The organism is Streptomyces aculeolatus, assembly GCF_020400605.1.
Lineage (GTDB): Bacteria > Actinomycetota > Actinomycetes > Streptomycetales > Streptomycetaceae > Streptomyces > Streptomyces aculeolatus.
The window spans coordinates 114181-574399 of record NZ_JAINRD010000001.1 but is presented as its reverse complement, the minus strand read 5'-3'; the positions used below and the strand labels follow the sequence as shown (position 1 = coordinate 574399).

The 460219-nt window shown below is 72.6% G+C and carries 410 protein-coding genes, 8 tRNA genes, 1 other RNA gene, 9 pseudogenes and 1 riboswitch (2 of these 429 running past the window's edge); of the genes and pseudogenes, 209 read left to right on the top strand and 219 right to left on the bottom strand.

Features of this window, described 5'->3' with window-relative positions:
* Both LG396_RS02465 and nth read right to left on the bottom strand, forming a co-directional pair.
* On the bottom strand, positions 1 to 5 hold the 5' portion of the coding sequence (locus LG396_RS02465; RefSeq protein ID WP_018841331.1) for an NUDIX hydrolase. 703 nt of this gene lie to the left of the window's left edge; the window shows 5 of its 708 coding nt (coding positions 1–5); its start codon is at positions 3 to 5; its stop codon lies off the left edge, out of view.
* Positions 6 to 142: 137 nt separating this feature from the next.
* Positions 143 to 973 (bottom strand): endonuclease III, encoded by an 831-nt coding sequence (nth, locus tag LG396_RS02460; RefSeq protein ID WP_225793380.1) that lies wholly within the window; start codon positions 971 to 973, stop codon positions 143 to 145.
* 147 nt (positions 974 to 1120) lie between these two features.
* Here nth and LG396_RS02455 point away from each other — a divergent pair, with 147 nt between their 5' ends.
* The 4 genes from LG396_RS02455 (at position 1121) to LG396_RS02440 (ending at position 4542) form a co-directional block, all read left to right on the top strand.
* Positions 1121 to 1372 (top strand): NfeD C-terminal domain-containing protein, encoded by a 252-nt coding sequence (locus LG396_RS02455; RefSeq protein ID WP_037753549.1) that lies wholly within the window; start codon positions 1121 to 1123, stop codon positions 1370 to 1372.
* A 10-nt stretch (positions 1373 to 1382) separates the two neighbouring features.
* A complete protein-coding gene (locus tag LG396_RS02450; protein ID WP_100299970.1) occupies positions 1383 to 2495 on the top strand; it encodes a flotillin family protein in 1113 nt (370 codons plus the stop codon).
* Between the two features lie 112 nt (positions 2496 to 2607).
* Positions 2608 to 3450 carry an inositol monophosphatase family protein gene (locus tag LG396_RS02445; protein ID WP_225793379.1) on the top strand — a complete coding sequence of 281 codons (843 nt, stop codon included), beginning with the start codon at positions 2608 to 2610 and terminating at the stop codon, positions 3448 to 3450.
* 123 nt (positions 3451 to 3573) lie between these two features.
* The gene (locus tag LG396_RS02440) at positions 3574 to 4542 is read left to right on the top strand and encodes a zinc-binding dehydrogenase (protein WP_225793378.1); all 969 of its coding nucleotides are present in this window, start codon (positions 3574 to 3576) and stop codon (positions 4540 to 4542) included.
* Positions 4543 to 4620: 78 nt separating this feature from the next.
* Here LG396_RS02440 and LG396_RS02435 read toward each other — a convergent pair whose 3' ends face one another.
* Together LG396_RS02435 and LG396_RS02430 are read right to left on the bottom strand one after the other, a co-directional pair.
* Positions 4621 to 6150, bottom strand: coding sequence for an MFS transporter (locus LG396_RS02435; RefSeq protein ID WP_130456360.1), 1530 nt, complete (start codon positions 6148 to 6150; stop codon positions 4621 to 4623).
* A gap of 150 nt (positions 6151 to 6300) precedes the next feature.
* Entirely contained in the window at positions 6301 to 6912 is a 612-nt protein-coding gene (locus tag LG396_RS02430) for a TetR/AcrR family transcriptional regulator (protein WP_225793377.1), read from the bottom strand.
* 223 nt (positions 6913 to 7135) lie between these two features.
* Here LG396_RS02430 and LG396_RS02425 point away from each other — a divergent pair, with 223 nt between their 5' ends.
* The 3 genes from LG396_RS02425 (at position 7136) to LG396_RS02415 (ending at position 13063) form a co-directional block, all read left to right on the top strand.
* A complete protein-coding gene (locus LG396_RS02425; protein WP_225793376.1) occupies positions 7136 to 8320 on the top strand; it encodes a family 2 encapsulin nanocompartment cargo protein terpene cyclase in 1185 nt (394 codons plus the stop codon).
* Between the two features lie 169 nt (positions 8321 to 8489).
* Complete coding sequence (locus LG396_RS02420) at positions 8490 to 9344, top strand: geranyl diphosphate 2-C-methyltransferase (protein ID WP_018841325.1); 855 nt, start codon at positions 8490 to 8492, stop codon at positions 9342 to 9344.
* Positions 9345 to 9538: 194 nt separating this feature from the next.
* Positions 9539 to 13063, top strand: a complete 3525-nt coding sequence (locus tag LG396_RS02415) for an AfsR/SARP family transcriptional regulator (protein ID WP_225793375.1) — start codon at positions 9539 to 9541, stop codon at positions 13061 to 13063.
* On the opposite strand, the gene LG396_RS02410 is transcribed toward LG396_RS02415, so the two are convergent.
* Both LG396_RS02410 and LG396_RS02405 read right to left on the bottom strand, forming a co-directional pair.
* Complete coding sequence (locus LG396_RS02410) at positions 13060 to 13884, bottom strand: ABC transporter permease (protein ID WP_225793374.1); 825 nt, start codon at positions 13882 to 13884, stop codon at positions 13060 to 13062. The two genes, LG396_RS02415 and LG396_RS02410, sit on opposite strands and share 4 nt — an antisense overlap.
* Positions 13881 to 14897 carry an ATP-binding cassette domain-containing protein gene (locus LG396_RS02405; RefSeq protein ID WP_225793373.1) on the bottom strand — a complete coding sequence of 339 codons (1017 nt, stop codon included), beginning with the start codon at positions 14895 to 14897 and terminating at the stop codon, positions 13881 to 13883. Before LG396_RS02405 ends, LG396_RS02410 begins: the two co-directional genes overlap by 4 nt.
* Positions 14898 to 15321: 424 nt before the next feature.
* Here LG396_RS02405 and LG396_RS02400 point away from each other — a divergent pair, with 424 nt between their 5' ends.
* Entirely contained in the window at positions 15322 to 15996 is a 675-nt protein-coding gene (locus LG396_RS02400) for a Crp/Fnr family transcriptional regulator (RefSeq protein ID WP_018835840.1), read from the top strand.
* Between the two features lie 118 nt (positions 15997 to 16114).
* Here the strand turns inward: LG396_RS02400 and LG396_RS02395 are convergent, their stop codons facing one another.
* The 4 genes from LG396_RS02395 to sp36 all read right to left on the bottom strand — a co-directional run bounded on the left by LG396_RS02395 (position 16115) and on the right by sp36 (position 18706).
* Positions 16115 to 16948, bottom strand: coding sequence for an MBL fold metallo-hydrolase (locus LG396_RS02395; protein ID WP_225793372.1), 834 nt, complete (start codon positions 16946 to 16948; stop codon positions 16115 to 16117).
* A gap of 109 nt (positions 16949 to 17057) precedes the next feature.
* The gene (locus LG396_RS02390; RefSeq protein WP_225793630.1) at positions 17058 to 17930 is read right to left on the bottom strand and encodes an NUDIX hydrolase; all 873 of its coding nucleotides are present in this window, start codon (positions 17928 to 17930) and stop codon (positions 17058 to 17060) included.
* Between the two features lie 153 nt (positions 17931 to 18083).
* Positions 18084 to 18551 carry a RidA family protein gene (locus LG396_RS02385; protein ID WP_018835837.1) on the bottom strand — a complete coding sequence of 156 codons (468 nt, stop codon included), beginning with the start codon at positions 18549 to 18551 and terminating at the stop codon, positions 18084 to 18086.
* Positions 18551 to 18706, bottom strand: a complete 156-nt coding sequence (sp36, locus tag LG396_RS02380; protein ID WP_018835836.1) for a Sp36 family protein — start codon at positions 18704 to 18706, stop codon at positions 18551 to 18553. Before sp36 ends, LG396_RS02385 begins: the two co-directional genes overlap by 1 nt.
* Before the next feature lie 96 nt (positions 18707 to 18802).
* Here sp36 and bagA point away from each other — a divergent pair, with 96 nt between their 5' ends.
* Positions 18803 to 19786 (top strand): ATPase BagA, encoded by a 984-nt coding sequence (bagA, locus tag LG396_RS02375; RefSeq protein WP_037753522.1) that lies wholly within the window; start codon positions 18803 to 18805, stop codon positions 19784 to 19786.
* On the top strand, positions 19783 to 21048 hold the full coding sequence (bagB, locus tag LG396_RS02370; protein WP_225793371.1) for an ATPase BagB: 1266 nt from the start codon (positions 19783 to 19785) through the stop codon (positions 21046 to 21048). Before bagA ends, bagB begins: the two co-directional genes overlap by 4 nt.
* A 166-nt stretch (positions 21049 to 21214) precedes the next feature.
* On the opposite strand, the gene LG396_RS02365 is transcribed toward bagB, so the two are convergent.
* The gene (locus LG396_RS02365) at positions 21215 to 21571 is read right to left on the bottom strand and encodes a WhiB family transcriptional regulator (protein ID WP_018841321.1); all 357 of its coding nucleotides are present in this window, start codon (positions 21569 to 21571) and stop codon (positions 21215 to 21217) included.
* Positions 21572 to 21958: 387 nt separating this feature from the next.
* On the opposite strand from LG396_RS02365, the gene LG396_RS02360 reads away from it, so the two are divergent.
* Complete coding sequence (locus tag LG396_RS02360; RefSeq protein WP_225793370.1) at positions 21959 to 24253, top strand: transglycosylase domain-containing protein; 2295 nt, start codon at positions 21959 to 21961, stop codon at positions 24251 to 24253.
* Positions 24254 to 24346: 93 nt separating this feature from the next.
* Here the strand turns inward: LG396_RS02360 and LG396_RS02355 are convergent, their stop codons facing one another.
* Positions 24347 to 24814 carry a GatB/YqeY domain-containing protein gene (locus tag LG396_RS02355; protein WP_037753513.1) on the bottom strand — a complete coding sequence of 156 codons (468 nt, stop codon included), beginning with the start codon at positions 24812 to 24814 and terminating at the stop codon, positions 24347 to 24349.
* Between the two features lie 94 nt (positions 24815 to 24908).
* On the opposite strand from LG396_RS02355, the gene LG396_RS02350 reads away from it, so the two are divergent.
* Positions 24909 to 25880 (top strand): metallophosphoesterase, encoded by a 972-nt coding sequence (locus LG396_RS02350; protein ID WP_225793369.1) that lies wholly within the window; start codon positions 24909 to 24911, stop codon positions 25878 to 25880.
* Positions 25881 to 25892: 12 nt separating this feature from the next.
* Positions 25893 to 25966, top strand: a tRNA-Pro gene (locus LG396_RS02345).
* Between the two features lie 195 nt (positions 25967 to 26161).
* Here LG396_RS02345 and LG396_RS02340 read toward each other — a convergent pair.
* The 4 genes from LG396_RS02340 to LG396_RS02325 all read right to left on the bottom strand — a co-directional run bounded on the left by LG396_RS02340 (position 26162) and on the right by LG396_RS02325 (position 31060).
* Positions 26162 to 27814, bottom strand: a complete 1653-nt coding sequence (locus LG396_RS02340; RefSeq protein ID WP_225793368.1) for a serine/threonine-protein kinase — start codon at positions 27812 to 27814, stop codon at positions 26162 to 26164.
* Positions 27815 to 27997: 183 nt separating this feature from the next.
* On the bottom strand, positions 27998 to 29194 hold the full coding sequence (locus tag LG396_RS02335; RefSeq protein WP_225793367.1) for an acyltransferase family protein: 1197 nt from the start codon (positions 29192 to 29194) through the stop codon (positions 27998 to 28000).
* 40 nt (positions 29195 to 29234) lie between these two features.
* Positions 29235 to 29885: a TetR/AcrR family transcriptional regulator gene (locus tag LG396_RS02330; RefSeq protein WP_018836649.1), complete on the bottom strand. Its 651-nt coding sequence runs from the start codon at positions 29883 to 29885 to the stop codon at positions 29235 to 29237.
* Positions 29886 to 30040: 155 nt separating this feature from the next.
* Positions 30041 to 31060 carry a sporulation protein gene (locus tag LG396_RS02325; RefSeq protein WP_225793366.1) on the bottom strand — a complete coding sequence of 340 codons (1020 nt, stop codon included), beginning with the start codon at positions 31058 to 31060 and terminating at the stop codon, positions 30041 to 30043.
* A 327-nt stretch (positions 31061 to 31387) separates the two neighbouring features.
* Between LG396_RS02325 and LG396_RS02320 the strand changes: the two genes are divergently transcribed.
* The 5 genes from LG396_RS02320 to LG396_RS02300 all read left to right on the top strand — a co-directional run bounded on the left by LG396_RS02320 (position 31388) and on the right by LG396_RS02300 (position 38348).
* The gene (locus LG396_RS02320; RefSeq protein WP_225793365.1) at positions 31388 to 32743 is read left to right on the top strand and encodes a hemolysin family protein; all 1356 of its coding nucleotides are present in this window, start codon (positions 31388 to 31390) and stop codon (positions 32741 to 32743) included.
* Positions 32740 to 33759 carry a hemolysin family protein gene (locus tag LG396_RS02315; RefSeq protein WP_225793364.1) on the top strand — a complete coding sequence of 340 codons (1020 nt, stop codon included), beginning with the start codon at positions 32740 to 32742 and terminating at the stop codon, positions 33757 to 33759. Before LG396_RS02320 ends, LG396_RS02315 begins: the two co-directional genes overlap by 4 nt.
* A 117-nt stretch (positions 33760 to 33876) precedes the next feature.
* On the top strand, positions 33877 to 34863 hold the full coding sequence (locus LG396_RS02310) for a phosphotransferase family protein (protein WP_225793363.1): 987 nt from the start codon (positions 33877 to 33879) through the stop codon (positions 34861 to 34863).
* Between the two features lie 90 nt (positions 34864 to 34953).
* The gene (locus tag LG396_RS02305; RefSeq protein WP_225793362.1) at positions 34954 to 36402 is read left to right on the top strand and encodes a TIR domain-containing protein; all 1449 of its coding nucleotides are present in this window, start codon (positions 34954 to 34956) and stop codon (positions 36400 to 36402) included.
* Positions 36399 to 38348 (top strand): SPFH domain-containing protein, encoded by a 1950-nt coding sequence (locus LG396_RS02300; RefSeq protein WP_225793361.1) that lies wholly within the window; start codon positions 36399 to 36401, stop codon positions 38346 to 38348. The genes LG396_RS02305 and LG396_RS02300 overlap by 4 nt, the downstream gene beginning before the upstream one ends.
* Here the strand turns inward: LG396_RS02300 and LG396_RS02295 are convergent.
* Positions 38334 to 38900, bottom strand: coding sequence for a toll/interleukin-1 receptor domain-containing protein (locus LG396_RS02295; RefSeq protein WP_225793360.1), 567 nt, complete (start codon positions 38898 to 38900; stop codon positions 38334 to 38336). The genes LG396_RS02300 and LG396_RS02295 overlap by 15 nt on opposite strands.
* 92 nt (positions 38901 to 38992) lie before the next feature.
* On the opposite strand from LG396_RS02295, the gene LG396_RS02290 reads away from it, so the two are divergent.
* Positions 38993 to 40792, top strand: a complete 1800-nt coding sequence (locus LG396_RS02290) for a hypothetical protein (RefSeq protein WP_225793359.1) — start codon at positions 38993 to 38995, stop codon at positions 40790 to 40792.
* Here LG396_RS02290 and LG396_RS02285 read toward each other — a convergent pair.
* From LG396_RS02285 to LG396_RS02260, 6 genes are all read right to left on the bottom strand, one after another.
* Positions 40782 to 42902 carry a hypothetical protein gene (locus LG396_RS02285; protein WP_225793358.1) on the bottom strand — a complete coding sequence of 707 codons (2121 nt, stop codon included), beginning with the start codon at positions 42900 to 42902 and terminating at the stop codon, positions 40782 to 40784. The two genes, LG396_RS02290 and LG396_RS02285, sit on opposite strands and share 11 nt — an antisense overlap.
* A 204-nt stretch (positions 42903 to 43106) precedes the next feature.
* Positions 43107 to 43847, bottom strand: coding sequence for a L,D-transpeptidase family protein (locus LG396_RS02280; RefSeq protein WP_225793357.1), 741 nt, complete (start codon positions 43845 to 43847; stop codon positions 43107 to 43109).
* Positions 43847 to 44650: a hypothetical protein gene (locus LG396_RS02275; protein WP_225793356.1), complete on the bottom strand. Its 804-nt coding sequence runs from the start codon at positions 44648 to 44650 to the stop codon at positions 43847 to 43849. Before LG396_RS02275 ends, LG396_RS02280 begins: the two co-directional genes overlap by 1 nt.
* Positions 44631 to 45170, bottom strand: a complete 540-nt coding sequence (locus LG396_RS02270) for a SigE family RNA polymerase sigma factor (protein ID WP_018836637.1) — start codon at positions 45168 to 45170, stop codon at positions 44631 to 44633. The genes LG396_RS02275 and LG396_RS02270 overlap by 20 nt, the downstream gene beginning before the upstream one ends.
* Positions 45171 to 45328: 158 nt before the next feature.
* Positions 45329 to 45892 (bottom strand): DinB family protein, encoded by a 564-nt coding sequence (locus LG396_RS02265; protein WP_037753482.1) that lies wholly within the window; start codon positions 45890 to 45892, stop codon positions 45329 to 45331.
* Between the two features lie 188 nt (positions 45893 to 46080).
* Complete coding sequence (locus LG396_RS02260; RefSeq protein ID WP_225793355.1) at positions 46081 to 46728, bottom strand: class I SAM-dependent methyltransferase; 648 nt, start codon at positions 46726 to 46728, stop codon at positions 46081 to 46083.
* A 119-nt stretch (positions 46729 to 46847) separates the two neighbouring features.
* Between LG396_RS02260 and LG396_RS02255 the strand changes: the two genes are divergently transcribed.
* Positions 46848 to 48086 (top strand): MFS transporter, encoded by a 1239-nt coding sequence (locus LG396_RS02255; RefSeq protein ID WP_225793354.1) that lies wholly within the window; start codon positions 46848 to 46850, stop codon positions 48084 to 48086.
* A 238-nt stretch (positions 48087 to 48324) separates the two neighbouring features.
* Positions 48325 to 49842 carry a CehA/McbA family metallohydrolase domain-containing protein gene (locus LG396_RS02250; RefSeq protein ID WP_225793353.1) on the top strand — a complete coding sequence of 506 codons (1518 nt, stop codon included), beginning with the start codon at positions 48325 to 48327 and terminating at the stop codon, positions 49840 to 49842.
* Between the two features lie 54 nt (positions 49843 to 49896).
* On the opposite strand, the gene LG396_RS02245 is transcribed toward LG396_RS02250, so the two are convergent.
* The 5 genes from LG396_RS02245 to LG396_RS02225 all read right to left on the bottom strand — a co-directional run bounded on the left by LG396_RS02245 (position 49897) and on the right by LG396_RS02225 (position 56304).
* A complete protein-coding gene (locus LG396_RS02245; protein WP_225793352.1) occupies positions 49897 to 51168 on the bottom strand; it encodes an MFS transporter in 1272 nt (423 codons plus the stop codon).
* Complete coding sequence (locus tag LG396_RS02240) at positions 51165 to 52337, bottom strand: PLP-dependent cysteine synthase family protein (protein WP_225793351.1); 1173 nt, start codon at positions 52335 to 52337, stop codon at positions 51165 to 51167. Before LG396_RS02240 ends, LG396_RS02245 begins: the two co-directional genes overlap by 4 nt.
* A gap of 90 nt (positions 52338 to 52427) precedes the next feature.
* Positions 52428 to 52865, bottom strand: a complete 438-nt coding sequence (locus LG396_RS02235) for a hypothetical protein (RefSeq protein WP_225793350.1) — start codon at positions 52863 to 52865, stop codon at positions 52428 to 52430.
* A gap of 225 nt (positions 52866 to 53090) precedes the next feature.
* Positions 53091 to 53624, bottom strand: coding sequence for a hypothetical protein (locus tag LG396_RS02230; protein ID WP_225793349.1), 534 nt, complete (start codon positions 53622 to 53624; stop codon positions 53091 to 53093).
* A 115-nt stretch (positions 53625 to 53739) separates the two neighbouring features.
* Entirely contained in the window at positions 53740 to 56304 is a 2565-nt protein-coding gene (locus tag LG396_RS02225) for a polysaccharide lyase family 8 super-sandwich domain-containing protein (protein ID WP_225793348.1), read from the bottom strand.
* Between the two features lie 295 nt (positions 56305 to 56599).
* Here LG396_RS02225 and LG396_RS02220 point away from each other — a divergent pair, with 295 nt between their 5' ends.
* The 3 genes from LG396_RS02220 (at position 56600) to LG396_RS02210 (ending at position 60936) form a co-directional block, all read left to right on the top strand.
* Positions 56600 to 57205, top strand: a complete 606-nt coding sequence (locus LG396_RS02220) for a superoxide dismutase (protein ID WP_225793347.1) — start codon at positions 56600 to 56602, stop codon at positions 57203 to 57205.
* A gap of 228 nt (positions 57206 to 57433) precedes the next feature.
* Positions 57434 to 58732: a TRM11 family methyltransferase gene (locus LG396_RS02215; protein WP_130456425.1), complete on the top strand. Its 1299-nt coding sequence runs from the start codon at positions 57434 to 57436 to the stop codon at positions 58730 to 58732.
* A gap of 128 nt (positions 58733 to 58860) precedes the next feature.
* The gene (locus tag LG396_RS02210) at positions 58861 to 60936 is read left to right on the top strand and encodes a S9 family peptidase (protein ID WP_308190056.1); all 2076 of its coding nucleotides are present in this window, start codon (positions 58861 to 58863) and stop codon (positions 60934 to 60936) included.
* A 133-nt stretch (positions 60937 to 61069) separates the two neighbouring features.
* Here LG396_RS02210 and LG396_RS02205 read toward each other — a convergent pair.
* The 9 genes and pseudogenes from LG396_RS02205 to ffs form a co-directional block, all read right to left on the bottom strand.
* A pseudogene (locus LG396_RS02205) lies at positions 61070 to 61657 on the bottom strand (SURF1 family cytochrome oxidase biogenesis protein); the annotation flags it as partial.
* A gap of 229 nt (positions 61658 to 61886) precedes the next feature.
* Entirely contained in the window at positions 61887 to 63431 is a 1545-nt protein-coding gene (locus LG396_RS02200; protein ID WP_225793345.1) for a hypothetical protein, read from the bottom strand.
* The gene (locus LG396_RS02195) at positions 63428 to 63991 is read right to left on the bottom strand and encodes a SigE family RNA polymerase sigma factor (RefSeq protein WP_078572978.1); all 564 of its coding nucleotides are present in this window, start codon (positions 63989 to 63991) and stop codon (positions 63428 to 63430) included. Before LG396_RS02195 ends, LG396_RS02200 begins: the two co-directional genes overlap by 4 nt.
* A 321-nt stretch (positions 63992 to 64312) precedes the next feature.
* Positions 64313 to 65584: an aspartate kinase gene (locus LG396_RS02190; protein ID WP_018836618.1), complete on the bottom strand. Its 1272-nt coding sequence runs from the start codon at positions 65582 to 65584 to the stop codon at positions 64313 to 64315.
* Positions 65585 to 65922: 338 nt separating this feature from the next.
* Complete coding sequence (locus tag LG396_RS02185) at positions 65923 to 66585, bottom strand: DUF5063 domain-containing protein (protein ID WP_026276281.1); 663 nt, start codon at positions 66583 to 66585, stop codon at positions 65923 to 65925.
* Between the two features lie 110 nt (positions 66586 to 66695).
* Positions 66696 to 67295, bottom strand: coding sequence for a recombination mediator RecR (gene recR, locus LG396_RS02180; RefSeq protein WP_018836616.1), 600 nt, complete (start codon positions 67293 to 67295; stop codon positions 66696 to 66698).
* Between the two features lie 147 nt (positions 67296 to 67442).
* Complete coding sequence (locus LG396_RS02175) at positions 67443 to 67778, bottom strand: YbaB/EbfC family nucleoid-associated protein (protein ID WP_063610502.1); 336 nt, start codon at positions 67776 to 67778, stop codon at positions 67443 to 67445.
* A 223-nt stretch (positions 67779 to 68001) separates the two neighbouring features.
* Positions 68002 to 70386, bottom strand: coding sequence for a DNA polymerase III subunit gamma and tau (locus tag LG396_RS02170; RefSeq protein WP_225793344.1), 2385 nt, complete (start codon positions 70384 to 70386; stop codon positions 68002 to 68004).
* 69 nt (positions 70387 to 70455) lie between these two features.
* Positions 70456 to 70550, bottom strand: an RNA gene (ffs, locus tag LG396_RS02165) — signal recognition particle sRNA small type.
* A 72-nt stretch (positions 70551 to 70622) separates the two neighbouring features.
* Here ffs and LG396_RS02160 point away from each other — a divergent pair.
* The 3 genes from LG396_RS02160 (at position 70623) to LG396_RS02150 (ending at position 71536) form a co-directional block, all read left to right on the top strand.
* Positions 70623 to 70707 (top strand) — tRNA-Ser (locus tag LG396_RS02160).
* Between the two features lie 215 nt (positions 70708 to 70922).
* Positions 70923 to 71276, top strand: a complete 354-nt coding sequence (locus tag LG396_RS02155; protein WP_225793343.1) for a hypothetical protein — start codon at positions 70923 to 70925, stop codon at positions 71274 to 71276.
* The gene (locus tag LG396_RS02150) at positions 71273 to 71536 is read left to right on the top strand and encodes a hypothetical protein (protein WP_225793342.1); all 264 of its coding nucleotides are present in this window, start codon (positions 71273 to 71275) and stop codon (positions 71534 to 71536) included. The genes LG396_RS02155 and LG396_RS02150 overlap by 4 nt, the downstream gene beginning before the upstream one ends.
* Before the next feature lie 56 nt (positions 71537 to 71592).
* On the opposite strand, the gene LG396_RS02145 is transcribed toward LG396_RS02150, so the two are convergent.
* From LG396_RS02145 to LG396_RS02135, 3 genes are all read right to left on the bottom strand, one after another.
* On the bottom strand, positions 71593 to 72009 hold the full coding sequence (locus LG396_RS02145; RefSeq protein WP_225793341.1) for a hypothetical protein: 417 nt from the start codon (positions 72007 to 72009) through the stop codon (positions 71593 to 71595).
* A 486-nt stretch (positions 72010 to 72495) separates the two neighbouring features.
* Positions 72496 to 72651, bottom strand: a complete 156-nt coding sequence (locus tag LG396_RS02140; RefSeq protein WP_225793340.1) for a hypothetical protein — start codon at positions 72649 to 72651, stop codon at positions 72496 to 72498.
* A 176-nt stretch (positions 72652 to 72827) separates the two neighbouring features.
* Positions 72828 to 73922: a pentapeptide repeat-containing protein gene (locus LG396_RS02135; RefSeq protein ID WP_225793339.1), complete on the bottom strand. Its 1095-nt coding sequence runs from the start codon at positions 73920 to 73922 to the stop codon at positions 72828 to 72830.
* Positions 73923 to 74448: 526 nt separating this feature from the next.
* On the opposite strand from LG396_RS02135, the gene LG396_RS02130 reads away from it, so the two are divergent.
* The 4 genes from LG396_RS02130 (at position 74449) to LG396_RS02115 (ending at position 78276) form a co-directional block, all read left to right on the top strand.
* Positions 74449 to 76239: a WD40 repeat domain-containing serine/threonine protein kinase gene (locus LG396_RS02130; RefSeq protein ID WP_225793338.1), complete on the top strand. Its 1791-nt coding sequence runs from the start codon at positions 74449 to 74451 to the stop codon at positions 76237 to 76239.
* A gap of 103 nt (positions 76240 to 76342) precedes the next feature.
* Positions 76343 to 77161, top strand: a complete 819-nt coding sequence (locus LG396_RS02125; protein WP_225793628.1) for a hypothetical protein — start codon at positions 76343 to 76345, stop codon at positions 77159 to 77161.
* A 357-nt stretch (positions 77162 to 77518) separates the two neighbouring features.
* On the top strand, positions 77519 to 77956 hold the full coding sequence (locus tag LG396_RS02120) for a glutaredoxin domain-containing protein (protein ID WP_225793337.1): 438 nt from the start codon (positions 77519 to 77521) through the stop codon (positions 77954 to 77956).
* Between the two features lie 164 nt (positions 77957 to 78120).
* The gene (locus tag LG396_RS02115) at positions 78121 to 78276 is read left to right on the top strand and encodes a hypothetical protein (RefSeq protein ID WP_225793336.1); all 156 of its coding nucleotides are present in this window, start codon (positions 78121 to 78123) and stop codon (positions 78274 to 78276) included.
* Between the two features lie 18 nt (positions 78277 to 78294).
* Here the strand turns inward: LG396_RS02115 and LG396_RS02110 are convergent, their stop codons facing one another.
* From LG396_RS02110 to LG396_RS02100, 3 genes are all read right to left on the bottom strand, one after another.
* Positions 78295 to 78954 carry a response regulator gene (locus LG396_RS02110; RefSeq protein ID WP_130456430.1) on the bottom strand — a complete coding sequence of 220 codons (660 nt, stop codon included), beginning with the start codon at positions 78952 to 78954 and terminating at the stop codon, positions 78295 to 78297.
* Entirely contained in the window at positions 78951 to 80270 is a 1320-nt protein-coding gene (locus tag LG396_RS02105) for a sensor histidine kinase (protein WP_225793335.1), read from the bottom strand. Before LG396_RS02105 ends, LG396_RS02110 begins: the two co-directional genes overlap by 4 nt.
* 125 nt (positions 80271 to 80395) lie before the next feature.
* Positions 80396 to 82612: an MMPL family transporter gene (locus LG396_RS02100; RefSeq protein ID WP_225793334.1), complete on the bottom strand. Its 2217-nt coding sequence runs from the start codon at positions 82610 to 82612 to the stop codon at positions 80396 to 80398.
* A gap of 564 nt (positions 82613 to 83176) precedes the next feature.
* Between LG396_RS02100 and LG396_RS02095 the strand changes: the two genes are divergently transcribed.
* From LG396_RS02095 to LG396_RS02070, 6 genes are all read left to right on the top strand, one after another.
* Complete coding sequence (locus tag LG396_RS02095) at positions 83177 to 83605, top strand: cupin domain-containing protein (RefSeq protein ID WP_037753439.1); 429 nt, start codon at positions 83177 to 83179, stop codon at positions 83603 to 83605.
* A 28-nt stretch (positions 83606 to 83633) separates the two neighbouring features.
* The gene (locus LG396_RS02090; protein WP_308190055.1) at positions 83634 to 84893 is read left to right on the top strand and encodes a beta-ketoacyl-[acyl-carrier-protein] synthase family protein; all 1260 of its coding nucleotides are present in this window, start codon (positions 83634 to 83636) and stop codon (positions 84891 to 84893) included.
* The gene (locus LG396_RS02085) at positions 84890 to 86200 is read left to right on the top strand and encodes a ketosynthase chain-length factor (RefSeq protein WP_225793331.1); all 1311 of its coding nucleotides are present in this window, start codon (positions 84890 to 84892) and stop codon (positions 86198 to 86200) included. Before LG396_RS02090 ends, LG396_RS02085 begins: the two co-directional genes overlap by 4 nt.
* A gap of 74 nt (positions 86201 to 86274) precedes the next feature.
* Positions 86275 to 86463: an acyl carrier protein gene (locus LG396_RS02080; protein WP_130456433.1), complete on the top strand. Its 189-nt coding sequence runs from the start codon at positions 86275 to 86277 to the stop codon at positions 86461 to 86463.
* 1 nt (position 86464) lies between these two features.
* A complete protein-coding gene (locus LG396_RS02075; RefSeq protein WP_018836599.1) occupies positions 86465 to 86941 on the top strand; it encodes an SRPBCC family protein in 477 nt (158 codons plus the stop codon).
* A gap of 121 nt (positions 86942 to 87062) precedes the next feature.
* Positions 87063 to 87443 carry a DoxX family protein gene (locus LG396_RS02070; RefSeq protein ID WP_037753425.1) on the top strand — a complete coding sequence of 127 codons (381 nt, stop codon included), beginning with the start codon at positions 87063 to 87065 and terminating at the stop codon, positions 87441 to 87443.
* A gap of 36 nt (positions 87444 to 87479) precedes the next feature.
* Here the strand turns inward: LG396_RS02070 and LG396_RS02065 are convergent, their stop codons facing one another.
* The 3 genes from LG396_RS02065 to LG396_RS02055 are packed head-to-tail and all read right to left on the bottom strand — an operon-like array spanning position 87480 to position 89853.
* The gene (locus tag LG396_RS02065) at positions 87480 to 88160 is read right to left on the bottom strand and encodes a CE1759 family FMN reductase (RefSeq protein WP_225793329.1); all 681 of its coding nucleotides are present in this window, start codon (positions 88158 to 88160) and stop codon (positions 87480 to 87482) included.
* Complete coding sequence (locus LG396_RS02060) at positions 88157 to 88666, bottom strand: MarR family winged helix-turn-helix transcriptional regulator (protein WP_225793328.1); 510 nt, start codon at positions 88664 to 88666, stop codon at positions 88157 to 88159. Before LG396_RS02060 ends, LG396_RS02065 begins: the two co-directional genes overlap by 4 nt.
* The gene (locus tag LG396_RS02055; RefSeq protein ID WP_037753417.1) at positions 88666 to 89853 is read right to left on the bottom strand and encodes a CE1758 family FMN-dependent luciferase-like monooxygenase; all 1188 of its coding nucleotides are present in this window, start codon (positions 89851 to 89853) and stop codon (positions 88666 to 88668) included. Before LG396_RS02055 ends, LG396_RS02060 begins: the two co-directional genes overlap by 1 nt.
* 168 nt (positions 89854 to 90021) lie before the next feature.
* Here LG396_RS02055 and LG396_RS02050 point away from each other — a divergent pair, with 168 nt between their 5' ends.
* On the top strand, positions 90022 to 90243 hold the full coding sequence (locus tag LG396_RS02050) for a hypothetical protein (RefSeq protein ID WP_027741397.1): 222 nt from the start codon (positions 90022 to 90024) through the stop codon (positions 90241 to 90243).
* A 117-nt stretch (positions 90244 to 90360) separates the two neighbouring features.
* On the opposite strand, the gene LG396_RS02045 is transcribed toward LG396_RS02050, so the two are convergent.
* The 9 genes from LG396_RS02045 to LG396_RS02005 form a co-directional block, all read right to left on the bottom strand.
* Positions 90361 to 90564 (bottom strand): cold-shock protein, encoded by a 204-nt coding sequence (locus tag LG396_RS02045; protein WP_018836593.1) that lies wholly within the window; start codon positions 90562 to 90564, stop codon positions 90361 to 90363.
* 203 nt (positions 90565 to 90767) lie between these two features.
* Positions 90768 to 91958 carry a sensor histidine kinase gene (locus LG396_RS02040; protein ID WP_225793327.1) on the bottom strand — a complete coding sequence of 397 codons (1191 nt, stop codon included), beginning with the start codon at positions 91956 to 91958 and terminating at the stop codon, positions 90768 to 90770.
* Positions 91949 to 92611 (bottom strand): response regulator transcription factor, encoded by a 663-nt coding sequence (locus LG396_RS02035; RefSeq protein WP_225793326.1) that lies wholly within the window; start codon positions 92609 to 92611, stop codon positions 91949 to 91951. Before LG396_RS02035 ends, LG396_RS02040 begins: the two co-directional genes overlap by 10 nt.
* Before the next feature lie 66 nt (positions 92612 to 92677).
* Complete coding sequence (locus LG396_RS02030; RefSeq protein WP_225793325.1) at positions 92678 to 93637, bottom strand: hypothetical protein; 960 nt, start codon at positions 93635 to 93637, stop codon at positions 92678 to 92680.
* A complete protein-coding gene (locus LG396_RS02025) occupies positions 93634 to 94776 on the bottom strand; it encodes a protein phosphatase 2C domain-containing protein (RefSeq protein ID WP_225793324.1) in 1143 nt (380 codons plus the stop codon). Before LG396_RS02025 ends, LG396_RS02030 begins: the two co-directional genes overlap by 4 nt.
* Before the next feature lie 26 nt (positions 94777 to 94802).
* Positions 94803 to 95468: a vWA domain-containing protein gene (locus LG396_RS02020; RefSeq protein WP_018836589.1), complete on the bottom strand. Its 666-nt coding sequence runs from the start codon at positions 95466 to 95468 to the stop codon at positions 94803 to 94805.
* 33 nt (positions 95469 to 95501) lie between these two features.
* Positions 95502 to 96008 carry a hypothetical protein gene (locus LG396_RS02015; protein WP_225793323.1) on the bottom strand — a complete coding sequence of 169 codons (507 nt, stop codon included), beginning with the start codon at positions 96006 to 96008 and terminating at the stop codon, positions 95502 to 95504.
* The gene (locus LG396_RS02010) at positions 96005 to 97360 is read right to left on the bottom strand and encodes a methyl-accepting chemotaxis protein (protein WP_225793322.1); all 1356 of its coding nucleotides are present in this window, start codon (positions 97358 to 97360) and stop codon (positions 96005 to 96007) included. Before LG396_RS02010 ends, LG396_RS02015 begins: the two co-directional genes overlap by 4 nt.
* 191 nt (positions 97361 to 97551) lie before the next feature.
* The gene (locus LG396_RS02005) at positions 97552 to 98322 is read right to left on the bottom strand and encodes a helix-turn-helix domain-containing protein (protein WP_225793321.1); all 771 of its coding nucleotides are present in this window, start codon (positions 98320 to 98322) and stop codon (positions 97552 to 97554) included.
* Positions 98323 to 98410: 88 nt separating this feature from the next.
* Between LG396_RS02005 and LG396_RS02000 the strand changes: the two genes are divergently transcribed.
* Positions 98411 to 98803, top strand: a complete 393-nt coding sequence (locus LG396_RS02000) for a nuclear transport factor 2 family protein (RefSeq protein ID WP_225793320.1) — start codon at positions 98411 to 98413, stop codon at positions 98801 to 98803.
* 195 nt (positions 98804 to 98998) lie between these two features.
* On the opposite strand, the gene LG396_RS01995 is transcribed toward LG396_RS02000, so the two are convergent.
* The gene (locus LG396_RS01995) at positions 98999 to 99604 is read right to left on the bottom strand and encodes a hypothetical protein (protein ID WP_225793319.1); all 606 of its coding nucleotides are present in this window, start codon (positions 99602 to 99604) and stop codon (positions 98999 to 99001) included.
* 11 nt (positions 99605 to 99615) lie between these two features.
* Positions 99616 to 100206: an RNA polymerase sigma factor gene (locus LG396_RS01990; protein ID WP_018836583.1), complete on the bottom strand. Its 591-nt coding sequence runs from the start codon at positions 100204 to 100206 to the stop codon at positions 99616 to 99618.
* Positions 100207 to 100345: 139 nt separating this feature from the next.
* Between LG396_RS01990 and LG396_RS01985 the strand changes: the two genes are divergently transcribed.
* From LG396_RS01985 to LG396_RS01975, 4 genes are all read left to right on the top strand, one after another.
* Positions 100346 to 101386 (top strand): DUF5685 family protein, encoded by a 1041-nt coding sequence (locus LG396_RS01985; RefSeq protein WP_225793318.1) that lies wholly within the window; start codon positions 100346 to 100348, stop codon positions 101384 to 101386.
* A 106-nt stretch (positions 101387 to 101492) separates the two neighbouring features.
* Positions 101493 to 105722, top strand: a complete 4230-nt coding sequence (locus LG396_RS01980) for a wHTH domain-containing protein (RefSeq protein ID WP_225793317.1) — start codon at positions 101493 to 101495, stop codon at positions 105720 to 105722.
* Between the two features lie 180 nt (positions 105723 to 105902).
* On the top strand, positions 105903 to 106025 hold the full coding sequence (locus tag LG396_RS39080) for a hypothetical protein (RefSeq protein ID WP_263978555.1): 123 nt from the start codon (positions 105903 to 105905) through the stop codon (positions 106023 to 106025).
* The gene (locus LG396_RS01975; protein WP_225793316.1) at positions 106022 to 106606 is read left to right on the top strand and encodes a hypothetical protein; all 585 of its coding nucleotides are present in this window, start codon (positions 106022 to 106024) and stop codon (positions 106604 to 106606) included. The genes LG396_RS39080 and LG396_RS01975 overlap by 4 nt, the downstream gene beginning before the upstream one ends.
* A 42-nt stretch (positions 106607 to 106648) precedes the next feature.
* Here the strand turns inward: LG396_RS01975 and LG396_RS01970 are convergent, their stop codons facing one another.
* From LG396_RS01970 to LG396_RS01950, 5 genes are all read right to left on the bottom strand, one after another.
* The gene (locus LG396_RS01970; protein WP_225793315.1) at positions 106649 to 107272 is read right to left on the bottom strand and encodes a DUF305 domain-containing protein; all 624 of its coding nucleotides are present in this window, start codon (positions 107270 to 107272) and stop codon (positions 106649 to 106651) included.
* Between the two features lie 137 nt (positions 107273 to 107409).
* Positions 107410 to 107937 carry a DUF6153 family protein gene (locus LG396_RS01965; protein ID WP_225793314.1) on the bottom strand — a complete coding sequence of 176 codons (528 nt, stop codon included), beginning with the start codon at positions 107935 to 107937 and terminating at the stop codon, positions 107410 to 107412.
* A 43-nt stretch (positions 107938 to 107980) separates the two neighbouring features.
* Positions 107981 to 109231 carry an MFS transporter gene (locus LG396_RS01960; protein WP_225793313.1) on the bottom strand — a complete coding sequence of 417 codons (1251 nt, stop codon included), beginning with the start codon at positions 109229 to 109231 and terminating at the stop codon, positions 107981 to 107983.
* A 212-nt stretch (positions 109232 to 109443) separates the two neighbouring features.
* The gene (locus LG396_RS01955; RefSeq protein ID WP_037753389.1) at positions 109444 to 109635 is read right to left on the bottom strand and encodes a hypothetical protein; all 192 of its coding nucleotides are present in this window, start codon (positions 109633 to 109635) and stop codon (positions 109444 to 109446) included.
* A 9-nt stretch (positions 109636 to 109644) separates the two neighbouring features.
* Complete coding sequence (locus tag LG396_RS01950; RefSeq protein WP_018836569.1) at positions 109645 to 110496, bottom strand: helix-turn-helix domain-containing protein; 852 nt, start codon at positions 110494 to 110496, stop codon at positions 109645 to 109647.
* A gap of 242 nt (positions 110497 to 110738) precedes the next feature.
* Here LG396_RS01950 and LG396_RS01945 point away from each other — a divergent pair, with 242 nt between their 5' ends.
* Complete coding sequence (locus tag LG396_RS01945; protein ID WP_225793312.1) at positions 110739 to 111194, top strand: ATP-binding protein; 456 nt, start codon at positions 110739 to 110741, stop codon at positions 111192 to 111194.
* A gap of 90 nt (positions 111195 to 111284) precedes the next feature.
* Here LG396_RS01945 and LG396_RS01940 read toward each other — a convergent pair whose 3' ends face one another.
* Positions 111285 to 111737 (bottom strand): phospholipase, encoded by a 453-nt coding sequence (locus tag LG396_RS01940; protein WP_037753383.1) that lies wholly within the window; start codon positions 111735 to 111737, stop codon positions 111285 to 111287.
* Positions 111738 to 111984: 247 nt separating this feature from the next.
* On the opposite strand from LG396_RS01940, the gene LG396_RS01935 reads away from it, so the two are divergent.
* Positions 111985 to 112938: a hypothetical protein gene (locus tag LG396_RS01935; RefSeq protein WP_225793311.1), complete on the top strand. Its 954-nt coding sequence runs from the start codon at positions 111985 to 111987 to the stop codon at positions 112936 to 112938.
* Here the strand turns inward: LG396_RS01935 and lnt are convergent.
* Positions 112919 to 114598, bottom strand: a complete 1680-nt coding sequence (gene lnt, locus LG396_RS01930; protein WP_225793310.1) for an apolipoprotein N-acyltransferase — start codon at positions 114596 to 114598, stop codon at positions 112919 to 112921. The genes LG396_RS01935 and lnt overlap by 20 nt on opposite strands.
* A gap of 408 nt (positions 114599 to 115006) precedes the next feature.
* Between lnt and LG396_RS01925 the strand changes: the two genes are divergently transcribed.
* The 3 genes from LG396_RS01925 to LG396_RS01915 are packed head-to-tail and all read left to right on the top strand — an operon-like array spanning position 115007 to position 118953.
* A complete protein-coding gene (locus tag LG396_RS01925) occupies positions 115007 to 115867 on the top strand; it encodes an ABC transporter ATP-binding protein (RefSeq protein ID WP_018836564.1) in 861 nt (286 codons plus the stop codon).
* Positions 115864 to 116865, top strand: a complete 1002-nt coding sequence (locus tag LG396_RS01920) for an iron-siderophore ABC transporter substrate-binding protein (RefSeq protein WP_037753376.1) — start codon at positions 115864 to 115866, stop codon at positions 116863 to 116865. Before LG396_RS01925 ends, LG396_RS01920 begins: the two co-directional genes overlap by 4 nt.
* Positions 116866 to 116868: 3 nt before the next feature.
* A complete protein-coding gene (locus LG396_RS01915; RefSeq protein WP_225793309.1) occupies positions 116869 to 118953 on the top strand; it encodes an iron ABC transporter permease in 2085 nt (694 codons plus the stop codon).
* Positions 118954 to 119009: 56 nt separating this feature from the next.
* On the opposite strand, the gene LG396_RS01910 is transcribed toward LG396_RS01915, so the two are convergent.
* Entirely contained in the window at positions 119010 to 119354 is a 345-nt protein-coding gene (locus LG396_RS01910) for an ArsR/SmtB family transcription factor (RefSeq protein ID WP_225793308.1), read from the bottom strand.
* Positions 119351 to 119839 carry an SRPBCC family protein gene (locus tag LG396_RS01905; protein WP_225793307.1) on the bottom strand — a complete coding sequence of 163 codons (489 nt, stop codon included), beginning with the start codon at positions 119837 to 119839 and terminating at the stop codon, positions 119351 to 119353. The genes LG396_RS01910 and LG396_RS01905 overlap by 4 nt, the downstream gene beginning before the upstream one ends.
* A gap of 131 nt (positions 119840 to 119970) precedes the next feature.
* On the opposite strand from LG396_RS01905, the gene LG396_RS01900 reads away from it, so the two are divergent.
* The 3 genes from LG396_RS01900 (at position 119971) to LG396_RS01890 (ending at position 122835) form a co-directional block, all read left to right on the top strand.
* Positions 119971 to 120840, top strand: coding sequence for an alpha/beta fold hydrolase (locus LG396_RS01900; protein WP_225793306.1), 870 nt, complete (start codon positions 119971 to 119973; stop codon positions 120838 to 120840).
* A 399-nt stretch (positions 120841 to 121239) separates the two neighbouring features.
* Positions 121240 to 121821, top strand: coding sequence for a VanZ family protein (locus LG396_RS01895; RefSeq protein WP_225793305.1), 582 nt, complete (start codon positions 121240 to 121242; stop codon positions 121819 to 121821).
* A gap of 93 nt (positions 121822 to 121914) precedes the next feature.
* Positions 121915 to 122835, top strand: coding sequence for a YihY/virulence factor BrkB family protein (locus LG396_RS01890; RefSeq protein ID WP_263978552.1), 921 nt, complete (start codon positions 121915 to 121917; stop codon positions 122833 to 122835).
* 47 nt (positions 122836 to 122882) lie between these two features.
* Here the strand turns inward: LG396_RS01890 and LG396_RS01885 are convergent, their stop codons facing one another.
* From LG396_RS01885 to LG396_RS01865, 5 genes are all read right to left on the bottom strand, one after another.
* The gene (locus tag LG396_RS01885; RefSeq protein ID WP_018836557.1) at positions 122883 to 123239 is read right to left on the bottom strand and encodes a PRC-barrel domain-containing protein; all 357 of its coding nucleotides are present in this window, start codon (positions 123237 to 123239) and stop codon (positions 122883 to 122885) included.
* 20 nt (positions 123240 to 123259) lie between these two features.
* Positions 123260 to 124822 carry a bifunctional phosphatase PAP2/diacylglycerol kinase family protein gene (locus LG396_RS01880; protein ID WP_225793303.1) on the bottom strand — a complete coding sequence of 521 codons (1563 nt, stop codon included), beginning with the start codon at positions 124820 to 124822 and terminating at the stop codon, positions 123260 to 123262.
* Positions 124819 to 125700: a SigB/SigF/SigG family RNA polymerase sigma factor gene (locus tag LG396_RS01875; RefSeq protein ID WP_225793302.1), complete on the bottom strand. Its 882-nt coding sequence runs from the start codon at positions 125698 to 125700 to the stop codon at positions 124819 to 124821. The genes LG396_RS01880 and LG396_RS01875 overlap by 4 nt, the downstream gene beginning before the upstream one ends.
* Before the next feature lie 170 nt (positions 125701 to 125870).
* The gene (locus LG396_RS01870) at positions 125871 to 126287 is read right to left on the bottom strand and encodes an STAS domain-containing protein (RefSeq protein WP_037753358.1); all 417 of its coding nucleotides are present in this window, start codon (positions 126285 to 126287) and stop codon (positions 125871 to 125873) included.
* Between the two features lie 114 nt (positions 126288 to 126401).
* Entirely contained in the window at positions 126402 to 126686 is a 285-nt protein-coding gene (locus LG396_RS01865) for a hypothetical protein (protein ID WP_027741427.1), read from the bottom strand.
* Between the two features lie 140 nt (positions 126687 to 126826).
* Here LG396_RS01865 and LG396_RS01860 point away from each other — a divergent pair, with 140 nt between their 5' ends.
* Positions 126827 to 128191, top strand: a complete 1365-nt coding sequence (locus tag LG396_RS01860; protein WP_225793301.1) for a cryptochrome/photolyase family protein — start codon at positions 126827 to 126829, stop codon at positions 128189 to 128191.
* Positions 128192 to 128227: 36 nt separating this feature from the next.
* On the opposite strand, the gene LG396_RS01855 is transcribed toward LG396_RS01860, so the two are convergent.
* Genes LG396_RS01855 through LG396_RS01840 form a run of 4 tightly spaced genes read right to left on the bottom strand, consistent with a single transcriptional unit; the run spans position 128228 to position 131827 of the window.
* Positions 128228 to 128935, bottom strand: coding sequence for a (2Fe-2S)-binding protein (locus LG396_RS01855; RefSeq protein ID WP_225793300.1), 708 nt, complete (start codon positions 128933 to 128935; stop codon positions 128228 to 128230).
* Complete coding sequence (locus LG396_RS01850) at positions 128932 to 129816, bottom strand: ABC transporter ATP-binding protein (protein ID WP_225793627.1); 885 nt, start codon at positions 129814 to 129816, stop codon at positions 128932 to 128934. Before LG396_RS01850 ends, LG396_RS01855 begins: the two co-directional genes overlap by 4 nt.
* Positions 129786 to 130835, bottom strand: a complete 1050-nt coding sequence (locus LG396_RS01845; RefSeq protein WP_225793299.1) for a FecCD family ABC transporter permease — start codon at positions 130833 to 130835, stop codon at positions 129786 to 129788. The genes LG396_RS01850 and LG396_RS01845 overlap by 31 nt, the downstream gene beginning before the upstream one ends.
* A 2-nt stretch (positions 130836 to 130837) precedes the next feature.
* A complete protein-coding gene (locus LG396_RS01840) occupies positions 130838 to 131827 on the bottom strand; it encodes an ABC transporter substrate-binding protein (protein ID WP_225793298.1) in 990 nt (329 codons plus the stop codon).
* 44 nt (positions 131828 to 131871) lie between these two features.
* A riboswitch (cobalamin riboswitch) is annotated at positions 131872 to 132053 on the bottom strand.
* Positions 132054 to 132126: 73 nt separating this feature from the next.
* Between LG396_RS01840 and LG396_RS01835 the strand changes: the two genes are divergently transcribed.
* The 6 genes from LG396_RS01835 to LG396_RS01810 all read left to right on the top strand — a co-directional run bounded on the left by LG396_RS01835 (position 132127) and on the right by LG396_RS01810 (position 135981).
* Complete coding sequence (locus LG396_RS01835) at positions 132127 to 132342, top strand: type II toxin-antitoxin system VapB family antitoxin (protein WP_225793626.1); 216 nt, start codon at positions 132127 to 132129, stop codon at positions 132340 to 132342.
* The gene (locus LG396_RS01830) at positions 132339 to 132761 is read left to right on the top strand and encodes a PIN domain nuclease (RefSeq protein ID WP_225793297.1); all 423 of its coding nucleotides are present in this window, start codon (positions 132339 to 132341) and stop codon (positions 132759 to 132761) included. Before LG396_RS01835 ends, LG396_RS01830 begins: the two co-directional genes overlap by 4 nt.
* A gap of 26 nt (positions 132762 to 132787) precedes the next feature.
* The gene (locus tag LG396_RS01825; protein ID WP_225793296.1) at positions 132788 to 133210 is read left to right on the top strand and encodes a GNAT family N-acetyltransferase; all 423 of its coding nucleotides are present in this window, start codon (positions 132788 to 132790) and stop codon (positions 133208 to 133210) included.
* Between the two features lie 70 nt (positions 133211 to 133280).
* Positions 133281 to 133649 carry an ArsR/SmtB family transcription factor gene (locus tag LG396_RS01820; RefSeq protein WP_018836538.1) on the top strand — a complete coding sequence of 123 codons (369 nt, stop codon included), beginning with the start codon at positions 133281 to 133283 and terminating at the stop codon, positions 133647 to 133649.
* Positions 133650 to 133798: 149 nt separating this feature from the next.
* Positions 133799 to 135085, top strand: a complete 1287-nt coding sequence (locus LG396_RS01815) for an MFS transporter (protein ID WP_225793625.1) — start codon at positions 133799 to 133801, stop codon at positions 135083 to 135085.
* Positions 135086 to 135180: 95 nt separating this feature from the next.
* Positions 135181 to 135981, top strand: coding sequence for a DUF8832 domain-containing protein (locus LG396_RS01810; RefSeq protein ID WP_225793295.1), 801 nt, complete (start codon positions 135181 to 135183; stop codon positions 135979 to 135981).
* A 33-nt stretch (positions 135982 to 136014) separates the two neighbouring features.
* Here the strand turns inward: LG396_RS01810 and LG396_RS01805 are convergent, their stop codons facing one another.
* Both LG396_RS01805 and LG396_RS01800 read right to left on the bottom strand, forming a co-directional pair.
* Positions 136015 to 137334 (bottom strand): FAD-binding oxidoreductase, encoded by a 1320-nt coding sequence (locus LG396_RS01805; RefSeq protein ID WP_225793294.1) that lies wholly within the window; start codon positions 137332 to 137334, stop codon positions 136015 to 136017.
* A gap of 138 nt (positions 137335 to 137472) precedes the next feature.
* A complete protein-coding gene (locus LG396_RS01800) occupies positions 137473 to 138141 on the bottom strand; it encodes a hypothetical protein (RefSeq protein WP_225793293.1) in 669 nt (222 codons plus the stop codon).
* Positions 138142 to 138439: 298 nt separating this feature from the next.
* Here LG396_RS01800 and LG396_RS01795 point away from each other — a divergent pair, with 298 nt between their 5' ends.
* Positions 138440 to 139225, top strand: a complete 786-nt coding sequence (locus LG396_RS01795) for a hypothetical protein (RefSeq protein ID WP_225793292.1) — start codon at positions 138440 to 138442, stop codon at positions 139223 to 139225.
* Positions 139226 to 139267: 42 nt separating this feature from the next.
* Here the strand turns inward: LG396_RS01795 and LG396_RS01790 are convergent, their stop codons facing one another.
* From LG396_RS01790 to LG396_RS01780, 3 genes are all read right to left on the bottom strand, one after another.
* On the bottom strand, positions 139268 to 140434 hold the full coding sequence (locus LG396_RS01790) for a Cmx/CmrA family chloramphenicol efflux MFS transporter (RefSeq protein WP_225793291.1): 1167 nt from the start codon (positions 140432 to 140434) through the stop codon (positions 139268 to 139270).
* A gap of 351 nt (positions 140435 to 140785) precedes the next feature.
* Complete coding sequence (crcB, locus tag LG396_RS01785; RefSeq protein ID WP_100300088.1) at positions 140786 to 141160, bottom strand: fluoride efflux transporter CrcB; 375 nt, start codon at positions 141158 to 141160, stop codon at positions 140786 to 140788.
* Positions 141157 to 141720: a fluoride efflux transporter FluC gene (locus LG396_RS01780; RefSeq protein WP_225793290.1), complete on the bottom strand. Its 564-nt coding sequence runs from the start codon at positions 141718 to 141720 to the stop codon at positions 141157 to 141159. Before LG396_RS01780 ends, crcB begins: the two co-directional genes overlap by 4 nt.
* 442 nt (positions 141721 to 142162) lie before the next feature.
* Here LG396_RS01780 and kdpF point away from each other — a divergent pair, with 442 nt between their 5' ends.
* The 4 genes from kdpF to kdpC are packed head-to-tail and all read left to right on the top strand — an operon-like array spanning position 142163 to position 146641.
* A complete protein-coding gene (gene kdpF / locus LG396_RS01775) occupies positions 142163 to 142252 on the top strand; it encodes a K(+)-transporting ATPase subunit F (protein WP_018836529.1) in 90 nt (29 codons plus the stop codon).
* A 10-nt stretch (positions 142253 to 142262) separates the two neighbouring features.
* Positions 142263 to 143927, top strand: a complete 1665-nt coding sequence (gene kdpA / locus LG396_RS01770) for a potassium-transporting ATPase subunit KdpA (protein WP_225793289.1) — start codon at positions 142263 to 142265, stop codon at positions 143925 to 143927.
* Positions 143924 to 146020, top strand: coding sequence for a potassium-transporting ATPase subunit KdpB (gene kdpB / locus LG396_RS01765; protein WP_225793288.1), 2097 nt, complete (start codon positions 143924 to 143926; stop codon positions 146018 to 146020). The genes kdpA and kdpB overlap by 4 nt, the downstream gene beginning before the upstream one ends.
* A gap of 9 nt (positions 146021 to 146029) precedes the next feature.
* On the top strand, positions 146030 to 146641 hold the full coding sequence (kdpC, locus tag LG396_RS01760) for a potassium-transporting ATPase subunit KdpC (protein ID WP_225793287.1): 612 nt from the start codon (positions 146030 to 146032) through the stop codon (positions 146639 to 146641).
* A gap of 127 nt (positions 146642 to 146768) precedes the next feature.
* On the opposite strand, the gene LG396_RS01755 is transcribed toward kdpC, so the two are convergent.
* From LG396_RS01755 to LG396_RS01745, 3 genes are all read right to left on the bottom strand, one after another.
* The gene (locus LG396_RS01755) at positions 146769 to 147284 is read right to left on the bottom strand and encodes a GNAT family N-acetyltransferase (protein ID WP_225793286.1); all 516 of its coding nucleotides are present in this window, start codon (positions 147282 to 147284) and stop codon (positions 146769 to 146771) included.
* A 67-nt stretch (positions 147285 to 147351) separates the two neighbouring features.
* Positions 147352 to 147567 carry a DUF397 domain-containing protein gene (locus tag LG396_RS01750; protein ID WP_225793285.1) on the bottom strand — a complete coding sequence of 72 codons (216 nt, stop codon included), beginning with the start codon at positions 147565 to 147567 and terminating at the stop codon, positions 147352 to 147354.
* Positions 147551 to 148390: a DUF5753 domain-containing protein gene (locus LG396_RS01745; protein WP_225793284.1), complete on the bottom strand. Its 840-nt coding sequence runs from the start codon at positions 148388 to 148390 to the stop codon at positions 147551 to 147553. Before LG396_RS01745 ends, LG396_RS01750 begins: the two co-directional genes overlap by 17 nt.
* Positions 148391 to 148611: 221 nt before the next feature.
* Between LG396_RS01745 and LG396_RS01740 the strand changes: the two genes are divergently transcribed.
* Genes LG396_RS01740 through LG396_RS01730 form a run of 3 tightly spaced genes read left to right on the top strand, consistent with a single transcriptional unit; the run spans position 148612 to position 150619 of the window.
* Positions 148612 to 149037, top strand: a complete 426-nt coding sequence (locus tag LG396_RS01740; protein WP_225793283.1) for an ATP-binding protein — start codon at positions 148612 to 148614, stop codon at positions 149035 to 149037.
* 52 nt (positions 149038 to 149089) lie between these two features.
* Complete coding sequence (locus LG396_RS01735; RefSeq protein ID WP_225793282.1) at positions 149090 to 149848, top strand: metallophosphoesterase; 759 nt, start codon at positions 149090 to 149092, stop codon at positions 149846 to 149848.
* Between the two features lie 33 nt (positions 149849 to 149881).
* Positions 149882 to 150619, top strand: coding sequence for a Clp protease N-terminal domain-containing protein (locus LG396_RS01730; RefSeq protein ID WP_018836517.1), 738 nt, complete (start codon positions 149882 to 149884; stop codon positions 150617 to 150619).
* Between the two features lie 10 nt (positions 150620 to 150629).
* On the opposite strand, the gene LG396_RS01725 is transcribed toward LG396_RS01730, so the two are convergent.
* The 3 genes from LG396_RS01725 to LG396_RS01715 are packed head-to-tail and all read right to left on the bottom strand — an operon-like array spanning position 150630 to position 153445.
* Positions 150630 to 151358 carry an SDR family oxidoreductase gene (locus tag LG396_RS01725; protein WP_225793281.1) on the bottom strand — a complete coding sequence of 243 codons (729 nt, stop codon included), beginning with the start codon at positions 151356 to 151358 and terminating at the stop codon, positions 150630 to 150632.
* 45 nt (positions 151359 to 151403) lie between these two features.
* On the bottom strand, positions 151404 to 152045 hold the full coding sequence (locus tag LG396_RS01720; RefSeq protein WP_225793280.1) for an NAD(P)-dependent oxidoreductase: 642 nt from the start codon (positions 152043 to 152045) through the stop codon (positions 151404 to 151406).
* Positions 152045 to 153445, bottom strand: coding sequence for an MFS transporter (locus LG396_RS01715; protein ID WP_225793279.1), 1401 nt, complete (start codon positions 153443 to 153445; stop codon positions 152045 to 152047). The genes LG396_RS01720 and LG396_RS01715 overlap by 1 nt, the downstream gene beginning before the upstream one ends.
* 80 nt (positions 153446 to 153525) lie before the next feature.
* Between LG396_RS01715 and LG396_RS01710 the strand changes: the two genes are divergently transcribed.
* Positions 153526 to 154419, top strand: coding sequence for a LysR family transcriptional regulator (locus LG396_RS01710; protein WP_225793278.1), 894 nt, complete (start codon positions 153526 to 153528; stop codon positions 154417 to 154419).
* A 91-nt stretch (positions 154420 to 154510) separates the two neighbouring features.
* On the opposite strand, the gene LG396_RS01705 is transcribed toward LG396_RS01710, so the two are convergent.
* Entirely contained in the window at positions 154511 to 155980 is a 1470-nt protein-coding gene (locus LG396_RS01705) for an MFS transporter (RefSeq protein WP_225793277.1), read from the bottom strand.
* 93 nt (positions 155981 to 156073) lie between these two features.
* Here LG396_RS01705 and LG396_RS01700 point away from each other — a divergent pair, with 93 nt between their 5' ends.
* Positions 156074 to 156478 carry a MarR family winged helix-turn-helix transcriptional regulator gene (locus LG396_RS01700; protein ID WP_225793624.1) on the top strand — a complete coding sequence of 135 codons (405 nt, stop codon included), beginning with the start codon at positions 156074 to 156076 and terminating at the stop codon, positions 156476 to 156478.
* A gap of 93 nt (positions 156479 to 156571) precedes the next feature.
* Here LG396_RS01700 and LG396_RS01695 read toward each other — a convergent pair whose 3' ends face one another.
* Positions 156572 to 157546, bottom strand: coding sequence for a helix-turn-helix domain-containing protein (locus tag LG396_RS01695; protein WP_225793276.1), 975 nt, complete (start codon positions 157544 to 157546; stop codon positions 156572 to 156574).
* 73 nt (positions 157547 to 157619) lie between these two features.
* On the opposite strand from LG396_RS01695, the gene LG396_RS01690 reads away from it, so the two are divergent.
* On the top strand, positions 157620 to 158903 hold the full coding sequence (locus LG396_RS01690) for a sialidase family protein (RefSeq protein ID WP_225793275.1): 1284 nt from the start codon (positions 157620 to 157622) through the stop codon (positions 158901 to 158903).
* Positions 158904 to 158980: 77 nt separating this feature from the next.
* On the opposite strand, the pseudogene LG396_RS01685 reads toward LG396_RS01690, so the two are convergent.
* A pseudogene (locus LG396_RS01685) lies at positions 158981 to 160354 on the bottom strand (MFS transporter); the annotation flags it as partial.
* A gap of 85 nt (positions 160355 to 160439) precedes the next feature.
* On the bottom strand, positions 160440 to 161342 hold the full coding sequence (locus tag LG396_RS01680; RefSeq protein WP_225793622.1) for an aminoglycoside phosphotransferase family protein: 903 nt from the start codon (positions 161340 to 161342) through the stop codon (positions 160440 to 160442).
* Positions 161343 to 161411: 69 nt separating this feature from the next.
* Here LG396_RS01680 and LG396_RS01675 point away from each other — a divergent pair, with 69 nt between their 5' ends.
* On the top strand, positions 161412 to 162089 hold the full coding sequence (locus tag LG396_RS01675) for a TetR/AcrR family transcriptional regulator (protein WP_225793274.1): 678 nt from the start codon (positions 161412 to 161414) through the stop codon (positions 162087 to 162089).
* Here LG396_RS01675 and LG396_RS01670 read toward each other — a convergent pair.
* Positions 162086 to 162952 carry a GNAT family N-acetyltransferase gene (locus LG396_RS01670; protein ID WP_145896320.1) on the bottom strand — a complete coding sequence of 289 codons (867 nt, stop codon included), beginning with the start codon at positions 162950 to 162952 and terminating at the stop codon, positions 162086 to 162088. The genes LG396_RS01675 and LG396_RS01670 overlap by 4 nt on opposite strands.
* A 232-nt stretch (positions 162953 to 163184) precedes the next feature.
* Here LG396_RS01670 and LG396_RS01665 point away from each other — a divergent pair, with 232 nt between their 5' ends.
* From LG396_RS01665 to LG396_RS01630, 8 genes are all read left to right on the top strand, one after another.
* Positions 163185 to 165020 carry an SPFH domain-containing protein gene (locus tag LG396_RS01665; RefSeq protein ID WP_225793273.1) on the top strand — a complete coding sequence of 612 codons (1836 nt, stop codon included), beginning with the start codon at positions 163185 to 163187 and terminating at the stop codon, positions 165018 to 165020.
* The gene (locus LG396_RS01660) at positions 165017 to 166372 is read left to right on the top strand and encodes an SPFH domain-containing protein (protein WP_100300105.1); all 1356 of its coding nucleotides are present in this window, start codon (positions 165017 to 165019) and stop codon (positions 166370 to 166372) included. Before LG396_RS01665 ends, LG396_RS01660 begins: the two co-directional genes overlap by 4 nt.
* 52 nt (positions 166373 to 166424) lie before the next feature.
* Entirely contained in the window at positions 166425 to 166793 is a 369-nt protein-coding gene (locus tag LG396_RS01655; protein ID WP_018836501.1) for a DUF488 domain-containing protein, read from the top strand.
* 74 nt (positions 166794 to 166867) lie between these two features.
* Positions 166868 to 167674: an HdeD family acid-resistance protein gene (locus LG396_RS01650; protein WP_037753269.1), complete on the top strand. Its 807-nt coding sequence runs from the start codon at positions 166868 to 166870 to the stop codon at positions 167672 to 167674.
* Positions 167675 to 167847: 173 nt separating this feature from the next.
* Complete coding sequence (locus LG396_RS01645) at positions 167848 to 168453, top strand: HhH-GPD-type base excision DNA repair protein (protein WP_225793272.1); 606 nt, start codon at positions 167848 to 167850, stop codon at positions 168451 to 168453.
* A gap of 162 nt (positions 168454 to 168615) precedes the next feature.
* Positions 168616 to 170148, top strand: coding sequence for a M28 family metallopeptidase (locus tag LG396_RS01640; RefSeq protein ID WP_225793271.1), 1533 nt, complete (start codon positions 168616 to 168618; stop codon positions 170146 to 170148).
* Between the two features lie 238 nt (positions 170149 to 170386).
* On the top strand, positions 170387 to 170683 hold the full coding sequence (locus LG396_RS01635; RefSeq protein WP_018836497.1) for a type II toxin-antitoxin system VapB family antitoxin: 297 nt from the start codon (positions 170387 to 170389) through the stop codon (positions 170681 to 170683).
* Between the two features lie 94 nt (positions 170684 to 170777).
* Positions 170778 to 171455 carry a LytR C-terminal domain-containing protein gene (locus LG396_RS01630; protein ID WP_225793621.1) on the top strand — a complete coding sequence of 226 codons (678 nt, stop codon included), beginning with the start codon at positions 170778 to 170780 and terminating at the stop codon, positions 171453 to 171455.
* 127 nt (positions 171456 to 171582) lie between these two features.
* Here the strand turns inward: LG396_RS01630 and upp are convergent, their stop codons facing one another.
* Positions 171583 to 172215, bottom strand: coding sequence for a uracil phosphoribosyltransferase (gene upp / locus LG396_RS01625; RefSeq protein WP_026276269.1), 633 nt, complete (start codon positions 172213 to 172215; stop codon positions 171583 to 171585).
* A gap of 151 nt (positions 172216 to 172366) precedes the next feature.
* Here upp and LG396_RS01620 point away from each other — a divergent pair, with 151 nt between their 5' ends.
* The 4 genes from LG396_RS01620 (at position 172367) to LG396_RS01605 (ending at position 173980) form a co-directional block, all read left to right on the top strand.
* The gene (locus LG396_RS01620; protein WP_027741471.1) at positions 172367 to 172552 is read left to right on the top strand and encodes a hypothetical protein; all 186 of its coding nucleotides are present in this window, start codon (positions 172367 to 172369) and stop codon (positions 172550 to 172552) included.
* 191 nt (positions 172553 to 172743) lie between these two features.
* On the top strand, positions 172744 to 173292 hold the full coding sequence (locus LG396_RS01615; RefSeq protein WP_100300110.1) for a tRNA adenosine deaminase-associated protein: 549 nt from the start codon (positions 172744 to 172746) through the stop codon (positions 173290 to 173292).
* A gap of 56 nt (positions 173293 to 173348) precedes the next feature.
* The gene (locus LG396_RS01610) at positions 173349 to 173849 is read left to right on the top strand and encodes a nucleoside deaminase (protein WP_372483194.1); all 501 of its coding nucleotides are present in this window, start codon (positions 173349 to 173351) and stop codon (positions 173847 to 173849) included.
* 41 nt (positions 173850 to 173890) lie between these two features.
* Positions 173891 to 173980: transfer RNA gene (locus LG396_RS01605), tRNA-Ser, on the top strand.
* A 73-nt stretch (positions 173981 to 174053) separates the two neighbouring features.
* Here LG396_RS01605 and LG396_RS01600 read toward each other — a convergent pair.
* The 11 genes from LG396_RS01600 to LG396_RS01550 form a co-directional block, all read right to left on the bottom strand.
* Complete coding sequence (locus LG396_RS01600) at positions 174054 to 175334, bottom strand: tyrosine-type recombinase/integrase (protein ID WP_225793270.1); 1281 nt, start codon at positions 175332 to 175334, stop codon at positions 174054 to 174056.
* 13 nt (positions 175335 to 175347) lie between these two features.
* Positions 175348 to 175578, bottom strand: a complete 231-nt coding sequence (locus LG396_RS01595; protein WP_225793619.1) for an excisionase family DNA-binding protein — start codon at positions 175576 to 175578, stop codon at positions 175348 to 175350.
* Between the two features lie 350 nt (positions 175579 to 175928).
* Entirely contained in the window at positions 175929 to 177902 is a 1974-nt protein-coding gene (locus LG396_RS01590; RefSeq protein WP_308190054.1) for a DUF3987 domain-containing protein, read from the bottom strand.
* Between the two features lie 88 nt (positions 177903 to 177990).
* On the bottom strand, positions 177991 to 178377 hold the full coding sequence (locus LG396_RS01585) for a hypothetical protein (protein WP_225793268.1): 387 nt from the start codon (positions 178375 to 178377) through the stop codon (positions 177991 to 177993).
* Positions 178378 to 178405: 28 nt separating this feature from the next.
* The gene (locus LG396_RS01580) at positions 178406 to 178621 is read right to left on the bottom strand and encodes a hypothetical protein (RefSeq protein WP_225793267.1); all 216 of its coding nucleotides are present in this window, start codon (positions 178619 to 178621) and stop codon (positions 178406 to 178408) included.
* Between the two features lie 17 nt (positions 178622 to 178638).
* Positions 178639 to 178833, bottom strand: a complete 195-nt coding sequence (locus tag LG396_RS01575) for a hypothetical protein (RefSeq protein ID WP_037752185.1) — start codon at positions 178831 to 178833, stop codon at positions 178639 to 178641.
* Positions 178830 to 179069, bottom strand: coding sequence for a hypothetical protein (locus LG396_RS01570; protein ID WP_308190053.1), 240 nt, complete (start codon positions 179067 to 179069; stop codon positions 178830 to 178832). Before LG396_RS01570 ends, LG396_RS01575 begins: the two co-directional genes overlap by 4 nt.
* A gap of 206 nt (positions 179070 to 179275) precedes the next feature.
* Positions 179276 to 181477 carry a cell division protein FtsK gene (locus LG396_RS01565; protein WP_225793265.1) on the bottom strand — a complete coding sequence of 734 codons (2202 nt, stop codon included), beginning with the start codon at positions 181475 to 181477 and terminating at the stop codon, positions 179276 to 179278.
* Positions 181478 to 181554: 77 nt separating this feature from the next.
* Positions 181555 to 182571, bottom strand: a complete 1017-nt coding sequence (locus LG396_RS01560) for a DUF2637 domain-containing protein (protein ID WP_225793264.1) — start codon at positions 182569 to 182571, stop codon at positions 181555 to 181557.
* The gene (locus LG396_RS01555; protein ID WP_308190052.1) at positions 182568 to 182858 is read right to left on the bottom strand and encodes a hypothetical protein; all 291 of its coding nucleotides are present in this window, start codon (positions 182856 to 182858) and stop codon (positions 182568 to 182570) included. Before LG396_RS01555 ends, LG396_RS01560 begins: the two co-directional genes overlap by 4 nt.
* Before the next feature lie 97 nt (positions 182859 to 182955).
* Positions 182956 to 183309: a hypothetical protein gene (locus tag LG396_RS01550; protein ID WP_225793263.1), complete on the bottom strand. Its 354-nt coding sequence runs from the start codon at positions 183307 to 183309 to the stop codon at positions 182956 to 182958.
* 288 nt (positions 183310 to 183597) lie between these two features.
* On the opposite strand from LG396_RS01550, the gene LG396_RS01545 reads away from it, so the two are divergent.
* The 5 genes from LG396_RS01545 to LG396_RS01525 all read left to right on the top strand — a co-directional run bounded on the left by LG396_RS01545 (position 183598) and on the right by LG396_RS01525 (position 189825).
* A complete protein-coding gene (locus LG396_RS01545; protein ID WP_225793262.1) occupies positions 183598 to 183957 on the top strand; it encodes a GntR family transcriptional regulator in 360 nt (119 codons plus the stop codon).
* A gap of 165 nt (positions 183958 to 184122) precedes the next feature.
* Positions 184123 to 185547, top strand: coding sequence for a helix-turn-helix domain-containing protein (locus LG396_RS01540; protein ID WP_225793261.1), 1425 nt, complete (start codon positions 184123 to 184125; stop codon positions 185545 to 185547).
* A gap of 46 nt (positions 185548 to 185593) precedes the next feature.
* Positions 185594 to 186277: a RibD family protein gene (locus LG396_RS39580; RefSeq protein ID WP_225793260.1), complete on the top strand. Its 684-nt coding sequence runs from the start codon at positions 185594 to 185596 to the stop codon at positions 186275 to 186277.
* Entirely contained in the window at positions 186274 to 186744 is a 471-nt protein-coding gene (locus LG396_RS39575; RefSeq protein ID WP_225793259.1) for a cytidine/deoxycytidylate deaminase family protein, read from the top strand. The genes LG396_RS39580 and LG396_RS39575 overlap by 4 nt, the downstream gene beginning before the upstream one ends.
* A 120-nt stretch (positions 186745 to 186864) precedes the next feature.
* Entirely contained in the window at positions 186865 to 189825 is a 2961-nt protein-coding gene (locus LG396_RS01525; RefSeq protein WP_225793617.1) for an ATP-binding protein, read from the top strand.
* A gap of 440 nt (positions 189826 to 190265) precedes the next feature.
* Here the strand turns inward: LG396_RS01525 and LG396_RS01520 are convergent, their stop codons facing one another.
* Both LG396_RS01520 and LG396_RS01515 read right to left on the bottom strand, forming a co-directional pair.
* The gene (locus LG396_RS01520; RefSeq protein WP_225793258.1) at positions 190266 to 191390 is read right to left on the bottom strand and encodes a DUF4238 domain-containing protein; all 1125 of its coding nucleotides are present in this window, start codon (positions 191388 to 191390) and stop codon (positions 190266 to 190268) included.
* A 484-nt stretch (positions 191391 to 191874) separates the two neighbouring features.
* Positions 191875 to 192636 (bottom strand): GntR family transcriptional regulator, encoded by a 762-nt coding sequence (locus LG396_RS01515; RefSeq protein ID WP_225793257.1) that lies wholly within the window; start codon positions 192634 to 192636, stop codon positions 191875 to 191877.
* 78 nt (positions 192637 to 192714) lie between these two features.
* On the opposite strand from LG396_RS01515, the gene LG396_RS01510 reads away from it, so the two are divergent.
* From LG396_RS01510 to LG396_RS01495, 4 genes are all read left to right on the top strand, one after another.
* A complete protein-coding gene (locus tag LG396_RS01510; protein ID WP_225793256.1) occupies positions 192715 to 192999 on the top strand; it encodes a hypothetical protein in 285 nt (94 codons plus the stop codon).
* Positions 193000 to 193453: 454 nt separating this feature from the next.
* Entirely contained in the window at positions 193454 to 193678 is a 225-nt protein-coding gene (locus tag LG396_RS01505) for a hypothetical protein (protein WP_225793255.1), read from the top strand.
* A gap of 37 nt (positions 193679 to 193715) precedes the next feature.
* Positions 193716 to 194096, top strand: coding sequence for a hypothetical protein (locus LG396_RS01500; protein ID WP_225793254.1), 381 nt, complete (start codon positions 193716 to 193718; stop codon positions 194094 to 194096).
* Between the two features lie 433 nt (positions 194097 to 194529).
* Entirely contained in the window at positions 194530 to 196158 is a 1629-nt protein-coding gene (locus LG396_RS01495) for a protein kinase domain-containing protein (RefSeq protein WP_225793253.1), read from the top strand.
* Between the two features lie 102 nt (positions 196159 to 196260).
* Here the strand turns inward: LG396_RS01495 and LG396_RS01490 are convergent, their stop codons facing one another.
* Entirely contained in the window at positions 196261 to 197085 is an 825-nt protein-coding gene (locus LG396_RS01490; RefSeq protein ID WP_225793616.1) for an SAM-dependent methyltransferase, read from the bottom strand.
* Between the two features lie 392 nt (positions 197086 to 197477).
* On the opposite strand from LG396_RS01490, the gene LG396_RS01485 reads away from it, so the two are divergent.
* The 3 genes from LG396_RS01485 to LG396_RS01475 all read left to right on the top strand — a co-directional run bounded on the left by LG396_RS01485 (position 197478) and on the right by LG396_RS01475 (position 200567).
* The gene (locus tag LG396_RS01485; RefSeq protein WP_263978716.1) at positions 197478 to 197687 is read left to right on the top strand and encodes a hypothetical protein; all 210 of its coding nucleotides are present in this window, start codon (positions 197478 to 197480) and stop codon (positions 197685 to 197687) included.
* 354 nt (positions 197688 to 198041) lie between these two features.
* Positions 198042 to 199166 (top strand): RNA polymerase sigma factor SigF, encoded by a 1125-nt coding sequence (locus tag LG396_RS01480; RefSeq protein WP_225793252.1) that lies wholly within the window; start codon positions 198042 to 198044, stop codon positions 199164 to 199166.
* Between the two features lie 435 nt (positions 199167 to 199601).
* Positions 199602 to 200567 carry an RNA polymerase sigma factor SigF gene (locus LG396_RS01475; protein ID WP_018841175.1) on the top strand — a complete coding sequence of 322 codons (966 nt, stop codon included), beginning with the start codon at positions 199602 to 199604 and terminating at the stop codon, positions 200565 to 200567.
* A 338-nt stretch (positions 200568 to 200905) separates the two neighbouring features.
* On the opposite strand, the gene LG396_RS01470 is transcribed toward LG396_RS01475, so the two are convergent.
* Positions 200906 to 201130 carry a hypothetical protein gene (locus LG396_RS01470; protein WP_225793251.1) on the bottom strand — a complete coding sequence of 75 codons (225 nt, stop codon included), beginning with the start codon at positions 201128 to 201130 and terminating at the stop codon, positions 200906 to 200908.
* Positions 201131 to 201285: 155 nt separating this feature from the next.
* On the opposite strand from LG396_RS01470, the pseudogene LG396_RS01465 reads away from it, so the two are divergent.
* A pseudogene (locus tag LG396_RS01465) lies at positions 201286 to 202815 on the top strand (MDR family MFS transporter); the annotation flags it as partial.
* A 39-nt stretch (positions 202816 to 202854) separates the two neighbouring features.
* Here LG396_RS01465 and LG396_RS01460 read toward each other — a convergent pair.
* The gene (locus LG396_RS01460) at positions 202855 to 203655 is read right to left on the bottom strand and encodes a TetR/AcrR family transcriptional regulator (protein WP_225793250.1); all 801 of its coding nucleotides are present in this window, start codon (positions 203653 to 203655) and stop codon (positions 202855 to 202857) included.
* Between the two features lie 232 nt (positions 203656 to 203887).
* On the opposite strand from LG396_RS01460, the gene LG396_RS01455 reads away from it, so the two are divergent.
* The 8 genes and pseudogenes from LG396_RS01455 to LG396_RS01420 form a co-directional block, all read left to right on the top strand.
* Positions 203888 to 203981 (top strand) — tRNA-Ser (locus tag LG396_RS01455).
* A gap of 163 nt (positions 203982 to 204144) precedes the next feature.
* Positions 204145 to 204217, top strand: a tRNA-Arg gene (locus LG396_RS01450).
* 88 nt (positions 204218 to 204305) lie between these two features.
* Positions 204306 to 204740, top strand: a complete 435-nt coding sequence (locus tag LG396_RS01445; RefSeq protein WP_225793249.1) for an NUDIX hydrolase — start codon at positions 204306 to 204308, stop codon at positions 204738 to 204740.
* An 85-nt stretch (positions 204741 to 204825) separates the two neighbouring features.
* A complete protein-coding gene (locus tag LG396_RS01440) occupies positions 204826 to 206037 on the top strand; it encodes a helix-turn-helix domain-containing protein (protein WP_225793248.1) in 1212 nt (403 codons plus the stop codon).
* Between the two features lie 125 nt (positions 206038 to 206162).
* Positions 206163 to 206579 (top strand): ATP-binding protein, encoded by a 417-nt coding sequence (locus LG396_RS01435; protein WP_225793247.1) that lies wholly within the window; start codon positions 206163 to 206165, stop codon positions 206577 to 206579.
* Between the two features lie 344 nt (positions 206580 to 206923).
* Positions 206924 to 207199: a hypothetical protein gene (locus LG396_RS01430; protein WP_225793246.1), complete on the top strand. Its 276-nt coding sequence runs from the start codon at positions 206924 to 206926 to the stop codon at positions 207197 to 207199.
* Positions 207200 to 208367: 1168 nt separating this feature from the next.
* Positions 208368 to 208577 (top strand): annotated as a pseudogene (locus LG396_RS01425) (NUDIX hydrolase); the annotation flags it as partial.
* Positions 208576 to 208800 (top strand): annotated as a pseudogene (locus LG396_RS01420) (IS256 family transposase); the annotation flags it as partial. The pseudogenes LG396_RS01425 and LG396_RS01420, both read left to right, overlap by 2 nt.
* Before the next feature lie 35 nt (positions 208801 to 208835).
* On the opposite strand, the gene LG396_RS01415 reads toward LG396_RS01420, so the two are convergent.
* The 4 genes from LG396_RS01415 to LG396_RS01400 all read right to left on the bottom strand — a co-directional run bounded on the left by LG396_RS01415 (position 208836) and on the right by LG396_RS01400 (position 212193).
* The gene (locus LG396_RS01415) at positions 208836 to 209402 is read right to left on the bottom strand and encodes a GNAT family N-acetyltransferase (protein ID WP_225793245.1); all 567 of its coding nucleotides are present in this window, start codon (positions 209400 to 209402) and stop codon (positions 208836 to 208838) included.
* 74 nt (positions 209403 to 209476) lie between these two features.
* Positions 209477 to 210415 carry a MerR family transcriptional regulator gene (locus tag LG396_RS01410; protein WP_225793244.1) on the bottom strand — a complete coding sequence of 313 codons (939 nt, stop codon included), beginning with the start codon at positions 210413 to 210415 and terminating at the stop codon, positions 209477 to 209479.
* Positions 210416 to 210557: 142 nt separating this feature from the next.
* Complete coding sequence (locus tag LG396_RS01405; protein WP_225793243.1) at positions 210558 to 211070, bottom strand: DUF1877 family protein; 513 nt, start codon at positions 211068 to 211070, stop codon at positions 210558 to 210560.
* A gap of 37 nt (positions 211071 to 211107) precedes the next feature.
* The gene (locus LG396_RS01400; protein ID WP_225793242.1) at positions 211108 to 212193 is read right to left on the bottom strand and encodes a methyltransferase domain-containing protein; all 1086 of its coding nucleotides are present in this window, start codon (positions 212191 to 212193) and stop codon (positions 211108 to 211110) included.
* Between the two features lie 206 nt (positions 212194 to 212399).
* On the opposite strand from LG396_RS01400, the gene LG396_RS01395 reads away from it, so the two are divergent.
* Positions 212400 to 212999, top strand: coding sequence for a DinB family protein (locus LG396_RS01395; RefSeq protein WP_225793241.1), 600 nt, complete (start codon positions 212400 to 212402; stop codon positions 212997 to 212999).
* Between the two features lie 281 nt (positions 213000 to 213280).
* Positions 213281 to 213712 (top strand): helix-turn-helix domain-containing protein, encoded by a 432-nt coding sequence (locus LG396_RS01390; RefSeq protein ID WP_018836474.1) that lies wholly within the window; start codon positions 213281 to 213283, stop codon positions 213710 to 213712.
* Positions 213713 to 213822: 110 nt separating this feature from the next.
* On the opposite strand, the gene LG396_RS01385 is transcribed toward LG396_RS01390, so the two are convergent.
* Positions 213823 to 214419, bottom strand: coding sequence for a ClpP family protease (locus tag LG396_RS01385; protein WP_037751597.1), 597 nt, complete (start codon positions 214417 to 214419; stop codon positions 213823 to 213825).
* 2 nt (positions 214420 to 214421) lie between these two features.
* Entirely contained in the window at positions 214422 to 215087 is a 666-nt protein-coding gene (locus LG396_RS01380) for a ClpP family protease (RefSeq protein ID WP_225793240.1), read from the bottom strand.
* A 797-nt stretch (positions 215088 to 215884) separates the two neighbouring features.
* Here LG396_RS01380 and LG396_RS01375 point away from each other — a divergent pair.
* A complete protein-coding gene (locus LG396_RS01375; protein ID WP_225793239.1) occupies positions 215885 to 222592 on the top strand; it encodes a PAS domain-containing protein in 6708 nt (2235 codons plus the stop codon).
* 156 nt (positions 222593 to 222748) lie between these two features.
* Here LG396_RS01375 and LG396_RS01370 read toward each other — a convergent pair whose 3' ends face one another.
* From LG396_RS01370 to LG396_RS01355, 4 genes are all read right to left on the bottom strand, one after another.
* Entirely contained in the window at positions 222749 to 224401 is a 1653-nt protein-coding gene (locus LG396_RS01370) for a long-chain fatty acid--CoA ligase (RefSeq protein ID WP_225793238.1), read from the bottom strand.
* Positions 224402 to 224512: 111 nt separating this feature from the next.
* Positions 224513 to 225073 carry a SigE family RNA polymerase sigma factor gene (locus LG396_RS01365; protein WP_018836469.1) on the bottom strand — a complete coding sequence of 187 codons (561 nt, stop codon included), beginning with the start codon at positions 225071 to 225073 and terminating at the stop codon, positions 224513 to 224515.
* Positions 225074 to 225208: 135 nt separating this feature from the next.
* Entirely contained in the window at positions 225209 to 226165 is a 957-nt protein-coding gene (locus LG396_RS01360; RefSeq protein WP_225793237.1) for a glycoside hydrolase domain-containing protein, read from the bottom strand.
* Between the two features lie 252 nt (positions 226166 to 226417).
* Positions 226418 to 226720 (bottom strand): hypothetical protein, encoded by a 303-nt coding sequence (locus LG396_RS01355; protein WP_027741491.1) that lies wholly within the window; start codon positions 226718 to 226720, stop codon positions 226418 to 226420.
* A gap of 220 nt (positions 226721 to 226940) precedes the next feature.
* Here LG396_RS01355 and LG396_RS01350 point away from each other — a divergent pair, with 220 nt between their 5' ends.
* The 3 genes from LG396_RS01350 to LG396_RS01340 all read left to right on the top strand — a co-directional run bounded on the left by LG396_RS01350 (position 226941) and on the right by LG396_RS01340 (position 228594).
* On the top strand, positions 226941 to 227813 hold the full coding sequence (locus LG396_RS01350) for a bifunctional DNA primase/polymerase (protein ID WP_225793236.1): 873 nt from the start codon (positions 226941 to 226943) through the stop codon (positions 227811 to 227813).
* 189 nt (positions 227814 to 228002) lie between these two features.
* Positions 228003 to 228410, top strand: coding sequence for a VOC family protein (locus LG396_RS01345; protein ID WP_037751585.1), 408 nt, complete (start codon positions 228003 to 228005; stop codon positions 228408 to 228410).
* A gap of 96 nt (positions 228411 to 228506) precedes the next feature.
* Positions 228507 to 228594 (top strand) — tRNA-Ser (locus LG396_RS01340).
* 54 nt (positions 228595 to 228648) lie between these two features.
* Here LG396_RS01340 and LG396_RS01335 read toward each other — a convergent pair.
* Positions 228649 to 229659 (bottom strand): alcohol dehydrogenase catalytic domain-containing protein, encoded by a 1011-nt coding sequence (locus tag LG396_RS01335; RefSeq protein ID WP_018836446.1) that lies wholly within the window; start codon positions 229657 to 229659, stop codon positions 228649 to 228651.
* 125 nt (positions 229660 to 229784) lie between these two features.
* Between LG396_RS01335 and LG396_RS01330 the strand changes: the two genes are divergently transcribed.
* The gene (locus LG396_RS01330; protein WP_225793235.1) at positions 229785 to 232229 is read left to right on the top strand and encodes an NACHT domain-containing protein; all 2445 of its coding nucleotides are present in this window, start codon (positions 229785 to 229787) and stop codon (positions 232227 to 232229) included.
* A gap of 9 nt (positions 232230 to 232238) precedes the next feature.
* Here the strand turns inward: LG396_RS01330 and LG396_RS01325 are convergent, their stop codons facing one another.
* Together LG396_RS01325 and LG396_RS01320 are read right to left on the bottom strand one after the other, a co-directional pair.
* On the bottom strand, positions 232239 to 232694 hold the full coding sequence (locus LG396_RS01325) for a GNAT family N-acetyltransferase (RefSeq protein WP_145896265.1): 456 nt from the start codon (positions 232692 to 232694) through the stop codon (positions 232239 to 232241).
* A gap of 59 nt (positions 232695 to 232753) precedes the next feature.
* On the bottom strand, positions 232754 to 233728 hold the full coding sequence (locus LG396_RS01320; protein WP_225793234.1) for an aminoglycoside phosphotransferase family protein: 975 nt from the start codon (positions 233726 to 233728) through the stop codon (positions 232754 to 232756).
* Between the two features lie 107 nt (positions 233729 to 233835).
* Here LG396_RS01320 and LG396_RS01315 point away from each other — a divergent pair, with 107 nt between their 5' ends.
* A complete protein-coding gene (locus LG396_RS01315) occupies positions 233836 to 234444 on the top strand; it encodes a GrpB family protein (RefSeq protein ID WP_225793233.1) in 609 nt (202 codons plus the stop codon).
* Between the two features lie 4 nt (positions 234445 to 234448).
* The gene (locus LG396_RS01310) at positions 234449 to 234703 is read left to right on the top strand and encodes a DUF8825 domain-containing protein (protein ID WP_018836441.1); all 255 of its coding nucleotides are present in this window, start codon (positions 234449 to 234451) and stop codon (positions 234701 to 234703) included.
* Positions 234704 to 235069: 366 nt separating this feature from the next.
* On the opposite strand, the gene LG396_RS01305 is transcribed toward LG396_RS01310, so the two are convergent.
* Positions 235070 to 236671 (bottom strand): S1C family serine protease, encoded by a 1602-nt coding sequence (locus tag LG396_RS01305; RefSeq protein WP_225793232.1) that lies wholly within the window; start codon positions 236669 to 236671, stop codon positions 235070 to 235072.
* Positions 236672 to 236867: 196 nt separating this feature from the next.
* Between LG396_RS01305 and LG396_RS01300 the strand changes: the two genes are divergently transcribed.
* The 3 genes from LG396_RS01300 (at position 236868) to LG396_RS01290 (ending at position 239800) form a co-directional block, all read left to right on the top strand.
* Positions 236868 to 237872: a glycerophosphodiester phosphodiesterase family protein gene (locus tag LG396_RS01300; protein ID WP_037751573.1), complete on the top strand. Its 1005-nt coding sequence runs from the start codon at positions 236868 to 236870 to the stop codon at positions 237870 to 237872.
* A 134-nt stretch (positions 237873 to 238006) separates the two neighbouring features.
* Entirely contained in the window at positions 238007 to 238597 is a 591-nt protein-coding gene (locus LG396_RS01295; protein WP_308190051.1) for an ATP-binding protein, read from the top strand.
* A gap of 225 nt (positions 238598 to 238822) precedes the next feature.
* Positions 238823 to 239800: a DUF5926 family protein gene (locus LG396_RS01290; protein ID WP_018836437.1), complete on the top strand. Its 978-nt coding sequence runs from the start codon at positions 238823 to 238825 to the stop codon at positions 239798 to 239800.
* Between the two features lie 381 nt (positions 239801 to 240181).
* On the opposite strand, the gene LG396_RS01285 is transcribed toward LG396_RS01290, so the two are convergent.
* Positions 240182 to 240904: a bifunctional DNA primase/polymerase gene (locus LG396_RS01285; RefSeq protein ID WP_225793230.1), complete on the bottom strand. Its 723-nt coding sequence runs from the start codon at positions 240902 to 240904 to the stop codon at positions 240182 to 240184.
* A gap of 534 nt (positions 240905 to 241438) precedes the next feature.
* On the opposite strand from LG396_RS01285, the gene LG396_RS01280 reads away from it, so the two are divergent.
* Together LG396_RS01280 and LG396_RS01275 are read left to right on the top strand one after the other, a co-directional pair.
* On the top strand, positions 241439 to 243184 hold the full coding sequence (locus tag LG396_RS01280; protein WP_225793229.1) for a PP2C family protein-serine/threonine phosphatase: 1746 nt from the start codon (positions 241439 to 241441) through the stop codon (positions 243182 to 243184).
* 138 nt (positions 243185 to 243322) lie between these two features.
* On the top strand, positions 243323 to 244909 hold the full coding sequence (locus LG396_RS01275) for an aminopeptidase P family protein (RefSeq protein ID WP_225793228.1): 1587 nt from the start codon (positions 243323 to 243325) through the stop codon (positions 244907 to 244909).
* Between the two features lie 168 nt (positions 244910 to 245077).
* Here the strand turns inward: LG396_RS01275 and LG396_RS01270 are convergent, their stop codons facing one another.
* Positions 245078 to 245890 (bottom strand): sensor histidine kinase, encoded by an 813-nt coding sequence (locus LG396_RS01270; RefSeq protein ID WP_443729170.1) that lies wholly within the window; start codon positions 245888 to 245890, stop codon positions 245078 to 245080.
* 862 nt (positions 245891 to 246752) lie between these two features.
* The gene (locus LG396_RS01265) at positions 246753 to 247436 is read right to left on the bottom strand and encodes a response regulator transcription factor (RefSeq protein WP_018836432.1); all 684 of its coding nucleotides are present in this window, start codon (positions 247434 to 247436) and stop codon (positions 246753 to 246755) included.
* Between the two features lie 129 nt (positions 247437 to 247565).
* Here LG396_RS01265 and LG396_RS01260 point away from each other — a divergent pair, with 129 nt between their 5' ends.
* Complete coding sequence (locus tag LG396_RS01260; RefSeq protein ID WP_225793226.1) at positions 247566 to 248108, top strand: PepSY domain-containing protein; 543 nt, start codon at positions 247566 to 247568, stop codon at positions 248106 to 248108.
* A gap of 261 nt (positions 248109 to 248369) precedes the next feature.
* On the opposite strand, the gene LG396_RS01255 is transcribed toward LG396_RS01260, so the two are convergent.
* Together LG396_RS01255 and LG396_RS01250 are read right to left on the bottom strand one after the other, a co-directional pair.
* Positions 248370 to 248885, bottom strand: coding sequence for an anthrone oxygenase family protein (locus LG396_RS01255; protein WP_018836430.1), 516 nt, complete (start codon positions 248883 to 248885; stop codon positions 248370 to 248372).
* Positions 248878 to 249708: an NAD(P)H-binding protein gene (locus LG396_RS01250; RefSeq protein ID WP_225793225.1), complete on the bottom strand. Its 831-nt coding sequence runs from the start codon at positions 249706 to 249708 to the stop codon at positions 248878 to 248880. The genes LG396_RS01255 and LG396_RS01250 overlap by 8 nt, the downstream gene beginning before the upstream one ends.
* An 81-nt stretch (positions 249709 to 249789) precedes the next feature.
* Here LG396_RS01250 and LG396_RS01245 point away from each other — a divergent pair, with 81 nt between their 5' ends.
* From LG396_RS01245 to LG396_RS01235, 3 genes are all read left to right on the top strand, one after another.
* Complete coding sequence (locus LG396_RS01245) at positions 249790 to 250731, top strand: AraC family transcriptional regulator (protein WP_225793224.1); 942 nt, start codon at positions 249790 to 249792, stop codon at positions 250729 to 250731.
* Positions 250732 to 250952: 221 nt separating this feature from the next.
* Positions 250953 to 252056 (top strand): calcium:cation antiporter, encoded by a 1104-nt coding sequence (locus LG396_RS01240; RefSeq protein WP_018836427.1) that lies wholly within the window; start codon positions 250953 to 250955, stop codon positions 252054 to 252056.
* Positions 252057 to 252092: 36 nt separating this feature from the next.
* Positions 252093 to 253256 carry a DUF3533 domain-containing protein gene (locus LG396_RS01235; protein ID WP_225793223.1) on the top strand — a complete coding sequence of 388 codons (1164 nt, stop codon included), beginning with the start codon at positions 252093 to 252095 and terminating at the stop codon, positions 253254 to 253256.
* A gap of 203 nt (positions 253257 to 253459) precedes the next feature.
* On the opposite strand, the gene LG396_RS01230 is transcribed toward LG396_RS01235, so the two are convergent.
* On the bottom strand, positions 253460 to 253924 hold the full coding sequence (locus LG396_RS01230) for a MarR family winged helix-turn-helix transcriptional regulator (protein WP_225793222.1): 465 nt from the start codon (positions 253922 to 253924) through the stop codon (positions 253460 to 253462).
* A gap of 99 nt (positions 253925 to 254023) precedes the next feature.
* Here LG396_RS01230 and LG396_RS01225 point away from each other — a divergent pair, with 99 nt between their 5' ends.
* On the top strand, positions 254024 to 255574 hold the full coding sequence (locus LG396_RS01225) for an amidohydrolase family protein (RefSeq protein WP_225793221.1): 1551 nt from the start codon (positions 254024 to 254026) through the stop codon (positions 255572 to 255574).
* Positions 255575 to 255662: 88 nt separating this feature from the next.
* Here the strand turns inward: LG396_RS01225 and gad are convergent, their stop codons facing one another.
* The 3 genes from gad to LG396_RS01210 all read right to left on the bottom strand — a co-directional run bounded on the left by gad (position 255663) and on the right by LG396_RS01210 (position 259239).
* The gene (gene gad, locus LG396_RS01220) at positions 255663 to 257045 is read right to left on the bottom strand and encodes a glutamate decarboxylase (RefSeq protein ID WP_225793220.1); all 1383 of its coding nucleotides are present in this window, start codon (positions 257043 to 257045) and stop codon (positions 255663 to 255665) included.
* A gap of 102 nt (positions 257046 to 257147) precedes the next feature.
* Complete coding sequence (locus LG396_RS01215) at positions 257148 to 258419, bottom strand: P1 family peptidase (protein ID WP_225793219.1); 1272 nt, start codon at positions 258417 to 258419, stop codon at positions 257148 to 257150.
* Between the two features lie 79 nt (positions 258420 to 258498).
* A complete protein-coding gene (locus LG396_RS01210; RefSeq protein WP_225793218.1) occupies positions 258499 to 259239 on the bottom strand; it encodes a hypothetical protein in 741 nt (246 codons plus the stop codon).
* A gap of 194 nt (positions 259240 to 259433) precedes the next feature.
* Between LG396_RS01210 and LG396_RS01205 the strand changes: the two genes are divergently transcribed.
* Complete coding sequence (locus LG396_RS01205) at positions 259434 to 260135, top strand: hypothetical protein (RefSeq protein ID WP_225793217.1); 702 nt, start codon at positions 259434 to 259436, stop codon at positions 260133 to 260135.
* A gap of 269 nt (positions 260136 to 260404) precedes the next feature.
* Here the strand turns inward: LG396_RS01205 and LG396_RS01200 are convergent, their stop codons facing one another.
* The 8 genes and pseudogenes from LG396_RS01200 to LG396_RS01165 form a co-directional block, all read right to left on the bottom strand.
* Positions 260405 to 260818 carry a hypothetical protein gene (locus tag LG396_RS01200; RefSeq protein ID WP_225793216.1) on the bottom strand — a complete coding sequence of 138 codons (414 nt, stop codon included), beginning with the start codon at positions 260816 to 260818 and terminating at the stop codon, positions 260405 to 260407.
* Positions 260819 to 260826: 8 nt separating this feature from the next.
* Positions 260827 to 262215 (bottom strand): AbeC-like domain-containing protein, encoded by a 1389-nt coding sequence (locus LG396_RS01195; RefSeq protein ID WP_225793215.1) that lies wholly within the window; start codon positions 262213 to 262215, stop codon positions 260827 to 260829.
* 579 nt (positions 262216 to 262794) lie between these two features.
* Complete coding sequence (locus tag LG396_RS01190; RefSeq protein ID WP_225793214.1) at positions 262795 to 263988, bottom strand: hypothetical protein; 1194 nt, start codon at positions 263986 to 263988, stop codon at positions 262795 to 262797.
* Positions 263989 to 265065: 1077 nt separating this feature from the next.
* Entirely contained in the window at positions 265066 to 265995 is a 930-nt protein-coding gene (locus tag LG396_RS01185; protein WP_225793213.1) for a hypothetical protein, read from the bottom strand.
* 221 nt (positions 265996 to 266216) lie between these two features.
* Positions 266217 to 267290, bottom strand: a pseudogene (locus tag LG396_RS01180) (IS701 family transposase).
* A gap of 277 nt (positions 267291 to 267567) precedes the next feature.
* Complete coding sequence (locus LG396_RS01175) at positions 267568 to 271041, bottom strand: type ISP restriction/modification enzyme (RefSeq protein WP_225793212.1); 3474 nt, start codon at positions 271039 to 271041, stop codon at positions 267568 to 267570.
* 382 nt (positions 271042 to 271423) lie between these two features.
* The gene (locus tag LG396_RS01170; RefSeq protein WP_225793211.1) at positions 271424 to 272398 is read right to left on the bottom strand and encodes an FAD-dependent oxidoreductase; all 975 of its coding nucleotides are present in this window, start codon (positions 272396 to 272398) and stop codon (positions 271424 to 271426) included.
* A 10-nt stretch (positions 272399 to 272408) separates the two neighbouring features.
* Positions 272409 to 273809: an NsdA family TPR-like regulatory protein gene (locus tag LG396_RS01165; protein WP_372483187.1), complete on the bottom strand. Its 1401-nt coding sequence runs from the start codon at positions 273807 to 273809 to the stop codon at positions 272409 to 272411.
* 1176 nt (positions 273810 to 274985) lie between these two features.
* On the opposite strand from LG396_RS01165, the gene LG396_RS01160 reads away from it, so the two are divergent.
* From LG396_RS01160 to LG396_RS01145, 4 genes are read left to right on the top strand one after another with little or no spacing between them, the layout of a single operon-like run.
* Positions 274986 to 275345 carry a hypothetical protein gene (locus tag LG396_RS01160; protein WP_037747787.1) on the top strand — a complete coding sequence of 120 codons (360 nt, stop codon included), beginning with the start codon at positions 274986 to 274988 and terminating at the stop codon, positions 275343 to 275345.
* A gap of 4 nt (positions 275346 to 275349) precedes the next feature.
* A complete protein-coding gene (locus tag LG396_RS01155; RefSeq protein ID WP_225793209.1) occupies positions 275350 to 276651 on the top strand; it encodes a radical SAM protein in 1302 nt (433 codons plus the stop codon).
* Positions 276648 to 277553, top strand: coding sequence for a radical SAM protein (locus tag LG396_RS01150; RefSeq protein WP_225793208.1), 906 nt, complete (start codon positions 276648 to 276650; stop codon positions 277551 to 277553). Before LG396_RS01155 ends, LG396_RS01150 begins: the two co-directional genes overlap by 4 nt.
* Positions 277554 to 277586: 33 nt before the next feature.
* Positions 277587 to 278357: a hypothetical protein gene (locus tag LG396_RS01145; protein WP_225793207.1), complete on the top strand. Its 771-nt coding sequence runs from the start codon at positions 277587 to 277589 to the stop codon at positions 278355 to 278357.
* Positions 278358 to 278416: 59 nt separating this feature from the next.
* Here the strand turns inward: LG396_RS01145 and aspS are convergent, their stop codons facing one another.
* Positions 278417 to 279727, bottom strand: a complete 1311-nt coding sequence (gene aspS, locus LG396_RS01140) for an aspartate--tRNA(Asn) ligase (protein WP_225793206.1) — start codon at positions 279725 to 279727, stop codon at positions 278417 to 278419.
* Between the two features lie 601 nt (positions 279728 to 280328).
* Between aspS and metG the strand changes: the two genes are divergently transcribed.
* Positions 280329 to 282053 (top strand): methionine--tRNA ligase, encoded by a 1725-nt coding sequence (gene metG, locus LG396_RS01135; RefSeq protein ID WP_225793205.1) that lies wholly within the window; start codon positions 280329 to 280331, stop codon positions 282051 to 282053.
* Positions 282054 to 282457: 404 nt separating this feature from the next.
* Positions 282458 to 284191, top strand: coding sequence for an AIPR family protein (locus LG396_RS01130; RefSeq protein ID WP_225793204.1), 1734 nt, complete (start codon positions 282458 to 282460; stop codon positions 284189 to 284191).
* A 166-nt stretch (positions 284192 to 284357) separates the two neighbouring features.
* Here the strand turns inward: LG396_RS01130 and LG396_RS01125 are convergent, their stop codons facing one another.
* The 6 genes from LG396_RS01125 to LG396_RS01100 form a co-directional block, all read right to left on the bottom strand.
* Positions 284358 to 285173 carry an SAM-dependent methyltransferase gene (locus LG396_RS01125; RefSeq protein ID WP_225793203.1) on the bottom strand — a complete coding sequence of 272 codons (816 nt, stop codon included), beginning with the start codon at positions 285171 to 285173 and terminating at the stop codon, positions 284358 to 284360.
* A gap of 192 nt (positions 285174 to 285365) precedes the next feature.
* On the bottom strand, positions 285366 to 287087 hold the full coding sequence (locus LG396_RS01120) for a relaxase/mobilization nuclease domain-containing protein (protein ID WP_225793202.1): 1722 nt from the start codon (positions 287085 to 287087) through the stop codon (positions 285366 to 285368).
* Positions 287087 to 287605, bottom strand: a complete 519-nt coding sequence (gene mobC, locus LG396_RS39570; protein WP_225793201.1) for a plasmid mobilization relaxosome protein MobC — start codon at positions 287603 to 287605, stop codon at positions 287087 to 287089. The genes LG396_RS01120 and mobC overlap by 1 nt, the downstream gene beginning before the upstream one ends.
* Before the next feature lie 378 nt (positions 287606 to 287983).
* Positions 287984 to 288817 carry a DUF2637 domain-containing protein gene (locus tag LG396_RS01110; protein ID WP_225793200.1) on the bottom strand — a complete coding sequence of 278 codons (834 nt, stop codon included), beginning with the start codon at positions 288815 to 288817 and terminating at the stop codon, positions 287984 to 287986.
* 246 nt (positions 288818 to 289063) lie between these two features.
* The gene (locus LG396_RS01105) at positions 289064 to 290425 is read right to left on the bottom strand and encodes a DUF3631 domain-containing protein (RefSeq protein WP_372483185.1); all 1362 of its coding nucleotides are present in this window, start codon (positions 290423 to 290425) and stop codon (positions 289064 to 289066) included.
* A gap of 407 nt (positions 290426 to 290832) precedes the next feature.
* The gene (locus LG396_RS01100; RefSeq protein ID WP_225793199.1) at positions 290833 to 291084 is read right to left on the bottom strand and encodes a helix-turn-helix transcriptional regulator; all 252 of its coding nucleotides are present in this window, start codon (positions 291082 to 291084) and stop codon (positions 290833 to 290835) included.
* 282 nt (positions 291085 to 291366) lie between these two features.
* On the opposite strand from LG396_RS01100, the gene LG396_RS39565 reads away from it, so the two are divergent.
* Together LG396_RS39565 and LG396_RS01090 are read left to right on the top strand one after the other, a co-directional pair.
* Positions 291367 to 291885, top strand: coding sequence for a helix-turn-helix domain-containing protein (locus tag LG396_RS39565; RefSeq protein WP_308190050.1), 519 nt, complete (start codon positions 291367 to 291369; stop codon positions 291883 to 291885).
* Positions 291878 to 293191: a tyrosine-type recombinase/integrase gene (locus tag LG396_RS01090; protein WP_225793198.1), complete on the top strand. Its 1314-nt coding sequence runs from the start codon at positions 291878 to 291880 to the stop codon at positions 293189 to 293191. The genes LG396_RS39565 and LG396_RS01090 overlap by 8 nt, the downstream gene beginning before the upstream one ends.
* Positions 293192 to 293265: 74 nt before the next feature.
* On the opposite strand, the gene LG396_RS01085 is transcribed toward LG396_RS01090, so the two are convergent.
* A complete protein-coding gene (locus LG396_RS01085; protein ID WP_225793197.1) occupies positions 293266 to 293730 on the bottom strand; it encodes an ATP-binding protein in 465 nt (154 codons plus the stop codon).
* Between the two features lie 133 nt (positions 293731 to 293863).
* Between LG396_RS01085 and LG396_RS01080 the strand changes: the two genes are divergently transcribed.
* From LG396_RS01080 to LG396_RS01040, 9 genes are all read left to right on the top strand, one after another.
* Positions 293864 to 294802 (top strand): hypothetical protein, encoded by a 939-nt coding sequence (locus LG396_RS01080; RefSeq protein WP_225793196.1) that lies wholly within the window; start codon positions 293864 to 293866, stop codon positions 294800 to 294802.
* Positions 294803 to 294974: 172 nt separating this feature from the next.
* A complete protein-coding gene (locus tag LG396_RS01075) occupies positions 294975 to 295733 on the top strand; it encodes a YcnI family copper-binding membrane protein (RefSeq protein ID WP_372483237.1) in 759 nt (252 codons plus the stop codon).
* Positions 295734 to 295821: 88 nt separating this feature from the next.
* Positions 295822 to 296487 (top strand): SCO family protein, encoded by a 666-nt coding sequence (locus LG396_RS01070; protein WP_037747813.1) that lies wholly within the window; start codon positions 295822 to 295824, stop codon positions 296485 to 296487.
* The gene (locus tag LG396_RS01065; protein ID WP_027766939.1) at positions 296484 to 296999 is read left to right on the top strand and encodes a copper chaperone PCu(A)C; all 516 of its coding nucleotides are present in this window, start codon (positions 296484 to 296486) and stop codon (positions 296997 to 296999) included. The genes LG396_RS01070 and LG396_RS01065 overlap by 4 nt, the downstream gene beginning before the upstream one ends.
* Before the next feature lie 10 nt (positions 297000 to 297009).
* Positions 297010 to 299151 carry a copper resistance protein CopC gene (locus LG396_RS01060; protein ID WP_225793194.1) on the top strand — a complete coding sequence of 714 codons (2142 nt, stop codon included), beginning with the start codon at positions 297010 to 297012 and terminating at the stop codon, positions 299149 to 299151.
* Positions 299148 to 300446: an iron uptake transporter deferrochelatase/peroxidase subunit gene (gene efeB / locus LG396_RS01055; RefSeq protein ID WP_225793193.1), complete on the top strand. Its 1299-nt coding sequence runs from the start codon at positions 299148 to 299150 to the stop codon at positions 300444 to 300446. The genes LG396_RS01060 and efeB overlap by 4 nt, the downstream gene beginning before the upstream one ends.
* 119 nt (positions 300447 to 300565) lie before the next feature.
* On the top strand, positions 300566 to 301501 hold the full coding sequence (pheA, locus tag LG396_RS01050; RefSeq protein WP_037747819.1) for a prephenate dehydratase: 936 nt from the start codon (positions 300566 to 300568) through the stop codon (positions 301499 to 301501).
* 517 nt (positions 301502 to 302018) lie between these two features.
* Positions 302019 to 303308 (top strand): serine--tRNA ligase, encoded by a 1290-nt coding sequence (gene serS, locus LG396_RS01045; RefSeq protein ID WP_078572802.1) that lies wholly within the window; start codon positions 302019 to 302021, stop codon positions 303306 to 303308.
* Positions 303305 to 304114 (top strand): HAD family hydrolase, encoded by an 810-nt coding sequence (locus LG396_RS01040; protein ID WP_225793192.1) that lies wholly within the window; start codon positions 303305 to 303307, stop codon positions 304112 to 304114. Before serS ends, LG396_RS01040 begins: the two co-directional genes overlap by 4 nt.
* A gap of 252 nt (positions 304115 to 304366) precedes the next feature.
* Here the strand turns inward: LG396_RS01040 and LG396_RS01035 are convergent, their stop codons facing one another.
* Positions 304367 to 305122 (bottom strand): sulfite exporter TauE/SafE family protein, encoded by a 756-nt coding sequence (locus LG396_RS01035; RefSeq protein WP_037747825.1) that lies wholly within the window; start codon positions 305120 to 305122, stop codon positions 304367 to 304369.
* Between the two features lie 184 nt (positions 305123 to 305306).
* On the opposite strand from LG396_RS01035, the gene LG396_RS01030 reads away from it, so the two are divergent.
* From LG396_RS01030 to LG396_RS01010, 5 genes are all read left to right on the top strand, one after another.
* On the top strand, positions 305307 to 306221 hold the full coding sequence (locus LG396_RS01030; RefSeq protein WP_027741545.1) for a LysR family transcriptional regulator: 915 nt from the start codon (positions 305307 to 305309) through the stop codon (positions 306219 to 306221).
* A gap of 93 nt (positions 306222 to 306314) precedes the next feature.
* Positions 306315 to 306926, top strand: coding sequence for a LysE family translocator (locus tag LG396_RS01025; RefSeq protein WP_018836407.1), 612 nt, complete (start codon positions 306315 to 306317; stop codon positions 306924 to 306926).
* Positions 306927 to 306985: 59 nt separating this feature from the next.
* Positions 306986 to 307654 carry a B3/B4 domain-containing protein gene (locus tag LG396_RS01020; RefSeq protein WP_372483236.1) on the top strand — a complete coding sequence of 223 codons (669 nt, stop codon included), beginning with the start codon at positions 306986 to 306988 and terminating at the stop codon, positions 307652 to 307654.
* A gap of 101 nt (positions 307655 to 307755) precedes the next feature.
* A complete protein-coding gene (gene pdxR / locus LG396_RS01015; RefSeq protein WP_225793191.1) occupies positions 307756 to 309366 on the top strand; it encodes a MocR-like pyridoxine biosynthesis transcription factor PdxR in 1611 nt (536 codons plus the stop codon).
* Positions 309367 to 309416: 50 nt separating this feature from the next.
* Positions 309417 to 310328, top strand: coding sequence for an alpha/beta fold hydrolase (locus tag LG396_RS01010; RefSeq protein WP_225793190.1), 912 nt, complete (start codon positions 309417 to 309419; stop codon positions 310326 to 310328).
* A 95-nt stretch (positions 310329 to 310423) separates the two neighbouring features.
* Here the strand turns inward: LG396_RS01010 and LG396_RS01005 are convergent, their stop codons facing one another.
* The 3 genes from LG396_RS01005 to LG396_RS00995 all read right to left on the bottom strand — a co-directional run bounded on the left by LG396_RS01005 (position 310424) and on the right by LG396_RS00995 (position 313906).
* On the bottom strand, positions 310424 to 311245 hold the full coding sequence (locus tag LG396_RS01005) for an ABC transporter permease subunit (protein WP_225793614.1): 822 nt from the start codon (positions 311243 to 311245) through the stop codon (positions 310424 to 310426).
* A gap of 109 nt (positions 311246 to 311354) precedes the next feature.
* Positions 311355 to 312968 carry a DUF1349 domain-containing protein gene (locus LG396_RS39065; protein WP_263978537.1) on the bottom strand — a complete coding sequence of 538 codons (1614 nt, stop codon included), beginning with the start codon at positions 312966 to 312968 and terminating at the stop codon, positions 311355 to 311357.
* Positions 312965 to 313906: an ABC transporter ATP-binding protein gene (locus tag LG396_RS00995; RefSeq protein ID WP_018851889.1), complete on the bottom strand. Its 942-nt coding sequence runs from the start codon at positions 313904 to 313906 to the stop codon at positions 312965 to 312967. Before LG396_RS00995 ends, LG396_RS39065 begins: the two co-directional genes overlap by 4 nt.
* 184 nt (positions 313907 to 314090) lie before the next feature.
* On the opposite strand from LG396_RS00995, the gene LG396_RS00990 reads away from it, so the two are divergent.
* The 3 genes from LG396_RS00990 (at position 314091) to LG396_RS00980 (ending at position 316820) form a co-directional block, all read left to right on the top strand.
* Positions 314091 to 315305, top strand: coding sequence for a sensor histidine kinase (locus LG396_RS00990; RefSeq protein WP_225793613.1), 1215 nt, complete (start codon positions 314091 to 314093; stop codon positions 315303 to 315305).
* On the top strand, positions 315302 to 316051 hold the full coding sequence (locus LG396_RS00985) for a response regulator transcription factor (RefSeq protein WP_225793188.1): 750 nt from the start codon (positions 315302 to 315304) through the stop codon (positions 316049 to 316051). The genes LG396_RS00990 and LG396_RS00985 overlap by 4 nt, the downstream gene beginning before the upstream one ends.
* A gap of 91 nt (positions 316052 to 316142) precedes the next feature.
* Positions 316143 to 316820, top strand: coding sequence for an HAD family hydrolase (locus LG396_RS00980; RefSeq protein ID WP_225793187.1), 678 nt, complete (start codon positions 316143 to 316145; stop codon positions 316818 to 316820).
* 78 nt (positions 316821 to 316898) lie between these two features.
* Here the strand turns inward: LG396_RS00980 and LG396_RS00975 are convergent, their stop codons facing one another.
* Together LG396_RS00975 and LG396_RS00970 are read right to left on the bottom strand one after the other, a co-directional pair.
* Positions 316899 to 317456, bottom strand: a complete 558-nt coding sequence (locus LG396_RS00975; RefSeq protein ID WP_018836397.1) for a GNAT family N-acetyltransferase — start codon at positions 317454 to 317456, stop codon at positions 316899 to 316901.
* Positions 317457 to 317519: 63 nt separating this feature from the next.
* Entirely contained in the window at positions 317520 to 318488 is a 969-nt protein-coding gene (locus LG396_RS00970) for a LysR family transcriptional regulator (protein ID WP_225793186.1), read from the bottom strand.
* 73 nt (positions 318489 to 318561) lie between these two features.
* On the opposite strand from LG396_RS00970, the gene LG396_RS00965 reads away from it, so the two are divergent.
* Together LG396_RS00965 and LG396_RS00960 are read left to right on the top strand one after the other, a co-directional pair.
* The gene (locus LG396_RS00965; protein WP_225793185.1) at positions 318562 to 319815 is read left to right on the top strand and encodes a DMT family transporter; all 1254 of its coding nucleotides are present in this window, start codon (positions 318562 to 318564) and stop codon (positions 319813 to 319815) included.
* A 10-nt stretch (positions 319816 to 319825) separates the two neighbouring features.
* Positions 319826 to 321196: a serine hydrolase domain-containing protein gene (locus LG396_RS00960; RefSeq protein ID WP_225793184.1), complete on the top strand. Its 1371-nt coding sequence runs from the start codon at positions 319826 to 319828 to the stop codon at positions 321194 to 321196.
* Positions 321197 to 321250: 54 nt separating this feature from the next.
* On the opposite strand, the gene LG396_RS00955 is transcribed toward LG396_RS00960, so the two are convergent.
* From LG396_RS00955 to LG396_RS00945, 3 genes are all read right to left on the bottom strand, one after another.
* On the bottom strand, positions 321251 to 322405 hold the full coding sequence (locus tag LG396_RS00955) for a winged helix DNA-binding domain-containing protein (protein WP_225793183.1): 1155 nt from the start codon (positions 322403 to 322405) through the stop codon (positions 321251 to 321253).
* A 132-nt stretch (positions 322406 to 322537) separates the two neighbouring features.
* On the bottom strand, positions 322538 to 322990 hold the full coding sequence (locus tag LG396_RS00950; protein ID WP_225793182.1) for a GNAT family N-acetyltransferase: 453 nt from the start codon (positions 322988 to 322990) through the stop codon (positions 322538 to 322540).
* A 111-nt stretch (positions 322991 to 323101) separates the two neighbouring features.
* The gene (locus LG396_RS00945; protein ID WP_027741561.1) at positions 323102 to 323563 is read right to left on the bottom strand and encodes a MarR family winged helix-turn-helix transcriptional regulator; all 462 of its coding nucleotides are present in this window, start codon (positions 323561 to 323563) and stop codon (positions 323102 to 323104) included.
* A gap of 155 nt (positions 323564 to 323718) precedes the next feature.
* Between LG396_RS00945 and LG396_RS00940 the strand changes: the two genes are divergently transcribed.
* Positions 323719 to 325032, top strand: a complete 1314-nt coding sequence (locus LG396_RS00940; protein ID WP_225793181.1) for an MFS transporter — start codon at positions 323719 to 323721, stop codon at positions 325030 to 325032.
* Positions 325033 to 325084: 52 nt separating this feature from the next.
* Here LG396_RS00940 and LG396_RS00935 read toward each other — a convergent pair whose 3' ends face one another.
* A complete protein-coding gene (locus LG396_RS00935; protein WP_018836389.1) occupies positions 325085 to 325462 on the bottom strand; it encodes a cupin domain-containing protein in 378 nt (125 codons plus the stop codon).
* A 69-nt stretch (positions 325463 to 325531) separates the two neighbouring features.
* Here LG396_RS00935 and LG396_RS00930 point away from each other — a divergent pair, with 69 nt between their 5' ends.
* The gene (locus LG396_RS00930; protein WP_225793180.1) at positions 325532 to 326005 is read left to right on the top strand and encodes a MarR family winged helix-turn-helix transcriptional regulator; all 474 of its coding nucleotides are present in this window, start codon (positions 325532 to 325534) and stop codon (positions 326003 to 326005) included.
* 34 nt (positions 326006 to 326039) lie between these two features.
* Here the strand turns inward: LG396_RS00930 and LG396_RS00925 are convergent, their stop codons facing one another.
* Positions 326040 to 326708 (bottom strand): winged helix-turn-helix transcriptional regulator, encoded by a 669-nt coding sequence (locus LG396_RS00925; RefSeq protein WP_225793179.1) that lies wholly within the window; start codon positions 326706 to 326708, stop codon positions 326040 to 326042.
* 101 nt (positions 326709 to 326809) lie between these two features.
* On the opposite strand from LG396_RS00925, the gene LG396_RS00920 reads away from it, so the two are divergent.
* On the top strand, positions 326810 to 327706 hold the full coding sequence (locus LG396_RS00920) for an alpha/beta fold hydrolase (RefSeq protein ID WP_225793178.1): 897 nt from the start codon (positions 326810 to 326812) through the stop codon (positions 327704 to 327706).
* Positions 327707 to 327841: 135 nt separating this feature from the next.
* Here the strand turns inward: LG396_RS00920 and LG396_RS00915 are convergent, their stop codons facing one another.
* A complete protein-coding gene (locus LG396_RS00915) occupies positions 327842 to 329482 on the bottom strand; it encodes a VWA domain-containing protein (RefSeq protein WP_225793177.1) in 1641 nt (546 codons plus the stop codon).
* A gap of 289 nt (positions 329483 to 329771) precedes the next feature.
* Here LG396_RS00915 and LG396_RS00910 point away from each other — a divergent pair, with 289 nt between their 5' ends.
* Entirely contained in the window at positions 329772 to 330374 is a 603-nt protein-coding gene (locus LG396_RS00910; protein WP_225793176.1) for a Repetin, read from the top strand.
* Positions 330375 to 330440: 66 nt separating this feature from the next.
* Here LG396_RS00910 and LG396_RS00905 read toward each other — a convergent pair whose 3' ends face one another.
* Positions 330441 to 331211: a GNAT family N-acetyltransferase gene (locus tag LG396_RS00905; protein ID WP_225793612.1), complete on the bottom strand. Its 771-nt coding sequence runs from the start codon at positions 331209 to 331211 to the stop codon at positions 330441 to 330443.
* Between the two features lie 358 nt (positions 331212 to 331569).
* Between LG396_RS00905 and LG396_RS00900 the strand changes: the two genes are divergently transcribed.
* On the top strand, positions 331570 to 332160 hold the full coding sequence (locus LG396_RS00900; protein ID WP_225793175.1) for a DUF4240 domain-containing protein: 591 nt from the start codon (positions 331570 to 331572) through the stop codon (positions 332158 to 332160).
* A gap of 81 nt (positions 332161 to 332241) precedes the next feature.
* Here LG396_RS00900 and LG396_RS00895 read toward each other — a convergent pair whose 3' ends face one another.
* From LG396_RS00895 to thiC, 7 genes and pseudogenes are all read right to left on the bottom strand, one after another.
* A complete protein-coding gene (locus LG396_RS00895) occupies positions 332242 to 332451 on the bottom strand; it encodes a hypothetical protein (RefSeq protein WP_225793174.1) in 210 nt (69 codons plus the stop codon).
* Entirely contained in the window at positions 332370 to 333578 is a 1209-nt protein-coding gene (locus tag LG396_RS00890) for a serine/threonine-protein kinase (RefSeq protein ID WP_225793173.1), read from the bottom strand. Before LG396_RS00890 ends, LG396_RS00895 begins: the two co-directional genes overlap by 82 nt.
* Positions 333560 to 334126 (bottom strand): hypothetical protein, encoded by a 567-nt coding sequence (locus LG396_RS00885; protein WP_225793172.1) that lies wholly within the window; start codon positions 334124 to 334126, stop codon positions 333560 to 333562. Before LG396_RS00885 ends, LG396_RS00890 begins: the two co-directional genes overlap by 19 nt.
* Positions 334127 to 334205: 79 nt before the next feature.
* On the bottom strand, positions 334206 to 335291 hold the full coding sequence (locus LG396_RS00880) for a serine/threonine-protein kinase (protein WP_225793171.1): 1086 nt from the start codon (positions 335289 to 335291) through the stop codon (positions 334206 to 334208).
* Positions 335292 to 335400: 109 nt separating this feature from the next.
* Positions 335401 to 335814, bottom strand: coding sequence for a VOC family protein (locus LG396_RS00875; protein WP_225793170.1), 414 nt, complete (start codon positions 335812 to 335814; stop codon positions 335401 to 335403).
* Positions 335811 to 336221 (bottom strand): annotated as a pseudogene (locus LG396_RS00870) (dihydrofolate reductase family protein); the annotation flags it as partial. The pseudogene LG396_RS00870 and the gene LG396_RS00875, both read right to left, overlap by 4 nt.
* Positions 336222 to 336371: 150 nt before the next feature.
* Positions 336372 to 338180: a phosphomethylpyrimidine synthase ThiC gene (gene thiC, locus LG396_RS00865; RefSeq protein WP_037747875.1), complete on the bottom strand. Its 1809-nt coding sequence runs from the start codon at positions 338178 to 338180 to the stop codon at positions 336372 to 336374.
* 197 nt (positions 338181 to 338377) lie between these two features.
* Between thiC and LG396_RS00860 the strand changes: the two genes are divergently transcribed.
* Positions 338378 to 339883 carry a YibE/F family protein gene (locus tag LG396_RS00860; protein ID WP_225793169.1) on the top strand — a complete coding sequence of 502 codons (1506 nt, stop codon included), beginning with the start codon at positions 338378 to 338380 and terminating at the stop codon, positions 339881 to 339883.
* 27 nt (positions 339884 to 339910) lie between these two features.
* Here the strand turns inward: LG396_RS00860 and LG396_RS00855 are convergent, their stop codons facing one another.
* Together LG396_RS00855 and LG396_RS00850 are read right to left on the bottom strand one after the other, a co-directional pair.
* Positions 339911 to 340123 carry a DUF5326 family protein gene (locus tag LG396_RS00855; RefSeq protein WP_037748066.1) on the bottom strand — a complete coding sequence of 71 codons (213 nt, stop codon included), beginning with the start codon at positions 340121 to 340123 and terminating at the stop codon, positions 339911 to 339913.
* Between the two features lie 137 nt (positions 340124 to 340260).
* Positions 340261 to 340578, bottom strand: coding sequence for a cupin domain-containing protein (locus LG396_RS00850; RefSeq protein WP_018838751.1), 318 nt, complete (start codon positions 340576 to 340578; stop codon positions 340261 to 340263).
* Between the two features lie 57 nt (positions 340579 to 340635).
* Here LG396_RS00850 and LG396_RS00845 point away from each other — a divergent pair, with 57 nt between their 5' ends.
* The 6 genes from LG396_RS00845 to LG396_RS00820 all read left to right on the top strand — a co-directional run bounded on the left by LG396_RS00845 (position 340636) and on the right by LG396_RS00820 (position 345313).
* Positions 340636 to 341010 carry a phage holin family protein gene (locus tag LG396_RS00845; protein ID WP_018838752.1) on the top strand — a complete coding sequence of 125 codons (375 nt, stop codon included), beginning with the start codon at positions 340636 to 340638 and terminating at the stop codon, positions 341008 to 341010.
* Between the two features lie 87 nt (positions 341011 to 341097).
* A complete protein-coding gene (locus tag LG396_RS00840) occupies positions 341098 to 341619 on the top strand; it encodes a low molecular weight protein-tyrosine-phosphatase (protein WP_225793168.1) in 522 nt (173 codons plus the stop codon).
* Positions 341616 to 342647 (top strand): fructosamine kinase family protein, encoded by a 1032-nt coding sequence (locus tag LG396_RS00835; RefSeq protein WP_225793167.1) that lies wholly within the window; start codon positions 341616 to 341618, stop codon positions 342645 to 342647. The genes LG396_RS00840 and LG396_RS00835 overlap by 4 nt, the downstream gene beginning before the upstream one ends.
* Positions 342644 to 343834, top strand: a complete 1191-nt coding sequence (locus LG396_RS00830; RefSeq protein WP_225793166.1) for a cystathionine gamma-lyase — start codon at positions 342644 to 342646, stop codon at positions 343832 to 343834. The genes LG396_RS00835 and LG396_RS00830 overlap by 4 nt, the downstream gene beginning before the upstream one ends.
* Positions 343835 to 343977: 143 nt before the next feature.
* Complete coding sequence (locus LG396_RS00825; RefSeq protein ID WP_225793165.1) at positions 343978 to 344652, top strand: WGxxGxxG family protein; 675 nt, start codon at positions 343978 to 343980, stop codon at positions 344650 to 344652.
* Between the two features lie 166 nt (positions 344653 to 344818).
* The gene (locus LG396_RS00820) at positions 344819 to 345313 is read left to right on the top strand and encodes an NUDIX hydrolase (RefSeq protein ID WP_037747891.1); all 495 of its coding nucleotides are present in this window, start codon (positions 344819 to 344821) and stop codon (positions 345311 to 345313) included.
* Positions 345314 to 345320: 7 nt separating this feature from the next.
* Here LG396_RS00820 and LG396_RS00815 read toward each other — a convergent pair whose 3' ends face one another.
* The 4 genes from LG396_RS00815 to LG396_RS00800 form a co-directional block, all read right to left on the bottom strand.
* The gene (locus tag LG396_RS00815; RefSeq protein ID WP_018838758.1) at positions 345321 to 345953 is read right to left on the bottom strand and encodes an HAD family hydrolase; all 633 of its coding nucleotides are present in this window, start codon (positions 345951 to 345953) and stop codon (positions 345321 to 345323) included.
* Between the two features lie 71 nt (positions 345954 to 346024).
* Positions 346025 to 346978, bottom strand: coding sequence for a hypothetical protein (locus tag LG396_RS00810; protein ID WP_225793164.1), 954 nt, complete (start codon positions 346976 to 346978; stop codon positions 346025 to 346027).
* A gap of 177 nt (positions 346979 to 347155) precedes the next feature.
* Entirely contained in the window at positions 347156 to 348160 is a 1005-nt protein-coding gene (locus LG396_RS00805) for a metallophosphoesterase (protein ID WP_225793163.1), read from the bottom strand.
* 434 nt (positions 348161 to 348594) lie between these two features.
* Entirely contained in the window at positions 348595 to 349689 is a 1095-nt protein-coding gene (locus LG396_RS00800; RefSeq protein ID WP_018838761.1) for a LacI family DNA-binding transcriptional regulator, read from the bottom strand.
* Positions 349690 to 350191: 502 nt separating this feature from the next.
* Here LG396_RS00800 and hisC point away from each other — a divergent pair.
* From hisC to LG396_RS00775, 5 genes are all read left to right on the top strand, one after another.
* Positions 350192 to 351292, top strand: coding sequence for a histidinol-phosphate transaminase (gene hisC, locus LG396_RS00795; RefSeq protein ID WP_225793611.1), 1101 nt, complete (start codon positions 350192 to 350194; stop codon positions 351290 to 351292).
* 329 nt (positions 351293 to 351621) lie between these two features.
* A complete protein-coding gene (locus LG396_RS00790; protein WP_225793162.1) occupies positions 351622 to 353145 on the top strand; it encodes a cytochrome ubiquinol oxidase subunit I in 1524 nt (507 codons plus the stop codon).
* A gap of 18 nt (positions 353146 to 353163) precedes the next feature.
* Entirely contained in the window at positions 353164 to 354258 is a 1095-nt protein-coding gene (gene cydB / locus LG396_RS00785) for a cytochrome d ubiquinol oxidase subunit II (protein ID WP_225793161.1), read from the top strand.
* A gap of 1 nt (position 354259) precedes the next feature.
* On the top strand, positions 354260 to 358228 hold the full coding sequence (cydD, locus tag LG396_RS00780; RefSeq protein WP_225793160.1) for a thiol reductant ABC exporter subunit CydD: 3969 nt from the start codon (positions 354260 to 354262) through the stop codon (positions 358226 to 358228).
* A complete protein-coding gene (locus LG396_RS00775; protein ID WP_225793159.1) occupies positions 358225 to 360015 on the top strand; it encodes a sensor histidine kinase in 1791 nt (596 codons plus the stop codon). The genes cydD and LG396_RS00775 overlap by 4 nt, the downstream gene beginning before the upstream one ends.
* Before the next feature lie 2 nt (positions 360016 to 360017).
* On the opposite strand, the gene LG396_RS00770 is transcribed toward LG396_RS00775, so the two are convergent.
* Both LG396_RS00770 and LG396_RS00765 read right to left on the bottom strand, forming a co-directional pair.
* Entirely contained in the window at positions 360018 to 360866 is an 849-nt protein-coding gene (locus LG396_RS00770; RefSeq protein ID WP_225793158.1) for a Cof-type HAD-IIB family hydrolase, read from the bottom strand.
* 167 nt (positions 360867 to 361033) lie between these two features.
* Positions 361034 to 362812, bottom strand: coding sequence for a penicillin-binding transpeptidase domain-containing protein (locus LG396_RS00765; protein ID WP_308190061.1), 1779 nt, complete (start codon positions 362810 to 362812; stop codon positions 361034 to 361036).
* 102 nt (positions 362813 to 362914) lie between these two features.
* Between LG396_RS00765 and LG396_RS00760 the strand changes: the two genes are divergently transcribed.
* Complete coding sequence (locus tag LG396_RS00760; protein ID WP_145896117.1) at positions 362915 to 363967, top strand: LysR family transcriptional regulator; 1053 nt, start codon at positions 362915 to 362917, stop codon at positions 363965 to 363967.
* Positions 363964 to 364944 carry a serine hydrolase gene (locus LG396_RS00755; RefSeq protein WP_225793156.1) on the top strand — a complete coding sequence of 327 codons (981 nt, stop codon included), beginning with the start codon at positions 363964 to 363966 and terminating at the stop codon, positions 364942 to 364944. Before LG396_RS00760 ends, LG396_RS00755 begins: the two co-directional genes overlap by 4 nt.
* A gap of 4 nt (positions 364945 to 364948) precedes the next feature.
* Here LG396_RS00755 and LG396_RS00750 read toward each other — a convergent pair whose 3' ends face one another.
* Positions 364949 to 365842 carry an LLM class flavin-dependent oxidoreductase gene (locus tag LG396_RS00750; RefSeq protein ID WP_130456529.1) on the bottom strand — a complete coding sequence of 298 codons (894 nt, stop codon included), beginning with the start codon at positions 365840 to 365842 and terminating at the stop codon, positions 364949 to 364951.
* Between the two features lie 62 nt (positions 365843 to 365904).
* On the bottom strand, positions 365905 to 366462 hold the full coding sequence (locus tag LG396_RS00745; RefSeq protein WP_100300219.1) for a hypothetical protein: 558 nt from the start codon (positions 366460 to 366462) through the stop codon (positions 365905 to 365907).
* Between the two features lie 259 nt (positions 366463 to 366721).
* On the opposite strand from LG396_RS00745, the gene LG396_RS00740 reads away from it, so the two are divergent.
* Positions 366722 to 367063, top strand: a complete 342-nt coding sequence (locus LG396_RS00740; protein WP_037747918.1) for a hypothetical protein — start codon at positions 366722 to 366724, stop codon at positions 367061 to 367063.
* A 66-nt stretch (positions 367064 to 367129) separates the two neighbouring features.
* Here LG396_RS00740 and LG396_RS00735 read toward each other — a convergent pair whose 3' ends face one another.
* From LG396_RS00735 to LG396_RS00710, 6 genes are all read right to left on the bottom strand, one after another.
* Positions 367130 to 368305, bottom strand: coding sequence for a hypothetical protein (locus tag LG396_RS00735; RefSeq protein WP_225793155.1), 1176 nt, complete (start codon positions 368303 to 368305; stop codon positions 367130 to 367132).
* A 104-nt stretch (positions 368306 to 368409) separates the two neighbouring features.
* On the bottom strand, positions 368410 to 369579 hold the full coding sequence (locus tag LG396_RS00730) for a CobW family GTP-binding protein (protein ID WP_225793154.1): 1170 nt from the start codon (positions 369577 to 369579) through the stop codon (positions 368410 to 368412).
* Positions 369580 to 369636: 57 nt separating this feature from the next.
* Positions 369637 to 370821, bottom strand: a complete 1185-nt coding sequence (locus LG396_RS00725; protein WP_225793153.1) for a hypothetical protein — start codon at positions 370819 to 370821, stop codon at positions 369637 to 369639.
* 187 nt (positions 370822 to 371008) lie between these two features.
* Complete coding sequence (locus LG396_RS00720) at positions 371009 to 371944, bottom strand: MerR family transcriptional regulator (RefSeq protein WP_225793152.1); 936 nt, start codon at positions 371942 to 371944, stop codon at positions 371009 to 371011.
* 268 nt (positions 371945 to 372212) lie between these two features.
* Positions 372213 to 373982 carry an SDR family oxidoreductase gene (locus LG396_RS00715; protein ID WP_225793151.1) on the bottom strand — a complete coding sequence of 590 codons (1770 nt, stop codon included), beginning with the start codon at positions 373980 to 373982 and terminating at the stop codon, positions 372213 to 372215.
* Positions 373979 to 374887, bottom strand: a complete 909-nt coding sequence (locus LG396_RS00710) for a M24 family metallopeptidase (protein WP_225793150.1) — start codon at positions 374885 to 374887, stop codon at positions 373979 to 373981. The genes LG396_RS00715 and LG396_RS00710 overlap by 4 nt, the downstream gene beginning before the upstream one ends.
* A gap of 369 nt (positions 374888 to 375256) precedes the next feature.
* Between LG396_RS00710 and LG396_RS00705 the strand changes: the two genes are divergently transcribed.
* From LG396_RS00705 to LG396_RS00690, 4 genes are read left to right on the top strand one after another with little or no spacing between them, the layout of a single operon-like run.
* Positions 375257 to 376291: an ABC transporter ATP-binding protein gene (locus LG396_RS00705; protein ID WP_225793149.1), complete on the top strand. Its 1035-nt coding sequence runs from the start codon at positions 375257 to 375259 to the stop codon at positions 376289 to 376291.
* Complete coding sequence (locus tag LG396_RS00700; protein ID WP_225793148.1) at positions 376281 to 377240, top strand: ABC transporter permease; 960 nt, start codon at positions 376281 to 376283, stop codon at positions 377238 to 377240. Before LG396_RS00705 ends, LG396_RS00700 begins: the two co-directional genes overlap by 11 nt.
* Positions 377237 to 378148, top strand: a complete 912-nt coding sequence (locus LG396_RS00695) for an ABC transporter ATP-binding protein (RefSeq protein ID WP_018838782.1) — start codon at positions 377237 to 377239, stop codon at positions 378146 to 378148. The genes LG396_RS00700 and LG396_RS00695 overlap by 4 nt, the downstream gene beginning before the upstream one ends.
* Before the next feature lie 21 nt (positions 378149 to 378169).
* Positions 378170 to 378889, top strand: coding sequence for an ABC-2 transporter permease (locus tag LG396_RS00690; protein ID WP_225793610.1), 720 nt, complete (start codon positions 378170 to 378172; stop codon positions 378887 to 378889).
* A 42-nt stretch (positions 378890 to 378931) separates the two neighbouring features.
* On the opposite strand, the gene LG396_RS00685 is transcribed toward LG396_RS00690, so the two are convergent.
* Entirely contained in the window at positions 378932 to 379807 is an 876-nt protein-coding gene (locus LG396_RS00685; protein ID WP_225793147.1) for a sigma-70 family RNA polymerase sigma factor, read from the bottom strand.
* 180 nt (positions 379808 to 379987) lie between these two features.
* Here LG396_RS00685 and LG396_RS00680 point away from each other — a divergent pair, with 180 nt between their 5' ends.
* Positions 379988 to 380356 (top strand): DoxX family protein, encoded by a 369-nt coding sequence (locus LG396_RS00680; protein WP_225793146.1) that lies wholly within the window; start codon positions 379988 to 379990, stop codon positions 380354 to 380356.
* A gap of 33 nt (positions 380357 to 380389) precedes the next feature.
* On the opposite strand, the gene LG396_RS00675 is transcribed toward LG396_RS00680, so the two are convergent.
* Complete coding sequence (locus LG396_RS00675) at positions 380390 to 381292, bottom strand: helix-turn-helix domain-containing protein (protein WP_225793145.1); 903 nt, start codon at positions 381290 to 381292, stop codon at positions 380390 to 380392.
* Between the two features lie 139 nt (positions 381293 to 381431).
* Here LG396_RS00675 and LG396_RS00670 point away from each other — a divergent pair, with 139 nt between their 5' ends.
* From LG396_RS00670 to LG396_RS00650, 5 genes are all read left to right on the top strand, one after another.
* Positions 381432 to 382349 (top strand): MBL fold metallo-hydrolase, encoded by a 918-nt coding sequence (locus tag LG396_RS00670; protein ID WP_225793144.1) that lies wholly within the window; start codon positions 381432 to 381434, stop codon positions 382347 to 382349.
* Positions 382350 to 382410: 61 nt separating this feature from the next.
* Positions 382411 to 383883, top strand: coding sequence for a carboxylesterase/lipase family protein (locus LG396_RS00665; protein WP_225793143.1), 1473 nt, complete (start codon positions 382411 to 382413; stop codon positions 383881 to 383883).
* Between the two features lie 7 nt (positions 383884 to 383890).
* On the top strand, positions 383891 to 384922 hold the full coding sequence (locus LG396_RS00660; protein WP_225793142.1) for an RNA-binding protein: 1032 nt from the start codon (positions 383891 to 383893) through the stop codon (positions 384920 to 384922).
* A 107-nt stretch (positions 384923 to 385029) separates the two neighbouring features.
* On the top strand, positions 385030 to 385593 hold the full coding sequence (locus LG396_RS00655; protein WP_225793141.1) for a dihydrofolate reductase family protein: 564 nt from the start codon (positions 385030 to 385032) through the stop codon (positions 385591 to 385593).
* Positions 385594 to 385747: 154 nt separating this feature from the next.
* Positions 385748 to 386542, top strand: a complete 795-nt coding sequence (locus LG396_RS00650) for a DUF6193 family natural product biosynthesis protein (protein ID WP_225793140.1) — start codon at positions 385748 to 385750, stop codon at positions 386540 to 386542.
* 22 nt (positions 386543 to 386564) lie between these two features.
* Here the strand turns inward: LG396_RS00650 and LG396_RS00645 are convergent, their stop codons facing one another.
* Positions 386565 to 386867, bottom strand: coding sequence for a hypothetical protein (locus LG396_RS00645; protein ID WP_225793609.1), 303 nt, complete (start codon positions 386865 to 386867; stop codon positions 386565 to 386567).
* Between the two features lie 188 nt (positions 386868 to 387055).
* The gene (locus LG396_RS00640) at positions 387056 to 389749 is read right to left on the bottom strand and encodes a replicative DNA helicase (protein WP_263978597.1); all 2694 of its coding nucleotides are present in this window, start codon (positions 389747 to 389749) and stop codon (positions 387056 to 387058) included.
* 505 nt (positions 389750 to 390254) lie between these two features.
* Between LG396_RS00640 and LG396_RS00635 the strand changes: the two genes are divergently transcribed.
* Complete coding sequence (locus LG396_RS00635) at positions 390255 to 391628, top strand: MATE family efflux transporter (RefSeq protein WP_225793139.1); 1374 nt, start codon at positions 390255 to 390257, stop codon at positions 391626 to 391628.
* 81 nt (positions 391629 to 391709) lie between these two features.
* Here the strand turns inward: LG396_RS00635 and rplI are convergent, their stop codons facing one another.
* From rplI to rpsF, 4 genes are all read right to left on the bottom strand, one after another.
* Positions 391710 to 392156: a 50S ribosomal protein L9 gene (gene rplI, locus LG396_RS00630; protein WP_037747961.1), complete on the bottom strand. Its 447-nt coding sequence runs from the start codon at positions 392154 to 392156 to the stop codon at positions 391710 to 391712.
* A 19-nt stretch (positions 392157 to 392175) separates the two neighbouring features.
* Complete coding sequence (gene rpsR / locus LG396_RS00625; protein ID WP_018838794.1) at positions 392176 to 392412, bottom strand: 30S ribosomal protein S18; 237 nt, start codon at positions 392410 to 392412, stop codon at positions 392176 to 392178.
* 73 nt (positions 392413 to 392485) lie between these two features.
* The gene (locus tag LG396_RS00620) at positions 392486 to 393100 is read right to left on the bottom strand and encodes a single-stranded DNA-binding protein (RefSeq protein ID WP_018838795.1); all 615 of its coding nucleotides are present in this window, start codon (positions 393098 to 393100) and stop codon (positions 392486 to 392488) included.
* 138 nt (positions 393101 to 393238) lie between these two features.
* Positions 393239 to 393529, bottom strand: a complete 291-nt coding sequence (rpsF, locus tag LG396_RS00615) for a 30S ribosomal protein S6 (protein WP_018838796.1) — start codon at positions 393527 to 393529, stop codon at positions 393239 to 393241.
* Between the two features lie 291 nt (positions 393530 to 393820).
* Between rpsF and LG396_RS00610 the strand changes: the two genes are divergently transcribed.
* The 3 genes from LG396_RS00610 (at position 393821) to LG396_RS00600 (ending at position 396529) form a co-directional block, all read left to right on the top strand.
* Complete coding sequence (locus LG396_RS00610) at positions 393821 to 394126, top strand: hypothetical protein (protein WP_018838797.1); 306 nt, start codon at positions 393821 to 393823, stop codon at positions 394124 to 394126.
* Between the two features lie 168 nt (positions 394127 to 394294).
* The gene (locus tag LG396_RS00605) at positions 394295 to 395413 is read left to right on the top strand and encodes a lipid II:glycine glycyltransferase FemX (RefSeq protein ID WP_018838798.1); all 1119 of its coding nucleotides are present in this window, start codon (positions 394295 to 394297) and stop codon (positions 395411 to 395413) included.
* A gap of 84 nt (positions 395414 to 395497) precedes the next feature.
* Positions 395498 to 396529, top strand: a complete 1032-nt coding sequence (locus LG396_RS00600) for an alanine racemase (protein WP_018841083.1) — start codon at positions 395498 to 395500, stop codon at positions 396527 to 396529.
* 146 nt (positions 396530 to 396675) lie between these two features.
* Here the strand turns inward: LG396_RS00600 and LG396_RS00595 are convergent, their stop codons facing one another.
* Both LG396_RS00595 and LG396_RS00590 read right to left on the bottom strand, forming a co-directional pair.
* Entirely contained in the window at positions 396676 to 398232 is a 1557-nt protein-coding gene (locus LG396_RS00595; RefSeq protein ID WP_225793138.1) for a glycosyltransferase family 87 protein, read from the bottom strand.
* Between the two features lie 183 nt (positions 398233 to 398415).
* Positions 398416 to 401148, bottom strand: a complete 2733-nt coding sequence (locus LG396_RS00590; RefSeq protein ID WP_225793137.1) for a transglycosylase domain-containing protein — start codon at positions 401146 to 401148, stop codon at positions 398416 to 398418.
* Between the two features lie 399 nt (positions 401149 to 401547).
* Here LG396_RS00590 and LG396_RS00585 point away from each other — a divergent pair, with 399 nt between their 5' ends.
* The 3 genes from LG396_RS00585 (at position 401548) to LG396_RS00575 (ending at position 404764) form a co-directional block, all read left to right on the top strand.
* Entirely contained in the window at positions 401548 to 402210 is a 663-nt protein-coding gene (locus LG396_RS00585) for a PadR family transcriptional regulator (RefSeq protein WP_225793136.1), read from the top strand.
* A gap of 47 nt (positions 402211 to 402257) precedes the next feature.
* Positions 402258 to 403340, top strand: a complete 1083-nt coding sequence (locus tag LG396_RS00580; protein ID WP_018838803.1) for an inositol-3-phosphate synthase — start codon at positions 402258 to 402260, stop codon at positions 403338 to 403340.
* Positions 403341 to 403423: 83 nt separating this feature from the next.
* Positions 403424 to 404764, top strand: coding sequence for an MFS transporter (locus LG396_RS00575; RefSeq protein ID WP_225793135.1), 1341 nt, complete (start codon positions 403424 to 403426; stop codon positions 404762 to 404764).
* A 92-nt stretch (positions 404765 to 404856) separates the two neighbouring features.
* On the opposite strand, the gene LG396_RS00570 is transcribed toward LG396_RS00575, so the two are convergent.
* Complete coding sequence (locus tag LG396_RS00570) at positions 404857 to 406317, bottom strand: CCA tRNA nucleotidyltransferase (RefSeq protein ID WP_225793134.1); 1461 nt, start codon at positions 406315 to 406317, stop codon at positions 404857 to 404859.
* A gap of 232 nt (positions 406318 to 406549) precedes the next feature.
* Here LG396_RS00570 and LG396_RS00565 point away from each other — a divergent pair, with 232 nt between their 5' ends.
* The 7 genes from LG396_RS00565 (at position 406550) to trxA (ending at position 416869) form a co-directional block, all read left to right on the top strand.
* Positions 406550 to 408940, top strand: a complete 2391-nt coding sequence (locus tag LG396_RS00565) for a DUF6049 family protein (RefSeq protein ID WP_225793607.1) — start codon at positions 406550 to 406552, stop codon at positions 408938 to 408940.
* Between the two features lie 48 nt (positions 408941 to 408988).
* Positions 408989 to 411757 carry a murein biosynthesis integral membrane protein MurJ gene (gene murJ, locus LG396_RS00560; protein WP_225793606.1) on the top strand — a complete coding sequence of 923 codons (2769 nt, stop codon included), beginning with the start codon at positions 408989 to 408991 and terminating at the stop codon, positions 411755 to 411757.
* 111 nt (positions 411758 to 411868) lie between these two features.
* Positions 411869 to 413713 carry a protein kinase family protein gene (locus LG396_RS00555; RefSeq protein WP_225793133.1) on the top strand — a complete coding sequence of 615 codons (1845 nt, stop codon included), beginning with the start codon at positions 411869 to 411871 and terminating at the stop codon, positions 413711 to 413713.
* Positions 413714 to 413747: 34 nt separating this feature from the next.
* Positions 413748 to 414431 (top strand): RNA polymerase sigma factor SigM, encoded by a 684-nt coding sequence (gene sigM / locus LG396_RS00550; RefSeq protein WP_018838809.1) that lies wholly within the window; start codon positions 413748 to 413750, stop codon positions 414429 to 414431.
* Positions 414428 to 415399, top strand: a complete 972-nt coding sequence (locus LG396_RS00545) for an anti-sigma factor family protein (RefSeq protein ID WP_225793132.1) — start codon at positions 414428 to 414430, stop codon at positions 415397 to 415399. The genes sigM and LG396_RS00545 overlap by 4 nt, the downstream gene beginning before the upstream one ends.
* A 120-nt stretch (positions 415400 to 415519) precedes the next feature.
* Positions 415520 to 416497 (top strand): thioredoxin-disulfide reductase, encoded by a 978-nt coding sequence (gene trxB, locus LG396_RS00540; RefSeq protein WP_225793131.1) that lies wholly within the window; start codon positions 415520 to 415522, stop codon positions 416495 to 416497.
* Positions 416498 to 416509: 12 nt separating this feature from the next.
* On the top strand, positions 416510 to 416869 hold the full coding sequence (gene trxA, locus LG396_RS00535) for a thioredoxin (RefSeq protein WP_372483235.1): 360 nt from the start codon (positions 416510 to 416512) through the stop codon (positions 416867 to 416869).
* A 112-nt stretch (positions 416870 to 416981) separates the two neighbouring features.
* On the opposite strand, the gene LG396_RS00530 is transcribed toward trxA, so the two are convergent.
* The 9 genes from LG396_RS00530 to rpmH form a co-directional block, all read right to left on the bottom strand.
* Entirely contained in the window at positions 416982 to 417599 is a 618-nt protein-coding gene (locus tag LG396_RS00530) for a GNAT family N-acetyltransferase (RefSeq protein WP_018841077.1), read from the bottom strand.
* Positions 417600 to 417723: 124 nt separating this feature from the next.
* Positions 417724 to 418824 carry a ParB/RepB/Spo0J family partition protein gene (locus tag LG396_RS00525; RefSeq protein ID WP_026276515.1) on the bottom strand — a complete coding sequence of 367 codons (1101 nt, stop codon included), beginning with the start codon at positions 418822 to 418824 and terminating at the stop codon, positions 417724 to 417726.
* On the bottom strand, positions 418821 to 419864 hold the full coding sequence (locus LG396_RS00520; protein ID WP_078524112.1) for a ParA family protein: 1044 nt from the start codon (positions 419862 to 419864) through the stop codon (positions 418821 to 418823). Before LG396_RS00520 ends, LG396_RS00525 begins: the two co-directional genes overlap by 4 nt.
* Positions 419865 to 420102: 238 nt before the next feature.
* Positions 420103 to 420831, bottom strand: coding sequence for a 16S rRNA (guanine(527)-N(7))-methyltransferase RsmG (rsmG, locus tag LG396_RS00515; RefSeq protein ID WP_130456545.1), 729 nt, complete (start codon positions 420829 to 420831; stop codon positions 420103 to 420105).
* 109 nt (positions 420832 to 420940) lie between these two features.
* Positions 420941 to 421456, bottom strand: coding sequence for a Jag family protein (locus LG396_RS00510; protein WP_037730166.1), 516 nt, complete (start codon positions 421454 to 421456; stop codon positions 420941 to 420943).
* A gap of 56 nt (positions 421457 to 421512) precedes the next feature.
* On the bottom strand, positions 421513 to 422784 hold the full coding sequence (yidC, locus tag LG396_RS00505; protein ID WP_225793130.1) for a membrane protein insertase YidC: 1272 nt from the start codon (positions 422782 to 422784) through the stop codon (positions 421513 to 421515).
* A 3-nt stretch (positions 422785 to 422787) separates the two neighbouring features.
* On the bottom strand, positions 422788 to 423072 hold the full coding sequence (yidD, locus tag LG396_RS00500) for a membrane protein insertion efficiency factor YidD (protein WP_018838819.1): 285 nt from the start codon (positions 423070 to 423072) through the stop codon (positions 422788 to 422790).
* Positions 423069 to 423437 carry a ribonuclease P protein component gene (gene rnpA / locus LG396_RS00495; protein WP_078524114.1) on the bottom strand — a complete coding sequence of 123 codons (369 nt, stop codon included), beginning with the start codon at positions 423435 to 423437 and terminating at the stop codon, positions 423069 to 423071. Before rnpA ends, yidD begins: the two co-directional genes overlap by 4 nt.
* A 15-nt stretch (positions 423438 to 423452) precedes the next feature.
* A complete protein-coding gene (rpmH, locus tag LG396_RS00490; protein ID WP_027741629.1) occupies positions 423453 to 423590 on the bottom strand; it encodes a 50S ribosomal protein L34 in 138 nt (45 codons plus the stop codon).
* Between the two features lie 370 nt (positions 423591 to 423960).
* On the opposite strand from rpmH, the pseudogene LG396_RS40035 reads away from it, so the two are divergent.
* The 10 genes and pseudogenes from LG396_RS40035 to LG396_RS00445 all read left to right on the top strand — a co-directional run.
* Positions 423961 to 424302 (top strand): annotated as a pseudogene (locus LG396_RS40035) (chromosomal replication initiator protein DnaA); the annotation flags it as partial.
* A gap of 99 nt (positions 424303 to 424401) precedes the next feature.
* A pseudogene (gene dnaA, locus LG396_RS00485) lies at positions 424402 to 425946 on the top strand (chromosomal replication initiator protein DnaA); the annotation flags it as partial.
* Between the two features lie 936 nt (positions 425947 to 426882).
* On the top strand, positions 426883 to 428022 hold the full coding sequence (gene dnaN, locus LG396_RS00480) for a DNA polymerase III subunit beta (protein ID WP_037748090.1): 1140 nt from the start codon (positions 426883 to 426885) through the stop codon (positions 428020 to 428022).
* 54 nt (positions 428023 to 428076) lie between these two features.
* On the top strand, positions 428077 to 428955 hold the full coding sequence (gnd, locus tag LG396_RS00475) for a phosphogluconate dehydrogenase (NAD(+)-dependent, decarboxylating) (RefSeq protein WP_225793128.1): 879 nt from the start codon (positions 428077 to 428079) through the stop codon (positions 428953 to 428955).
* Between the two features lie 84 nt (positions 428956 to 429039).
* A complete protein-coding gene (gene recF / locus LG396_RS00470; RefSeq protein ID WP_018851836.1) occupies positions 429040 to 430173 on the top strand; it encodes a DNA replication/repair protein RecF in 1134 nt (377 codons plus the stop codon).
* Complete coding sequence (locus LG396_RS00465) at positions 430170 to 430775, top strand: DciA family protein (protein ID WP_018841074.1); 606 nt, start codon at positions 430170 to 430172, stop codon at positions 430773 to 430775. Before recF ends, LG396_RS00465 begins: the two co-directional genes overlap by 4 nt.
* A gap of 292 nt (positions 430776 to 431067) precedes the next feature.
* Positions 431068 to 433200, top strand: coding sequence for a DNA topoisomerase (ATP-hydrolyzing) subunit B (gyrB, locus tag LG396_RS00460; RefSeq protein ID WP_018838825.1), 2133 nt, complete (start codon positions 431068 to 431070; stop codon positions 433198 to 433200).
* A 108-nt stretch (positions 433201 to 433308) separates the two neighbouring features.
* Entirely contained in the window at positions 433309 to 435936 is a 2628-nt protein-coding gene (gyrA, locus tag LG396_RS00455) for a DNA gyrase subunit A (protein ID WP_018838826.1), read from the top strand.
* 3 nt (positions 435937 to 435939) lie between these two features.
* Positions 435940 to 436716, top strand: coding sequence for a DUF3566 domain-containing protein (locus tag LG396_RS00450; RefSeq protein WP_037748012.1), 777 nt, complete (start codon positions 435940 to 435942; stop codon positions 436714 to 436716).
* Positions 436717 to 436784: 68 nt separating this feature from the next.
* Positions 436785 to 436858, top strand: a tRNA-Ile gene (locus tag LG396_RS00445).
* A gap of 53 nt (positions 436859 to 436911) precedes the next feature.
* Here the strand turns inward: LG396_RS00445 and LG396_RS00440 are convergent.
* The gene (locus tag LG396_RS00440) at positions 436912 to 438444 is read right to left on the bottom strand and encodes an MFS transporter (protein ID WP_225793127.1); all 1533 of its coding nucleotides are present in this window, start codon (positions 438442 to 438444) and stop codon (positions 436912 to 436914) included.
* 178 nt (positions 438445 to 438622) lie between these two features.
* Here LG396_RS00440 and LG396_RS00435 point away from each other — a divergent pair, with 178 nt between their 5' ends.
* From LG396_RS00435 to LG396_RS00425, 3 genes are all read left to right on the top strand, one after another.
* A complete protein-coding gene (locus tag LG396_RS00435) occupies positions 438623 to 438757 on the top strand; it encodes a DLW-39 family protein (protein WP_018838829.1) in 135 nt (44 codons plus the stop codon).
* 198 nt (positions 438758 to 438955) lie between these two features.
* A complete protein-coding gene (locus LG396_RS00430) occupies positions 438956 to 440956 on the top strand; it encodes a vWA domain-containing protein (protein ID WP_225793126.1) in 2001 nt (666 codons plus the stop codon).
* Complete coding sequence (locus tag LG396_RS00425; protein ID WP_225793125.1) at positions 440950 to 442443, top strand: hypothetical protein; 1494 nt, start codon at positions 440950 to 440952, stop codon at positions 442441 to 442443. Before LG396_RS00430 ends, LG396_RS00425 begins: the two co-directional genes overlap by 7 nt.
* Before the next feature lie 41 nt (positions 442444 to 442484).
* On the opposite strand, the gene LG396_RS00420 is transcribed toward LG396_RS00425, so the two are convergent.
* The 7 genes from LG396_RS00420 to LG396_RS00390 all read right to left on the bottom strand — a co-directional run bounded on the left by LG396_RS00420 (position 442485) and on the right by LG396_RS00390 (position 449957).
* Positions 442485 to 443918 (bottom strand): serine/threonine-protein kinase, encoded by a 1434-nt coding sequence (locus tag LG396_RS00420; protein WP_225793124.1) that lies wholly within the window; start codon positions 443916 to 443918, stop codon positions 442485 to 442487.
* A gap of 45 nt (positions 443919 to 443963) precedes the next feature.
* Positions 443964 to 444509 (bottom strand): helix-turn-helix domain-containing protein, encoded by a 546-nt coding sequence (locus LG396_RS00415; RefSeq protein ID WP_037748024.1) that lies wholly within the window; start codon positions 444507 to 444509, stop codon positions 443964 to 443966.
* A gap of 169 nt (positions 444510 to 444678) precedes the next feature.
* Positions 444679 to 445566, bottom strand: a complete 888-nt coding sequence (locus LG396_RS00410) for a class E sortase (protein WP_225793123.1) — start codon at positions 445564 to 445566, stop codon at positions 444679 to 444681.
* 49 nt (positions 445567 to 445615) lie between these two features.
* The gene (locus LG396_RS00405) at positions 445616 to 448174 is read right to left on the bottom strand and encodes a class E sortase (RefSeq protein ID WP_225793122.1); all 2559 of its coding nucleotides are present in this window, start codon (positions 448172 to 448174) and stop codon (positions 445616 to 445618) included.
* Positions 448171 to 448866 (bottom strand): aminodeoxychorismate/anthranilate synthase component II, encoded by a 696-nt coding sequence (locus LG396_RS00400; RefSeq protein WP_018851829.1) that lies wholly within the window; start codon positions 448864 to 448866, stop codon positions 448171 to 448173. Before LG396_RS00400 ends, LG396_RS00405 begins: the two co-directional genes overlap by 4 nt.
* Positions 448863 to 449036, bottom strand: coding sequence for a hypothetical protein (locus LG396_RS00395; protein ID WP_018838837.1), 174 nt, complete (start codon positions 449034 to 449036; stop codon positions 448863 to 448865). Before LG396_RS00395 ends, LG396_RS00400 begins: the two co-directional genes overlap by 4 nt.
* Before the next feature lie 171 nt (positions 449037 to 449207).
* Positions 449208 to 449957: a DUF881 domain-containing protein gene (locus LG396_RS00390; RefSeq protein ID WP_225793121.1), complete on the bottom strand. Its 750-nt coding sequence runs from the start codon at positions 449955 to 449957 to the stop codon at positions 449208 to 449210.
* Positions 449958 to 450085: 128 nt separating this feature from the next.
* Between LG396_RS00390 and crgA the strand changes: the two genes are divergently transcribed.
* Positions 450086 to 450343 (top strand): cell division protein CrgA, encoded by a 258-nt coding sequence (crgA, locus tag LG396_RS00385; RefSeq protein WP_018838839.1) that lies wholly within the window; start codon positions 450086 to 450088, stop codon positions 450341 to 450343.
* 344 nt (positions 450344 to 450687) lie between these two features.
* Here crgA and LG396_RS00380 read toward each other — a convergent pair whose 3' ends face one another.
* Entirely contained in the window at positions 450688 to 451587 is a 900-nt protein-coding gene (locus LG396_RS00380) for a rhomboid family intramembrane serine protease (RefSeq protein ID WP_225793120.1), read from the bottom strand.
* 104 nt (positions 451588 to 451691) lie between these two features.
* Positions 451692 to 452216 carry a peptidylprolyl isomerase gene (locus LG396_RS00375; protein ID WP_037748033.1) on the bottom strand — a complete coding sequence of 175 codons (525 nt, stop codon included), beginning with the start codon at positions 452214 to 452216 and terminating at the stop codon, positions 451692 to 451694.
* Between the two features lie 189 nt (positions 452217 to 452405).
* Here LG396_RS00375 and LG396_RS00370 point away from each other — a divergent pair, with 189 nt between their 5' ends.
* Positions 452406 to 453230 carry a DUF5324 family protein gene (locus LG396_RS00370; RefSeq protein WP_018838842.1) on the top strand — a complete coding sequence of 275 codons (825 nt, stop codon included), beginning with the start codon at positions 452406 to 452408 and terminating at the stop codon, positions 453228 to 453230.
* 99 nt (positions 453231 to 453329) lie between these two features.
* Here LG396_RS00370 and LG396_RS00365 read toward each other — a convergent pair.
* The 6 genes from LG396_RS00365 to LG396_RS00340 form a co-directional block, all read right to left on the bottom strand.
* Positions 453330 to 453402, bottom strand: a tRNA-Ala gene (locus LG396_RS00365).
* Positions 453403 to 453460: 58 nt separating this feature from the next.
* Entirely contained in the window at positions 453461 to 455413 is a 1953-nt protein-coding gene (gene pknB / locus LG396_RS00360) for a Stk1 family PASTA domain-containing Ser/Thr kinase (protein WP_225793119.1), read from the bottom strand.
* Positions 455414 to 455712: 299 nt separating this feature from the next.
* Positions 455713 to 457167 carry a peptidoglycan D,D-transpeptidase FtsI family protein gene (locus LG396_RS00355; protein ID WP_225793118.1) on the bottom strand — a complete coding sequence of 485 codons (1455 nt, stop codon included), beginning with the start codon at positions 457165 to 457167 and terminating at the stop codon, positions 455713 to 455715.
* On the bottom strand, positions 457164 to 458573 hold the full coding sequence (locus LG396_RS00350; RefSeq protein WP_027741651.1) for an FtsW/RodA/SpoVE family cell cycle protein: 1410 nt from the start codon (positions 458571 to 458573) through the stop codon (positions 457164 to 457166). Before LG396_RS00350 ends, LG396_RS00355 begins: the two co-directional genes overlap by 4 nt.
* 22 nt (positions 458574 to 458595) lie before the next feature.
* Positions 458596 to 460110 carry a PP2C family protein-serine/threonine phosphatase gene (locus LG396_RS00345; RefSeq protein ID WP_308190049.1) on the bottom strand — a complete coding sequence of 505 codons (1515 nt, stop codon included), beginning with the start codon at positions 460108 to 460110 and terminating at the stop codon, positions 458596 to 458598.
* A gap of 26 nt (positions 460111 to 460136) precedes the next feature.
* Positions 460137 to 460219: the 3' portion of an FHA domain-containing protein FhaB/FipA gene (locus tag LG396_RS00340; protein ID WP_018838847.1), read on the bottom strand. Its footprint extends 424 nt past the window's final position; 83 of the gene's 507 nt are visible here — the last part of the coding sequence; its start codon lies off the right edge, out of view; its stop codon occupies positions 460137 to 460139.

The following is a 460219-nucleotide window of genomic DNA, read 5'->3' as shown; positions in this document are numbered from 1 at the left end:
CGCACGCCCCCGTCCGCTTCACCGCGCGCCTCAACCGCCCCCCTGCGCGCCGGAGCGCCGGGCGCCGCCTCGTCCGCCGTGCCACGCGCCGCCCCCGCGGTCGCGCCGCCGCCCGGTCCCCCGGGCGTTCCGCGTGCGCGCGTCATGCGGCGCCCAGCGGGGGCGCCGGCTTCCCGGGGTAGTCCGGCGGGGGCTTCAGGCGCTGCCCGGGCATGCCGCCCTTCTCGTACTTCAGCAGCTTCTGCGCCTTCTCCGGATCCGTCTCCCCCTCGCCGTACGCAGGGCAGAGCGGGGCGATGGGGCAGGCGCCGCAGGCGGGCTTGCGGGCGTGGCAGATGCGCCGGCCGTGGAATATCACGTAGTGCGAGAGCATCGTCCAGTCCTTCTTCGGGAAGAGGGACCCGACCTCCTGCTCGATCTTCTCGGGGTCGGTCTGCTCGGTCCACTTCCAGCGCCGCACGAGCCGGGCGAAGTGCGTGTCGACCGTGATGCCGGGGACCCCGAAGGCGTTGCCGAGGACGACGAAAGCCGTCTTGCGGCCCACGCCCGGCAGCTTGACCAGGTCTTTCAGGTTCCCCGGGACCTCGCCGCCGAAGTCGTCCCGCAGGGCCTGCGAAAGACCCATGATCGACTTGGTCTTGGCGCGGAAGAACCCGGTCGGCCGGATCAGCTCCTCGACCTCCTCGGGGTTGGCCGCGGCCAGGTCCTCGGGCGTCGGGTACTTCGCGAAGAGCGCGGGCGTCGTCTGGTTCACCCGCAGGTCGGTGGTCTGGGCGGAGAGCACCGTGGCGATGAGCAGCTGATACGGGTTCTCGAAGTCCAGCTCCGGGTGCGCGTACGGATACACCTCGGCCAGCTCGCGGTAGATCCGCCGGGCCTGCCGCACCAGCCCCGTCCGCGTCGGCGCCGGCTTCGCCTTGCGCACCGTCGCGCGGCCGCCGGCCGCGGGCGCTGCCTTGCCACTCTTCGCCATGGGCCCAGCCTACGGGCCCCGACTGACACCGAAGAGCGAAACCGCTGGGGCCCCCTCCCGGGGGAACGAAACCAAGATTGAGCGACCGTCGTCGTGAGTAGGGTACGCATGAACGTCGCGAGCAGGGTGATGGAGGGGGATCCATCGATGGTGCCTGACGACGCCGTGATCGGCTGTCTGGGCGTTCTCGTCATCCCCACCCGCGGATCCGCCGGCCCCGGCGAGGTGCTGGTGCGGGTCAGGGGTGGCACGGAGACCTTTCTCGCCTGGTCCGCCGAGCCGCTGCCGCAAGGCGCGGAGGTGCTCGTCACCGAGTACTGCGGCGGTCGCCAGGTCACCGTGATCGCGTGGGCCGATCCGCTGGACGAGCTGACCGGCGGCACCGGCCCCGTGGAGTGAGGAGGTAAGCATGTTCGGCTATCGCGTTCCGGCCCCCGACCAGGCCATGCTCGTGTCGGGCGGCAGGCGCCGGCGGGACGGAGCACCGTTCCGCGTCGTCGTCGGGCACGGCAGGTTCGTGTTACCGATCTTCCGCAAGACCCGCTTCCTGTCGCTGGCGATGCACGAGTCCGAGGTCGCCGAGTACTGCGTGACCAGGCAGGGCATCCCCCTGACCGTGCGGTCCGTGATCGCCTTCAAGGTCGGCAACGACATCGAGAGCATCGTCAACGCCGGGCAGCGCTTCCTCTCCGAGCAGAAGGAGATGTCGGTGCTGACCGGGCGGATCTTCGCCGGGCACCTGCGCGCCATCATCGGCTCGATGACGGTCGAGGAGATCGTCACGGAGCGGCAGAAGCTCGCCTCCGAGGTGGTGGAGACCTCCAAGAGCGAGATGGGCCGGATCGGCCTGATCGTCGACTCGTTCCAGATCCAGTCGATCGACGACGGCGACACCGGCTACATCAAGGCCATGTCGGCGCCCCATCAGGCGGCCATCCAGCGCGAGGCGAAGATCGCCGAGGCGCAGGCGGCGCAGAAGGCGTCCGAGGCGGAGCAGGAGTCCGCGCGGAAGCAGGCCGAGTACGCCCGGCAGACCGCCATGGTGCGGGCGCAGTACCAGGCCGAGGTCAGCCGCGTCGAGGCGGAGGCGGCTCAGGCCGGGCCGCTGGCGCAGGCGCACGCCCAGCAGGACGTGCTCGCCGCGCAGACCGAGCTGGCCGAGCGCGCGGCCCGGCTCCGCCAGCAGGAGTTGCAGGCGGAGGTGGTCAAGCCCGCCGAGGCGGAGGCCGAACGGGTCCGGGTGCTGGCGCTCGCCGAGGCGGAGCGGATGAAGATCCAGGCCGAGGCGGCGTCCTCGTACGACAGGGTCGCGCTGGACCAGCAGTTGATCGACCAGCTTCCGAAGATCGTGGAACGGGCCGCGGCCGGCCTGCAGGGCGCGAACATCAACGTCCTGAACGGCGCCGACGGGCTCGGCGAGCTGACGGCGGGGCTGGTGGGCCAGGGGCTGAGCATCCTGGACTCCGTCAGGAACACGATGCCGCAGCAGCGGTCACCGGAGGACGAAAGGCAGGCTCGCTAGGGTCTGTCGTTTGGGTCCGACACGACCCAAACGACAGACCCTCGGAAGCGTCGGCCCGGGTCCGGGCGGCCCGGGCTTCCTCCCCCGCGTACGGCTGGGGGAGGCTGGCCGCATGGACGATCGACTGGACCGGGCGCGCCCGGCGGGGGACGCGGCCGCCTGGAGCGACGCGCAACTGGCCGTGACGGCGGCCCTCGCGGGCGCGGCGGTGCTCCGCGAGCTGTACGGCACGTCGCTGCGGCGGTACGAGAAGTCCGCGGGCGACTTCGCCACGACCGCGGACGTCGAGGCCGAACGCGCCGTCCTCGCCGTGCTCCGCGCCGCCCGCCCCGGCGACGCCGTGACCGCCGAGGAGAGCGGCGCGGGCGGCACGGCGGGGGCGCGCCGCAGGTGGCTGGTCGACCCGCTGTGCGGCACGCTGAACTACGCCGCCCGCACCGCGCTGACCGCCGTGAACGTCGCCCTGCGGACCGGGGACGCGACGACCGCGGCGGCGGTGGTGGACCCGTTCGCGGGCGAGGTGTTCTGGACCGACGGCGTACGGGCCGTACTGCGCCGCGACGGCGCCGACGAGGAAGCGGCGCCGGCTCCCGGGACCGGCCTGGTCGACGTCAACCTCGACCCGCCGTTCCCCCACCACCCCGCCTACGACGCCGCCGGCCTGCCGGCCGCCCCCGGGTTCGCGCCGCGTTTCCGGCCGCGGGTGCTGTCGACCACGCTCGCGCTGGCCTGGGTCGCCGCGGGCCGCCGCGCGGCGTACGTCACCGACGGCGGCGACCTGCGCGCCAGCGTGCACTTCGCCGCCGGTATCGCGCTGTGCGGGGCGGCGGGGTGCGTCGTCACCGGCATCGACGGCCGGCCGCTGGACGACAGCGCGGGCGGGCTGATCGCGGCGGCCGACGGCGACACGCACGCCGCGCTGGTGGAGCTGGTCGCACGCGGGCGGCGGGGGTGACGGGGCCGGCGGGGTGATGAGGCCGGCTGGTCGGCCGGGCCGCCGGCCGTTGCTTGACCTGAACCTCCGTTGAACTTCTACGTTTGGCCGCGTCGAGTCGATCAAGACGGGAGCGTGGTCGCGGTGCGTGCGATCGAGGTACAGGAGTTCGGCGGGCCCGAGGTGCTGGTGCCGGCGGAGGTGCCCGAGCCGGTGGCCGGGGCGGGCCAGGTCCTTGTGGGGCTGGAGGTGGCCGACGTCATCTACCTGGACACCCTGCTGCGCAGCGGCTGGGGCGGCGAGATCTTCCCGCTGCGGCCGCCGTACGTGCCGGGCCACGGCGGCGCGGGGACCGTGCTGGCCGTCGGCGAGGGGGTCGACGCGGCGTGGGTCGGGCGGCGCGTGGTCGCCCCGGCGTCCGCCGGGTACGCGGAGCGGGTCGTCGCCGAGGCGGCGGAGATCGCCGCCGTCCCCGACGCGCTCGGCCTGTCCGAGGCGGCGGCCCTGCTGCACGACGGCACCACCGCGGTGCGTCTCGCTCGCGAGGGGCGGCCGCGCGAGGGCGAGACAGTGCTGGTCGCCGCGGCGGCGGGCGGGGCCGGGTCGCTGGTGCTGCAACTGGCGCGTGACGCGGGGGCGCGCGTCGTCGCGGCGGCGCGGGGCGAGCGCAAGCTCGCGCTCGCCCGCAAGCTGGGCGCGGAGCACACCGTCGACTACTCCGAGGACGGCTGGCAGGACCGGGTCCGCGAGGCCGCCGGCGGGGACGGCGTCGACCTGGCCTTCGACGGCGCCGGGGGCGAGCTGGGCCGGGCGGTGTTCCGGACGGTGGCGAGGGGCGGCAGGTTCGTGACGTACGGGACGTCCGACGGAGGCTTCGCCGAGATCGACCCTGGCGAGGCGCAGGAGCGCGAGGTGCGGGTGTTCAACCTGCTGGCGGGCGGCCCGCCCCCCGCGTCCGTCTCGCAGGCCGCGCTCGTCGAGGCCCTTGACCTCGCTGCCGCGAGCCGCATCGGGCCCGTGATCGGCGCGACGTACCCGCTGGAGCGCGCCGAGGAGGCGCACGCCTCGCTCGCCCGCCGGGCCACCGTGGGCAAGTCCCTGCTCGTCGTGTGAGCTGTGGGGGAGCGGCAACCCCCGCGCGTGCAGGTGTGCGCGCGGGGCGTTGACGCGTGGACCGGGGGTTCGCGGAACTCACATGTGGATCGTGGGTGCACCGCCCTTCAGCTCCCGTGGTGCGCCGGACCGGTACAGGAAGACGGTCACCAGGGCGCCGACGGCGAAGAAGCCCGCCGACCACCAGAACGCGGTGTGGTAGCTCTCCAGCGCCGCCTGCGCCCGCACCGCCGGGTCCTTGGGGTTGCGCCCCGAGATGTAGTCGGTGGCGGCGCTCGCGGAGATGGTGTTGAGCAGGGCGATGCCGATGGAGCCGCCGACCTGCTGCATGGCGTTGACCGTCGCGGAGGCGACGCCCGCGTCGTGCACCGAGACGCCCAGCGTGCCCAGGCTCATCGCCGTCGCCACGACGAGCCCGAGGCCGAAGCCGACGATCACGGTCATCGGCAGGATGTGCGCCGCGTACGAACTGCTCAGGTCCAGCGTCGTCATCCACACCATGCCGACGGTCGCGATCGCCATGCCCGCCGGCACCACCAGCCGCGGCCCGATGTTCGGTACGAGGACGTTGGTGGCGAGCGTCGCGGCGATCACCAGGCCGCCGACCATCGGCAGAAAGGCGACGCCGGAGTCGATCGGCGTGTAGTCCAGGCCCGTCTGCAGGTAGTACGTGAGGAACAGGAAGACGCCGAACATCCCGCCGGCGGAGATCAGCATGCCGAGGAAGGACGCCCCGCGGTTCCGGTCGGTGACGATGCGCATCGGCAGCAGGGGATGCGGGCTGCGCGTCGACCACCAGGCGAATGCGGCCAGCAGCACGGCGCCCAGGATCAGCAGCCCCCAGGTGGCGGGCGCGCCCCAGTCCTGGTGCTCGGCGTTGGAGAAGCCGTAGACGACGCAGAACAGCCCGGCGGTGACCAGGGCCGTGCCGGGCACGTCGAGCCGGACGCTCCGGTCGCGTGCGGTGTGGGTCAGCAGCGCGGAGGCGAAGCTGAAGGCGACGACGGTGAGGACCACGTTCACGTACAGCGTCCAGCGCCAGTCCAGGTACTCGGTGAGCACGCCGCCCAGCAGCAGGCCGATGGCGCCGCCCGCACCGGACACGGCGCCGTAGACGCTGAACGCCTTGGCCCGCTCGCCCGGGTCGGTGAACGTCGTCGTCAGCAGCGACAGCGCTGACGGCGCGAGGAGCGCGCCGAAGGCGCCCTGGAAGGCGCGCGCGCTGATGAGCATGTCGAAGTTCACGGAGGCGCCGGCCACGGCGGACGCGGCGGCGAAGCCGACGAGGCCGATGAGGAAGGTGACCTTGCGGCCGACGAGGTCGGCGATGCGGCCGCCGAGGAGCAGGAGGCTGCCGAAGGCCAGCGAGTACGCGGTGACGACCCACTGCCGGTCGCCGTTGGTGAAGCCGAGGTCGGCCTGGGCGGACGGCAGGGCGATGTTCACGATGGTCACGTCGAGCACGACCATCAGCTGGGCGAGGCCGAGGACGCCGAGGATCAGCCACCGGTGGCGGTGGCTGCGCTCGTCGTGGGACGAGTCGGCGGCGCCGGACGGACCGGGGTCGTCGGGGGGACCGCTGCCGGCTTCGGCGCGGGTACGGGACATGGCGGGCTCCGTGTGGGGGGTCGGATGCTCGGAGGGCCGGACTCGGTGCGTACGGCTACGGGGTAGGGGTATGCGTCGGTTACGGACCGAGGCGGCACCGGCCGGCAGGGCGGCGTACCGCTGCCTGCGGGACGGCGGGGGACGTACGGGTCAGGAGTGGCGCAGCGCCGGCAGGACCACCAGGTCGACGAACCGGGCGAGGTACGCGGAGTCGGCGAACGCCCCGTCGATCAGCGGGCGTATGACGACCGCGCCGAACAGCAGCTGCGGCAGGAACTCGGCGGCGCCCGGCTGCCCTTGCAGCTCGCCGCGCTCCACGGCGCGGTCCAGCAGCCCGGACAGGTGCGTCAACTCGTAGTCCGCGAGGGAGGTGTGCAGCGTCGCGGCCAGGTCGCCGTCGGTGAGCGCGGCGTGGTGTATCGCGGCGATCAGCGCGGTGTCCTTCTCCGCGGTGGTGGACAGCTCCTCGACGAGGCTGATCAGATCGCCGCGGAGCGAGCCGGTGTCGACGGCGCCCGGGTCCACCGGCCGGTTCGCGACCATCGCGGCCACGACCATCTCCGCCTTGCTGTGCCACTGCCGGTACAGGGTCGCCTTGCTGCACCGCGCGCGGGTCGCGACGAGGTCCATCGACAGCGCCTCGTACCCCGACTCGCGGAGCACGCCCAGCGCGGCTTCGAGCAGCTCGCGCTCGCGCTCGGGGGTCATGCGGGGGCGGCGGATCCGGGTGTCGGAGGTCTGGCCGACGGGTCTGCCGGGCATGACGGGCGATCCTATCCGTACGAGACGGTTTCGTACCGCCCACGCTAGATCGCGGTCGAGTGAAACGCAACCGTTTCACCCGGCGACTTCACGGAGCCACCTCCACCCTGCCAATCCCCCTTTTATGCATACTCTTTCGAGCGATTGCCGCACTCGGCGCAGATGCCTAGCGTCGAAGTATGACGATCTCCTCGCCGGCCTCCGCGGAGGCCGGGTGCCGCGCATGACCGGAGCACCCGCCGAAGCACTCCGCGCCCTCCTGCCCCCCGGCCCCACCGGCCTCGGCATCGCCGCCGCGCACCCGCTGGCCCGGTTCGTACCGCACCTCGTCCCGCCGCCCGGGGCGGAGCCCTCCGCCCCTACGGAGCCGGCCCCGGAACCGGCGTCCGAGAACGGCACCGGCACCGGCCCCGACGCCGGCTCCGCGCCCCCGCCCGACGGCGGCACGGAGCGCGGCGGCCTGCGCATCCCGCCGCTGTACTGCCCCGAAGCCCTCCGCAACGACCCCGCGCTCGGCGAGGAGGTCAACGAGCGGCTGGTCGAGTGGGCCGAGGAGATCGGCATCTTCACCGGCCGCATCGAGCGGCTGCGCTCCCACCAGTTCGGCAGCCTCTTCATGCTCGCCCACCCCGACTGCGACGACCCCGACCGGCTGCTCGCCGCCGCCAAGTGCGGCCTGTCCGAGTGGTCCGTCGACGACCACTGGGTGGACGAGGGCGAGGACCCGGACCCCGCCCTGCTCGGCGAGCGGATGGCGCTGGCGCACGCGGTCATCGACCCCGTGCGGCTTCCCGCGCGCTACATGCCGCAGTTCGAGGAGACCGTCCAGCGCGAGCCGGTGCTGCGCGCGTTCCGCTCCGCCCTCGCGCACCTCTCGCGGTACGCGAGCCCCACCCAGGTCGCCCGGCTGCGGCACGAGTTGGCGGTCATGTTCGTCGGGTACGGCCAGGAGGCCGAGTGGCGCTCCTCGGCGCGCACCCCCGCGGTGTGGGAGTACTTGCTCCACCGCTACGAGAACGCCTTCTTCCCCTGCATGGTCCTCGTGGACCCCGTCAGCGGGTACGAGCTGCCGCCCGACGAGTTCGCCGACGCCCGGGTCCGCCGCACGTACCTCTACGCCGGCACCGCCAGCGTGCTCCTCAACGACCTGTACTCGATGGGAAAGGAAGACCCCACGGACACCAACCTGCCCAATCTGATCGCTGCCGAAGAAGGCTGCACCCTCCAGGAGGCCGTGGACCGGACGGCCCTGATCCACGACGAGCTGATGCACACCTACGAGGCGGAGGCCGCGGCGCTGACCGCCGCCGGCTCACCGCACCTCGGCCGGTTCCTGGCCGGGGTGTGGGCCTGGATGGGCGGCTGCAAGGAGTGGCACGCCACCAGCGCGCGCTACCAGACCTCCTGACCCGCCCGGCCCGTCCCGCCCGCCCCCTTCCGTCCACCGACGCATCCGCAGGTCCGCCTGACGGGCCCACGCGTCCCGCATCGGCACGTCCCTGACCACCCCTCGAACAGCCCCAGCGGCCTTTGCACGCTTCAGCACGCTCAAGCACGCCCTCAGAAGGAGAACGACCATGGCGGCTGCCGCCGACACGAACGTCCTCACCAGCCCGTACCAGCACTCCATCGCCGACTACTGGAACCGGGAGAAGGACCCGGTCAACCTGAAGCTCGGCGACGTCAGCGGGACGTACCACCACCACTACGGCATCGGGGACGTCGACCAGTCCGTGCTGACCGGTCCGGAGGAGACCAGGGAAGCGCGCATCATCGCGGAGATGCACCGCCTGGAGACGGCGCAGGCCACCCTCCTGCTGGACCACCTCGGCGAGCCCGACGCCTCCGCCCGGCTGCTGGACGCCGGCTCCGGCCGCGGCGGGTCGAGCTTCATGGCGCACGAACGATTCGGCTGCCGCGTCGACGGCATCTCGATCTCGCAGTCGCAGGTCTCCTTCGCCAACGACCAGGTGCAGCGCCGCGGCCTGGGCAGCTCGGTGCGGTTCCACCTGAAGAACATGCTCGACACGGGCTTCGAGACAGGCGCGTTCCGCGGCATCTGGAACAACGAGAGCACCATGTACGTGGAGTTGGCCCAGCTCTTCAAGGAGCACTCCCGGCTGCTCACCCGCGGCGGCCGGTACGTGACCATCACCGGCTGCTACAACGACGCCTACGGCCTGCCGTCCCGCGCCGTCAGCCAGATCAACGCGCACTACATCTGCAACGTCCACCCGCGGTCGACGTACTTCAAAGAGCTGGTGGCGAACCGGCTGGTGCCCGCGGCGGTCATCGACCTGACCGAGGCGACGATCCCGTACTGGGAGCTGCGGGCCAAGTCGTCGGTTGCCACGGGTATCGAGGAGGCGTTCCTCACGGCCTACCGCAGCGGGAGCTTCCAGTACCTGCTGATCGCCGCGGATCGGGTCTGATCGGACCCGACCGGCTCGCCCGGTGGGCGCCCGCGGCCGGCGGGACCCACCGGGGCGGCCCGGCGCCGGTGTCCGCGTCCGCGCCGGCGCCGGGGCCGGGGCCGGGGCCGGCGGCCTGATGCCCGCCGGCCCGGTGCGGGACCGGGGAAGGCCCGCGGTCAGGGGCTGGTAAAAGGAGATCGGCCGCTCACGGCGTGCGTGAGAGGCTGGCGTACGTGCGCATTGGGGTGCTGGGCCCGCTGGAGGTGGCGGTCGGCGGGGTGCCGGTGGAGATCGCCGGCGGCCGGCTGCGCGCCCTGCTCGTACGGCTCGCGCTCGACCCCGGCCGGTACGTCGGGACCGCACTGCTCGCCGACGACCTCTGGGGCGACGCCGCCCCCGCCGACCCCGGCAACGCGCTGCAATCGCTCGTCTCCCGGCTGCGCCGCGCGCTCGGCCGGGCCGACGCCCTCGCGTACGGGCCCGCCGGCTACCGGCTCGCCCTCCCGCCGGAGGCGGTGGACGCCGTGCGCTTCGAGCGGCAGGCGCACGCCGGGCGCGAAGCGCTGGCGGCGGGCGACGCCGCAGCCGCACGGCGGCTGCTGGAGGAGGCGCTCGCGCTGTGGCGGGGGCCCGCGCTCGCGGACGTGGCGGACGCGCCCTTCGCGGCGGCGCCCGCCCACCGGCTGGAGGAGCTGCGGCTGGCGGCCACCGAGGACCGCATCGAGGCAGGTCTCGCGGAGGGAGGCCTGGCGGAGGCGGGCCTCTCCGAGGGCGGTCCCGTCGGCGCGCGTGCTGGTGCCGCGGTCCCCGAGCTGGAGGCGCTGACGACCGCGCACCCGCTGCGCGAGCGCCCGCGCGCGCTGCTGATCCGCGCGCTCTGCGCGGCGGGGCGGCAGCCGGAGGCGCTGGGCGCGTACGAGGAGTACCGCGCGCTGCTGGCGGAGGAGCTGGGCACGGACCCGTCCGAGCGGCTGCGGGACCTGCACGTGGCGGTGCTCAGGGGCGAGGTGCCGGGGTGGGGTGGCACCGGCGGCCCGCAGGGTCCGTACGGTACGCAGCCGGGCGGCGCGGGCGGTTCGTACGGTACGCGCGCGGGCGGCCCGCACCCTACGGAGCCTGGCGCCGGAGGCGGCGCCGTGCCGCCCGCCCCCGACGAGCCCGCGCCCCCGGTCCGTACCAACCTGCGCGCCGCCCTCACCAGCTTCGTCGGCCGCGACGGCGAACTGCGCCGCGTGCGCACGCTGCTCGGCGGCTCGCGGCTCGTCACCCTCACAGGACCCGGCGGCGCCGGCAAGACCCGGCTGGCCACCACCGCGGCGGCCGCGCTGCTCGACGCCTCCCCCGGCGGCGTGTGGCTCGTCGAACTCGCGCCCGTGACCGGCGGCGACGACGTCCCGTTCGCCGTGCTCGGCGCCCTCGGCCAGCGCGAGACCGCCGTGCTCGACAACCGCCACCTGCCCCCGCGCGACGTGCTGACCCGGCTCACCGAGACCCTCTCCGCCGCGCCCACCACGCTCGTCCTCGACAACTGCGAGCACGTCGTCTCCGCCGCCGCGCACCTCGCCGACCACCTCCTGCGCCGCTGCCCCGAGCTGCGCGTACTCGCCACCAGCCGCGAACCGCTGGGCATCGACGGCGAGGCCCTGTGCCCCGTCCCGCCGCTCGGCCTGCCCGCGCCGGACGCGCACGATGCCCCGGACATGCAGGGCGCGCCGGACGAGACGGCCGCCCCCGCCGTACGGCTCTTCGCCGACCGCGCCCGCGCCGCCCGCCCCGACTTCGCCGTCGGCCCCGGCAACGCCGCCGCCGTCGCCGAGATCTGCCGCCGCCTCGACGGCCTGCCGCTGGCCATCGAGCTGGCCGCCGCCCGGCTGCGGTCACTGCCCGTCGAGCAGGTCGCCGCCCGACTGGACAACCGGTTCCGGCTGCTGACCACAGGAAGCCGGACCGCGCTGCCCCGGCACCGTACGCTCCAGGCGGTCGTCGCCTGGAGCTGGGAGCTGCTGGACGACAGGGAGCGGCGGCTCGCGGAGTGGCTGTCGGTGTTCCCGGGCGGTGCGACGCCCGAGTCCGTCGCGGGGGTGTGCGGCATGGACGTCGTCACCGCACTCGACCTGCTCGCGGCCCTCGCCGACAAGTCCCTGCTGCAGATGCAGAGCGCCGAAGCACCGCAGGGCGCGAATACCGAGCCGAGCGCCGGTCCGCGCTACCGCATGCTGGAAACCCTCCGCGAGTTCGGCCGCGACCGCCTCGCCGAGGCCGGCGACCTCGACCGCGTGCAGGCCGCCCACGCCGCGTACTTCCTCCGCCTGGCCGAGACCGCGGATCCGCACGTACGCGCCCGCGAACAACTCGGCTGGATCGCCCTGCTCGACGCCGAACACGACAACCTCCTCGCGGCCCTGCGGCACGCCGCCGACGCCGAGGACGCCGGCACGGCCGTCCGCCTGGTCGCCGCCCTCGGCATCTACTGGATGATCCTCGGCCACCACAGCGAGGCCGCCGACTGGCTCCGCCTCGCGCTCGGCGTCCCCGGCGACCCCCCGCTCGAAGCGCAGGCGGTCGCCCTCGGCTTCCACCTGATCAACTCCGCCACCGCCGGCCACACCCAGCCCACCGCGGAGACCATCGAGGAGCTGATGGCGCTGGTGGCCCGCGTCGACCCCGAGGGCGGGCATCCGATGCTGGCGGTGCTGGAGCCGGGCATCGCGGTGTTCACGGATGACGACGAGCGCGGGCTCGCCGCGATCGAAGAGCGGCTGGGGCACCCGGACCCGTGGGCGCGGGCACTGCTGCGGATGATCCGGGCGGCGTTCCGGGAGAACCGGGGGTACGCGCAGGGGCTGGAGGAGGACCTGGAGGCCGCGGCCGCGGGGTTCCGCGAGGTCGGCGACCGGTGGGGGCTGGCGATGGCGCTGCACCAGCTCGCCGAGTACCGGGCGCTGCTGGGGGACACGGAGCGCGCGCGGTCGGGCTTCGGGGAGGCGCTGGAACTGATGCGCGAGGTGCACGCCGCGGACGACGTGGGGCAGTTGCGCGCCCGGCTCGCGCAGCTCGAGGCGGCGCAGGGGCGTACGGAGGCGGCGCGCACGGAGTTGCACCGCGTGTTGCGCGCGGCGCTACGCGACGGGCGTTCGCACGTCGCGGCGCTGTGCCGCGACGTACTGGGCGACCTCGCGCGCTGGGCGGGGGAGTGGGACGAGGCGGCGCGGTGGTACGAGGAGGCGCTGGCGACGCTGCAGCGGGGCGGGGTGGCGGTGCCGCAGATCGAGGCGATCGTACGGACCGGGCGAGGGCTGCTGGCCTGCGCGCGGGGCGACTTGGCCGGTGCGCGCGACGAGCTGGCGACGGGGCTGGGCATCGCGATCGGGGTCAAGGACATGCCGGTGGTCGCGATGGTCGGGGTCGGCGTGGCGGCGCTTGCGGCGGAGCCGGGACAGGAGGAGGAGCCGGGCCAGGAAGAGGGGCGGGGACGCGGGACGGAGCCGGTCGTACGGACAGCCGGGGCCGCCCGCGCCGCCGAACTGCTGGGCGCAGCCGACGCCGTCCGCGGGGTCGGCGACGTCGCGCTGCCGGACGCCGCCGGGCTGGCCGCCCGGCTGCGCCGCGGACTCGGCGCGGAGTTCGAACCGGCCCGCGCCCGCGGCACCGCGCTCAAGCAGGGCGACGCCATCGAACTGCTCCGCGCGTACGTGGCCGGGACCGCGGCCACCGCCGAGGACCCGGACTCCCCCTAGGTGCGCCGCAGGTAGGCCCGTACCGCCAGCGGGAAGAACACCGCGAGCACCCCCACGCTCCACAGCACCGTCTCCAACACCGGCCCCGCCACCGCGCCCTCGACCATCAGCCCCCGCGCGGTCTCCATCACCGCCGTCACCGGGTTGGCGTCGACCCACGCCTGCAGCCAGCCGGGGAGGGTGTCGGTGGGCACCAGTACGTTGGTCCCGAAGGTCAGCGGGAACATCGCCATGAAGCCGATGCCCTGCACCGCCCCCGGCTCCCGCGCCAGCATCCCGATCATCACGAACACCCACGTCAGGCAGAACGCGAAGAACATCACCAGCAGGCAGGCCGCCAGCGCCGACAGCGGATCCGTCTCGATCCGGAAGCCCACCGCGTACCCGAAGCCGAGCTGCACCACGATCAGGAGGACGAACCGGATCAGGTCCCCGAGCACCGAGCCGACCAGCGGGGCGGAGCGGGCGATGGGCATGCTCCGGAAGCGGTCGAAGACGCCTTTCTTGATGTCGTCGTTGAGGTTGATGCCGGTCTGCACGGAGGCGAAGACGGTGCTCATCACCATGAGCGCCGGCAGCAGGGTCTGCAGGTACTCCTGCGTCGAGCCGGCGACCGCGCCGCCGAGCAGGTAGAGGAACATGACGACGAACAGGATCGGCTGCAGCGTCACGTCGATCAGCTGCTCGGGCGTGCGCCTCGTCTTGGTGAGGCTGCGGCCGGCGAGCGCGACGCTGTGCCGTACGAGCGCGAAGGGGCGCGCGGCGCCCTCGCGGCGGGACGGCACGGCGGTCCGCTCGGGAGGAGCGGTGAGGGTGGTCATCGGACGGCCTCCTCGGTCTGCGCGGTCTGCGCGGTCCTCGCGGTACGGGCTTCGCCGGCTCCCCCGGTACCGGCCGGGGCGGCGGCGCCGTGGCCGGTGAGGGTGAAGAACACGTCGTCCAGGTCGGGCAGCCGCAGCGACAGCTCGGCGACCGCGATCCCCGCCTCGTCGAGGCGGCGTACGGCCGCCGTGAGCATGCCGTCGTCCTCGACGGGGACGGTCAGCGTGCCGCGCGTCGGCGACTCGGGCTGGGTGCCCGCCACCGCCGCGAGGATCCCGGCAGAGTCCAGCAGCCGCGCCGGGTCCAGCGGGCGCAGGTCGAGGTGGCGGCCGCCGACCCGCTGCTTCAGCTCGGCGGGGGTGCCGTGGGCGATGACCCTGCCGTGGTCGATGACGGAGATCTCGTCGGCGAGCGCGTCGGCCTCCTCCAGGTACTGGGTGGTGAGCAGCACGGTCACGCCGTCCCCGACGAGTGAGCGGACGATGCCCCACACGTCCTCGCGGCGCACCGGGTCCAGGCCCGTCGTCGGCTCGTCGAGGTAGATGACGTCGGGCCGGCCGACGAGGGAGGCGGCGAGGTCGAGGCGGCGGCGCATGCCGCCGGAGTACGTCTTGACGGGGCGGCCGGCGGCCTCGGCCAGCTCGAAGTACGCGAGCAGCTCGCGGGCGCGCGCCCGTGCGGCGGCGGTGCGCATGTCGAGGAGCCGGCCTATGAGCACGAGGTTCTCCGTCCCGGTCAGGTCCTCGTCCACGGAGGCGTACTGGCCGGTGAGCCCGATGAGCCGGCGCACCTCGCCGGCGTCGCGCACGACGTCGAGGCCGCCGACGGTCGCCGTGCCCTCGTCCGGGCGGAGGAGGGTGGCGAGGATGCGTACGGCCGTGGTCTTGCCGGCGCCGTTGGGGCCGAGGACGCCGAGGACGGTGCCCTGCCGGGCCGCGAGGTCGATGCCGGCCAGCGCGACCGTCGCGCCGAACCGCTTGACCAGGCCCTCGGCCCTGAATGCGTAGGTCATACGGGTGTCTCCTTCTCGGTCTGCGGGAAGGAGCGTGCCGAGGACCGCTGGCACGGCGCGCACACGACGCTGTCACGGCAGCGTTATGTCCGGTTTATCGGATTGCAGGAGGTGCGTTCGCTGAGAGCGGAATAGGGCCGTACGGGTCAACCCACGCGTCCCGCACGACGGCGCCCCGACCGGCTCGTTGAGCGTCCGTCCAGGCCTCGACGCGCAACCGCGCGCCCCCGTGCAACCCCCCGAGCGCCCGCCGCTGAGCACCGGAAAAGTGCCGCCAATCGGACCCCTGGCGTACGGTTCACGCTGCGGTACGTCAAACTTGTGACTGATCGCACTGTTTTACTGTCCGGCATCATGGAAAGCGACGGGGCCGACCGAGCAACGGCCCGCGGGTCGCCCGGGCACCCCGACAAGGAGAGAACTCGTGGACGACGTTCTGCGGCGCGCGCCCCTCTTCGCCGCGCTCGACGACGAGCAGGCCGCGGAGCTGCGTGCCTCCATGACCGAGGCGACGCTGTCCCGCGGTGACGCGCTCTTCCACGAGGGCGAGCCCGGCGACCGGCTCTACGTCGTCACCGAGGGCAAGGTCAAGCTCCACCGCACCTCCCCCGACGGGCGCGAGAACATGCTGGCCGTACTCGGCCCCGGCGAGCTGATCGGCGAGCTGTCCCTCTTCGACCCGGGCCCGCGCACGGCCACGGCCTCGGCGCTGACCGAGGTCAAGCTGCTGGGCCTCGGCCACGGCGACCTCCAGCCCTGGCTGAACGCCCGCCCCGAGGTCGCCTCCGCGCTGCTGCGCGCGGTCGCCCGCAGGCTGCGGCGCACCAACGACCAGATGTCCGACCTGGTCTTCTCCGACGTCCCGGGCCGCGTCGCCCGCGCGCTGCTGGACCTCTCGCGGCGCTTCGGCGTGCCGGGGGACGAGGGCATCCATGTCGTGCACGACCTGACGCAGGAGGAGCTGGCCCAGCTCGTCGGCGCCTCCCGAGAGACGGTCAACAAGGCGCTGGCGGACTTCGCCAGCCGCGGCTGGCTGCGCCTGGAGGCGCGGGCCGTGATCCTGCTGGACGTCGAGCGCCTGGCCAAGCGCTCGCGCTGACACCCCGGTCGCCACAGCAGCCCATTGCGGCGCGAACGCGACGGCGAGCCGCCAGGGCGCCGACGACGCCGGGCCCACCGCGGCACCGACGGGACCGGGCCGGTCCGGGCCGGTCCGGCTACGAGATCAGGCCGTGCTCCTCCAGGTACTCCAGTTGGGCCCGCACCGACAGCTCCGCCGCGGGCCACAGCGTGCGGTCCACGTCCGCGTACACGTGCGCCACCACGTCCGCCGGCGTCCGGTGCCCGTTCTCGACCGCCGTCTCGACCTGTGCCAGCCGCGTCGCGCGGTGCGCCAGGTAGTACTCCACCGCGCCCTGCGCGTCCTCCAGCACCGGCCCGTGGCCCGGCAGCACCGTCGCGACGCCGTCGTCCACGGTCAGGGACCGCAGCCGGCGCAGCGAGTCCAGGTAGTCGCCGAGCCGGCCGTCCGGATGGGCGACCATCGTCGTCCCGCGGCCGAGGATCGTGTCCCCGGTGAGCACGGCGGAGTCGGCCGGCAGGTGGAAGGAGAGCGAGTCAGCGGTATGCCCCGGCGTGGGTACGACCCGCAGCTCCAGCCCGCCGACGGATATCACGTCCCCCGCGCCCAGCCCTTCGTCGCCGAGGCGCAGCGCCGGGTCCAGGGCCCGCACCTTCGTCCGGGTCAGCTCGGCGAAGCGGGCCGCGCCCTCGGCGTGGTCCGCGTGCCCGTGGGTGAGCAGCGTGATCGCCACCCGCAGGCCCGCCCGCTCCGCGGTGTCCACGACCGCCGCCAGGTGCCCTTCGTCCAGCGGCCCGGGGTCGATCACCACGGCCCGCGCGGCATCCGGCTCGGCGACGATCCACGTGTTCGTACCGTCGAGCGTCATGGGCGAGGCGTTGGGCGCCAGCACGCACGTCGCGCGGGCGGTGGCCGCCCCGGCGATCGCCCCGCCCCGCGGCTGCCCCGGCAGCGCCGCCGCGTCCGTCACGAGACCACCCCCGCCGCTCCCGCGGCCGCCACTCCACTGGCCGCCGCACTCGTCCGCCCCGCGTCCGCACGCGGCACCGGCGCCGCCGGCTCCCCCGGCGCTACCGCCCTCATGACGGCAGCCTCCGCGTGAACTCCTCGTGCCCCGGGGCGCTCAGCACGACCTCGTCCCCCTCCATCCTGGCCTTCACCAGCACCGCCGACAGATCCCGCTCCCCGGCCGCGCCCAGCGCTTCCGCCGCCGATCCGTACGCCCGCAGCCCGCGCAGCGTCGAGATCGTCGGCGGCAGCATCGTCAGCTCTCCCCGCTCGTAACCCGCGGCGGCCTCCGCGGGTCTGACCCACTCCGCGCGGTCGGCCTCCGTCGAAGCGTTCCGCGTGCGCTGGCCCTCGGGGAGCGCGGCGACGAAGAACCACGTGTCATACCGCCGGGTCTCGAACTCCGGGGTTATCCAGCGCGCCCAGGCGCCCAGCAGGTCGGTCCGCACGACCAGGCCGCGGCGGGCCAGGAAGTCGGCGAAGCCCAGCTCGCGGGCGACCAGCGCCGCGCGGTCGGCCTCCCAGTCCGCCCCCGTGGTGTCCGCCACGACCTCCGCCGCCGAGGCCCCGGCCAGCAGCACCCCGGCCTCCTCGAACGTCTCCCGCACCGCCGCGCAGACCACCGCCTGCGCCACCGGCTCCGCGACCTCCAGCCGCGCCGCCCACTGCGCCGGGGACGGCCCGGCCCAGGCCCCCGGATCCAGCGGGCGCTCGTCGCGCGGATCGACTCCCCCGCCCGGATAGGCGTACGCACCCGCGGCGAAGGACATGGAGGTCTTCCGCCGCAGCATGAACACCCACGGGCCGTCGGGCGCCGCGCCGCGCAGCAGCAGCACCGTCGCCGCGCGGCGCGGCGTGACGGGCGTCAGCTCGCCGCGGGCGAGCGCGCGGATCCGCTCGGCGGGCGGAACCCACCGGGCGTTCGCGCCGGCCGCAGCGTTCATTTCGGACATGACCGGGAGCCTACGGGCTGCCGACGACATGTTCGAGTGGGCAACTTCAGCCTGTGGACAACCGACCGTATGTGGATAACTCCGGCCGCGCCGCCGGCCCGGACACCCGTCCCGGCCGGACGGCCCGACGCCAGCCGCCCCCGGCTAGTCGCCCAGCTCCGCCTGGAACTCGATCTCCACCGGCGCGTCCAGCGGCAGCACCGCCACCCCCACCGCGCTCCGCGCGTGCACACCCGCGTCGCCCAGCACCTCGCCGAGCAGCTCGCTCGCCCCGTTGACCACGCCCGGCTGCGCCGTGAAGTCCGGCGCCGAGGCGACGAAGCCGACGACCTTCACGACCCGTACGACCCGGTCCAGGTCCCCGGCGACCGACTTGATCGCCGCCAGCCCGTTCAGCGCGCAACGCGCCGCAAGCTCCTTGGCCTCTTCCGGCGTGACCTCGGCCCCGACCTTCCCGGTCAGCGGCAGCGTGCCGTCGACCATGGGGAGCTGCCCGGCGGTGAACACGTACCGCCCGCTGAGCACCGCGGGCACGTACGACGCCAGCGGCGGCACGACCTCGGGCAGGCTGAGCCCCAGCTCCGCGAGCTTCGCCTCGACCCGCCCCGCCATCAGCTCTTTTCCCGCTTCAGATACGCCACGAGCTGCTCCGGGTTCGGCCCCGGCACGACCTGGACCAGCTCCCAGCCGTCCTCGCCCCACTGGTCCAGGATCTGCTTGGTGGCGTGTACGAGCAGCGGCACGGTCGCGTATTCCCACTTCGTCATGGGCCAGACTGTAGCCCGCCGCGCCCGGCCGCCGCTCGGGGCCGTCGGGCGGAGGCGGTCTGCTGAGTCGCGCGCCGAGGAATTAGGCTCGCGGACATGAGCGGGCTCCAAAGGCTGCACGTGGTGACCGGCAAGGGCGGGACCGGCAAGACGACCGTCGCCGCCGCCTTGGCGCTGGCTCTGGCCGCGGACGGCAGACGCACGCTGCTCGTCGAGGTGGAGGGGCGCCAGGGCATCGCCCAGCTCTTCGAGACCGAGCCGCTGCCGTACGAGGAGCGGCGCATCGCCTCGGCGCCCGGCGGCGGCGACGTGTTCGCGCTCGCCATCGACGCCGAGCAGGCCCTGCTGGACTACCTGCAGATGTTCTACCGGATGGGCAGCGCAGGACGCGCCCTGCGGCGCCTCGGCGCCATCGACTTCGTCACCACCATCGCCCCCGGTCTGCGCGACGTCCTGCTCACCGGCAAGGCGTGCGAGGCGGCCCGCCGCCAGGACAAGCACGGGCGGCACGTGTACGACGCGGTCGTCATGGACGCCCCGCCGACGGGCCGCATCACCCGCTTCCTGGGCGTCAACGCCGAGGTCGCCGGGCTGGCGAAGGCCGGGCCCATCCACAACCACGCGCGGTCCGTGATGCGGGTGCTGACCTCGGCCCGCACCGCCGTGCACCTCGTCACCCTCCTTGAGGACATGCCCGTGCAGGAGACCGTCGACGGCGTCGCCGAACTGCGCGAGGCCGGGCTGCAGGTCGGCGCCGCGGTGGTCAACATGGTGCGCCCGGCCCTCATGGACGAGGCGGAACTGGAACGCGCCGCGGCCGACCCCGCCGCGCTCGCCGCCGCGCTGTCCGCCGCCGGGCTGGGCGGCGCGAGCCGGGGCGCGCGGGCGGAGCGGCTGGTCGCACCGCTGCTGCGGCAGGCGCGCGAGCATACGGAGCGGCTGGCCCTGGAACGTACGCAACGAGCGGCGCTGGCGCGGCTGGAGCTGCCGCAGTACGAGCTGCCGCTGCTCACCGAAGGAGTGGATCTGGCCGGCCTCTACCGGCTGTCCGGCGAGCTGGGAAAGCAGTGGCCCCTATGAGCCTCGACACCGCGCCCCGGCTGGACGCCGACGCGCTCCTCGACGACCCGCAGACGCGCATCGTCGTCTGCTGCGGCGCCGGCGGCGTCGGCAAGACGACGACGGCCGCCGCCCTCGGCGTACGGGCCGCAGAGCGCGGCCGGCGCGTCGTCGTCCTCACCATCGACCCGGCGAAGCGGCTGGCGCAGTCCATGGGCATCGACGCCCTGGACAACAGCCCGCGGCAGGTCGAGGGCATCGAGGGGCCCGGCGAGCTGTACGCCATGATGCTCGACATGAAGCGCACCTTCGACGAGATCGTCGAGGCGCACGCGGAGGGCGACCGGGCCCGCGCCATCCTGGAGAACCCCTTCTACCAGTCGTTGTCGGCCGGCTTCGCCGGCACGCAGGAGTACATGGCGATGGAGAAGCTGGGCCAGCTGCGCGCCCGGGACTCCTGGGACCTGATCATCGTGGACACCCCGCCGAGCCGCTCCGCGCTGGACTTCCTGGACGCGCCGAAGCGGCTGGGCTCCTTCCTCGACGGGCGCTTCATCAGACTGCTGACCGCGCCGGCGAAGGCGGGCGGCCGGGCGGGGATGAAGTTCCTGAACGTCGGGATGTCGATGATGACGGGCACGCTCGGCAAGCTGCTGGGCGCCTCCCTGCTGCGCGACGTGCAGACGTTCGTCGCGGCGATGGACACGCTCTTCGGCGGCTTCCGCACGCGCGCGGAGGCGACGTACCGCCTCCTTCAGGCGCCGGGCACGGCCTTCCTGGTGGTGGCGACGCCGGAGCGGGACGCGCTGCGGGAGGCGGCGTATTTTGTCGAACGGCTCGAAGCGGACCGGATGCCGCTGGCGGGTCTGGTGCTCAACCGGGTGCACGAGAGCGGCGCCGCGCAGCTGAGTGCGGAGCGGGCCCTGGCGGCGGCGGAGACGCTGGACGAGCGGGGCGTGGACGACGCGGGCTCCGGCGCGAAGAGCGCGGGGGCGGCGGGTACGGACACGGCGAGCACCGGCGGCACGGACACCGCGGACACCACGGGCGGCACCGGCGGCACGGACAGCACCGGCACGGAGGGTGCCGCGGCGCTGCTGCGGCTGCATGCGGAGCGGATGCAGGTGCTGGCGCACGAGCGCCGCACGCGGGACCGCTTCGCGGCCCTGCACCCGGAGGTTCCGGTGACCCAGGTCACCGCGCTGCCGGGGGACGTCCACGACCTCGCGGGGCTACGGGACGTGGCCGAGCTGCTGACGGCACAGGAGGCGCCGGGCGCGTAGGCCGGAGCACGCGTGGGGGAGCGTAGCGGGGGCGTACGGCGCACGTCGGCGCTCGGGCCCGTAGCGGCGGCAACGGGCGCAGGAGAGGCTCACGACGGGGCTCGCGGCGGTCTCACGACGGACGCGCGGGCAGGCTCACGCGGGGCCCTGGGCCCCCGGAGCCCGGTCAGCCCGCAGCGACCGGAAGCTCCTCCGCCGCGCGCAGCGCGTCCTCGTGCAGGGCGCCTTCGTGCAGCGGCGTCCCGGCGCTCTCGTACTCCTCGCGCGCCGTCTCCAGCAGTCTTCGCCACGACGTGACCGTCGGCCGGCGGCGCAGCAGCGCGCGCCGCTCGCGCTCCGTCATGCCGCCCCACACGCCGAACTCGACGCGGTTGTCGAGCGCGTCGGCGAGGCACTCGGTGCGCACCGGGCATCCGGTGCAGACCGCCTTGGCTCTGTTCTGTGCCGCGCCTTGCACGAACAGTTCGTCCGGATCGGCAGTGCGGCAGGCTGCCTGTGCGCTCCAGTCGGTAACCCAGCTCATGCTGGCGCCGTCCTCTCCCGAATTGAGGCTCCCCCACGGCGGCAAAGGGCATATGCACCGTTGCCAGTTGAGGACGTTACGGAAGGAGTGCGGCCACGCAACACCCCCGTCAGGCCCAAAGTTGAATGGCCCGAACGGACTATGCGTACGCACCAGATCACCCACCGGAGTGAGCCCTCCCGGCCAAGGATGATCCGGTCAAAGCAGGCAGTTCGCCCGCTCGACATCGGCCCCGGGGGCGTCACATGTCGTCAATTCGGTCAAGCCTCATCACCCACAGGAGTGAATCAAGGGACGAGCTGGACCGCGGCCGGTGGTGATGGCCGAAAACAGAGTAGGCGAACAGACGGGCGGCTGTCCGGGGAATCAGAAGTTAGGGTGGGCCCCATGGCCTACAAGCGCCCGGGCGGCGGACTCACCGCCACGCAGCAAGCCGCGAAGTTCCTCGGCGTCAGCGTTCTCGCAGGCTCCGTGCTCGCGGGCCTCGCGCTGCCCGCCGCCGGCCTGCTGGGCCTGACGGCCAAGGGCACGGTCTCGGAGTTCGACGACATCCCCGCCGACCTCAAGCGCCCGCCGCTCAGCCAGAAGACGACCATCCTCGACAGCAAGGGCGGCCATCTGGCCGACGTCTACTCGCGCAACCGCACGGTCGTCGAGTTCGACGACATCGCGCCGGTGATGCGGCAGGCGATCGTCGCGATCGAGGACGAGCGGTTCTACGAGCACGGGGCCGTCGACCTCCAGGGCATCCTGCGCGCGCTCAACAGCAACGCGCAGTCCGGCACGGTCTCCGAAGGCGCCTCCACGCTCACCCAGCAGTACGTGAAGAACGTCTTCGTCGAGGAGGCGGGCAACGACGCCGAGAAGGTCGCCGAGGCCACCCGGCAGACACTCGGGCGCAAGATCCAGGAGCTGAAGTACGCGATCCAGGTCGAGAAGGAGCTGACCAAGGACGAGATCCTGGAGAACTACCTGAACATCGCCTTCTTCGGCCAGCAGGCGTACGGCATCGAGGCCGCCGCCGAGCGCTACTTCAGCAAGTCCGCCGACAAGCTGACCCTCGCCGAGTCCGCGATGCTCGCCGGCATCGTGCAGTCCCCGAGCCGGTACGACCCGATCAACGACCCGGAAGAGGCCGAGAAGCGCCGCAACACCGTGCTGCGGCGCATGGCCGGCAACGACTACGTCACGCGGACCGAGGCCGACAAGGCCATGAAGGAGCCGCTGGGCCTCAAGGTCAGCCAGCCGCGCAGCGGATGCACCACCGCCGTCAGCGGCGCCGGGGCCTTCTGCGACTACGTGCGCGAGGTACTCCTCAAGGACAAGGGCTTCGGCAAGACGCGGGAGCAGCGCCTCATGCGCTGGAACCGCGGCGGCCTGACCATCCGCACCACCCTCGACCCGACGGCCCAGAAGTCCGCCAACGAGTCGATCAAGAGCCACGTCTACCAGGACGACAAGGTCGCCACCGCCGTGAGCATGGTGGAGCCCGGCACCGGCAAGATCCGCGCGATGGGGCAGTCCAGGCCGTACGGCTCGGGCAAGAACGAGCTGATGTTCAACCTGTCCGTGGAGAAGTCCATGAACGGGTCCAACTACGGCTTCCAGGTCGGCTCCACCTTCAAGCCGTTCACGGCCGCGGCGGCGCTGGAGAAGGGCGTGCCGAACACGAAGGTGTACCCGTCGCCGAACGAGATGCCCTATCCGAGCCCGGTGACGACCTGCCAGGACGGCAAGGACTGGGTCAACACCGAGGGCTCCGACGTCGCGAACGAGACGGAGGAGGAGGTCGGCCCGTACAGCATGCGCGAGGCCACCGCCAAGTCCATCAACACCTACTTCGTCGACCTCATCTCGGACATCGGCATCTGCCCGGTGAAGGAGCTGGCGCAGAGCATGGGCGTCATCCGGGGCGACGGCAAGGAGCTGGAGGAGTCCCCCTCGCTCACCCTCGGCGGCCAGACCATCTCGCCGCTGGCGATGGCCGGCGCGTACGCGACCTTCGCCAACCGCGGCGAATACTGCAGCCCGATCGCCATCGAGTCGATCAAGGACGCCAAGGGCAAGAAGATCCCGGTGCCGAAGTCGCGCTGCAATCGCGCCATGTCGGAGAAGACGGCCGGCACGATCAACACCCTGCTGTCGGGCGTCGTCGAGGACGGCACCGGCCAGGAGGCGGGGCTGACCGGGCGCGACAACGCGGGCAAGACCGGTACGACGGACGAGCGGAAGGCCGCCTGGTTCGTCGGCTACACCGCGGACCTCGCCGGCGCGGTGTGGGTCGGCGGGCCCACCGACGACGTCTCCATGGAGAACATCCAGATCGGCCCGACGTACCACGCCCGCGTCTTCGGTGGCGCGGTCCCCGGCCCCATCTGGCGCGACGCCATGGACGGCGCCCTGGCGGGCAAGACGTCGCCGCCGCTGTACAAGGTCCCGGTCGCGGCGGACCGCCCGGACAAGGGCAGGGGCGACGATGACGACGACGAAGAGGACGACGACAAGCCGGAGAACCCGCTCGGCGGTCTCCTCGGTGGCAACAACGGAAACGGCGGCGGGAACGGCGGCCCGGGCGGCCCCGGCGGCGGCACGGTCGACGGCGGCGGGACCCTCGACGGGGGCTCGCTGGACGGCGGCTGGTCGGACGGCGGCGAGACCGGAGGCTGGCCGGACGGCAGGTGAGGGGCGCCCCCCGCGAGGGCCGGCGCAGCACCTGGCGGCGGCAGCCCCGGAGGTCACCCCGGGACCGGGACCACCCCCGGGTCCCGCGGCCGGTCACCCCCCGGCGAGAGCCCGCTTGACGGCGGCGGCCACGCGCCCGCCCTCGGCCCGCCCGGCGACCTTGGGGTTCACGATCTTCATCACGGCGCCCATGGCCCGCGGCCCCTCGGCGCCGCCCGCCTTCGCCTCGGCGACGGCCTCCTCGGCCAGCGCGGCCAGCTCCTCGTCACCGAGCTGCTTCGGCAGGTAGTCCGCGAGCACCTCGCCCTCCGCGCGCTCCCGCTCGGCGGACTCCGTACGACCGCCCTGCGCGAACGCCTCCGCGGCCTCGCGCCGCTTCTTGGCCTCGCGGGTGATCACCTTCTGCACCTCGTCGTCGGAGAGAACCCGCGCCTCCTTGCCGGCGACCTCCTCCTTCGTGATCGCGGTGAGCGTCATACGGAGGGTGGCGGCGCGCAGCTCGTCCCGGCCCTTGATGGCCGCCGTGAGGTCGTCCTGCAGCTTCGACTTGAGCGTGGTCATGGTCGGAGTCTCCCATGCCGCCCCGACAGCCCGCCGACGCCGCGGGATCCGGCCCCGGGCCACCCGTACCCCGCACCTCTGCGACGATAGGAGGATGCGCGCGCGATACGGAGTGCCCCTGGGTCTGGCCGCTCTCTCGGCCGGCGGCGTCGCCTACGCGGCCGTGGTCGAACCCCGCGCCTTCCGGGTCCGCCGGGTCACCGTCCCCGTACTCCCGGAAGGCATGCACCCGCTGCGCGTGCTGCAGATCTCGGACATCCACATGGTCTCCGGCCAGCAGGCGAAACGGCGCTGGCTGCAGTCCCTGGCGGGCCTGCGGCCGGACCTGGTGGTGAACACCGGCGACAACCTGTCGGACCCCGACGCGGTGCCGGAGCTGCTGGACGCGCTGGGCCCGCTGATGGAGTTCCCCGGCACGTACGTCTTCGGCTCGAACGACTACTACGCCCCGACCTTCCGGAACCCCGGCCGCTACCTGATCGAGAAGGCCCGCGGCATACACGGCCTCAACGGCCGCAACCGCCTCCGCCACAACGTCCCCCGCAACCCCTGGGAGGGCATGCGCGACGCCTTCGACGCGGCGGGCTGGGTGGGCCTGGACAACAGCCGCGGCCGGCTCAAGCTGGACAGCGGCGCGGTCCTGGGCCTGACGGGCCTGGACGACCCGCACATCAAGCACGACCGCTACACCGCGGTCGCCGGCGGCCCCGACCCGGAGGCGGACTTCTCCCTCGCCCTGGTCCACGCCCCGTACCTGCGCGTCCTCGACGCCTTCACGGCCGACGGCTACCCCCTGATCCTCGCCGGCCACACCCACGGCGGCCAGCTCTGCATCCCCTTCTACGGCGCCCTGGTGACCAACTGCGACCTGGACACCAACCGCGTCAAGGGCCTCTCCACCCACACCGCCGGCTCCCACCGCGCGGCCCTCCACGTCTCCGCCGGCTGCGGCGCCAACCGCTACACCCCCCTCCGCTTCGCCTGCCCCCCGGAAGCCACCCTCCTCACCCTGACCCCCACCCCCGGAAACGAATTTCACCCGACCCGCCCGGGTGGGCTACAGTAGTGCTCGCAGTCACGGGGTGTGGCGCAGCTTGGCAGCGCGCTTCGTTCGGGACGAAGAGGTCGTGGGTTCAAATCCCGCCACCCCGACAGCAAAGCACCAGGTCAGGGGCTTGATCCGTTTGATGGATCGGGCCCCTGAGTGGTTTCCGGAGATCGTTTCGGGAGAGTTCCGGGTGAGGTCTCGAACGGCTCCTGGCAGGCGTGGTCTCCGGCGTCGCCGGCGCAGCGTCGCGTGCGGCCGGCCGTCGCTCAGTGGTTCGGCGGGGAGCGGCAGTTGAGCGGTCAGGCCGGGTTCTCCACGGTGGCGGCGAGGAACTTGATGATCTCCTCGGCGCCGGTGCGGGTGGTCTTTCTGTCGTTCTCTTCGGGGTCGTCGCCGCGCGAGCGCATGTAGATGATCTTGATGAAGAGATTGCTGTCCCGGAACGCGGCGCTGGTGGAGTTGAAGCTGTGGAAGACGTCGCCGCCGACGGTCTTGTCGATGCTCTCCTTGTCCACGCGGATGACGGCCTCGTCCCCGATCTCGCCGGGCATTCCCAGGCTGACGTACGATTCCCCGCCCAGGGACTCCCTTCCCTTCTCCTCTTCCATGTGCGCCCGCGCCTTGCCGGTGGCGCCGAATCGGTATGCGTAGACGATCACGTGGCCGTCGACCGGTACCGACGCGAGTTCGTCCGTGTCCCACTCGCACGAGCGGTAGCCGGCCTTGTCGCTGAACTCGCCGGGGCGCGGCTGCTCCACCAGCCCGCCCAGCAGCGCGTCCTTCGACAGTGCGCCGCAGACGTCCGGGATGCTCTTGAAGCCGACGGGCGGCGGGGTGGATTCCTGTGAGGCGCCCAGGTCGTCGTCGCCGTTTCTGTCGGCGTCGTCGGTGAGGAGGATTGCCGCGCTGGCGGTCACGGCGGCGGTCAGGACAAGTGCCGGAACGGCGACTCGTGCCTTCCGGAAGGCGGGGCGGGGCGTTGCCGGTGGCGCGTCGGGGGCGGCGTCCTCGCTCGCCTCCCGGGTGGGGTCCACGGGAGGGAGCGGGGTCGTGGTGCCCGGCCTCGTGCCCGGCCGCGTCCGGTCGTCCGCCGGGCCGGTGGGTTCCGCCGCGCCGTCGAGCCGGCGCAGTGCCTCGGCCACGTCGGCGGCGTTGCCGTAGCGCTGGTCGGGCTCCTTGCGCAGCAGCGTCAGCACCAGGTCGTCCCAGCCGGCCGGGACCGAGGGGGCGAGTGTGCCGGGGGCGGGTGGTTCGAGGGTGAGGTGGGCGGAGAGGTAGCCGACGGCGTCGGGGGCCTCGAAGGGGAGCCGCCCGGTGATCAGCTCGAAGAGCAGGCAGCCGAGCGTGTACAGATCACTTCGTGGCTCCGCGTGGCCACGGGCCTGTTCGGGTGCCATGTACGAGGGCGTGCCCACGATGTAGCCGGTCCGGGTGAGCCGGTCGGAGGTGGCGTACGGGTCGGCGGCACGGGCGACACCGAAGTCGAGGACCTTCGCGGTGCCGGACGGGGTGATGAGGACGTTGGAGGGTTTGATGTCGCGGTGCATGACGCCCATGCCGTGGGCTTCGGCGAGCGCGTCGCATATCTGCGCACCCCAGCGGGCGGCGTCCGGCAGATGCACGGGTCCGCGGCGCAGTGTCACGTCCAGGCCCTCGCCCCGGACCAGCTCCATCACCAGGAACGGGATTCTGGACCCGCCGTCGCCGGCCTCGCCGAGGTCGTGGATGGTGACGATGTTGGGGTGTTGCAGGCGGGCGGTGATGCGTGCCTCGCGCAGGAACCTGGCGCGGGCCTCCTCGCCGCGGCTTCCGCCGCCGCTGAGCAGGGAGACGACCTTGACGGCGACGGGCCGGTCCAGCGTCTCGTCCCTCGCCTCCCACACCTGGCCCATGCCGCCTTCACCGAGCTGCCGCACCAGCCGGTAGCGCCCGTCGAAGAGCTCGTCCCGCACTGTCGCCTCCCCCCGTCGCGAACCACCCGATGCCGAAAGGGCGTGACGACGATCATGGCGCAAAGACGCTTCCGCCAGAGCCGATAGCCGAAAAACCCGGGCGAGGCCCCCGGGATTCGAGCGTGATCTCTCACGTCCCAAGCGGTCGGTCCGGTGGCCTCGCGGGGCCGGTCCGCCGGGGTTTCACAGCACCCTGCGGAAGCCGGGCAGCCGTCGTATGCGGTCGGCCAGCGGGAAGCTGATCAGGAGCGCGAGCGCGGCCACCAGGCCGAAGGACAGGGGCGCTTGGAGGCCGCTGCCGCTGAGGGCGAATTGCAGGGCGACGACGACGGGGACGTGGACGATGTAGACCGTGTACGAGGCGGAAGAAGCCGCCCGGGACAGGCGGTTGCCGGCCGTCAGCCGCTCCCGGAAGAGGACGAGCAGCCCGGTGATCAGGGCTGTGCACAGGGCGCTTTCGTACGCGGACCAGAGCAGCGAGGGGCCGTTCGCGCCGCCGGGGCCGAAGAAGCCGGCATCGGAGCCGACGGCGAACAGCACCGCCGTCAGCGCGGCTCCGATGCCCAGCCAGATCCAGCCCACCCGGGCCGGAAGCCGGTTGAGCCAGTCCTGGCGGAACGCGACGATGCCCAGGGCGAAGAACGTGGCGTACTGCGCCACCCGGGCCGGCTCGACCTGGATGAAGTCCAGGAAGGGGATCCACTCGTCGAGGGGGTAGCGCAGCCGTATGGCGAACGTCGCGGCGGTCACCGCGACGGTGAGCAGGACCAGCGACCCGTGGCCGGGCACCGGGCCCCGGGCCGGCCGGGCGCCGGTACGGGGACGGGGACGGTGCCGGTGCAGCAGCCGGGCGGCCTGCCGGCACAGCAGGTAGAGCACGCTGTAGGCCAGCAGGTTCTGGATGAACCACAGGTGCCCGAACTGCAGGTCCGGCCAGGACGGGCCGCTCCAGTCGGCGGGCTCCTCGCCGAGGCCCAGGTAGACGTCGGTGAAGTAGCGGGGGAACGAGATCGCGGGGTAGTCGCGGTAGCGGACGTAGTACGCGTACATCAGACCCGGGACGAGGGTCAGCGCGCCGACGACCACGGGGATGCCCAGCCGCTTGAGCCGCCCTGTGAGGAACGGCCGGCCGCCGCGGCGGTCGTAGGAGGCCGGCACGAAGTAGGCGGAGATGAAGAAGAACAGGCTCATGAAGAACGCGCCGTCGAACGCGGACAGGGTGCCCAGCACGCTGGTGCGCGGCTGGTTCTCCACGTACCACCAGTCTGCGGGGCCGTACGCCTGGGCCGCGTGGTGGACGACGACCAGGGCGATGAGGGCGATGCGGAGGTTGTCCAGCCAGTCCAGGCGCCTGGCCGGCGCGAGTGTCGAGGTATCCATGCGTTGAGGATGCTCAACACGTGTACACCTCGCGATGGTGCTAGCCCCCCTCTTGCCCCCCGAGCGCCCGCTCCGGGTGCGCGAGCAGGCCCCGGGCGAGCAGCCGCTGGTTGGCGGCGCTCCGTGCCGCCAGCACCTCGGGGTCGAACATCGGACGGTCGAGGTTGGGCTGCATCACGGGCTCCAGCAGCAGCGGGCCCAGGATCAGGCACAGCATCTGGAACGGCGCCCACTCCTCGTCCGCGCCGTCCGCGAGCCCGCCGGCCCGCCGGCTCAGCCGTTCCAGCTCCGCGCCCGCGCCCCGCAGCAGCCGGCCGAACAGCCCGGCGCTCGCCTCGCCGTCCTCGGCGAGCGCGTGCCGCAGATAGCCCCGCAGCACCGGGTCCGCGCCGAACAGCCGCGCCGAGACCTCGCCGAGCGAGACCATCAACGCCTGCGGCCGGGGCTCTCCCGGTGCCGGTTCCAGTTCGCTCAGCGCCGTACGGATCCGCTCCAGCACATCCGCGTCCACCGCCGCCCGCAGCCCGTCCCTGGAGCCGAAGTGCCGGGTCACCAGGGCGGGCGACAGCCCCGCCCGCGCCGCCACGGCCCGCGTGGACGTCGCCTCGAACCCGCGCTCGGCGAACAACTCCAACGCCGCCCGCCGCAGCCGAGCCCGCCCGGTCAGATCCCCCTGCGCCACACCGTCCATGCCCCCGCACACTACGGGGCAGCCGCTGCGCGGGGGATCACGGAATCCCTGCCCGGACGCCGCCACCCTCCCCTCGGTGTACGGACCGCATGCCCGAGCGGCGCCGCGGCGTTCTCACGGCGGCCGGGGAGAGCGCCGCCGGGCGGGCGTACCGGTCAGCCCTCCTCGTCCTCCTCGCCCTCGAAGAAGTCCCCGACCTCGTCGATGACTTCGGCCGCCGCCCAGCCGCCCACCGCCCCGACGGCCAGCCCCGCCGCCCCCGCGGCCACCACCGCACCGGCCCCGGGGCCATGGCCGCCCTCGTGCGGGTGCTTGCCCTGCCCGTACGGCGAGGGGTGGCCGCCGTGGCCGGCACCGGACAAGGCCCCGCCGGGGAGGCCGCCGCCCGGCTGGGCGAGGGCGGAGCGGTGGTCGACCAGCTGCCGGATCCAGTCGTCGACCTCCGTGCTCCAGTCGCGGTCCACGGCACCGTCGTGCCGGACGGCGTGCCGGGCGAGCGCGTCGTGCCCCGCGGCGAAGAGGCCGCCGCGCTTGTCGGCCTCCAGCACCACCTCCATCCGGGCCGGGTCGGCGAGGAAGGTCACCTCCAGCTCGGCGAGGGCGTGGGAGTACTGGGGAGCCGCGTACAGCTCGATCTCCTGGTAGAACGGCAGCGTCTGCCCGGTGCCGGGGATGTGGCCGAACTCCAGGTCCGCCGACTTGAAGGCGAAGCCCAGTTGCCCGAGCGCCTCCAGCACCGCCTCCTGGGCGGGCAGCGGCCGTACCGTGAGCGGGTCGAGGTCGCCGGCGTCCCTGGCCCCGGCCACCGCGAGCTCGGTGCGTACGCCCAGGACGACGCCCAGCTCCTGCCCGTACAGCTCGGTGATCGGGGTCTCCCACGGCACCGGGAGGCTGAACGGGAGGGCGGCGTACTCCCCTTCGGCCAGCCGGAGTCCGTGGCCGACCACGGCCCGGTGGAAGACCACCGCGCCCTCGTGCTCGCCGTCGTCGCTCTCGGCCTCCACCCGGGCGACGAACTCGACCGAGATGTGCTCGATCTCCGCGTCGGCGCTGCCGCCTTCCAGGTGCACCTGCCCGGTCAGCGCGCCGCCGGGGACCACCGGTCCGCCGTCCAGGACCGTGTCCACCTTCGGTCCGCCGACGCCCAGTGCACCCAGCAGCCGTTTGTACACCATCGTGGTGTTCCCCTTCTCCGTGTCACGTCTCGTTCCGTCCCGGCGGCCCGCTCCACCGGGCCGCCGTCAGAACTACCCCGAAAGGTAAAGGGTTTCCCAAAGACGGTGGGTGAACGGCTACATTCAGCCGGACGGAGCAACACGTGCCCGGCAGCCGCGGCGCGGAGCGGCCGGCCGGTGGGCGTGGCCGGCACGGCCGGTCGGCGTGACTAAGGTGTCCGGACGTCCGGCGCCGTACGCTGCCGGGGCGACACCGCCATGAGGGGAGCTGCAGTTGTCCGCCACATCCACGGACGCCCGGCCCGGGCTGCCGCGGGGCGGTGAGCGGTGAGCACCGCCCTCGGCCTGCTGGCCGTGCTCGTCCTCACCGCCGGCACGGGCTACTTCGTCGCCCAGGAGTTCGCCTACGTCTCCGCGGACCGCATCGCCCTGACCCGCGACGCCGAAGCCGGCGACCGGCGGGCGGCCCGGGCGCTGCGGGTGCTGGAGCGGCTGTCGTTCATGCTCTCCGGGGCGCAGCTCGGCATCACCGTCACCGGCCTGGTCGTCGGCTTCCTGGCGGAACCGGCACTGGCCGAGCTGGTGCGACCGGCGCTGACCGGTCTCGGCGTACCGGAGTCCGCGGTCGGCGGGATCGCGCTGACGGCGGCGTTCGTGCTGGCCACCGTGGTGCAGATGGTGCTCGGGGAACTGGCGCCGAAGAACCTCGCGCTGGCCGTCCCGGAGCGGCTGGCGAAGTCGCTGGCCTCCTCCACCCTGCTCTACCTCAAGGCCGTCGGCCCGGTGGTCGCCGTGTTCGACACGGCCGCGAACCGGCTGCTGCGCCTGGTGGGCATCGAGCCGGTCGAGGAACTGCACCACGGCGCCGGGCTGGAGGAGCTCGGCCATCTCATCGGCGAGTCGCACGAGCACGGTCAACTGCCGAAGGAGACCGCCGAACTGCTCGACCACGCCCTGGACTTCTCCGAGCACACGCTCACCGAGGTGATGGTGCCGCGCGTCAACGCCGCGTACGTACGCGCCGACGCCCCCGCCACCCGGGCCGTCGACCTCATCGCTGAGCTGGGGCACTCCGCGTACCCCGTGGTCGGCGACCGCGACGACGACGTGGTGGGCGTGCTGGGCGTACGCGAGCTGATGGGCCTGTCCGCCGAGCGCATCGCGGCGGCCCGCTGCGGCGAGCTGGCCCGGCGGCCCCTGCTGCTCCCGGACACCCTGCCGCTGCCGGGCGCGGTGGAGCGGCTGCGCGGAGCGGACACGGAGTTCGCCTGTGTACTGGACGAGCACGGCGGGCTGGCCGGCATCGTCACGTTCGAGGACATCGCCGAGGAACTGGTCGGCGAACTCGCCGACGAGACCGACCGCGTCGAGGCGGCGGCCATCCCGGACGGGACCGGCTGGATCGTCGACGCCGGCCACCGGCTGGACGAGATCGAGGAGGCCACCGGCATCCCGCTGCCGCAGGAGGAGGACTACGAGACGGTCGCCGGCCTCGTCGTGGACCGCCTCGGCCGCTTCCCCACCGTCGGCGACCGCCTCACCGTCGTCCTGCCCGACGGCGGCCGGGCCGCGCTCGACGTCCGCGGCCTCGACCGCCATGTGCCCAAGCGCGTACGCCTGGAGCGGCTCGGCGACGCCGTCGCGGACCGGTCCGGGGACTCCCCGAAGGAGGGCACCGCGTGAGCCTGCCCCTCGCCCTGTTCGTCACCCTCCTGCTGCTGATCGGCAGCGGCTTCTTCGTGGCCGCCGAGTTCGCGCTCGTCGCCGCCAAGCGCCACCGCGTGGAACGGGCCGTCGCCGACGGGCGGCGCGGCGCGAAGTCGGCGCTGGCCGGGATGCGTGAGCTGTCGCTGATGCTCGCGGGCGCCCAGCTCGGCATCACTCTGTGCACGCTGGGCCTGGGGGCGGTGTCCAAGCCGGCGATCTCGCACGAACTGGACCCGCTGCTGCACGACCTGGGTCTGCCGTCCGCCCTCAGCTACGGTGTCGCCTTCGCCGTCGCCATGTTCGTCGTGGTGTTCCTGCACATGGTGCTCGGCGAGATGGCCCCCAAGTCGTGGGCCATCGCCCACCCCGAGTCCTCGGCGATGCTGCTCGCCCCGGCCTTCCGTGCCGTGACCCTGGTCGTCCGGCCGCTCATCCGGGTACTGAACACGATCAGCAACGGTCTGGTGCGGCTCGCCCGCGTCACCCCCCGCGACGAGATCGCCTCCGTGCACAACCGCGAGCAGCTCACCGCCCTGATCACCGAGTCCCGGCGCCTCGGACTCATCGACGCCGCCGACTCCGCGCTGCTCACCCGCTCGCTGACGGAGCCCCAGACCCCCGTACGCGACCTCCAGGTGCCCGCCGACGCCATCGACGCGGTGCCCGCCGCCGCCGACGTCGGCACCGCCCTGGCCGCCGCCGCCACCGCCGACCGCACCCGGCTGCTGGTCCGCGACGGCGCGGACATCGTCGGTTCGCTGCACGCCCGCGACGCCCTCGTCGCCCGCGCCCGCGGGCGCGCGGTCACCGCCGGCGCCCTCGCCCGGCCCGTACCCGAACTGCGCGAGGACGACACGGCCGCGCACGCGCTGGAGACGCTGCGCCACCGCCGGGCCACCCTCGCCGTCGTACGCGACGGGGGCGGCCGGCTCACCGGACTGGTCAGCCTCGACGACCTCCTCGACCGCCTGCTCCAGCCCACCGCCACCTGACGGCCGGGGGCACCGGACCCGGTCCGCCGGGCGGGGCCTTCGCGGGTGCTTTCCTGATCGTTTTCCGGGCATGCCTCAGGTGTTCTCGCCGGGCCGCCGTCGACGAAGGGACCGCGCGTGGAGAGCATCACCAAGAACAGGCAGTCCCCCGCCGCCCTGCGGGCCATGGTCGGGCGCGCCTACGGCGCCGACCGGGTCCCCGACGGGGACGGGTGGGCCGCCGAGCTGGGGCACGGGTGGTTCAACGTCGCGTACCGCATCCGGCTGCGGGACGGGGCCGAGGTCGTGGTGAAGGTCGCCCCGCCGCCGCAGGTGGAGGTGATGACGTACGAGCGCGGCGCCATGGCGGTCGAGCTGCGCATGCTGGAGCTGCTGCGGACGCGTACCTCCGTGCCGGTTCCCGCCGTCGACTTCGCCGACCGGAGCCGCGAGGTGTGCGACGCCGACTACTTCTTCATGCCGTACATCGACGGCGACAACCTCGGCGTCGTCGCGGAGCGCCTCCCCGGTGCCGCGCGCGACTCCCTGATGGAGCAGGTCGGCGCGGCCAACCGGGAGATCAACTCCGTCCGCGGGGACGCCTTCGGGCCGCTCGCCGGGTCCGGGGGGCCGAGCTGGCGGGCGGTGTTCACCGGCATGGTCGAGGACGTCCTCGCCGACGGTGAGCGCCGGGGCGTCGACCTCGGCTGGGACTACGGCGCCGTCCGTGCCGTCTTCGACGCGCACGCCGGCAGCCTCGACGAGGTGACCGAGCCGCGCCTCGTCGAGTGGGACCTGTGGGCCGGCAACGTCATGGTCCGCGACGGCAGGATCGTCGGCGTCATCGACCACGAACGCGCCTTCTTCGGCGACCCGTTGATCGAGTCCGGCTTCGCGGGCACCCAGCTGGCGGCCTTCGGGCACCCGGAGCCCTTCATGCGCGGGTACGGCCATCCCGAGCTGACCGGCACCCAGCGGGTGCGCCGCCGCCTGTACTGCCTGCATCTGATGCTGATCATGGTCATCGAGACCGTGTACCGCGGGCACACCGACAGCAAGCAGTACGACTGGGCCCGTATCCGCCTCGACGAGGCCATGGCACTGTTCGGCCGCACCCGGCGCTGATCTCGCCCCGCTCACTCACGGCGCACGCGCCGCTCCAGCCCGTATGCTGGACATGCGGAGCGATGGCGCGTCTCGGCGAAGGGGAACGGCGTGGCGGACGTCTTCATCTCCTACGCGGCCGAGGACCGCGCGTGGGCAGGGGAACTGGCGGCGGGGCTCCGGCGCAACGGGGTGCGGGTCTTCTTCGACGAGTGCAGCCTGCTGCCCGGCGACGTCGTCGTCCATCAGCTGGAAGCGGCCATCCGCCGCTCCACGCACGGCATCCAGGTGCTCAGCCCGGTGGCCGTGCACAAGCCCTGGGTGCTCCAGGAGTACGCGGCGCTGCTGACCGCCTCGACGGAGCGCGGGCTGCGGCTCATTCCCGTACTCCACAGCGACGTCGACATCGGTGCGCTGCCTTTCGCCGCCACCCGATTATGGGTCGACTTCCGGGACGCCGCCGGGCAGGCCTTCCACGACAAGGTGGGGGAGCTGGCCCGGGTGATCCTGGGCGAAGGGGCCCGCGGCGACGGCGAGTCGGAGGCCATGGCGCTACGCGACCGGGCCGCCCGTTCCGTCGACGTGCCGGCGGAGCCCTCCTTCGTCGTCTGCTACGCGCGTCAGGAAAGCGACTACGCGCGCCGGCTGCTGCCCGCGCTGTCCCGGGCCGGCCTTCCCGTATGGTCCATCAGCCATCTGACGTGGGGCGACGATGTGCTGTCGACGATACGCGCGCAGATCCGGCACGCGCTGGGGATCGTCGTCCTGATGTCCCCGGAGGCCGAGAACTCCGAGGACATCACCCGGGAAATCCTGGAGGGGCAGCGCCACAGCCGCCCTTTCTTCCCCATTCTGGTCCGGGGCGACCGGCACTTCCTGCTGGCGAGCACCTGGCATTTCGACGCCCGTACGGGCTCACTCCCCGGGTACGTGGAACTCGATCTGCTCCGCCGGCTCCGGGACTCGGGGCTAGCGGTCGCGCCGGCTCCCGACCGGAGTGATGCGGCTGCGGCCCGGCCGGCCGCGCCGCCGGTCGCCGTGCCTGACTCGCCCTCCCCTGCCCCGGTCCCTGCCGCGAGCCTCCTTCCCGACGCCCCTGTCCGCGCTCAGCTCGGTGCGCTGCTCGCCGAGCACGAGTGGGAGCACGCCGACGTGCTCACCACCGCCCTGATCCTGCGGGCCGTCGACCGGCTGGAGAGCGGCTGGCTGCGGCGCGGCGACGGGCGGCGGCTGCCCGCCGGGCTGCTGCGCGAAGTGGACGCCGTATGGACGGAGTTCTCGGACGGCAGGTACGGATTTCGGCCACAGCGGGAAAGGGCGCGTCCCGCGAGTGCGCGGCACCGGGATTTCCTGGCACTCTCGTTGGCGTACGGCTGGCGTGGTTCGGTCGAGGACGCCGTCTCGGAATACCGCGCGTTCACCGGTCCCGACCGGCCCCCGGGGTTCTTTCCCACGCTCCGCAACCCCCAGAACGAGCGCTATCCGGACTGGTACGACCAGTGGACCGAAACCGTGCTTGCCGTACACCTGCGTATGCGAGCGGAGGGCGGAGTCGAATGATCACCGTGTTACTCGTGGTGCTTGTCGTCGTGGCCGTCGTATTCGTCGTCCTGGTCGCCCTGGCCCGGCCCGAGCGGAATTCCGCCGCCGGCCCCAGGAACCGGTCGGGCTCGCCCGCGCCGCCCCGCCCTCCGCGCTCCGGCGGCCCGCGGATCAACTTCGGCGTGCACGTGGTGCCCGCGGGCAAGGTCGGCATCGTCACGCGCCGCTTCGGCCGCGGGGATCCGGAGAGGCGCTTCAAGTACGTCACGCCGCACCGGGACGGCCGCGGCGTACATGCCCGCGTGCTGCTCCCGGGCCGGGCCTACTGGCTTCCTCCCCTGCTCTACCGGGTCAGGATGGCGCCGCGGACGTACGTGCCTGCGGACAAGGTCGGTCTCGTGACGGCACGCGAGGGCGCCAGGCGGCCCGCGCAGCGCACGCTGGGCCGGCGGGTGGAGTGCGACTGCTTCCAGGACGGCGAGGCATTCCTCCGTGACGGCGGCGAGCAGGGCAGGCAGATCGCGGTTCTGCCGGGCGACTCCTCGTACGACATCAACAGGGAGCTCTTCGACGTCGAGTTGGCTCCCCGGACGTATGTGGAGCCGGGGACGGTGGCCCTCGTCATCGCGAAGGACGGCAATATCCGGCCGCCGGACCGGCCTTTCGGCCGGTATGTGGAGTGCGACAACTTCCAGGACGGCGAGGCTTTCCTCCGCGAGGGCGGCGAGCAGGGCAGGCAACTGGCCATCCTCACGGGCGGGTCGTACTACAACATCAATCCGGACCTCTTCGAGGTCATCACCACGGCCACCGTTGGCGGCACCCGGCAGGACGGACTCACCGCGGACCACCTGAAGGAAATCGCCATCCAGATCGGCGAGACCGGGGTCGTGGTCACCCTGGACGGCGCGGAGGCCAGGAAGGACGAACGCCCCATCGGGCCGATCATCCCGGGCCACAGCAACTTCCGGCTGCCCTGGGAGTTCCTCGCCAGGGGCGGGCAGCGGGGCGTGCAGGAGGAGACGCTGGGCGAGGGTTCCGTATACGCCCTGAACCCCTGGTTCGTGCGCGTCGTGCTCATTCCCACGCGCACCCTCGTCATCGAGTGGACGAAAAAGGAACGCTCGCCGAGCAATTACGACGCGGCGCTCCGGCCCATCCTGGTGAACGTCCAGGGGCACCGGCTCCAGGTGGACATCTCGCAGACCCTGGAGATCCCGGAGCCGGCCGCGCCCACGCTGGTCAGCCGGTTCGGCGGCGCCCACACCTCGCGCCTGGGCGGGCTCGTGGACGACCCCCTTCCGGTGCAGCGGTTCGTGGAACGGGTGCTGGGGGGCATGGTCGAGACGTACTTCAACGCCATCGCCTCCGCCTCCACGGTGGAGGAGTTCCTCAGCATGTACGCGAGTACCCGGACGGACCTCTCCTCCCAGGTACGCAACGCGCTCGCCGCCTGGGGAATCGAGGCGCGGGGGACGACACTGGGCGAGTTCGAGTCCTCCGACCCCGAACTCGACCGGGCGCGGCGGCGGCTCGCGGACAAGCAGATGGAGACCCGCGAACTGGAGGCGGAAGAGGAGGCCTCGGTCATCCGGGAGCGTATCCGCGACCGCGAGCGGCGCGGCGAGCGGGAGGACCGGATGCTGGAGACGGTGGTGCTGGAGCGGAAGATCGAGGTCCTGGGCCGCGACACCATCGCCATGGAGATGTTCCTGCGCCAGCTGAAGGACATGGGCGTACCGGAAGTCGTCAGCGGCAACGCGAACGAACTGCTGCGGCATCTTCCGCTGCAACGCGCCCTCGAACTGGTCGAAAGCGCCCAGCGGCACGCCAGGAAGGCGTCGCTGGTGAAGGGCGCCGAGGCCATGGGGGTCCTGGACGCGGTGGGTGCGGTGGACACGGTGGACGCGGTGGAAACCGTCGATATCGCGAGGGAGGAGGAAGACGGTTCAGCCGTGCTGTAACGCCCGGACGATCTGCTCCAGTCTGCGCGTGTACGCGTCGTCGTCCACGTCGCGGAAATCCGCGCTGAACCGCGTACGCGCGAACTCGGGCAGGACCGCGTCGCCGGCCAGGACGGGGATGAACAGCCTGCCCGACTCGATCGAACGCTCCATCAGCGCCGCGTACTCCTGGAGCGCCCACCCGTCGTCCGCCGACCGCGCGCCGAAGACCAGCAGCCCGTGCGCGGAGTCGCGGATGGCCTGCTCGACGGCGTGCACCCGCACGCCGCCCGGGGCGCGCACCACCTCGTCGTCGGCCACGCGCAGCCCGTACGCGCGCAGCCGGCCCGCGAAGGTACGCGCCCAGTCGGCGTCGGCGGGGCTGTGGGACACGTAGACGTCGTACGCCGCGGCGCCCTCGGCGGCGGCCCGTTCCGGTTCGGGGGCGGTGACCTGGGCGGGCGGGGGGCGGCGGCGGGCGGCACGCCCGCGGACGGAGACGTAGGCGAAGTACGTGCCGACGACACCGGCCAGGGTGCCCACCGCGGTGAGGACGAACTCCGCCATGCCCATCCCAGCAGGCTAGCCATCGTCGGCCGGTGCCGCACCGCACCGTTTAGGCTGGCGGGTTCACGTCGGGCCGGGGGTAGGGCTGTGGGGGGCGGATGACGGAGGCGCGGGAGGGCTGGGTACGGGTCCCGGTGGGCGAGGACGCCCGGCGGTGGGCCTCCCGGGGGCGGTGCCGGCGGGTGCTGTTCGTCGTGCACAACGTCACGTCGGCCACCCGGTTGCTGGACGTGATGCCGCTGTTCGACGACGACCTGCGGGTGCAGATGCTGGCGACCTGCACGGGATCGTCGCCGTTCCAGGGCGGCGTCGGCGAACTGCTGGCGGCGGTGGGGGTGCCGGTGCTGCCGTGGGAGCAGGCGGTCCGTACGCCCGTCGACCTGGCCGTCTCCGCAAGCCTCGGTGGCCAAATAGGCGCATTGAGTGGCAAATTGGCAGTTCTGTCACATGGCGTTGGATACACTAAGAGGCTCAGGTCGCCGGTCGCCGGTCGCCGGTCGCCGGTCGCCGGTCGCCGGTCGCCGGTCGCCGGACGCCGGGCTCCCGTCTTCGGATTGGCGCCGGAGTGGCTGCTCGACGACGGGCGGCCCGTGGCCGACGCTTTCGTGCTCTCGCATCCCGAGCAGGCCGAGCGCCTGCGCGAGTCCTGTCCCGAGGCGGCCGGGGCCGCGGTGCTGGCGGGGGATCCGTGCTTCGACCGGATGCTCGCCGCCCGCCAGTACCGCGACAGGTTCCGGCGGGCGTTGGGCGTACGCGGCGGGCAGCGGCTCGTCGTGGTGTCCGCCACCTGGAACCCGGAGGGGCTGTTCGGCGACGGCGGCGCGGGCGACGTGCTGCCGGACCTGCTGCCGCGGCTGACGGGCGAACTGGCCGCCGACGAGTACCGGGTGGCGGCCGTCCTGCACCCCAACATCTGGCAGGGCCACGGCCCCGGGCAGGTGCGGGCCTGGCTCGACGGCGCCCGGCGCGGCGGGCTGGCCCTGGTCGACCCGCTCGGCGGCTGGCGGCAGGCGCTGCTCGCGGCGGACGCCGTGCTGGGCGACCACGGAGCGGTGACGTACTACGCGGCGGCCCTCGGCGTGCCCGTGGCGCTGGCGGCGGCGCCGCTCGACCACGTCGACCCGCGGGCCCCGCTGGCCGGCTTCCTCGCCGACTCGCCGCGGCTGGACCCGTACGCGCCGCTGCCCGCGCAGCTCGACGCACTGATCGCCGGCCACCGGCCGCAGCCGGGGCCGGCGCGGTTCACCTCGTCGGTGCCCGGGGAGTCCGCGGCGCGGCTGCGGGAACTCTTCTACGGGCTCATGGAACTGCCCGAACCCGAGCGGCCGGCGCTGCTCGAACCGCTGCCGCTGCCCGCGCACGAACCGGTCCGGCGCAGCGCGCCGATGCGCGTGCTGACCCGGCTGCTGCCCGCCGGAGCCGGCGGGGCCGCCCCGGGCGCGGGCGTCGTGGAGGTGCGCCGTTGGGCCGACCCCGCGTACGAGCCCGGCGGCGACGGCGCCGTGCACACCGGCGTGCACACCGCCGTGCCCGAGGACACCCGCGACCCCGGCCGCCGCGACCTCGCCGACGTCATCCTCCGCGACGGCGCGCCCGACGACCCGCGCTTCGGCTCACCGGCCGCCTGGTGCGCGGAGGTCCTGCGGCGGTACGCGCACTGCGCGTTGGCCGCCTACGTCACCGGCCCCGGCGACTGCACCGTCCGCACTCGCGACGGCGGCATGCTCGCCCTCACCGGCGACCCCGGGGCCGCCGGCGCCGACCCCGCGGCCTACGCCTCCGCCCTGCACGCCTGGCTCGCGGCGGGCCGCGGCGCAGCCGCCCTCGCCGAGCACGGCCTGCTGGTCCGTACCGGCGCGAGCGAGCACCGCGTGCGCGTCGCCCCGCTCAGAGCGTGACGCAGCGCGCCCGCACGGACCGCGCGTAGGCCAGCGGGTGGTCGGCCTTCTGCGCGTCCAACAGGGCTATGGCCTCGTCGATCAGCGGCAGGGCCGCGGCGGGTGCGGCGGCGAGCACGTGGGTCTCGGCGAGATCGGTCAGAGCACGCGCGCGGTTGTAGTCGTCGCCGATGGCCTCGAAGGACTCCACGGCCGTACGCAGCAGAGCGCCCGCCTCCCCGAACCGCCCCGCGCCGCGCAGCGCGCGCCCCCGGTGGCGCTCGATCAGCGGCAGGGCCCGGGCCAGGTCGGCGTGCCCCTCGTCGCCGGGGGAGATGGTCCCGTACAGCGCGTGCGCCTCGTCGAAGAGCGTCAGCGCCTCCGGCCACTCCCACTGCCGCAGCCGCAGCAGGCCCAGCGCCTCGACCACCGAGGCGTGCCCGCGTATATGGCCCGCCGCCCGCTCGTCCTCGGCCGCGGCCCGGAACTCGGCCTCGGCCTCCGCGTCCTCGCGCAGCTCCGTCAGGCTCATGGCCAGTTGGAAGCGCAGGGCCGCGCGGTCGCGGAGGCCGGTGGCACACGCCTCGCCGTCCGCCGCGGCGAGGCGTACTGCCGTGCGGAGGGCGGGGACGGCCTCGGCGTGCCTGCCGGCCTTGAGCTGCAGCGGCCACAGGGAGCGCGCGAGGCGGACGGCCGCTTCCCGGTCGCCGGCGTCCGCGGCGGCGTGCACGGCCTCGAAGAGGTTCGCCGCTTCCCGCACGAGGGTTTCGAGGGCCTCGGCCTTGCTCACGGGCGGGCCGGGCCTCGCGGGCCGCGGTACGCGCCAACTCTGCGGCAGCGCCCGGTGGGCGGCGTCCTCGGCGAGGTCCGCGTGGCCGCGTACGACACGGGCGACCGACGCGGCGCACGCCTGCGGGCCGTCCTCGTGCCGGGCGAGCAGCTCGGCGTGGCGGCGCACGGCGGGCCGGAAGCGGTAGCGCCCGGGGCCGGCGGGCTCCAGCAGGCCGCGGTCGGCGAGCACGCCGAGCAGCACCGGGGCGGTGGCCGGATCCGTCCGCGTCGCCCATGCGGCGGTCCCGGCGTCGACGTGGGGCCAGTCCCGTAAGGCCAGCAGGCGGAACACCCGTGCGGCGTCGGCGTCGAGCGCGCGGTAGGCCGACTCCGTGAGAGCCGCGACGGGCTCGGCGTCGCCGGCCCCCGGGCCGGGCGCGCCGTGCACCGACAGCAGCGGCGCCGCCGTCCGCAGTGCGTAGGGCGAACCCGCGCAGCGCACCAGCAGGTCCTTCGCCGCGTCCGGCGCCGCCGCCACCGCCTCGGAGCCGGCGAAGTGCGTGAGCAGCCGCCGGGCGTCCCTGGCCGCCAGCGGACCCAGCGGGACGGGCACCGCGTCCAGCCCCGGCAGCGGATGGCGGGCCGTCACGAGCGTGCACACCCCGGGTGCGGAGGTCAGCAGGGGGCGCACCTGGGCGGCGGAGTACGCGTGGTCGAGCACGACCAGCAGCCGCAGGTCGGCGACGAGCCGCCGCCACAACTCCAGCCGCTCGTCCGCCCCGTGCGGGTTCGCCTCCGCCGGCAGCCCCAGCTCGCGCAGCAGGCGGCCGGCGACCGCGGCGGGGCCGAGGGCGCTCCGCGCCGACCAGCCGTGCAGATCGACGTGCACCTGCCCGTCGGGGAAGTCCCCGGCGCGCCTGCTCCCCCAGTACAGCGCGGTGGCCGTGGTGCCGATCCCCTCCGGCCCGTGCAGCAGCGCGACCCGCGGCCGGCCGTCGAACTTGCGGTCCGCCTCGCGGTCCAGCAGCCGTAACGCCTGGCGCCGGTCGGTGAAGTGCCGCGTCGCGGCGGGCAGCCGGGGCGTACCCACGGGGCTGAGGCCGGGGGCCGTCGGGAGGGTGGAGGCGAAGCGCTCCCACATACGGGCGAGTTCGGGATCGCGCTCCGCGCCCTCTCGCAGCAGCGCGGCGACCCGCTCCACCTCCGCGGACCGCCGCGGCGCCGGCACCGGGCGGCCGACGGCCCTGCGCACGAGCGCGCCGGTGTTCTCCCAGGCCGCCCTGCCCGCCTCGTTGGCCATCCCCATGCCGATCGCGCCGAGCACACCGGAGATCGCGGCCAACGACACCGGATCCGTCATCACAGCCCCCTCCCCCTGCACGCCTCAGCGAGTCGGTACGACTCCGAAGAGTAACCCGGGTCACCGACATCGGAGGCGGGCGCGGCGACGGCCCACGTCCCTGCGGCTCCGATCATCCACCCCACGGCGCCCCCTTGCCGCTCCCCGCCGAACTCACTCTCCGTCACCACACGATAGCGGCCAGGTCCGACAACGGCGCCGGGGTCAGCGTGCGAGCCAGTCCCCCGGGCCCAGGACCGCCACCGGGCGCTTTCGCGGGTCCAAGGTCCGCAGGAGCGTGCGCATGTGGGGCTTGGCCAGCGATACGCAGCCGCTCGTCGGGCCGCCGTGGTCGACGTGGACCCAGATGCCGCCGCCGCGGCCGTCGCCCAGGGGGCGGGTCCAGTCGAGCGGAGTGGTGCCGGGCTTGCGGTTGTAGTTGATCGCCACGACGTAGTCGAAGGAGCCGGCGAGGGGTTCGCCCTCGTAGCCGCTGCCGGTGGCGGTGAAGGCGGGACCGTGGTCGTACGGCAGCTTCGTGCCGGGGTCGGGGTCGAGGCCGCCGGCGTCGGTGAGGCCGTAGACGCCGGCCGGGGTGCGGAGATCGCCGGCGGTGTGGTGGCGGGTCCAGCCGCGGAGGGCGTTGTGCGCGGGCCAGGCCGGGCCGCCGCGCCAGCCGTCGGGGCCGCGTTCGTAGAGCACGGCGGTCGCGTCGGACGAGCGCCGGGAGGTGCCGGTGACGACGAGGGCCTGGCGGGCGCCGGCCGGGATGCGGGCACGGGTGCGGCTGCCCAGCCCCGGTATGTCCCGCGGCAGTCGCGCGGGCGCTGCCGCGACGGGCGAACGGGTCGGCTCGGGGGCCGGCGGCGGGGTCTCCTCCGCAGCGGACGGGTCGTCCTGTGTGCAGCCCGCCGCCGCGAGCGGGGGCAGGGCGGCAGCGAGTAACAGGCGGCGGCGGGGCAGCATCAGCGGGCGTTCCGTTTCGGTTGGCGGTATTTCGGGCCCGGTTCGAAGCGCATCGAGCCGAGTACGGTGCGGGCCTCGGCGACGTCTCCGGTCGCCGGGGTGGCCAGGCACACCGTGGCCAGCACGTGGACTCCCTCCGCGGCGCCCGCCGGGCTGCGCACCGCCCACAGTTCCTCGGTGCCGCCCGCGACCACGCACGCCTTGCCCACCTCGCGCGCCTGCAGGCCGGGGTCGGGCTTCTTCGGCCCGTAGAGCAGCCGCAGAGTGATCAGGGTGCCGCGGCGGGGCAGTTGCCGCGGCGGCGTGGTGCAGGTGCCGTCCGCGCCGGTGGGGCAGGGCTCGGGGGACGGCCGGAGGGAGAGGCTCGCGACGTAGCCGACGTAGTCGCCCTCCGGGGAGTCCGTACGGACCGTGCGGCTGCTCCAGCCCGCGGGCACCTGCAGCGTGAGGTCGGACAGCTCCGCCAACCGGGTCTCGGCCTCCGGCCGTTCCGGCGTCCCGGCGCCGGCGGCGGGCGGTGCCTGGCGGGGAGGCGGGTCGCCGGCGGGAAGCACCTGGGGCAGCAGTACGCCGACGGCCGCGGCGGTCGCGGTCGCCCCCCATACCGCACGCCGGCGGCGGCGCCGGCGCAGCACCCGCCGGCGTATCCGCTCCATCCGCTCGGCGGGCGCGGCGGGCCGCGGGACGGCCTGCTCCAGCAGCGCCCGCAGCGCGCGCTCCTCCTCGGCGGAGCCCGCGTACTCGACGGAGCCGGCCGGCTCGCCCGGACCCGCCCCCGCCGTCTCAGCCGCGTTCCCGGCCACCGGACTCACCGCCCTCCACCAGCTCGGCCGCGGGCAGCAGCCCGCGCAGCGTGCGGAGCGCCTTGGCGGACTGGCTCTTGACCGTGCCCGTCGCGCAGCCGAGGGTCGCCGCGGTGTCCTCGACGCTCAGGTCCTCGAAGTAGCGCAGCACGACCACCGCGCGCTGCCGCGGCGGGAGGCGCCGTATCGCGGCGGCGAGCGACTGCTCCAGATCCACCTGGGCGAACGCGTCCGAAGGCGCGGCCGTGTCGGGAAGCTCGCCGTGCGGCACCTCGCCCCACCAGTGGCGGCGCCACCAGGAGATGTTGGTGTGCACCATGGCCGTACGGACGTACGCCTCGGGGCTGCCGTCCGCTATCTGCTCCCACTTCGGCCACACCTTGGCCAGCACGGTCTGCAGCAGGTCCTCGGCGAGCTGGGCGTCCCCGGTGAGCAGCCAGGCGACGCGGAGCAGCCGCGGCCCGCGGGCCGCCACGAACTCCTCGAACCCCGGCGGCTGCGCCGCGCCCCGCCTCAGCATCCTGCGCCTGCCATCCGGTCCTCACTTCACGTCGCACACTGGTCGAACGCGATGAGGTCCGCACCGGGTTGCCTCGCCCCGGCTACCCGCCTTCCGTCACTGCCCCGCGGTGGACGGCCGCCCGCCGCCCGGCCGCTTGCCGCCCGGTGCTGCCGGGCCTACTGGCCCACCCGCCCGTCGACGCACTCGCGCAGCAGGTCCGCGTGGCCGCAGTGCCGCGCGTACTCCTCGACGCGGTGCACCCACAACTCGCGCACCGAGGTGCCGTCCTTGGGCAGCCGGGCACCGAGATCGCTGTACGCGGCCAGCACGGCGTCGCAGTCTGCCTGCTCGCGGGCGAGGTCGGCGAAGGCCGCGTCGACGAGCGCCTGGTCGGCGGCGGCGCCGTGGAAGTCGGCGTCGCGCTCGCCGTAGATCTTGGGGGCGGGGTTCTCCGGCACGACCCAGTTGCGCCAGTCCCGTTCCACCTCGGCGAGGTGGCGTATGAGACCGAGCAGCGACATGGTCGACGGCGGCACGGACCGGCGCGCCAGCTGCTCGGCGGTCAGCCCCTCGCACTTCATCTTCAGCGTGAGCCGGTAGTTGAACAGGAAGTCCTGCAGCGTGGCCAGCTCGCCGTCGGGGCTGGAGTCGTTGTTCCGCGGATCCTTGTCGGGGTCCGCCCACATGTCGGGGTAGACGCTGGCCTCGGTCCACCGCGCGGGTGCGTCGTCGTCACTCACCGTACACACGATGCTGATCGGCGACCGGACACGCAAGCGATTATCGCCGCGCGTGCGCCGGGCCCACCGGGGACGACCGGCGCATGCGCCGCCGTGGCGGCGGCGTGCGGGAGTGCTGCGGCGGAGCCACGGCCTCGCGCCGGACGTACCGCCGAGGACCAAGTCGGCCCAGGGGAGAGGCCCGGCTGTCAGGCCGGTGCGTCGTGGACGAGGCTGTAGCGCCAGAACAGCCGGCGGCGTATCCGCGCGCCCGGCAGCTCCGCTGCCGCGGCGTTCCGGATCTCGGCCAGGGTCTCCCGGGGCTCGGCGGTGGGCGCGGTCATGTGCACGGGTGCGGTGTCCGCGCGGGCCGGGTGCTTGGCCAGCCCGACGAGCGGGTTCGCGAGCGCGGCCGGCAGGGCGGCGGCGATGTCGGCGGCCCCGGCCTCGCGGTAGCACCCGACGACGACGAGCCGCCCGCCCGGGGCGAGGCAGTCGCGCAACTCGCGCAGGGTGGGCACCAGCGGCATGTGGTGCAGTACGGCGACGAGCGTGACGGCGTCCCAGCGCCGGCCCGGTTCGCGGCCGGCGAAGCCGGTGCGTACGACGGTGGCCGCGGGATCACCGTCGAACCGCGCGGCCGCGACGGCGGCGAGCGCCGCGTCGGGTTCGAGCCCGGTCACGGATGCCCCGTGCCGCCGCAGCAGGGCCATCAGGTTCCCCGCCCCGCACCCGACGTCCAGCACGTCCCGCGCCCCCGCCTCGGCCACCCGCCGGGCGATCCACGGGCCGTAGTGGTCGTTGTGGCTCCAGGGATGCCGCTGGTTGAAGCGGTCGAGCGCGTCGAGTACGGGCATGCGCCACACGTTAACCGGACGCCGCACAACCGTGTTGACTTCACCCGGCGAGGCGATTACAACGTTGCACCTTGCTGTCGGCGTGCGGACGGGAGCTGCCGGCGGGGACCGGAGGGCAGATGCGGCAGCCGATGCGCGGGCGGGACGGGGCGGCTTGGGCGATACCGGCGGCGCTGGGGGTCGACGCCGTCGGATCCGGGCTCTATCTGCCGCTGTCCATGGTCTACTTCCTCTCCGCCACCGACCTCTCCGAGGCACGCGTCGGCCTGCTCATGACGGCCGCGAGCGCCTGCGCGCTGCTGCTCCCCCTGCTCGTCGGGCGGGTCGTCGACCGCATCGGCCCGCGGCCGGTGGTGATCGCGGGTCAACTGCTCCAGGCCGGCGGGTTCCTGCTGTACCTGGCGGTGGACGGGCCGGCGTCGTTGTTCGCCGCCGCGCTGGTCGAGTCGGCGGGGCTGCGCGTGTACTGGTCGTCGGTCTTCGCGCTCATCGCCGAGCAGGGCGACGACCGCGCCCGCGACCAGTGGTTCGCCCGCACCGCGATGATCCGCACGGCCGGGACCGGCGCCGGGACCGTGCTCGCCGGGCTGCTGCTGGGACTCGCCTCGCAGAACGCGTACCGGGGGATGATCCTGGCGAACGCGCTGTCCTTCCTCCTGGCCGCCGCCCTCGCCCTCTTCGTCAGGAGCCGTCCGCGGCCGGCCGCGGACGGCGTGGCCGGGAAGCCCGCGGACGGCGTACGGCACCTGCTCGGCAACCGCGCCTATCTGTCGCTGATCGGCGTCAACGTGCTGTTCAACATCTGCACCGTCCTCCTCGCCGTGGCCACCCCCGTCTACGTCGTCCGCGGGCTGGACGCGCCCGGTTGGGCGGTCGGCGCCTTTCTGACCCTCACCACCGCCGTCGTCGCCACCTCCACCGCCGCGGTCACCCGGGGCATCCGCCGGCGGACCTCCCGCGGGGGCGCGATGGCCTGGGGCGGGGTGGCGTGGGCGGCATGGTGCGGGGCGATCGCGCTCGCGGTCCTGCTGCCCCGCGGCCTGGTGCTCGTCGGCTACCTCGCGCTGGTGATGCTGCTCTGGGCGGCGGCGGAGATGCTGCACGGGCCGGCCTCCAACGCGCTCTCCGCGGACGCGGCACCGGAGGGGGCGCGGGGCACGTACCTGGCGGCGTTCCAGTACTCGTTCGCGGCGGCGGACATGGTCACGCCCGGCCTCTTCGGGCTCCTGTACGGCGTGGAGCGGGTGCTGCCGTGGGTGGTCATCGGCCTCCTCGCGCTCGTCGCGAGCGCGGCGATACGGCCGCTGGAGAGGCGGCTGACGGCCGGGAGGGCGGCGGCGGGAGCCGCGGGGGCCTGACGCTCCGCGAGGGCCGCCACCGCGGCGCGTACGGGCCGCGCGTACGCGGCACGAACACGGACGAGGCCGAGCCGGCGGCAGACGGCGCGGAGAGCCCGGGACGCGCCCCGCACGCCGACGCACCGCGCACCGCGTGATCTGTTGTTCCCCACCCCCCGCACCGCCGTTCACCCGCCGTTCCGCTCCGCCGTCGAAACTCGCTGGTCGCCCCCCGCAACGCGAAGGAGAGGCCCGCATCATGAACGACGGACACATCGAAGGCGCCGAAGGCTCCGAGCGCACCGGGATCTCGCGGCGCCGCCTCGTCCGGTACGCCGGCGTGGGGGCGACGCTCGCGGCGGCCAGTCCGCTCGTCGTGAGCGGGGAGGCGGCAGCAGACGACAACGAGGCCCGGGGGAACGACCGGGGCGGGCACGGGAACGACCGGCGGCGCACCTGGCGGGCCGGTGACCACCACGTGCACTCCGAGTACAGCGGCAGGTTCGACACGTCCACCAACCCGCCCACGTTCCACAAGGGCGCCGACGCGGTGTACCCCATCGTCACCAACGCCATCATGGCCAAGCACTTCGGCCTGTCCTGGGTGATGTGCACCGACCACGGCGGCCCGACGCACTCGAAGGTCAACCTGGAGCAGGCCTACCCCGACCTGCTGCGCTCGCGCGTCCTCGTACCCGAGGTGCTGCAGTTCTGGGGCATGGAGTTCGACGCGCCCGCCCTCGACCACCACACGCTGATGATCCCGCACCACCGCGAGGAGGCGCAGCTGCTGTACGAGCTGGAGAGCCGCTTCGCCAAGCTCGACCCGTTCCCCGCGGACCCCGGCCGCGACACCGAGGCCAAGATGGTCGAGTTCCTCAAGGCCGCGAACACCGTCGACCGCAAGCCGCTGGTGATCGCCCACCACGCCTCGCGGTCCGCGACCGGCCTCGGCGTCTACGGCCAGGACACGCCGCGCGAGTTCCGCAACGGCAACGACGTCGCCCCGGACGTCTACGTCGGCTTCGAGGGCGCCCCCGGCCACCAGGCCGGCCCTCTCGTCGGCGGCGCCCGCGGCGGCTACGGCAACCACCCCACGTACGGCGGCTTCGACCAGATGACGGCCCGCCTGGGCGGCCTGTGGGACGCGCTCCTCGGCGAGGGCCGGCGCTGGTGGATCACCGCCACGTCGGACTCGCACGTGCACTGGACGCGCGGCGGCTCCGACTTCTGGCCGGGCGAGTACAGCAAGACGCACGTGCTGGCGCGGCAGGACTACGCCGACGTCATGGACGGCCTGCGCAACGGCCGCGTCTGGGTGGGCACCGGCGACCTCATCACCTCCCTCGACCTCACGGCGGGCAACCGCGGCCGCGGCGCGGCCATGGGCGAGACGCTGACCGTCAGCGGCCGGGGCCGCACCGACGTGGAGATCGAGATCCGCTTCCGCCCGCTGGACGGCAGGAACGGCAACGGCGACCGCCCCGAGGTGCGCCGCGTCGACCTCATCACCGGCAGCATCACGGGCCCGAGCGCCGACCGCGACGCCGACACCAACCCGACCACCCGGGTCGCCGCCCGCTTCGGCCCCGGCGACTGGCGGCGCCAGGGCAAGGAGTACGTCATCCGGCACACGCTGCGTGACGTGGACGGCGACATGTACGCGCGCGTACGCGGCACGAGCACCGACGAGGCGGAGCCGGTGGCGGACGGGCTGGAGAGCCCGTGGGAGGACCTGTGGTTCTACTCCAACCCGGTCTTCGTCCACGTCCGTTAGGGGCGCCCACGCGCGCGGTACGGCGCACGCCGGCGCCCCCGTAGGACCCCCGGGTCAGGCGGGCGCCGGCTCCGGCCGCGTCGCGCGCAGCCGCCCGCCGCGGGCCAGCGCCGCCAGGGCGCCGGCGCAGGCCGCACCCGTCGCGGTCAGCGCCAGCCACGGCAGCCGCGGGTACTCCTCCGCCACGCCCCACAGCGCACCCGTCGCAAGGTTGCCCAGCGTGATGCCGAGTCCCGAGACCGTGTGGTAAAGGCCGTAGTGCGTGGCGACGAGACGGCCGCCGGAGAGCGACACCACGGTGTCCATCTCGAACGGGTACGCCAGGGCCGTGCCCAGTGCCAGCAGGGCGGCGGCGAGCAGCAGGGGGACCAGTGCCACCGTTCGCGCCGCCGCCCCGCCGCCGCCCGGCGGGGCGCCGGCGAGCAGCAGCGGCAGAAAGGCGACGCCCATCAGGGCGATGCCGTACACCAGGGCCCGCTGCGCCGGCCAGCGCTTCTTCGCCCAGCCCGTGACGCGCAGCTGGCCCGCCGCCGCCACGCCCGCCGAGACGGCGAAGAGCGCGGTGGTCACGGCGTCGCCCGCGGCGGGGAAGGCGCGGTGGGCCTGGAGGGGCAATGCCAGATACACCTGGAAGGACAGGACGTACGAGCCGATCATGGCGGCGGAGAAGAGCATGAAGGGGCGGTTGGAGACGACCGTGCGCCAGTCGGCCAGCACCCCGCGCGCCCCCGGGCGCTCGGTCCGTACCGCATCCCCCTCGGGCAGCGCCAGCACCTGTACCACCGTGAGCCCCAGGAACAGCAGCGCCGCGACCGTGCAGACCAGCCGGAAGTCGGCCGCCAGCAGCGCCAGTCCGACGAGCGGGCCGACGAACATCCCCGTCTGGTAGAAGACGTTGAACAGCGCGAACGCGCCCACGCGCCGTTCCTCCCCCACGGCCTGCGCGAGATACGTCCGCACCGCCGGGTTGAACAGCGCACCCGCGAAGCCCGTCATCGCCGACGCGGCGACCAGCGCCGGCAGCGACTGCACGAAGCCCAGTAGCCCGAAGCCCGCCGTGCGCAGCACACACCCCGCGACGATCATGGGCTTGCAGCCCAGCCGGTCGGCCAGTGTGCCACCGACCAGGAACATGCCCTGCTGGGAGAAGTTCCGCACGCCCAGGACCAGGCCCACGGCCCACGCGGCCAAGCCCAGCCCGTCGGCGAGATGGGCGGCGAGGTACGGCATCAGCATGTAGAACGCGGTGTTGATGGTGAACTGCTGCACCATCAGCAGCCGCACCCCGCCGGCGTACGAGCGGAACTCCCGCGCCAGGTTTCTCATCGGGCCGGCACCCCCGTCGGCACGCCCGCGGCCGCCGCGGCCGTCCCCGCCGCCGGCACCGCCGCGACGTTGCCGCAGCGGGTCCACCGCTCGACGGTCCGCTCCGCCGGGTGTGCGATCTCGTCGGGGTCCGCGGCCGGCGGGCGGTCGAGCAGGTCGTGGGTGCGGCAGTGCTCGTCGCTGAAGACGGTGTTCCAGTAGCGCTGCACGCCGTCGGGGAAGACCGCCGCGATACGGACCGAGGGCCCCTGCGTACGCGCCAGCCACCCCGCGACCAGCGCCACCGCGCCGACGCTCCAGCCGCCGCCCGCGTAGTGGTGCCGCACCAGCCGGCGGGCCGCCCACACCGCCTCGTGCGCCGCGACCCAGTGGCACTCCTCGAACGCCGCGTGGTCCACGTTGCGTGGGTGGATGCTGCTGCCGAGCCCGCGCATCAGCCGCTCGCCCGCCGGCTGCCCGAAGACCGTGGAGCGCACCGAGTCCACCCCGACCAGCCGCATCCCCGGCGAGAACGCGCGCAGCGCGCGGGCGACGCCCGCGGAGTGGCCGCCGGTGCCGACCGCGGTGACGAGGACGTCGACGCGGCCGAGCTGGACGGCGAGTTCGAGGGCGAGGGCGTCGTACGCCGCGGGGTTGTCGGGGTTGTGGTACTGGTCCGGGCACCAGGCGCCGGGCTGCGCGGCCAGCAGTTCCGCGACCCGGTCGCGGCGGGCCTGCTGCCAGCCGCCCGAGGGGTGCGGGGCGCGTACGACCTCGACGCGCGCCCCGTACGCGGCCAGTTGGTGCCGCATCAGCGGTTCGAGGCCCGGGTCGGTCACCAGGGTCACCGGATGGCCGAAGGTGATCCCGGCGAGCGCGAGGCCGAGGCCCAGGGTGCCGCTGGTCGACTCGACGACGGGCGCACCGGGCGCCAGTTCGCCGCGGCGGCGGGCGGCGGCGACCATGTGCAGCGCGGAACGGTCCTTGAGCCCGCCGGGGTTGGCGCCCTCCAGCTTGGCCCAGAAGCCGTGGCCCGCCGGGCTGAACGGCTCGCCGATCCACAGGACGGGGGTGTTGCCGACGAGGCCCGCGGGGGTGCTGCGGGCGCCGTCCGCGGGGTCGGGGAGGTGGCGGGCGGCGGCGAAGCCGCGGAGGTCGCCGGGGGAGACGGTGCGCAGAGTGGAGTGCATGGGTGGTCCTTCCGCGGCCGCGCGGGTACGGGGCCGGGTGTTCGCGTACGTACGTGGGGGGGCCGGGCGCGCCGCGGCGCGCGGGGGCCGTCACGTACGGCTGACGCAGACCAGGCGGAGGAGGGCCGTGCCGGGGCGGCCCGCCGGGCGGCCGCCGCCGTGCGGTGGCGCGGCTCGGGCCTCGCCGGCTGCCCGCGGTGCGGCGAGGGCGGGGGCGGGGAGGACCGGCGCGGGGTGGGCGGCGGAGTCGGCGGGTTCGTCGCGTACGACGGCGTGGGGGAGGGCGGCGGAGGGCTCGCAGCACGGCTCGCTGCAGTCGGCATGGCCGGCGTGGTCGTCGAGGTGGTCCCCGGTGTGCACGGCCGGGTGCTCGGGCGCCGCCTCCGCGTACGCGGCCGGCGCCAGTGCCACCGCGAGCGTGCTCCCCCGCAGGCTCCCGGCGCCCTCGTGGTGCGGCGTACCGGCGTCCACGCACGCGAACACCGGGGCCAGCACGACGATCGCCAGCCCTGCGAGAAGGGCGGTCACGGCACGGCAGAGTCGCGGCAGAACGGCGGCATGAGTACCCGGCACGCGACTGAGCGTAGGGCCTTCTGTCCCATCCGCACTTTATTCACCCCTTCCGGGTGAATAGCGGGGACGCGGATTGACCGGCTCCCGCGGCCGGTCCGGGCCAGGGAGCGGTCGGTCGGGCTGAGGAGCAGGTTCAGCACCGCCACGCCGGTGCGCCCTTGACGACCGGGCCCGTACGGCTTACCTGTGCGTCCAGAGGTCCAGCGGCGGCACCGGCGGTACCGGATGGAGGCTGCCGGTCCTGGACCAGCCCCAGGTCTGGTACGCCGCACCCGCCGCCGCGTTGTCCTGCGGCAGCAGCGCCACCGCGGGGGACGGGGCCCAGCGGGCCAGCAGGTGCTGCTGCAGTCGCGTGGCGATGTGCCGGCGGCGCTGGTCCGGCACCACCATCAGCTCCGCCACCACGAACGCCCGCGGCGACGAGGTGACCTCCGCCAGCGCCAGCGGCGGCCCCTCCGGGAAGTCCGGCCACCACACGCCGGAGCGGTCGGCCCGGAACCCGTACGCGCAGCCCACCGGGCGGTCGCCCCCGGCCAGCACCATCTCGAACCCCGGCCGCTGCACGTGGTCTTCGAGCCGGCGCAGGAAGCCCTCCCGCTCGGGCGCCGCCCCGCCGACCGCGCCGTTGTACGACGCGACGTACACGTCCGCCACGGCCTCGCGCTGCGTGTCCGCCTGCCACCGGCTCAAGCCGCGTAAGAACAACTCAGACACTCGTCCTCCCCCGGTCAGGCCGGCCGCCCATGTCCGAGCCCCTGTGACCACAGGGTAGCCCCGCGGCCCCGTGAGCACATGGCCCCGAACCGGACGATGTGCCCCGGCTGCCCGCCTACTTCTCCAGGCTCACCGTCAGGCTCCTGCCGTAGGCGTGATGCGTGTCCACCACCAGCTTCGTCCCGCCGGGCACCCGGCTGACCCGGACCCCGTCGTCCCCCGCGGCCTTCCGCAGGGGCCCGCCGCGCAGCACCACGGTCACCGTGTCGCGGTCCATCGTCGGGTCCGCGACGGCCACGCCGACGCGCCCGTCCTCCCCGGTCCGTACGAGCACCGAGGCGGGCCCGTCGATGCTCAGCCCCGCGGTGTCGTGGCGGCCGGAGGTGAAGGAATTCGCGGCGGTCAGGCGGAGGCCGGAGTGGCGGACGGCCTGGAGGCGCGGGGAGTTGGCGGTCACGGTGAGCGGGCCGCGGCGCCGGTACGCGTCCAACTGCGCGGCGGAGGCGTGCGGCACCAGGGCGTACGCCAGGCGCGCGAGCCCGTGCCGCGGCTCGTGGTCGACGGCGGCGCTGAACACCGTGCGCGTCACCGCCGTGTCCGGGTTCCCGGTGCGGACGACGCGGCGGCTGCGGGTGACGTCCTCGAGGCCGACCCGGACGCGGGGGGCGTCCAGGAAGACGTACCCGACGGCGGTGCCCTCCGCGGCGTCCGCGTAGCGCAGCCAGTTCAGTTGCGCCGTGCCCGGGCCCTCCCAGGCGCGGCCGTCGCGGCGCGCGCCGGTGACGGTGACGGCGGCGGAGGGATCGGCGGTGCGCGCGTCGACGGCAGTAGTTACTGTGCGGCCGGCGGGGTCGCCGATCCCCGCGGCCAGGACGACGATCTCGTCGTCGAGCATGAACCACGACTTGGTGGCGGTCGCGTTGCGGTAGACGACGAAGTCGTCCGGGAGGAGCCCGCGTTCGGCGTACGCGACGTCGTCGGACTGCACCATCGCGGAGGCGCCGTACGCACCGAGGACGGCGCCGCCGGAGTGGCGGTTGGTGCCGCGCGGGAAGTAGACGTACTTGTTCTGCGACTCGGAGGACGACGTGAAGTTCAGCGGGTGGCCCGGGTTGTCGTACCAGAGCTTGCCGTCGTACAGCTCCGGTATCGTCCCGCGCCGCTCGACGGGCGCGGTGGCGCCTGCGAGGCCGTAGGGGGAGACGACGGTGTAGTAGTCGACGCCGTACGCGCGCGTCTGGTCCTGCCCGGAGAGGTACAGGTAGTACGCGCCGTCCCCCTGGAACCAGGGCATCAGGTTCTCGCCGCTCATGTACTCGTACTTGCTGATGCGGTCCGAACTGCGCGCCAGCGCGAACGCGAAGCCGGGGCGGCGGTGGACGTGCTTGTCCATCGCGTTGAACGCGACGCTGCGCGCGGCCGGGTTGAGGTCGGCGGGCGGGACGGCGTCGTCGCCGACGATGTCGGCGTAGCGCACGACGCTGACGGGCGAGACGAAGCCGGCGGGGTCGAGGGCGGCGCGCGAAGTGGCCCGGATGTGCTTGACGTAGCTCTTGAGCGCGGTCGCGTCGGCGCCGGACGTGTAGTCGGCGAGGTCGACGACGGCTTCGACGACGGCGGCCACGTCGGTGTATCCGGAGGTGGTGCGGACGACGGCGCGGCCCTTGACGACCTCCATCATCCAGCCTTCGAAGATCAGCGGCGCGAAGCCGTCGCGCACCCAGCGCTGCACGACGGGCACGAGCGCCTCGGTGTTCGCGAAGCCCGTGCCGTCGAGGATCTTGAGCGTCTGGACGACGCGGGTGAGCAGCCCCTTGCCGTACGAGCCGGTGTACGCGACGGAGTGGTGCTGGATGAACGACCCGTCGGCGTAGTAGCCGTCGGTGTTGCCGTGGCGGATGTCGTACGGGTCGATGGTGGCGAAGACGGTGAGCTGGTCCTCGAGGGCCTTGGCGATACGCGCCTCGCCGCCGGCCTCCTGGGCGGCGGCGAGCAGGGCGCCCTGGATGATGCGGTTGGTGGTGATGTCGGCGAGGTTGGCACCGGTGTGGAAGCGGGAGTCGAGGTCGACGTCGCCGTCCTTGCCGTTGCGCAGGTACGCGTCCATCGATGCGACGTACGTCGTGAGCAGCCCGGCGGGGACCGCGTCCGGGACGTCGGCGAGGAGCGCGAAGGCCTTGCCGACGTGGGTGGAGATGGCGATCTCCCAGTTGTGCCAGTTGCCGTAGTAGCCCTGCGACTGGTCGCCGTAGTAGTGCTCGTGCAGCCACACCAGGCCGTCGACGGCGCGGCGCTGGGCGGCGGCGTCGCCGTGGAGGTCGCCGCCGGGGGCGCGGGTGGCCAGGGCGATCTCGTAGAGCATGCGGTACGAGGTGGCGAGGTTGACGTCGCTGGTGCCGAGGGGGACACCGGCGAACAGTTCGCCGGCGGCGGTGCCGGTGTCGGCCATCGCGGCGAGGTTGGCGCGGGCGGTGGCGTGGAGGGCGGCGACCTTGGCGGCGGCCTCCGGCCGGGCGTTGGTCGCGGGGGTGCCCGCGAAGACGTCGCGGGTGTGGGCGAGGAGGAGGGCGGGGTCGGCGGCCCGGGCGCTTCCGGCGGCGAGGGCCGGGCGGGCCGGGAGGACCGCCAGCAGGCCGGCGGCGGGCAGGGTGGACAGCAGGCGTCTGCGGGTGAACTCCATGGGGTCCTCCCCCGGTGCGTTGGGGCACTGGCAGCCGGAGTCAAGCAGATGGGGGGTGCGCCGACAAGCGCTTGCGAGCCCGTACGGGGAGATCGCACCGGGGAAGGAGCCGCGGATCTGCCGGGCGGGGCCCGGCGCACAGGTAGCCGGAGCGCACCGGCGGGAAGACGATCGCCTACCGCCGGACCCCGCCCGGCGGAACCAGCTTGATGCATGCCAGGAGTTGTTGCAAGTACTATGCAATAAGCGCGTAGGGTGATCGGGCACGGATGTCCCACGAAAGGAGCAGCGCCTGATGAGCACGTACGCGCTACCCGATCTGCCCTACGACTACGCCGCGTTGGAGCCCGCGATCACCGGGCAGATCCTCGAACTGCACCACGCCAAGCACCACGCCGCCTACGTCAAGGGCGCCAACGACACGCTGGAGCAGCTCGCCGAGGCACGCGACAAGGAGCAGTTCGGGAACCTGGTCGGGCTGGAGAAGACGTACGCCTTCAACCTCTCCGGGCACGTCCTGCACACGATCTTCTGGGAGAACCTCTCGCCGGACGGCGGCGACCGCCCCGACGGCGCCCTCCGCGACGCCATCGACGAGCACCTGGGCGGCTTCGAGGCGTTCCGGAAGCAACTGAGCGCCGCCACCGCCTCGGTGCAGGGCTCGGGCTGGGGCGTGCTGGCGTGGGAGCCGCTGGGCAAGCGCCTGATCGTCGAACAGGTCTACGACCACCACGGCAACGTCGGCCAGGGCAGCACCCCGCTGCTGGTCTTCGACGCCTGGGAGCACGCCTACTACCTGCAGTACAAGAACGTCCGCCCCGACTACGTCCAGAAGCTGTGGGACCTCGTGAACTGGGACGACGTCTCGGCGCGGTACGCGGAGGCGACGGCGCGCGGCTGAGACAGCGGCTGAGACCGGGGACGCGGCGGGGGTTTCACGGGAAACACCGCCAGAAGGCGACAGGCCGCTCTCTCGCGTACGGCGAGGGGGCGGCCGCTGCGTACGCGCGCTTCGTACGGCAGTGCAACCTCGTTCCGTACGACGAGACTTGCCCGTTCACGCCGGGCAACCGGCCGCCGCACACTACGATCCACGCTACCCCCCACCCCCATCGGCGAGAGCGAGAGCATGCGGTCGGGCACACGTCAGAACGCACACCTCACCTACCGAGCCAACACGGGCGCCGGCCGGCACGGCTGGCTCCGGCTGACCCCCGCCTACTCCGTGAGCCTCGTGCGCCGCTACGCCGCCGAGATGCCGCCCGGCTCCGTCGTCACCGACCCCTTCTCCGGCACCGGCACCACTCCCCTGGCCGCCGCCGAGCACGGACTGACGGGGCAGTCGCTGGACGTGAACCCGTTCCTGATCTGGCTGGGGAAGATGAAGACGGCCGCCTACGAGCCGGAACACCTGCGCGAGACGCGGCGGGCACTCGCGCCCCTGGTGCACCGCGCCGAGGAGTTACTCCCCGGGGCCGGCGAGCTGTGGGAGCCGGAGCTGCACAACATCGGGCGGTGGTGGGCACGGAGCGCGCTGGACGCGCTGAAGGCGGTACGGCGGGCGCTGGACGTCGCGGCGGGCGGGCTGCCGCCGGGCGGGCGGGACCTCCTGGACGTGGCGTTCTGCCGGACGCTGATCGCGTCGAGCAACGCGGCGTTCAACCACCAGAGCATGTCGTTCAAGGAGGACGGGGAGAAGGACGGGGCCGAGGGGGCGGGCGGCGGCACCGTCCAGGCGCTCGACCTCGACGCCGCGCGGGAGGTGCTGGAGACGTTCCGCCGCGAGGCCGGCACCACGCTCGCGAACGCCGCGGACCCGCTGCCCGGCACGGCGCGCGTCCTGCACGGCGACTCCCGCGACATGCAGCCCGCCGCCGGCCGGCTCACGCCCTGCGACCTGCTGCTGACCTCGCCGCCGTACGTGAACCGCATGTCGTACATCCGCGAGCTGCGCCCGTACATGTACTGGATGCGGCACCTGCGCCGGGCCGAGGACGCGGGCCGGCTGGACTGGCAGGCGATCGGCGGCACCTGGGGCGCGGCCACCTCGCGCGTACGGGCCTGGCGCCCGCCGGGGCCGGAGGCCGACGGGGTGCCGGAGCCGGTGGCGGGCGAGCTGGCCCGGACGCAGGCGGCGATCCGCCGGGACGGCGGGCGGAACGGGCCGCTGCTGGCGAACTACGTGGGCAAGTACGTGCACGACATGTGGGGGCACTTCCGGGCGGCGTACCGGAACGTGCGCGGCGGCGGGCGGGTGGTCTACGTGATCGGCAACTCGACCTTCTACGGGAACCAGGTGCCGGCGCAGGAGTGGTACGCGGCGCTGCTCCGCGAGGCGGGGTTCGCGGGGATCGAGGTGGAGGTCATCCGCAAGCGGAACAGCAACAAGGCGCTGTTCGAGTACGCGGTGTCGGGCGGACGGCCGTAGGACTCGCGGCGGGCGCCGGGGCGGTGGCGCGGGTCCGCGGCGGCGGGGGTTTATCCACAACTGGGGAGTAATCCACAGATTGGCGGTGCGCGCTCCACTCGGCTCCGGCGAGGCCGCAGAATGTCGGCATGAGCGAGATCGACGGGGGCAAGGCGGGACATGCGGGCGACGGCGCAAGCATCGGCCGCGAGGGCTACGGAGCCGACGGCGGGACCGGCCGGAGCGACGGCACCGGCGCGGACATGGCGGACGGCGGCAGGACAGTCGGAAAGGCGGGCGCCAGCGGGGCAGGCGGCAGCGAGTCGGCCGCGGGCCCCGGCGGGCAGGCGAGTGCGGCGCCGGCGTGGGAGCGGCGGTTCCGGGCACCGCGGATCAGCCTGCCCGGGTGGGCGGAGGACGCGCCGGACCGCGCGCTGTACGTGTCGAACGTGACCGGCACGTTCGAGCTGTACGCCTGGGACCGCCGCACGGGCGGCATCCGCCAGGTCACCGACCGGCCGAACGGCACGACGGACGGCGCGCTGACGCCGGACGGCGAGTGGGTGTGGTGGTTCTGCGACACCGACGGGGACGAGTTCGGGGTCTGGCGGCGGCAGCCGTTCGCGGGCGCCGCCCCGGGGCAGGACCGGGCGGCGGCGCCTGGTCTGCCGGCGGCGTACTCGGCCGGGCTCGCGCTCGGGCGGGACGGCTCGGCGGTGGTCGGCAGGTCCACGGAGGAGACGGGCACGACGATCCACCTCGTGCGGCCCGGCGGCGAGCCCAGCGAGATCTACCGGCACCGGGAGTCCGCAGGCGTCGGCGACCTCTCGCACGACGGCAGGCTGCTCGCCATCGAGCACACCGAGCACGGCGACGCGATGCACGCCGCCCTGCGCGTGCTGCGGCTCGGCGGCTTCCCCGGCGTGGACCCGGTGGTCGCCGATCTGGACGACACCAAGGGCGGCCGGGAGGAGCTGGGCCTGGAGGTCCTGGGCTTCGCCCCGGTGGCGGGCGACTCGCGGCTGCTCGTCGGGCACCAGCGGCGCGGCCGGTGGGAGCCGATGATCTGGGATCCGGTCACGGGGGAGACCCGGGAGCTGGAGCTCGACCTGCCGGGGGACGTGTCGGCGGAGTGGTATCCGGACGGCAGTGCCCTGCTCGTGCTGCATACGTACCAGGCGCGCAGCGAGCTGTGGAGGTACGGGCTGGAGGGCGCCGGCTCCGGTGCCCTGACCCGGGTGGAGACCCCGCCGGGGACGATCTCGGGGGCGACGGCACGGCCGGACGGCACGGTGGAGTTCCACTGGTCGTCGGGCGCGGAGCCGCCGCAGGTGCGGTCCTCCGAGGGGGCCGTGGTGCTCCAGCCGCCGGGCCCCGCGGCGCCGGGTTCGGTGCCGGTGGAGGACGCCTGGGTCGACGGGCCGGGCGGCCGGATCCACGCGCTGGTGCAGCGGCCGGCGGGCGAGGGCCCGTTCCCCTGCCTGTTCGACGTGCACGGCGGCCCGACGTGGCAGGACAGCGACGCCTTCGCGGCCGCCCCCGCCGCCTGGGTCGACCACGGCTTCGCCGTGGTCCGCGTCAACTACCGCGGCTCCACCGGCTACGGCCGGGAGTGGACCGACGCGCTCAAGCACCGGGTGGGGCTCATCGAGCTGGAGGACATCGCAGCGGTGCGGGAGTGGGCCGTGGCCTCCGGTCTGGCGGACCCCGAGCGGCTGGTCGTCGGCGGCGGTTCGTGGGGCGGGTATCTGTCGCTCCTCGCCCTCGGCACGCAGCCGGACGCCTGGGCACTGGGCCTGTCGGCCGTGCCCGTCGCGGACTACGTGTCGGCGTACGAGGACGAGATGGAGGCCCTCAAGGCGATGGACCGCACGCTGATGGGCGGCTCGCCGCAGGACGTCCCCGAGCGCTACGCCGCGTCGTCACCGCTGACGTACGTGGACCAGGTGCGGGCCCCGGTGTTCGTCTCCGCGGGGGTCAACGATCCGCGGTGCCCGATCCGGCAGGTGGAGAACTACGTCGGGCGGCTCGCGGAGCGCGAGCACCCGCACGAGGTGTACCGCTACGACGCGGGGCACGGCTCGCTGGTCGTGGACGAGCGGATCAAGCAGTTGGGGCTGGAGCTCGACTTCGTTCGCCGTCATCTGCTTCCGGACCTGGCTCCGCGGCAGCAGGGGCCGGATCCGGAGCCGCAGGACCGCTCCCCTCGGGATCGGGGGAGGTGAGGCCGAGGGCCATGTCGCGCGCGACCTCCGCCTCACGGCGGAAGAGGCGGTACCACATGAAGATCACGAAGCCGGCGAAGACGAACCACTGGGCCGTGTAGCCGAGGTTCTGGAACGCCTTGAGGTCGAGCCCGCTGCCCTGCGGGACCTCGGCGGGGACGGGCCGCATCCCGCCGTCGGCCTCGAAGAGGGTGATCCAGGCCGTGGAGACCCGCTCGTCCACGACGTTGATCAGCGCCGCGGCGCTGATCATCCCGACCTGGCCGCGGGGCAGCCCGCCCTCGGTGTGCACGCCGGGGGAGCCCTGGTGCTCGGACGCCTGCAGGGCGCCGGTGACGGTGACCTCGCCGGCCGGCGGCTCGGGGGCCTTCGCCGGGTCGGCCTCGCCGGGCAGCCAGCCGCGCAAGACGGGGACGGAGGTGGGGGTTCCGGCTGCGCTGTCGTCGCTGTCGTCGCTGTCGTCGCTCCCGGCGCCGTCGTCGCCCACGGGGGCGTCGGTGCGCAGAAGGGTCAGCACGTAGAAGCCGGTCTCGCCGTCGAGGGTGCGGTCGGGGACGAGGAGTTGGGGGCCGTAGCGCCCGGTGACGCTCGCCGCGTCGCCGGTCGTCTCCTGGGTGACGGGCAGCAGCTCGCCCATCGGCCGGGCGGCGGTGGCGTCGCCGCGGTCCTTCTGCTCCTGCTGTTCCTGGTGGGTTTCCACGCGCGTCTCGAAGCGGCCCATCTGCCAGCTGCCCATGACGAGGCACACCGGGATGGCGAGTGCGGCGAGGATGTTGACGACCCACCACCGGGGCGTCAGCAGGAACCGGTACACGCCTCCACGGTACGGCCTCCCCCGGCGGCCCCCCGCCCGGGGGCCGGTCGGCGCCGGGGCCCGGACTCAGGCCCGGGCCCGCGGCGGAGCGGAGCGCGTGCGGCCACGGGCCGCTCCTGCCCCGCCGCGGTACGGGTCAGGCGCTCGGGAGCGGTTCGGTGTAGTAAACCGTGCCCGCGCAGGCGTTCTGGACCGTGACGCTGGCCACGGCGGAGGAGTCGGCCTCGGGCGAGTGGGTCAGGGTGACGGAGCCGTCGGTGGTGCCGTCGCCTTCGCCCGGCTCACCGGTGCCGCCGGTGTCGCCGCCGGTCTCGGTCCCCTGGTCGGTCTCGGACTGCGTCTCGTCCGGCGACGACTGCGTGTCGTCGCTGGGGTCCGGGGCCGGGGTGGTGGCGGTGGTGGTGCAGCCGCCGTCGCTGCTGGGCTCCGGCACCCAGGCGAACTCCACCACGTACGACTCGCCGGCCGCCAGCACCAGCGTGCCGGTGGTCTCGGGCGCCGGCAGCAGGTCCGTGGCGGCGTCGCCGACGGTGTGCGTCCGGGTGTCGACCGCGCTCGCGCTCGCCGCGCCGAACGTACCGCCCACCCGCACGCCGTCGGACGACTCGACCACGCAGGCGGTGGCGGAGACGTTGGTGACGGTGAAGGAGCCGGTGACCCGGCCCGCCTCGTCGGGCGTGCCGCTGGCCGCGACGGGCTCGCTGACCTGCGCCGGAGCGCACGGCTCGGTGGCCGTCGTGCCCTCGGAGCCGCCGGTCGGGGCGGCGGTGTTCTCGTCCTCCCCGGGGGGCTCGGTCTTCTCTTCCTTGTCGCTCGGCTCCTTGGTGCCGGCGGTGGCGTCCGAGTCGTTGCCCTCGACGGCGCCGCCTCCGCCCTGCTGCCCGGCACCGGGCATCTGGCTGTTGGCGATGTCCTGGCGCGGGTTCTTCTCACTGGTCGAGCCGGCGACGTTCATCAGCGCCGGCACCGAGACGGCCAGCGCGACCACCGCGACCGCGGCGACCGCGACCAGTTGCCGACGGCGCGTACGCCGCGCGGGGACCGCCCGCTGGAGGTACTGCAGCGTGCCGGGCGCCGGCTCCAGGCCGTCGACCGCGGAGTGCAGCAGCAGCCGCAGCTCGTCCTCGCGGCCCTCGTCGTCGCCGCCGTCCCCGGCACCGTCGCCGAAGCCGCCGGGCCACCGCGGGTTCCCGCCCCCGCCGGTACCGCCCGCACCACCGGAGCCGGCGTCGCCACCCGGGCCGGCCGCACCGGGCAGACCGTCCGGAGCACGACGACTGCCGGGAATGCGGGGACCGTCCGGGCCGCCGGGGCCGGCCGGCCCCTTCGGACCACCGGCCTCCGCGGCACCACCGGCCTCCGCGGCACCGCCCGGCTCACCGGAGCCCGCGCCCGAGTCCTTCGACGCACGCGCCGTTTCCGACGCACCCGGCGTATCCGACGCGTCCCGCGCCGTCGTCCCGTCGTCCGGCCCCGCAGCCTCCGACTCCGCAGCCTCGGGCACAGCCGCCTCCGGCACCGGCACCGTCACCTCGTCCGAGTCCGCCGACACATCCGGCAGCTCCGCCGTCTCCGCCACGTCCACTGCCCCGCGTCCGGCCCCGGCCCCTGCTCCCGACCCGCCGGATCCCTCGGAGCCCCGCTCCCACGGGGGCCCCGATCCGTAGAAACGCTCGCTCATGCCGGCGCTCCCATGGCTGTTCGCAGTGCGGCGATGCCCCGGGACCCGTACGCCTTGACGGAGCCGAGCGAGATGCCCAGCGCCTCGGCCACCTGAGCCTCGGTCATGTCCGCGAAGTAACGCAGCACGAGCACCTCGCGCTGCCGGCGCTGCAGCCCGCGCATCGCCTGGATCAATTGGTCGCGCTCCAACTGTTCGTACGCACCCTCTTCCGCGCTGGCCATGTCGGGCATGGGCTTGGAGAGCAGCTTCAGCCCGGTGATGCGCCGACGGAGCGCGGAACGTGAAAGGTTGACGACCGTCTGCCGCAGATAGGCGAGGGTCTTGTCCGGGTCCTTGACCCGCTTGCGCGCGGAGTGCACGCGGATGAAAGCCTCCTGCACCACGTCCTCGCAGGAGGCGAGGTCGTCGAGCAGCAGCGCGGCGAGACCGAGCAGCGACCGGTAGTGGGTCTGGTACGTCTCGGTGAGGTGGTCGACGCTGGTGCCCTCTGCCATGGCGTCGTCAGCGTCCGCCGCGGACTTCTTCGCGGCGGGCCGCGCAGACCACGGCGCGATCACCGGCAGCCCCCGGGACGCCGCGGGAGAACCGGGGCGCAGCGCGGGGCCGGCCGGAAGGGTCGCAATGCTGAGTGCCTCTGCCACGCCTGTTTGACACACCGACCCCCGTCAAGGTTGTACGCGCACGGCGGCAACGCCGGTGGTGTTACCGCGCGTACTGCCATGCCCACTCCCTCGCTACCCGTGCGGCCGGCCAATGCGGGCAGGGACAGAGACGCTCCGCGGCGCCGCCGCGGTTGCAGACGGCGCGAACCGAAATCGTCGGATGGCAAGGGTGTTCGGCGCAAGCGGTATGGACCAACGGATCGATTACGACTGGCTTCAGCGGCCCGTACCGCCGTAGACGACCGCCTCGTCGCTCTCGCTGTCGAGGCCGAACGCCGTGTGCACGGCCCGTACCGCGTCCTTGACGACGTCCTCGCGGGTCACCACCGAGATGCGGATCTCGGAGGTCGAGATGAGCTCGATGTTGACCCCGGCGTTGGACAGCGCCTCGAAGAACGTGGCCGTGACGCCCGGGTGCGAGCGCATGCCGGCGCCGACGAGGGAGATCTTGCCGACCTGGTCGTCGTAGCGCAGCGACTCGAAGCCGATCGACGGCTGCGCCTTGGTCAGCAGTTCCATCGCGCGGTGGCCGTCGGTCTTGGGCAGGGTGAAGGAGATGTCGGTCAGGCCGGTGGCGGCGGCCGAGACGTTCTGCACCACCATGTCGATGTTGATCTCGGCGTCCGCAATCGCCCGGAAGATGGCGGCGGCCTCGCCCGGCTTGTCCGGGACCCCGACCACCGTGATCTTCGCCTCGGAGACGTCGTGCGCGACTCCGGAGATGATCGCGTGCTCCATGCCTTCTGCTCCCTCGGAGATATTGCCTACCCAGGTGCCCGGATGCCCCGAAAACGAGGAGCGGACATGAATGGGCATGTTGTACCGGCGGGCGTACTCGACGCAGCGGTGCAGCAGGACCTTCGACCCGCTGGTGGCCAGTTCGAGCATGTCCTCGTACGGGATCCGATCGATCTTACGGGCCTTCTTGACCACCCGCGGGTCGGCGGTGAACACGCCGTCCACGTCGGTGTAGATCTCGCAGACCTCCGCCTCGAGCGCGACCGCCAGCGCCACCGCCGTGGTGTCCGAGCCGCCGCGGCCGAGCGTCGTGATGTCCTTGCTGTCCTGCGAAACACCCTGGAAGCCGGCGACGATCGCGATGGCGCCCTTGTTCACGGCCTCCTGGATCCGGCCGGGCGTGACGTCGATGATCCGCGCCTTGTTGTGCACGGCGTCGGTGATCACACCCGCCTGGCTGCCGGTGAACGACAGCGCCTCGTGGCCCAGTTTCTTGATCGCCATCGCCAGCAGGGCCATGGAGATCCGCTCGCCCGCGGTGAGCAGCATGTCGAGTTCGCGGCCGGTCGGGATCGGTGAGACCTGCTCGGCGAGATCGATCAGCTCGTCCGTCGTGTCGCCCATCGCGGACACCACGACGACGACCTGATGGCCGGCCTTCTTGGTCTCGACGATCCGCTTGGCGACGCGCTTGATGCCCTCGGCGTCGGCGACGGAAGAGCCGCCGTACTTCTGCACGACAAGGCCCACGTGCGCTCCTCGCAATGGTGTTTCGGTCGGCTCAGTCTACCGAGCCGGCCAGTACGCACTGGCCGGGCCGGTTCGGAGACGTACCTGCCCGGGACCACCGCGGGCACACGGAAACGTAAGGCAGGTCACATCCGGAGCCCCACAATCCGGACGCGACCGCGGCACACGAACACGGGACGACCGCGGTACGCACACCCGGCGCGCAACCGCGGCGCACGAACGCAGCGGACGAACTCGGCACGTACGCACGGCGCACGCACCCCTCCGCGCGCCCGGCCCGTCCCCCGCGCCCGCAGCCCGTCCCCCGCGCCCCGCGCCTCTTGCTACGCACCCAGCGCTCAGGTGCGCCGCAGCCCCAGCGGCTCCGCGATCTCCTCCGCCATCACGCGGCCCGCTTCCTCCTCCAGCCGCCCGTCGTCCAGCGCGGCGTCGCTGTCGGTGTCGAGCCCGTCCAGCTCCCCCAGCGGCGTGTCCAGCCGCACGTGCGCCACCAGCGACTGCAGCGCGCGCAGGCAGGCGCTCGCGGTCGGCCCCCAGTTGGACAGGTACGAGAACTGCCACCACCACAGCGCCTCGTTGACCCGCCCCGCCGCGTAGTGCGCGAGGCCGTGCCGCAGATCGGTGATCACGTCGGCCAGGTCGTCCGAGATCCGGCTGGCGACGGGGGTGCTGCGCGGCACGTACGGGTCGAAGACCTCGGAGTAGACGTCCACCGGGTCCAGCAGCTCGGCGAACCGCTCGCGCAGTTCGTCCACGTCCGGCTCGGGGCCGGTGTCCGGCTCGTACCGCTCGTCCGGCACGAAGTCCTCGTGCGCGCCGAGCCGCCCGCCGGCCAGCAGCAGCTGGGAGACCTCCAGCAGGAGGAAGGGCACGGCGCTGTTCGGCTCGTCACCCTTGGCGACCTCGGTGACCGCGACGATGAAGCTCTCGATCGAGTCGGCGATCTGGACCGCGAAGCTGTCCGGGTCCTGCGTCGCCTGGTGCATGGTGGCGTCAGACATCGAGCAGACCTCCTCTGTCGGCGCCCCGCGCACCACCCGGCCGCGTGCGGCGGCCTGCCGGTCTGCCGGGCGCTGCGCCGGGCTCCAGCCGGCGGGCACGTGGTTCCGTTTCAGACATCGAGCAACCGCCTGCCTTCGAAGGCACGGCCGAGGGTGACCTCGTCCGCGTACTCCAGATCGCCGCCGACGGGCAGACCACTGGCCAGCCGGGTCACCTTCAGACCCATGGGCTTGACCATGCGGGCGAGGTACGTGGCCGTGGCCTCGCCTTCGAGATTGGGGTCGGTGGCGAGGATCAGCTCCGTGACGGCGCCGTCGGCGAGCCGGGCGAGCAGCTCCCGGATCCGCAGGTCGTCCGGGCCGACGCCCTCGATGGGGCTGATCGCGCCGCCGAGCACGTGGTACCGCCCGCGGAACTCACGGGTGCGCTCGATGGCCACGACGTCCTTGGGCTCCTCGACGACGCACAGGACGGCGGGGTCGCGCCGCGGGTCGGCGCAGATCCGGCACTGCTCCTCCTGCGCGACGTTCCCGCAGACCGCGCAGAACCGGACCTTCTCCTTCACCTCGCTCAGCGCATGCGCCAGCCGGCGGACGTCGGCCGGCTCGGCCTGCAGGATGTGGAAGGCGATGCGCTGCGCGCTCTTGGGACCGACGCCGGGCAGCCTGCCCAACTCGTCGATCAGATCCTGGACCACGCCTTCGTACACGCAACGCCTCTCTCGTGTCCGCTCTCCTGCACCAAGCTAGCCGCTACCGCCGGGTTCAACCCGCCTCCGCAGCGGCCTCCGGTTCCGGAACCCGGCAGATCCGGACGGCCGGGAACGACCCCGTGGGACGACGCAAGCGGGGGGGGATCAGAAGGGCAGCCCCGGCATTCCGCCGAGCCCCTGCGCGAGCGGGCCGAGCCGCTCCTGCTGGAGCTGCTGCGCGGCGTTGTTCGCGTCCCGCACGGCGGCCACGACGAGGTCGGCCAGGGTCTCCGTGTCCTCGGGGTCGACGGCGCCCGGGTCGATCACCAGGCCGGTCAGCTCGCCGGAGCCGGTCACCGTGGCCTTCACGAGCCCGCCGCCCGCGCTCCCCTCGACCGGCGTCTCTGCCAGCTCCTGCTGGACGGAGGCGAGCTCCTGCTGCATCTTCTGGGCCTGCTGCAGCAACTGCTGCATGTCGGGCTGGCCACCACCAGGCATCACGTCGCTCGCTCCTTGTCGCGCTACTGCAGTTCTCTGTGCCTACGTCATCGCGGTCGCCGGCCGGGTGTCGGGCCGGTCCAGGCGAGCCTACGTTCTCCGCCGCCGCGCTGCCGTCCATCGCAGGGAGGACGCGCTCCGGAGGGGTTGCCCCGCCGGGAGTCGCCGCTTCCCGCCGTCCTCATCCTTCCGGAGTACACGGGCGGGCGGGGCCGAACGGCAGGCCCTACTCGTGGCGGATCTCCTCTATGACGGTGGCGCCCAGCTCGCGGACGATGAGGTCGTGCCCGGACAGGGCGGTGTCGACGAGGTCGGGGTCGTCGTCGTCGGGGATGTCGTCCTCCAGCGGCGGCGGAGGCGGTCCCGGATCGGGGGGCGGCCCGGGGTCGGGCGGGGGCGGCCCGCCGGGTCCTGCCGCGGAGGGCCGGGGCTGCTGGGGAGGCGCGGGCGCCGGTACGGAGGCCGCGGGCGAGGTCTGTACGGACTGCCGCAACCCGGCACCGCCGCCGAATCCCCCGCCACCGGAACCACCGGGACCGGAACCACCTGCCCCGCCCCCGCCGGGCCCGGCCGCGGGCCCGCCGCCACCGGGACCGCCACCGGCACCGCCACCGCCGGTCGGGTCCACGATGGCCTCGACCTTCCACTGCACGTCGAACCGCTCCGCCAGGGCCTCGCGCAGCACCTCGTCGCTGCCGCCGTTGACGAAGCTGTCCCGGGCGCCGACGTTGGCGAAGCCGAGCTGGAGAGTCCCGCCGTCGAACCCGGTGACCTGGGCGTTCTGGCTCAGCAGAATCCAGGTGAAGCGCCGCCGGTGCTTGACGGCGTCAAGGATGTCGGGCCACATCTGCCGCACGGAAGCGGCCCCGGCAACCCCGCCCCCCTGCTGCGCGGGCACGCCCTGGGCGGTGGCAGCGGCAACGCCACCGGCGGGAGCCGCGGACGCGGGCGCAGGCGCGGAAGGCGCAGAGGCGGGCGGCGCAGAGGATGCCGCTCCCCCGGAGGAAGCCGCTGCCCCGCTACCGGGCCAGGCCCCGGGCCGACGGGCGCCCGCGTCACCGACAGGAGCCCCGGAGGAACCACCGTCAGAAGCCCCGGCAGCCCCGGCCCCAGCAGGCCCACCGGAAACCTCGGCACCACCGCCCGGAGCCGCGGAACCACCACCTGCGGCCCCGGACCCACCACCCGCAGACCCGGAAACACCATCACCGGGCCCGGAAACCCCACCGCCGGGCCAGGAGCCACCACCCGCAGACCCAGCAGCACCGCCCCCCGGAGCCCCGACCCCGCCGGACCCGGCGCCACCCCGCTCGGCAAGAGCGGCACGCGCGGCCTCGGCACCACCGCCGGGAGCCTCGCCACGGCCACCGCCACCGGCGGCGCCCCCGCCCCCGCCGGAAGGCTGGTGGGCGTCGGGCCCGGGTACGTACCCCACGGTCGGCGCCCCCGCGGGGGCGTTGCGCTCCAGGCGGTCGAGCCGGGCCATCACCGAGCGCTCGTCCCCGTACGCGCCGGGGAGCAGCACCCGCGCGCAGATCAGCTCCAGCTGCAGCCGCGGCGCGGTGGCGCCGCGCATCTCGGTCAGCCCCTCGTTCACGAGGTCGGCGGCACGGCTCAACTCGGCCGCGCCGAAGGTGTCGGCCTGGCGCCGCATCCGCTCCAGCACATCCGCCGGAACGTCGATCAGCCCCTTGTCGCCGGCGTCCGGCACGGCGGCGAGGATCACGAGGTCCCGCAGCCGCTCCAGCAGGTCGGTGACGAACCGCCGCGGATCGTGCCCGCCCTCGATCACCTGCTCCACGACCGCGAACGCCGCCGCCCCGTCGCCCGCCGCGAAGGCGTCGACGACGGAATCGAGCAGGGCGTCGTCCGTATACCCGAGGAGGGCGGTGGCCATGGCGTACGTCACACCCTGCGCACCGGCGCCGGCGAGCAGTTGGTCCATGACGGACATCGAGTCCCGCACGGAGCCGGCCCCGGCCCGTACGACCAGGGGCAGCACCGCGTCCTCGACGGGGATGGCCTCGACGCGGCAGACGTCCGCGAGGTAGTCGCGCAGGGTGCCGGGGGGGACCAGGCGGAAGGGGTAGTGGTGCGTCCGGGACCGGATGGTCCCGATGACCTTCTCCGGCTCGGTCGTGGCGAAGATGAACTTCAGATGCTCGGGCGGCTCCTCGACCACCTTCAGCAGGGCGTTGAACCCCGCGGAGGTGACCATGTGCGCCTCGTCGACGATATAGATCTTGTACCGGCTGGCGGCGGGACCGAAGAACGCCTTCTCGCGCAGCTCACGCGCGTCGTCCACACCGCCGTGCGACGCGGCGTCGATCTCGATGACGTCGATCGACCCCGGCCCGTTCCGCGCGAGGTCCAGGCACGACCGGCACTCCCCGCACGGCTCCGGCGTCGGCCCGCGCTCGCAGTTGAGACACCGGGCGAGGATGCGCGCGCTCGTCGTCTTCCCGCAGCCGCGTGGCCCGCTGAACAGGTACGCGTGGTTGACCCGCCCGTTCCGCAGCGCCTGCTGCAGGGGGCCGGTCACGTGGTCCTGCCCGATGACCTCGCCGAAGGTCTCGGGCCGGTAGCGGCGGTAGAGAGCGAGCTGTGACACGACTACGACGATATCGGTGACCGCCGACAACGGCGCCCACCCGCCGAAACCCCCACCCACCCCGCACAAAGAGGTGCCCCCCACGCACCCGCCAGAGCCCACCTACCCTTGCTGCCTTCCGGCCCTGGGGGAGTTCAGCGAGATAGCGCCGCGTGAGGGGCGAGTCCACCTTAACCGATCCCACCCCTGACGAACGAGTTCGCGACCACCCCGCCCTGTCTTGTACTGTGGCCCGCGGAGGATTCGCCTAGAGGCCTAGGGCGCACGCTTGGAAAGCGTGTTGGGTTCACACCCTCACGAGTTCGAATCTCGTATCCTCCGCACCCCGCCTGACCAGGCAAAACGAGGCCCCGCTGCGACATGTCGCTGCGGGGCCTCGCGCATGCACTGGTCTCAGTTCTGGGCTCAGCAAGTCCGACGAACCTGTCCCCATCCGTTCCCTCTCCCGCACTCGTCCCGCTGGATACGATGGTCACGCCAGTCAGGACGGCCACGGTGTCAGGCGGCCGGTCAGTCGGCTGCCAAGGGGAGCAGCGATGACCGAGCAGCACTTCACCTCCAGCGGACCCTTGATCGCCATGCCCGCGCTCACCCCGGCCGCACTGCGCACCGCCATCGCACAGATCGCTCCAGCCCAGCTGCCTGCCTTCGCCGACCACCTCGACCGAGCGGCCGAGCAGGCGGCCGCACAGAGTACGATCACCCCTCTTCGCGCGTTCCTCCAGTACTGGGGCGAGTTCGTGGCGATACAGCGCCGCCCGGAGCGGGCAGCCCGCCTGCGAGAACTGGAATCGGCTGTGGAATCAGCCGACACCCCTGAAGAGCTCAACCCACTGGTGTCGGAGATCCAGCAGCTCCTGGCCGAGGCCCAACGCGAGGTCGCCGGGTGAGCGACGACTGGACCTGGCACTACAACCCTGACGCCGCGCACGTCACCGACGGCCTTCCTATCGAGGTCATCACAGAGGTCGAACGACTCGCAGAAGAGCTCACAGTCCTCGGCTACGACGCAGCAGCCGCCGGCCGCGGCCCTGCTCACGGCGGCGGCCTCCGGACCCTGGACATTTTCGGTGGCCGCGGCTATTTCATGTACCCCGCCCCCGAACGCCTGCGCGCAATCTCCATCGTCCGCGTCGTCTGGATCGGCTGACCGCACCGTACGCCCAACCGCCCAGCCCTGCTTTCAGCGTTGCGTCGTGGCACGGTTCACCCTCCTGCAAGACCTGTTCGCTCTGGCAGCCCCTGCCAGTCCTGCAGCGCACCTTTCATCAGCTGCTTCAGCCGCGCCTCGCCTTCCGTCTTGAGCACATCGCGCAGGCAAGCACAGTCGGTGAGGTTGCCGTTCCCCATCATGCAGATACAGATGCCCGCAGCCTGCGGCCCTCGCGCAGCGGCTGAGAGCTGCGCATCTACAGGCAGCGGTATCCTGGTCGCCAATTCGTACGCGAAAGCCCGTCCGATTCTCGAACGGTTCACTCGAGCGAACAGCCCGCCTGCCGCGTGTCCGACAATATCGTGCAAGCGTTTCTTCCCCTCGAGGATGGCCCGCGCCAGCTTGGCAAGGTCACCGCAACCGCTCCTGCGATGGCTCTTGACCAGTTGCCCCCACATCTCCTCTGACACGTAGGCCGTCGCACGCTCAGCGATAACCGCCGTACCACCTTGGCCAGCGATGTCGGCACAGAGAGCCGCAGCGCTCTCCAGTCGCCTACGCTCCCGCGTGGCTCGCGCCGATCCGCCCTGATCTCCCCGATGGTGTGTTGCCCGTGCAGGCATCGCGCGCCGAGGCGTCGTCCGACGGCCGGGTTGCCCACGACTCGGTGCACGGGTGGCCGAACGCCGGGGCGGAGCAGGTACGCGACCCGCCGGCCTCCCGCGGTGGTGGTAACACCTCTGGTCAGGACCTGAGACGGGGTTCTTGCATAACGTTCCGTCCTCAGTCTGTGCACGGCATTTGTAGGCCATACCCCAGCGTGGCTGCTCAACTTCGCGCTGAACAAGCGCGCAAACCAGTCACACCGAAGAAACTCACAAGGTGAATCCCTCCCGTCCTCCTCAGCTCTCCCTTCCGCATCAGCCGCCCCTATGAACAATTGCCGCTACGTCCGCTCAGCGCACGGCCGTGATGCCTCCCTCCGTGCCCACAAACTTGCCCTTTTCGTAGAGGTACCTGATTTCAGTCTCCAGGAACCCGCGAATGTCACGACCCACGCGCCGCCAGCCAAAGAACTCGCAGGCTTGGCGGATCAACTCGTCGCGGGACATCCCAGGGCACTCAATCGCCAACTCGAACAACGCGAGTCTCCGTGCCGTCTACGGCCGGGTTCTTCCTCTGTGTCGATCACGCCCACCGCGTCAACGGTCTCGCCCGCGCCACCGGCCGTAGACGGGTCCGGTATGGGAAGCGAGGGTCGGACTGACGGTCCCGGTCCTCCCTGTCCTCACTTGTCGTCGGCGGGAGTAGTCGCTGCATCTTCGACTTCGGCGATCCGTGCCTGCACCGCCGAGTCTTCCCGAACATGTGGCGGAAGGGCGGTGAGTGAGGTGATGCGAGCGGATACGACCTGCCGTACGGTCACCTGTGCCTGGGCGAGGTTCGCAAGCTGCAGGTCCGCACCCGTGAGGTCTGCCTCGGTGAGGTTCGCACCCCTCAGGTTCGCGAGTCTGAGATCCGCGTCGCGGAGAGTCGCACGGCGCAGGTCCGCGTCCGTTAGGTCCGAGTCGGTCAAACCCGCACCCATCAGGTCCGCGTCTCTGACGATCGCGCCCTTCAGATTTACGCTCGTCAGGGTCGCCCGGTTCAGGTTCGCATCGGCCAGGAGTGCGCCCTCCAAGTTCGCACCGGGCAGGAACGCGCCGTACAGGTCGACATCCGACAGATACGCGCCTTTGAGGTTCGCTTCCCGTAAGGTCGCCCCCCGCAGGTTCGCAGCAAGCGATGGGGTGCCTTCCCGGTCCGCCTCCGGCTTCTCGGCACCTCGCCCGCTCAGCTTTCCCAGGAAGGTCTGCTCCAGGTTGGCGTCGTTCAAGTTCGCGCCCTCCAAGTCCGCCCCGCCCAGGACAGCGCCTTTCAGATCAACGCCGCTCAGGTTCGCGCCGGCGAGCCGTGCGCCGTGGGCCGCGCCTGCATCCACCAGGGCGACGCCGGGCAGGTGGGCATCGCTCAGGTCAACCCTGACACCGCCATCGTGTACGGGATCACGGGTGGTAAGGATGGTGAGGGCCGCTTCGACGTCGGTCGGGATGCTCTCGTCCTTGCCGAGGGGCGCGTCAGCGTGGGTGCGCACGTATGCGGACAGGACGTTGACCAGGGTGGGGTGGTCGCGAGGCGAGTCCTCCATGATGCGCTGCAGGGCATACAGACCGCCGAGGCGGACGTCTATTGCGTCGTCGCCCAGGTTGGCGATGGCAGCGGTGTAGCGGTCGGTGATCTGCCCCTCCTCGGAGAGGTACAACTCCTGCCGCACTTGGCTCACCTGGACGTTGGAGTACCACAGGCCGGCCACTGCCACCAGAGCGGTGATCAACACCGTCACCAGCTCGATCCTCCGCGGCATGTCCAGTCCCGATCCAGCGGATGTCGCTGCGCTTGACCGGGCGGGGAGGCGGGCGCGAACAGGCCGACCGGTGCGAGTGCGCAGCCGACGGGACGACCGCCGCCCACCCGTGGCACGACGCGCCCGGGCGCGGTGGAGCTGCTGAGTGCGGCGGTAGGGCATGGACCCATTCGACCGTTCCCGAACGTCCGACGGGGGCGGTTTGGCCCACCTCATAGGAGCCGGGACCACGCATGGCACCTCGACCAGTCCCACCAGGAGCGCCGACCCTATGACCGCGGGGCCTCACCGGCAATGCGAGATCACAAAATCTACCTGCCCAGGTACTGACTGCGGTCTGCTGATCGGCGAACCTGACGATGGCGTACTCCGGCCGTACGCCCGGCGCCAGACGGGGTCAGAGCAGGGGGCGTTGACCAAGCGTAGGCACCAGTGCGCTGCGCGCCCCGAAGGCGATAGGTGAGGCGGAAGTTGGTCTCAGTTCTGGTCTGGAACGGAGGTGCGGATGGAGCTTGCCGGTGTGACGCTGGCCGGGCGTTACGAGCTGCGGGAGTTGCTCGGTCGCGGCGGTATGGGCGAGGTGTGGCTGGGGCGTGACTCCTCGCTGCCGCGGCGGGATGTGGCGGTCAAGGTGTTGCCGTCCCTGGCCGGCGGGCGCGGGGTGCGGCGCTTTCAGCGGGAGGCGGCTGTCCTTGCCGGGCTGCAGCACCCGGGCATCACCGTCGTGTACGACGCCGGGGAGCACCACGGCTTCCTGTTCATCGTCATGGAGCTGCTGCACGGCCAGGACCTGGCGCGGCTGCTGGCCGGCCACGGCGGGGCCCTGCCCGTCGCGCGGGCCGTGGACGTGGCTCGGCAGACCGCCGTCGCGCTGGAGGCCGTACACGGCTGCGGCGTCGTCCACCGGGACCTCAAGCCGGGAAACCTGTTCGTGCAGCCGGGCGACCGGGTGAAGATCTGCGACTTCGGCATCGCCCGGCCCGCCGACGCCTCGACCGTGCTGACCGTGTCCGGAGCCGTGCTGGGCACTCCGCGCTACATGTCGCCCGAGCAGTGGAGCGGGACGGAGGTCGACACCCGCGCCGATCTGTACGCCCTGGGCTGTGTCCTGTACGAACTGCTCACCGGCCGGCCGCCGTTCACCGGGGCGACGGTGTACGCCCTGATGCGGCAGCATCTGGAACAGCCCCCGCCGCCGCTTCGCGAGCTGCGACCCGGCCTGCCCGGACACCTCTCAGATCTGGTCCTGGCGCTGCTGGCCAAGGACCCGGCCGGGCGCCCCGACGCCCAGGACCTGACCCGCGAGCTGGCGGGACTCGGCGTACGGGACGCGCCCCCGCCGTCGTCCATCCCATCCGATGCCGCGGCCGGGTCGGACGCACCGCCCAACCTTCGTGCACAGGCTCTGCGCGGCGAGCACCACCTCACCCTCTCCGGTCACCGCAGCGCGGTGGGGCACCTTGTGTTCAGCCCTGACGGCCGCACCCTCGCCAGCGGCGGCTGGGACAAGTCCGTACGCCTGTGGGATCCGCGCAGCGGCGAACCGCGTACCGCGCTGCGCATGAAGGACTCCCGCTCGACCGGTGCCGCCTACGCCCCCGACGGCCGCATCCTCGCGACCCGGAACGGAAGGGACGTCGTTCTGCGGGACGCGGACACCGGCGAGCAGCGCCTGGCCCTGAAGTACCCCGGATGGGCCGCTTCGGTGGCCTCCGTGGCGTTCAGCCCCGACGGACGCACCCTCGCCACCGGCGGCAGTGACAGGGCCATCCGGCTCTGGGACGTGCAGACCGGTGACCCCGGGCCGGTGCTGAAGGGGCACGGCGGGTGGGTCAGTTCGCTGGCGTTCAGTCCGGACGGCCGCGGCATCGTCGGAGGGGGCGACAGCGGTACGCCGCGGATGTGGGACGTCGGCACGGGGGAGCCGCGCTGGGAGCTTCCCCGCGGCGCCTACATCAGCCTCGCGTTCAGCCCGGACGGGGCCGTCCTGGCCGCCGCCTTCGGAGGCACCCCCGTGCACCTCAAGGACGCCCGCACCGGCGAGGACCTGCGCGTACTGGAGGGCCGGACCGAGGGTAGGACCGCTCTGGCCTTCGGCCCGGACGGCCGCACCCTCGCCACCGGCGACGACAAGGGCGTCATCTGCCTCTGGGACACGGCCACCGGCGACCAGCGCCTCGCCATCGACGCGCACCAAGGGCCCATCCTCTGCCTGGCGTTCGCCCCCGACGGACGCATCCTGGCCAGCGGCGGTCAGGACCGGGTGATCCGGCTCTGGGACATCCGGGCCCGGTAGTCCCGGGTCTGTCGGTGGGCACCTGTCGGTGTGCGGCATCGTTGTGTCCGTGGAGGACGGGCCGGGCGGTGGGGCGGGGGCCGCTTTTGATGTGGGGGTGGGCATGGTGCACGTGGAGTCGGTGCGGGTCGTGTTCGTGGATGCCGAGACCGGGGAGGAGTTCGCGAGGACCGAGCTTGCTCCCGGGCAGCTGCCCGACTCTTTCGAGTACGAGACGCGTCTCGACCTCGGAGGAGAGCCGTGGGCCGTTGTCCGGGCCGAGCCGCCGGCCGCCGCGGAGTTCCTCCGGAGCGGCAGCCTCGTGCTGACCCTGAGGCGGATCCGGACGATGGACCCGCAGGAGATGAAGTACTCCCTGCCGACGATCTACGATCCGCTGCCGGCGACCGAGGAGCCGGCCGGTCCCGGGGAGCACTTCGTGATCCACGAGGACGACTGGCGGCAGGCCGAGCTGGTGTCCCGTCAGCTCGCGGGCCAGGTCGAGGGCGAGCTTCGCGCGATCCACGAGATCTTCCAGCAGCATTCGCAGGTGGTCGGCGACGGTGCGTCGTCGATGCGCGTCTTCGACAGGATTCACGTTCGCATGGCCCCGGCCGCCCCCCTCTCCACCGGGGTTTCGCGGCGGCGGCTGTCAGAACTGCTGCCCGTCGGCGGCAGGCCGTACGCGGGCGTCCGCTTCCCCGAAGACCCGGGCCGCGTGGTCGACTCGTTCGCGATCGACTCCGGTTCGTTCGTCGTGTACGGGCAGGCGCACGGCGACCGGGTCACGACGCTGTGCCTGGCGCTCTCGCCCGACGCCGCGACGGAGTCGGTGTCCGGCCTGGAACAGGCGATGCGCGAGTTCGATCTGTTGCTGGCCGACTGGTGCGGCGGGCGGCTGCTGGACGCCTCGGGCATCGGCGCCTTCGTGAACCCGGCGTAGCCGCCGGGGAGGGCAAGTGGCCGAAGGGGCCGGCGGGGCCCGAGCAGCACACGCCGTATCCGTACGACATCTATACGCACTGCGGGATCAAATGGGTCGAGTTCGGCGGCCGCTGGTGGGTGCTGGACTCCGTCTTCACCGGCGCCGAGCAGGTCAGGGGAGAACCGGCCGCCCGCGACGGTCAGAGAATCGCCGGATACATGACCCTCATCGGTCCGGAGACCGCCGACTTCGACGCCGCGGGGATGCCCACGATGCAGTTCGTACCGACCGGGAAGGAACCGCCGGGCTGCGCCTGACCCCGGCGCCTCAGGCGGGGTTGAGGAGCGTTTCGGCTCGCCGATAGCGTGCGTCCGCATGATGCGCGCTTGGAGCCGGCCCGTGCTGTTCGCCCTCGGCGGTGCCGTCGCCGCGGTCGGGCTGGTCTCCGGCGGGAGCACCGGCGCCGCCGTGGCCGTCCTGTCGGTGTTCATGCTTCTCGCAGTCGTGAACTCGCCGCTGCCGTTCCCGAGGTCGGTCGGTGCGCTGGAGGCGCAGCGCCGTAGCGCCGTCGACGGCCGGCCGGTCGTCTTCTGGCGGCCGGGGTGCACGTACTGTCTGCGACTGCGCCTCCGGTTGGGCCGCACTGCCCGCCGGCTGTACTGGGTCGACATCTCGCGTGATCCGGCCGGAGCCGCCGCGGTGAGGGCGGTCAACGACGGCGACGAGACCGTGCCGACGGTTGTGGTGGCGCAGAAGTCCCGCACCAATCCCGATCCGGACTGGGTACGGGAGCAGCTCTCCCCTTCCCCGTGATCCGGAACCGGGGTCCGGCGGCCGGTCGGAGCGGGCTCCGAAGGTCGCGACCGCCCGCCCCATGAACAACTCCCCGGTACCTGGTCCGGCTGGCCAAGCGCGCACAGACCACTCCCGACGTGGTCGCCGAGCGCCTCCGCTCGCATCTCTGTGAGGAGGAGCTGATGAAAGCCGACGACTTCGACGCGTTCTTCGCCGCCCGCAAGGCCGCGCTGCCCAGCGGCATCTCCACCGAGATGGGCAAGGTGATCGTGGACGACGAGGCCGAGGGTCAGGTGGAGGTCAGCCTCGACGCGCTGGACGACACCGACGACCTGTGACCGCCGGCGGACGGAGGGCTACGCGGGTCTCACCAGGCCCGTGTCGAAGGCGAAGATCACCGCGTGTACGCGGTCCCTGGCGCCGATCTTCGCCAGCACCCGGCCCACGTGCGACTTGACCGTCGACTCGGCGAGTGAGAACCGCTCGGCGATCTCGGCGTTGCTCCAGCCGGTGGCCATCGCGATGAGGACCTCGCGTTCGCGGTCGGTCAAGGCGGCGAGCAGGCGCTCCTGTTCGAGGTTCGCCGGTCCCGGCATGCGGTCGGCGAAGGCGTCGAGGAGCCGTCGGGTCAGGCCGGGGGCGATGACGGCGTCCCCGGCGGCCACGGCCCGTACGCCGGCGATGAACTCGTCCGGCAGGGCGTCCTTCAGGAGGAAGCCGCTGGCGCCGGCGCGCAGCGCCGCGTACGCGTACTCGTCCAGGTCGAAGGTGGTCAGGACGAGGACCCGGGAGCGGCCGCCGGACTGCACGATGCGGCGCGTGGCCTCGATGCCGTCCATGCCGGGCATGCGGACGTCCATCAGGACGACGTCGGGGCGGAGTTCGGCGGCCTTGCGCACCGCTTCGGCGCCGTGCGTCGCCTCGCCGACCACCGTCAGATCGGGGTGCTGCTCCATCAGCATGCTGAAGCCGAGCCGCTGCAGGGTCTGGTCGTCGACGATGAGGACGGTGGTCATACGGGGCGCTTCTCCCTGGGTGCCGAGGTGGTCGTGATCACGAAGCGGGCGTGTACGGTCCAGCCCCCGCGGTCGTTGGGCCCCGCGGTCACGCTCCCGCCGTAGAGGGCGGCCCGCTCGCGCATGCCGACCAGGCCGCGGGCGTCGTCGTTGGACTCGGTGGACCGTGGCGTGAGCGGGGGTCCGGTGTCCTCGACCGTGGCGTGGACGACGGTGTCGTCGGACGTGATCGTCACCTGGACGGCCGTGTCGGCCGCCGCGTGCTTGAGCGTGTTCGTCAGGGCCTCCTGGACGACGCGGTAGACGGCGAGTTGGAGGCCGGGCGGCAGGTCGGGCCGGGCGCCTTCGGTGTGCAGGGCGACGGCGGGTCCCGCGGCGCGTACGCGCGCCAGGAGCGCGTCCAGGTCGGCGAAGCCCGGCTGCGGGGCGAGCGGGGTGCCCTCGGTGGTGCTCCGGTCGTCGTCGCCGATGACGGCGAGCAGGCGGCGCAGTTCGGACAGGGCGTCGCGCCCGCTGTCGGCGATGATGCGCAGGGTCTCGGCGCCCCGTTTCGGCTTCGCCTCGGTCAGTCCGGCGGCGCCGTTCGCGAGGCCGACGATGACGGCGAGCGTGTGGCCGAGGATGTCGTGCATCTCCCGGGCGACGCGCGCGCGTTCCGCGGCGGCGGCGAGCCGGGCCCGCTGGTCGCGCTCGACCTCCAGCCGGACGGCGCGTTCCTGGAGGGTCCTGATGTACGCGTTCACGACCCGGGCCACCAGCCCCGCCGCGGCGACGGCCACCACGAGGGCCGCCTGGATGAGTGCGATCACCCAGGTCTGCAGGCCGATGTCCTGTCCGTCGCCGCGGACGGCGGTGGCGAGGGCCGTCTGCGCGGCGGCGATCGCCACGCAGACCGCGAGCGATACGGGCCGCACGGCGCGGCCCACGTTGAGCAGCGCCACGACCCGCGCGGTCTCGGACCCCGTGTTGGCGTCCAGGGCGAGGGCCCCGGCGGCCACGGCCGAGGTGACGGCGAAGATCAGGATGGGCCGCTGCTGCCGCCACAGCAGCGGGATGCAGAAGGCGGCCGTCAGGACCAGCAGTACGGGGACGCCGGGGCCCGGGTCGGTGTCGGCGTTCTGCAGGGCCGGGATGCCGAACAGCACGCACAGCAGCGGCACGCCCCAGCGCCTGACCCACGGGTGGCCCTGGTCGGCCTCGAAGATCCGCCTGATCTTGCGCATGACCAGCGCGTCCGAGGGCCGCTCCGCCTCGCCCAGCAGTACCTCGGGCTCGACCGGGGAAGCGTGCTGCTCGGCCGCGGTCGGTGTGGTCACGTCGTACGCCCTCTCGGTGCGGGGACCGCCGCCCGCCGGTTCCCCCGGAGGGCCGGCGGGCGGGGCGGTGGTCGGTCACGGGCGGGCCGGCCGCAGCCCCTGCCCCGGATCGTACGGCCGGAAGGTCAGCCCTTTCCGGTGGGCACGCGCTCGGGCTCCGGCGCGGGCTCGGGAACCCCGCCCAGCCGGGACCGCAGCTTCTCGCCCTCCACGTCCACGTTCGGCAGCAGCCGGTCCAGCCGGCGGGGCAGCGACCAGGCGCGGCGGCCGAGGAGCGCCATGATCGCGGGGACGATGGTCATCCGCACCACGAAGGCGTCGAAGAGGACGGCGGCGGCCAGGCCGAGACCCATCGACTTGATGATCGACTCGTCGCTGAAGACGAACCCGGAGAACACCGCGATCATGATGACCGCCGCGGCCGTGACCACCCGGGCCCCGTGCCGGAACCCGGCGACGACCGCCTCGTCCGGCGAGGCCCCGTGCACGTACTCCTCGCGCATGCGCGTCACCAGGAAGACCTGGTAGTCCATGGCGAGTCCGAACACCACACCGATCATGAAGATCGGCAGGATGCTCACGACCGGTCCGGTCTGGTCGACACCGAAGACGTCCGCGAGCCAGCCCCACTGGAAGACGGCGACGACGACGCCGAGGGTCGCCAGCACGCTCAGCAGGAAGCCGGCGGCCGCCTTGAGCGGGACCAGGATCGAGCGGAACACCAGCATCAGCAGGATCAGCGCCAAGCCGACGACCACGCACAGGTACGGGACCAGGGCGTCGGTCAGCTTGCCGGAGACATCGATGTTGAGGGCGGTGGTTCCGGTGACCATCACCTCCGCGCCGGTGCCGTCCCGCAGGTCCGCGCTCCGGTCGCGGATGTCGGAGACGAGGTCGACCGTCTGCCCGCTGCTGGGTGAGGAGCCCGGGGTGGCGCTGATCAGGGCGACGTCGCCGCCCTCGTTGAACGTCGCGGGGCTCACCGAGGCGACGTCGGGCAGCGAGCCGAGCAGGGCGCGCGCCTCGTCGGCGGCGGCCCGGGGGTCGTCGCTGCCGCGGGCGTCGACCACGACCGACAGCGGTCCGTTGTAGCCGGGGCCGAAGCCGTCGGTGATGGTGTCGTACGCGATCCGCTGGGTGCTCCCGGGGGCCGCCGACTCGTCGCTCGGCATGCCCAGCTCCAGCGACAGCGCGGGGGTGGCGAGCAGCAGCAGGCCGGCGACCGAGGCGACGAGGACCTTGACCGGGTTGCGCAGCACGAACGTCGACCAGCGCACGCCCATGGGCTCGCGCTCCCCGCGCTCGACGGAACGCATCCGGCGCGTCCTGAGCTTCCCGGTCGCGATCCGGCCGCCGGCGAAGCCGAGCATCGCGGGCAGCAGGGTGAGGGCGATCACCACGGCGACGACCACGGCGAACGCCGCGCCGAGCCCGATGTCGGTGAGCACCCTGATGCCGATGACGCTGAGCCCGGCGAGCGCGATGATCACCGTGAGCCCGGCGAACACCACCGCGGAACCGGCCGTGCCGACCGCCCGCCCGGCGGCCTCCTCGGGCGGGTGCCCGCCCTTCAGCTCCTCCCGGTAGCGGGAGACGATGAACAGGGCGTAGTCGATGGCCACCGCCAGGCCCAGCATCAGGGCGAGGGTGCTCGTATTCGAGCTGAGGTCGATGAACGAGCCCGCGAGGGTGATCGAGAGGATCGCCAGGCCGACCCCGAAGAGCGCGGTCAGCAGCGGCAGCCCGGCCGCGACCAGCGAGCCGAAGGTGATGACCAGGACGACGGCGGCGATCAGGATGCCGATCAGCTCGGTCGTGCTCTGGTGGACTTCCCCGGCCACCGCCGTGCCGCCCATGCTGACGTGGAGGCCGGTCCGCTCGCCCTGGGCGGCGATGTCCTCCAGGTCCGCGCGGGCCCGGTCGCTGACGTCGGTGTCCGCGACCTCGTACGTCACCTGCGCGTAGCCGATCGTGCCGTCCTTGCTGACGGTGCCGGCGGCGTACGGATCGGTGACCGCCGCGACCTGGTGCGCCTGCCCGAGGTCGGCGACGAGGGCCTCTACCCCGTCCTTGTGGGCGCCGGACGTCAGCCGCTGCCCGTCCGGCGCCTCGAAGACCACGCGGGCGGTGGCGCCGTCGGCCGAGGCCTGCGGAAACTCCTCCGTCAGCAGGTCGAGGGCCTTCTGGGACTGGGTGCCGGGGATGCTGAAGGAGTCCGTCGTCTTGCTGGTCGCCCCGGCGGCGGCGATGCCGACGACGGCGAGGACGGCTATCCACAGCATGAGGACGAGCCTTCGCCGCCGGAAGGAGAACCGGCCCAGCCGGTAGAGGAACGTGGCCACGGAGAACTCCCGGGAGGCGTGCAGAGGACGGGAAAGGGCCGCGATCGGACCCGCTGTCCACGCTAGGTACGCCTCACCCCGGTCGACTGGGTCCACGGTGGCGAATGGGGCGGGAACGACTGGTACCGCGGTGCCATACAGCGGTCCTCCCCGAGGCGTAGCCCGGGCCGCCCCCGCCGGCCGTACGCGGCCGGGCCACCGGCGCGTCGGCTGGCGGCGCTCAGGGGCAGGTCCCGCCGGAAGGGGGCGTTCCGCATTCGATCCGCCCGCGGATCGGGGCGGAGGGCGGGATTCAGAGAGAGTGGTGCTGATCTGACTGATCGTAAAACTACACCCACTTGAGTGGGGCCGGGGGTTTCCTCGTTTTCGGCGCGGCGCTTTGGAGAAATCACCTGGCGTAGCTGACCCTTATCTGTTCATCTCCGATGCGCCCGGGGGGAGTTCGGACCTCGTCGAACTCGGTCCCGGGCTGCCGTTTCCCGGTTTGTTTCTTTCCGGTTTTGCCTCCGAGTCACTCCTACCAATGACCGGATCAGTCTCGTACCTGGAAAGGGAGGACAAGTCATGGCAGACAGTGGGGGGTCGGCCGCCAGGGTCGCCCTGGTGGACGTGGTGGCCAGCCGGCGGCAGGGGGGCCGGGTGCGGGCGTTGCTGACGCCTGGTTCCGTGGGGGCCGTGTCCGGTTTCATGGGGCACATCGAATTGGGACCCGGGGAAGTCGTCACCGAGCATTACCACCCGTTCTCCGACAAGTTCCTTTACGTGGTCGAGGGTTCGGCCGTCGTCCGGGTCAACGGCGAGGCGGTGGCGGTGGAATCGGACGAGGCATTGTTCATCACCCGGGGGCAGCGCAACCGCATCGAGAATTCCGGGGACGGCGTCCTGCGGGCCGTGTTCCACGTCGCGCCGCTCGCGCCGCGGCCCGAACTCGGCCACGTCGACACCGAGCCCGTGCCCGAGCCCGGGTGTGTGCCGCCGCGTGTGGGCGGCTGACATGGGGGGTGACGCGGAGAGGCGTGCGGTGATCACGGGCATCGGCGTACGGGCCCCCGGCGGGGTGGGGACGGAGGCGTTCTGGCGGTTGCTGGTCTCGGGGCGCACCGCGACGCGGACGATGAGCCTGATCGACCCCGCGCCGTTCCGGTCCCGGGTCGCCGCGGAGATCGACTTCGACCCGGCGGCCGAGGGACTGTCGCCCGAGCAGGCGGCGACGTACGACAGGGCCACGCAGCTGGCGCTCGCCGCGACCCGCGAGGCGGTGGCGAGCAGCGGGCTCGACACGGGCCGGCAGGACCCCGCGCGGGTCGGCGTCAGCATCGGGACGGCCGTCGGCTGCACCGCCAGTCTCGACCAGGACTACCAGCGCGTCAGCGACTTCGGGTCGCACTGGCTGGTCGACCACACGGCCACCGTCGCGCAGGTCTTCGACTACTTCGTCCCGTCCTCCATCGGCCGCGACGTCGCGTGGGAGGCGGGGGCGGAAGGGCCGGTCACCGTGATCTCCACCGGCTGCACCTCCGGCCTCGACGCCGTGGGGTACGGGGCCGGCCTCGTCCGCGACGGGCGGGCGGACGTGGTCGTCTGCGGGGCGACCGACGCCCCCATCTCCCCCATCACCGTGGCCTGCTTCGACGCGATCAAGGCGACCTCGGCGAACAACGGCGACCCTGCGCACGCCTCCCGGCCCTTCGACCGCAACCGCGACGGCTTCGTCCTCGGCGAGGGCGCCGCGGTGTTCGTCATCGAGGAGCTGGCGGCCGCGTACCGGCGCGGGGCCCGCGTCTACGCCGAGGTCCGCGGCTTCGCGACCAGGTCGAACGCCTACCACATGACCGGTCTGACCCGGCACGGCCGCGAGATGGCCGAGGCCATCCGGGCCGCCATGCGGCAGGCCCGCCGCGACGGTGCCGATCTCGACTACATCAACGCCCACGGCTCCGGGACCCGGCAGAACGACCGGCACGAGACGGCAGCGTTCAAGCGGAGCCTGGGCCGCCGCGCCTACGAGGTCCCGGTCAGCTCCATCAAGTCGATGATCGGGCACTCGCTCGGCGCGATCGGCTCGCTGGAACTGGCCGCGTGCGCGCTGGCCATCGAGTACGGCGTGATCCCGCCCACCGCGAACTACGAAGAGCCCGACCCCGAGTGCGACCTGGACTACGTCCCCAACACGGCCCGGGAACAGCGGGTGGACACCGTGCTCAGCGTCGGCAGCGGCTTCGGCGGGTTCCAGAGCGCCGCGGTGCTCTGCCGCCCCCCGGCGAAGGCGGTGGCGCCGTGACCGTCACCGCCGGCCCGGCCGTCGAGGGCGCGGACGGCCGGCGTACCGGGCCGGCAAGGGCCGTCGTCACCGGGGTCGGCGTCGTCGCGCCCAACGGCATCGGCACCGCCGAGTTCTGGGCGGCAACCCTCGCCGCCCGGAGCGGCATCGGCCTCCTCCAGCGCTTCGACGCGAGCGCCTACCCCGTGTGCGTGGGCGGCGAGGTCCTCGACTTCGACGACGCCGCGCTGCTCTCCCAGCGGCTGCTGCCGCAGACCGACCGCATGACGCGCTACGCCCTGGCCGCCGCCGACTGGGCGCTGGCGGACGCCGGGCTGGATCCCGCGGGCCTCGGCGAGTACGACCTGGGCGTCCTGACGGCCGGCGCGTGCGGCGGTTTCGAGTTCGGGCAGCGGGAGTTGCAGAAGCTCTGGGGTACGGGCCCGGAGCGGGTCAGCTCGTACCAGTCGTTCGCCTGGTTCTACGCGGTCAACACCGGCCAGATCTCCATCCGCCACGGCCTGCGCGGACACACCTCGGTCTTCGTCTCCGAACAGGCCGGCGCCCTCGACGCGGCCGCCGACACGGCACGCCTGCTGCGTACGGGCACCCTCCGCGCCGCGCTCACGGGCGGCTTCGACGCGCCGCTGTGCCCGTGGGGCCTCGTCGTCCAGCTCCCCGGCGGGCTGCTGAGCACGTCCCGCGATCCCGAACGGGCCTACCTGCCCTTCGACGCCGACGCCGCCGGCTACGCGGCCGGCGAGGGCGGCGCGCTCCTGGTCGTCGAGCGGGAGGACACGGCACTGCGCCGGAACGCCGCCGGGATCTACGGGCGGATCGCCGGGCACGCCTCGACGTTCGACCCCCGTCCCGGCTCCGGCCGGCCCCCCGCGCTGGCGGGGGCGATCAGGGGCGCCCTGCGCGAGGCGCGCACGGATCCCGCGGACATCGACGTGGTCTTCGCCGACGCCCTCGGCGTACCGGACCGGGACCGGGAAGAGGCGGCGGCCCTCGCGGAGGTCTTCGGCCCCGCGGCCGTCCCGGTCACCGCGCCCAAGACGCTCACCGGCCGGCTCTACGCGGGCGGGGCGGCCCTCGACATGGCGACCGCCCTGCTGTCGATGCGCGACTCGGTCATCCCGCCGACCGCCGGCACCCGCGCTCCCGCCCCCGGCCCCGGCATCGACCTGGTGCTCGGCGAACCCCGCGAGACGCCGGTGCGCAACGCGCTGGTCGTCGCCCGCGGCGCCGGCGGCTTCAACTCGGCGATCGTCCTCAGTCGCTACGTCCGGTCCCCTCACCATCGCGCGGTCACGCGCCCTGCCTAAGGAGGTCACCCGTGTCCGGGATCACCCTCTCGCAACTCGTATCGCTCATCAGAGACTGCGCAGGAGAGTCCGACGTGGCCGATCTGGACGGCGACATCGCCGACATGGGCTTCGACGAACTCGGCTACGACTCGCTCGCGCTGCTGGAGCTGTCCGCGCGGATCAAGCAGACCCTCGGGATCGAGGTCCCGGAGGGGGACATGAGGACCCCCGGGGGCACGGTCCGGCTGATCAACGACTTGGCCTCCGGAAAGGACGCCTGACATGGGAGCACGCACCGAGCACTCCGTCGTGATCGACGCCCCGGTCGACCTCGTGTGGACCATGACCAACGACGTCGAGACCTGGCCCGACCTCTTCGCCGGCTACGCCGAGACGGAGATCCTGCGGCGCACGGACGACGGCATCGACTTCCGGATCAAGACGTGTCCGGACGCGAACGGGCGGGTGTGGGAGTGGGTTTCCCACCGCGCGCCCGACCGGGACGCGCTCACGGTCGAGGCGTACCGGATCGAGACCGGCCCGTTCGTCTACATGAAGCTGCACTGGACCTACCGCGTGACCGGCGAGGGCACCGAGATGCGCTGGGTGCAGGAGTTCGACATGCGGGCCGGCGCCCCGTACGACAACGACCAGATGACCGACCACCTCAACGAGATGTCGCAGATCAACATGGCGCGGATCAAGGAGATCGTCGAGACGGCGCACCGGGCGGGGGAGGTGGACGCCGCCGGGGGCTGATCGGCGGGGGCCGGGGCGGTCGCGTACGGCCTGTCGCGTACGGGCCGGTTGCGTACGGCCGGTGTCACAGGGAGCGGTTCCGCGGCGTCTGATGTACGACCGCCCTGCGAGGAGGACGCCCGTGAACGTCGCCCTGTGGATCGCCGCCGGAGTGCTCTGTGCCGTCTACGCCGTCGGCTCCGTCTCCAAGTTGTTCCTGCCCAAGGAGACGCTCGCCGGCCACCGCAGCGGGAGATGGGTCGAGGACTTCGACGCCCGTGCCGTCAAGGCCATCGGCGGCGTCGAGGCCCTCGCCGCGGTGGGCCTGGTGCTGCCCGCCGTGCTCGACATCGCGCCGGTCCTGGTGCCGCTCGCCGCCCTGGGCGCGACGCTGCTGATGGCCGGTGCGGTCGTCACGCGCCTGCGCCGCCGGGAGAAGGAGGTCGTGCTGGACCTGGCCTACTTCGCCCTGGCCGTCTTCGTGGCCGCGGGCCGCTTCGGCCCGGAGTCCTTCACCGGCTGACCGGCCGGCGGCCGGCGGAGCGGGCGGCGTGACGGGTCAGGACGCCGGGCCGCCGGTGGCCAGGCGCATCAGGTCGGTGTCGAAGTCGACGTCCGTCGCGCCCTGTTCGGCGCGGGTGGCCTGGCCGGCGAACCGGTGCCGGTAGCCGCCCCAGTTGTCGTCGGCGATCTGCCGCGGCGCGTCGGTACGCAGCAGGGCGGCGAGTTCGCCGGCGGCCCGGGCGATCCGCTTGCCCAGCTCGGGGGAGCCCCAGTCCTCCGGGGCCGCGTACAGCGACGTGGGGACCGGCAGCGCGCGGAGGAAGGCGAAGAGCGGGCGGAGCTGGTCGTCGGTGACCATCGCGTGGCGGGCGGTGCCGCCGGTGGCGGCGAGGACCACCGGCACGGCGATGAGCAGGTCGTTGTCGATCAGGTCGGCGAACGACTTGAACAGGCCGCTGATCCCCGCCTTGTACACCGGCGTGGCCGCGACCACCGCGTCCGCGTCCGCGAGCCGGGCGATGGCGTCGCTCACCGGCCCGGTGGGGAAGCCGGAGACGAGCGAGCGGGCGATCTCGGTGGCCAGCGGCCCGAGGTCGAGCATGGTCACGGTGGCGGGGATGCCGGCCGCGCCCAGGGTGTCGATGCTCTGCTGCGCGATCCGGCCGGCGAGCCGGCGGGTCGACGACTCCTCGCTGACACCGGCGTTGATGACGACGATCTTCCGTTCGGTGGTCATGCCCGGCTCCTTCGCTGCGATCGGGCGGACGGGGAAGTGGCTGCGGGCGTCGGGGACGAGGTGGGGGCGGGGCTCGCGGCGAGCAGGGCCGCGGTCAGCTCCCGCAGGGTTTCGAGCTGCTCCGGGTCCAGGGCCCGCGTCATCGCCTCGCGCACCTGCCGCGCGTGCGCGCGCCCCAGCCTGCGGTACGTCTCGCGGCCCTCGGCGGTGAGCGCGACGCGGCAGGCGCGGGCGTCGGCGGGGTCGTCGCGGCGCTCGACGTACCCGCGCTTCTCCAGCCGGGCGACGAGGCGCGAGACGCCGGCCTGCGTGAGCAGGGCGTCCTCCATCAGCTCGGTGATCCGGCGCCCGTCGTCCGCGTCGGACAGGGCGTGCAGGACGCCGTACTCGCGCGGCAGCACGTCGCCCCAGTCGCCGGTGTACTCGAACTCGCGGGCGAGCGTGGCCTGGGCGCGGAACAACGACTCCCAGGCCGCGAGCGCGAGCTGCGTCGTGCCGGCGGCCATCAGCCCACCACCGGGAACTTCGCCTGGACGGCGGGGTCGCTGTCCTGGTACGGCATGGTGCCGGACAGGTTGTCACCGCGGTTGGGGTTCGGCCGCGGCCGGCGCGGCTCCCCGTCCCCGTACTTCGCGGTGACGAGCGAGGCGTGCGTCGGCGCGTCCGGCACGCCCTCCGCCCGGCGGGACTCCAGCTCCCTGCGCAGGACGGGGACGACCTCGGTGCCCAGCAGCTCGACCTGCTCCAGCGCCGTCTCGACCGGCAGCGCCAGGCCGTCGAGCGCGAACAGCTGCCGCTGGTAGTCGCCGAAGCCCTCCTGGAAGGTGAGGACCTTGTCGATGACCTGCTGCGGGCTGCCCACGGTCAGCGGGGTGGCCGCCATGTGGTCCTCCAGCCGGGACCCGCGGAACATCGGGTAGTTCTCGAAGTACGGGCGGAAGCGCTCCACCGCGTCCTGCGACCGCGGGGCGATGAACGACATCCCGCCCAGGCCCACGACGGCCTGCTCCGGCGTGCCGTGCCCGTAGTGCGCGTAGCGCTGCCGGTAGAGGTCGACGAGCCGCTTGAAGTGGAAGTTCGGCGCCAGGATGTGGTTGGCGAAGAACCCGTTGCCGTAGTACGCGGCCTGCTCGGCGATCTCCGGCGAGCGGATGGAGCCGTGCCAGACGAACGGCGGTACGTCGTCCAGCGGCCGCGGCGTCGCGGTGAACCCCTGCAGCGGCGTACGGAACCTGCCCTCCCAGTCGACGACGTCCTCGCGCCACAGCCGGTGCAGCAGGTTGTAGTTCTCCAGCGCCAGCGCGACGCCCTCGCGGATGTCCTTGCCGAACCACGGGTAGACCGGCACGGTGTTGCCGCGCCCGACCATCAGGTCCAGCCGCCCCTTGGCGACGTGCTGGAGCATGGCGTAGTCCTCGGCGATCTTCACCGGGTCGTTGGTGGTCATCAGGGTGACCGAGGTGCTGAGCACGATGCGCCGCGTCTGCGCGGCGACGTAGGCCAGGAGGGTCGGGGGCGACGAGGGGATGAACGGGGGGTTGTGGTGCTCGCCGAGCGCGAACACGTCGAGGCCCACCTCGTCGGCACGCTTCGCGACCCGGACGATGTTGTCGATGCGCTCGGCCTCGCTGTAGGTGCGGCCGGTCACCGGGTCGGGGGCGATGTCGCCGACGCTGAAGATCCCGAACTGCATGATCCTCTCCTCCTCACTCCGCGCGTCCGTCCGGGCGCACACCCCCTCAACAACATGACTGCTCATGTATTCCGGGTGGGCGGAGGGAGGGCCCGTCGTCATGCGATCGCGTTTCGATCGGGCACGAGTGGCACGCCGACCGCCGCGGCGGCCCATACTGGGCTTCCCATGAAGAAAGCATCCGCGCCGCGGCGCCACCTGCCCACCAGTCCCTTCAAGGCACCCGCCGTCCCCACGGCCAAGACCTTCGCACCAGGCGACCGCGTCACACACGACCGGTACGGCCTGGGCACGATCGTCGCCGCCGAGGACGGCGTCGCGATGCTCGTCGACTTCGGCTCCCGCCAGGTCCGGGTCACCGCTCCGTACGACCACATGGAAAAGCTCTGACTCCGCGCCCGTGAGGAGCAGGGCGAGCGGGCGCCGGAGCGCACGAAAGCGGGCAGGGGCCGTGCCTTGCGGCACGACCCCTGCCCGTGGCTTTCGCCGCGGTACGCGGACCGCGGATCAGACGACGCGGATGTTCTCCGCCTGCGGGCCCTTCTGGCCCTGCACGAGGTCGAACTCCACCTTCTGGCCCTCGGCCAGCTCGCGGAAGCCCTGCGCGTCGATGTTGGAGTGGTGGGCGAAGACGTCGGCGCCGCCGCCGTCCTGGGCGATGAAGCCGAAGCCCTTTTCGCTGTTGAACCACTTCACGGTTCCGCTGGTCATATCGGTGTCTCCTTCTGGGTGGCATTCCCGGAATCGTGCTTGTGCGCGATCCCGCGTCGCCGCGATGAATTCCCGATCCGGAGCAAGCACCGAAAAACAAAAAATGCGCCCGAAGGCAAAGCCAGTAGGCGCACATAAGTACATGGGAACCACAACTGCAACTTTTCTCAGCCTAACACAGAACGCACCGCGACGACCGACCGTCAGTGCGCCGGAGGGAAGCGGAGGGTGACGGTCAGGCCGCCCCGCGGGCCCGGGGCCGCGGTCAGGGTGGCGGTGTGGGCCTCCGCTATGGAGGCGGCGATGGGCAGGCCCAGGCCGTGGCCGGGAGTGGGGGCGGTGCGGTCGGGGGCGTGGCGCCGGAAGGGTTCGAAGAGGGCCGGGATGTCCTCCGCGGGGACCGTGGGGCCGGTGTTGGTCACCGTCAGGGTGCGGTCCCCGACGCGTACGCGGACGTGGCCGCCGGGGTGGTTGTACTGGACCGCGTTGCGGACGACGTTGGCCAGCAGGTGCCGCAGCAGGATGCGGTCCCCGGCGACGGGCGGGGTGCGGCCCGCCTCAACGGTGACGTCCACCCGGCGTTCCCGCGCCGCGGGGGCCAGCTCTGCGGCGACCTGACCGGCGGTCGCGGTGAGGTCCACATCCTCGGATCCGGCCAGGCCGCGGTCGCTGCGGGCGAGCAGCAGCAGCGCGTCGACCAGCTGCTCCGCCTCGCGGTTGGTGGCCAGCAGGTCGGCGCGTACCTCCGCGAGGTGGTCCGGCAGCGGATCGGGCAGGCCGACCTGGATGCCGGCGCGCTGGGCCGCGAGCGGCGTCTTGAGTTCGTGGGAGGCGTTGGCGACGAAGCGCCGCCGGCTCTCGAAGGCGCGCTCCAGGCCGTCGAGCATGGCGTCGAAGGTGTCGGCGAGGCGGTGGAGCTCGTCGTCCGGGCCGGTCAGGGCCAGCCGCTCGTGGAGGTTCTCCTCGCTGATGCGGCGCGCGGCGGCCGTCATGGAGGCGACGGGGCGCAGCGCCCGTCCCGCCAGCCACCAGCCGAGGAACCCGGCCAGCAGCGCCAGGACGAGGACGCCGACCGCGGACCAGACGACCATCTGGCGCAGGGCGGCGTCCTGGACGGCCTGGACGGTCTCGCCCATCTTCCTGATCTCGGCGACGTCGTCGCGCGCCGTCGGCACCGCGGCGTACGTGGGGTGGGCGCCGGTGAGCGGCCGGTCCGGGGTCTCGTCGTACGTGATGTCCAGGCCCTGGACCTGCTCGGCCGTCCCGTACCGGGCGAGGAGGACGACGAAGGCCAGCAGGCCGGTGCCGGTGAGCAGGAAGAGGCCGGAGATCGCCGCGGTGAGGCGGGCGCGGAACGGCAGCCAGCGCAGGAACGCGCGCGGGTTCAGCCGCACAGCCGGTAGCCCTCTCCGGTGTCGGCGGCGATCACGCCGGGGGCGCCGAGCTTGCCGCGCAGTCGGCTGACGGTGGCGCGGACGGCGCTGGTGCGCGGGTCGAGGTGCTCGTCCCACACGGTACGGACGAGGGTGTCGTGCGGCACCGGTGCGCCCCCGGCCCGGAGCAGCAGGTGCAGGACGTCGAACTCCCTGGGGGTCAGCGCCACGGGCCGGCCGTGCGCGTGGACGCGGTGCCGGACCGGGTCCAGGACGATTCCCGCGTGCTCCAGGACGCCGGGGGCCGGTCTGCGCGGGCGGCGGCTCAGGGTGCGTACGCGGGCGACGAGTTCGGTGAAGTCGAAGGGTTTGGCGAGGTAGTCGTCGGCGCCGAGGGCGGTCAGCCCGTAGACCTTGTCGGAGACCTCCCCGGCGGCCGTGAGCAGCAGGATCTGCGGCGGCCCCTCGGTCGCGCGCAGCCGCAGGCACACCTCGTCCCCGCTCAGGCCGGGCAGGTCGCGGTCGAGGATGAGCACGTCGTAGTCGGTGACCGCGCACATCCGGTCGGCCTCGGTGCCGGTGTGGGCGACGTCGACCGCCATGGCCTGGTGGCGCAGGCCGGTGGCGAGGGTACGGGCCAGGATGCGGTGGTCCTCCGCTACCAGGACTCTCATGGCGCCATCGAACCAGGACGGCGATTGCAGCCGCGTAAGTGCGCTCCCTGCGGTGCCGCCGCCCGTTCAGTCCTGCGGCGGCGGGCGCAGCGGTATCGTGCCGCGGTCCCGGGCGCTGTCCAGCACCGCGCGGTTCACGGGCGGGCGGGGTGCCGGTTCTGCGGCGGTGAGCCGGATGACGTCGCGGCCGACGAGGGCCGTGCGCCACTCGGCGAGGGTGGGGCGGGTGCCGTACGCGCCGGCGGCCTGGGTGTAACGGGCCCGTACGGCCGCTTCCTGGCGGTCGTCCAGCTCGCCGGGGACCACGTCGAGTTGGCGTCCGGGCGCGGTGTACGCGTCCTGCGCGAGGATGCGGCCCGTGGCGAGGGCGGCCTTGTAGCGGTCGCTGTCCACGGTGGCCGAGCCGACCGGGGCCAGCGGGTCGCCCCAGTCGGGGGTGTCGGCCTGGGCGAGGACGGGGGAGCGGCCGGCGACGCGGAAGCCGTCGCAGTCCAGCAGGTGGACGGCGGGCGCGGGACGTACGGTCCACAGGATGTTGGCCTGCGAGACGTCGCCCAGCACCAGGCCCCACCTGTGCAGCCGCTCCAGCAACTCGACCAGCGCCAGCGCGAGTTCCCGGCGCTGGCCGGGGGCGGGCTGGGCGATGCTCTGCCAGGAAGCCTTGGGCTCGCGCAGCAGGAACTGCAGCTCGGTGAGCTTCGTGGCGCCGTTGGGCGTCTGCCAGGTCATCGCCGCCGGGGCCCGGTACATCAGGAAGCCGACCGCGCGCCCGCCGTCCACCACCCGGCACAGCGGCCACGCGGCGCGCGCGTCCAGATACGCGCGCTCCTCGGGCGGCAGCGTGCGGTGGACGGCGACGAGGGCGGCCAGCGCCTGCCCGTCGACCTCGTGCGGCGCGCGGTAGCTCTTGTACAGCAGGCCGGGGACGTCCCGTAGCGCGTGCACCTCGCCCTGGCCGCCGTCGCCGATCTTGCCGCCGAAGGACAGCGAGGACAGCGGCACGTCCGTACCGTCGTCGGCGGTCACCGGACCCCCTCCCACAGGCAGATGACGGTGCGGTCGTCGTCGTACGACTTCAGCCTGGTCTGCGCGTGCCAGAGGAAGTCGGAGGGCTGCGGTACGCCGGCGGTGTGCCCCCACTGCTCGGCCACGTGCTCGCGGAACTCCTTCTCGCCGGCGAGCGGTCCGGAGAAGCCGTCGGTGCACAGCACCAGCACGTCCCCGGCCTCGGACGGGTCCAGGAGGCGGGCGTCGACCTGCTGGTACGCGTCGGGGAGGGCCGCGGTGCCGGTGTCGATGACGCCGGTGCCGGGGGCGGTGCCCGGGGTGGCGGTCGCGGGGTGCTCCAGGTTCCACCAGCCGCGGTCGCGCAGCCGGAACAGGCCGCCGTCGCCGACGCCGAGGAAGCCGCGTACGCGGACGGCGGGGTCGAGCGGGACGACCAGGGCGCGGAAGGTGGTCGCGTACGCGGACACCGGCCCGTCGGCCGACGCCCGCAGCTCCGCCGCGGCGGCGGCGACCGCCCGGTCCGCGAGGGCGTGGAAGCGGGGGCCGTCCCCGGCGCGCAGCGCGTCGGCCAACTCGGCGGCGGCCCCGTCGAGGTGCCCGGCGACACCGGCGACGACGGCGTGCGACCCGCGGTGCGACAGGGGCGCGGAGCCGACCCCGTCGGCGACGGCGAGCAGCAGCAGGGCGTCGGTGCCGGCGAAGTCCTGCCGGCCGCCGCCCGCGCCGCCCCCGCCCCCGCCGCCCGCGGGGCCGAGTCGGGTCACGCCGAGGGCGTCCTGCCGGCACTCCCCGCGCCACCGGTGGGAGTCGCCCCGTACGGACGCCGCCCGCACGGTCAGCGGCCCCAGCTCGGCGCCGTCGACGACGCTGTCGGGCAGCACGGCGGCGAGCAGGTCGCCGTCGCGTACGGAGGGCGGGCCCAGGGGGCGCGGCGGGTAGCTCGGGGGGCGCCCGACGTACTCGGGGTCGCCCCGGAGGGCTTCGGGCGGGGGCGCGGGGTCGCGGGGCTGGACGATGGCGCGCTGAATCTCGGGCGGAAGCCCTTCGAGCAGTCCGTCGCTGCCTCCGTGGGCGGTGGCGTGGCCGGCCGCGGGGCTGTGGCTGTCCGCGCCCTGCGTCCGCCGCGGGTCGCCGTCCGGCGGTATCTGGCGGTCCATGAGACGGTCCGAACCCTCCCCTCGCGTCAGAGCTTGTCCAGCGTGACCGTTTCGAACCCGGGCACCTTGTCGTCCACGGCGAGCGTGAAGTCGCCGCTGCCGTCCGCGGAGATGCTGCTCGCCGAGCGCACGATGGAGCGGGTCAGGCTCGCCGCGAACTCGCGCAGCGCGGCGGCCGGCGAGATGGCGGAGTCCTGCTGCATGAACGCGCGGAAGTTCGCGACCTGGCTGATCGTGGCGGTGTCCGCCTCGCCGATGCCGAACGCGATGATCTTGGGGCAGTAGCGCGACTCGGTCAGCTCCCGCAGCGCCTCCTCCCACTGCCCGTCCGTGGGCACCCCGTCGGAGAGGAAGAACGCCACCGGCCGGTAGACCTCGTGGCCCTCGGCCTTCAGATCGCCCACGTCCGTCTCGATGCACGCCTTGAGGACGCGGAAAGCCTGCCCGTACGACGTCACTCCCCCGGCGGCGAGCGCCGGCAGGGTGTTCAGCTCGCTGAGGTCCGCCAGCGGCTGGAGCACCTGGGCGTCGTCGGAGAAGCCGATGAGGGCGAAGCGGGTCTTGTCGGCCACCGTGGGGTTGGTGCTGATCTCCTGGTGCAGTTCGGGCAGCGCCTTGTTGATGGCCTCGATGGGCGCGCCGCCCATCGAGCCCGACTCGTCGCACACCAGGTAGAAGGGCAGGATCTGCACGGGCTGTTCCTCCGGTTCGGGGCGGGGACGGCGTCAGTAGGTGTAGAAGTAGATCTCCAGGTCCGCGCGCCCGCCGGCGCCCTGGAGCAGCACGAAGTCGCGGGTGGTCGCGCCGCGGAACATCTGGGGGCGGGCGTCGTCGAGCAGGGAGTTGACGCGGCGCGCGTAGTCGACGCCGGCGCCGGCGTCCTGGTGGTGCCCGAAGGTGAGCACCATGGCGGCCTGCCGGCCCTCGTGCTTCGCGGTGGCCTTGCGGAGCTGCTCGACGAGGCGCGTACGGTCCGAGGCGTCGGCCTCGACGGCGACCTTCACCGGCTTGCGCTCCACGGCCCGCGGACCCGACGGGCTGGGCGACGGCTCCGGCTTCTCCCCGGCGTCCTTGCCGGGCGACGCCGAGGTGCCGGGCGAGGGCTGCCGGGCGGCCGCCGGATCGCCCTGGTCGCCCATGGCGATGAGGGCGAGGACCAGCAGCACGTCGGCGAAGAGCCAGCCGGCGAGGTGTAACGGGTGCAGCCGGCCGGACCGGCGCCCGGACCTCACGGCGCTCCCCCGCCGGCGGGTCCCGCGGCCTTGGGCCGGCCGCCGGTGCCGTCGGCGAGGGCGTCGCCGGAGGCGTCACCGGGCTGATCACGGGGCTCGTCATGGGGCTCGCCACGGGGCCCGTTGCGGGTGCCGTCGCCGGGGCGCAGGTCGGAGATCGGCGCGGGCAGGGGCACGGTAGGCACGGGTGCGGTCGGCGCGGGTACGGGCGCGGTACGTACCGAAGCGGCCAGCTCGCCGACGCTCTGCGCCATCGCGTGCAGCGCGTCGGTCTGCTCGGCGATCAGGCGGGCCGTGTCCTGCGACGCGGTGACCGCGAGGGCGGTCTGCTCCGCCACCTCCCCGAGCCGCGCCAGGGTCTGCCCGGTCACGTCGGCGGCCAGCTCCGTGCTCGTCGTGAACGACCGCTGGGACGCGGCCAGGACGGTGACCGCGTCCTCGACCCGCTCGCCCGCCCGGTCGAGCTGGTCGCGGATCTCGCCGTTGACCGCGCGTACGTCGCCGAGCGCGCCCTTCATCCGGTCCCCGCTGGCGAGCACCGCCTTCGCGACGCCCTCGGTCGCCTGCTCCAGCGGCGCCACGGCGGCGTCGACGCCCGCCAATCGGCGCTCCGCGCCGCGTACGGCTTCGCCGACCTGCTGGGACGCCTTCTCCAGCCGCTCCTGCGTGGTGACGGCCTTGCTGGTCAGCCTGTTGAGGTTGGTCGCCGACTTGCCCAGCTCCGCGGCGAAGCGCGCCGGTGAGCCGAACCGCTCCTCGTTGAGCAGCAGTTGGGCCCGGGTGAGCACCGGCAGCAGCCGGGCGAGCAGCCGGTCGCCGTCGTTGCGCGCCGCCTCCTCCGCGCGGTCCGCGGCGGCACGGCCCCAGCCGTGCAGCAGGGCGAGGAGCAGCAGGCAGGCGATGACCGCGGTGGCGGAGGCGACCACGTGCCCGAAGGTGAACCAGCCGGTGAGGTGGCCCTCGAAACCCGTCTGCCAGAGCTGCAGGAAGGGGCGTTCGGCCTGCTCGGGATCGGCGTCGGTCAGTGCGTCGTACGCGCTGGACGCCCGGGTCAGGCCGAACCACGTGAGCAGCAGCGGCACGAACACCAGGGCGCCGAGGGCCGCCTCCACCCAGGCGAGGTACCGCGGCTGCGGCGGCGGACGCAGCGCCTCGTGGACCGACTCGGGCCTGGCGTAGGCCGCGATGAGGTCCAGCTCCGTCCAGGGCTCCAGGTCGCTGGTGCCGATGCCGCGCAGCGCGTCGGCGAGGGCGGTGAGTTCGTCACGCCGGGACGCGAGTCCGGGTTCCTCGGCGAGATCCGTGAGATGTGCGGCGACGCCGTGACGATCTCCCAGAGCCCCTAACGGCATGCAGCTACCCCCCAGCCGACCGACAGGGGAGCCTGCTTTAGCCGCGCACCCGTCGCGGCCCGGCCCCGGAACTCCCCCCCCACCAGCCGCGGAGTCACCCGCGGCACCTGCGCCGATGCTAGCGCAGCGGCACGTACCTGACCGGTCACTCTGCGGAATCCGGTGGGCAGGACCGGTCCCGGGAACCGGGGTCAGCTGCCCGGGTTCTCGAAGTGGGCTGCCGTCCGGGCGTCGGCCGGGTAGTACGACTCGATCGAGACCTCGGCGAGCGTGACGTCCATCGGCGTACCGAACGTGGTGATCGTGGAGAACAGCCGCAGCTCCCGCCCCGCCACGCGGAGGATCATCGGGATCACGACGTCGGACGCTTCCGTCCGGCCCGGCGGGTCCTCGGCGCCCGGCTCCAGCAGTTCTTCGTAGAGCGCGGTGACTTCGGGGTCGGGTGCAACGGCGAGCTGGCGGCCGATGCGGGCGCGGAACACCGCGCGGACGTCGTCCAGGTTGACCACCATCGGCGCGAAGCCGCGCGGGTCCAGTCCCAGCCGTACGAGGTTGACCGGCGGCCGGAGCAGGTCGGGGTCGACGCCGGCGAAGAACGGCTCGACCGCGCGGTTGGTCCGCACGATGTTCCACCGGCGGTCGAAGGCCACCGCGGGGTACGGCTCGTGGGCGCGCAGCACGCGCGCGACCGCGGCCCCGGCCGCCGCCAGCGCCTCGTCGTCGAGCGGCCGCTCCGGGTAGCGCGGCGCGAAGCCGGCGGCGAGGAGCAGCCGGTTGCGCTCGCGCAGCGGCACCGCCAGCCGCTCGGCGAGCCGGAGCACCATGTCGGCGCTCGGGTTGGTCCTGCCCGTCTCGATGAGGCTGACATGGCGGGCCGAGACGTCTGCGGCGATGGCGAGGTCGAGCTGGCTGAGCCGGCGGCGGTGCCGCCACTGCCGGAGGAGGTCGCCGATGGTGTGCACGTTCGCCGAGGGTACGCACCGCGGCGCCGTACGCCCATGAAATGCCATGTCATCGACAGCCGCCGCGACCGCCGAAAGACTGCGCCGCATGAGTACCGACAACAAGGCGGTCGTCCAGCGGGCGCTCGCGCAGCTGATCGAGACGGGCAGCGCCGACGGCCTCGGGCCGCTGCTGAGCGACGACTTCGTCCACCACCGGCCCGACGCGACCACCTCGGACAAGGCGGGCTGGCTTGCCGCCGTGGAAGCGGCGCTGACCCCGCTCGCCGGGATGCAGGTCGAGATCCACCACCTGCTGGCCGAGGGGGACCACGTCGTCATGCACTCCCGGCGGTGGCTCCCCGGGGGCGGACCGGAGATCACGGTGGTCGACATCTGGCGGGTCGACGGCGGGCTGATCGCCGAGGGCTGGGAGATCATCGAGCCGACGGCGCAGGCCGGGGCTCATCTCTCGTGGTGGGCGGAGACCGCCGGGCGGTGAGTCGCTTCGTACGGGCCGTGCGCCCCCGGCGGCGTCGTGCGGGCCGGGGGCGCGGTGCGCCCAGGGACGCGGGGTGGGCGCCCTGCGGGGCTGTCGCGGTGGGTGCGCAGGGGTGCCCTGCGCGGGGGCGGGGCCTGGGCCCGCCGGGGCCCGCCCGGGGTCAGGGCGTCCGGCGTATCGACCGTGGGCGGGGTGTCATCGGGCGGGGGACGGGTCGCAGGGCCGGACGGGGCCCGTGACGAGTTGGCTGCCGATGAAGGCGCTGGCCAGCTCGCCGTCCTGCGACCAGGCCGTGTCGATCACCAGCGTCTCCCCCGGCTCGAAGTCGGCGGGCCGGACGGTGAAGGACCACGAGCCCCCCTGCTCCTTCGGGCTCTGCTGGTCGAAGAGGAAGTCGCGGTCGACGGTCTCACCGCGGTCCTGCCGGCACCACTTCCCCCACTCGACGTAGTCCACCTCCGCGGACACGCCGTGCTCCTCCAACTGCCGCTCCAGCCCCTCGGCGTCCTTGAACTCCTTGATCGTCGCCGTCACCGTCCCGTCCTCGTTCGTCTCGACGGCGTACGCGGCCGAACCCCCCATCGCGGGCAGGGCGACCACCGCCGCGGTGCCGGCCGCCGCGACGCCCACCGTGGCGGTGAGCCCCGCCCACACACGGCGGCGCGGGCGCGGTGCGCGAACGGCCACGGCGACCGGCCCGGGCGCCGTGCCCTGTGCCGCCGCGCGGTCCGCGACGACCTGCTTCAGCTCGCCGAGCAGCCGCTCCTCGAAGCCGGTGAGCGGGCCCTCTGTCTTGCTCATGGTGGTTTCTCCTACTGTCTCGGTCCGGAAGCCGCCGGCACGGCCGGCGGTGAGACGGGGGCTGCGAAGTGGTCGCGGACGCGGCGGCGGGCCCGGTGCAGGCGCACCCGCGCGGTGGGCGCCCGGATGCCCAGCGCCCTGCCCGCCTCGCTGACGGTCAGGCCGTCGAGCGCCACGAGCTCCAGCACCGCCCGCTCGTGGGCGGGCAGTTGCTCCATCGCCTCGTACAGCGTGCGGGCCTGGGCCTCGGCGTCTATCCGCTCGTCCAGCCGGGCGATGTCGTCCGCCTCGACGAGCCGCCGCCCCGCCAGCCGCAGACCGGCGTCGCGCTCGCGAGCGCTGCGCCGCCGGTCCCCCGCCAGCACGTTGCGCGCGACGCCGTACAGCCAGGCGATCGGCGCCCCGCGCGACGGTCTGTACCCCTCGGCCGACTCGATCGTGGCCAGGAACACCTCCGCCGTCAGATCCGCGACGCGATGCGGATCGGCCACCCGGCGGGCGATGAACCGCTCGACCGCGTCGACATGGGCGCGGTAGAACGCCTCGAACGCCTGCGGGTCCGTGCCGATCCGGCGGACGGCCTCACCCGAGCTGCTGACCATGTGCGATCCCTTCAACCCCTGCCTACATCACACACTTGGCCGGCAGCCCCCGAAGCGTTACCGGGTGCCACCACCCGCGAACCGCGCCACGCGTAGCCTCGTCTTCCACCCGACGGGTGGACTGCGGGAGGGGAAACGCATGTTCGGCATTATTCGTCCGTGCCGCTGCCGGCTGCCGAAAGGCCTGGCCAAGGAGTGGCTGGGCCACTTGTGCGGGCTGTGCCTGGCGCTGCGCGGCCAGGGCGGGCAGGTCGCTCGGGCCGCCACCAACCACGACGGGCTCCTGATATCGGTGCTGTACGACGCGCAGGCGGCCAGGGCCGAGGGCCGCAGCGGCGGCGGCTGGCGCACCGCCGGGCCGTGTCCGCTGCGCCGGATGCGGCGGGCGGAGGTCGCGTACGGGGAAGGGGCGCAACTGGCGGCGGTGGTGTCGCTGCTGCTGGCTTCCGCGAAGATCCGCGACCACGTCGCCGACGGCGACGGTGCGCTCGCGCGGCCGGTGCTCGCCGCGCCGGCCCGCCGCGTGGCCGGGGGCTGGGAGGCCGCCGGGGAACGGGGCGGCGCGGGGCTGGGGTTCGACACCGGGGTGCTCGTCGAGGCGGTCGAGCGGCAGCGGGAGGTGGAGGCGCTGGCCGGGCCCGGGACGTCCGTGCTCGCGGTGACCGAGCCCACGGAGCTGGCGACGGCGGCGGCGTTCGCCCACACCGCGCGGCTGGCGGGCCGGCCCGGAAACGAGGCGGCGCTGGCCGAGGCCGGCCGCCTCTTCGGCCGCGTCGCGCACCTGCTGGACGCCGTGCAGGATGCGGTGGAGGACCGGCGTACGGGCGCGTGGAACCCGATCACGGCGACGGAGACGGAGCCCGCCCGGGTGCGCCAGCTCTGCGACGACGCGACGCGCGGCGTCGCACTCGCCCTGGCGGACGCGGAGTTCACCGACGACCGGCTGGTCCGCGTGCTGCTGGTCGGCGAGTTGGAGCGCGCGGTGCGCCGCACCTTCGCGCACGCGGGCGGCGAGTTCGGCCCGCCGCCGCCCGCCTTCACACCGCTGGGGCAGGGCCCGGAGGGGGAGCAGGAGGAGGAGCACAAGCAGAAGGGCGGCTGCGACTGCAGCGGGTGCGGCAGTTGCGACGGATGCTGCAACTGCTGCGAGTGCTGTGAATGCTGCGACTGCAGCTGCTAGCGGTACGCGGCAGCGCTGTGGCACAGCACCAGCGGTGGCGTCACGGCCGCAGCACAACCGACTGGTTCGGTGGTTCCGTAATGCCAGGATGGTGTAGACACGTCGCGTGGGCAGAGGGGAACCGATCGACCGCGGCAAATGGCCGGAGTCCGGAGCACACCGCAAGCTGCTGGAATTCCTCGACCGGGTCCACGCCGGCAACGGGCTGAAGAGCCGCCGCGACATCACCGCGGCCATGAACCTCGAATCCCCGTCCTACGTCAACGACATGCTGCGCGGCATGCGCCTGCCCGTCGACGACCGGCAGGTGACGGCGCTCGTACGGGCCCTGGGCGGCGGCACCGACGAGGCGGCGAACGGCCGCCGCCTCCTCGACCGGGCCCGCGCCGAGGAACGAGCCGTGGAGCGGGGGGAGAAGAGGAGCCGACCGCAATCCGGGACGCAGCACCCCTGGGCGCGGTGCGTAGCAGAACACGCCGCCTGGAACCTGGTCGACGGGGACTTGGACACCGCGGACCTCCGCGAGCAGTCCGTCTCCGTCGCCGAACGCCTGGCCGCGCTGAGTGCCGAGGCCGAGCGCACCCTCGCGGGCGATCCCTGGCTCGACACCGACCTCGCCGACCGGTTCGCCAGGCGGGCGGACTGGCTGGTGCGTACGACGTGGGAGGACACCCCGGATCTCTCGCCCGCCGAAGCGGCGCTGCTGGCGCTGGTTCCGCTGCTGCACCACACCCACATGGCGCGGACGCTGGCCGCCCTGCACGAGATCCGTCCCCTGGAGCTGGGCGTCGCGGACCACGCGGAGGCACCACGGCGCGACTTCGAGGCATTCTGCAACGGACATCAGGAACTCGTCGAACGCGCCCAGGCCCCCGCGCTGCCCGACCGCGACTCCGCCGGGCCCGAGATCGGCTGGTGGCTGTTCCGCCGCTGGGCCGCCCGCTTCCCCGACGCGTACCGCCTCGGCGCCATCCGGCGGCTGCTTCAGGACGCGGACGTCACCGACCCGCGGATGCGGGACGAGGTCCTGGAGGCCAAGACCGTCCAACGCTTCCTCGCCGGGCTGCGCCTCGACCCCGCCGAACTCGCCGACACCGACCGGCAGCACACCCCGCAGCCCGTGAACGTCCTCTTCGCCGGCGAGCCGGACCAGCAGCGGGTACGGGAGCTGCTGCTCAGCCACCTCCTGGCCGTCGCCTACGCGGTCGCCATCGACGTCATCCGGCTGCCCGACATCGTCGTACGCCACCTCGGCATCCCCAGCGCGGTGGAGCTGGACCGGCTCCGCGACACCGTGACGAGCCGCGCGAAATGGGTGCTGCAATCGGACTGCCTGGTGCTGCGGACCGACTGCCACCACCCCGCCGAACTGGAGGGGTTGCGGCAGTACGCCCGCCAGGTCGACACGCTGCTGCACGCGGTCCGGCGCGTGTGCGCCGACCGGCCCGCCATGGAGATGCTCACCCGGCTGCCGTCACGGGCCTCGGCCGACGACGTCAGGCCGGACATCGACGAGGACGGGCGACCGCTCTTCCAGCACGTCAGCCGATTCCGCCTGGACGAACGGCGGGTACAGGGCCTCCTCATGGGCGAACAGCTCTACAAGGACCGCGGCCTGGCCGTCCGCGAGCTGTATCAGAACGCGCTCGACGCCTGCCGCTGGCGCCGCGCCCGGCTCGCGTACCGGCGGCAGCGCGGCGACTGGCCCGACGACTGGAACGGTCGCATCCACTTCGTCCAGGGCTTGGACCACGACGGCCGCGCCTACCTCGAATGCCGCGACAACGGCATCGGCATGACCGAGGCCGTGCTCACCGAGGTGTTCGCGCAGGCAGGAGTGCGCTTCACCGACCTGACCGAGTTCCTGGTGGAATCGGCGGAGTGGAAGGGCGCCGCAACACAGGTCCCCTTCTACCCCAACAGCCGTTTCGGCATCGGCGTGCTGAGCTACTTCATGATCGCCGACGAGATCGAAGTGGTCACCCGCCCCCTGGAACGCGGCAACCGCCCCCATCCGGCCATGAAGGTCTCCATCTTCGGGCCTGGCCACCTGTTCCGCATCGAGCACCTCCCGGAGGGCCGTTCCCCGGGCACGTCGGTCAAGCTTTACCTGCGGGATGCCGAGCAGGCGCCCTCGTGCGTGGAGGAACTCCGGCAGCTGCTGGGCGTCGCCGAGTTCGAGACGGTCGCCGAGCACGGCACCCAGCGCGAGCGCTGGGACCCGGGCGTGCTGAACCCCCGGGTACGCCCGGCGTGGCAACCCGACGGCCTCGACGCTCACGGGACCCTCGTGCCCTGGCAGGACGAGCAGGGCGACGGCCAGGTCGTCTGGTGCGAACACGGCGGCGGCCTCCTGGTGGACGGCCTGTACGTCAGGCCGTCCGTCCGCAACGGGGTCTTCGCGGGCTTCCGCGACGGCATACTGCGCGGGGCGGTGGTCAACCTCACCCGACGCAACACGCCGGACAGGCTGTCGGTGGACCGCAGACAGGTGCTGTCGGACGTCTCGGCGAACGTGGAGGAGCTGCTGAGTGCGGCGACCGGGGCGCTGATGACGGACGGCCAGGAGTTGCTGGACGTCCGGTGGGTGAGCGCCGTGACGGAGGCGAGCCCCCGGCTGGGCGACCTGGTGACGGAGGCGGCCATCGAGGCGGGTGCGTCGTTCAGAACGAGGACGGGGGAAATCGAGGTTCGGGAGGTCGGGTGCTTTCTCCAGGATTCGCATCTGGTCCTGGAGGGCGACGAGCATGCACACGGGCCCGCCTCCGATGACGTGCCGAACAATCTGTGGAACTGGGATTTCGGTGACAAGCCACCCGACCAGGTACTCGTGTGGCGTCTGATCGCACACGGCGTCCGAACCGATCTCGATGCGCTGGGAGTGGAAACCACCGGTCCTGTGCGTCCCGCGCTTCCCACCGACACACTCTTGCTGGGGGCTGTACGCGACGGGTTCGACGCCGGTGACCGGCTGCATGTGAGTTCATGGCTATGGGATGACACGGAACTGCGGAACCGCCCCGGGCACATCCTCTGGACCGCCATGCATACCGGTGGGTCGCCGCGTGAGGTCGCCCGCCGCGCCGTCGACCTGGGCTGCCACGAGATAGTTCCCGAACACTTCTCAGCGGCCGCACAGGTCGACCGCATCGACCTCGCCCTGCTCAGCCGGGGACGGAACGGCCTGCCTGGATGGCTGGATCTCACCGACCCCGTGCCGGTCGGGCATCTCCTTGCCGTCGCGCTCGAATACGGGATCGGACTGTCCGAAGGGCAAGGGCGGCTGGAAGGCTACGGCTTCCGGCTCACCTCCCGTCCGCGCACGGAGTCCTTCTCGGCAGCGGACTTGCCACTCCTGAGCTGGTCGGTGATCGACACGGCAGGCGGGGATCACTACGAATGGTACGAATGGCTGGGAAGCGACTCTATTCCGGCGTCCCATGTCGTACGGGTTGCTGGACAAACCGGTCTGCCCATTCCCCAGGTATGCGACAGGCTCGCAGACTTCGGCCTCCGCACCGAAAGGCTCTCGCTCCCCGATGCGCCGCGCGCGGACGACCTGGTGCTGTTCGACTGGAAGCCCACTTACAACGAGCAAGCGGATCACCGCCTCCCCGTCGCATACAGGCACCTTGTCCGCGCTGCAACCGAACTGGACATGCCCTTGCCCGAGGTTGCGGAGCGCCTTGCCGCATACGGCGTCGTGGTCCCTGAACGCCTGCCGGACCGGCCGGAAGCGGACGACCTGAACCTTCTCAGCTATTTTCACCCTCAGGCTGCGTCGGGGGAAGCAGGCGGCGAGCGGGTTCATCTCCCACAACTCCTCGTGATGAGCAGCCGTGCCGAGGTGGAGCCCAGCAGAGCCGCGGAGCGACTGGCGGAGTACGGGATAGAGGTGCCGCCGGGTGAGCTCCCGCCCGGGATCGACAACCTCACGCGCCGAATGATGTCCAGGGATTTCGACGATATGGGCCCGTGGCTGGACGAGTCCGCCACCATCCCGCGAGCACATTTCGCCTTCGCCCTCGTGGAGTTCGGAGTCGCCCCGCGCGCGGCGGCCGAGCGCCTCGCCGGCTGTGGCCTGCGAGTGCCGACCGATCTCCCGGAACATCCGGATCACGACGACATCCGGCTTCTCTACCACCTCGGGGAGAAAACCGAAGTGAGCCGGCTCGCCCTGGACGTAGCCGTGCCCCTCCTCCACCTGCTGGATTCGGCACGGGAGACCCGTTTCACCGTCAGGGAGGCCGCGGCGCGGTTGCGGTGGCTGGGCGCTACCGTCCCCGACGTCGACCAAGTCGTCGCGGACGCCCTGGCCAGGCTGCCCCGGCCCTAGCTTGATCTTTAACCTGTGCGCCGAATGTGCGCTCCGCGTACCGTACTTCGCCCTCACACGTCCAAGTGAGAGGTGTGCCGCCGGCGTTGCCCGGTGTGCTGTCACACCCGGCGGCCTCACCAGACCCCACCGCGCTCACACCATTCTCTCGTCCGATCCGCACCGAGACGGGAGTCAGAAATGCTGGAGCAACTCGCACTGTTCGCACCTGTGGTCGGCGGTGTGCTGAACCTGGCCGCCGCGGGCATCCGCTTCGCCGCCGCCGCGTTCGCCCACCGGCACAAGGAGAGGGGGTCGGGGTGATCGATCCGCGGTGGGTGTTCGTCAGTGCTGTGCTCGGCATGGCCGGCAGTGTCCGGTACGCCGTCGCCGTGGTGCGCGGCACCGTGCGGCCGAACCTCGTGACCTGGTCACTGTGGGCCGCGGTGCCGCTGATCGCGTTCTCCGCGCAACTCGACTCCGGTGTGGGGCTGCCCGCGGTGCAGACGCTGGTGGCCGGGGCCGGGCCGCTCGTGGTCGTGGTGACCGCGGTGTGCACCCGGCGGAACCTGGCGCGGCTCGGCGTCTTCGACCTCGCCTGCGCGGTCGTCGCCGGCGCCGCGCTCGGGGCGTGGCTGGGGCTCGGCGAGGCGGCGCTCGCCGTGGTGTTCTCGGTGGCGGCCGACGCAGCGGCGGCGCTGCCGACCGTCGTGAAGGCGTGGCGCGACCCCGCCTCGGAGAACCTCCTCTTCTACGTCCTCGTCGGCACCGGCGCCGCGGTGACGCTGCTGACGATCTCCTCGTCATCCCCGGCGGCCTGGGCGTTCGCGGCGTACGTCCTCACGCTGAGCGCCTCGCTGGTGGCCGTCGTGTCCGTACGACGGCGGGTGCTGCAGTACGCGTAGGGCGGGCGGCGGGGCCGCCGCCCGCCCTGCGCACGGACCGCGTCAGCCCTTGTCGAGCAGCGACTTCATCGCGTCGATCTCGGCTTCCTGGGCGCTGATGATCTCCCCGGCCATCTTCTTCGCAGGCGCGTACGAGCCCTCGGCCTGCTCCGTCTCGGCCATGGCGACGGCGCCCTCGTGGTGCTCGATCATCATCTCCATGAAGGCGGTGTCGAACGCGGCGCCCTTCGCCTCCCGGAGCTTCTCCATGTCCTCCGCGGACATCATGCCGCCGGCGGAGCCGTGCATGGAGTGGTCCATCTCCCCTTCGGCCGGCACCTCCTCGCCCCAGGAGTCGAGCCAGCCGGAGAGCGTCTCGATCTCCGGGTCCTGGGCCTTCTTGATGTCCGCGGCGAGCTTCTTCACCTCGGCGGACGCGGCCCGGCCGGGCGCGAGGTCCGCCATCTCCACGGCCTGGCGGTGGTGGGGGATCATGCCCTTCGCGAAGGTGACGTCGGCGGTGTTGTGGTCCTCCCGGGAGGCGGCGGGGCCCGACGCCGGGGCGCCGTCCTTGCCGTGGTCTCCCGAGCCGTCGTCGCTGCCGCCGCAGGCGGCGAGGAGGAGGGCCACCGCGCCGGCGGCCGCCGCCGCGGCGCCGCGGCGGAACAGGGAACGTGTACGGATCATGACTGTGCAACTCCTTCGCGCACGCCGGGTGCCGGCGCGCGGAACGTACGGATGTGAAGGCATGCGGCAGCGCGGCACCCGGCCCCGAACAGGGCGTGGGCGTACGAGGTCGTACGGGGGTGCCGGGCGGGCCGCGCCTATATCCGCAGGAGTTGCAGCTCGGCGAGGTCGGGCGGCGCCCGGTCCGGCGCCGTCGCCGCGGGCCGGGCCTTCGGTACGCGGGCGGCGTCCGGGACGCCGGGCAGCGCGTCGGCGGCGGGGGCGGGCGGCGCGTAGGCGGAGGCCGTGCCGGCGGCGGCGCACGTGCGGTCGGCGTGGGCGAGGTGCCCGGAGCCGCCCTCGGTGTGGGAGCAGGCGTCCCCGGCGGGCTTGGCGACGGGGGTGGGCTCGGCGGGTGTGTGCCCGGTCACCGGCGCCTGTGCCGGGGGCGCGTGGTCCGTCCCGGGCGGCTGCGGCGTCGCCGGTGCTCGAAACCCGGGCTCCGCCTGTGCCTGCGCCGCACCGCCGTGGTCCATCTGCATCGCCGGCCGCGGCTTCGCGGCGGACGTGCCGCCCGGCCCCAGCGCGTGCATGCCCAGCACGCCCGCCAGCACCGCGAGCACCAGCAGCACGAACAGCCGCCCCGAGGGGCGGTCGCTCGGTCGGATGCCGACGCTCCCGGTCATGCCGCCAGCGTACGCACCCCCACCGACATCCCCCCACCACCCCTCACGCCACGCGCTTGAGGCCCCGCACCGCCGGTATCGCCAGCAGCAGCAGGCACGTGAGAACGGCCATCGTCGCCGACACGAACAGCAGCGGCACCGTGCCCACCACCCCGGCCATCGGCCCGGCCGCCGCCTGGCCGACCGGCTTCATCACCAGCGAGCCCGCCGCGTCGTACGCGTGCACCCGGCCGAGGACGTCCTGCGGCACGTGCGTCTGCACGCTGGTATGGAACATGACAATCCAGAAGGCGGCGCCGATACCGCTCACCCCGTAGCAAAGGGCGACGAGCGGCGTGGAGAGCCCGAGGGCGACGCCCAGCGGCATCAGCGCCCACACCGTCATCGACAACGCGCCGGCGCGCAGCGGGTGCCGCGGGCGCAGTCTGATCGCGACGAGCCCGCCCACCACACTGCCCGCCCCGAGCGACGACATGACCAGGCCGAACGTCGAGGCGCCGTAGTCGGTGACGAGCGTGCTGTTGCCGAGGGTCGTGGTGGGTCCCGCGCCCGCGAGCTGCCAGAGCATGAAGACGACGATGACGCTCCACAGCCAGGTGCGGGCCGTGAACTCCCGCCAGCCCTCGACCAGGTCGGCCCGGAACGACGGCGCGCCGTCGCGTGCCGCGCCGGGGCCCATGGGGACGGTGCGGAGTGCGAGGAGGCAGGCGCCGCTGACCGCGTACGTCACGGCGTCGAGGGCGACGACGACGGCGGGTGAGGAGACGGCCAGCAGCAGCCCGGCGAACGACGGGCCGAGCACGAGGGTGACGGACTCGGCGATGCGCAGGGTGGCGTTGGCCTTCTGCACGTCCTTCGCGACGCGCGGCGTGATGCTGGCGACGCCGGGCTGGAACAGGGCGCTGCCCGCACCGACGAGGGCCAGCAGCACGAGGATCTGCCACAGCCGGGGCGTACCCATCAGGAACAGCAGCGCCAGCGCCATCTGGGAGACCAGGCGGGAGGCGTCCGAGACGACCATGAGCCGGCGGGCGCCGAAGCGGTCGGACAGCACGCCGCCGAAGATGATCAGCGCCGCGAACGGGCCGACGAGCGCGGCCAGTGCGTACCCCACGCCGCTCGCGCCGTACCCGGCACCGAGCACGGCGGCGGTGATGGCGACGGGGAGCATGGCGTCGCCGAGGAGGGAGGTGGTGCGGGCGGTGAAGAAGAACCGGAAATCCGTCGTCCACAGCGGGGCAGGGGGAACCGCCTCCCCGGCCCGCAGCTCACCGGCCATCTCCGAACCAGCCACCGCACACCGCCCCAGGCACGCCGCCGACCCCGACCGGGTCCCCACTCTTGCGCCGGGGCGGGCCGGGGGTCAACGGAATATCCACGGCGGCAGCTTCAGCCGTGCCGGGGAGCGCCTCGGTGCGCATGAATGGGCGAAAGTCGGTCCGTGAGGTCGTTTTGCCCTGCTTCTCAGGGGCGTTGAGCCGAGTTTCTACCGGTTTCCTTCAGCCGTTACAGCAGATGGTCCGCCTTGCCGGCCTTGATGTCACGGATGAGCGTGCGGAGGGCTTCCATGGAGTCGGTGATGTGACGCTCCTCGCTGCCTGCCACGGCGATGTGCGCGTTGCCTTCCGCGTCCGTGCCTATGCGGAAACAGTTCCCCGAGTCCTGGCAGAAGGGCGGTTCCCACGTGATGTCCGGCATAACGGCTCCCTAAAGCTGGTGAGCGAGGGCGTGAATCAAGTCGCTGGTCTCGGTGGGCGACAGCGCCATGTGCTGCATCCGGTCCAGATGGAGCCGGAACTTGCGGAGTTGCCCCTCCAAGTGGAGGAACTCGGCCGCGTTGGTGCGGTCCAACTGCGCCGTATCGAGGCTCCGCACGTCACCTTCGGCGTACAGGATGGCCTGGCCCGAGCCCGGGATTGCGCCCGCTGAGAACGGTATGGCCTGAACGGTGATGTTGTCGTGCTCGGCCATCGCCAGCACGTGCTGGAGCTGCTCACGCAGAACCTTGCGGCCACCCACTTCGGTCCGCAGCGCGGCTTCGTGGACGAGAGTGGTATAGGCCGGACCGTCCGGGCGGGTGACGGCTTCATGCCTGCGGACACGGTGGGCGACGCGGGCCTCGAACTCCTCCGGAGGCAGTTGCGGAATGGACGCGTCGAAGAGGGCGCGGGCGAACGCCTCCGTCTGGAACGGGCCCGGGATGTGCGTCATCGTGGCCATGCGCAGCGCCGTGGCGAACCACTCCAGTTCGGCGATGTCCAGGAACGTCGGGGGCAGGACGCCACGGAAGTCCTCCCACCAACCCTTGGTGCGATCCGCAGCCATGCGCACCAAGGCGTCGACCAACTCCTGGTCCGCGCACTCGTAGTTGTATGCCAGCCGGCGTACGCGCTCCGGGCTGATGCCGTGTCGTCCGGCCTCGGTGCTGGTGATGACGGTGCGGTTGGTCGCGAGCACGGCGGCGGCTTGCTCGGTGGACAGCCCGGCCGCTTCGCGCAGCTTGCGCAGCTCGGCACCCAGGCGTTTCTGACGCGCGGTGGGATTACTCCTTGGCGGCATCTGATTCCTCTCCGTGTGCGCGAGCCAGTCTGCCTCGCGTACCGGGCATCGACCAAGCCGCCCCCCGCAGCTGGTGGCACATGTGACACCAATGCCCTACGGTGGGTGATGCGCAAGGTACTCACAGCAACGCCGGAAGCGCACCGCGCGAGCATGCCCGCTCTCCCTGGGGCGGGCGTGCTCGCGCCCAGGGAGGCATGCCACCGGCACGTCAACGACCGATCCCGGCCCAGGAGTCCGCCATGCCCCCACACCGCCCCAGCCCCACTCCGCCCACTCCGCCCACTCCGCCCATTCCGCCCCTCCCCGTCCGCTGGACCTTCCCCGCCCACCCCCTCTGGGTCCAACGGGCCCGACACGCCGTCCTCGACGCCCTGCCCCGCGCCCACCACCCCCGCCTCGGCGACGAACTCCAGCTCCTCGCCTCCGAACTCGTCACCAACGCCGTACGCCACGGCACCCACCCCACCGGCGACCATCGCGTCGAACTCCTCCTCTGGCCCGCCGACGGCCACTACTGGCTCGCCGTCTCCGACCCCGGTCCCGGCCGCCCCGCCCTCACGACCGCACCCGACAGCGCGGCCTGCGGCGGCCGTGGCCTCCTCCTCGTCGACGCTCTCGCCGCCGCCTGGGGCGTCGTCCCCCGCCGGGGACGCGGCAAAGCCGTCGTCGCCGGGGTGCCGCTCCCCGCACGGTGACCACGCCCGGCCCGGGGCCGTCGGCCCCGGGCACGGCCCGGCCCCGGCGGCATGGGGGCACCGCCGGGGCCTGAGGGGTCGGGGAGAGGGTCAGCCGAGGGCGCGGACGGCCTGGTAGTAGACCCAGGCGGTGCTGTTGCAGGAGGTCTTGGTGGCGCCCGAGTAGCGGTTGCACACGCGCTTGAGGTCCTCGTAGAAGGCGCTGTCGAGACGGGACTTGTTGGCGTCGAAGGTGCCCATCTCCTTGTAGTTGCGGTAGCCGAAGTCGTGGCGCTGGCAGGACTTCTGGAACGGGAAGCCGAAGGGGTTGTCCGGGGAGCTGCTGCAGTAGTCGGTCGACCAGTTGAACGCGTACGCGGACCAGGCGCCGCGGTTGGCCTCGGCGGCCGCCCAGGCGTTGTAGCTCGTCGCGCTGGTCTGCGTGAAGCTCGCGAGCACCTGGGGCTTGTCGGCGGGGGCGGCCTCGGCGGGGGCGATCGTTGCCAGGAGGGCCGCCGCGGTGGCGCCGGCGGCGACAAGGCCCTTCGTTGCGGTGGGGCGCATGGGGACTCCTCGGGTAGGTGCGCCGGGTCGCGGCGCACGGCCTGGGGGTGCGCCAACTGCCGCCGGAGTGCCGGCAGTCGGCCGTGCCGGCGCTCAGACTATGCGCGTAGAATGGCCGTGGGAAGTCATGCTCCTGACAGAATCATGAAGTCGGTGTACGTCCTCCGGCCCGCGCAACCGCCCCGCAACCGCCGTGCATTACAAGGGATAACGGTCAAGACCCCACCGACGAACGGACGGACGGACGATGAAGCGACGCAGTCTGATCGGCGGAGCCCTCGCGGGCGCGGTCGCCGCGCCCGCCGCCGTGACCCTCGGCGCGTCGACGGCGCGCGCCGCGGCGGCCGACTACCCCATCGCGCTGACCGACCAGGCCACCAACAGCTTCCAGGTCTTCGACCGCAACGGCGACTGGTCGGGGACGTCGGACTGGAGCTTCACCCCGGGCACCACGAACGGCTGGGACGATCCCTTCGAGATCCGCTTCCGCGCGACCACCCGCTACGGCACCATCGCGCTGATGACCGCCGGCCAGCCCGGCAACGGCCGCGCCGGCATCGTGGCGGTCACCGGCAACGGCAACCGGCTCGACCGCGGCGACCTCATCTGGGAGACGTCCGTGGCCAGTTACCCGCACTGCATCGAGCGCATCCCGAACCTCGCCGCCGTCGTCGTCGCCGGCACCCGCGACCGCATCCACGTCTACGGCGGCGCCAACAGCGACCACTCCACGCTCCGCGAGGTGCAGACCATCACCGACATGCCCAAGCCGCACGCCGTGCTCTGGGACGACGTGAACGACCTGCTCTGGGTCACCGGCGGCAAGGTCATCCGCACCTACCGGGTGACGGGCGCCAACTCGACGGCCAGGCTGGTGAAGTCAGGCACCGACATCTCCTTCGCCGGCAACGGCCACGACATCCAGCCCGACTACACCGACCCCGGCAAGCTGTGGGTCACCGACAGCGGCCGGGTGTACTCGCTGGACAAGGCCACGCGGAAGGTGACGGTCATCTCCGAGGAGAACTACGTCAAGTCCTACGTCCGCTACACCGACGGCGAGGCGATGTGGACCCTCGACCCGACGCCCGCGGACCCGCCGTGGGGCGGGCCGACCGTCTACTTCTCGGGCGGCCAGTCCAAGACCCGCCCCGGCGCGCAGATCTACAAGGCCCGCATCGTCACGACCCGCTTCCACTGACCCCTTCGGTCCCGGCGTCCCCTTCGGCCCCGGCGGCGCCCGCGTCCCGGCGGCGGAGGTACAGCGCCGCGCCCAGGGCGCCCGCCGCGAGGGCCGTGATCGCCCACTCCGGTGCCGAGCCCACCCGCGTGGCCAGCGTCTCGTCCGTGCGCAGCGGCACCTCCGCCGTCAGCACCTCGCGGCGCCACGGGCCCGTCTCGTCGACCGTCTCGCCGTCCGGCGTGACGATCGCGCTGATGCCCGTCGTGGAGGCGACCAGCGTCGAGCGGTTGTGCTCGACCGCCCGCAGCCGGGACATCGCGAGCTGCTGCTCGGGCTCGCCGAGGTTGTTGTCGCGCATGTACGTGGCGTTGTTCGTCGGTACGGCCAGCAGGTTGGCCCCGGTACGCACCTGGTCGCGGACCTGGCCGTCGTACGCGACCTCGTAGCAGATCGACTCCGCCAGGTGCACGTCCCCGGCGTCCAGGCGCACCGCCTCGTCGCCGGCCTCGAAGTCGCGCGGGATGAGCTGGAGGTCGCCGAAGCCGCCGAGCAGGGAGCGCATCGGGATGTACTCGCCGAAGGGCACGAGCTGCCGCTTCGCGTAGTAGTCGCCGGGGCCGCTGCCGGGCAGCCAGAGGAGGCCCGCGTTGCGGATGCGGTCGCCGGGGGCGTCGAGGATGGCGCCGACGACGACGGGGGCGCCGAGGTCGTCCACGACGCGGGAGATCTCGGCGCTGAGGTACGGATCGTTGCGCGGGTCGCGGTCGGTGGCGTTCTCCGGCCACAGCACCAGGTCGGGCCGCTCCACCCGGCCGGCGTCGATGTCCTCGACCAGCTCCTCGGTGGCGGCGATGTGGTTCTCGGCGACCATCTCGACCCGGGCCTGCTCCTCCAGGCTGCGGGCCCGCGGCACGTTGCCCTGCACCACCGCCACGGTCGCCCGCTCGTCGTCCGCCTCCCCCGCGCTCGGCAGCAGCAGCGTCCCGCAGGCCCCCAGCGCGACCGCCGCGGCCAGCGCGACCGCCGGCACCGTCCGCCGCGCGGCCCGCGCGGTGGCCAGCGCCGCGAGCGCACCGGCGGCGACCGCGACGACGGCGCTGACCAGCGGGGCGCCGCCGACCGACGCCCAGCCGAGCGTCGGGGCGTCCGCCTGGCTGAAGGCCAGCCGGCCCCAGGGGAAGCCGCCCAGCGGCACCCGCGAGCGCAGCGCCTCGACCGCCACCCACCAGGCCGCCGCCCACAGCCACCACGCCGGCAGCCGCACCAGCGGCGGCACCGCCAGGCACAGGCCGCCGAGCATCAGCGCCTGGATGACGCTGAGCAGCAGCCACGGCAGGATGCCGAGATTGGACAGCCACCACAGCAGGGGGACGAAGAACGCGACGCCGAAGGCCGTGCCCAGCCAGAACGCGTCCCGCTTGCGGCGGGCGCCGCGCAGCAGCACGAAGAGCGCCGCCGGCGCGACGGCGGCCAGCGGCCACAGCCCGTACGGCGGGAAGGCCAGCGCGAGCAGCACGCCGGCCACCGCGGCCAGCGCCGGGCGGAACCACGCCCGGCGGCTCGCGGACTCCAGCCAGGGCGCCCGCGACCGCACGGCGGCGGCCCACGGCGCGGCGGCCGGCGGCCCCTCCCCGCCGCGGGCGGGGGCGGCTGTCGTACGCGGTGGTGCGGCGGTCACTGACCCTCCAGGGTGTGCTCGTCTTCGGGCGCCGCGGGGTGCCTGCGCGCCCGCGTGTGGGTCCGGCATCCGCACGCCGCCCACCCGTATTCTCGCCCCGCCACCCCCGTCGCGCGCCAGTGATGTTCGACTCCGTACGTTCACGGCCCCGCCGGCAGGTCCGGCAGGGGTGCAGCACGACGGTGCCGCCGCCGTGGGGCGCGGGCGACGGGAGGGTCCGGTCGGCGGCCGGGACCAGGAGGTGGAAGCCGCTCAGCGGGCCGGTCCCGGCGGCGGGTCGGCAGGCCGCGGGGGAGCGCGGGCGGCCGGCCGGCAGGCGGTGGGGAGGAGGCCAGGGGCGGCGGCGCGCACAGTTCTCTCGTGCACCGGCTGCCGAGGCGGGGTGAGGTTAGGTTAGCCTAAGCTCTCGTGAGAGCCGGAGAGAGCACGCTCAGCGCCGCGGGAGCCCGCGGGCACGCCCTGTCCGCCGCCGACGTCACCGTGGCGTACGACGGCGTCGACGTCGTCCACGACGCCTCGCTGCGGCTGCGGCCCGGGGAGGTGACCGTCCTCGTCGGGCCCAACGGCAGCGGGAAGTCCACGCTGCTGCGCACGCTCGCGCGGCTGCAGCGGGCCCGCAGGGCGCAACTCGTCATCGACGAGGACACCGACGGGTTCGCACTGTCCACCCGGCACTTCGCCCGGCACGTCGCGCTGCTCACGCAGGGGCGGCCGACGCCCAGCGGGCTGACCGTCCGCGACGTCGTGGAGTTCGGGCGCTACCCGTACCGCGGCCGGTGGGGCGCCTCCGACCCCGGCGGGCGCACGGCCGTCGACCGGGCGCTGGCGATGACCGGCGTCACCGAACTCGCCGAGCGCGGCGCCGAGCACCTGTCCGGCGGGCAGTTGCAGCGCGTCTGGCTGGCCGGCTGCCTCGCGCAGGACACCGGCGTGCTGCTGCTCGACGAGCCCACCAACCACCTCGATCTGCGCTACCAGGTCGAACTCCTCGACCTGGTACGCGACCTGGCCGACGACCACCGCATCGCGGTGGGCGCCGTCCTGCACGACCTCGACCAGGCGGCGGCCGTGGCCGACCGCATGGTGCTGCTCGACGACGGCCGCATCGTCGCCGACGGCCGCCCCGAGGACGTCCTGCTGCCCGAACTGCTCAGCAAGGCGTACGGGATCCGCATCGACGTCGACGACGACCCCCTGACCGGCCGGCTGCGCACCCGCGCCATCGGCCGGCACCACAAGCGAAGCGAAAGGCTCAGCACTTCCTCATGACACGCCTCCTGCTGACCGCGGCGGTCGCCACCGCCGCGACGCTCACCCTGGCCGCCTGCGGCACCACAGAAGACGCCGCGGACGACGACGACAAGGGCGGCGCCGGCAAGGGCGCCGCGCAGCCGATCACCCTGACCGACTCCACCGGCAAGAAGGTGACGCTGGAGAACGGGCCCGCCACCAAGGTCGTCGGCACCGAGTGGAACGTGGTCGAGAACCTCATATCCCTCGGCGTCGACCCCGTCGGAGTGGCCGACGTCAAGGGCTACAACACCTGGGACTCCGCGGTCCCGCTCAAGGGCGAGCCCAAGGACATCGGCACCCGCGGCGAGCCGAGCATCGACACCATCGCCGCCCTCAACCCCGACCTCGTCATCGCCACCAACGACCTGCCCGCGTCCGCCGTCAAGCAGTTGAGCAGCAAGACCACGGTGCTCACCCTGCGCTCCGCCGACGCCTCCGACCCCGTCGGCCAGATGACCGAGAACCTCGACCTCATCGCCAAGGCCACGGGCACCACCGACCGGGCGGAGGAGCTGAAGAAGGGCTTCGACGCCAAGCTCGCCGAGGGCAAGAAGGCGCTCGACGACGCCGGCCTGGGCGGCGGGAAGGTCGCCTTCGCCGACGGCTACGTCGTCTCCAACCAGGTCTCCATCCGCCCCTTCACCAGCGGCTCGCTGCTGGGCGGCGTCAACGAGCGGCTGGGCCTGGAGAACGCCTGGGACGTCGAGGGCGACAAGGACTACGGCCTCGGCTCCACCGACGTCGAGGGGCTCACGAAGCTCCCCGACGACACGCAGTTCGTCTACATCGGCAACGAGGAGGACGAGGCCAGCACGCCCTTCACCGGCGAGCTGAAGGACGACTCCGTCTGGAAGTCGCTGCCGTTCGTCAAGGCGGGCGACGTCCACCGGCTGGACGACGGCATCTGGATGTTCGGCAGCGTCGAGTCCATGAACCAGTACGTCGACGCCCTCGTCGGCGCGCTGACGAAGTAGTCGATGGCCGTCACCGCCACGACCGCCCCCGAGGCCGCGCCCGCCCCCCCGCCCACCGTGCGGTCCCGGACGGGCGCGGCCGCGGTGGCCGCGGGACTCGCGCTGGTGGTCGCGGTCCTCGCGGTCGTCGACCTCACCCAGGGCACCTCGGACGTCGGCGCCACCGAGGTCTGGAAGGCGCTCACCGGGCAGGCCGACGCGACCGACTCCTCCGTGGTCATCGCCTCCCGGCTGCCCCGGATGGTCGCGGGCCTGGTGGTCGGCGCGGCGCTGGCGATCGCGGGCACCGCGCTCCAGGCGGTCAGCCGCAACGTGCTGGCCTCGCCGGACACGCTCGCCGTCAACGCCGGTTCGTACGCCGCGCTGGGGCTGGCCGCCGCCACCGGGGTCTCGCTGCCGATGCTCGCGTCCTCCGGCGTCGCGTTCGCCGGCGGGCTCGCCGCCGCGGCGGTGGTGCTGGGGCTCTCGGGCCTCGGCTCGGGCACCGTACGGCTGGTGCTCGCGGGCACCGCGCTGACGCTCGGGCTGTTCGCGGTCACCGAGGGGATGCTGCTGCTCTTCCCCGAGGAGACCGAGGGCCTCTACGACTGGCAGCAGGGCAGCATCTCCCAGACCGGCTGGGACGGCGTCCTCACGATGCTGCCGCTTGCCGTCGCCGGGCTCGCCGGGCTGCTGCTGCTCGCGCGGCGCATCGACGCCCTGGCGCTGGGCGACGACGCCGCCCGCGGGCTGGGCGTGCCGGTGCGCGCCACCCGGGTCACGGCGGTGCTGCTCGCGGTGCTGCTGTCCGCGGCGTCGGTGACGCTCGCCGGGCCGATCGGCTTCGTCGGCCTGTGCGCGCCGGCGCTGGTACGGGGGTTCGCCCGCCGGTTCCGTACGTACGGGAAGTCGCGGGCCGGCATTCCGCTGGCGGCCCTGCTGGGCATGGGACTGGTGCTCGGCGCGGACGTGCTGCTGCGGGCCCTGGTGCCCGCCGACACGGCGGTCTCCGTGCCCACGGGCGTGGTCACCAGCCTCGTCGGCGCGGTGTTCCTCGTGGTGATGGCCACCCGGCTGCGCGACAGCGCGGGCGCGGCCGACACCGACAAGCTGCGCATCCGCAGCCACCGGACGTTCGTGGTCACCACGGCGGCGCTGGTCGCCGCGCTGGTCGCCGCCACGCTGGTCGCGCTGCTCGTCGGCGACACCAAGCTGCTCCTCGGCGACGTGTTCAACTGGCTCCAGGGCCGGGCAGGGCCGACCACCGAGGTCGTCCTCGACACCCGCGTCCCGCGGGTGCTCGCGGCGCTGGCGGCCGGTGCCGCGCTCGCGCTGTCCGGCACGATCGTGCAGGCCGTGACCCGCAACCCGCTGGCCGAACCGGGCGTGCTCGGCGTCTCCAACGGCGCGGCGCTCGGCGCGGTGCTGCTGGTGACGACGGTGGACGTGCCCAGCTCGTGGGGCCTGTCGGCGGCGGCGCTGGGCGGCGCGGCGCTCACCTCGGTCGGGGTCTTCGGGCTCGCCGCGCGCGGCGGGTTCCAGCAGAACCGGCTGGTGCTCGTCGGCATGGGCTTCGCCACCGCGTCGACGGCGCTGATCAGCCTGCTGATCGTGCTGACCGACCCGTTCAACGCGACGATGGCGCTGACCTGGCTGTCCGGCTCCACGTACGGGCGGACGCTGTCGGACGTCGTCCCGCTGGCGATCGTCCTGGTCGCGGGGCTGGCGATCGCGGCGGCGCGGCGCCGGGAGCTGGACCTCGTCTCGCTGGACGAGGACACGCCGCGGCTGCTGGGCCTGGACCTGGGCCGCAGCCGGTTGTGGCTGCTGATCCTCAGCGTCGTGCTGGCCGGTACGGCGGTGTCGGCGGCGGGCACGATCGGGTTCGTCGGCCTGGTGGCGCCGCACGCGGCGCGGGCGCTGGTGGGCCGGCAGCACACGCGGGTGCTGCCGGTGGCGGTGCTGCTCGGCGCGGTGCTGGTGTGCACGGCGGACGTCACCGGCCGCTCGGTGATCGCACCGGCGCAGCTCGGCGCGGGCCTGATGACGGCGGTCATCGGCACGCCGTACTTCATGTACCTGCTGGTACGCAGCCGGGCGGGCCGGTAGCGCACGGGGCCCCTCCCCGGCGGCCGGGGAGGGGCCCTGCTCCGCGCCGGCCGGGGTCAGCTCCCCGCGGGCGGGCCGGCGTCGGGGTTCTCGGCCAGTTCCTTGATACGCAGGAGGCGGGTCTCCCAGACCCGGCCGATCCGGTCCAGCTCCCGGGCAAGCGCGTTGAGGCGGGCGCCCACGGCCACGTACACGACCTCCCGGCCGCGCTGCTCGGACTCCACCAGCCCGACCTCGCGCAGCACGTCGAGGTGCTTGCCGATGGCCTGGCGGCTGACCGGCATGACCTTGGCCAGCGCGGACGCCGACATCGGGCCCTCGCCGAGGCGGGTGAGTATCTTCCAGCGCGTCGGTTCGCCGAGCGCGGCACACACGACGGCGGGGGCGGCGTCCGCGGTCACGACCGCGGCGCCGCGGCGGCGGTCTGCTCGGCGAACGTCTTGGCGGCCGCCAGCTCCTCCACCCAGCCCTTGTCGTTGATCTCGCGCTCCCTCACCCACGCCGACTGCTCGTCGAAGAGGCGGGAGAAGCCGCTCTCCACGACGCGCAGCGTCACGCCGCCGGGGCGCTCGTCGATCCAGAACTCCACCAGGGTCGAGCCCTTGGCTCCCTCCTGGTTCCGGCCGGTGAGCCACCGGAACGCGGCGTAGCGGGGCTCGTCCAGCTCCACGGTGCGGAACCGGAACTCGGCGGACCCGTGCCGGACGACGGCCACATCGTCTTCGTGGCGCAGGTCGGGCTCGGGGTCGACCACCCCGTCGTTGATGTACCAGCCGGGGCGTACGACCAGGTCCCAGACCCGGGCAGCGGGGGCGTCGATGTCGATACGGCGGGTGACCCGGTCCAGCTCCGCCAGCTCTGCGTCGGTGTATGCGGTGTCGTTCACGGTTCCTCCTCGTGCGTCTATCTGCAACCACAGCATTGCACATTAATCGCGAACTGCAATCATAGGGTTGCAGTGATGCGGGTCACCTCCGGCGGCGATGAATTCACCCCGGCCGAACCGTCTGCACGGACATGGACACACACACGCTGACCACCCCCGACGTCGACCTCGTCTACGACGTGCGCGGCCCCCTGCCCACCGCCGACGGCCGCCCCCCGCTGCTGCTCATCGGCCAGCCCATGGACGCGAGCGGCTTCCGCGCACTGGCCGCGCAGTTCGAGGACCGGACGGTCGTCACGTACGACCCGCGGGGCCTCGGCCGCAGCACCCGCAAGGACGGCCGGCTCGACAACTCGCCGCAGACGCAGGCCGAGGACGTGCACGCCGTCATCGCCGCGCTGGGCGCGGGCCCGGTGGAGCTGTTCGGCAGCAGCGGCGGCGCGGTGACGGCGCTGGCCCTGGTGACGGCGTACCCCGACGACGTGACCACGCTCGTCGCGCACGAGCCGCCGATCATCCCGGCGCTCCCGGACGCCGAGGCCGCGGAGCGGGCGCGGCAGGGCGTCACGGACGCGTACAACGCCAAGGGGTGGGGCACGGGCATGGCGGCGTTCATGGGGCTGGGCGCGTGGCAGGGCGAGTTCACCGACGCGTACTTCGCCCGGCCCGAGCCCGACCCCGCGGCCTTCGGCATGCCCGCCGAGGACGACGGCAACCGCGACGACCCGCTGCTCTCGGACCACTCCTGGGCCGTCAGCAGCTACCGCCCGGACCCGGCCGCGCTCGCCGCGGCGCCGACGCGCGTGGTGATCGCGGTGGGCGAGGAGTCCGGCGACACGTTCACCGCGCGTACGGCACGCGGCACGGCCGCGCTGCTCGGGCAGGAGGCGACGGTCTTCCCCAGCCACCACGGCGGCTTCCTCGACGCCGAGTTCGGCTACGCGGGGCAGCCGGAGGCCTTCGGCGCGATGCTGCGGGAGGTCCTCGACGCGGAGCGGTGAACGGACACCGCGTGCTTTCCGTACGTCACTCGCACCACACCCCCCACCTCCACCACGCAGACCACCGCCACCGCACCGGGACAGCCGCGGCGCGGGCCGGACACGGGGCCGGCCCCCGCCGCGGCGTATGCGCGGGCGCGGGCACCGCGGGCTGACCGCGGGCACCGCGGGACGCGGTACGCCGACGGTCACGCCCCACCGCGCGCCGGCCACGGCACACGTGCACGGCCGTCGTACGTCCGTCGCACCCCCCGGCGCCCGGTCCGTGGCTCCCACGGGCCCCACGCGGCCATCCCGGCCCCGCCCCGGAGGGTCCCCGTGCATACCGGCCCGACCGGCGGGTAACCGCCCGCTCACACCGCGCCGGGCAGCCCGCCCGGCCAACGGAAGGGAGGGCCCATGTCAGCCACGCCCCCGTCCGCCGACGGGGACAAGACCGCCACCGCCCCCGCGGCCGGAGACCCCGCCGCGCAGCCGGCCGGCGCACCGCCCGCGGCGCGGTGGGTGCGCGTCTGCGCGATGCTGCTGGCGTTCGCCCTGATGGTGGCGTTCGCCGCGGTGCTGGCGCGCCTCACGCTGGAGTCGTCCGCCGCCTCCGAGCCCGTGACGCACACGAACCTGAAGCCCGGCGACTCCATCCGCGACTACGTCACCCAGCCCGCGTTCGTCGACACCCTCCGCCAGCTCGGCGGCAACATCCTGCTCGGGGTGCCCTTCGGGCTGCTGCTGCCCGTGCTCGTGCCGCGCGCCCGCGGGCTGCTGCGGGTCGGGCTGTTCACCGCCGTGGTGATGACGTCGGTCGAGGTGGTCCAGGGCACGTTCATCACCGGCCGCGCGTTCGACGTCGATGACGTCATCCTCAACACCACCGGGGCCCTCCTCGGCTATCTGTTCCTCGGCCGCCGCCTCGGCCGCGCCGTCCACCCCCCGCGCCGCCGCTGGTGGCAGCGGCTCCTCGGCAGGCCGCGCCCGGCCGGTTGAAGAGCCGGCGGCGGCCCGCACACGGTAGACAGGGACAGAGCACGGCGGAGTGCCGGGCGGGCGCGGAGCGAACGAAGAGCGGAGTCTGGGCCGATGAAGCGTGGGGTGCACGCGCGGAGCGGGCGGACGGGCTGGGCGCGTTACCGGGGCGCCCTGCGCCGTACCCCCGTGGCTCTCTGGAACGACGACATCAGCGACTGGGCCGCCGCCCTCACGTACTACGCCATACTCACCGTCCTGCCCACGCTCTTCGTCACCCTCACCGTCATCGGCCTCGCCGACCCCTCCGGCACCGAGGCGCTCATCGCCTACGTCGCCGGGGTCGCCCCCGCCGGCACCGACACCGCGCTCAACGACGCCCTCCACGACGTCGTCCGCGGCCACTCCGCCGCCTGGATCCTGACCACCGTGGGCGCCGCCAGCGCCGTCTGGTCCGCGTGCAGCTTCCTGTCCGTCTTCCGCCGCGCCCTGCACGCGATGTACGGCACGCCCGACAGCCGGCCCGTGCTGCGCCGTGCGCCCGCGATCCTCGCGATGGCGCTGCTGCTGCTCACCCTGCTGGTGTCCGCCGCGCTGACCCTGGTGCTCACCGGCGCCGGGGCGCGGGCGCTGGGGCGGCCGCTCGGCCTGGGCGAGCAGACGGCGGCGCTGTGGGACTTCCTGCGCTGGCCGTTCCTGGTCTTCGTCGCAGGGCTGCTGGTGCTGCTGCTCTTCCGCTCCGGGCCGCCCGAGTCGCGGACGGTCTCGCACGCGGTGCCCGGCGGGCTGCTCGCAGGCCTGCTGTGGCTGCTGGCGTCGGTGGGCTTCGCGATGTACGCGTCGTACGCGGCGGGGACGTACAGCAGGCTGTACGGGTCACTCGCCGGAGTCGTCGTCTTCCTGATCTGGCTCTGGTTCTCGAACCTGGCGCTGCTGGCGGGCGCGCAGTTCAACGCACTGCTGGCCCGCACCGCGGCCGGTGCGGAGACGGCCCGCCCGCCGCGGCGCCCGGCGGTGCCGGCCGTACCGCGGTGAGGCGCCGCCGCGGCCGTACGGGCGGCGGCGGCGCGCGGCCCGCGGGGTCAGCGCCGGGCCAGCCGGCGTTCGCCGGCGGCGCCGGGCTCGTAGTCCAGCTCGTAGTGGCTGTAGACCGCGGGCTCCTCCTCGAACGCCAGCTCGCCGTCAGTGCCGATCGACGGGGCGCCCTTGACCTGGCCCTTGTCGTAGGCGACGGTCACGTACCCGGGGCTGACGGAGGCGCCGTCCAGCGGGACGAACACCAGGCGTTTGCGCCCCGGCACGCCCGCCTTGACGGTGGCGAAGGACGGCACGTCGGTGCGGGTGTCGACGTAGACGGCCTCCATCTCGCCGATCTTGCCGCCGTCCGCGCCGCGGACGGGGTGGCCGCGCCACTCGCGGATGTCGTGTGCCTCGAACATCGGGCCTCCCGGGGGATGCGTCAGTCCTTGGCCGGCCGGTAGACGGTCAGCGCTCCTTCGAGCTTATCCAGCACGAAGGAGGTCGGCGCGGGGACGACCTCCCCGTCGTAGGCCATCCGGGTGTCCCCCGGCAGCCCCGAGACGACGACGCGGCGCAGCCGCCCCGCCGCGTACAGCCGGGTCCTGGCCAGGCCGCCGGCCAGCGCGGTGGCCAGCAGCCGGGCCCGGCCGAAGCGCCCGGCGCGGGCGGCGCGCACGTCCAGCACCCCGTCGGCGAGGTTGTCGCGGCGCACCGGCGCGATGCCCACGTTGTGGTACGCGCCCGAGCCGGCGAACAGCAGCCACAGCTCCCGCCGCCGGCCGTTGATCCTCGCGCTGAGCGGCTCCGCCGTACGGATGACGCGCAGCACCGCCGCGACCGTGCCCAGCGGCCCGCCGAGCCGGGAGCGCTCGCGCCACCGCACCAGCTCGGGGTAGACGCCGAGGCTGAAGGTGTTCAGGAAGTACGTCGCCGGGCCCGCCGGCGTCCGCGGCCGGAGCCGGCCGACGTCGACCGCGACGGCGCTGCCGTGCGCGACCGCCCGGCAGGCGTCGGCCACGCTCTCCACCCCGAGGTCGGTGGCGAAGTGGTTGAACGTGCCGCCCGGCAGCACCGCCAGCGGCACGCCGTGCGCCATGGCCGCCACCGCCGCCGCGGCCACCGTGCCGTCGCCGCCGCACACGCCCAGCGCACCGCCGTGCCGCGCCGCCTCCTGCGCCGCGACGTCCAGCAGCGCGGGCAGCGGGCCGTGCTCGGGCCCGGCGATGGCCACCGAGGCTTCCGGCAGCACGTCCGCGAGCTGCCGTACGGGGTCGAGGAGCTGCGGCTGCACGCCGGAGGACGGGTTGACCACGACGTACAGCCCGGTCCCGTCGGCCAGGGCCGGCGCCTCCGCGGGCGGCGGCGCGGGGTGCTTGCGGTGGGAGCGGGGCGGCACCAGGCGGCGCACGACGAGCGCCGCGCCGAGGCCGAGCGCCGCGCCGGCGAGCACGTCGCTGGGGTAGTGCACGCCGGTGTAGATGCGGGAGAAGGCGACCGACCACGCGACCGGCGCCAGGGCCGCGCCCCACCGCGGCGACTCCATCGCCACCCCGCAGACGAACGCGGCGGCGGAGGCGGAGTGGCCCGAGGGGAAGGACGAGGTGATCGGCTGGCGCGCGAGGTGCCGGATGCCGGGCACGGCGTCGAGTACGGGCCGGGTCCGGCGGAACGCGCCCTTGCCGGCCGTGTTCACCGTCGCGGAGGCCAGCGCCAGCGAGGCCGCGCCGCGCAGTGCGGCGCGGCGGCCGCGCGGCCCGGCGAGCGTGCCCAGCGCCGCGGCCGTACCGAACCAGAGCAGGCCGTGGTCGGCGGCGCGGCTGAGCCGCGGCAGCACCGGCTCGGCGAAGGGCCAGCGGGTCGTGGCGACCCGCTCGAAGAGCACGTGGTCGGCGCGGCGCAGCCGCGCCGCCGCCGACCGGTGGCCACCGCCCTGACGGGCGAACTCCTCGTACGCGCTGCGCCCCGCGGCCCGCAGCGCCCGCCCCGCCCCCCGCACGCTCACGCCTGCTCGGTCAGCCCCTCGCGCAGCCGGCGGAGGATCGAGGTCAGCAGCCGCGACACGTGCATCTGCGAGATGCCCAGCTCGGCGCCGATCTCGCTCTGCGTCATCTCCGCGCCGAACCGCAGGTCCAGCACCTTCCGGTCCCGCTCGGGCAGCGCCTCGACCAGCGGCTTGAGCGACACCAGGTTCTCGACCTTCTCCAGGTCCGGGTCCGGCGCCCCGGTGCGGCGCGCGAGGAAGGACTCGCCCTCCTCGTCGGCGGCGTGGTAGTCGAGCGACGAGGTCTTGTAGGCGTTGGCGGCGACCAGCCCCTCGACGACCTCGTCCTCGCCCAGCCCGGTCTGCTCCGCCAACTCCGCGACGCTCGGGGCGCGGCCGAGGTCCTGCTCCAGCCGCGCGCTCGCCTTCGCCAGCGTCAGCCGCCGCTCCTGCATCCGGCGCGGCACCCGCACCGCCCAGGAGGTGTCGCGGAAGTGGCGCTTGATCTCGCCCACGATCGTCGGCAGCGCAAAGGTGGGGAACTCGGTGCCCTCACCGAGGTCGTAGCGGTTGATCGCCTTGATGAGGCCGACGGTGCCGACCTGCACGACGTCCTCGCGGGACTCGCTGCGCAGCCGGAAGCGGCTGACGGCGTAGCGGACGAGCGCGAGGTTCAGCTCGACGAGGGTGTTGCGGACGTAGGAGTACGCGTACGTGCCCTCCTCCAGCTCCGCCAGCCGCACGAAGAGGGCACGGGACATGGCACGCGCGTCGGCCGTGCTCGCCTCGCGCAGCTCGGGCAGCGGCGGGAGGTCCAGGCCACCGAGCGGGTCGGCGGCAGAACTCGTCTCGGAACCGGTCTCGATCCCGCTGTCGCGAGTCACGGATGTCGTCGTCATGTCGTCCCCCAAGTGGGCTTCGGCTGGACAAACGTTGTGTGCGCTTACCCGCCCGCACGGACGGTATACCTGACCGTTACTTTGCCACTGGAATCATCTCGCCCCGGCAACACTCCCTCCATCAGGTATTTCTGACCGTTCATAGGCCATTTGCAGCACGCCGGAATTAGCTATGGAGAAGGGGGGCGTGTGACTCCAGGGACCGTCCCCGGGGGCCAGCTCGCCCGCAGCGGCTCCGGCACGTGCGCCAGCGCCTCCCGCACGGTGCGGTACGTGGCGATCACGTCGGTGCTGCCCGTCTGCTCCAGCAGGTACGTCACCCGGCGGCCGACGGCGGCGAGCAGCAGCTCGCCGCCCTGCCGGCGCAGCAGCCAGCGCACCGCGAAGAGGCAGTTGAGGCCGCGGGAGTCGCAGAAGGTGAGCGTGGTCAGGTCGAGCACCAGGTAGCGGTGCCCGGAGTCCACGCTCGACCCGAGGGTGTCGAGGAACAACCGCTCGCCCCCGTGGTCCAGCTCGCCGCCGACGCGGATCACCGCGCACTCCGCGGTGGAGCTGAGCGTGTCCAGCGTCAGCCGGTGTCCCTTCATCAGCCCTCCCTGCGCCTGGGGTCTGTCGTTTGGATCTTCGCCGGGCTCGCGGCGGCTCCCTGATCCGGCAAGACCCAAACGACAGACCCAGGGGCAGCGGTACACGGCTTCAGCTCACCACCGTTTGACCGCCCTGGCGGCCACGTGTCCGATCATGAGGTACACGACGGCGGCGATCCCGTAGTTGAGCATCACCCGCCACCAGTCGGGGTCGACGGTGAACATGTCGCGCGACCAGCCGGCCAGCCAGCCGGCGAGGTCGTGCACGAAGTCCACGAAGTCGTTCGTGCGGTTCGCGTCCAGGATGAAGAGGAGGATCCAGAGACCGATCACGAACGCGGCCAGATCCGCTATCGCGACGAGTACCGCCGCCGCACTGGGTCTGCTTCTGTTCGACATGGACGGCGTCTTGCCAGGTAACGAATCGATAAACGCCGCTCCGGTACGGTCTCCGGTGGCGTGCGTCACGGGCCGAACCGGGCGTACGACACCGGCATGGCGGGGACGCGCGCGGCCCGCGGCGCCGTGAGAATGCCGCCATGAGCGTCGCCGTCTGCCTCTTCACGTCCGACCTGCGGCTGCACGACAACCCCGCGCTGCACGCCGCCGTACGCGCCGCCGACGAGGTCGTGCCGCTGTTCGTGTCGGACGACGCCCTCGCCCGGATCGGCTTCGCGCCGCCCAACAGGCGGGCGTTCCTGGCGGACTGCCTGGCCGGCCTCGACGAGGGGCTGCGGGCGCGCGGCGGCCGGCTCGTCGTCCGCACCGGCGACCCGGTCCGCGAGGCGGTCCGGGTGGCGGCGGCCGCGGGGGCCGACGGGGTGCACGTCGCCGCGGGCGTCAGCGCGTACGCGCAGCGCCGCGAGGCCCGGCTGCGCGAGGCGCTCGCGGCGGACGGGCGGCGGCTCACCGTGCACGACGCGGCCGTCACCGTCCTGGCGCCCGGCGCGGTGACGCCGCAGGGGCGGGACCACTTCGCGGTGTTCACCCCGTACTTCCGCCGCTGGTCCACCGCCCCGCAGCGCACGCCGCTGCCCGCGCCGCGCCGCGTCCCGGTGCCGGCCGGCGTCCGCTCCGCGGCCCCGCCCGCCCGCGCGGCGGTCTCCGGCACCTCCCCCGGCCTCGCCCGCGGCGGCGAGAAGGAGGGCCGGCGGCGCTTCACGGCGTGGCTGCGCGCCGACGCGGCCGCGTACGAGGAGCGCCACGACGACCTCCCCGCCGACGCCACCTCCCGGCTCTCCCCGCACCTGCACTTCGGCAGCGTGTCCGCGACCGAACTCGTCCACCGCGCCCGCGCGGCCGGCGGACCGGGCGCCGACGCCTTCGTCCGGCAGCTCGCCTGGCGCGACTTCCACCACCAGGTGCTCGCCGCGCGCCCCGACGCCGCCCACGCCGACTACCGCCCGCACGGCGACCGCTGGCGCACGGACGCCGCCGAGACCGAGGCGTGGCGCGCGGGGCGCACCGGCTACCCGATCGTCGACGCCGCGATGCGGCAGCTCGCGCACGAGGGCTGGATGCACAACCGCGGGCGGCTGCTGACGGCGAGCTTCCTGACGAAGACGCTGTACGTGGACTGGCGGGTCGGCGCCGCGCACTTCCTCGACCTGCTGGTCGACGGCGACATCGCGAACAACCAGCTCAACTGGCAGTGGGTGGCCGGGACCGGCACCGACACGCGGCCCAACCGGGTGCTCAACCCGCTCGCGCAGGCGCGGCGTTACGACCCGCGGGGCGAGTACGTGCGGCGGTGGGTGCCGGAGCTGGCGGGGGTCGCGGGGGCGGCGGTCCACCGGCCGTGGACGCTGCCGGAGGGGGAGCGGGCGGGGCTGGGGTATCCGGAGCCGGTGGTGGGGCTGGCGGAGGGGGCGGACCGGTTCCTGCGGGCGCGGGGGAAGCGGTGAGGCGTGGCGGCGTGGTCGTAAGGACGCGTACAGCCGTCACGTACGCAGGGAGCAGTCGCCGCACGTGCCGCCGCCGGGCACCCGGTAGTAGAGGCAGCAGCTGCGGCGCCGGAAGGCCGGGCCCGGGCCGGTGAACAGCCCCGTGCCGGCCAGCCGGCCGGTGCGCAGCAGGGCGTCGGTGAGCCGGGTCAGCGGCTCGGCCTGCGCCGGGCGGGCGGCGCGCAGCGCTGCGGCGGCGCCGACGAGTGCGGAGGCGGCGTTGCCGTGGAGCAGGCCGGCGGCGACCTTGACGCGCAGCCCGGCGGCGAGCGGCTCCAGGTGCCGGGTCACCACCGCGTCGTACAGCACCTCCGGCAGCCGGTCCGCCGCGGGCGCCGGCCACCCGGCGGGCGCGGGGAGCCGCAGCGCGGGCCCGTCGTCGGCGCGCTGGAGGCCGGCCAGGTCCGGTACGACGCCGTGGAGGAGGGCACAGGCGAGCACGGGCGACCAGAGCCGGGAGGCGTGGCCGAACTGGACGAGGGAGGCGCCGATGCGGAGTTCGGCGGTGCCGTAGCGGCCGGCGGTGGCGGCGACGAGGTCGGCGGCGCCGCGGGCGTAGGTGTCACCGACGGGATGCCAGCCGTCGCCGGATCCGCCGACGGCGAGGGCGAAGAACGGGCCGATGCCGGCGACGTCGTCGAGCGCGGCGGCGACGACGCCACCGGGCAGCGGCGGTTCGGGAACGGGACTCACGGAGCTGTTCACAGGGCTCCTTCCGGGGCGGGGTGGGGCGGATCGGGTGGCTGGACGGCCGCCGCGGGCGGATTCCCGTACGGGAGCAGTGTGATGTGCGGGCGGTCCGTGGCCGGGTGGACGGCCACCTCCGCCGCCACCCCGTACACGTCCGCGAGCAGCTCCGGCGTCAGCACCTCCGCCGGTGGCCCGGCGGCGACCGTGCGGCCGGCCCGCAGCACGCAGATGCGGTCGCAGAACGCGGCGGCCAGGTTGAGGTCGTGCAGCGCGACGAGGGCGGTGGCGCCGAGGCCGCGGACGAGGCGCAGCGCGTCGAGCTGGTGGCGCAGGTCGAGGTGGTTGGTCGGCTCGTCGAGGACCATCGTGCCCGCGCGCTGAGCCAGCGCACGCGCGATGAGCACCCGCTGCTTCTCGCCCCCCGACAGCCGGTCGAACGGCGCCCCGGCCAGCTCCCCCGCCCCGACCGCCGCGAGGCTGCCGGCGATGACGGCGCGGTCGGCGTCGTCGTCGCCGGCGAAGGCGCGCTTGTGGGGCGTACGGCCCATGGCCACCACGTCGTACACCGTCAGCTCGAAGGCGCCCGGGATCTCCTGGAGCACCGCGGCGAGCCGCCGCGCCAGCCGCTTGGCGGGCAGGTCGCGGACGTCCTCGCCGTCCAGGAGTACGCGCCCGGACGTGGGCCGCAGCGCGCGGTAGACGGTGCGCAGCAGCGTCGTCTTGCCGGCGCCGTTGGGGCCGACGAGGCCGACGACCTCGCCGGGCGCGACGTCGAGGGACACCGCGTCGACGAGCGTGTGCCCGCCCGCGGCCACGGTGACGGACTCCAGCCGCAGCGCGCCGGGGGCACCGGGCGGGGCGGCGGTCACCGGGCCGCCCCCCGCCGCATCAGCCAGAGGAAGAACGGCCCGCCCGCCAGCGCCGTCAGCACCCCGACGGGGATCTCCTCGGGGCTGACGACCGTACGGGCCGCCAGGTCGGCGGCGATCAGGAACGCCGCGCCGAGCAGCGCCGCCGCGGGCAGCGCCCGCCGGTGGTCGGCCCCGACGAGCAGCCGCACCACGTGCGGCAGGATCAGGCCGACGAACCCGATCGCCCCGCTGACCGCGACCGCCGCGCCGACCATCACGGCGACCAGCGCGAACATCGCGGAGCGGAAGCGGTGCACGTCCAGCCCGAGGGCGGCGGCGGCCTCCTCGCCGGCGAGGAGCAGGTTGAGCGGGCGGGCGACGGCGAGCAGCGCGACCGTGCCGAGGACGGTGACGGCCAGCGGGATCCAGATCAGCCGCCACGTGCTGCCGGCCAGCCCGCCGAGCATCCAGCGCAGGGCGGCCTGCGTCTTGTGCGGGTCGCCGGAGGTGACGATGAGGAAGCCGACGACGGCGGACAGCACCTCGGCCATGGCGACGCCCGCGAGCACCAGGCGCAGCGGTGTCATGCGGCCGTCGGTGCCGAGGGCGAGGAAGTAGACGGCGACGAGCGCGCCGAGGGCCCCGGCGAAGGCGGCGAGCGGCAGCGTGAACATGCCGAGGACGGTGACGTTGAGGACGACGACGAGCACGGCGCCGACCGTGGCGCCCGAGGAGATGCCCAGCAGCATGGGGTCGGCGAGCGGATTGCGTACGAGCGCCTGCAACGCCATGCCGCACACCGCGAGCCCCGCCCCCACCGCCCCGGCGAGCAGCACCCGCGGGAGGCGTACGTCCCACACGATGGTCTCGCGCACGGGGGCCCAGGCGGGCTCGGCGAGGGCGGGGTGGATGCGGTGGAGGAGGATGCCCCAGACCTGGCCGGCGGGGATGCGGACGGAGCCGAGGGCGATGGCGGCGGTGGCGGCGAGCAGCACGAGGGCGCCGAGGGCCAGGAGGACGAGGAGGAAGGAGAGCCGCCGCCCCTTCCCCTCCGTCGCCGCCACCGTCACCGGAAGCGGTCGGGGTGGAGCTGGCGGGCCAGCGAGTCGACGGCCTCCGGGACCCGTACACCCAGGACGGTCGAGGACAGCGGGAGGACCGCGAAGCGCTCGTTCCGTATCGCCGGGACGTCCTTGAGCGCGGGGTGGGTGAGCAGGAACCGCTTCTTGTCGGCGACGGACTGCTCGCCGTAGTCGTAGATGAGGACCACGTCCGGCGCGCGGGCGGCGACCTGCTCGAACGACACGTCGCCGAAGGGCTTGCCGAGGCCGGCGAAGACGTTCGCGCCGCCGGCCAGCTTCATGATCTCGTTGCCGATGCCGCCGCCGCCCGCGGTGAACGCCGTCCTGTCCCCGCTGTCGTAGACGAAGACCTGCGCGGGCTCGGCGCCGGCGACCGCGCCGCGTACGGCGTCGAGCGTCTGGTGCAGCTCGCCGAGCAGCTTCTCGGCCCGCCGCGGGACGCCGAACACCTCGGCGACGGTGCGTATCTCGCGGTCCATGAGGTCCACGGTCACGGGCGGCTCGGCGCACGCCTCCAGACTGAGGTACGAGTCGATGCCGGCCCCGGCGAGCGCGTCGCGGCTGCGGCCCTCCTCGAAGGTGCTGGCGAACCCGCCGTAGACGAAGTCGGGTTCGGCGGCGAGCAGCGCCTCGTACGAGGGGTACTCGTCGGCGATCACCTCGATGCCGTCGTACGCCTCGCGGTACGCGGGCGGGATCTCGTCGTCGAGATAGCCGGTGCCGGCCATCGACTCCTCCAGCCCGAGCGCGAGCATGATCTCGGTGACGTGCTGGTTGAGGGTCACGGCCCGCTCCGGCGGCCGCTCGTAGACGGTCTCGACCCCGCAGTTGCCGACGGTCACGGGAAACCCGGCCGGCGACCCACCGCCGCTGTCCTCCCTGGCGGGACCGCCGCAGGCGGCGGCGCACAGCAGGAGAGCGGGAACGAACACACGCAACGGCCGCACCACCGGGCCGCGCAGAAGGGCACGCACGACGACGCACGCTCCTCTCCGGGGAAATCCGCCCCAGATTCGCCGAGGAGGCGACGACGTGAGTCTCCTGGCTCTCGGTTCACCGCCGGCCCCTGGCCTTCCCACCCGCACGGGGCAGTGGCCTGTTTCGGAGCCGACTCACCGATCACAGTGGCGGGACCGCACCGGATTCACACCGGCTTCCTCGTTCCGCCGTCACCTTTGGACCGCCATCATCGCAGACGAACCCCGGCCGGGGGGAGAGGGGGTGCTAGCATGGATATCAAAGATGGCGCTATTGATATCAGCGGAGGTGCATGGTGAGTCGTACGGTGATCGACCTGGACGACGACCTGCTCGCCGACGTCGCTCAGACCCTCGGCACGAGCACCAAGAAGGAGACGGTCAACACCGCTCTGCGCGAGGTGCTGGAGAACCGGCGGAGGGCTCTGGCTCTCACGCGGCTGCGGGCCGCGGCGGAGGAGGGGGCCTTCGAGCTCGACCTTCTCGAGGACAAGCGGAACTACCGCGGGTGAACGCGGCGCAGTACCTCATCGACACCAGCGCCCTCGCCCGGATGATGCGCGGTGACGCCGAGCAGTTCGGGTGGGACCGCGCGGCCGCGGCGGGGCTCGTCGCGGTCTGTCCCATCACCGAGCTGGAGTTCCTCTACAGTGCCCGCTCCGCCGACGACCGGGAGCGGGGCGTGGAGGACCTGCGGACGCTCTTCGGCTGGGTGCCCGTCGACGACCGGGCGTACGACCGCGCCTGGCAGGTACAGGAGGCGCTCACCAAGCGGGGGCAGCACCGCGGTGCGGGCCCGGTCGACCTCGTCGTCGCGGCCACCGCGGAGTTGCAAGGGCTGACCCTGCTGCATCGCGACCGGGACTTCGACTGCATCGCCGCCGCAACCGGGCAAGCCCTGCAGTGGTACGGACCCGAAGCGGGGAAGTGATCGTGCACCCAGCTAGGATGTAATGCATGGATTCCGTGCGTGACCCTTACGAGATACGTCCCGGGGTGCCCTCCGTCGAGGTCTACCGGCGGTTGCGGACCGGGGCCGGGCTGTCGGACAAGTCGGCCGAGGCCGCCGCCGTCGCACTGCCGAACACCTGGTACGGCGTCGTCGTGCACCACCGCGGGGCGCCCGTGGGGATGGGGCGGGTCGTCGGGGACGGCGGGACCGCGTTCCAGGTGGTCGACATGTGCGTGCTGCCCGAGCACCAGGGGCAGGGGCTCGGGAAGCAGATCATGGCCGCGCTGGTCGCGGAGCTGGACCGGCGGGCGCCCGCCACCGCGTACGTCTCGCTGATCGCCGACGGGCCCGCGCGGTTCCTGTACGGGAAGTTCGGCTTCGCCGACGTCGCCGGGCACGGCTCCGTCGGCATGTACCGCACCGCCTGAGCCGCCCCGCGCCCGCGCCGCCGCCCCCGCGCGTCCCGCCCCCCGCCTCGTACGGCCATACGATGGGCGCATGCCGGAGCGCGACACCGCCCCCTCGCCCACCCCCGCCGTCCACCGTCACGAGTGGACGCCCGACCGGGACCAGCTCGAAGCCGCGAGCACGGTGTTCGCCCTGCTCGCCGACGCGACGCGGCTGCACCTGCTGTGGCTGCTGGCCGAGGGCGAGGCCGACGTCACCGAGCTGGCCACCGCCAGCGGCGCCGCCCGGCCGGCCGTCAGCCAGCACCTGGCCAAGCTGCGCCTCGCCAACCTCGTGCACTCCAGGAAGGAAGGCCGCCGCGTCGTCTACTCGCTGCGCGACGGGCACCTGCGCGGCCTCGTCGTCGAGGCGCTCAACCACGCCGACCACCTCATGACCGGCGAGCCCTGGCACTCCTGAGCCCCACCCGGGCGACACCCGGTCCACGCCTGATCCACATCTGAGCCACGCCCTCACACCTTCTTTCCACCCCCGGGAATACCGCCCGCGCCCCCCTCTGTTTAACATGTGCGTATATGCGCACACGAGCAAAGGAAGAGGCCAGGGCCATGTTCTCCGTTCTCCGCAACCGCACCTACAGACACCTCTTCACCGCCCAGGTCATCGCCCTCGTCGGCACCGGCCTCGCCACCGTCGCGCTCAGCCTCCTCGCCTACGACCTGGCCGGCGGCAACGCCTCCGCCGTCCTCGGCACCGCCCTGGCCGTCAAGATGGTCGCCTACGTCGGCATCGCCCCCGTCATCGGCGCCTTCGCCGACCGCATCCCGCGCCGCGCCCTCCTGGTCGCCGCCGACCTGCTGCGCGGCGTCGTCGCGCTCGCGCTGCCGTTCGTGACCGAGGTCTGGCAGATCTACGTGCTGATCTTCCTGCTCCAGTCCGCCTCCGCCGCGTTCACCCCGACCTTCCAGGCGACCATCCCCGAGGTGCTCCCCGCCGAGCGCGACTACACCCGGGCGCTGTCCCTGTCGCGGCTCGCGTACGACATGGAGAGCCTGTTCAGCCCCGTGCTCGCCGCCGGGCTGCTGACGCTCATCACCTACGACCGGCTCTTCCTCGGCACCGCCGCCGGCTTCGTCGCCTCCGCCGCGCTGGTCGTCTCCGTGGCGCTGCCGAAGCCGGCGCCGCGCGAGGAGGGCGCCGACGGCGGCGGGGTCTTCGCCAAGGCCGCGTACGGCATGAAGCTCTTCGGCTCCGCGCCGCAGCTCCGCGCGCTCCTCGCGATCAACCTCGCGGTCGCGGCGGCCGGCGCGATGGTCGTCGTGAACACCGTCGTGCTGGTACGCGACCACTTCGCCCGCTCGGTCGGCGACGTGTCGCTCGCCCTCGGCGCCTTCGGCGCCGGGTCGATGGCCGTGGCGCTGGCGCTCCCCCGGGTGCTGGAGCGGGTCGGCGACCGCGCGGTGATGCTGCCGGCGGCGTTCGTGCCGGCGCCGGTGCTGGCCGTCGTCGGGGCGGGCCTCGCGGCGGGCGTACGGACCTGGCCGGCGCTGCTCGCCGCGTGGGCCGTGCTCGGGGCGGCGACCTCGGCGATGGTGACGCCCACGGGGCGGCTGATCCGCGGCGCGGTGCCGGGGCGGGCGGACCTGCCGGCGGCGTTCGCGGCGCAGTTCTCGCTGTCGCACGTCGCGTGGCTGCTGACGTACCCGCTGGCCGGGTACCTGGCGGCGCGGGCGGGGACGGGCGTGGCGGCGGGCGTGCTGGCGGCCATCGGGCTCGCGGCGGCGGTGGCGGCGGTGCTGCTGTGGCGGCCGGCGGGCGCGGAGCGTACGGCCGGTTCGTATCTGCCGGCCCGCCGGGAGCGGCTCACCCGGGACCGCACGACCACCGCGGCGTAACGCGGATCACCCCACTCGTCATACCCCCGGGGGGTATATCTGCTACGCTGATCACCAGAAGCACGGCACCGGACTCGAAGGGCAGGAAACCCACCATGAACGCCACGCACCACCAGCACGACGCCGCAGCCCACGGCCACCACGACGCCCACGCGCAGCACGCCCACCACGTGCCCGCGGGCCCCGCCGGCCTCACCGGCTCCGAGGACGGCTACACGCTGGAGCTGGTGACCACCGCGCTCCCCGCGGGCACCGAGACCGAGCTGCGCTTCCGCCTCCTCGGCGCCGACGGCAGCCCCGTCGCCGACCTCGCGCCCATCCACGACAAGCTGGTCCACCTGATCGTCGTACGCCGCGACCTCACCCGCTTCGTCCACGTCCACCCCGCGGTGGCGGACGACGGCACGTGGTCCGTCCGCGTCCGCCTCCCCGAGGACGGCGACTACCGCGCCTACGCCGACTTCGCCCCCGCCGCCCTCGGCCGCACCCTCACCCTCGGCGCGGACCTGACGGCCGGCGACGGCGCCGGCCCCGCGCACGAACTCCCCGCGCCCGCACCCGCCTTCACCGTCGACGGCCGCGAGGTGACGCTCACCGGCGAACTGGCGGCGGGCGAGGGGCGGCGCCTGGAGTTCTCGGTCGCCCGCGACGGGCAGCCGGTCACCGACCTGCAGCCCTACCTCGCCGCGTACGGCCACCTCGTGGCGCTGCGCCTGGAGGACCTCGCGTACGTGCACGTCCACCCCGACGGCTCCCCCGGCGACGGCACGACCGCCCCGGGCCCCGTCGTGGCGTTCCATGCGCAGGTGCCGGGCCCGGGGACGTACCGGCTGTTCCTCGACTTCAAGCACGAGGACGCCGTGCGCACCGCGGAGTTCACCGCGGTGGTCGCGTGAGGGCGGCCGGCCCGTGCCGGCGCCCCCGCCGGGCTACCCGCCGACCGGGTAGTTGCTGCGGAACACCCCCTGCGGGTCGCGGGCGCGCTTGACGGCCCGCAGGCGGGCCAGGCTCCCGGCGCCGAAGGCGTCGGCCGCGCTCTCGCCGGGCCCGAGGAACGTGTACGGCTTGCGGCCCGACACGTACGAGCCGAGCGCCTCCAGCAGCCCGTCGCGGCGCGGGGGGATGCCGGCGGCCACCTCGGGGGAGAACGGGACGCCGAAGAAGTACAGGAGGTACGGCTCCGCCAGCGCGCCGTGCGGCGAGTCCGAGGGGCGGGCCAGCGCACCGCCGACGTGCCGGAGCTGGACGCTGAGCAGCGGGTCGATCGGCTCCGCGAGGAGCGCGTCGACCACGGTGTCGTCCAGCGCGGTGAGCAGTTCGCCACGGCCGATGCCAGGACTGGGGTCCGTGGGCTCGCCGGTGATGGTGCCCAGCTCGTGGACGGGCAGCACGGTGCGGGTGTCGCCGATCCGGCCGTCGATGCCGTCGAACGGGCGCAGCAGCGCCGCCCCCGCGTCCCCCGCGCCCTCGCCGAGGTACGTGGCGTGGACGGCGATCATCGGGTCGGCGCCGGGGATGTTCAGCAGGCCGGTCCAGACGGTCAGCTCCTCCGGCGCGGCGGCGGTCACCGCGCGATAGGCGTCCAGCACCTCCCGGGCCCGCGCCGCCGGCCAAAGCATCTGGCCGCCGTAGAGGGCGGGCGCGGGGTGCAGGCGGAACTCCGTGGCGGTGACGAGCGCGTAGTCGCCCCCGCCGCCCCGCAGCGCCCAGAACAGCTCGGGGTCGGACTCGGCGGTCACCCTGGCGGGCACGCCGTCGGCGTCGACGACCTCGAAGGCGGTGACGGAGTCGGCCGCCCAGCCGTGCGCGCGGCTGAACCAGCTGACGCCGCCGCCCAGCGTGTAGCCCGTGACGGAGACGACGGGCGAGCTGCCGGGCAGCCCGGTCAGCCCGTGCCGCGACGCCTCCTCCTGCACGTGCCCCCACTTCACCCCGGCGCCGGCCCGTGCGGTCCGCGCCGCGGGGTCGACCCGCACCTCGTCCAGCAGCCGGGTACGCAGCAGGACGGCGCCCTCCACCGCCCCCGACGCGCCGTGCCCCGCGGGCTGCGCGGCGACGGCGACACCGGCCCGGCGCGCGTAGCGGACCAGGGCGGCGACGTCGTCGGCGTCGGCCGCCTCCACCACGGCGGCGGCGGACGGCTGCGGAACGGCGACATTCCACGGCTGGGTGGCCGGCTCGAAGCCGTCGTCGCCGGGCAGGAGCACCCGGCCGCGGACTGCGGAGCGGAGTTCGTCAAGGTTGCCCATCTCGGATCCTTACGGAAGTCGCCAACAAACGGTGCAGATACGAGCATCGCGCGCGGGTCTGACACCGGGACACCCGGGACACCCGCACCGGCAGGATCTTCCGGGACGAAGAGGACGACGCGGCCGGCCTCGGGAGGCCTAGAAGCGCCCGGGATCCCGCGCCAGCCGCCCGCGGACGTACACGAGCGCCGCGCCCGCGTCCAGCTCGCCCGCGTCCACCGGCACCGTCCGCCACGGCGTGCGCGCCAGCACCCGGCGGGTCAGCTCCGTCTCCTCCCGCAGGTGCGCCGCCGCCGACTCCAGGTCCCGTACGTGCCGCGTGCCCGGCGACGAGCCCAGCTTCGCCACGTACCACTGCGCCCACCCCTCGCCCTCCCGGGCCACCGCCCGGCGCAGCGCCGCCTCGGGGTCGTCGTGCACGTAGACGACGCTGACCTCCGCCGACGCCAGCGCCCGCACCAGGTCCGCCACCACACCCGCGACGGCGTCCTCGTCGTGGCCCCACGCCACGAGCGACGGCACGAACGGCACCAGCGCGTCGGTCACCAGCACCTCGGTCCCGGCGGCGACCGCCTCCGCGACGTACGCGCGGACGCACGCGACCAGCGTCGCGGGGCGCACGGAGCCCGCGCCGTCCGCGAACTCCCCGGCCACCGGGCGGAACGCCTCCCGCGCGAGGATGTCGGCCTCCTCGAAGTGGTCGACCACCGCCCCGCCTTCGCGCAGCGCCGCCGCGAGGCCGCGGCAGAGAGTGGACTTGCCGACCCCGGGACTGTTCCCGATCACGGACACGAGCTGAACGGTCATCGCCGCAGTCTCGCAGCCGTCGCCGGGGCGCGCGGCGGGAGGGCGGCGGTGGGTGCGATGTCCGGACGTGCTGTGGTCTGCACCACCTCCGGCAGTGTGAGATAGGTCTCACCGCCGCACTCCTTATGGGGATTCTTCGTGCTCCGCGGGATTCCGGCGCTGGCACATTGTTGCGGCGTCGAGGACCCTCCCCCCTCGCGACGGAAGGGACGCCAGGACAGTGACGACGATCTACTGCCCGCGTTGCGACAGCCGGCACGACGCGTCGGGAGCGCCGTGGTGCGCGCCTGCGCGGAACGTGCCCGCGATCCCCGAGGTCTACGGGACCCTGGGCTCGCCGGCGCTGCAACTGCCCGCCGCCACGCAGCCGGGGCCCGCGCCCGGGGACCTGGAGCTGTTCGAGGACCACGGCAGAACGGCACCCGCCGCGGAGGAAGCCGCCACCGCGGACGCGGGCGACGGCGGCGTGGGGGCCGAACTCGTGCCCGTACAGCCGCGGCCGCGGTCGCGGCACCGGCGCTACAAGCCCCGCAACAAGCGGCTCGCCGGCCTCGCGGCGGCCGGGATGACCGTGCTGTCCGGCGGGCTGCTCGCCGCGAACGCCATGGGCGGCGGCGGAGGCCCCCGTACGGACGAGGCCGTGGCCCGCGCCGACACCCCCGTGCAGCCGCTCCCGTCCGAGGAGCCCGACACCGACGACGGCGGCCCCGGCCCGGACGGCGACCGCCCCACGGGCGCGGCGCAGCCGGACGGCGCGGAGACCGCCGACCCGCGGACCGGGCCGACGAAGGCGGCCCGCGGCGCCGACCGGCCCACCCGGAGCACGGAGCCCACGACGGACAGCCCGGAGCCGACGACCACCACTCCCGCGGAGGGCCGCGTCACGACGCCGGACACCGCGGAGCCGGAGTCGTCGTCCCCGTCCGCCGGCACCGAGACGCCGACTCCCACGCCCACGCCGAGCGACGAGGGCGACAGCGGCGGCGGTTCGGGCGGATCGGGCGGCTCCGGCGGCGGCTCGGACGAGGACTCCGACCGCGGCGGCATCGACCTCGACATCCCCCTCCTCCCCGGCCTCCTCTGACCCCGGCACCGATCCCGGTACCGACACGGACTCCGGAACGCGTCACCCGCCGCTCCGCGCCGCCACGACCACCCCGCGGAACGGCACCGCGACGGCCAGCGCCACCAGGACCAGCGCCCCGCTCGCCCACAGCGGCCCGCGGTTCCCGCCGGCGCCGATCGCCGCCGCGGCGACCAGCGGCCCGGCCACGGCACCGACGTTGAGCGCCGCCGTGGCGTACGCCCCTGCCATCGTCGGGGCGCCGGCGGCCTCGTACAGCACCCGCGTGATCAGCGTGCTGCCCACCGCGAACGACAGCGCCCCCAGCACGCACACGAGCCCCAGCAGCGCGACCGGGTACGCGGCCAGCAGCGCCAGCGCCGGCCAGCCGGCCAGCAGCAGCGATCCGCCGACCGCGACGACCGCACCGGGGCGCACGTCCGCGAGCCGCCCCGCGAGGGTGACGCCGGCGAACGACCCCGCTCCGAAGAGCACCAGCACGACCGAGATCCACGGCTTGGCCAGCCCCGCGGTGTCGGTCACCAGCGGCGCCAGGAAGGTGAAGCTGCCGAACGTGGCCGCGTTCACCAGCGCGCCGAGCAGCATGACGAGGATCAGCCGCGGGCTGCCGAGCCGCGCCAGTTCCGACCGCAGCGCCGGCCCGCCGGCCCCGCCCGCCCGCGCCCGGCGCCCCGGGATCCCCACGAGGATGCCGAGCGCCGCGGGCAGGCACAGGACGGCGACCGCCCAGAACGTGGCCCGCCAGCCGAACGCCGCGCCCAGCAGCGAGCCGCCCGGCACCCCGGCGATCGTCGCCACCGTCGTGCCGGACAGCAGGACGGCCAGCGCACGCCCCTTCCGGTCGGCCGGTACGAGCCCGGCGGCGGTGGTCAGCGCGACGGCGAGGAACCCCGCGTTCGCCAGCGCGGCGACCACCCGGGTCGCGAAGAGCACGGCGAAGCTGCCGGTGACGGCGCCGGCGACGTGCGCCGCCGAGAACACGAGGACGAACGCGAGGAGCGTGCCGCGCCCCGGCCGGTTGCGGGCGAGTGCGGCCACGAGCGGGGCACCCACGACCATCCCGACGGCGAAGGCGGAGGTGAGGGTGCCGGCCGTACCGACGGAGACGTCGAGGTCGGCGGCGATGTCCGGCAGCAGGCCGGCGAGCATGAACTCCGAGGTGCCCATGGCGAAGACGACCAGGGCGAGCAGATAGAGCGGGAGGGGCATCGAGGGGCTCCGAGACGAGGAGAGGCGGGGAAGGAAGGCGTCTCGGTCACCACGGTCGGCCCGCGGGGGGGGCGCACCCGGGCCGGGCCGCGGTCAGGCGGCGGTACGGCGGGGCTGCGGACTCAGTGGTTCAGGGGGCTGACGGCGTGACCGAAAGCCCCCGGCCTGTCCGACTCGGGGCTCGACATGGCGCGCACGCTACCCGACGGGCGGCGGGGAGGGCACGCGGGTTTCCGGTACGCCCCGCCGGTAGGCACACCGCGCACGCACACGGCGTACGCCCGCGCAACGCCCGTACGCCGCACTCCCCCCGAACCCCGACCCCCCGGCACCGCCCACCCGGGGCAGCCCTCACCCCCAGGCCGCCTCCCCCACCACCGCCGCCAGGAACGCCGCCCCGAGCCCCACCGCGAGGCTCGCCCCCACGTACGCCGCCGCGTACCGCCCCCGGCCCTTCTCCGCCAGCCGCAGCGTCTCGTACGAGAACGTCGAGTACGTCGTCAGCGCCCCGCACAGCCCCGTGCCCAGCAGCAGCCGCACCGACTCCGACGTGGCGCCGGCCAGCGTCGCGCCCGTGAGGGTGCCGAGGATCAGGCAGCCGGTGATGTTGACGACGAGCGTGCCCCAGGGGAACGGCGAGCCGTGGCGCAGTTGCACCGCCCGGTCCGTGACGTACCGCAGCGGCGCCCCGAGCATCCCCCCGGCGACGACGAGCAGCCAGTTCACGCGTCCCCCTCCCCGCCGGCCGCACCGGCCGCCACCCGCGGGGCGCCCCCGCCGGACGACGACCGCCGCACCGCGCTCCGCGTCACCGCCTGCGCCGCCCACACCGCCGCCACCGCCGTGACGAGCGTCAGCGCCAGATAGCCGACGCCCGCCGCCGCCCGGCCCTCCTCCACCACGAGGCGCTGCACGTCCACCGCGTACGTCGAGAACGTCGTGAACCCGCCGAGCACCCCCGCGCCCAGGAACGGCCGCACCAGCCGGTGCGCCGTGCGGGCCTCCGTGATCAGCACCATCAGCACGCCGATCGCCGCGCACCCGGCGACGTTCACCCCCAGCGTCGTCCACGGGAAGGCCGCCGGCGCCGTGGGCCACAGCTCCCCGGCCCCGTACCGCGCCGCGGACCCGAGGCCGCCGCCGAGCGCCACCATCGCCACCGGCGCGCCCTGGCCGCGCCACCGGTGGTCGGGCGGCACGGGCAGCGCCACCTCGACATCGGGGTCGATCGGTTCCACCGGGTGTACCCGGCCGGCACGTCCGCCGGGCTGCGGGACCTCTGTCATCGCGCACCTCGCCCACTCGCCGCGGCGCGCGCGGCAGCGCGCGCCTTCCGTCGCAAGCAGGGACCGTTGGCGGCGTCCGGCGCCGCGGTTCGGGTACGGCGGGCCCCACCGCCGCGGGACGGCCGTGCCGGCGCACCGGCGGCCGTCTCCGCACCCCAGGCTACCCACCGCCGGCACCGCACCCCCGGGCCCGCGCCCCGCACCGCCCCGCCCGGACCACCCCGGCACCCCCCACCTGCGTATGGATCACGTCAACGCCGCCCCCGGCCTCGTCAGGGCACCGTCAACGACCACCGCATCCGCCCTCCGCCGGGCGTTCCCTGGAGAAGTCAGTTCGATTCGACACCGTCTAGGAGCACCCGATGGCCGACGCGGCCTTCGTCGTCACCACACTCGCGGTCTTCGCGCTGGTGGCGCTCATCGCCCGAGGAGTGGCCAAGCTATGACCGCCGACAACGTGGTGGGTCTCATCGTGGCCGTCGCCCTGCTGGGCTACCTGGTCCTCGCCCTCGTCTTCCCCGAGAGGTTCTGAGGTCCCGCCCATGAGCCCGATACTCGCTGACGTGCTCCAGGTGTCGGCGCTGGTCGCCGCCCTCGCGCTCGTCCACCGCCCGCTCGGCGACTACATGGCCCGGGTCTACGCCGGCAAGAAGCACAGCCGCGTCGAGCGCTGGATCTACCGCGCCGTCGGCGCCGACCCCGACGCCGGGATGCGCTGGCCCGCGTACCTGCGCGCCGTGCTCGCCTTCTCCCTCGCCGGGGTGCTCTTCCTCTACCTGCTCCAGCGGCTCCAGGACCGGCTGCCGCTCTCCCTCGGCTTCGCCGCGATCAGCCCCGACCAGGCGTTCAACACCGCCGCGTCGTTCGTCGCGAACACCAACTGGCAGTCGTACTCGGGCGAGTCCGCGATGGGCCAGCTCGCCCAGACCGGCGGCCTGGCCGTGCAGAACTTCGTCTCCGCCGCCGTCGGCATGGCCGTCGCGGTGGCGCTGATCCGCGGCTTCGCCCGCGCCCGCACCGGCGAGCTGGGCAACTTCTGGGCCGACCTGGTGCGCGGCACGCTCCGCATTCTGCTGCCGATGGCCGCCGTCGCGGCCGTGCTGCTGATCGCGTGCGGCGCGATCCAGAACTTCTCCGGTACGCAGTCGGTGACGACCGTGACCGGGCAGACCCAGCACCTCACCGGCGGCGCCGTCGCCTCCCAGGAAGCCATCAAGGACCTGGGTACCAACGGCGGCGGCTACTACAACGCCAACTCCGCCCACCCCTTCGAGAACCCGAGCGGCATCTCCAACCTCCTGGAGATCTTCCTCCTGCTGGTCATCCCGTTCGCCATGCCGCGCACCTTCGGCCGGATGGTCGGCAGCGTCCGCCAGGGCTACGCCGTCGTGGCCGCGATGGCCGGCATCTGGCTGGCCGGCGTCGTCGCCGTGACGTGGCTGGAGGCCGCGCACCCGGGCACCGCCGCGCAGTTGGCGGGCGGCGCGATGGAGGGTAAGGAGCAGCGGTTCGGCGAGGGCGCGTCATCGCTGTTCGCGGTCTCCACGACCATGACCTCGACCGGCTCGGTCAACTCCTTCCACGACTCGTTCAGCGGGCTGTCGGGCGGAGTGCTGCTGTTCGGCATGATGATCGGCGAGATCGCGCCCGGCGGCGTCGGCTCCGGACTGTACGGAATGCTGGTCATGGCGGTCGTCGCGGTGTTCATCGCCGGGCTCATGGTGGGCCGTACCCCCGAGTACCTCGGCAAGAAGATCGGGCCCCGTGAGATGAAGCTCGCGGCCTGCTACATCCTCGTCACCCCCGCGCTGGTGCTCACCGGCACGGCGCTGGCGATGGGGACGGGCAACGGCGAGTCGTCGATGACGAACACCGGGCCGCACGGCTTCTCCGAGGTCCTCTACGCCTACACCTCCGCCTCCAACAACAACGGCAGCGCCTTCGCGGGCTTCGCGGCGAACACCGGTTTCCACAACACCGCGCTCGGCCTGTGCATGCTGCTCGGCCGGTTCCTGCCGATGGTGTTCGTGCTGGCGCTGGCCGGCTCGCTCGCCGGGCAGCGGCCCGTGCCGGCGTCGGCCGGGACGCTGCGTACCGACAAGCCGCTGTTCACCGGCGTGCTGGTGGCGTGCATCGCCATCGTCGCCGGGCTCACCTTCTTCCCCTCGCTCGCACTCGGGCCGCTCGCCGAAGGACTGGCCGCATGATCACGCAGACACGGACACCCCCGCACACCCCCGTGGATCCCGTACGGAACGAGGCCCGGCCGCGGGTCGCCGGCGGCCTGTTCGACCCCGGGCAGCTCCTGCGGTCCGTACCCGACGCGGTGCGCAAGCTCGATCCGCGCGTCATGGCGAAGTCGCCGGTGATGTTCGTGGTCGAGGTCGGCTCGGTGCTGACCACGGTCCTCGCGGTCACCGACCCGGGCGACTGGTTCGGCTGGGTCATCGCCGCGTGGCTCTGGCTCACCGTGCTCTTCGCCAACCTGGCCGAGGCCGTCGCCGAGGGCCGCGGCAAGGCGCAGGCCGACACCCTGCGCCAGGCGAAGACGGACACGGTGGCCCGCCGCCGTACCGCCGCCGGAGAGGAGCGGGTGCCCGGCACCGACCTGCGCGTGGGCGACCTCGTCGTCTGCGAGGCCGGCGACGTCATCCCCGGCGACGGCGACGTGGTCGAGGGCGTCGCCTCCGTCGACGAGTCCGCGATCACCGGCGAATCGGCGCCGGTGATCCGGGAGTCGGGCGGCGACCGCTCGGCGGTCACCGGCGGCACGAAGGTGCTCTCGGACCGCGTCGTCGTACGGATCACCGCCAAGCCCGGCGAGACGTTCATCGACCGCATGATCGCCCTGGTCGAGGGCGCGGCCCGGCAGAAGACGCCGAACGAGATCGCGCTGAACATCCTGCTCGCCTCGCTCACGGTCGTCTTCCTCCTCGCCGTCGTCACGCTCCAGCCGTTCGCGGTCTACGCGGGCGCCGAGCAGTCGCTCGTCGTGCTCGCCGCGCTGCTCGTCTGCCTGATCCCCACGACCATCGGCGCGCTGCTGTCCGCGATCGGCATCGCGGGCATGGACCGGCTGGTGCAGCGCAACGTGCTCGCGATGTCCGGCCGCGCCGTGGAGGCCGCCGGCGACGTGTCGACGCTGCTGCTGGACAAGACGGGCACCATCACGCTCGGCAACCGGCAGGCGCACGAGTTCCTGCCCGTACCGGGCACCGGCGAGGCGGAGCTGGCCGACGCCGCGCAGCTCTCGTCGCTCGCCGACGAGACGCCGGAGGGCCGCTCGATCGTCGTACTCGCCAAGTCCCGCTACGGGCTGCGCGAACGCGAGCCCGGCGCCCTGGCGCACGCCGACTGGGTGCCGTTCACGGCGCAGACCCGGATGTCGGGCGTCGACGCCGACGGCCGGCAGGTCCGCAAGGGCGCGGCGGGAGCGGTCGCGGCGTGGGTACGGGAGCGGGGCGGCGAGGTCCCCGACGCCGTACGGGACACGGCCGACACCGTCGCCGAGTCCGGCGGCACCCCGCTGCTCGTCGCGGTGGCCGACGACCGCGGCGCGCGGGTCCTCGGCGTCGTCCACCTCAAGGACGTCGTCAAGGAGGGCATGCGCGAACGCTTCGCGGAGCTGCGCCGGATGGGCATCAGGACCGTCATGATCACCGGCGACAACGCGAAGACGGCGAAGGCCATCGCCGCCGAGGCAGGCGTCGACGACTTCCTCGCCGAGGCCACGCCCGAGGACAAGATGGCCCTCATCAAGCGCGAACAGGCCGGCGGCAAGCTCGTCGCCATGACCGGCGACGGCACGAACGACGCCCCCGCGCTGGCCCAGGCGGACGTGGGCGTCGCCATGAACACCGGCACCTCCGCCGCCAAGGAGGCCGGGAACATGGTCGACCTGGACTCCAACCCCACCAAGCTCATCGAGATCGTGGAGATCGGCAAGCAGCTCCTCATCACCCGGGGGGCGCTGACGACCTTCTCGATCGCCAACGACGTCGCGAAGTACTTCGCGATCATCCCCGCGATGTTCGCCGCCGCCTACCCGAGCCTGGACCGGCTCAACATCATGCAGCTGTCCTCGCCGGAGTCGGCGATCCTCTCGGCGGTCGTCTTCAACGCCCTGGTCATCGTCGCCCTGGTGCCCCTGGCCCTGCGCGGCGTGCGCTACCGCCCGGTCAGCGCCGACCGGATGCTCCGCCGCAACATCGGGGTCTACGGCCTCGGCGGGCTGGTGGCCCCGTTCGTCGGCATCAAGCTGATCGACCTCGTCGTCTCGCTCATCCCCGGAATCGGCTGAGGAATCCCGATGAACACTTCCGCACGCTCCACCGCCCGGCTGCTCTTCAGCGCGCTGCGCGCGCTGCTGGTCCTGACGGTGGTCACCGGCGTGATCTACCCCCTGGTGATCACGGGCATCGCGCAGGGCGCGTTCTCCGACCGGGCCAACGGCTCGAAGGTCGAGCACGAGGGCCGGGACGTGGGCTCGAAGCTGATAGGCCAGAGCTGGAACCTCAAGGGCACGGACACCCCCGACCCCCGCTGGTTCCAGCCCCGCCCCTCCAACAGCGCCTACGACCCCCTGGCCACGGGCCCGTCGAACCTGGGCGCGTCGGACGCGACGCTGGTGAAGACGGTGAAGGAGGCCAAGCAGCAGGTGGCGTCGTTCAACGATGTCCCCGTATCGGAGGTCCCGAAGGACGCGGTAACGGGCTCGGGCTCGGCGATCGACCCGCACATCTCCCCGGCGTACGCGCGGATCCAGGTGGACCGCGTGGCGAAGGAGAACGGCCTGTCCGAGCCTCAGGTGGAGAACCTGGTGAGGGACCACGAGGAGGGCCGCGACCTGGGCTTCCTCGGCAACGAAAAGGTCAACGTCCTGGAGCTGAACGTGGCGCTGTCCCGCCTGACGGACAACTGACGCCACGGCGGCCCGGTGCAGGGACTCCCGACCGGGCCTCCCGTCAATGGCAGCCCAGCATTCCGGGCGAGTTGATGAGGAACGCCCCCCGGACTCGGGCCTCTTCGCCGTGACGGAACCCCCGGGGTCAGCGCGCGCCGGTGAGCCGCTTGACCATCACCGTGTACGGAGGGGAGTCGTCGCCCGCCGCGTACTGGTCGACGCTCCGGTACCCCCAGCTCTCGTAGAGGCGGACGACCTTTGCGTGCCCGGTCTCCACCTGAAGCGACACCACATCTGCCGCCAAGGGCGCGATCAACGCATCATGAATCCTCCGGGCTCGCCCGGTTCCCCGCCACTTGGGCAGCACCATCAACTCCGAAAGCGCGAACACGGCCCCCCGAACCTCCCGCCCCCGCACACTCCCCTTCCACCACCCACCCGGCGCGAGCACGGCCCCGTAGGCATAGCCCACGGCATCACCACCCTCCCGCCCGACGACGCACTGCCAATTCTTGCGGGAGGACCAGAGGTCGAGGAAGTAGGTGAAGCGCTCGCGGGAGTGAAAGGGGTCGGGATTGTCCGCGTACACCGCATCATGAACGTCGAGCAACAACCCCCGCACCCCCGCGGCCCCACCCTGCCCATACCGCCTCAACTCCACCGACCCTGCCTTCCTTGTGGTTGCGCCACCGGACGTGGGCGGGCTCGGCTGAGGCTCCTGCAGGGGGTCAGGCTGGGAACTCCCCGCCCTTGACGGCGTTGACGAACGACGACCAAGCGGCCGTCTCGAAAATGAGCGCAGGGCCGTGCGGGTCCTTCGAATCACGGACCGGAACGCCGTCGAAGTATCCATCGGACACCTCTACACAACCGCCCGCCGAGTTCTCGCTGTGGCTGGACTTGCGCCAAATAGGGAGAGCCGATGCGTCAGGAATCATCTTCATCTGCGTACTCCTTCGCGTATGCGCGGATCAGATCCAGGGATTCATCTTCCGTGAGAGCCAGCGAGCGGGCCGTATCAAACTTCTGCGTCAGCTCAAGAACCCGTCTCGGGGACTCCACTGGTTCACCGGAGTCGAAGCTCTCGACCACGGCGATCGTCGCGCCATCGGGCAGCGTGTGCAAGGTGAGGCTGCCCCCCATCATGGGGTGCCCCCCTCTTCCGAAGGGGAGTACCTGGACGGTTACGCACGGACGGACCGCGAGCTGCAACAGATGCTGTATTTGGACCGTCATGCACTGTGCACCACCAATTTGGCGCTTAAGTGCTGACTCATCCATAATTCCCCAGTAATATGGTGGTTCCTGTCGGTCCAGGATCCGCTGCCGCTTCACGCGGAAGGCGACGCGTTCGGCGATCTGCTCTTCGGACTCACCCAAGAGGACTCTCTGAAATGCCGCCCGCATGTATTCCGGGGTCTGCAAAAGGCCCGGGACGACGCTGCTGTTGAAGACTTGGACACGCTCGGCCTGGGGCTCCTTGTTGAAGGCTTTCCGACTATAGTCCGGAATCATCGTGTCGTGGGCCAGCTCCAGCAGCTCGGCCAACACTCCGTCCACATCGAAGAATTCGTCGAGCGTGTTTACCAGCGCTTCGGACGGTAGCTGCTCCCCTAACTCCACTCGCCCCAGGTAGCTGTGCGAGTAACCGCCCACGCGTTCGGAGAGCTGCCGCAGCGACAGCCCTCTGCGCTCCCTGAGCCGGCGAAGCCTTCTGCCGAGCCTGACCCGCGGTGTGAGCTTGCCGTCTTCTCTGTTCAGTTCCACCGCATCGGCCTCCTCCAAGTATCAACTCGCCGTCCACCCCGGCTATTCGGTGACAGCTCTTGCACGTTCCCAGCGGCCACCACCGAAGAATTCGGTGAAGGTAGGGACACGCCGGTAATCAATCGCCCCGGCAGGGGCTCACACAAGGGGCGTACAGGCGCACGCCTCGCCCACCGCACTCGCCGACCACACTCGGCTCCACCCGGAACGGGGTCAGCACCATGACCACCCACGCGCGCGGATTCCCCCGCAGTGCCCGATCCATCGGAAAAGCGCGCGACTTCGTCGCGGCCCTGGTCGGGGCGGGCGACCGAGCCGACGACATCCGCCTCTGTGTCTCCGAACTCGCCACCAACGCCCTGGTGCACGGCACCCCCCGGGGCCGCGAGTTTCGCGTGTACGTCACCGTCGAGGACGGCTCCGTGCGCGTCGAGGTCCACGACGCCAGCGGGACCCGCCCGTACCTGTGCGCCCCCGACGACACCGCCGACCGCGGGCGCGGGCTGCGCCTCGTCGACGCGCTCGCCGACGACTGGGGCACCTCCGACCGCACCGGCGTCGGCAAAGTCGTCTGGGTCGTGTTCAAGGTCCCCGCCGGGCCACCTCCCCGCAAGTGGCCGTTCACCCCGCCGCCGGGCAGGTCGTAGCGTCGGTCGCCACGGGGCGCCGGTCGTGGCGTGCCGGGGAGGGGAGTACGTCGTGGCCGTTATCGCGCATCTCAGTGACATTCACATCGACGACGAGCGCAGCGTCCACCGCACCCGTGCGGTGGTCGACTACCTGGAGGATCTGCCGTACGACCTGGATCTCGTCCTCGTCAGCGGTGACGTCGCCGACCACGGCACGCCCGAGGAGTACGCCGTCGCCCGGGGGCTGCTCGACTCGCGGCATCCGGTGCTGGTCTGCCCCGGGAACCACGACGACCGGGCCGCGTTCCGGGAGGGGCTGCTCGGGGAGCCGGCGGATGCGGCGCCCGTTGACCAGGTGTTCCGCGGGGCCGGGTTCACGGTGCTCGCGTGCGACTCGTCGGTGCCCGGGAAGCCGGAGGGGTGGCTCGGGGACGAGACGGTCGCGTGGCTGGAGGGGGAGTTGCGGCGGGTGCCCGAGGGGGAGGCCGTGCTCGTGGCGTTCCACCATCCGCCGGTCCCGCTGCACGTTCCGTACGTCGACGGGATCCGGCAGTTCGGCGAGGAGCGGCTTGCGGAGCTGGCCGGGCGGCATCCGCGGATCACGGCGTTCCTCGCGGGGCACGCGCACACCGCCGCCGCCACCACGTTCGCCGGGCTGCCGCTGCTCGTCGCGCCCGGGGTCGTCAACACCGTCCTGCTGCCCTGGGAGCAGCGCACGTACGCCGGCCAGCAGGTGCGTCTCGACCAGCCGCCGGGCGTGGCGTTCCACGTCCTGGACGAGGACCGCCGGCTGACCACCCACTTCCGCACGGTGTCAACCCAGGGTTGACGCGCCGCGGGGTGTCAACCTACGGTTGTCAGCATGACGGAACCTGACCGCTCCACGCATCCCGTACGCCTCGACGACCTCATCGAGGCCATCAAGAAGGTCCACCCCGACGTCCTCGACCAGCTCACCGGAGCCGTCGTCGCCGCCGACCACCTCGGCGACGTCGCCGACCACCTCATCGGCCACTTCGTCGACCAGGCGCGGCGCTCCGGCGCGTCCTGGACCGACATCGGCAAGAGCATGGGCGTCACCCGGCAGGCCGCCCAGAAGCGGTTCGTGACCAAGGGCTCGGACGAGGGCCTCACGCTCGACCCGAGCGAGGGCTTCGCCCGGTTCACCCCCCGCGCCAAGAACGTGGTGATGGCGTCCCAGGACGAGGCCCGCGCCGCGGGCAACACCGAGATCGGCCCCGCCCATCTCGTCCTCGGGCTGCTCGCCGAGCCCGACGCCATCGGCGGGGCGTCGATCAAAGCGCAGGGCATCCTCCTCGACACCGTGCGGCAGGAGGCCGCCGCGGCGCTGCCGCCGGCCGCCGGGGGCGCGGTGCCGGAGCTGATCCCGTACAACGCGGAGGGGAAGAAGGCGCTGGAGCTGACCTTCCGCGAGGCGCTGCGACTGGGCCACAACTACATCGGTACGGAGCACATCCTGCTGGCGCTGCTGGAGCAGGAGAACGGCGACGGCGTGCTCTCCCGCCTCGGCGTCGACCGTGCGGCGGCCGAGGCGCACATCGAGGCGGCACTCGCGCCCCTGCGGAACCCGGGCGCGTAGGCCCGCCCCGTCATACCTGTTCGAAGTGGAACGCCTTGATGAAGCAGTCCCTCGGCTGGGAGACCGCGAAGAGGACGCATTCGACGAGTGACTGCGCCGTGAGTGCGTCCTCCGCCCCGCGCGGCGTGGTCTCCCATTCCTCCGAGAGCGGGTCCGGGTTGTCGAAGTCCGGCGGGTAGAGCGAGATCACCCGCACTCCCCGCGGCCGCAGCCGCTTGGAGAGGATCTCGGCGAAACCCGCCTGGGCGTTCTTGGCGGCGTAGAAGGCGTCGTGTGCGTCCGAGCGGTGGTGCCCGGCGGTGCCGGCGGCGGAGACCATCGTCACGATGTCCGGCTTCGCCGAGTCGAGCAGCAGCGGCAGGAAGTTCTTCACGGTCAGTACGGTCCCGGTGGCGCCGGAGGCGAGGGTGTCGACGACGTCGGCGTCCGGGACGGACAGCAGGTCCGGGCCGTGCAGGTAGCGGGAGCCGTTGTTGATCAGGACGTCGACGCGGTCGGTGTGCCGCCCGACGTCCGCCGCGAACTGCCGGATCGACGCGGGGTCCGTCAAATCGCAGGAGAAGGCGTGCACCTGCCGGTGCCCGCGCTCGCGGATCTCGTCGCGGACCCGCTCGGCCGCGGCGAGGTTCCGGGCCGAGAGGAAGACCTCCGCGCCCAGGTCCGCGAACCGCAGCGCCAGGGTGCGGCCGAAGTCGCGGCCGGCCGCCGTGATGACCACGCGGTGGTCGTCGAATCTCATGTCGGCGCTCCTGCCTGCTGGATCGGGCCTCGTGTCCCGATCTTCTCAGTACGCCACCGTGAAGCGGGTGCGGTGGTGCTTCGGCCGCTCGGCCTCGTCCAGGAGCGCCACCGCGAAGTCCTCCATGGAGATGGCCGACTCGCCCTCGCCGTCGACGACCAGCTCGTCCCCGCCCAGCCGGTACGCGCCCGTGCGCGCGCCCGGCAGGATCAGGTGCGGCGGGCTGGCGTACGCCCAGTCCGTATCCGGGCCCGCGGCGCGGCAGGCCTCCAACTGGACGGCGCAGGCGCGGGCGATGGGCAGCCACGCGGCCGGGAAGTCCGGCCCGTCCATCACCGCGACCCCGCCGCTGTCCGGGAGGGTCAGCGTCGAGGACCCGCCGACGAGCAGGAGCCGCACCCCGGACGCCGCCGCACCGGCGAGCAGCGCCCGTGCCATCACGGGCAGTTGGTCCTCGGCGCCCGGTGCCGGGCGCGTGGCGCTCACGATCAGGTCCTGTCCGGCGCCGAGCGCCGCGACGTCCGCGGCGCGGGCCGCGTCGCCGACGCGTACGTCCACGTCGGCGGGCAGGGCGCCGGGCGGGCGCGGGGTGCGCACGACGGCGGTGACCTCGTGGCCGCGGGTCTGCGCCTCGGTGACGATACGGCTGCCGATCTCACCGGTGGCGCCGAAGACGGTGATGCGCATCAGACGGCGCTCCTCTGGTGTGCGGGGCGGGTGGTGACCGTGGCCGCGTCGTGCACGGCCGGCTTCGTGATCGCGTCGCGCACCGCCGCCTTCGCGGCCGCGTCCTGCGCCGCGCGCTCCGGCGCCGTCCCCGGTTCTGTGCCCGGTACCGCTTCCGGCTCGGTCCGCGGTACCCCTTCCCGCGCGGCTCCCCGCGCCGTACGCGCCGCGCCCACCCGTTCCGCCACCCACAGCACCACCGTCCCGGCCGCCAGCACCGCGCCCAGCGCCGACACCGCCGGCCACCCGCCCCGCGCCCAGACCACCGACGTCAGCGCCGAGCCCACGGCCCCGCCCGCGAAGAAGCTGGTCATGAACGCGGAGTTGATGCGGTTGCGGGCGTCGGGGCGGATCGCGTACACGACCGCCTGGTTGCTGTTGAGCACCGCCTGCTGCGCGACGTTGAGGCCGACGATCCCGACGACCAGCCAGGGCAGCGACTCGCCCGCGACCCCCAGCAGCACCCACGAGCCGGTCAGCAGCAGCACGCCCGCGCCCGTCACCGCCTGCACGTGGCCGCGGTCGTTGAGCCGCCCCGCGAACGTCATCGTCACCACGCCCAGCGCCCCGACCAGCCCGAAGAGCCCGATCCCCGACTCCGACCAGCCGTACGGCGGCCGGGCCAGCAGGAACGTCAGCGCGGTGAGCTGCACGCTGTACGAGGCCAGCGACAGCGCCCCGATCGCGGACCGCCGCCGCAGCACCGGCTCCTCGCGCAGCAGCGCGACGGTGGAGCGCAGCAGCGCCGGGTACGACATGCCCGCGCCCGGAGCCGGCAGGCGCGGCAGGTTGCGGTGGAGGAGGACGGCCATGCCCGCCATGAGGAGGGCGTTGACCCAGTAGATGGTGCGCCAGCCGCCGAGTTCGGACAGCGCGCCGGAGGCGGTACGGGCCAGCAGTCCGCCGAGCAGGATGCCCGACATCACGATGCCGACGACCCGCCCCCGCTCCTCCGGCGCCGCGAGCCCGGCCGCGTACGGGACGACGACCTGCGCGCCGACGGACGCCAGCGCGGTCAGGACCGTACCGGCCAGCAGCACCGGCCCGTTGGGAGCGGCGGCGGTGAGCGCGAGGAACGCGGCGGTGGCGACGAAGAGGCCGACGGACAGCCGCCGCCGGTCGGTCACGTCGCCGAGGGGGACGAGGAGGATGAGGCCCAGCGCGTAGCCGGTCTGGGCGGCGGTGACGACGAGCGCGGCCAGCGTGCTGCCGACGTGCAGGTCGCGGCCGATGAGGTCGAGGAGGGGCTGGGCGAAGTAGTTGCCCGCCACGGACAGGCCGGTGGCGGTGGCCATGAGCAGCAGGAGTCCGCGCCCGAGGCCGGCGGGTTCCTCGCGAGCGGATACCGAGTCCGTTGTCATGGCCTCAGACTGCGCTCACCACCATCGATGAGTCCAACACATGGTTGTCATCTGATCCATCTCATATCACGATGGATCGCATGGAGCTGCAACAACTGCGCTACGTCGTCGCCGTCGCGGACACCGGCGGATTCACCCGGGCCGCCGAGCGCTGCCATGTCGTCCAGTCGGCGCTGAGCCACCAGATCGGCAAGCTGGAACGGGAGCTGGGCGCCCGGCTGTTCGACCGTACGAGCCGGAAGGTGCGCCCCACCCGCGCCGGCGAGGCGTTCCTGCCCGCGGCCCGCGCGACCCTCGCGGCGGCGGAGCGGGCCCGCGCGGAGGTCGCGGCGGCGACGGGGGAGGTGCGCGGTCGGCTGGCGATCGGGGCGATCCCGACGGTGGCGGCGGTGAACCTGCCTGCGGCGCTGCGGGAGTTCCACGACGCGTACCCGCAGGTGCGGATCAGCCTGGCGGTGGGGGCGAGCGAGAACCTGGTGCGGGCGGTCGCGGAGGGCACGTACGACCTGGCGCTGCTCGGGGTGCCGACGGGCTTCCGCGCTGCGGGGGTCCGCGAGCGGGTGCTCGTACGGGACCGGCACCTGGCCGTCGTCCCGCCGGACCACCCGCTGGCGGGCGCGGAGGAGACGGACCTGGCGCGGCTGGCGGAGGAGACGTTCGTCGACTTCGCGGCGGGCACGGCGGCGTGGGCGCAGTCGGAGGAGGCGTTCGCGGCGGCGGGGCTGCGGCGGACGGTGGGCTTCGAGGTGTCGTCGATGGACTTCATGGCGGACCTGGTACGCGCCGGGCTGGGCGTGGCCCTCCTGCCCAGCACCTTCGCGCCCCGCCTCACGGGCCTGGCGACGGTCCGCGTCGCGGGCGGCCCGTCCCGCGAGGAACGCCTCGTCTGGCCCCGCACCCGCCCGTCCCCCGCGGCAGCGGCGTTCCTCCACAGCCTGGGGGTGGACCCGGACGAGGAGGACCCCGGGGAGTGAGCCCGGGGAGTGAGCCCGGACGAAAGCGGACCCGGGCCTGACCGGCCCGGGTCCGCTGCCCCCGCTTCCCCGTGGTTTCGGGCGGCGGTGGTCAGTCCGCCGCGTAGACGTACTCGCGGTCCTCCGCCGGCTTCGGCTCCGCCTGCGGCCGGCGGCCGCCGCGCAGGCCCGACAGGGCGATCACCAGGCCGACCAGGGCCATGCCCGCGACCACGTACAGCGCCGGGTCGAAGCCGTTCAGCAGCGCCTGCGAGCCGGTCGCGCCCTCCGCGTTGGCGGTCAGCACGGCCGTCACGATCGCCAGCCCGATCGCCCCGCCGACCTGCAGCGAGGTGTTCAGCAGACCGCCCGCGAGCCCCTGCTCGTGGTCCGGGATGCCCGCGGTGCCCTGGATGTTGAAGGACGCGAACGCCAGCATGAAGCCGACGCCCAGCAGCACCATGCTCGGCAGCGTGCCGACCAGGTACGGCGCGTCGCGGTCGAGGGCGAGGAAGAGCACGTACGCCACCAGGTGCGCGACCACGCCGCCCGCGATGGTGACGGTGGTGCCGAACCGCTCGATCAGCGGCTCCATCCGCGGCGAGCCGAACGCGACGATCAGCGCCGCCGGCAGGAAGCCGAGCGCCGTCTCCATCGCGGACCAGCCCAGCACCGACTGCAGGTACTGCATGACGAGGAACTGGAAGCCCAGGTACCCGCCGAAGAACACCGCGGCGCCGAGGTTGGCGCGGGCCAGCGGCCCGGAGCGCAGGATGCCGAGCCGGATCAGCGGGTGGCTGCTGCGCCGCTCGATGGCCAGGAACGCGGCCAGCAGCACCGCGGCCACGGCGAACTGCAGGAGCGTACGGGCCGCGCCCCAGCCCACCTCGGGCGCCTCGACGACGGTGTAGACGAGCAGCAGCATCGCGCCGACGCCGGTGACCGCGCCGGGGAAGTCGTAGCCGCCGGTACGCTCCGGCCGCCCCTCCTTCGGCAGCACGCGGAAGGCCGCGACGAGCGCGATCAGGGCGATGGGGAACGGCAGGAAGAAGGTCCAGCGCCAGCCGACCTCGGTCAGCAGGCCGGAGAAGACGAGGCCGGCGCTGTAGCCGCTGGCGCCGAAGACGGCGAAGATCCCGAGCGCCTTGTTGCGGGCCGGGCCCTCGGCGAAGGTCGTGGTGATGATCGAGAGCGCGGCGGGCGCGGTGAACGCCGCGGAGACGCCCTTCAGCAGCCGGGTCGCGATCAGCAGCCCGCCGTCGTCGACCAGCCCGCCGAGCAGCGAGGTGACGGCGAACACCGCGACGGCGACGAGGAACACCCGCCGCCGGCCGAGGAGGTCGGCGGTGCGGCCGCCGAGGAGGAGCAGTCCGCCGTAGGTGAGGACGTACCCGCTGACGACCCATTGGAGGGTGCTCGTGGACAGCCCGAGGTCGGCCTGGATGGAGGGGAGGGCGACCCCCACCATCGACACGTCGAGAGCGTCGAGGCCGACCACGAGGGAGACGGTGAGCAGGATGCCCCACAGGCGGGCGTCCCACTTCGTCGACGTCGTGGACAGATGTGGTGCGGAAGAGCTCATGAGGGACGACAGTACATGCAGAGACATCTAATGCCAACGCATTTAATGAAGTCGCATTAGGTTCACGCGCATGTTACCTTGGGGTCTGTGAGCGTGAGCGACGTCGGCGCCGAGCGCGCCCTTGTGGACCGCTGGCACGGCCTCCTGGCCTGTCACGCGGCGGTGTGGGGTGCGCTGGAGCGCGAGTTGCAGAGCAGGCACGGCATCGGCGTGAGCGAGTTCGAGGCCCTGGAGGGCCTGGCGGGCTGCGACCACGACAAGTGCCGCGCCGCCGAGCTGGCCGAGGCGGCGCACCTGAGCCAGAGCGCCACGTCGCGGCTGACGGCCCGGCTGGAGAAGGCGGGGCTGGTGCAGCGGGCGATGTGCGACGTCGACCGGCGCGGCATCTTCGTCCTGCTGACGCAGAAGGGCCGCGACCTGTACGAGGCCGCCAGGCCGACGCACCGCGAGGTGCTGGCGGAGGCCCTGCCACGCACGGACCGGGCGGTCGGCATCTAAGGCACAGAGCCTAGGCCCGCCTCACGGACTCAAGCACCCCGGAGACCCCCGGAGCCGCCGAGCGGCCGCGGGGGTCTTCGATGTGACGCCGCGTCAGACGTCGAACGCCCCGTCGCGCGCGGCCTGCAGGCCGGCCTGGAAGCGGGTGCGGGCGCCCAGGCGGTGCATCAGCGCGCTCACCCTGCGGTTGAGCGTACGGGCGCTCACCCCCAGCCGCCGCGCCACCGCCTCGTCCTTCAGCCCCACCGCGAGCAGGGTGACCAACTGCCGGTCCGCCTCGGCCTCGGCGGCCTTCTCGGCCGCCGCGTCCACGGCGCCGGGCACCGGCACGGCCGCCGCCCACAGCAGCTCGAAGAGCTGCACCAGCGCGTCCAGCAGGGCCCCTTCGTGGATGACGAACGCGCTGTCGACCATCTCGTGGGCCTCGCGGCTGAACGGCAGGATCGCCGTCGAGGCGTCGGCGACGGCGAGCTTCAGCGGCACGTCCGTGTGCACCCGGGCCTGCTCGCCGGCCGCGACGACCGCCTCGAAGACGTCGAACGCGCCCGGCACCTCCAGCGCCTCCGGCGCGTACAGCCCGCGCACCCGCGCGCCGCGCGCCAGGATCTCCAGCTCCGCCCGGTTCGGCTCGGCCGGCTCCTGCGCGTACGGCGGCCGGTCCAGGACCAGCAACTCCCGCCGCACCGACCGCTGCAGCCGGTCGAAGGCCGCCGCGACCGAGCCGCGGCCGAAGAGGATCTCCACCTGGTCCTCGGGGCGGTGCCTGCGGTCGACCGGGAGGTCGGCGAGCAGCGCGGTGGCCGCGGTCCTGGCCACCGCGACCTGGTCCTGCCAGCGCACCGTGAGCTGGTCGACGGCCGCGTCCGGCCGGGTCGCGACGAGCCGGACGGGGGCGCCGGGCAGCAGCGTCACCAGGCCCAGCTCCGCGAGCCGCTCGACCGCCGGTGCGGTCTCGGCCTCCGTGCGCCCCGCCGCCGCGGCCAACCGGGCGGTGTCGAGGGGCGGGTGGCGCAGCAGCAGGCGGTACAGGGCCTCGTCGGACGCGAGGACGCCGAACGGTTCGAACATGGGCAGTGCACCCCCGGGCGCGTATGGGAAATTTCCCGCCTGATGGGGGCAGAGCGAGCGGCGCATGGGCGCCATGGCGTCCGTTCGCCAGCAGCAGGACGTGGACATCCAGACGATCACGGTACTTCCTGGTGAGGACAACGTCATCGAGGAGGAGATCCTGGTGAGACCCCTGCACCGCGCGATGGGCACCGTGACGGTCGGCGCAGCGCTCGTGGCGAGCCTGTTCACGGCCGCCGCTCCCGCACAGGCCGGCACCGGGCACGGCAAGCCGGGCAAGCACTGGGACGCACCGGCGTGCGACCGGGTCGTCAGCGACGGCTCGCTCTCCCACACCCGGGACGGCGGCGCCAGCTTCGCGCCGACCACCACCGCGGAACGCCCGCCGTACTACCAGCTGGTGACGGGCCTGGAGACGCTGGCCGCCCCGAACCGGCTGCTGGCCACCGACATCAACGGCCGGGTGACCAGGTCGACCGACTCCGGCTGCAGCTGGGAGACCATCGCCAAGCTCGGCAGCGGCCACTGGTACGTCTCCCCGGCACGCGACGGCGGCGCCTACGTGTGGGAGCTGCGCGGCGACCGCGTCTACCGGGTCGCGGGCAGCACGGTCACGGAGATGCCGGCCTTCGACGGCGAAAAGCTCGGCGGCCTCTACGGCCTGACCGCCAACCCGCGCCGCACCGGCCACCTGCGGGCCGTCACCGACGAGGGCCGGGTGCTGGAGTCCAGGGACGCCGGGCGCACCTTCCGCGCCATCGGCACGCCCGTCCCGCTGGCCGAGGTCGGCCCGCACACCATGTTCTACGACGCGAAGGTCGCCACCGCCGACTTCGACCGCATCGTCGTCGGCGTGAGCGACGCCGGCCTCTTCACCAGCGACAACGCCGGCCGCACCTGGCGCCGGGCCAAGCTCGGCGCCGCGGGCGACAAGGTCAACGGCTTCTCGCTGGCCATCTCGCCCGTCAATCCGCGCGTGGTCTACTCGAAGGCCCTGAACGTCACCGAGCTGGAGGCGGGCGAGAGCGGCCGGCACCTCTACCGCTCCACCGACGGCGGCCGCACCTTCAAACCCGTCGTCGACCAGTTCCAGGACGGCGAGGACGTGGTGATCCACAACGGCGGCTGGATCCGCCCCGATCCGACCGACGCCGACGTCGCCTACTTCGAGTACGGCGACCCGTGGAGCGGCACCAACCTCTACCGCTTCGACGCCGACGACGACGAGTTGACGATCCGGCACTCGAACCACCACGGCATCGGCGCGCTCGCCGTCAGCCCGGCCGACCCGGACGTGCTGCACGCCGGCCTGACCTCGGTGCCCGGCGACGCACCGCTGTCGGGGGACGGCGCGTAGCCGCATCGGGGACCGGTGGCGGGGACCGGCGTACGCCGCCGGTCCCCGCCGCCGTACGCCGGACCACCCCTCCCCTCTCACCCCCCGCCGCGCCCCCCGTCACGCCTCCGGCCGCGCAGCAGCAGCAGCGGCGCGATGACCAGGTACGGCAGCGCGCACACCGCGAACGCCGCCCCGTGCCCGAGCCCGGCCGCCGAGCCGAGCACCCCGTACGCGCCGTAGACGGCGATCGTCCCCAGGTCCGTACCGACACCGGCCAGGGAGGTCAGGGTCGCCCGCGCCGGCCCGGTGATCCGCTCCTGCAACCGGGCCTCCGCGAGCACGGTCGCCACCTGGAACCCGCCGAACGCGACACCCACCAGCACGATCCCCGCCGCCGTACCGAGCAGCCCGCCCGCGCCCAGCGCCACCGCCGAGCCGGCGAGCAGCGCCGCGAGCACCCCCGCCGGGGTCCGCCCGGCCCGGCCCCGCTCCTCGACCCGCCCGGCCAGCAGCCCGCCGGCGGCGACGCCGGCCCAGACGAGCAGCAGGTACAGCGGGACCCGGGGGTCGGCGACGCCGGACTCGCGGACGAGGTAGGGGGTGTACTCGTCGAGGGAGCCCCAGACGGCGAAGACGGCGGGGACGAGGAGGACGGCGCCGCGGACGGAGCGATCGGCGCGCAGCTCGGCGAACCCGGCACGGAGGGTCCCGGCCCAGCCCAGCTCGGGGTAACCGGACTCGGGGTCACCGGACTCGGCGTCACCGGATTCGGGGGAGCCGGAGGACTCGGGACCGGCGTCGGCGCCCGGGGGCGCGCCGTGCTCGCCCCGGGGGTCAGCGGCGGTGCCGCCCGCGGCCCCGCCCGGCGGTGGCTCCCCTTCCAGCGCCGCCTCGCCACCCGCCGGACCCGGCTCTTGCGGGGTCTCCGCGCCGGCGGCAGCTGCCCGGTGCTCCGGGAACCGCGTCGCCACCGCCGCCGCCAGCAGGCAGGACGCCACGCTCGCCGCCCCCACCGCCGCGTACCCGCCCACCGCGAACACCGGCGCCGCCACCGCCATCGACGCCATCACGCCCAGCGTGCCCGCCGCGCGCCCCCGCCCCAGCGTGCGCGCGTACCGGTCCCCCGCGCCCGCGCGGACCGACTCCTCGTAGAGCAGCGCCTCCAGCGCCCCCGACGCGAACGCGCCCTTCGCGCCCCACAGCACGAACCCCGCCGCGAACGCCCAGTACGACGGCGCCAGCACCCACAGCGCGAACCCCGCGGCCGCCAGCAGCGGACCGGCGCAGAGCAGCAGGCGCCGGGAGAACGCGTCGGCCCAGGCCCCGGAGGGGACTTCGAGCAGGACGGAGGAGAGCGACCAGATGGCGAAGAGGGACGAGATCTGCCACAGCGACAGTCCGTGGTCGGCGAAGAGCAGCGCGTACACGGGGTAGAGCAGGACGAAGTCGTCCAGGAACGAGTACGCGTAGAAGCAGGCCGCAAGCCGCCCCGCGGGACGGCCGGTCCGCCGGAATGTCCGTGTGAATCAATGTCGCCGGGTCATGCGCACCACCCTAACCGTCCGCCAGCACCTCGTCGATGACGAACTTCGAACTGGCGACCATGGCCGGGTTGGTGTGCCGGTAGTACGGCAGCTGGATCAGCGAGATCGACAGCGCCCACCCGCGCCCGCGCGCCCACGCCGCCTCGTCGACGCCGCGGCCGTCCGCGCCCGCCAGGGCGGCGCGGAACGCCTCGCGCGCCGGGCCGGTGAAGAGGTTCCAGGCGGCGATCAGGTCGACGGCGGGTTCGCCGAGGCCCATGCAGCCGAAGTCGATGACGCCGCCGAGGCGGCCGTCGTCGGTGAGCAGGATGTTCCCGGGGGACAGGTCGGCGTGCAGCCACACCGGCGCCCCGGCGTACGCGGGCGCGCGCAGGGCGGCCTCCCACGCGGCGGTCACGGCGGGCACGTCCACGCCGTCCTCGGGGACGAGCCGGGCGAGGGCGTCGCGGGTGCCCGCGTCGCGGTCGGCGAGGGTCTCGCTGCGGTACGAGGCCGGGGCCCCGGCCGGGTCGGCGGCGCGCATGGCGTTGACGAAGCCGGCGAGCTGGCCCGCGAGCGGCCCGGGGGCGGCGACGCCGGCGTCGGGCGGCAGGATCGTACCGGGGAGCCAGCGGCAGACGCTCCAGGGATACGGGTAGCCGCCGCCCGGCTCGCCCTTGGCGACGGGCTCGGGCACGGGCAGCGGCAGGAGGGCGGCGAGCCTCGGCAGGTGGGTGTGCTCCAGGTCCACGTCCTTGGCGCCGCCACCGGTCAGCGGCATCCGCACCGCCAGCTCGCCGCCCAGCCGGAAGACGGCGTTGACGGTGCCGCCGGAGGGGACCCGCTCGACGGGCAGCGCGGCCCACTGCGGGAACTGGTCGGCGATCAGGCGTCGTACGAGGCCGGCGTCCATCTCCGCCTCGTCGGCGTGCATCCGGGCAGCAGACATGGGCGCGACCCTACGCCGGTCGGCCCCGCCGCTCACACCGTATATTCGGCGGTCATGCGCACCGTCGACCCCGAGCAGCACGCCCGCAAGCGGGCCCGCATCCTGGCCGCGGCGGCCGAGGAGTTCGCGGCGAACGGGATGGACGGCACGTCGACGGCGCGCATCTGCCGGCGGGCGGGCATCGGCTCGGGGACGCTCTTCCACTACTTCCCCACCAAGAAGGCGATCTTCCACGCCCTCTTCGCCGACGACCTGGCCCGGACGGCGGAGATCCGCGACCGCGCCCTGGCCGCCGACGACCCCCGGGAGGGCTTCGCCCTCCTCTTCGACCGGCTCACCGCGGACTTCGACGACCCCCAGGCCCCGGGCCTGATCGCCGCGGCGCTGCTCCAGGCGAGCCGCGACGAGAAGTTCGCCGGGCTGCTCGGCGACGACGAGTCCCGGACCCTGGCGGCCCTGACCACCCTCCTCGACCGGCTGGCGGCCCGGGGCCACCGCCCCGCGTTCCCGCCCCCGCGCGCGGCCCGCTGGCTCGTCACCCTCATCGACGCGGTGTACCTGGCGGCGACGGACGACGGGTTCGACCCGCGGGCGCACGCGGCGGAGCTGCGCGAGGTGACGGCCTGGCTGACGGGCGGCGCGGTGGACCCCGCCGGGGCGGCGGGGACGCCGGGAGCGTCGGAGACGGCTGAGGCGGCCGAGGCGGCGGCGGCGGCGGAGAAGTCGCCCTAGGCGCTGCGGCGCAGGTCCAGCATGTCCGGCAGCTGCCGGAGGCCGGCGGACCGGTAGGTGGCGACGGCGGCGGTGTTGGACGCGAGCGTGTCCACGACGACGCTGGAGGAGCCCAGCTCCCGCAGCGCGCGGGCCGCGGCGACCGTGATCGCCCGGCCGTAGCCGTGGCCGCGGTGCTCCGCGTGGACGCCCATCGGCTCGATCAGCCCCGGCCTGCCCTCGCCCGCCGACCACACCGTCACGGCGGCCACGGCCTCGCCCCGGTCGTTGCGGGCGAGCAGGCAGCGGGCGTCGGCGTACGGCGGCGCCGCCGCGACCAGGTGCCAGCGGTCCTCGGTGAACGTGGACTTGCCGAACGCCGCGCGCTGGACCGCCGCCCGCTCGGCCGCCTGCGCGGGCCCGACCACCTCGACGTGCACGCCGGGATCGGGTACGGGCTCGCGGAGGTCGCGGCGCAGCGGCGTCCAGGGCTCGTCGACCGCCCAGCCGTCCCGCGCCAGCAGCTCCGGCCCGAGGGCGCCGGCCGGGGCGGCGACGTACACCTCGCCCGCCGGCAGCACACCCCGCTCCGGCACCGCCACGTCCTCGGCCATCCGCCGCGCCAGCTCCGCGTCGTGCAGCGCCCCGGGGGCTATGCCCAGCCGCAGCAGGTCCGGCCCGTCGAGCAGCCCGACGGCCAGCACCTCCCCGTCCCGGCTCCAGGTCCGCACGGCCGCGGCCGTCCGCTCGGCCCCGAACCGGCGGAACCAGCCGAGGTCGCCGGGGTGGAGCTGCACCGGCCCCGCGTCGTCCTGCCATGCGGCCAGCATCCGGCCGGCGCCGTCGAGTCCGGCCACCTCGGGCGTACTCATCGTGATCACCATCCCCCGATCAGACACCGGCGGGCCGCCCGCGCGCACCTGATATTCGCGGGGGCGGGTGGGACACCCGGCAAGGGGGGCGGCGGGGCGTCCGGGCTCCGACGCTGTTTCACTGCCGGAATCGTGCAATGACCATGTACCCGTGTTGTCACGATCCGCGACTGTGCTTGCGTACGGCTGTACGAAACAGTTGTGATTGCGGAGAGTGATCACGCGACTTGAGGAGGGGGACGATATGGCACGTTCGCGCGCGCAGACCGTAAGAAGCGCGGCGCAGGCCGTGATGCAGGGGAACGACCCGAGGCAGCTCGCCCAGGACGAGCTGCGCCGCCGGGGCGTGCTGCCCGACGGGGAGCAGGGCCGCGAGGGCAGGGAAGGCGGCCGGGGCCGGCGTACCGACGCGCCCCGCGAGGACGGGATGGACCCGGCCGACTTCCCCGCCGCCCGCGACCAGGGCGGCAGCCTCGACACCGTCATGACGCAGCAGTCCGTGCCGCTGGACGAGGCCGGGGAGGTGCTGAACCGCAGCGAGCTGAAGCGCGAGGGGCTGGAGCAGGTGCACGCCATCTGCCCGATGGTGCTGCCGCGCGGGCGCTCGTTCCTCAGCATGCTGCCGGTCTCGCTGCTGCTCGTCATCGGCGCCATCGGCACCATCGCGGTGGCCGCCGCCGGCGACGACGTGCTGACGAACCCGATGTTCGGCGCCCACTACTGGGTGCTGGCGATCTTCGCCGTCGGGTTCGTGTGGTGGCGGCAGGGCATGGTGATGGTGCCCGACGGGTGTCATGCACTGATCACCAAGTTCGGCAAGCTGGAGCAGGTCACCGGCCCCGGCCGGGTCATCCTGCTGAACCCGTGGAAGCGGGTCTCGTACATCCTCAACACCACCCGCGAGTACCCCTTCAACGCGCCCGTGCGCGAGGCGCCGACGAAGGGCGGGGTGAAGGCGTCCATCGACCTGTTCATCCAGTTCCGGATCAGCGACCCGGTCGAGTTCGTCTACACCCTCGGCGCCGTGCGCGGCTTCGAGGAGAAGCTCAACAACGCCGTCAGCGAGACGATCCGCAGCCTCATCTACGAGCAGGAGGCCGCCGGCATCTACGACATGGTCGGCGAGGACACCACCCGGCTGCTCGACGCGCTCAACCACCAGTTCCGGCCCGCGGTCGAGCTGACCAACGCCAACATCACCAGCGCCGAGCCCTCCGACCAGCCGTACCGCATGGACCTCGCGGCGCCCGAGATGGTGCGGATGGCCAAGGAGGCGTACACCCACGAGTACTCGCTCCAGCTCCGCAAGGAGCAGGACGAGGGCGACCTGAGCAAGGAGCTGGCCACCCGCGAGGAGGAGCTGTCCGCGATCCAGGCGGACATCGCCCAGTACCAGGCCCAGATGGACACCGCCGTCGAGCGCGAGACCAACCGCGCCGAGGCGCTGGCCAGGCAGCGGTACGTCCAGGCCGAGTCGGAGGCGCGGGCGAACGCCGCGCTGCTGGAGGCGCAGGCGCTCGACATCCGCGCGGTGACGACGGCCGAGGCGCCGGAGATCCTGGAGTACCGCTACCAGCAGCAGGTCCTCGACACCCTGGAGCAGGTCGCCGACCACCTGCCGCAACTGCTGCGCATCGGCGGGCCGGTGGACGGCAAGGACGGCGGCGCGGCCGGCGTCGACTTCCTGGCCCTGGCCCGGGAGCTGATCGGCGAGCACGGCGCGGACCTGTTCTCGGAGGCCGAGATGGCGGCCGTACGGGAGCGGCTGACCGAGGTCGCGGCGCGGATCGCCGAGCGCGAGCCGGAGATCCGGGCGCTGCGCGAGGCCGAGCGGCCGGCGCCGGTGCCGGCCCCGGCGGGCAGCACGGACGGGGCCCCGCAGACGGAGGCCCCGCAGGCGGCCGAGCCGCAGCCCCTGGCGGCGCAGGCAGCGGGGGCGCAGCCCGTGGAGCCGCAGGCCGCGGGCGCAGGTGCCGACGGCGGTGCCTGGTTCGGCGCCGCGAACAAAGGTTACGGACACGAGAGCACGGGCTTCGGGCCCGCGCCCGAGGGCTACGGCAACGAGGAGGCGGGAGCATGAGCACGGCGGCCATGAAGCGCAGGTCGGTCATCTCCGAACTCGTCGCGGCCTGGGGCGACATCCCCCAACTGCTGCGCGGCGGCGAGGCCGGCACCCTGATCCCCGTCATCATCCCCCGCCACCGCCGCCGGCTGTGGTGGATGGTGCCGCTGTGGCTGTCGCTGCTGGCGCTGGCGACCGGCGTGATGGCCGGGCTGCAGAGCGGCAGCGAGGACGGCTGGAGCTCCGGCGCGTACGACGCGCTGGCGGCGGCCTCGTACGCCACCGGCGTCGTCCTGCTCATCGGCGGCGTGCTGTGGTGGTGGCGCTCGTCGATCGTGAAGATCGAGCAGGGGACGAACGGCGTCCTCACCCGCTACGGCGCCATCGCCCGCACGCTCGGCCCGGGCCGGCACTTCGTCTGGCACCCCTGGTCGCGCGTCGACTTCGTCGTCGACACGGCCACCGAGATCCCGTACTCGGCGCCGGTCATGGCGTGCCCGACGCAGGAGAACGTGCCGCTGCGCTCGATCGAGTTCTTCCTGAAGTTCCGGATCACCGACGCGGTGCTCTTCGTCCGCACCATCGGCGCCGGCAACTTCGACCTGGTGCTCTCCAGTGCCGTGCAGGACGCGATCCGCCAGCGGGCCCGCCGGGTGCGCACGGAGCGCGCGTACGACCTGCGCGGCTCGGACGTCGCGGACATGCAGGACCTGCTCAACCACCAACTGGCCCGCTACGGCGTGCGCATCACCGGCTCCAACATCCCCGACGTGCAGCTGCCCACGCAGTACCAGCAGCACCTCGCGACCCGCGAGCGGGTCGCGAAGGAGCGGACCGCGTACGAGCAGGAGTGGGGCCTGACCCGCAAGCGCCGCATCGACAACCTGCAGATGGACATCGAGCGGGCGAAGAAGGCGCGCGACGCGCGCTTCGTCGAGGTCAAGGCCGCGCTCAACCGGGCCCGCGAGGAGGTCGCCCGGCTGCTGGAGCAGCAGGAGACCGAGGCGCAGAAGGTCCGCTTCGAGATCGAGACCCGCGGGCGCAGCGGCCTGATCGCCGCCGAGAACGAGGCGAAGGCGCAGCGCCGGCTGGCGCAGGCGTACCGCGACAACCGCGCGGTGCTCCAGTACGAGCTGGCCAGGCGGCGGCTGGAGGTGGGCGCGACGCTCGCGGGCAGCGCGCCGCAGCCGACGGTCATCCGCACGGACGGCGGCGGAGGCGGCGGCGACGGATCCGCCCTCACGACCCTCCTCGCGGCACAGCTGCTCCCCCGGCTGGCGGCCGGCTCCCCGGCGGGCGGTCACGTGCCGCCGGCGGGCGGGCTGCTCCGGGCGGTGGCGGCGGAAGGACACGGGGCCGACGAGGAGTGAGCGGTGCCGTGCGGCGGGCGCGGGGGGCTCGCCGCACGGCTACCGTGGACGTATGACGACAAAACACGCACCTCCCCGGATACGGCGTGTCTACGACGACCCCGAACCCGACGACGGCACGCGCGTCCTCGTCGACCGGCTCTGGCCGCGGGGCATGGCCAAGGAGAAGGCGCACGTCGACGAGTGGCTGAAGGCCATCGCGCCCTCGGACGACCTGCGCCACTATCTGCACGCGGACTTCGACCGCTTCCCGGACTTCGCCGAGCGCTACCGCGCGGAGCTGTCCGAGGACGAGCACGCGGCGGCGCTGGCGCGGCTGCGCGAGCTGTACGCCAAAGGGCCGCTGACCCTCCTGACCAGCACGAAAGAAGTGCGGCGCAGCCATCTGACGGTGCTCGCCGAGGAGCTGGAGCAGGGCTGAGCAGCGGCCGTACGCATCACCCGTACGGCCCAACGCCGGTGGCAGTCCGGCCGGACCCGCTCACAGCCTGGAGCATGAGCACCGACCCGGCACCGCACCGCCCCGGCCACTCCGCGGACGAGGGCATACGCCCCGCCGACGACGGCGTACACCCCGTCGGCGACCGCACCCGCCGCGTGGACGAACCCCGAGCCGCGTCCCCCGCCACCCCCCGGGAGCGCCGGTTCACCGTCGTCGAAGGCGACGAGCACCGCGGCCCGCCCCCCGAGGGCGGCGGCGGCCCGGAGCGCACCGCCCACCGCGACCGCGACACCGTCCCCGAAGGCCCCCTCGGCCTCCTCGCCAGAGGCGCCTGGCAGGCGGTGCTGCTCGCGGGCGTCGCCGCCCTCGTCCTCGGCGTCCTCGCGCTGGCCTGGCCCGGCGAGACGCTCCGCGTCGTCGGCATCCTCTTCGGCCTGTACCTCCTGGTCATCGGCGTGATGCAGCTCGTCGCCGCGTTCGGTACGCACGCCTCCACTGCGCTGCGCGTGATGGCGTTCATCAGCGGCGCCCTGTGCATCCTGCTGGGCCTGCTGTGCTTCCGCAGCGCCCTGCAGTCCATCCTGCTGCTCGCCCTGTGGATCGGCATCGGCTGGCTCTTCCGCGGCATCACCCAGGCGGTCGCCGCGAGCTCCGACGAGGCGATGCCGGCGCGCGGCTGGCAGATCGGCCTCGGCGTGATCTCGGCGCTCGCCGGCATCGTGCTGATCGTCTCGCCGCTGACGTCGATCGCGATCCTCACCTACCTCGCCGGCGCCTGGCTGCTGGCGGTCGGCGTCATCGAGATCGCCACCGCGATCCGGATCCGCCATCGCGCGAAGCACCTCCCGGCCGGCGCCTGAGCAGGCCCCCCGTCCGCCCCCGGCGCGCAACGGCGCGTGCCGGGGGCCCGCGTGTGCCCGGCGGCCCGTGTGCTGCCCGGCCGCGTGCCGCCGCGCTGCGTACTGCCCGATGCGTACTGCCCCGCTGCGTGTTGCCCGGCGGGCCCGCGGCGACGTGCTGCCATGATGCTCGTATGAACGTCACCGTCCGTCTCGCACAGCAGCCGGAGGCCGACGCGCTGCTCGGCCGCAGCCCGCTGGCCGCCCTGGTCGGCATGCTCCTCGACCAGCAGGTGCCCATGGAGTGGGCGTTCTCCGGCCCGTACACGATCGCCCACCGCATGGGCGGCGACGACCTCGACGCCCACGCCATCGCCGCGCAGGACCCCGAGGCGTTCGCCGCGCTGCTCTCCGAGAAGCCGGCCGTCCACCGCTACCCGGGCTCGATGGCCAAGCGCATCCAGCAGCTCTGCGCGTACCTCGTGCACGAGTACGACGGCGACGCCGAGGCGCTCTGGCGCGGCGTGGACGACGGCAGGGAACTGCTGCGGCGGCTCCAGGCGCTGCCCGGGTACGGCAAGCAGAAGGCGCAGATCTTCGTCGCGCTGCTGGGCAAGCAGTACGGCGTCACGCCCGCCGGCTGGCGCGAGGCGGCGGGCGCGTACGGCGACGAGGGCAGCCGGCGGTCGGTCGCGGACATCACCGGGCCGGACACGCTGGCGGAGGTGCGGGCGTTCAAGCAGGAGGCGAAGGCGGCGGCGAAGGCGGCCAAGACGACACAGGCGAACCCGAAGTCCTAGATCCGAGGGCGAAGAAGGCGCCCGGAACCGGGACGGGTTGGCCACCGGCCCATTCCGCAACGCCGTTCGAGTCGCTAGGTTGCTCGCACCCCGTCCGCCTTGCGGACAGGAGACCCCACACGCCGGACAGGTTCGCCCACCTAAGACGTCGGAAGGACTCCTGTGTTCCCTCGAAGATTCACGGCTGCGCTGGGCGCGGCCGCCCTCGCCGTCCCCCTGCTCCTGGCCAGCTCGGCGCCCGCCGGCGCCGCGGCTCCGGCGAAGGACGGCGCGAAGCTGGCCCGTGAGCTGGTGCGCACGTCGAGCGCCTCGGACGCGTACAAGCACCTCAAGGCGTTCCAGCGGCTCGCCGACCGCAACGGCGGCCACCGCGCGGCCGGTTCGCCGGGCTACGAGGCGTCCGCCGCGTACGTCTACGACCAGCTCAAGAAGGCCGGCTACGACGTCGAGTACGACACCTTCGACTTCACCTACTCCGAGACGCTGAAGGACGAGTTCGCCGTCGTCTCGCCCGAGGCGCGGGACATCGAGATATACGCGATGACCTTCTCGAAGGCGACCCCCGAGGGCGGTCTCGAAGCACCGCTGGCCGCCGCGCCCGTCGACGCGGACGGCACCTCGGGCTGCGAGCCCGGCGACTTCGCGGGCGGCGACTACACCGGCAAGGTCGCGCTCGTCCAGCGCGGCGGCTGCGACTTCGCCGTCAAGCAGGGCAACGCCGCGGACGCGGGCGCCGTCGCCGCCGTGATCTACAACAACACCGCGGGCGCCCTCAACGGCACCCTCGGTGACGCCGACGCCGTCAAGGTGCCCACCGGCGGCATCACCAAGGCCGAGGGCGAGGCGCTGGCCGCGCTGCTGGCGCAGGGCGAGGTCACCGTCAGCGTCGACATCCAGATGATCGTCGAGCCGCGAACGACGCGGAACGTCATCGCCGAGACCAAGCGCGGCGCCGAGGACCGCACCGTCATGCTCGGCGCGCACCTCGACTCCGTCCCCGAGGGCTCCGGCATCAACGACAACGCCTCCGGCTCGGCGGCGCTGCTGGAGGTCGCGAAGGAGCTGGCGAAGGCGGAGAAGAAGCCGCGCAACCAGGTGCGCTTCGCGTTCTGGTCGGCGGAGGAGCTGAGCCTCGTCGGCTCCACGGACTACGTCGGCCGGCTGACCCCGCGCGAGCTGCGGGACATCGAGCTGTACCTCAACTTCGACATGGTCGCGTCGCCGAACTACGGCCTCTTCGTCTACGACGGCGACGACTCCGACGGCGTCGGCGAGGGCCCGGGCCCGGAGGGCTCGGCGCAGCTGGAGCGGCAGATCACCGACTTCATGGACAAGAAGGGCATGCCGCACGAGGGCACCGACTTCACCGGCCGCTCCGACTACGGCCCGTTCATCGAGGTCGGCATCCCGTCCGGCGGTACGTTCACGGGCGCGGAGGGGACGAAGACCGAGGCGCAGGCCGTGAAGTTCGGCGGCACCGCGGGCGTCGCGTACGACCCGTGCTACCACGCGGCGTGCGACGACCTGGACAACATCAGCATGCCGGCGTTCGACGCGAACATCGACGTCATCGCCAACGCGGTCGGGACGTACGCGCACGACGTCAGCTCGCTGCGCGAGCCGGTGTCGTTCGTGCCCACCGAGGGCGACGAGGGCAGCGGCGGGGGTGCGCACGACGACCACGCGGAGCGGTGAGCGCGTGACGGCGTAGCACAGCCGCCGGGGGAGCCCGGGCCGAGGACGGCCCGGGCTCCCTTCGTGCCTCCCGCCGCTCCGGCCCCGCCCCTTCCTCTGCTTTCGCCCGCTTCTGCCTCCTCCCGCTTCGCTCCTGCCGCTCTCCCCTTGTCTGCGCCTTGCCTCGTACTTGCCGCTGACTTGGTGCTCCTGTGCATCACTGCTGCGCCCGGAGGCGCATCCCCGGTAGGCTTTCCGTGTGATCTTCAAGCGCATCGGAAACGGGAGGCCGTACCCCCACCACGGCCGGGAGTCCACCCGCCAGTGGGCTGACGTCGCGCCACGCCCGGTACGCCTCGACCAGTTGGTGACGACGAAGCAGCAACTGGACCTGGAGACACTGCTCGCCGAGGACTCGACCTTCTACGGCGACCTCTTCGCCCACGTCGTGAAGTGGCGGGGCGACCTCTATCTGGAGGACGGACTGCACCGCGCGGTGCGGGCGGCGCTGCAGCAGCGCCAGGTGCTGCACGCGCGCGTGCTTGAGCTGGACTGACCAGTCCGTTGCCCCTTTCGAGGGGACCCGGGCCCCCCGCATAGATCATTTAGTAGGCACGGCCCCTTCCGGCTACTACGCTGCCGCCATGAGCATGCTGACGCCCCCCGAGATGGGCGGGCCGTACCGCATCAAGGGCACCAAGTATCCGCGTATGCGGCGAAACCGCCGGCGCCGGAAGGTCATGGCCCTGCTCGGTGCCGTGCTCGCGGTCGCGGTCGTCGGCTGGGGCACGCTGCAGCTCGTCGACGCGTTCACGGGCGGCGGTGAGGACGAGCAGTCCGTGCAGGCCCGTACGCCCCAGGACTGCGGCACGGGCGACACGGGCGCGAAGTCCGGCGAGGGCAAGAAGCCGGAGAGCAGTCCGGGGACCGGACCGGAGAAGAAGCCGTCGAGCCTGCCCGCGCCCGCACGGGTCGAGGTGAACGTGCTCAACGCCACCGCCAGGACCGGCCTCGCGCAGAAGACCGCCGACGAGCTGAAGAAGCGCGGGTTCAAGATCGGCAAGGTCGACAACGCGCCCGCTCAGTACGACAAGAAGGTACGCGGCCCCGGCGTGCTGCTCGGCGCCCCGGGGACGGTGGACGGCGAGCTGAAGGTGCTGGGCACCCAGCTGGCCGAGGCGGAGCCGAAGGCCGTGGAGCGCAAGGGCGCGGTGGTCGACCTGATCATCGGCGACGAGTTCCGCGGGCTGGCGAAGCCGGCGGAGGCGAAGGCGGCGCTGAAGGCGCTGGTCGCACCGGCGAAGGCGAAGCCGGGGGCGTGCGACTGAGGACGGGGACGCAGGAGGGGCGGCACCCGGTCCCGTAGCGAAGCCGGCGACCGCACCGCCCGGCCCAGGAAACCCCGGGGACCATGCCGCCAACCGGGCGACGGCACAGGGGCCCGCCCGCCTGCCGCTAGGCGGTCCCGTACATCCGGTCCCCGGCGTCGCCGAGGCCCGGCACGATGTACCCCGCCTCGTTCAGCCGTTCGTCCATCGCCGCCGTGACCACCGTCACCGGCGCGCCCGCCAACTCGTGCTCCACCGCGTCCGTGCCCTCCGGCGCCGCCAGCAGGCAGATCGCCGTGACGTCGTCCGCGCCCCGCCGGATCAGCTCGCGGATCGACGCGACGAGCGTGCCGCCGGTGGCCAGCATCGGGTCCAGGACGTAGACCTGCCGCCCGGACAGGTCCTCGGGCAGCCTGTTCGCGTACGTGCTGGGCTGCAGGGTCTCCTCGTCGCGTATCAGCCCGAGGAAGCCGGCCTCCGCCGTCGGCAGCACCCGCATCATGCCGTCGAGCATGCCGAGGCCGGCGCGCAGGATCGGCACGATGAGCGGCCGGGGCCGCGCCAGCCGCACGCCGGTGGTCTCGGCGACGGGCGTGCGGACGTCGACCTGTTCGGTGCGGACGTCGCGCGTCGCCTCGTACGCGAGGAGCGTCACCAGCTCGTCGGCCAGCCGACGGAAGGTGGGAGAGTCCGTGCGCTCGTCGCGCAGCGTGGTGAGCTTGTGTGCCACCAGGGGGTGGTCGACCACGTGAATCCGCATGCTCCCGAATCTATCCGAGTCCCGGCCGGACACGGATACGCGTGGGGGCCGGGGGGTACGCGTGGAGGAACGGGCCGCGGTTCGCACACAACCGCCAACCGGGTGCAAGGTGGATATGTCCCCCGGCCCGTCCGGACGCTGGAGGTGTGGGATGCCGGATCGTGATCTGCGCAGCGGTGATCCGCTGACCGAGACGTCCGACGCCCGCAGCCGGCGCCGCGCCGCCTTCCTGCGCGACCTGCACGAAGCCGAGCAACTGCGGGCGCGCGTCCAGCCGCGGCGCGCCCGGGCGGCGCGGCGGCGGCACGTCCACCGCATGCGGACGTTCCGCTGGTAGACGGCCGATCGGCGGCGGAAGGCGGGCCTCGCGGCAGCCCAATTCACGACGCACAGCGGAAGACCCCGCAGACAGCGCAGGTTTCTGTCACGATTCCGGTGAGGGCGGGTCCCCCGCCCCAGGTCGGGGGGAGAGAGCAGGCAAGCTCGACCACCCGGCCCGGCACACCTAGGACCAGTGGGAGAGTCACGGTGTACTTCGCCGCACTGCTCGCGCGCACCGAAGACGGGTGGGAAGCGAGCGATACAGAGCTCGACGACGTGGAGACGCTGGACGACCTGGCCGACCTCGCCCGCGAGGCGACGGCCGACGCAGACGAGACCGTACTGGTGCTGCTCGAACAGGAGGACATCTGGTACAGCGTCATCCGTATAGACGGTGAGGACGACCCGCGCGTCTTCGTCTCGAACGCCGCCGCCGCGGGGCGCAGCGCGTACGGGGAGATCCTGCTCACCCCCGAGCTGCTCGGCCGGGAGCCGGAGGACGACAGCGCGCTCGACAGCCTGACGGACCTGGACGGCACGGAGGACGGCGAGCCGGACGCCGACACCGGCGCCGACGCGGACTCCGACGCCGACCCGGACGCCCCTCCCGGCACGCCGGCGGGCCCGGTGGGCGACTCGGAGCTGCTGGCGGACCTCGGGGTCTCGGAGAAGCAGCTGCTGGCGCTGCACGGCGACGCGGTCAACGAGATCGCCGACCTGCTCGGCGCGGCGGACGTGCTGGAGACGGTCCGCTGACGGAGCCCGGCGGCGGAGCGGAGACCGGCCCGTACGAGGAGCTGTGGGCACCGCCGATGCGCGCGGCCCTCGCGGAGGCGGAGCGCGCCCTTCTGACGGGGGACGTCCCGGTGGGCGCGGTGGTCGTGGGCCCGGCCGACGCGTCCGGCGACCCGTACGAGACGCTGATCTCCGCGCCCCCCACGGGCCGGATCCTCGCCAGGGCCAGGAACGAACGCGAGGCGACGGGCGACCCCACGGCGCACGCGGAGGTCCTGGCGCTGCGCGCCGCGGCGGCGGAGCTGGGCGGCTGGCGGCTGACGGGCTGCACGCTGGTAGTCACCCTGGAGCCGTGCACGATGTGCGCGGGCGCCGCGGTCCTCGCCCGCGTCGACCGCGTCGTCTACGCCGCCCGCGACCCGAAGACGGGCGCGGCGGGCTCCCTCTGGGACGTACTCCGCGACCGCCGCCTGAACCACCGCCCCGAGGTCGTCCCCCACGTCCTGGCCGGGCCCGCCACCGCCCTGCTGACCGCGTTCTTCCGCGACACCCCGGCGACGGACGAACCGCGCCCGTAACGATTTCTGCTCACGGCGGCAGGTGGGCTAAGCTGCGTGGCGGTAGCGTGTCCGAGCGGCCGAAGGAGCTCGCCTCGAAAGCGAGTGTGGGGGCAACTCCACCGTGGGTTCAAATCCCACCGCTACCGCCACTGAAGTGCAGAAACACGAAAGGCCGGGCCCGCGACAGGCCCGGCCTTCGTGTATCTGGTCTCAGTTTTGGTCTCAGTTGGCCGGTACGAGGGCTCCCGCAAGCCCGTCGTCATCGTCGTCCGGCCCGTCTCCGTCCGGCTTCCAGATGAGCCCGTCAACCTGTCGCGCCACGTTGCTGCGGACAGAATCGACCATGTGCTGATACCGCGCGGCCATGGCGGTGGTCGACCATCCCATGAGCCCCATGACGGCGCGCTCGGAGACTCCGAGGATCAGCAGCACTGTCGCCGCCGTGTGTCGGGCATCGTGTAGCCGGCCGTCGCGTACCTTCGCGTCGCGCAGCAACTCCTTCCACTCGTCGTAGTCGGTGCGCGGAGGCGATCCCAGACCGGTCGGCGTCGCGAACAGCCATCCCTCGTCATGCCAGGCGTCCTCTGCCGCCTCCCGCTCGGTGTCTTGACGGATCTTGTGCTTGCGTAGCAAGTCCACAAGCTGTGGAGGGAGCCCGACCGCACGCCGACCGGCGCGAGACTTCGTGTCGGCCGTCTCGGGATTGGTCCGCTGGCGCTGCGGGCAGTACCCGGCCTTGCGCCCACACGGGCGGCTCCCGCATCCGTGCGTGTAGCGGGGCCGCCGCCGACTACGCCGGACCATGAGAACCCCTCGGTCCAAGTCCACATCGGTCCACTTCAACCCGAGCGCTTCACCCTGCCGGAGCCCGAGGGCAAGGGCCACGGCCCACCGTGCCGAGTTGCGGCGCCTGTCGGCCGCGCGGAGCAACCGCCGCACCTCTTCGACGCTGTATGGCTCCACCTCTTCTTCGCGCACCCTCGGCGCCTTGGCCAACTGCACCGGGTTCCTCGCCAGGTGGCCACGGCGCACCGCCTCGTTGAGAGCGGTGCGGAAGGTGCGGTGCACCTGGTGGGCGGTCGCGGGCCTGCTTCCGTGGGCCTGCATCTTCGCGTAGAAGACCTCGATGTGCTCCGGCTTGAGCTTGTCGAGACGGTGAGCCCCCAAGCCGGGGATCAGGTGCTTCCGCACGGCCACGCCGTACCCCACCATCGTGTTCTCGTTGACCCCGAGCGGAGCAATGTTCTCGATCCAGTGCGTCAGCCACGCCTTCACCGTCCACGGCTTGCCCGGCTTGCGCACGGCGTCGGCGTCACGCATGCGCTCCAGCTCCCTCACGGCCTCGACGACTTCCGCTTTCGTCTTCCGGCCGACGTGGCGCCGGTCCGGCTTGCCGTCGTCGCGTACACCAACCGTGACGCGGCCGTGCCAACGGCCGTCGCGACCGAGGTAGATCGAGGACCGGCCGTTGGGCTGCCGGACGCGCTTCTTGTCGTCTCCCACGGTTTCTCCTCTCTCAGGCTGCGGACTGGACGAAGGGACGGCCAAGCGCCCGCAGGCGGGCGACGTACTCGGGAATCGCGTCTGCGGGGACACGCCGGAGGCGGCCGACCGTGACCGACTCCAGCTCTCCAGCGCTGATGAGCCGGTAACAGACGGTCCTGCCGATACCGAGTCGGCGGGCAGCCTCCTCAACCGGGAGCAGGGCAATGGTCGGGTCGATGTCGCCGTGATCACGAGGGTTCAGGGCGTGCTGCACGGTGATCCCTTCAGCGCTTGGGGTACGGACGTTCGCCGCAGAAACCGCAGAATCCGCAGAAACCAGCGGACTTGGCTCCTGACCTGGGGTTTCGTCGGCGACAGGGCGGCTTCCGTAGAAAGCATCGAATGCGCCGCAGAAATACGGGTCGGCTTGGCCGTCCAGGCTGCGAGCAGCGATGCGCGGGTATTTGTGCGGCGGTTCCGTCGCTTTCTGCGGCGGCTGGCTCCGCACGGGGCCGAGGGTGCTGCGCTGCTGGTCAGCATTGGAAGCGCGGGGTTTTTGTTGTTTCTGCGGTTTGTGCGGCCGGACGGTGCCGCGCAGGGCTGTGCGTGTGGTCATGCCAGCCCCTCCCGTACCTGCGGGTGGATGAGGTAACGCGGCGCCGGCGGACGGCCGCGCTTGCCGTTCCGGGGTGGTGTGTGGATACGCAGGTAGCCGTGTTCCTCCAGGAGGGAGACGGCCGGCTCCATGTCGGCCACCGTGGGGAACTCGGCGCGGGAGAGCTTGGCGAAGAGGTCGCGACGGCTGACCGTCTCCCAGCCGTTCGCTGCCAGCACCTCCAGGAGCGTCTTGGCCCGCGACTGGGCCGCGTCAGCGCCCATGAGGTCAAAGACGTTCAGCGCGTGGCCGGCGAAGTACTCGCCGAGTTCGATGGCACCCAGCATGGTGCTGTCATCGATGGCCTTGCCGTAGCCGTCATGCAGGTGGGCGGCCAGGTGCAGCAGCCCGGCGATGCGCGCGACGGTGCCCACCAGCTTGCCCGCCCACTTCTGGAGGTGACCCAGCTTGCCGCCCTTGGGACGGAGTTGGATCTCCAGCTCTTCCTGGTAGCTCTTCAGCGTGTTGTCGGCGGCCGGGGTGAGCTGGAGTACGGCCGGATCCGTCCAGTCCGCGAGGGAGAGCGTGAGCGCGACGATATTGCGCTCGTATCGAGTGGCGACGACGTCCGCCACGGGGTCGGGGTCGCTGTTCCGGTAGCCGACGAGAGATTCCGGCATGGAGTAGAGGAACCGGGCCAGGAGGCCGCGCCCGTCGAATCCGCGGTGCTTGCCGATGTCCTCCAGGACGGTCGGCTGCACTGCCAGACCCATCGTGAGAGCGGGGGCTTCGATGGACTCCTCACGGGAGCGGCGGTCGACGCGCAACCGGTCCCCGGCGTGCCCTTTCAGGAACACCTCCATGTTGGGGGTGCCGGAGTAGCGCCCGGCGATGATGTCGAAGATGCCGCCCTCGGCGGACATGACGGCCAGGCGCCCACCCTGCTCGGCCATGAGGGAGGTGACGGTCTCCGGGGTGGAGTCGTCGGCCAGCAGCCGGGGCCGCGCGGGCACGGTGAGCCCTTCGGCTTGCTGTGCCAGACCGATCGCCTCGGCGACGAGCGAGTCATGCTCGGGACCCTCGGCCGACGCGGCGCGAGCGGCGGCCTTGTCGGCCGCTTCCTGTGCCATCCTGCGGGTCAGGTTGGCCTCCAGAATGCGCCCGGCCATTTCGTCCGCGAGCGACCTTTCCGCTTCGTAGAGCGGGCCGGTCATCGCTGCGAAGACGGCGCTCTTGCGGTTGGCGGGCGGGAGAGCGACGACCACGTACAGATTGGTCGGCTCACGCCACCGGCCGCGCACCTGCACGACGCAGCGACCACCGGCAGCCGTCGCCAGAACGGACAGGGCCAGGGAGCCCGCCATATCGACGGGTGTCTGCGTCTCCTCGGCGATGCCGGCAGCGAACTCGCGCAGCCAGCCGGGGAAGGTGTGCAGCGGGAAGGGCGGGAGCGTCGGACGGGTGTTGAGGGGGACGGGTTCCTGCCAGGTGTCCGGAGGCTTCTCGTCGCTGAGGGCGAGCGCTTCCCGTACTTCGGCCGCAGAGGCGTCCGGAGTCGAGGCGGCCTGTACGAGACGCGTTCCGGCTTCGATAAGGCGGCGGCGCTCGGCCAGTTCGTGAACGATCTCGGCGTAGTACCCGGCATTCGCGGCCGTGGGCACGGCCTGGACGAGGGAGTGAACGTGGCTGGCGCCACCGACGCGGCGCAGGTCGCCGATGCGGTCCAGGTGGTGCGTGAGGGTGATCGGGTCGACCGGTTGGCCCTCTTCGTGCAAGGCCAGGATGACGCGGTGAATCGTCTCGTGGGCGGGCCGGTAGTAGTCCTCCGGGTTCAGGGTCTCGGTCACCTCAGCGATGGCCTCGGCGCGGAGCATCATGGCGCCGAGAACGGCCATCTCGGCTTCCACGTCGTTCGGCGGACCGCTGTTCTCGGATTGATCGAACAGAGCGCGCACATTGCTGTACGGCGCGTCTGCGGACCCAGATGGCATCCTGGTGCCCTCCTGTTTCCTGGTTGGGATAGGGAGACCGGAGGCGGCGGGCGACCTTGGTCGGGAGTGCCGCCGCCTCCGGGCGTAGCTAGGAGTCGGTGTGAGCCGTGAGCCAGGCCAGATACTCCTGGCGGACGTAGGGCCGGTAAGACCGGCCGGGCGGGTTCAACAGCGGCTTGATGGGGCCGTGCGTGGTGTAGTGGGTGTGATCGAAGTCGGCGAGTCGTCCGGCCGCGTCTTCCGCCGTCTCGACTGCTGCGGCGGCGACTTCGGGCGCGTACACCTGGACCTCGGCAAGAGCGATGCGGTCAAGCAGGGCAGCCTTTCGGAGCCAGAATTCGCGCCCCATCGGGACACCGAATTCCTTGTCGGCTGCCGCGCCGGCCACCCACGAAATCTCAGGGACGATGCGCGGCGCGTTCGCGTAGGCGACCTCGGGCGGCGGGCACGCCGCAGTGTTGGGATCGGATGTCACTTCTTCTCCCTGGCTTGCTCGGATGGGCTCACGGCTCGATTTCGAGGGCGCTGAGAAGGTCGGCGACGCTTCCGCCGAGGAGAGTCAGCCGCCGCTCAATGGCCTGCCATGACTCGGCATCGATAGCCATGAGGCTGGCGACGGCGGTGCCTCGGTCACCGTGGTCGAGAGCGGTGAAGGCGTCGCGCAGCTCGCCGACGGCCATGAGAGAGATGTGCTGCGGACGGGGAGAGATGGCGTTCAAACCGTTCTCCGTTCCGGTCAGTTGCCGATGCCGCGGACGGCGTCGGCGATGGCAGTGACGAGTTCGTTGACGGTGGGGGCGGCGTCGGTGTCGGCGAGGTAGAAGCCGAACAGGACGGCGATGACGGCGCCGGTGAGAGTGGCGGACTTCAGGCGCAGCACTACGGCCAGGGCGATGCCGGCGAGCAGCACGACGGAGATAGTCAGGTTCATCGGCGGGGTGTCCCTTCCGTGCTCCTGGTCCCCGGGCGGGTGCCGGGGGCGGGGGTGTGGGCATCGCGGTAGATACGGGCGGCGCGGTTGTAGATCCAGCGGCCTATGCGGATGCGGCGGCCGTGGCCGTGGCAGCGGCGGCAGTCACGGCCGCGCTTGACCCGGCCGCGGCGGGTGATCTTGGTCTTGAAGCCGAAGCCGCGGCACTTGCGGCAGTTGCCGTACGGGCTGGCCACACACAGGCCGATGTAACAGAGAGTGACTATGAGTGGGATGGTGGTAGCAGTGAACATGGGAGCCTCCGAGGCTGGTTTCGCGGGGTTGCGTGGGGTTGTCGCAGGTAGGTGCTGTGCGCTACGTCGCTGGTGGGATCGGCTTCTTGGTGCTAGCGAGGGTGCTACCGGTAGCAGGCTGCAGTGCTACCGGTAGCACCATCCGACCGTCAGGCCGCGTCCCGCTTGTCGTCACGCTCCGCAATCGCTTTGAGGATGTGGGCACGGACGATGCCGCGGCGGGTGGTGCGCTCCCCGGCGTCCGTCGTGCCGGCGACACCGGTGGTCTTCACCCCGTACGGCTTGAGCGCGGTGGTGACGTTCTCGGTCTTCCACCCGCCGTAGACCTCCGGGCGCAGTTCGGCCAGGCGGGCGGCGATCCGCTCGTTCCAGATCCGCTCTTCCTCCGCGGTGGTGACGGTGCGGATGTCGGCAAGCAGGTCGTAGCCGGCCGCAGCGTCGGCGGTCAGGTCCTCATCGGCGGCGATGCCGGTGACGTTGCCGTAGTCCTCGCGCAGCTTCCGAGCGCGGGCCACGATCGTGTCCGCCATCGGCGCATCAACCTTGGTGCCCCGAATGATGGTCGGTTCGTCTTCCTCGCCGGACATCCAGGCCATGCCCTTGTCCCGTTTGAACGAGAAGATCGTGGCCCGGTAGCCCGCCTTGTACATCGACGTGCCAAGGATCATGTCATTCTCCATCTGGCCGGTGACCTTCAGGCAGAACCGCAGCACCGCGTTCGCGCTGATGGGCGTGGGGATGGAGTGCTTGTCCACACGCTGTGTGGCCAGCACGGTGATGAAGCCCAGCGCCGGACCGCGCTTGACGAAGTCCGTGACGATCTCCTGGATCTCCTTGCCGTACTTGTCGTGCTCGAACGCCTTCTGGCACTCGTCCATGACCACCATCACCGGGTGCAGCCGCAGCCGCTTGTCCGAGGCCAGCTCGGAGGTGACTTTGGACTCGGGGCAGCGCGACAGCGGGAGCGAGTTGATGACCTTCGCCCGGCGCCGCAGCTCGGTCTTCAGCTCCCGCAGGTCATCGAGGCAGTACTTGATGTCCTCGTCTTCCTCGCCGGAGCGGTAGCGGTGGCATACCGGCTTGAGCGGGCGGAAGTCGCCAGTGCCCTTGAAGTCGTAGGCGTGCAGCTCAGCGCGCGGATCCAGGGCGGCGATTAGCAGCAGCAGGCGCATCAGAAACGTCTTGCCCATGCGCGGGATGGAGCCGATGACGCACGCGACAAACATCAAACTGACGTTCACCCAGCGCATCTGCTGGTTGTTCGCGAACGGCACCGGCTTGAACAGATCCACCGTGCCCGACTTCGCCAGCGGCCAGACCGGCGCCTTCGCCTCGTGCATCGGCCGGTCCCCCACCCACAGAATCACGGTGCCCTCGTGGTCGTCCGGGTTGGGCATCGGCCACACGCACCCCAGTTTCCGACGCAGCCCGGAGGCCAGTTCCTTGCGCTTGTCGATGACGTCATCCGGCGTCACCCCCGGGGGCAGTTCGATGTCCGCCCGCCAGCCCGGTCCGTCGCGGTGGATCTCCGAGGTGAAGCGCAGCCCCGCGCCCTTCTTGATGGCCGCGTTCAGCTCCGCGTTGCCCAGCGCCCCCAGCGCGATAGTCACCATCGAAGCGGTGAGCTTCGGCGCCTCGGTCTTGACCACCGCATGCTGCGAGATCGGCGCATCGGCCGGCGCCCCGACCACACCGAACACCCCGACCGCCGTAGCGATGGCGAGCGTCTGGATCCACCACGGGGCGGCGAAGGCCAAGAGCAACGCAACCGTGGTGAGGATCGGCAGCATGACCACCGTCACCGCGCCGCGCCAGCGCACGCGCCGATCCCGTTGCCGGGACAGCTTCAGGTACTCGCCGGTGTGCTCCCGAAACGCCTCTGCGGACCGCAGCCCCGCGCCCTCAGCGTCGGAGGCCCACCGGCGCCAGCCGCGCAGACTGCGTCCGATACCACGCGGGGTGTGCCGCAGCAGGCGGCCGGCGTAGACCGGCGAACGCAGAGCGTGAAAGGCCACGATGTGCCCCACGTACGCGGCCAGCCACCGCACCGCCGTACCCAGTTCGGCACGGGTCTTCAGCCAGGACGGCACCAACTCCCGCCGCCCGGCCTCACGCGCCTGGCCCATCAGCCCCGGGTCCTTCGGCTGCGGGCCGTCGACCGGCCGCGGCCGATCGGCGTCATCGTCATCCGACTCGACACCAGGCCCGTCCGCCGATCCGTTCGTGTCGGATCGGGTCGTCCGGGCCTTGTCGAAGTCGACTACATCGCCACTCTCTTCGGCGGGTGAGTCGGCGAACACTTCGGCTTCAAGCCGCTTGAACAGCTCTCGCTCGTTGTCCTCGTGATTCACTTCCAACTGTCCTTCCACTGGGAGGAACGAGCGGGGTCCGGCCGCTGCTTTGGTCGGTTGAGACCGGACCCCGCGGGCTACTGAGATGCTGTGGCCGGCTCTCCGGCCACGCTTTGAAGTTCGCGCAGGCGCACGCTGACCCAGCCGACTGACCAGCCGGTTCGCTCGGCGAGCTGTCGCACGGTGTTACTCGGATCGGCGGTACGGATGACCTCCAGTGCCTCCTCCTCGCTCAGCTTTGCGGGCGCAGCGACGACCATCGGCGACGGCTGATTGCCCGCTGTGCTGGGCTGCGGCTGGCGGTCAGGAGCGGCGTTCTGCGCGCGTTCATGAACGGAGCGCTGCTGCTGTTCACGGTGCTCGCGGTCGGCCCGTTCACGTGCCTCGCGGGCCAGCTCGAACTCTCGCTGTTCACGACGTTCGCGCTCCTCGCGCTCCAGGTCGAAGCGGCGCAGACGCTCTTCGTGCTCACGCTGCTCACGACGCTCGGCCGCTTCTCGCTCGGCGCGCTGCTTTTCCAGTTGGGCGGCGTGCTCGCGTGCTTCCCGTTCGCGGCGCTCAGCAGCTTCGCGCTCCTGTTCACGCTCCTTGCGAGCCAGACGCATCCGTTCATCGCGCTTGGCCTGCACACGCTCGGCCTGTTCACGGTGCTCACGCTCGATGCGTTCAAGCGCGGCAGTGATCGCGCGCCGGTAGGCCAGTCCCGCCTCGGCGGTGACGATCAGCAGAGTGGGTGCGACTGCGTGAACAGCGACGCCGACCAAGTCACCATGGAGCGCCGAATACCCGATGTTGAGGGCTAGGGTCATGACGCCGGTCAACCAGCGCAGCGCTGTCGGCCAAGGTCCAGCCGAGCCGCCGAGACGAGCGACGGTCGAGTCGAGACGTACGACGATCACGACCGCCGCGTCGACCACCAACGGCAGTACCGGCGCAGTCAGTTCCCACCCATCCGGGGTCACGCTGCGGACGAGGGGAGTGACGGTCAGAACGGAGTACAGGATCGCGCCGAAGATGACGCTCCATGTACCGGCCGAGAGCGTCCGTTCGGCGGAACGGATCTGCTTCGCGCTCGGTCCGGCAGCCGAGCTCAAGCCGCCTCACCACCCGGCAGCGGACCGACGAAGACGACGGTCGGGGAAGGCGAGACCAGCGATGTGAGCGCGTGGGCCAGCCCCTCGGCCACGAGAGTGGTGACCCGGTCGTACAGCTCAGGCTCTTCGGCAAGGATGTCGCGTGCCGCGTCCAGGCGGGCCGCGCGCTCCTCGGCACTCTCACCGTCCACGCCCAGCCACAGCTCCAACGGCGTACCAAGCGCCAGCTCCAAAGCATCGTCCACGGTGACGACCTCATGGCCGGCGATGAAGGACTTCATCGTCATGATCCGAACTCCTGCTTCCTGGTTGGGATAGGGAAGACAGCGACGGCGGGCGCTGCTTGGTCGGGAGTGCCGCCGTCCGCTGCTGGACGCCTGCAAGTCAGACGCGAATGCGCCGAGGACGCAGAAAAGCGCCCTTCAGGCCGGAGGACACGGCCACGGCGAAGGTGAAGGTGACCGAGAAGACAAGGACCGCGCCCCCACCGAGCTGAGCGACGGCGGTACCCATGACGACGCCGGTGATCAGCCCGAGCGCGACGAAGCAGAGGTTGGCGACGTCCGTGGACGGAGTCCGCGGCTGGACCGCACACGCCACCATCTCGACGTTCGCCGAGGGCACCGGTCGGACCGCGTCGTTGAGCCTCAACAGCACCGTCCCCGAGGCGATGCCGGCGACCGTGCCCACGGCATCGTCCCGGCGGTCACGGACGACGTCGCCAATGGCGAGCAACATGATCGTTCTCCCTTCCGAGTCGGGGCCAGGGATCCCCCGGCCGCGAACCTCTCGTCTCAGACGAGTGGCCATGACCCGCGACGCCGCAGCTCAGGCGGCATCGCGGACCAAAATCACTCGGCTTGACACTCTGTGGAGTTCTCAAAGAACAGCCGCTTCCTTCGGGTCCGTTTCACGGGCCCCCCCGGGCGGGTTCACGTAGCACTATGTAGCAGTACGTACTGTCGCGCAAGCCCGTTGAAGCTGCGAGCGTGCTAATACGTGTCAGGCGTGGGTACCCTCAGAGGCGTGAGCAGAGCTGATGACGACCCCCGGCCCGCCTTTGAGCAGCTAGCCGATGCCCTGCGCGAAGAGATCAAGAACGGTGCACTTGAACCCGGACAGAAGCTGCCTTCTGTCCGGCAGCTCATCGAGCAGTACGGCTTCGTGTCGGCGACGGTCCAGAAATCGCTCACTCGCCTGCGGAACGAAGGCTGGATCTTCACCACCAGTCGCGGGAGCTTCGTCCGTGACCCCGACTCCCCGCGTGGGGCGTCGGCCGCGCCCGTCACCGCGGCTGAGTTCGCAGAACTTCAGGCCCAGCTTGCCGCGTTGGCCGAGCGCCTGGAGCTCATCGAAGAGAGGCTTCCGGACCGCTCCGACTCGTAGCATCCTCACCCCCTCTCCTTCCGTCCTCTTCGCTGCGGTGCCGACTCAGCGTCGATAGGCTGTGTTCGGCTTGTGCATCTGTTGTACGGCCGGCGACGGGCCGTCAGAAGACTGTCCATGTGGCCTCGATGGAGCCGCCACAAAGGACACAAGGGTGGAGATCGCGTGGGACAGAAGCCCAAAGCGCTCACGCCAGAAGCGGGGCCTCACCACGAGTTGGGCGCAGAGATGCGGGAGTGGCGCACCCACCGGGGCCGCTCACTGGGCAAGCTGAGCGCGCGAATCAACTACACCCCCAGCTACATGGCCCGAGTCGAGCGCGGGGACCAGGCCGCGTCCGCTGACCTGGTGACGGCCTACGACCACGAGTTACGCGCCGAGGGAGCGCTGGTCCGCAAGTACCGGCGCATCCAGGCCGCAGCCTCGACAAGCCCTGAGACACGTGACCAGCCACGTGTCCATGTGTCCAATCACGGCCCCGATGTGTCCAACGGCTCTGTCCTTCTGGAGGACAGCCCAGAGAGTGAGGCAACGTCGTCGGAGGGGATTTCCATCCCTGCCCGCACCGATGACGGAAGGATCATCTTCGTGTCGATATCGCGTCGTGCGCTGCTCGGCACGCTCGGGACGGCGGCGGCAATCGCCGCGCTCTCGGATGCTCCGGCTGTCGCCACCTCGCCGACACCTGGGACGTTGCCCGCGATGAATCCGATCGAGCACCTGCAGGCCACTCGTCGCGTACTGATCGACAACGACAACATGTTCGGGCCATACCAGAGCATCCCGGTCGTTGAGCGTCAGATGGCAGCCATGCGGTCGTTACGGCGGGAGCTTCGAGGCGAAGACCGCCGACAGCTCCTCCAACTACAGACGCAGTACGCCGAGCTGGCCGGTTGGCTCCACCAGGACGCGGGCAACTTCCGCGCATCCCAGCACTGGACACGCGAAGCGCTGGAGCTTTCCCATCTGACGGGGGACGCTGAACTCACCACCTACATCCTCGCCCGCCGCAGCCAACTCGCCGGCGACATGCGCGACCCCATCGAGGCCCTGGACGTCGCAGAGGCCGCCGAGGCTCGCGCGGAGCCTGGCAGCCGCCTCGCCGCGGTGGCCGCGACGTTCGGCGCCCATGGGCACGCACTCAGCGGCGACGCAGACGCCTGCAAGCGTGCCTACGACCACGCTCACGAGCTGCGAGAGGCTATGGATCCCGACCCGGCGTCTCCGTGGGGGGTCTGGCTCGACGCCGCTTACATCGAGGTGCACCGCGCACAGAGCCTCAACGCCCTCGGCGACCACCAGGCAGCCGCCGAGAGCTTCGGTCACGCCATCACCAACCTTCCGGCCGAGTTCCACCGCGACCGAGGCGTCTACCTGGCCCGCCAGGCTGTAGCCCTCGCAGGAGCAGGTGAAGCAGAAGAAGCCGGCCGCACAGGCATGCAAGCTCTCCGTATCGGCGTGGAGACCGGTTCCGGGCGCATCACGCGAGAGCTGGCCCGCCTGGACGAAGACCTCGGCAAGTGGCATAGCGTCCTCACCGTGAACGAGTTCAAAGACGCCATGAGAGACGCCGTACTCAAGCAAGCCTGAGCCTCGTATCGTCCGCCTCAGTCAGCTCAGCCACCGAGGAGATATCGTGCCCCGCCCGTACGTCACACTCAGCGTCGCGACCTCGATAGACGGCTACATCGACGACACCAGTCCGTCACGGCTGCTGCTGAGCAACGCCGACGACTTCGACCGCGTCGACCAGGTCCGCGCCGACTCCGACGCCATCCTGATCGGTGCCGGAACGATGCGGGCCGACAACCCGCGGCTGCTGGTGAACAGCGAGGAGCGACGCGCGACCCGCGAAGCGGCCGGCAAGCCCGCCTACCCGCTCAAAGTCACCGTGACGAAGACCGGCGACCTTGAGCGCGAGCTGAAGTTCTGGCACCACGGTGGGGAGAAGGTCGCGTACACAACGGACGCGGCCAAGGACAAGCTACGTGCACGCCTGAAGGGTCTCGCCGATGTCGTCTCCACTGGGGAAGACCTGGACTTCGGCGCCCTCCTGGACGACCTCGGCGAGCGCGGCATCCAGCGCCTCATGGTGGAGGGCGGCGGCCACATCCACACCGCGTTCCTCTCGCAAAACCTCGTTGACGAGATCCACTTGGCCGTAGCCCCGCTGGTCGTCGGCCAGTCCGACGCTCCACGCTTCCTTCACCCCGCCGACTACCCCTGGGCGTCCACTCGGCGCATGGCACTCGCCGAGGCCCGATCAATCGGCGACGTCGTGCTCATGCGCTACCTCCCCAAGCAGGAGAGCCACACATGAACGCGGAGCCGTCCACCGCCGACGAAACCTGGATGCGCCGAGCCATCGAACTCTCCCGCCTCTGCCCGCCGAGCGAGACGGCGTTCTCGGTCGGCGCGATCATCGTGGACGCGGCCGGCAACGAGATCGCAAACGGCTATTCCCGCGAAACGGATCCGCACGTTCACGCCGAGGAGTCAGCTCTCGCCAAGCTCGCGCCGGAGGACGTGCGCCTTGGCGCGGCGATGATCTACAGCACCTTGGAACCCTGCGCCAAGCGAAGCTCACGACCGCAGACGTGCACCGAGCTGATTCTGGCTGCTGGGATTCCCCGGGTCGTCATCGCGTGGCGAGAGCCGGACTTGTTCATTTCTGACGTCGATGGAGTCGAGATCCTGCGAGCCGCCGGGGTGTCGGTCGTTGAGCTGCCTCACCTCTCCCCCGGCGTCCGCGAGGTGAACGCACACCTGCCAGGCGTCGCAGGCTGAGCTACAGCTAGACCCAATACTACTTTCCTATCCCGGCGGAGCGTGGCTGAGAGTCGTTCGCGGGGCCGTCAACCGTAGCGGCGCGTCCGTTTCTGCACAGAGGGTTAGGCCGTGGCTACGATGCTGGTGGTGCGTGCGGTCGGTCGTTGGAAGGGGCACCGGATGGCGCAGCGGCGGCCCACGCGGCAGGAGCTGTTGCGGCGGCAGCGGCGGGGGAGCTTCATCGGGCGGGGTGAGCAGCTCGCGGCGTTCCGGGAGAACCTGGCGCGTGATCCGTTCGAGGGGGCGTCCCTCTTCCGTCACCTGTGGCACGTGCACGGTCAGAGCGGGGTGGGGAAGACGGCGCTTGTGCAGCAGTGGCGGCAGCAGGCGGAGGAGCGTGATCAGGTGGTGACCGCGGTCGTCGAGGACGATGTCCATGACGCGGTCGAGGCTATGGAGTCCATTGCCGTCTCGCTGCGCCGGCAGGGCGTGGAGCTTCGGGAGTTCGAGAAGAAGTTGGAGGAGTACCGCAAGCACCGGCACGAGGCTGCGCGCGCGGTCGTGGCGGATCCGGAAACGGCCGAGGGATCGCCTGTGGTGTCGGCGGGCAGCGCGGTCGCCGCTCGTGGGGCGTTGGTGGGCCTGGGTGCGGTGCCGGGAATCGGGGGACTGGCCGGTGTGCTGGACCCCGAACGAATGGCGATGGGGCTCGACCGGGTGTGGATGGCGTTGTCGGCCCGGCTGGGCGGGGTCGAGGGCGTGCAGTTGGTGATGTCGCCGCTGAAGGTGCTCACGCCTGTCTTCCTGAGGGATCTGGCGAAGGTGGCCGACGCGCGGGAGTTGGTGGTGCTGTTCTTCGATGTCTACGAACGCACCGGCCCCGTTCTGGACGCCTGGCTGCGCGAGATCACCTGCAAGGACGGCTACGGCGAGTTGGCAGCCAACGTCATCGTCGTGCTCGCTGGACAGGGACGGTTGAATCCGCAGTGCTGGGGCGACTGGGCCCAGGTCCTGACGGAGGTACCCCTGGAGGTCTTCACCGAGACCGAGGCCCGCGACCTTCTTGCCCGACGCGGTGTACGTGAGGAGTCCATCGTCGAGGTCATCTTGCGCCTGTCCGGCCGTCTCCCGGTCCTGGTGGACATGCTCGCCCAGCCACACCCCACCGCCCCGGGCGAGGTCATCGACCCATCCGAAACGGCCGTTGATCGCTTCCTCAGGTGGATCGGCGACCCCGCACGCCGGGCAGCAGCCCTGGCCTGCGCCCTGCCCCTCCAACTGGATGAGGACATCTATCACGCGGCTGTCCCCGGTGAGACCGCCGACTCCTATGCCTGGCTGCGGACGCTGCCCTTCATCCGCCAGCACCACGGCCAGGTCCGCTACCACGACACCGTCCGTGCCCTCATGCTCCGCCACCAGCGCACCCACACCCAGGGCCAATGGCGCGAACTCCACACCCGCCTCGCTGACCACCATCGGCAACGCCGGGACGCCATCGAAGAAGCATCCCCCGACGGCGACCTCGACCGTTGGCACGACGGAGAGTGGCGCGCTCACCACTTGGCCGAGACCTACCACCGCCTGTGCGCCAACCCGCGACACGCCCTGACCGCCGCTCTCGCGGAGACTATCCATGCCTGTGACCACGGCCTGCCCACGCTCCGCCGCTGGGCTCAGACTCTCCACCAGGCAAGCCAGGACACCAACGATCCCGCCCTTAGCCACTGGGGCCGGCGCCTGGCCGAAGCGGCGGATACTGGTGCCAACAGCACTCTGCCAGCCCTCGAACACCTCACCACCGCCCCCGGTCTCGACACCACCACCCAGGCGCGCGCCCACGCTCTCCTCGGCCGCGAGCACCACAACGCGGGCAACCGCCAAGAGGCCCTCGACGCATATGCACACGCCTTGGCCCTCGACCCGGAGACTGAACTAGCCCTCGCCGGACGCGGCGTGACCTACAGCCTCATGGGCGATCACGAGCGGGCGCTCGCTGACTTCGACCGCGCCCACAGCCTCGACCCCGACGACACCTGGGCCCTTACGATGCGCGGCATGGTCCACCGGCTCGGGGGCAATCACCAGCGGGCCCTCGCAGACTTCGACCGCGCCCACAGCCTCGACCCCGGCGACACCCAGGTCCTTACCCAGCGCGGCATGGTCCACCGGCTCGGGGGCAATCACGAGCGGGCCCTCGCTGACTTCGACCGCGCCCACAGCCTCGACCCCAACGACGCCCAGGTCCTTACGATGCGCGGCATGGTCCACCGGCTCGGGGGCAATCACCAGCGGGCCCTCGCAGACTTCGACCGCGCCCACAGCCTCGACCCCGACAACGCCCAGGTCCTCACCCAGCGCGGCATAACCCACCGGGAGATGGGCGGCCATGTCCCGGCCCTCGCAGACCTCGACCGCGCCCACAGCCTCGACCCCGACGACACCTGGGTCCTTACCCAGCGCGGCATGGTCCACCGGCTCGGGGGCAATCACCAGCGGGCGCTCGCAGACTTCGACCGCGCCCACAGCCTCGACCCCAACGACGCTTGGGTCCTCACGCTGCGCGGCATAACCCATTGGGAGCTGGACGGCCATGTGCCGGCCTTCGCAGACCTCGACCGCGCCCACGACCTCGACCCCAACGACGCCCAGGTCCTCACCCAGCGCGGCATGGTCCACCGGCTCGGGGGCAATCACGAGCGGGCCCTCGCTGACTTCGACCGCGCCCACGACCTCAACCCCAGCGACGCCTGGATTCTGTACGAGTTGGCCTTGTTGTACCGGCTCATGGGGCGGGAGGATGAGCACGAGTGCTGGCGTCAGGCGATATCCCTGCTCAAGAGCCAAGGAACCGGGCACGATCCTGACGCGGCTCACGCATGGGGCAATCTCATCGTCGTGGCGTGTGCGAAGCCCGACTGGGACCAGGCGCTAGCCGCTCTGGAACAGTTCCTGCGGCGAGAACCCACCTGGCGGCAGGTGAATGGCACCCTGAACGACCTGAGCCGCCTCGCAGAGGCGCTGCCGGTCGACGCGGCTCGGCTCCAGCGCGTACGAGAACAGCTGGAAACCGCACTGAGCTTGTCGTTAAACGGCTGAGGTCGAATCGTCCCTCGAAGTGGTTCGCGCCACCTGGGAGTCTGCCACATTTCGAAGCGGTGTACCGCCAACATGGACATCTCGCCGAAGACTCAACGCGACGAACTCCAGTGAGCACATGCGGAAATTGCACGCTCGGGATACAGCCGATGAACTTGGAAACTCGTTGGCAGGAGTCAGGCCAGCTCTGGAGGGGCCAGCCGTCGATGAGACTCGGACGGTATTGCATCGCACACAGTCCCCACGGCTGATCTAGATCGGGTGGTCGGCGGCTGTGAGAGGGGTTACGCGACTGCTCGATGTGCATTAGCGACCATCGAACCGCGGGCTATCACAGGTACATCGAGACGGGGGCGATCATTCTGTGGGCCAATCACCACGTCGCTTTCTATCATTTTCAAGACGCCGGCAGAGTGTAACGTATCCGTGCTTCAATCCTGCTATTTATACAACCACATGTTCGGCGCGGGGACGTGAAGTCCTTGGTCACAGAGAACGACGTCTGGACCCGCCGCGAAGGCGGATGATTGTTCTGTGCAGCAGCCGGGAGGCTCCAAATACTCGCCCTTAGGGGTCCGCTGCGAGCATCGAAGCCGCGTCTGTGCTCGTCGCCGGAACTTCTTGGTTCGGGGCATCCGGTCGCGCTGCTCCTCACTGGCGAAGATCATACGCTCCCGCCCCTGTTCCACGCCGGTTCGCACGATGCCCACGAGCTTTCCGGTGGCTTCACGTATGACGGCCTTCTCGCCTAGGAGATCATTACCCAGTGCCACGACGCGATGCGGGCTGATCGGCCAGAGGACGTAGGGCGCAGCAATCAGGCTTGGGCGTACGTTGCGCTTGAACGGGACAAGCACCGGTGCATCGCAGGTCATGAAGCGCCCCTGGTGGTCATGCCATACCTCAATCTGCCGAGTAGTAAGCACGTCGGCGGCTTCCCACATGGCCGAGAACAACAACTTGGTGTGGGTGCCCGCGGCCATGTGCGGGTTCTCGGGATCGTTCATCGGTTTGAATTGGCGTGGATTCTGTGCGACGAGCCAAGCGTTGTGCTGCTGACGAAGGCGGCGCTCTTGCAGGGTGCGCATGCGCTGGACAGCCATAGTGACACCAAGCGCGATCAGGTCATCGAAATTCAGCCCGTCTGGTTCTTCAAGTTTATTGAACAAATCTTGAACCCGCCGAAGTTCAGCGTCCACGACACCGAAGAGTAGCTCTACACGGTTGTGGGCAGTGCCATCCGGCCCGACGACCCGATAGAAGTCCTCTTCGACGCAGACGTCAGCAAGACCGAGTTTCTTCACCGCCCCCGTGGCGGTATCTAATGCCCACACCCGCTTAGTGCCCGCGGACCACTGGCGAAGATACGTCTTTGGGACGTAGTGGTGCCGACGGCTGACCGGGTCCTTACCCCGCTGCAAGCTCAACAATTTGTCCATGTAGTCACGTGAACGTCCATGCAGAGATCGGCCCCCCGCGGTGAGGGGGACCTTCCCCCACGGGTTCCGGACCCGCTCAACGAGCTTCCAGGCATCATCACCGAAAGCTTCGGCGTCTGTTGTCACGTCACCAAGGTAGTCACCCAACTGTCCCAGCGCTGCCGTTCAAGGGTGAGGACGGCTGCAGCGATTGAGGACATCCATTCAGCTGCACCGAAGATCTGCCACGTCTGCAGGCTGGTGCAACCCCGCTCGACCTGCGCATTGGCCCGAGCAGCGCGCGCCCGACGGTGCGTTCGCCGAGCCTGAGCACGCTTCCACGCCCGCGAGTGCGACGAGGCCGTGATGACGTCGCCTCGCTCGCTGGCAAACAGCCTTTCCGTCCTTGACTGTCCCGAACTCCCCCGCGCGCTCGCACAACATCCGCATGAGCGGCGGCGGGGCCGGCACGATGCGCACCAGACAATCCACACGCTGCATCAGGCCCCGCCGGGCATGCGCCTCGCCGGAGTCGGTCCACGCCTTGCGCATCGTAGGCCGAGTCTCCGCAAGTTCGATACGGTCCCAGCCCGTCGCCGGAAGAGTGCAGTCCGAGCGCCGCAGGCCCAGCTCACCCTTCGGGGTTTATCTCCAGTTCGTACACGATCTCCGCACGGGCGGCGGGAATGATGATGTCGGCAGTTTCGACCGGCCGTCCGTCGTCTGCGTAGTACGTGCGCTCGATGCGCGTGACGAGAGCCCCACGCGGGATGCCGAGCAGTTGCGCTTCGCGGGCTGACGCTTCTCCGGGCTCCGGCCGCTCGACGGAACGGCTCACCTCGACGCCGATCACGGCCATGCGCTCCAGCACGCCGCGGCCGGCATGCGGGCCGCCTTCCGGCAGCACGATGATCGTGCCGCCCGTGATGCTCAGCGGTTCCCAGCTTGACGAGAGCTGCACCGGCTTGCCCTCGGCCATGAACTCGTAATCCGTCCGGACACAGGGGTCGCCCTCCGTGATCCGAAGGCGGCCCGCGATGGCGGGTGGCGCCGGCACCTTCGCTTCGCTCTGGGCCTCCCAGGTTCCGGTCTTGCCGAGGTCGGCCATGTCCGCGCGAAAGGGCGAGCCGTCCCGCCGCGTGCGCTGGAGCGAGCGGACCATGCGCAGGCGCTCGCGCGGCTCGGCGACGTACGTGCCTGAGCCTGCACGTCCCTCCAGGAGGCCCTGGGAGATGAGTAGTTCCTGGGCGCGGCGGACCACTGCGTCGCCGACTCCGTAGTCAGCGGCGAGACGCGCCCGGGACGGCAGCCGCTCGCCCGGCGGCCACTCGCCGTCCGAGATGCGGCGCCGGAGCAGGTCAGCGATGCGGAGGTAGGGCGGCTGCTCAGGCATGTGGAAAATCTAGCTCACCAGCTTTAATCTAGATAGCTAGCTTTACTCACCGTGAGCCCTAGCTGGCGGAGGTTCCGCATGTCCCGACCCGAGGCCGTGGCCCGATCGATCGCGTCTGCGATCACCGCGGCTGGGCTCACCCCACACATCAAACGCCAGGCCGGTTCCATCCGTGTCGAGGCCGTCATGCCTGAAGCCATGTCGTGGGCGGCATGGGACCAGCTCTTAGCCGCGCTGGGCAGAGGCGACCGGTTCGGGATGGAAGTCAGTGCGCAGGGCTCCGTGGCGTGGGCCGTCGTCCTCACCGACACCCCACCGAGCGAACGCCCTGCCACACCTGAGGAAACCGGACCGCCGGCGTAGGGAGCTGTTTGTCATGAACCGATACCTCCTCCGAGCCTTAGAACGGGCGGCTCGCTGGCTCTTCCCAGCCACCGGACGCCACCGATCGGTTCCGCCTCCGCGGGTGAGCGGACACCTCGATGCCTCACCAGAGCCCCACAGGACGGCCGCGTACACCGAGGGCCATCCCAGCGCCCTCGTTCGCCCGTATCTCCTGGCACACGAGGCCCGTACGCGACAGAGCAACGCGCCAGGCCACACGCTTCCGCTCTGCCCTCGTTCGGGCACGGCGTATCTGGGCGGTGGCCAGGCGTGAGCTACCGGTCCCCCGTTTGTCACGTCGGGCAGCACCAGGAGTGCCGCCACGCCGGCCACAAGCAGCCACGAGCCACCGCCGGCATCTCCTACGAGCAGTGCGATTGCCCGTGTCACCGCGCCAGCGCCGAGCGCGCGGTGCCCGACGAAAGGGCCACGCATGGCGCGAAGTGAGAAGCAGGTCGCCATCGAGGTCGACGCGGCTTCGGTCCTCCTCGGCGACGAGATCCGGATAGGCGGTCGAGTCCTGAGCGTGCATGACCTCGTCCATCTCGCCGGAGGCGGCAAGCGGGTCACGTTCACGAGCGGCGAGACCTTGATCATCACCCCCACGACCACACTCACCGTCCTTCGGACGGCCAAGGGATGGGACGGACCATGCTGACCACGATCACCGATTCCCGCGTCGGAGGGCGAGAGCGTTGAGCTACGAGCGGGAAAAGACCGCCGCACCCTGCCCGGGGCTCCGCCTCTTGCCATGGGTGACCGAGACGGGCAAGCCCTGCTTCCTCAGCTCCGGAGACGGCGAGAGCGTACTCGCGCCCCTCGCCGATGCAACCGAGGAGGAACAACTGTGCGATGCCGATGCGGCGCGCAAGGATGTGCAGGAGGTGCTGAGCGACAGCACGGCAGGAGTGCCCGCGCTCCGCCGAGCGCTCGAAGCCTCCAACCGCGCGTTGGCCAACGCGCTGCGCGTCGCCGATAGCAGAGGTGCCCGTCTGGCGGACTATGAGGACGCTGACGACGACGGGGACGACGACCAGGGTGGAACTCCTGGTCCCCGGGCAGAAGCCTCAGGCTGAACGGGTGTGGGGAGGCTGCGTTACTGGTCTCACTTTTGGTCTCATTCACGAACGTCCGGCGCCGTTCACCAGGGTTCGCCCGACGCGGCCGGAACCCGCTCTGAACCTTCCTGAACGACCCCGTACAACCCTCTGACCAGCCCGAACAGACCTCGAAAGCGAGTGTGGGGGCAACTCCACCGTGGGTTCAAATCCCACCGCTACCGCAGGTAGGCGAAAGGGCGGACCCGACAAGGTCCGCCCTTCGTGCTGCCGGGGGTCCCGTTTCGGGCACCCGCGGGTGGAGTCCCCCCTCGTCCGCGGTTCCGCGGCGGACGGCGGGTCTGTCGGTCCGCGCGGCCCTTCGGTCCCGAACCGGGCTTGTCCACAGGCGTGGTTGGGGAGGTCGGCGGCCGTCTAGGGTGGATCCGACGGCCCCTCACCGGAGGCAGGGATGGAGCGCGGCACGCGCATAGCGGGCAAGTACGAAATGCGGGAGCGGCTGGGCCGGGGCGGCATGGGCGAGGTGTGGTCCGCGCGCGACCGCGACCTCCACCGCGACGTGGCCGTCAAGCTCCTGGTCCGCGACGACGCCGCACCCGACCTGCTGCACCGGTTCGAGCGGGAGGCCATCGCCGCCGCCCAGATCAACCACCCCAATGTGGTCTCTCTCTACGACCGGGGTGTCCACGACAGTCTCCAGTTCCTGGTGATGGAGCACGTGGACGGCGTCACGCTCGCCCGGCACATCCGCGAGCACGCCCCGCTGCCGCCGGCACGGGCGCTGGAGATCGCCCAGGAGATCTGTGCCGCCCTGGTCGCCGCCCACCTCGCCGATGTCGTCCACTACGACATCAAGCCGTCCAACGTCATGCTCACCCCCGACGGCCGGGTGAAGGTCGTGGACTTCGGCATCGCCGGGTTCACCCACAGCCACACGTTCACCGTCGTCCCCACCTCGGCGCTCTCCCCGGTCGGCACCGCACTGTACGGAGCGCCCGAACAGTTCCTGGACGAGCGCGGTGACCACCGCTCCGACCTCTACGCCCTGGGGGGCGTCCTCTTCGCCCTGCTCACCGGCGAGCCCCCGTTCGGGGAGGGCGGCGCGCTCTCCGTCATCCACCGCAAACTCAACGAGGAGCCCCGCCGGTTGCGCGATCTGCGCCCGGACGTTCCGGAACAGGTCGGCGCGCTCGTCGCCGAGCTGCTGCAACGCGATCCGGAGCGGCGGCCCCAGTCGGCCTCGGCGGTCCACGAACGCATGGAACGCCTCCGTTCCCCCGGAGCCGCCGCCACCGAGGGAGAACCCGGCACCGAGCGACTGGTCCCGCCCGCGGTGCGCCGGGTCGTCACCGCCCGGCTCCCGGAGCCGTACGGGACGGCGGAGACCGGAGCGGGCGCGGACGCGGGCGGGGGCGATGCGTTCGAGGTCAGGTGGACCGGCCGGGAGCCCGTTTCCAGCTACGTGACCTACCGTCGCCGACCGCCGGGGACGTGGCACTGGGCGGCCTTCGCGGTCCTCACCCTGGCGGCGCTCGGTCTGCTCATCCCGATGACGTTCATGTGGCTCGATCAGGGGCAGCTCAACTCGGACGGCGAAGTGCTGGCGTGGCTCGCCGTCCCGGCCGTTCCGCTGACCGTCCTGTACGGCCAATGGCTCATCAGGCGGACCCGCGCCTGGTCAGGGCACCACCGGTCCGTTCGGCACACCGCTCCCTGGTCGCTCCGGATCGACGCGGACGGCATCACCACCACCGACCGGCGCCGTGCCACGCCCTCCGACGGGCCCGCGGGTCGCCGGACGTACGCCTGGAGCCGGGTGGGAGCCTGCACGCTGGGATACGTGACGGAGTTCTCCGGAGGCCCCCGCTACAGCGCGCTCCAGATCGAGTACGGGGCCGGCAGCCGGCCGGCAGCCTCCTCGCCCCCCGCCGGGCTGTCCCACATCCGGCCGCCCCGGCCCCTGAACGAGCGCCGGCCGCTGTGCATCCTCGGCCCGCTCTCCGAGCCGCAGCACCACGCCTTGGTCACCGCCCTCGCCCGGCACGCCGGTGGTCGGTGGGACCCGGAATCCGGCGCATAGCGGGCCGCGCCCCGGTCGAGGGTCCGGCACCGGGCCGCCCGGCGGGGGACGGGGCAGTGGGCCGTCGGCCGGGGTTGCCTCAGCCCTCGCCGCGTACGCCCGTCAGGGCTTCACGCCGACGCCGCAGAAGTGGGTGACGTCCACGATGCGGCCCAGTTCGGCGTCCTCCCGGGGGCGCCAGCGGGAGCAGGACACCACGCCCGGCTCGACCAGCGTCACGCGGTCGAAGAGGCGCGCCAACTCGTCGCGCGTGCGCAGCCGCATGGGTGCGGTGCCCTGGGAGTTCCAGTAGTCCACGGCGCCCGTCATGGCCTCGCCGTCGACCTCCGTGGTGGGGTGCGAGACGACCAGGTGGCTGCCCGCGGGCACGCTGTCGAGGAGCCGGTGGACGATGTCCCGGGCCTGGTCGTCGTCGAGGACGAAGTTCAGGATGCCCAGCATGGTGATCGCCACGGGGCGGTCGAAGTCGAGGGTGCCGGCGGCTGCGCGCACGATGGCCTCCGGGTCGCGGACGTCCGCGTCTATGTACGCGGTCGCCCCCTCGGCGGTGCTCGTCAGCAGGGCGTGGGCGTGGGTGAGGACGAGCGGGTCGTTGTCCACGTAGACGATGCGGGACTCCGGCGCGACGCGCTGGGCGACCTCGTGGGTGTTGTCCACGGTCGGCAGGCCGGTGCCGATGTCGAGGAACTGCCGTACGCCCGCTTCGGCGGCCAGGTAGTGGACCGCGCGGGTGAGGAAGTGGCGGTCCGCGCGGGCGGAGCGGACCAACTCCGGTACGTAGGCCAGGATCTCGTCGCCGACGCGGCGGTCGACGTCGTAGTTGTCCTTGCCGCCGAGCCAGTAGTTCCAGATCCGCGCCGAGTGCGACACCGTCGAGTCGACGACGTCGAGGGGCGATAAGGGCTTCGGTGAGGCGTCGTCTGCCACGGCGGTCATCCCTGTCGGCATCGTCGGGTCGGCGGACCAACGGTCAACCTACAGCAGCGGGTTCGGCGGCGGGGAGGTGTGCCGGGGCCGGCCTGCGGAGGGGGAGGCGGCCCCGGGGGGAACCGGCCGCCTCCCCCCGCGGCGGGCGGGGCCGTACGACCGGCCGCGGCGAGGGGGGAGTGCCGCGGCGGACGCGCAGTGGCTCCGCCCCGAGCCCACCGGGGTCCTGCCAGGCCCGGCGGGCTCACCGTCCATGGTGCGCCGCGGGCGGCCCCGGGTGTGACCTGCAAAAGCCCTCTGTGACCGGGCCTTTAGTCCATAAAACGTGGGTACGACTCCAAGCGCGGATAGAATCATCGCGACTGCGCCTGGGGAGAGAGCAGGAAACGGGCGTGTGCCGCACAGGGGAGGCATCGACGCTCGTGGACTACAAGAAGATAGCGCTGGGGCTCGTCGGGCTCTTCGCCGTCTACTCGATCATCAGCTCCCCCTCGCAGGCGGCCGACGTCGTGCAGGTCGTCTTCGAGTGGATCTCGGAGCTGGCCAAGGGCATCGGCGACGTGATGTCCGACCTGCTGGACGACGCCTCCTCGTCGGAGTGACGCCGGGGGCCGTACGCCCCGTCCTCCCGGCCCGCGGCGGCCGCCCCGCGGGGTGCCCGCCCGGGCGCCGGGTGCCGGGCCGGCTGCCGGTCGGCTGCCCGCCCGGGTGATCGCCGACCACGCGATCGGCCGCGTACACCCGTACGCGATCAGCCCTCCTGCCTGGCCGAACGGCCCTCCGCCGGGGCCCGCGGCGGCGGCCAACTGGCCGCCAACACGGCAAATTACGGTGCTTGCACAGAGTGCGCATCTCTTGTGATGCTATGACCGCTTTGCCAGATTTTCCGGTCCCGGCTGCGGTACGCGCCGTGGCGCCGGTCGTCGTACGTCACGTGGTCGTGAAGGGGTGGTGGTGTGGTGCAGCCGTTGTCCGCGCGTACCGCCCCGCCTGCCCCTGGACCGCCGCCCGGGCCGCCCGGGCCGCCCGGGCCGCCCCCGCCGCCCGCCGCCGCGGCGCCCGCCCCGGGCCCGCCCGCGGCGGCTCCGGGCCGCCCGCCCGCTCCCGCCTCCGCTCCCGCCCCCACGGCGCCCCGGGCCCCGGCCCCCGCGCCCGGGTCGCCCAGGCCCGCAGGCCCTCAGGACGCCCCCGCCCCGGCTCCCGCCCCCGGCGGCTCCGCCGAGCCGGCCGCCGGGCCCGCGGGCCCCTCGGGCCCCGGAGACCCCGCGACCACCGGAGACCCCGCCGACCCGGTCGACACCACCGACCCCGAAGAGACCCGCAAGCCCGACTCCCGCGCCCTCACCCGCGCGCTCTTCGCCCAGCTCACAGCGCTCGAACCCGGCACCCCCGAGCACACCCGCGTCCGTACCGCGCTCATCGAGGCCAACCTGCCCCTCGTCCGCTACGCCGCCGCCCGCTTCCGCAGCCGCAACGAGCCCATGGAGGACGTCCTCCAGGTCGGCACCATCGGCCTCATCCACGCCATCGACCGCTTCGACCCGGCCCGCGGCGTGCAGTTCCCGACCTTCGCCATGCCCACGGTGGTGGGGGAGATCAAACGTTACTTCAGGGACAACGTCCGCACCGTCCACGTCCCCCGCCGGCTGCACGAGCTGTGGGCCCAGGTCAGCGGCGCCACCGAGGACCTGACCGTACGGCACGGCCGCGCGCCCACCACCGCCGAGATCGCCGCGCACCTGAAGGTCGGCGAGGACGAGGTACGGGCCTGCCGCGAGGCCGGCCGCTCGTACTACGCCACCTCCCTCGAAGCCGCCCAGGAGGGCGACGGCATGCCGGGGCTGCTGGACCGGCTCGGGTACGAGGACCCGGCGCTGGCCGGCGTCGAGCACCGCGACCTCGTACGGCATCTCCTCGTCCAACTGCCGGAGCGCGAGCAGCACATCCTCATGCTGCGCTACTACCGGAACATGACCCAGTCGCAGATCAGCGCGGAGCTCGGGCTGTCCCAGATGCACGTTTCCCGGCTGCTGTCGCGCAGCTTCGCACGACTGCGATCCGCAAACCGGATCGATTCCTAACCGGATCGGGTAGGACTCTTCGGGGTCGTCGCTGACGCCCAGGCTCCGTATCTGCGCGTATATGTCGACTTGGCGCTACAGCGCGTTGCCGACTTGTGACATTCTGCTGGAACGGTGTTTGGCGTGCCCCGGCACCCGGTATCTCAGTCGGAGGCTGCTTCTCTCGGCAGTCCGGCGGGAGTCGAGTCTCCACCGGTACAAACGGGAGGGGCGGCCTGGAACCGTCCGCGACCTCAAGGGGGTGGCATGTCCGCAGAACTGGGCAGCTCGCAGATGCTCACCGAAGTCGCGCCTCTCGGCGCACAAGCGGCTTTCCCCGACGCCCGGGCCGCCACGGCCCAGGGCCCGGACCGTACCCTGGCCCCGTCTCCCGACCCGGCGGCAGCCGGCCACGCCCCGGCGCCACCCGCGCCCCCACCACTACACGGGGCCGCGGTGCCCGAGGCCGGGCCCGACGCCGCCCCGGCCGCCACCGCCGCCCCGGGGCCCGCCGTGCCGGGCGCCACCGGGACGGCCCCCGTCGTGCCGGCCCCCGCCGCCCCGGCGGACGACGCCGACCCGGGCCCCGACGCGCCCCCCGACCCGGACGCCGCGCCCGAGCCCGCGGCCGCCGAGGCCGGCACCTCGACCTCGGGCAGCCTCGACACCCGTACGCTCTCCCGCGCCCTCTTCCTCCGCCTCGCCGAGCTGCCCCCCGGGGACAGCCCCGAGCGGTCGTACGTGCGCGACACCCTGATCGAGCTGAACCTGCCCCTCGTGCGGTACGCGGCGGCCCGCTTCCGCAGCCGCAACGAGCCGATGGAGGACATCGTCCAGGTCGGCACCATCGGCCTGATCAAGGCGATCGACAGGTTCGACTGCCGGCGCGGCACCGAGTTCCCGACCTTCGCCATGCCCACGGTGATCGGCGAGATCAAGCGCTACTTCCGGGACACCAGCTGGTCCGTGCGCGTCCCGCGCCGGCTCCAGGAGCTGCGCCTGGCGCTCACCAAGGCGAGCGACGACCTCGCGCAGCAGCTGGACCGCTCCCCGACCGTGCCGGAACTCGCCCAGTACCTGGGGGTGTCCGACGAGGACGTGGTCGACGGCCTCGCCGTCGGCAACGCGTACACGGCCAGCTCCCTCGACTCCCCCGCCCCGGAGGAGGACGGCGGAGAGGGCTCGCTCGCGGACCGCCTCGGGTACGAGGACACGGCGCTGGAGGGCGTGGAGTACCGCGAGTCGCTGAAGCCGCTGCTGGCCCAACTCCCGGCGCGGGAGCGGCGGATCATCATGCTGCGGTTCTTCGGGAACATGACGCAGTCCCAGATCGGCGACGAGGTGGGCATCTCGCAGATGCACGTCTCCCGGCTGCTGACGCGGACGCTCGCGCAGCTGCGGGCAGGGCTGATCGCGGACTGACGACGGGGGCCGGCGCGGGGCCGGCCCCGGCTCGTAGAACGCGGTGGCGAGGACCACGGCGGCGGGGCGGCCGCAGCGCCCGTGGGCCGCAGCGCTCCCGGGACCTCAGCACCCGAGGGTCCCGGCGCTCCCGAGGGGCCGCAGCGCCCGTGGGCCGTACGCCGTACGCGACGGGCCGTAGACGGCGCCGTACGCCGCGTCTACGGGAGCACGGAAGGCAGGGCCGCCCGAAGGCCGCCCGCGGCTACGAGAACGCGCACCCCGGGACTCCGCGGGCCCGGCGGGCCGGGCCCGAACTCGGGCCTCCGCACCCCGCGTTCAGGCTTCCGGCGGCAGGCTCAGCCCACCGCGAGCCACACCACTCCCGCCAGCACCGCCACCGCGACGATGATCCCGACGATCAGCCCCACCCGCGGCCCCGAGCTGGCCGCCGCGGCCGCCGGCTGCTGCGGCCGCCGCGCCTGCGGGCCGCCGCCCTCGTCCACGAAGGCGCGGAACATCTGGGTGCTCCCGGCCGGGTCGTAGTTGGGATCGGGCTGTTGACCTTGCGGATTGTGAGCCATGGAGCAGGACACTAGCGAACGCCCCGCACGCCTGTCAGCGGGGGGAAGCTCCCCTTCCGGTCGCCTCCGCCCGCCTCGCCCCGGCTTCGATTGCCTTCGGCAACCATTCGTCATACAGTTGCTTAGTGCAACAAACTAAAGTCGAATCTCCCGGCATGACTCACCGGCAGATACTGGAGGCCCTCTCCGGCCTGCTGCTCGGCATGTTCGTGGCCATCCTCTCCTCGACCATCGTCAGCAACGCCCTCCCCCGGATCATCGCGGACCTCGACGGCACGCAGAGCGCGTACAGCTGGGTCGTCACCGCCGCCCTGCTCGCGATGACCGCCTCCACCCCCCTCTGGGGCAAGCTCGCCGACCTCGCCAGCAAGAAGTTCCTGGTCCAGCTCGCCCTCGTGATCTACGTCGCCGGCTCGATCGTCGCCGGCCTCAGCCAGAGCACGGGCATGCTCATCGCCTGCCGCGTCGTCCAGGGCATCGGCGTCGGCGGTCTCAGCGCCCTCGCCCAGATCATCCTGGCCGCGATGATCTCCCCGCGCGAACGCGGCCGTTACAGCGGCTACCTCGGCGCCACCTTCGCCGTCGCCACCGTCGGCGGCCCCATCCTCGGCGGCGTGATCACCGACACCAGCTGGCTGGGCTGGCGCTGGTGCTTCTACATCGGGATCCCGTTCGCGATCCTCGCGCTCGTCGTCCTGCAGAAGACCCTGCGGCTGCCGGTCGTGCGCCGGAAGGTGTCGATCGACTGGCGCGGCGCCGTGCTGATGAGCGCCTCCGTCTCGCTGCTGCTGATCTGGGTCACGCTGGCGGGCGAGTCGTACGCGTGGCTGTCCTGGCAGACGTTCGCGATGACCGGCGGCGCGATCGCCCTCGGACTCGCGTTCCTGTGGGTCGAGACCTGGGTGCCGGAGCCCGTCCTCCCGCTGCGCCTCTTCCGCAACCGCACCATCACCCTCGCCTCGCTCGCGTCCCTCTTCGTCGGCATCGCGATGTTCGGCGCGACGGTCTTCCTGAGCCAGTACTTCCAGCTCGCCCGCGGCGAGACCCCGACGAAGTCGGGCCTGCTGACCATCCCCATGATCATGGGGATCTTCCTGGCGTCGACGATCTCCGGGTGGGTCATCACCCGCACCGGCCGCTGGAAGGTCTGGCTCGTCGCCGGCGGGCTGCTGCTCACCTCGGGGCTGAGCCTGCTGGGCACCATGCGCTACGACACCCCGTACTGGCACATCGCCGTCTTCATGGCCGCCCTCGGCACGGGCATCGGCATGATGATGCAGAACCTGGTCCTGTGCACCCAGAACCAGGTCGACCCCGCCGACCTCGGCGCCGCCAGCTCGGCCGTCGCGTTCTTCCGCTCCCTGGGCGGCGCGGTCGGCGTCTCCGCCCTCGGCGCCGTCCTCGGCAGCCGCATCTCCGGCTACATGCGCGACGGCATGACCGACCTCGGCATCCCCCCGGCCCGCGCCGCGAGCGAGGCGGGCGGCGACGGCACGGCGATCCCGAACCTCGCGGAACTGCCGGTGCCGGTGCGCACGGTGGTGGAGAGCTCGTACGGGCACGGACTCGCGGACATCTTCCTGTATGCGGCCCCGGCGGCGCTGCTGGCGTTCGTGATGGTGGCGTGCATCAAGGAGGTGGCGCTGCGGACGCGCAGCGGCCTGCAGCAGGCGGGCTCGCCGGAGCGCAGGGAGACACCGCTGAAGGCGCGGGTCTAGGCCCCCTCACGCGGGCGTGATGGTGGGCCGCACCTGCTCGGCGACGCGGTCACGCATGGCCGCCAGGCCGGCGAGGACGCACTCCAGGGCGAAGTTGAAGTCGCGGTCGCGCTGCTCGTGCCCGGCGGGCAACACGGCCGGCACCGGATCCACGGCCGCCGGCGGCTGCACGTACTCGGGATGCTCGCGCAGCGTCCGTACGAACTCGCCGTAGCACTCGTCCTCCGTCACCCCCGCCGCCCGGCACAGCTCCGCCAGCCGCCCGCCGGCGCCCCCGAACCCGTACGAGAACGGGAACAGCAGCGACAGCCCGCCCGTCAGCGCCTCCTCCGGCAACCCGGCGCGCCGCATCGCCCGCTGCGCGGCGGCGACGCACGCCATGGCGTGGGGCCCGACGTTCAGGTACTCGCCGGCGAGGCGGGAGACCCAGGGGTGGGCGACGAGGATGCGCCGGTGCTCGTGCGCGAGCTGGCGGAGCTGCGCGACCCAGTCGCCGCCGTCCTCGCCGGGGAGGTCCAGCTCGGCGTAGGCGTGGTCGAGGGCCAGCTCCAGGAGCTCGTCCTTGGTGTCGACGTACCAGTAGACGGACATGGCCGTGACGCCCAGCTCGGCGGCGAGCCGGCGCATCGACAGCCGCCCCAGCCCTTCGGCGTCGAGCAACCGCACGGTGGCCTCGACGATCTTCCCCAGATCCAGCCCGTCGGCCTCCCCCACGGCGGGCGCGTACCCCCTGCGCCGCCCCTTCGCCCGCCCGGTGAGCCAGATGCTCACGCGGGCGCCGCGGACCTTGCTGCGGACGGACGCCATCGTGCGCCTCCCAGCGGTGCTGTCGCATCGTGACCATCGGCCTACGAACCGAAACGGCCCGTACACCGATGCTATGCCCGCTCCGCCCCGCCTCCTCCCCTTCGCCCCGACCCGGCACTCCGACAAGGGCTTTGCCCCGGCGGCATGGTGACCGGTACGGTAGGTGCGATTGGCAGCGGCCCCGCCGCCTGTGCCATCATCTGCACACACCTGCTTGACCGGCAGGTGTGCGGGAGGCGTCGCCTAGTCTGGTCTATGGCGCCGCACTGCTAATGCGGTTTGGGGTTTACCCCCCATCGAGGGTTCAAATCCCTCCGCCTCCGCCATCGCACCAGCGAGCCCGTGCCCCGCGGCGCGGGCTCTCTGCATGCCGTGGCGACGACGGTTTCCGCAGGTCGGCGGGGGTGCGGGAATCGGATTTCACCTGGCGCGGAGGGTCATGTAAGGTTGTTCCCGCAACGCAGCCGGGCCGTTAATGCCCGAAAGCAAGCGCTCGTAGCTTAACGGATAGAGCATCTGACTACGGATCAGAAGGTTGCAGGTTCGAATCCTGCCGAGCGCGCACCACCCGAAAGCCCCGCAGCCCCTGCGGGGCTTTTCGCATGCCGCCGGCGACACCGTCACCGGCACGGCCGAGGGGACCGAGGACCGTGAGTAGCGCAGAGCGCCCCCACTCCGTGAGCGTCGCCGGAGTCATCGTCGACGACGAGGGCCGGGCCCTGCTCATCCAGCGCCGGGACAACGGCCGGTGGGAGCCGCCCGGCGGAGTCCTGGAGCCCAGGGAGACGGTCCCGCAGGCGCTTCAGCGGGAGGTGCTGGAGGAGACGGGACTGACGATCGCCCTGCCCGCCGCCCTCACCGGCGTGTACAAGAACATGACGGGCCTGATCGTCTCGCTCGTCTTCCGCTGCAACGCCACAGACGGCACGCCGACCACCGGTGACGAGACCTACGCCCTCCGCTGGGCCACCCGCGCCGAGGTCACCGAACTCGCCGACGAGGCTTACGCGATCCGCGTCCTGGACGCACTCGACGCCCCATCGCCGCCGGCCGTGCGCGCGCATGACGGTGTGAGACTCCTCTAGCTCGAACCCGGATTCCATGGCGGCACATCTCGCCTGCCGTACAGCAGGGCTCACCGCGGGCCCCGCCCGCGCGTACCGTGACAGCGTGGCAAACGAAGACCTGGGACGAACCCTCCGTCGTCTCCGCCGTCTGGCCTCCCTGACGCAAGAGGGGCTGGCCGAGCGCTCCGGTGTGTCCGTTGATGTGATCCGTCATCTTGAGCAGGGGCGGAAGCACTCGGCGCGCCTGCCGACGCTGCACGCGCTGGCGAACGGTCTCGGTGTGGAGCTGACGACGCTCCTGGGCGACCCACCCGCGGTCGCGTCCACGGGCGAGAGCGACGGACCGCGCTTCGTCGCCGTACGCCGTGCCATCATGCCGGCGCTCTGGAAGCAGGAGCCGGAGCCGGTTCCAGGCCTCTCCCCGGGCAGGCTGCGCGATCAGATCGCGGAGAGCTGGACGCAGTACCACTCCGCCGAGTTCGACACGGTGATGAAGGCGCTCCCGGACCTGATCTCGGATGCGCGCAGCGCCACGGCTTCGAGCGACGAAGACGACCGCAGAGGTGCCTTCGCCGCCCTGGGGAAAGTGCTTCAACTCGCCGGACACGTAGCCGTACGCATGGGGAAGACGGACCTCGCGCTCATCAGCCTGGAGCGCGCGATAGATGCCGCGGAGCAGTCCTCGGACCCACTGCTCGTACCGATGATCGTCAACTCCACGGCGTGGACCTACCAGCGGCAGGGACGCCTCGAAGACGCCCTGAGCGTGGCGCTGCGCGCCGCCGACGACCTGCTGAAGGCGGGTCGTGCCGACACCGCTGACGGCCTGAAGGTGTGGGGCGCGCTGACCATGAGCGCCGCCACGTCGGCAGCACGCAGCGGCCACTACGAGCGCGCAGCCGCGATGATGCAGACGGCGGAAAAGGAAGCCGCTCGCGTCGCGAAGCTGCCCGACGCCGGCGACAACCGCATGGTGAGCGTCTTCAGCCCTTCCTCGGTACGCATCGAACGTGTCCGACTCGCGGTCCAGTACGGGCATCCCCAGGATGCGCTGGCCCTGGCCAAGGGGATGCGGCTGAGCAAGGACACGCCACCGTCGTGGCGGACGTGGCTCCTGCTGGACGTGGCGCGCGCCCACACGGACATCGGCGACGCGGCCGGCGCGGTGAAGACTCTGGAGTCACTGCGACGCGTGGCGCCGACGTGGATGCAGCACCACACGCTGGCCGTGGCCATCGTGCGCGACCTCTGGACGCTCCCCAACCACCCGCCGGGCCTCCGGCCGTTGGCGGAGTTCCTGGGGGTCAGCGAATAGCCTGCTGAAAGTGGGACGTTACGCCCCTGTCAGCGTGCCCGGCATGCCGCTTGCATGGACGGCCAGCGCCCCGGCGACCGCACGACCGGCTCCGTGGCTTGGCCGACCTGAGGAAGCGGACCGACATGCCGCAACGCACGACGCGAGATCGTCCCAACGGCTGCCCACGGCACAGCAAGACCCTCCCACGCGAACCCGAAAGCGCCGCCATCGCCCGGCGCCTGGTCCGCGCGGCGCTCGCTGACTGGGGCCTGGAGAACTTGGCGGACGACGGCACCGTGGTCGTCTCCGAACTGGTGACGAACGCGATCCAGTACGCACGGCGAGAGTCCATCCGCGTCACGGTGGAGTGGGCGGATGCGGAGTGCGTACGCGTAGGCGTCGTGGACTTCTCCCAAGCACCCCCGGTGAAGAGGACGTCAGCCCTTGAGGAAGAGAGCGGGCGCGGACTCGCCCTCGTGGGCGAACTGGCCGAGGCCTGGGGCACCCAGTTGCTGCCTTGGGGCAAGCGGGTGTGGGCGGACCTGGCGGGTCGGGAATGACCGCGGAAGAGCGCCGGTGCTGGGCAGGCGAGATGAGCCGTGACGAGGGCACCAGCCGGCACGGAGCCGCTGAGTCTGTGGGTGGCGGCGAGACGGAACCCCACAAGGTAGCTGCGGCAGAAGGGGACACCCACGGCTGTGGACTCACGCTCGGCTCATCGCTCGGCCGCCGGGTGGAAGTGAACGGGGGACGACGCGGGCTGCGCGGTCATGGCCGACCTGGACGCCGGCACGACAGAGCCAGAGCCGCAACCGGCGGCCAGCGTGAGGCCGAGCACGCAGAGGCGGCACCAATGAGCCAGCGAACTCCTCCGGAGCCGCGTTGGTTTCACTGCGAGTGCCACGTGGACGAGCGCCGGTCAGGCATCTTCGACGCCCACAGCACAGGCGAGGCACTGCGCTGGCTCAAGGCCACGCTGATGATGGTCGCCATCAGCATGGACGAGGAGCCCTACCGCCAGGCCCGCGATTGGATCGAACACGGCCAGGACGAGGCGACTCGCGACCTGTCGCAGGGCCAGCCCCACACGCTCACGCTGAAGCAGGGCACGATGCACGCGACGTGGACAGTCACGCCCGTGCCCTACCTCCCACCGCCGCAGGCAGACACCAGCATGTAAGCCCCACGCGTAACAACCTTCTCTACCACTTCAAGGGCGGCCCGCTGCCGCGGACCGCCGCGCGGCCCGGCCCCCCGGGCCGCCGCTCCTGTCTCCGCCCCGCTCCGGCCCGGTCCGCCGGCCCGCAACGGGAGGCGAGCCTGCTCAAGAGAAACGACTCATGGCGGGTCCGGTCGGCTCCGCGGCTTTGGGCAGCCACCATGGGGCGGGGCCCTAAGATCATGGGGCCACATCGGCCCATTACGGGCAGGTCCACAACCAGCCCGATCGCGGGTCAGCTTAAGGCCCCATGATCTCCCACCCATGGCAGCTCCCGCCCAAAGCCGCTCCACCGACCTACCGCTGACGGGGCTATGCGTCCTTCGCTGGGGAACCCGGGCATGAGCCGGGGAAGGAACGCTGGAACCTTATTGGGTAGGGCATTGACTAGTGAGTCGAATCATCTTGAATAGAGCATTGATTGGCTATTTGAATCATCTTGAATAGAGCGTCGATAGCGAGTCGCTTCTATTGGATAGATCATTGATTGATGATTCGAGTCGGGGCGCCGGGTGCGAGGTCTAGCGCAGCGATTTCGGCTCTGACCTCGAAGCTTGCAGGATTCCTCTTGGCGGTGCAGAATTTCGCCTGCCCGGCGTCAGGGTGCTTTATTGCTGAGGCCACCCGCGTGGTTGTCGAGTCCGCCGCGGGTGGCCGAGGCCCCTACCATTCGATAGACGGGAGCCGTCCCCATTATGCGACAGCGAATCAAAGACGAACAGCCACCGAGCTCACTGAGGCTGACAGTTCCTACGAGCACCGCCGTGATCGTCGCTTGTGCGGTGAGCCTCATGGGGGGGCGTGCTCATCGGCAACGAGCAGGCAGCATCGGCGGACGGGCCATCGTGCGTCGACGGCCCGCAGTACAGCAGCGAAGTACCGCAACCTCGTGGACCGGCCCCGACCGGCAGTGTCCGGGGAGGATCGGCCGAGGGCCAGCCTGCCCCTCGCTGACCGATCCACATAGAGCTACGGATCAGAAGGTTGCAGGTTCGAATCCTGCCGAGCGCGCACAGGTAGAAGCCCCGCAGACACATCTGCGGGGCTTTTCGCATGCCGCACGGCGACACCGTCACCGGCACGGCCGAGGGGACCGAGGACCGTGAGTACCGCAGAGCGCCCCCACTCCGTGAGCGTCGCCGGAGGCATCGTCGACGACGAGGGCCTCGCCTTGCTCATCCAGCGCCGTGGCAACGGCCAGTAGGAGCCGCCCGGCGTAGTCCTGGAGCACGGGGAGACGGTGTCGGAGGGGCTTCAGCGGGAGGTCTTGGAGGAGACGGGGCTGACGATCGCCCTCCCCGTCGCCCTCACCGGTGTGCACAAGAACATGACTGGGCTGGATCCATCTGCGGGCCACGAATTCCATCGAGTCGACGTTCGCCGCCGTGCGGTTGCGGACCAAGGTGACGAAGGGTGCCGGCAGCCGGGTCGCCGGGCTGGCGATGGTTCTTTAAATGGTCGAGTCGGCCCAGGTCCGCCAGCGGGCTGTGGACGCGCCCCACCTGGGCGCTCCGGTCCGTGCCGGGACCCGCCTCGAACGCCGCGAGACCGTCTCGGCGTGAGCAGCCTCAGCCGATCCGCGCAAGCCGGGAGGGTCTCAGGCGCTCGTGCGCCGTGTGTGCAGGTGGCCGTCGCGGGGGAAGGCGGGTGGTGCCGCTGGCAGGGTGGTGTTGAAGTTGTAGCGGCTCTTTTGTGCAACCCGGCACGATGCCAGGTTGTCGACCTGGTGCAGGAGTTCGAGACGCTCCAGCCCGTCGGCTTTGAAGGTGTCGAAGGCCCAGTTGGTGAGTGCCTCCAGAGCGCGGGAGGCCACTCCCCGCCCGCGAGCGTGTGCCGCGGTCCAGTAGCCCACTTCGGCCGCCGGTTTGCCGGCGGCGACTTCCTTGAGGACCACGTTGCCCAGCAACTGTTCGCGAACTGAGCCGGGTTGTGTCTCAAGGACGGCGAAGCCGAACCGGTTCCCCGCTGCCCAGCCCTGCTGCTGCGCCTGCACCCAGCGTGCCCCGTCGGCATCGTCGTCCACGACGGAGTTCGCCCACTGGCGCAGTGCGGGATCCCGGCTCACCTCGACCAGTGCGGCAACGTCCTCCATACGCCAGGGGCGAAGAACGAGAGCGGGAGAGACCGGCGACGCGGCCGCCTGAAGTACGACCGGGGCATTCATGAACCCATCATGTGCGGCGGCGTTCTCACCTGGCGCCAGCCGCGTCCGGTCCATGCCGCCTTGCGACCGCACCGTCATCGCTGTGTCCGGACGCGCAGAGCCTGGACGGACCAATCGAACACTGGAGCCAGACTCTCCGGGGCCGGCCAGCCGTTGACCACTGCGAGCAGCTGGAGGTATCGCTCCCTGCGCGGGTCGTTCACGCTCTCCAGCCGAGTCGCCAGTCGGCGGCGGAGCTCGACGTCGTCGGGGCGGCCGAGGAGGTGCGCGTAGTACGCCGTGAACTCCGCGACGATCGGATCGGCCTGGGGCGAGGCCGGGTCGATGCCTGCGGTCAGGGCCGGGCCGGCCTGGTCGCGGACGGCTGCGGCGATGTCACGGCGCGGGCCCGTCATGCCGCTTCGGGCCTGCTCGGCTGCCTGGTCCTCGGTCATCCGCCGCACCATGGTGCGGAAATCCGGGTCCAGGGACATTTCGGCCAACTCCACCCACGCCTGGACCTGCTCTGCCTCCGGGTCGTCGGGCAACTCGGGGGTCATCGAGCGCATGACCCCCGCGAATGCGGGGGCGGCGTCAAGACCGCCGAAGACGGCGTCGAGGAAATCGCCGATCAGACGTCGGCGTTCGTCCTCGGAAAGCTGGGCCAGCCGGTGCATGAGTTCCGTCTCCTCAGGTGTGGACCCGCGCTCGGCCACCGCCGTCAGCACCGCGCGTCGCAGGCGCAGGACGCGGATCTGCACTGCCAGTGCTTCGGCGTGCGCCGCGGCGACCTCGGGGAGCGAGAGCTCGCGGTCCACGACCTTGCGGATCGTGGGAAGGTCCAGTCCCAGCTCGCGCAGCGTCCGCACGAGGTCCAGGCGTGCGACGGCGTCGATGCTGTAAAGGCGGTAGCCGGCCGGGCTGCGGTCCGTCGGCGCCACGATTCCGCGATCGGAGTAGAACCGAATGGTCTTGACCGTGAGACCGGTCCGCCGAGCTAGTTCGCCGATCGAGTAGAGCGTGTCGCCGTCCATGACCCCACCTTTATGTCTCCCCCTGGTGGAGACTCAAGTCCCTTCGCCTGCCAGCAGGAAACCACTCCTCATCCACACGTCTTGACAATTCTTCGTTGCTCTCGCCTGCGTGGAGCTTCGCTTGCTGTGTGGTGCGTCAAGGTCAGTCCACCCAGGTGAGGATGGCTTGGTTGCGTTGGCTGGCTGTGTTGTAGAAGTCGCGCAGTGCTGTGAAGTGCCGGGTCAGGTAGGCGCGGGGGTGGGTGTCCTTCCACTCGAAGCCGCAGGCTTGGGCTGCCTCCTTGGCGTCCTGGGGGAGGTGGGTGAGGGTCTGGTGCAGGTCGATGGTGTTGAGTGCTTCGGCGAGCTTGGCCACCGCCGCTGGACTGTGCAGCGCCGGCGGGGCGTCGAAGCCGTCGTGGACCTCCCGGTGATCGAGGAATTCCACACCCCCCGCGTCCCCCTCGATGCTTCGCTGGAGTGTGTCTCGGTGGTCCGCGTCCGTCTCGGATCCGCCGCAGAACCGGATCAAGCCCCAGATCGCCCAGTCCAGGTCCAACGTGTCCTCGTCCGGCGGGTCCCACTGCGGATCGCCGTCGGGCGCGGCCGCGGCGGTCCTGCGGCACTGTTCCAGGTATTCCGGACTCACCCGGGCGAGTTGCTGTGTCAGGGCCATGCGCACATTATCGGCTCCGGGGGTGAATGGTTTCGCTTTATCTCGGCTTTTCCTTTTCCAGTTTGATCAGGTACGTGGGGGTGCCTGACAGGTGTATGCGCTGGGTGTGCGTGGGGAGGAGGCCCGCCTCTATGGCTGGGGACACGGGGGTTGGGGTGGGGAGGAGGAGTACTGCTGTGCCCGTGGGGGTGAGGAGGCGGGTCAGTTCCCTCCACCAGGCCGTCGGGACTTTCGCCAGGCTCGCCTTCACCTCCACCTGCGTGCCCCACGGCGGGTTGCACACGATGCGGTCGACCGTCCCGTTCGGGAGGGGGAGTCTGCCTGCGTCTCCTCGTTGGATACGGATGCGGTCCAGCGACGCCGTCGTCCTGTTCGCGCGGGCCGCCTCCAGTGCCGTCGGGTCGATGTCGTAGCCCCGGTAGCGCCCCGCCTCCGGGTGCGCCAGTGCCGCCTCGATGAGCAGGGTGCCCGCGCCGCAGCAGGGGTCGAGGACCGTGTGGCCCGGGCCGATGTCCGCCAGCCTCGTCATCGCCGCCGCCAGCGGCGGGTGCAGGCTCCCCGGTACGGTCGACTGCTTGTACGGGCGGCGGTGGAGCGGGCGCGGCGTGACGCGGAGCAGCAGTGTTGCCCGGGTGCCGTCCAGCGTCAGACGCCACGGCGCGTAGTCCGGCGGGGGCGCTCCCTGCGTACGCCGTGGGTGGTACGGCACCTTCAACCGCGCCGCCAACGCGTCGCCGACCGCGTCCTCCGCGTCGTACCTGTTGAAGCTCCGCCTCCCCAGGAACGACGCCGACACCTCCACCCCCGGTGGCCTCTCGGTGGTGGCGAGAACGGTGCGGTGGCGGAGGAGTTCCTCCGGGTCGGCTTCCCTCACCAGTGCCGCGAGCTCCGGCAAGCCCGCCTTCGTCCTCCCCACGTCCCTTCCCCTCGCCCCCAGCAGGAACACGTCGTCCGCCGTCCGCAGCCCCGTGACCCCCGTGTCGTACGGGCGCCAGGCCCGGAAGTGCACGGAGCGGTGTCCGATCGCGGTGATGCTGCCCAGTTCGCGCTGCAGGATCTCGGTCGCCAACTGCGGCTCCAGGCCGCGCGCGCACCGAGCGACGAAATGTACGTCGTCGCGCATGTTGTCTTCTTCTCCCACGCCAAGGCCCGGGACGGCGCCACGCCGCCCCGCCTCGTCGGCGACGGGTCGTCCTCGCCTCGCCGACGGCGCCTAGCGCAGGTGGAAGAAGTACATGCCCTCGATCCTACGGGCCCGCCCCCGGTGCCCCGGGCGAGCGCGGGGGGCCCATCCCCTGGTGCGCTGCCGTGCAGTGCCATGCTTTGCGCATGGCCGACACCGATCCCAAGGCGGACCTCCACCGCTACCTCCAGGCCGCCCGCGACGCGCTGCTGTGGAAGCTCGACGGGCTCTCCGAGTACGAGGTACGGCGGCCGCTGACGCCCACCGCGACCAACCTGCTGGGGCTCGTCAAGCACCTGATCGGCTGCGAGACCGTCTACTTCGGCGACACCTTCGGCCGCCCCTTCGGCGAGTCCGTGCCCTGGCTCGACGGCGCCGACGCCGAGGTGCCCAACGTCGACATGTGGGCCACCGCCGACGAGTCCCGCGAGTACATCGTCCAGCTCTACGGGCGCGTCTGCGCCCACTCCGACGTCACCATCGGGGACTTCGCGCTGGACGACCTCGGCCGCGTGCCCCACTGGCCCGACGACCGGGCCGAGGTGTCCCTGCACCGGGTACTCGTCCACATGCTCGCCGAGACCCACCGGCACGCCGGACACGCCGACATCGTCCGTGAGCTGGTCGACGGCGCCGCCGGGCTGCGGCGGGGCAACGAGAACCTGGCCGACGGCGACCGCGCCTGGTGGGAGTCCTACCGGCGGCGCGTCGAAGACGCCGCCCGGGAGGCTCAGGGGCGGCAGTGAGCCGGCCGGCCGGCCCGGGTGGGTCCCGGGGGGTCCTGTGGGGTCCTGTCGGAGTCCAGTCGGGTTCTGGCCGGTGGGTCCGGGTCCGGTGGGGTTCCGACCCGGTGGGGTTCGGGGGCCGGTGGCCTTCGGGCTGAGGGTTCCTGCTGAGGGTGTTCCCTCCCGTGGGTCTCCACTGTTCCTGCTGGTTCCCGTCCTCCGCCGCGTTCGCCTTCGGCGATTCTGCCGTAGGCAGATCGCCCACCCCTTCCCTCCTCCCCTCACCCGCCTACGCTGGGAACGTGACCGACCACGCGCCCAACCGCCACGCCCGCGTCCTCCCCCTGCGCCCTCCCGGGTCCGAGGCGACCGACGGGCGCGAGCCCCTCTGGCGGCAGGTCGTCGGGGGTGTGCTGCGGCGGGAGCGGTTGGCCCAGGAGCGTACGTTGAAGGACGTCGCCGACGCCGCGCGGATCTCCATGCCGTACCTCTCCGAGGTCGAACGCGGCCTGAAGGAGGCCTCGTCCGAGGTCCTCGCCGCCGCCGCGCAGGCCCTCGGGCTGCGCCTCGCCGACCTGCTCGTGCTCGTGCACGGCGAGATCATCCGCCTCTCCGCCGTACGCGACCGGGAGCGGGACCGCGAGCGGGGCCGGCAGACGGCCGCCGGCCTCTCCTCCGTCACCGAGCTGCCCACCAGCCGTTCGCGCCCCGGCGACGTGCGGCTCGCCGCCTGAGCCGACCGGCATCCGGCCCGCCGCCAGCCCGCCCGCCGCCAGCCCGCCCGTAGTCGGCCGCGGGTACGGCGGCCCCCGTCCCGCCGTACCCGGCCGCGTCCCCGGCTCCGTCACAGTTCGCGTTTGCTGATCACCTGGTCCGCCAGCCCGTACGCCACCGCCTCCGCCGCCGTGAACACCTTGTCCCGGTCCGTGTCCGCGCGCAGCGTCGCCACCTCGTGCCCCGTGTGCCGCGCCAGCACGTCCTCCATCTGCGTCCGGATCCGCAGGATCTCCTTCGCCTCCAGGCTCAGGTCCGACACCGTCCCGCGCCGCACGCCGCTCGCCGGCTGGCCCAGCAGCACCCGCGCGTGCTCCAGTACGAAGCGGCGCCCCTTCTCCCCGCCCGCGAGCAGCACCGCCGCGGTCGACGCCGCCTGCCCCACGCAGAACGTGGAGATGGGGGCGCCGACGAACGTCATCGTGTCGTAGATCGCCATCAGCGAGGTGTACGAGCCGCCCGGCGAGTTGATGTAGATCGAGATCTCGGTGCCGGGGCTCGCCGACTCCAGGTGGAGGAGCTGGGCGATGACGACGTTCGCGACGCCGTCGTCGATCTCGGTGCCGAGGAAGATGATCCGCTCCGAGAGCAGCCGGCTGTAGATGTCGTACGCGCGCTCGCCGTGCGCGGTGCGCTCGACGACGTTCGGGATCGTGTACTGGCTCATGGTCACAGCCCCATCCGTCGCTTCGAACCTGCCGGGCGGATGTCGGCGAGCGACTCGACGACCTGGTCGACCATCCCGTACTCCTTCGCCTGCTCCGCCGTGAACCACCTGTCGCGGTCGCCGTCGCGCGAGATCGTCGCCTGGTCCTGGCCGGTGTGCTCGGCGAGGAGGCGTTCCATGAGCGTCTTGCTGTATTCGAGGTTGTCCGCCTGGATCTCGATGTCGGCCGCGCTGCCGCCGATGCCGGCGGAGGGCTGGTGCATCATGATCCGCGCGTGCGGGAGCGCGAAGCGCTTGCCCTTGCTGCCGACCGTGAGCAGGAACTGCCCCATGCTGGCGGCGAAGCCCATGGCGAGCGTGGCCACGTCGTTGGGGATCAGCCGCATCGTGTCGTAGATGGCGAGGCCGGCGTGGACGGAGCCGCCGGGGCTGTTGACGTAGAGCGCGATGTCGGTGCGCGGGTCCTCGGCGGAGAGGAGCAGGAGCTGCGCGCAGATGCGGTTGGCGGAGGCGTCGGTGACCTCGGTGCCGAGGAGGACGATGCGCTGGCCGAGGAGTTGGGCGGCCAGGTGGTCGTCGAACCTCGACGGGGGCGGTGTGCCCTCTTCTTCCTCGGCGCGCGGGGTCAGAACCGACGGCCGGGCTGTGGTGCGGGGCGGTGGTGTCATCGTGCCTCCCTCGTGGCTTGCACTGCTTCCTGTTTCCACAGTCGGCGCGAGGCGGCGCAAAGGGGAGGGATCTTTGCCCCGGGCAGATTCGCCCTGGGCAGAGGAGCGGATCAGGATCTTGTGTCCGGCCGGTGAAGAAACTGCCGACCGACCGACGTCAGGCCCGGTGGTGCGGAGGGTGGTGCGCAGGCGGTGGTCGCCGCCCGTGGGAACGAAGCGGCGGAGGTGGGTGCGCGCCGGGGGCGTACGGGAGTGCGCGTCGGGGTGCGTACCGGAGCGCGTACGGGAGTGCGTTCCCCGGCTTCCGGAGCGCTTTCCGCGGTGCGCCCCCGCGCCTCCGGGGCGGGGCCGCGGCGGCGCCACGGCGGTGCCGCGGCGGCTTTCGGGGCTGCCGGGATCGTCGCGCCCCGTCCTCCCGGCGCCCGTCCCCCGGTTCCGTTCTTCACGTACTCTGCCGCCTGTGCCGGGCAGTTGAGGGCCCGGGGCCGCACCCGTGCCCCGTGCCCCCCGTTTCCACCCCGCGTCCCGTACGACCTGCCCGTGCTGTCGGCGGACCGCACGACACCCGGGCGCCCCCGGCCGCTCCCCGGCGGAACCCGGCGGAGATGTGGTGGCGGCGTGACGATTCTCATCCGCCGTCCCCCGGGCAACGGGGGACCGTAGAATCCTCTCGTGGCACGGCCACCGGCGCGCACGGGGCGCGTACGGGCCCGCAGAAGGGCGCGTACGACAGGCGCGACGGCGTGAGGGCCGGCCGCGGAGCACAGCAAGAACGGTCGTCGAGGAGGAAGTTCGTCGTGAGCAGCAGGCCATCCCGAGGCGCTGCTCGCCTCGCCGCCATACTCGACGCACTCCCCGACGCGCTGCTCCTCGTCGACACCAACGGCACCGTCGTCGCCGCGAACCGCGTCGCGCTGGAGACCTTCGAGCGGCCCGGCGCCGCCGTCGTGGGCCGCGGGCTGCTCGACCTGCTGCCGGACTTCGACCCGCAGCTCATCCCCGGTTCCATGCGCCGCCCCCGCGGCGACTCCACGGGGTCCGTCGCGCCCGACGCGGGGATGCGCGCCGAGGAGCGTACGAAGCCCCTGCGCATGGCCGCCCGCCGCACCGACGGCAGCGGCTTCCCCGCCGAGGTCACCAGCGCGGACCTGGAGGACGGCCCCGGCGGCGAGTCCCCGTACGCGCCCGGGCACCACTACACGGGCGACGAGCTGCTCATGCTCGTCGTACGGGACCTCACGGGCTCGGCGGAGATCGAGGCGGAGCTGCACCGGCAGCGCCGGCAGACCGAGATGATCCTGCGCGCCGCCGCCGAGGGCATCGTCGGTACGGACACCACCGGCAAGGTCGTCCTCGTCAACCCCTCCGCCGCGCAGATCCTCGGCTACCGCGCCAGCGAACTCGGCGGCGCCGACCTCCACCCCCTCATCCACCACTCCCGCCCCGACGGCACCCCCCTGCCGTACGAGGAGACCCCCATCGCGGACACCCTGCGCTCGGGGCGCAAGCACCGCGTACGCGGCCAGGTGCTGTGGGGCAGCGACGGCCAGCCGGTACCGGTGGACATGACGACCGCCCCGGTGCGCGACGGCGACCAACTCGTCGGCGCCGTCCTCGCCTTCACCGACCGGCGGCGGCGCGACGCGCTGGAGGCGCGGCTCGCGCAGTTGCAGGCGGTGCTCGCCGTCGCGCTGCGCAGCCCGCTCGACACCCTGCGGGCGGAGCTGAACACCCTCGTCGACGACCCGGCCGGGCAGCTCTGGCCGGAGGCCAACCAGACGCTGCGGCACCTCTCCGCCGGGTACGGGCGGATGACCGCGCTCATCGACGGCGTCCTCAACTTCCAGCGGCTGGACTCCGGCAAGGAGCGGCTGGTGGTGGAGACGGTGAACGTCGAGGACGTGGTGCACGCTGCGACCGAGGGTGCGGACGAGCTGATCGGCCCCGGGCGGGCGCAGTTCGTGGTGCACGCGCCGCAGTTGGAGATCGAGGCGGACGGGCGGTGGCTGGCGCTGGCGCTGGCACACCTGATCGCGGAGGTCGCGGGGGTCGACGCCACGGGGCAGCGGACGGCGGGGGCGTCGGACGCGCCGGTGGTGGTGGCGGCGGCCCGCCGCGGGGATGTGGTGCGGATAGAGGTGCAGGGTCCGCGGGGGGTCGGTGCTCCGGGTACTGCTGGTGCTTCCGGTTCTCGTGGTGCGGGCGGGGCGGGTGCGGCGGGTTCGGTGCACGAGCCGCTGGCGCGGGGGGTCGCCCTCCTGCACGGCGGGATCCTGCAGACGCACGAGGTGCCGGGGCAGAGCGGCGGCGCGTACCTGCTGGAGGTTCCGGTACAGGCCGCCGGGCCGGCGGCGCGGGCCGCGCGGGCGCGCGACACGTCGGGGCGCGGGCGGGACACGGGGAACGAGACGACGGTGATGCCCGGCGCGGAGGCACCGGCGCGGGGGAGTGCGTCGAGGGGCGCGGGGGCCTCGGGTGCGGCTGCGGGCGGTTCCGGGGCGGCCGGCGGGGCTGTGATGTCGGCGGGGATGTCGGCCGGCGACTCGGGCGAGTTGGTCGGGCCCGGAGGCATGGGCGGGCCCGGTACGGCTGCCGGTGCTGCCGGGGATTCGGCGGGTGTCGGGGCCGAGGGCGGTACGGCCGGGGGCGGGGCCTCCGGTGGTGAGACTTCCGGCGGCGGGACTTCCGGTGGCGGGACTTCCGGTGGTGGGCGTACGGGCGGTGGGCGGCGGCGACGCGCTGCTCCCGCCGCGGAGTCCGGTGACGGAGCGGGGACACCCCCGCGCGGTACGGGCGTTGGCGGTACGGGTACGGGCCGGCGCCGGCGCGGAGCGACACCGGCCGCGGGGGTGCCGGCGGCAGCCGGGGGGCCCGCGGAGGGCGTTGCGGCGGCGGGGTCGGCGCCGGGGCACGGTGCGGATCGTTCTGCGGATGGCGGCGCGGACGGCGGTGCGGGGCACGGCGGTGCGGGTGCGGGAGGCGGTCGCCGGGCCGGTGCGGCGGAGGCCGGTGGGCCGGCGGGTGTCCAGGAGCCGGGTCGTACGCCGGGGCACGGTACGCCGCAGGCTGCGGCGGCGCCCGAGGCGGCCGGCGGCGTCGCCGGGCAGGCGGCTCCCGGTGGCCCGACGCCGGTGCACGGCGCGAACGGGACCAGTGGACACCGGCGCCGCGCGGTGCCGGATGACGGGCAGGGCGCGTACGACGGCGGGAGTGGTGTGCCGGCGCCGGGTGACGGCGCGGACGGTGCGCAGGACGGTGTACCGGGCGGAGTGCCGGGCGATGTCGGCGCCGCGGCCGGCGGTACGGGCGATGCCGGGGAGTCCGGCGTCGTGGACACCGGCGCCGCGGCGGTCGGGCACGCCCTCCCCGGTACGCAGGGTCGCGGCCGTCGTCGGCGGCCCGTGGGCCAGGGCCCGGGCAGCCAGGCGCAGCAGGACCGCACGGAGTCGGGCGAGCCCACGACGGGCGGCCGGCGCCGCCCCGTGGGCCGCGGTCCGGCGGGGCCCGAGGGACCGGGTGGGCCCGGGTCCGGCGGGCAGGGCGGCCGTGGCGGCCCGGACGCGCAGGGCGGACTCGGCGAGCCGGGCGGCTTCGAGGGGCAGGGCGCCCCGGGCGGTCCCGGCGGGCCGGGTGCGCACCACGGGCCGGGCGGCCCGGGAGGGCCGGAGGGCCGCGGTGGCGCCCGAGGGCGCGGCGGCCAGGGCGCGTACGACGGTGAGGGCGGGCCCGAGGGCCACGGCGGCCCGGGTGGTGCCGGTGGCCCGGGGGGTGCCGGAGGTCGAGGCGTACCCGGAGGGCCGGGAGAGAACGGCGGGCAGATCGGACCGGGTGGGCCGGAGGGCCAGGGCGGTCCGGGCGGCGCCGGTGGTCACGGCGGGCGCGGGGGTCCGGGTGGACCCGGTGGACGCGGCACCGGCGGGCAGGGCGGGCCCGGTGGACCCGTTGGTCCGGGCGGGCGCGGCGGGCAGAGCGGCCCGGGCGGGCCCGGCCCGCAGGGTGCCTACGACGGTCCCGGTGGGCCGGGCGGACCCGGTGGGCCGGTTGGTCCGGGCGGGCGCGGGGGACACGGGCCCGGCGGGCAGGGTGCTTACGACGGCCCCGGTGGACCGGAAGGTTACGGCGGGCCGGGCAGGCAAGGCGGTCCGGGCGGCGCCGCTGGTCCCGGTGGTCCGGGCGGACCCGGTGGGCCCGGTGGGCCGGCAGGTCACGGCGGCCCGAGCGGGCACGACGGGCCCAACGGTCCGGGTGGGCCCGGCGGGCAGGGCGGTCCGTATGACGGGCCCGGCGGGTCCCGCGGGCCCGGCGGGTATGACGGGCCGGGTGGGCCCGAGGGTCCTGACGACCCCATGAGTCCCGGCGGTCCGATGAGTCCGGGAGGTCCCGGTGGTCCGACCGGGCCCGGTGGGCCCGGCGGCCCCGGTGGTCCCGGTGGGCAGGCGGGCCCCGGCGGGCCCGGCGGCCCGGTCGGTCCCGCCGCGTCCGGTGGGCCCGGTGGACGGGTCGGCCCGGCCGGGCCCGGTCCGGTGGGGCCCGGCGGCCCCACCGCGCACACCGGCACCGGCGCGCACATGGGCCCCGGCGGTCCGGCAGAGCCCGTGGACCGTACGGGCCACGCCCCCGGCGGCGCCGAGCCGCTGGGACCCGGCGGGTACGACGAGGACGCGCCCGCGTTCACCACGGGCCCCGGCGAGTACGACGACGCCGGCCCCGGAACGCCCCGTAGAGGGCAGACGCCCGCCGGGCACCCCAGGCCCGGCTACACCGCGGGCCCGGGCGAGTACGACGCCCCGGCGGCGCCCGGTCGCGGCCCGGCCGCCCGGCGGGACGACCGCGACGGCTACGCGGACCCCGACGGCCCCGTCGGCGAGTACGGCGACTCCGCCGCGCCCGGCCCCCGCACGCGGGGCAACCCGGGCGCGTACGCCGGCCGGGGTGACCCCGGCGACCCCGGCGACCCGGCCACAGGCGAGTACGGCGACGACCCGGCGGTTCCCGGCCACGGCCGGTCCCGTACGCGGGGCAACCCCGGCCGCGCCCAGGCGGCGCAGGGCGACCCCGACGTGCCGGCGGCCGCCGGCGACTACGACGACCCGGGGCAGCACCGGGGCGGCAACCCGCGCGGGCGCTCCGGCCCCGGCGGCTACGACGACCCCGCGACCGCCGGGCAGTTGGAGCCCGCCGACCCCGCCGGGCGCCGGCCCGCCGCGGGCCAGCCCGCGGCTCTCCCCCCGGCGCAGAACTCCGCGGCGCCGCAACTGCCCCAGGGCACCGCCGACTCCGCTGTACGCAACGCGCCCGGCACACCCGTGCCCCCCGCCGGCGTCGGGCCGGCCCAGCCGCAGCACCCCACCGGCCGTCGCCGCCGCCCCGGTCCTCCCGCCGAGGAGCCGGACACCGGCCCGTACCCGCACTCCCAGACCCCCGGCGGCTACGACGACGCCCCGCCGCCCTACGCCGCCCCCGGCCCGCGCCGGGCCACCGGCCGCCCCGTGCAGGACCCGGACACCGGCCCCTACCCCCACGACGGCAACCGCGCCCCCGCCACCGGCGACGACACGGGCGAAGTCCGCACCGTACGCACCTCGCAGACCCCGCACCCCGCCCACGGCACTCCGGACGGCCCGCAGCCCCGGCGCGGCAACCCCGCCCCGGCCGTCCCCGCCCAGCACGACCCCCGTATCCAGGGCGACGGCCGCGCCCAGAACCCCCGCGCCCAGCACGACCCCCGAACGCAAGGCGACCACCGCACCCAGGGCGACCCCCGCACCCAAGGCGGCAACGTCCCCCGGCAGCCCGGCCCGCAGGCCCCCGCCGCTCAGGCCCCCGCGCAACCCGCCGCCGCCCAGGCCCCCGGCGCCGGCCCCCACACGTCCGGGCACGCCCCCGCGCCCGTGGACCCGCGGCACGAGATGCAGACCCCGGCCCGCGGCGTCGACCCGCGCCAGGCCGCGGCGAACGCCCCCCGCACCCCCGCGCAGGACGCCCCGCCCGCGGCCCCGGCCCCGCCGCGGCCCGGCTCCGCGCCCACCTCCTCCACCCGCGGCGGCGCCACCCGCTTCGCACGCTCCGCGGCGACCCCCGCGATGCCGGCACTGCCGTCGCAGCAGTCGGGCCCCATCAGCGTGCGCACCCTCGGCCAGGGCGTCGCCTACGTGGACCAGCCCTCCGGCCGCCCCTCCCAGGACGGCCCGCCCTCCCAAGGCGGCCAGGGACCGAACCCCCCTCAGGACGCCGCACCCCAGACCAGCGACGGCCAGGGCACCTCAGGTGGGCAGGAAGTCCGGGGCGTCCACGGCCAACACGGCACCCCCACCGGCAACACGGGCAACACGGGCAACACCGGCGCCCACCCCACCCACGATCCGCACGACCCCTACGACCCCGCCCACGACTCCGCGTACGACCCGTACGCCGCCGCCGGCGACCCCGCGCACGCGCCCACCCACGAGCCGTACGACTCCGCCGACGAGCACACCGGCGGTCGCCGGCGCCGCCTCGGCGCCGGCAGCCCCGCTGACGGCACGCCCCCGCAAGGCACCCACGCACCGCACGCCCAGCACCCCCACCACCCCCAGCCCCCGCAGCAGCCCGCCCCGCCCCACCGGCCCGCGCCGCGCCCCGGCACCGCCGCCCGGCGGGACGCCATCGGACGCGCCTTCGCCATAGGGGCGCCCGACGCCTCCGCCGCCGAGGGCCCCGAGCCGCTCGACGGGCGCCACGGCGTGATCGAGGTCGCCGCGCAGGACCCCGAGACGACCCCGCTGCGGCTCGACGACGAGATGCCGCCCGAGCCGCTGGACAACCCGCGCCGGCTGCTCGTCTGGCCCGAGCCCGACGCCGCCACGCAGCAGGCGCTGACCGCGCGCAACTACCGCCCCGTCGTGGTCCACTCCCGCGAGGAGCTGGACGCGCAGATCTCCGTGTCCCCCGCCGGCCTCTTCGTGGACCCGCTGACCGGCCCGATCACGCGCACCGCGCTGCAGTCGCTGCGCAAGGCGGCGGTGGCGGCGTCCGTACCGGTGCTGGTGACCGCCGGACTCGGGCAGGCGACGCGGGAGGCGGCGTACGGGGCGGACCCGGCGGTGCTCCTGAAGGCGCTGGCGCCGCGCGACAGCGAGCAGCACCCGCCGCGCGTGCTCCTCTTCGAGGAGAACCCCGACATCGCGGACGCGCTGGCGGCGACGCTGGAGCGGCGCGGGATGCAGGTCATGCACGCCACGTCGGACGAGGCGGCGGTGGACCTCGCGACGCGCTTCCGGCCGAACCTGGTCGTGATGGACCTGATGCGGATCCGCCGCCGGCGTACGGGCATCGTGGACTGGCTGAACGCGAACGGGATGCTCAACCGGATGCCGATGGTGGTCTACACGGCCGTGGACATCAACCGCGCCGAACTGCCGCGGCTGCGCTCGGGGGAGACGGTGCTGTTCCTGGCGGAGCGGTCGACGAGCGCGGAGGTGCAGAACCGAATCGTCGACCTGCTGGCGAAGATCGGCACGACGTAGCCCGCAGCCGGCAGAGGCCTCACGGCGTACCACCGGCACGGCGTACCACCGCACGGTGCAGGACCGGCACGACGCAAACCGCACCGCCCGGGACCGCACAGCGCAAGCGGCACGGGGCCGGCCAGAGCCCCGTGCCGCCTCACATCCGCGCCCCGCTCACAACTGCGTCACCGTCAACTCCCCGTCCGCGTACCGCCTCCGCAGCACCTTCTTGTCGAACTTCCCCACGCTCGTCTTCGGCACCTCACCGATCCGCGCCCACCGCTCCGGGAGCTGCCACTTCGCGATCCGCTCCCCCAGATACAGCCGCAGTTCCTCATACGTCACGTCCGCGCCCTCCCGCACCACCACCGCCGCCAGCGGCCGTTCCTCCCACTTCTCGTCCGGTACGGCGATGACCGCCGCCTCCGCGACGTCGGGGTGGGCCATCAGGTGGTTCTCCAGCTCCATCGACGAGATCCACTCGCCGCCGGACTTGATGACGTCCTTCGACCGGTCCGTCAGCGTCAGATAGCCGTCGGCCGTGATCGTGCCGACGTCGCCGGTGCGCAGCCAGCCGTCCTCGCTGAACTTGTCGTCCGGCCGGAACGGCTCCCCGTCCGCGCCGCCGTAGTACGCGCCCGTGATCCACGGCCCGCGTACCTCCAGCTCCCCCGCCGACTCCCCGTCCTTCGGCAGCAGGTTCCCGTCCGGGCCGCGCAGCCGCGCCTCGACGGTCGCGGGGAAGCGCCCCTGCTTCAGCCGGTACGGGTACTCCTCCGCCGGTTCGAGCCCCGGCGGCGGGTGCGCGATGCAGCCCAGCGGCGAGGTCTCCGTCATGCCCCACGCCTGGACGACGCGGATGCCGTGCCGCTCCTGGAAGCCCTTCATGAGCTGGGCCGGGCAGGCGGAGCCGCCGATGATGGCGGTGCGCAGGGAGGAGACGTCGCGGGGGTGGGCGTCGAGTTCGTTGAGCAGGGCCTGCCAGATGGTGGGGACGGCGCCGCTGATGGTGGGCCGGCAGGTCTCCATCATCTCGGCGATCGGGCCGGGCTGGAGGAAGCGGTCGGGCATCAGCAGGGACGTACCGGCCATGAAGGCGGCGTGCGGCAGGCCCCAGGCGTTGACGTGGAACATCGGCACGATCGGCAGCGCGAGGTCGTGGACCGTGATGCCGAAGGACTCGGCGGCCAGCACGCCGAGGGAGTGCAGGTAGACGGAGCGGTGGCTGTAGAGGGTGCCCTTGGGGTCGCCGGTGGTGCCGGAGGTGTAGCAGAGGGCGGCGGCCTCGCGTTCGTCGAGGACGGCCCAGTCGTACGACTCGGGGCGGCCGGCGAGGAGTTCGTCGTAGTCGTGGACGGCGGCGTGGGTGCCGTCGAGGAGCGAGCGGTCGCCGGGGCCGGCGACGACGACATGCTCGACGGCCGGGAGCTGCGGGAGCAGCGGGGCGAGGAGGGGGAGGAGCGTGCCGTTGGTGAGGATGACGCGGTCGCGGGCGTGGTTGATGATCCAGACGAGCTGGCGCGGGTCGAGGCGCAGGTTGAGGGTGTGGAGTACGGAGCCCATGGCGGGCAGCGCGAGGTACGCCTCGAGGTGCTCGGCGTTGTTCCACATGAGGGTGCCGACGGGCTCCTGCTGCCGTACGCCCAGCTCGTCGCGGAGGGCGTGCGCGAGCTGCGCGGCGCGGGCGCCGACTTCGGCGTAGGTCCTGGTCCGGGGCGGCTCGCCGGATCCGGTCCAGGTGAGGACCCGCGCGGAGCCGTGGACGGTCGAACCGTGGGTCACGATCCGCGAGATGGTCAGCGGTACGTCCTGCATCGTGCTCAGCACGGAGGGCCTCCCGGGGGTCAGACACGCAGAGACACGCAGCGGCTACGCGCCAGTAGACGGTGGCGCTGATTCTGCTGGTGACCGGGCCCCTTGTCACTACCTCGGGAAGACCTACGCCGCCTGCGCCATCTCCCCCAGCCCCGTGTCCTCCCGGAGCTTCGCGAGCGCCCGCGAGACCGCGCTCTTCACCGTCCCGACCGACACCCCCAGCACGGCCGCCGTCTGCGCCTCGCTCAGGTCCTCGTAGTACCGCAGCACCACCATCGCCCGCTGCCGCTCCGGCAGCCGCAGCACCGCGCGCCACATCGCGTCGCGCATCGCCTGGTGCTCCGCCGGGTCGGGTCCCGGCACGGGGGCGGGCTCGGGGAGGTCGTCGCCCGCGGCGTACTCGTCGACGCGGCGCTTGCGCCACTGCGAGGTGCGGGTGTTGAGCAGCGCGCGGCGTACGTAGCCGTCGACGGCGCGCGGGTCCTCGATCCGGTCCCAGGCCAGGTAGGTCTGCGCCAGCGCGGTCTGCAGCAGGTCCTCGGCGTCCCACGGGCTGGTGGTCAGGGAGCGCGCGGTGCGCAGCAGCACCGGCCCCCGCAGGTGCACGTACGCCGCGAAGGTCGGCAGGGGCGGTCGCGCGGTGTCCGCCGCCGCGGGGGCGTCGGTGGTGCTGGCTGTGGACATGGCTCCACGCTAGGAGCGGTACCCGGGTCGGCGGATCGGCCGGAGGTCGCGATGCTGGCTCCACCCGAGGGAGTAGGTGCCGAGCCGGCCGGACCTCCCGTAGGTGGAGGTACGGCCGGCCGACCCTTCGGGGTACTACGTCCGGGGTCCCATGATCGCGACCGGCGCGTCCACGACGTCGCGGTCGATGACCATCCGCTTGCCGCCGTGCCGCTCCCCGACCATGCCTACGTACTGGTGGAGCCGGCGGTGCGGCCGCCAGGCGGCGGGGTCGACGCGCGGCTCACCGTACAGCGAAGGACTGGTGCGCCAGCGGGCCACCCAGATCATGGACGGCAGGCCGTCCAGTCCGGCGCGGCGGGCCTGCTCGATCACGCGGATGCCCGAGTTCGCGCTGCTGTAGAGCCCGGGGAACCAGCCGAGGCGGCGCACCTCCTTGTTCCACGCGCGGATGTACGCGAGCGTCGTGCGCTCGCAGGCCGTGGGGCCGCGGAAGTGCTCGATGTCGAGGTAGACGGCGCTGCGCGCGGCCATGCCGAGCGCGCGGGCGCTGCGCACGGCGTCGCGGGCCTCGGCGCGGGCCTGGCCGCGGGGGCGGGCGGGGTCGATGCGTACGTGGTGCTTGTTGGCGGCGGTGACGCAGGGGGACTGGGAGCCGACGTAGAGGGGGAGTACGCGCCAGCCCGTGCGGTGGACGTCGCGGAGCCAGGAGGCGGTGAGGTTCGGCTGCTCGGCGCAGGCGCGGCCGCGGCCGGCGTAGTAGACGCCGACGGCGCGGTAGGGGGAGGCGCGCCAGGCGGACATGGCGGCGCGGGAGGGGGTGTGGCAGGTGTCGAAGGCCCGGCCGCGGAAGACGTGGGCGCCGAGGTCGCGGGGGTCGCGGAGGTCTTCGGGTACGGAGCCGGGGGCGGCGGCGGCCGGGGCGGCGGGGGCGGCGGCGGGGGCAGCGGCGGGGCGGTCGGCGGGGCGGTCGGCGGGGCTCGGGGCGGCGGCGGTGGGGCTGCCGGTGAGTGCACCTGCGAACACGGCGAGGGCGGCGGCGAGGGTGCCGGGACGGCGGCGGGAGGGGCGGCGGCGGGGCTCGGGGGGCATGCCGAGCAGTGAACGGCGCGGGCGGGCGGGGCGGCCGGTGCGACACGCGGGGGTGGGCCGTCCGGAGGGGGAGGGAGGCCCGTACGCGGGAGGGGACCGCACCCGCACCCGCACCCGCACCCGCGAAAACGACCGGCCCGCCCGCCCAGGAGTCGACGAGCCCCCGCCCCGCCCGCACACGCGACCGCGCGGCCGCACCGTGCCGGGGCGGCCGCGCGGCCATCCCCATGAGCACCCCGAACTGCGTGAGCCTTACCAGAGGTTGGTGAAGACGACCACGGTGTCCGACTGGTCGACGGCGTTGCCGAAGCCCTGGACGTTGGCGGTGTTGGACTCGTTGTATCCGCCGCCGTTGTTGACCTGCTGGGTCTGGGCGTTGTTGCCGTAGTTGTCGTCACCGACGCCGCCGAGCTGGCCGACGATCGCGGAGTGGGAGTCGTCGTTGGCGAACGCCCCGGCCCCGTTGTCCGCCTGTGCGACCCCTCCGAAGAGCGCGACAGCGAGCGGCAGTGAAGCTGCCGCGGCCAAGATACGGGCCGTGCGAGTGCGTGCCATCTGCTTCCTCCTATGTAACGGAAGACGGTTCCGTGGCCGGGGCCGGCCGGGACTCCGGCCGCCCTCCGGCGGTTTGCGACGTCGCGAAAGCATCGTTGCCCATGGAACCCGGCTCTATCGCGCGCCGATGCCCATTTCCCCCGCAGGCATGATCGGCGCCGGGTAAACCCGCACAGGCGTGACACTTTCGCGTATCGAACACTTGTACGAGACTGGAGGCATGGACAGCTCCGTACACAGCCATGCCCTCACCGCCGCGCTGGCAGCCGCCCGCCGCGGCCTGCCCGTCTTCCCGCTGTCCCGCGCGAAACAGCCCGCGGTCCGCTCCCCGCACCACGCGGACTGGCCGCGGGTGCCCTGCCGCGGGGAGTGCGGGCGCATCGGCCACGGCGTGTACGACGCGACGACCGACACCGACGCGATACACACCCTCTTCGCCGCCGCCCCGTGGGCCACGGGGTACGGAATCGCCTGCGGCCGGCCGCCGCATCACCTGATCGGGCTGGACCTCGACGTGAAATCGGGGGCGGACGCGCCGCGGGTGTTCGAGTCGCTGCTCGTCGCGCGGGGGATCGTGCTGCCGCCGACGGTGGTGATCCTCACCCCCGGCGGCGGCCGCCACATCTGGCTCACCGGCCACTCCGAGCACACCGTCCCCAACTCGGTGGGCCGGCTGGCGCCCGGCGTCGACATCCGCGGGGCGGGCGGGTACCTGGCGGGCCCCGGCTCACGCACCCTGCACGGCACGTACCGCCTGGCCCCCCGCTCGGCCCGCGCCCCGGCGCCGGCCCCCCGGGCGCTGCTCCGCCTCCTCACCCCGCCCCCGCCGGAGCCCCCGCCCCCACCACCGCCGCCCGACGCCGGCCACCCCCCGGCGGCGGAACGCCGCCCGGACGCCCTGATCCGCTTCGTCGCCGCCTCCCACCCGGGCGAACGCAACGCCCGCCTGTTCTGGGCGGCCTGCCGCGCGTACGAGACGGGCCACGGCGGGGAGGTGGCGGAGGCGCTGATCCGCGCGGCGATGGCGACGGGCCTGCCGCAGCGCGAGGCGACGGCGACGGTGGCTTCGGCGGCGAGGCACATGCCGCGGTGACGCAGGAACGCAGGGAGCACAGGGACGCGGGGGACACCGGAACCGCCGAGAAGCCCCAGGCCACAGAACCCGAGAAAATAATCCCGGAGCCGGGCCCGCCGACCGATGAGTTCCGCGACCCCGCTCCGTCTACCCCACAGACAGCGTGCTCCAGGAGCCGACGACACTGCCCGGAGAGGGGCCACCACGATGCCGCACAAGATCTTCGTCAACCTGCCCGTGAAGGACCTGGACCGCTCGATGGCCTTCTTCACCGCCCTCGGCTACCGCTTCGACGAGAACTTCACCGACGAGAACGCCACCTGCCTCGTCATCACGGACGACATCTACGCGATGCTCCTCACGGAGCCGTTCTTCAAGGGCTTCACCAAGAAGGAGATCGCGGACTCCGCCACCTCCACGGAGGCGATCCTCGCCCTGAGCGTCGACACCCGCGAGGCGGTGGACGAGATCGTCGACAAGGCGCTGGCCGCGGGCGGCGGCGTCGCGAACGAGCCCAATGACCAGGGCTTCATGTACGGCCGCAGCTTCCTCGACCCGGACGGCCACCAGTGGGAGATCTTCTGGATGGACCCGGCAGCCGCCACCGCCGCCTGACCCCCGCCCACCGCCCCGCAGCCCGCCCCGAACCCGGAGGCGACGCCGCCGCACGAACCGCTAGCCTTGGTCCCTGCCGCCGCCGAGCGACGGCAGGGAGAGTTGCCCGAGCGGCCTAAGGGACCGGTCTTGAAAACCGGCGTGGCGTACCCCGTCACCGTGGGTTCGAATCCCACACTCTCCGCCGACGCGCCTTCCTGACCGGCGGGAACGTGCGTGTAGCGGCTTCGTACCGCCGTCAGGCGAAGGTGATGACCGAGCGGTTGGGCGGGCTGGTCTTGGCCATCGCTTCGAGGGCCGCGCCGGCGCCCTCCAGGCCGATCGGCGTGTAGTCCGGCACGATCCCGTGGGCCGCGGAGAACGCGAGGGTGTCGCGGGCGTCGTGGGGGGAGCCGGAGGGGTTGACCATCACGTGGAGGCGGCCCAGGACCATCGGGGTCGGGGGCAGGACCAGCGGGGTGTCGTCGTAGCCGCAGAGGACGAGGGTGCCGTCGGGCGCCAGGCCCGTCAGGGTCGCGGTGGCCGCGGCCGTGGAGGGGGCGGCGTTGAGGATCAGGTCGGCGCCGCCGTCCCAGGCGCGCAGCGCGTCGGCCGGGTCGGTGTCGCGGGTGGCGATGTAGCGCTCGGCGCCCAGGTCGCGCGCCGCCGCCTCACCGTGCGGCGAGCGGCCCACGGCGGCGACGCGGGCGCCCATGGCGACGGCGTAGCGGATGGCGAGCGCCCCCACGCCGCCGGTGCCGATCACCGCGACGCGGGAAGTCGCCGTGATCCCCGCCTGGCGCAGGCTGTTGAACGCCGTCAGCCCCGCGCACATCAGCGGCGCCGCGGCCACCGGGTCGAGCCCGTCGGGCAGCGGCGTGACGAAGTCGGCCTTGAGGACGGCGTACTCGGTGTAGCCGCCGTCCATCACGATGCCCGTGATCCGCTTGGCGGGGCAGAGGATCTGCTCGCCGCGTACGCAGTAGTCGCAGTGCCGGCACGAGTCGCCGAGGAACTGCGCGCCGACCGCCGTCCCGACCGCGGGCCAGGAGACGCCGGGGCCGAGGGCGGCGACCTCGCCGGTGATCTCGTGCCCGGGGACGACGGGGAAGCGGGCGATGGGCCAGTGGCCCTGCAGCAGGTCCAGGTCGGTGTGGCAGACGCCGCACGCGATGATCCTGACGAGCACCTCACCCGGCCCGGGTTCGGGCACCTCGCGTTCGGTGAGGGTGAGCGGCGCGTCGGCCGCGGTGGCTACAGCCGTGAGCATGGGGCGCTCGTTCCTTCCAGGTTCCTTCCGGCGGACGTCCGCCTCTTGGGGACGAATCTAGTCCGCGCTCCCCGTATCCGGCCGATGACCGGCCGTGCACGGGCCCGGTTCGCTACCGTGCCCGCGTGAACCCGGATTACGTTCTCCAGGGCGCGGCCGCCGGCGTACTGGCCCGCGTCGTCGCCGACACGTCCGTACGCCTCGGTGTCAGCCTGCGGGCACTGGGCAACCGGGCGCTGAAGGCGGACCAGAAGCTGGTCGAGTGGTTCGACACGTACGAGCTGGACGCACCCGGCCCCGACGTGTCCGGCAGCCTCCCCGCGGGCGTCCCCGAGGACGCGCTCGAGGCGGTCGTCGCGAGCGACGAGTTCCACGCACTCGTCCACGAACTGCTCGCCGCCCGGCTCACGGACGCGCCGGAGGCGGACGTCCAGCGGCTGCGGCCGCTGCTGGAGACCGTACTGACCCCGGCCGATCCGCGGGCCGACTGGCCGGCGTTCGCCCACGCCCTCTTCGACTTCTACGACGAGCAGATCTGCGCGCTCGTGGGCCGCCTCGAGGGCGCGGACGGGGAGTTGCTGCCGCGGCTGCGGAGCGAGGCGTTCTCGGCGCGCATGGTCGCGTCGTTACGGGCCATCGAGCGGAAGCTCGCGGCGTACGACGAGCGGGATCCGGAGCGGGAGCGGGAGTACCTGGGGCGCTACCGGCGGCACGTGGTCGAGGAGTTCGGGAAGATCAAACCGCCCGACTTCGAGCGGCGCCGCCGGGTCCCGATCGACGACCTCTACGTCTCACCCGAGATCCTCCCCATGCCCCCCGTGGGGTCCTTGCTCGCGACCGAGGCGATCTCCCTGTGGCAGCTCGGCGAGGCGCTGGACCGGTCGGTCCTCCTCGGCGACCCGGGCGGCGGCAAGACGACGGCGTCCGGCGTGCTCATGCACTGGCACGCGCAGGCCGCGGACCGGCGGGTGCCCTTTCTCGTCACCCTGCGGGAGTTCGCCGCGCAGGACCCGCCGGAGCGGTCGGTCGTCGGCCACATCGAGCACCGGCTGGAGACCTTCTACCAGTGCCCCGCCCCGCCCGGTCTCGTCTCCCGGCTCTTCCTCACCGGCTCGGCGGTGGTCATCTTCGACGGCCTGGACGAGCTGACCGACACGACGCGGCGCGCCGAGGTCACCGCGATCGTGGAGCGCTTCTGCTCGGAGTACCCGATGGTGCGGGTGCTGGTGACGTCCCGCCTGGTGGGATACGACCAGGCGCGGCGCCGGGCCTGGGTGTTCAGCGACGCGGGGACGACTTCGGCGGGCGAGAAGCTGTACACGTTCACGCACCGGACGTTCCTGGAGTACTTCACGGCCGGATATCTGGCGAGGGCGCACGACACCCCGGAACAGCTGGCGAAGGAACTGGCCCCGCGGATCATTAAGCAGGAGTGGCCGGTCGTCGCCGAACTCGCCCTGCAGATGAAGGACGGCATGGCCGACCAGGGCGCCGAGCGCTTCTACCGCAGCCTCCTGGGCGACAAGAGGTACCGGGCCGCCGAGAGCAGCAAGAACCTGCTGAGCTTCCTGGCCTCCGCGCTCGCGTCGGTCGACCCGCCGCCGGCGGTCGTCCGGGAACTGTGCCGGCGCTGCCTGGACCACTTCTTCCTGGGGCAGGGGAACGACGCTCGGTATTACGAGCCGCTGGATCTGCTGACCCGCTCGGGGAGCGCCTACCTGCCCGCTCTCGGCGAGGAAGTGAGGAAGCACATCGACATTGCGGTCGCGGACGGCCACGAGCCTGCCCGGACCACAGCGCTCAGCTTGGCGCTCCGCTGCTACGGGGTCCGGTTCACTGCGAAGGCCACCGACGAAGACATGCTTGCCTTCTGGGCGGACTTCGCCGAGGAGAGCCGTCGCAGATACCGCGCGGAATACGCCGCGGCGGCGGGGTCGAGTGAGAATTTCATGTACGAGGCGGTGCGGCAGGGCACGATCCCACCGGGGGATCTACTAGCCGAGCCGGACGGCTTCGAGAATTTGCTGAATGAGCCGTACGACCTAGGAGTGTTCGCAATCCGACGAGCGCCGTTCCTGCTCTCCGAAATCCAGCACGCGATGAACGCGTCGGAGCCGATCCCACCTGAACGGATTGCCCTTCTCAGGGCGGTTGGAGAGTACCTGTCGGACAAGGCGGATCCGCCTTGGGCGCGGTGTACGCTCACGTGGCATCCGCGGCCGATCAGCACGACCACGGTGCGGCTCGACGGTATGGCCTTCCTGGGCGCGGCGATCCCGTACCTCATCTTGGCCGAAGAGGGCGCAGGTTTGGGGTTGCGCCGCAGGTACCCGGAGGAACTCGGCTCCTTGGCGCCCCTCTACCCCTACTTGGTCAGACGGCTGGGCATCGATCCGGACGCCGAACTCCCCGCGCTGCCGGTCCGCGCCGACATGCAGGCGCTGTTGGAGGCGTGGGCGGACGGCCGGCAGGACTTCGTCATCAAGGAGGCGAAGCAGTCCCCGCGCCGCCTCCCGGCTCAAGCTCGGCGATCAGCTCCCGCACCCGTCTCCCGACCCCACCCCGACTAGCCCGTACCCCTACAGCGGCAGGTCCCGGCCGAAGACCACCATCGGGCGTCCCGCCCCGTCGTAGTCCTCCACCACCCGCGCCGCGAACCCCAGGCTGCGGTGGAACGCCTGCGAGCCCGTGTTCGCCACCGACGTGATCGCCTTCAGCCGCTCCGCCCCCTGCCGGGCCGCCGCCGCCGCGAACGCCCCGTACAGCCGGCGGCCCAGGCCCGTGCCGCGGGTGTCGTCGCGGGTGGCGATCAGGTGGACGTACCCCGTGCGGGCCGGGGTGACGAAGCCGAAGACGTAGCCGCGGATGCCGTCCCCGGCGCGGGCGACCAGGCAGGTGTCGCCGAACTCCTGCACCATCGCCAGCAGATGCAGCGCGCGCATGTCGCGCTCGCCCCAGTAGCGGGGGTGGTCGGCGAGCACCTGGTGGAAGGCGTCCGTGTCCGCCGGCTCGATGTGCGTGCCGTCGATGGTCATACCTGTCGCTCCCTCGGTCCGTCCCCCCGCAGTCGGCGCCCCCGGCGCGCGCGCCGCCGCTACGGCGTCGCGTCCGCCAGGGCCTCGGTGATCTGGCGGGTCGTGTTGCGCGCGACGAGCGGGTGCGTCGCCGCGTACGCCGTGTATGCGCTGAGCGCCGTCGTCACCGCCCAGCCCCGCCCCCGCGCCCACGCCGCGTCGTCCGCGCCGAGCGCCTCGCGGAACACGGCGCGCGGGCCCGGCTCCAGCAGGGTCCAGGCGACGACCAGGTCGCAGGCGGGGTCGCCGACGCCCAGGCCGCCGAAGTCGAGGACGGCGCTCAGGTGCCCGGCCCGGGTCAGCAGGTTGCCGTTGTGCATGTCGCCGTGGAACCACACCGGCGGCCCGCCCCGGTCCCCCGCCTCCAGGGCCGCCTCCCACACCGCCGTCAGCGCGCGGGCGTCGAACGCCCCGGCCGCGCCCACCGCCGCGATGTGCGCCCGCGTCGTACGGTCGCGGTCCCGCAGCGGTACGGCGGGGGAGAGCAGCCCGTACGCCCCCTCGGCAGGCAGCGCCAGGCCCTGCAGCGCGCGCAGGAACGCCGCCACGTCCGCCGCCGCTTCCTCCGGGTCCGCGAGGCTGCCGTGCGTCGGCGTCCCGCCGTCGAGCCAGCGCGAGACCGACCAGTGCCAGGGATACCCGAACGCCGGCTCGCCCACCTCCAGCGGCGCCGGTACCGCCAGCGGCAGGTGCGGGGCGAGGCGGGGCAGCCACAGGTGTTCCTTCTCGGCCTGGCCGGCCGCCCAGTCGCCGCGCGGGAGGCGTACGGACATGGCGTCGCCGAGCCGGAAGATCACGTGGTCCGAGCCGCCGGGAAGCAGGGGGCGCAGCGGCAGATGCGCCCACCGCGGGAACTGCGCCGCCAACAGGCGCCCGGCCAGTTCCTCGTCGACCGCGGAGACCGCGGGGACCGCCGGGGCGGCGGCGGTGTCAGCCGTGACGGCGGTGGCGGCACCGGCGTCCGCGTCGGCGCTCGCGGTGGTCTCGGACGGCAAACGACTCTCCTCCCGGCCTGCGGTCCGCCTCATCCCATCTTCCCGACGCCCGCGCTGTCGAACGGTTTTCTGCCGCGCGGGCGGGCCGACGCCGCCAGACTGGAGGGATGCCCTTCCCTGACGAACCGCAGGTGGCGGCCGTGCTGGCGTACCGGCCGACGTGGCCGGAGGACTTCGCACGGCTGGCCGCCGAGCTGCGCGCCGCACTCGGCCCGCACGCGCACGCCGTCGACCACGTCGGATCCACGTCCGTACCGGGACTGGCGGCGAAGGACTGCGTGGACATCCAGATACGGGTGGCCGCGCCCCTCGACGAGGAGCTGCACACGGCGCTCCTCGGCGCCGCCGGCTACCGCCGCCGTCCCGAGCCCTGGAACCGCACCGAGGTCTCCGGCGGGCGGGAGTGCCGCAAGCTGGTGTTCGCGCCGCCGGTCGGCGCCCGGCGGTGCAACGTCCACGTACGCGAGGCCGGCGGGCCCAACGCCCGCTTCGCGCTGCTCTTCCGCGACTATCTGCGCGCGGACGGCGCGGCGCGCCGGGCGTGGGGCGAGTTCAAGTCGCGGCTGGCGGACGGTTTTCCGGAGCTGGCGGCGTACGGGCAGGTCAAGGCGCCGGCGACGGAGGTGCTGATGATCGCGGCCGAGCGGTGGGCGGCGGCGACGGGGTGGGATCCGGGGAATACGCGTGACTCGAAAATCGAACACGTGTCAGAATAACTGCGTGACCCACACCTTCCCCGAAGACCTCGTCCAGACCCAGCGCGACTGGTACGCGGTGTACCGCAGGCTCGCCGAGGAGCCGCGGCACAGCGCCAGCGAAACCGCGGTCCTGCGGCGGCGATTGCTGCGGCTGTCGGTGCGGGTGTCCACCCATCCGTACTGGCAGACGGCCGGCGGACGGCTGCCGTCGGCGCGGATGGCGCTGAAGGAGGCGGCCTGGGCCCAGGTGCGGGCGGAGGCCGCCGGCAGGGGCTGACCGGCAGGGGCTGACCGGCAGAGACGCCGGAAGCCGCCGCATGCCCTGCGGGCCGGTGCGTACGGGCCGGGCGGGCACAGGAGTTCCGGCCGGGGCAGTGACGGGTCCCGGCCGAGCCGGTCCGGGCCGGGTGAGGGGCGGGGCCGACGAGGGACGGCCCCGGACACCCGGCCCGGACCACCCCCACCACCGCACGCCCTCACCGCGCCCCCGCGCCCTCCCGTCCTCCCGCCCCACGCAGGCGTCCGGCGCGCCGCCCGCGAGCGCGGACAGCCCGTCGCCGGCAGGCGGTCGACGCCGGCGGGCCGCGCACCACAGCGGCCGGGCACCCGCCTCGGGTGCCCGGCCGCCTCGGTTGCCGGTCCGTCAGTCGTCGCCCTCGCGCTCGCCGAGGGTGATCTCCGCCGTCTTCTGGTCGCCGCCGCGCTCGTAGGTGATCTCCACCTTGTCGCCCGGCTTGTGCGCCCAGAGCTGGGCGATCAGCGTCGGTCCGCTGTCGATGATCGTGTCGTCCAGCTTCGTGATCACGTCGCCCGGCTGCAGACCCGCGTCGGCCGCGGGGCCGCCGGGCGTCACCGGGTCGCCGGCCGCGCCGCTGCCCGACTCGCTGACCTTCGCGCCCTTGCCCTGGTACGAGTTGTCGACGGAGACGCCGATGATCGCGTAGACGGGCTCGCCCGTGTCGATGAGGTCCTGCGCGACCCGGTCCGCCTGGTTGATGGGGATCGCGAAGCCCAGGCCGATGCTGCCGCCCTGGCTGCCGCCGAAGGGGCTGCCGCTGTCCGCCGGGCGGATCGCGGAGTTGATGCCGATGACGTTGCCGTTGCTGTCCAGCAGCGGGCCGCCGGAGTTGCCGGGGTTGATGGAGGCGTCGGTCTGCAGGGCGTTCATGTACGACTCCTGCTGGCCGCTCGCGTCGCCGGAGGCCACCGGGCGGTTCTTGGCGCTGACGATGCCCGTGGTGACGGTGCCCGACAGGCCGAACGGCGAGCCGATGGCGATGGTCTGGTCGCCGACGTCCACCTTGTCGGAGTCGCCGAGCGGCAGCGGCGTCAGGTTGGCGTCGGAGGCGTCGGCGAGCTTGATGACGGCCACGTCGTAGCCGCTGGCCTGGCCGACGACCTCGGCGTCGTACGTCTTGCCGTTGGAGAACGTCGCCGTCAGCGACCCGCTGCCCTCGGCGCCCGCCACGACGTGGTTGTTGGTGAGGATGTGGCCCTGCTTGTCGTAGACGAAGCCGGTGCCGGTGGCGGCGCCCTCCTCGCCGCTGGCGCCGTCCCCGCCGCTGCCGCTGGCCTCGATGGTCACGACGCTGGGCAGCGCGTTGCCGGCGATGCCGGCGACCGAGCCGGGCGGGTTCTCGATCTTCTGGCCGTCCTGCGAGCCCGAGACGGTCGTGGACGTACTGCCGGAGTCGTCGTCGGCCGCCCAGTACCCGATGCCGCCGCCGATGCCGCCGCCGATCAGCGCGGCGACGAGGGTGGCCGCGACCACGGTGCCGATGCGCCGGCCGCCGTTGCCGGGGGGCCTGGGGGCGGAGTCCCAGCCGCTGCCGCCGGGCGGCGGGGCGCCCCAGCCGGGCTGGGTGGGAGGCGGCGAACCCGCCGGGGAGGTGCCCCCCGACAGCGGGGGCGGGGGCCACTGCGGGCCGGCGCCGCCGGACGAACCGGCGGCGCCGCTGGGCCCGGCCTGACCTCCGGCGGGCCCGGTGTGGCCGCCGGAGCCCGTGCCGCCCGCGGCGCCGACCGCGGCGAACTGCTCCGTACGTGCCCCACCGTGGCCCCCGGCACCCGGGCCACCCGGGGAGCCGGCAGCGTCCGAACCACCCGGCCCCTCCGGTCCCGCCGGCCAGGCGCCGCCGGCCCCTGTGCTCGCGCGCTCAGGAGACTCGACCGGAGACCTCGCTCCCGCGTCCGGCGGCGGAAAGTCCGGCCGCCGGGGCGTCGCGCCGTCGTTCTCGGTACTCACAGCTCTCTCCTTCACGTTTCACGCCAGGTGCCAGTTGCGCCTACCCGCCCAATCAGGGTCCCGCACCGCTTGTCAGCGGACGGTAAACCGGACCTGGTCTTTGGCTGACATCCTTTACTTCGGACATTCCCGGCGCATCCCCTGGGTGGCAGACGAGGGCCGGGCCACCCGGCGCGCCGGGTGGCACGATGAGCCGGTGAGCCAAGCACCCGCGGATGGGCCGTACGGGCGTACGCGGCCGGATCCGCCCGCCGTCGTCGCGCACCGGGGCGCGTCCGAGTCGGCGCCGGAGCACACGCTCGCCGCGTACCGCACGGCCATCGAGGAAGGCGCCGACGCGCTGGAGTGCGACGTACGGCTCACCGCCGACGGTCATCTCGTCTGCGTCCACGACAGGCGCGTCAACCGTACCTCCGACGGCCGCGGCGCCGTCTCCGCACTGGAACTCGCCGACCTCGCCGCCCTCGACTTCGGCTCCTGGAAGGCCCGCGAGGAGCGCCGCGACGAGGTGGGCAGGCGCCAGCGCGAGACACCGGAGGAGCCCGACTGGGAACGTACCTCGGTACTCACCCTGGAACGCCTGCTGGAGCTGGTGACCGACGCCGGGCGCCGGGTGGAGCTCGCCATCGAGACCAAGCACCCCACCCGCTGGGCCGGTCAGGTCGAGGAGAAACTGGTCGAACTGCTCCGCCGGTTCGGCCTCGCCGGCCCGGCAGCCCCGCGCGCCCCCCGCGCCCCCCGCACCGGCCGGAACGGGCCGCGCACCGGGCGTGCGAAACCCGGCGCCGAAAGCTCCGCACCCCATACCGCCGCCGGCCCCCACCCGGAAACCGACGAACCCTCCCTCGTCCGGGTGATGAGCTTCTCCGCCCGCTCCCTCCACCGCATCCACGCCGCCGCGCCCGCCGTACCCACCGTCTTCCTCATGCAGTTCCTCCTCCCCCGCTTCCGCGACGGCCGCCTGCCCCGCGGCGTCGGCATCGCGGGGCCGAGCATGCGCATCGTGCGCGCCAACCCCGGCTACGTCGCCCGCCTGCACCGCGCCGGCCACCGCGTGCACGTCTGGACCGTCGACGAACCCGACGACGTCGCCCTGTGCGCCCGCCTCGGCGTCGAAGCCCTCATCACCAACCGCCCCCGCCAGGTCCGGGCCCAGCTGGACCGCATCGGCTACGACACACCGCCCACCGGTGATGCATGACTACGCGTAGTACCGCGGCGCGCGCACTGCGTTCGGTTACGTAACGAGTGCATCAACGGTCGCCGGTTGGCCGGTTTCCGATCCACCCCGCGGGGGCATTGACTCCCTGTTGCGGGGCGAGGAGATCGCTGGGGGTGGTGATGTTCGTGGTGGCACAGCAGGCGCCGGCTTCGTCCATGGCCGTTCCCCACGGCCCGGACGGAGTGGGGCTGGCGCGCCGCCGCCTGCGCGCCGACCTGCGCGCCCGCGGCACTGCGGAGACGACCGTCGACGACGCCGTCCTCGTCCTGTCCGAGCTGCTCAGCAACGCGTGCAGGCACGCCAGGCCGCTGGCCACGGCCGCGGCGACCGCGGACGCCGAAGTGCTCGTACCCGCCCGCCCGGACGCCCGGCCCGCCGCCGGCCCCGGCCCGGACCGGGCACCAGGCACCGAGGCCGCACCCGCCGCCGCCCCGGGCCGCGAGGAGGCGCCCGCGGCCGCGGGCCCCGGTACCGGGGACACGCGCGTACGCGCCGACTGGCACGTCGATCCGGACGGCCGCGTCACCGTCGCCGTCACGGACGGTGGCGGCCCCACCCGACCACTTCCCGCCACACCCTCGGTCACCGCCAAGGGCGGCCGCGGGCTGGCCATCATCTCCTCCCTCGCCTGCGACTGGGGCGTGCGCTACGACGCCGGCCCTCTCGGCGAGGTCACGGTCTGGGCGTCCCTGCCCGGCCACTGAACCGCCGGCGGAACCGGCCGCGGAACCGCCCGCACCCCGCTGACCACCTCCGGGCCGCCGCACGGGCGCCCCGGTTGCCCGCCCCGCCGGCGGCCCGGCCGGCAACCGGGTACGCCGCCGAAGGCGGGCACCGGGCCCGTACACCCCGCGCTGGGACTAGGCTCCGGCGGTACGTGACACCGTCCGTACGTGACACGATCCGCGCCCGAACGGAGCATTCCAGCCATGGCGAAGAAGCGCCGCCCCCGTACGAAGGCATCCCAGCCCGCCGCCGTGCCCGACGGCGACATCCCCGTCGTCGGCGCGCGCGAGCCCTGCCCGTGCGGCTCCGGCCGGCGGTACAAGGCATGCCACGGCCGCGCCGCCGCGCAGGCCGTCACCGAGCTGGTCCGCCGGCCCTTCGAGGGGCTGCCGGGCGAGTGCGACTGGGTGGCGCTGCGCGAACTCGTCCCCGCCGGCACCGCGTCGCTCACCCTCGCCGCCGGCCTCCCCGACGACGTGCCGTCGCTGACCCTGGCGACCGTGCTCCCCATGGCCTGGCCCGCGCTCCGCCGCGACGACGGCACCGTGCTCCTCGGGCTGCAGAACGACACCGCCTCCGGCGACATCAGCCGCGACCTCGCCGACGTACTGCAGCGCGCGCTGACCGCCACGCCCGGCTCCCCCGTCGAACCCGCCGCGCCCACCGGCACCGGCGACGGGCCGCGGCTCCAGGACCTCCTCGACACCTCCGCGGCGCTGGAGCCCGTGGTGCACGACGGGTTCGAGTTCTGGATCGACGACGCCGAGTCGGCCTCCGGCGAGGTCGCCGCCTCCCTCGAACGCGCCAACGCCGCCGCCATCCCCACCGCCCGCCTCGGCGGCGTGGAGGCCGCGTACTGGTGCGAGGCGCCGGAGAAGAACCACCTGCGCTGGGTCATGCCCCACCCCGAGGAGAAGCTCCTCGACGCTCTCGCCCGGCTGCACGCAGCGGGCACCTCCGCGCTCGCGGAGGACACCCGCCTCGTCGGCTCGTTCCGCGCCCACGGCCTCGTGGTGCCGGTGTGGGACCTGCCGTCGTCGATGACGGCGGAGGACTGCGAGAAGCCCGCGGCCGAGTTCGGGGAACGGCTGGCGGAGGCGCTGGCCGTCACCGAGCCGCTGACAGGTACCGAACGCAAGGCCCGCGGCGGACTCGCCAACCGCCAGGTGACGCTGAGCTGATCACCTGCATACCGTGCGGTATGACGGGTCCATCATTTGACGGGAATTACGACGTTCGAATTTGCGAAACGCCAAAGTGTTGTTACCGTCGCTTGTAGCCCGGTCGCTGGTGCATCCCCCGTCGCCAGCGGCCGGGTCTTTACATGCCCGGCCGCCCGCCTTTAATGGAATTTCACGCGGCACCGCGAAGCCCGGGTTCATGCGGCACAGAGCCAATTAGGTGGAACACGGCGTACAGGCGCCACTACGGACCGCTTGAGCGGCACACCTGCCCGTACGCACCGCCCGACCGCCACCGCACGCCCACGGGCGCCCCGCGTGCATACGCGGGACGCCCGTCGCTCTGCGTGGCCCTGCTCGGCCCGGGGTGGCTCTAGGGCCTCAGCCGACGAACCTGCCGCCGCCCGGAGCCGCCGCCACCGCCTCCACGAGCACGCCGACCACCGACGCCACCGGCGGCAGCCACGGCGCCCTGCCGTGCGGCCGCGGCGCCCGCTCCCAGCGGACCCGCCCGGCGCCCGTCTCCGACGGCGGCAGCGCCAGATAGCCGCCCTCGCCGTGGAAGCCCAGCGACGCCGGCACCCAGCCGTGCTCGCCGAGCAGCTCGCCCAGCTCCTCGTAGCCGTAGCTGGCCACGAGCAGCGCCCAGCGCTCCGGCGTGGCCACCACCGGGCCCGTACGGACACCGAGCCGGTCCAGCCGGGTCAGCGCCTGCGCCGCGGTCACCGCCGGCAGGCTCACCGCGCTCGGCGCGAAGCCGCCCGTGGCGAGCAGCACCGGCGCGTCCGGCTGCTGCTCCCACCACCAGCGGACCATGCGCGGGTCCGTGGTCGCGGCGAGCACGCCGGGATCGTAGGGATGCGCCCCGGGTGCGGCGCACTCCGGGTAGGGACAGGCGCATTCGCACTCACGCGGCCGGGCCGGCTCGCGCGTGCGGTCCTGCGTCAGGTCGTGCGTGCGGTCCCGCCGGCTGCTGCGCCGCTGCGGTTCCAGGCCCGCTCCGGGTACGACGGGCCACTGCCACTGCGAAGCGAACGTCAGCGCCGCGTCAGGCAGCGCCCGCTGCCCGTTACGCCTGCGCCGCTTTCCGGGATATTCGCGCATAAGCGCTCATCCTTCCGTGGCACCAGGGTCTGCTGGCCGATCACCTTGCGAGGTCATACAGTCACTGCGGTCTCGGTGCGGTGTCTGTGCTGCGTCGGTGCGCTGCTTCGGTGCGTCGGGTGCGTGCATCGGTCGTTGCGATGGCGCGCCACGCGTGGGCGGGGCCCGGGCTCTGTTCTGTAGGACGCACTGCCGCCTGGGCGGGTTCCTGCCGTTGCCGGCTTGTGTGGGGACCTCCGTGTCGAAATCCAGTCGACCGCAATTGAACAGAGCACCCATCGATTTTCAGCCAAACACAGATGCCCCGCGGACACCACCATGCCCGGGCCGACAACACTGGACATCGCATCACCAGTCCGTGTAAATGTGGATCTATTGGGAGTGGTACAGCACGAGATGGGGGTCCGCGATGCTGTTGAGCGCGATGCCTGTGCCGGTCAGGCCCGTACGGACGGGCCAGGCCGGAGCGCGGGCCGCGAGTGCGGAACCGCTGCGCGAAAGCCGCCGACGGTGAGCACCCCACCGTTCCCGAATGTGGCCGGAATTGAGCTACAGCGGCTGCTGCGACCCGCGATCGCCCACCCCGCCGAGTCCCCCGCGGCGTCCTACGACCGCCTCTCCGCCTGGGCCGACGACCTCACCGCACTCCACGAGCTGACCGGACGCCTCGCCCGCACCACCGAGTTGGCACAGGCGCTCCACGAGATCCTCCGCGCCGGCGCGGAACTCGTCGGCGCACGCCGCGGCTTCGCCGTCCTGCAACCCGCCGACGGCCGCGGCCCCGACGCCCGCGTCGGCTACGGCATCGGCGCCGCCGACCTCGGCGCCATGGAGACCGTGCCACGCGCGTCCACGTCGTACGGGCGCATCCTCGACGCCCCCGCCGCCACCCGCCCCGCCGACGTCTGCCGCCCCGACCTCGCCGCCGAACCCGGCCTCCACCCCCGCCACCTCGACGTCGCCATGCGCCTCGGCTACGCCGCCGGCTACGCCGTCCCGCTCACCGCGACGGACCCGGCGGCAGCCCCCGGCACCGGCGCGCCGACGGGCCCGGGGACGGCGCCCGCGGGGCCCGCCGCGGCGCAGCCCGCGGCCCGCCCGGGCGGCGGCACATGGCCCGCCGCGGGCCCGCAGGCAGGACCGGAGCGCCCGGGACCGGGACAGCCGCACCACGGCGGTATGGCACAACCGGGCCAGGCGGGAACCGGACACCCCGGACACCACCACACCACCCCCGGCGCCGTGCCCGGAGGTCCCGCCGCCGCCATGCCCGTCCCCGCTCCCGCCCACGCGCCCGGCCCCGGGCACGTGGGCGGCCCCGTGCCCGGGGGCCCCTCCGGCCCCGTACACCCGGAGACACCCCGCCCCGCGCCACCCGCACCACCCGCCGGACACGCCCACGGCTCCGGCGCCCCGCCCCCCGCGCTCCTCGGCGCCGTCGAATGGCTCTACGACGGGCCCGCCCGCCCCACCGACCGGCAACGCCGCATCGCCGGCCTCTACGCCCGCCACGCCGGCGACCACCTCGCCCGCCTCCTCGACCTCTCCCGCGCCCGCACCGCCGCCGACGGCGTACGCACCGCGCTCCTCCCCGCCCGCCTCCCCCGCGTCCCCGGCGCCCGCGTCGCCGTCCGGCACCGCACCGGACCCCTCGGCGGCGGCGACTTCTACGACGTCCTCCCCCTCCCCGACGGCGCCCTCGGCCTCGCCGTCGGCTCCGCCGGCGGCGGCGGACCCGCGGCCGTCGCCGCCATGGGCCAACTGCGCGCCGGGCTGCGCGCGTACGCCGTCATGGAGGGCGAGGACCCCGTCGCCGTCCTCTCCGACCTCGAACTCCTCATGCGCCTCACCGAACCCGGACGCCGCGCCACCGCCCTCTTCGCGTACGCGCCGCCCGGCCGCCGCAGCATCGTCGTCGCCGGCGCGGGACACTGCCCGCCGCTCGTCACCGGCCCCTGGCGCACCGAGTACGCCGAGACCACCCTGTCCGCGCCGCTGGGCATGCTGACCTGCTGGGAAGCGCCCAGCGTCACCATCGACCCGGCACCAGGAGAAACCGTCCTCCTCTACACCGACGGCCTCCTCCACCGCACCGGCCGGCCCACCGACCAGGCCATGGCCCGCCTCCACCACGCCGCCGCCACCGCCCCCGCACCCGTACGCGACGACCCCGAAGCGCTCACCGACCACGTCCTCGCCCGCCTGCTGCCCCCCGGCCCCGACGACGGCGCCGGCCACCCCGAGGACGTCGTCCTGCTCGCCGTACAGCTCACCGGCTGACCGCACCCGGCCGCTGCCGCGCGCCGCCGCGCCCGCGCCGCGCCCGGTGTCGTTCGAAACGTCACTGCTCGCGGGGTCTTCGAGGCGCGCCCCCGGCCGTACGCTGGAGGCGGCCGACGCATCGCAGAGGAGGAAGCCGTGACCGAGGAGCAGCCGCAGACCCGGACGCCCGAGACCGCGGAGACCGCGGGACCCGGGCAGACCCCGCCCGGGGAGATCGCGGAAGGCGCCGGAGGCGCGGAGGACACCGACGGCGCGGAAGGCACCGAGGACACGGGGGACACCGGGGACAAGCCCGTCAAGCAGCGCAAGAACGGCCTCTACGGCGGCCTCTCCGACGAACTCGCCGAGAACATGAAGTCCGGCTGGGCCGACACCGAGCGCCACGACCTGGAGCCCGTCCCGCAGGCCGGGTTCGCCGCCGACCGCCGCGCCGCGCTCTCCGCCCGCTTCCCCGGCGAACGCCTCGTCGTCCCCGCCGGCAACCTCAAGGTGCGGGCCAACGACACCGAGTACCCCTTCCGGCCCTCCTCCGACTACGCCTACCTGACCGGCGACCGGACCGAAGACGGCGTGCTCGTCCTGGAGCCCGTCACCACCGGCGACGGCAAGCTGGGCCACGAGGCGACCGCGTACCTGCTGCCGCGCTCCGACCGCACCAACGGCGAGTTCTGGCTCTCCGGCCAGGGCGAGCTGTGGGTCGGCCGGCGCAACAGCCTCACCGAGAACGAGAAACTGCTCGGCCTGCCCGTCAAGGACGTACGCAAGCTGACCGAGCACCTGGCGGAGGCCACCGGGCCCGTACGGCTGCTGCGCGGCTACGACGCGGCCGTCGACAAAGCGCTCGTCGACAAGGTCACCGCGGAGCGGGACGAGGAATTCCGCGTCTTCCTCTCCGAGATGCGGCTCGTCAAGGACGAGTTCGAGATCGCGGAAATGGAGTACGCCTGCGAGTCGACCGCGCGCGGCTTCGAAGACGTCGTGAAAGTCCTCGACCGGGCCGAGGCCACCAGCGAGCGCTACATCGAGGGCACGTTCTTCCTCCGCGCCCGCGTCGAGGGCAACGACGTCGGCTACAGCTCCATCTGCGCCGCGGGCCCGCACGCCACCACTCTGCACTGGGTGCGCAACGACGGCGCCGTCCGCTCCGGCGACCTGCTCCTCCTCGACGCCGGCGTCGAGACCCGCAACCTCTACACCGCCGACGTCACCCGCACGCTGCCCATCGACGGCACGTTCACGCCGCTGCAGCGGCGGATCTACGACGCCGTCTACGACGCGCAGGAGGCGGGCATCGCCGCCGTCCGGCCGGGCGCGGCGTACCGCGACTTCCACGACGCGGCGCAGCGGGTGCTGGCGGCGCGGCTCATCGAGTGGGGGCTGCTGCAGGTCGAGGACGTGGACAAGGTGCTGGAGCTGGGCCTCCAGCGGCGCTGGACCCTGCACGGCACCGGGCACATGCTCGGCATCGACGTCCACGACTGTGCCGCGGCCCGCACCGAGGAGTACGTGGGCGGCACGCTGCGGACGGGGATGTGCCTGACGGTGGAGCCGGGGCTGTACTTCCAGTCCGACGACCTGACGGTGCCGGAGGAGTACCGGGGCATCGGGGTGCGGATCGAGGACGACATCCTGGTGACGGAGGACGGGCGCCGGAACCTGTCGGATCAGCTGCCGCGGCAGGCGGACGAGGTCGAGGCGTGGATGGCGCGCCTGCGTCCCTGACGTACGCGGAGCGGAGCACCGGCCGGTGCGTACGGGCGGACACCGGCCGGTGCACTGGAGAAGACGCAGGGCGGGCGCGGAAGGTTTGCACGAATTCCCCCGCGGCCCGGGCAATGACGGCTGACAGATTTTGAAATCCGTCAGCCGTCATCTGCTAGCCGTTAGCCGTTACTCGCCCTCCGTCGACCCGCTCAGCGGCAGCCGCACCGTGAACAGCGCCCCGCCGCCCAGTGCCTCGGCGACGCCGATCGTCCCCCCGTGGCGTACGACCACGTCCCGGACGATCGCCAGGCCCAGGCCCGCGCCGCCGTCGTCGCGGCTGCGCGCGTCGTCGAGGCGGACGAACCGTTCGAAGATCCGCTCCCGGTCCGCCGGCGGCACCCCCGCGCCGTCGTCCGCGACCTCCAGCACCGCCCACGCACCCTCGCGGCGCACCCGGACGTCGACCCGCCCGGCGGCGTGCCGTGCCGCGTTGTCCAGCAGGTTGCCGAGGACGCGCTCCAGTTGGCTTCGCGAGCCGGACACCGTGGCGTCCGCCAGTTCCCCGGCCACGACCGCCACCCGGCCCTCGGGCCCCTCGGCGCCACCGATACCGCCCTCCGCGTTCCGGCGCTCCACGTCCTTCCGCACCAGCGCGCCCAGCGCGACCGGCTTGCCCGCGGGCTCCTCCCCGGCGTCCAGCCGGGCCAGCAGCAGCAGGTCGGCGGCGAGGTGCTGGAGCCGCACGGTGTCCGCCACCGCGCCGTCGAGGTCGAGGAGTTCGGGGTGGGCGGCGGCGACCTCCAGCTGGGTGCGGAGCGAGGCGATGGGGCTGCGCAGTTCGTGGGAGGCGTCGGCGACGAAGCGGCGCTGGCGTTCGACGGACTCCTCCAGCGCGGTCAGGGTCTCGTTGGTGGTACGGGCCAGCCGGGCGACCTCGTCGCGCGTGGCCGGCTCGGGCACCCGGCGGGACAGGTCCGTGGACGCGGTGATCGCGGCCATCTCGCCGCGGATGCCCTCGACCGGCCGCAGCGCGCGCCGCGTGACCAGCCAGGTCACGCCGCCCACGACGGCGAGCAGCGGCAGCAGCCCGGCGAGCATGGCGCGGCCGGCGGTGCCGACGGCGTTCTGCTCGGTGTCGAGGGGGACGCCGGCCCAGACGGTGTAGGTCCGGCCCTCGGGGGAGGTGACCTTGAGGCCGGCGAAGCGGTAGTCGGCGCGTTCGCCGTCGAGTACGGCCGTGCCGTCGGAGCCTTCCGGCGAGTCCTCGACCTCGCCGCGGCGCGGCGCCGGGTCGTCGTCCCCGGAGTCGTCGGAGTTCGAGTCGTCGGCGGAGTCGTCCGAGGAGTCGTCCGAGGAGTCGTCCGAGGAGTCGTCGTCGGCGTCATCGGCCTCGTCGGCGTCATCGTCCGCGTCGTCGTCGCGCTCCCCGCCCTTGTCGTCCCCCGAGTCCCCGGAATCGCCCGAATCATCCGAGTCGTCCGAGTCCCCCGTGCGGCTCGGTGTCGGCGTCGGGGTCGGCGTCTGCGGTGTCGGGCTCTCCCCCCGGGTCTCCGGCGGCGGCGTGGTGGCGGGGCCGCCGGCGCCGGTGATGCGGCCGAGGTCCTCACTGGCGAGCACGATGCCGTCGTTGTCGTCGCGTACGACCACGGGGTTGTCGCCGGGGAGGTCGAGGTCTTCGAGCGGAACGCCGTTGCTCAGCTCCGTGGCGGTGCGGCGGGCGTTGACCTCGGCCTGCAGGGCGGCCTGGTCCTGGAGGTTGGAGCGGAGTACGAGCAGCACGGCGACGCCCGCGGCGACGAGCGCCAGGGCGACGACGGCCGTCGCGCCGACCGCGGCCTTGGCGCGTACGGAGGAGAACGGGCTACGCACGGGAACTGCCGCCCGCGTCCGGGTCGGTGAGGCGGTAGCCCGCGCCGCGTACGGTCTGGATGGTGCGGGCGCCGAGTTTGCGGCGCAGGGCGCTGACGTAGACCTCGACGATGTTGGGGTCGCCGTCGTACGCGAAGTCCCAGGCGTGGTCGAGGATCTCGGACTTGGAGACGACCTCGCCGGCGCGCTGCGCCAGCACTTCGAGGACCGCGAACTCCTTCGTCGTCAGCGTCACCTCCGTCTCGCCGACGTGCACCCGCCGGGCGGCGGGGTCGACGGCGAGGGAGCCGATGCGCAGGACGGGGGCGGCGGTGCGGCCGCGGCGGCGCAGGAGTGCGCGTACGCGGGCGAGGAGGACGACGTAGCTGAAGGGCTTGGTGAGGTAGTCGTCGGCGCCGGTGTCGAGGCCTTCGGCCTCGTCGTACTCGCCGTCCTTGGCGGTGAGCATGAGGATCGGGGTCTCGTCGCCGGCGGCGCGGAGTGCGGCGCAGACGCGGTAGCCGTTGAGGCCGGGGAGCATGATGTCGAGGACGATGAGGTCGTAGTCGGTCTCGGTGGCGCGGTGGAGACCTTCGACGCCGTCGTGGACGACGTCCACGGCGAAGCCCTCGGCGGCGAGCCCGCGGGCGAGGGAGGTGGCGAGGCGTCGTTCGTCCTCGACGATCAGCAGTCGCATGCCCCAAGGGTCGCAAACGGAAGCTGAAGAACCCTTCAGGTGGCTTCAGGGTGCCTTCAGGGTCGCTCAGGCAGCTTGGTCTCTGTCAGCACACAGCGGCACGAGCCGTCGGATGCAGGAGGAACCCTCATGAAGCGCAACATCGTCATCGCCGCCGTCGCCTCGGCCGCTCTGATCACGGGTGGCACGGTGACCGCGGTCGCGGCCTCGAACGGGGACAGCGGGGCGGACGCCGCCTCGGTGCCGGCGGACGTGCAGGTGGGCGACGACGACCGGGACGACGACGGTGACGACCGCGACGACGACCGGGACGACGACCGGGACGACCGGGACGATGACCGCGACGACGACGGCCGGGACGCCGACGACCGCGCCGAGGCCGAGGCGCTCGCCGCCGCGAAGGTCGGCGTCGACGACGCGATCGCCGCGGCGCTCCAGGAGCGGGCCGGCACGGTGGAGTCGGCGGAGTTCGACGGCGACGACCGCGGCGGGGCCCACCAGTGGGAGATCGACATCCTCGGCGAGGACGGCAAGTGGTACGAGGTGAACGTCGACGCCGCCAGCGGTGACGTCGTGGCCGACCGCGCCGACGACAGCGACGACCGGGACGACGACCGGGATGACCGGGACGACGACGGTGACGACGACGCCGACGACCGCGACGACGACTGACCCGTCGGCGTAACCACCCCCCGGGCCGGCTCGACGGCCGCACCCCGTCCCCATCCCGGATCCCCATCCCGGGTCCCCGTCCCGCGGCCCCCCCCGGACCCCCTGATCCATCCCCCCGGCCCCCGGCGGTCGGCGCCCCGTGAACTCCCCCGGTTCACACGGAGGCGCCCCCGCCGGGGGCTTCCCCTGTACGCCCCCGCACACGACGGAGGCCGGCCCCGGGGCCCCGTGCCCCCGGCGCCGGCCTCGTGCCGCCACCCGCTACCCCTTGCCGGTGGCGCGTCCGTACTGGAACAGCGCCCAGCTCACGCAGCCGAAGGAGAGCACGGTGACGACGGAGCGGACGTTGTTCCAGCGCACCCACCTGTCCTCCACCCGTTCGCGCAGCCCGGCGAGGTCCTTGATCTGGTCGACGGCGCCGGCGGCGTCGAGGTCGTTGTTCATCGGCACGTTGACGGCGAAGGTGATGACGAACATGGCCACGTACAGGACGAGTGCGGCGATCAGCCACGGCAGTGTCCTGGACCTCTGGTCGCCGTCCGCGCCGAGGAGCAGTCCGCCGGCCAGCAGCAGGAAGAGGAAGGCGCCGCCGAAGGTGAGGGCGAACCAGCCGTTCATCATGGCCCGGTTCATCTGCTGGAAGCTCTCGACGAAGGTGCGGTCGGAGGCGCGGGCGAGGCCGGGCATCACGGAGTACGACCAGACGTAGAAGAGTCCGGCGCTCAGTCCCGTGGTGAGGGCGGCCGCGAACAGCACCGCCGTGCGGAAGTCAGACATTCCAGGCTCCTCTCCCGGCCGCTTCGCGCACGAAGTCGGCGAAGTCGCGGGGGGCGCGTCCCAGGGCCTGCTGGACGCCGTCGGTCAGGTGGGCGTTGCGGCCGTCGAGTATGCGGGTGAAGAGTTCGGCGAAGATCTCGACGACGTCGGGCGGGAGGTGCGCGGCGGCGGCGGTGCGGAATCCGTCGGGGGTGACGGGCACGTAGCGTACGTCGCGGCCGGTGGCCCGGCTGATCTCGGCGGCGGCGTCGCCGAAGGTGAGCAGACGGGGGCCGCTCAGTTCGTACGTGGTGCCGCTGTGCCGGTCCTCGGTGAGGGCCGCGACCACGACGTCGGCGATGTCGCGGGTGTCGATGAAGGGCTCGGGGACGTCGGCGGCGGGCAGGACGAGTTCGCCGGAGAGTACGGGGTCGAGGAGGAAGTCCTCGTCGAAGTTCTGCATGAACCAGGCGCAGCGGACGATGGTCCACTGGGCGCCGGAGTCCTTGACGGCGTCCTCGCTGGGGATGCACTCGGGTTCTCCGCGGCCGGAGAGGAGGACGAAGCGCTGTACTCCGGCGCGTGCGGCGGTCTCGGTGAAGGCGCGGACGGCGGGGGCGGCGGCGGGGTCGGCGAGGTCGGGGGCGTAGGTGAGGTAGGCGGCGCGGACGCCGTGGAGTGCGGCGGTCCAGGTGCCGGGGTCGTGCCAGTCGAAGCGGGTGTCGCTGTGGCGGGAGACGGCGCGTACGGCGTGGCCGCGGGCGGTGAGCGTCTCGGTGACGTGGCGGCCGGTCTTGCCGGTGCCGCCGATGATGAGGTTGATGTTCCGCTCGTTGTTTGTCATGGGTCCAGTGAAGCGGCGGCGGGCTGGACGCTCCATGGCTGAAAGGCTCGCCGGCATACGTGAGCGTCTACTCTGGTTCGTATGGACTCGATTGCCGGTCTTCTCGACAGTCCCCGCGCACACGGCGCTTTGATGATCCGTGCGCTGCTGGAGCCGCCGTGGTCGGTGCGGGTCGTGGACCGGGCGCCGCTGTCGATCGTGGCGCTGGCGAGCGGCTCGGCGTGGGTGACGTACGACGATGCGGAGCCGGTGCGGGTGGGGGAGGGCGAGATCGCGATCATGCGGGGACCGGATCCGTACGTGTTCTCCGACGATCCGGCGACGGCGCCGCAGGCGGTGATCCATGCGGGCGGTCGCTGTGAGACACCGGACGGGCAGAGCCTCGCGGAGGAGCTGGATGCGGACGTGCGGACGTGGTCGCACGGGGGTGGCGGCTCGGCGCGGATGCTCATCGGTTCGTACGAGAACGCGGGGGAGATCGGTGCGCGGCTGCTGGATGCGCTGCCGCGGCTGGTGGTGGTGACGAAGGAGATGTGCGACTGCCCGGTGCTGCCGGTGCTGGAGGAGGAGATCGGGCGGAACGGGCCGGCGCAGCGGGTGGTGCTGGACCGGTTGCTGGACCTGCTGGTGGTGGCGGCGCTGCGGGCGTGGTTCGCGCGGCCGGAGGCGCGGGCGCCGGGGTGGTACCGGGCGCAGGGTGATCCGGTGGTGGGGCGGGCTCTTAAGTTGTTGCACAACAATCCGGCGCATCCGTGGACGGTGGCGGAGCTGGCGGTGCGGGCGGGGGTGTCGCGGGCGGCGCTGGCGCGGCGGTTCGCGGAGTTGGTGGGGGAGCCGCCGATGACGTATCTGACGGGGTGGCGGCTGGCGTTGGCGGCGGATCTGCTGCGGGAGCCGGACGCGACGGTGGGTGCGGTGGCGCGGCGGGTGGGGTACGGGAGTCCGTTCGCGCTGAGCACGGCGTTCAAGCGGGTGCACGGGGTGAGCCCGCAGGAACACCGGCTGGCGGCGGTGGAGGCGTAGGGGCGTCGGGCGTAGGGGCGTCGGACGTCGGACGTCGGACGTCGGGCGTAGGGACGTCGGGCGTAGGGCCGTCGGCGTGAGGGCGTAGGGCGTGGGCGCGTAGGGCGTACGTGCCGGGGGCCGGCGGCCGGGCGCGTACGGGCCGCGCCCGGCGGTGCGGGAGACCGCCGTCCGGCCGCGCATGATGAGCAGGGGCGCGCACCGCGTGCCAGTGTCGGAACATGACCGTCCGTACGGCTTCCCGGCGCATCCACTGGTCGGTCGTCGTGCCGCCGGTCGCCGCCGTGCTGCTCGTCTTCACCTGGCAGCGTTCGCTGTCCGGCGTGCTGACCGGCGTCGTCTGCTTCTTCCTCATCGCCGCCGTGCTCGCCGCGGTGCATCACGCGGAGGTGGTCGCGGAGCGGATCGGGCAGCCGTACGGGGCGCTGGTGCTGGCGGTGGCGGTGACGGTCATCGAGGTCGCGCTGATCGTCACGATGATGGTCGACGGGGGCGAGAAGGCGAGCGCGCTGGCCCGTGACACGGTGTTCGCCGCGGTGATGATCACGTGCAACGGGATCGCTGGTGTCAGTCTGCTGCTGGTCGCGCTGCGCCGCGGGGAGGCGTTCTTCAGCGCGGAGGGTACGGGGACGCAGCTGGCGACGGTGACGACGCTGGCGGGGCTGAGTCTGGTGCTGCCGACGTTCACGACGAGCGAGCCGGGTCCGGTGTTCACGACGCCGCAGCTGGCGTTCGCGGCGCTGGCGTCGATCGCGTTGTACGGGATGTTCGTGGCGACGCAGACGGTGCGGCACCGGGAGGAGTTCCTGCCGGTGACGCCGGGCGGCGAGGTGATCGACGACCTGGACGATCCGGCGCACCGGCCGTCGGCGCGTACGGCGTGGCTCGCTCTCGGGCTGCTGATGCTGGCGCTGGTGTGCGTGGTGGGGCTGTCGAAGGGGGTGTCGCCGGCGATCGAGGACGGGCTGAACGCGGCGGGGCTGCCGCGGTCCGCGGTGGGTGCGGCGATCGCGCTGCTGGTGCTGCTGCCGGAGTCGATCGCGGCGGTGCGGGAGGCGGGCCGGGACCGGGTGCAGACGAGCCTGAATCTGGCGTACGGGTCGGCGATCGCGAGCATCGGGCTGACGATCCCGACGGTGGCGATCGCGTCGATCTGGCTGGCGGGGCCGCTGAAGCTGGGGCTGGGGGAGAGCCAGTTGGTGCTGCTGACGATGACGGTGCTGGTGGGGACGCTGACGGTGACGCGGGGGCGGGCGACGTTGCAGCAGGGCGGGGTGCATCTGGCGTTGTTCGCCGCGTATCTGGTGCTGGCGGTGCTGCCGTAGCGAACCGGCCGGGTGCGGCGTGGCGGCGGCCGGGGAGTGCGGGCCTCGTTCGGGTGTATCCGCGGTGCGGGGGCGGGGGGTGTCGCGGACGCTGGGGTCATGCGTCTGGACAGCGGGGACGGCCTGGGTGGCAGCGGGGCGGCTGACGGCGGGATGCCCGTGGGCGGTGCGGGCGGCGGGCGCGGGGCCGGGGGGTTCCTCCGCGAGGTGAGGGACGCGGTGACGCCGCGTTCCGCGCTGCTGGTGCTGGGGGTGCTGGCGCTGGGGGTGTTGTTCATCGCCTCGTACGCGGGTGCTTTCCACTCGCCGAAGCCGAAGGACATCCCGTTCGGGGTGGTCGCCCCGGCGCAGGTGCGGGGCGAGGTGGTGGGCCGGCTGGACGGGTTGCGGGGTTCGCCGCTGTCGGCGCGGGCGGTGGCCTCGCGGGAGGCGGCGGTGGGGCAGATCCGGGACCGGAAGCTGGACGGCGCGCTGGTCGTGGACCAGCGGGGGCGACAGGACGTGCTGCTGGTCGCGAGCGGCGGCGGGCAGTCGCTGGCGGACGCGGTGGAGAGGGTCGTGGCGTCGGCGGAGGGGGCGCAGGGGCGGGACGTACGGACGGTGGACGTGGCCGCGGCGGACTCGGGGGACGCGCGGGGGCTGTCGGCGTTCTACCTGGTCGTGGGGTGGTGTGTGGGCGGGTATCTGTGTGCGGCGATCCTCGCGGTCAGCTACGGCGCCCGGCCGTCGTCGCCGCGGCGGGCGGTGATCCGGCTGGGGGTGCTGGTGCTGTACGCGATCGCGCTGGGGGTGCTGGGTGCGGTGGTCATCGGGCCGGTGCTGGGGGCGCTGCCGGGCAGTGTGGCGGGGCTGGCGGCGCTCGGGGCGTTGGTGGTGTGCGCGGCGGGGGCGACGACGTTCGCGTTCCAGGGGATGCTGGGCGTCGTCGGGATCGGGGTGACGGTGCTGGTGATCGTCATCGCGGGCAATCCGAGCGCGGGCGGGGCGTATCCGTATCCGCTGCTGCCGCCGTTCTGGCGGGAGCTCGGCCCGGCGCTGATCCCGGGGGCGGGGACGTGGACGGCGCGGTCGATCGCGTACTTCGGGGGGCGGGCGATGACGGGTCCGCTGCTGGTGCTGGCGGCGTGGGCGGTGGGCGGAGCGGTGCTGACGCTGCTCTTCGCCCGGGTCCGCGCGTCGGACGCCCAGCGCCCGGTCTGAGCGCCCGCACCGCATCGCCCCGGCACCGCGAAGTCCCAGCACCGTCCGGTCCCGCATCGCGCCGCCCCGGCACCGTCCGGTCCCGTACCGGCCGTACCGGCACGTTCCGGCCCCAACCGCTACCCCCCGCGCACCCGCCCAAGGGTAGGCCGCACCACCGACAAGATCCGCCGCCGGCTCCCGCCGCCCCCCGGTCCCTGTCCTCACGAGCCGGAGGGCTCGTCCTCCTCCAGGTTGTGGAGGATCGTGCCGGCGATGTCGGCGAACCTGTCGAGTTCCTCCGCCGTGAGCTGGTCCACGAACAGCCGCCGGACCTCCCGCGCGTGGCCCGGTGCGGCCTCCCGCAGGGCGTCGCGGCCCTTCTCCGTGATCACCGCGTACATGCCGCGTGAGCCGCACCGCTCCCGGGCGACGAGTCCGCGCGTCCCCATCCGGGTGAGCTGGTGGTGCAGGCGGCTCTTCTCCCAGCCGGCCACCCGGCCGAGTTCGTACGGGCGCCGCCGACCCTCCGGCGCCTCGGAGAGCAGCACGAGCACGGTGTAGTCGGCGTTGGACAGGCCGCTGCCGGCCTGGAGTTGCTGTTCGATCCGGGTCCGCAGCAGCTCCAGCATGCGGAAGGACGTCCTCCATGCGCGGAGTTCGCGTTCTGTCAGTGCCTGCGGCGCCATGCGGCCATCCTACGTCGAGTTGACGAATCAACTCAACGGAGCCTAGCTTCGAGGTGACACATCAACTCGATGGGTCGACCACCATCCGGAGGGAACCCCGTGACCAGTCGTCACGCCCGTCGTACGTTCCTCACGACCTCGACCGCCGCCGCCGCGGGCGCCGCCCTGCCCGCCGCGGTCCGCCCGGCCACCGCCACCGCCACCGCCACACCCGACCGCGGCCAGGCGCCGCCCCGGGGGCGCCGGTACGTCCTCCGCGGCGGCGCGGTGATGTCGATGGACCCGAACGTGGGCGACTTCGAGACCGCCGACGTCCTCGTCGAAGGCAGCCGGATCGCCGGCATCCGGCCCCGTATCGAGGCGGGCGGCGCCGAGGTGGTGGACGCACGCGGGCGCGTCGTCATGCCCGGCTTCGTCGACACCCACCACCACCAGTTCGAGACCGCCCTGCGCGCGTTCCTCCCCAACGGGCTGCTGATCGACGACGGATCGGGCTCACCCAGCGCCGACCCCTCCTACGTCGAGTACGTGCTGAACCGCTTCGCGCCCGCGTACCGGCCCCGCGACGTCCACGCCGGCATCCTCTTCGCCGGGCTGTCCCAGCTGGACGCCGGCGTCACCACCGTCCTCGACGTCTCGCAGATCCACCACTCCCCCGAGCACAGCGACGCCGCCGTCCAGGCGCTCGCCGACACCGGCCGCCGCGCGGCCTTCGGCTTCTTCGAGGGCGACGGCCGCGCCGGATCCCGCTACCCGCGGGACGCGTACCGCATCAGGGACGAGTGGTTCCCCTCCGACGGCCAACTGCTCACCATGGTCATGGGCGGGGAGATCCACCAGGCCGAGGAGGTCTACACCCGGTCCTGGCGCATCGCCCGCGAACTCGGCCTGCCGATCGCCGCGCACGCCGTCTCCAGCGCAGGCCACCGGCCGGTCATCGACGACCTGGCCCGCGGCACCGGCGGCACGGACGGCGACCTCGGCTTCGGCCCCGACGTCCTGCTCATCCACATGACGGGCATGTCCGACCTCGCCTGGCGGCGGGCGCGCGACGCCGGAGTGCGGATCTCGGTGGCGTTCCCGATCGAGATGGCCATGCGGCACGGCGTACCGCCCGTCCTCACCATGCAGAAGCTCGGCATGGAGCCCTCGCTCAGCTCCGACGTCGAGACCACCATGGCCGCCGACCCCTTCACGCTGATGCGTTCCGCGATGACCATGCAGCGGATGCTCGTCAACCAGATGGTCCTGGAGCAGGGCGACTTCACACCCCCGAACGACTATCCCGTCCCGGCCGCGGGCACCCCGCCGCTGCTGACCGTCCGGGACGTCCTGCGGTACGCGACCGCCAACGGCGCCGAACACCTGGGGCTCGGCCGCAGGACCGGCACCCTCACCCCCGGCAAGGAAGCCGACATCGTCCTGCTGGACGCCACCGCCCTCAACGTCGCCCCGCTCAACAACGTGCCGGGCGCGGTGGTCAGCCTGATGGACCGCACCAACGTCGACACCGTGATCGTCGCCGGCACGGTACGCAAGTGGCGCGGGCGCCTGCTCGACACCCGCCTCGACCGACTGCGCCGCGAACTCGAAGCCTCCCGCGACCACCTCTTCGACGCGGTGGGCATCCGCCCGGACCTCTTCGCCTGAACGCCGCGGAACGCGCCGGACCGCCGGACCGCCGGCCCGCTGAACCGCCGGCCCGCTGGACCGCCGGAACGCCGCCCCGCCCGCGCCGTCAGTGGTGGAAGCCCGGCTGGTGCGGCGCCGGCGTCCCGGCCCCGTCCTTCAGCCGGTCCAGCGCCGCCCGCACGTCCGCCGCCAGCAGCTCGATCTTGTCGTGGCTGATCCCGTGCCTGATCAGCACCCGCTGGATCACCGTCTCCTGCCGCCGCGGCGGCAGCGGGTACGCCGGCACCTGCCAGCCGCGCACCCGCAACTGCTCCGTCACGTCGTACAGCGTGAAGCCCGCGCCCGCCGGGTCCGTCAGCGTCCACGACACCGCGGGCAGCGCGCCGCGCCCGTCGTACAGCAGCGTGAACGGGCCCATGCCGGAGATCTGCCCGCCCAGCCAGTCGGCGCTGGCCGCCGCCGCGCGGTAGATGCGGCGGTAGCCCTCGCGGCCCAGCCGCAGCAGGTTGTAGTACTGGGCGACGACCTCGCCGCCCGGCCGGGAGAAGTTGAGCGCGAACGTCGGCATGTCGCCGCCGAGGTAGCTGACGCGGAAGACCAGGTCCTCGGGCAGCAGGTCGGCGGAGCGCCAGATCGCCCAGCCGACGCCGAGGGGCGCCATGCCGTACTTGTGGCCGGAGGCGTTGATGGACGCCACCCGCGGCACGCGGAAGTCCCACTCCAGCTCGGGGCGGAGGAACGGGGCGACGAAGCCGCCGCTGGCGGCGTCCACGTGCACGGGCACGTCCAGGCCCGTGTCGGCCTGGATCGCGTCGAGTTCGGCGGCGATCTCCTTCACGGGCTCGTAGTCGCAGGTGTACGTGACGCCGAGGATGGCGACGACGCCGATGGTGTTCTCGTCGACGTACTCGCGCAACTGATGCGGGCGCAGCCCGGTGGCGTCCGGCTCCAGCGGCACCTGGCGCAGCTCGACGTCGAAGTAGCGGGCGAACTTCTCCCAGCACACCTGCACCGGCCCGCACACCAGGTTCGGCCGGTCGGCGGGCTTGCCCTCGGCCTCGCGGCGCTTGCGCCAGCGCCACTTGAGGGCCAGGCCGCCGAGCATCGCGGCCTCGCTGGAGCCGGTGGTCGAGCAGCCCATGGTGGTCTCGCCGTGCGGCGAGTGCCACAGGTCGGCCAGCATGTGCACGCAGCGGTTCTCGATGTCGGCCGTCTGCGGGTACTCGTCCTTGTCGATCATGTTCTTGCCGAGGCACTCGTCCATGAGGGTGTGGACCTCGACCTCGGCCCAGGTCGTGCAGAACGTCGCCAGGTTCTGCGCGGCGTTGCCGTCGAGGGCCAGTTCGTCGCGGATGAGGGCGTTGACCGCGCGTGGGTCGGAGACCTCCTCGGGCATGCGGTACTTGGGCAGCGCGTGCTCGCTGATGGGCGTCGCGTAGACGTCCTCGTACGGTCCGGCGCCGCCGCGCTCGGTCTGGTGCAGGGCCACGGTGCGGCTCCTCTCGCCTCGGCGCACCCATCGTGGGCACCGGGAGCGGCAGGGCGCGGACCGACACGCCGCCCGTGCGGACGCGGGTGGCGTCCGCCCCGGTCAGTCCGTACGCGCGCGGGGCAGGCCGGCGAGGGCCGCGAGCGGGAACGCGGGCACGTGGTGCCCGTCGCGCCCGGTCATGGGGGCGGCGGCGGTCAGCACATTGAGCACGGCCTCCTCGACGGCCTCGACGACCGCGGTGTGGAAGGGGTCGACGCGGCCCCAGGGTATGAAGCGCAGCGTCTCGTACGGAGCCTCGTCACCGGCGCCGCCCGCCTCGCCGCCCGCGGCCGGGCGGGGCGGGAACGTGCTGGTGAGGGCGCCGGGGTTGGCGGTGGAGAAGGCGAGGAAGAGGTCGCCGGAGAAGTGGCTGCCGGTGGTGCCCGTACGGGCCAGGCCCAGCGGCACGCGCCGGGCGAGGGCCTTGCACTGGCCGGGCAGCAGCGGGGCGTCGGTCGCGACGACGACGATGACGGACCCGGCGCCGGGCGGCACGGGCCGCTCGGGATCCACGCCGCCGAAGCCCTCGGCGCCCGCGCCACCCGCGGCCCCCGCGCGATCCACCGGACTCCCGCTGCCCGCCGGCAGCCCGCCACCCGCCGGGCTCCCGCTGTCCGGGCCGCCGCGGCTGCCGCCGCTCCCCGCTCCCTCGCGGCTGTCGTACGAGGCGGCCGCCCGGCCCAGCGGCGTCCCCGCCACCACCAGCTCGCGCCGCGCCCCGAAGTTGGCCTGCACGAAGACCCCGACCGTGTACTTCTCCGCCCCGTACCGCACCACGCGCGATGCCGTTCCCGAGCCGCCCTTGAACCCGTAGAGCCGCATCCCCGTGCCGCCCCCGACGTTGCCCTCCGGGACCGGCCCGCCCGCCGCCGCGTCGATCGCCGCGCCCGCGTGCGCCGGCGTGACGTGCGCCCCGTGGATGTCGTGCAGGTACCCGTCCCACGTCTCGGTGACCACCGGCAGCAGCCACTCCGGCGCCATGTCCCTGCGGTGCCGGTGCACCCACTCCACCACGCCGCGGTGCACCGGCCCGACCGCGTACGTGTTGGTGACGAGCACCGGCACCGCCAGCGAGCCGCTCTCCTCCAGCCACGCCGTGCCGGTCATCTCGCCGTTGCCGTTCATCGAGTGCCAACCCGCCGCACACGGCGTACCGACGCCGTCGCGGCCGCGCGGCAGCAGCGCCGTGACGCCGGTCCGTACGTCGTCGCCCTCGACCAGCGTCACGTACCCGACCTGGACGCCGGGGACGTCGGTGATGGCGTTCCACTCCCCCGGCTCGCCGGTCAGCGGGATGCCGAAGTCCCGTGCCCGCCCGCGCTCTTCGCTCATGCGCCCAGTCTCACATCCGGGACCGACATCGCGGCAGGGCGAACGCGGGCGGGCAGGCAGGCCGTGGCCCCCGCGGGGGTCAGGCGCCCCAGGGGACGGTCTCGTCGGCCGACGGGGTCTTGTCGGGGACGGGCTGGTCGAAGGTGAAGTTCGCGGTCTGCTGTTCACCGTCGGCGGTCGACGCGGCCCGTACCGGGAACGGCGTGCCCCGGGTGGCGACGGCGAGGGTCATGTCCGTCCCGTCGTGCTTGCCCGTGATCTCGATGACGGGCACGCCGTCGGCGGTCGTCTCGCTGCCCTTCTTCAGGGTGCCCGCGGAGGTCGCGTCCTTGATGGCGTCGCGGTAGTCGTTGATGCTGCAGAGCCTGGCGAGGTCGGACAGGCCCTGGTCCTGGGCGGTGCCCTGGAGGAACTTGCCCTCCAGCTTCTGCACGTCCTTCGACTGGTCGGCGGGAAGGTTGTTCCGCAGCCAGGTGGCGTCCGGCTTGACCCACACCTTGTCGGCGTGCCGGATGACCTCCAGGCTGCCGCCGTCCGCGGCGTACTCGACGGTGCCGACGCAGTTGTCCTTGCGGTCCGCGGAGACGTCCAGGCGTGCGGGGTCCTGGCGGTCGAGGCCGGAGCCGTCCCTGCTCACGGTGGCGTGCATGGACCGGGCGCCGTTGAAGGCGTCCGTGGCTGCGGTGGCAATCTCGGCGGCGCTCTTCCTGGCGACGCCGTTGTCGTCCTGTGCCTGGGCGGCTCCTGCGGTGCCGACCAGTGCGGTCGCGCAGAGCGTGGCGCCGAGGGCGCCGAAAGTCGCTTTCCGCGTGCGGGGCATCGGACTTCCTTCCAGGAGGAAACAGCAACGCCAAGAATCGTACATTCAGGGCAAAGCGGTCGCACGACCGGTGCAGCGGACGGGCGAACGCCCCCGCGGACACGCCGATCCGCGAGGGCTCACGCCGGGGCGTACGCCGGGGTGAACCAGGCGCACTGTTCGTTCGGGAGGGTGTCCGGAGGTAGAACGGAGTAATGAGCCGCGCCCTGGCCGCCACCGTGGCAGCCGTGACTGCCGTGGTGACCCTGTTATCCGGCTGCACAGAGGTGTCGCACCGCTGCGACGACCGCCCCGAGCCGACCGACGTCCGCGGCCACCGGCGCCCCGTCGAGATCCGCCCCGGCGGCACGGACCCCGCCCTGCCCTTCGCCGCCGCCGCACGGGCCGTACCGGCGGCGGGCCGCGGCGCGAGCGACACCGACCGGATCCTCGTACGCCTCCAGCGCGAGACGCTCCTCATGGCCGACGACCTGCGCCCCGTCCGCCCCGGCCGCTGCACCGGCGGACTCCCCGGCCGCGCCGGGGCGGCCACCCGCTGCACCGTCAGCTACGCGGGCGTGGAGGTGCCCTGGCAGGTACGGCGCACCGACCCCCGCCCCGGGACGCCCGTGGACCGCCCCCGCTACGCCGTCCGCCCCCTGGCCACCGTCCACACCGCCGAGGCCGTCTACGCCGCGTACGCCTGGCACCTGGCCCGCAGCGACGCCGACGGCCCCCTGGCCCCCCGCGACCCGCGCTGCGACCGGCTGCCGGACGTCGTCACCGCGGCACCGGGTGAGAACACCGGCTACTTCTGCCAGGACATCCTGTGGAAGTGCCGGAGCGGCGACTACGACTTCGCCTGGAACGACCTGCCCGTCCGCACGGACGAACACGGCGGGATCAGCTTCGAGTAGCCGGTAACGACCTCTCAGGCGCGACGGGCGGGCATCACGCCGCCTGGAGGGGGGCGTCCTCGCGCCATTTGAGGATCAAGTGCCTCCGGCACCGCGGTGACCTGCGACTTCATCACCGGAACGCCACTGACCAGCAGGAATTCCCTTCACTGGTACCTGCTGGTCGGTGGCGTTTTCGAGCCCCGTGTGCCCTACATGTGCCCCCAGGGCAGAGACATCTCGCGGGGCGCCGACGCCCTGGCGTGTGCGGCGGCCACAGGATCGAGACGTCAGTTGGAGGCCGGCAGAAGTGTCGTCACCGTTGACTGGACGAGTTGGGCTGCTGCGAGCAGGCCGGGAACACCGCCGCAGTGCCGCATGAGGGTGTCGAGCATGATCCGTAATGCTCCGACTTCCCGCTCAGGCTCCTCGATCCTGGGGGCGATCTCGTCAAGGATGCGCCGGATCGCGGCTGCGTCGTCCTCCTCCACGTGCAAGTCGCGGAGTGCCTGGCGCAGCTCGCTGATGCTGGCTCGGGCGCGATCGAGTGCAGCGGCTCGTTCGGCCGGGGGTAAGTGGTTAGTCTGGGAGACGTTCTGCGAGAACGCTGCGGCCTGCACGTTGCCGGTGATGTCGCCGCTGTTGATCACGCCGAAGTTGGTCCCACCGGGCGTGGGGTCGGAGCGGCGTCGGCGGGGTGTCATGAGGGCTCCTAGCTCATGTGGGTGTCGGATGCGAAGGGTGCGGCCTGGACGTTGCCGGTGATGGTGCCGCCGTTCATGACGCCGAAGTTGTAGATCGCGGTGGCCTGCTGCCGGTAGGCGGCGATGTCCACGTTGTGATCGCGCAGGAAGATCTCGGTGGAGTCGAAGACGCGGCGCTGCATCATCTGCACGTAGTACCGGGCGTCGTCGTTCATGTGCATGTCGTCCATCCAGCGCACGCTGTAGACCTCGCGCAAGCTGACAGGTCCGCCGGCGTCCAGCTCGGGCTTGGTCCGCGGGGTACGGCGGATCAGTCGGCCGGTGGCGGCGGCTACGTCACCCACGGCGTTTACGGCGGCACGGCCAAGCCAGCCGATGTTCTGAGGGTGCGTTGGCGCAAGGTCTGCCACGGCGGGGTTGAGAGGGGTCATGATGTGCGGGCGTACGGTCACCCGCAGGAACCCGCCCTCGTAGGCGAAGTGCACCAGCACGGAGGCGACCATCTCGCCGTTCCAGGAGACGATGCGGGCCCATATGTACCGCCGCGCCACCTCGGTGGCTGGCAGCCCGGCCAGGCTCCGATTCTCCGCCAGAGCCTGCAGGCCCGCCCACTCCTTCTCGCCTAGCTTGCCCCAACGGTGGTCGGCAATGCCCGCGATGCCGAGAACTTCGACGCGGGGGATGGGATGTTGCCGGTCGTGCGAGGGCGCAGGTTCCTGAAGGCGCCGGGCTACATGCTCATGCAGCTCGGTGACTTTGAACTGCTTCAGCGGCTTCCGTGCCCCACTGCGTTTGCCCTGCTGACCGAGAGCGGCGAGCACCGCAGCAGCCGTCTTCTCGACGCTGCCGTCGGCCGAAGGAGGGCCAGCGTAGAGATCGGGAGGCTCATCGTCGTCCTGCCACTCTGGCGCCGGCTCGACGTCGATGCCGATGACGGCTGGCGGCCACGCTTGCGGACCGGCGCCGATGAAGCGGTCCCTGGGGCGGTCGTTGCGCATCTCACGCGTGTAGGGCAGGGCCGGCGACGGTGTGGGCACGGCTGCCGTAGGTGCCGGGATGTCGAAGGACCATTCGCTGGTGTGCGGGGAGTCGGCCAGTGGTTCTTGCAACGCGGCATTGAAGGCACGCTGGGCCAGCACGCGGTCCACCAGGAAGGACAACCAGCACCCCAGGGCCAGCGACAACGCCGCCGTGCCTACGGTCACGGTGCCGGTGATCGCTCCCGCGATGCAGCCGACAGCTAGGAGGATGACGACGGCGCGCCGCCTCCGAGTGAGACGCACCGCGCGATCACAGGCTCGCTCTATGGGTTCCAGCTCGTAGGCGAAGGCCGGAACGGGGTGCGACTGACGCGCTATGCGGTCACGCACCCACACCGCGAAGTCCTCACCCAGCACGACCCGCGGAGGCTTCCTTCCGCTAGCAGTGCCCTTCTCGGCATCGGTCGCGGAACGGAGTCCCAACCGATGACGCACCTTCTGCTTCGCCGCGGCGAGCGTCTGCCGCAGATCCTTCCGAACCGCTGCCGCCCAGTTCGGACGCGCAAACGCTGCGGCACATAAGCGTCGCGTGATCGGCTCCGTATAGGAGACGCGTGGCACGGCGGCCTCAACCGGTACCTCCGGCCAAACGCCCCCCGGCTCCCGTCCCATGGAATGCGACATCGCCGCCTCCCTTCCCCCGTCCACCCGCGGGCACACCTGCGGTCAGTACAGTGAGCGGAGAGTCGATGGTGTCGAGAACCACACGTGTGCCGCCATCCCGCAAATCAGCCGATGTCACGCACATGCCTCGGAGTTCCGAGATTGGCTGAAACTGCATCATCATGTACAGCTAGAAGGACGGGGTCATTCGTGTCGCGGCAATAGACTTGATACCGCGCTTCGCTGAGTACCCCATCCGCAACCCCGATGCTGGGCTCCGGTGGGGGTGCGTGCCAGGCAGTGCTACTAGCGGTACGCACGAGCTACGCTGGCTTAACTGGATGGACAGGACCCCCCACGCGCAGGTGTCAGGGTGACGTCTCCCGCCGGGACGCGCAACGCGTGGCGCTGCAAGTCCTTTCCTCGGGACGAAGCAGGATCCCACAGCCACAGGTCGTCGCCACTGTTGCCGTACGTCAACACCGGCCTGTCTACGGGAAGCGGCCCATTGAAAACGGGGATCTTCCTGCGGTGCGGATGCACGCACATAAGCTCGCCCTGGAGGCCGTAGTAGTGGCCGGGGCGCTTACCCGCACGGGCGTCAGCCGCTGCCATCTCCGCTGCCTCGTCCACCCGGCCCACCGCGGTCACCATGACCAGCAGGAAGTACAAGGCGAGGATCATTGGAAGGACGACGACGACGAGCCACCGCGTATTGGCCCACCAGTGGTGGTAGCGAGCCCAGCCTGCGAGTCCAAGTACGCACAGGACGACCAACCCGGCGATGGCCAGAGGCTTCACCGTGATGAAGAAGTGCCAGTAGAAGGGGATATGCACGGCGTCGACGGGGATACCCAGCACTTCAGAAAGGTAGGCCGCATGCAGAAACCGCCCGGTCCAGGGCAGGACCAGCGGGAACGGCACCATTAGTGCAGGTACCAGCCAGTGGGCATTTCGGCTGATCCAAGACCGGCGAACCGCGAACCACGTGCCGATCGCCGCCACAGCGAGAACGGCCGTGACCGCAAGCATGGTGATCTGTTGACTAAGCCCGTCCGGCTGGTTCTGCGCCCAGAAGTAGCCGACAACCGTCGGACTACCTGTCAGCATCACGCCTGTCCCCAGCCGGACAAGACGCGGTCGGTGTGCGTTGCTCGTTGCCCATACCCCGGCCGGCCAGCACAGGAGGGTCGGAGGAAGAAGGACAACCCAACGCCAGTGCGGCCCGAGGCTGCTCAGCCACGCGCCGCTGAAGAGGCCGCCGCTGACAAGACACAGGACGGCGAGCATCAGGAAGACGGCGACTCTCGGCCAAGGGATGCTGCGTGACTCATCACCTTCCGCTGCACCTGCGGGCGACCTGGGGCCGAGCGCCATCCTCACGTTGCTTTCATCGAACCGCGTCGCGTCATGCGGACTGCTCCACTGTGTGAACTCCTCCGCGGCAGCGGCCTGCGTGTACGCCCCCTCCGGCAGATGAAGGGTGCATGACAGATCGCGACCTCCGACAGCGATCCAGTTCTGCACCCACCAACGGCGAAGCCGGTTCGCGTCACGCGGGAGCGGGCGATGCGCATGGAAGGCCGTCCTGCGAGTCGCAGGGGGCGATGCCAGGAGCCTGCTCCCTCGCACCTCCATGGCTACCCGGGTGGCAACCTCGTGAAGGATGTCCTCCGCACCCGATCGAGCGGTCCGCTTCGCGCCGTCCAGCCTGACCTCAACGCTCTGTGTCACATATCCCGGCCGTTGGGGTACTCCCGCTGGAGCCGGCCGGACAGCGCACCCCCGAGCCTCAAGGAGTTGCTTAGCCAGCTCGACCTCACCAGGCGCGTCGAGCACCTCGACCAACGCCTCAACCCGGCGATTGAATGACTCCGGCAGTGGTGGCAACGGCTCCACGCCGACGGGATTCGCGCCCTCCTCCTGCGGTGCATCAGGCTGCGTTTCTCTGCGCCCCACACCGGAGCCGACGAAGGCTCGGAGGCCCGCCGTCACCATCCATAAGCGCCTGACCACGTCGCTCTCCTCTCATGGGACTTCAAGATGCGACCCAGATTCTGACAGCAGGCACTGACACCACCCTCCACAGCCTGCGACCCGGCCCCCTGTCGCGATCACTGGCCGTCGAGGGAGACGGGACTGCTGGCAGCCGTCGAGGTAGGGGTGTAGAGCATTGGTGGTGCTAGCAAACGGAGAGACCGGTGGCAGCCTCGGGAAAGTCAGTGCCCCTGGTTCTGGCCGGGAAGACATGGACGGGCGTTGTGGGTGGTCACATCTCGTCTGCGCCCTTCCTCAGGGTGGCGTTCGGGTTGGTGCCGCAGTTCAGAAGGACCACGCGGCGGGGGAGGCGCATCGATAGCGAGTTCTACGGTTCGTGCCCTTTCCATAGCACAGAGTTCCTCTCCACACGAACACGAAGGAAATGCCTCCATCGCTCCACTGGGCGATTCCATGCTAGAAATCAAACCGACCAGCAGGCGCTGCTCACTCTTCTTTCGCCTGATCGATCGCTCTCAGGAAGGGTCGCGTCACCACGAACTGGCGTCCAACCGTGGCGGCAGAGCGGACGGGCACAGCAACGGTCAGGAGGTCGGTGCCGGCCGCTCAGACGTGCCACTGTTTCAGACCAGCGATACGGCCCCATTCGCCTGTGGTGCACCATTGGATGCCGTCGTGCCAGATGAGGTCGGCTCCCATGTAGAGGGCGGTCTCCCTGAGGTCCTGACCGGGGTCTTCGGAAAGGAGGACGGCTCTGCGTAGGACGCCGGGCAGCCGGCGTGTGTAGTGGCCGAGTTGTCCTAATGCGTACCGGACGTCGTCGACCGGATTCCTGCCCGCTTTGGCCTCGATGAGCAGACTCAGTTGGGCGATCCAGATATCGGTGAGCATGGGCGGGCGGCTCGGCGTGTGGTGGATTGCCAGACGGTGCACGGCGTATCCCTGGCGGATCAGGAAGCGTTCGAAGGATTTCGACAGACGCGTCTCTGGCCTCTCATGGTCCAGGGACTTGCTGCGGGTGTCGCGGTGCAGCAGATCGGACCTCTCGACGCGGCGGACGTGTACATACCGAGGGTCGCCGGGTGGTGTCATGACGTCCGGATGGCGGGTGAAACTGTCAACGCTGCGCAGCCGGAAGACGGGGTAGCGCAGGAGGCCGCCTTCCTGGCTGTTCCTGTGTCCCTCCTCGACGGCATCGTCGAGGACGAAGGAGTCGACGAAGCGGTAAAGCCCTCGTCTTTCGCAGCGGGGGGCTTCGAGTAGCCTCAGGCGCCATCCCCTGCTCCATGCCTTCTCGACCGCCTCGTTGTAAAGGCTGCCGGTGCCTGATGCCGCAGCACCCTCGTAGTAGTAGAAGCCGTCGTTTCGCCACCCGATGCCGGATGCACCGCCGCGGCTGAAGAGAAGCACGTGGCTGCTCGCGGGGGACACCGCGATGCCCGTCATCAGGGAACCGCCGAACTGGTGGTGCAACAGCCTGCGGGACGTGAAGTCGCCATAGTCGTAGTCCCACCGGTGTGATGCCTGAGTCGCCAACTCCCTTGTCCCTTACTCCGGTCCGAGATGGTTGGGTCCACGCTAGTACTGCAGCCGCGGTTATGGCGGTGGGTGGCCTCGGCGGCGGTAGTGGCTGAGGCGGGCTCGGTGTTGGTGGCGGTGTCGCCAGCGTGACCAGTGCAGGATGTGGTCGGCTTCGTGCCGGACGATGTGGGTGAACTTGGCCGTCAGGCGGCGGATCTCGTTCACGCTCAGTCGGATCAGGTCGTGGCGGTGTCCCCTTTTTCGTCTGCTGCAGCGCGGATCGCGGTCAGGTGGGCGGCGGCGGCCATGGCCAGGGTGATGTGCCGGTACCAGGCCGGATAGTGGCGGACCTGGTAGTGGTCGAGACCGACCCCGTTCTTCGCGGCCTGGAAGCACTCCTCGATCGCCCAGCGGGACCCGGCGGGCCCTCACGATCTCCGGAAGCGAGGTGCCCGCTGGTGCGTGCACGAGGTAGTAGGCCCGTTCGCCGTCGGCGAGGTTGCGGCGGATCAGCAGCGCGTCCTCGAACCCGTCGGTAGGTTCGTCCGCGTCGAGCAGCGGGGCCAGGGCCCAGGCGTACTCGCGCAGGCCGTGGGCGCCGTGGCCGGCGGAGCGGATCTCCCAGGCATGCTTGGGCAGGATCGGCGAAATGGTGCGGGCGTTCTGCCCGCGCGGCCCGCACCGGTGCTGGTAGGCGATGGCCAGCACCGAGGCGACGTTCTGACTGGCCGGCCAGGACCGCAGGGCCGAGGTGCCGCCGTAGACCTCGTCCCCGGTCACCCACCGAAACGGCACCTGGGCCTCGATTGCCCGGGCCAGCATCGCCATGGCCAGCGCGGGCTTCTGGCGAACGTGATCTCGTCGCCGATCCGGGCATCCGTCCGGCGGGCTGCGTCCTCGGTCAAGGAGGTGGGTAAGTCCAACTCCCGGTCGATCAGCGCCCGCCCGGCGGCGGAGTTACAGGCCAGGAACACCCCGAGCTGGCTGTTGTCGATCTTCCCAGAAGTGCCGGTGTACTGCCGCTGCACTCCGGCCGACCCGGTGCCCTTCTTGATGAACCCGGTCTCATCCACGATCAGCACGCCGCCCTCACCACCGAGATACTCCAGCACGAAACCGCGGACCTCATCGCGGACCGCGTCCGCGTCCCAGCCGGCCTGGTTCAACAGACGCTGCATGCCGTCAGGGCAGAACTCGCCAGCCTGCTCAGACAGTGTCCAGCCGTTCTTCCGCTCCAGCCGCGCCAGCAGCCCCCGCAGATACTCACACGCCCGCCTACGCGGCTCCGACCTGCGGAAGTGGCCGCCGATCCGGCCACGTTCGGGTCGTGTACTTCCTCGACCCCTCCGTGCCCCGCTCCCCTCGCGCTCACCGGCAACGGGGAGTAACCGGCGGTGATACCGACGCTCCCGTATCCGTCCAGCCGTCCATTCTCGGCGGGGCACACCAAGGTTGCGTGGAGTTCCGGGCTGAGGAGCACTGTTCTGGGCAGAGCATCGCTGCCCAGAACTGGGGATCCACCAGGCACACGACACGCCAACAAAGAAGGTTACTGCCCCCATGCATGCTCTGCGGAATATTTATGACTCACACCATAGGTGATGAATCAATCGCAGCTAGATAGTTCTCGTCGAGCTCCGGGCCAAGCAAAACCAGTTCGGCGAGCCGCCGACAGATGGCGGCGAATTGCCGGACTTCAGGAACGGCCAAATCGCGGCCGAGGATTCTCCTTTCCCGATAGGAGAGCCATTTGCGTAGAACCTGGTATCCGCCGATCTTTAGATCCCACACCGCTTGCGGAACACCGCGCCAGCACACTTTATCGTTGAGGTAAACGTCGATCACCTCGGCACCCAAAAGTTCTCGTTCTCGATCCGTCAGCGCCTGGCGCTCCGCATCTGTACGTTCGCGTACCTCGACTCGGCCTCGGCCGGGCATGACGATTCGCGAGGTGGCACCGCTCCTCTGCCGGCGCGTCTGTTCAATGGCCCAGCCAGCTGTGACGGAGAGGTCACCCGCATCGGGTGACAATGGATTTCCGTCCATACGCGCCAACGGAGCAATCGTTCGCCGTCCCTGCAGGGTTGTCGCCAGGTCGAGCTCGGACTCGTCGCTGTCAATATCCAGCAGACCTGCAATACGTTGCCCGAGCCGGGCCGAAGTCATCAGTTGGTCAAGCGTCGAGGGGAGTGGCACGCGTGGCCAGTCGTTCCGAATCGCATCGCCGTTCTCTTCAAGATACAGCGGCGAGTACCCGATAGCCAGGACGTGCTGCCAGATTAGCTGGGCGTTCCGTTGTGAGGTCTGGGCATCAGTGACGCCCAGTTCAGCGAGATAGTCCAGAGCAAGTTCTGAAAGGTTTGGCCTCCAGTTTGATTCGTCCGCAGATTCCACATCTACGTCAAATAGTGAAATAGCGCCACCGGCTTCATTTCCCCGGCTGTTACCCACTTCTGTGGCTAGATAGAAAGGCACAACGTAGGCGTCCTTATGCATTACATGCTGATCAATGAGGCTGCGCGAGAGCAGGAACGCGGCCCCATCGAGTGCGCGCGGCGCGCGACGACGTAGCAGGAGGAAGTCACTTCCAAGGGATGCGGCTCGAACCAACTCATCTCGAGATTCGTTCCAAAGCTTTCCCGCGGTATCGACGTATGCCCAGCGAACATCGAATGGTTTGACGCAGAAACGAACAACTTTGGATGGATCAAAGGGACTGTCAGCTAGTAGCCTGGCCCTGACCTTTGACGGATCAAAGCGGGCCCATGTCTGGGTAAGTGCGCTGACTCGATCATCGAGATCAGCGAACTCGATATCTGGGTTTAGGAAGTGCGCCATACGGTCCAACAACTGTCCCTGATCCAGAGAGATGAGCGAATCCCCTCGATTTTCATTGAGCCCGAGGAGCGGATCTCTTAGCGCAAGATCGGGAACTGCTGGCCATTGTTCGTAGCCCTGGCGCGGCGCCCACCGGCGCAGGCGATACCAGTTCTCCTTGTTGGGAACCAGGGGGATGTACTCGGCGACATTAGTGGGTTCACTCAGCGATGCTTCGAGATCAACCCGCTTGTTCAACCCCCAAAAGTCTCGGTAGAAGCCTTCAAATGCGTTAGCAGTATGCGACTCTGTTCTGACCAACAAGCTGACGGCCGTGCCTACCTGGATGCCAGAGGGTTGGAGTTTTGTCGAGAAGATACTTGGATCGGGCAGACCGTCAGGGGTGTTCTTTCCAGTCTCCCGGCTATCCCCGTTGAGGTTATCGACGTAAAGGCGGTCAAATTCTGTGACTAGATGCTTCCGCATAACCACTGCCGAGGGATCGCCAAGCCATGAGAAATTTGAGATGAAGCACACGATTCCCTTGCCGGTTTGCTCGGCGATACGCCGCTCGGCGACCCGAAAGAAGCGCACGTATAGATCGTCGAGTTTGTTCTTGGTGATCTCCCAATGGTCGACCAAGCCCTGCTTGTAGGGCTCGACGAGACCTCCTTCCTCCCGTCCACTAACACCGGCAAATCCGTTGTACGGCGGATTACCTAGGACAACGAGGATCGGTTGGGACCTCTTTATGTCGGTGGCAGCATCCCGCTCTTCCTCGAACTCAGGGAAGGGAAGTCTGGGATGCTCATCGGTCTCAACCCAGCCGGTCAGAGCATTGGTCAAGTAGACCTTCGCCCGTTCGTCGGAGGAGAGCGGTGCACCAAGTCGGTCAAGGGCTAGCCCGATATTTAGGTGAGCGATAATAAACGGTGCCGGCAGCAACTCGAACCCGTGCACTCGGCTCAATGCGGCTGCTTTTGCGTCCTGGGCAACTAGCGCATCGCCCTCCCGTTCCTCCAGTATCCGTGCGACGAATTCGATGATCTCGACCAGAAAGGATCCGGTGCCCGTGCACGGGTCGAGCACGTGAACGTTGGGATCGGCCAGACCGAGCTCCAGGCGGAGATCACGTTGAAGTGCCTGGTGAACCCGCATGACCATGTAGCGCACGACCTCGGGCGGGGTGTACCAGACTCCCAGCTGACGCCGAAGGTCCGGATCGTATGCCTTAAGGAAGGGCTCGTAGAAGTACTGCACGGCGTGACCAGACTCAAAGCTATCGAAGAAGAGCGTGGGATCGACCCGAGCTAGCACGTCCTCGGTCCAATCCAGCACTTCGTCGAGGCCGACCGGTAACGTCGCTGGCGTCGCCAATTGCTGAAACAGGACGCGAACCATCGGGACTTTGAGGGTCCATTGGGCCGACTTCCAACTAAACCGTCGGCGACTACCGGAAGTCTGCGACTCGTTCCACACAACCCATGCGGCGAAGACGCCATAGAAGAGCGTCTGCACGAGCGCCGACCGGAAGAATCTCTCTCCGTCTTCTCCTTCGAAACGCAGCCCGAGGCCATCCTCCATCGCCTCGCGCAGCGTGGTAAGGGCCCCCAGGTCTCTAGCATCAGCTGACTCCAGGCGCCTCAGTCCCTCCCGCGCGTAGGCCGCTAGAAACCATGCCAAATCGGCGGGTTGCGAAAGCGGTGCATCGCCTAGTAGCGCCCGTGTCAGGTAGTCCTCAAGTTGGGCTTCCAGTGCAGGAGTGACACGATTAGGCGCATGCGCTAGCGACCAGAAACTGTCTTCGTCTCTCGCAAGAGTGAAGGCTTCGCCTACGACTGCCTGGCCATCCGCGCCGAGGCTCACCACCAGGAACTCACGGTAGGTCGTGACCAGTACCTTCCCATACCTGTCGAGGTATCGTGCCACTTGCTGGCTCCGCGCGATCCGACGCACATCCTTGGCTGGCCCTTTGACCTCCATTGCGCCCCGTTCCGGGGCCCGTGCCGCCATAGCCTCATGCCCGGCCGCCACAACGGCGCGAGTGCCGACGAACAGGCCGCCGTCAGGAACACCAGCACCGCGGTTGCGGATAGTCAGCACACACATGACCGTCGGTGACAATCGGCTACCCACGGCGTTGAGCAGTCTCTCCAACTGCCCGTAGTAGGGGGTTTCCTCGGTGGCCTCGCCGGTCGCATGGATCCTGGCCAAGCCCTGTAGGTAGTCGCGAAGCGCGCCCATGTTCTCGATCCTGTGATCACTTTGCTGCATGCGTTCTGACCAAGTCAGAATAGTGCGTCAACTCGGCGTTGGAAGCTGGCGTGAGCGAAATTGGTCAGCCCGCCCTTCGCAGGAGCAGTTTGCAACTGCGCGACGTCTACGAGCCGGAAAACACCCTGCAGGGCGCAGCTCGCACACGCTACGCCTCACCCAGCCCATCGCGACCACCATGTTGGGTGTCACTAAGGTGTCTGCCCCGTGCTTACCCATCTCCCTGTGCAGCTCGACGGAGGTGGCAACGCGTCCACGAAGTTCTGGAGCAACGACGGCACTCAACGGATCCCGCATGTACGCGACGGAGTCGTAGCAGCCTGAGTATTCTGGTCGATCGCGTGCGTCGTGGTCACGCCGGTGACGCCGGCTGTTGCTTGTTGGTGAGCATGCGGTGGACTTCGCGAGCGCAGCCCCAGGAGAGGGTGACGCCGGCGCCGCCGTGGCCGTAGTTGTGGATCACCGGAGTCCCGTCGGTTCGGCGATCGACCGTCACCCGTACTCGGGGCCTGGTGGGCCGGAGACCTACGCGGTGGTCGACAACCGTGGACTGGGCCAGCCTGGGTTCCACAGCCGTGCAGCGGGCGAGGATGTTGGCTGCGGCTTTCGCATCCGGTTCCAAGCTGCCGTCGCCGTCGAGGGCGGTGCCGCCGAGGACCACGGTGTCGCCGTGGGGGTAGATGCAGAGCAGATCCGGCGATGGGCCGGTGTCTTCGGAGAAGAAGTCGGTCAAGCCCGGATTGGTGACCACGACGTGTTGGCCACGGATGGGCCGCATGGTCGCATCGGAGACCAGGGACGCCGCGCCCATGCCCGTGCAGTTGATGATCGTTGACGCCTCGGGGGCGTCATCGAGTGTGGGTACCCTCTGCTGCACGATCGCGCCGCCGGCCGTTCGCAGGCGGTGCTCCAGGTACCGCAGGTACGTCGGCATGTCGATCAGCGGGACTGTGAAACGGTAGCCGGAGGCGAAGCCAGGCGGGAGATCGGCGCGGGAGACCGGCTGGAAGCCAGGTAGCGCGGTGGCCCAGTCTGGTGCCTCGTCAGCGCTGCGGGACGCCTCAATGCCGGACGCTGCCCGGACTCCAGTTGCCGAGTCGGCTGCAAATCCGCGAAAGGTCTCCAGCGAGTGCTGGCTCCACTGGTCTACAAGGTCCTTGGGCTCTACGAGGTACGGGCCCCACATCGCGCCAGCGGCCGTTGAGGTCACGCCGGGGATCTCTTCCGCAATGACTTGCACGACCAGACCTGCCTCGGCCAGGACGACGGCCGTGGTGAGGCCAACGACCCCAGCGCCCAGTACGACAGTGTCGCCTTGGAAGGTCATGTTGGTGACTCTACCTGGCCGGGGAAACGGGCGAGTTGTATCGGATGAGGGCCTGTTCGAGGCCAGGGAGGAAGCTCGCCACGTGGGGGTTGCGCTGCCGCCTTCGCAGGTCCTTGGCGAGCTGCTGGAGCAGGGCGACGCTGCGTGGAGAGCGGACAACGTCCAGACGGTCGGCGGCGATCTGGCCGACCTTGCAGGCCAGTTCCAGCTCCCCCCGGGCGCCGTAGCCCAGTGCGAGCCAAGCCCCTTCGAAGAGGGCTCGACGTTGGCTGGGGTCGCCACGCGGCACGGTATAGGCGCCGCTCTCCAGGAGGGAAGTCCCCTGGGTGATGAACGCTCTGGACGCCGTGACACCCTCGCGCTGCTTGCTTCGTCCGAGCTGGACCAAGGCGTAACCGGCTTGGCAATCAAGGTGGTTGTCGGTGAGGAAGTACATCCAGCGAGGCTCCTCCTCCCGGCCGCGTCGGTCGATGACTTCCCGTGCCGCGTCACGGGTCCGGTAGAAGTCGATTGCTCGGCCGGCAGAGGTGTAGGCGTAGGCCAGTCGCGACAGAACCGAAGCTCGCACGGCAGCGGGCGCTGCGTCTGCGGCACGTCGGGCGGCTTCGCCCAGGGTGACGGCGTCCGCTGGAAAGCCTCGGCTTGCGGCCTGGAAGGACAGATCGGCGAGGACGTGCGCGCATAGTGGCAGGTCGTTGATCTGGTGGGCGGCGCGCAGTGCGGTGATGAAGTAGCGCTGCGCCAGTCCGTGGTCGGCCGCGTCGAACGCCATCCACCCGGCGAGCTGGCCAATCTCGGCCAGTGCGCGGATGAGCCGGATGGTTGACGGCACGGAATGTTTTCCTTCGTGCAGGAGGAGGCCGACCGCACGGAACTGTGCGCTGACGTACGGCAGGTGGCGGGCTCCGCCGTGCTCGTCGTCGAGTTGCTGAAGAAGTGGGACATGCTGCTCGACCTGGTCTACCAAGGGGTCTGCGTGGCGCTGATCGACCGCTCCTGGGGCCAACGAGCCACGTCCAGCCGTGCCGTCGAGGTAGTGCCCGACGATCTTGGTCAGTCCGGTGCCAGAGATAGCCAGGAACCGTCTCCGGTCGACGAGTCCGCCGAGCACCCAGTCCTCCACGACCTGCCCCAATCGCTGCAGGGTCCAGTGCCCGGACAGGTTGGTGTCCGCAGGCAGCAGCGTCGGAGAGTCTGCTGCCCGTCCCTGCCAGAGCTCTGTAACGGACACCACTCGGCCCAGCTCCTGCGATAGCACGTGAGCGGTCATCGCAGGCAGGGGCGAGCGGGGTAATGAGCCTGCATCGCGCCAGTGGTACGGCGCGGACTCTGCCGCTGTCCCGCTGCCGAACACCCGGTTCAGCTTGCGGGCCAGCATCTTGGGACTCCACCCCAGTTCGTCGAGCGCCATTGCGAGTGCGGCGTTCGGCTGTCCGGACCGTGTGCCCATCACTCACCTCACGCCTGTCCGGTGGGCTGATGCCCTCAATGGTGCCGCTCCTTGTGCTTCAACGGGCGGCTCCTCCACGGAAGTTGACCGAGTTGACCGGATATTCGGGTGCCGCAGCCCGCTGACGATCCGCTGTTCTTGCTTATACCGAGCCACCCCTTCACCACGAGTGGGCTGTGTAGGAGACGGATCTTGAAGGCACGCACAGAAGCGCCGAGGACCTGGCCGAGCGTCTCACTGTCCAGGTCGGGAGCCAACGAAGGCGTGCCCCCTGAGTACGCACAGGAACCTCGTCTCGGCGGCTTACTCAAGTCTGGACGCTCCGCCGCACGGGCGTTATGGGACTGGCACGACTGGGCCCGCGGTGAGTGCTGGCTGTGGTGCGGCCGCATCGACATGGACGTGACCTGGATCGGCTCCATCCGCTCCAGCGGCTTGGATTCCGATCTGTATGCCTGCCGCGCCTGCCTGCACCAACTGGACCAGCGGGTATGGCTGGCCCAGCTCCGCAAGGACACCCTTGAGACTCCTGTCCCCGCCGTGCGTCGACCTCGCCAGGCGGGGGCAGGGCAGCACCATGAAGGAGGGCCAGCGCAGTGAGCCCGGTCCTCGCCCCGGCCGTCGGCCGCCGACACCCTCGTCTGCTCCCGCTGAATGGCTCCCAGAACCTGGATCACCGTGCAGTCGCACTGCCCCGCCGGCCTCGCTGTCCGCACCACGTTCGGCTGCCGGACCTCAAAGCTCCCGCTGTCCTCCCGGAGGCCCGGCTTCTCCCATCGCGGCCGGGCAGCTCTCCCCGGCGGGGCAGCGGGTTCGTTCCCACGCAGGTGCTGATGACGCGGTTCGCTCCACCCCTTGTGGGGCCGATCGCCCAGCGCTTCCGGTTCAACGAGCGGCGTGGTCAACATCCGCTCTTCAAGGCTGCCGTCCGGGGTCTGCGGGTCTCCGATCCCCGTACCTCCGAACGGCACTGTGGCCCGCTCCCATCCCCCCGGTGGGGGCGGGTCACACCTACTCGATGCCGTAACCGTCGTGCCGCACGCTCGACCGCTGGAGTTCGTGCGGTCGTCTGCTGCACCAGTGCAAAGGAGGTCATGAGCAAGTCCCTGAACAACCAGCGCAGAGAGAGGATCAGCTATGCCGCAAGCCAGGCGAGAGAAGAATGACCACCTGATCTACGCGGACGTCGTGGACTCCAAGTCCAAGGCGGGCGTGTGGATGGGGGAACAAGCCTCCTTCCAGGAGAATCAGAGCCGCATCATCGAGGCGGTCAAGGAGCAGACCGACTGGGTCGAGCTGAAGAACGCGATCATGGTCATCACCACCGACCCGGCCGGCATCACGGTCATCGCTCCGAACCCGACGCTGCCCGGCGTCATCGTCTTCGCCGACGGTGGTTCCCCGGGCGCCACCGCGAAGCTCCAGACCACCGCCGAAGAGAACATCCGCGCAGTCATGGACGAGCTCGGAATCGCCGAAGAGGAAACGGCGGCCTGACCAGATGGCCGTCCCCCGAATGCTATGGGGGAAGTACTTCCAGTACGAGCGGGATGGGGAAGCGGTTCTCCTCGACCCGGTCGGCCTGGACAGTGTGTACATCGACTCCGGCGAGGTCGACGACCTCGCCGGAGTCCCCCCGACCGCGACCCATGAAGCCCTCTACGGGCTCGGTTTCACGCCCGGCGGTTCTACCACCGATCGGCGTGCGGCACTCCACGACCGGCTTCGACTCCTCGACCTCTATGCCGCCCCAGTACGCATCAGCGGGTTGCGCGTGGTCCTCACCGACCGCTGCAACATGTCCTGCACCTATTGCTTCGTCGATACGAACAGCGGCAAGCCGGATATGACGAAGGAAGAGCTGTCGCAAGGGCTCCAGTTCCTGTTCGAGCAGAACACTGGACAGGCTGAGGTGTCCATCCAGTGGTTCGGCGGAGAGCCCACCATCCGCTTTGACCTCATGCAGTACGGGGACCAGCTCGCCGACGCTCTCGCCGACCGCTACGACGTGGCGAGTGTGCGACGCACCGTCGTCACCAATGGCGCCCTTCTGACGGACGAGGCGCTCGACCACTTCGTCGCGTACGAGTACGGGGTCGGCATCTCCATCGACGGCCCCCCGGCCATCAACTCAGCGAATCGTCTCCTCCTCGGCGGCCAGCCCGCCGACGACCGGATTCGCCGGAACGTCGCCCGGTTCGTCGAGGCAGACGGTCTCCATGTGGGCTGCAACCTCACCCCCACGGCCGCGAACATCGGACGCCTCGCCGAGACCGTCCGGTGGATCATCGACGATCTCGGGCTGAAGTTCATCTACGTCAACACGCCCATCCCGACCGCAGGCCGCTGGCAGGTGGACGGCGCCGACCTGGCCCGCGAGCTGTACGAGGCCCGCCTGGCAGCGCTCGCGCGGGGCGGGATGCTGTTCTCCGTCCTGGACCGCGCCTTCCAGGCACTCGACACCCGGCGACCGATGCTGTTCGACCACATGCAGGGCGACCGCAGCCTGAACGCCGCGCTCCTGCCCGGCAACCAGATCAGTCTGTGCGACATCAACTTCACCGAGCCGTCGTTCCTGTACAGCCCGAACGAACTGCGCGCCGATCCTGGCCTTCTGGCCGGCGTGGCCAAGAAGGTCGCGCCGGTGCCCGAATGCGAGAAGTGCCCCGCGCTCGCCATCTGCGGCGGCCCGTCGCGCAACGAGCAGGTCCTCGTCGGCGGCAGCACCCCGGACCCCGAGATGTGCACGTTCTACACGAGCACCGTGGAGATCGCGGTGTGGGACAACACGGGGGTGCAATGAGTACCCAAGTCCGTACAGCTCTGATCTCCACGGCCGGGCACTGCCGGGTGGGCTGCGGGTTCTGCTTCCGGGCCGACCGCGCCCACGGCTTCCTCGACACCGCCACGTACACCCGTGCCCTGTCGCGGCTGAGGGAGGCGGGAGTGGAGGGGGTGTGCCTGACCGGCGGTGAGCCGACCCATCACCCGCACATGCGGCAGCTCGTTCGGCTGGCCCATCAGTTCGGGATGTCGGCGTCCATGGTGACCTCGGCGCGCGCCGAGGCCGAGGTCGCCGCCCTCTCCGAAGTAGGGCACCTGCTGGTCAACGTGACCGTCTCCGCCGACTCACATCGCGCGATGCTGCTGGGACGTACCACCCGCACCGCAGCCTCGGGCATCGCCACGTTGGGCGCCATCAGCACCGAGACCAAGATCCTGCACGTCACCTGCTGGAGCCTGAGCAACGACGAATGCCGAGACCTGGCCGGCCTCGTCGCCGAGGCGGGGGTGGCAGTCCAGTTCAGTCCGGTCGTCCTCGACGAGCGCATCCTGCGCCGCAACGGGAGGTCGGTCCAGGACTACCTGGTGCAGCAGCGTCTGGACGCCGATCTACTGGGCCGCCACTTCGACCTGTCCGATCGGTATCGGGCCTACCTCGGTGAACTGCGAGCCATGCAGTTCCCCGCGGGTGGCGGCGCGCGGTGGTCATGCCGCTCGACGACCGCGTACGTCTCCGCGGACGGCGGCATACGGCGGTGCCCCTACGGCCAGGCGGCAGTCAGCGTCCACGCACCCCGATCCGAGATCAGAACGTTCCTGACCGCTCCGGCACAGGACCGGGTGACCCCTGACTGCGCCGCCATCTGCCGCCCTTCCGCCACGTACGACGACCGCAGCGCATCGTGCGCCGCGCCGGCGTGAGTGCCCGATGCACCCGACTACTTGGACGGCTCTATGACGATCACGACGCCCGATGACTTCGCCCAGCGATGGCGGCAGCCGCCGAACTTCCCGCTGGATGTCGCTTTCGACTACACCTTCCTGCCCGCCGTCGACATCCTCGACCACGTCCGCAGGGACAAGGAGGTCCGGTTCACGATCCTCGGGGATGACGACTGGCAGGTGCGCATGGATCGCACCGCCGCCTTCCGCACCGCGCCGATCGAGGAGATCGTCACCTGGACGTTCCGGCTGGTGCACTTCGACCTCAGTCGCATCTACGACGCAGTTCTGCACGGGTTCCAGGAGGAGGTCATGATCCCCTGGCGTACCCATCTGTCCGTCCGGGGCTTCACCTGGCAGCGCCTGGCACCCATCCTGTTTCTGTCCACCGAGGGCGCCGCTTCGACGTACCACAACGACAACTCGCATGGGCTCGTCTGGCAGGTCCACGGCGTCAAGACCTTCCACAGCTACCTCGACCCCGGCGAATACTTGTCGGCGGACGAGGCAATCATGGGCGAGACCACCGGCGAAGACCCGCCCGAGCACGACGAGGCCGACCGCCATTCCGTCACCATGCAGCCCGGAGACCAGCTCTGGAGTCATGCGCTGACGCCCCACTGGGTCACCACCGAGTCGCCGCTCGCCATGAGCGTCACTCTCTCCCACGGCGGCCTCTCCCATCAGGGCCGCTTCTCCGATCGGGAGCTGGCGCTGCGGGCGTACTGGGACAAGAACCCCGCGGAGGCGTGGACGCACGACCTGCGCAATGTCCGCTACTGAAACCGCGTCCCACGACACGAAGATTCTCGCCCGTGTCGTGGGACGCAGTCCGTGGCCGGTTACGGGGTGAGCCGGTTCGGCCCGCGGAAGAGGAAGGTCGCCTCGCGGATGGAGTCCAGGCCGAGCAGCACCATCAGCACCCGCCCCAGCCCCATGCCGAGCCCGCCATGTGGCGGGCACCCGTACCGGAACGCGTTCAAGTAGTCCTGCAACGGTTCGGGGCTCATCCCCTTCTCGGCGGCCTGCTTGAGCAGCACGTCGTACCGGTGCTCACGCTGAGCGCCGGTGGTGATCTCCAGCCCTTTCCACAGGAGGTCGAAGCTCAAGGTCACGCTCGGGTCGTCGGCCGGCCTCATGTGGTAAAAGGGCCGGATGCTCACCGGGTAGTGCGTGATGAACACGAACTCGTGCCCGGTGGCCTCTTTGATGTGAGCCGAGATGCCCCGCTCGCCCTCGGGGTCCAGGTCCTCCTTGGCTCCCTCCGGGTCCCAGCCGTCCTTGCGCAGGATCTCGTGCGCCTCGGCCAAGGTGAGCCGGGGGAACGGCGTCGCAGGGACGGTCAGCTCGACGCCGAAGCGCTCGGCGATCGCCTCGCCGTGCGCGACGGCGACCTTGGCGATCGCGTGGGCGAGCATCTGCTCCTCGAACGCCATCACGTCCTCGACGCCATCGATCCAGGCGAGTTCTACGTCCACGCCTGTGAACTCGGTCGCGTGCCGGGAGGTGAACGAGGACTCGGCTCGGAAGACGGGACCGATCTCGAAGACCTTCTCGATCCCGGCAGAGATCGCCATCTGCTTGTAGAACTGCGGCGACTGCGCCAGGTAGGCGACGCGGTCGAAGTAGCCGAGCTTGAAGACCTCCGCTCCAGACTCTGACGCCGTGCCCATGAGCTTGGGCGTGTGCATTTCCGTGGCGCCCTGCGCGTAGGCGTACTCGCGCATCCCCTGCTCCAGGGTGGTCTGCGCGGCGAACATGAGCTGGGCGGCGGGGCGGCGGCGTACGTCGAGGAAGCGCCAGTCCAGCCGCTGTTCCAGGCCGGTGTGTTCGTCGATGGGCAGCGACGTGGCCGCCCGGTTCAACACCTCGACCGACTCGGGCACGATCTCCAGGCCGCCGAGTTTCACCTGGGCGGCGTCGACGACGCGGCCGGTGATACGGACAGCAGATTCCGGGGTGAGAGCTTGGAGCTGCGCTTCCAGGGCTCCACCGTCGCGCTTGTGGGTCACCTGCGTCATGCCGGTGCTGTCCCGCACGATGACGAACTGCATCTTTCTCTGTAGACGGAGGGTGTTCACCCACCCGCAGACGGAGACTGTACGGCCGATGTGTTCTCGCAGGTCGGAGACGTGTACGCGACTTTGGATCATTCGGTCCTCCGAAGGACGTCGTCATGATCCCTTGGGAGTGCGGGCGAGAAGGGCAACTCGCGGTACCACCGCACTTTCGCCGCCACCCGGTGGCGGCCTCGTTCAGGCCCGATGACGGGGGCCGGCCGGCGGGGCATTGGACCACCGAGCGCGGTCGTTCCTCCCCGCGCTCAGGAGGGTCTTCACCTCGGAGCGCGAGACCGCCTTTCCAGCTTCCGGCGGCTCTCTCGGCTCGCGTGATCCGCGGCTACTCGTCTCCGTCAACGCGTTGTCTGAAGGATACGAACACCGCGGCTGCGGTCGCAATCAAGCGAGACCACGGTCTGCCGCGTTCTAAGATGGCGAGCGCCTCGGCCGTCGGAGACTCGCTTGGCCGCCTGTCTCGGACGGCCGAGCGCCCTTCGCCGTACGCGGGCCACGGCGAAATCCGGCGGAAGGGCAGACCGCCGGTTCGCTACGATGACGGCGGTTTGTGGCCCCAATCCGTCGCAGCGTGTGACGCCATTCGCAGACGAGTGATCGCGGCGGATGCAGCTTGCCGACCTGGGCCCGCCCGCTGCCCCGCCGATGGCGCCGTACGTACGAATTGGAGCATCCGAGGATGGCTCGACACCTGGTCACCAGCGCGCTTCCCTACATCAACGGGATCAAGCACCTGGGCAACATGGTCGGGTCGATGCTTCCGGCGGACGTGTACTCCCGGTACCTCCGCCAGCGCGGGCACGACGTCCTGTACATCTGCGCCACCGACGAGCACGGCACGCCGGCCGAGCTGGCTGCCAAGGAGGCCGGCCTGTCGGTCGCGGAGTTCTGTGCTCAGGCACACGAGGCGCAGAAGGCCGTCTACGAGGGCTTCGAGCTCGCCTTCGACTACTTCGGGCGCAGCTCGTCGCAGCAGAACGCCGAGATCACCCAGCACTTCGCGCGGAAGCTCAATCAGAACGGGTTCATCGAGGAACGGGAAGTCCGGCAGGTGTACTCGCCCGTCGACGGCCGCTTCCTGCCGGATCGCTACGTCGAGGGCACCTGCCCGCACTGCGGCTACGACAAGGCCCGCGGCGACCAGTGCGAAAACTGCACCCGCGTCCTGGACCCCACCGATCTGATCGACCCGCACTCGGCGATCAGCGGCTCCACCGACCTGGAGGTCCGCGAGACCAAGCACCTCTTCCTTCTGCAGTCCAAGCTGCAACACGAGGTCGAGGCGTGGATCGACACGGTCGGGGATGACTGGCCGCAGCTCTCCTCCTCGATCGCCCGCAAGTGGCTGACCGAGGGCCTGCAGGACCGGTCGATCACCCGCGACCTGGACTGGGGGGTGCCGGTGCCGGCCGACACCTGGCCGGAGCTCGCTGCCGAGGGCAAGGTCTTCTACGTCTGGTTCGACGCCCCGATCGAGTACATCGGCGCCACCAAGGAGTGGGCGGACGTGGCCGGTGACGGCGAGACTCGCGACTGGAAGTCGTGGTGGTACGAGGCCGACGACACCGTTCGCTACACCCAGTTCATGGCCAAGGACAACGTCCCCTTCCACACCGTCATGTTCCCGGCCACCGAACTCGGTGTGCGCGAGCCGTGGAAGAAAGTCGACTTCGTCAAGGGCTTCAACTGGCTGACGTACTACGGCGGCAAATTCTCAACGTCGCAGAAGCGCGGCATCTTCACAGACGCGGCGCTGGAGCTCCTGCCCGGCGACTACTGGCGCTACTTCCTCATCGCCAACGCCCCGGAGTCCGACGACTCCTCCTTCACCTGGGAACACTTCGCCGCCACCGTCAACAAGGACCTGGCCGACACCCTCGGCAACTTCGTCAACCGTGTGCTGTCCTTCTCCCGCAAGCGGTTCGGCGACGAGGTGCCGGCCGGCCAGGCGGCCGGCGAGGCGGAGGGGAAGCTCGGCGAGGACATCGCCCGGCTCCTCTCCGAGTACGAGGAGCACATGGAGGCCCTGCAGTTCCGCAAGGCCGCCGCCGCACTGCGGGCCCTGTGGTCTGCGGGCAACTCCTACCTAGAAGAGAAGGCCCCCTGGCTGGAGATCAAGACCGACCAGGACGCCGCCGCTCTGACGCTGCGCACCGCGATGAACCTGATCCACCTGTACGCGGTCGTCTCCGAGCCGTTCATCCCGGCCGCTGCCGCCGCCATGCGTGGAGCCTTCACGTTGGACGACGACACCGCGAGCTGGGTTACGGCTGAGCAGGCCAGGGCTTTGAACACCGTCCCGGCTGGGACTGGGTTCACAGTTCCCCCGGTGCTCTTCGCGAAGATCCCTGAGGAGGACCTGGCCGGCTACCGCGAGCGCTTCGGCGCTGCCGGGGGCGCCTGACGGCATCCCCTTGAGGCATACCGTTCCGGCCGTCACCGGACAATCCCGCTGGTGCGGGCGCCGGGCAGGCATGCGGGCGTCACGTTCGGCCTTCATCAACTATCAGCGCTCCGCCCGCGTCCTCTCTGCCCTTCCCAACACCCTCGCCGATAGCTGTGAGACTCATGAACGAACCTCTCGTCGAGGCTGGGGAGATGGCGAATGACCACCTCACGAATCCCAGCTACCTGACCTCCGTCGCCGCCCGTGCCTGGCGCGAGGAACCCGAGCTGCACGAAGTCGGAGTCACCGCCTGCAGGACACTCCATGATCGAAACTAGCTGCCGTCTGCGACCTTGCCATCCGTCACCCAAAGGAGGCAACATCTACGTTGTGTGATTGTGCGAACACGTAGGGGGCCTCGCGTGGCGACAAGGAACAACGATCAGCGTCTGCTCGACCGTGTCTTGGAGGAACAGCGCATCAGGATCGCACCGAACCAGAAGTCCGATGACTTCTTTAACTACTTCGCCGCGAGCACAGCTCTTCAGGACCTCGACCTCGACACCGATGAACTCCGAGACGGGCTAGTCGACGGATCGCACGACTGCGGAGTCGACGGGATTTGGGTGCTTGTCGACGACCGCTACGTATCTGCGGAGATCGGCCGTCATACGAACCTACGTGCAGGGAAAATTGAGCTCGTCATCTTCCAGGCAAAAACATCTCCTGGATACCAGGAAACCGCTTTTGAGAAGCTGCACTACCATTTACCCTTGCTGCTTGACATGGATCGAAATATCGGCGAACTAGCTGAATCGACAAACGCGAAACTGCTGGAGCGGACAGGACGCTTCCTAAGCGTCTTGGAGGCTCTGGCTATTTCCTTCCCCAAGGTGTTCGTCAGGGTAATTTATGCTAGCCGTGCAGCAGATCAGCCTCACCCAAACGTACGCGCAAAAGGAAATAGGCTTGCTAGAGAGCTAGAGAAAATAACGTCGGAAACAAGATGCACCGTAGAGTATCTCGGCGCAGCAGAACTTCGAGCTTTGTCTGCGAGGGGTGCCGTAGTTGTTTCTGATCTGGTTTTCATGGAGACACCGATAAGCACATCCCTTGGTGAAGGGTACGTGTGTCTCGCGCGGCTCGATGAATACTACAATTTCATCTCCACCCCGAGGGGAGCACTCCGGCTAGAGCTATTTGAATCAAACGTCCGAGATCACGCGGGTCGCACAGCGGTCAACACAGCCATCGGGGAGACCCTGAGATCCTCGTATAGAGAAGACTTCTGGTGGTTCAATAATGGCGTAACAATTGTCGCCGAGTCGGTGCAAATCGCTGGCAAGAAAATTGTTATGCGAGATCCTCAGATCGTAAACGGTCTTCAGACCAGCCATGAGATCTACAACTACTTCCAGGATGCTGGACTGCACAAACAGGACCGTTCGATCCTCGTGCGAGTGATGGTGCCTCCCCAGTCAGGCCGCGCCCGAGATGGAATCATCAGAGCTACAAACAGCCAGACACAACTTCCTCCTGGAGCCTTGCGAGCTACCGAGAAAATCCAGAAGGACATCGAGGAAGCACTCCAAAGGTACAGCTACTACTATGAACGGCGCGCGAACTACTACAAGAATTTGGGGTGGCCGCTGGAACAAATCGTCAGCGTTTCCCGCCTCGCGCGCGAATTTACGGCCTTCGCGTTGGGAGAGCCGCACGCGGCGCTGACGTACTCAGAGTCTCAACTACTAGAAGACCCGCACTACTCCCAAGTGTTCTCTAACGATTACGACCTAGACTTATACACGCTAGTCCTGGATGCGCACAAAAGAATCAGCGAATTTTTGGCAGAGTACGCGGAAGATAGGCCGCTGCTTGGCGAGACAACAGAAAATTGGCGCTATCACCTTGCCTACATGGCCAGGTTCACTCTCACACGCCTACGCAGACCTTCTCTGAACGATCTATCGAGCATCAGGATCGAGCATCTCTCCGACGAGCTACTGGACACTATGACTCGTGTCCTCGATCGCGAGTACAAAGGCGCTCTGCGAGGGGATAAGGGGAAAGGTATCGATCGGGTGGCTCGTAGCGCAGATTTCACTCATAGGATTCGTCAGGCCACCATTGCCACCCGTCGGCTCAGTATCGACTGAGATTCCCACGAGTTCGGTTCACGGCTCATGGCTGCGAAGTGCACCGTGTTCACGTGTCCGGCTCACCGGGGAACTTCAGGGTTCTGACCGCGATTCCGCGAGCGCTTGTAGGACCGCCTCAGGGAGTTGTTGAGCAGGCCGCGCTTACTGTAGCCGCCGCCCTGCGTCAGGGCTTTCTGCCGATCCCGCAGACCGCGTCCACCTCGACGGGGGTACCGATAGCGCCAGGAGCCAGCCGCCACTCCGATGTCATGACGACTCCGGGCTCGATCAATTCCAGCCCGTCGAAGAATGCGGCGATACGTTCCGGGCTTCGCAGATGGTACGAACTGGCCGAGCCTGCGTTGTAGGCGGCGATGGCCGCGTTCAGCGCCTCGTCGGTGTCGGTGCCATCGTTGAGCGCCAAATAGCTGCCCGACGGGAGTCCGCCCAGGAGCTGGCCCGCGATGCTTTGGGCGTCATCGTCGTCGGGGAGCTGGCCCAGGATGCCCAGCATCATCAGACCGATCGGCTGGTCGAAGTCCAGCGTGTCGGACGCGGCTTGCAGAATCGCCCCGGGATCGCGCACGTCGGCGTCAAGGTAGGCGCACGCCCCCTCGGGCGTGCTGGTCAGCAACGCCCGGGCGTGCACAAGCACCAGAGGGTCGTTGTCGACGTAGACGATCCTGCACTGGGGTGCGGCAGCCTGAGCCACTTCATGGGTGTTGTCCGCGGTCGGAAGGCCGGTGCCGATGTCCAGGAACTGGCGTATGCCTGCCTCATGGACCAGGAAGCGGACCGCGCGTGCGAGGAAGGACCGCTGCTGACGAGCGATGTAGGCGATGCTCGGGAACGCCGCGAGGATCTGCTCGCCGACCTCGCGGTCGGGTGCGTAGTTGTCTTTTCCGCCCAGCAGGTAGTTCCAGACCCGTGCCGAGTGCGGCAGGGTGAAGTCGATCCTGGATAACGTCTCCTCGGCAACGCGCGCCGGCTCGTCAGTCATGGCCCTCCCATGTTCCGCTGGTGCGTCACAAGCTAGTCGACGGACACACGAGACAAGTTGGGTTTCGGCCCGCTGAACAGAAGCATCGTGCGCCGCCAAGGTGGATGGGCGACGAGTCGGAGCGACTGGGCGAGAGGCTCGGGTCGGCGCGGTCCCGACGCGATCTCCGCACGGGCGGCAGCTACGAGGCAATCACCGTTTTCGGCTGGGGTGACCTGGATTGGGGGCCGGCGCCGACGAGCGATGTTCAACGGGCATCTGCACGCGCTGCGGCTGACCCGTGCGGATGCGGGTGGTGGTACGGGTCCGTGCGCCTTCGGCCCGTCGGGACTGCATGCCCGCGAAGTTGTGCATACGCCAGATGAGGACCTCGGCGACGGAATCGGCGGTGTCGAGTTCGCGGCTGTCGACGGCCTTCTTCAGAGCGTCGGCTGGACGGTGACCACCAGCCTCGACCTCGTGGAGGGTGGCGGCCAGGGCTGGCCAGGCGGGGTCGGTGAGGATCTGCTCGGCATGATCTGGGAGGGCCCCGCGGACGAGGGTGGCGTAGTGGTCGGCGGCCTCGACGGCCGGGGCGCGCTGGGTGAGGTTGTTCAGGGCTGGGTCGGCGCTGTGGCGGTAGGTGGCGCGGAGGTGGGGCAGGGCGGCTTGGGCTGCGGTGGCTTGCTGGGTGTGGCGTTGGGCGCGGTGCCAGCGGGCGGCGGCGATGGTCAGGAGGGTGAGGGTGAGCAGCAGGTCGAGGGCGGTGGCGTCGGGGATGGGTTGGCCTGCGGTGCGCAGGAGGTGTTTGGCGGAGGTGCGGAGTTCAGCGGCTTGGGCGTAGTCGAAGCGGATGGCCGAGCGGGTGGCGCGTTCGAAGGTCTGGGCGGCGGTGAACAGTTCGCGGCGGGCGGGGCCGGTGGTGAGGGCGGGCAGGATGTCCAACAGCTCGCCGGCGGCGGCCAGCTCGGCTTGGGCAGCAGAGGGGTTGCCGTTCTCGTGCAGGGTGCGGTGGGCGTTGCGGAGTGCTGAGGTTGCCTGGCGCCAGCGCTCGGCGGGCTGGACCTGGCGGGTGGTGGGGGTGTCAGAGGACGGTCCCGTGAGACGGGCGCGGATCTTCGGCAAGGACAGGTCGGGGGCGAGCTTGCCGCCCGGGAACCAGATCGGCTCTCCGGCGGCGTTGGTGTCTCCAGCGAGGGCGACTTTGTAGCCGGTGGTGTCTCCGGAGGGGGCGATGCGTTTGTCGACGAGGACGTCGGCGCCGGCAAGGAGGGCGAAGAAGTGGTCTTCGTTCTGGGCGTGGGCGGCGGCGGTGCGGACGGTGGCGCGCAGCTTCTCCCGTGGTGTGACGGGGCTGCCGGTGCGGCGGGTGGCCTTCTCGGTTTCGGCGCGGGTGGGGCGTGTGGCGGCAGTGCGGTCGCCGCGGTCGTAGACCCGCAGCCCCCACTCGGTTTCGATCTTCGCCAGCTCGGTGTCGGCGCGGTGGTAGTCGTTCCAGTGGCGAGGGCGGCGCAGGTCGCCGCGCATCTTGGTGGCGACGATGTGGATATGGTCCGGCGCGTGGCGGGCGGCGATCCAGCGGCAGCCGTCCGGATCACCGGTCGGGGCGATGCCGGTGGCGTGCACGATGCGGCGGGCGACCTCGGCCCACTGCTCGTCGGTCAGGATCGGGTCTTCCGGTGCGGCCCGGATCGCGCAGTGCCACACGTGACCCTTCGGTGCGCGGTCGCCGGCCTGTTTCACCCGCAGATCAAGGGCCTGCACCAACTGGCCGAGGGCTTGCTGGGGGTTGTCGGTGCGGCCGGGGTCGGGGACCAGCTCGTCCCAGGCGACGACGAGGTGCGGGTCGGTGTGGTCGTTGGTACGGCCGGTCTTGTACAGGTAGGCGATCGTGTTGCGGGTGCTGTGGCCCGGCTTCATGATCTTCGCAATCATCAGCGCGCCCGGCTGCTCGCGGCCCGGTCGGCCGAGGAGTCCACGGACTCCAGAACTTCCTGGATGAGCGTGATGGCCTGCACTGCGGCGGCCAGCACAGCCGCGTCCGTGGGGTGGGTGGGGCCGCGGGAGTTCAGTCGCTTGGCGATCTGGTTGACGTTCTTACCGACCCGGGATAGGGCGGTGCGCAGGGCCGCGAGTTCGTCGATCAAGTCGTCGGTGGAGGTGCGCTGCCCGACGAGCGGGATGGTGTGGTCGACCACGGCCATGGTGGCGTCCGCCATCAGGTGCGCGACCGCGATGTTCAGCTCCCTGGCCCGCGTCTTGACCTGGGTTTCCTCGGCGTGGCTGAAGCGGACCGTCAGGCGTCGGGTGCGCTGGCGGGTTTCGCGGCGTCGGCGGCGGGCGGCGCGGTGCACGGCGGCGGCGATGGCGGCACGGATCGGCAGGGGCTCGGCGGACTCGCTGCCCGTCCCGCTGTGGTCCGGCTCCCCCTGGAGCCGGACTGTCTCCGCCACCCCTGGGGCGGAGGCACCCCCGATGGGACCGGCCTTGGACGGTCCAGGGGGATACCTTGCTGGCCGGTGGTCACCCAGGGATGAGGCTTGCAGAACGCTTCGGGGCAGTGGTGGATCGGCTGCCGGTTCGAACCGGTTGGTCTCGCGACCGGGCTTGGCCTTGGGATCGGGCATGAGGTCTGCGCTCCTCGGGGAGGCCGGAAGGACTGGGTGGACGAGTAGAGGGGGCAGCGTCAGTGGCGACGTGTGCTTTCAGGTCCGACGCCAAGTGCGAGGTGCGAGGCCAGCGGTGGATGCGTCGTGATCTCTCACGTGCCGGTCGCAACGGTTCCGGTCGCCCTGGTCGGTTCGGCGAGGGCTGGCAGGGGCGGGCGGATGTCAACCGACGAGGTGGTCGGATGGGGTGTCGGCTTCGGCACGCACGACCTTCATGATCTCGGTGAGGCGTTCGCCGCCGAGGGGTAGCCCTTCGGCGCGGATAGCGGATTCGACCACCGAGCGGGAGACCTTGCCTTGGCTGGCGACTGCGTTGCGGGCGATCTCCAGGAGCCGGTCGAGGTCGGCGCCCGGTGGACGGCCCGTGCGGCGCTGTCGCGCCTGATCAGAGGCCGGAAGGGCTGGTTGGGCCGGGTGGCCAGCGTCGGCGGCTATCGGGGCGCCTGTGGTTTCGTTCACCTGCCCGGAAGGGACCAGGCGGGTGGACGGGGTTGCGTTGGGTGGGTCGGGATCTGCCGTGTGCTGTGCGGAAGTTTCGTTCGGGTGGGCGGTGCGGCTGTGGCGGGCGATGTGGATGTAGAGATGTACGGCTCCGGCGAGGGCGAGCGGGGCGACGGCCGAGAGCAGCCCCACCGGAAGGTCCCCGAGTTGCAGGCCGCGCTGGCGGTTGGGGAGTTGGTTCAGGCGTACGGCGTGCAGAGCGTTGGCCCAGATGCTGGTAGCCGTGGCGGTGCCGACCAGTGCCCATACGTACAGGCGGGCCCGGGTCGGGGCGGTGCGCAGGATGATCAGTGCGCAGACGCCTATCGCGATGAAGCCGTCGATGAGTAGAGGGAAGAGGTAGGTCAGCGGCCCGGCGATGTGGACGGCGACAGCCATCTGGCGCAGGGCGTCGTACGACAGGGCGAAGCCGATGGCGCCAAGGGCAGCCACGCTGAGCCGGATTGCGACGCTGCCGGGCACGGAGTGGGTAGCTGCGAGCTGGGCTTCGGTCATCAAAGCAGGACTCCACGGATGAGGTGAGCGGCTGGTGCCGACGATGTGGGGTGTCTGGAGAGGGCGTGCGGGCCGCATGCCGTCCCACTCGTCCCACTCGTTGCACGGCTGGTCAGCTTGGTACGGGTGAGGGACGCGGGACGGGTTGACTCGTCCCAGCTACGCCACCCGTCCCTGGTGTGAGCTGGGCAGGGACGGGTGGGACGAGTGGCTACGGGTGCAGGGCTGTGGCCAGCAGGACCGTGACTACCGGCCGCGGGCCGGGCCCGCTCCTCCAGTCGGCTTCGGCGGTGGGAGTGGTCCAGGCAGCAGGGCGGGCGGTGGCGGCGGAGCAGGTTGCCGGACGATCGGGATCGGCTCGGTGGCGGCCGTCGGTTCCTGCGCGGGCTGGGGTGAGGTGGGGGTGTACCGGTCCCAGGCGTCGACGAACTGGGCTCGGGTGAAGCCCTTGGCCTGGCTGCCGTCACGGAAGCGGCGGTTGGCGGAGGAGATGCCGTAGTCCCGCAGCAGCAGTTGCAGTCCTCGCGGGCTCAGCCCGCCCGTGCCGTACTCCGCCCATGGCGCCTCGGGGTCGGCTTTCAATGTGCGGAGCAGGGTGGCGGTGGACAGCGCCTCAGGGTCGTCGTGCTGTGCGAAGGCGGCGCGGATGTCGACCAGGATGCGGGTCTTCAACCCGCCGTCCTCGTCCCGTCCGGCCTCCCGTTCGCACATCGTCTTGCACGCGCTACGGGCCAGCGTGGGCCACGGCCCGCCGGCGAGGTCGGCCACCGCGACCAGGGGCTCCCAGGTGTCCGCTGCCCGGTCGGCCACCGGCATCGCCGGCGCATGCGAGGCAGCGTCCTTGCGCTGGGCTCGCATCCAGCGGGCCAGGTGTCCGCGCAACTGGTGCAGGGACGGGATGTCGCGGCTGGAGCGGAAGTCGGAGACTTTCTCGCCCTGCCCCCGGCGCCGCATCCGGATCACCACCGCGCGGTCCATGATGGTGTCCGGGAGGTCGCCGATCCCGGCGAGGGCGGCCATGGCGAAGGTGGCGAACTTCTGCACCCCGTTCTCCGGGCCGCTGGCGCGCAGGGTAGGGCGGTTTCGCTGGTGTCCGGCGTTGAGCAGGCCGCGTAGCTCCTCGTTCTTCTCGGCCATCTTCAGCGTGCCGAAGAGTGTGTCCGCCTCGTCAACCAGAAGGGTCGGCGGCTCCTTCTCGCCAATGGAGCGGAAGATCGCTGCCGGGGAGGCGTTGACCGTGATGACGGGGTCGTGAACCGTCTCGGTTATCACGTCCAGCAGGCGGGACTTGCCGCACCGTTTGGCCGGGCCGACCACCGCGAGGCGGGGCGCGTGCTGCCAGACGGGCTGTAGGTGGGTGGCCGCCACCCACAGGGTGACCGCGGTGAGAGCCTGTTCATCGGGTAGCACCACGAACTTCGCGATCACGGACCGCAGCTCGGCCAGCACCTCATCCCCGTTCTGCGCTGGCTCATCTGCGCTTTCGCGAGCGTTTCCTTCACCAGAGGCAGTCAGCGATGCCGGGCTCTCGTCGGCCGGAACCGCCGCGGTCGTGGGGTCGTCGGCGTCGGCAGGTTCTCGGTCCTCCGGCTCGTCTGCGTCTTCCAACCGTGGCCCGTTGCCGGCTGCTGACGCGGCCCCGGAAGGTTCGGCGGAATCGGGCTGCTGGGCTGCCGCGCGGCGCGCATTAGCCGCCGCTCGCTCGGCTAGCGCCTGGGCCCGCACATGCTGTCGCTTCTCCTGGCGGGACAAGGGCGCCCGGCCGGCCTGCCGGTAGTTGCTAGCCGCAGCCGCATCGAGTAGATGCTGCCCCGGCCGACCGGACGCGGTGGCTGCGAGTGGGGATGCACCGGAGGTGGCGGAAGCCTTAGTCTGTGGGTCCATAGACAGTCCTCTCCGGTGAGGGCCGGGCGGCTACCCGACCTTCACCGTGTGGCAGATCGCTTACTGGGCGGTTTCTTGAGGTGTCTTCGGCCCCTGGTGTTGGCGCACCGGGGGCCGCTTCGTGCCCGTGGTCAGGCCACGTCGTGATCCGTCGTCTGGGCGTCCAACCATGCCTCCACCTCCTGCCAGCGGTAGCGCAGGTGGCGGCCGACCTTGGTGGCCTTCGGGCCGATGCCGCGGTGATTCCAGGAGTAGAGGGTGCCGAGCGGGATGCCGAGGTAGGCGGACAGCTCCTCCGGAGAGGCCAGCGGGCTGCGCTCGGAGCTGGACGAGGCGGTACGGGATGTCACTTCGGCGGACCGGGCGGTACGGGATGAACGCATCCAACACTCTCCATCATGACTAGGCGACGCCGCGGGGCACGAACAGTGCCACACGATCGGGGACACATCCAGCGGCATTGTCCGCGGAAACCATGTATCCCCTCCAAACGACGTCGGGCGGTGTGCGCGACCCCTCAATAGTCTGGAGAAACGCCGGTTTGGCCAACCGGCGATCGTCGGCTATGTTGCCCCCACCGCATTCGCTGGCCACCTCGGATCGCCACTTCGAAGCCGTACACTGGGACTTGCCCAAGCCCCGCCCTCCAGGTCAACATCGCGGTCATGGCAACCCGCCCCGTGGAGATCGGCCCTACCGGCCGTCAGACCGCCACCAACATCGAACGCATCCGCTCCCTGCTGGGCGTCTCCCAGCGCGAACTCGCCGAGCGCCTCACCGACTTGGGCCGCCCCATCCCCTCCACCGCACTGAGCAAGATCGAGCGTGGGGACCGCCGCTGCGACGTCGACGACCTCGTCGCCATTGCCATCGCCCTCGGCGTCTCCCCCGCCACCCTGCTGCTGCCTCCGGTCGCCGACGAGACCACCACCACCGTCACCGGCGCCGGTGAGGTGACCACCGCGGACGCCTGGGACTGGGCCGACGGCATCCGCCCCCTGCTCCCGCGCGAGGACCACAGCGCGCTCGACCACGCCATCCGCACCCGCCCCGAAGGCCGGCGCACCGACCACCTCATCGCGAAGGGGGGTGATGCGTCAGTCCCGAAGCCGCTCGGCCGTCTGACCAAGACCGAACTCATCCACCTGCTGGACGACCTCAAGGAGGTCCTTCTAGATGGCTGACGTCTACGACCGCTGGCACAAATCCCACCCGAAGAGCGACGACGAGGAGTGCAGCGAGCACAAGAGCCGCACCCGGCGTCTGGTGCCCACCAAGGACCACGGCACGGGCAAGCGCTGGCAGGTCCGCTACCGCGACCTGAACGGCCATCAGCGCAAGGAGAACTTCGAGATCAAGGCCAGGGCCGAAGCCCGCGCGGCCTCGGTCGAGACCGAGTTGCAGCGTGGCACCTTCGTGGACCCGAACGCCGGGAAGGTCACCCTCGCCACTTACGCGGAGCAGTGGCTCCAGGCGGCTACTGCGGGGATGGGCACGGTCGACCTGTACGAGGGCGTGGTGCGCAACCACATCAAGCCGCACCTCGGAGGGCGCCAGTTGCGATCGATATCGCAGCCGTCGCTGATCCAGGCGTGGCTGAAGAAGCTCCAGGACGCGGACCTGGAAGCGTCCACGATCAGTTGGGTGCACTCCATCCTGACGGCAATCCTCGACTCCGCCGTCGAAGACGGACTGATCGTCAAGAACCCGTGCAAGGCCAGCACGGTCAAGCTGCCCAAGCGCCCCAAGAAGAAGATCGTCCCGTGGAGCGTGGAGCGGGTGCACGCCGTCATCGCCGGCCTGCCCGAGCGTTTCCGGGCAGGCGGCAAGCTGACCTTCGGCTGCGGGCTGCGGCAGGGCGAGGTCTTCGGCATCGCGGTCGAAGACATCGACTTCAAGCGTCGGCTGCTGCACGTGAACCGACAGGTCAAGCTGGTCCGGTCGAGCATGGTCTTCGCGCTGCCCAAGGGAGAGCGGCTGCGCTCGATCCCGCTGCCGGATGAGCTGGCCAAGGTGCTGAAGGAGCACGTCAAGGAGTTCCCGCCGAAGCGAGTCGCCCTGCCGTGGCGGGTCCCGGACGGCGAAGAGCGTACGTACCGGCTGCTCTTCACCACGGACGAGGGCAAGGCGTACCACCGCAGCGTCTTCAACCAGTACGACTGGAAGGCCGCCCTCGCCACGGCCGGCGTCATACCGCCGCGGGAGAAAGGCTCACCGCGCTACGCCGCGGCGCCGGACGACGGCATGCACGCCCTCCGGCACGCCTACGCTTCGGTACTCCTCGACGCTGGGGAGAGCATCAAGGCCCTGTCCGAATACCTCGGGCACTCCGATCCCGGCTTCACCCTGCGGACGTACACCCACCTCATGCCGCAGAGCGAGGCCCGCACCCGCCAGGCCATCGACGCGGCCTTCGTCCCGCCGCCTACCGAGGGCACACCGGATCAGGGCCGCGAGCAGGTGTGCCCTCATTGTGCCCTGGCAGCTTGATTCACAGTCGTTGACGGTGGCCCACTACCCCAGGAATCTGGGAAAAATAGCAGGTCAGACCGATACTCTGCCAGTCACGCCGCCTGGAGCGGCGCGTCCTCGCGCCATTTGAGGATCTTGTCGAAGCTCACCACCGCGCCGCGGCCCGGGCGGTCGCGGATGTCGACGTGGTCGCTCAGCTCCGCGATCAGGAACAGGCCGCGGCCGCCCTCCGCGCCCGTGTCGGTCAGGGGGGCGGCGGTGGCGGGGGCGCGGGGGGTCTCCGGGGGCGGGGCGGAGGTGGCGAAGCCTGGGCCGGAGTCGATGACCTCGATATGGCAGCGGTCGCCGTCGAAGCAGGCGGTGACGCGGTAGTCGTCGCCGGATGCGGCGCCGCCGTGCTCGACGGCGTTGGCACACGCCTCGGTGAGGGCGAGGGAGAGGTCGAAGGCGACGTCCGGGTCCACCCCGGCCGTCTCCATCGCACCGACCAGCAGGCGGCGGGCGAGCGGGACGCTGGCCGCCTCCCGGCGCAGTCGAAGTGACCACCACATGCTCATGCGTTCAGCCTCCTGGCCGCCACCCCGACATACGGTACGTATAACCCTTGTGTCGGCACCGTAAGCACGCGAGTTGCGTGAGAACCCTCATTCGGCGGAGGGGTTTCTTCCGCCATTCGGGGTGGGACATGACATGGCCCGAATCCGGCCGATCGGCGCCCCGCCCGGGCCCGTACGGCTGTGCGGTGAGATGATGGCGCCCGCCATGGCTGCCCCTCACGCGCCCGCCACCGCGGAGCTGCGCCTCCTACGGGCCGCGGTGTTCACCGCGGTCTGTGTCGTGCTGTCCGCCGGGGGGCACGTGCTGGCGTCGAACGAGACGGTGCCGCTGTGGACCCTCGGGGTCGCCGCGGCGCTGGTGTTCGCGGTGGCCGTGCCGCTGGCCGGGCGGGAGCGGTCGCTGCCCGGGATCGCGGCGCTGCTGGCGGTGGGGCAGATCGGACTGCACGGGGTCTTCGGGCTCGGGCAGCACCGCGCCGTCGCCGCGGGCGCCGGTGCGGGCGGTGCGGGCGCGGGCGGTGCGCACGGGAGCGGCGCGGGCGGCGAGGGCGGCAGCGCCGCCGTCGAACTCGCCCGCCGGCTGCTGTGCAACGACGCCGCGATGAACCTCAGCGAGGGCCGCGCCCGCCGGATCGTCACCAATGCCGGGCTCGACCCGGACGCCGGTGTCGGCGGCGCAGGCGGTGCCGACGCTGCCGGCGGGGTCGCGGACAGCGCACACGCCGTGCACGGCGGCGGCCTCGGCGCCGTGTTCGACCCGGCCACGTACTCGCTGCCCATGGTCCTCGGGCACCTCCTCGCCGCCCTCGCCGCCGGCTGGCTGCTGCGCCGCGGCGACGCGGCCCTGACGACCCTGCTGCGCCTCGCCGCCGGCACCGGCGCCGGCCTCGCCCCGCTGCGCGCCGCCGTGCGCTACGTGCGGGCCCTCGACGCCGGGTTCGACGGCGCGGGCCGGCCGGCCGCGCGCGTCCGGGCGCGGACGGCGTACGACGGGCGGAGCGCCCGTACCGTACGCGACCTGCAGCACACCGTCGTACGCCGCGGGCCTCCGGCCTTCGCCCTCGCGGCCTGACGCGACCGCACCCCCTCCGGCTTACGGCCCACGCGCCGCACGCCCCGTACGACACGGGCGGACGCGGACGCGGGGGCCTCGGGTGAGCGGGTGGTCGCGCCGCTGCCGCACGCGCGCCAACCCCCAATCCATCCACACCGACCGGAGTGTGTCACTCATGAAGTCATCCCGTATGCGGCGGATGTCCGTCAGCACCGCCGTCGCCGCCGGCGCCGCCGTCCTCGCGTTCGCCGGGCCGGCCGCCGCGCACGTCAGCGTCGACCCGGGCGAGGCCGAGCAGGGCGGGTACGCCACCGTCAACTTCAAGGTGCCCAACGAACGCGACGACGCCTCCACGATCAAGCTGGAGGTCACGCTGCCGACCGACCACCCGCTGACGTCCGTCATGCCCGAGCCCGTGCCCGGCTGGGACGTGAAGGTGGAGCAGGCCGAGCTCGACACCCCGATCGAGTCGCACGGCGAGAAGATCACCGAGGCGGCCAGCAAGGTCACGTGGTCCGGCGGGGAGGTCGAGCCGGGGACGTTCCAGCGGTTCCCGGTCTCCATGGGCGCCCTGCCCGAGGACGCCGACCAACTCGTGTTCAAGGCGATCCAGACGTACGACAACGGCGAGGTCGTCCGCTGGATCGAGGTCCCCGAGGAGGGTGCGGAGGAGCCGGAGAGCCCGGCGCCCGTGCTGGCCCTGGTGCCCGCCGAGGACGCGGACGACGACGCCGACGCCGACGACGCCGGGAACGGCGACGACGCCGAGCCCGCCGCCGCCGAGGGCAAGGGCGACGACGGCGACGACACCGCCTCCGACGACGACGGCTCCTCCGACACCATGGCCCGCACGCTGGGCATCGTCGGCATCGCGCTCGGCGCCGCCGGCGTCGCGTTCGGCGTGCAGTCGCGGCGGCGCGGGGCGGGCGGTTCGTCCGCGGCGCAGTAGGCGCGGCACCCGCACCCGTACGTAAAGGCAAGCGGTGGCCCGGCCGGCGATCCCGTCCGGGCCACCCCACCCCTCAAGGGAACACAGCATGCGCACAACCCGTACCACCACCGTCCACGCCGCCGCGGCCCTCGCCGCCGCCGCGGCGCTCACCCTCACCGCCTGCGGCTCCGACTCCGGCGACGACGGCGCCAAGCCCGCCGTCGAGATCTCCGGCGGCAGCACGAAGCCGGGTGTCGTCCTCGACACCCCCAAGGAGAAGCCGGACCTCGTCCTCACCGACACCGAAGGCGAGGAGTACGACTTCGTCGCCGAGACCGCCGGCAAGCCCACCCTGCTGTTCTTCGGCTACACCAACTGCCCCGACGTCTGCCCCACGACGATGAGCGACATCGCCATCGCCAAGCAGAAGCTGCCCCGCGCGGAGCAGGAGAAGCTGCAGGTCGTCATGGTCAGCACCGATCCGAAGCGGGACACCCCGAAGCGGATGGGCGAGTGGCTCGACGCCCAGGACAAGGACTTCATCGGCCTCACCGGCGACTTCGACACGGTCAAGGACGCCGCGCGCAGCGTCGGCGTGCACCTGGAGAAGCCGGTGAAGGAGAAGGACGGCAGCATCACCGTCAGCCACGGCGCGGAGGTGCTGGCGTACTCGCCGAAGGACGACAAGGCGCACGTGCTCTACCTGGCCGGAGTGACGGCCGACCAGTACGCGAAGGACATGCCGAAGCTGGTCAAGGGACAGAAGCCGTGAGGCGTGCCCGCCGGGGCGCAGTAGTTACTGCTGCCGCCCTGTCCCTCGCCCTCGGCCTGGCCGCATGCTCCGGTGAGGACTCCGGTACGCGGACGAAAGCGGAATCCGGCGACGGCGGCGGCAGCGGCGCCGGCCCCGGCTCCGGGCCCCGGCTGCGCGCCGAGGCCGGCTTCGTACCGCAGCCGGTGATGAAGGACCTCGCCGCCGGCTATCTGACCGTACGCAACGACGGCGCGGCCGACGACCGGCTCACCGGCGTCAGCACCGACCTCGCCGACGACGTCACCATGCACGTCACCGAAGGCGAGCGGATGCGCGCCGTCGACGGCCTCGACGTGCCCGCGGGCGGCGAGCTGACCCTCGCCCGCGGGGGTTCCCATCTGATGCTGGAGAAGCTGGATCGCAAACCGGAGGTTGGCGAGAAGGTGTCCTTCGTGCTGCACTTCGCCGAGTCGGAGCCGATCGAGGTCGAGGTGCCGGTGCAGCCGACGACGTACCGCCCCGCGGAGTGAGAGGCGTGTCATGACCCCAACCGGACAGCTCCACCGAGCCCGCCGCGCACCGATCCGCCGGCGCTCGACGCACGCAGGGCGCGCACAGCGCAGGCGCGCGCTCGGGGCCCTGTGCGCCGCCGTCGCCGCCGTGCTGTGCGTCCTCGTACCCGGCGCCACCCCCGCCGCGGCGCACGCCGCCCTCACCGGCACCGACCCCGCCGAGGGCTCGGTCGTCCAGGAGGCGCCGCAGGCGGTCTCCCTCACCTTCTCCGAGGCCGTGCAGCTGAGCGACGACGCCATCCGCGTCCTCGACCCCGACGGCAACGACGTCACCAAGGGCGGCGCCGCCCACGTCGACGGCAACTCCAAGACGGCGACCACCGCGCTGCGCCCCGGGCTGCCGGACGGCACGTTCACCGTGGTCTGGAAGACGGTGTCCGCGGACAGCCACCCGATCTCCGGCGCGTTCACGTTCTCCGTGGGCAAGCCGTCGAAGACGACGGTGGCCGTGTCCGAGGCGGGCGAGGACAACGGCAGCGCCAAGGCGCTGTACGACACCGGGCGCTACGTCGCGTACGCGGGCTTCGTGCTGCTCGTCGGCGGCGCCGTGTTCGCGGGCGTCTGCGGCGGGCGGGGCCGGGTCGTGCGCCGGGTGGCGAGCGCGGGGTGGGCGCTGCTGTTCGCCGCCACCGTGGCGCTGCTGCTGCTGCGCGGGCCGTACACGGGCGCCGACTTCGGGCTCGACTCGGTGCGCGACGTACTGGAGACCCGCCCGGGGACGGCGCTGCTGTCGCGGTTGCTGCTGCTGGGTGCGGCGGCGGTGGTGCTGGCGGTGCTGTTCGGGGTGTACGGGCGGGAGAACGCGCCCGGCGCGAAGGGCGCGCGCGCGAAGGCAGCGGCACGCGTGGGCGGCGCGGGCGCCGACGAAAGCGCGGAAGCAGACACAGACAGGGCTGCGGGCGGGGACGCCGGCTCCGCCGCGGCCGACGGGCCCGACGCGGCCGGGCCCGTCGCCGCCGACCGCGCGGATGACGACGCCGCGCGCAGCCGCGACCTGGCCATCGGCCTCGGGCTCGGCGGCGGCGTGGTCGCCGTCGGCCTCGCCGCGACGTGGGGCATGGCAGAGCACGCCTCCACCGGCATCCAGCCGTGGCTGGCCGTGCCGATGTCGATGGTGCACCTGCTGGCCGTCGCCGTCTGGCTCGGCGGCCTCACCTCGCTGATGCTGAGCCTGCGCCTCGGGCCGCGCGTCCCGTCGTACGTCATACGCCGCTTCTCGCGGCTGGCGCTGACGTCGGTGACGGTGCTCGCCGTGACGGGGCTGTACCAGGCGTGGCGCGGGCTGGGGACCTGGGGCGCGCTGACGGACACGGCATACGGGCAGTTGCTGCTGGTGAAGCTGGGGCTGGTCGCGGTGCTGATCACCGCGGGCTGGACGTCGCGGCGGTGGACGCAGCGGCTGGCCGGCTCCGGTCTTTCGGCGGGCGCGGAGCCCGCCGGCGCGACGGCGGAGGCGCCGCTCGTGCACGCCGCCGCGACAGCGGAGGCGGACGCCGGTGCCGCATCCGGTTCTGAATCCGGTTCCGGTTCCGACGGCGATCCCGACCGCGCCGCGCAGCTCGCCCGCCAGCGGGCCGCCGTCGACGCGAACCGCGCGCGCAAGGAGCGCGACTCCGACCCCGTGCGCCGTGGCCTGCGCCAGTCCGTCCTCGTCGAGACCGTCCTCGCCGTCGTACTGCTGTCGGTCGTCACCCTGCTGACGGGCACCCAGCCGGGCCGGGCCGAGACCGAGCAGGCCGCGGCCGAGTCGGCGCAGCGGCAGCCGGCCGGGCCGGTCAAGGTGAAGATCCCGTACGACACGGGCGGGCAGGGCGGCGCCGGGACCGCGGAGATCACCGTCGACCCCGGCAGGACCGGCGACAACCAGCTGCACATCTACCTCACGGACGCGAACAACCAGCTCCTCAACGTCCCCGAGGTGCGGCTCTCCTTCACCCTGGAGGAGAAGGACGTCGGCCCGCTCGCCGTCACCCCCACGCCCGTCGAGAACGGGCACTGGGCCGCCACCGGCGTGCAGCTCCCGATGGCCGGGGAGTGGACCCTCCGGCTGACCGTGCGCACCTCGCCCATCGACCAGGCGACAGAAGAGAAGAAGTTGACGATCCCGTGAGCCCGACCCGTTCCACCCGCACAGAACCAGAGAAGAGCACCGGCGCCGCCACGGCCGCCTCCCGGCACCCGGTCTCCCGCCGCCGCCTCGTCGGCGCGGCGGGGGCCGCCGGGGCGGCGGGGCTCCTCGCCGGCGGCGCCTCCGGCGCGGCCGCCGCCGAGGCGCTGCGGGACGCGCCCCCCGCGCCCTTGACGTCGATCGGCGCGAACGGTGTGCCGTTCCACGGCCCGCACCAGGCGGGCATCACCACCCCGCTGCAGGCGGCAGGCCACTTCGCCGCCTTCGACCTGGCCCCGGGCGCGGGCCGCAAGGAGGCCGCGGCGCTGCTCAAGCGGTGGTCCGCTACGGCCCGCGAGCTGAGCGAGGGGAAGGCGGCGGCGTCCGGCACCGGCAGCGCGCTCGACGCGGGGCCCGCGTCGCTGACCGTGACGTTCGGCTTCGGGCGGACGTTCTTCGACCGTACGGGCCTGGCCGCCCGGCGCCCCGCCGGGCTCGCCCCGCTGCCGGCGTTCTCCGCCGACGCGCTGGACGCGCGGCGCAGCGACGGCGACCTGTGGCTGCAGATCGGCGCCGACGACGCCCTCGTGGCGTTCGACGCGCTGCGCACGCTCCAGCGCCGGGCGGGCGACGCGGCGGTCCTGCGCTGGCAGATGAGCGGCTTCAACCGCACCCCGGGGGCCACCGACCGGCCCCGTACGGCACGCAACCTGATGGGGCAGGTCGACGGCACCAACAACCCCCGGCCCGAGGACCCGGACTTCGACGGCCACGTCTTCGTGCCGGCGGACGCCGGGCAGGAGTGGCTGGCGGGCGGCTCGTACGCCGTGTTCCGCCGGATCCGGATGCTGCTCGACACCTGGGACCACCTGTCGCGGGAGCGGCAGGAGCGGGTCATCGGCCGGCGCAGGTCGGACGGCGCACCGCTGTCGGGCGGCGAGGAGACGACACCGGTGGACATGAACAAGCAGCTCGCGGACGGCTCGCTGGCCATCGCGGGAGACGCGCACGTACGGGTGGCGGCGCCGGAGTCGAACGGCGGGGCGACGATGCTGCGACGCTCGTTCTCGTACCACGACGGCTATCTCGACACCGGGGACGGACCGGTGCCCGACGCCGGGCTGCTGTTCGTCGCCTGGCAGGCGGATCCGCTGAAGGGGTTCGTGCCGGTGCAGCGCAAGCTGGACCGGGGCGACGGGCTGTCGCGCTTCCTGCGGCACGAGGCGAGCGGGCTGTTCGCGGTGCCGGGCGGGGCGCGGGAGGGCGAGTACGTGGGGCAGCGGCTGCTGGAGGGCTGAGCGGGGCGGCGGGGCGGCGGGGCGGGCCCATGATCGTCCGTTCCCCGGACCGGCACCCCCCGCCCCGTGCCCGTGGGTATCGTGGCCGTCTCGCCGAACGCCCACGAGGAGCCGCCCCCATGTCCGCCAGCCGCTTCACCTACCTCGGCCCCGAGGGCACCTTCACCGAGGCCGCGCTGCGCACCCTCCCCGAGGCGGCGACGCGCGAGCTGGTGCCGATGGTCTCGGTGCCCGCGGTGCTGGACTCGGTGCGCGGCGGGGCCGCCGCGGGCGCGCTGGTGCCGATCGAGAACTCCGTGGAGGGCGGCGTGACCGCCACCCTCGACGAGCTGGCGCTCGGCGAGCCGCTGATGATCTACCGCGAGGTGCTGCTGCCGATCGCGTTCGCCCTGCTGGTGCGGCCGGGGACGGAGCTGGCCGACATCAAGACGGTCACCGGGCACCCGGTGGCGCAGCCGCAGGTGCGGCGCTGGCTGGCCGGGCACCTGCCGGACGCGGTGTGGGAGTCGTCGGCGTCCAACGCGGACGGCGCGCGGCAGGTGCAGGAGGGCCGGGTGGACGGGGCGTTCGCAGGCGAGTTCGCGGCGTCGGTGTACGGGCTGGAGCCGCTGGTCTCCGACATCCACGACGCGGAGAACGCGGAGACCCGGTTCGTCCTCGTCGGCCGCCCGGCGCGGCCGGCGGCACCGACGGGTGCGGACAAGACGTCGGTCGTGATCTGGCTCGGCGACGACCACCCGGGCGCGCTGATGGAGCTGCTCCAGGAGTACGCGGTGCGCGGCGTCAACATGCTGCGCATCGAGTCGCGGCCGACGGGTGAGGGCATCGGGCGGTACTGCTTCTCGGTGGACTGCGAGGGGCACATCACCGACCGCCGGGTGGGCGAGGCGCTGATGGGGCTGAAGCGGATCTGCCCGCGGGTGCGGTTCCTCGGCTCGTACCCGCGCGCGGGGCTGTCGCCAGCGGACGTCGGGCCGCTGCGCCCGGAGACGTCGGACACGGCCTTCACGGAGGCGTCGGACTGGCTGACGCGGTGTCTGGACGGCCGCGCCTGACCTGGGGTCTGTGCACAGCTCGCGGAGTTATCCACAGGCTGTCGGGGTCGGCTGTGCATAACTCCGGTACCCGAACGGGCAATGTCGACAAATCTGTCTAGTGACTGATTTCCGGCGTCCAACTGCTCAGATGGTTACTCGTCACGGCAATTCCCTTGATCCACTCTAAGGCGGTAGGCAATTCCGCTCCAAAGGGTGTGTAGCCGGAGGCGAAACGGGGAATTCCTGCGCCAGCACCGGCCCTACGGAACGATCTTCCCCGGCTTCCACAGGCCCCCTCCCCGCCCTGTGGATAACTTTCCGGATCCGCGGCCACCTGTGGAAAAGGATTCCCCAACTGCCGTGCACGCCACGGACGTACACCGACCTTATGTCCCGATTGCTCCGCTGTGCACCTTTTCTCCATCCGCCCAGAAGCGGGATCCGCGAAACCGGTCATTCACCACAAAACGCCGAGAAATCCACAGGGGTGGAATTCGGCGGAGAACCGGTCGGCGCACCCCGGTAACCTGGCTGCGTGATTGACCTTCGCCTGCTTCGTGAGGACCCCGACCGAGTGCGTGCGTCGCAGCGCGCCCGTGGAGAGGACGTCGACCTCGTCGACGCGCTGCTCTCCGCCGACGAGCGGCGCAGGTCGTCCAGTACGCGCTTCGACGAACTGCGGGCCGAGCAGAAGCAGCTCGGCAAGCTGATCCCGCGCGCGCAGGGCGAGGAGAAGCAGGACCTGCTGCGGCGCACCGGCGAGCTGTCCGCCGCCGTCAAGGCCGCGGACGCCGCGCAGGACGAGGCCGCCGCCGAGACCCAGGCGCTGCTGCTGCGCCTGGGGAACGTGGTGCATCCCGACGTGCCCGTCGGCGGCGAGGACGACTTCGCGCTGCTGGAGACCGTCGGCACCCCGCGCGACTTCGCCGCCGAGGGCTTCGAGCCTCGCGACCACCTGGAGCTGGGCCGCATCCTCGGCGCCATCGACACCGAGCGCGCCGCGAAGGTCTCCGGCTCGCGCTTCTACTACCTGACGGGCGTCGGCGCCCTGCTGGAGCTGGCCCTCGTCAATGCGGCGATCGCCCGGGCCACCGCCGCCGGCTTCACCCCGATGCTCACGCCCGCGCTGGTCAAGCCGCGCGCCATGGAGGGCACCGGCTTCCTCGGCCAGGCCGCCGAGGACGTGTACTACCTGGAGCGCGACGACTTCTACCTCGTCGGCACCTCGGAGGTCACGCTCGCGGCGTACCACATGGACGAGATCATCGAGGCCGACCGGCTGCCCCTGCGGTACGCGGGGTTCTCGCCCTGCTTCCGCCGCGAGGCGGGCTCGCACGGCAAGGACACCCGCGGCATCATCCGGGTGCACCAGTTCGACAAGGTCGAGATGTTCTCGTACGTCGACCCGCAGGACGCCGAGGCGGAGCACGCGCGGCTGCTGGACTGGGAGAAGCAGTGGCTGTCCGCCCTCGGCCTGGCGTACCGGGTGATCGACGTGGCCTCGGGCGACCTGGGCGCGTCGGCCTCGCGGAAGTACGACTGCGAGGCCTGGATCCCGACGCAGGGCAAGTACCGGGAGCTGACGTCGACGTCGAACTGCGGCGAGTTCCAGGCGCGGCGGCTGTCGGTGCGGATGCGCGACGGGCAGGGCCAGAAGAAGGCGGCCCGCCCGCTGGCGACGCTGAACGGGACGCTGTGCGCCGTGCCGCGGACGATCGTGGCGATCCTGGAGACGCACCAGCAGGCGGACGGCTCGGTGGCGGTGCCGGAGGTGCTGCGGCCGTACCTGGGCGGGCGCGAGGTGCTGGAGCCGGTGGCGAAATGAGCGGCGCCCTTCCGTACCGGCTCATCGCCACGGACCTCGACGGCACACTGCTGCGCAGCGACGAGACGGTCTCGCCGCGCACGCGCGCGGCGATCGAGGCGGCGTGCGCGCGGGGCGCGGCGCACATCGTCGTCACCGGCCGGGCCGTGGCCTGGACCCGGCACATACTGGACGGGCTGGGCTACGAGGGCCTGGCCGTCTGCGGCCAGGGCGCGCAGGTGTACCACGCGGGCGAGGACCGGCTGCTGACCTCCGTGACGCTCGACCGGCGGCTCGCCGCCGACGCGGTGGCGAAGCTGGAGGCCGAGGTCGGCGAGGTGGTGGTGGCCGCCAGCGCGGACGGCCTCGCGGGCGAGGTGCTCTTCGGCCCCGGCTTCCGCGCGGTGGCCCGGGAGGACCTGCCGGTCCGGCGGGTGGCGGAGCGCGCCGAGCTGTGGGCCCAGCCGATCGGCAAGCTCTACCTCCAGCACCCCGACCTGGACGACGACGCGCTGACGGCCGCGGCCCGCGACACGGTCGGCGGCCTCGTCGAGGTCGTCCTCGCCGGCGCCGACACCGTCGAGGTGCTGCCGCTCGGGCTGAGCAAGGCCACGGGCCTGTCGGTCGCGGCGCGCCGGCTCGGGGTCAGGGGCGCGGAGACGATCGCGTTCGGGGACATGCCGAACGACATACCGATGTTCCGCTGGGCCGGCCACGGGGTGGCGATGGCGGGGGCGCACCCGGAACTGGCCGCGGTCGCGGACGAGACGACCGGGTCGAACGACGAGGACGGCATCGCGACGGTGCTGGACCGGGTGTTCGGCTAGAGCCTGCCCAGGCGCGTGCGGCCGAAGTACACGGGAGCGGGTGTCCGGACTTCCGGCGGTCGAGAACCAGGAGGCCGGACCGGGCGTCTACGTCTGCGAGTCGGTGCCCGCGACCGGAGCCGACGTGCCGACCGGTGGCCACCGCGGCCGGCGCCGGCTCAGCGCATCGGTCGGCATCGATCCGGAACGGGGGGAGCCGCACCACACCGCCGCGACGTCCCCGCTCCGCCGGCTCGTAAGGCGCGCGCGCCGTCAGCGGATGATCATGGTGAGGGCGGCGGTGGTGCCGACGGTGACGATGATCGTGCGCATCAGCGCGGGGGTGAGCTTCCGCCCCAGGTGGGCGCCGAGAAAGCCGCCGAGTGTCGAGCCGATGGCGATGATGCCGGCCGCGGTCCAGTCGACGTCCGTGACGATGATGAAGACGATCGACGCGACCCCGTTGACGAGGGCGGCGAGGACGTTCTTGACGGCGTTGAGGCGCTGGAGGTCGTCACGGACGAAGGTGCCGAACAGGCCCATGAGGATGACGCCCTGCGCGGCGCCGAAGTAGCCGCCGTAGACGCCCGTGCCGAGGACGCCGATCCACATCGGGGTGCCGCCGTCCGAGTCGTCGTCCTCGCTGCGCGCGGCGAGGCGGCGGCTGAGGACGGGCTGGAGGAGGACCAGGGCGCAGGCCGTGAGGATCAGGACGGGGACCACGGCCTGGAACGCCTCGGCGGGCAGTTGCAGGAGCAGCAGCGCGCCGGCCAGGCCGCCGATGAGGGAGGCGGTGCCGAAGCGCAGTATGCGGCTGCGCTGGCCGCGGAGTTCGCGGCGGTAGCCGTAGACGGCGCCGGCGACGCCGGGGACGAGGCCGACGGTGTTGGAGACGTTCGCGAGGACCGGCGGATAGCCGAGGGCGAGGAGCGTCGGGAAGGTGATGAGCGTGCCGGAGCCGACGACCGCGTTCATGCCGCCGGCGACGAGTCCGGCGCCGGCGAGCGCGGCGGCTTCGAGCGGTTCCACGGCGGCGTCCTCGTTCCGTAGGTCGGTCTCCCGGGCGGGGGGCGGTCCCCTTGTTCCTGCGTCGTGCGGGCGGTCGGGCCGGGTGCGGGCGTACAGCAAAGATCGTGGTCATCGTGGGCGCGGCGATCCGTCCAAGTCAATCCTCGGGTGTCCTTGGGCGTCCCCAAGGGTTAGCTTGACGCCCATGACTCTGGACGACCTGCGGGTGTTCGTCGCCGTGTGCCGGGCGGGGAGCCTGAGCGCGGTGGCGCGGGAGCTGGGCTGTACGCAGTCGGCCGTCAGCCAGCACGTCAAGCGGCTGGAGCGGGAGGTCGGCCTCAGCCTCGTGGAGCGGCATCCGCGCGGCGTGGTGCCCACGCACGCCGGGGAGCTGCTGCGCGGTGCCGCCGCCGAGGGCATCGGCGGCGTGGACCACGCGCTGCGGCGGCTGCGCGACCTGGCGCGCGGGGACGGCGGGTCGGTGCGGGTGACGACGGGGGCGACGACCGTACGGCACTTCATGTCGGCGGCGGTCGTCGCGTTCCGCGAGCGGTATCCGCAGGTCAGCCTGGAGTTCCAGACGGAGAACTCCAGCCGCGGCTGCGTCGCCGCGCTGGCCGCGGGCGGCGCCGACCTGGCGTGGATAACCATCGCCGCGCCGGTACGGGGCGTGGAGTTGCGGCGCGCGGCGGAGCTGCGGTGGGTGCTGGCCGTACGGGAGGGCGATCCGCTGGCGGAGCGGTCGGCGGTGGGGGCGGCGGACCTGGCGGCGGTGCGGCTCATCGGGCTGCCGGGGAACTCGAGTTCGCGGGCGCACCTGGAGGCGTGGTTCGCGGAGTCGGGGGTGCGGCTGCCGGCGTTCGACACGTCGGTCGCCGACTGGGACACGGCGATCCTCCTCGCGGAGCTGGGGCTCGGCTACGCCGTCGTACCGGAGCTGCCGGGGTGGCGCGAGGGGCGGCATCCGGGGGTGCGGCTCGTGCCCGTACCGGAGCTGCCGCCGCTGTGGGCGGGGTGGGCGGTGCGGCGGTGGGCGGCGCTGTCGCCGCTGGCGCGGGTGTTCGCGGACATGGTGGCGGCCGGGGTGGACGCCCAGGGCTCCCCGGTTATGGACCAGTGATCTCGCTCCTCTTTGGCTCTGCCCGTCAGGCCATCGGCGGGTGAGGGTGGTGGTGTTCCGCAGTAGCCGATCACCACCGCCGGAGGCAGTCCCGTGAGCATCGCCTTTCTGTTGACCACGCTGATCGTGGTCGCCACCCCGGGCACGGGGGTGGTCTACACCCTCGTCGCCGGGCTCTCCCACGGCAGGCGCGCGAGCGTCGTCGCCGCGTTCGCCTGCACGCTCGGCACCGTCCCGCACGTCCTCGCCACCGTCACCGGGCTCGCGGCGCTGCTGCACACCAGCGCCGTGGCGTTCGAGGTGGTGAAGTACCTGGGCGTCGCGTACCTGCTGTACATGGCGTGGTCGACGCTGCGCGACAAGGAGGCGCTGGTCGTCGAGGCCGACGCGGCGGCCGGGCCGAAGCCGGTGGGCCGGGTGATCGTCTCCGGTGTGCTGCTCAACCTCCTCAACCCGAAGCTGACGATGTTCTTCGTCGCGTTCCTGCCGCAGTTCATGCCCGCGGGCCAGGAGGGCTCGGTGGCGGCGATGCTGCGGCTGAGCGCGGTGTTCATGGGGCTGACATTCGTCGTGTTCGCGGCGTACGGGATGTGCGCGGCGGCCGTACGCGGCCACGTGCTGCGGCGGCCGCGGGTGATGGCAGGGATCCGGCGGGTCTTCGCGGTGTCGTTCGTCGGGCTGGGCGCGAAGCTGGCGGTGGCGTGACGATGCGGTTCGGACATGCGGCAGAGCTGCGGGCGGAGTTCCCCGAGCTGGTTGCGGGGGTGCTGTACGGGGACGCGGGGAGCGGCGACGCCTTCGGTCCCGGCGGGGGCGCGGAGTTGGAGGCGCGGATCGCGGCGTACACGGACGTCGCGCGGCGGCGGCTGGCGGCGGGCACGGAGGCGGAGTTCCCCGAGGTACGGGCGTGGCGGCGGACGTACGCGCGGCTGGGGCTGCGGCCGACGCAGTACCGGTGCGCGTCGGAGTCGCTGCTGCGGCGGCTGCGGCGGGAGGGGTCGCTGCCGCGGATCAACCCGGTGGTGGACCTGTGCAACGCGGTCTCGATGGCGTACGCGATCCCCGTCGCCGTACTGGACGTGGACCGGATCGCGGAGCCGTGGCTGCAGGTGCGGCGGGCGGTGGGCGACGAGACGTACACGACGTTCGGCGGCGGGACGGAGCATCCGGCGCCGGGGGAGGTGACGTTCGCCGACTCGGCGGGGCGGGCGCACGCGCGGCGCTGGACGAACCGGCAGAGCGGGTACTCGGCGGTCGGCACGGAGACGCGCCGGGTGCTGGTGGTGGCGGAGGGTATGCACGAGGCGGCTGCGACGGATGTGGCGGAGCTGACGGAGGCGGTGCGCGGGGAGCTGGCGGGCCTGTGGGGCGTGAAGGCGAAGGCGGCGGTGCTGGAGGGAGCGGGAGCGGGGGAGTTCGAGTTCGGGGAGTGAGAGGGCCGGCGATGGGGGGCGTGGGCGTGAGAACCGTTCCTGAGCTGCGGCGACGCGGCTTCGGAAGGGGCGTTGTCAGTGGCGCGTGCCACGATGGCTCCATGAACGGGGTGGAAGAAGCGACCTCTGAGAGGTCCAAAGCGTACGGTTCGGATTTCCTGCAGCTCGACGTCGGGGAGGCGCCGGCGGGCGGGATGGCGGACTGGCTGGCGCGGCGGCTGCGGGAGGCGATCGCGGACGGGCGGCTGCCGGTCGGCGGCCGGCTGCCGCCGACCCGGGTGCTGGCGGCGGAGCTGCGGGTGTCGCGCGGGGTGGTCACGGAGGCGTACCGGCGGCTGACGGAGGACGGGCACGTCGAGGGCCGGCGGCGCGGGGGGACGGTGGTGGTCGCGGCGCCGGTGGGAGCCGGGGCCGTAGCGGAGCCCGGGGCGGCGCGGCCCACCGTGTTCTTCCCGGCCGCGCCCGGCCCGGACGCCTTCGACGCGCTGCGTGCCGCGCCGGCCCGCATCGACCTCACCCCCGGGCTGCCGGACCTCGCCGCGTTCCCCCGCGCCGCGTGGCTGCGCGCCGAGCGCGCCGTCCTCGCCGAGATGTCCGCCACCGACCTCGGCTACGGCGACGCGCACGGCGCCCCCGCGCTGCGCCGTGCCGTGTCCGGCTGGCTCGCCCGCAACCGCGGCATCCGCGCCGACCCCGACGACGTCGTCATCGTCGCCGGCACCGCCCAGGCGCTCACCCTGCTGCACCCGGTGCTGCGCGCGGACGGCATGGAGGCGGTGGCGCTGGAGGACCCCGGTTCGCTCGGTATGCGCCAGCATCTGGAGAACGGCGGGCTGGACATCCTCCCGGTGCCGGTGGACGCCGACGGCATACGTGTCGACGCGCTGCGCGCGACCGGCGCGCGTGCGGTCCTGCTCACCCCGGCGCACCAGTTCCCGACGGGCGCGGTGCTCAGCGGTGAGCGCCGCCGCGAGTTGCTGCGCTGGGCCGAGGACGGCGGGCTCGTACTCGAAGACGACTACGACGCCGAGCACCGCTACGACCGGCCGCCGGTGCCCGCGCTGCGCGCGATGCTCGCGGAGCGCGTCTGCTACATGGGCAGCGTGTCGAAGCTGCTGGCGCCGGCGCTGCGGGTGGGCTGGGTCGTGCCGCCGCCGGGGTACCGGGACGCGCTGGTGAACGCCAAGCGGTTCACCGACCTGGGCAACGCGGTGCTGCCGCAGCTCGTGCTGGCACGGCTGATGGAGTCAGGGGAGATGGAGCGGCACCTGCGGCTGCTCCGGGGGCGGCACCGGCGGCGCCGGGACGCGATGATCACGGCGATCGCGGAACACCTGCCGGGAGCGGTGGTGCACGGCGCGGCGGCGGGGCTGCACCTGACGGTGACGTTCGACGAGGCGGGCGGCCCGGTTGCGTACGGACCGCGACCGGACGACGGGCACGCACCTAGCGGCGGACGCGGGGCAGGTGGGCGCGGGGCGGGCGGGCGCGGGACGGGCGGCGGGCGCGGGGCGGGCTGGGAGGTGCCGGCGGGGGTGACCGACACGGAGCTGGCGGCGGCGGCCCTCAGTTGCGGCGTCAAGGCGCAGCCCCTGTCCTGGCACCGGCTGCGCCCCGGTCCCCCGGGCCTGGTCCTCGGCTACGCGGCGAGCCACCCCGACGCCGTGACCGAGGGGGTAAGGCTGCTGGGGCAGGCTCTGCGCGGAATGTAGCGGGGCGGCGGGGCGGAGGGGCGGGGCAACGGCGCGGATAGCTTGGGGAGATGGGTGGTGAGGGCACGGGAGGGACGGGCGGCCCCGCGGTGGTCACCGGGGACGGGGTGCGGCTGTGGGCCGCGCGGCAGGGCGACGGCGCGGTGCCGGTGGTGTGCTGCCACGGCGGGCCCGGGCTCTGGGACACCCTGGAGGACGTCGCGGAGCTGCTGGCCGGCACGGCGACGTCGTACCGGTGGGACCAGCGCGGGTGCGGGCGGTCGGAAGGACGGGGCGGGCCGTTCACGATGGCGCGCGCGATCGCCGACCTCGACGCCGTGCGGGCGCACTTCGGGCTGGAGCGCCCCGTGCTCCTCGGGCACTCGTGGGGCGCGAGCCTCGCCCTGCGGTACGCGCTGGCGCACCCGGAGCGGGTGAGCGGGCTCGTCTACGTGTCGGGCACCGGGATCGACGCGCAGCGGACCTGGCAACCCGCGTACCGCCGGAACCTCGACGCGGCGCTCGGCGCACGGCTGCCGCGGCTGCGGGAGCTGGGGGAGCGGGGGTCGCTGGGCGGCGGCCGGGGTGCGGCGGAGGCGCGGGAGGCGTGCGTGCTGCAGTGGTCGGCGGACTTCGTACCGCCTGCGGGTCCGCGGGCGGTGGCGGCGGCCGAACGGATGGCGACGCCCTTCCGCGGGGTGAACACCGAGGCGAACGCGGCGCTCGTCGCCGCGGAACGGGAGGAGTCGGGCACGGCCGGCCTGCGCGGGAAGTGCGCGGGGTTGGCGGTGCCGGTGCTGGTGGTGGACGGGGAGGCGGACATCCGGCCGCGGTCGGCGGTGGATTCGCTGGTTACGGCGCTGCCGCAGGTGGACCGGGTGGTGCTGGGCGGGGCGGGGCACCTGCCGTGGTCGGAGGCGCCGGAGGCGTTCGGGGAGGCGGTGGCGGGGTTCCTCGGCGGGGTGCGGGAACGGCGGACGTAGCGCCGGATCCGCCGCCCGGGCACGTACCCCGCGGATGCGCCGCCCGGGCGCCTACCCGGCGGATGCGCCGCCCGGGCACGTACCCGAGTCTGCTGCTACGCGTCCCGCCGCCGCAGCACCGCCGCGCCCAGCGCCAGTGCCGCCGCCGACCACGCCGCCAGCACCCCCAGCCCCGCCCACGGCCCGATGGGCAGCGCCGCCGTGTCCACCGTCGACTGCACCGCAAGGCCCGCGGACGACGGCCCGTACCGCTGGAGCCGCTCGACCCACTCCGGATCCGACAGCATCCCCGCCACCAGCGGCGACGCGTACAGCACCCCCAGGCACGCCGCGACCGCGCCCGCCGTGTCCCGCAGCGCCGCGCCCAGGCCCAGCGCCAGCAGCGCCACCAGCACCAGGTACAGCGCCGTCCCGAAGCCGGCGCGCAGCACCGGCCCCGCCCCGAGGTCGTACGCGGTGAAGCCCGCCGGCACCAGCGCCCGCCCCGCGAGCAGCGCACCCAGCACCCCCGCGCCGCCCGCGACCAGCACCGCAGCGCCGACCACCGCGGACTTCGCGGCCAGTACGCGCAACCGGCCCGGCACGGCGGTCAGCGTCGTCCGGATCGTGCCTGTGCCGTACTCGGCGGTGAACGCCAGCGACGCGAGCGCCGCGACCGCCGCCTGCCCGGCCCACACGCCTGCCAGGCTGGTCTTCACGACGTCCTCGCGGCAGCCGGCCGGCGGGCAGTGCGCCGTGGACAGCCCGCTGACCGCGCCCGCACCGATCGCCGCCGTGACGGCGGCGACGGCGAGGAGGAGCCACCACGTGCTGGGGACGGTACGCAGCTTGGTCCACTCCGCCCGCGCCGCGTACCCCGCGTCCCGCAGCCCCGCGCGCACCGACCGGCCCCCGGCCGCGTACCGCACCTCCCGCACCCGCTGCCCGCCGCGCCCTCTCGGCTCCCCCGCCCCCGCCTGCTCCGGCTCCTCCGCCGTACCCACCGACTCCACCGGCTCCACCGGCTCCCGCAGACCTCTCCGCCCGTCACGCATCACGCCGCCGCAGCCGCCACGCCGCCAGCGCCAGCACCACCGCCGCCCACACCGCCAGCACCCCGAGCCCCGTCCACGGCCCCTGCGGCATGCACCCGTCCTCCGGCAGGCACACCGTCTCCACCTGCTCGTAGTGCGGCGTCGTGCTCTGCACCCCGAACCCCGCCACCGGTGTCACGCGGAACAGCCACTCCACCGCCCCCAGCGGCAGCCCACCGCCCAGCACCAGCGGCAGCACGAACGGCACCACCACGAGCGTCACCGCCGCCGCCGTGTGCCGCAGCAGCGCCCCCAGCCCCAGCGCGAACAGCGCCACCAGCGCCAGCAGCAGCCCCGTGCCCACCACCGCCCGCAGCGCCGGCCCGTCGGCCAGCGACACCTCCGGGAACTGCGGCGGCCGGTGCCCGCCCGCGCGCAGCGCCCGCTGCCCCACCAGGAACGACACCACCGCCGCCGCCAGTCCCGCCGCGAACGCCGCCGCCGCCAGCACCACGCCCTTCGCCACCAGCACCCGGCCGCGCCGCGGTCCCGCGGTGAACGTCGTGCGGATCATGCCGCGCTTGTACTCGGCGGTGATGAACAGGACCCCCAGCGCCGCGAACGCGATCAGTCCGACCTGCGCCCCAGCCAGGCTCATCCACGTCAGGTCCCCCGCGGGCGGGCGCGGGCCGATGTCGCCGGAGCCGGTGACGGTGAACGTGCCGCCGGCGCGCTCGGTGCCGCCGACCGGGCCGTTGGCCGCCGCGGGGCCGGACGGCGGACCCACGGCCTCGTCCTGCCACGCCCCCGCCCCGGACCCGCCGCCAGCCCCGCTCGAGGAACCGCCGGAACCGCCGCCTTCGAGCCGTACGTTGTCGAACACCCCCGTCGCCTCGCTCGGCCCCGCCCCGATGCTCAGCGACCCGAACGACCGCTCCACCCGCACCGTCTCCGGCGCCGCCACGAACAACCCCGCCCGCGCCGTCCGCGGCAACCCGGCCGCGGAGACGCTGCCGACCTCGCGCCACCGCTCGCCGTCGGCGGACTCGTAGCCGGTCAGCCGGTCGCCCTCGCGTGTCAACCGCAGCCACACCGGGGCGTCCCCGGCCACCGCGCCGCCGGCGACATCGTGCTCGAACCCGTACTGCAGCCGCACCCCGTGTTCGTGCGTGCGCATGAGCGCCACGTACGGACTCCCCGGTTCCGTACCCGCCTTCACGATCAAGCCGGCCTTCGCCCACGGCGCGTCCGTGCCCCTGCCGAGCGTCAGGTCCGTCACGCGCGCGGTGACGCTGCCGTCCCCGGCCAGCGGTCGGTGCACGAAGCGGAACGAGTCCGCGACCCGGTCCGCCGCCTCGGTACCGGAGCCGCCGCCGTCGTCGGACGTGGCCATCTCGCTGCCGCCCGCCGACACCAGCGACACGAGCACCGTCACGACCACACCCGCGAGCAGCGTGAGCAGCCACCGGTCGACACTGCGCAGCTTCGTGAACTCCGCGCGCAGCAACTGCCAGAACCCGTCACGCGCGGGCGGCAGCTTCGAACGGTACGGGGCCGCGCCCCCGGCGCCCGTCCCCGTACCCGTACCCGTATCAGTCCCCGTGCCCGTGCCCGTACCCGCACTCATCGCGGATCCTCCCCCTCCGGGCCGGCGGCGAACTCCGCCTCCCCGCGCGTCAGCTCCATGTACGCCTCCTCCAGCGACGCCCGGTGCGCCGCCAGCTCCGAGAACGGCACCGCCTCCGCGCCCAGCAGCTCCGCCACCCGCTCCGCCGCGAGCCCCGACACCGTCAGCGACTCCCGGCCCGTCGCCGCCACCGTCGCCCCCGCCGCGGCCAGCACCGTCATCGCCCGCTCCCGCGCCCCGGTACGCAGCGCGACCCGGCTGTCCGAAGCCGCGGCCAGCACCTCGGCCACCGGCATGTCCGCGACAAGCCGGCCACGGCCGATCACCACGAGGTGGTCGGCGGTGTCCTGGAGCTCGCTCATCAGGTGGCTGGAGACGAGCACCGCCCGGCCCTCCGCCGCCAGCCGGCGCAGGAAGCCGCGTATCCAGCGGATGCCCTCCGGGTCCAGCCCGTTGACCGGCTCGTCGAAGAGCAGCACCGGCGGATCGCCGAGGAGCGCGGCGGCGATGCCGAGGCGCTGGCGCATCCCCAGCGAGTAGCCCCCGACCCGCCGCCGGCCGGCCGCGGCGAGACCCACCTGCTCCAGCAACTCGTCGACGCGGCGCGGCGGCAGGCCGTGCGAGTGCGCCAGCCACAGCAGGTGGTCGCGCCCGCGGCGGCTCGGGTGCACGGCCGCCGCGTCGAGCGCGGCGCCGACGTGCTGCAGCGGGCGGCGCAGCGCCGCGTACGGGCGGCCGCCGACCAGCGCACTGCCCGCGTCGGGCGCGTCGAGGCCCAGGACGATGCGCATCGTGGTGGACTTCCCGGCCCCGTTGGGGCCGACGAACCCGGTGACCTGACCGGGGACGACCGTGAACGACAGACCGTCCACGGCGGCGACGGGACCGAAGCGCTTGCGCAGCTCCCGGACCTCGATGGTTGCTTCTGACGCTGCCATGGTGAGGAGGCTACGAAGCGGGCGGCGGGCAGGTCGTCACGCAGGGGAGGAGTCTTGCGGGCGGCGGGGTAGCTCGTGTGGGGGAGGCGGTCGTCCTGGGCGGGAGGGACGCCGGGAGCGGGCGGGCGCGGGGACAATGGCGCGTGTGACGGGCGTACGGGGAGAGCGGGCGGGGGGCGCGGGCGTGCCGCGTACCCGCCGCCCCCGCGCCCCTGCTCCCCCGCTCCGCCGGATAGCCGCCTCCCCCGACGGCCCCGTCGCCGCCGCCGCGCTCCTCGCGCTCCTCGCCGCCGTCGACACCGTCCTGCGCGCCGGCGCCGGCGACCGCCTCACCGCCGCCCTGCTCCTCGCCTTCGGCGCCACCGCCCCCCTCGCGCTGCTACGCACCCACCCCGCCCCCGCCGCCGTCCTCACCACCGCCGCGAACGCCCCGCTCCTCGCCCTCCTCGGCGCCCCCGCCGCCGCCGGCGTCGCCGCCCAGGCCCTCCTCCTGCACCGCCTCGCCCGCCACGGCACCCGCCGGGCCCGCACCCTCGCCGTCCTGCTCGTACTGCCGCTCGCCGGCTACGCCGTCGGCGACCCCGGCACCGCCGCCGGCGGCCGGCTCGACGACACCGGCCGGCTGCTGGCCGTCGCCGCCGCCGTCCTCCTCGCCGCCGCCACCGGCACCGGCCTCGCCCGCCGCGCCCGCAGCGCCGCCGCCGCGCACAGCGCCACCGAACGCGCCATCGCCCACACCCTCTACGAGCACGCCGCCCGCGGCGAACGCGCCCGCATCGCACGCGAACTCCACGACGTCGTCGCCCACCACATCTCGATGATCTCCGTCCAGGCCGAGACCGCCCGCCTCACCACCCCCGGCCTCCCCGACGAAGGCGCCCGCCGGTTCCGCGACATCGGCGACACCGCCCGCACCGCGCTCACCGAGATGCGCCGCCTGCTCGGCGTCCTGCGCGAGGACGCCGGCGCCGCCCCCGCGGAACGCCGCCCCCCACCCGGCCTCGCCCAGCTCAACGAACTCCTCGACGAGGCCCGCGACGCCGCCGGCGCCGCCGTGCGCCTCATCGTCAGCGGCGCCGTACGCCCCCTGGACACCGGCATCGAACTCACCGCGTACCGCATCGTGCAGGAAGCCCTCACCAACGCCCGCCGGCACGCCCCCGGCTCCGCCGTCGACGTCGAACTCCACTACGCCGACGCCACCCTGCGCCTGCGCATCCGCGACAACGGCCCCGGCCCGGGCCCCGCTGACGGCGGGCACGGGCTGGTCGGCATGCGCGAACGCGCCGCGGCCGTCGGCGGCCGGCTGCACAGCGGGCCCGCCGCGGGCGGCGGCTTCCTGCTCGAAGCGACGCTCCCGGCGCAGACCCGTACGAGCAGGGAGGAACCCGCCGCATGACCGGCCCCACCGACCCCGCCGACCACGCAGGCCCCGCCGCCCACCCGGACCCCGCCGGGCCTGCGGGACGCGCCGGCCCGGTGCGCGTCGTCGTCGCCGACGACCACGAAGTCGTACGCGCCGGCTTCGCCGGACTCCTCGCCACCCAACCCGACTTCGACGTCGTCGGCACCGCGCACGACGGCGCCGACGCGATCCGCGTCTGCCGCGCCCGCCGGGCCGACGTCGTCCTCATGGACGTCCGCATGCCCGGCGTCGACGGCATCGAGGCAACCGCCCGCCTCACCGCCGACCCGCCGCACCCCAGGGTGCTGATCCTCACCACCTTCGACCTCGACGAGTACGTCTACGACGCACTCGCCGCCGGTGCCAGCGGCTTCCTGCTCAAGGACGTCACCGCGGAGCAGCTCTTCGCGGCCGTGCGCGTCGTCGCGGCCGGGGAGGCGCTGCTCGCGCCGGCGGTCACGCGGCGGCTCATCGCCGAGTTCGCGCGGCTGCGCGCGGCGCGGCCGGAGCGCGACGGGGCGGCGGCGCCGCTGGCGGCGCTGACACCGCGGGAGACGGAGGTGCTGCGGCTCCTCGCCGAGGGCCTGTCCAACCCCGAACTGGCCGCGCGCCTCCACGTCGGCGAGGAGACCGTGAAGACGCACGTCAGCCGGCTGCTGGCCAAGCTCGGCCTGCGGGACCGGACGCAGGCGGTGGTGATGGCGTACGAAACGGGCCTGGTCGTCCCCGGCTCCCGCTGACGCCCCTTCGCGGCACACCCCGGCACACTGTGGCGCCGCGGCGCCGCGGCCGCCCGGCCCGTACCGGCGGCGCTCGGTTAGCCTCGTGACCATGCCCGGAGCCATCGAACTCGTGATATTCGACTGCGACGGAGTCCTCGTCGACTCCGAGCGCATCGCCGCCGCCGCGCAGGTCACCGTGGGCGCGGAACTCGGCTGGCCGCTCACCGAAGCCGACGCCGTCGACCTGTTCATGGGCAAGTCCCAGGAATCCGTCGGCGCCATGGTCGTCGAACGCCTCGGCCCGGGCGCGGACAAGACCTGGCGCACCCGCTACTACGAGGAGTTCTTCGCCGGCCTCGACCGCCTCGAAGCCGTACCCGGCGTCGTCGACGCGCTCGACGCCATCGCCGCCGCGGGCCTGCCGACGTGCGTCGCGTCCAGCGGCGACCACGAACGGATGCGCCGCACCCTCGGCCGGACCGGGCTGTACGACCGCTTCGCCGGACGCATCTACTCCGCCGCCGACGTCGGCGGCCGCGGCAAACCCGCACCCGACCTCTTCCTGCACGCGGCGCGGGAGATGGGCTACGCGCCGCAGGCGTGCGCGGTGGTGGAGGACAGCCGCTACGGCGTGCAGGCGGCGCGCGCCGCAGGCATGCGCGCGTACGGCTTCACCGGCGGGCTGTCACCGGCGGACTGGCTGGCGGGACCCGGCACCGTACTCTTCGACGACATGCGCAAGCTGCCGGTGCTGCTGGAGACGGAGTCAGCCGGAGCGCCCGACTGACGGTCGGCGGGGACACGCCCCGAGGGCACGACGGGGCACGGCCGGAGGGGGCACGGCCCGTACGCACAGGAGCCGGCGCTACGCCTCCTGGCCGGCGACCCACTCGTCCGCGAGCACCGACCACACCTCGGTGTCCTGCCGCACCCCCCGGTACAGGAACTGGGAGCGCAGCACCCCGTCGCGGCGCATGCCGAGGCGCTGGGCGACCCTGATGCTCGGGGTGTTCTCCGCGGACACCAGCCACTCCACGCGCTCCACACCGCGCTCGCGCACCGCCCAGTCGACGATGACGCGCACCGCGCGCGTGACCAGCCCGCGGCCGGCGGCGTCGGGCTCCACCCAGCAGCCGGCCTCGCAGGTGCGCTGCCGCGCGTCGAAGACGCGGAACAGGACGCCGCCGACGAGGAGGCCGTCGAGCCAGATGCCGTAGAGGCGGCCGGAGTCGGCGGCGGCCTTGTCCGCGTACGTCTGGAGCCAGGCGCGGGCGGAGTCGAGGTCCGCGGCGGCGTCGGGCAGGCCGACATGGCGGCCGATGAACGCGCGACCGCGGTCCATGTGGGCGAGGAACTCCTCCGCCTGCCACGGCTCCAGCGGCCGCAGCTCGGCACCGTCGTCACCCAGGGATATCGCGAACATCGGGTCCTCCAGTGGCTGTGCTCGACACCGTGATCCTCGCACGGCCCACTGACGGTCCCCAGGTCACCCGCCCGCAGCCGACACCTCCTGTACCTGCGCCGTGGGGGCCCGCGCCGACCGGCCCTGCGCCTCCTGCGCGAGGGCGGCGACACAGGCCCGTACGGCCGGACTCTCCCCCCGCGACCGCCACGCGGCCTGCACCGTACGCCGCACCGCCGGCCGCACCGGCACGAACCGCACCCCCGGCGGGCACGGCCGCTGCGCCATCTCCGGTACGAGCGACACGCACAACCCGCCGCGCACGAGCGCGAGCTGCGTGGCGTACTCCGTCACCTGATACCGCACCTCCGGCTCCAGACCCACCTCGCGCAGCGCCTGCGTCAGCCCCTCGTACGGCTCGGTGCCGACCGGACAGCTCGCCCACACCGCAGCCCCGGTCGCGTGCGCGAGACCACCCAGCTCGGCGAGGCCGACGCGCTCGCGGCCGGCCAGCGGATGCGCGTCGGGCACCGCCAGCTGCACGTCCTCGACCACGAGCGTCCGCACCGTCAGCCCCTGCGGCAACCGGATGGGCCGGGTGCTCCAGCTCTCGATGAGCAGCAGATCCAGCTCCCCGCCGACCAGCCCGGGCACCAGCTCGACGACCTCGCCGTCGACGACCGTGGGGACCAGCCGCGGATGCGAGGCGGTCAGCGCGGTCAGCACCTCGGGCAGCAGCGCGCGCAGCGAACTGCCGACGCCGCCGAGGCGCAGCGGGCCGAGGATCTCGTCCTGCAGGTCGGCGAGATCCGCCTCCGCCTCGGCGACCTGCGCACACACCCGGGCCGCATGCGCGGCGAGCACCTTGCCGGCGTGGGTGAGGCGCACGCTGCGCCCGTACGGCTCCAGCAGCCGGTGCCCCGACTCGCGCTCCAGCTTGGCGAGCTGCTGCGAGACGCCGGAGGCGGTGACGTGCAGCGACTCGGCGGCGCGGGCGATGGTGCCGTGGACGGCGACGGCGTCGAGGGCGCGCAGGCGCTCCAAGCTGAACACGAAGCAAGCCTAATGCTTTCGACTAAGGAATCATCGCTTTTTCTTGGGGGACCGGGCAGGCAGAGTGAGGAGCATGCGAGTCGACGGGGACGGCCAGGACAGCCCAGGCGGCATACCGACCCAGAACCCCCAGCCCCCGCCCGCGACCACCCCCGGCACGGCCACCCCCGCCCCGGACGCACACCCGGGCGGCCCCGGGCTCCTGACCCGGCTGGCCACCCCGGTCACGATGGTCATCGGCGGCTCGGCGTGCATCTCGCTGTCGGCGATGTTCGTGAAGCTCTCCGACGTGAACGCCGGCACCGCCGCCTTCCTGCGCTGCCTCCTCGCGCTGCTGCTGCTCGCTCCCCTGGCGGTCGTCGAACTCCGCCGCCTGGGCCCGCGGGCCCGGCGCCCGGTGCTCACGGACCTGGCGGCCGGGCTGCTGCTCGGCATCGACTTCGTCTTCTGGGCGGCCAGCATCAGAGACGTCGGCGCCTCCATCGCGACCGTGCTGCTCAACATCCAGGTGATCGTCTTCCCGCTGCTGGCCCGGCTGCTGACCCGCACTCCGCTGCCGCGCGGCTTCTGGCTCACCACCCCGGTGCTGCTCGCCGGGGTGGCGCTCGCGGGCGGCGCGATCGGCGACCCGGAACCCGGCAGCAGCCCCGTCACCGGCATCCTCTACGGCACGGCCGCCGGCGTCGCCTTCGCCGGCTACCTCTTCCTCACCCGCCTGGGCGGCACCCACCCCCGCCCCCGCACAACGACCCCGCCCCCCGACGAACACCCCCGGGGCCAGGGCCAGAGCCGGGACCAGGAGCAGCGCAAGGCCCAGGACCAGGCCCAGGGCCAGGGCCAGGGCCAGGGCCAGGGCCAGAAGAGCCAAGCCCGGGACGGGGGGCGGGCCCCCCACCCCCCCACCCCCCGTCCCCTCCCCGCCGCTCCCTCCCGTTCCCGTGGGCACATCGCCGTGCCGGTGTGCACCGCGACGTTCTCCGCCGGCATCGCCTCCGGCATCCTCGGCGCGCTGTGGACCGGTATCGATCCGATGCCCGAGCCCGCGGCCCTCGGCTGGCTGGCCGCGATGGCCGCACTCGGCCAGGTCCTCGCCCTGCTCCTCATCACCCCCGCGTTGCCCCGGCTCGCCCCGGCCACCGGGGCGGCGCTGCTCCTGCTCCAGCCGGTGCTGGCCATCGGCACCGCCGTCGCGTTCATCGGCGAGCGGCCCACGGTGACGCAGTACGCCGGCTGCGTACTGGTGATCGCCACCGTCTGGTACGCCACCCGCGTCGGGGGCGGCCGCCGCGCACAAACTCCCGTGCTCCGCGCGGCCGGCCGCGGTTAGGCTGCGCGCCATGCCGCCGTATGACGACGCCCTGCTCCCCACCACCGCCCGCGCCCTGCGCCACCGGCTCGCCGTCGCGCAGAGCGAGGGCCGTACCCCTTCGCTCGTCGCGGCCGTCGTCCGGGACGGGGAGACGGTCTGGTCCGGCGCCCGCTCGATGATCGACGGGCACGAGCCGACCACCGACACCCAGTACCGCATCGGCTCGATCACCAAGACGTTCGTCGCCGTGCTGGTGCTCCGGCTGCGCGACGAGGGCCTCGTCGACCTCGCCGACCCGCTGGGAAAGCACCTCCCCGGCACTCAGGCTCCCGCGGTGACCATCGCCCAACTCCTCTCCCACAGTTCCGGTATCGGCGCCGAGCCGCGCGGCCCCTGGTGGGAGCGGACCCCGGGCACGCTGCGTCCCGAGCTCGGCGAACTCTTCGACGGCGACCCGTCCCGCCACCCGGCGGGCCGCCGGTACCACTACTCCAACCCCGGCTTCGCCTACCTCGGCGCGCTCGTCGAGGCGCTGCGCGGCGCGCCGTGGGGCGAAGTGCTGCGGCGCGAGGTGCTGGAGCCGCTGGGGCTGCGCCGCACCACGCTGCTGCCCGAGGCCCCGCACGCCGGCGGGTTCGCCGTCCATCCGTGGGCGGACGTCATGCAGCCCGAGCCGCTGCACGACACCGGCCGGATGGGCCCGGCGGGCCAGTTGTGGTCCACGGTCGGCGACCTGGCCCGGTTCGCGGGCTTCCTCGTGCACGGCGACGACCGGGTGCTCTCCGCCGAGACGCTGGCGGAGATGCGCACCCCCGCGGTGGCTCCCGAGACCGCGGAGTGGGACGTCGCGTACGGGCTCGGTTTGCAGCTGATCCGCCGCGACGGCACGCTGTTCTCCGGCCACACCGGCTCCATGCCAGGGTTCCTCGCCTGCCTCCTCTCCGATGTCGACGAGGGCGTGAGCGCGGTCGCCCTCACGAACGTGACTTCCGGTGTGTCCGTCTCCGGTCTCGCCACCGATCTGATCGGCACCCTGCTGCGGCACGAGCCGCGTATCCCCGAGCCGTGGCGTCCGCTGGCCGCGGACGAGGTGGATCCGGAGCTGCTCGCGCTCACGGGCCCTTGGTACTGGGGCGCGAACCCGCACGTGCTGCGGTTGAAGGAGGACCGCTGGCTGGACCTGAGTCCGCTGCACAGCAGCGGGTACGCCTCGCTCCTGCGCCCGGAGGCGGACGGCACGTGGACGGCGGTCGACGGCTACTGCGCCGGTGAGACGCTGCGGGTGGAGCGGACGGCGGACGGCGAGGTGTCGCACCTCGACCTGGGCACCTTCGTCTTCACCCGCGAACCGTACGGCCGGGACGCCCCCGTCCCCGGCGGCACCCGCGGCTGGACGTAGTCCCTCCTGCCGCGGCCCGGGCCCGGGGTCACGCGGACGGCTTCGCCGCCGCCCCTATGCCGTCAGCTCCTTCTCCAGCGGCGTGCGGAACCGGGGCGTTATCCGGGCGTCGCCGACCCACGCCGACAGCCGTTCCGCCGCCGCGGCCACCGCGCGTTCCGCGTCGCCGCCCACGTCCGTGAGCATCCGCCACACCACCTCTCCGTCCTGTCGTTGCGCCCAGCCGCCGACGACTTCGCCGTTCCACCACACCGTCGGCCCCACGTTGCCGCTGCCATCGAACAGCGCTTTGCGGTAGCCGGCGTCGAGGTGCCAGTCGCGTTCCTTCCAGCCCATCGGCGTCGGGTCGAGTCCCGGCAGCAGCGCCGCCCACGGCTCCGGTGCCGCGACCGGCCCGGTGTCGTCGGGCAGCACGTACCCCGTGCCCTCGTGCAGTTCCACCGGCACGGCGCCGGTCGCGGCCAGGGCCTTGCGCGCGGCGGTCTTCGTCCAGCCGGTCCACCACACGAGGTCCGCTTCGGTGGCCGGCCCGTACGCGTACAGCCAGCGTCTGGTCAGCTCCGCCTGCGCGTCGGCGACGTCCATGCCGGCGAAGTCCTCGCCGGGCGCCCACCGGAACTGGCTCGACGTCCACGACCCGCGGGGGTGTCCGCGGCGTATGTGCCCGTCGCAGGCGAGCATGCGCAGCACGCGCGTGGCCACGCCCTGCTGCGTCTCCTGGCGGGTGCCCGGGAAGACCGTGATCTTCGTGCGCAGCAGCGGCTCTGCGGCGGATATCTCGCTGCCGGTCGCCTCGCCCTTGTCCTTGAGGACCGCCAGCGCGGCGGCTTCGGCGCGCTGCAGCCACGCCTCGTCCAGGCCGTTCCAGTCCTTGAGGTGCTTGAGGAACGTGGCGCGCTCGCGAGCCGCTATGGCGCGGGCCGCGGCCGCGTCCACGGCGGGCGCCAGTTCGCGGCTGACCGCGAAGAGGGTGCGCCGCATGGACAGCAGCTTCACCAGCGACACGTCTTCGTAGAGCGCGCGCTCTACGGGCGTGACGCCGGGCTCCCGCATGCGCGCGCAGGCGGAGAGGAAGACCGTCGCCGCGTCCGTCGCATGCAGTGCGACGACCGCGTCCGCGGCTTCGACGGGCGTGGCCGCGCGGGCGGTCGGCGCCAGCGCGTGCCGCACGCCGATCCGGGCTCGTCGCTGCTCTGTCGTGATCTGCATAGTGGCAGTATGCCGAAGCCCGCACCGGCCCGCTCGGGCCTGTGGATAACTTCGGATCATGCTCACTGAAGTCGCTCTCACCAGCGGAGATGTCACGCAAGGGGGCTGTCGGCAACCGGGTGGACCCGGCCCCTAGAGCATTCGCTTGAATCCCACGTGCGTCGCCTCGAATCCCAGCCGCTCGTAGAAGCGGTGCGCGTCCGTGCGCGTCGCGTCCGACGTGAGTTGGACGACCGCGCATCCCTGCCGTCGCGCCTCCGCCACGGCCCACTCGATGAGTTGCGTCCCCAGCCCGCTTCCGCGCTCGTCGCGGTGCACGCGCACCGCCTCGATGAGCGCGCGCGTCATGCCCCGCCGCGACAGCCCCGGGATGACGGTGAGCTGGAGTGTGCCGACGACGGTGCCGTCCCGTTCGGCGACGGCCAGGTGCTGCGCGGGGTCGGCGTCGATGCGCGCGAAGGCCTGCTCGTACGGGGCGGGGTCGTCGGGGGTCTCGCGGGTGGCGCCCAGGGGGTCGTCGGCGAGCATCGCCACGATGGCGGGCACGTCGGCGGCCGTCGCGCGCCGTATTTCCAGGTCGCTCATGCCGCCGACTCTACGCAGCCGCCGGGGGCGCGCTTCCGTGCCCCGTGCGCCCATCTCCGCGGGCAGCCGCCCCGGGCGTCGTACGCGCGCCGCCGCTTCCCGTACGCGCTCCTACGTCGCGTACGCCGGCGGGGCCTCCAGCGTCTCCACCGCCGCGACCAGCGGCGCCAGCTCGGGCCGCTTCGCGGCCTCGTCCAGCGCCGCGCGCAGGGCGGCCTCGTACCCGGGCCTGGCCTCGGCGAGGAGGTTGCGGCCGGCGGGGGTGACCTCGGTGTAGATGCCGCGGCGGTCGTCCGGGCAGAGGTAGCGGCTGAGCAGTCCGCGGTCCTCGAGGCGGGTGACGAGGCGGGTGGTGGCGCTCTGGCTGAGGACGACGGAGTCGGCGAGCTGGTTCATGCGCAGGTGGAAGTCGTCCTGGCGGCTGAGGGCGTCCAGTACGGAGTATTCGCGGGCGCTCAGCCGGTGTGCGCGCTGGAGTGTGCGCTCCACGTGGGTCTCGATGCGGGCGTGCAGGGATGCCAGGGCCGACCAGCCCCGGGCCAGTTCGTCGAGCTGCTCGGCTGTGGCCGCCATGAGCGCCTCCGCGTCCCGTGAGTGCGTGCGTTCGCCGTCCTGACCCCGAGTTTACTCCACGACCGCAATAGCCCGCGCTTGCAAGGATCGGCGTGCGCAATTATTGTTGGCGCTTGGTAAATGGCAGCACCCGCATCCCTCTCAGGAGTCCCCGCATGCCTCTCGCGCTGCTCGCGCTGGCCATCGGCGCCTTCGGAATCGGCACCACGGAGTTCGTCGTCATGGGCCTGCTCCCGGAGGTGGCCGACGAGTTCTCCGTCTCCGTCCCCACCGCCGGCTGGCTCACCACCGGCTACGCCCTCGGCGTCTTCGGCGGCGCCCCGCTCCTCACCGCGCTCGGCACCCGGATCCCGCGCAAGCGGATGCTGATGAGCCTCATGGGCCTGTTCATCGCAGGCAACGTCATCTCCGCGCTCGCCCCCGCCTTCGGCATCATGCTCGCCGGGCGCATCGTCGCCTCCCTCGCCCACGGCGCGTTCTTCGGCATCGGCGCGGTCGTCGCCGCCGGGCTCGTCGCCAAGGACAAGCGGGCCGGGGCCATCGCGATGATGTTCACCGGCCTGACCGTGGCCAACGTCGTCGGCGTCCCCGGCGGCACGCTCCTCGGGCAGACCGTGGGCTGGCGGGCCACGTTCCTCGCGGTCGCGGCCATCGGAGTCGTCGGACTGGCCGGGGTCGCCAAGCTCGTACCGGACCTGCCGCGGGCACCCGAGGAAGCCTCCTCACCCGGCGGCACGGGACTGCGCCGCGAACTGGCCGCATTCCTCAACGGCCAGGTACTGCTGGCCATGGGCATGACCGTCCTCGGCTTCGGCGGGGTCTTCGCCGCCATCACCTACATCGCACCGATGGCGACCGAGGTCACCGGCTACGCCGACAGCTCCGTCACCTGGCTCCTCGCCCTCTTCGGCCTCGGCATGGTCGGCGGCAACCTGGTCGGCGGGCGCTTCGCCGACCGCGCCCTGATGCCGATGCTCTACGTCGCCCTCAGCGCCCTGACCGCGACGCTGGCGCTGTTCACGCTCACCGCGCACAACAAGCCGGCCGCCGCCGTGAGCATCTTCCTCGTCGGATTCTTCGGCTTCGCGACCGTGCCGCCGCTGCAGAAGCGGGTGCTCGACCAGGCCGCCGCCGCGCCCACCCTCGCCTCCGCCGTCAACGTCGGCGCGTTCAACCTCGGCAACGCGCTCGCCGCCTGGCTCGGCGGCCTGGTCATCTCCGCGGGCCTCGGCTACACCGCCCCCAACTGGGTCGGCGCCGCCCTCGCCGCCTCCGGTCTGGCACTCGCGGTCCTCGCCGCACGGCTGGAGCGCCGCACGGCCGCTGCGACGCCTGCCGTGGCCCCGTCGCGGACGGTACGGGTGGCGGGCAGCGCCGTACGCGACGGAGCCGAAGAACCGCGGAAGGACGTCGGCACCGTACGGGACGAAGACCCCGCCTCCGCACGGACCCACTCGACCGCAGGCTGACGCCCCGCGCCGGCGCCCCGGCCGGCGCTCATCGTCGACGTACCGGCGCCCGCTACTCCGCCCACGGCAGCCGGTGCCGCGTGCCGTCCTCGGTGACGGCGCCGCCCCCGGCCTCCATCACCACCAGCGCCTCCACGCCGCCGTCGCCCGGCGTCGTCCCGAGCCGCCGCAGCACGTCGGGCGGGAGCAGGACGGCCTCACCGGCTTCGGCGGTCTCGGTGCGGCCGTCGCAGGTCACGGTGAGGGAGCCGGATATGACCATCCAGACCTGCTCGCGGTCGACGGCGTGCACGGGCCCGGCCTGGCCGGCGTCCATGCGCACCCGCCAGGTGCTGAGCGCGGTGCTGCCCCGGGAGGGGGTGGCGAGGGACTCCATGGCCGCGTTCGGGGTGGTGACGGTGCGGTCGGCGGTGGGAGTGATGACCTTCATGCTTGTAAAGCTCCTTTACTTGGATGGATTGAGTAAAGGAGTTTTACTCACCTGTGTCAAGATGTCCCCGTGACCCGCGACGACGACAGCCCGCCGACCCCCGAGCTGCTGTTCCTGCTCGGGATGGCCTTCCAGCTCGTGCTGACCGAGTTCAACGAGCGTGTGGCCGCCGCGGGTTACCCCGACCTGCGGCCCGTCCACGGCATGGCGTTCCAGATCCTCGGCGCCGAAGGCGCCACCAGCAGCGAACTCGCCGCCCGCCTCGGCGTCACCAAGCAGGCCGCCGGCCAGCTCGTCGACGACCTGGAGCGCCGCGGCTACGTCCTGCGCACCGCCCACCCCGCCGGCGGCCGGCGCAAGCTCGTCGTCCTCACCGACGCCGCCCGCCGGCACCTCGGCATCGCCGGGGACGTCCTGCACGACCTCGAAGCCGAACTCGCCCGCCGCGCAGGCGCGGACACCCCCCTTCTCCGCGCCGAACTCCTCCGCCTCGTCCACGGCCTCGCCGGCGACGACCTCCCCCCGCTACGCCCCGTCTGGTGACCCCGCGGACACGGCGAGTGCGCAGGTCGGGGCCTCAGCGCCGCTGCACCGCCGCCACCAGCCGCTCCATTACCTCCCCGTCACCCTCGACCCTCAGCTCCCCCGCCTCGACCGCCTCGGCCAGCGGACGCTCGTGGGACAGAACCGACTGCAGCGTGTCGTGGTCCGTCGTCACCGCGACGTCCGGAGACCTCGGCTCCTCGCCGCGCCGCACGGCGGTCAACTCGCCGTCGGCGACCTCCACCCCGTACACCTCACGCTCCAGCTCTATGCGGTAGCTCGCCGACCACGCCGCATGCGGCTGCGGCTGGAAGTAGGCGCGCAGCCCGAGCAGAACGGTGTCGGAGGTCAGCACCCCCTTCAGCGGTATCACCGGCGAACGCAGCCCCCACCTGCGCAAAGCGGCGAAGACCGGCTCCAGCTCGCTGCCCCACTCCGTCAGCTCGTACACCTTCGCCGAGGCGGGTGGCGGCAGCGCTCGGTGCGCGAGCACACCGAACCGCTCCAGGTCCCGCAGGCGTTGGGACAGCACGCTGGGCCCGATGCCGGGGAGCGCGGCCTGCAGGTCCGCGTAACGCCGGGGGCCCAGGCGCAGCTCGCGCACGACGAGCAGCGCCCAGCGCTCCCCGATCATGTCGAGCGCATGGGCGATCGGGCACGCCTGCCCGTAAGTCCGCCTCTCGTCGCCGCTGCCCCTCGCCATCGCCGCTCTCCTTCCGCGCTCCCAATTTCGCTACGAAAAATGTAGCACGAGCTTTGAGAAATGTAGTAACCTTCGGAAAAGCCAGGTGAGGGAGGCGAGTCATGAACGGCACGGCGGAAGTCCGGCCCGCGGCCGAGCGGTTGGTGCGGGTCGGGGATGTCGAAATCTGTACGCAGGCGTTCGGTGCGGCCGCGGATCCGCCGATCCTGCTGATCGGGGGCGCCGAGGCGTCGATGGACTGGTGGGAGGACGGCTTCTGCTCACGCCTGGCCGCGGCCGGGCGGTACGTCGTCCGCTTCGATACGCGCGATACGGGCCGGTCCACGACCTTCCCCGTGGGTGAGCCGTCCTACGGCGGCGAGGACCTGATAGACGACGTGGTCGGACTGCTCGACGCACTCGGCCTCGACTCCGCGCACCTCGTGGGCGTCTCGATGGGCGGCGGAATGGCGCAGCTCATCGCGTTGCGGCATCCGGGCCGGGTCGCCTCGCTCACCTTGATCTCCACGAGCCCGGCGACACCGGGCGGGCCCGACCGTCCCGGGTTGCCGCCGATGAGCGAGGAGCTGTCACGGAAGTTCGCGGAACCGCAGCCGGGGCCGGACTGGTCGGACCGGGAGTCGGTCATCTCCCATTTCCTCGCCGGTGAGCGCACCTTCGCCGGTGCCATCCCCGTGGACGAGCAGCGGGTACGCCGCGTCGCCGGCCGGGCTTTCGACCGCAGCCCCGTCCCCGCCGCGGCCGCCAACCACTGGGTCCTCGACGGCGGAAAGGAGCCGCCCGCGCAGTCGCTGGGCGACATCACCGCACCGACCCTCGTGTTCCACGGCACGCACGACCCGCTGTTTCCCTACGCCCACGGCGAGGCGCTGGCACGCGAGATCCCGGGGGCCGAGCTCGTACCCCTGACCGGCATGGGGCACCAGATGCCACCACCGGAGCTGTGGGACGCGGTCATATCCGCACTCGTCCCGCACACGGCCGCAGCCGCAGGCTGACCGGCCCGCGGCCGACGCCCAACGGGCGGTGGCGCGGTGGCCCGGCCCAGGCACGGGAGGACAGGCCGGCCGCCCGGAAGTGCCGGGACCGAGACCGCGCGCGGGCCGGGCGCGGGCAGGGCCCGGACGGGGAGGTCAGAGGATGCGCGCGGCGCGGGCGGCGGTGATCCAGCCGGGGAACTGTGAGAGGAGGCGGTCGTAGAGCTGGGGGTCGGGGAGGCCACTGATGTCGTCGACGGCGAAGAACCCGACGTTGTCGACGCGGCGGCCCACAAGGCTGTCGAACCGCTCCAGTACGCCGTAGTCGGAGGCACCGAGGCCCACGAACTGCCAGAAGATCGGCTCCTCGACCGCTTCCCGCAGCTCGCGCTCGATCTCCGCGTTGCGGTAGACGCCGCCGTCCGAGAAGAACAGCACGAGCGTGGGATCCGGTGCCGGGTTCTCGCGGACGTAGGCGCGGACTTCGGCGATGACCTTCTGCTCCTCGTTCTGGATACCGACCGTCCGCATGTCGATCTGGCCGTTCTCCAGGCCCTTGCGCTTCTTGCGGGGGCGGAAGAGGGCCAGCTGCCCGACCCGTACGTGCAGTCGCAGCCAGTCGGGGAGATCCCCCAGAAGCAGGTCCGGAAGCCGGGCCGGATGGGAGGCGAACGTCCACGCCTGCATGGCACCGTCGTCGTCCAGCTCCGCGGCGACCGCTGCCACCCGCTCGACGACGTCGGCGACGACGCCCTGGGCGTAGAGGCGGGTCATGGAACCGGAGGCGTCCAGGACGACGATGACGCGGGCGGAGACGCCGGCGGCCCCGTGCTTGCGCAGGCTGACGGCCACCTGCTCCTTGCGCAGCGACAGCCGCTTGCGCATGTCGACCGGCAGGTGCTCCTCGCCCTTGACCAGACGCGGCCCGCCGGACGCGGCGGGTGAGGCGGCGGCCGTCGGCGCGGGGTGGCCGCCGGGCGCGGGATACGGGCCCGGGGCAGGAGGTGCGGCGGCGGGGGGAGCCGGCGGGTAGGGAGCGGTCGGCGGCCCCTGCCCGGGAGCGGGCGCGGGCGGCACGGGCGCCTGAGGCATGGGGGCCTGCGGGGCGGGTGCCTGAGGCATCGGCGCCTGCGGGGCGGAGGCCTGCGGGGCGGAGGCCTGCGGCATCGGGGCCTGCGGGGCGGAGGGTGCCGGGGCGGCCGGGGGCGGGGTCGGCGGGGCGGGGGTGGGTGTGGGCGGGGTGGGGGAGGGAGGGGGCGGAGGGGTGTCGTCGACCGTGATGCCGAAGTCCGTGGCCAGGCCGGCGAGGCCGGAGGCGTAGCCCTGGCCCACCGCGCGGAACTTCCAGCGGCCGCCGCGCAGGTACAGTTCACCGCCGACGAAGGCCGTCTCCGTGGTCGCTTCCATGTCGAAGCGGGCCAGTTCGGCGCCCGTTGCGGCGTCCAGGAGCCGCATCGACAGCCCGGGTACCTGGCCGAAGGTGCCGTCGTCGGCCGAGGCGCACAGGACGACGCGTTCGATGTCCGGTCCCAGGGACGTCAGCAGGACCTCGACGGTGTCGGTGTACCGGCCGCCCGCCTGCTGTTTCCCGAGGTGGGTGACCGCCTGGGAGGTGTGCTGCGGCTGGTTGTAGAAGACGAAGTCGCCGTCGTCGCGGACCCGGCCGGCCGCGGTGAGCAGCAGCGCGGAGGCGTCGACGTCGGGTACGGCGGGGCCTGCGGACCAGGAGAGTTCGGCGCGTACCGCGGGGGCGTCGACGGGCAGGTTGGCGCCTTTGGCGAGCGGTCCGGTGGGCATGGAAGCGGCCCCTCTCCGTTGCGGTCGTGCGGCGGCTGCGGCGGCGGCTCCGGCGCATCCCGGTTCCGTGGGGAACTCCCGACGCCGTGGCGGGGTTCCGCGGCCGGCGGTGGGAAGCTTCCCTGGTCACGTACAGCGTGTCATGCCGGGGAGGTAGCCGGGCGGGGTGGTGCGGCAGACCGGGGAGGTACGCCGTTTGCCGCCGCGGTCTGACGCGGTGCGTGCCCGCGGCGGGCGAGGCTGCTGGCACCCGGACCGTCCGGGCAACAGCCCTTGAGGAGCACGCCTCTTGCGTTACGTACGCAGCAACCGCCTCCGCACCGTCGCCCTCGCCGCCGCACTGCTCGCCACGGCCACGTCCGGTACCGCCGCCGCGGCCGGCGACGGCGGCGCCGGCAGCGCCGAGAGCGGCAAGAGCGCCGAGAACCCCGCGAGTGCCGACCGCGGGCAGCGGCCCGCGGCCTCCCTGACGGGTACCGCGAAGCTGACCCGCTCGCTCGGCGACGACATCACCTTCTCCTTCGACGCCCGCCTCGCCGCGAAGCACAACGACGACCCCCTCCGGGCGACCGGCACCTTCCGCTTCAGCCACTACCTCAACGGCGAGGGCGCCTGGGCGGAGGCCGACGTCGACTGCCTCGTCACGGGCGGCAAGGTGGCCGTCGTCTCCGGCGTCATCACCGACACCGACCTGCCGGGCGCGAAGGGCCTGCGCGTCGGCGTCACCGTCCACGACCAGGGCCGCAACGACCGCCTCGGCTACAGCTGGGCGGCCACGGGCAGCCCGGTGGAGGACAAGGACCTGGCGCCGTGCGTGAGTTCGGCGCCGTTCGAGAAGGTCAAGCGCGGCACGGGCGACTTCCGGGTCCTCCCCTGGCAGCCGGAGCTCTGACCGGCCGCCGAAGCCGCGCCGGCGGGCGGCTCCCGCAAGGGGGGGAGCCGCCCGGCCGGGTCCGGGTCAGGCGGGCGGTGCCGCGGGCAGGGAGACGTACAGGCGGGTGCCGCCGGGGCGGTAGCCGACGCGGGCGTACGTGCCGCGTGAGCTCTCGCCGGAGTACTCCAGCCACACCGAGCCGGCCCCGCGGGCGAACATCGCCTCCGTCAGCGCCGCGGTCACCGCCGCGGCGACACCGCGGCGCCGGTGCGCGGGGCGGGTGCCGACGCCGGCGAGTTCCGCGGTGTCCTCGGCCGGCGGCGAGCACGTGGCGCCGCCGGCGCAGCCGCCGTCCCCGGCCCGTACGAACCGCACCTCCCCGCCGTCCTGCCCCAGCCGCCGCAGCCGCGCCGCGCCGTCGGCGGACGCGGCGAACACGCCACCGAACGCCTCGGCGAGCGCCGCGTCCAGCGCCTGGAACTCGGCGTCGGTGGCGGGCGTCTCCACCCGCGGCCCGTCACCGCCGGGCAGCGGGTCGGTGTACGTGTCGGGGGTGCAGACGAGGTATTCGTGGACGGCCTCCGTCCCGAATCCCGCTTCCCGCAGCGCCGCCGCGGCCGCGGGCGCGGCCTCGGGTGCGAACTCCAGCCGGGGCAGCAGCCCCCGCACCCGGAACGCGCCGACCAGCGCGGCGATGTCGGCGCGGGTCGGGGAGGTGCCGGGCAGCGGGGTCGCGTAGTTGAGGTACGGGCTGTCGGTGCCGGGGGAGAAGCCGGCGACGAAGCCGCCGGTCATGACGACGTCGGGGCGGCGCCGGAGGTTGGCGACGGCGAAGTTCTGGACCTGCTCGTCCAAGGGAGTAGCCACGGTGGTGTCGACCTCACGAAAGTCTCTGGTGTGTGAACGCAGGACAGAGCGCCCACGGCTGTGCGCGTGGGCATCGTGGGGCCGCCGTACGGGACGGTTCGTGTCCGGCGGTTCGAGCGTGCGGGTCCGCTACGGAAGCGGGCGCGCCGCTCGGCGCCGACGGCGGCCGCTGACGGGCGCCGGGATCAAAGGCTTCGTTCCTCACCGTGACTGCGCCGGCCGGGACGGCCGACGGGTTCGCCCGTGGGAGCACGGACGGGCGCCAATGTGCCATGCCCGCCGCGCCCGTGCAACGCGTTTGCTGGATGAGACCGGAATGTCAGTGGCCGGTGCCACAGTACGGGCCATGGACATCGATCGGTTCTGGCACCTCGTGGAATCGGCGCGCTCCTCCGCGGCTGCGGGCGGTGTGACGTTCGACGAGGCGCTCGTGCGGCTCCTCGCGGGTCTCCCCCCGCAGGAGATCCTCGAGTACGCGGAGCGGTTCGGCGAGGTGCACGGTGCGCTGTACCGCTGGGATGTGTGGGCTGCCGCGTATGTGATCGGCGGGGGCTGCTCGGACGACAGCTTCATGGACTTCCGCGCCGGGGTGATCGCCCTGGGCCGCGAGTGGTACGAGCGCGCGGCCGCCGCGCCGGACAGCCTCGCCGGGCATCCGGCCGTCGCCGAGGCGGCGCGGGCGGGCCACGACGACGTGCTGTTCCTCGAAGAGGTGAACTACGCGGCGGGCGCCGCCTTCGAGCGCCTGACGGGCAGCAAGGAGGCGTTCCACGAGGCGTGGGCCGCGTACCGGCCGGCGGACGGGCAGCGCGGCGCGGCGCACGACATGGGGGTGCACGACATGGGGGAGGACTTCGACTTCGACGACGACGGGGAGATGCACAGGCGCCTGCCGCGGCTGGCGGGGCTGTATCTCGGTGCGGCGGACCGGATATAGCGGGGCGCGCGGGTACGCCGCGGGCGTGCCCGGCGACGACGGGGAGCGAGTGCGGGTCGCGGGCCGGGGTCGGAAGAAGACTCAGAAGAAGACGACGGCGACCACGATCGCGATGAGCGTGGCGCCGACGGCGAGCAGGCCGAGGAGGAGGAAGCCGAGCCCCGCGCAGTTCCCGACCAGGCTGCCGGCGGCCCGCCAACCCCGGGGCGTCAGCCCGGCGTAGCGCCGCGCGGGCCCGCCGGTCGAGGGCTCCGGGGTGCGGGCACGGGCCCTGGCGGCACCGGGATCCACAGCCGTCGCCTCGGGTACGGACACCTCGGGCGCGGGCGCTTCAGGCGCGGACGCCTCGGGCGCAGGCGCCTCCGGTACGGGCGCCCGCCGTGGCTGCGCCCCCGCCCCGCCGCCCCTGCGGGGCCCGCCTGCCCGGCCGGCGCCGGCCCGCCCGGCGGCGCCGGTTCCGTGCCCCCGTACCGTTCCGCCAGTTCCCGCCCCTGCCGCTGGTACGCCAGGACGATCCCCGCCCACCGGTCCGGCATGCCCGGCCACGCCGACCCGGCGGCACCGCCTCCCCCGCCACCGTCCGAAGCGGCGGCGGCCGCGCCCGCCTCCTGTGCCAGCTCCCGCAGTTCGCCCGGCTGCGGCCGGGCCGTCGGGTCGAGCACCAGGCAGGCGCGTACGAGGCCGAGCAGCGGCTCCGGTACGGCGTCGAGTTCGACGGCGCCGCGCGCGACGAGTGCCAGCAGCCGGACGGGGTCGCCGGTGTCGGGGGCCGGCGGGCGGCCGGTGGCGAGGGTGCAGAGGGTGGCGCCGAGCGCGTAGACGTCGCAGGCGGGGGTCGCGGGTTCGCCGCGGGCCTGTTCGGGGGCGATGTAGGCGAGGGTGCCGAGGGTCAGCCGGGTCCGGGTGAGGTCGGTGGCGTGCGAGATGCCGAAGTCGATGACGCGGATGCCGTCGGCGGGCAGCAGCACGTTCTGCGGTTTCAGGTCGCGGTGGACGACGCCGGCGGCGTGCAGTGCCTCCAGGGCGGTCGCGCAGTCGGCGGCGAGTCCGGCGACGGTCGCGGGGTCGGCGGGGCCGCCGCGCGCGGTGAGTTCGGCGAGGGAGGGCGCCGACACGTAGTCCGTGGCGAGCCACGGCCGCGGCGCTTCGGGGTCTGCGGCGCGTACCCGCGCGGTGTGCGGCCCGGCGACCCGCCGGGCCACGCCGACCTCGCGGGCGAACCGCGCCCGGTCCGCGTCGCCGGCCTCCCCTTGCGCCAGGAGGGTTTTGACGGCGGCCAGTTCGCCCGTGCCGGTTTCGACGGCGAGGTAGACGCGGCCCATGCCGCCTGCCGAGAGGCGGGCGACGAGCCGGTACGGGCCGAGGTGGCGCGGGTCGGCGCGGTGCAGCGGGGCGGGGGTCACGCCGAGGTCAGGCACAGGGTCCGCCCCCGTTCGCTGAACAGGTACCGCACCTGTGTCTGCGCCGGGCACTCTTCTGCGCCCGTGACCTGGGCCAGTACCTGCAGCACCGCGCGGCCCTCCGGTGCGGTGTCGGAGCATCCGACGGTGGTGGCGAACACGGCGTCGTCCGTGATCGGCGTGACGTCGAGGAGTGAGCCCTGCTGCGGCGCGGTGCCGATGACGCATTCGCCCTCGGTGAACCGCCGTTCCAGGCAGATGCTGACGATGCCCGCGTCGCTCTGCCGGTTCCACGCCACCGCCGCGTCGGTGCCCATGCACCGCTCGACGTGGCCGCCGCTCTCCGTGGCGATCACCCGCCACGGTGCGTCGGGCGCGGCGCCGCAGGCGACGGCGTCGGGCGCGGTGCCGGTCCAGCCGCTCGCCGGGTCGAGGCCGGTGCGTACGCACTCGCCGGTCGCCACGTCGGCGAAGGCGCGGTCGGTCGCGTCGGGTTCGGCGGACTGCTGGGAGCGGAAGTAGGAGTAGGCGCCGCCGCCGAAGAGGACGAGGAGGATGAGGGCCATGAGGGTCCGTACGGAGCGTACGAAGACCCGCGCGCCCCGCCCGTGCCCCTCGCGCTCTTCACCCTCTTCACCTTCTTCGTCATTCCCGCCCTTTTCCGCTACGGGACCGGGGGCACCCGCGCTCCGCCGCGGCCCGGGAACCTCGGAAGCCGGTGCCGCCGGCCGGCCCGGGTCCGGTGCGGCGACGGCTGGCTCCCGCACCGTGTCCGGCGCCTCCCGTACCGTCTTCGGCGGCAGTTGGGTGGCAGCCGCCGTCGCACCCGCTGCCCCGCCCGCCGGCGCGGGCCAGGCCTGCCCGCGCCCCTCCGTGCTCCCGGAAGCGCCCCCGTCCTCCCGCAGCACCCGCGGGTCCGCCGCCAGTGCCCGCCCCTGCCGCGCGTACCCGTCGATCAGCCCGGCCCACGGCGCCGGCAGCCAGCCGCCCGCGTCCGGCACCGTCGGGAGCTCCGCCAGCTCGGTAGACGTCGGAGGCGGCGGTGGACGGTTCGCCGGCGGCCTGTTCGGGGGAGGTGAAGGCGACGGTGCCCAGGGTGAGCTGGGTGCGGGTCAGGTCGGCGGCGTGCGAGATGCCGAAGTCGATCAGGCGGGGTCCGGCGAGTTCGAGGAGCAGGTTCTGCGGCTTGACGTCGCGGTGGACGATGCCCTGGCGGTGCAGCTCCGCGAGCGACTCCAGCGCGCCGCGGGTGACCCAGCGGGCGGCGGTCCCGGCCAGCGGCCCGGCGCGGCGTACGAGTTCGGCCACCGAGGGGGCGGGCACGTACTCGGTCGCCATCCAGGGCCGCGGCGCGTCCGGGTCGGCGTCGAGGACACGCGCGGTGCGTACGCCCTCGGCGCGCCGGGCGACTTTCACCTCGCGCGCGAAGCGCCGCCGGTCGGTGGGGTCGACCTCGCCTTCGGCGAGGAGTGTCTTGACGGCGGCGAGGGAGCCGTCGCGTACGGAACGGGCGAGGAAGATACGTCCCATGCCGCCGGAGGCGAGCCGCCCGAGCAGCGTGTACGAGCCGAGTGCCGCGGGGTCGTCCTCTTCCAGCGGCCGGATGTCGGCACCACCGTGCTCACTGCCATCGTGCGCACCACCGCGGTACTCACCACCGCCGGCAGCAGCCCCGGTACCGCTGCCCCCGCCCGCAGCGGACGCGCCCGCTGCCTCCCCCTCCGCGGTCAACGGCCCCTCCCCCGGGTCGCGTTCGGTGGGGAAAGAGTGTAGACCCGGCCGCCGCGGCGGGGAGAGACCGCGAGCCCCTCACGCTGGGCGGCGGACCCGTCGGACCGGCTCAGGCGAAGTCCGCGGCGGTGAGGCCGTCGGGGTGCCCGGGCGGCCACTGCACCAACTCGATCCGGTAGCCGTCCGGGTCGGTGAGCCACGACGTCCTCGGCCCGTCCGGACCGCCCGGGTACTCGACGGGCCCCGGCTTCAGGCCGGCGCCGGCCAGCCGCTCCAGGGTGTCGGACAGCGCGTCCGTCTGGATCGCGAGGTGGTCGACGCCGCTGCCCACGTCGACGGGTCCGCCGGCGGGGCGGTGGACCAGTTCGAGGGAGGCCGCCGGTTCGCCGGGGAACCGGAGGATCACGAGGCGACTGCCGTCGCCGGGCTCGACGCGGCCCAGCACCTCGTAGCCGAGGGCGGTGTAGAAGCCGAGGGAGCGGTCCAGGTCGGTGACGCGGTAGGCGACGAACAGGGTCTTCACGCGGCCTCCTCGGGTCGGCGCACACGGTAGCGGAGGTGGGTGACGTCCCGGTCGTCGAGCCGCCGGACGAGGTCGAGTTCGATGTGCCGGTCACCGAGGTGGTCGAAGAGCCGCCGGCCGTCCCCGAGGAGGACCTGCACCAGGTGGATCTCCATCTCGTCGATGTGCCCGGCGCGCAGGAGCGCCTGGGCGGCGCCCGCCCCGTGGACCATGACCGGCCGGTCCCCGGCGGCGGCGCGGGCCCGGCGGGCGCACTCCTCGACGTCGGTGACGAAGCGCGCGTGGCCGGGTGGCACGTCCCCGTCGTCCGCCCGGTGGGTGAGGACGAAGATCGGTACGCCGTCGTGGTGGTCGCCCTGCCAGCGCCCGGCGAGTTCGAAGGTCCGGCGGCCGGAGATCACCGCGCCGGCCACCCCTGCGATCAGGCCGGCGACGGCGCCGAAGGCGGCGCCCAGGGACAGGGACAGGGACAGGGGTGCCGGGCGTCTCGTGATGGTTCGGGCGCACGGCCGGCCCGCGGCCCTCCTGGGGGCGCGGGCCGGTTGTGTGTCGTCGGGTCAGTCCGTCAGGGGGAGGTAGACGCGGTTGCCCGCGTCGGCGAACTCCCTGGACTTCTCCAGCATGCCGCGTTCGATCTCCTCGGCGCTCAGCTCCGCCGATTCGTCGGCGCCGAAGCGTTCCGTGATGCTTCTGCTGATCTTCATCGAGCAGAATTTCGGGCCGCACATCGAGCAGAAGTGTGCCGTCTTCGCCGGTTCCGCCGGCAGGGTCGCGTCGTGGTACGCGCGGGCCGTGTCCGGGTCGAGGGCCAGGTTGAACTGGTCCTCCCAGCGGAACTCGAAGCGGGCGTCCGACAGGGCGTCGTCCCAGTCCTGGGCGCCCGGGTGGCCCTTGGCGAGGTCCGCGGCGTGGGCGGCGATCTTGTACGTGATGACGCCGGTCTTGACGTCGTCGCGGTCGGGCAGGCCCAGGTGTTCCTTCGGGGTGACGTAGCAGAGCATCGCCGTGCCCCACCAGGCGATCATCGCCGCGCCGATGCCGGACGTGATGTGGTCGTAGGCGGGCGCGATGTCGGTGGCCAGGGGGCCGAGGGTGTAGAACGGGGCCTCTTCGCAGATCTCCTGCTGGAGGTCCACGTTCTCCTTGATCTTGTGCATGGGGACGTGTCCCGGGCCCTCGATCATGGTCTGTACGCCGTGGGACTTCGCGATGCGGTTCAGCTCGCCGAGCGTGCGCAGCTCCGCGAACTGCGCCTCGTCGTTGGCGTCGGCGATCGAGCCGGGGCGCAGGCCGTCGCCGAGGGAGAACGTCACGTCGTACGCGGCGAGGATCTCGCACAGCTCGTCGAAGTGGGTGTAGAGGAACGACTCGCGGTGGTGGGCCAGGCACCAGGCGGCCATGATGGAGCCGCCGCGGGAGACGATGCCCGTCTTGCGGCGGGCGGTGAGCGGGACGTAGCGCAGCAGGACGCCGGCGTGGACGGTCATGTAGTCGACGCCCTGCTCGCACTGTTCGAGCACGGTGTCCTTGTAGACGTCCCAGGTCAGTTCCTCGGCGCGGCCGTCGACCTTCTCCAGGGCCTGGTAGAGCGGCACGGTGCCGATGGGGACGGGGGAGTTGCGCAGGATCCACTCGCGGGTGGTGTGGATGTTGCGGCCGGTGGACAGGTCCATGACCGTGTCGGCGCCCCAGCGGGTGGCCCACGTCATCTTCTCCACCTCCTCCTCGATGGAGGAGGTGACGGCGGAGTTGCCGATGTTGGCGTTCACCTTCACCAGGAAGTTCTTCCCGATGATCATCGGTTCGGACTCGGGGTGGTTGACGTTCGCGGGGAGTACGGCGCGGCCGGCGGCGATCTCGTCGCGTACGAAGGCGGGCTCGACGCGCTCGCGCAGCGCGACGAACTCCATCTCCGCGGTGATCTCCCCGCGTCTGGCGTACGCGAGTTGCGTGACGGCCGCGCCGCGGGCGCGCCGCGGCTGGCGCGGGCGGCCGGGGAAGACGGCGTCGAGGTTGCGCAGGCCGCCGCGCGGGGCGGTGTGTTTGAGGCCGTCGTCCTCGGGGCGGGGCGGGCGGCCCGCGTACTCCTGGGTGTCGCCGCGGGCGATGATCCAGGTGTCGCGCAGCGGGGTGAGCCCGCGGCGTACGTCGGTGTCGGTGGTCGGGTCGGTGTACGGCCCGGACGTGTCGTACAGCGTCACGTCCCGGCCGTTCGTGAGGTGTACGCGCCGCACGGGGACCCTGATGTCGGGCCGTGCGGGGTGCTCGACGTGGTCCTTGTGCCAGCCGATCGCCGTGGATTCCGCGGACTCCGCCGGTGTCGCGGCGTCCCCGGTGGCGGGCGTACGTGCATCCGAAACGGTCATGGAGACCCACTCCCTACGCCGGCATTACCCGGTAACAGGTTCGGCGGTCGGCGCAGCCTCGGTCCTTTGCGGATCCGTCAGCGCCCTCTCAGCCCGGTGCTCCGAGCTCCCGCGGTGTGCAGTTCTCCGCCTACGCTAACCGCCCTGCGTCCCGGCGCGGAAGGGGGCCCCGGGGCGGCTCCTGCGATGATCTGGCCGTGACACATTCGCACGGCCACTCCCACGACCACGGCGGCGCTCCGGCTCCGCCCGCCTCGCACCGGCTGCGTACGGTGATCGCCGCGGTGCTCGTCCCGTTCGCGCTGGCGGTGCTCGCCGGGCTCATCGCGCTGTGGCCGGGTGACGAACCGGCGGGGGAGCGCAGCGGCATCGGCTTCGACCAGGAGCGGCAGCGGGCGAAGGTCACGAAGGTCGAGGAAGTGAAGTGCGCGGACGTGGGCGCGCAGATCCAGGAGCAGGGGCCGCCGGGCGGCGGCGGCGACGCGGACGAGCCGCGTCCCGACGAGGACGCGGTGTGCGAGCAGGCGACGATCGAGGTGACGTCGGGCAAGCACGCGGGGCGCACGTTCACGGAGGTCGTCGCGCCGGACGCGTCCCGGCGGTACGACGTGGGGCAGGAACTCGTCGTCTCCTACTCGCCGAAGGCGCCGCGCGAGCTGCAGTACGCCGTCTCCGACGTGGTGCGTACGGTGCCGATGGCGGCGCTGGCGCTGGTGTTCGCGGGGGCGGTGGTCGTGGTGGGGCGGCTGCGGGGGCTGGCGGCGCTCGCGGCGCTGGCGGTGAGCTTCGCGATCCTGATCCTGTTCATCCTGCCGGCGATCCTCGACGGGTCGAATCCGCTGGTGGTGGCGGTGGTCGGCGGCAGTGCCATCATGCTGATCGCGCTCTACCTGTGCCACGGCTTCAACGTGCGTACGTCGGTGGCGGCGCTCGGCACGCTGGCGTCGCTGCTGCTCATCGGGCTGCTGGGCTCGCTGTTCATCGGCTGGTCGGAACTGACCGGGAACACCGACGACTTCACGGGGCTGATCCACACCCAGTACCCGGACATCGACATGAGCGGGCTGCTGCTCGCGGGGGTGCTGATCGGCTCGCTCGGGGTGCTGGACGACGTGACGGTGACGCAGGCGTCCGCGGTGTGGGAGCTGCGGCAGGCGGATCCGTCGGCGCCGTGGCGGAAGCTGTACGCGTCCGCGATGCGGATCGGGCGCGATCACATCGCGTCGGTGGTGAACACCCTGGTCCTGGCGTATGCGGGGGCGGCGCTGCCGCTGCTGCTGCTCTTCACGATCGCCGACCAGGGCGTCGGCACGGTGGCGACGAGCGAGTTCGTCGCGGAGGAGATCGTACGGACCCTCGTGGGCAGCATCGGGCTGGTCGCCTCGGTGCCGCTGACGACGGGCCTCGCGGCGCTCGTCGTCTCGGCCGACCGTCACCGGGGACCGGGGACGAAGCCGGGGCCGGGGGCGGGTCCGGGGCCGCGGCCGGTGCCTGCGGAGCCGGGCCCGGGTCCGGGACCCGGGCCGGGACACGGATCCGGGTCGGGACAGGGGCCAGGGCAGGGGCCGTGGTCAGGGCCCGGGTCCGGTACGGGACAGGGGCCGGGCGGCTCCTGGGCGGGTACGGGCTCCGGCGCTGCCGCGGCTCCTCCCGAGGGCCCCTCCCGCCGCCGGGGCGGCGGCGGTCGGCGGCGCCGGAGGTAGCGCCGGAGGCGGGGCGGGGCGGGTCGGCTACCAGTCGCTCTTCGACGACGACGCGCTCATGAACTTCCGCACCAGGAAGATCGCACCCGCGATCAGCGCCGCGGCCAGCAGGACCTTGAACAGCAGGCCGATGATGATGCCGACCACCCACATGATCAGGCTGCCGAAGACCACCAGCACGATCGCCGGGATCAGCACCCACGTCACCCACCACGGCAGTCCCGCAGTGATCTCTTTCACGGACACGGTCATTCCTCCTCGGGTACGCCGGGGTTGTCCCGGTGCCTCCGATGCTAGGTCGCCGGGCGGGCGGACGGGAGTGCCCCCTGCCCCGGTCCACCCCGGAACGAACCCCGAGGCGACCCTGAGGGACTGATTCACGCCTCGGGTGGAGAGAAGACCACCAGAACCCGGAGATCCTCGGTGATGTGGTGGAAACGATGCGGCACGCCCGCCGGTACGTAGACGACGCAGCCCCTGCCGACCTGCAGGGTTTCGTCGCCGACGGTGACGGAGCCGCGACCGCTCATGATCACGTAGACCTCGTCCTGGCTGTGCGGCTGCTGCGGATCGGGCGATCCGGCGTCCAGCGCGTACAGGCCCACCGACATGTTCCGCTCCCGGAGGAACTGGAGGTACGCTCCGTCGTTCGCACGGCGCTCCGCCTCCAGGTCGTCCAGCCGGAATGCCTTCATCGTGCTCCGCCCTCCGCGTCCATGGTGCTCCCGACTACCTCTGGAACGATCACACCCATGAAGACTTTTCTGATCAAAACACTCGCCAACGCCGCCGCCCTCGCGGTCGCGGTCTGGCTGATCCCCGACATCGGGCTGACCGGTCACGACAACGCCGACAAGGCCGTCACACTGCTGCTGGTCGCGTTGATCTTCGGCGTCGTGAACTTCGTCGTCAAGCCCCTCGTGCAACTCCTGTCGCTGCCGCTACTGCTGCTGACCCTCGGGCTGTTCACGCTCGTGATCAACGCGCTGATGCTGATGCTCACCTCCTGGATCGCGGACAAATCGGACTTGAGCTTCCACGTGGACGGCTTCTGGACGGCGGTGCTCGGCGGACTGGTGATCAGCATCGTGTCGTGGGCGACGAGCATGGCGCTCGACCGGGACTGACCCCCCGCGGCCGGCGCGGAGCGGCGGACTCCGGAAAGTCGGGAACCGGCCACCGGCACCGGGCGCCCCCGCCCCGGCTGAGGCAGGATGGAGCGCATGCGAACGAGCGAACGCCCACTCCCCCCGCCTTTCCGCGTCTGCTTCGTCTGCACCGGCAACATCTGCCGCTCGCCGATGGCCGAGGCCGTCTTCCGCGCCCGTGTCGCGGAGGCGGGGCTCGACGGCGAGATCGAGGTGGACAGCGCCGGCACCGACGGCTGGCACGTCGGCGAGGCCGCCGACCCGCGCGCCGCCGCCGTGCTCACCGGGCACGGCTACGAGCTGGCGCACACCGCCCGGCAGTTCACGACCGACTGGTTCGCCGAACGCGATCTCGTCCTCGGGCTGGACGGCGGGCACGTCCGCCGGCTGCTCAAGATCGCGCCGACGCCCGCGGACGCCGAGAAGGTGCGGCTGCTGCTCTCCTTCGTGCCCGACGTCGACCTGACCGACGTCGAGGACCCGTACTACGGCGGCACCCGCGGCTTCGAAGAGGCTCTCGACCTGATCGAGACCGCCGCCGACGGCCTGCTGCAGGCCGTACGCGACGAGCTCACCGCCCGCCCGTGAACCCCCCGGCAGCCGGGCCGCCGCCCGGCGGCCCCGCCCGGCGGGCCGGCGCACCCCAGGGCGTCACGGACCGCGCCGCCGCGCTCGCCGGCACGCACGTACGCGCCGCGCGCCCCGTCGGCGGCGGGGACATCTCCGCCGCGCACCGCCTCGAACTCGCCGACGGCCGCCGCGTCTTCGCCAAGACCCGCCCCGGCGCCCCCGCCGCCTTCTTCGCCGCCGAGGCGCACGGCCTGCGCCTGCTCGCGGACACCGGCACAATCCCCGTCCCCGCCGTCCTCGGCGCGGAGCCCGGGATGATCCTGCTGGAGTGGATCGAGCCCGGCCCCGCGACCCCGGCGCAGGCCGAGCGGCTCGGCCGCGACCTCGCCGCCCTGCACGACACACCCGCCGCCGCCTACGGCACCCCCTGGCCCGCCTACATCGGCTCGCTCCCGCTGCCGTCCCCGGGAGCCCCCGATCCCCCCGGCACCCCCGATACCGCGGTCGCCCCGACCGGCCCCGGCACCCCGGATCCGGCCGCGGAACCACCCCCTGAGCACGCCGAACATGCGCCTGCCTCCCCCGATGACTGGCCCGCCTTCTACGCCGGGCTCCGGCTGCTTCCCTTTCTACGCCTCGCCACTGACAACGGCGCCCTCACACCCGCCGACACCCGCGCCGTCGAGCGCCTCTGCGCGGTGATCGACCAGGTCGCAGGCCCGCCGCAGCCGCCCGCCGTCATCCACGGCGACCTGTGGTCGGGCAACGTGCTGTGGTCCGCGGGCGAGCGCGCCCACCTCGTCGACCCCGCCGCGCAGGGCGGCCACCCCGAGGTGGACCTCGCGTTCCTGGAGCTGTTCGGCTGCCCGCAGCTCGGGCGGCTGCTCGGGGCGTACGAGGAGGTCCGCCCGCTGCCCGGGCGGCGCGGCCGGGTGCCGCTGTACCAACTCCACCATCTGCTCGTGCACGCCGCGCTGTTCGGCGCCGGCTACGGCGCGCAGTGCGGCGCCGCGGCGCGCGCGGCCCTGGAAGGAGCCGGCCGATGACCCCCGACACCACCCCGCCCGAGGACACCGGCGCAGAAGCCGCCGACGCCACCCGCGTCGTACGGGCCGGCCTCCCCGCCCCCGAGCCGTACGAACCCGCCCTCCCCGGCCCCGCCTTCGCCGCCCACTACCACCTCCCCGGTGACGTCACCGCCGCCCCCTACGACTACGGCCGCGACGCCAACCCCACCTGGACCCGCCTCGAAGCCGCCCTCGCCGAGCTGGAGTCGCCCGGCGTCCCCGCCGAGGCCGTGGCCTTCGCCTCCGGCATGGCGGCGATCACCGCCGTCCTCATGGCCGTCCCCGCCCCGCCGCCGGACGGCGCACCGCGCGGCCACGTCGTCCTGCCCGCCGACGGCTACAACCTCGTGCCCGGCGGCCTGCGCACCCTCCTCGAAGAGCACGGCAGCGAGGTACGCGCCGCCCCCACCGCCGGCGACGCGCAGGCCGCGCTCCTCGACGGCGCCCGCCTGCTGTGGCTGGAGACCCCCTCCAACCCGGGCCTCGACGTCTGCGACATCCGGCGCCTGGCGGCCGCCGCCCACGCCGCCGGTGCGCTCGTCGCCGTCGACAACACCCTGCCCACCCCCCTCGGCCAGCGCCCCCTGGAACTCGGCGCCGACCTCTCCGTCGCCAGCGGCACCAAGGCGCTGACCGGCCACGGCGATGTCCTCCTCGGCTACGCCGTCACCCGCGACCCCGCGCTCGCCCGCCGGCTGCGCACCTGGCGCAAGACCGCGGGCGCCATCCCCGGGCCGATGGAGGCGTGGCTGGCGCACCGTTCGCTGGCGACGCTGGAGTTGCGTACCGCGCGCCAGGCGGCGAACGCCCTCGCCGTGGCCGAAGCGCTGCGCGCGACGCCCGGGGTACGGGACGTGCGCCACCCCGGGCTGCCGTCCGACCCCGCACACGCGCTCGCCGCGCGCCAGATGCGCGGCGGGCGGTACGGGTGCGTGGTGGCGTTCACGCTGCCGGACCGGGCGGCCGCGGAGCGGTTCCTCGGCGCGGCGCGGCTGGTCGACGAGGCGACGAGCTTCGGCGGCGTGCGCACGACCGCGGAGCGGCGCGGACGGTGGGGCGGGGACGCGGTGCCGGAGGGCTTCGTCAGGTTCTCCGCGGGCGTCGAGGACACCGCGGACCTCGTCGCCGACCTGCGCGAAGCGCTGGCGTACGCCCTCGCCCGCTGAGGCCGTACCGCCCGGGCAAAGGGGATAAAACTCGCGTAACCAGGCAATGCATGTGTTCATGGTGTGTGGGGGAGCCGCGGGCACGCGGGTCGAGAGCCGCGTTCGAGACGCCCGTCGGCACAGCTCTCAAGGGAGATCACACCATGCGTAAGATCGCCGCAACACTGGGCGCGGCCGGGATCATCGCCCTGGCCCCCCTGACCGGCGCGAGCGCGCAGCCCGCCGCCCCGGCGGACAGCCCCCAGACCACCGTTCAGCAGCAGCAGGGCCCGCGCGGCCCGAAGGGCGACAGCGCCAGCAACTGGGGCCTGCTGGGCCTGGCCGGCCTCCTCGGCCTCGCGGGTCTGGCGAAGAAGTCCGGCGCGAGCAGCAGCCGCCGCGGCGACGTCTCCAACCGTGCCGCCCAGACCACGGGCACGCGCCGCGAGTACGGCACCGAGCACGGCCACGGCCACGGCAAGGACGCCGGCCACATGCGCAAGTCCGACGAGGACATGCGCGGCGGCCACGGTGAGCACGAGCACGGCAAGCACGGCAAACACGGCATGCGCGGCGGCAAGCACGGCATGTCCGGTGACACGTCCGGCACTTCGGGCTCGGCCGGCATGAAGGGCGGCGAGTCCGGCACGTCCGGCGGCACGTCGTCCCGTACGTCGCCCGCGCCCGGCGCCGACGACCGGTCCGGCCGCACCACGCACAGCGACCTCACCGGCGGCACCGCCCACGAGAGCAGGCCGGGCACCGACCAGAGCGGCACCACGCACCGCGTCTACGGTACGGACGACCCCATGCCCGGCGACGACGACAAGCGGCGGTGACGGCCCAGGCGCCCCACCCCCGGCTCCCGCCCGTCCCGCCGTGCCGCCGCGCCCCGTGCGCGCCCGGCGCGGCGGGACGGGGGTGTTTCCGCCGTACGCACCCGCCCGCCGGTTTCCCGCGGCGGCCGCGGGTTTCGACGGGCGCGCCGCGTGCCACATACTCCCCATGACCGTGTCCCACCGGCCCGTGGTCAAGCGCACCGCCCGCGCCGTCCTCCTCGACGGCGACGAGATGCTGCTCATCAAGCGCACCAAGCCGGGCCGCGAGCCCTACTGGATCACCCCCGGCGGCGGCGTCGAGCCCGCCGACGCCTCCGTCGTCGCCGCGCTGCACCGGGAGGTCGACGAGGAGCTGGGTGCCCGTGTCACCGGCGTCGTCCCCGTCTTCGTCGACACCGTGCCCGAGGGCGAACGCGGGGTGAAGGTGCAGCACTTCTTCGCCTGCCGGCTCACGTCCATGGACCTGACGCGGCGCCACGGGCCCGAAGTCGACGAGCCCCGCGGCGAGTACGAGGCGGTACGCATCCCCTTCTCCCGCGAGGGCGTCGACTCCGTCGACGTCGTCCCGCCCAGCCTGCGCGCGTACCTGCGGATGAACATCGAGGGCGTCCTCGCCGTCCTCGCGGACGACTTCCTCACCGGCGGCTCCCCCGGCGGCTAGCGGCGCGTCATCCGGTGGTACGCGTCAGCGCGTAGGCCTCCCGCAGGTCCCGCCCGCTGTACGCGTGCGACGCGAGCCCGCTCACGTGGTGGTCGGCGTTGACGGCGACAGAACGCGGCACCACCGCGAACAGGTCGGTGTCCGACATGGAGTCCCCGTACGCCACGCAGTCCGCGCGCGTCAGCCCGTACTCCGCGCAGAGCAGATCCGCTATCCGCACCTTGTCCGGCGGCCCCAGGATGCCCGCCATGTCCACCGGCTCGCGGAACGGCAGCGCCGGGAAACGCGACCCGTGCGCCGCGTGCACCCCCCACTCCAGCAGCCGTTCGACGAAGAACCCCGGCGCCAGGGAGATGACCGCGCAGTGCTCCCCGCGCTCCGTGATGTCCGCCCACACCTCGCGGATCCCCGCGAGCCACGGCGCGCCCGCGAAGGCGCGGGCCAGGATCTCGGGCGTGAGGCTGCTCCACATGCCGTGCGCGTGGCCCGCGTACTGGTACGTGTCGATCTCGCCGGAGCCGAACGCCGCGTCCAGCGCCTGGAACTCGGCGACCAGTCCCAACTGGCGCGCCAGCTCGATGTTCGCGGAGGAGCCGTGCAGCAGGGTGCCGTCCATGTCGAAGATGTGCAGCCGGGACATGGTGCTGAATCTAGGACGCGCGTACGGGCGCGGACAACCGATTACTCGCGCGGCACCGCCGCCCGGCCGGGTCAGTCCGGGTCGTGCTCGGGACCGCCGTAGTCGGGGCTGGTGAAGTCCGGGCTCGAGTAGCTCGGCCCGTCCGCCGACTGGCCGTCGTCGGGGCTGGAGAACGCCGGGCGGGAGTAGCCCAGGCGCGGGGTGCGGGTGACGGTGGGGTCGGTCGTACGCACCGCCGGGTACGCCCCGCCGCCACCGCCGCCGTCGGGTCCGCCGCCGTCGAGCCCGTCGAGCCCGTCGAGGTCGCCGCCGTCGAGGCCGTCGGACCCGCCGGCGCCGTCCCCGCGGCCGGACTCGCCGCCCGCTAGGGCCTGTTCGATGAAGGGCTCGATGCCCCGTTCCAGCAGCGCCGCGCGCCACTCCTCACGGGCGCGGTCGACCTGCTCGGTCAGATCGCGGCTGGCCGCCGCCCTGATGGACGTCGAGCCGTTGCGCACCGCGGTCAGCAGCAGCGCGACCATCGAGATGACGATGGCGGCGACGGCGAGAATCGCGAAGATCCAGCCCGCCGTGCGCATCGAGGACGCCACGGAGGGCTCGGGGTCCATCAGGTGCAGGAGATAGCCGACGAGGAGGAAGATCACCGCGGCCGTACCGGCCAGCACGGGCACCAGTACCGCCGCCGCGGCGGCCACGCCCGCGCTGGAGCTGCCGCCCTGGCCGCCGGCCCGCGCGCCGCTGAAGCGGATGCCCTCCGCGCCGCCCAGGGTTCCGCCCCCGCCGACGCCGCCGCTCACCGAGGGCCGGCGCAGCTCGGCACGCAGCTCCACGTAACGCTCGTATTCGGCCGACGCGCTCGCGGAGATCTCCGCCGTGGCACCGAGGGCCCGGGCCCGGAGCTGTTCGGGGGCGAGCGGCCGGCCGCGGCCGGCGCCGACCGTGAACTCGGCACTGTGCAGCGCGGAATCGAGGAGCCGCTCGAAGTCCGGGCGGTCCTCCGTCAGCAGATGCGACGCACTGGTCATGTGCTTGTGCTCCCCCGGATGGGCAGGCAACAAGGCAAACGGGGACGGAGCGTGCCTGCGGCGCTAGGCCCTGGGCGGCAGAGCCTATTACCGATGGTAGAGCGCTTCGCGTATGGCGGATAAGTGTCTTTTCAGAAAAGGAGGTTCCGTATTAGAGCACGTGAGGCTGATGTGCCGCTACCGCCCGACCAGCGGAAGTCGCACGACAAGCAGTTTTCCGGCCATGGTGACCCCGCCGTCCATGGCGATGGCCAGGCCGTCCGCGTAGATGTGCGGGCCCTGCACCGCGGCGCCCCGCTCCTCGCCGTCGGTGTCCTCGCTGGGCACCTCCCCGAGCAGATACGGGATCGGGCTGTGCCCGTGCACCAGCCGCTCGCCGCCGTACCGGCCGAGCAGTTCCCGTACCGCCGAGGGGCCCGTCTCCTCGTCGCGGAAGGCGAAGCGCTTGGTGAACTTGCGGAAGAGGTCCCACACCTCGTCCGCGTCGGAGCGGGCGAGGATGTCGTGGATGGTGTCGTTGACGCCCTCGATGGAGTCGCCGTAGTCGAGGTACGCGGTGGTGTCGGAGTGCACCAGGAGGTGGTCGTCCTCCTCGTGGATGGCGTCGAGCCGGGCCATCCACTGCAGGTGGACGTCCTCCAGCCGCTCCATGTCGGTGCGCTGCCCGCCGTTGAGCAGCCAGGCGGCCTGGAAGGAGGCGGTGCCGGCACCGGAGTTGACCGGCGTGTCGCCGAAGCGCTTGGCGCCGAGCAGCAGCAGCTCGTGGTTGCCCATGAGCGCCTTGCAGTAGCCGCCGGCGGCGGCCGCCTCGGCGGACAGCCGCATGACGAGGTCGATGACGCCGATGCCGTCGGGGCCGCGGTCGGTGAAGTCGCCGAGGAACCACACGCGGGTGTTCCCCGCGGTCCAGCGGTCGGCCTCGTCGATGATGCCCTGGGCGCGCAGGGCGGCGCGCAGCTCGTCGAGATAGCCGTGGACGTCGCCGACGACGTACAGCGGGCCGTAGCCGCCGCTCTCCCCGGGCCTGATCACCGGCAGGTCGGCCTGTGTCGGGGTGTACCCGTCGTCGGCCTCCCCGTAGGCGTCGCCGGCGGCGGGTGCCGCGGGGACGGGGGGTGCCGCCCCGGCGGGCACCCCAGCCGTGGTCCGCAGCCCCGGCGTCTGACCGGCCCCCTGTTGCATCGAACCCCTCCACCGCCTAGCCGTTCTGCCACCGGGACACGACCGGGCCGCCATGGGACCAGGTGCCGCTCCCCCGTGCCGTGGGGGAGATCCGCGGTGTGCGTGCGCCCATCATAGAAATGCCTGTCGCAGCTTGTGCGGTACCAGGGGCCGCCAATTGGCTCCGGCTGCGGAAGACGCCGCCCGCCGACCCACCAGAACCGGGCAAACGGGGCAGGACCGGCACGGGAATCGGCGGGGGCGGGGCCGCAAGCGGTCATGAGTTGTCGTACGGCACGGGGCGGGCGGGCCCGAAGGGCCGCGGAGCACCGCCGCGGGGCACCCCTCGCCGCGTCGCACGGGGCGTACGGCGGGGGGTGGACGGCGGTGCGGACAGCGGACAGCGGACGGCCGGGCGCGCGGGGGCCGTACGGCCCGTGGCGCTGCCCGCGCCGCTACGCCGGGCGGCGCGGGGCGCTGACGACCGTACGCGGCGGGCGCCGCTGCGAGGACGCCCGCACGATCAGGTCCGTCGGTATGACCTGCTCGATGGGACGGCCCGCGTCGACTCCCTCGATGGCGTCGATCAGCAGCTGCACGACGGCCGTGCCGATCCGGCGCGGCTTGAGGGAGAGCGTGGTGATGGGCGGGTCCGTGGAGGCGTAGCCCGGGGACTCGCTGCAGCAGACGAGCATCAGGTCGTCGGGCACCCGCAGGCCGTAGCGCCGGGTGGCGGCCAGGAGGTCGGTGCCGTTGGGGTCGAAGAGGCCGTAGACGGCGTCCGGCCGGTCGGGGCGGGCGAGCAGCCGGTCGGCGGCCACGGCCCCGGCGCGCGGGTCGTGGGCGGGGTAGGACTCGTAGACCGGGTCCTGTCCGACGCGCTCGCACCAGGTGAGGTACGCGGTGGTGGACAGCCGGGTGTACGTGTCGGTGCTGGTGCCGGTGAGCAGCCCGATACGGCGGGCGCCGGCATCGGCGAGGTGGTCGAGCAGCTCCATGACGGCGGCCTGGTGGTCGTTGTCGACCCAGGCGGTGACCGGCAGGGAGCCGCCGGGGCGGCCGTCGCTGACGACGGGGATGCCCTGGCGGACGATCTCGCTGACGACGGGATCGCCCTCGGCCGGGTCGATGACCACCGTGCCGTCGAGGGCCACGTTGGACCACACGTCGTGCCGGGAGGTCGCGGGGAGGATCACCAGCGCGTAGCCGCGGGCGAGGGCGGCGGAGGTCGCCGCACGGGCCATCTCGGCGAAGTACGCGAACTCGGTGAAGGTGAAAGGTTCTTCCCCGTACGTCGTCACCGTTAAGCCGATGAGCCCCGACTTGCCGGTGCGCAGCGCGCGGGCGGCGGCCGACGGCCGGTAGCCGAGGCGGTCCGCGACCTCGCGGACGTGGCGGCGGGTCGCCTCCGGCAGCCGGCCCTTCCCGTTCAGCGCGTCGGAGACGGTCGTGATCGAGACGCCCGCCGCGGCGGCGACATCGCGGATGCCCGCCCGCGCCAGCTTGCGGCTGGGCGGCCGGCTCACTTGCGGTTGGATCGAGCCGGTCATGCGCCTTCTTTCTTCAAGCACGTACGTAGTCCCCCGTGCAAGCCGCATAGTCAGGCAGGCTTGTCATCGCGAGCTGATAGTAGGGCTCGGATGGCTCGATTGCGGGAGAATCCGAACCGTAACTGACAGGCACGATTCTGCAGGAGCGCATCGGTCAAACGACCATGGAATGCCAAGTGGTTGCACCATTGTCGACCATGGGTCCATGGCGCAAGCTGGGTGACACCTGCCGTGGTACGAAGGTCTCGAAGAGGTCTCAGTCACCTTCACGGGTGATGCGCGCCATGGCGTCCGCCACCCGTGCGCGCGAGGGTGGATGCGCCCCCCGCGGGTGCGGCCCCGTCCGCGGGGCCCGGCGGGGGCGGCAGGTGTGGCGCGTAACGGCAGGGTACGGGCTGGGTCGAGGAGGACCGCGGTGACGAACGACAAGACTCCCAGGGCTGCTGAGACTGCCGGGACTGCGGGGGATGCGGGGGCTCCGGGGGAGGCCGCGGCTCCCCGGCTGCGGGCTGCGCTGGCGGGCATCCCGACGTACAAGCCGGGCAAGCCGGCGGCCGCCGCTTCGGGTGCGGGGGCCGCGGGGGCCGGGGCCGGGGCGGCCGCGTACAAGCTCTCCTCGAACGAGAACCCCTTCCCGCCGCTGCCCGGCGTGCTGGAGGCGGCGATCGCGGCGGCCGGGAGCTTCAACCGCTACCCCGACATGGCCTGCGCCGCGCTGACCGCCGAGATCGCCGAACGCCTCGGCGTACCGCCCGAGCACGTCGCCACGGGCACCGGGTCGGTGGGCGTGGCACAGCAGTTGCTGCAGGCCACGGCCGGGCCGGGCGACGAGGTGATCTACGCCTGGCGGTCGTTCGAGGCGTACCCGATCATCACGCAGATCTCGGGGGCGCGGTCGGTGCAGGTTCCGCTGACGGCGGAGGAGCGGCACGACCTGGACGCGATGGCGGACGCGGTGACGGACGCCACCCGGCTGATCTTCGTCTGCACCCCGAACAACCCGACGGGCACGGCGGTGCGCCGCGGGGAGCTGGAGCGCTTCCTCGACCGGGTGCCGCAGGACGTGCTGGTGGTGCTGGACGAGGCGTACTGCCAGTTCGTCCGGGACGACGGCGTGGACGGCGGGATCCCGGACGGCCTGGAGATCTACCGGGACCGGCCGAACGTCTGCGTGCTGCGCACCTTCAGCAAGGCGTACGGGCTGGCGGGGCTGCGGGTCGGCTTCGCGGTGGCGCACGAGCCGGTGGCGGCGGCGCTGCGGAAGACGGCGGTGCCGTTCGGGGTGAGCCAGATCGCGCAGGAGGCGGCGATCGCGTCGCTGCGGAGCGAGGCGGCGCTGCTGGAGCGGGTGGAGTCGCTGGTCGCTGAGCGCACGCGGGTGCGGGAGGGGCTGCTGGCGCAGGGCTGGACGGTGCCGGAGACGCACGCGAACTTCGTCTGGCTGCGGCTGGGGGAGCGGAGCATGGACTTCGCGGCGGCGTGCGAGGCGGCGGGCGTGGTGGTCCGGCCGTTCGCGGGGGACGGAGTGCGGGCGTCGGTGGGCGAACGCGAGGCGAACGACATCCTGCTGGCGGTGGCGGAGGAGTTCCGGAAGGAACTGTAGACCGGGGCCGCAGGCCGGGCAGGCCGGGCAGAGGTGGGCCGAGGCAGTGAGCGCCGCTCTCGGCGCTGAGCGGTGCTCCATGCCGAGAGCACCGCTCTCGGCGGCCCCGCCGTCATGCCCCCAGACGCCCCGAAACCAGACGTAGGGGACCCCCCTGAAAGGTCCGGGAAGCTCTGTGCCACACTGGGCCTTGTGAATGTGAACGCATTCACGAGCGGTGCTGTTCGTAGGGGTTTACCCCCGTATGCCATGCCGCCACGGCCCCACCGGGCCGACCGGCGCGTGGATCATCGTCAGTGCCGTGCCCGTGATCGCGGAGAGGAGCCCTCGTGGATCTGGCACTCGCCCCGGAGACCCTGGCGCGTTGGCAGTTCGGGATCACCACCGTCTACCACTTCCTCTTCGTCCCCCTGACGATCTCCCTCTCCGCCCTCGTCGCCGGCCTGCAGACGGCCTGGGTGCGCACGGGCAAGGAGAAGTACCTCAGGGCGACGAAGTTCTGGGGCAAGCTCTTCCTGATCAACATCGCCATGGGCGTGGTGACCGGCATCCTGCAGGAGTTCCAGTTCGGCATGAACTGGTCGGACTACTCCCGCTTCGTCGGCGACGTCTTCGGCGCACCCCTCGCCTTCGAAGCCCTGATCGCCTTCTTCTTCGAGTCCACCTTCATCGGCCTGTGGATCTTCGGCTGGGACCGGCTGCCGCAGAAGATCCACCTCGCCTGCATCTGGATGGTCGCGGTCGGCACCGTGCTCTCCGCCTACTTCATCCTCGCCGCCAACTCCTGGATGCAGCACCCGGTCGGTTACCGCATAAACGAGGAGTCCGGCCGCGCCGAGCTGACCGACTTCTGGCGCGTACTCACCCAGAACACGGCCATCGCGCAGTTCTCCCACACCATCACCGCGGCCTTCCTCACCGGCGGCGCGTTCGTCGTCGGCATCGCCGCGTACCACCTGATGCGCGGCCGGCACGTCGCCGTCATGCGGAGTTCGCTGCGGCTGGGCCTGCTGACGATGGTCGTCGCCGGGCTGCTGACCGCGTTCACCGGCGACCGGCTCGGCAAGATCATGTACGACCAGCAGCCGATGAAGATGGCCTCCGCCGAGGCCCTGTGGGAGACCGAGGCGCCCGCGCCCTTCTCGCTCTTCGCCATCGGCGACGTCGACAAGGGCCACAACAGGGTCGCCATAGAGGTCCCCGGCGTGCTGTCGTTCCTCGCCCACGACAACTTCTCCGACGAGGTCCCCGGCATCAACCCCACCAACGAGGAGCTCAAGGAGAAGTACGACGACACGTTCGGGCTCGGCGACTACCGGCCCAACATCCCCGTCGCGTACTGGAGTTTCCGCTGGATGATCGGCTTCGGGATGTCCTCCCTCGGCCTCGGCATGCTCGGGCTCTGGCTCACCCGCCGCCGCTTCTGGCTCGCCGACCGGCTCCGTACCGGCGAGGACGAGGTCCCCCGGCTCGCCCTCACCAAGGACCGCGAACTCGGCGCGCGCCTCGGCGGCTGGTACTGGCGGCTCGCCTTCTACACCCTCCTCTTCCCGCTCGTCGCCAACGCCTGGGGCTGGATCTTCACCGAGATGGGCCGCCAGCCCTGGGTCGTCTACGGCGTCCTGCCCACCTCCTCCGCCGTCTCCCCCGGCGTCTCGCAGGGCGAGGTCATCACCTCGCTCAGCGTCTACACGCTCCTGTACGCGGCCCTCGCCGTCATCGAGGCCAAGCTGATGATCAAGTACGTGAAGGCGGGGCCGCCCGAACTCACCGAGTCCGACCGCAACCCGCCGACGAAGATCGGCGGCCACGACCGCGAGGACTCCGACCGGCCCATGGCCTTCTCGTACTGAGGGAGAGGGGATCACACCATGGAACTGCACGTCGTCTGGTTCGTCCTGATCGCCGTCCTGTGGACCGGCTACTTCTTCCTGGAGGGCTTCGACTTCGGCGTCGGCGTCCTCACCCGGGTGCTGGCCCGCAACCGCGCCGAGCGGCGCGTGCTCATCAACACCATCGGCCCCGTCTGGGACGGCAACGAGGTCTGGCTGCTCACCGCGGGCGGCGCCACCTTCGCCGCCTTCCCCGACTGGTACGCCACCCTCTTCTCCGGCTTCTACCTGCCCCTTCTCCTGATCCTCGTCTGCCTCATCATCCGCGGCGTGGCCTTCGAGTACCGGGCCAAGCGCCCCGAGGAGCACTGGCAGCGCAACTGGGAACTCGCCATCTTCTGGGCCTCCCTGCTGCCCGCGTTCCTGTGGGGAGTGGCGTTCGCCAACATCGTGCGCGGGGTGCAGATCGGCCCCGACAAGGAGTACGTCGGCGACGTCTTCGACCTGCTCAACCCCTTCGCGCTGCTCGGCGGGCTGGTCACGCTCTTCCTCTTCACCTTCCACGGCGCGGTGTTCACGGCGCTGAAGACCGTCGGCGACATCCGGATGCGGGCGCGCCGGCTGGCCACCGTCCTCGGTACGGCGACGGCGGCGCTGGCGCTCGGCTTCCTGCTGTGGCTCCAGTCGGACACCGGCGACGAGCGGAGCCTGGTGACGCTGATCGCGGCGGTGGCGGCGCTGTTCTGCGCGATCGGCGCGGTGGCGGCGGGCCGGGAGGGATGGTCGTTCCTCTACTCCGGGGTGACGATCGTGGCGACGGTCGCGACGCTGTTCCTCGCGCTGTACCCGGACGTCATGCCGTCGAGCCTGAACCCGGCGTGGAGCCTGACGGCGGAGAACGCCTCGTCGACGCCGTACACGTTGAAGATCATGACGTGGTGCGCGGGGATCGCCACGCCGGTGGTGCTGCTGTACCAGGGGTGGACGTACTGGGTGTTCCGCAAGCGCATCGGTACGCAGCACATCGCGCCGGAAGCGCACGCGGCGGTCGCCGCGGGCGGTTCGGGTGCGGACGGTTCGGGGGCCGGCGGTTCGGGTGCCGGCGGTTCAGGTGCCGGCGGGGCGGGCCGGTGACATGAAGCCCGTCGACCCGCGCCTGGCCCGGTACGCGCGCGCCACCCGGTGGTTCCTGCTCGCCACGGTCGCGCTGGGCGCCGCCGGTGCGGGGCTGCTCATCGCGCAGGCGGTGCTGATGGCGGAGATCGTCGTCGGCGCCTTCGAGGACGGCATGTCGGCCACCGGCCTGCGTACGCCGCTGCTGCTGCTCGCGGCGGTCGCCGTGGGGCGGGCGGTGGTGAGCTGGCTGACGGAGCTGGCGGCGCACCGGTCGAGTGCGGAGGTCAAGTCGGAGCTGCGGATGCGGCTGCTGACGGAGGCGGTACGGATCGACGGTTCCCGCGCTCCGGCGGGACAGGACGCGGGGGACGAAGCCCGCACCGGCGAACCGGGAACGGACCCCCGTACGGACGACCTCCCCGCCGACGACCTCCGTACCGGCGAACTCGCCGCACTCGCCACCCGCGGCATCGACGCCCTGGACGCCTACTTCGCCCGCTACCTGCCCCAACTGGGCCTCGCCGTCGTCGTCCCCGCGGCCGTCCTGGCGCGCATCGTCACCGACGACTGGGTCTCCGCCGCGATCATCGCCGGCACCCTGCCGCTGATCCCGGTCTTCATGATGCTCATCGGCTGGGCCACCCAGGCGGCCACCGACCGGCAGTGGCGCACCCTGTCCCGGCTCTCGGCCCACTTCCTCGACGTGGTCTCCGGCCTGCCGACGCTCAAGGTCTTCGGCCGCGCGAAGGCGCAGGCCGACAACATCCGCACCATCACCGCCGACTACCGCCGCGCGACGATGCGCACGCTGCGGATCGCCTTCCTGTCGTCGTTCGCGCTGGAGCTGCTGGCGACGATCTCGGTGGCGCTGGTCGCCGTCACCATCGGCATGCGGCTGGTGCACGGCGAACTGGACCTGTACACCGGGCTGGTGGTGCTGATCCTGGCCCCGGAGGCGTACCTGCCGCTGCGCCAGGTCGGCACGCACTACCACGCCGCGGCGGAGGGCCTGGCGGCGGCGGACCGGGTCTTCGCGGTCCTGGAACGGGGAGGGGCAGAAAAGACCACGGCCGCCCCCGCACCAACGCAGTCCACCCCGCACGCCCGCCCAAGGGTAGGTCCCCCCGCCGACAGCGCCTGCCCGGACGCACGCGACGCCGCCCTCGCCCTCGACGGGCTCGTCGTGCGGCACGACGGCCGGTCCGAGGACTCCCTCCCGCGTACGAGCCTCACCCTCCGCCCCGGCGAGACCGTGGCGCTGACCGGGCCCTCCGGCGCCGGCAAGTCCACGCTCCTCGCCGCGCTCCTCGGTCTCGTACGGCCCGCGGCCGGCCGGGTGCTCGTAGGCGGGCGCGACCTCGCCGCCCTCGACCTGGCGAGCTGGCACGCACAGGTCGCCTGGGTACCGCAGCGGCCCGCTCTCTTCGCCGGCACCGTCGCCGACAACGTCCGCCTCCCGCGCCCCGACGCCACCGACGCCGAGGTCGCGCAGGCGCTCCGCGACGCCGCCGCCGGCGACCTCGACCCCGCCGCCGTCCTCGGCGAGGCGGGCGCCGGGCTCTCCGCCGGCCAGCGGCAGCGGGTCGCCCTCGCGCGGGCGTTCCTCGCCGACCGGCAGGTGGTCCTCCTCGACGAGCCGACCGCCACCCTCGACGGCGACACCGAGGCCACCGTCACCGCCGCGATCGGCCGGCTGGCCCGGGGCCGCACGGTGCTGCTCGTGGCGCACCGCCCGGCGCTGCTGGCGGTGGCGGACCGGGTGGTGCGGCTGGGGGAGGGCCGTACTCCGGCCGCCGCGAGCACACATGCCGTACGGGCCGCGGCGCCGGCGCAGGCCGGGGTCTCGGCACCGGTGCTGGCCGTGCCGACGACGGCCGTGTCGGCAACGGCCGTGTCGGCGGCGGCCGTGTCGGCGGCGGCCGTGTCGGCGGCGGCCGTGCCGACGACGGCCGTGTCGGCGGCGGTGCCGGCGGCCGTGTCCGTACGGGGCGAAGGCGCCGACGGTGCCGCCACCCGCCGCGGCGGGTCGGACGAGCCCGGCCCTCCGCGCCGGGGCGGCAGCGCGCTCCGGAGCAGGACCGCCCGGGGGCGGCTGGCGCTCGCCGCGCTGCTCGGGGCGCTCGCCCTCGCGTCCGCGGTCGGGCTCATGGGCGTCTCCGGGTGGCTGATCTCCCGCGCCTCGGAGCAGCCGCCGGTGCTGTACCTGATGGTCGCCGTGACCGCGACCCGCGCGTTCGGCATCGGGCGCGCCGTCTTCCGCTACACCGAGCGCCTCGTCTCCCACGACGCCGTGCTACGGATCCTCGCGGACCTCCGCGTCGCCGTGTACACCCGGCTCGAACGCCTCGCCCCCGCCGGCCTCGCCCCGCACCGCCGCGGTGACCTGCTCACCCGGCTCGTCGCGGACACCGACACCCTTCAGGACCGCTACCTGCGCTGGCTGCTGCCCGTCTCCGCCGCGGCCCTCGTCGGCGCCGCGTCGGTCGGGACGGCGGCCGTGCTGCTGCCGGAGGCGGGTGCCGTGCTCGCGGTCGGGCTGCTGGCGGCGGGCGTCGGGGTGCCGCTGCTGGCCGTGGCCACGGCCCGGCGTACGGAGGCCCGGCTCGCGCCGGCGCGGGCGGCGCTCGCCACGGAGGTCGTCGACGTCCTCACCGGTACGGCGGAACTCGCCGTCGCCGGCGCCCTGCCCCGCCGCCTCGCCGCGCTCCGCGACGCCGACCGCCGGCTGACCCGTATCGCCGCCCGCAGCGCCGCGGCGCTCGCGCTGGGCGCGGGTCTGTCGGCGCTGATCTGCGGACTGACGGTGGTGGGTGCGGCGGCGGCCGGAGCGCAGGCGGTGCACGAGGGGCGGTTGGGCGGCGTGTGGCTGGGGGTGGTGGTGCTCGGGACGCTCGCGGCGTTCGAGGCGGTGAACGGGATGCCGCTGGCGCTGCAACAGCGGGCCCGGGTGCGGCGGAGCGCGGAGCGCGTGGACGAGATCCTCGATGCGCCGCCGCCGGCCGCGGAGGGTACGGGGCGGCCGCCGGCCGATCCGTACCCGGTGGCGCTGACGGGGGTGTCGGCGCGGCATCCGGGGCAGGACGGGCTGGCGCTGGACGGTGTGGATCTCACGCTGACGCGCGGGCGGCGGGTCGCGGTGGTGGGTGCGTCGGGGTCGGGGAAGACGACGTTGGCGCACGTGCTGCTGCGGTTCCTGGATCCGGTCGCGGGGACATACCGGCTGGGCGGCGACGCGGTCGAGAGCACCGCTCTCGCTTCGGAGCACCGCTCACCGGAGCACCGCTCTCCCACGAGAGCACTGCTCTCCAACGAGAGCACCGCCGACGCTCTCGCCTGCGACCCCGATGCCGTACGCCGCCTCGTCGGCCTCTGCGCCCAGGACGCCCACCTCTTCGACAGCACCCTGCGCGAGAACCTCCGCCTCGCCCTCCCCCATGGCCTGAACGGCATGGGCGGTACCCCCACCGACGCCACCGACGACGACCTGCGCGCCGCCCTCGCCGCCGCCCGCCTCCTGGACTGGGTCGAGACCCTGCCCAGCGGCCTCGACACCCCCGTCGGCGAACACGGCGCCCGGCTCTCCGGCGGCCAGCGCCAGCGCCTCGCGCTGGCCCGCGCGCTGCTCGCGGACTTCCCCGTGCTCGTACTCGACGAACCCGCCGAGCACCTCGACCTGCCCACCGCCGACGCCCTGACCGCCGACCTCCTCGCCGCCACCGAGGGCCGGACGACGGTGCTGATCACCCACCGGCTGACGGGGCTGGCCGCGGTGGACGAGATCGTGGTGCTGGACCGGGGCCGGGTGGTGCAGCGCGGTTCGTACGCGGAGCTGGCGGAGGCGGACGGCCCGTTCCGCCGCACGCTGGCACGGGAGCGGGCGCACCCGTCCCCGTGCCCGCACGAGGACGCGGACAGCCCGCGGACATCGAACGTAAGCGACAATCCCGACTTTCCCCACCGAGAGCCGCTTATTACCCTCGGGACATGACCGCTGCCGACTCCATGGACGCCGCCGCCCGCGCCACCCGGGGACTCCAGGGGGTCTCCAGCGAACTGGCCGAGCGCGTGACGCAGCTGCTCGCCGCCATGCGCTCCATCGGCACGGGGCTGCAGCTCCACCCCACGCTCGACGTGATCGCGCAGACGGCGGCGGAGCTGGCGGGGGCGCGGTACGCGTCGATCGTGGTGATCGACGAGCAGAGCGGTGATCTCGACGAGTTCGCGTCGTACGGCGTGGACGAGGTGGACCGGGCGCGCCTCGACGAGATCCCGGACGCGCCGGGGACGACGCTGACGGTGCCGATCGACGTGGACGGGCGGTACTTCGGGGACCTGGTGCTGTCGGAGAAGCGCGGCGGCGGCCGGTTCCGGGACGACGACCTGCACCTCGTACGGATCATCGCCACCGAGGCGGGCATCGCGATCGGCAACGCGCGGCTGCACCTGGAGACGCGGCAGCGGGAGCGGTGGATCGACGGGGCGCACGCCGTGACCACCGCGCTGCTGTCGAGCGCCGACGCGCGGGACGCGCTGGGGGTGATCGCGGAGCAGGCGCGGGGACTCGCGGACGCGATGGCGGGGGTGGTGCTGCTGCCACGGTCGGGGGGCGAGGTGGCGGTCGGTGCCGCGGGCGGTGCCGGTCCCGGCCCGGGCGGCGGGGGTGCCGGCGGCGCTGCGGGTGGCAGGGCTGGTGCACCCGGCGAGGCCGGTGCGGCTCAGGGGCCGGAGTGGCTGGAGGTGGTGGCCGTGGCCGGGGAGGGGGTGGACGACCTCGTCGGGCGGGTGCTGCCGTCGTACAGCCCGACGGTGCGGGCGCTGCTGGCGGGCAAGGAGGTGTTCCTCGACGACGCCGCCGCCGACCCGCGGGCGGTGAGCGACGGCGCGGGCCGCTTCGGGCCGTGCATGATGCTGCCGCTGCGGAGCGGCAAGAAGGTCCTCGGCGCGCTGTCGTTGCCGCGGGCCCCGGGCGGCCGGCTGTACCGGGAGACGGAGAAGCAGTCGGCGACGCAGTTCGCCGGGCAGGCCGCGCTGGCGCTGATGCTGTCGGAGGTGCAGCGGGACCGGGAGCGGCTGGCGGTGTACGAGGACCGCGACCGGATCGCGCGGGACCTCCACGACCTGGTGATCCAGCGGCTGTTCGCGACGGGCATGCAGTTGCAGGGCGCGAAACGGCTGGAGCGGGCGCCCGAGGTGCGGCAGCGGATCGACGCGGCGGTGGACGCGCTGGAGCTGACGATCGAGGAGATCCGCGGCACGATCTACGCGCTGCAGCAGGAGCCCGAGCAGGCGCCGACGGGGCTGCGGGCGCTGGTGCTGCGGGAGGTCGCGACGGCCGCGGCACCGCTGGGGTTCCAGCCGTCGACGAGCTTCGTGGGGGCGGTGGACGAGCGGGTGGACGAGCGGATCGCGCGGCAGTTGCTGGCGGCGCTGCGCGAGGGGCTGTCGAACGCGTCGCGGCATGCGGGGGCGGGGCAGGTGGGGGTGGTGGTCGACGCGACGGCGGAGCTGCCGGACGGGCGGGACGCGGTGCGGCTGACGGTGGCGGACGACGGGCGGGGGCTGTCGCCGTACGGGCGGCGCAGCGGGCTGCGGAACATCGAGCGGCGGGCGGAGGAACTGGGCGGCCGGGCGACGTACGGGCCGGGGCTGGGGGACTGCGGCGGGGGGACGTCGCTGATCTGGGAGGTTCCGCTGACGGCGCCGGCCGGCGAGGCGGGCGGCGGCGGCCCGGGAGCGGCAGGGGCGACCGGGGCGACGGGGGCGGCTGCGGCGTAGCCTCAAAGTCCGTGCAGCAACTGCTCGATGACCAGCGCCACGCCGTCCTCCTCGTTCCCCGCCGTACGGTCCGTCGTCGCGGCCAGCACCTCCGGGTGGGCGTTGGCCATCGCGTACGACCGGCCCGCCCACGTCAGCATCTCGATGTCGTTCGGCATGTCGCCGAAGGCCACGACCTCCTCCGCGGCGATCCCCCGCGCCGCGCAGTAGCGCTCCAGCGTGCTCGCCTTGCTCACGCCCCGCCCGCTCACCTCCAGCAGCGCGCTCGTCGTCGACCGCGTGAACTCCCCGTGCTCCGCCGCCCCCTCCCGCGCCGCGTGCAGGAACTCGTCCGCCCCCAGGGTCGGGTGGTACGCCAGCAGCTTCAGCAGCGGGTCACCCGCCCGCTCCCCGTCCTCCGCCAGCAGCTTGTGCACCGGCGCTATCGGCCCCGCCGCCCGGTGCAGCGGGTACGCGGCCTCCCGGCCGAAGCCGCCCGTGAACTCGACCGCGAACGACGTGCCCGGCGCGATCGTGTGCAGCACACCGACGATCGCCAGGGCGTCGGGGAGCGGCAGCGGGCAGACCTCCGCCAGTTCGAGCCCGCGGTGCAGGTCGACGACGGCGGCGCCGTTCGCGCAGATCGCCATCCCGTGCCCGTGCACGTGCTCCGCGACCAAGCCCATCCACCGCGCCGGCCTGCCGGTGACGAATACCACCGCCAGCCCCGCTTCCTCCGCGGCGGCCAGCGCGGCGACCGTGCGGGCGGAGACGGTCTTGTCGTCCCGTAGCAGGGTCCCGTCGAGGTCCGTGGCGATGAGCCGGGGACGGGAGGCGGGAAGGGAGGCGGAGGCTGCGGCGGCGTCGGTCACCCGGCCATCATCGCCCACCGCCCCCGAAGACCGCACAGGCGTACGGACAGCCCCCCGTCCCGCCACGGTATCCACCGCACGGCACCGGCGACGCCACGGCACCCACCGCCGCAGCGTCCGCCGTCACAACACCGGCCGCCACGGCACCCGCCGTCACCGCACCCGCCTCATCCCACCGCCTCCAGCACCTCCCGCACCACCGGCCCCGCGTCCCCCGACCCGCTCTCCGCGTCCTCCACCACGCACGCCACCGCGACCCCGTCGCGATACGCCACCAGCCACCCGTTGTTCGGCCCCGTCGCCGTCACCTCCGCCGTCCCCGTCTTCGCCCCCACGTCGCCCGGCAGCCCCGCCAGCACCTGCGCGCTGCCCTCCGTGACCGTGTCCCGCATCAGCGCCCGCAACTGCTCGACGACCCCCTCCGGCAGTTCCTCCGCCGACGCCGAGGTCTCCTGCCCCGACACGATCACCGGCTGCCGGAACGTGCCCGTCGCCGCCGTCGCCGTGACCGACGCCATCACCAGCGGGTTCGACCGCAGCCGGCCCTGCCCGAAGAGCGACGCCGCCTTCTCCGTCTCGTCCCCGGGCACCGGCACCTCCCCGTCGAACGACGGCACGCCCGTGCTCCACTCCTCCCCGATCCCGAAGTACCGCCGCGCGAAGTCCGTCATCTCCTCGTTGCCGAGCGAGCCGCGCAGCGCGACGAAGGCGGTGTTGCAGGAGTGGATGAAGTCCTCGCGGAACGTCGCGCCGGGTATCTCGGAGGTCTCCACGTTGTGGAACTGCTTCCCGACCGTCAGGTACTTCGGGCAGTCCACCGTCGTCTCCGGGGTGACCGCGCCCTTGTTCAGCAGCGCGGCCGTCGTGACGACCTTCCACGTCGAGCCGGGGGCGTACGTGCCCTGGAAGGCCCGGTTGAAGCCCGCGGCCGGCGAGTTGGCCGCGGCCAGGACCTCGCCGCTGTCCATGTCGAGCGCGACAAGCCCGGCGTTGCGCCCGCCGACGTGCCGCTCCAGCGCCTCCTCCGCGGCGCCCTGCAACTCCGCGTCGACCGTCGTGCGCAGCGTCCCGTCCCCCGCGCCGCGCCGCGGCCCGAAGCGCGCCTCGGTACTCCGCACGTCCCCCGAGTGCCGGTCGACGACCTGCACCGCGCCCTGCGGCCGCCCGCCGCCCAGGCCCAGCACGCCCGCCAGCGACGGGTGGTCGGCGGCGGAGATGTCGGCCCCGTCGCGGTCGACGGCGTTCAGCTCGGCGGACTCCTCCCGTACCAGCCGGAACTTCTCCGTCTCCGTCAGCTTGGGGTGCACCGCCCCCAGCTCCCAACGCACCCGCCACGCCCCGCCGTCCTCGCGGACCAGCGGCAGCGTCGCGTCGTACGTCCAGGTGCCGAGGCCGCGTACGGGCATCTTCGCGGTGTACGCCACCTGCGCCCCGCCGTCGCCGTCTGCCCGGGCCTTCCCCACCGTCAGCTTCGGCTCCGCGATCTCCAGGCCCTCGGTGAAGCTGGCGAGGATCCGTTCCGCCTCGGCCGGCGAGTCCGTCAGCCGGGCCGCCGCCTTCATCTCCCCCGCCGACCAGCCGGCGAGGAACCGCTCCGCCGTCCGCCGCGCCTGCGGATCCGCGGCCCCGCCGCCGTCCGCGCCGCTGTCGAGCGGCCCGGCCGTCGCCGCCCAGTACCCGCCGCCGGCCAGCACCACCGCCACCGCGGCGAGCACCGGACCGCGGCGCCGCCGCCGTCGCCGCCGCCCGGGCGGTTCGCCGTACGGGTCGACGCCGTAGGGGTCGACTCCGTACGGGTCGACGCGGTAGGAGTCCGCGCCGTCGTTCGGATCCACGCCGTACGGATCGGCTCCGTACGGGTCCGTCCGGTACCCGTCCCCGCCGCCGTACGGCTCCGCGTGGGCACCGTCCTCGTACGAGCCGTGCGCCCCGTCCCCGTACCCCACCCCATGTCCTGTCATGCCGGACAGCAGATCAGTCGCCGCCCGCCCCAGTCCAAGACCAATATCCTCATCGATCCGATAGCGAATTGACTATCCTTGCTGTTCATGGACCTCCTTCGGCATCTGCGCTACTTCAGGGCGGTCGCCGAGGAGCGCCACTTCGGCCGCGCCGCCGAGCGGCTGCGCATCGCGCAGCCGTCGCTGTCCCAGCGCATCCGCCGGCTGGAACGCGAGCTGGGCGTGCGGCTCTTCGACCGCGGCAGCCAGGGCACGGCGCTCACTCCCGCCGGCCGGCTGGTCCTGGCGGAGGCCGACCACGTGCTGGCAGCCGCGGACCGGCTCGCCGCGGCGGTGGCGCGGATCGGCAGCGGCGCCGCCGGTACGCTGCGCGCCGCCGTCCCGCCGCACCTGGGCCCGGCGGCCGTCGCCGCGCTCATCACCGGCTACCGCGAGCGCTCCCCGGGCGGCGAGCTGGAGCTGCGCGAGCTGACCACCACCGCGCAGGCCCGCGAGCTGGCCGCCGGCACCCTCGACGCGGGCGTCGTACGGCATCCGTGCCCCGCACCCGGGCTCGCCTTCGGGCCCGTACTCCATCAGCCGCTCGGCGCGCTCCTCGCCGAGGCCGACCCGCTCGCCGCGGTCGAGCGGCTGACGGCGGCCGACCTGAGCGGGCGCGCGCTCGTCCTCACGCCGCGGGCCGACGATCCGGCGCTGTACGACGAGGTGCTCACCGCGTGCGCCCGGCACGGCTGCACCCCGGCCGCCGTCCACGAGGCGTCCGGCGCCGACTTCACCCGCGCGCTCGTCCTCTCCACGGCCCCGCCGGCACCGGCCGCACCTCGAACACCCGGAGCAGCGGAAGCACCCGGAGCACCACCCGGGTCCGAAGAACCCCCGGCACCCGCCGCACCCGCACCCGGCGGCGGCGCCGTCGCCCTGCTGCCCCGTACCACCGCCGGCCCCGGTACGGTGTGGCGCCCGCTGGCCGGCGATCCGATCGGCTGGCGTACCTCCGCGGCGTGGCCGGCGGACGGCCACAACCCGGCCGTGGCCCGCTTCGCGGAGGCCGCCCACGAGGCGATGCGCGACCACGCGGGCATGCGCCCCGCCCGCGCCGCGGCCGTCCACCCCCGCCCCGCATCGGAGTTCCCGCTGTGACCCCGCCCCAGCCGCCACCGCCGCCGGAGCGCCCCGAGCCCGCGCGCCCCCCGGACGCCACCGCGCCCCCCGCCCCCCGTACGACGGCGCCAACGCCCCCCGCCCACCGCACCGCCAGGTCCCGCATCCGCCGGGCGTTCACGGAAGCCGGCGTCACCGGCCAGCTCCACGCGCGCGACATCGACACCGGCGCCGGCCTCGCCGTGGCCGCCGACACCCCGGTCAGCACGGCCAGCGTGCACAAGGTGTGCCTCCTGGCCGCCCTCTACCGCGAGGCAGAGCACGGCCGCGTCGACCTCACCGCCGCCGTCGACATCCCCGCCGACGGCCGCACCCCCGGCCCCACCGGACTCGGCGCCATGCGCGACGCCGCCCGCCTGTCGCTGCGCGACCTTGCCGTCCTCGCGGTCTCCGTCAGCGACAACACCGCCGCCGACGTGCTGTGGGACGCCGTCGGCATCGAGGCCGTCAACCGCACCATGACCGCCCTGGGGCTGACCCGCACCACCGCCGTGCAGAAGGTACGCGACCTCTACGCCGCACTCGCCGAGGACGCCGGCGCCGCCGGTGCCGCCGCACTCCTCGACCCCGCCCGCGTCGCCCGCCTCCGCGCCCTCGACCCGGCCCGTACCAACCGCTCCACCCCGCGCGAACTCACCGCGCTCCTCGCCGCCGTCTGGCGCGACGAGGTGTGCACCGGCGCGTACGCCGCCGACCTGCGCCGCACGCTGGGCACCCAGGCGTGGGGGCACCGGCTGGCGTCCGGCTTCCCCTTCGACGACGTACGGGTCAGCGGGAAGACGGGCACGCTGCCGACGCTGCGGCACGAGATCGGCGTCGTGGAGTACCCGGACGGGGGCCGCTACGCGGTCGCCGTCTGCACCCGCGCCGCCGCGACGGCGGTGACGCTCCCGGCGGCCGACGCGGTGATCGGCACCGCGGCCCGGCTCGCGGTGGACGCCCTGCGCGCCCCGTGACCGGTCAGGCCGCCAACTGCCCCGGCGCCTCGGTCGCGATGCGCTCGAAGACGGTCTCGTCGGCGGCGAAGACCGAGTCCGGGATGGGCCAGTGCAGCACGATCTCGGTGAAGCCGAGGGCGGCGTGGCGGCCGGCGAAGTCGACGAAGGCGTCGAGGGATTCCAGCGGCCGGTCCGGGGTGAAGCCGGCGAGCAGCACCTTCTCCATGGCCGCGGTGTCCCGGCCCACGGCGGCGCCGGCCTCGGCGAGCCGGGCGACCTGGGCGCGGATGGCCGCGAGGGAGTCGGCGGCGGTGCCGGTCGCGGAGGTCTGCGGGTCGCCGGTGGTCACCCACGCCTGCCCGTACCGGGCGGCCAGCCGCATCCCGCGCGGCCCGGTCGCCGCGACGGCGAACGGCAGCCGGGGGCGCTGGACGCACCCGGGGATGTTGCGCACCTCGTGCGCGGAGTAGTAAGTGCCCGCGTACGACGTGGTGTCCTGCGTCAGCAGCGTGTCCAGCAGCGGTACGAACTCCCCGAACCGCTCCGTCCGCTCCCGCCCCGCCCACGGCTGCTGCCCCAGCGCCGTCGCGTCGAACCCGGAGCCCCCGGCTCCGATCCCGAGGGTCATCCGCCCGCCCGACACGTCGTCGAGCGAGATCAACTCCTTGGCCAGCGTGACCGGATGGCGGAAGTTCGGCGAGGTCACGAGCGTGCCGAGGCGCAGCCGGGAGGTCGCGCAGGCGGCGGCGGTCAGGGTCGGCAGGGCACCGAACCAGGGCCCGTCGCGAAACGTGCGCCAGGAGAGGTGGTCGTAGGTGTACGCGGCGGAGAAGCCCAGCTCCTCCGCCCGCTGCCATTGCGCACGGCCGCCGGAGTGCCACCGCCGGACGGGCAGGATCAGGGTGCTCAGTCGCATACCGCGACCCTACGGCCTGCGTTGCGGGGCCGCAGGGTCGCGGTGCGGGGCGCTCCGGGGGGTCAGCAGCCGCCGCAGTTGTAGTACGTGACGTCCCAGTGGTTGCCCTCGCGGGCGTAGATGTTGCCGGAGCCGGACTGGTACATCGCGGCGCCGTCGCCGCGCTGGCCGATGTAGGCGAAGTTGCCGGTCACGTAGTTGTTGACGCAGGTGCTGAGGGAGAAGTCGAGCTTGTAGCCGTTCCAGTGGCTGTACGTGCCGCCGGCGTGGCCGGTCTCGGTGCCGCCGGTGATGTTCAGGGCGCAGCCGCTCGCGGACTTGAGGGTCTGGGCGCCCTGGGCGGAGGCGAGGTTGAGCTGCTCGAAGGAGGTGCAGGTGGAGTTGTTGCGGTCGGAGCAGCCGCCGGAGGAGGACCAGGTGATGCCGGAGGAGCGGAACATCGACGTGGCCTGGGAGTGGCTGATCTTCGTGACCAGGGGTGCGGCCGGCGAGGCGGCTGCCGCGGGCGCCGCTGCCGCCGGAGCGGCCGGGACAGCGGCGGCCTGGGCGGGGGCCGCGGCGACGCTCACCGAGGCGCCGGCGACGAGGGCGAGTGCGGTGAGTGCGGAACGTACGCGCATGTGGAACCTCCTGCTGGGGTGGGGAGTTGTGGGGGTCCGGCTGAGCAGGTGGTACACCGCAGGATGATGCCCGATGTCTACGCGCGTCGCCAGGGGTTGCGGGGCCGGAGGTGGGGGAACTTGGCGGCGGGGCGGGCGCGTCTGTGTGTCCGGCGATGAAACGGAAGGGGCGGGTGGTGCGGGCGTGAGTGGCGCGGATGCGAGCGGCGCGGGTGCGGGGGACGCGGGTGCGGGTGGCGCCCGTGTGGATCGTCGGGGTGTGCGCGGGGGTGCGGGTGTCGGGCTGGGCGGGTGTGCGCTCGCGCTGGCCGGGGCCGCCGTCGCGCCGCTCGCGTGGGCGCCGCAGGCCGCGGTCAGCGTGCGCGGCGGGTTCGAGGGGCACGCGCGCGACCTGAGCGTGCTCTACGTCGACCTGCCGCTCGTCGTCCTCGGCGGTGCGCTGCTGCCGCTGGGCGTCTGGGCGCTGGGGCTGCGGTGGGTGGGGCGGCCCTGGGTGGTGGCGGTGGCGGCCGTGGCGGCGCTGGGACTGGGGGTGTGGGGGCTCACCGAGTGGTGGTCGCCGCGGCGGCCGCCCGACCCCGGGTACGGGCCGGGGATCTGACTGCGCGTACCCGGGGGTGGGGGGTCGGGGTGCTGGGTGCGGGGCGGGGCGGCGGTGCGGGGTTGCTCAGGCGAGGACGCCGGTGAGCGGGTCGTAGCGCAGGAGCGTGAAGTCGTTGTCGGCAGGGTTGCTCAGGCCCTTCGTGCGGATGGTCATGACGCCGACGCGGTAGCGGTCCTCGGTCGCGACGCGCAGCCAGGGGCGGCCGTCGCGCAGGACCGTGACCTCCTCGGTGAGCGTGCCGTCGCGGCCTGCGGCCAGGGCGTACGCGGGGCCTTCGGGCGGGGCGATGTCGATGCCGCCGTCCTCGCGGATGGTCATGGTCGCGACGAGTTCGCCGCGGCCGTCGTTGGCGTCGCCGGCGAAGTCGTAGAGGTGGGCCGGGTCGCCGACGTAGTGGCGGAGGCGGCCGAGGCCGGTGACGTCCATGCCGTTGTAGAAGTTCTTGGCGTCGGCGTCGAGCCAGAAGTGGGTGTTGTGGGTGGGGGAGTTGAAGTCGGGGCCGGAGTTGTACGAGATGTGCCAGTGAGGTGGGTTGTCGGCGTGCAGGGTGTTGTTCGTCTCGAAGCCGGCGACGAACCAGCGGTGGCCCTTGGCCGCCGCGGTGGTCTTCAGCCCGGAGGCGACGAGGATGCGGTGGGCGGCGACGAGTTGGTGGAGCTGGGAGCGGGCCTCCTTCGCCGGCCACGGGACGGTCGCCCAGGGGCCGGCGACGCGGTCGGGGTCGTTGTGGTCGAGCTTGTAGTACATGCCCGGGGATATGTCGGGGTGGCTCCAGATCTGCAGGGTGGGCTGGTTGGCGTCGGCGGAGGGCTGGGTGACGGGGAGGGTGAAGGCGAAGCGGTGGCGGTCGGCGCGGTCGCGTCTGATGCGCAGCCGGGTGTCCATGTGGACGACGGCGGCCACGGTGACGCCGGGCCAGCGGACGGAGACCTCGATGCCGTCGGCGGTGGCGGGGCCGCGGACGAAGGAGTAGTACTCGGCGCGGCTGGCGACGTGGTAGCGGTCGCCGGGCACGAACTCGTAGCCGTCGGGGAGCGTCATCTCGGGCGTGGCGGGGTCGCCGGGGCGGAGACGGACGAGGCGGAAGGCGGCGTACGCGACGTCGGCGCCGGCGGCTGCTGCGGCAGCGGCGGGTGCGTCGGCGGCGGGCTCTGCGGCTGTGGCGGTACGGGACAGCGCCAGGGTGAGGCCGGTGGCGGAGGCCCCGGTGACCAGGGCGCGGCGGCTCAGCGTGCTCATGCGGGATCCCTCTCGGTACGGGTGCGCGACGTGGGCCAGCTTGCAGCGTCTCGGGGCCCGCAGACTTTCTGTCCCCCAACGGGCAGTTGAACCCGGGTAGCCTCCTACGCCCCGGGGTCCTCGTCCTCGCCCTCGTCCCCGTCCACGTACCGCAGGACTCCCCACATCGCATCCTCGCCGCCGTCCTGCGGGCCGTGGCCGCGGCAGGCGTCGAGTTCCTTGCGTACGGCGTCGGCGTCGATCCCGGAGCCGATCAGCACCAGCCGCGTGGCCCGCTCCTCGCCGCGGCCCCAGGGGGCGGGGCGGAAGCGCAGGAAGCGGCCGACGGCGTGCAGCCCGTACTTCTGCGGGTGGCCGGGGACGCCGAAGTGGACGAAGCCCTTGATGCGGTAGAGGCCGGCGGGGCGGGTGTCGAGGAAGTCCAGCAGGCGGCGGGGGCTGACGGGCTCGCCGGTGGCGAACTCGACGCTCTGGTACGCCGCGTGGAGGTGCGCACCGTGGCCGCAGCCGCTGCCGGAGCAGGCGCCGTGGCCTGCTTCGTTGGCGGCGGCGCGGCCTGCGTCGTGCCTGGTGCCGTGGCCGGTGCCGTCCGTCCCGGCGGCGTCGGCGTCGTCGTCCGCGGCCAGGTCGGCGAAGGAGAGCTGGCGGTGGCGGGGCGCCGCGGCGGCCGGGCGGTCGTCGCGTCCCGGGTCGAAGAACAGCCCGGGGTCGACCCGTCCGTAGGCGGTGGCGACCACGGGCGTACCGGGGGCCAGTTCGCCGAGGGCGTCGTGGAGGCGGCGGCGTTCGGCGTCGTCGATCCGGTCGGTCTTGTTGAGCACGACGAGGTCGGCGACGGCGAGGTGGCGGTCGATCTCGGGGTGCCGCTCGCGGGTCGCGGCGAACTCGGCGCCGTCCACGACCTCGACCAGCCCTCCGTACACGATGCGGTCGTTCTCGCTGGCGAGCACCATGCGGACGAGTTCCTGCGGCTCGGCGAGGCCGCTGGCCTCGACCACGATGACGTCGATCCGGCCGGTGCCGGCGAGCCGGTCGAGGTAGGCGTCCAGCTCGGCGGTGTCGACGGCGCAGCACAGGCAGCCGTTGCCGAGGGAGACCATCGAGTCGACCTGTCCCGCGACGGCCATGGCGTCGATCTCGATGCTGCCGAAGTCGTTGACGACGGCGCCGATCCGGGTGCCGTCGCCGTTGCGCAGCAGCCGGTTGAGGAGGGTGGTCTTGCCGGAGCCGAGAAACCCCGCGAGTACGACGACGGGGATCCGTCCGCTGCCCACCAGCCACCCTCCCGGCGCCGTCCGTTCTGCCGGCGTCCAGCGTAGAGGGCGGGACCGTCAGCCGTAGCGCTCGATGCGCGCCTGGGCGGGCGGGAACGGGGACTGCGCCGTGGTGCCCGCCGACCAGAAGCCGCCGGTGCCCGGTATGGGGGCCAGCGCGGACATCACGGGGGTCACGCCCTGCGCGGCGGCGGGGCCGCGCTCGCTGGTCCAGGCGGTGCCGTCCCAGCGGAGGTAGTGGGCGCTGGCGCCGTCCCAGAAGTCCCATCCGGCGATGAGGGCGGGGCGGCCGGCGGCGTCGGGCGCGATGGCGCCGAGGGAGCCGACGGTGAAGGGGGCGGCGACGTCGCTCCACGCCGTGCCGTCGTAGTGGCGCAGGACGACGCCCGGCGGCTTGCCGGGCGGGCCGCCGGCGCCGTAGTCGTGGCCGGTGAGCCAGATGTCGTCGGGGGTGGTGGGGAGCAGGTCGGTGACGGACAGGCGCAGTCCGGCCAGCCGGGGCAGGACGTGCCAGGCGCGGTCGTCGTACCGGGCGACGTCGACACCGCCGGAGACCCACGTGGCGCCGGCGCCGTCGACGTGGACGTTCCACAGGCTGGGGGCGGTGCCGTCGTCGGTGGGCAGCGGCGGGGACCAGCTCCAGCGGGTGCCGGCGGCGTCGTCGGAGCGCAGCACGCGGGAGCCGCCGTCGCGGGTGCCGGAGATCCGTACGGTGCCGTCGGGGGCGACGGCGACGGCCCACAACTCGGTGCCGGACTCGCCGCGTCCGGGGAAGTCGTGCTCGCGCCAGGTGGCGCCGTCCCAGGCGAGGAGGTGGCCGGCGCCGGCGCGGTCGTACGCCACGGCCCAGGCGGCGACCGCACCCGCGGCCCCGGCGGGGGCGGCGGCGACGTTGCGCAGGCTGCCGGCGAACGCGAGGTGCGACACGTCGGTGGCCTGCCAGGCGGAGCCGTCCCAGGTACGGGCCAGGGGCCGGCCGGAGGTGGAGCCGCTGCGGGCCTCCTCGCCGACGGCCCAGGCGAGATCGGGCCCCGCGGCGGCAACGGCGTTGAGCAGGACGGCGGGTTCACCGGCGGGTACGGGAACCTCGCGCCAGGCGGCGGCGCGGGGCCGGGCGTTGCCGGCCGGCCGGTTCCCGCCCCCGGCGGCAGCGGTGGCGTGGCCGTGCCCGGCGGCGGTGAGGCCGAGCCCGGTGGCGGCGGTCGTGGCGGTTAACCCTCGTACGAAGCTGCGTCTGCGCATGCGTGTTCTCCTCCCGTGTACGGCTGAGCCAGAGTGACCCGCGGGTAACCAGGGGTCAACCCCACGTCGGGCCCCCGGCCGGCCCGCCTCCGGCCGTGCCGCTCATCCCGCAGCTCATCCCGCAGCATCCGGCCGCTCACCCGGGCAGGCGCCGGCCGCCCGGTCCCGGCCCGCCGGGCCCGGCCGCTCACCCCACGCCCTCCTCCCGGCCGCCCGTCGCCAGGGTGTCCATGCGGCGCTTGTGGACCTCCCGCTCCGTCGCCGAGGTGACGAACTCCGCCGTCGCCGCCGGGCCCACCAGGTCGCGCACCGCCGCCACCGTGGCCGCCGGCAGGCTCACCGGCACCGTCGCCGGACCGGCGGCCGGCGGCTGGGGCGGCGGGCCGGCAAGGTGGTCGTGGAGCTGGCGGGTCGCCAGGGTGCGCATCGCGCGGGCCAGCTCCGCGTCCAGCGTCTGCTGCGCCAGCGGGCGCAGCCGGCGGACGAGGCCGGCGGCCTCGGTCGCCTCCGCGTCCGACGGGGGGTGGTCGAGGTAGCGCTGGAAGACGTACTCGGCGGTGAAGTCGAGCAGGCCCGCGGCTATCTCCTCCACCCGCAGCCGCAGCTCCCGCAGCTGGCCGGTGATGGCGGAGAACGGGACGCCCGCGGCGTGCAGTTCGGCGGCGACCGTGAGCTGCTGCGGGCTGGGCACGAAGAACACCTCCGGCTCGCCGGCCACCCGCTCCAGCACGCCCAGCTCGACGGCCTCCTCGACCGCGGACTCGTCCGCCGCCCCGCCGAACAGCTCCTCCAGCTCCGCCCGGCTCAGCTGCCCGGACTCCTCGTCGCTCCACGGCCCCTGCACCTCCGCGACCAGACCCAGCACACCGCCGAGCCCGCGGCCCGCGTCCCACGCCTCCAGCAGTTCCTTGATGGACGCCAGGGTGTACCCGCGGTCGAGGAGCCCGGCTATCTGGCGCAGCCGGGCGAGGTGTTCCTCGCCGTAGACGTTGGTCCGCCCGCGCCGCTCCGGCCGGGGCAGCAGACCGCGGTCGGCGTACGCGCGGATGGTGCGTACCGTCGTGCCGCTGGCGTGCGCCAGCCCCTCGATCCGGTACTCGCCGTCCGTCTGCTGCTCCTGCACCGCTCTCCCGCCCCTCGGCCGGTCGCCCGGCCCGTACGCGAGCCTGCCCCCCGGCCCGCTCGTCGCCCCGCCCACCGCCGCGTGCCCCGCCCCTCCCGCCGCGGCGAGCCCTGTCGGGAGGGATGGTACGACCGGCGCGGAGACGGGGGCCCCGCGCCGGTCGTACGGGACCAGGTCCGGCGTACTCGCGCGGCCTTCTGCGCGCGGGAGGGGTGTTTCGGCACTCACGATGCGGCTCCTGGAAACGGGTGGCTCTGGTCGTCGCCCTCTAGAGCTTCGGCTCCACCCGGGCTATCGCCCGCAGCGCGCGCGGCGCGAACCTCGCCAGCAGCCGCGAGCCCCGCGCCTCCGGGGTGACCGGCACCACCGCCTGGTTGCGCGCGACCGCACGCAGCACGGCCTCCGCGACCTTCTCCGCGGGGTAGTTCCGCTTCCCGTACCAGCGGTGGGCGCTCTTGCGGCGGCGCTGCTCCTCGTCCCCGGAGACACCCGCGAACCGGGTGGTGGCCGTGATGTTGGTGTGCACGAAGCCGGGGCAGACGGCCGAGACGCCGATCCCCTGCCCGGCCAGCTCCGCGCGCAGGCACTCGGAGAGCATCAGCACCGCCGCCTTCGACGTCGCGTACGCGGGCAGGGCCCGCGACGGCGCGTACGCCGCGGCCGAGGCGGTGTTGACGATGTGCCCGCCCTGGCCGCGCTCGGCCATCTGCCTGCCGAAGAGCCGGCAGCCGTGGATGACGCCCCACAGGTTGACGTCCAGCACCCGGCGCCAGTCCGCCGCCGAGGTGTCGAGGAAGGGGCCGGACAGGCCGATCCCGGCGTTGTTCACCAGCACGTCCACCACCCCGTACGAAGCGGCGACGCGCTCGGCGAACTTCTCCATCGCCTCCTCGTCCGCGACGTCCACGGCCTCCGCCCAGGCCTCCGCCGCGCCGATCATCCGGCACAACTCGGCGGTCGTGGCCGCCCCCTCGGCGTCGACGTCCGCCGCCACGATCCGCGCACCGGCCTCCGCGAAGGCGAAGGCGGTGGCCCGGCCGATGCCGCTGCCCGCACCGGTGATCAGCACCAGCCGCCCGGCGAACCGGTCCGCGTACGCCCCGCCGGGGACGATCTCCGCCACCGGTGTGCCGTCCTCGTGCGCGAGCACGAACTCGCCGATCCACGCGGCGAGCTGGTCGGGCCGGGTGCGCGGGACCCAGTGGCGGGCGTCGATCGTGCGCCGCAGCAACTGCGGCACCCAGCGGTCCAGGTCGTCGTAGAGGCTCGGGGAGAGGAAGGCGTCGCCGGCGGGGGTGATGAGCTGCACCGGCGCGTGCGCGTAGGCGTCGGCGCGGGGGCGGCGCAGCCGGGCGCGGACGTTGTCCCGGTAGAGCCAGGCGCCGTGTGCCGCGTCGTCCCCGAGGGAGGCCGTCGGATAGCCGTCGCCGGGGACCTTCTCCAGCCGCCGCAGGATCGCCGGCCAGCGCGCGCCGAGCGGGCCGCGCCAGGCCAGCTCGGGCAGCACGGGGGTGTGCAGCAGATACACGTACCAGGACTTGGCGGTCTGGCCGAGCAGTTGGCCGGCCCGCCGCGGCGTGGGGCGGCGCAGCCGGCCGTTGATCCAGTGCCCGAAGTGGTCGAGGGACGGGCCGGAGAGGGAGGTGAAGGACGCGATACGGCCCTCCGTGCGCTCCACCGTGGTGAACTCCCAGCCCTGCACGGAGCCCCAGTCGTGCCCCACGAGGTGCACCGGGCGGTCCGGGCTGACGGCGTCGGCCACGGCGAGGAAGTCGTCCGTGAGCTTCTCCAGCGTGAACCCGCCCTTCAGCGGCTTCGGCGCGGTGGAGCGGCCGTGGCCGCGGACGTCGTACAGCACGACGTGGAAGCGCTCGGCGAGCCGGGACGCGACCTCGGCCCACACCTCCTTGCTGTCCGGATAGCCGTGCAGCAGCACGACCGTCGGCTGCCCGGCGTCTCCCAGCTCCGCGACGCACAGCTCGACCCCTGCCGTACGCACCCACCGCTCCCGCACGGCCGCGCCGCCCCACTCGCTCATGCCACCCGCCCCTTCTCCGGCTCCCGCCCCTGCACCGCGCCCTGCGCGCCGTCCGCCGCCAGCTCGCGGTCCGCTTCCGCCTCCGCCCACCGCCGCACGTGCGGCAGGTCGTCGTCGAGCCAGAACGCGCTCTCCTCCTCGTCCCGCGAATCCGTCACGACGAGCAGCTCCTCGAACTTCGCCCCCGTCCCCCGGAAGCCCAGGTGCGGCTCCACCGCCCACAGCCCGGGCCGCGGCGGGTGCGCGGAGAACCGGTACGGGCTCCACAGCGGCGACCAGCCCTCGCGGTGCCCGCGCAGCGCGTCCTTCGCCAGGCCCTTGAGGCTCTGCGTGCCGAAGCCGAACACGTGCGGCGCGAAGCGCCGCTCGCGGACCCGGTCGACCTTGTGCGCGATGACGCCGAACGGATAGGCCCGGTGCCGGTTGTGATAGCCCTGGCGGACCATGAGGCGCTCCACGTCCTCGTAGATCTCGCGCAGCGGGCGGCGCTCGCGCACCTCGCGCAGGATCAGCTCGCGGTGCACCCGCAGGTCGCGCATCAGCCGGTCGTGCACGGCGTTCGGCCCGAGGGAGCCGGAATAGCCCACGTCGGCCGTGTGCCCGCCGTGTACCGGGGCGAGGTCGAGGATGAACGGCATGCCCGGCGCCAGCTCCCGGTTCGTCGGGAAGAACTGCAGCGGCACCCTGAACCCCGCGAACGCCGTCCGGTCGCCGAACCACGCGAACGGCAGGTGGAACCAGTCCCGCACGCCGCGCTCGCGCAGCCACTCCCGCTGCATCCGCGCCGCCTCCCGCTCCGTCACCCCCGGCCGGAGCTGCGCCGCGACCGCCTCCGCGCACTCGTACGCCAGGCGCTGCACGCTTCTGAACCCGCGCAGAGCCGCCGAGGACCCGCTGAGTCCCATCAGTCCGCCCCTCCCCTTTTCCGCCGGCATTCCCGGCGCGTTTCCCGCCGCCCGGATGTCCCGCAAGCCGAGTCTCCCGCAACCCGGGAACCGCACCGCCGCGGCCGCCCCTCCCGGCCGGCCCCTCCCTCACATCCACACCGCCCGGGCCGACTTCACCCGAAGCCGGCCCCGCCCGGAAAGCTGACACCAATGACTGTGACATCGCCCCATGGCTCCGTCAATGCCCGCAGTCAGCCTGTGGATACCGCGGGTAACCTCAGGGTTCCCGCCCCCTTCCCCCTACGGGTCCGTCACTCCCCGGTCGTATCCCCCAACCGTCACCAGGTCTGACGCCCCCGCGCCCCCGCACCACTACCGTCGTGCAACGTGACAGTCATCGCCACCGAGAACCTGAGCAAACGGTTTCCCCGGGTCACCGCGCTCGACGGCCTCACCCTCGACATCGGCCCCGGGGTCACGGGACTGGTCGGCGCCAACGGCGCCGGCAAGTCCACGCTGATCAAGATCCTCCTCGGCCTCTCGCCCGCCTCCGAGGGCTCCGCCAGCGTGCTCGGCCTCGACGTGGCCGCCGGCAGCGACACCGCGGCGACCATCCGCGAGCGCGTCGGCTACATGCCGGAACACGACTGCCTGCCGCCCGACGTCTCCGCCACGGAGTTCGTCGTCCACATGGCGCGCATGTCCGGCCTGCCCGCCACCGCGGCCCGCGAGCGCACCGCCGACACCCTGCGCCACGTCGGCCTGTACGAGGAGCGCTACCGCCCCATCGGCGGCTACTCCACCGGCATGAAGCAGCGCGTCAAGCTCGCCCAGGCCCTCGTGCACGACCCGCAGCTCGTCTTCCTCGACGAGCCGACCAACGGCCTCGACCCCGTCGGCCGCGACGACATGCTCGGCCTCATCCGCCGCGTACACGCCGACTTCGGCATCTCCGTCCTCGTCACCTCGCACCTCCTCGGCGAGCTGGAGCGCACCTGCGACCACGTCGTCGTCATCGACGGCGGCCGGCTGCTGCGCTCCAGCTCCACCAGCGACTTCACGCAGAGCACCGCCACCCTCGCGGTCGAGGTGACCGACACCGGCGCCCACCCCGACGGCACCGCCACCCTGCGCAAGGCGCTCGCCGGTGCGGGCCTGGAGATCACTGCGGACGGCCGGCTGCTGTACGTCCAGGCCGAGGGCGACGACACCTACGACGTCGTACGGGACGCGGTGGCCGGACTCGGCCTCGGGCTGGTGCGCATGGAGCAGCGCCGGCACCGCATCGCGGAGATCTTCCGCGACGACGACACCCTCCCGGCGAGCAACCAGGCGGGCACGCAGGCAAGCACCCCGACGACCGCGAGCACGTCCGCGACCACCCCCGCGACCGACCCCGCAGGAAGCCCTCATGCCCTCTGACGCGCCCGCCACCGGAAGCCCCGGCAGCACCGGAAGCACCGGAAGCACCGGCGACTCCGGAACCACCGCCGCCACCGACGTCATCCACGACATCGGCTACCGCCACTACGACGGCCCCCGCCTCGGCCGCGGCTACGCCCGCCGCTCGCTCTTCACCCAGTCCCTGCGCGCCGCGTACGGCCTCGGCCGCTCCGCCAAGTCCAAGGTCCCGCCGGCGCTCCTCTTCGGCATCATGTGCCTGGTCGCGCTCATCCTCGTCGCGGTCGCCATCGGCACCGGCATGGACGAGCTGCCGCTGGAGTACACCGACTACGCGATCTACCTCCAGCCCGTCATCTTCCTCTTCATCGCCGCCCAGGCCCCCGTGTCCGTCTCCCGCGACCTCCGGTTCCGTACGGTCCCGCTGTACTTCTCCCGCCCCGTCGAGCGCCTCGACTACGTCTCCGCCAAGTACGCGGCGATGGCCTCCGCGCTCTTCGTCCTCACCGCCACCCCCCTGCTGATCCTCTACGTCGGCGCGCTGCTGGCGAAGCTCGACTTCACCGACCAGACCAAGGGCTTCGCCCAAGGGCTCGTCTCCGCCGCCCTCCTGTCGCTGCTCTTCGCCGGCATCGGCCTGGCCATCGCCGCCCTCACCCCGCGCCGCGGCTTCGGCGTCGCCGCCGTCATCGCCGCGTTCACCGTGCCGTTCGGCGCGGTCAGCGCGCTGCAGGGCATCGCGTGGGAGCAGGACAACCTCGGCGCCATCGGCTGGTTCGCGCTCTTCTCGCCCATCGGCCTCATCGACAACGTCCAGTCGACGTTCCTCGGCGCGACCCCCGCCACCGCCTCCCCGGAACCCGTCGACCCGTCCACCGCGGCCGGGACCGCCGCGCTGCTGGTCGCGCTCGCGCTCGCCGCCGGCTGCTTCCTCTTCCTGCTGCGCCGCTACCGAAAGGCCGGGCTGTGACCACCATCCGGATCGACAGCGTCTCCCGCTGGTTCGGCAACGTCGTCGCCGTCAACGACGTGACCATGGCCATCGGCCCGGGCGTCACCGGCCTCCTCGGCCCCAACGGCGCCGGCAAGTCGACCCTCATCAACATGATGGCCGGCTTCCTCTCCCCCTCCACCGGCGCGGTCACCCTCGACGGTGTCCGCATCTGGCGCAACGAGCAGGTCTACAAGCAGATCGGGCTCGTCCCCGAGCGCGAGGCGATGTACGACTTCCTCACCGGCCGCGAGTTCGTCCTCGCCAACGCCGAGCTGCACGGCCTCGGCGCCGACGCCGCCCGCAAGGCGCTGGCCACGGTCGAGATGGAGTACGCGCAGAACCGCCGGATCAGCACGTACAGCAAGGGCATGCGCCAGCGCGTGAAGATGGCGTCCGCCCTCGTCCACGAGCCGGACGTGCTGCTCCTCGACGAGCCGTTCAACGGCATGGACCCGCGCCAGCGCATGCACCTGATGGACCTGCTGCGGCAGATGGGCGCCGCGGGCCGCACCGTGCTGTTCTCCTCGCACATCCTGGAGGAGGTCGAGCAGCTCGCCGCGCACATCGAGGTGATCGTCGCCGGCCGGCACGCCGCCTCCGGCGACTTCCGCAAGATCCGCCGGCTGATGACCGACCGCCCGCACCACTACGCCGTACGCTCCAGCGACGACCGCGCGCTCGCCTCCGCGCTCATCGCCGACCCCTCCACGGCCGGGCTCGAACTCGACCGGAGGGACGGGATCCTGCACATCCAGGCCGTCGACTTCGCCCGCTTCACCGAGCTGCTGCCGCGCGTCGCCAGGGACCACGGCATCCGCCTCTACGAGGTCTCGCCCTCCGACGAGTCCCTCGAATCCGTCTTCTCGTACCTGGTCGCGGCCTGAGAAGGAGCGAAGAACGCGATGCTGTACCACCCCACCGTCGCCCGGCTCACCCAACGGGCCATCCTCGGCCGCCGCCGGGCGCTCATCCTGCTCCTGCTGCCGGTCCTGCTCATCGTCATCGCCATCGTCGTACGCGTCCTCGTGGGCGCCGACGACGAGGTCACCGCCGACCTCCTCGGCGGCTTCGCGCTGGCGACCATGGTGCCGCTCATCGGCGTCATCGCCGGCACGGGCGCCATCGGCCCGGAGATCGACGACAGTTCGATCGTCTACCTGCTCGCGAAGCCCGTACCGCGGCCGACGATCATCCTCACCAAGCTGACCGTCGCGGTCGGCGTGACCGCCGCGTTCTCCGCGCTGCCCACGCTGGTCGCCGGGTTCATCCTCGGCGGCAACGGCAGCCGCCTGGCCGTCGCGTACGCCCTGGCCGCCGCGGTCGCCTCCGTCGCGTACGCCGCCTTCTTCCTGATGCTCGGCACGATCTCGCGGCACGCGGTGGTCTTCGGACTCGTCTACGCGCTGGTGTGGGAGGCCCTGCTCGGCAGCCTCGTCGACGGCGTGAAGACGCTCAGCATCCAGCAGTGGGCGCTGGCGGTGGGCGAGAAGATCGGCCAGGGCGGGCACGTCGTCTCGGACGTGGCGCTGCCGGTGGCGACGGTGCTGCTGGTCGTGGTCACGGCGGGCGCGACGTGGTTCGCGGCGCAGCGGCTGCGGTCGCTGACGCTGGCGGGCGAGGAGTAGATCCGACGGCGGATCGGTCCCGGTCCGCGGCGTCCTGAACGGTCAGGATCCGGTGCCTCCCCTCGCCTCCACCCGGTCGGTCGGCTGGAGGCGGGCGATCTCGATACGGGCGATCGTCCCGCCCTCGAAGTCGAAGGTGAGGGCGGCGAGCGCGTGACCGCCCGGGGCGACGACCACAGCCGGAGCGCCGTTGACGAGCATCGGGATGCCGGCGTGGATCCGGTCGGTGAAGAAGCGGGTCTCCTCCGCCACGGCACGGTTCCCGACGACCTCGACGGCTCCGCCCTCGGGAAGCAGCGCCGGGTCGGCGGCCCGGACGACGTCGGGTGCCATCAGCGCGACGAGCGTGTCGATCCGCCCTCCCCGGGCGGCCGCGAGGAACGCGTCGACGATCCGCCAGTGACCCGATACCCGCGCGGCCTGCGCGGCCTCGTCCGCGGACGCCGGATCCACGCCTTCGAGGCGTCGCCGCGCACGGCTGGCCAGCTTCTTCGCGTTCGTCGGCGTGGTGTCCAACACGACGGCGACCTCGCCGAACGGTACGCGGAAGAGGTCGTGCAGGACGTAGGCCACCCGCTGGGCGGCGGTGAGTCGGCTCAGGAGCACCAGGAGCGCCCGCGAGACGTCCTCGCGCCGTAGGTACTCCTCGTCGGCGGCGAGCTGACCACCGGGGATCGCGTCCGCGAGGAGGGGCAGCTCCCCGCGTCGTTCCCGCGATCGCAGCTGGTCGAGACAGAGGCGCGCGGTCACGGTGGTGAACCATGCGGCCGGGTTCGCGATCTGCGTACGGTCCGCGGCGTGCGCACGCAGCCAGGCGGTCTGGACGGCGTCGTCGGCGTCCTCGAACGAGCCGAGGATCCGGTGGGCGAGTGAGAGCAGCCGGGGCCGTGCCGCCTCGAATTCGTCGGTCAGGTCCACGTGAGCGGTCACCTTTCGGTCGTGCCGGGCGTCATGACGGGCGACCAACCGGACAACGACAGGCCCCTGCACGGAGGAAACCCTCATGAGCGTACAGACCGCCCCTTTCGGTACCGGCCCTCGGCGGGCGGGCCGCCCGGCGCCGCCGTCGGCGCTTCGCTCCACCGGGCGGTACACGGCATGAGCGGCACCGCTTCGACGGCGTTGGCGGCCGCGACGGTCGCGTGCGTCGCCGCCAACGCCCTCATCGTTGCCGCGGACGTGGCACGGGCCGGATTCGTGCTCGCGAACTCGGCCGAGGTCGGGTTGCGGCCGGCAGCACTGCCCTACCTCGCCGCCCTGAAGGGAGCCGGCGCAGCCGGCCTGGTGGCCGGGCTCGCGGGCGTCACACCCCTCGGCCTGGCCGCGGCGGTGGGGCTGGTGCTGTTCTACCTGTGCGCGGTCGGAGCCCACGTCCGGGCGTCGGTCTTCCACAACATCGCATTCCCGGTGCTCTTCCTGACACTGGCACTGAGCGCGGCCACCTACTTCACCACGGCCACCGTGTGACGCGGAGCCGGACACGTAGTCCCGGTCGCGGTTTCAGCGGGTGGCTTTCCGGGGGTGCGGGTGCTGTGTGCGGGTGGCGTTCCTGGGCTCGCTCACCTGGCGTAGAAGCGTGAGGGCCTCCTCCGAGGCGGAGCCGGCGGCCGCCGTGCAGACGACCAGCACCTGGTCCGGTGAGCGGGCGATCGACAGCGTCTGCTGCGTCACCGTCACCGGGCCCACCACCGGGTGGTGCAGCTCGTACGCGGCCGCGTCGCACGGCGCCACGCGGTGGTCCGCCCACAGGGCGACGAACTCCGGGCTGCGCATCGACAGTTCGCCGATCAGCCCGGCGAGCAGCGGGTCCTCCGGGTGCCTGCCGACGGCGACGCGCAGGTTGCCGACCACCGCGCGGGCCTTGCGCTGCCAGTCCGCGTACAGCTCCCGGCAGTGCGGGTCCAGGAACAGCATCCGGCTCGTGTTCGGCCGTCCCGCCGGGTCGTCGGGGCCGTGGAAGTCCAGGTGCCCGGCGAGCAGGGCGTGGCCGGGGGCGTTCCAGGCCAGTACGTCCGTACGGCGGCCGAGCACCACCGCCGGGGCGCCGTCGACGGCGCGCAGCAGGTCGCGGGTCTCGTCGGCGAGCTTCTCCGGCCGCGGGCGGCGCACCCGGGGCGCGCGGCGGGCGGCGCCGGCGAGCCGTACGAGGTGCTCGTGCTCGTGGTCGTCGAGCCGCAGCGCGCGGGCGATCGCGTCGAGCACCTCGGCGGAGGCCCCGCGGGACAGGCCCTGTTCCAGCCGCGCGTAGTACGAGACGCTGACGCCCGCCAGCTGGGCCAGCTCCTCGCGCCGCAGCCCGGCCACCCGCCTGCGGGGGCCGAGGTCGCGCAGTCCGACGTCCTCGGGACGCAGCCGCGTCCGCCGGGCCTGGAGGAAGGTGCCGAGTGGGCCGGGTCCGCTCATCGCCCCAGTATTCGGCGTACGGCCCGCTCCCAGCCACACCCTGCGCGGGGTAGGAAAACCGGGGAGTGGTGCGTACCCGTCCGCGTGTCCAGGCTCGGTTCTCCTACGGACCACACGACCCGGACCCGAGGACGGACACATGGACACCACACCGGAGCAGCTCGTCCTGGGCGACGTCACCGTCACCCGCATCGAGGAGTTCTACGGCCCCGTCGGGATGACCCCGGCCCAGTTCTTCCCGGACAGCGGCCAGCACGCGTGGGACGAGCACCGCGCCTGGCTGGCACCCGACTTCTGGGACCCGGACACGGACGAGTGCCGTACGGCGCTCCAGTCCTGGCTGCTGCGCAGCGAGGGCCGCACCATCCTCGTCGACACCGGCGTGGGCAACCACAAGGAGCGCCCCTACGCACCGGTGTGGAGCCGCCTGGACACCCGCTACCTCGACCGCCTCGCCGCCGCCGGAGTACGGCCCGAGGACGTCGACCTCGTGGTCAACACCCACCTGCACATCGACCACGTCGGCTGGAACACCCGCCTCGACGGCCGGGACTGGGTGCCGACCTTCCCCAACGCCACGTACCTGATCAACCGGCGGGACTTCGACTTCTGGAACCCGGCCAACGAGCACCCGACCGTACTGGGCCGCGGCAACCAGAACGTCTTCGAGGACAGCGTCGCGCCCGTCCACCGGGCCGGACTCACCCGCCTGTGGGAGGGCACGTACCGGATCGACCGCAACCTGCGCCTCGACGCCGCGCCCGGCCACACCCCCGGCTCGTCCGTCCTGACCCTGGAATCCGCCGGCGGGCAGGCCCTGTTCGTCGGGGACCTGGTGCACACCGCGCTGCAGATCGCCGAGCCCGCGACCAACTCCTGCTTCTGCGAGGACCCGGCCGAATCCCGCGCCACCCGGCACAAGCTGCTCGGCCGCGCCGCCGACCGCAACGCGCTCGTCTTCCCGGCGCACTTCGGCGGCCACGGCGCCGCGGAGGTCGCCCGCAGCGGATCGAAGTTCGTGATCAAGGAATGGGCCCCCTTCTCCCGCATCTCCTGACCCCCGCGCCCCGCGCACCTCGCGCGCCCTGCCCGCACCGCCCGCACAGGGAGGCCCTCCCATGCCCCGGCAGACAGACCCGGTGGTCCGCACCCCCGCCGGCACCGTACGCGGCCAGCGCACCCGGTCCGGCGAGCGCTACCGCGCGCTCCCCTACGCCGCCGCACCCGCCGGCGCCGGCCGCTTCGCCCCGCCCGCCCCGCACCCCGGCTGGTCCGGCGTCCGCGACGGCACGCGCCCCGGGCCCACGGCCCCGCAGCCGGCCCGCGACTTCGGCCGGCTCGACATGACCCCCTACTTCGGGCCGGGCTGGGTGCCCGGCCCGGAGTACCTCACCGCCGACGTCCACACCCCCGCCGCGGACGGCGGCGGTCGCCCCGTCATGGTCTTCGTGCACGGCGGCGGGTTCGCCACCGGTTCGAGCCGCGCCGCGCTCTACGACGGCGGCGCGTTCGCCCGCGACGGCGTCGTCCTCGTCACGGTCAACTACCGCCTCGGCATCCCCGGGTTCCTCGACCTGGCCGGTGCTCCCGCCAACCGCGGCCTGCTCGACGTACTCGCCGCCCTCACCTGGGTACGGGACACAGTCGCCGCATTCGGCGGCGACCCCGGCAACGTCACGCTCTTCGGCCAGTCCGCGGGCGCCACGCTCGTCGGCGCGCTGCTCGCGGCACCGCGGGCCCGCGGGCTGTTCCGCCGGGCCGTCGTGCAAAGCGGCAGCGGTACCGGCGCGTTCACCCCGGAGCAGGCGCAACGGGTCACCTCCGCCGCGGCCGCCGCGCTGGGCGTCGCACCGACCGCCGAGGCGTTCGCACCGATACCGGACGAACACCTCCTGGCGGCCCTGCCCGCACTGGCCGGCCTCGACCTCCGTACGCGCACGGCCCCGGACCCGCTGGCGGGGCTCAGCCCGTTCAGCCCCGTACTCCCCGCCCAGCCCGCGGACAGCCTGGCCGACGGCCCGGCGGCCGGTGTCGACCTGCTCATCGGCACCAACACCGAGGAGGGCAACCTCTACCTCGTACCGCAAGGCGTCCTCGACTCCACCACCGCGGCCGACGTCCACGCCCTCGCCGCCCGGGTCCACCCGGACCCGGACTCCGCCCTCGCCGCGCACCGCACGGCACGCCCGGACGCGACACCGGGCGAACTGCGCTCCGCCGTACTCGGGGACGCCCTGTTCGCCGCCGGTACGGCGCGGCTGGCGCAGGCCCACGCGCGGATCTCGGGCGGCCGCACACACCTCTACTCGTTCGCACACCGCTCCACCGCCCTGGACGGCAGACTCGGCGCCGCCCACACCGTCGAACTCCCCTTCGTCTTCGACACCGCCGACGCCCCCTGGCTCCACGGCGACACCGGCCTCCTCGGCCCCGCCCCCGCCCCACCGGGACTCGCCGCCCGGATCCACGGGGCGTGGATCGCCTTCGCCGCCACCGGCGCCCCGGGCTGGCCCCCGTACGCCCCGCAACACCCGGCGCCGGAAACCCTCGGCGGCCCTCCGGGGTCTCCCCGCCCACGACCCGCCGGATGATGGAGAGGTGCGACTCCCCTATGTCTACCGCGTCACCAAGTACGACCCCGCCGACCGCGACGACCGCGGCCACTACACCGGCTCCGAGGACGTCTTCAGCGACCACGGCGAGGTCGAGGCCGCGTACCTCCGTGCGATCGCGGCGTTCGCCGCCGACACCGGCGTCGACCACCTGGCCGTACGCGAACCGCAGATCCCGTCCTTCGTGCACTTCGGCGTCGAACCCCCGGTGGACGGCTACGGGTTGACCGGACTCTTCCCCGCCGGGCCCACCGGGTTCTTCGACGGGGCGGAGGTCACGCTCGGAACCGGTCTGGAACTCGTACGAGCCATGCTGCGCGACAACGGCGCCTGGTGCCGGCTGGAGGTGGAGGGCACGTTCGCGGTCCACGTGGGATGGGACCAGTACGTCTACGTCGGCAGCAGCCGGCCGTGCGACGAGGCACTCGCCGGAACCCGCGCGCTGGGGCTGTTCCCGGAACGCCTGGACGCCTCCCCGTACGACATGGAGACCGGGGAGGACGTCCAGCGCCCCGGCGACGACGACTTCTGGGCCGCTCTGCACTCGGCCGTCAGGGCCGGCCGCGCCGGGCTCCTGGAAGAGATGCATCTCGAAGGCTCCTCCCGGTGGCACCGCCTCACCTGCGACACCATCGACACGGTCCGCGCGGGCCTCGCTCCCCGTGCCCGTCTGGCCGTGTGGCCGGACCTGTCCTCCGACACCGACACGGTCCTCGGCGCCCTGCCCGCCGACGGCCTCATCGAAGGCGTCTGGCAGGACGAGGACGGCCGGGTCCACAGCGCCGTCGCCGACGAAGACGCCTTCCCGGAGCTGACCGCCCGCATATCCCGTGCCGAAGCCGCGGCGCTCCTGTCCATGTACGCCGACGAGCGGTCTCCCCTGTGCACGGCAGTCATGCCCGACAGCGACGGAGTGGTACGGGCACGCTGGCAGACCGACCCCACACCGAGCGACCGGACCTGGGCCGAACAGGCCGCCAACAGCCCGGACACACCTCCTGAACCCCCGGACCGGTAACGTCCCACCGTCCGGCTGCCGTGCTCCCTGCAGGGTCTCGCCGCCGATGAGTTTTCCGCGCCGCGCCGGTCTGTACGCGTGAGCCCGACTCACGGAAAGCTGGCGCCATGCGGAAACTGATCTACGGCATGAACCTGTCCCTGGACGGCTACATCGCCGCGCCCGGCGACGACATCGGCTGGGGCGTGCCGGACGACGAGCTGTTCCAGTTCTGGTCCGACCAGTTGCAGGCGACGGACCTGACGCTGTACGGGCGCAAGCTGTGGCAGACGATGAGTTCCCACTGGCCGACCGGCGACGAGCAGCCCGACGCCACCCCGGCGCACATCGAGTTCGCGCGCCGCTGGCGGGACATGTCGAAGGTGGTGTTCTCCTCGACGATCGACAAGGTCGACTGGAACGCCCGCCTGGTCACCGGCGACGCGGTCGCCGAGATCACCCGGCTCAAGGCCGAGGACGGCGGCCCGATGGACATCGGCGGCGCGACACTCGCCGGGGCGGCCATGCGCGCCGGGCTGATCGACGAGTACGTACTGGCCACCGCGCCGGTCCTGGTGGGCGGCGGCACGCCGTTCTTCACCGCACTGGACAACTGGGTGAACCTGAACCTGGTGGAGACACGGACGTTCCCCAGCGGCGTGGTCCTGACCAGGTACGAGACGAGGCGCTGAGCACCTTCCCGCTCTCCCACGCTGTAGGATCTCGCCGCTCGTGTCAGAAAGCATCGCGCTGACCTGCCGCTTCCCTGTCAGTTTCACAGCGTGGCGGGCCTGATCAATCTCACGGACATGGCGGATTCCTCAGCACGAGGGGCAGACTGCCCCGGTGACCTCGAACGCGACGCCTCCTGCCCGGCAAGAGCCACTCCCGGCCGACGCTTCCTTGTATCCAGACCTGGCGTCCGCCGGCAGCCTCGCCGGAGCGCTGGAGACCGTGGCCGCTGAACTCGGTCTCTCCCTGGGCAGAGTTCTTGTGGATGGTTCGGACCCGCTCCGGTCGGCAGGCGTCGAGAGCACGACGGCTGACCGTGAAGTGTCCTGGATCAACCTGGGGTCTGTGGAGCGGTGGTTCATCTTCAGCGGTTGGTCCATGGGGGTGCAGTTGGTCTCGGGCGCGACTCAGGACTTGGGCGAGATGGCACGGGCCCTGGAGGCATGGCGAAACGCCATGAGGCTCGAAGAGATCCGCGAGGCGAGCCCATTCGTCAAGGTCACCGAGCTGGCCAAAGCCCATGAAAGGGGTCCGGCCGAGGCAGTCGCAGAGAAGTGGCGCTTGCTCCTTGAAGGCCTGCGCCAAGAGTCGGACCACTTGGAGCTCGCCCATCGGACGCTGGAGGTTGCCGAGCTTGCGCATGCCGAACCACAGTTGCGACAGCTGCTTCCGTTCACCAGTCACTGGTCGCTTCATTTCTCAACCTGCACTGGGTTCCCGTACTCGTGGGACGTGCCGTTCATCGATCCGCTGAGCGACGGACGATATCGAGTCTGCGGCCCCTCACGAGGAAGAGTGATCGGTGAGGCGGCCACCGCTGAGCACGCGATCACTTTGGTGGTGGGCGGGCTGCCGGCGAACTGCGGACCAGCAGTCGCCGGCGCCGTCAACGATCAACAGCTCTCGTAGTTCCTCCTCCACCCGTCCGATCTCATGACGGCCGGGCTGCGATCTGCCGACGGGCGGAGTTCCAGACCTCCTCGAACTCGTCGGAGGTCAGCTGCTCCGGATCGTGGCCCTCCCACTCGGATACGGGCTGTTCGGCTGTGATCCCGAACCTGCTGTCGTACTCGTCGAGGCGGCCTGCGTCGTAGAACCGCTGCCACTCCGCGAGGGAGGCAGCTGCGATCGGGGTCAGTTCCGGTCCTTCGAGTTCGATCTGCCGCATCACCCAGCCTTCGGCGTCGACCTCGAAGTAGAACCAGGTGTCTTCCTCGTCCCAGTAGCAGCGCATCCATGTGGTCACCGGTCAATGATGACGATGCTCGCCGCTGCCGTGCCTGTCTCCTCGGCTTCATCGGCGGCGCGGAGCGCAGAGGTACGGCAGCGACCTGCGAATCTCAGTCCAGCGTCGGATCCGACTTCAATCTGACATCGGTAGTGAGATTCCGACACGAAATGCGAGACCCTACAACACGCGGGTCAGGTCTGGGCCATGTCCACGAAGCGGGAGTAGTGGCCCTGGAAGGCCACCGTGATCGTCGCCGTCGGGCCGTTGCGGTGCTTGGCCACGATCAGGTCCGCTTCGCCGGCGCGTGGCGACTCCTTCTCGTACGCGTCCTCGCGGTGCAGCAGGATGACCATGTCAGCATCCTGTTCGATGCTGTTGTGCACGCTGATCCCGTTGGCGATGAAGTTGTGCGTGCCGAGCACGGTGGCGTCGTAGACCTCCTGCTCGCCCAGGGCCTCGATCGAGACAACCTCGTCCCAGAACACGTCGCTGGTCGCAAGCATCTCCAGATCCGCGCTCTGCAGGATCTCCGCGATGTGCCCGAGCCGGACTCGACCGGGCGACCTCTTGTAGAGCGCGCTTCCACAGTGCTTGGTGCCCAGTGCGGCCTGGAAAGCACGCGTCGTCAGGGAATGCTCACGCATCTGCTCGCGGACCTGCTCCCAGACATCGCGCGGGACGGTATCGACGTTGGGGTTGGCCTGCACGTGGCGTAGGCGCTCCACCGCGGAGACGACATGGCGGGAGCGGTCGCCGTGGACGCCGACGTTCTGCAGGAACCGACGCTGGTCGTCCACCCCGGAGACATCCACGGTCCAGCCGGGACGGCCGATGGTGTTGCCCACCGCCCGCAGTCGGGCGCGGATGTCGAGACGCAGCAGGAGTTGCTGCAGGTCCCGGGCGAGACGTTCGCTCGTTGTCGCGTAGTAGACGCGGACAGCGCCGGAACCCGACACCGTCACCGAACCGTCCGTCGCCCACAAGTGGCGCAGGAAGAGCCGCACCTGCTCGTCGGGCAGGGCGAACAACCCGCGCGGGAGGAATTTCTCGTGCGCACGCTTGCCGTACAGGCCCATGCCGTCCAGCCAGGCGGCGATGGGGTTGCGCCGTCCGCGTGCGAGGCGGAAGGGGGCGGGCAGATAGACGTGCGACCAGGTGCCTTGGGCAGTACGCCTGGGAGTAATGCCGAAGTGTGCCGCCGCCTCTTCCACTGCGGCGAGGTTGGCCTCGTCGTTGCTCGTGTAGTGCACGGGCTGACGCGGTGCGATGCAACCGTCTCCGAGGAGGTGTCCGAGCATGATCACCTCGGCCTCGGGCCAGGCCCTCTGCTGCACAGGCCCGCTGATCTGCCGCGGTGTGGCGATACGTGAGCCGGCGGCGAGTTCGCCGAGGGGGGTCCAGCCGTCGTACGTCAGGAACGGGTGGTTTGCCGTCGCCTCGATCTCCCGGCCCGAAGCGAGCCGCAAGCGGAAGACCTCCTTGACCCCGCTGGAGAAGACGTGCGTCATTGTCCGTGGGACGACCCGGAGTTGCTCGTCCAGCGACCAGACCGGGATGTCCTTCTCGCCGCGAGTGAGTAGCTCACCGATGGTGACCTCGCTGCCGGTGTCGGCTCGCAGAACGCGGGTCGACGCGGTGACGCATCCGGATTCACGCAGGTCGGAAACCATCGGCTTCTTGTCCGTGCGCTGTTCGGGGCCGCGGTTGAGCTGGGACAGCGCGATCACCGGGACCTCCAGCTCCTTGGCGAGCAGCTTGAGGTTCCGGGACATCTCCGAGACCTCCTGCTGCCGGCTCTCCGGGCGGCGCGAGCCGCCCGTCTGCATGAGCTGGAGGTAGTCGATGACGATCATCCGCAGGTCATTGCGCTGCTTCAGACGGCGGCACTTGGCGCGGATCTCCATCATCGACAGGTTCGGCGAGTCGTCGATGTAGAGCGGGGCGCCCGTCACCTCCGGCATCCGGCGGGCGAGGCGGGTCCAGTCGTCGTCGGTCATGCTGCCGGAGCGCATGTGGTGCAGCGCCACGCGGGCCTCCGCGGAGAGCAGCCGCATCGCGATCTCGTTCCGGCCCATCTCCAGGGAGAAGATGACGCTGGGCAGGTTGCTCTTGATCGAGCAGGCACGGGCGAAGTCGAGGGCGAGCGTGGATTTCCCCATGGCGGGGCGGGCGGCTACGACGATCATCTGGCCCGGGTGGAGGCCGTTCGTCAGGGAGTCGAGGTCGGTGAAGCCCGTGGGGACGCCGGACATCTGGCCGCTGCGGGACCCGATGGCCTCGATCTCGTCGAGGGCGCCCTCCATGATCTCGCCGAGGGGGAGGTAGTCCTCCGCGGTGCGCTGTTCTGTGACGGCGTAGATCTCGGCCTGGGCGGAGTTGACGATGTCGTCGACCTCGCCGTCGGCGGCGTATCCCATCTGGGTGATGCGCGTGCCCGCCTCGACCAGGCGGCGCAGGATGGCGCGCTGGTGGACGATCTCGGCGTAGTACTCCGCGTTGGCGGCGGTGGGGACGGACTGGACGAGGGTGTGCAGGTACGACGCGCCGCCCACGCGGGCGAGTTCGCCGCGCTTGGTGAGCTCGGCGGAGACGGTGATGGGGTCGGCGGGCTCGCCGCGGGCGTAGAGGTCGAGGATCGCGGTGAAGACCGTCTCGTGCGCCGGGCGGTAGAAGTCGAGGCCCTTGAGGACCTCGACGACGTCGGCGATGGCGTCCTTGGACAGCAGCATGCCGCCGAGGACGGACTGCTCGGCGTCCAGGTCCTGCGGGGGTACGCGCTCGAAGGCGGCGGGGGCGCCGGGGCCCCAGGGGTCCTCGGGGGCGGGCTGGTCCTGCCGGCCGGGCTGGTCCGGCTCGCGGCGCAGTGGACGGACGTCCCCGGGCATGGTGTCCACGTAGTCCCGGTGCTCGGACACGGCTGCCCCACCTCCTCCCACCCGCCTCTCGGCGGACCTCTCAGGGCGCCCCTCTTTCTTACGGCACGCCGCTGACAATTCGTCCGCGGCGTTCCGGTTACGGCGCGTCGGTCCGCCCCCCGGACCGCGGGGCGGCGGCGCCGGTGTCGGCAGGGGGGAGGGTCCACCGTAGGTCCGCGGCGGGCTCTCGCCAATTGCGCTATCCACAGGGGGTGTGGAAAGCGGCCGCCAACCTGTGGATTACTTGGGGAAAGCTGTGTACGAGCCGGGGGACAGTGCTGTGGACAAGCACACTATCGCTCCGCCATCACCCGTTTGACCTGCTGTTTCTTCGTCCACCCCCGGTGGAGGAGAAAAACTTTCCCCTCCGGGGCGAGGTCGGGGCGCAAGCCGCGCGCACTCACCCCGTACACGTCACACTGTAAGTGTCCTCTGGCTGTTGCGTCTGTTACCTGTGGACTATTAGATTTGCTGCATGCACGACGTTCCCGCGCCCGCCGCCACCGACGGGGCCACCCCCGGCGAGCAGCGGCGCCGCACCCGGCGGCGGCACGACCGCGAGATCGTCGCCCTCGCCGTCCCGGCCTTCGGCGCCCTCGTCGCCGAGCCGCTCTTCGTGCTCGCCGACAGCGCCATCGTCGGCCACCTCGGCACCCCGCAGCTCGCCGGGCTCGGTGTCGCCGCCGCCCTCCTCACCACCGCCGTGAGCGTCTTCGTCTTCCTCGCCTACGCCACGACCGCCGCCGTCGCCCGCCGCGTCGGCGCCGGCGACCTGCGCTCCGCGATCCGGCAGGGCGTCGACGGCATCTGGCTCGCCGCGCTGCTCGGCGCGGTGCTCGTCGCCGTCACCGTTCCCACCGCACCCGGCCTCGTCGGCCTGTTCGGCGCGTCCGACACCGCCGCGCCGTACGCCGTCACGTATCTGCGCGTCAGCGCCTTCGGCATCCCCGCGATGCTCGTGGTCTTCGCGGCCACCGGCGTGCTGCGCGGCCTCCAGGACACCCGCACCCCGCTGTACGTCGCCATCGGCGGCTTCACCGCCAACGCCGTGCTGAACGTCGCCCTCGTCTACGGCGCCGGCCTCGGTATCGCCGGCTCCGCCTGGGGCACCGTGCTCGCGCAGTGGGGGATGGCGGCGGTGTACCTGGCCGTCGTCGTACGGGGCGCCCGCCGGCACGGCGCCGCACTGCGCCCGCACCCCGCGGGCATACGGGCCTCCGCGCGCGCCGGGGTGCCCCTGCTGATCCGTACGCTGTCGCTGCGCGCCGTGCTGCTGATCGCGACGGCGGTGGCGGCCGGGCTCGGGGACGAGTCGGTCGCGGCGCACCAGGTGGTGTTGAGCATCTGGTCGCTGCTGGCCTTTGCGCTGGACGCGATAGCCATCGCCGGGCAGGCGATCATCGGCCGGTACCTGGGCGCGGGGGACGTGGACGGCGCGCGGGAGGCGTGCCGGCGGATGGTGCAGTGGGGAGTGGCGACCGGCGTGGTGCTGGGCGCGCTGGTGGTGGCCGCCCGGCCGCTGATCCTGCCGCTGTTCACGGACGACGCGGGGGTGCACGGCGTGCTGCTGCCCGCGCTGCTGGTCGTCGCGGTGACGCAGCCGCTGGCGGGGGTGGTGTTCGTGCTCGACGGGGTGCTCATGGGCGCGGGCGACGGGCCGTATCTCGCCTGGGCGATGCTGCTGACGCTGGCGGTCTTCGCGCCGGTGGCGCTGGCGGTGCCGGCGCTGGGCGGCGGGCTGACGGTGCTGTGGTGGTCGATGGGGCTGATGATGCTGACCCGGCTGGTGACGCTGTGGCTGCGCGCGCGGTCGGGGCGGTGGCTGGTCACGGGCGCCGTCCGGGCGTAGGCGCGCTGCGGGCGTACGCGAACGGGCCGCGCCCCCGCGGGGGCGCGGCCCGTCCCTTGCTCTACCCGTCGCCGAACGGCGTCAGCCGGCCACGACCTCGACGCCGACCCTCGCGTCGACCTCGGGGTGCAGCCGTACGGACACCTGGTGGGCGCCGAGGCTCTTGATCGGCGCGGACAGCTCGATGCGCCGCTTGTCGACGTCCGGGCCGCCGGCCTGCTTGATCGCCGTGGCGATGTCGGCCGGGGTGACGGCGCCGAAGAGGCGGCCGCTGGCGCCGGCGCGCGTGGACAGGCGGACCTGCACGCCCTCCAGCTCCGACTTGACCGCGTTGGCCTGCTCGACCGAGGCGATCTCGCGCAGCTTGCGGCCGCGGCGGATCTGCGCCACGTCCTTCTCCCCGCCACGGGTCCAGCGGATCGCCAGACCGTTGGGGATCAGGTAGTTGCGGGCGTACCCGTCCTTGACCTCGACGACGTCGCCGGCGGCACCGAGGCCGGAGACCTCGCCCTTGAGGATGATCTTCATGCTTTGCTCACCCTCCCAGTCAGCGCGCGGTCGAGGTGTAGGGCAGCAGCGCCATCTCCCGGCTGTTCTTCACGGCCGTGGCGACGTCGCGCTGGTGCTGGGTGCAGTTGCCGGTGACCCGGCGGGCACGGATCTTGCCGCGGTCGGAAATGAACTTCCGCAGCAGGTTCGTGTCCTTGTAGTCGACGTAGGAGATCTTCTCCTTGCAGAAGACGCAAACCTTCTTCTTCGGCTTGCGCGGAGGCGGCTTCGCCATGATGTCTCTTACTCCAGTGTGATCAAGAAGTGTGGTGTACGAGCACGCTCGTCACGCCCCGGGAGTCCCGGGATCAGAACGGGGGCTCGTCCGAGTAACCGCCGCCCTGGCCGCCCTGGCCGCCGCCGGGGTTTCCGCCCCAGCCGCCGCCCTGGCCGCCCTGCTGACCGCCGCCGCCGGACGTCGCCCACGGGTCGCCCTGCGGGCCGCCGCCACCCTGGCCGCCCTGGCCGCCGCCGGGGTTTCCGCCCCAGCCGCCGCCCTGGCCGCCCTGCTGGCCACCGCCACCGCCGCCGCCGAAGCCGCCGCCCTGGCCGCCCCTGCCGGTGGTCTTGGTGACCTTGGCGGTGGCGTACCGGAGCGCGGGGCCGATCTCGTCGACCTCCAGCTCCACCACGGTCCGCTTCTCGCCCTGCTGGGTCTCGTACGAACGCTGGCGGAGCCGGCCCTGGGCAACCACGCGCGTGCCGCGCGTCAGCGACTCGGCGACGTTCTCCGCCGCCTGGCGCCAGATGGACGCGCGGAGGAACAGCGGGTCGCCGTCCTTCCACTCGTTCGTCTGCCGGTCGAACGTCCGGGGCGTCGACGCGATCGTGAAGTTCGCGACGGCCGCGCCGGACGGCGTGAAGCGCAGCTCGGGGTCATCGGTCAGGTTTCCGACGACGGTGATGACGGTCTCGCCTGCCATGTCTTGACCTCTCGCGGTTGCTGCCGGGTGGTGCGGTCTGGCTGTCGTCCGTGCCGACGGTTCAGTCGGTCGGTTCGGTTACTCGTACGCGGCCCGTCCGTGCGGACAGGCCGTACGCGGTCTGCTCGTCGGTTGTCGTCAGTGGATTGCGGGGCGCAGGACCTTGGTCCGCAGCACCGACTCGTTGAGGTTCATCTGCCGGTCGAGCTCCTTGACGACATCGGCCTCGGCCTGGATGTCGATGACCGAGTAGATGCCCTCGGGCTTCTTCTTGATCTCGTAAGCGAGACGACGACGGCCCCAGGTGTCGACCTTCTCCACCTTGCCCTTGGCCTCACGGATCACGGACAGGAAGGACTCGATCAACGGGGAGACTGCACGCTCCTCGAGATCGGGGTCGAGGATGACCATCACCTCGTAGTGACGCATTGTGGAACCCACCTCCTCTGGACTCGGCGGCCACGGTCTCTCCGTGGCAGGAGGTTCTTCATTGCGTCGCAACGGTAGCGCCCGGCACTGACAACCCGCCTCGGCGGCGCCGGATGGGCGCCGGTGCGGCGGGGATGGCCTGGGCAGACTCCGCTACAGACCGTACACAGTACCCGCAGCGGCCCTTCCGGTTGAAATCCGGCCACGATTCCCGGCAATCTGTACACAACGGGTGTGAGCGGCGTCACGCACGACAGAGCCCGCGCCGCCATACGGGCATGGAGGTGCCCTATGCCTCAGGCAGTACAGCCCCCGCAGCGCAACATCGGCCTCTTCGCCAGCGACGGCGAACACCACGTCGCCCAGGACACGCTTCTCGCCATCACGCTCGCCGTCGGCGCCGTCGCGCTCGTCCTCTCCCAGTGGAGGGGTCTGCACGTGCCGGCGACCTGGGCGGGCCTGATCGGGATCGTCACCGGCGCGTGGGCGCAGATGATCTCCGTGACCACCCGGGAGCGGTTCCTGATCCTCCTGGGGCTGGGGGCGTCCGCCCTCGGCTTCTTCCTGGCGATGGCGCGCGGCGGCTTCTACCTCTGATCCCCCGGATCGGTCGTAGGCCGCCGCCGTACACCACCGGCGCTCCCCGAGCCGCGCAGCCTGGCGGCTTGGGGCCTTCCCTCCTGGGGCGAGGCGCGCCCGCAGTAGGCTTCACCCGCGAGAAGCCTGCCGCAGTCGGCAACCCGCCGCAGCACGAGGAGCGCCGCCATGAGCCTGACCCTGCAGCCCATCAGCCGCGAGCAGCATCTGGCGTACATCCGCAGTCTGCCCGCCGCGAGCCACTGCCAGATCCCGGCGTGGGCGGACGTGAAGTCCGAGTGGCGTGCGGAGAACCTGGGCTGGTTCGGGGCCGACGGCCGGCAGGTGGGCGCGGCGCTGGTGCTGTACCGGCAGCTGCCCAAGGTCAAGCGGTATCTGGCGTACCTCCCGGAGGGGCCGGTCATCGACTGGTACGCGCCGAACCTCGACCAGTGGCTCAACCCGATGCTGGCGCACCTGAAGAGCCAGGGCGCGTTCTCCGTGAAGATGGGCCCGCCGGTGATCATCCGCCGCTGGGAGGCGCCGACGATCAAGGCGGGCATCGCCGACCCGGACGTCAAGCGGCTGCGCGACGTGAACGCCGACGTCGTCGAGCCGCAGGCGTTCGAGGTCGCCGAGCGGCTGCGGCGGCTGGGCTGGCAGCAGGGCGAGGACGGCGGTGCGGGCTTCGGCGACGTACAGCCGCGGTACGTCTTCCAGGTGCCGCTGGCGGGGCGGTCCCTGGACGAGGTCTTCAAGGGCTTCAACCAGCTCTGGCGGCGCAACGTGAAGAAGGCCGAGAAGGCCGGCGTCGAGGTGGTGCAGGGCGGTCTGGAGCACTTCGGCGAGTGGCAGCGGCTGTACGAGATCACGGCCGAGCGCGACAAGTTCCGGCCCCGTCCGCAGGGGTACTTCGAGCGCATGTGGAAGGTGCTCAACGCCGAGGAGCCGGGCCGCATGCGGCTGTACTTCGCGCTTCACCAGGGCGAGTGCCTGGCGGCGACGACGATGCTGACGGTGGGCGGGCACGTGTGGTACTCGTACGGTGCCTCCGCCAACCACGGGCGCGAGGTGCGCCCGTCGAACGCCATCCAGTGGCAGATGATGAAGGACGCGCACGCCGCCGGCGCGCACGTGTACGACCTGCGCGGCATCGGCGACGCGCTCGTCGACAGCGACCACCTCTTCGGGCTGATCCAGTTCAAGGTGGGCACGGGCGGGCAGGCGGCCGAATACCTGGGCGAGTGGGACTACCCACTGAATAAGCTGCTCCACAAGGCTCTCGACATCTACATGTCCCGCCGCTGACCACGGCGACTTGCGCGTGAAGCAGCGGACTTGCGCGTGAAGGAGAGGGCCCCCGACACCGCGAAGGAAGGTACACCGACCGCCATGCCGCTCACGCTCTACGTCGATTCCGCGCGGTGGCGCGCACACCAGCAGCACATCCTGGAGCAGTTCCCCGGACTCGTCCCCGTCTGCAAGGGCAACGGCTACGGCTTCGGCCACGAGCGCCTGGCCGCCGAGGCCGCCCGGCTGGGGACGGGCCCGCTCGCGGTGGGCACGGTGTACGAGGCGGCGCGGGCGCGCGACTTCGTCAGCGGCGACCTGCTGGTCCTCACCCCGTACCAGCTCACCGAGGAGCCCGTACCGCTGCCGACGCGGGTGATCCGCACCGTCGCGTCGGTGGACGCGGTGGGGCGGCTCGTCGGGGCCCGGATCGTCATCGAGGTGATGAGCTCGATGCGGCGGCACGGGGTGACCGAGGAGGAGCTGCCGAAGCTGGCCTCGCTGCTCTCGGACGTGACCCTGGAGGGTTTCGCGATCCACCTGCCGCTGGACCGCACGGACGGCACCAGCGCGGTGGACGAGGTCATCGCGTGGATGGACCGGCTGCGCGCGGCGCGGCTGCCGCTGCACACGATGTACGTCAGCCATCTGCGGGCGGACGAGTTCGAGCAGTTGCAGCGGCAGTTCCCGCAGACGCGCTTCCGGGCGCGTATCGGGACCCGGCTGTGGCTGGGCGACCACGACGCGACGCAGTACCGGGGCACGGTGCTGGACGTCACGCGCGTGGCGAAGGGCGACCGCTTCGGCTACCGGCAGCAGAAGGTGTCGGGCGACGGCCACCTGGTGGTGGTCGCCGGCGGCACGTCGCAGGGCGTGGGGCTGGAGGCGCCGAAGGCGATGCACGGGCTGGCGCCGCGGGCGAAGGGCGTGGCGCGGGCGGGGCTGGCGACGGTGAACCGCAACCTGTCGCCGTTCGTGTGGGAGGGCAAGCAGCGCTGGTTCGCGGAGCCGCCGCACATGCAGGTGTCGATCCTGTACCTGCCGGCGGAGACGTCGGCGCCGGTGCAGGGGGACGAGATGGTCGCGCACCTGCGGCACACGACGACGCAGCCCGACCGGGTGGTGGAGCGCTAGGCCCTGTCGGCCGCCTACCACGCGGTACGCAGCACCGAGGAACGTACGAAGGGCCCGGAGCCGCGGCTCCGGGCCCTCGCCCGTGTCCGGGGCCGGTGATCCCGCTGACCAACCGCTCGGAATGCCCGGTCGGACGCCGGATGCCGTCACTCGATGGGGGACACCCGGCCCGGCTTCGCGCCGCGTTCGGCCCCCCACCGCACCCGTAGCGCGCCCGCCCCGCCGGCGGCCTCCGGGACGCCCGCCGCGTGCCGCCCATGGCCGGCCGCGGCGAGCACCCGCGCGTCCGGCGCCCGGTCCAGGACGCCGCCGCCCGGATCGTCGTCGCCGAGGCGGCGTACGGGATCGCGGTCCGGCATCACGATGTCCCGTACGACCACCGCGCACAGGTACAGCGTGCCGATGAGATGCGCGGCGATGGCCACGTGGTAGCCGTCCGGCGGCAGGCCCTTGGCGTCGTCGCCGCCGTTGGTGTAGGCGAGGTACAGCCAGATGCCCAGGTAGTACGCGACCTCGCAGCCCTGCCAGATGAGGAAGTCGCGCCAGCGCGGCCGGGCGAGCGCCGCGAGCGGGATGAGCCACAGCACGTACTGCGGCGAGTAGACCTTGTTGGTGACGATGAACAGCGCCACGACCAGGAACGCGAGTTGCGCGAAGCGCGGGCGGCGCGGCGCGGTGAGCGCGAGGGCGCCGATGCCGAGGCAGCCGAGGAGCATCAGGCCCGTGGCGTAGACGTTGGCGTCGTCCAGAGGCTCGCCGGAGCGCTGGGAGATGATCAGCCAGAACGAGCCGAAGTCGACGCCCCGTTCCTGGCTGAAGGTGTAGAACTTCGCCCAGCCGTCCGGTGCCCCGATCATCACGGGCAGGTTGACGGCCAGCCAGGCGCCGGCCGCGGCGGCGGTCGCGGTGCCGAACTGCCGTAGCCGTCCGGCGCGCAGACAGAGCAGCAGCAGGGGCCACAGCAGCAGCACTGGGTACAGCTTGGCGGCGGTGGCCAGGCCCAGGAGCACGCCGGCGGCGGCGGGGCGGCTGCGGGACCAGGCGAGCATCGCGGCGGCGGTGAGGGCGACGGCGAGCAGGTCCCAGTTGATCGTGGCGGTGAGCGCGAGCGCGGGGGCGAGGGCGACGAGGAGCCCGTCCCAGGGTCGTCGGCGGTGCGTACGGGCGACGCAGACGGCGACGATCGCGACGCAGGCCATCAGCATGCCGGCGTTGACGAGCCAGTAGACCTGCTCGCGGTGCACGAGGTCGTCGCCGCCGGGGGTGAGCCAGGAGGCGACCTCCATGAACAGCCCGGTCAGGACCGGGTACTCCAGGTACTCCATGCCGCCCGAGGTCGCCGGCGGGATGCGGTCGAAGTACGGCGTGAGGTCGTCGGCGAAGCCGCGGCCCTGGTAGAGGTGCGGGATGTCGGAGTAGCAGGCGCGGGTGTACTGCGCGTTGGCGCCGGAGAACCAGGCGCCGTCGTAGCACGGGTACTTCTGCACCATGCCGAGCGCAAACATCCCGATCGCCACGAGTGCGATCACCCGCACCGGTGTCCACCAGGAGCCGCCGGGCAGCGACCGGCGGCCCAGCGGTCCGCCGAGGACCTCGCTGCCGCGGGCGGCGATCTCGTCGTGCCGGGTGGGGGCGACGGGCGGCTCGTCCGGCGCCCCGGCGGCGGCCGGCCGCCGGGCCGGGTCGTGGTCCACGCTCGTCATGGGGTCATCCTGCCGTACGGGGGCGGGGCGCCGGCGGGCGTACGGGCACGCGCCGGTGAAGCGGGCCGACCCCGGCCGCGTAGAGGCGACCGGGGCCGGGGGAGGGCTTGCGGGGTGTGGCCGCCCGCCGCGCCGGAGCCGCTCAGGGCACGTCGGCCGGGAAGCGGGGCGCGGGGGCGGCCGTCATGGGATCAGTCCGCCGCCGTCGTCGCCGCCGTTCGATCCCCCGTTGCCGTTGCCGCCGCCGGGTTGGCCGCCGGTGGTCGTCTCCCCGGTCGTCTCTCCGGTGGTCGTCTCCCCGGTGGTCGTCTCCCCGGTCGTCGTCTCCCCGGTCGTCTCGCCGCCGTCGTCGCCGCCGTTCGTCGCGCCGCCGGTCTGGCACTCCAGGTCCCACGGCTCGCAGGTCTGGCTGGGCGGGGGCGAGGTCGAGGGCGGCGGGCTGCTGGTCGGGTCGTCCGGCTCCTCGGTGGGCTCGCTCTCGGTCGGCTCGGGGTCGATCGACGACTGGGTCGGCGAGGGGACGCCGCCGCCGTCGACGATCTCGCCCAGCTCGCCGGGCTCCGGGAACTCCATGACCTTCTCGCCCTCCAGGGCGGCCCTCATGTAGTTGGTCCAGATCTCGGTCGGGATCTGGCCACCGTGGATGGAGTCGAAGCCGCCGGTTCCGTTCATGGACAGCAGTTCCTGCTTGTCGCTGCGCGGGTCGGTCCGGAAGAGGGTGACCGCCGTGGAGAGCTGCGGGGTGTAGCCGACCCACCAGGCGGACTTGTTCTTGTCCGTGGTACCGGTCTTGCCCGCCGCGGGCCGGTCGAGGTCGCGCGCCGCGACGCCGGTGCCGGAGCCGTACTCGCCGAACTCGCCCTCGATGACGTTCTCCTTCATCACCTTCGTGACGGTGTCGGCGACGTCCGAGTCGATGCCCCGCTTGGTGGGGTGGTCCTGGTACCCGTCCAGCTCCTTGCCGTCCTTGACCACCTTCGTCACGGAGTACGGCTCGATGTGCTCGCCGGAGGCGGCGAACGTGCCGTACGCGCTGGCCATGCGGATGGCGCTGGGGGTCGAGGTGCCGATGGAGAACGAGGCGTTGTTGTTCGGGTCCATCGAGTCCTCGAGGATGCCGAGGTTCTCGGCGGTCTCGCGGATGTTGTCCAGTCCCACGTCGATGCCGAGCTGGACGTACGGGGTGTTGATGGACAGCCCGGTGGCCATGTTCAGGTCGACGTATCCGTAGCTCTGGTCGGCCTCGTTGACCTGCCGGAAGTCCTCGCCTCCCGGTCCGGGCATCGGGTCGCCGTTCTGGTCCCGAATAATGATCTTGTTGTTGCCGTTGTACTTGCTCTCCGGCGAGATCGGCTGCCCCTCGCTGCGGTACGTGCCGTTCTCGAAGGCGGAGGCGAGGACGAACGGCTTCCAGGTGGACCCGACGGGGACGCCGAGGGTGTCCGCGTTGTTGGTGAAGTGGTCCTTGTCGAAGCCCTCGCCGCCGTAGAGGGCGACGATCTCCCCCGACGTCGGGTCGACGGAGGCCCCGCCGAACTGGACGTACTTGTCCTTGTCCCGCTTCTTCGGGTCGAGGTACTCCTTGCGGGCGTCGTCGACCGCCTCCTCCATCTGCGCGACCTTCTTCTTGTCGAAGGTCGTGTAGATCCGGTAGCCGCCGCGCTCCAGCTCCTCCTTGGTGATGTTGGAGGTCTTCAGCACGTATCTGTTGGCCGTCTCGATGAGATAGCCCTTCTGCCCCGTCAGGCCCGCGCTGGGGTTGTACTTCTCGATCTTGGGGAACTTGTCGAACTTGGCCCGCGCGGCGGGCGACATCATCTTCTCGCCGTTCTCCATCTCGACCTCGGTCTGCCGGTCGAGGATCCACTCCCAGCGCTCCATGGCGCGCTTGCGGTTGTCGTCGGGCGACGCGCCCGGGACGGAGCCGCCCTGGGGGTCGTAGAGGTCCGGGCCCTTGAGGACGGCGGCGAGGAAGGCGGACTGGTCGGGCTTGAGGTTCTCGGCGTCGACGCGGAAGTACGCCTGGGCCGCGGCCTGGATGCCGTAGGCGCCGCGGCCGTAGTACGCGGTGTTGAGGTAGCCGGCGAGGATCTCGTTCTTGTCGACCTTCGCGCCGACCTTGATGGAGATGAACAGCTCCTGCACCTTGCGGGAGATGGTCTGCGACTGGTCGTCGAGCCGGGCGTTCTTGACGTACTGCTGGGTGATGGTCGAACCGCTCTGGGTGGAGCCGCCGGCGGCCATGTTGAACATGGCGCGGATGATGCCCTTGGGGTCGATCCCGGGGTCGGAGTAGAAGGTGGCGTTCTCCGCGGCGATGACCGCGTTCTGCATCTCCATCGGGATGTCTTCCAGATCGACGATCTGGCGGTTCCGCTCGCCGCCGTACGTCGCCATCTGGGTGCCGTCGGACCAGTAGTAGACGTTGTTCTGGGCGCGGGCGGCGGCGGCGACGTCGGGGACGCTCACCAGCATGTAGCCGAGGAAGAACAGGCCGACGAGCAGCCCGATGCCGGCCACGCACATCCCCATGACCTGCTTCCAGGAGGGGAGCCAGCGGCGCAGGCCGGTGTGGTTGGAGCGGGGGTAGTCGATGAACCGCTTCCGCGGCGGCGGCTCGGGGCGGCGCCGGCGGCGCGGTCCCTCGTAGCCGCCGGCGGCGGAGTGGCTGCGGCCGTGTCCGGCTGCGCCGGCCGCCGCTCCTGCCGCGGCACCCGCGCCGGCGCCCGCGCCCGCGCCGTAGCCGGCGTTCGGGCCGGGGGCTCTGCGCCGGCCGCCACCGCCACCTCCGCCGGCGGCGCGGCGGCCGACAGGGTTGCCTCCGTCCGCGCCGGGCGTCCCGCGGCGGCCGGAGTGCGCGCCGTGACGGCCTCCTCCGCGGCCGCTGTTGGGCGGCTTGCGACGGTGCTCGCTCATGAAGGGACTACTCCTCGAACAGGTGGCATCGCCTGTCGGCGTCTTCTGTCAGCCGGTCCCCCCGATGCACGACCGGTTCTCTGTCCTCTGGCAACCAGCCGCACTGTACCGAGGACGAAGACGTCCGGCTGCGGCTCCCGGTTCCCTTCAGACAGCATGCGGAACAGAGTACGCACCGGCGTTGCCCGCTTTGCGCCGGGTATTACGCGCTATACCGGACACTTCGGCGCGCCCGGTCAAGCCGATGTGACGCCGTTCACAACACCCTCACTTGCCGCTGCCCGAGCCCCGTTCTATCGTCGAGATGTATCGAGTCGATACATCAGCACGACACATCGGCGCGACACATCGACTCGACACAACCAGAGCGGGACATCCGCGGCACGGGAGGAGGCGGCGATGAGCAGGCGCTCAGGCATCCTGGAATTCGCCGTCCTCGGCCTGCTCCGCGAGTCCCCCATGCACGGTTACGAGCTGCGCAAGCGGCTCAACAGCTCGCTGGGGGTGTTCCGCGCGTTCAGCTACGGCAGCCTCTATCCCTGTCTGAAGACGCTCGTCGCACAGGGATGGCTGACGGAGGAGACCGCTCCCGCACCGCAGGACGGTCCCGCCGTACCGCTGGCGGGCCGGCGCGCCAAGATCGTCTACCGGCTGACGGCCGAGGGCAAGGAGCGCTTCGAGGAGCTGCTCGCCCAGACCGGGCCCGAGGCGTGGGAGGACGAGCACTTCGGCGTCCGCTTCGCCTTCTTCGGCCAGACGTCGCGTGACGTACGGGTCCGGGTGCTCGAAGGCCGGCGCAGCCGGCTGGAGGAGCGCCTGGACAAGATGCGCACGTCGCTCGCCCGCACGCGCGAGCGACTCGACGACTACACCCTGGAGCTGCAACGGCACGGGATGGAGTCGGTCGAGCGCGAGGTGCGCTGGCTCACCGAGCTGATCGAGAGCGAACGGGCGGGGCGCGACGAGCGCCCTTCGGGGAACGCCGGTTCAGCAGAGACGGGCGGCCTGCCCCGTGACCGGGACAGCACCCGGCCGGATCCGTCCGACGACACCGCCAACTGAGGCCCTGCCCTGGCACGGCCTCAACGAAGAACAGGGAGCAACCGTCAATGGGTTCGGTACGTGTAGCCATCGTCGGCGTGGGCAACTGCGCCGCGTCCCTCGTGCAGGGCGTCGAGTTCTACAAGGACGCCGCCCCGGGCAGCCGGGTGCCCGGGCTGATGCACGTCCAGTTCGGCGACTACCACGTCCGTGACGTCGAGTTCGTCGCGGCGTTCGACGTCGACGCCAAGAAGGTGGGCCTCGACCTCGCCGACGCCATCGGGGCGAGTGAGAACAACACCATCAAGATCTGCGATGTGCCCAGCAGCGGCGTGACCGTGCAGCGGGGCCACACGCTCGACGGCCTCGGGCGCTACTACCGCGAGACGATCGAGGAGTCCGCCGAGGAGCCCGTCGACGTCGCGCAGGTGCTGCGGGACCGGCAGGTCGACGTGCTGGTCTGCTACCTGCCGGTGGGCTCCGAGGACGCCGCCAAGTTCTACGCGCAGTGCGCCATCGACGCCGGCGTGGGCTTCGTCAACGCGCTCCCGGTGTTCATCGCGGGCACCAAGGAGTGGGCGGACAAGTTCACCGAGGCGGGCGTGCCGATCGTCGGCGACGACATCAAGTCGCAGGTCGGCGCCACCATCACGCACCGCGTCATGGCCAAGCTCTTCGAGGACCGGGGCGTCATCCTGGACCGTACGATGCAGCTCAACGTCGGCGGCAACATGGACTTCAAGAACATGCTGGAGCGCGACCGGCTGGAGTCCAAGAAGATCTCGAAGACCCAGGCCGTCACCTCCCAGATCCCCGACCGCGACCTGGGCGAGCACAACGTGCACATCGGCCCGTCGGACTACGTCGCCTGGCTGGACGACCGCAAGTGGGCGTACGTGCGTCTGGAGGGCCGCGCCTTCGGCGAGGTGCCGCTCAACCTGGAGTACAAGCTGGAGGTCTGGGACTCGCCGAACTCCGCGGGCATCATCATCGACGCGCTGCGCGCGGCGAAGATCGCCAAGGACCGCGGCATCGGCGGCCCGGTGCTCTCGGCGTCCTCGTACTTCATGAAGTCCCCGCCCGTGCAGTACTTCGACGACGAGGCGCGGGAGAGCGTGGAGAAGTTCATCCGCGGCGAAATCGAGCGCTGAGCGCCGCACCACCGTCACGACTCGCCGTCTTCAGGGGCCCCGGGCTGCAGCCCGGGGCCCCTGGGCATGTGATGCTGAGCGCCATGCCCGTTGTCCGCGACCTCCGCAGCCTGCTGCGGCTGCACGGCTTCCGCCGGCTGCTGGCCGTACGACTGCTCTCCCAGGGCGCCGACGGCGTCTACCAGGTGGCGCTCGCCGCGTACGTGGTCTTCTCCCCCGAGCGGCAGACCTCACCGGCCGCCATCGCCTCCGCGATGGCCGTGCTGCTCCTGCCGTACTCGATCGTCGGCCCCTTCGCCGGTGTGCTGCTGGACCGCTGGCGGCGCCGGCAGGTGCTGCTGTACGGGAACCTGCTGCGCGCCGTCTTCGCCGCGGGCACGGCGGCGCTGCTGCTGGCCGGGGTGCCGGACTGGCTGTTCTATCTCTCCGCGCTCTCCGTCACCGCGGTCAACCGCTTCGTGCTGTCCGGGCTCTCCGCCGCGCTGCCGCGGGTGGTGGACACCGAGGAGCAGCTCGTGGTCGGCAACTCGCTGTCGCCGACCGCGGGCACGCTCGCCGCCACGGCCGGCGGGGGCGTCGCCTTCCTCGTCGGCCTGGCCGGGCCGGAGGGCGGCACGGCGGACGCGATGACCGTGCTGGTCGGTTCGGGGCTGTACCTCTGCGCGGCGCTGGCGTCGCTGCGGATGGCGCCGGGGGCACTGGGGCCGGACCCTGAGCTGGTGCTGCCGCGGATAGCGGCTGCGGTCGCCAGCACCGCGCGGGGGCTCGTCGCGGGCGTACGGCACCTGCGTGAGCGGCGCGAGGCGGCACAGGCGCTGTCCGCCATGGGCCTGATGCGCTTCTGCTTCGGCGCGCTGACCGTGATGCTGCTGATGCTGTGCCGCTACGCCTGGTCCGACGGCGAGGACGACGGCATGGCGCTGCTCGGTGTGGCCGTCGGCCTGTCGGGGCTGGGGTTCTTCGTCGCGGCGGTGGTGACGCCGTCGCTGGTGACGCGGCTGGGGCGGACCGGCTGGATGACGCTGTGCGCGGCTCTGGCCGCGGTGCTGACGCCGCTGCTGGCACTCTCGTTCGCGCGGGGGCCGATGCTGGTCGCCGCGTTCGTCCTCGGGGTCACGACCCAGGGCGTGAAGATCACGACGGACACAGTGGTGCAGTCGTCGGTGGACGACGCCTACCGCGGCCGGGTCTTCTCCCTCTACGACATGCTCTTCAACGTGGCCTTCGTGGGCGCCGCGGCGGCCGCGGCGGCGCTGCTGCCGAAGGACGGGCGCTCGGCCCTCCTTGTGGTGGGCGTCTCGGTGATCTTCGCGGGCATCGCCTTGTCGATGTTTCACGTGAAACACGCGCCGGCCGAGGAAGGGCCGCCGGCGGCACTGGAGGGCGGGGCCGGCGGCGAGCCGCATGTTTCACGTGAAACGTGACGCCCGCGCCCGGCGCGGCCGTGGTCGTGGCGCCGTGGCGCCCGTCTCCGTACGCCGCCGGGCTTCGGGGCCGTAGAACCTGGGCGGACACCCTAGGCGGGCGGAGCCTGCTCCGCCCACCACGCGCGCAGGGCCTCGACCGCCGCCTCGTGCTCCATGGGGCCGTGCTCCAGCCGCAGCTCCAGCATGTGGCGGTACGCGCCGCCCACCGCCGGCCCGGGGCCGATGCCCAGGATCTTCATGATCTCGTTGCCGTCGAGGTCCGGACGGATCGCGTCCAGCTCCTCCTGCGCCTGGAGGCGGACGATGCGCTCCTCCAGCCCGTCGTACGCGCGCTGCAGGGCGAGCGCCTTGCGCTTGTTGCGCGTCGTGCAGTCGGAGCGGGTGAGCTTGTGCAGCCGGTCCAGCAGCGGCCCGGCGTCGCGCACGTAGCGGCGCACGGCGGAGTCCGTCCACTCCCCGGTCCCGTAGCCGTGGAAGCGCAAATGCAGCTCGACCAGCCGGGAGACGTCCTTGATCTGGTCGTTGGGGTACTTCAGCTTCGTCATCCGGGCCTTGGTCATCTTCGCGCCCACCACCTCGTGGTGGTGGAAGGAGACCCGGCCGTCCTTCTCGAAGCGGCGCGTGCGCGGCTTGCCGATGTCGTGGAGCAGCGCCGCGAGCCGGAGGACCAGGTCGGGGCCGTTCTCCTCCAGCGCGATGGCCTGCTCCAGCACGATCAGGGAGTGCTCGTAGACGTCCTTGTGCCGGTGGTGCTCGTCGCGCTCCAGCCGCAGCGCGGGCAGCTCCGGCAGTACGTGGCCGGCCAGGCCGGTGTCGACGAGCAGATGCAGCCCCAGACGCGGGCGGGGGGCGAGCAGCAGCTTGTTCAGCTCGTCCCTCACCCGCTCGGCGGACACGATTTCGATCCGCGCCGCCATGTCGGTCATCGCCGCGACGACCTCGGGCGCCACCTCGAAGCCGAGCTGAGCCGCGAACCGCGCCGCCCGCATCATGCGCAGCGGGTCGTCGCCGAAGGACTCCTGCGGGGTGCCGGGGGTGCGCAGGACCCGGGCCGCGAGGTCGTCCAGTCCGCCGTGCGGGTCGACGAACTCCTTCTCCGGCAGCGCGACGGCCATCGCGTTGACCGTGAAGTCCCGCCGGACGAGGTCCTCTTCGATGGAATCGCCGTACGACACCTCGGGCTTGCGCGACGTGCGGTCGTACGCCTCGGAGCGGTACGTGGTGATCTCGATCTGCAGATCGCCCTTGCGGCAGCCGACGGTGCCGAACGCGATGCCGACCTCCCACACCGCGTCGGCCCACGGCCGGACGATGTCGAGCACCCGCTCCGGGCGGGCGTCGGTGGTGAAGTCGAGGTCGTTGCCGAGCCGGCCGAGCAGCGCGTCCCGTACGGAGCCGCCTACGAGTGCCAGCCGGGCGCCGGCGTCCTGGAAGCGGTGCGCCAGGTCGTCGGCGACGGGGGAGACGCGCAGCAGTTCGCTGACGGCGCTGCGCTGGGCACGGCTGAGCGTGGCCTGCTGGGTTCGGTGGTCTTCACGGGCATTCGGCACAACAGAACAGGGTACGGCCCGCGCGCCGCGGGACCGCAACTGGCCACCCTCCGCGGCATCTCCGTACGGCCCCGGTGCCGATCACGTGGGAGAGGGCCGGGAGGTTGACGCGGTCCCCGCCACCCGGCGTCCCGTACCTCGTTACCATCGGGGTCCAAGGCAGGCGGCACAAGGCCGCGGGCCGGGCACGAGGACAACGAGGACGGGCGAGCGCGTGGCCGAGCTGGCACATTTGACCGGGTCCCCGGGCGGCCCCCCCGCCCGTCCCCCGGCCCACCGGCGGCTGCTGACCGCCCTGCTGCTCGTGGCGCTGCTGCTGCCGGCCGCACTCGCGCAGGTGCCCGCGGCCGGCGAGGCCCATGCGCAGCCGTCCGGCTCGCGCTCGGTGAACGTCTCCGTGGACTATCTGAACCCCTCCGTCCCCTCCGGCGGGGACGACCTCACGGTCTCCGGGAAGGTCACGAACAAGACCGACGCCAAGATCACCGACCCGCACGTCTCCCTGCGCCTCAGCGGGCCGCTGACGAGCCGCAGCGAGGTCACCCAGGCCACGGAGCGCACGGGCTGGCTCTCGGAGTACGACGGGGCGGAGATCGACGGCCCCGGCACCGAGGAGCTGAAGACCCTGGCCCCCGGCATGACCCGGGACTTCAGCATGACGATCCCCGTGAACCGGCTGCCGCTGGACGACCCCGGCGTCTACCAGCTCGCCGTCTCCTTCAGCGGGACCTCCGCCGAGGCCGGCTACGAGCAGGTCCTCGGCATCGAGCACACCTTCCTGCCCTGGCAGCCCGACGACCTGTCGACCAAGACCCGGCTCACCTTCGTCTGGCCCGTCATCGCCACCCCGCAGCTCACCGCGCGCACCGAGCCGGACGAGCAGCAGACGCCGGTGCTCGCCAGCGACCGCCTGCTGGAGCAGATGGAGCCCGGCGGCAGGCTGCAGCAGATGGTCGCGCTCGGCGAGGAGCTGCCCGTGACGTGGGTCATCGACCCGGAGCTGCTGGCCACGGCGTCCGCCATGACGGAGGCGTACAACGTGGTGGGTGAGGACGGCGAGACGGTCCCCGGCAAGGGCCAGAAGATCGCCGAGCAGTGGCTGGCCGACCTGCAGAGTGCCGTGAAGGGCCGCGAGGTCGTCGCGCTGCCCTTCGGCGACCCCGACCTGGCCTCCATCGCCCACCGCGGCCGCAAGGTCTCCGGCACCCTCGACCAGCTCGGCGACGCCACCACTCTGGCCCGTACGACCGTGGAGTCGGAGCTGCACGTCGAGCCGGAGACCGACCTCGCCTGGCCCGCGGAGGGCGCCATCGACAAGCGCATCGTCGGCGTCGCGGGTGCGGCCGGCGCGCAGTGGATCCTCGCCCGCAGCGACAGCATGCGCGAGAGCGGCCTGACATACACGCCCACCGCCGCCCGCCCCATCGGCGGCGGCCGGACGGCGCTGGTGGCCGACGCGCAGCTCTCCCGGGCCTTCGAGGGCGACATGAGCCGGGCGGAGACGTTCTCCCTGTCCATCCAGGAGTTCCTCGCCCAGACGCTCGTGACGACGCTCCAGCAGCCGAACCTGCAGCGGAGCATCGTCGTCGCCCCGCAGCGCACGCCGACGCTCGGCCAGGCGCAGGCGATGGCGGAGGCGCTCGGCGACCTGGACACCAGCACCTGGTTGACGCCGCTGAACCTCAGCAGCGCCGCGGTGGAGCCGGCGGACCCGAGCGCCAACCGGACCGTGCCGGGGACGGGCGCGTACCCGAAGAAGCTGCGGAAGCAGGAGATCCCCCGCGAGGCGTTCGACCGGATCCTCGCCACCCGGCAGCAGCTCGACGACTTCTCCGAGATCCTCGACCGGAGCCGGCGGGTCATCGTCCCCTTCGGCAACGCGCTGCTGCGTGAGATGTCCACGCAGTGGCGGGGGCGCAAGGCGGAGGCGGAGTCGTTCCGCCGCGGGGTGCAGGACTACCTCCAGGACCTCACCTCGGAGGTGCAGCTCATCGACAAGTCGGACCTCACGTTGTCCGGCAACAGCGGCACGATCCCGGTGACCGTGCAGAACAACCTGGTGCAGAACGTCCGCGGGCTGGAGCTGCGGCTGACGTCGGACGTGCCCAGCCGGCTGCGGATCGAGGAGGAGACGCAGTCCATCGAGGTGGCGGGCGGCCACAGCACCTCGGTGAAGTTCGAGGCGTCCGCGCGGGCCAGCGGTCCGGTGAACATCACCGCCCAGCTCTTCACGAAGGACGGGAAGCCCTTCGGCGCGGAGAAGACCTTCAAGGTGGAGGTGACGTCCATCACCTCCACGGTGCTGCTCGTCATCGGCGCAGGGATCCTGCTGCTGGTCCTCGCCGGGGTACGCATGTACTCGCAGCGCAAGCGCGCCGCCCGGACGGCGGATGCGGGCGAAGGCACCGACGGGAACGGGGAAGAGAACGGAAACGGGGACGGGGGCGGCGGCACCGGCGGTGCCGGCAGCCCGGAAGACACGGCGGATGCCGGTAGCGACGGCGATACCGGGGAAGCCGACAAGGAGGCACACGGAACGCACCTCACCGGGGGCGACCGCGCCGACGACACCGACACGGAAAGCGGTGCCCGGTCCGGTGCCAGTGAGAGAGTGGAGCGGTGAGAGCGATCAGGCCGTTTTCAGGCCGGCCATGACCCTTGTGGGGTGTCGATGAACGCGCCGTACGACGGTGACCGCAGTCAGGGCACCGGCGATCCCGCGAACCTGCCGCCCGCCGGGTCCCCGCCTCCGCCTGCCCACCAGCAGCCCCCGGCCGACCAGCAGAACGCCGACCCGTACGCGCACGACCCGTACGCGCAGGGCGGTCAGGACCCGTACGCGCCGTACCCGCAGGAGCACTACGCCCCGCCGGCCGCCGACCCGTACGGGCAGGGCGGCCACTACGCGCACCCCGGCACGCCCGACCCCTACGCCCAGCACGCGCCCCAGGCCCACCCCGCGACCCCGGACCCGTACGCACAGCCCGGCCAGCACTCACAGCACGGTCAGCAGGGCCAGCACGCACAGCAGCCGCCCCACTACGGGCAGCCGCAGCCCCCGCAGCACGGCGGGCCCGCGCAGCAGGGCCACCCCGGCCAGTACGGCCGGCCCGCGCCCGACCCGTACGGCACGCCGGGGCAGGACCCGTATGCCCAGCACGCCGACCCGTACGCCGCCGGCCCCCAGGCCCCCGCCCCGCAAGGGCCGCCGCAGGACCCCCGCTCCCCGTACCAGCAGGGGGCGCCCGGGGCCCCGCACTATCCGCAGCAGCCGCACCACCCCCAGGGCGGGCAGCAGCAGTCCCCCCACGCCGATCCCCGGAACCCGTACGGCCAGGCCGCCGCCGCCCAGCCCGGGGCCCATCCGGGGCCGCCCTACCCCCAGGACCCGTACCTCCAGGACGCCTACGCGCCCGACCCGTACCAGCAGCGCGCCGACCCCCTCGGCGACGCGCTCTACGACCACGCCGCCCACCCCCCGCCGCCCCCCGGCAGCCAGCCCCCCGCGCAGCAGCCGTACCAGCAGCCGGCCTCCCCGCACTACCGCCCGGACCCGCGCCAGTGGGCGGACCCGCCCGCGCCCGAGCCCGACGGCCCCACGCGGCACCTGCGCTACGGCGACCAGACCACGCAGTTCATGGGCGTCGACGACCTCGTCACCGGGGCCGGCCAGCAGGCGCAGCCGGAGCCGGACGCCTTCGCCCACCTCTTCCGCGACCAGCGCGCCCCGCAGCCGCCGCCGACGGGCGCCCAGCCGCAGCCCGCGGCGCCCGCGCCCGTACCGCCGCAGCGCCGCGGCGGCCGGGTTGCGAGCCTGGCCCGCTCCAGCGCGGTCATGGCGGCCGGCACCCTCGTCTCGCGCATCACCGGCTTCCTGCGCACGCTGGTGATCTCCGCGGCCCTGGGTGTCGCGGTCCTCGGCGACACCTACACCGTCGCGTACACGCTGCCGACGATGATCTACATCCTCACCATCGGCGGCGGCCTCAACTCCGTCTTCGTCCCGCAGCTCGTCCGCGCGATGAAGAACGACCCCGACGGCGGCATCGCCTATGCCAACCGGCTGCTGACCCTCGTCTCGGTCATCCTCGGCGGGATGGTCCTCGTCGCGGTGTTCGCCGCCCCGCTGCTCATCCGCGCGATGTCGGTGAAGATCGCCGACAACCCGCAGTCCAACGAGGTCGCGATCACCTTCGCGCAGTACTGCCTGCCCACCATCTTCTTCATGGGCATCCACGTCGTGATGGGGCAGATCCTCAACGCGCGCGGCAGCTTCGGCCCGATGATGTGGACCCCCGTCCTCAACAACATCGTCATCATCGCCACCTTCGGCCTCTTCCTGTGGGTCTACGGCACCTCCGACTCCTCGGCGATGGACGAGAGCACCATCCCGGCGGAGGGCGTGCGGCTCCTCGGCGTCGGCACGCTGCTGGGCCTCGTGGTGCAGTCGCTGGCGATGATCCCGTATCTGCGGCAGACGGGCTTCAGGATCCGGCCGCGCTTCGACTGGAAGGGCCACGGCCTCGGCAAGGCGGCCAAGCTCGCCAAGTGGACGTTCCTCTTCGTCCTCGCCAACCAGGCCGGCATGCTCGTCGTCACGCAGCTCGCCACCTGGGCCGGCGAGTCCGCCTCCGAGGTGGGCCACGACGGCACCGGCATCATGGCCTTCCAGAACGCGCTGCTGATCTGGCAGATGCCGCAGGCGATCATCACCGTGTCGGTGATGGCCGCGATGCTGCCGCGCATCTCGCGGGCCGCCGCCGACGGCGACCCCAACGCGGTGCGCGACGACATCTCGCACGGCCTGCGCACCTCGGCCGTGGCCATCGTGCCGATCTCCTTCGCGCTCGTCGCGCTCGGCATCCCGATGTGCACGCTGCTGTTCGCGGCGGTCGGCAGCGACGCCGCCTCCTCGATCGGGTACGTCCTGATGGCCTTCGGCCTCGGGCTGATTCCCTTCTCGGTGCAGTACGTCGTGCTCCGCGGGTTCTACGCCTACGAGGACACCCGCACGCCGTTCTACAACACGCTGATCGTCGCCGCGGTCTTCGCGGCCGGCTCGGCGATCGCCTTCGTCCTGCTGCCCGACCGGCACGCAGTCATCGGCATGGCCGCCACCTACGGCGTCGCGTACACCGTCGGCGTCGGCGTCGCCTGGCGGCGGCTGAAGCAGCGGATGGGGACCAACGACCTGGACGGCGCCCACGTCGTCCGCACGTACGCCCGCCTCGTCGGCGCCAGCATCCCGGCGGCGCTCGGCGGCGGCGCCGCCGCGTGGGCCGTGACGGACAAGCTCGGCAGCGGCGTCACCGGCTCCCTCGCGGCGCTCGTCGCCGGCTCGGTCGTCCTCGGCGCGATCTTCTATGTCGCGGCCCGGCGGATGCGGATCCAGGAGCTGAACGCGATGATGGGGATGGTCCGCGGCCGCCTCGGCCGGTAACCGGGGGCACAACCTTCCGTCATCGCCGTGTGTCGAGGATGACGTGAGGCTGTGGGCACAATTGTCATGGCGCGGCTGCACGGCACGAGAGTTGGGGAGGCAGGAACGGCGGTGGCGGAACGGAGCACGGCAGCCGTCGACGGCTCGGCGGCGAACCGCAGCGATGCGGCCGACACGACGGACGCGACGGAAACGGAAGATCCAACCGGCGCTGCGGAGACCCCCGCTGCCGAGGCCCCTGCCACGGCAGCCCCCGACTCCGGCGCCGAGGACGCCGGCGATACGGAACCTGCCGGGACGGAAGCCGGCGATGCGGAACCCGCCGCCGAGGCTCCGGCGGCCGACGCCGCGGAGGCCGACGCCCCGGCCGCGGAGCCGGCCGCACCCACGACCACGCGCCGAGCGGGCGTCCCTGCCGCCGAGATGCACAGCGGCCACAAACTCGCCGAGCGCTACCGCCTGGAGGAGTGCGTCACCCGGCTCGACGGCTTCAGCAGCTGGCGCGCGGTCGACGAGAAGCTGCGCCGCGCCGTCGGCGTCCACGTCCTGGCCGCCGGGCACGACCACGCCGAGGCGGTCCTCGACGCCGCCCGCGCCGCGGCTCTCATCGGCGACCCGCGCTTCGTCCAGGTCCTCGACGCCGTCGAGGAGAACAACGTCGTCTACGTGGTCCACGAATGGCTCCCCGACGCCACCGAGTTGTCGACGCTGCTCGCCGGCGGCGCGCCGATGGAGCCGCACGAGGCGTACGAACTCGTCACGCAGGTCTCCCAGGCGCTGGCCGCCGCCCACCGCAAGGACCTGGCGCACCTGAGGCTCACGCCGTCCGCCGTGCTGCGGACCGGCAGCGGGCAGTGGCGCATCCGCGGGCTGTCCGTGCACGCGGCGCTGTACGGCACGGAGGCGGACGACCCGCAGCGCACCGACACCGAGGCCGTCGGCGCCCTGCTGTACGCCGCCCTGACGGGCCGCTGGCCGTACGAGGGCGACGCCTACGGGCTCGCCGGGCTCCCCAAGCACGTCGGCCTCATCGCGCCGGACCAGGTGCGTGCGGGGGTGCACCGCGGGCTGTCGGAGCTGGCCATGCGCGCGCTCGCGGCCGGCTCCCCCGCCGCCGCGGCGCACCCGCGGCCGTGCACGTCGCCCGCCGAGCTGAGCGCCGCGTGCGCCGAGCTGCCCCGCATCCGCCCTCCGGAGCCGCAGTACCCGCGGCCCGCGCCGTTCCAGCAGACGACGTACCAGCAGGGCTACGCGCAGAGCGGCGGCGGCCGCCCCGGCGGGCCCGCCGCGCGCCCGGCCGGCGCCATGCCGCCGCCCGCTCCGCCCACGCTGCCGGGACGGACCGGGAAGGCCGTGAAGTGGTGCGTGTCCGTGCTGCTGATCGTCGCGCTCGCCCTGGGCAGCTGGCAGCTCGCCGACGCCCTCATCAACCACGACGGCCGGAGTGGCGACACCGGCAACTCCGCCGCGCAGCCCGGTGGTGGCGGAGGCTCCGGCGGCCGCGGGGGCGGCAAGCCGGTGGAGATCGAGAGCGCCACGGATTTCGACCCGTACGGCACCGGCAGCGAGTCCCCGAGCAGCGTCCCCGCCGCCTACGACGCCGACCCGTCGAGCTACTGGGAGACCAAGTGGTACACGAGCGAGGTCTTCGGGAACCTCAAGGAGGGCGTCGGGCTGGTCCTGGACCTCGGTGAGCCGAAGCGCGTCGGCAGCGTCGAGGTGTCCCTCATCGGCGACAGCAAGCTGACCGCCATGGCCACCCCGCAGGACACGGCGTCGATGCCGACGGACCTGTCCGGCTTCGAGGAATTCGATGCGGCGGACGGCACCAATCTGACGCTCAAGCCCACCAAGCCGGTCGTCACCCAGTACGTTCTGCTGTGGCTCACGGAGATTCCCCCGTCGAACGAGGGCAACTTCCGTGGCAAGATCTCCGACATCCAGATTCGGAGCTGAGCGGGCAGCACTCGACCGGGGGGAGGGGTCGGCGTTGGAGAACGCCAGCGGCGACATGGACGACCGCACACTCCTCGCCCGGCATGTCTCCGGCGAGGACCCGCACGCCTTCGCCGAGATCGTCAGACGCCACCGGGACCGGCTGTGGGCCGTGGCCCTCCGTACCCTCGGCGACCGCGAGGAGGCGGCGGACGCGGTGCAGGACGCGCTGCTGTCGGCGTTCCGCGCGGCGCACACCTTCCGCGGGCAGTCCGCCGTCACCACCTGGCTGCACCGCATCACCGTGAACGCCTGCCTGGACCGCGCTCGTAAGGCCGCCAGCCGCCGCGCGGCACCGGTCGGGGATACCGAACACTTCGAGCAGCTGCTGGAGCCGGAGGAGTCCGCTGAGGCGCCCGCGGAGCGGGAGGACACCGGTCGTGAGCTACGTGAGGCGCTGGCGACCCTGCCCGTGGAGCAGCGTGCCGCCCTGGTGCTCGTGGACATGGCGGGCTATCCCGTCGCGGAGGCGGCCGACATCCTCGGCGTTCCCGCGGGTACCGTGAAGAGCCGTTGCGCCCGCGGTCGCGCCCGCCTCCTTCCTCTCGTACGTCATCTGCGGCTGTCCGCGGCCGGCTCCGGAACGGGAGGACGGAACCCGGCGCAGGGGACATCCGTCCCACCGACGGCAGAGCAGAACGACGTACGTGCGGCGAAGGGCGGAGGTGAGAAGTCGTGACGCAGATCCCGCAGCCCTCCGGCTCCGACGACGGGCACCCGGAGGTCGAGGAACTGGCCGACCTCTCCGAAGGCCTGACGTCCCCCGCGCGCAGCCAGCAGCTCCACCGCCATCTCGACGAGTGCGCCACCTGCCGCGAGATTCAGGAGGCCCTCGACGGCGTACGCGGCCTCCTCGGCACCCTCCCGGATCCGGGGCCGATGCCCGCCGAGATCGCCGGGCGCATCGACGCCGCCCTGGCGGCCGAGGCGCGCTACGACGCGGACGGCTCGGCCGTCGATGTTTCACGTGAAACCGCGCCGCCCGCGACCCACGTGCCCGGTCCGCGCGAGGCCGTTTCACGTGAAACACGTGCCGCCCGCTCGCACCGCCGGCCCGCGGGTCACCGCGCGGCGGACGCCACCGGCCCCGGCCGGCGCGCCCGGCGCTGGCCCCGCGTGCTCCTCGGCGCCGCGGGGGCGGTCGCGATCGTCGCGCTGAGCCTCGTGCTCGTCCAGCTCCCGACGGGCGACGGAGACGACAGCGGAGCCTCGGAGACGTCCGCCGTCCAGGACAACGCTCAGGGGAGCGCCGAGGAGAACGCCCCGAAGGCAGTCCCGAGCGACGCCTCCCGGGGGCCGCTGAGCCCCGGCACCCTGGAGTCCCGGGTGCTCGGCATGCTCCAGCAGCCGGAGCGGCGGGAGTCCGGTGACGCCGGCGAAGGCACGGCCGACGCCGGTGACGATCCGTTCGTCGCCGAAGGCGACGCCCCCCAGGTGCCCACATGCGTACGGGCCGCCGTCAACCGCTCCGACGCGCCCCTGGCGGCCGAGAAGGACACGTACGAGGGAACACCCGTGTACGTCGTCGTGCTGCCGCACACCGGCGACCCACAGCGAGTGGACGCCTACGTGGTGGATTCGTCCTGTGCGGGCTCCCCGGACCAGCCGGGCAAGATCCTGCACCGCGACACCTTCCAGCGACCCTGAGCCGCGCCCAACCACCCAAGGGAATGTCCGGCCCGTAGGATCCGTTGGGTGGGGAGAGAGGGACAGGACGCAAGCGGTCCCCGCCCCTTCAGGCAGCCGGTCGTAGACAAGGAAGAGTCCGTGAGCGACGTTCGCAACGTGATCATCATCGGCTCGGGGCCGGCGGGGTATACCGCCGCGCTGTACACCGCCCGCGCCGCGCTGCAGCCGCTGGTCTTCGAAGGCGCCGTCACCGCGGGCGGCGCGCTCATGAACACCACCGACGTGGAGAACTTCCCGGGTTTCCGCGACGGAATCATGGGCCCGGATCTGATGGACAACATGCGGGCACAGGCGGAGCGCTTCGGCGCCGAGCTGGTACCCGACGACGTGGTGTCCGTCGACCTCACCGGCGACATCAAGACCGTCACCGACACCGCGGGCACCGTCCACCGCGCGCGGACCGTGATCGTCTCCACCGGGTCGCAGCACCGCAAGCTGGGGCTGCCGCGGGAGGACGAGCTGTCCGGCCGGGGTATCTCGTGGTGTGCCACCTGTGACGGCTTCTTCTTCCGCGAGCAGGACATCGTGGTCGTCGGCGGTGGCGACACGGCGATGGAGGAAGCCACGTTCCTCTCCCGCTTTGCCAGCAGCGTCACGGTGATCCACCGCCGGGACAGCCTGCGTGCCAGCAAGGCGATGCAGGAGCGGGCCTTCGCGGACCCGAAGATCTCCTTCATCTGGGACAGCGAGGTCGCCGCCATCCACGGGGGCGACAAGGTCTCCGGCCTGACCCTGCGGAACACCAAGACGGGTGCGGAGTCCGAGATCGCGGTCACGGGTCTGTTCATCGCCATCGGACACGACCCGCGCACGGAGCTGTTCAAGGGGCAGCTGGAGCTCGACGGGGAGGGCTACCTCACGGTCGACGCCCCCTCCACGCGCACCAACCTCCCCGGGGTCTTCGCGTCGGGCGACGTCGTGGACCACACCTACCGCCAGGCGATCACCGCCGCCGGGACGGGTTGCTCTTCGGCGCTGGACGCCGAGCGCTACCTCGCCGCGATCGCCGACCAGGAGAAGTCGGCGGAGCCGGAGAAGGTCGCAGACGCCGTCTGAGACCGCGCAGCCATCAACGCACAACGACGTAAGGAGTACGCCATGGCCGGTGCCACGGTGACCGCAACCGATGCGGACTTCGAGGAGAAGGTCCTCAAGAGCGACAAGCCCGTACTGGTCGACTTCTGGGCTGCCTGGTGCGGTCCGTGCCGCCAGATCGCTCCGTCGCTGGAGGCCATCGCCGCGGAGAACCCGGAGAAGATCACCATCGTCAAGCTCAACATCGACGAGAACCCGGCGACGGCCGCGAAGTACGGGATCATGTCGATCCCGACGATGAACGTCTACCAGGGCGGCGAGGTCGTGAAGACCATCGTCGGCGCCAAGCCCAAGGCGGCCCTGGAGCGCGACCTCACCGAGTTCATCGGCTGACCCAGCGCTCCTCGTTTCACGTGAAACGTCATCGTGGCACGTGAAACGCAGTAGCCGACAGACGAAGGGCCCGTCCTTGCGAGGACGGGCCCTTCGTCGTGCCGGGCGGCGATCAGAGCGGCCGCAGCACCGGGTCCTTCCTCGCGGCGCCGAGCAGCTTGTCGAGCGCCAGCTCCACGTCCTCCTTCCAGGAGATCGCGGAGCGCAGCTCCAGCCGCATCCGGGGATAGCGATGGTGCGGCCGTACGGTCTTGAAGCCGACCGACACCAGATGATCGGCCGGCAGCATGCACGCCGGCTCCTTCCACGCCGCGTCTCCGAACGCCTCGACGGCTTTGACCCCTCGGCGCAGGAGATCCTTCGCGACGGTCTGGACGATGGTCCGGCCGAGCCCCTGCCCCTGATACCCGGGGTTGAGCCAGGCGGTCATCAGCTGGACGGCGTCCGCCGACACCGGGCTCGTCGGGAAGGCGAGGGAGCGGGGCACGTAGGCGGGCGGGGCGTACATCACGAAGCCGGCCGGCACATCGTCGACGTAGACGACGCGGCCACAGGATCCCCACTCCAGCAGGACGGAGGAGATCCACGCCTCCTTCTCCCGCTCCGGGTGCCCGGTCTTGGCGGCGGCTTCACCGCTGACGGGGTCCAGCTCCCAGAAGACGCACGAGCGGCACCGCCGGGGGACATCCGGCAGATTGTCCAGGGTGATCGGTACGAGCCTTCGCCCCATGAAGCCCGATCCTCTCCTTCACCGGCATCCCCCTCGATACCCGTATGCATCGTATCCGGAGACGACAAAACAGGCCGCGGATTCCATCCGCGGCCTGTCTCGTCGGGAGAGAGGGGGGAGTGGTCTACTCGTCCTCGTCGGCGTCCTCGTCGCTCAGCTTCTTCTCCAGCACCCTGCCCTCACCGGGTGCCATCGAGCCGAGGATGCGCTCCAGATCCTCTATCGACGCGAACTCGACGACGATCTTCCCCTTCTTCTGACCGAGGTCGACCTTCACCCGGGTCTCGAAGCGGTCGGAGAGCCGGGACGCCAGATCGGTCAGCGCCGGCGACATCCGGTTGCCCGCTCGCGGCGCCTTCGGCCGGCGCCCGCTCTTGGGCTCCGACCCCATGAGGGTCACGATCTCCTCGACGGCCCGCACCGACAGCCCCTCGGCCACGATGCGGTGTGCCAGCCGGTCCTGATCGCCCGCGTCCTCCACGGACAGCAGTGCCCGGGCATGGCCCGCGGAGATCACCCCGGCCGCAACCCGCCGCTGCACGGGCGGCGAGAGCCGCAGCAGCCGCAGCGTGTTGGAGACCTGGGGACGGGAGCGGCCGATCCGGTCGGCGAGCTGGTCGTGCGTGCACTCGAAGTCCCGCAGCAACTGGTCGTAGGCAGCGGCCTCTTCCAGCGGGTTGAGCTGCGCGCGGTGCAGGTTCTCCAGCAGCGCGTCCAGGAGGAGCTTCTCGTCGTCCGTGGCGCGGACGATCGCGGGAATCCGCTCCATGCCGGCCTCACGGCAGGCACGCCAGCGGCGCTCACCCATGACCAGCTCATAGCGGTCCGAGCCCAGCCGTCGGACGACGACCGGCTGGAGGAGACCGACCTCCTGGATGGAGGTGACCAGTTCGGCGAGGGAGTCCTCGTCGAACACCTCACGCGGCTGCCGCGGGTTCGGCGTGATGGCGTCCAGCGGAACCTCGGCGAAGTGCGCACCGGCCACTTCGCCGCTGTCCGCGGCAGCCTCGACGACCGGCGGCGCCTCGTAGGCGTGCTCCGGCGGGACCTGCTCCTCGTACCCCTGTGCCTCGGGCTGCGGCGTCCGCTCCGACACTATGACCGGCACCGCGCCCGGCGACATGGTGGCGCCGCCGACCAGCGGTCCCGAGTCATCGGCGGGAGTGGGAGCGGCGGGGATCAGCGCCCCCAGCCCGCGGCCCAGTCCTCTGCGTCGTTCCGTCACTGAGCCCCTCCGTCGTGCCGCTCGTGATGAGCTTCGCCCTGTCTGGGCATACCGCGCAGGGCCATCTCGCGGGCCGCCTCCAAATAGGAGAGCGAGCCGCTCGACCCCGGATCGTAGGTGAGGACCGTCTGCCCGTAGCTCGGTGCCTCGGAGATGCGCACCGAGCGCGGGATGCTGGTCCTCAGTACCTCGGCGCCGAAGTGGCCGCGGACTTCGTCCGCCACCTGGGAGGCCAGGCGCGTCCTCCCGTCGTACATCGTGAGGAGGATCGTCGACACATGGAGCCGGGGGTTGAGGTGTCCGCGCACCAGGTCGACGTTGTGCAGGAGCTGCCCCAGCCCTTCCAGCGCGTAGTACTCGCACTGGATGGGGATGAGCACCTCGTTGCCCGCCACCATGGCGTTGACCGTCAGCAGGCCGAGTGAGGGCGGGCAGTCGATGAAGATGTAGTCCAACGGCTGCTCGTAGGCGTCGATCGCCCGCTTCAGCCGGCTCTCCCGAGCCACCAGCGAGACCAACTCGATCTCCGCGCCCGCGAGATCGATGGTCGCCGGCGCGCAGAACAGCCCCTCGACATCGGGGACCGGCTGCACCACCTCGGCCAGCGGCTTGGCTTCCACCAGCACGTCGTAGACCGACGGGACTTCGGCGTGGTGGTCGACGCCCAGTGCGGTCGAGGCATTGCCCTGCGGATCGAGGTCGATGACCAGCACCCGGGCCCCGTGCAGGGCCAGCGATGCCGCCAGGTTGACCGTGGTGGTGGTCTTGCCGACCCCACCCTTCTGGTTGGCGACGACCATCACGCGGGTCTGCTCGGGGCGCGGCAGACCCTGACCGGCCCGCCCGAGCGCCTCTACGGCGAGTTGAGCGGCACGGCCGATCGGAGTGTCGTCCATCGGAGGCGGAGTTTCACGTGAAACATCCGCCGATTCGGAGCGGGGACCGGGGACCGGATCGGCCATCGGCCCCGCGACATTGGCGTCGGACCGCAAGGATTCACTCTCCTCGACTTCAGACTCGCACTGCACAGAGCCTGCCATGCTTTCGGGGTCGCGAACCAGCGAGGCCCGTTCTCCTGTGGATGATTCCTTATCCACAGCCGACTCGCGGGCCTCTGCGGCACCGCGTCCTCGGCTGAGGATCCCGGGGAGCAACGAACGATGTTTCACGTGAAACACGATGCACAGCCCCGTGGGGGCACCACCGCAGCGACACTCCGGTGTATGTACGGTAGGCGGCTTTAATGGACCGATCGGCCCTCTTTCGGATACGAGCAGACTAACGGCGTCGGCCGTGCCCGCCGCGACCGCCCTTCCGAGCGGCCCGGGCCCGCTTGGCGGCGAAGCGCACGCCCCCCGGGCTCTCGCCCACCACGGCCCGCACCACGGTCGCCGGCGGGTCCACCACATCGGCTCCGACCTGCACGATCTCGGTCTCCGTGACGCCGAGCTTGTGCAACGCGGCCTTCGAGGCGCGCAGTTCCTCCTCGGCGCTCTCGCCCTTGAGCGCCAGCATCTCGCCGTACGGGCGCAGCAGCGGAACGCCCCAGCCGGCCAGCCGATCCAGCGGGGCAACTGCCCGCGCGGTGACGACCTGGACGGGCTCCAGCGTGCCGAGGACCTCCTCGGCCCGGCCGCGGACGACGGTCACCTGCTGCTCCAGGCCCAGCAGCTCGGTGACTTCCTGCAGAAACCGGGTTCGCCGCAGCAGGGGCTCCAGCAGAGTGATCCGCAGGTCGGGGCGGACGAGCGCCAGCGGGATGCCGGGCAGTCCGGCACCCGAGCCGACGTCGCAGACGGCGACGCCGTCGGGCACCACCTCGCCGAGCACCGCGCAGTTCAGCAGGTGCCGCTCCCACAGCCGGGGGACCTCCCGCGGGCCGATCAGCCCGCGCGTCACCGCCGTGTCGGCCAGCAGCTCGGCGTAGCGCACCGCGTCCGGAAGGGCACCGCCGAAGACCTTGCCGGCGGCTTCCGGCACCGGCGGCAGATCCGCAACTTCGGACACGGGTACGTCCTCTCGCTGGAGCTGGGGCGGACGGGCGAGGGCAGGTGACAGGGGAGCAGTCTGGGCCGGTCGGGTCAACCGGCCCAGGGGTACAGCAGCGGGGTTCCGGTCAGGCCGGGAGCACGACCACGCGACGCTCGGGCTCCTCGCCCTCCGACTCGCTGCGCAGCCCCGCGGCCTTCACCGCGTCGTGCACCACCTTGCGCTCGAACGGGGACATCGGGCGCAGCTTCTCCGGCTCGCCGCTCTCCTTGACCCGCTCGACGGCCTCGGTGCCCAGCTCGGTCAGCTCGGCGCGCTTACGGGCCCGGAACCCCGCGATGTCCAGCATCAGCCGGCTGCGGTCACCCGTCTCCCGGTGCACGGCCAGCCGCGTCAGCTCCTGCAGCGCCTCCAGCACCTCGCCCTCGCGTCCCACCAGCTTCTGCAGGTGCCGGTCCGACGCCCCCTCGCTGATGATCGACACCGAGGCCCGGCCGCCCTCGACGTCCATGTCGATGTCACCGTCGAGGTCCGCGATGTCGAGCAGTTCCTCCAGATAGTCGGCGGCGATCTCGCCTTCCTGCTCCAGGCGCGTCAGGACGTCCTCGGCCGTGGCCTCGGGCTGCTCGGGCTTGGACTCGATCTCCGAACCGGCTTCGCCGGTCGCGGACGCGGTGTCCGTCACGTGGGGACTCCTTCTTACTTCTTCGACGGGTGCTTGGGCCGCTGCGGCCCCTTGCGCTGACCGGACTTCGCGTTACGGGCGTTCCCGCCAGCACCGCCGCCGCCGGATGAGCCGCCCGCCTTCTTCTTCGCGGCGTTCGACGCGGGCTTCTTGTCCTCGGGCTCCGCGGCGTCGCCCTCGCCGTCCTGCCGCTGGCCGGAGCCGCCGGCCTGGGCGTGGCTGCGGCGCTGGGACTTCGACTGCCGCTTCGGCTGCTGCCGCCGGCCGGGGTCGCCGCCGCCGGGCTTGGCGTCCGCCAGCGGCGTCTCGCTCTTGATCACGGTGCCGTCCGCCTGGGGCAGCAGGTCGTGCTTGGCGAGCGCGGAGACGAACTTCTTCTCGTCGTCGTTGCGGTCCTTGCCCTTGGCCACCATCTGCTTGACGACGTAGCGGTCGCGGCGGCCGCGCACGCCGCCGCGGTCGATGACGTGCTTCTGCATGCGCTCCAGCAGGTGCGCGTAGGACTTGCTGCCCGGGGTGGGGTTCCGCTTGATCACGTACATCTGCTGGCCCATGGACCAGACGTTGGTGGTCAGCCAGTAGATCAGGACGCCGACCGGGAAGTTGATGCCGAAGACGGCGAACATGATCGGGAAGATGTACATCAGCATCTTCTGCTGCTGCATGAAGGGCGTCTTGACCGTCAGGTCGACGTTCTTCGTCATCAGCTGGCGCTGCGTGTAGAACTGCGACCCCGACATCAGCACGATCATGATGACGGTGACGACCCGCACGTCGGCGAGCGTGGCGCCGAGGCTCTCCACCTTGCTCGCGCTGTCCATGAACTTCGCCGCGATCGGGGCGCCGAAGACGTGGGCCTCACGGGCCTGCTCGACCTGCGTGGCGTTGAGGACGCCGACCTCGTTGTTACCGGCGATCTTGTTCAGCACCTGGAAGAGCGCCAGGAAGAACGGCGACTGGGCGAGGATCGGAAGACAGCTCGAGAGCGGGTTGGTACCCGTCTCCCGGTACAGCTTCATCATCTCCTCGGACTGGCGCTGCTTGTCGTTCTTGTAGCGCTCCTGGATCGCCTTCATCTTCGGCTGCAGCACCTGCATGTTCCGCGTCGCCTTGATCTGCTTCACGAAGAGCGGGATCAGGGCGATACGGATCACGACCACCAGCGCCACGATGGACAGCCCCCACGCCCAGCCGCTGGCCTCGTCGAATACCAGGCTGAACAGCGAGTGGAACTGGACGATGATCCAGGAAACGGCGATATAGAGAGGTTTGAGGACCGTGTCCACGAATCAGGCTCCTTGGGCCTTGGGCTGCGTCTTGCCCAGGCGGCTGCGCAGCCGCTGGTGCCAGACCGGATGCTTGCGGGGCGGAACGTGGTCGACCCCGCCGAGCGACCACGGGTTGCAGCGCAGGATGCGCCAGGCGGTCAGGCCCGTGCCTTTGACCGCTCCGTGCAGCCGGATCGCCTCATAGCCGTAGTGCGAGCACGACGGGTAGTACTTGCAGACCGGCCCCAGCAGCGGGCTGATGGTCCACTGGTACAGCTTGATCAACCAAAGCAGCGGATACTTCATCGCGGCGCCCTTCCCAGCAACCGCCCCAGCGCTGCGTCCAGGTCATCGCGCAGCCGGTCGTAGCCGGCCTCCGCGGCGCCAGGCAGCGCCCGTACGACCACCAGGCTACCTGCGGGCAGCTGATCCAACCGATCCCGTAGGAGATGACGCAGACGACGCTTGACGAGGTTGCGCGAGACCGCCGGTCCGACGGCCCTGCTGACGACGAAACCCGCACGCGGCGGGGAGGCGTCCTCCCCGGCGGCGTGCGGGTCACCGCCACCGTTCAGATGGACGACGAGCAGCGGGCGACCGGCCCGTCGTCCGCGGCGTACCGCTCGGGCGAAGTCCTCGCGCCGCCGCAGCCGGTGCTCAGCGGGCAGCACGAGCACACCACCGGATCAGGCGGACAGGCGTGCGCGGCCCTTGTTGCGACGGGCCGTGACGATGGCACGGCCGGCGCGGGTACGCATACGCAGCCGGAAGCCGTGCGTCTTGGCACGCTTGCGGTTGTTCGGCTGGAAAGTGCGCTTGCTCACTCGGGGGCTCCAGGAGAGTTGTCACGGGTAGTTAGGCGCCGAACGGCTGCCACCGTGCGCCCTCGAGCCGGCTCGTCATCGCCCGACACGTGACATGATCACTGTCGCGGCCTGAGACTGATCGGAGGCAGGCGGCAGCAGCCGTCGACATCTCGACCTCGACACGGTACGCGGGCGGCCGCCGTCCGGTCAAACCCGCCCTGTGCGGCCGACACGCCACCGGACACTGTGCACAGCCTGTGGACAGCGACTTGAATGGTGCAGCTCGGCGTGACTACCGTGGCTGGACTTCCGACCCTTGCGCGGATCCATCCCACCCGTCCCGAGATCACACCTTCGTGACTGCCGTGACCCTGAAAGAGCGTGCCCCGTGGCCGACCTGCCTGCCGATCTCGCTGCAGTGTGGCCACGCGTGCTCGAGCGGCTGCTCGCGGACGACCAGGGCATCGAGGCCAAGGACCACCGGTGGCTGCGCGACTGCCAGCCGCTCGTCCTCGTCGCCGGCACCGCCGTGCTGGCCGTGCCCAACGAGTACGCGAAGGGCGTCTTCGAGGGCCGTCTCGCCTCCAAGATCACGGACGCGCTGAGCCACGCCTGCCGCCAGCCCATCGGCCTGGCCGTCACGGTCAGCCCCGGCGAGCCGGAGTCGAAGCCGCCGCAGCAGGCACCGCCCCCGCAGCCGGTCCCCGAGCAGGGCGGGCACGGTCCGCACGTATCCCACAGCCCGCAGGGTCCGCACGCTCCGCACACCCCGCAGGGCCAGCAGCCGCCGGCACACGAGCAGGCCGCGCACCCCGGTGCCCCCCTCCTCCCGCTGCCCCACACCGCCGCGCAGCCCACGCACCAGAGCCACCCGAACCACCAGCCGAGCCATCAGCCGCCGCACCAGCCCCACGGCGGCACGCTGCCCGAGGCGCCGTACGACGCGTACAGCCGCCCGGCGCCCGGGGACGACCGGCTCCCCACCGCCGCCCCGACGTACCCCGAGTACGCCCAGCCGCGCCCGGCGCCCGCCGCCTGGCCCCGGGCCGACCACCATCCGGGCCCGCCCGGCCCCCAGCCGGACGGCTCGGGAGGCGCCGACGGCGGGGACTACTACGCGGCCCACGACCACCTCGCGCAGCGCCCCGCCCACGACAGGTACGCGCACCCAGGCGGGCACCCCGGCGCGCACACGGCCGGCCACCCGGGCGGGCCCGGCCCCGCCGGCGCCCCGATCCCGCCGCTGGTGCAGGCCATGGGCAACGTCGAGCTGCCCGCGCCCAGCGGCGCGCCCGGCCCGCTCGCCGCCCAGCCCGCCCCGGCCACCGGACCCGGCGAGCCGACCGCGCGGCTGAACCCGAAATACCTCTTCGACACCTTCGTCATCGGCGCCTCCAACCGCTTCGCGCACGCCGCCGCGGTCGCCGTCGCCGAGGCGCCGGCGAAGGCGTACAACCCGCTGTTCATCTACGGCGAGTCCGGCCTGGGCAAGACGCACCTGCTGCACGCCATCGGCCACTACGCCCGCAGCCTCTACCCGGGCACCCGGGTCCGCTACGTGAGCTCCGAGGAGTTCACCAACGAGTTCATCAACTCCATCCGCGACGGCAAGGCGGACACGTTCCGCAAGCGCTACCGCGACATGGACATCCTCCTGGTCGACGACGTCCAGTTCCTGGCGAGCAAGGAGTCGACGCAGGAGGAGTTCTTCCACACCTTCAACACGCTGCACAACGCCAACAAGCAGATCGTGCTCTCCAGCGACCGGCCGCCCAAGCAGCTCATCACCCTGGAGGACCGGCTCCGCAACCGCTTCGAGTGGGGCCTGATCACCGACGTGCAGCCGCCGGAGCTGGAGACCCGGATCGCGATCCTGCGCAAGAAGGCGGTCCAGGAGCAGTTGAACGCACCGCCCGAGGTGCTGGAGTTCATCGCCTCCCGGATCTCCCGCAACATCCGCGAGCTGGAGGGCGCCCTGATCCGGGTCACGGCCTTCGCCTCGCTCAACCGGCAGCCGGTCGACCTCGGGCTCACCGAGATCGTGCTGAAGGACCTCATCCCCGGCGGCGAGGACGCGGCCCCGGAGATCACCGCGGCCGCGATCATGGCCGCGACCGCGGACTACTTCGGGCTGACGGTGGAGGACCTGTGCGGCTCCTCCCGCAGCCGCGTGCTGGTCACCGCGCGCCAGATCGCCATGTACCTGTGCCGGGAGCTGACGGACCTCTCCCTGCCGAAGATCGGCGCGCAGTTCGGCAACCGGGACCACACCACCGTCATGCACGCGGACCGCAAGATCCGGGCGCTGATGGCCGAGCGGCGTTCGATCTACAACCAGGTCACCGAGCTGACCAACCGCATCAAGAACAGCTAGCGGCCCGCCCACCGCTCCGTACGCCCTCACCGCTCCCGCGCCGTCCCCAGACGTCCCCCGGACGTCCCACAGGCGTCCCCAGGCGCCTCTACGCGTCCTGTGGATCCCCCCGCGTCCGCTTCTGCGCCGTGCTCATGCCACGCCGTCGCCGTGCGTCCACCCGCTCCGACACGCACCCGAACAGCCGAGCCCCCCGTGCACCGTTCGATTCCCGGCCCTGACCAGGCAGTTCTCCACACCTCGGCGCCCTTTTGCTCGTCCACACCCTGGGGATCGGCGAGTTACCCACGGGCGGGTGTGGACGCGATCTGGACAACTCGCGTCCGTGCAGCTCATCGGGGTGTGGATTTGTGGGCGGCCGTTGCCCACAAGCTGTGGACACCGGCCGGCGGCTCGATCGGCGCCGAGCGCTGTCCACCGCGGGAGACCACTCACCCACAGAAAACCCCGCTCTGTACACAGCCTGTCCACAAGTTTGTCCACTGTTCGGCAACGCAACGCGCGCCTTCACCGGGTCGAGTGAAAGCCGTCACACCGAACGCGAGGATTGGCTGTGCAGAAACCCGGGTAACTCTGGGGATGGAGCTGTGGCTAAGTGGCCCCTGCCTGTGAACGGCCTGTGTACAGCCGGGCCCCATCCACAGGAACCGAGGGTTTTCCACTCCTCGTCCCCAACCCGCCTGTGGGCAAAATTTGCGGGCTGACCTGCGCAGACGGGGTTTTCCACGGTTTCCACAGGCCCTACTACTACCTCTACACGTATCTAGCTCGGAATCCGCTTCGAAGCGGGGCCTGTGCACAAGTGCGGTCGACGGCGTCCAACGGCGGCTGCGACGAGTTGACCCCGACCTGCCCCCTGTGTCGGTGCCGTGCGTCAGACTGGTGCCCCACACCAACCGAGCCGGCAAGGGCCGAGAGCACCAGGAGGCGGTCTCCGTGAAGATCCGGGTGGAGCGCGACGTACTCGCGGAGGCAGTGGCGTGGGCAGCGCGCAGCCTCCCGGCCCGGCCGCCCGCGCCGGTGCTCGCCGGACTGCTGCTGAAGGCCGACGGCGCGGACGGCGGGTCGCTCAGCCTCTCCGGCTTCGACTACGAGGTCTCCGCCCGCGTCTCCGTGGAGGCGGACGTGGAGGAGGACGGCACCGTCCTCGTCTCCGGGCGGCTGCTCGCCGACATCTCCCGGGCGCTTCCCAACAGGCCTGTGGAGATCTCCACGGACGGCGTCCGCGTCACCGTGGTCTGCGGCTCCTCGCGATTCACACTCCACACCCTGCCTGTGGAGGAATACCCGGCGCTGCCGGAGATGCCGACCGCGACCGGCACGGTCTCCGGCGAGGTCTTCGCCTCCGCCGTCGCGCAGGTCGCCATCGCCGCCGGCCGGGACGACACCCTGCCGGTGCTCACGGGCGTGCGGATCGAGATCGAGGGCGACACGGTCACCCTCGCCTCGACGGACCGGTACCGCTTCGCGGTCCGGGAGTTCCTGTGGAAGCCGGAGACCGCGGACGCCTCCTCGGTGGCGCTCGTACCCGCCAAGACGCTGCTGGACACGGCCAAGTCGCTGACCAGCGGTGACATCGTGACGCTCGCCCTGTCGGGCGCCGGTGCCGGCGAGGGCCTGATCGGCTTCGAGGGCGCCGGGCGGCGGACGACGACGCGGCTGATCGAGGGCGACCTGCCGAAGTACCGCACGCTGTTCCCCACGGAGTTCAACTCGGTGGCGGTCATCGAGACCCCGCCGTTCGTCGAGGCCGTCAAGCGCGTGGCGCTGGTGGCCGAGCGGAACACCCCGGTGCGGCTGAGCTTCGAGCAGGGCGTGCTGACCCTGGAGGCCGGGTCCAGCGACGACGCACAGGCTGTGGAAAGGGTGGACGCCCAGCTCGAGGGCGACGACATCTCGATCGCCTTCAACCCGACGTTCCTGCTCGACGGGCTGAGCGCGATCGACTCGCCCGCGGCGCAGCTCTCCTTCACGACGTCGACGAAGCCGGCGCTGCTCAGCGGCAAGCCCGCGCTCGACGCCGAGGCGGACGAGGCGTACAAGTACCTGATCATGCCCGTGCGACTGAGCGGCTGAGGTCCGGCGTAGGCTCGGACCCGATAGGGCGCACAGACGGACGAAGGGGCAGTGATGGAGCTCGGTCTTGTGGGTCTCGGCCGGATGGGCGGGAACATGCGTGAGCGCATCCGGCGCGCGGGTCACACCGTCGTGGGGTACGACCGCAACCCGGACGTCGCCGATGTCCACAGCCTGCGGGAGCTTGTGGACGCGCTGCCCGCCCCGCGTGTGGTCTGGGTGATGGTGCCGGCGGGCGCGGCCACGCAGTCGACGGTCGACGAGCTGGCCGAGCTGCTCCAGCCCGGGGACGTCCTCGTGGACGGCGGCAACTCGCGCTGGATGGACGACGAGAAGCACGCCGCGGAGCTGGGTGCCAAGGGCATCGGCTTCGTGGACTGCGGCGTCTCCGGGGGCGTGTGGGGCCTGGAGAACGGCTACGCGCTGATGTACGGCGGGGACGCCGAGCACGTGGCGCGGGTGCAGCCGGTCTTCGACGCGCTGAAGCCCGAGGGCGAGTACGGCTCCGTCCACGCGGGCAAGGTCGGCGCGGGGCACTTCGCGAAGATGGTCCACAACGGCATCGAGTACGCGATGATGCAGGCCTTCGCCGAGGGCTGGGAGCTGCTGGAGGCCGCGGACTCGGTCACCGACGTGCGCGAGGTGTTCCGTTCGTGGCAGGAGGGCACGGTCATCCGCTCCTGGCTGCTGGACCTGGCGGTCCTGGCGCTGGACGACGACGAGCACCTGGGCAAGCTCCGCGGGTACGCGGAGGACTCCGGTGAGGGCCGGTGGACGGTGGAGGCGGCGATCGACCACGCGGTGCCGCTGCCGGCGATCACCGCGTCGCTCTTCGCCCGGTTCGCCTCGCGCCAGGACGACTCACCGCAGATGAAGATGATCGCCGCGCTCCGGAACCAGTTCGGTGGCCACGCGGTCAAGGAGGAGAAGTAGCCTGCCGGGCGGCCGGCCACAGCGCCGGCCCGCTGTTCGCTGAAGCTGAATCGGCCGTGTGCCTGGGGAGGTCGGCGTCGGGCCATGCACGTGTCTCATCTCTCGCTGGCCGACTTCCGTTCGTATGAGCGGGCGGAGGTGCCCCTCGACCCGGGGGTGACGGCCTTCGTCGGACCGAACGGCCAGGGCAAGACGAACCTGGTCGAGGCCGTCGGCTATCTCGCCACGCTGGGCAGCCACCGGGTGTCCGCGGACGCCCCGCTGGTGCGGATGGGCGCGGCGCGCGCGGTGGTGCGGGCCGCGGTGACGCACGACGGCCGGCAGCAGCTCGTGGAGCTGGAGCTGAACCCGGGCAAGGCGAACCGCGCGCGGCTCAACCGGTCGTCGCAGGTACGGCCGCGCGACGTGCTGGGCGTGCTGCGCTCCGTGCTGTTCGCGCCGGAGGACCTGGCGCTGGTCAAGGGCGACCCGGATCAGCGGCGCCGCTACCTCGACGAGCTGATCACCGCACGGGCACCGCGCCTCGCGGGGGTGCGCAGCGACTACGACCGGGTGCTCAAGCAGCGCAACACGCTGCTCAAGACGGCCGCGATGGCGCGGCGGCACGGCGGGCGGCAGCTCGATCTGTCGACGCTGGACGTGTGGGACCAGCACCTGGCGCGCGCCGGGGCGGAGTTGCTGGCGCAGCGGCTGGAGCTGATCGCCGTGCTGCAGCCGCTGGTGGACAAGGCGTACGAGCAGGTGGCGCCGGGCGGCGGCCCGGCGGCGTTCGAGTACCGGTCGCCGGCCGGCGACCGGTTCGCGGAGGCGCGCACGCGCGAGGAGTTCGCGGGGCTGCTGCTGGAGGCGATGGCGGACGCGCGCAAGCAGGAGATCGAGCGGGGCGTGACGCTGGTGGGTCCGCACCGCGACGACCTGGTGCTGAAGCTGGGTGAGCTGCCCGCGAAGGGCTATGCGTCGCACGGGGAGTCGTGGTCGTACGCGCTGGCGCTGCGGCTCGCGTCGTACGAGCTGCTGCGCGGCGAGGGCGGCGGCGAGCCGGTGCTGGTGCTGGACGACGTGTTCGCGGAGCTGGACACGCGGCGGCGGGAGCGGCTGGCGGAGCTGGTGGCGCCGGGCGAGCAGGTGCTCGTGACGGCGGCGGTGGCCGAGGACGTGCCGGGGGCGCTGGCGGGGGCGCGGTTCACGGTGGCGGACGGGCGGGTGGAGCGCGGATGAGCGAGGAGCCCGTACGTCCCGAAGGTGCCGGCAGCCCCGACGCGCCCGCGGACTCCGGCACACCCGGCGCCCCCGGGTCTCCCGGTTCCGCCGCCGCTCCCGAGCCTTCCGGGGTCGACTTGGCGCGCGTGGCCCTGCGGGCGGCGCGCGCGGAGGCCCGCGCGCGGGGTGCGGCGGCGCAGCAGCGCCGGCAGGCGCGCCGCGGCGGCGGGCTGCGTTCGGGCGCCCGCGCCGACGGCCGCGATCCGCTGCCGCTGGGCGCGGCGGTGAGCCGGCTGATCACCGAGCGCGGCTGGGAGGCTCCGGCGGCGGTGGGCGGTGTGATGGGCCGCTGGCCGCAGCTCGTCGGTCCCGAGGTGGCGCAGCACTGCGCGCCCGAGCGGTACGACGAGCAGGAGCGGGTACTCGTGGTGGCGTGCGACTCCACGGCGTGGGCGACGCAGCTGCGGCTGCTGGCGCCGCAGTTGGTGGCGCGGCTGAACGAGGAGCTGGGCCACGGCACGGTGAAGCTGATCAAAGTGGTGGGTCCGGGGGGCGGCGGACGGCGTTTCGGGCCGCTGCGGGCGCCGGGCAGCCAGGGCCCCGGGGACACGTACGGGTAGGCCCGAACCTCCTGGTGAACCCGCTCGGTAAACCTGTGATGGAGTGAGGTCGGTCACAGTAGCTCATGGTTGACGCCCCGAAGCGCTGAGTGGCGCTCAGAGGCTCCGCAGGCCCCGGTGTGTGCAGCCCCCCTCGGCGGGCAGATGTTCAGGGCGCCACATGCGGGTTCAGGCACCTGCAAACCGCCATTCTGTCGTGCGCTACCGGTAGACTGGGGAGCAACCCGCCCACTTGCGGAACACGCTGACCAACAACGACGCGGCCGCTCCCGCTCAGCCAGGAGAGTGGCCCGTGCTGTGCCAGAAAGGGCGCTTCGTGGCCGATTCCGGCAACTCCAACGAGAACATCCCTGCCAGCGAGAACGTGCCTCCGGGCGCCGACGGCGCCGCGGAGGCGGCCGCTGCGGCCGCCGAACGGGCACATGCCCGCGCGGAGGCGGAGGCCGTCGAGGACGCGGCGTACGACGCGAGTGCGATCACGGTCCTGGAGGGCCTCGACGCCGTACGCAAGCGCCCGGGCATGTACATCGGCTCGACCGGTGAGCGCGGTCTGCACCACCTGGTGCAGGAGGTCGTGGACAACTCGGTGGACGAGGCGATGGCCGGCCACGCGGACTCGATCGAGGTGACGCTGCTCGCCGACGGCGGCGTGCGCGTCGTCGACAACGGCCGCGGCATCCCGGTGGGCATCGTGCCCTCGGAGAACAAGCCGGCCGTCGAGGTCGTGCTGACGGTCCTGCACGCGGGCGGCAAGTTCGGCGGCGGCGGGTACGCGGTCTCCGGCGGTCTGCACGGCGTCGGCGTCTCGGTGGTGAACGCGCTCTCGACCCGCCTGTCGGTGGAGGTCAAGACCGACGGCCACCGCTGGACGCAGGACTACAAGCTGGGCATCCCGACCGAGCCGCTGGCGCAGAACGAGGCGACCGACGAGACCGGCACCACGGTCACGTTCTGGGCGGACGCCGACATCTTCGAGACGACGGACTACTCGTTCGAGACGCTGTCGCGCCGCTTCCAGGAGATGGCGTTCCTCAACAAGGGCCTGACCATCTCGCTGACCGATGAGCGGGCGGCGGCGAAGCAGACCTCGGGCGCGGACACCGCGGGCGACGAGGACGAGGACAAGGCGCGCAGCGTCACGTACCACTACGAGGGCGGCATCTCCGACTTCGTACGCCACCTGAACTCGCGCAAGGGCGAGCCGGTGCACCCCTCGGTAATCGACTTCGAGGCCGCCGACACCGAGCGGCTCATGTCGGTCGAGATCGCGATGCAGTGGAACACGCAGTTCAGCGAGGGCGTGTACAGCTTCGCGAACGTCATCCACACCCACGAGGGCGGTACGCACGAGGAGGGCTTCCGGGCCGCGCTGACGGGCCTGATCAACCGGTACGCGCGGGACAAGAAGCTGCTGCGCGAGAAGGACGACAACCTCACCGGCGAGGACATCCGCGAGGGCCTGACGGCGATCATCTCGGTCCGCCTCGGCGAGCCGCAGTTCGAGGGCCAGACGAAGACCAAGCTGGGCAACACCGAGGCGAAGACCTTCGTCCAGAAGGTCACGCACGAGCACCTGACGGACTGGCTCGACCGGAACCCGAACGAGGCGTCGGACATCATCCGCAAGTCCATCCAGGCGCAGACCGCGCGCGTCGCGGCCCGCAAGGCGCGCGACCTGACGCGGCGCAAGGGCCTGCTGGAGACGGCGTCGCTGCCGGGCAAGCTGAGCGACTGCCAGTCCAACGACCCGTCCAAGTGCGAGATCTTCATCGTGGAGGGCGACTCCGCGGGCGGCTCGGCGAAGTCCGGCCGCAATCCGCGGTACCAGGCGATCCTCCCGATCCGCGGCAAGATCCTGAACGTGGAGAAGGCCCGGATCGACCGGGTGCTGCAGAACACCGAGGTGCAGGCGCTGATCTCGGCGTTCGGCACCGGCATCCACGAGGACTTCGACCTCGACAAGCTGCGCTATCACAAGATCGTGCTGATGGCCGACGCGGACGTCGACGGCCAGCACATCCAGACCCTGCTGCTCACGCTGCTGTTCCGCTTCATGCGCCCGCTGATCGAGGGCGGCCACGTGTTCCTGGCCCAGCCCCCGCTGTACAAGATCAAGTGGGGCCGGGAGGAGTTCGAGTACGCCTACTCCGACCGCGAGCGCGACCAGCTGATCCAGCTGGGCCGCTCGCAGGGCAAGCGGATCCGGGACGACTCCATCCAGCGCTTCAAGGGCCTGGGCGAGATGAACGCGGAGGAGCTGCGGATCACGACCATGGACCAGGCGCACCGCGTGCTGCGCCAGGTGACGCTCGACGACGCCGCCGCGGCCGACGACCTGTTCTCGGTCCTCATGGGCGAGGACGTCGAGGCACGCCGCTCGTTCATCCAGCGCAACGCCAAGGACGTCCGCTTCCTCGACATCTGAGTCGGCCCCTGCCCGGGCGGCCGCCGCCCGGGCTCCCGGGGGCTCCCCCGCCCGGGAGCGCGACCGACCGCCTTCGAGACCTCTTCGAAAAGGTAGAAAAGACCCGCAATGGCCGACGAGCTCACTCCCCAGAACCCCGACCCGCAGCCGGACGGCGAGGGCGAAGACGGCGGCATCGTGCTGCGCGTGGACGCCGTCTCGCTCGAGACGGAGATGCAGCGCAGCTATCTCGACTACGCGATGAGCGTCATCGTCTCGCGTGCGCTGCCGGACATCCGCGACGGTCTGAAGCCGGTGCACCGCCGCGTGCTGTACTCGATGTACGAGGGCGGTTACCGCCCGGAGCGCGGGTACTTCAAGTGCGCGCGCGTCGTCGGCGACGTGATGGGCAACTACCACCCGCACGGCGACTCGGCGATCTACGACGCCCTGGTGCGGCTCGCGCAGCCGTGGTCGATGCGGATGCCCCTCGTCGACGGCAACGGCAACTTCGGCTCCCCGGGCAACGACCCGGCCGCCGCCATGCGCTACACCGAGTGCCGCATGGCGCAGCTGGCGATGGAGATGCTCCGCGACATCGACGAGGAGACCGTCGACTTCGGGGACAACTACGACGGCCGCTCCCAGGAGCCCGCCGTCCTGCCCGCCCGCTTCCCGAACCTGCTGATCAACGGCTCGGCCGGGATCGCGGTCGGCATGGCGACGAACATCCCGCCGCACAACCTGCGGGAGGTCGCCGAGGGCGTCCAGTGGTACCTGGAGCACCCCGGGGCGTCCAACGACGAGCTGCTCGAGGCGCTCCTGGAGCGCATCAAGGGCCCGGACTTCCCCAGCGGCGCGCTGGTCGTCGGCCGCAAGGGCATCGAGGAGGCGTACCGCACCGGCCGCGGCTCCATCCCGATGCGCGCGGTGGTCGAGGTGGAGGAGATCCAGGACCGGCAGTGCCTGGTGGTCACCGAGCTGCCGTACCAGGTCAACCCCGACAACCTCGCGCAGAAGATCGCCGACGGCGTGAAGGACGGCCGGCTGACGGGCATCGCCGACGTCCGGGACGAGACCTCGTCGCGTACGGGCCAGCGGCTGGTCATCGTGCTGCGCCGGGACGCCGTCGCGAAGGTCGTGCTGAACAACCTCTACAAGCACACCGACCTGCAGACGAACTTCGGCGCCAACATGCTGGCGCTCGTCGACGGCGTGCCGCGCACCCTGTCGCTGGACGCGTTCATCCGGCACTGGGTGGACCACCAGATCGACGTCATCGTCCGCCGCACCACCTTCCGGCTGCGCAAGGCCGAGGAGCGCGCGCACATCCTGCGCGGCCTGCTGAAGGCCCTGGACGCCATCGACGAGGTCATCGCGCTGATCCGGGCCTCGCAGACGGTCGACGTGGCGCGTACGGGCCTGATGGACCTGCTGGAGATCGACGAGATCCAGGCGAACGCGATCCTGGAGATGCAGCTGCGCCGGCTGGCCGCCCTGGAGCGGCAGAAGATCACCGCGGAGCACGACGACCTCCAGGCGAAGATCGACGACTACAACGCGATCCTCGCCTCCCCCGAGCGGCAGCGGCTGATCATCAGCGAGGAGCTGGCGGCGATCGTCGCGAAGTTCGGCGACGACCGGCGCACGCAGCTCGTGCCCTTCGACGGCGACGTGTCCATCGAGGACCTGATCGCCGAGGAGGACATCGTCGTCACGATCACCCGCGGCGGCTATGTGAAGCGGACGAAGAGCACCGACTACCGCGCGCAGAAGCGCGGCGGCAAGGGCGTACGCGGCACGCGGCTGCGCGAGGACGACATCGTCGACCACTTCTTCGTCTCCACCACCCACCACTGGCTGCTGTTCTTCACGAACAAGGGCCGGGTGTACCGCGCCAAGGCGTACGAGCTGCCGGACGCCGGCCGCGACGCCAAGGGGCAGCACGTCGCGAACCTGCTGGCGTTCCAGCCGGACGAGCACATCGCCGAGATCCTGGCGATCCGGGACTACGCGGCCGCGCCGTACCTGGTGCTCGCGACCAAGGCCGGGCTGGTGAAGAAGACGGTCCTGAAGGACTACGACTCGCCCCGCCAGGGCGGCGTGATCGCGATCAACCTGCGCGAGATGCCCGACGACTCGCCGGACGAGGTGATCGGCGCCGAGCTGGTCTCGTCCGAGGACGACCTGCTGCTCGTCAGCAGGAAGGCCCAATCGATCCGGTTCACCGCAACGGACGAGGCGCTGCGCCCGATGGGCCGCGCCACCTCCGGTGTGAAGGGCATGAGCTTCCGCGAGGGTGACGAACTCCTCTCGATGAATGTCGTGCGGCCCGGTACGTTCGTGTTCACCGCCACCGACGGCGGGTACGCGAAGCGTACGAACGTGGACGACTATCGCGTTCAGGGACGTGGCGGACTCGGCATCAAGGCGGCGAAGCTGGTGGAGGACCGGGGCTCGCTGGTGGGCGCGCTGGTGGTGGAGGAGTCGGACGAGATCCTCGCCATCACGCTCGGCGGCGGCGTGATCCGTACGCGGGTCGACGAGGTCAGGGAGACGGGCCGTGACACCATGGGCGTCCAGCTGATCAACCTGGGGAAGCGGGACGCCGTCGTCGGCATCGCGCGGAACGCCGAAGCCGGCCGGGAGGCGGAGGAGGTCGAGGAGGCCGCCGACGCCGCCGTCGCCGCGGACGAGGCCGGGAGCACGGACGCCGGGGCCGAGGGCCCCGCCGCGGACGGTGAAGGCGAGGAGTAGGTCGTGAGTGGAACGGGTGCCGGCGCCGGGCCGGCGAGGGCCGAGGGGTACGCGCAGCCGAACCCCCCGCCCGGTCCGGACGACGCCGGCGGCGGGCACGGCGGCCGGCGCGGGCGCAGACGCGGCGCCTCCGCTCCCCCGGGAGCCGGGGGCACGGAGGCGGACCCGCAGGGGCACGCGTACACGTACGACAGCGCCCCCGAGGGCCCGATGCCCCCGCCGGCGGCCGGCCCCGCGGCCCCGCCGGCGCCGCACCACCCCCCGCAGGCGTACACCCCGCCGGCCGGTGTGGGTGCCGGGGGCCAGGGCGGCGGGCACACGGCGGGGCGCGGCGGCCAGGCGTACGAGCAGGCGCAGCAGTCCGCCGCCGGCGTACGCAGGTCGCGTACCGGCGCCCGCACGGTGCCCCGCACCCGCAAGGCGCGGCTGCGGGTGGCGAAGGCCGACCCGTGGTCGGTGATGAAGGTCAGCTTCCTGCTCTCCATCGCGCTGGGCATCTGCACGATCGTGGCCGTGACGGTGCTGTGGATGGTGCTGGACGCGATGGGCGTCTTCAGCACGGTCGGCGGCACGATCAGCGAGGCCACCGGCTCGGACGACTCGGCCGGCTTCGACCTGGAGTCGTTCCTGTCGCTGCCCCGGGTGGTCGGGTTCACGGCGGTGGTGGCGCTGATCGACGTGGTCCTCGCCACGGCGCTGGCGACGCTGGGCGCGTTCATCTACAACCTCTCCGCCGGCTTCGTCGGCGGCATCGAGGTCACGCTGGCGGAGGACGAGTAGCGCCCGCCGGGTACTCCCGCTATCGATTTGGGCCGCGGCTCGGCGGTGGGGTAATCTCTGTGCAGCGCGCGGCTATAGCTCAGTCGGTTAGAGCGCATCCCTGATAAGGATGAGGCCCCAGGTTCAAGTCCTGGTAGCCGCACCGGAAATGGCGAAGGGCGCCTCCTCGTGACGAGGAGGCGCCCTTCGCCTTTGTCATGCGGGTACGGGCCCGGTGACGGACCGGGTCCGCTTGCCCGGCCGGGGGAGGAAGGGGACCAGGAGCATCGAGGCGGCGGTGATGACGCCGGCGGCCAGGAAGGCGCGGGCGTAGCCGTCCTCGGGGCCGCCGGCCCCGCCGGAGGCGACCGCGCCGAGGATCGCCAGACCCAGTACCGCGCCGATCTGGCGGGAGGTGTTGACCAGGCCGGAGACGCCGCCGGCGTCCCGCTCGCCGACGCCCGAGGTGGAGACGTCGGTGAGCAGCGCCATCAGTACGGCCATGCCCGCGGCCATCGGCAGTGCCGGACCGAGGATGGCGGAGGCGAACGTGCCGTCCGTGTCCAGCACCGCGGCCTGCCACAGGAACCCGCCGGCCGTGAGCAGCCCGCCCACGACCGTCATCGTGCGGCTGCCGAAGCGGGCCGTGAGCCGGGGCGCGAACTGGGAGGCGAGGATGAGCGCGGCGGTGTGCGGGAGGAAGGCCAGGCCGGTGCGGATGGCGCTGTAGCCGAGGACCGTCTGCATGTAGAGGGTGAGGAAGTACCACATCGCGAAGCCGCCGACCATGCTGACGAGCGTGACGACGTTGCCGACGGCCACCGCGCGGATGCGGAAGAGCCGCAGCGGCATCAGCGGCTGCGCGGAGCGCGCCTCCACGGCCACGAAGCCCGCCAGCGCCGCGAGCCCGGCCAGCACCGGCAGCAGCGCGGAGCCGGCGGTCCAGCCGGCCGACTCGGTCTCGGTGATGCCGTACGCCACGGCGCCGACGCCGCCGGTGACGAGCACGGCGCCGGGGAGGTCCAGGGCGGGGCGCTCGGCGCCACGGTGCTGCTCGCGCAGCCAGAGCAGGACGACGGCGCCGACGGCGACGCCGATCGGCACGTTGATCAGCAGCACCCAGCGCCACGACGCCAGGTCGGTGAGCACGCCGCCGATGAGCCCGCCGGTGGCGCCCCCGGCGGCGCCGACCGCCGTCCAGGCGGCGATGGCCCGGGTGCGGGCGGCGCCCTCGGGCAGGGCCCGGGTCAGCAGGGAGAGGGTGACGGGCGCGAGGAACGCGGCGCCGATGCCCTGGGCGGCGCGGGCGGCGATGAGCAGGGCGTCGTTCTGCGCCAGGCCGCCGGCGAGGCTGGCGGCGGCGAAGAGGCCGAGGCCCGCGAGGTAGACGCGCTTGGGGCCGAAGAGGTCGGAGAGCCGGCCGCCCAGGAGCAGGAAGCCGGCGAAGGTGAGGGCGTAGCCGTTGACGACCCACTGCAGCGCGGTGCCGCTGAGGGCGAGGTCGTCGCGCATGCTGGGCAGGGCCACGTTGACGACGGAGACGTCGAGGACGACGAGGAACTGGCCGATGTACGAGGCGAGCAGCACCGGCCAGAGCCGCCCCGGGAGTGCCGCACCCGCCGGTGCGGCGGCGGGGGCGCGGGACCGCGGGCTCCCGGTCGGACCGGCCGGCTCGGCGGTGTGCGTCGTGTCGGCGGTGTCGGCTGCGTCGGCGGTGTCTGTCGTACCGGTGGCGTCGGGCGTGGTCATGAGCGCCATCGTGCGCGCCCGAGGGGTGCGTGCGGATCGGGCGCCGGATGGAACCGGGCCGGGGACCTTGGTCCTAGAGCGGTCCTAGTGCCACGGTCCTGAGCCCGCTCCGGTGTCGTTTGCGCTGTGTATCATCGGGCGTCGTAGTCCAATGTCTCTGGAAGGACGAGGTAGCGCGGTGAAGAAGCTGTTCCTGATCGCATTGGCCGCTCTGGGCGGGCTTCTCGTGTACCGCCAGATTCAGGCGGATCGCGCCGAGCAAGACCTGTGGACGGAGGCCACCGACTCGGTGCCCTCCTCTTCGGGCGTCTGAGACGCGAGAGTCCCGAGCGGGACCGCCCCTTTGCGGGTCGGTCCTGGGCCCCGGCCCCGCCGCTTGCGCGGCGGTGCGGCTGGGGCCTCGGCATGACCGGAGCCCTGTTGCACGACCGTGACGCACGTCCCCTGTTATTTGCTACTGCACACGTTTTACGGTGCATGAGCACATGGCAGAGAACGAGGGGGACATGTCATGGGACGACCACTTCACGGCCCCGGCGGACGGTCCGTGTACGCGGGCGTGGCCGCGGTGCTCGGCGCCGCGCTGGCCGCCGGCCCGCTGCCGGCGGCGACCGCCGCACCCGCCGCACCGGCGACACCCGCCGCGCCTGCCGTACCCGCTGAGCGGGCGCCGACCGGCGGCGGCCTGGTCATGGTGCTGGACTCCTCCGGCTCCATGGCCGACGACGACGGCTCCGGCGCCACCCGTATCGAGTCCGCCCGCGAGGCCGTCGGCACCGTCGTCGACGCCCTGCCCGACCGCTATCCGACGGGCCTGCGCGTCTACGGCGCCGACCGCACCAGCGGTTGCACGGATACCCGCCTCGCCGTGCCCGTCGAGGAGTTGGACCGGGGCGCCATCAAGGATGCCGTAGCAGGTGTGAAGCCGAAGGGCGATACCCCGATCGGTTACGCCCTCCAGCAGGCCGCCCGGGACCTCCCCGAGCGTCCGCCCGGCGCCCTCGGCCACCGCTCCATCCTCCTCGTCTCGGACGGCGAGGACAGCTGCGGCACCCCCGACCCCTGCGAGGTCGCGGAGCAACTCGGCGAGACCGGCGGCGCCTTCGGCGCCCTGCGCATCGACACGGTCGGCTTCCAGGTCGGCGGCAAGGCGCGGGACGAGCTGAAGTGCATCGCGGAGAAGGGCCACGGCGCGTACTACGACGCCCCCGACGCCGACGCGCTCGCCCGGCAGCTCCAGCGCGCCGCCCGGCTCTCCGCCGACGGCTACCGCTTCCGCGGCGACCCCGTCGAGGGCGGGCTCGCCCGCAGGGGCGCCGCGGACATCGCGCCCGGCCAGTACCTCGACAGCATCGGCGCCGGCGAGACCAAGTGGTACGCCGCCGAGCTGGACGCCGGGTCCGCCGCCGACTTCGGCGTCACCGCCGTGCCGCAGCCGGGTGTGCCCGTCGCGTACGGGGACGGCATCGAGCTGGAGCTGCACGCCACCGACGACTACGACACCCGGTGCGACGCCCAGCGGGACCGCTTCGAGCAGGACGAGGGCGCGCAGCCGCTGACCAACGCCGTCAGCCGCATCCCCAGCGCCGAGGGCGGCGAGCCCTGCGACGCCGCCGGGCGGTACCTGCTGAGCGTCCACCGCACCAGCGACACCACCTCCGACCAGGCCCGCTGGCCGCTGGAGCTGGCCTTCGGCCAGGAGGAACCGCTCGCCGCGGACGTCACCCCCGCGCAGTCCGAGACCGACTACGGCCCGGCCGGCGACGCAGGTGCGGAACTGCCCACCGCCGAGCCGGAGGACATCACCGGCGGCACCGGCTTCAACGACGCCGAGGCCCTCGGCCCCGGCGTCTGGCGCGACGAACTGCTGCCCGCGCAGATGCGCTTCTACAAGGTCGACGTCGGCTGGGGCCAGCAGCTCCGCTACCGCGTCGAGTTCGCCAACGAGCCCACGCTCGACGGCGCCGCGGGCGTCTCCAGCTTCGCCGACACCGACCTCTACACGCCCGGCCGCGCACTCGTCGGCGACGGCCCGTTCAGCAGCACCCAGCGGTACTACGGTGAACCCGTCGCCTCCGACCTCGGTACGGTGCCGGTCAGCTGGACGAACCGCTACGAGACCGCCACCGAGGTCGTGCCCGTGCGCCGCGGCGGCGAGTACTACCTGTCGGTCTCGCTGGGGCCCGACGCCGCGCGGTTCGCGGAGAACACGGCCATCGGCGTCGTCCTGCGCGTCGACGTGCTGGGCGAGGAGAAGTCCGGCCCGCGGCACGGGGCGCCGGCCGTCGCGGACGGCAAGGGCGACGGTGACGGCGACGGCGGCGGGAAGGATGATGCGCGGGCGGGGGCGGACGGGGAATCATCGGACTCCGTCCTGCCGCTCGCCGGCGGGATCGCGGGAGGCGTGCTGGTCGTCGGCGCGGGGGTCGCGTTCGTGAGCGTACGCAACCGGAAGCGGGCGGCGGCGGCGTCGGCAGCAGCGGCAGGCAACGGTATGAGGGGTGGATGGTGAGAACGCGAACGAAGGCGGGCCCGGCCGCGGCGCTGGCGGTGGGCGCGCTGGGCGTGCTGGCCGCGCTGCCGGCGGCGGCTCCCGCCGCGGCGGCGCCCGCGGGGGCCCCGGCGGCGCCCGCCGACAAGCCGGCGGACGGGCACGAGTACCGGCCCGCGAAGGACGCCGTGCCCATCGAGGGCGCCGAGAGCAGCACCGGCGGCGAGAAGGTGGAGGCCGGCAAGACGTACTCCGACTCCCTCGCCCCCGGCGACAAGCTCTACTACAGCGTCACGCTCGACGCGAAGTCCAATGCCTGGATATCCGCCGTCGCCGCGCCGGAGCCGGGCGCCAAGGTCGCGTACGGCGACGGCATCGAGCTGGAGCTGGAGAGCAAGGGCGGCGAGCGGTGCAGCAACTCCGACGCCGAATTCCGTGCGGACGGCGGCGCCCGCCCGATCGCCAACTACGTCTGGCGCGTGGCCCAGCCCGACGGGCCCTGCCAGGAGCCCGGCGTCTACAACCTCATCGTCACCCGCGTCAGCGAGGCGACCTCCACCCCGGAGGACTGGTCGCTGGAGCTGCGCTTCATGGAGGAGCCGCCGCTGGCGAAGGCGGGTTCCACGACCCCGCCCGACCCCGAGTCGGTCCCCACGAAGCAGCCGCCCCCGCCCACGGGCAACGCGGAGCCGCGCGAGGGCGGCACCGGGTTCAACGACGCGGTCGGCATCGACCACGGCGTGTGGACGGACCGGATCCGGCCGGGTGACACGCACTTCTACCGGGTGCCGCTGGACTGGGGCCAGCAGCTCTTCCTGCAGACCGAGTTCGGTACGACGCCGGTGAGCGACGAGTCGGCGTACGCCTCCAACGGGGTGCGCGTCGACTTCTACAACCCGGCGCGCGGCTACATCGCCTCCACGGACGAGACGTACTACGGCGACGACCCCGCGGCGATCCCGGCGCTGAGCCCCCCGATCGCGTACGAGAACCGCTACGCGGTCTACGACCGCGACTTCGGCAACGTGGGCTTCGCCGGCTGGTACTACGTCGCGGTCACCGTGTCGGAGGAGGTCGGCGAGTTCGCGGACGGCCCGGTGCCGGTGGAGCTGCGGACGACGATCAAGGGCGAGCCCCAGGAGGGCCCGGCGTACGACGGGGACGCGGCCGCGGCCGGGTTCGGGGTGACCGACGACGACCGCGACACGGCGGCGAAGGGCACGGCGGCCGGCGAGGACGGCGACGGTGCCGGGAAGAAGATCCTGGCGATCGCGGGGATCGGCGCGGGCGTGCTGCTGCTGGTGGGCCTGGGGCTGTGGACGCTCCTGGCGCGGCGCCGGCAGGTGCCGGCCGCGGCGGTCGGCCCGCGGGTCGCGGGTGAGGACACGCAGACGGCGCCGGGCGCGTACGGGAACGGGCCGGTGGGCCCGCCGTACGGCGGGCAGCCCTACGGGGACGGCCGGCCGCCGCAACCGCCTCCGCCGCCGCAGCAGAACTGGCGGCAGTAGGAGGGGAGCGGGCAGGCGTCCCTCAGGGCTGTCTACGGGCGTCAGCCCGAGGCCAGCGCCCAGACGCCGGCCGCGAGCAGCAGCACCGCGAGCACCACGACCGGGACCGCCACCTTCGCCGGCGGTCCCGGTCGCCGTTGCGGCGCGCCGGCGCCGGGCCGGGGCTGCTGCGGCGGGGGCTGCTGGTGGTGGGGCTGCTGCGGGTGGGCCGTCGTGTACGGGGCCGTGGGCGTCGGCGGCTGCGACGCGGCCGGCGGCGCGATGCCGTAGCTGGTCGCCTCGCCCGGGTCGCCCGGGTGCGGGGTGCCGTGCCCGGCAGGGCCCGGCCCGGCCGCGGCGGCCCTCGCCGGGGGTACGTATCCGGTGCCGCCCGAGGCGTACGCGGGGCCGGGCGCGCCGGTGGACCCCGCCGGGCCCGTGGCGGCGTCGCCGGCCGGCGCCTGGCCCGTACCCGGGCCGTGACCCGGACCCGGACCGGGCCCGTGGCCCGGACCTGCGTCGAATCCCGTGCCGGACCCCGCGCCGAGATCCGAACCCGGACCGCCGCCCAGCCCCGGCGCGGCCGTCACGTCCTCCCCGGCCCGTCCCCCGGACCGCTCGGGACCGTCCGCCCCGAAGCCCACCGGCAGCGGCCCGAGCTGGTCGAAGACCTCCACCGGCTCCTCCGCCGGATCCAGCTCCGGCAGCAGCTCCGCCGCCTCCGCCAGCGCCTTCCGCGTACCCGTCGCCGTGCGGAACCGCAGCTCCGGGTCCGGCTGCAGCAGGCTCGCGAGCACCTGCCACAGCGGCTCCGGCACCCCCTTCGGGGCCTGCGGCACGCCGTTGTTCAGGTACATCTCCACCAGTGCCTGGCTGTCCGGACGCTCCCCGGTCAGCAGGTACAGCGCCACCAGGCCCACCGCGAACAGGTCCGCGGGGAAGTCCGGTTCCGCGCCCAGCATCTGCTCCGGCGCGAAGTAACCGGGCGTGCCGACGACGAAGTTGGTGTCCGTCAGCCGCGGCTCGCCCTTGCGCATGGAGATGCCGAAGTCGGAGAGCCGCAGGTGCGGACGGCCGGTGCCGGTCGCCTCCAGCAGCACGTTCGCCGGTTTGATGTCGCGGTGCACGACGTTCTCGCCGTGCACCGCGGCCAGCCCGGCGAGCAGCTGGTCGAGCAGCAGGCAGACGAACCGCGGCGGGAGCGGCCCGTAGTCGCCGATCAGATGGGCCAGTGAGCCGCCGCCCACCAGGTCCATCGTGAACAGCACCTTGTCGTCGTCGGCCGCCCAGCTGGCGGGCGCCAGCACATGCGGGTGGTCGATGCGTACCGCCTGCTCGCGGACGAAGCGCAGCAGCGTGTGCGCGTCGCTCTGCTGCAGCACCTTGGCCGCCACATAGCGCCGTCGCCGGTGATCCCAGGCGCGCCAGACCGCGCCCACCCCGCCCCGGCCGATCGGATCGATCAGCTCGTACCGCCCAGCGAAGACCTCACCCATGCTGCTGCGCCCGCCCCTTGTACGGTTTCTTGGTAATCAATCCGGTTATGACTGATGCGCTTCGTAATGTGCAACTGCGTCGGCGGTGCGGCCGGCGCCGTACACCCGGAGGAACTCTGCCAGCTCCGGATGCGTCGGCGCGAGCCGGTCCGCCGCGTCGATGATGTCGCCGGCGGCGGCGACCGAGCGCAGCAGCGACTGGATCTCCCGGACGACGCGACGCACCGTCGTCGATCCGGTCGACGACTGCGTCTGCGTCGTCCCGAGCACCGCCCCGCCCGCGCTCTTGCGGATGCCCTCCATCCGTTCCGCCGCCTCCGCCGCAGAAACGCTGCCGCTCGTGACCTCCGCGGCAAGCTCCTGCAGCGCCTGTACGCGTTGCACCACCGACGGATTGCCGATCTTCGCCCGCTGCCCGCTCATGAGCTGCGACAGCATCGGCGCCGAAATACCGAGCACGGCGGCCAGCCGTGCCTGGTTGAGGCCGAGATCGTCGATCAGCCGCCGGAACAGCACGCCCAGCGGTTCGCCATACCAGCTTCGCTGTAGCTCTCGTGCGCGTTCGCTGGTGTCCTGCCGTGGAGCTCCCATGCCGTGCGGCCTCCCCAGATGTCCCCGAGTCCAGATTCGCGCTTGCGAACTGCATCCTACGGAGCGGGACCGCCCCCAGACAGACCTCGGGGCGGTGAGATAACCGGGACGCGTTCTTCCACGTCCGCGAGGGTCTACGCGTGCCAATCCCGGGGGCTGCCCGCGGTGCTCAGGACAGCTCGGGCGGCGGGGTGCGCTCCTCGTCGACGCGGTCCACGCGCTCCAGCTCGCCCCAGACGACGTAGCGGTGCCGGGAGGTGTACATCGGGGTGCATGTGGTGAGCGTGATGTACCGGCCGGGCTTCGTCTTCCCGGACTCCTCCGGGACGTCGTCCAGCACGCCGGTGTTGTACTTCGAGGTCTCGGAGAGCACGGCGTACGTCTTGTAGACGAACCAGCGGTCCTTCGTCTCGAAGACGATCGGGTCGCCCTCCTCTATGCGGTGGATGTCGTGGAACTTCGCGCCGTGCCCGTCGCGGTGGGCGGCGAGGGTGAAGTTGCCGCGGCGGTCCCAGGGCATGGCCGACTTCCGCGGCTCGGTGTAGTAGCCGGCGACGCCCTTGTTGAGGTCCTCGGTCGCGGTGCCCTTGCGGACGAGGATGTTCTCCTCCATCGCGGGCACGTGCAGGAACCCGATGCCGCCCTTGAGGTCGCCGATGTCGACGGGGCGCGGCTTGCCGTCGTCCGGGGTGTTCTCCCAGGAGTCGCGGAGGTCGTCGGTCATGCGGCCGGCTTCGCGGTTGGCCTGGACGTTGGTCCAGTACAGGGAGTAGACGACGAAGAGCGCCATGAGGACGCCGACGGTGATCAGCACCTCGCCGAAGAGGCTGACGGCCCCGGCGAGGAGGCCGCGGCGGCCGCGGGCGCGGGGACGGGGCGCGGCCCCGTCCTCCCCCGCGGACTCGGCCGGCTCCGCGGACTCCGCGGACTCCGCCGGCTGCTCCGGGGCCTCTTCTTCTACGGTCCGCTCCGCGCCCTTCTCCGGGGCCTTCGGCGCAGCCTCTTCCGCGGCCTCCGCTGCGGGTCTGCTCTCCCGCTCGTCGTCCGTCGCTGCCACCGCTTCCCCGTTCGTTCCGTCCCGCCGGCCGCCGGGCCGCCCGTACCGCTCAGTCCATGAGGGCGTCGGGCTTGCCCTTGCTGCGCGGACGCTCCTCGATCATCTTGCCCCAGACAATAAGCCGATATTTGGACGTGTACTCAGGCGTGCAGGTCGTTAGTGTGACGTAGCGCCCCGGCTCGGTGAATCCCGACCCCTCGGGCACCGGGTTGATGACGTCGGTGTTCGACGGCGAGGTCGACGGGAGCGTGCTGGACACCTCGTAGATGTAGTAGGTGTCCTTGGTCTCGACGATGATCTCCTCGCCCTGCTCCAGCTTGTTGATGTACCGGAAGGGCTCGCCGTGGGTGTTGCGGTGCCCGGCGACCGCGAAGTTCCCCTTCTTGTCCCACGGCATCGCGGTCTTGAGGTCGCCCTCCGAGTAGTGGCCGAGGAGCCCGCGGTCCAGGACGTTCTGCTTGTCGATGCCCTGCGCCACCGGGCGGTTCACGTCCAGCGAGGGGATGTGCATGATGGCGAAGCCCTCGCCGGCCTCGAACGCCCCCGGGTCGCGGGCGTCGGCCTTGCCCGCGCCGTCGCCGCGCTCCCACTGCTCCTCCAACTGCTGGGCCTCCTGCCGCGACTCGCGGTCGGCGAGGACGTTGGTCCACCAGAGCTGGTACACGACGAAGAGGAGCATCAGCACGCCGAGCGTGATGAACGACTCGCCGGTGATGCGGCTGATCAGCACGGTGCGCTGCTGCTTCGCCGCACGGGCGGCCTTGCGGGCGGCCATGCGGGTGCCCAGGGCGCGGGCGACGTTCAGGGACATCGTCTGAACGGTGCGGTCCTCGCGGTCGCCGCGGCCCTCGCCCGGGGGTATCCCGCGGCGGCGGGCGGCGGGGGCCGTGCCCCAGGTGAGGCGCTGGTCATCCGCGGTGGCGTTCGCGGGCCGGTCGGGGGTACGGGCCGCGGGCGCGGGGCCGGACGCCGGGTCGCGGCGGCGGGCGCCGTCACGGGTCGGCGCCGGTGGCTGCGCCTGCGCATGGGCTTGTGCCTGGGCCTGGGCCTGTGTCTGCGCCGGGTCGGCGGGCGCGGGGGCGCCGGCGTGGGCGGCGGCGGAGAGGTCGCCCCAGGGGGAGGGGTCGCGGTGGGCCGCCGGGGATCCGGTGCCGGCGGGGGGGCCGGCCGCGCCGGCGGTGTGGGCCGCGTCCGTGCCGCCGGCGCCTCCGGCGTGCCGGCCGTGGGCGGGCGCGGGGTACGGCTGCTGCTCCTCGACGGCGGGCCGTCCCGCATGGCGGCGCGGGGCCGACTGCGGGCCGGCGCCGGGGAGCGGGTCGGTAAGCGGGTCCGTCAGCGGGTCGGTCAGGGGATCCGTCAGCGGGTCGCCGGCCGGTGCGGGGCGGGGGGTGCCGAGGGGGTCGGCGGGGGCCTGGTCGTAGCCGAGGAGCCCCGGGGCGTACGACGCCGGGGGCTGCTGCTGGTCGTACGCGGGGGTGGTCTGCCCGTACGCGGCCGCCTGCGGCGCCTCCGCGTACGGGGACGGGTGCGGGCCGCCGCCGTAGGACGTCATCGGGTACTGCGCCGCGGTCCCCTCCTGCGGCACGATCGCCGCCGGGTCGGCCGGTGCATCGGCGTGTGCGGGGTACGGCGAATGCGCCTGGGCGCCGGGGGCGGCGCTGTCATCCCGGCGGTGCGAGCGCGGTGCCGGAGCAGGGTCCGGGGCGGGGGCGTAGGCGTCGGGGTGGGGTGGCGGATCGTTTCGGGGGGCGCCGCCCTGCGCGGGGTCAGCCGGGCGCGCGTAGTCGCCGGGGCCGGCGTCCGCGTCGCGGGCGTCCGGCGGCGTGTGCGGGCGGAACCAGCGGGAGACCGCCGAGGTCGGCGAGTCGGGCCGGGGCTCCAGCGGCCGCGGCCTGGGGCCGTCGGCCGCCGCGGGCTCGTGGCCCGCGGCGTGGGACTGCGCGTACGGGTCCTGCGGGTACTGCTGCTGCGGGGCCCCGCCCTGCGGGAGGTGCTGGTGCGCGAAGCGGCCCTGCTGTTCCGGGGCGTGCTGCTCCGGGTGCGCGCCGGGCTGCATCCCCGGCTGCGGCCCCGCGTCGGTGCCGCGCGGCGGCGGCAGGGGGTCGCCGCGCAGCGGGTTGCGGTGCGCGTACTCCGGCAGGTGGCCCTGCTCCAGCGGATCCTGCCCGCCGGCCCCCGCCCCGGCACCGTAGCCGCCGCCTCCCGCGCCGTAGCCTCCGTGCCGCGCACCCCGGCCCCGGGCGCCCGGCGCGGGTTCGTACGTCCCGGATCCGCCCGCGCCGTAGCCGCCGGGCCCCGGCCCCGTACCGGCTCCGGCACCGTCGGCACCGCCACCCCGCCCGTGTCCCCACGCGCCACCGGAACCCGAACCCGAACCCGAACCCGCACCACCCGCACCCGGCCCCGCGCGCCCGCCCGCGCCCGACGCGTCCCGGCGCGGCAGCGGCGGACGGCCGCCGGACAGCGGGTCGGTGAGCGGGTCCGCGGCGTCGTCCGCGGGCCGGTCGGGGGCGCCTGAGTCGTGGAAGCCGCGGTGACGCGCTTCGCGCCCCGGTTCGCGCCCCTCCGCGCGCCCCGGTGCGTTGCCGTCCGGCCGGGTGTCGGTCACCCCGCGGTCCCGGCCGTCCCGCCCGCCGGTGCCAAGGCTCCCGGCGCCGGGCCTCCCCGGGCCCATCCGCCCGTCACCGGCGCCAGCCCCGCCGACCGCTCGACGGCCCCGCCGTCACCGCACTCGACCAGCCAGTTCGCCAGCATCCGGTGGCCCCACTCGGTGAGCACGGACTCCGGGTGGAACTGCACGCCCTCGACCGGCAGATCGCGGTGGCGCAGCCCCATCACCAGGCCGGTGTCCGTCTCCGCGGTGACCGCCAGTTCGTCGGGCAGCGACTCCCGCTCGACGGCCAGCGAGTGGTACCGCGTCGCCGTGAACGGCGACGGCAGCCCGGCGAACACGCCCGCGCCCCCGTGCACCACCGGCGACGTCTTGCCGTGCAGCAACTCGGGCGCCCGGCCGACGACACCGCCGTACGCGATCGCCATCGACTGCAGCCCGAGGCAGACCCCGAACACCGGCAGCCCACGGGCCGCGCAGTGCCGCACCATCTCGACGCAGACCCCCGCCTGCTCCGGCGTACCGGGCCCGGGCGACAGCAGCACGCCGTCGAACCCGTCGTCGCCGTGCTGCGGCGTCACCTCGTCGTTGCGCAGCACTTCGCAGGTGGCGTCGAGCTGGCACAGGTACTGGACCAGGTTGAACACGAAGCTGTCGTAGTTGTCCACGACCAGAATGCGCGCGCTCATCGCCGGGCGGCTCCCTCGTCGACGGTGACGTCGTTGAACGGCAGCAGCGGCTCGGCCCAGGGGAACACGTACTGGAAGAGGAGGAAGACGACGCCGAGGACGAGGATGAGCGAGATCAGCGCCCGTACCAGCGCGTTGCCCGGCAGATGCCGCCAGATCCAGCCGTACATGCGTCCCTCTTCGCCGATCTTCGCCGTTGCCCTTGCCGTGGCCCGTCCCCGGCCCGTATGTGGCCTTGTGCCGCTGCCGAATTCGTCCGTACGAGTCACCAGACTAACGACCCGCCTCCCGCGAGGCGGCAGCCTTGGCACGCGCCACCGGTCGGGGGGACGTGGGAGTCGTCACTCCACGGGGCGGGCCTGGTGGAGGTCGACGGTGCCGGAGTAGCCGGGGAGCGTCACCGAGTCGTGCGGGTCGACCTCGTAGCCGAGGCCGTACGCCTCCACGTAGCGCAGGTAGTTCTGCACCGCGGGCTCGGCGTCCAGGGCGGCCTGGAGGTCCCGCGGGTCGCCGACCGCGGTGATCTTGTACGGGGGCGAGTACACGCGGCCCTGGAGGATCAGGGTGTTGCCGACGCAGCGCACCGCGCTGGTGGAGATGAGCCGCTGGTCCATGACCCGGATGCCCTCCGCGCCGCCCGCCCACAGGGCGTTGACGACGGCCTGCAGGTCCTGCTGGTGCACGACGAGGGTGTCCGGCGTCGGGTCCGGTACGCCGGGGATGAGCGCGGTGGCGTCCGGCGGGGCGTCGGTGAGGGTCACGGTGAGCCCGGCGCCGTCGACCTCCGTGGCCCCGGCCGCCCGCTCCGCCTCGCGGAGTTCCTTGCCGGGGGCGGTGCCGGCGCCGTGGTCGCGCTCGGCGAGGGAGTCGACGTCCTCGCGGAGCGAGGCGTTGTCGCCGTCGAGGCGCTGGTTGGCGCGGTCGCGCTCGTAGATGAGGTCCGTGAGGCGGAGCATGGAGTCGTCGGTGCGCAGGTTGGTGCCCTGCGCGGTGTTGAAGCTCGTCCAGAAGATCAGCCCGGCGAGCCCGAAGGCGGCGAAGGTGAACAGCCGCGCGGGCCTGATACGGAGCCGCTGTGCGGAATTGGTCACCGTACCCTTGTCTCCTTACCCCCGGTGGAAGGACTACGCTAACGGACACGCCCGGGGAAGGAGCCGCCCCCGCGGCTCGGGGCCTCCCCGACAGGCCCGCAACCGCAGCGTCGACAGGAGAGTCTCTCGTGCCGAAGTCACGGATCCGTAAGAAGGCCGATTACACCCCGCCGCCGGCGAAGTCGGGCGAGTTCAAGCTGTCAGGCTCCGGCCGGAGCTGGGTGGCGCCGTTGATGCTGGCGTTGTTCGTCCTCGGACTCGCCTGGATCGTGGTGTTCTACGTCACCACCGGCGACCTGCCGCTCGAAGCGATCGGCAACTGGAACATCGTGGTCGGCTTCGGCTTCATCCTCGCGGGGTTCGTCGTCTCCACGCAGTGGAAGTAGCCGCCGCCACCGGCTGTGCGGCCCGTCGAGGGCCGCCGTGGGCAAAGTTATCCACAGGTCATCCACAGCTGTGCAGAAAGCAGAAGATCTGTGGATAACCTCAGTGGCGTTGACGCCGGTCCGACCGCGGTACACCGTCCGGACCAGCGGTGATTCCGTGCTCTGCCAAGGAAAACGCAGGCGTGTTCGATATCGAACGGCTGTCCCCACGGTACGCACAGGGTCGCTGACTACCTGTGGACAACTTCGGGCGTGGCTGCTTGCCCCACCCCTCTCAACGCGGTTGCGCCCAGGAGGTTACGGAGCCCGCCCCGACACGCCGACGACAGGCCGTCAGTCGGGCCCTAGGTCAGTTGCAGGGTGCGGATCACGACCACCGCGGCGATCGCCAGCAGCGCCGCCGCCACCACCGCCCGCTGCACCAGGATCCGCTTGTCGCGGGGCGCGTGCACGAAGCCGTACGCGACGGCCGTGCCGATCACCAGCCCGCCGATGTGGCCCTGCCAGGCGATGCCCGACCAGGTGAAGGTGAAGACCAGGTTGATCGCCAGCAGCACCAGCACGGGCCGCATGTCGTAGTTCATCCGGCGCATCAGCACCGCGGTGGCGCCGAAGAGGCCGAAGATGGCGCCGGAGGCGCCGAGGGCGGCGTCGTTGGGCGCGGCGACCAGGTAGAACAGCGCGCTGCCGCCGAGGCCGGAGAGCAGGTAGAGCGTGACGAACCGCAGCCGGCCGAGCGCGGCCTCCAGCGGCGGCCCGAGGAACCACAGCGCCAGCATGTTCAGCGCGATGTGGGCGACTTCCTCGTGCAGGAAGACGGAGCTGAGCAGTCGGTAGTACTGGCCCTCGGCGACGCCTTCGAGCGGCCCGCCGAAGGAGAAGACCGCCTGCCCGACGAGGAGCATCGGGTCGGTGACCCGGTCGCCGCCGGAGAGCACGGCGAGGAAGACCGCGAGGTTGAGACCGAGGATGATCTTGGTGATGAGCCGCGGGTCCGCCGAGGTGACGCCGCCCGCGAGCGTACGGGGCGCGGCGGCGCTCGCCGGACGGCCCGTACCGGACCCGCCGCGGACGCACTCGGGGCACTGGAAGCCGACCGACGCGCTTATCATGCACTCCGGGCAGATGGGCCGGTCGCAGCGCACGCAGCGCACGCCGGTCTCACGGTCCGGATGCCGGTAGCAGCCGGGCAGCCCGCTCCCCTCGGCCGGTCTCTCCGCGCCGCCTCCCGGTGCCTGGTCCATCAGCTTCCCGCGTCCCCTCTGGTCCTCCGCACGCCCCGCCCCGCGCTCCCGCCCGTCGACTCACCTGCTGGTGGTACGACGGGCGGGGCGCTCAGGTTCCCGGGTCAGCGGCGCGTGATCTCCACGGACTGGATGACCACGTCCTTCTTGGGGCGGTCGCCCCGCGCCGTCTCGACGGCCACGATCTCGTCGACGACCTTCCTGCCGGCCTCGTCGGCGACCTCGCCGAAGATGGTGTGCTTGCCGGTCAGCCAGGCGGTCGGCGCCACGGTGATGAAGAACTGCGAGCCGTTGGTGCCGGGCCCCGCGTTCGCCATCGCCAGCAGGTACGGGCGGTCGAAGGCCAGGTCCGGGTGGAACTCGTCACCGAACTCGTAGCCGGGGCCGCCGGTGCCGTTGCCCAGCGGGTCACCGCCCTGGATCATGAAGCCGCTGATGACGCGGTGGAACACGGTGCCGTCGTACAGCCGCTCGTTGGACACCTTGCCCGTCGCCGGGTGGGTCCACTCGCGCTCGCCGGTGGCGAGCCCGACGAAGTTCTGCACCGTCTTCGGCGCGTGGTTCGGCAGGAGCTTCACCTCGATGTCGCCGTGGTTCGTCTTCAGGGTGGCGTAGAGCTGCTCAGCCACGATGTGCCTTCCTTACGGATTCATTTGCGTCCCCCGATCCTCGCACGCCCGCCCGCACGATCCCCAGCCTCCCGCCAAGTCCCGGATGTAACAGAACATGCCGAGTAGGGCGAATCCGGGCATGATCTGTACGCAGGTGAACAGGCGCTACAGGGAGACCCGTCCGATACGAAGGCGAAGGAGAGTTCCGTGACCCGCAAGAACGGCGCGCGCACGGCCACCGAGACAGCGAGGCAGAGCGTGCAGCAGGCGGCCGGGGCGGTGGCCCCCTACGCCGCCACCGCCAGGCACCAGTGCGCCCACATGGCGCACGAGGCGCGCGAGCGCCTCGCCCCGAAGGTCTCCGACCTGGCCACCAGCGCCCAAGTGGCGTACGGCGCCCACGTCGGCCCGCACATGCGGAAGGTGCGCAGCGCGGTACCCGACGAACTGGACAGGACCGCCGCCGACACGGCCCGCCGGGCGCGCGAGGCAGCGGCGTACGCCGCCCCGCGCATCGTGGGCGCCGCCGCGGCGACGAAGGCCGCGGCGGCCGCGACGAAGGCCGCCGCGGGCCCCGCGACCCGGCAGGTCGCCGCCCGCGGCACCGCGGCGCTGTCGGCGCTGAAGGGCGAGGTGACCCCGGCGGAACTGGACCACCTGGCACGCAGGCGGCACCGCCGCGAGGTCGTCGGCCGCACGGCGAAGCGCCTCGGCGTCCTCGGCGTCCTCGGCGCCGCCGCGGTCGTCGTCTGGCGCTGGTGGGACCACCAGATCAACCCGGACTGGATGGTCGAACCCCCGGACGCCACCGAACCCGGCACCGACGCCTCCACCACGCGGATCGTCGACGACACCGAGTACATGGACCGCGAGACCCGCATCGACCGCGCCGACGCCGGCCGCGACCAGGACGCCCAGACCCGTGAGGCGGCGGCGGACATGGACTTCGAGGGCGGCGGCACGGCCCGCTCGGAGAACGGTGAGTCGACGGACACCCGCCGCGCGTACTACGAGCGCGAGGACGACCTCTGAGCGGACTTCTGTCGCCGTAGTACACGCCCGTTCCCCACGGGAGACGCGAGAGCCCCGCGGGCCGGAGAAACCGGTCCCGCGGGGCTCTGCCGTCGGGTGTGGAGCCTAGGAGAGTCGAACTCCTGACATCTGCCATGCAAAGACAGCGCTCTACCAACTGAGCTAAGGCCCCGAAGCGGCCCCCAGCCTACCCGCTGGGCGGGGGCGCTCGCATCGCGGTGATCCGGTCGCTACTCCCCGTCGCCCGGTCGTGTGACCAGGTTCACGGTCGTGCCCGGGGCGACCTCGCTGCCCGCCGGCGGGTCGTGCGCCATGACGATCGCGGCGTCGTCCGAGGGGGCGCCGGGGATGACCCCGGCGACCAGGCCCATGCCCTCCAGCTGGGCCCGTGCCTCGGCCACCGTCTTGTTGACCAGGTCCGACGGCACCACCACCGCATCCGGCTCGTCCGGCTCGATGGCGACGGTCAGGGTGACCGTGTCGCCCTCCGTGGCCGCCGTGCCGGCCTCGGGGGACTGGGCGACGACCGTCTCCGGGGCCGCGTCGGCCGTCTCCTGGTCGGTGCGCTGGACGACGAAGCCCTGGCCCTCCAGGGTCGCCTTCGCGTCCTCGTACGCCAGGCCGTCGACCTTCGGGACGTTGATCGCCGCGGGCTCGGTCTCCTCCGGGGCGGCGGCGACCGTGAGCGTGACGGTGGAGTTCTTCGCGACCCTGGTCTCGCCCTCCGGGTCCTGGCTCAGGACCTGGCCCTCCGGCTCGCTGGACTCCTGCTCCTCCTGCTCGACGTCGAAGCCCTCCTCGCGGAGGGTGTCCTCGGCCTCGTCGGCGTCCATGCCGGTCACGTTCGGGACGGTGACCTTCTGCACGCCCGAGCCCTTGGAGACGACCGCCGTGACGGTCGAGCCGCGCTCGACCTCCTCGTCGGCCGCCGGGCTGGTGCTGCACACCGTGCCCTTGGGCTGGTCGCAGCGCTCCTCGCCGTCCTTTTTGAGGGTGAGCTTGAGGTTGCTCATGGAGCTCTCGGCGTCCTCGAACTTCTCGCCGACGACGTCCGGCACCTTGACCGCGTCGGCGCCCTGGTCGCCGAAGATGGACTTGCCGATGAAGATGGCGCCGACGAGGACCAGGATGCCGGCGAGGATCAGCAGCACCGTCGACGTCGCGCCGCTGCGCTTCTGCTGCCGGCGGCGGCCCGCGCCGCGGTCGTCGTAGCCCATGCCGCCGTCGTCGTCCCGCGCGGGCGGCAGCATCGTGGTGCCGTAGCCGTTCTGCGGGGTCATGGCGGTGGTCGGGGTGTCCCCGGCGAAGCCGGCGGCGCCCATGCCGGCGGCCGCCGCGACGGGCAGGCCCTCCAGCGCGGCGTCGATGTCGGCGCGCATCTCGTCGGCGCTCTGGTACCGGTAGTCCGGGTCCTTGACGAGCGCCTTCATCACGATGGCGTCCATCTCGGGCGTGACCTCGGGGTCGAACGCGCTCGGCGGCTGCGCTTCCTCGCGCACGTGCTGGTACGCCACGGCCACCGGGGAGTCGCCGACGAACGGCGGCCGGCCGGTCAGCAGCTCGTACAGCAGGCAGCCCGTCGAGTACAGGTCGGAGCGCGCGTCGACCTGCTCGCCCTTGGCCTGCTCGGGGGAGAGGTACTGCGCGGTGCCGATGACCGCCGCGGTCTGCGTCATCGTCATGCCGGAGTCGCCCATCGCGCGGGCGATGCCGAAGTCCATGACCTTGACCTGGCCGGTGCGCGTCAGCATGACGTTCGCCGGCTTGATGTCGCGGTGGACGATGCCGCTGCGGTGCGAGTACTCCAGGGCCTGGAGGATGCCCGTGCACATCTCCAGCGTGCGCTCGGGCAGCAGCTTGCGCCCGGAGTGCAGCAGCTCGCGCAGCGTGGAGCCGTCGACGTACTCCATGACGATGTACGGGATGGAGACGCCGTCGATGTAGTCCTCGCCGGTGTCGTACACGGCGACGATCGCGGGGTGGTTCAGGGACGCGGCGGACTGCGCCTCGCGGCGGAAGCGGGCCTGGAACGAGGGGTCGCGGGCCATGTCGGCACGGAGCGTCTTGACCGCGACCGTACGACCGAGGCGGGTGTCGTGGGCGAGGTACACCTCGGCCATGCCGCCGCGGCCGAGCACCTGGCCCAGCTCGTACCGCCCGCCCAGGCGACGCGGCTCTTCCATAGCTTCTCCCAGCCCTCTTCCGTTCCTGCTCCCGTGCCGAAGCGGAGCGTCGGCACGGGGTGTCCGGCTCGTGCTGCTCGGCATACCGTACCGGGCGCCGACGACCCCGTTCGGGCCGGACCGTCAGCCGATATCCGACCGGTATCCGACCGCTATCGGGTGACGCAGCACGCCCGCCCCGCGGTTCCCCTCACGCGGTCACTTTCCCGGAACTCCCCCCGGGTGACACCCCTCGCACCGCTTCACTCCTCATCCCCCTGCTGCTTCCCGATCGTCTCTCCGGCCGCGTCCGCGGGCGGTCAGCGGCCCAGCCCGGCTTCCATGACGCTCTTCGCGATCGGCGCCGCGACGCCGCCGCCGGAGATGTCGTCACGGTTCGCGCTGGCGTCCTCGACCACCACGGCGACGGCGATCTGCTTGTCGCTGTCGGGGTCCTTGGCGTACGAGATGAACCAGGCGTACGGCAGGTCGCGGTTGTCGATGCCGTGCTGCGCGGTACCCGTCTTGCCGCCGACGGTGGCCCCGTCGATCCTGGCGTTGGAGCCCGTGCCCTCGTTGACGACGGTCTCCATCATCTGCTGCATCTTCTGCGCGTTCTCGCCGGACAGCGGCTCGCTGAGCGTCTGGGACTGCGTCACCTCGATGTCGTTGAGGTTCGGCGCGACCAGCTTCTCGACCATGTACGGCTTCATCAGCTCGCCGTCGTTGGCGACGGCCGAGGCGACCATCGCCATCTGCAGCGGCGTCGCGCGGTTGGACGCCTGGCCGATGCCGCCCATCGCGTTCTGCGGGCGGTCCATCTCCGGGTAGATGCTCTCGGCGGCGCGGACCGGGGTGTCCAGTTCGGCGTTGCCGAAGCCGAACTTCTCGGACATCTCGATCATGCCCTCGTTGCCGACCTTGTCGCTGAGCATCGCGTAGACCGAGTTGCACGACCACTGCAGCGCCTCGCGCAGGGTGGCGTCCTCGCACACGCCCTTGACCTCGTTGCCCAGGGTGTTGGTCGACAGCGGCAGCTTGTACGTCTCGGGGGCGCCGGTCGGCTCGTCCATGTCGTACTTGCCGCTCTCCAGCGCCGCCGCGGCGGTGACGACCTTGAACGTGGAACCGGGCGGGTACGTCTCCCGCAGCGCCCGGTTGAGCATCGGCTTGTCCTTGTCGTCGTTCAGCGACTTCCAGTTCTTCGCGTCCTCGTTGGAGTTGCCCGCGAACGAGGACGGGTCGTAGCTGGGACTGCTGGCCAGGCCGAGGATCGCGCCGGTCTCCGGGTCGATCGCGGCGACTGCGCCCTTGCGGTCGCCCAGGCCCTCGAACGCGGCCTTCTGCACGTTCGCGTCGAGGGTGGTGACGACGTTGCCGCCCTTCTTGTCCTTGCCGGTGATCATGTCGATCGTGCGGTTGAAGAACAGCCGGTCGTCGTTGCCGGTGAGGATGCCGTCGTTCAGCGCCTCCAACTGGTTGGCGCCGAACGCCTGGGAGGCGTAGCCGGTGACGGGGGCCCACAGGGGGCCGTCCTTGTACGTGCGCTTGTACTGGAAGTCGCTGCCCGACGTCTCGGTGGAACCGGTGATCGCCTTGTCGCCGACGATGATGTTGCCGCGGGGGTGGGCGTAGCGCTCGATGGCCACGCGCCGGTTGTCCTCGTGGTTGCGCAGTTCGTCGGCCTCGACGAACTGGATCCAGTTGACCCGGACGAGCAGGGCTATCACCAGCAGGCCGCAGAAGACGGCGACGCGGCGGAGCGGCTTGTTCATGTGCGTACCACCTGGGTCATCTCGGCGTCGGGCGAGGGCGCGGGCGCCGGGGCCGGCCGGCGTGCGGTGTCGCTGATGCGCAGCAGGATCGCGACCAGCGCCCAGTTGGCGATGACCGAGGAGCCTCCCTGGGCGAGGAACGGCATCGTCATGCCGGTCAGCGGGATCAGCGCGGTGACGCCGCCGGCGACGACGAAGCACTGCAGCGCGAACGCGCCGGACAGGCCGACCGCGAGCAGCTTGCCGAACGGGTCGCGGGCCGCGAGGGCCGTGCGCATGCCGCGCTCGATGAGGAGCCCGTACAGGACGACGATCGCCATGAGGCCGGTCAGCCCCATCTCCTCGCCGACGGTGGCGAGGATGTAGTCGCTCTTGGTGGCGATGCCGCCGATGAGGCGGGAGTAGCCCTGGCCGAGGCCGGAGCCGAAGAGGCCGCCGGAGCCGAAGGAGTACATCGCCTGGGCGGTCTCGGTCACGCCGTCGTTGAGGGGGCTGCGCGCCAGCGGGTTCAGCCAGTTGTCGACGCGGTCGCCGATGTGGCTGTTGAACGAGGCCACGCTGACCGCGCCGAGGGCGGACAACAGCAGGCCGAAGACGATCCAGCTCGTGCGCTCCGTGGCCACGTAGAGCATGATCACGAAGAGGCCGAAGAAGAGCAGCGAGGTGCCGAGGTCGGTCTCGAAGACCAGGATCATGAGGCTGAGGCCCCAGATCACCAGGATCGGGCCGAGGTCGCGGCCGCGCGGCAGGTACAGGCCCATGAAGCGGCGGCTGGCCAGCGCCAGGGCGTCCCGCTTGACCATGAGGTAGCCGGCGAAGAAGACCGCGATGACGATCTTCGCGAACTCGCCGGGCTGCAGCGAGCCGAGGCCCGGGATGCGGACCCAGATGCGGGCGCCGTTCACGTTGGCGCCCAGGCCCGGCACCATCGGCATGATCAGCAGGACCAGCGCCGCGGCCATGGAGATGTACGTGTACCGCTGGAGGACCCGGTGGTCCTTCAGGAAGAGCAGCACCACGACGAAGAGGCCGACGCCCACCGCGGACCACATGAGCTGGCCGGGGGCCATCGGGCCGCCGAGCGCGGGCGTGGTCAGCGACGGCTCCTGGTCGAGGCGCCAGATCAGCACCAGGCCCAGGCCGTTGAGGAGGGTGGCGATCGGCAGCAGCAGCGGATCGGAGTACGGGGCGAACTTCCGTACCACCAGGTGCGCGACGGCGGCCAGGCAGCCGAGCCCCGCCGCGTAGCCGAGGACGCCGGCGGGGACGCTGTCCTCCTTGGCCAGACCCACGTTGACGTAGGCGAAGACCGGGATCAGCACGGCGAAGACGAGCATCGCCAGCTCTGTGTTGCGTCGGCTGGGCGCGGCCACCGAGCTGATGGTGCTGGTGTTGCTGCTGCTCATGTACGGTCCGCCCCCCAACGGGTTATTGCTTCGGGCACTGCCTCGCCAGTTTCTGCTCTTCCTCGGTCAACGAGGCTCCGGGTGCCGGCGACTCGGACTTCTCGTCCCCCGCCTTGTCCCCGGCGTCGCCCTGCTTGTCGGGGTCCTTCTCGTCCGGGTTCTGCTTCTCCTGCTCCTGCTGCCGCCGCTCCTCCTCCTGCGCGCGGGAGTCCTCCGCCGCGGCCTCGGCGACCGTACGGCAGACGTCGGCCTGCTGCTGGAGGTCGGCCACCTTCGCCTGGGCGTCGCCGAGGCTCTCCTCGGCGATGTTGTCCTCGACGCGCTTCTGCTGGTAGCCGGGGAGGTACTTCAGCTCGATGTCCGGGTGGTCCTGGTGGACGGAGGACAGGCTCATCCAGGCGAGCTTCTGGTCGATGCCCTGGTAGACCGCGACGTGGTCGTCCTTCGTGCCCACGTAGTACTGCGACTGGGTCCAGTCGTACGCCTTGTAGCCGCCGAACCCCAGGCCGCCGAGGACCACGGCGAGCAGCAGCCCGCGCTTGAGCCACTTGAAGCGGGGCGGGGCCTTGACGAAGTCCTCGTCGTTGTACGACAGGCCGTACGGGTCGTCGTCCGCCGGGCCGAAGCCGCCGGCCTGCGGCGGCGTGGGCCGGCCGAGGCCCGCGGCGCGGGCGGCCGGGGTCTGCATGCCGGCGGTGTCGATCTGGTGCTGGTTCTCGGCGACGGCGCCGACGACCAGGGGGGCGTCGTTGAGCCGGCCGGCCATGGTGTCGTCGTCGGCGGCGTCGAGGACGTCGGCGATGATGACCGTGATGTTGTCGGGGCCGCCGCCGCGCAGCGCCAGCTCGATCAGCTCCTGCACGGTCTCCTGCGGCCCGGCGTAGCCGGCGAGGGTGTTCTCCATCGTCTCGTGGCTGACCACGGACGACAGGCCGTCGGAGCAGACCAGGTAGCGGTCGCCGGCGCGCACCTCGCGGATGGACAGGTCGGGCTCGACCTGGTCGCCGCTGCCCAGCGCGCGCATCAGCAGGGAGCGCTGCGGGTGGGTGGTGGCCTCCTCCTCGGTGATGCGGTTCTCGTCGACGAGCCGCTGCACCCAGGTGTGGTCCTTGGTGATCTGCGTCAGCGCGCCGTCGCGCAGCAGGTACGCGCGCGAGTCGCCGACGTGCACCAGGCCGAGCCGCTGGCCCGTCCACAGCAGGGCCGTGAGCGTGGTGCCCATGCCCTCCAGACGCGGGTCCTCCTCGACCATGCGGCGCAGCCGGTCGTTGGCGTGCTCCACGGTGGTGCCGAGGGAGGTGAGCAGGTCGGAGCCCGGGACGTCCTCGTCCAGGGCGACCATGACGGAGATGACCTCGGAGCTGGCGACCTCGCCGGCGGCCTGGCCGCCCATGCCGTCGGCGATGGCGAGCAGCCGGGGGCCGGCGTAGCCGGAGTCCTCGTTGTGGTCACGGATCATGCCCTCGTGCGACCCGGCGGCGAAGCGCAGAGAGAGGCTCATGCGCACCTCGCCGGTCGGCTCCGGGTACATCCGCATGGTGCCCGCCCTCCGGTCATGGTCTTCTACTTCCGCAGCTCGATGACGGTCTTGCCGATCCGGACCGGTGCGCCGGGCGGGATCGGCACCGGCGAGGTGAGCCGGGTCC

Coding starts and splice junctions, on each gene's coding strand:
- LG396_RS01935 (WP_225793311.1), top strand. CDS start 111,985: ATGAAGCGACGCAGTCTGATCGGCGGAGCCCTCGCGGGCGCGGTCGCC.
- LG396_RS01940 (WP_037753383.1), bottom strand. CDS start 111,737: ATGCGCCCCACCGCAACGAAGGGCCTTGTCGCCGCCGGCGCCACCGCG.
- LG396_RS01750 (WP_225793285.1), bottom strand. CDS start 147,567: ATGAAGATGATTCCTGACGCATCGGCTCTCCCTATTTGGCGCAAGTCC.
- LG396_RS01210 (WP_225793218.1), bottom strand. CDS start 259,239: ATGCCCCGCACGCGGAAAGCGACTTTCGGCGCCCTCGGCGCCACGCTC.
- LG396_RS01790 (WP_225793291.1), bottom strand. CDS start 140,434: ATGCCCCTCCCGCTCTATCTGCTCGCCCTGGTCGTCTTCGCCATGGGC.
- LG396_RS01725 (WP_225793281.1), bottom strand. CDS start 151,358: ATGAGATTCGACGACCACCGCGTGGTCATCACGGCGGCCGGCCGCGAC.
- LG396_RS01875 (WP_225793302.1), bottom strand. CDS start 125,700: ATGACGACGACATCCGTGACTCGCGACAGCGGGATCGAGACCGGTTCC.
- LG396_RS01110 (WP_225793200.1), bottom strand. CDS start 288,817: ATGACCGAAGCCCAGCTCGCAGCTACCCACTCCGTGCCCGGCAGCGTC.
- LG396_RS00955 (WP_225793183.1), bottom strand. CDS start 322,405: ATGCAGATCACGACAGAGCAGCGACGAGCCCGGATCGGCGTGCGGCAC.
- LG396_RS01215 (WP_225793219.1), bottom strand. CDS start 258,419: ATGAGCGAAGAGCGCGGGCGGGCACGGGACTTCGGCATCCCGCTGACC.
- LG396_RS02360 (WP_225793370.1), top strand. CDS start 21,959: ATGGCCTACAAGCGCCCGGGCGGCGGACTCACCGCCACGCAGCAAGCC.
- LG396_RS01800 (WP_225793293.1), bottom strand. CDS start 138,141: ATGACCGTTCAGCTCGTGTCCGTGATCGGGAACAGTCCCGGGGTCGGC.
- pknB (WP_225793119.1), bottom strand. CDS start 455,413: ATGGAAGAGCCGCGTCGCCTGGGCGGGCGGTACGAGCTGGGCCAGGTG.
- LG396_RS00655 (WP_225793141.1), top strand. CDS start 385,030: ATGCGGAAACTGATCTACGGCATGAACCTGTCCCTGGACGGCTACATC.
- LG396_RS01285 (WP_225793230.1), bottom strand. CDS start 240,904: ATGCGCGAATATCCCGGAAAGCGGCGCAGGCGTAACGGGCAGCGGGCG.
- LG396_RS39575 (WP_225793259.1), top strand. CDS start 186,274: ATGAACGCGGAGCCGTCCACCGCCGACGAAACCTGGATGCGCCGAGCC.
- rplI (WP_037747961.1), bottom strand. CDS start 392,156: ATGAAGATCATCCTCAAGGGCGAGGTCTCCGGCCTCGGTGCCGCCGGC.
- LG396_RS00670 (WP_225793144.1), top strand. CDS start 381,432: ATGGACACCACACCGGAGCAGCTCGTCCTGGGCGACGTCACCGTCACC.
- LG396_RS00645 (WP_225793609.1), bottom strand. CDS start 386,867: ATGCGCTGCTACTGGGACGAGGAAGACACCTGGTTCTACTTCGAGGTC.
- kdpF (WP_018836529.1), top strand. CDS start 142,163: ATGACCGCCGACAACGTGGTGGGTCTCATCGTGGCCGTCGCCCTGCTG.
- LG396_RS00580 (WP_018838803.1), top strand. CDS start 402,258: ATGGGTTCGGTACGTGTAGCCATCGTCGGCGTGGGCAACTGCGCCGCG.
- LG396_RS02130 (WP_225793338.1), top strand. CDS start 74,449: ATGGAGCTTGCCGGTGTGACGCTGGCCGGGCGTTACGAGCTGCGGGAG.
- LG396_RS00710 (WP_225793150.1), bottom strand. CDS start 374,887: ATGGGACTCAGCGGGTCCTCGGCGGCTCTGCGCGGGTTCAGAAGCGTG.
- LG396_RS01165 (WP_372483187.1), bottom strand. CDS start 273,809: ATGGCGCTCGACGAACTGGGGTGGAGTCCCAAGATGCTGGCCCGCAAG.
- LG396_RS00735 (WP_225793155.1), bottom strand. CDS start 368,305: ATGAGCACGCTGAGCCGCCGCGCCCTGGTCACCGGGGCCTCCGCCACC.
- LG396_RS01890 (WP_263978552.1), top strand. CDS start 121,915: ATGAAGCGTGGGGTGCACGCGCGGAGCGGGCGGACGGGCTGGGCGCGT.
- LG396_RS01670 (WP_145896320.1), bottom strand. CDS start 162,952: ATGGTGATCACGATGAGTACGCCCGAGGTGGCCGGACTCGACGGCGCC.
- thiC (WP_037747875.1), bottom strand. CDS start 338,180: ATGACCGTTTCGGATGCACGTACGCCCGCCACCGGGGACGCCGCGACA.
- LG396_RS01895 (WP_225793305.1), top strand. CDS start 121,240: ATGTCAGCCACGCCCCCGTCCGCCGACGGGGACAAGACCGCCACCGCC.
- LG396_RS00725 (WP_225793153.1), bottom strand. CDS start 370,821: ATGCGCAGACGCAGCTTCGTACGAGGGTTAACCGCCACGACCGCCGCC.
- LG396_RS00805 (WP_225793163.1), bottom strand. CDS start 348,160: ATGCAACAGGGGGCCGGTCAGACGCCGGGGCTGCGGACCACGGCTGGG.
- LG396_RS00610 (WP_018838797.1), top strand. CDS start 393,821: ATGCCTCAGGCAGTACAGCCCCCGCAGCGCAACATCGGCCTCTTCGCC.
- LG396_RS02445 (WP_225793379.1), top strand. CDS start 2,608: ATGGACGATCGACTGGACCGGGCGCGCCCGGCGGGGGACGCGGCCGCC.
- LG396_RS01265 (WP_018836432.1), bottom strand. CDS start 247,436: ATGCGACTGCTGATCGTCGAGGACGAACGACGCCTCGCCACCTCCCTC.
- LG396_RS01820 (WP_018836538.1), top strand. CDS start 133,281: ATGCCGGAGCGCGACACCGCCCCCTCGCCCACCCCCGCCGTCCACCGT.
- LG396_RS02330 (WP_018836649.1), bottom strand. CDS start 29,885: ATGGACGGTGTGGCGCAGGGGGATCTGACCGGGCGGGCTCGGCTGCGG.
- LG396_RS02060 (WP_225793328.1), bottom strand. CDS start 88,666: ATGGCCGCCGGCACGACGCAGCTCGCGCTCGCGGCCTGGGAGTCGTTG.
- LG396_RS01085 (WP_225793197.1), bottom strand. CDS start 293,730: ATGAGCATGTGGTGGTCACTTCGACTGCGCCGGGAGGCGGCCAGCGTC.
- LG396_RS02025 (WP_225793324.1), bottom strand. CDS start 94,776: ATGGACCGCCAGATACCGCCGGACGGCGACCCGCGGCGGACGCAGGGC.
- LG396_RS01380 (WP_225793240.1), bottom strand. CDS start 215,087: ATGACACCACCGCCCCGCACCACAGCCCGGCCGTCGGTTCTGACCCCG.
- LG396_RS00975 (WP_018836397.1), bottom strand. CDS start 317,456: ATGTTCGCGATATCCCTGGGTGACGACGGTGCCGAGCTGCGGCCGCTG.
- LG396_RS00925 (WP_225793179.1), bottom strand. CDS start 326,708: ATGGCGAGGGGCAGCGGCGACGAGAGGCGGACTTACGGGCAGGCGTGC.
- LG396_RS00345 (WP_308190049.1), bottom strand. CDS start 460,110: ATGCGGATGTACCCGGAGCCGACCGGCGAGGTGCGCATGAGCCTCTCT.
- LG396_RS01075 (WP_372483237.1), top strand. CDS start 294,975: ATGCGGCGGATGTCCGTCAGCACCGCCGTCGCCGCCGGCGCCGCCGTC.
- LG396_RS01175 (WP_225793212.1), bottom strand. CDS start 271,041: ATGGGCGCGCTTCGCGACTACCTACAGGGCTTGGCCAGGATCCATGCG.
- LG396_RS00940 (WP_225793181.1), top strand. CDS start 323,719: ATGCCTCTCGCGCTGCTCGCGCTGGCCATCGGCGCCTTCGGAATCGGC.
- LG396_RS01730 (WP_018836517.1), top strand. CDS start 149,882: ATGACGGAACCTGACCGCTCCACGCATCCCGTACGCCTCGACGACCTC.
- LG396_RS01915 (WP_225793309.1), top strand. CDS start 116,869: ATGGCCGTCACCGCCACGACCGCCCCCGAGGCCGCGCCCGCCCCCCCG.
- LG396_RS01070 (WP_037747813.1), top strand. CDS start 295,822: ATGCGCACAACCCGTACCACCACCGTCCACGCCGCCGCGGCCCTCGCC.
- LG396_RS00945 (WP_027741561.1), bottom strand. CDS start 323,563: ATGGCGGCCACAGCCGAGCAGCTCGACGAACTGGCCCGGGGCTGGTCG.
- LG396_RS00830 (WP_225793166.1), top strand. CDS start 342,644: ATGACCCCCGACACCACCCCGCCCGAGGACACCGGCGCAGAAGCCGCC.
- LG396_RS02140 (WP_225793340.1), bottom strand. CDS start 72,651: ATGTCCCGCGACGAGTTGATCCGCCAAGCCTGCGAGTTCTTTGGCTGG.
- LG396_RS01245 (WP_225793224.1), top strand. CDS start 249,790: ATGGACTCGATTGCCGGTCTTCTCGACAGTCCCCGCGCACACGGCGCT.
- nth (WP_225793380.1), bottom strand. CDS start 973: ATGGCGAAGAGTGGCAAGGCAGCGCCCGCGGCCGGCGGCCGCGCGACG.
- LG396_RS01870 (WP_037753358.1), bottom strand. CDS start 126,287: ATGAAGGGACACCGGCTGACGCTGGACACGCTCAGCTCCACCGCGGAG.
- LG396_RS01415 (WP_225793245.1), bottom strand. CDS start 209,402: ATGAATGCCCCGGTCGTACTTCAGGCGGCCGCGTCGCCGGTCTCTCCC.
- LG396_RS00425 (WP_225793125.1), top strand. CDS start 440,950: ATGGTGAGAACGCGAACGAAGGCGGGCCCGGCCGCGGCGCTGGCGGTG.
- LG396_RS00715 (WP_225793151.1), bottom strand. CDS start 373,982: ATGAGCGAGTGGGGCGGCGCGGCCGTGCGGGAGCGGTGGGTGCGTACG.
- LG396_RS02050 (WP_027741397.1), top strand. CDS start 90,022: ATGAAGAAAGCATCCGCGCCGCGGCGCCACCTGCCCACCAGTCCCTTC.
- LG396_RS01200 (WP_225793216.1), bottom strand. CDS start 260,818: ATGACACCCCGCCGACGCCGCTCCGACCCCACGCCCGGTGGGACCAAC.
- LG396_RS02270 (WP_018836637.1), bottom strand. CDS start 45,170: ATGCTGAGGCGGGGCGCGGCGCAGCCGCCGGGGTTCGAGGAGTTCGTG.
- LG396_RS00665 (WP_225793143.1), top strand. CDS start 382,411: ATGCCCCGGCAGACAGACCCGGTGGTCCGCACCCCCGCCGGCACCGTA.
- LG396_RS00430 (WP_225793126.1), top strand. CDS start 438,956: ATGGGACGACCACTTCACGGCCCCGGCGGACGGTCCGTGTACGCGGGC.
- LG396_RS00900 (WP_225793175.1), top strand. CDS start 331,570: ATGGACATCGATCGGTTCTGGCACCTCGTGGAATCGGCGCGCTCCTCC.
- LG396_RS02405 (WP_225793373.1), bottom strand. CDS start 14,897: ATGACCTACGCATTCAGGGCCGAGGGCCTGGTCAAGCGGTTCGGCGCG.
- LG396_RS02240 (WP_225793351.1), bottom strand. CDS start 52,337: ATGCACTCCACTCTGCGCACCGTCTCCCCCGGCGACCTCCGCGGCTTC.
- LG396_RS00380 (WP_225793120.1), bottom strand. CDS start 451,587: ATGGACCAGGCACCGGGAGGCGGCGCGGAGAGACCGGCCGAGGGGAGC.
- LG396_RS02325 (WP_225793366.1), bottom strand. CDS start 31,060: ATGGTGTACAAACGGCTGCTGGGTGCACTGGGCGTCGGCGGACCGAAG.
- kdpB (WP_225793288.1), top strand. CDS start 143,924: ATGATCACGCAGACACGGACACCCCCGCACACCCCCGTGGATCCCGTA.
- LG396_RS01590 (WP_308190054.1), bottom strand. CDS start 177,902: ATGCCATCTGGGTCCGCAGACGCGCCGTACAGCAATGTGCGCGCTCTG.
- LG396_RS02390 (WP_225793630.1), bottom strand. CDS start 17,930: ATGAACGCTGCGGCCGGCGCGAACGCCCGGTGGGTTCCGCCCGCCGAG.
- LG396_RS01205 (WP_225793217.1), top strand. CDS start 259,434: ATGAGCCGCGCCCTGGCCGCCACCGTGGCAGCCGTGACTGCCGTGGTG.
- LG396_RS01325 (WP_145896265.1), bottom strand. CDS start 232,694: ATGACCATCGACGGCACGCACATCGAGCCGGCGGACACGGACGCCTTC.
- LG396_RS01900 (WP_225793306.1), top strand. CDS start 119,971: ATGGACACACACACGCTGACCACCCCCGACGTCGACCTCGTCTACGAC.
- LG396_RS00935 (WP_018836389.1), bottom strand. CDS start 325,462: ATGAAGGTCATCACTCCCACCGCCGACCGCACCGTCACCACCCCGAAC.
- LG396_RS00400 (WP_018851829.1), bottom strand. CDS start 448,866: ATGAGCGCGCGCATTCTGGTCGTGGACAACTACGACAGCTTCGTGTTC.
- LG396_RS00680 (WP_225793146.1), top strand. CDS start 379,988: ATGAGCGGCACCGCTTCGACGGCGTTGGCGGCCGCGACGGTCGCGTGC.
- LG396_RS01160 (WP_037747787.1), top strand. CDS start 274,986: ATGCCGCAAGCCAGGCGAGAGAAGAATGACCACCTGATCTACGCGGAC.
- LG396_RS01230 (WP_225793222.1), bottom strand. CDS start 253,924: ATGGCGCCGCAGGCACTGACAGAACGCGAACTCCGCGCATGGAGGACG.
- LG396_RS00825 (WP_225793165.1), top strand. CDS start 343,978: ATGCGTAAGATCGCCGCAACACTGGGCGCGGCCGGGATCATCGCCCTG.
- LG396_RS00840 (WP_225793168.1), top strand. CDS start 341,098: ATGGAGCGCATGCGAACGAGCGAACGCCCACTCCCCCCGCCTTTCCGC.
- LG396_RS01170 (WP_225793211.1), bottom strand. CDS start 272,398: ATGACCTTCCAAGGCGACACTGTCGTACTGGGCGCTGGGGTCGTTGGC.
- LG396_RS01680 (WP_225793622.1), bottom strand. CDS start 161,342: ATGCACGCCGACGAGGCGGAGATGGACGCCGGCCTCGTACGACGCCTG.
- LG396_RS02125 (WP_225793628.1), top strand. CDS start 76,343: ATGGTGCACGTGGAGTCGGTGCGGGTCGTGTTCGTGGATGCCGAGACC.
- LG396_RS00800 (WP_018838761.1), bottom strand. CDS start 349,689: ATGACCGGCTCGATCCAACCGCAAGTGAGCCGGCCGCCCAGCCGCAAG.
- upp (WP_026276269.1), bottom strand. CDS start 172,215: ATGCGGATTCACGTGGTCGACCACCCCCTGGTGGCACACAAGCTCACC.
- LG396_RS01710 (WP_225793278.1), top strand. CDS start 153,526: ATGGAGCTGCAACAACTGCGCTACGTCGTCGCCGTCGCGGACACCGGC.
- LG396_RS01575 (WP_037752185.1), bottom strand. CDS start 178,833: ATGAACCTGACTATCTCCGTCGTGCTGCTCGCCGGCATCGCCCTGGCC.
- LG396_RS01155 (WP_225793209.1), top strand. CDS start 275,350: ATGGCCGTCCCCCGAATGCTATGGGGGAAGTACTTCCAGTACGAGCGG.
- LG396_RS01030 (WP_027741545.1), top strand. CDS start 305,307: ATGACTCTGGACGACCTGCGGGTGTTCGTCGCCGTGTGCCGGGCGGGG.
- LG396_RS00920 (WP_225793178.1), top strand. CDS start 326,810: ATGAACGGCACGGCGGAAGTCCGGCCCGCGGCCGAGCGGTTGGTGCGG.
- LG396_RS02425 (WP_225793376.1), top strand. CDS start 7,136: ATGACCGGAGCACCCGCCGAAGCACTCCGCGCCCTCCTGCCCCCCGGC.
- LG396_RS01780 (WP_225793290.1), bottom strand. CDS start 141,720: ATGACAGAGGTCCCGCAGCCCGGCGGACGTGCCGGCCGGGTACACCCG.
- cydB (WP_225793161.1), top strand. CDS start 353,164: ATGGAACTGCACGTCGTCTGGTTCGTCCTGATCGCCGTCCTGTGGACC.
- LG396_RS00530 (WP_018841077.1), bottom strand. CDS start 417,599: ATGGGGCGAAGGCTCGTACCGATCACCCTGGACAATCTGCCGGATGTC.
- LG396_RS01515 (WP_225793257.1), bottom strand. CDS start 192,636: ATGCCTGAGCAGCCGCCCTACCTCCGCATCGCTGACCTGCTCCGGCGC.
- LG396_RS00395 (WP_018838837.1), bottom strand. CDS start 449,036: ATGTACGGCTGGATCTGGCGGCATCTGCCGGGCAACGCGCTGGTACGG.
- LG396_RS01385 (WP_037751597.1), bottom strand. CDS start 214,419: ATGAGCCAGTACACGATCCCGAACGTCGTCGAGCGCACCGCGCACGGC.
- LG396_RS01435 (WP_225793247.1), top strand. CDS start 206,163: ATGCCGCAACGCACGACGCGAGATCGTCCCAACGGCTGCCCACGGCAC.
- LG396_RS02220 (WP_225793347.1), top strand. CDS start 56,600: ATGAGCACGTACGCGCTACCCGATCTGCCCTACGACTACGCCGCGTTG.
- LG396_RS01630 (WP_225793621.1), top strand. CDS start 170,778: ATGCTGACGCCCCCCGAGATGGGCGGGCCGTACCGCATCAAGGGCACC.
- LG396_RS01335 (WP_018836446.1), bottom strand. CDS start 229,659: ATGCTCACGGCTGTAGCCACCGCGGCCGACGCGCCGCTCACCCTCACC.
- LG396_RS01555 (WP_308190052.1), bottom strand. CDS start 182,858: ATGACGATGAAGTCCTTCATCGCCGGCCATGAGGTCGTCACCGTGGAC.
- LG396_RS02295 (WP_225793360.1), bottom strand. CDS start 38,900: ATGGGCATGGCGGAGTTCGTCCTCACCGCGGTGGGCACCCTGGCCGGT.
- LG396_RS00980 (WP_225793187.1), top strand. CDS start 316,143: ATGCCCGGAGCCATCGAACTCGTGATATTCGACTGCGACGGAGTCCTC.
- LG396_RS01400 (WP_225793242.1), bottom strand. CDS start 212,193: ATGCGCGACGACGTACATTTCGTCGCTCGGTGCGCGCGCGGCCTGGAG.
- LG396_RS01660 (WP_100300105.1), top strand. CDS start 165,017: ATGAGCACGGCGGCCATGAAGCGCAGGTCGGTCATCTCCGAACTCGTC.
- LG396_RS01270 (WP_443729170.1), bottom strand. CDS start 245,890: ATGGCCGCGATCACCGCGTCCACGGACCTGTCCCGCCGGGTGCCCGAG.
- LG396_RS01080 (WP_225793196.1), top strand. CDS start 293,864: ATGGCCCGAATCCGGCCGATCGGCGCCCCGCCCGGGCCCGTACGGCTG.
- LG396_RS02115 (WP_225793336.1), top strand. CDS start 78,121: ATGAAAGCCGACGACTTCGACGCGTTCTTCGCCGCCCGCAAGGCCGCG.
- LG396_RS01995 (WP_225793319.1), bottom strand. CDS start 99,604: ATGAGCAAGACAGAGGGCCCGCTCACCGGCTTCGAGGAGCGGCTGCTC.
- LG396_RS00820 (WP_037747891.1), top strand. CDS start 344,819: ATGACCGTGTCCCACCGGCCCGTGGTCAAGCGCACCGCCCGCGCCGTC.
- rpsF (WP_018838796.1), bottom strand. CDS start 393,529: ATGCGTCACTACGAGGTGATGGTCATCCTCGACCCCGATCTCGAGGAG.
- LG396_RS00750 (WP_130456529.1), bottom strand. CDS start 365,842: ATGCGACTGAGCACCCTGATCCTGCCCGTCCGGCGGTGGCACTCCGGC.
- LG396_RS01950 (WP_018836569.1), bottom strand. CDS start 110,496: ATGCCGCCAAGGAGTAATCCCACCGCGCGTCAGAAACGCCTGGGTGCC.
- LG396_RS01060 (WP_225793194.1), top strand. CDS start 297,010: ATGACCCCAACCGGACAGCTCCACCGAGCCCGCCGCGCACCGATCCGC.
- LG396_RS01365 (WP_018836469.1), bottom strand. CDS start 225,073: ATGTCCACAGCCAGCACCACCGACGCCCCCGCGGCGGCGGACACCGCG.
- rpsR (WP_018838794.1), bottom strand. CDS start 392,412: ATGGCGAAGCCGCCTCCGCGCAAGCCGAAGAAGAAGGTTTGCGTCTTC.
- LG396_RS01740 (WP_225793283.1), top strand. CDS start 148,612: ATGACCACCCACGCGCGCGGATTCCCCCGCAGTGCCCGATCCATCGGA.
- LG396_RS01860 (WP_225793301.1), top strand. CDS start 126,827: ATGAGCGTCGCCGTCTGCCTCTTCACGTCCGACCTGCGGCTGCACGAC.
- LG396_RS02455 (WP_037753549.1), top strand. CDS start 1,121: ATGGTGCCTGACGACGCCGTGATCGGCTGTCTGGGCGTTCTCGTCATC.
- LG396_RS02035 (WP_225793326.1), bottom strand. CDS start 92,611: ATGAGAGTCCTGGTAGCGGAGGACCACCGCATCCTGGCCCGTACCCTC.
- LG396_RS01675 (WP_225793274.1), top strand. CDS start 161,412: ATGCGCACCGTCGACCCCGAGCAGCACGCCCGCAAGCGGGCCCGCATC.
- LG396_RS01315 (WP_225793233.1), top strand. CDS start 233,836: ATGCCCTTCCCTGACGAACCGCAGGTGGCGGCCGTGCTGGCGTACCGG.
- LG396_RS00440 (WP_225793127.1), bottom strand. CDS start 438,444: ATGACCACGCCCGACGCCACCGGTACGACAGACACCGCCGACGCAGCC.
- LG396_RS01620 (WP_027741471.1), top strand. CDS start 172,367: ATGCCGGATCGTGATCTGCGCAGCGGTGATCCGCTGACCGAGACGTCC.
- LG396_RS01120 (WP_225793202.1), bottom strand. CDS start 287,087: ATGATTGCGAAGATCATGAAGCCGGGCCACAGCACCCGCAACACGATC.
- LG396_RS02430 (WP_225793377.1), bottom strand. CDS start 6,912: ATGCCCGGCAGACCCGTCGGCCAGACCTCCGACACCCGGATCCGCCGC.
- LG396_RS01550 (WP_225793263.1), bottom strand. CDS start 183,309: ATGTTGCTCGCCATTGGCGACGTCGTCCGTGACCGCCGGGACGATGCC.
- LG396_RS02120 (WP_225793337.1), top strand. CDS start 77,519: ATGATGCGCGCTTGGAGCCGGCCCGTGCTGTTCGCCCTCGGCGGTGCC.
- LG396_RS01965 (WP_225793314.1), bottom strand. CDS start 107,937: ATGACCGGGAGCGTCGGCATCCGACCGAGCGACCGCCCCTCGGGGCGG.
- LG396_RS01090 (WP_225793198.1), top strand. CDS start 291,878: ATGGCTGACGTCTACGACCGCTGGCACAAATCCCACCCGAAGAGCGAC.
- LG396_RS02045 (WP_018836593.1), bottom strand. CDS start 90,564: ATGACCAGCGGAACCGTGAAGTGGTTCAACAGCGAAAAGGGCTTCGGC.
- LG396_RS00620 (WP_018838795.1), bottom strand. CDS start 393,100: ATGGCAGGCGAGACCGTCATCACCGTCGTCGGAAACCTGACCGATGAC.
- LG396_RS01145 (WP_225793207.1), top strand. CDS start 277,587: ATGACGATCACGACGCCCGATGACTTCGCCCAGCGATGGCGGCAGCCG.
- LG396_RS01645 (WP_225793272.1), top strand. CDS start 167,848: ATGAACGTCACCGTCCGTCTCGCACAGCAGCCGGAGGCCGACGCGCTG.
- LG396_RS01460 (WP_225793250.1), bottom strand. CDS start 203,655: ATGGCGTCCGTCCGCAGCAAGGTCCGCGGCGCCCGCGTGAGCATCTGG.
- LG396_RS01260 (WP_225793226.1), top strand. CDS start 247,566: ATGAAGCGCAACATCGTCATCGCCGCCGTCGCCTCGGCCGCTCTGATC.
- bagA (WP_037753522.1), top strand. CDS start 18,803: ATGAGCGGGCTCCAAAGGCTGCACGTGGTGACCGGCAAGGGCGGGACC.
- LG396_RS01920 (WP_037753376.1), top strand. CDS start 115,864: ATGACACGCCTCCTGCTGACCGCGGCGGTCGCCACCGCCGCGACGCTC.
- LG396_RS00595 (WP_225793138.1), bottom strand. CDS start 398,232: ATGACGAGCGTGGACCACGACCCGGCCCGGCGGCCGGCCGCCGCCGGG.
- LG396_RS01945 (WP_225793312.1), top strand. CDS start 110,739: ATGCCCCCACACCGCCCCAGCCCCACTCCGCCCACTCCGCCCACTCCG.
- LG396_RS01970 (WP_225793315.1), bottom strand. CDS start 107,272: ATGATCCGTACACGTTCCCTGTTCCGCCGCGGCGCCGCGGCGGCGGCC.
- LG396_RS00985 (WP_225793188.1), top strand. CDS start 315,302: ATGACCGGCCCCACCGACCCCGCCGACCACGCAGGCCCCGCCGCCCAC.
- LG396_RS01100 (WP_225793199.1), bottom strand. CDS start 291,084: ATGCGTTCATCCCGTACCGCCCGGTCCGCCGAAGTGACATCCCGTACC.
- LG396_RS01395 (WP_225793241.1), top strand. CDS start 212,400: ATGGCCGACACCGATCCCAAGGCGGACCTCCACCGCTACCTCCAGGCC.
- LG396_RS01505 (WP_225793255.1), top strand. CDS start 193,454: ATGGCGCGAAGTGAGAAGCAGGTCGCCATCGAGGTCGACGCGGCTTCG.
- LG396_RS01495 (WP_225793253.1), top strand. CDS start 194,530: ATGGAGCGCGGCACGCGCATAGCGGGCAAGTACGAAATGCGGGAGCGG.
- LG396_RS01705 (WP_225793277.1), bottom strand. CDS start 155,980: ATGAGCTCTTCCGCACCACATCTGTCCACGACGTCGACGAAGTGGGAC.
- aspS (WP_225793206.1), bottom strand. CDS start 279,727: ATGATCCAAAGTCGCGTACACGTCTCCGACCTGCGAGAACACATCGGC.
- LG396_RS01815 (WP_225793625.1), top strand. CDS start 133,799: ATGTTCTCCGTTCTCCGCAACCGCACCTACAGACACCTCTTCACCGCC.
- LG396_RS02075 (WP_018836599.1), top strand. CDS start 86,465: ATGGGAGCACGCACCGAGCACTCCGTCGTGATCGACGCCCCGGTCGAC.
- LG396_RS02280 (WP_225793357.1), bottom strand. CDS start 43,847: ATGCTGCCCCGCCGCCGCCTGTTACTCGCTGCCGCCCTGCCCCCGCTC.
- LG396_RS01010 (WP_225793190.1), top strand. CDS start 309,417: ATGGGTGGTGAGGGCACGGGAGGGACGGGCGGCCCCGCGGTGGTCACC.
- LG396_RS01355 (WP_027741491.1), bottom strand. CDS start 226,720: ATGGCACGCACTCGCACGGCCCGTATCTTGGCCGCGGCAGCTTCACTG.
- LG396_RS01695 (WP_225793276.1), bottom strand. CDS start 157,546: ATGTTCGAACCGTTCGGCGTCCTCGCGTCCGACGAGGCCCTGTACCGC.
- LG396_RS00810 (WP_225793164.1), bottom strand. CDS start 346,978: ATGACCAGTGCGTCGCATCTGCTGACGGAGGACCGCCCGGACTTCGAG.
- LG396_RS00760 (WP_145896117.1), top strand. CDS start 362,915: ATGGACCTCCTTCGGCATCTGCGCTACTTCAGGGCGGTCGCCGAGGAG.
- LG396_RS01690 (WP_225793275.1), top strand. CDS start 157,620: ATGGCGTCCGTTCGCCAGCAGCAGGACGTGGACATCCAGACGATCACG.
- LG396_RS02095 (WP_037753439.1), top strand. CDS start 83,177: ATGGCAGACAGTGGGGGGTCGGCCGCCAGGGTCGCCCTGGTGGACGTG.
- LG396_RS00590 (WP_225793137.1), bottom strand. CDS start 401,148: ATGAGCGAGCACCGTCGCAAGCCGCCCAACAGCGGCCGCGGAGGAGGC.
- LG396_RS01350 (WP_225793236.1), top strand. CDS start 226,941: ATGGACAGCTCCGTACACAGCCATGCCCTCACCGCCGCGCTGGCAGCC.
- LG396_RS01360 (WP_225793237.1), bottom strand. CDS start 226,165: ATGCCCCCCGAGCCCCGCCGCCGCCCCTCCCGCCGCCGTCCCGGCACC.
- LG396_RS00960 (WP_225793184.1), top strand. CDS start 319,826: ATGCCGCCGTATGACGACGCCCTGCTCCCCACCACCGCCCGCGCCCTG.
- LG396_RS01150 (WP_225793208.1), top strand. CDS start 276,648: ATGAGTACCCAAGTCCGTACAGCTCTGATCTCCACGGCCGGGCACTGC.
- LG396_RS39565 (WP_308190050.1), top strand. CDS start 291,367: ATGGCAACCCGCCCCGTGGAGATCGGCCCTACCGGCCGTCAGACCGCC.
- LG396_RS01610 (WP_372483194.1), top strand. CDS start 173,349: ATGCGCGCGGCCCTCGCGGAGGCGGAGCGCGCCCTTCTGACGGGGGAC.
- LG396_RS00635 (WP_225793139.1), top strand. CDS start 390,255: ATGCACGACGTTCCCGCGCCCGCCGCCACCGACGGGGCCACCCCCGGC.
- LG396_RS02350 (WP_225793369.1), top strand. CDS start 24,909: ATGCGCGCGCGATACGGAGTGCCCCTGGGTCTGGCCGCTCTCTCGGCC.
- LG396_RS02245 (WP_225793352.1), bottom strand. CDS start 51,168: ATGAGAAACCTGGCGCGGGAGTTCCGCTCGTACGCCGGCGGGGTGCGG.
- sp36 (WP_018835836.1), bottom strand. CDS start 18,706: ATGACGAAGTGGGAATACGCGACCGTGCCGCTGCTCGTACACGCCACC.
- LG396_RS02335 (WP_225793367.1), bottom strand. CDS start 29,194: ATGGATACCTCGACACTCGCGCCGGCCAGGCGCCTGGACTGGCTGGAC.
- LG396_RS39065 (WP_263978537.1), bottom strand. CDS start 312,968: ATGAGTGCGGGTACGGGCACGGGCACGGGGACTGATACGGGTACGGGT.
- LG396_RS00585 (WP_225793136.1), top strand. CDS start 401,548: ATGAGCAGGCGCTCAGGCATCCTGGAATTCGCCGTCCTCGGCCTGCTC.
- LG396_RS01345 (WP_037751585.1), top strand. CDS start 228,003: ATGCCGCACAAGATCTTCGTCAACCTGCCCGTGAAGGACCTGGACCGC.
- LG396_RS01650 (WP_037753269.1), top strand. CDS start 166,868: ATGAGCACCGACCCGGCACCGCACCGCCCCGGCCACTCCGCGGACGAG.
- pheA (WP_037747819.1), top strand. CDS start 300,566: ATGTCCGCCAGCCGCTTCACCTACCTCGGCCCCGAGGGCACCTTCACC.
- LG396_RS01990 (WP_018836583.1), bottom strand. CDS start 100,206: ATGGTCAGCAGCTCGGGTGAGGCCGTCCGCCGGATCGGCACGGACCCG.
- LG396_RS02355 (WP_037753513.1), bottom strand. CDS start 24,814: ATGACCACGCTCAAGTCGAAGCTGCAGGACGACCTCACGGCGGCCATC.
- LG396_RS02210 (WP_308190056.1), top strand. CDS start 58,861: ATGAGCGAGATCGACGGGGGCAAGGCGGGACATGCGGGCGACGGCGCA.
- LG396_RS01290 (WP_018836437.1), top strand. CDS start 238,823: ATGGCGAAGAAGCGCCGCCCCCGTACGAAGGCATCCCAGCCCGCCGCC.
- pdxR (WP_225793191.1), top strand. CDS start 307,756: ATGAACGGGGTGGAAGAAGCGACCTCTGAGAGGTCCAAAGCGTACGGT.
- LG396_RS00415 (WP_037748024.1), bottom strand. CDS start 444,509: ATGGGAGCTCCACGGCAGGACACCAGCGAACGCGCACGAGAGCTACAG.
- LG396_RS01810 (WP_225793295.1), top strand. CDS start 135,181: ATGAACGCCACGCACCACCAGCACGACGCCGCAGCCCACGGCCACCAC.
- LG396_RS01040 (WP_225793192.1), top strand. CDS start 303,305: ATGAGCGGCGCCCTTCCGTACCGGCTCATCGCCACGGACCTCGACGGC.
- LG396_RS02215 (WP_130456425.1), top strand. CDS start 57,434: ATGCGGTCGGGCACACGTCAGAACGCACACCTCACCTACCGAGCCAAC.
- LG396_RS01510 (WP_225793256.1), top strand. CDS start 192,715: ATGTCCCGACCCGAGGCCGTGGCCCGATCGATCGCGTCTGCGATCACC.
- LG396_RS02285 (WP_225793358.1), bottom strand. CDS start 42,902: ATGACGGATCCGGTGTCGTTGGCCGCGATCTCCGGTGTGCTCGGCGCG.
- LG396_RS00915 (WP_225793177.1), bottom strand. CDS start 329,482: ATGCCCACCGGACCGCTCGCCAAAGGCGCCAACCTGCCCGTCGACGCC.
- LG396_RS00700 (WP_225793148.1), top strand. CDS start 376,281: ATGCCCTCTGACGCGCCCGCCACCGGAAGCCCCGGCAGCACCGGAAGC.
- LG396_RS00745 (WP_100300219.1), bottom strand. CDS start 366,462: ATGCGCGTACGTTCCGCACTCACCGCACTCGCCCTCGTCGCCGGCGCC.
- LG396_RS01825 (WP_225793296.1), top strand. CDS start 132,788: ATGGATTCCGTGCGTGACCCTTACGAGATACGTCCCGGGGTGCCCTCC.
- LG396_RS01665 (WP_225793273.1), top strand. CDS start 163,185: ATGGCACGTTCGCGCGCGCAGACCGTAAGAAGCGCGGCGCAGGCCGTG.
- kdpA (WP_225793289.1), top strand. CDS start 142,263: ATGAGCCCGATACTCGCTGACGTGCTCCAGGTGTCGGCGCTGGTCGCC.
- LG396_RS02255 (WP_225793354.1), top strand. CDS start 46,848: ATGCGGCAGCCGATGCGCGGGCGGGACGGGGCGGCTTGGGCGATACCG.
- LG396_RS01405 (WP_225793243.1), bottom strand. CDS start 211,070: ATGGCCCTGACACAGCAACTCGCCCGGGTGAGTCCGGAATACCTGGAA.
- LG396_RS02185 (WP_026276281.1), bottom strand. CDS start 66,585: ATGTCTGACGCCACCATGCACCAGGCGACGCAGGACCCGGACAGCTTC.
- murJ (WP_225793606.1), top strand. CDS start 408,989: ATGAACGCGCCGTACGACGGTGACCGCAGTCAGGGCACCGGCGATCCC.
- LG396_RS02410 (WP_225793374.1), bottom strand. CDS start 13,884: ATGACCACCCTCACCGCTCCTCCCGAGCGGACCGCCGTGCCGTCCCGC.
- LG396_RS00600 (WP_018841083.1), top strand. CDS start 395,498: ATGCCGCTCACGCTCTACGTCGATTCCGCGCGGTGGCGCGCACACCAG.
- LG396_RS02155 (WP_225793343.1), top strand. CDS start 70,923: ATGACCGAGCAGCACTTCACCTCCAGCGGACCCTTGATCGCCATGCCC.
- metG (WP_225793205.1), top strand. CDS start 280,329: ATGGCTCGACACCTGGTCACCAGCGCGCTTCCCTACATCAACGGGATC.
- LG396_RS02055 (WP_037753417.1), bottom strand. CDS start 89,853: ATGCAGTTCGGGATCTTCAGCGTCGGCGACATCGCCCCCGACCCGGTG.
- LG396_RS01955 (WP_037753389.1), bottom strand. CDS start 109,635: ATGCCGGACATCACGTGGGAACCGCCCTTCTGCCAGGACTCGGGGAAC.
- LG396_RS00640 (WP_263978597.1), bottom strand. CDS start 389,749: ATGCCCGGGGACGTCCGTCCACTGCGCCGCGAGCCGGACCAGCCCGGC.
- LG396_RS01655 (WP_018836501.1), top strand. CDS start 166,425: ATGACGACAAAACACGCACCTCCCCGGATACGGCGTGTCTACGACGAC.
- LG396_RS00845 (WP_018838752.1), top strand. CDS start 340,636: ATGAAGACTTTTCTGATCAAAACACTCGCCAACGCCGCCGCCCTCGCG.
- gnd (WP_225793128.1), top strand. CDS start 428,077: ATGGAGCTCGGTCTTGTGGGTCTCGGCCGGATGGGCGGGAACATGCGT.
- LG396_RS00675 (WP_225793145.1), bottom strand. CDS start 381,292: ATGAGCGGACCCGGCCCACTCGGCACCTTCCTCCAGGCCCGGCGGACG.
- LG396_RS01525 (WP_225793617.1), top strand. CDS start 186,865: ATGCTGGTGGTGCGTGCGGTCGGTCGTTGGAAGGGGCACCGGATGGCG.
- LG396_RS00465 (WP_018841074.1), top strand. CDS start 430,170: ATGAGCGAGGAGCCCGTACGTCCCGAAGGTGCCGGCAGCCCCGACGCG.
- LG396_RS02260 (WP_225793355.1), bottom strand. CDS start 46,728: ATGCCCGTACTCGACGCGCTCGACCGCTTCAACCAGCGGCATCCCTGG.
- LG396_RS01240 (WP_018836427.1), top strand. CDS start 250,953: ATGACCGTCCGTACGGCTTCCCGGCGCATCCACTGGTCGGTCGTCGTG.
- LG396_RS00605 (WP_018838798.1), top strand. CDS start 394,295: ATGAGCCTGACCCTGCAGCCCATCAGCCGCGAGCAGCATCTGGCGTAC.
- LG396_RS00350 (WP_027741651.1), bottom strand. CDS start 458,573: ATGAGCAGCAGCAACACCAGCACCATCAGCTCGGTGGCCGCGCCCAGC.
- LG396_RS00850 (WP_018838751.1), bottom strand. CDS start 340,578: ATGAAGGCATTCCGGCTGGACGACCTGGAGGCGGAGCGCCGTGCGAAC.
- LG396_RS02420 (WP_018841325.1), top strand. CDS start 8,490: ATGGCGGCTGCCGCCGACACGAACGTCCTCACCAGCCCGTACCAGCAC.
- yidD (WP_018838819.1), bottom strand. CDS start 423,072: ATGAAGTATCCGCTGCTTTGGTTGATCAAGCTGTACCAGTGGACCATC.
- LG396_RS02435 (WP_130456360.1), bottom strand. CDS start 6,150: ATGTCCCGTACCCGCGCCGAAGCCGGCAGCGGTCCCCCCGACGACCCC.
- LG396_RS00885 (WP_225793172.1), bottom strand. CDS start 334,126: ATGGCCCTCATCCTCCTCGTCCTCTTCGGCGGCGGCGCCTACTCCTAC.
- LG396_RS02010 (WP_225793322.1), bottom strand. CDS start 97,360: ATGCCGTTAGGGGCTCTGGGAGATCGTCACGGCGTCGCCGCACATCTC.
- LG396_RS02450 (WP_100299970.1), top strand. CDS start 1,383: ATGTTCGGCTATCGCGTTCCGGCCCCCGACCAGGCCATGCTCGTGTCG.
- recF (WP_018851836.1), top strand. CDS start 429,040: ATGCACGTGTCTCATCTCTCGCTGGCCGACTTCCGTTCGTATGAGCGG.
- LG396_RS02110 (WP_130456430.1), bottom strand. CDS start 78,954: ATGACCACCGTCCTCATCGTCGACGACCAGACCCTGCAGCGGCTCGGC.
- LG396_RS02225 (WP_225793348.1), bottom strand. CDS start 56,304: ATGGAGTTCACCCGCAGACGCCTGCTGTCCACCCTGCCCGCCGCCGGC.
- LG396_RS00520 (WP_078524112.1), bottom strand. CDS start 419,864: ATGGCAGGCTCTGTGCAGTGCGAGTCTGAAGTCGAGGAGAGTGAATCC.
- LG396_RS02385 (WP_018835837.1), bottom strand. CDS start 18,551: ATGGCGGGGCGGGTCGAGGCGAAGCTCGCGGAGCTGGGGCTCAGCCTG.
- LG396_RS02065 (WP_225793329.1), bottom strand. CDS start 88,160: ATGACCACCGAACGGAAGATCGTCGTCATCAACGCCGGTGTCAGCGAG.
- LG396_RS02250 (WP_225793353.1), top strand. CDS start 48,325: ATGAACGACGGACACATCGAAGGCGCCGAAGGCTCCGAGCGCACCGGG.
- LG396_RS01470 (WP_225793251.1), bottom strand. CDS start 201,130: ATGGCTCACAATCCGCAAGGTCAACAGCCCGATCCCAACTACGACCCG.
- LG396_RS02290 (WP_225793359.1), top strand. CDS start 38,993: ATGACGGAGGCGCGGGAGGGCTGGGTACGGGTCCCGGTGGGCGAGGAC.
- LG396_RS00775 (WP_225793159.1), top strand. CDS start 358,225: ATGACCGCTGCCGACTCCATGGACGCCGCCGCCCGCGCCACCCGGGGA.
- LG396_RS00815 (WP_018838758.1), bottom strand. CDS start 345,953: ATGTCCCGGCTGCACATCTTCGACATGGACGGCACCCTGCTGCACGGC.
- LG396_RS00965 (WP_225793185.1), top strand. CDS start 318,562: ATGCGAGTCGACGGGGACGGCCAGGACAGCCCAGGCGGCATACCGACC.
- LG396_RS01720 (WP_225793280.1), bottom strand. CDS start 152,045: ATGCGCATCACCGTCTTCGGCGCCACCGGTGAGATCGGCAGCCGTATC.
- LG396_RS00575 (WP_225793135.1), top strand. CDS start 403,424: ATGCCCGTTGTCCGCGACCTCCGCAGCCTGCTGCGGCTGCACGGCTTC.
- LG396_RS01250 (WP_225793225.1), bottom strand. CDS start 249,708: ATGACAAACAACGAGCGGAACATCAACCTCATCATCGGCGGCACCGGC.
- bagB (WP_225793371.1), top strand. CDS start 19,783: ATGAGCCTCGACACCGCGCCCCGGCTGGACGCCGACGCGCTCCTCGAC.
- LG396_RS01805 (WP_225793294.1), bottom strand. CDS start 137,334: ATGGGCAACCTTGACGAACTCCGCTCCGCAGTCCGCGGCCGGGTGCTC.
- kdpC (WP_225793287.1), top strand. CDS start 146,030: ATGAACACTTCCGCACGCTCCACCGCCCGGCTGCTCTTCAGCGCGCTG.
- gyrA (WP_018838826.1), top strand. CDS start 433,309: ATGGCCGACGAGCTCACTCCCCAGAACCCCGACCCGCAGCCGGACGGC.
- LG396_RS00420 (WP_225793124.1), bottom strand. CDS start 443,918: ATGGGTGAGGTCTTCGCTGGGCGGTACGAGCTGATCGATCCGATCGGC.
- LG396_RS00995 (WP_018851889.1), bottom strand. CDS start 313,906: ATGGCAGCGTCAGAAGCAACCATCGAGGTCCGGGAGCTGCGCAAGCGC.
- LG396_RS01125 (WP_225793203.1), bottom strand. CDS start 285,173: ATGACTGACGAGCCGGCGCGCGTTGCCGAGGAGACGTTATCCAGGATC.
- cydD (WP_225793160.1), top strand. CDS start 354,260: ATGAAGCCCGTCGACCCGCGCCTGGCCCGGTACGCGCGCGCCACCCGG.
- LG396_RS02000 (WP_225793320.1), top strand. CDS start 98,411: ATGAGTACCGACAACAAGGCGGTCGTCCAGCGGGCGCTCGCGCAGCTG.
- LG396_RS01885 (WP_018836557.1), bottom strand. CDS start 123,239: ATGTTCGAGGCACACGACATCCGCGAGTGGCGCGGCCACCCCGTCCGC.
- LG396_RS39080 (WP_263978555.1), top strand. CDS start 105,903: ATGCTGGAGCAACTCGCACTGTTCGCACCTGTGGTCGGCGGTGTGCTG.
- LG396_RS00950 (WP_225793182.1), bottom strand. CDS start 322,990: ATGAGCGACCTGGAAATACGGCGCGCGACGGCCGCCGACGTGCCCGCC.
- LG396_RS02200 (WP_225793345.1), bottom strand. CDS start 63,431: ATGAGCGAGCGTTTCTACGGATCGGGGCCCCCGTGGGAGCGGGGCTCC.
- LG396_RS01985 (WP_225793318.1), top strand. CDS start 100,346: ATGTTCGGCATTATTCGTCCGTGCCGCTGCCGGCTGCCGAAAGGCCTG.
- LG396_RS01255 (WP_018836430.1), bottom strand. CDS start 248,885: ATGTCTGACTTCCGCACGGCGGTGCTGTTCGCGGCCGCCCTCACCACG.
- LG396_RS00355 (WP_225793118.1), bottom strand. CDS start 457,167: ATGAACAAGCCGCTCCGCCGCGTCGCCGTCTTCTGCGGCCTGCTGGTG.
- LG396_RS01865 (WP_027741427.1), bottom strand. CDS start 126,686: ATGTCGAACAGAAGCAGACCCAGTGCGGCGGCGGTACTCGTCGCGATA.
- LG396_RS02365 (WP_018841321.1), bottom strand. CDS start 21,571: ATGAGCTGGGTTACCGACTGGAGCGCACAGGCAGCCTGCCGCACTGCC.
- LG396_RS02300 (WP_225793361.1), top strand. CDS start 36,399: ATGATCACCGTGTTACTCGTGGTGCTTGTCGTCGTGGCCGTCGTATTC.
- LG396_RS01410 (WP_225793244.1), bottom strand. CDS start 210,415: ATGGACGGCGACACGCTCTACTCGATCGGCGAACTAGCTCGGCGGACC.
- LG396_RS01715 (WP_225793279.1), bottom strand. CDS start 153,445: ATGACAACGGACTCGGTATCCGCTCGCGAGGAACCCGCCGGCCTCGGG.